Raw genomic sequence first — 356,055 nt, 5'->3', positions numbered from 1 at the left:
GTAGTGTGGGGCATCGAGGGCCTCCTGGTGGTTGGTGTAGACGTCGCAATCCACACCGATACCGGAGGCCCTCTTTGTGTGTGTCAGCCGGGTGGGTGTTACCAACCTCTGTGGTCAGTACATCTAGTTCCGAGTGGTCCCCAACGCCATGTAGTCGTACATCGAGTAGCCCACGTGGTAGTACGCGTTGGTCAGGTTCGGGGGCCGGTACAGCACCGTCCGCTCGAACACCGCCGGAAGGATCGCCGCCTGCTCCATGGCCCGCTGGTCGATCTGCGTGTAGATCGAGGCGCGCTCGTCGGGGTCCTCCACCGTGACGACCTCGTCGAACCACGCGTTGATCTGGTCGTCGTCCAGTTCGGAGACGTTGGCGTTGCCCGCGTCCTGGATGGCGTCGCCGTCCAGGATCTTGCTCATGAACCCGTAGCCGCTGGGCCAGTCCGGCGCCCACCCGTACACGGTCAGACCCAGGTCGTTCTCGTGCACGAAGGACGGCGAACCGGCCTGGGTGTTGGTGTAGGTGTCCGACGGGTACTGCCTGATCCGCACCTCGATCCCCACCCGCGCCAGTGCCTGCTGCAGGGCCTCGGCCGTGCTCACGTCGGCGGGACGGTCGGAGCGGGCCCCGACGGAGGTGGAGAACCCGTCGGGCTCACCGCACTCCTCCAGCTTCTGCCGGGCCATGTCCAGATCACCCGCGTTGTCCTCCGAGGGGTAGGGGTTGATGCTCGGATCAGCGCCCGGCAGCGCACCGGGCATGATCTGGGTGGCGATGTCGCCGCCGATGTCGCCTCCCCACGCCCGTTGCAGCGCGTCGCGGTCGGCCGCGTACATGATCGCCTGACGGCAGGCCGGGTCGTCCAGCGGCTCCAGGACGGTGTTGATGTTGACGTAGCGCAGGGTGCTGCTCTGCGGGTTGTCGACGCTGTCCCGCTCGTTCTCGTCGGTGATCAGGGTGCCCTTCATCGCCGGTCCCACCCCGGTCCCGGCCAGGTCGACGTCCAGCTCCCCGTTGACCAGGCGCTGGTCGATCTCGTTCTGGTCGACTCCCAGCTCCACCTCGATCCGGTCCGGCAGCGCGGCGCGGGTGGGGTCGGTGGAGGCGTCCCACTGGTCGTTGCGCACCAGGTCCAGGGACACGCCGGGCCGGTACTCGCCGTCGAACTTGTAGGGCCCCGAGGAGACGACACGGCTCTGGTACCGCTCGCCGCGGTCGGCCTCGGGCGGGACCGGCGCGGTCTGCGGCTGGATGAGCACGTAGGGGAACTCGGCGAAGCTCCTGTCGAGGTGGAAGACCAGGGTGTGGTCGTCCGGTGTCTCGATCCCGTCGAATCCGGCCAGCGGCTCGCCCTCGCTCGCGTAGGGGCCCTCGTAGTCCTCGCTGTCGGCCAGCAGGTCCTGGAAGTACTTGGGGCCGTTGGGCAGCGCCTGGGCGCCGAAGTTGCTGCGCGCGATGGCGTACTTGACGTCCTGCGCGGTGATCTCCGACCCGTCCTCGTAGGTGAGGCCCGGCTTGATGCGCACCGTCCACTCGGTGAAGTCCTCGTCGGCCTCGGGCATGGCCTCGGCCAGGTCGGGTTGGAGCTCGGTGCCCTCCTCCCCCGGCGCCCCGGTGTAGGTGAGCAGGGTGCGCGCGTAGTAGCGGCTGAAGTTCCAGCTGAACGCGTAGTAGGTGTTTCCGGGGTCGGGCGAGTCGAAGTCGGAGGAGACCGCGTAGCGCAGGGTGCCGCCGGTCTGGTCGGAGGGGTTGACGATCGAACTCTCGCCCTCGTTGAACTCCGCGTCGGTCTCCCCTCCTCCCCCGCCGCCGCCCGCACCACCGCAGGCGGCCAGCAGCAGGGCCGCGGCCGCCCCCAGCGCCAGGGGCGCGCTCACCCGGCCGCGCCCGCGGCGGCGCCGGGAGGGGTCCGCGTGTGTGAGGTGATGGGTGGTCACTCTGCCTCCTGGTCGGATTCGCTGCTGGGGCCGTGCGGCGCACGGCCCCGGGACACGGGGAGGACCCGGGCACGCCCGCCCGGACCCGTCAGTCGGAGGAGCGGGGGTCGAAGGCGTCGCGCAGCCCGTCACCGAAGAGGTTGAAGGCCAGGACGGTCACGAAGATGGCCAGTCCGGGGATGATCACGAAGTGCGGGGAGGTGGTGTAGAAGCGCAGGGCGTTGTCCAGCATGCCGCCCCAGGTGGCCATGGGCGGGTTGATGCCCACGCCCAGGAAGCTCAGGGCCGCCTCGAACAGGATGTTCGTGGGGATGAGCAGGGTGGAGTAGACCAGGATCGGTGTGAGGAGGTTGGGCAGGATCTCGCGGAAGACGATGTGGGCGCTGCCCGCGCCGAGGCTGCGGGCGGCCTCCACGAACTCGCGTTCCTTGAGCGTGAGGGTCTGCCCGCGCACGATGCGGCCGATGTAGGGCCAGTTGAAGAACCCGATGATGAAGACCAGTACACCGATGCGCAGGTTGTTCCCGGTCAGGCCGAAGGCCCCGTCGGGGACGACCCCCACCAGGGCGATGGCGAACAGCAGCAGCGGGAAGGCCAGGAAGATGTCCATGGCCCGGCTGATGGCCACGTCGGTCCATCCGCCGAAGTACCCGGCGACGACCCCGAGGACGGTACCGATGACGACGCACACCAGGGTGGCGACCGTGGCGACCAGGAGCGAGGTACGGGCGCCGTAGACGATGCGGCTGAACAGGTCGCGGCCGTTGACGGGTTCCACGCCGAGCAGGTGCTGGGCACTGATGCCGCCCCAGGGGTCGAGTTCCCGGGAGGGGGCGGCGGGGTCGCGCAGGACACCGCCGGTGAGCGGATCGATCAGGTCCTGGTGGAACTGGTTGGGCGGGTAACCGAACCAGGAGGTGAGCAGCGGGGCGAGGAGCGCGACCAGGACGAGCAGGACGACGACGATTCCCCCTGCCATCCCGACCCGGTCCCCGCGGAACCGCTGCCAAGCGATCTGGCGCAGGGACCGGTTCGCCGCGCCCGCTCCCCTGGCGGCCGCCGCATCGGGCTCGGCGTGCTGGGACGACTCGGGCGCGTCCATCGGCGCGGTCATGTACGCCCCACTCCCGACCTCACCTCGCGTAGTAGGCCTGCTACGAGGAGTCTGCACAAGTCGCACCGGGGTTTCCAGCGTCCGCGCCGGTCACCCCGGGCCGCGCCGGACCGCGCCGGAGGGCCCGGGGCGGGGTTCCTACGACGTCGCGGGCTCCCCGTGCTCGACGACCGCGCCGTCGGCCAACCGCAGCTCCGACCAGGTCCAGTTACGGCGCAGCCACCGGTCGTGCGAGGCCACCACCACCGCGCCCGGTGCGGTACCCAGCGCCTCCTCCAGTTCCTCGGCCAGTGCCAGGGACAGGTGGTTGGTCGGCTCGTCCAACAGCAACACGTCCGGAGAGTGCCCCACCAGCATCGCGAGGGCCAGTCGACGCCGCTGTCCCACGCTCAGCGCGCCCACGGGCCGGTCCAGGTCGCGCGGTGCCACCAGACCCAGATCAGTCAGGCGCGGCACGTCCGCCCGTGCGCCGTTGAGCGCCTCGTAGAGCGCGCGCGGAGTTCGCTCGGGGTCGGTGAAGACCACGTGCTGCTCCAGCAGGGCGACCGACACCCCGCGCCGCCACAGCACCTGGCCCGACTCCGGTCGCAGTCGGCGTCCCAGGGCGTACAGCAGCGTGGACTTGCCCGCCCCGTTGGGCCCGGTGACCAGCAGGCGCCCGTCCGAGGGCACGTCCAGGTGCTCCAGGCGCAACCGGCCCGGAACCACCAGGTCCCGCAGTGTGATGGCGTTGCCGTCGGCCGGACCCGGGGCGCGGGTGAGCGGGACGGTGAACTCCAGCGGCCGGGGCGGCCTGCGCACCTGGTCGCGCTCCAGTTCCTCCAGCCGGCCCCGGGCGTCGCGCACCCGGCGCGAGACCTGCTTTTCGACGCGTCCGCCGCGGTAGTCGTGACCCATCTTCTCGTTGTCCTTGCGCGGAGCGTCGTGCGAAACCCGTCGGGCGGTGCCGTGCACCGACTCACGCAGGCCCCTGAGGGCGGCCTGCTCGCGTTGGTAGCGCTGTTCCCAGTGCTCCCGCTCCACCTGCTTCTCCCGCAGGTGGAAGGAGTAGGCGCCGCCGTAGTACACGGGCCCGTCCACGGCCGGGTCCAGGTCGACCAGTCCGGTGCACACCGCGTCCAGGAACACCCGGTCGTGGCTGGCCAGCACCACCAGGTCCGGCAGGCCCCGCAGGTATCCCTCCAGGAACTCCAGTGCCTGGTCGTCCAGGTGGTTGGTGGGCTCGTCCAGCAGCAGGGCGCGCGGTCGCCGGATCAGCAGGGCCGCCAGGCCCAGCCGCCCGCGCTGGCCGCCCGACATCCGCCCCACCGGCCGGTCCGGGGCGATCCCGTCCAGGCCCAGGCCCGCCACCACCAGTTCGGCCCGGCGCCCGGCGTCCCACACCTCCAGCCGTTCGGCCTCGGTCAGCGCCTCGGAGTACTCCCGCAGGACCCGCCCGTCCTCGGGCGAGCCGTCCAGCGCAGCCGCGCCGGCGTTCAGACGCCGCTCCACCTCACGTGCCGGTTCGAGGGCCTCGTCGACCACCTCGGCCAGGGTCGTCTCCGGGGGGTGGGGCAGCTCCTGGTACAGGAAACCGGTGTCGTCGGGGCGTTCTACGTGCCCGGCGTCGGGCTCCTCCCGTCCGGCGAGCAGCCGCAGGAGGGTGGACTTGCCGGTGCCGTTCTCCCCCACCAGGCCGAGCCGCTGACCGGGGGCGGCGTCCACGCTGATCCCGTCGAACACCACGTGCGCCCCGTAGGCCTTGGCCAGATCGCGGGCGCGCAGCAGCGGGGAGCCGCTCGGGGACGTCGGGGTCGTGCCGGGGAGAGTCATGGTGTGGGACCACCCTTCGTCTGGGGTGGGCCTCGATGCGCCCGGACGCGCGTGGTCGCGGTCTGTCCGGTGGACGACGGGAGTCGTCGACATCGAGACCGCACCACGGATCTTTGGAACTCGGGTACACGCCGAGCGGGGATACGGCTCCAGCCCGGTGGTGGGCGAGCCCCGCGCGCTCGGCGGATCGTCGGTCTCGATGTCAGTGACGCATGTTGGGAACCAGGCTAGCCGGACCCGTCCGGGGCGAGCAAGAAGTTTTCCCGCGCGTCCTGACCTGCCGGGGGCGGCGGGGCGGTGCCGCGAGCGCCGCGCCCCCGGGACGGGCCCCGGGCGGGTGCGCTCGCTGGCACTGGCCACATCCGGTCCCACCCCAGGCTTCGACGGCACCGCCGCGACCGGTGGTCGCCCGGATCCGGCACGCCCCTGGAGGCCGCCCGCGGGCGAGCCGGCGGCCCCACCGGCTCACCCGCGCGGTGGGGAACCGTACTCCGCGCCGGTCAGCGACCGCGCATGGACCGGTACCGCCGCACCAACGACACGGTGGAGGCGTCCAGACCGGGCACGTCGGCGCCCTCGGTGAGGGCGGGCTCGACCCGCTTGGCCAGGACCTTGCCCAGCTGCACACCCCACTGGTCGAAGGAGTTGATGTTCCACACCGCGCCCTGCACGAACACCTTGTGCTCGTAGAGGGCGACCAGCTGACCGAGCACCGACGGGCTGAGCCGGTCGGCGAGGATGGTGGTCGTGGGGCGGTTGCCCTCGAAGGTGCGGTGCGGAACCAGGTCCGCCTCCACACCCTCCGCGGCGACCTCCTCCGCGCTCTTGCCGAAGGCCAGTGCCTGCCCCTGGGCGAACAGGTTGGCCATGAGCAGGTCGTGCTGGGGCACCAGCCTCTCGGGCAGGTCGGGGGCCGGGTTGGCGAAGCCGATGAGGTCGGCGGGCACGAACCGGGTGCCCTGGTGCAGCAGCTGGAAGTAGGCGTGCTGGCCGTTGGTCCCCGGGGTTCCCCACACCACCGGTCCGGTCTGCCAGCTGACGGGCCGACCGTCGCGCTGTACCGACTTGCCGTTGGACTCCATGTCGAGCTGCTGGAGATAGGCGGGGAACTTCTCCATGTTCTGGCTGTAGGGCAGTACCGCGTGGCTCTCGGCGCCCATGAAGTTGCCGTACCAGACGCCGAGCAGGCCCAGCAGGAACGGCAGGTTGCGCTCGACGGGGGCCGTCGCGAAGTGGGTGTCCATCAGGTGGAAGCCGGCGAGCATCTCGCGGAACCTCTCGGGGCCCACCGCCACCATCAGGGACAGCCCGATGGCCGAGTCGTAGGAGTAGCGTCCGCCCACCCAGTCCCAGAACCCGAACATGTTCCGGGTGTCGATCCCGAACCCGGCGACCTCCTCGCCGTTGGTGGACACCGCGACGAAGTGCTTGGCGATGGCGCCGTCGTCGCCGTCCTTCACGCCCAGGCCGTCCAGCAGCCAGGAGCGGGCGGCGGTCGCGTTGGTGATGGTCTCGATGGTGGTGAAGGTCTTGGAGGCGACCACGAACAGCGTCGTGGCCGGGTCGGCGTCCACGAGCGCCTCGTGCAGGTCCGTGCCGTCCACGTTGGAGACGAACCGGAACTCCAGCCCGCGGTCGGTGTAGGGCCGCAGCGCCTCGTAGGCCATGGCGGGCCCCAGGTCGGAGCCGCCGATGCCGATGTTGACGATCCTGTGCACCGGCCGGCCGGTGTGGCCGAGCCACTCGCGGGCACGCACCCGGTCGGCGAAGTCGGCCATCCGCTCCAGGACCCGCTGCACCTCGGGAACGACGTCGTGTCCGTCGGTGCGCACGACCTCGCCCCGCGGCGCGCGCAGGGCGGTGTGCAGCACGGCCCGGTCCTCGGTGAGGTTGACGTGCTCGCCGCCGAGCATGGCGTCGCGCAGCTCCGCGACGCGGGTGGCCGAGGCCAGGTCGCCGAGCAGGCGCAGGGTCTCGTCGGTGACGAGGTTCCTGGAGTAGTCGACGTGGAGGTCACCGGCGTCGAGCGTGTACCGCCCGGCCCGGCCGGGGTCGTCGGCGAACAGCTCGCGCAGGTGGGCGGAGCCCCACCGCTCGCGGTGTTCGCGCAGTGCGGTCCACTCGTCCCGCTGGTCCAGGGGGACGGCCGCGTGGGCCCCTTCTCCGGTGTCCTCAGTGCGAGGGAGTGGTGTACTGGCAGACATCCGGCGACTCCTCGTCGTTCGTGGTGGTCCGTGTGCGGCCCGGTGCGGGCGGCGTGTGCGCCCGGTACGCACACCGCTTCCCGCACGGTCCCGCTCACACACAGAGTGCCACGAAAGCCGTCCGCCACGCGGTTCTCCACAGGCCGGACCGCCGACTTCCCGACCGGGCCGCGCAGGGACCGGGGACGGGCACGAACGGTGACGGTCAGTTCCCGGTGACGGCCAGGTCGGCGCTGAGCCAGCGCTCCACCCGCAGGACGTGCACGGTCGCGGCGGCCCGGGCGGCGTCCGGGTCGCGCGCCACGAGGGCCTCGTGGATGCGCTGGTGGTCCTCGCGGAGCTTGGCGGTGAGCCCGGCCTCCCGGTGCCCCGCCCACACGCGGGCGTTGAAGGTGTGCGAGGACAGGCCGTCGTGGATCGCGGCCAGGGTGGCGTTTCCGGTGCTGGCCACGATGGTCTGGTGGAATCCGAGGTCGGCGGTGGCGGTGTCGGTGCAGACGGTGTCGGGCCCGCCCTCCATCCGGTTCAACAGCGCCCCGATGCGGTCGAGGTCCTCGTCGCTGGCATGCGCGGCGGCCAGGGCGGTGGCGGCGGGTTCGAGCATGCGGCGCACCTGGAGGACCTCCAGCAGGGTCCGCCCCTGGGAGACCTCGGCCAGCACGGAGAAGGTCTCCAGCAGATCGGCCGGGCGCAGCGCGGTGACGTAGACGCCCGCGCCGTGGCGGGACTCCAGGACGCCGAGCGTGGTCAGGGCGCGGATGGCCTCGCGCATGGAACTGCGGGAGACCCCGAGCTGGGCGGACAGGTCGCGCTCGGTGGGCAGGCGCTCCCCCGGGCCGACCTGCCCGCCGGCGATCATCGCCTTGATCCGGTCGACGGCACGCTGGGGGACGGGAGTGCGCTCGCCGTCGGGATCGCTCACGTGGCTCTCCAACTCGTGTGTCGGTCGCGGGGGCGGGGCGTCCCGCGGTTCTGACCGGGCCACCCCTCACTCGAAAGAGATCATACCAATCTTCAACCAGGCCTCTCAAAACCTCCCTTTTTCTCCTTCTTCTTGCCCACAAGTCCCCTGACATGCAAAAGTGGTCGGACCACTACACGCTCGTGGCGAGCGATTCCACCGAGGCGGCACGCGAAGGAGCGGCCGCCCGGCGGCGGACCGGCCCCCGGGCGCCACCCGGCGGGGCACGAAGGAGGCACATGCGGGTCGCACTGTTCATCACCTGTGTCAACGACACACTCTTCCCCGACACCGGACGTGCCGTGGTGCGTCTCCTGGAGCGGCTGGGCCACGAGGTGGTCTTCCCCGAGGGCCAGACCTGCTGCGGCCAGATGCACTACAACACCGGCTACCGCCGGCCGGCCAGCCGCCTGGCGGTGCGCTTCATCAGGACCTTCGAGGGCGCCGACGCCGTCGTGGTCCCCTCCGCCTCCTGCGCGGCCATGGTCCGCGACAACTACCCGCGCCTGGGCGGCAGCGGCAGCCGCCTGTCCCGCAAGGTGGCCGAGCTCGCTCCGCGCGTGTACGACCTCACCGAGTTCCTGGTGGACGCGCTCGGCGTGACCGACGTGGGCGCCTACTATCCGCACAAGGTCACCTACCACCCCACCTGCCACGGGCTGCGCATGCTCGGCCTGGGCGACCGCCCCTACCAGCTGCTGCGCGCCGTGCGCGGCCTCGAACTGGTGGACCTGCCCGGAGACACCGAGTGCTGCGGGTTCGGCGGCACGTTCGCGGTCAAGAACGGCGACGTGTCCTCGGCCATGGGCGCGGACAAGGCCCGCCACGCCGTGGAGACCGGCGCCGAGGTGCTGTGCGCGGTCGACAACTCATGTCTGATGCACATCGGCGGCACCCTGTCCCGGCAGCGTTCGGGCATGCGGGTGGTGCACCTGGCCGAGATCCTGGCCAGTACCGAGAGGGAGGGCGCCCACGGGGTCCTGGAGGGGTCGGAGGCGGGTTCGTGAGGAACGAGCGAACACGCCGGAGGTACCGAAGGTTCCCGTTCTCCGGGCGCCCGAACACGGGCCGAAGCGGAGCGGAGGCCCCAAGAAACACTGCTGAGAAGGAGGGCGCCGTCCTATGAGCGCCACGTTCCTGGGCATACCGCCCTTTCCCGAGGCCGCGGAGAAGGCCGTCAACGACTCCCAGCTGCGGCACAACCTGCGCAAGGCCACCCACACCATCCGTGACAAACGCGCCTCCGTCGTCGGTGAGCTGCACGACGACTGGCAGCACCTGCGGTCCGAGGGCGCGGCCGTCAAGGAGCACACCCTGCGCCACCTGGACCACTACCTGGAGCAGCTGGAGGAGTCCGTCCAGCGGGCGGGCGGACAGGTGCACTGGGCGGCCGACGCCGCCGAGGCCAACGAGATCGTCACCCGCCTGGTGAAGGCCACCGGCGAGACCGACGTGGTCAAGGTCAAGTCGATGGCCACCCAGGAGATCGAGCTCAACGAGGCCCTCGCCGAGGCCGGGATCACCGCCTACGAGACCGACCTGGCCGAGCTGATCGTGCAGTTGGGCGAGGACCTGCCCTCGCACATCCTGGTCCCCGCCATCCACCTGGGTCGCTCCCAGATCCGGGAGATCTTCCTGGAGCAGATGGCCGAGTGGGGTGTGCCCGCGCCCCCGGAACTGACCGACGATCCCAAGGCACTGGCCGAGGCGGCCCGCGTGCACCTGCGCGAGCGCTTCCTGCGCACCCGCACGGCGATCTCGGGCGCCAACTTCGCGGTGGCCGACTCCGGCACGCTGGTGGTGCTGGAGTCGGAGGGCAACGGGCGCATGTGCCTGACCCTGCCCGAGACCCTGATCTCCGTGGTCGGCATCGAGAAGATCGTGCCGACCTGGTCCGACCTGGAGGTGTTCATGCAGCTGCTGCCGCGCTCCTCCACCGGTGAGCGGATGAACCCCTACACCTCCACCTGGACCGGGGTGACGCCGGGCGACGGCCCCCAGGAGTTCCACCTGGTGCTGTTGGACAACGGCCGCACCGACGTACTGGCCGACACCGTGGGCCGTCAGGCACTGCGCTGCATCCGCTGCTCGGCGTGCCTGAACACCTGTCCCGTCTACGAGCGCACCGGCGGGCACGCCTACGGGTCGGTCTACCCGGGCCCGATCGGCGCGATCCTCACCCCGCAGCTGCGCGGGATGTCCTCGGAGGTGGACGAGGCGCTGCCGTACGCGTCGTCGCTGTGCGGGGCCTGCTACGAGGTGTGTCCGGTGGCCATCGACATCCCCGAGGTGCTGGTGCACCTGCGCGAGGAGGTCGCGGACTCCTCCGGGCACCTGGGGGAGAAGGCGCTGATGGCGGGGGCCGAGGCGGTACTGTCCTCCCCGCGCGCCCTGGGCGCGGTGCAGCGCGCGGCGGAGCTGGGACGGAACGCGGTCCCGCGCCACCTGCCCGGGATGGTGGGGGCCTGGACCGACACCCGGGACGTGCCCGACGTGCCCGCCGAGTCCTTCCGGCAGTGGTGGGACAAGCGTGGGAAGGAGCGCGGATGAGCAGCCGCGAGCAGATCCTGGCCAGGGTGCGGAGGGCGCTGGCAGACGTGCCCGCCGACGAGCCGCGCACGCGGGCGCCCGGGGACGGCTTCGCCGACAGCCACGGGGTGGGTCCCACGTTGGAGGTACTGGAGGACCGGCTGCACGACTACCGTGCGCTGGTGCGCCGGGTGGCCCCCGACCGTGTGGCCGCCGAGGTGGCCGCGGCGCTGGAGCGCCGGGGCGCGGCCCGGGTGGCGGTCCCCGCGGGGGTCCCGCAGGAGTGGTTCGCCGAGTCCTCCGTCGAGCTGCTGCGCGACTCGCGCGAGGAGCCGGTACCGGTCAGCGGCCTCGACGGGGTGGACGGCGTGGTCACCGGGTGCTCGGTGGCCGTGGCCGAGACCGGCACGATCGTCCTGGACGGCGGCCCCGACCAGGGGCGCCGGGTGATCACCCTGGTCCCCGACTACCACCTGTGCGTGGTGCGCGCCGACCAGGTGGTGGACGGGGTGCCGCAAGCGGTGCGACTGTTGGACCCGTCGCTCCCGCTGACCTGGATCAGCGGCCCCTCGGCGACCAGCGACATCGAACTGGACCGGGTGGAGGGTGTGCACGGCCCGCGCACCCTGGAGGTTCTGCTGGTGGGCTCCGGCGACTGAACGCGCTGGTGGGAGCGGGCCGGGCGGCTGGAGGCGTCGATCATCCCTGCTGGGCCCAGGGTGCGGTAGCGGTCGGCCCAGCGTTTGGTGGTGGGTCTGGTCTGGAAGCGTTCGACGGCACGCCGCAGCGGCCAGCCGTCGTCGACCGCGCAGCGGGCCAACGCGAGGCGTCCTGCGGGGGCCAGGCGGGCGTTGGCGTGGGTAGTGCGGGGCATCGAGGGCCTTCCGGTGGTCGGTGCAGATCTCGCAATCCACACCGATACCGAAGGCCCTCTTCACTTGCGTCAGGCGGGGCGGGTGTTACCAACCTCCATGGTCAGTACCCCTAGCTCCCTGAGGGCTCCGCCCGGCCATGCCCGCGCGGCACCGGTCGGGCTGGGGCCTCCCTCCGCGGTCCGGGCGGTTCCCGCGTCCGGAGGACACGGGAGGCACCGGACACGCGGAGTATCGGGTTCGGACGGCTGGGTAGGCGCTCCGCATGGTCTTCGTGTCTATTCTCGGACTGCTGTTCTCCGTACTGGTCACCTGCGACGCCGTCGCCACCGTGCTCCACTCGGACTCGGAGGGACTGCTGGCCGGACGGATCCGCAAGGTGGTGTGGCGCACGGCGGCGTTCGCGAGCGCCCGGCTGCCCCGTGCCGCGAGGCGGATGCTCAGCCTGGTGGGGCCGGTGGTCCTGGTGGCGACCTTCGTCACCTGGATCGCGCTGCTCACCCTCGGCCTGGCGCTGACCGTGTGGCCGATGCTGGAGGAGGACTTCAGCGCCCAGCCCGGCCTCAAGCCCGTCGGCTTCCCGGAGGCCCTCTACTTCGCGGGCGGCACCGTGCCGGTCCTGGGCTACGGCGACATCACCCCTCAGTCGACCGGGGGGCAGCTGGTCTCGCTGTTCGGCGCGGCGGTCGGCTTCGCCCTGTTCACGGGCATGGCCACCTACGCCATCCAGGTCACCAGCGGTGTGAGCAAGCGCAACCGGTTCACACTGTCGGTCCACGACGACGCGCGCGGCCGGGGCGGCGTCACCGTGTTCGCCGAGTCCCTGGCCCAGGACGGCCTCGACGAGGCCCGTACGCGCTGCCGGAGCTGGGCGGAGAGCCTGCGCGAGGTCGAGGAGACGGTGCACCGGTACCCGCTGGTGGCGTTGACCTACCGGTCGCGCCGCGAAGAGTACGACCCCGAACCCGCGCTGCGCCACGTCGCCGAGGCGGCGGTGGCCGCCCTCGTGGCGAGCGGACGTGAGCCCGCGCTGCGCGCGTCGGCCGAGTCGCTGTGCCGGGCACTGGTCCGCCTGCAGAGGACGATCGCCAGGACCTACCTCGGAAAGGACGTCGTCCGCCGGCTCGCCCGTCCGCAGCCGACCGAGTACGACCGGCGGGCGGTGGACACGGTCGACCGTATGCTCACGGCCCGCCTCGACAGCCTCCTCGGGGCTGACCACGGCCTCGGGAGGGAGCACGCGGGCGAGCATGACAGGGCGGTCGGGACGGTCCACCTCTGCCAGGTCTTCCTGGAGGGCCTGCACGAGTGGGCGTGCACCGATGCGCCGCCCCAGGAGTGGGAGACCCGTTGACCCGTACCGCCTCGCCGCGCCACCCGTCCCTGAGGGCGTGTCCGGCGGACACCCGCCCTGTCACGCGACGCCCCGGCGCCCACCGGACACGCCCCGTCCTCACTCCCGTGGGTGCCAGGTGGCCAACAGCTCCTCCAGGGGATCCGGTTCGGCCTCCTCCCTCGCGAACGGGGCCTGGTACCGGGCTCCGGCGCCCTGCGGCGCGCGGCGGCGGGGCCGGGCCGCCGGTACGGGCACGGGCTCGGCGACGGCCCGCTCCTCCTCCGTACCGCCCCGGGCCAGGGGTGCCTGGTAGCGGGCCCCGCGCGGTGCGGGTTTGCGCTTCCTGCGGATCCATCGGCGCGCCGGCGCCTCGACACGCTCCTTCCGCGCCTCGGTCGGCTCGTCGCGTTCCCCGGTGGCGGTGAACCACACCGGCAGCTCCACCAGCCCGTGCACGGCCAGTGACGCGCGCCAGCGCAGGTCATCGGTTCCGACGGCCAGGACCATGCCGCGCAGCCGGTCCACGGCGGTGTCGATGGCGGTGCGTACCAGCTCCCGGGCGAAACCGGTGGCGGGGCAGCGGTGGGCGCCCGCGCCCCACGACAGGTGGGAGCGGTTGCCCGCCAGGGCCATCGCGTCGCCTCCGCCGTGGGACACGGAAGGATCGGTGTGCGCGGCGGCGAAGCTCAACAGCAGCGGATCGCCCTGGCGGACGCGGGCCCCGGCGAAGTGGATGTCCGTGGTGGAGTAGCGCCCGGCGAGGATCCGGATCGGGGGCTCGGTCCACATGACGTAGTCGACGAAGTCCTCCGGGGTGAGGGTGCCGCCCAGGTAGGCGGTCCACACGTTCGGATCCTCCAGGAGCCTGAGCAGGGCGTTACCGATGAGGTGGGTGGTGGGTTCGTGTCCGGTCTCCCACAGCAGTGACAGCGCCTCCACCGCCTCGTCGTCGGTGAGCCCGTTCGGGTGGGCGAGCAGCCGGCTGGCGACGTCCTCCCCGGGGTCGGCGCGTCTGCGGGCGACGAGGCCCCTGAAATACGAGCGGATCGCCGGGGCCGCGTGCTCCGCCTGGTCCGGTTCGCCGCTCCACAGCCGCAGGGTGAGGTCGGCCAGCAGGCGGCCGTAGGCGTCGGGCAGGCCGAAGAGCTCGTTGAGGACGAGGGCGGGCAGCGGGGCGGCGAACTGGCCGATGAGGTCGGCGAATCCGTCCGCGGCGACCCGGTCGAGCAGGTGCACGACCGCGCGTTCGACGACCGGGACCAGCTGGGGCGTGCCCACCCCGGCCAGGGTGTCGACGATGGCCGTGCGCAGTCGCTGGTGCTCCTCGCCGTCGTGGGCGAGGGCGCCGCTGCGGGCCGGGGCGGTGCCGCCCGGACTCCACGGGCGCGGGTCGGCGGAGAAGCAGGTCTGGTCGCGCAGTACCCGGAGGTTCTCCTTGTAGCCGAGCAGGAGCCAGCCGGGCACACCGGGGCTGATCTCGACCGCGACCAGGCCGCCGTGGCGCGCGCGCAGCTGAGACCAGGGCATGTCGGCGCCGGCGCTTCCGTGGAGGGGCAGGGCCGCGCCTCCACCATGGGGACAGCGATCGGCGCCCGCCCCGCCGGGCGGGACGCCGCCCCGGTCGTCGGCCCCGGTTCCCTGGCGCATGAAGACTCCTCAGTGGCTGCGGATGCGAGGCGACGGTACGCGCCGCATGTTTCCGTGTGACTTCCGGGAGGAAAGCCGCGCCTTTCCGTACCGGGCACCGGGTGCCACGAGCGGTCAAGGCGGAAGTACCCGTCACGGCGCCCGATTGCGGCGTCGCCACCGCACCGGTGACGTTTCACGCGGCGCACGGCGGCGGGGCGCCGGCCGATAGGATGGCCCGTTGGCTCCACCACCACCCGAACGGAGAACCACGTGGGCAGGAAGGGTCGCGGACGGCAGCGGCGCCCCGGCGGCCGAGCCGCCGGGGACACCACCGAGGCCTGGGCCGGCCCGTCGGCCGGGGACTCCCCCGCCGAGGTGGTCTCCGGGGCGGTCGACGCTCTGGTCCTCGGCCGGGACGGCGACGGCGTGGACCTGGCCGCGGCACGGCTGGCCGACGCCGAGGACCCCGCGTGGGCCGACGCGGCGAGCCGGGCGGTCCTCGACGCCATGCTGGAGGCCGTCGCCTCGGCGTGGACTCGCGGATGGCAGCCCGCCGAGACCGTGCGCCAGGCGGGCCGGGTGCTCGGCCCCGTGGCGGCGGCGGTGTGCGCGGACGCGGTGACGGCCGACCTGGCCCGACACTCCCCCGCCTCGGTGGATTCCCGGTGGAGTGCGCAGGTGCGCGAACTGGGGTCATCGGCCTCCTGGGACGGGGCCGGGGGGTACCTGGCGCACGTGGGCGCCGAGCACGGGCTGTTGCGCTTCGAGGCGGTGGAGACGGCGCTGCGGCTGCTGGCCGCGCTGCGCGTACTGCCGCCGATGCGCCGCCTGTGTCCGTTGCCGGGGACCTTCCGGCCGGGCCGGGAGGACGTGCCGCGCGCGGCACGGGAGTCGGTGGACCAGTCCAAGCTGGCCCGGGTGCGCGCGCTGCTGGCCAAGGCCGAGTCGACGGAGTTCCCGCGGGAGGCGGAGGCGCTGAGCGCCCGCGCGCAGGAGCTGATGGCCCGGCACAGCATCGACCGAGCGCTGCTGGCCGAGGAGCCCGGGCAGGAGTCGGAGGCGGCGGGGCGGCGGCTTCCGGTGGACGCGCCCTACGACGAGCACAAGGCGGTGCTGCTGCACGAGGTCGCCGAGGCCAACCACTGCCGGGCCGTGTGGCACCAGGAGCTGGGGCTGTGCACGGTGATGGGTTTCCCGGGGGACGTGGACGCGGTGGAGTTGATGTTCACCTCGCTGCTGGTGCAGGCCGAGACGGCGATGCGGACCAGCGGTGCGGTACGGGACCGGTCCGGCAGGGCGGCGGGCCGTGCCTTCCGGGCCTCGTTCATGTCCGCGTTCGCGGTACGGGTGGGCGAGCGCCTGGTGGAGTCGGCCCGCGGCGCGGAGCGGGCCGCCGCGGCCGAGACCGGGACGGACCTGGTGCCGGTGCTCGCCGCGCGCGAGCGCGTGGTGGAGGCGGCCGTGGCCGAGGCGTTCGGGGAGCTGACCTACTCGCGGGTGCGCGGTCCCTCCAGCGCGGACGGCTGGCACGAGGGCCGCGCGGCGGCCGACGCAGCGTCCCTGGGTGCGCGTCCCCCCGTCCGCGACCGCTGACCCGGGACCGGCCTCGCGAAACCAGGGCGGGGCGGCACCTCCTGACGGAACCGGTTCCGGGGAGCGGGGATCCCTCGGGGTGCCGATCATGCGGGGGGTGGTGGGCAAACGAGGAGTTCGACCACGTGATGGGGACGTCGATCACGGCAGAACAAGAACCCCCAACGGAATGGGACTGGGCGTGGTCGGATCATCACGGAGACGATGATCTGGAAGGTGCGCGGTGGCTCGGCCGAAACCGTGGGATGTCGATGGCGAACTGTGGGAGGTGATCGAGCCGCGCTGCTCAAAGTGTCACGGTGAATCCGGTACTCCGGGCGCAAGCGGCATCCGGACCGGCTGGTGTTCCAGGGCGTCCTGTCCGTGTTGCGCACCGGGACCGCCTGGGAGCACCTGCCGTAGGAACTCGGCTTCGGCTCGGGCATAACCTGCTGGCGCCGCCTGCCCGAGTGGACCGAGGCCGACGTGTGGCCCCGGCCGCACGAGGTTCTCCTGGCGAAGCTGTGCGGCGCGGACGCCCTGGACTTCTCACAGGCAGCCGTCGACGGTCCCCACATCCGGACCTCAGAGGGAGACCGAAGCAGGACGAATCCCCGTCGACCGGGGCAGGACGGGTAGCAAATACCACCTGATCACCGAAGCCGCCGGCAACCCACCCGATCAAGACATCCACGCCCGCCCACCCGCGAAAAAACGCCCCATGCCTACGACTTCGCCGAGGTATCGGGCAGTACTCCGGAGATCCGCAACAGCTTGCCCTCCCGGTTACTGACATAGACGCAGCCGTTGTCACGGTCCAGTGCGACACCGCAGACTCTGCCGAGATCGTCGGCCACCACGTGCTGACGGCCCTTGGCCTCCCCGTCAGCCACGACGACCTCATGCAGCTTGCCGTTGGCCGGGTCGGAGACGTATGCGTTGACCGTGCCATCCAACGCTACGCGGACGCTGTGGCCGAGATTGGTGGCCACGCGTTGCGGGGTGCCGTGTTCTGCCTTCAGGTCGACCTCGTACAACCCGCCGCTGTTGTACTGACCGATGTACGCCTTGCCCCCGTTCAGCGCTACCCCGGCGGCCCCCAGCACATCCCAGGTGCGCTGTTCCTCCGTTGACTCGCTGTTCAGGTCGATCTCGATCAGCTTCTGCTCGTCGAAGTCGGTGACGTAGGCCTTGTTGCCCGGCAGGTCCAGCGCGACGCCGTACGCGCCTATGTCCTCGGTGACCGTGACCGGGGACGGGGAACGGTCGGACAGGTTCACCGTGAACAGACGCTTACCCCTGTAGTCGGTGATGTAGGCCTTGTCGCCCGGCAGGTCCAGCGCCACATCGCTGACTTCTTCCAGATTCTCCAGGACACAGGTCGTGTCTCCGCTGGCGAGATCCACCTTGTACAGCTTGCCGCCGTTGTACCGCTCGGTGACGTACGCCTTCTGGTTCACCGGGTCCAGTGCGAGACCATCGGCCCACCCCAACCCCGTGGCGCACTCGACGGGAGCCTCTTTCAAGCTCTCTTGCTCTTCACCGCCGCCCTTGTAAAGAGGATGCTCCTCCTTATTGAAATTGAGTTTTTCAAGCTCGAAGACCTCGTGCACCCCGGTGAGGGTGGAAACGACCTCGGCTTCCCCTTTCTGCATAAACTGCTTTCCTTCATCGGTCAGATCGAAGGTATTCGTAGCCTCACCAGTCTCGCCGAGCTTCCATGCAATCACCTTGGAGCATTTCGGCTCCTGTGCCTGTGGGCCTTTCGGGCGGGCCTCCTTGACCTCTACCGGCTCAGGGTAGTACAAGGCGACCCATCCACCAAAGGAGATAGGAAATTCGTAGTCGAACCTCCTCACCTGACGTCGCTGCGTGGCCAGGACATCTACCCGACTATTGACATCCCCGCTCAGCGTAGACGATGTTTTGAACGCAGCGGTCACCGAACCACTGACAGAAGCAGTGATTCCAAGCATGAGCTGTGCCGACAACTCCCCGGTGCCCGTGGCGGCACTCGTGGCTGTTGTCGTACTTGTCGTCTGCGACTGGGACTCTGCGTCAACGCCCCGGTTGTCCTTGCTGTTCTTCAGGGTAGTCTTCTGAGAATGATTCATCGCCATACTCTTCTGCATTTGCTGCTGCAGTGATGCGGTGGCTTTTGCCCCGAGAGTGAGTTGCACCTGCCCCTGAAGCGACCAGCTGATTGTGTTCGAAACCGAGAACTCGACAGTGTGCGACCATTTTGTGGGGGTGGGGTCGGTTCGATTGACGTACGTTTGCTTGGAGATCACGTCAGGAGGCGGCTGTGCAATGTCGCTTCGTTCTTCGACAAGCGGTACACCCACCGTCATGTAAGCGCGCCACCCGCGCTGGTGTGCTGAATCCTCCCCATCGGGAAAGTCGCCGAACCGCCCCTTGTTCAAAGAAAAACCGGTAGGAGAGACATACCGGTCCTCTCCATTCGGTGATTTTTTCTCGGCCTTCCTCCTCAGTTTGTCCTTGTCCCGCTCCAGGATGGCAGATGCCTTGTCGGAAATCCTGAGCTCCTTCAGGTTCCGCCCTGTCAGTGGATGGCGCACGAATCGTTCGCCGAGATGAGTTGTACTCACGTTGTTTGTGGTGGTGACGCCCATATCCTTCAGCCTCCTTGCACAACAGGACTCAATGATTTGTCAGTGATTACTTGTGATCTGTTTCCAGCCTGTCGCAGCCGAGTGAGAAGTCGTCAGGCCACCGAGCGGGACCGTGCCACTCTCAAGGTCTGGACCATGAAACCAGGGATTTTGAACAGCACTCCGGCCCTCGAGTCGGCTTCCTCACGGGACCTCAGGCTTCGGCCAACCATTGACAGTCATCTTGGTGTTTTGGGCCGCTTCATGGTTATCTTTCCTCAATTCTTCTCGCTCTTCGTCGCTGGTCTTTGGTCGGTCTTCGCCCTTGATCTCCACCGCCACCTTTTTGAATGCCTCATCCTTGGCTGAAGATGCCATATCGGATGTCGATTCGGGGTTTTCACTGGCTTCTCTCTGCTTGGCGGATACTGTCTGGGTGTTCTTGAACAGAGGAATGATGAAGCTGTTCATGACATTGAGAGCCTCAGACGACGTCTCGCACATGATCTTCGGGTCACGCGCAGCTTCAGGAATGCCGTCGAAGAGCTCCGGATCGACCCCTTCCCGTTCGGGCCAGGATCCAGGGATTTTTTCATACACGTTTCGAGCGGACTCTTCGGCGGACTTGGCTTCACTTCCGCCACCGTCGAAGATGTTCTTGAAAGACATGGACTTCCCTTCGGATCTTCCCAGTGTGCGCACGTCTTCTCGGTGTACGCACGATCACCGATACCACGGAGGAGCCTCAGCCATATTGCCCCCTCCGCGCCGACAATGACCAGAGCGAGGACCGACCCACCGAGGATTTTGGGCCGCCGCTACTTGCCACAAAAAAGAAGAAAAAACTTAAAGAGGAAAATCCAGAAAACCGATATTTTCGGGAGATAGGGAATGATCTTCCTATCATCCACTGAGTCCTACTATGCAACGGAAGGTGTGTGTATGTCTCCGGAGCGAGCGCGATTCGGCTCGGGATGCAAGAGGCGAGAGAGGTTACCGTTACCACTGTTTCAAGTGATGTTCGGATGACCGGAGTATCAGAGGTCCTCGGCCTTGGCCGGACTCCTCCGTGCGGAGTTCTGCCGTACGACCGGGGAAAGGGAAGTTCCTGGTTCCGGAGTGCACAAAACCGTGCCCGCCCCTCCGTCATCCCCATTCCCGCCGGACTCAGCCGATTCGCCAAGCCGAACCCGGCCACGCCGAGCACCTGCCGAACCTGCTCGACCGGCTCCGCCACCTGCACGATCATCGGCGCCTGGCTGTCCGGGCACGCCAGCACCCGGGACTCACCACCGGAAGCCGACAGGGGCGGCCCTGACCCAGCGCGAAGCCGACGCCGAGAGCAACGAGACCACCGATCCGCGCCCCTGCTGGAGCCGCTGGAGCTGGCCGGGGCCGGTGGTCGCCTTCGACGCGCCGCTCCCCCGAACCTGCCATGCCACGTTCCTGGCCAGGAAGGAGAGCACACACTACATCGCCGTGGTCAAGACCACTCTGCACCACTTGGTGAAGAACCTGCCGTGGAAGGACGTGCCACTGGCCGACCGCACAAGGCCCACGGGCGATCTCGTCGCGCCCCGGACCGGCCCCGTACACGTGGGCTCATCGCACCGTCGACGGCGTCACCTACCTGGTCGGCGGCGCCCACCCGACGCGATTACCGGATACGGCCAGCGCGAGGTCAACGTTGCCCCATGCACACAAAGCAAGAGAGAATCCCGCAAATACAATGCCATTCATCCGAATACCATGCCCATTGGAAAAGATCAACCACAGGAAGGAAAAATCTGATACATACACACACATTCTGTTGAAATGTGAACCAAGGCGATCCGACGTTTCACGCGGCACAACCAGGGGCAGCCATGACCAGGGAAGGAGAATCCGACCCGCAACAACAACGAGGGGGACCAGATGACCGCTCTCAAGAAGTTCCTGCGTGATGTCCGGGCCGCGAGGACCGGCGCGTACCCGTTCTACTGGGGTTAGCGGGCCCATTCCGGTTCCGGACGCGGAAAAGCGCATGCAGAGGGCCGCACCAGCGGCGGTCGGACAACGCACCCAAGAAAGGTTCGGTCGCCTTGAACCGGCATCTAGCACCGGGAAGCGGAGAGATCCTGTCCGCCTCGGAATACGAGGCGGACAGGATCGGCTTCCTGACCCAGGGCACGACGCGCCACGGCGACTTCTGGGAGTTCGCCCCGCACATCTACGTCGCGGCGGGGCCGGAGCTGACCCGGGAGGTGTTCCGCCGCACCGGAGCGCAGTTCAGCCCCTCACGGGGGGCGTTCCCACTTCCTCGCGGGGTGCGCCGTGCCCTGACACCGGGCACGCTGCTGCCCGAGAGCCTGAACGCGGCCAGGCGCTGCTTCCGCCACAGCGGGACCACCGAGCACACCGCCATGGTCGCCGCCGAATCCGCCGCCCTGGCCCGCGACTGGCCCTGTGGCGAAACCGAAGAGGTCATGCCCCGCCTCAAGCGCACGTTCTCCCGTATCGGCGCCGGATTCTGCTTCGGCGCCGACGCCGGTGCCCTCACCCACGCCGAGGCAGCTCTGGCCCGGACCCGTGACAACATCCCCGCCAGCACCCTGTACCTTCCGCGGTGGGTGCCCACCGTCACCCGGCTGCGCATGCGCCGCCGCATCAACGCCCTGGCCGGGCGCATCGGCGCGGTCATGGAGCGGCGTCTGGCCCAGGGCCGCGCAATGGGGCCCGACCTGCTCAGCGCCATGGTCCAGGCGTCATCGGACCACGGCACACCCCCGGGTGCGCCCATCGCCTACCTGCTGTCCACCATCTTGGTGGCCAGCCAGGAGATGCCCACCCGCGCGGGCGCCTGGCTGCTGCTGAACCTGGCCCGCCACCCCCAGTGGGCCGAACACATCGCCGCGGAGGCGGACGCGCTGCCCCTCGACGGGTACCGGGTCGACGCCGGCCACGTCGCGCGCCTGCGCACCGCCGACGCCTTCGTCCGCGAGACCCTGCGCCTGTACCCGCCGAACTGGCTGACCTCCCGCATCGTGGTCCAACCCACCGACCTGGGCGGGCACCGGCTGGTGCCCGGTGACCGGATCCTGGTCTCGCCCTATCTGCTCCACCGCGACGAGCGCCACCACGACCGGGCCGACACCTTCGCGCCCGAGCGCTGGCTTGAGGTCTCCTCCCCCGGCACCACCGGCGCCTACCTGCCCTTCGGGGCCGGACCGCGGCTGTGCCCCGGGGCCTCCCTGGCCTCCCTGGAACTCGTCCTGGTCCTGGCGATGACGGCGCGGGCGCACCGCCTGTCCTGCCCCGAACCCCGGCCCTACCGCCTGGACACCAACGGTGCGCTCACCCCAGCCGGCCTGCGCCTGGTCTTCCACCCGCGCGGCTGACGGAAGAGGAGCACGAGGATGCTGGACCTGCCGGTCAACCACCGAACGGCTTGCGGGCTCCGACGTGCGGGACGGGGTCGTCCCCGGAAGCCCTCGCTATCTGGCGACCGGGGTGTTCGGCCCCGTGACCTGCGGGGTTGCAGATCCCAACACACGAATACCACTTGCAGCAATGGGAGTATCACCATGGGTTTCTCTGGCTTGCTCCTGAGCCTCCTCAGCCGCGAGGATCTGACTGAGGCCGAGCAGGCACAGCTGGCCGAACTGGCCGCAGAACCTGCCACCGTCCAGGACCGGGTCCAGGACGGGCAGTAGCGCTCCCGCCGGGTCCGCCGCACCGAGCGCGCCCGCACCCTACTGGACCGCCCCGTGCACCTGATCGACATGACCACCGACCTGGGCGTCCCAGCATTCTGCGCCTGTGCCCGCCCCCGCGGCGACCACCTCATGCAGGGGTACGGCGCCTCGCTGAGCGCCGAGCACGCCGCGACACGCGCCCTGCGCACCGAGCCCAACGGCGTGTGCACCGTGACGGTGTGCGTGCCCGGCCTGGACCGCTTCTTCACCGTCACCAGCGGCAACGCGGTCCTGCCCGGCCCACGCGGACTGACCCGCGCCCGCCAGGCGGCCGTCCGCTGACCCCGGTCGGGCCGGGACAGCACCCGGTCATGTCGCAGGACCTGTCGCAGAAACACCGGTTCCCTACCTCCGGCAAGCGGGTCGTGGGAGCCCGACCACCGCCACCGGGCGCGCCAGCACGGGCTGGCCGTCTGCGGCGGCCCGTTCGACGATCCGAGCAGGGTTTGTGGTGCCGTGCCGGAAGGAGGGCCCGGTGCGCGCCGCATTCTTCGGAGTCGGATTCCTGAACTCTGGTGCCATGTGACCCCAAGGAGGGCACCGTGGGACGTCGTGGACACCCGGCCGAGTTCCGCCGCAAGGTGTTGGACCTGGTCGAAACAGGGCACAGCGTCGCGGACACGGATCGATCTGCTGGATCGGCGCAGGTGGCGGACCCGGCTGGAGTTGGCGAACGCGATGTCGGACCTCATGGCCCCTGTGGCCGAAACCTGACCCTGGACCCGTGGTCGGGTCTCAGCGGTCCTGGCCGACCGGGACGAGCTCGAACACCGGGTGGTGTTCGGCTTCGGCGGTGAAGTCCTCCACAGGGGAGTCCTTGCCAGCGCGGAAATACGATCGCGTGGCGGGAGCGATGCGGACGTACTGTTTCAGGATGGGTCCGGCCTGGTCGAAAGCGATCTCTCGCAGCTCGTAGAAACCGGTGTGGCGTCGGCGGCTCAGACGTACCCGTCCGGCGGCGCGGGCGTTGTGGACCCAGGCCACCGAGCCGTACGGTGCGACCAGCCACCGTCGCCCGTCCTGCTCGACCAGGGTCACGGGATTGCTGCGCACCCGTCCGGTTCTGCGGCCGCGCGTAGTGAGCAGGTAGGAGTTGGGCACCATTCCGACTCGGACGAGGGCGCTCATGATCTTGTTCTCCACGTGACGCCAACGACCTGGATGGTACTGGCGTGGTGGACGTGTGCCTCCGTCGCCTCGCCCCCGCCGGTCGTGCCCGGCTCCGTTCCCAGGTCCGTGCCGGTCGCCGTCGTCGGGTGGGCCGGGAGCCGTCGGGTCGGACATGGGCCCTTGCTCTCCGATCTGCCACTGATCGTCGCGCCTGCGAGCGAAGCCGTCGAAAGGAGTGAGGCCCTCTGCGTGCTCCGTTCTGGCCCGCCTCCCCGTAGCGGCGCCAACCAGTGGCCGGTACCAGGCGGGCTGTCCAGCCGGAGGACACGTAGTCGGCCGAACCTGTCTAACACGCTGAGGCGTTCGTCGTCCAGGATGAAGTCCATGGCCTCGGCCATCCGGATCGTCCCCCACCTTCGGTCCGGCGGTGGGCCGTGTGGTGGCGTCGAGACGCACGCCCGGTGCGTGGACCTGGCGGCCGCCTACCGGGCGCGTGTGGAGATCGTCTCCGTCGAGGCCCCGCCCCGGGTGCTGCGGGCCCGTGCGGACCGGCGGCGGTCACCGGTCCCGGACGCCGCCGTGGAGCGCCTGGTCCGGCGGGTCACCGGTTGGGCCGGTGGAACCGGGCCGGTCGGCCCGTCGGGTTCGCGAAGCCACTGGTCACGGAGCTGATGGACCGGCCATGAGCGGAACGGGAGCGACTTTCTGCGTTTTCCCACGCGGATACGCGCGGCACGGTTAGCCTGGTGCCGTTTTGGCAGCTCGCCCACTTTCTGTGACGGGTCAATGACTGAGAGCATCTATTCTGCTGTGCACGCGTGCCTGGACTGGGCCCGGACCGTCGAGCCCCGGCCCGTCCTGGACCCCGACAGCCTGCTGTTCCTGCTGACGGCCCACATGGACGTCGGTGCGTCCGGCCCCGGGGACTGGTCCACGTCGGACGTCCACGGCATCGCCCGCACCGTCCGCGCCCGGGAGCGGGTGCCCGGAGACCTCCGGGAGACCTGGCTGACCTGGTGCGACTTCCTGGTCGACCAGGGGCGGCTGCTGTCCTCGGAGAGTCCGCGCGGGTTGCGCGCGGCCATCGCGGAGGTGGACCTCACACCTGGCGGACCGCCGCCCGAGGAGCTGACCGACGGGGCCGCACTGCCGATCCTGGACCGGCTCGGCGTCGGTGAGAACGGCAGACCCGAGGCGGTGCCCCCGGTCGTTCCGGCCGGCCCGGTGGAACTGGACGCCGCGGCACACCGGTGCCGCCCCCTGACCGACGCCGCACGGCTGGCGGAGTGGGTGGGCACGGGCAGGCCCCTGAGCTCCGGCGGCGCCGGAGGCGACACACTCCTGGAGTCCGACGCCGACGAGGCGGCCGCCGACCTGGGCCTCTCCCCCGAGAGGATGTCCGGCCTGTTCGCCGTGGCACGCGGCTCCGGCCTGCTGCGCACCACCTACACCTGTGTGCTGCCCGGCCGGGCCGCGCGGACCTGGCTGGACGGAGACCCGGGAGCGGCCGCCGACGTCTGGGCCGACGCCCTGCTGACCATGGCCGAGCCGCACGGGGTGACGGTGTTCCTCCTGCTCACCGACCTGTTCGTACACGGGCAGGCGCGCACGCCCGCCCAACTGGCGCAGGCGTACGGGCCCGAGGTCGCACTCGGCGACGGGGATCCCGACGGACACGTCCACCAGGTGTTGGAGGTACTGACCGGCCTCGGCGCGGTCGACCGGCTCGCCGACGGCCGCTTCCTCGTCACCCGGCTCGGCGACCACTTCATGGTGCGGCAGCTGCGCCGGTCGGGGGCCGACCCCGTGGTCGCCCCGCCCGTGGCCGAGATGGACGCCGCACAGGTGCTCGACCTGCTGGAGGAGGGCCGCCCGGTGGACACCGAGGGGCTGTTGGAGCGGTGGGTGGCCGCACGCGACACCGAGAGCGCGGTGCTCGGGCTGTTCGAGGCCACCAGCACTCCCGGGTCCCGGTACCGCCGGAGGCGGGTGGCCCGGCTGCTCGCCGCACTGGACGGGAACCCGGCACCCTCCCCGCGGCCGTACGCACACCATCCCGCCGACCACGGAGCGCGGTGACCGCACGACACGTGCGCCCCGCCCCGCCCGAGGCCGCTCCCCCGCACCGGCACGGAGTGGGGGGAGCGGCCGGGCAGGTCAGTCCTTGACGACGAGTTCGTAGGCCAGGAGGGTGACTCCGGGCATCGGCGTCCAGTCGCGTTCGGGTACCCGTTCGAAGCCGCGGGCGCGGTAGACGTACTGGGCCGAGACCATCTCGGGCAGGGTGGACAGCAGGAGTCTGGTGACCCCCTCCTCACGGGCCCGTTCGACGAGGGCGTTGACCAGGTCCCGGCCCACGCCGCGTCCCCGGGCCTCGGGGGCGACGGCGAAGGCCCGGATCTCGGCCTCGTCCGCGTTGCGGGCGATCTCGCTCTCCGCCGACCAGGGTTCGAACATGATCGTCCCCAGGAGGCGTTGCTCCTCGTCGGCGGCGACCAGGATCTCACCGCGACCATCCGTTCCCAGGAGGCGCAGTGCCTCGACATAGGCCGGATTCGCGTCCAACAGGCCATCGGCCGTGTAGGCCATCACGCGCAGTTCGCTGACGGCGTTCATCTCATCGGGAAGTACTCGACGCACGATCATGCACGTCATTCAACATGATGAGGGGGTACCCGGCGCCAGTCCGCCGCACCACCCGGAGGGTCGAAAACGTCACCGTGAGTGACTTTTTACGGAGGTTTATCCCCCGCCGCCACCAGGGAGAAAGGCCGCGCGCCGGCCGAACGCCGCCCGTCAGGTGTCCCCGATGGCGCCGCACTCCTCCTGGTCCTCGAAGTTCTCCCGGTCGTAGGCGTCCTCGGGCACGCCCTTGGGCCGCTCGCCCTCGGGGAACTCGTCGGGGTAGGCGGGGGTGATGGTGTACTCCTCCAGGCAGTGCACGGGCCCCGTGGAACTCCACCAGTTCGGCCACGCCTCCAGCGTCTGGCCGCCCATGGCGTAGAGGGACACCTCCCCGAAGTGCGAGGTGACCAGGCGCACCGACACCGGTTCACCGGGCCGGGCGACGGGGTGGACGATCGTGTACTCGGTGTGCACCGCCAGGTAGTCCTGGCCCCGGTCGTCGCGGGCCTCCTCGGCGCGCATCGTGCCGTCCACCTTCACGACGTCGCCGACGGGTTCGGCCGTCCCGGGCGTGAGGTTGAAGGTCACGTGGCGGCTGTTGCGTTCGAAGTCCCCGTTGTCGATGTTGTCCATGTACCACTTCAGCGACTGACCGGAGAGCAACGCGGTGAACTCGCTGTTGTCCTCGCCGAAGACCGCGTCCTGGTCCAGGTAGACGGCCTCCATGAGGTCCCGGGTCAGGGAGTAGGCCTGTGCCACCTGCTCTGCGGTGAAGGATCCGGCGGGCGCGGCCTCGGGGGTGTCGAAGCCCTCGCCGTAGTCCTCGGCGGGGCTTCCGGCGAAGGGATCGTCGCGGTCGACCTGGTCGAAGGAGTCCATCGGGGTCCCGGTGGTCACGCTCTGCGCGTACCGGTCCAGGTCGTCCAGCGAAACACAGCCGGTGAGGGCGAGCGTGAGGAACACCGCCGCGCAGGAGGCGGCGGAGGCGCGTCGTGACATGGGGGATGCCTTTGTTTCGTACTCTCTGGGTCGGATGCGAACTTCATTCGCTTTGAGAGTTTCTATCATCATGACCGGACATACTCCGACACCGTTCCGGGAGCTTCCGGCGGCGCCGTGTCCGGGCGGTCGCGCGTTCCCGGGAGGTTGTCCACAGCCCCGTGCGCCGAACCCGTGATCGTGTCACCCTTCTTTCGAGGGGAGGCCACGTGTTCGACCACACGACCGATGACCACGGGCCCGTGCCCGTCGTCCGCCTCTTCAGCGACGCGGCGGCCCTCGCCCGGGGAGGCTGCCCGGAGCACCGCCGGATCAGAGCCGACCACTCCGTCGGCGGGGACGACCCACGCGGGCACCCGTCACCGCGCGACGCGCCCTTCGCCTCCCTCGACGCCGTCCTGGACCTGGTCGAGCACAGGGGCTGGCCGGTCGGCGACGCGTGCGCGCACCTGTCCGCACCCGGGGAGCGGGGCCGCGGCGTCCCGGGAGAACGGATCGCGCCCCCGCACACGGGCCTGTCGTCCTGGATCCGGCACGCCTCGCGGTCCTACCTGAACGCCCTGGCCCGGGACGACGAGCGCGACGGCCTCCGGCGCGACCCGGTCTTCGACTTCTGGGTCCGCCAGTACATGCCCGACCGCGGCACACCGAACTCCCGGCCCTACGAGGTGTGTGCCCGGGGTCGCGGGTACGCCTACCTGGCGGGTGCGGACCGGGTGCGGGAGTTGCGCCTCCCCGTCATGGGCACGGCGGAGGGCCGGGAGCGCCCCGGGGCGGAGGTGGCGGTCGCCGCCTACGTGCTCGCCACCGGCACGCGGGTCGACCGGGACGCCTGTGCGGCCAGACCCCGGCGCTACCTGGGCGGCGTCCCCTATCCGATGCGGGCGCGCCGCGGCGACGCCCCCGGACCGCCGGACCGGGTGCGGGTGGTCCAGGTGTCCTGTCTCGACTCCTCCACCGCCGTGCTCTACGACGGCTCCGCCGACGACGCGGAGGAGTCCTTCGCGTCGTCGGGCCGGGAGGGGCTGCGCTCGGCCCTGGTGGGCGGTGCCCGCTCCCCCGGCCGGAACTGCCTGTCGTGCGGGGTGCGGTCGGGATGCGGACGGCTGCCCCGGACCCCGGGGCTCCTCGGCGTCCGCGACCGGTCACGGCCCCGGCGGTCCTGGTCGGTGGGCCTCGGTCAGCGCCATCGGGACTGTCCCGCCAGGGCACACCTGCACTCCCTGGGCCTTCCGGCCGACGGCGACCGCGCACCGGCCGGGTTCGGGCTCGACCGCGCCGTGCGCGCGTGGTTGGAGCGGCTGCACACGCGCCTGCCCAGGCGGCCCTGTACCCCCGGAGACCTCCCCTCGGACCACGGATCCTGGTCCGCCGGAGGACTGCGGCTGGAGGGCGGGCAGGCCCGCCGGGGGGCGGCGATGATCGCCGCCCACAGCGAGGTCTGCCCTCTACACGGCCTGCCGTCGGGGGGCCACGTCCGGGTCAGCCACACGCTGGCCGCCGATGACACCCTCGCCAACGTCCTGGTCCTGGCCCGGGCCGACCTGCTCCACCACCGGGGCGGATCCTGGAACTACCGCGCCGTCGGCACCGCCACCGACGCGCCCCGCCCGGACGGTCACCGCCTGCTGTCCCTCGACCCCCGGCTGGCCCTGGCGGTGCTGTTCTTCTCCTGTGGCGCCCTGCCCCAGGGAGCGGGCTCTGCTGTCGAACTGGAGGTCCTCACCCCCGGCGGCGCCCACGTGCTCTCACTCGATCCGGCCTCGGACCAGGTCAGATCCGAGGCCCGGCGGGTGGTCCACGCACTCGCCGAGCCCTGGCACCGCGACCTGTCCCATCCGGCGAACCCCGGCCGGGCCTGCCTGGACTGCCCCTACCGGCGCTGGTGCCCGGACGCGGCCGGTTCCCCTGGTCCGACACTCGGCTCGCGGTCGGAGGCGCCGGAGAACCGGTAGGCGCCGGCCTGCGGATCCCACAGCTCGCGGTAGAGCTCGCCGGCGGGAGGCTAGGATCCAACGATGGAACGCGTAACCGACGTGCCCGACAGTCCCGCCCCGTCTGCGGATCCAACCCAGGCGAATGACTACGACGGCTTCGCCGAGGCGTACGCGGCGGACAACGAGAGCAACCTGCTGAACGCCTACTACGAGCGGCCCGCGATGGTGTCCCTCGCCGGAGACGTGGCCGACCGCCGGATCCTGGACGCCGGCTGCGGTGCGGGCCCCCTGTCCGCCGCCCTGCGCGACCGCGGTGCCGTCGTCACCGGCGTCGACGCCAGTGCCGGGATGCTGGCGTTGGCCAGGCGGCGGCTCGGTGACGACGCGGACCTGCACGTGGCCGACCTGGGCGACCCCCTCCCGTTCGCCGACGGCGCGTTCGACGACGTGGTCGCGTCGCTGGTGCTGCACTACCTGCAGGACTGGGGGCCGACGCTGGCCGAGATGCGGCGCGTACTCAGGCCCGGCGGCCGACTGATCGCGTCGGTGCAGCACCCGTTCGTGGACTACGCGATCCAGGACCCCCGGCCCGACTACTCCGCGACCACCAGCTATACCGGCGAGTTCACGTTCAACGGGCGGTCCGTCCCGCTGAGGTTCTGGCGCCGGCCGTTGCACGCGATGACCGACGCCTTCACCGCCGCCGGCTTCCGCCTTGCCGTCATCAGCGAGCCGCAGCCCGACCCGGCCGCCCGCGGGCTGTTCCCCGACGGCTTCCAGAGTCTGTCGACCAAGATCGGCTTCCTGTTCTTCGTCGTCGAGGCACCACCGCCGGCCGCGGACTCGGGCTCGGGCTCGGACGACTAGAGCCCCGGTCCCGCTGAAGTCGCCTCCTTCGAATGCCACAGCGGGTCCGGTGGGACCGGAGCCGAAGGGCGGTCCCACCGGACCCGCTTCGACCCTGGTCAGAGGGTCGGCCACAGTCCTGGATACGGGTGGCACCGAAGCGGTGCGCACAGGCACCGCTCCCGTGGCCGCACCGACGGGTCAGGGAGCCGGGGGAGGGGGCACGTTCCAGGAGGTGAGCACGCGCCGTCCGTGCTCACGGCCCAGCGTGCTCATCGAACCCGTGGCCAGGGTGAACAACCCTCCCGAGGCGGGCGGCAGGCCCAGCCAGCGCGCGGTGAGTATCCGCAGGACGTGGCTGTGCGCCACCAGCACCACGTCGGGCTCCGCGTCCTCCAGCAGGGGCACCAGCCGTTCCAGGACCCGGTCGGCCCGTTCCCCCACCCGCTCCACGCTCTCCCCCGGGTGCTCGGGCCCACCCGGGATGACCCCGTCCCGCCACAGGTACCACCCGGGGCGCCGGCGCTGGATGTCGGCGGTGCTGATCCCCTCGTAGCCGCCGTAGTCCCACTCGGTCAGGTCCGGGTCGGTCACGGTCCCCTCCAGCCCGGCCAGCTCGGCGGTGCGCACCGCACGCAGCAGCGGGCTGGTCACCACCCGCCCGACGCCGCGCGGGGCCAGCAGGGGACGCAGCGCCCCGGCCTGGCGCTCGCCCTCCCCGGTCAGGGGGAGGTCGGTCAGCCCGGTGTGCCGCCGCGCCCTGCTCCACTCGGTCTCCCCGTGCCTGATCAGTACCAGTTCGCCCATAGACCCGTCCTGCCCCGCAAACGGGCGTCGGACGCCCCGAACCGGACGGACGACGGTCACGTCCCCGCTCCGGAGGCGAATCCGGCGGATGCCCGGCGCCGGAGCGCTTTCGTCGCTACCCTCCTCACCATGACGCAGCACACCGCAACCAGTGACGTGGGGAAGCCCCTCCCCGCCGAGACGTCCCAGCCCCGTTTCCACCGGCCCAACGAGGACCTGGCCGCGGCCATGGAGTGTGCGCGCTGCAAGGAGCAGGGCGTCAGCGTCCCGCCGGGTGGCGCGCCCCCGAGGCTGACCAACTCCGAGGCCAAGAGGGCCAAGAAGGAGAGGAAGCGCGCCCAGGCCGAAGCCCGGGCCAGGCCCCAGGTGAAGGTCCCGGTCGACCGCAAGCGCGTGCCGCGGATGGGCCCCCACCACGCGGAGTTCTTCCGTGACCTGTGGGCGCGCACGGCCTCGGAGGGGGCGGGCTCCTTCCCGGACAGCCGGTTGCTCGCGCTCACCTTCGCCCTGCGGGGCGCACTGAGGGGGCGGGCGAACTTCACCGGCCAGGACCTGCGCATACTCCGTCTGGAGGACGCCCACGCGGCGCTGAGCGACCTGACCTCGTCGGGGTGGCTGGACACCACGCCGGAGAGGGTGATCGAGGCCGACGCCGCCAACCCGGCCCTGTGCGACCTGCCCAGCCTGGCCGGCAGCCCCTGGAGGATCGGCAACGGTGTCCGGTCGCGGGCCTCGGGATGGTTCACGCGCACCCTCGCCCACAAGAAGATGCGTAAGAAGCCCAACCGGCTCCGTCTCGTGGCCGCCTACCTGGCCCTGCACGCCGACCCCGAGGGGCGGGTCCGCGTCCCGGCCGAGGAGGCCGTGGACGCCTGCGCGCTGTCCGACACCGGCGAGTTGGCGGAGCTGCTCACGTGGCTGACGGAGATCTCGTGGATCGAGGGCCTGAGCGCCGACGGGGGCGTCGTGGGCGCCTCCCTCACCGAGGTCACCCTGCCCCTGGCCTACCAGCCCCTCCCGCCGCCGACCCCGCCGCACACCGCACCGGCCTCCACCCCGCTGGACGTGCCCGTGGCCGACCGCGCCCGCGACCTGGTCCGGGGCCGGGAGGAGCGGGTGGCGCGCTGGGTGGACGCCTACCGCGCCGAGCACGGGCACGGTCCCAGCTGGTCGGCGGTCGCGGACGCCTTCGCCTGGCCGCCGCGCCAGGCACCGGACCACGACGTCACCCACGAGGCGTTCCGCCTCCTGGCCGAGAGCGGCTGGCTGACCGGTTTCGGTGTGCCCTTCGGTCTGCGCTCCGGGAGGGGGACCCCGGCCTGACGCGGGGCACGGGCGGGAGGTCCGGGTTCACTAGGATGCCGCACATGTCACATCATCGGACCGGTCCCGACTTCCCGCCCGCCACCGGAGAGGACGTGCCCGTGGGCAGGGGCGTACTGGTCACCGGCGCCTCCCGGGGCATCGGCAGGGCGGTCGCCACGGCCTTCGCCGAACAGGGCGACCGCGTCGCCGTCCACTGCGGGTCCCGCCCGCGGGAGGCGCAGCGCACCCTCGAAGGACTGCCGGGCACAGGGCACGTCCTGCTACAGGCCGACCTGAGCGACCCCGACGCCGTGGCCGGCCTCGTGGCCCGGGCGGTCGAGGGCCTGGGCGGGATCGACGTGGTGGTCAACAACGCCGCGGTCAACACCGCCCACCCGCTCACGGAGACCTCCTACGAGCGGTGGCGGCGGGCCTGGCGCGACACCTTCGACGTGAACGTGTTCGGCGCCGCCGACGTCAGTTACCTCGCGGCCCGGCACATGATCGACCGGGGCACCCGGGGGCACATCGTCAACGTCGGCTCCCGGGGCGCCTTCAAGGGCGAGCCGGACCACCCCGCCTACGGCGCGAGCAAGGCCGCCCTGCACTCCCTGGGCCAGTCGCTGGCGGTCGCGCTGGCCCCGCACGGGATCACGGTCGCCTCGGTCGCGCCGGGCTTCGTGGAGACCGAGCGCGTGGCCGACCGGCTCACCGACGAGGTCCGCGCGCAGAGCCCCTTCGGCCGGGTCGCCTCGCCCGGGGAGGTGGCCTCGGCCGTGCGCTACCTGGCCTCACCAGAGGCGGTCTGGTCCTCCGGTGCCGTCCTGGACGTCAACGGGGCCTCCCACCTGCGCTGACTCCGCGCCGGCCGCGGACGCGGCCGCACCGGACGCCGCGGCCCGGTCACCGGGCCGCGGCGTCGGGAAGCAGGTCCGGGCAGTCGCCGCCCGGCTCGGTGAGGAGTTCGAAGTGCCAGATCTCGTTGGCGTACACCTGGCACAGCCCGTACGCCGGACCGTGGCGGACGAGCCAGTACGCGGCGTCGGTGGGGCCGATGTCGATCGCCTTCCCCGGCACGTGCCGGGACTCCTCCGGAGCGCTGACGAACCTCCTGGCCTCCTCCGGGGACCCGTACCTGGCGACGGCCTCGTCGCGCAGGTACCGCTGGTACTCCTCACTGCGCCAACCCGACGTGACGCGGAGCGCGATCCCCTCGCCCCGCGCGTCCCGGGCCGCCTCCCGCACGGCCTCCAGCAGCTCCCCGTCCAGGTTGGCGATCGCCGGATACCCGGTGTCGAAGGGGGTGACCGACAGGTCGTCCGGAAGATCGCCGTTCTCGACGGAGGCGGCCGGCTCCCCGAGCGTGAGGACCCCGCCCGTCACCGGGCCCGGCACCGACACGATCATCGACCAGGCCATCAGCACGACGACCACCGTGGCGCACAGCGCCGCGACCAGCCAGTACCAGGACCACCACCCGTGGCCGGCGGATCCGCCGGGGCACTCGTCCGACTTCCCGGCGGGGAGGCACCGCACCGCTTCCTGCTTCGTCACTTCACTCATCTCTCGCCTCTCGGGCATCGCGTGTCCGTTGCGTGGGGTCCGGTGCCACGAGCGAAGTACAAGCGGTGTTGCACGGCCGTATCGGTTTTTCGATACGTTCGCGATACGTGCCCTCGCGTTCAATGGGCCCGATGACCAGCCCCGCGGCGCGAGCGGACCGATCCCTTCGGTTCCGCGGCCTGGAAGGGCGGGATCGGGCGCGGTGTCGTACCAGACGACGGAGGGGGACAGCGGATGCGTGTGCTGATCGTCGAGGACGAGCCCTACCTCGCCGAGGCCGTGCAGGCGGGACTGCGGCTGGAGGCGATCGCCTCCGACATCGCCGGGGACGGCGACGCCGCCCTGGAGCGGCTGGACGTGAACGAGTACGACGTGATCGTCCTGGACCGCGACATCCCCGGCACGCACGGCGACGACGTCTGCCGGGACATCGTCGGGCGGCGGCTCGGGTGCCGGGTGCTCATGCTCACGGCCGCGAGCCGCCTGCGGGAGAAGGTCGCCGGGTTCGAACTGGGGGCGGACGACTACCTGACCAAACCGTTCGACCTGGAGGAACTCGTGGTACGTCTGCGCTCCCTGGCCCGCCGCCCGAGCCGGGGCGCGCCCCCGGTCCTGGAGTACGCGGGAATCCGGCTCGATCCGTTCCGGCGCGAGGTCCACCGCTCGGGCGTCTACGTACACCTCACCCGCAAGCAGTTCGCCGTCCTGGAGGTGCTCATGACCGCCGGGGGCGGGGTTGTCAGCGCGGAGACGCTGTTGGAGCGGGCGTGGGACGAGAACGCCGACCCCTTCACCAACGCCGTGCGGATCACCATCTCCACACTGCGCAAGCGACTCGGGGAACCGTCGGCCATACGCACGGTGGCCGGGGTCGGCTACCGCCTCGAAGAGACCGGTCGGGACCGGTGAGCGGCGAAACGCCGGTCCGCGGCGCGGCGGCGGTGCCGACCGGGCGCGCTCCGGCACTGGCGTGGCGCCCGCGGCGGCTGACGGCACGGATGAGGCTGGCGCTGAGCTACGCGCTCTTCCTCAACGTCGCCGGGGCGGCCACGCTGGCGGTCGTCTACCTGGGGATGCGTTACGTTCCCAGCTATCCGCTGTCCACGACGGACCCGTCGGTGTCGCACGTCGCCTCCCGCCAGGAGATCCTGGGGTCCCTGCTGAAGGCCTCGGGGCTCGCGCTCGTCGCTTTGGCGGTCATCGGCCTGTGGGGAGGCTGGGTGATCGCGGGCCGTGTGCTGCGGCCGCTGCAGGAGATCACCCGGGCCGCCCGGCGGGCCGCCGACGGCTCCCTGGACCACCGGATCGGGCTACGTGGCCGACGGGACGAGTTCACCGACCTGTCCGACACCTTCGACCACATGCTCGACCGCCTCCAGCGCTCCTTCGAGGTCCAGCAGCGCTTCGCCGCCAACGCCTCCCACGAACTGCGTACCCCGCTGGCCATCACCCGGACCATGCTGGACGTGGCCAGGGCGGACCCCCACGGCCAGGACCATCCCCGCCTCGTCGCCCGCCTGTACGAGACCAACCAGCGCGGCATCGAGGTCGTCGACGCCATGCTGCAGCTCTCCTCGCTCGCCCGGACCCCGCCCGACATGGAACCGGTCGACCTGTCGGACACGGTCCGCGAGGCCGTCGCGACCACCGAGAGGGAGGCCGCCGACCTCGGCGTCACGGTCTCGGTCCGGAGCACCCCGTCGCCGGTGACCGGCGACGGGGTGCTGTTGCGCCAGCTCGTGGTCAACCTCCTGCAGAACGCCCTGCGGCACAACCTGCCCGCGGACGGCGGCGTGGTGCTGACCACCATGCCCGACCCGCTGGGCCGCGACCTCGTGCTGCTGACCGTCAGCAACACCGGGCCGCACCTGACCGCACCGGTCCAGAACCTCGTCGAGCCCTTTCTCCGCGGCGGCGGCCGGGTGGCCGGCGGCGGCGGATCCGCGCGCGCGGGACACGGCTTGGGACTGCCCATCGTCGCGCGCATCGCCGAGGCCCACGGAGGTGGGCTGCGCCTGGCGCCCAACCCCGACGGAGGGCTCACCGCGCGGGTCTCCCTTTCCGTGCGCGGGTGATCGGCGGAACCTCGGGAGAAGACCGGGAACGGTCCCCTCACTCACCGGTCTCCTCCAGCAGTGTTCCGGCCGACGACAGCGGGGCGAACCGGCTGGGGGTGATGCCCAGCAGCTCGGCGGCCAGCTCCTCGTTGCCGGAGAACCCGGCGTCTGCGTCGACGGTCTGGGTGCCGTCCCAGAGCATGAGCATCGCCGAGACGGTGTGCGCGCCCTTGTCGTGGTGCATGTCGTAGTGGGCGGCCATGGGAACACTGTCGTAATGCACCCACAGGTCGTGCCCGGTCATGAACATGTCCAGGTCGAAGGTGACCGTCAGCCCCATGAGCTCGGGCTTGTAGCGGTCGTCGATCCCGGCGAAGGCCTCGTCCAGGGCCACCGTCCGGGGGCAGGTGGGCCTGGCGGAGGTGTACAGGGCGTTGGCGGCGGCGAACAGCGGCAGGTGGATCGCGGCGGACTTCTCCCCGCCCGACATCTGCTCGTGCTTGTTCTTGGTGAGCTTGACCTCCTCCTGCCCGGGCACGGCCATGCGCAGCTCGAACCGGTACCAGGTGCGGTAGTCCAGTACCGCCGACAGGACCTGTTTGTAGGTGGCGCGGGGGTGGGCGGCGTGGTGCTCGCTGATCATCTCCCGCAGGACCTCGCGCAACTGGGTCAGCCCCGAGTCGCCCAGGCCGGTGGTGTCGCGTTTGAGCAGGCGTGCGGCGATGGCCTGGTGTTCGGTGACGCGGTCCGAGCGGCTCCAGCGGATCCCGATCTGCGTCCCCGAGGACATGCGGCGCGAGCGGGTGTCGCGGTCCATCCCGGCGACCAGGTCGCGGGCGATACGCACCCGCTCGTGGATCTGCTGGGCGATCCCGGTGAGCAGTTCGTCCTCCAGGACGCCACGCTCCTCGTCGCGCAGCAGCGCGCCCTGCTCCTCGACCCGTTCGGCGATGACGCGGGCGAAGGCGGAGACGGGGTTGCGGCCGGTCTCGTCGTTGACGAACACCGTGATGACCCCGCTGACGCCGAGGTCGTGGTCGACCCGGTAGCCCTCGGCGTCGCCGCCCAGGGTGTCCTGGAAGACGCGCAGGGCGTGGGAGATCCTGGTGGAGGCGGACTTGAGGTCGCTGTCGTTGACGGCCGGGCCGGAGCCGACGACGGCGTCGAAGGCGTCGAACAGGTCCGCGGCCTGACCGGGCAGCACGGAGCGCACGACCGCCTCGGGGTCGGCGGAGACCGACTCCAGGATCTGCTCGGCGGCCCGTCCGGCGGTAGGCCAGGAGTTCCGGTCGGGCCATGCGGACGCGGTGTCCACGCCCAGGGTGGCGCGCAGGTCGGGATGGGTGAGGGCGGCGAAGGCGTCGGCCTGCTCGAACAGGGTGGCGAACGCCTCGGTGAGGGCCCTCTGTCCGCCCTCCAGTTTCTCGTCGGCCCGGATCATCGACTCGTGGGCCGCCGCGGCCTCCCGTTCCGCGCGCTGGTGGGCCTCGCGGGCCCCGCGCAGCTCCTCCTTGACCTGTTCCAGCTCGGCCATGAGCTCCTGGACGGGGGCGCTGATGCCGTCCAGCTTGGCGGCCAGCTCGGCGGCGGCCCGCTCGTGCTCGCGTACCCGTTCCTCGTGGCGTTCGCGGTCCTGCTCCAGCCGCCCGCTCAGCCGGGTGACGGTCTCCATGCGGCCGTCCAGGTCGGTGGTGTGCCGGGCGACCTCGGTGCGGGCGGCGTGCAGGGCGCGGGCGCTCGCCATGAAGTCGTCCACGGCCCGGGCGACGGCGTCCACGGCCTCGGGGTGGACGGGCATGGCGCGTTCGGTGGCCACCGCGCGCACCTGGTGGCGGTGGGCGTCCACCTCGGCGACCGCGGCGTCCAGGTCGCGGCGGCGCTCCTCGCTCTCGGCACGCGCCGAGGCCAGCAGGGCGGACTGCTCCGCGACCCGGCGCACGCCCCGGTCGACGGGGGCGGTGTCGGGCAGGGCCGTGCGCGCCCGGGCGAAGGCCTGGAGGAGTTCGCCCGCCCGGTCGATCTGCCCGGTGATCCGCGTGCGCCGTTCGGTGAGCCCGGCGATGCGTGCGTCGCGGTCGGCCAGGCGTTCGCGGCGGCGGTGGGCGCGGTTGGTGGCCCCGACGAACTCGGGGGCGGCCTTGGGGTGCGAGCCCACGAGGATCCCCTGGGCGAAGTGCGCCCGGGTGCTGACCGTGTGCGCGACCGCTCCCCCGGCACCGCCGGTGTCGGTGAGGCGTACCGACTCCAGGACACGGGCGATGACGTGCTCGGGGACCAGGTCCTGTTCCTCGGGCACCAGCACGTCGGCCAGGGTGGGGCCCCTGTCCACGACGGTGGTGTCGCCGGGCAGCAGGTAGGCGTCGGCGTCGCCGTCGGCGAGGGCGGCGCGGGTGGCGTCGGCGTCGGGGTGCACCCAGGCGGTGAGCAGGCCCGCGCCGTACAGGGCGCCCTCGACCGCCGCGGTGTCGGAGTCGGGGACCCCGTCGGCGAAACGGACCAGTTGCCACAGCGGGGCGCCGGGGCGGCCCTCGCGCGAGGCGGTGCGCAGGTCGTCGGCGGGCGGCGCGTCGTCGCGTTCGGCGGCGATGTCCTCGCGTTCGCGGGTGAGCAGTTCGACCTCGGCGTCGAGCTGGTCGCGGCGGGTCTCCAGGGTGCGCACGTGCGCGGCGGCGTCCAGGCGCTGCTGGTCGGTGTGCTCGCCGTAGACCTCCGCCAGGGTGGGGGTCCCGGGTTCGCCGAAGCCCTCCAGGGCTTCGGTCAGTGCCCTCACGCATGCGGTGTCGGTGACCGGGGCCGGGCCCCCGGTCCAGTGCTCGGTCCACACGGTGAGCGCCTCGGCGGCGGTGCGGCGGGCGGCGGCCAGCTCCCCGTCCGCCCGCTCGCATTCCTGTTCGCGCGACCGGAGCCTGTCGTCGGCCTGGGCGTCGGCCCTCTCGGCGGTGCCGCGCGCGGTCTCGGCACGGGCGAGGTCACTGAGGCGTTCGCGTACCGCCGCCACGTCGGCGCGGCGGGCGGTGGCGCGCGCCTGGGCGGTGACGGGCAGGTCGTCGCCGGTGTCGACGGGGCCCTCGCCGTCGTGGTCGAGTCCGGCCTGCACGACGGCCTCGGCCAGTTCCGCGGCCAGTTCACGGGTGCGGGACCGTCCGTGTTCGAGGCTGGCGGCGACCTGGTCGGCCTCCCGCCGCAGGGCGGCGACCTCTCCGGCCTGCTCGTCGAGACTGCCCCGCTGCTCCTCCAGCTGGAGAGCGGTCTCGGTGCTGTGCGTGCGCTCGACCTCCAGGGCGGCGTGGCTGCGGAAGGCCTCGTGCGCCTCCAGCCCGCTCCTGCGCGCCGCGAGCCGGCGGACCTCGGCGTCGTGCTCCTCGGACTGCTTGGTCGCGGTCGCGTGCGCGAGGGTGGCCCGCTCGCGGGTGTCGCGGGCACCGGTGATGGCACGGGCCTGCTCGGCGGTCTGACCGGTGGCGGTGCGCACGCGGGCCAGGCGGTGGCGGGCGTGGAGGGTGAGGTAGGAGGCGTACTCCTCCACGAAGGCCGTGGTCGCGGCGTGCGCGGTGGTGGCCTGGTCGAAGCGGCGCTGCACCGCGGCCAGGTTGGTGAAGTCGCGGGCGGCCTGGTCGACGAGCTCCTCGTCCAGGGGGCTCAGTCCGCTGGTGAGGGTCTCGGAGACCTTCTCGGGGTCCAGGTCCTTGGCCAGCAGGGGGCGGCGCAGCGCCAGGAGCAGGTCGAGCAACTGGACGTAGCGCTCTCCGAGGCCGAACAGGCGGGCGTCCACGGCCCTGCGGTAGTCGGCGGCGGTGGACTGGAAGGCGGTCTCGCCCAGGGCCGCCTTGAGCTGCCTCTCGGTCAGCGGGCGCCCGTCGGAGGCGAGCAGGCCGAAGTCCACGCCCAGGCGCTGGTCGGTGACGAAGAAGGAGGGGATGACGCCGTCGCGGTGCCTGTGCGCGCGCAGCCCGATGACCAGGGTGACCGTCTCGGTGCCCGCGTCCCCCGGCGCCGGGGCCGGGCGGGCGAACTCCGTCCACACGTACCCGTACTCGGCGTCCTGGCCGCGGTAGAGCAGGTTGGACTTCATGGTGCGGTTCTGGCCGCTGAAGGGATCGAGGCGGCGGGCGTCGGTGTACCCGTCCAGGACGAACGGGAAGAGCACCTCCAGTGCCTTGGTCTTCCCCGAGCCGTTGTGTCCGCGCAGGACGAGGCGCCCGTCGGCGAACACGAACTCCTCGTCGACGTAGTCCCAGACGTTGATCACACCGGCGCGGCTGGGCCGGAATCGGTCGCTCCTGGGGGACATCAGTTTCCTTCCGCGGGAGTGTGGTCGGCTGCGGTGGCGGGCGCACCGGCCTCTTCGGGGGTGGCGGGCGCCCCGTCGGAGGGGAGCGCGTCGTCGGGGGTCCGGGTGTCGGACAGCCCCAGGGGCAGCTGGCCCCCGTCGGCGCGTTCGGGCAGCGCGCCCTGGAGGTTGCGGTAGCGGGAGGCGGCCGGGAGCACCAGGGCGCCGCCGGGGACCGGCCGGACCAGGGAGAGCTCGGTGAGCAGGTCCAGAGCGGCGTCCAGCAGGCCGTAGGGGTCCTGCTGCCAGGCGCCGCCGAAGGAGGAGGCGCCGAACTCCGCGAAGAGTTCGTGGATCATGGTCTCCCACCGGCCGTGCTCGACCAGGGGGACCTCCAGTCGCGCGGACGCCTCGCCCTCCCGTGTCCCCGAGGAGGGCTCCCCGCTCCAGGCGAGTTCGGCCACGACACCGTCGCGGGGCAGTCCGGCGTCCACGAGCCGGACGAGTTCGGCCTGGTCGACGGCGTGCGGGGGCACGGGCAGCACGACCAGCGCGGCCAGGGAGGTCTCCAGCAGATCGGCCACCTTGGCCAGCAGCAGTCCGGCGGTGCGGTTGACCGCACCGCCCCTGCCGGGGAAGGGCCGGTCGGTGAAGGTGCCCGCGGGGTCGGCCAGCAGGACGCCCTCGGCCCGGCGCTCGACCCTGAGCCCGGTGGCGCGGGCCAGGTCCTCGGCCACGCCCCGGCCGCGCAGGACGGCGGCGACCACGGGTTCGACGTCGGCGTAGTACACGACCGGCCGCTCCACCAGCAGCCGCCGGGCCCGGCGGGCCGCCCGCTCGCGCAGCGAACCCTCGGTGAGCGGGTCGGAGAGCAGCCCGGCGGCGCTGTTGAGGTGCTGGACCGGACGCGCCGGGCGGAACAGCACCTCGCACACCTCGTGGTCGATGTCGAAGAGGGCGTCGCCCTGCTCGCCTCCCGCCGCCCACGCCTCCAGGGACCCGTCGGACAGGTGCAGGGCGCCCCGGTCCACCAGCCAGTGGGCGACGTCGACCAGCGCGGCCTTGTGCGTGCCGTCGGTGGGGTCGTAGCCCAGCCCCCCGACGGCGTTGGCGGTGGGGGTGAGGCGACCGACCAGGTCGGCGAGGCTGATCTCGATCTGCGAGCGCTGGAAGGCGGCCAGCAGCAGGCACAGGTAGGCGAGCCTGCGCCGGTCGAAGGGCCTGCTCCTGCGCGAGAAGGTCTGGCGCTGGGTGGGGTCCAGGGCGTCGAGTTCGCGGACCAGGCGCACGTGGCCGGTGGTGGCGACCAGGGTGTAGCCGAAGAGCCGCTCCAGGTCGGCGGCCAGTTCGTCGGCCCAGCGCAGTACCTGGTCCAGGACGCCGGTGCGCGGGCGCGCGGCGGTGATGAGGTCGCACGTCAGGACACGGCGCATGGCCTGCTGGTAGGAGCCCAGGTCGGCGGGGGCGACCGTGCGGGCGAAGAGTCGGGGCATCACACGTTCTTCGTTCGGGTCCGGTGGCCGACGACCTCCAGGCGCAGGCCCGGCAGGTGGAGTCGGCCCTGGCTGGTGCGGACGGTGCTGCCCGCCGGATCGGGGACCAGGCGGACCATGGTGCCGTCGCCCGCGCCCGTGGCCGAGGACAGGCGTCCGGCGACGACCGTGCGCCCCTCCAGGGCGCGGGTGACCAGGCGCAGCAGGACGCGGGTGTCGGCCTCGCCCAGGACCCGGTCGTGGGCGCCCCGTTCGATCAGGCGGGCGGCGGCCTCGCGTTCGGCGGACCGGTCGGCGACCTGCTGTCCGCGCAAACGCGCCTGGGCGCCGGGGTTGCGCCGCACCGGCCTGGGCACACCCGTGGTGGGCGCGGTGCCGCTGCGGAACAGGGTCACCGACACCTCCACCCCGGGAGCGTCCCACCAGGTCATGTCGGGCGGGATCTGTTCCTCGTCGTCGTGGGCCACGCCCAGGTGGCGGGCGGAGCGGACGTTGAAGGCGGCACCCATCAGTGCGTGCGCGGCGCCGTCGTCGGGGGTGTTGAACACCCACTCGGCCAGGTGCCTCAGCTGGGTGGAGCGGTTGACGCCGCCGCGCTGGGCCTCGGTGATCTGGCGCAGCAGGGCGATGACGCCCGAGACCGCCGAGCGGGTGGCCGAGTGCAGTTCGGCGGCGCGTGTGGGCATGGCGTCGTCGGAGGCGAACCAGGCGCGCAGGGCCTGCCAGCGGCGCCGCCAGTCCGCCAGGCGCTCGTCGCGCTCCATGAACAGGCGCTCGTCGCGCTCGGAGGCGCGGGACAGCAGTGTGGCCAGCCCGGTCGCCTCCACCTCGCGCACGGCCCGGTCCAGGCGGGGCAGGTAGCGGTCGAGTTCGGCCATGAAGTCGCTCATGTGCACCAGCAGGGCGTTCTTGTGCCGCAGGAACATGTCCGGGGAGGCGTCGGTGGAGCGCAGGATCTCACCCAGGGTGACGTGGAACTGGGCAGAGCGACGCCCCATGTCCTCCATGGCCGAGTCCAGGCGCGAGAGCCTGCGGTAGACCTGTTCGTCCTGTCCGGTGCGGTTGGCCTCGGCCAGGGCGCGCAGGTCGTCCAGGACCTCGGAGAAGACCAGCCGTGACAGGTTGACGTCCTCGATGCGGGCGCCCAGCAGGTTCTCGACCGCCTGGTAGGCCCAGTAGCCGAGTTCGCTGAACTGGTACACCGACTGGCGGTTGCGGTAGCGCGTGAGGTTCCCGGCCCGGGAGGCGTCGTCGAAGCGGTGCACGACGCGGTCGGCGTGGAGTTCGTCCAGGCGGTCGCGCAGGTTCCGGTCGGCGACGGGCACCTGGTCGTGGGACGCCGCGAGTTCGCGCAGGGCGGCGGCGACGTCGTCGGGGGCCACCTGGACCTGGTGGACCTCGCGCAGGCGGTCCATGGCCCGCAGGATCCACAGGTAGGTGACGTGGTCGTCGCGCCGGGTGAAGTTGAACAGGCGGAACCGGTCGCTGATCGCCAGGGAGTCCATGTCGAGGGCTCTGCGTTCGACCATGGGCCATCCCTTCGGTTGGTGTGCGCGTGCCTGCCCGGGCGTCCCGCGGACGCCCCCACGTCAATGACGCTAAGTGACCGAAGAGACGGTACACCCGTTTTCCACAGGACCGATTCACGGGAGGGCGCGTGGAGATCGCCGCGCCGGGCAGCCCGTCGGAACCCTAACGTCGGCGCCCGCGACCGAGCACGAACAGGCCCGTGGACAGGCTGACCACCAGCAGGACCGCCATGGCCGCCAGGAAGCCCACCGGCCCCACATGGGGGCTGAGGATCAGCGGGATCGCGGCCGCGGTGACCAGGCCGCCCGCGAAGAACGGTTCGAAGAGCAACTGCTTGTAGCCGAACGCCAGGTACGCGGGCGACTTCATCTCCGGGTCGACCATGCGCATCAGTGCAAGGCCGGTGGCGGTGATGCCGAGCGACTTGCCGAACTCGCCGAGACCGCGCTCGAACCAGTAGCCGGGCATCATGCGGGGTGCCAGGAACAGGAAGGCGCACACCGACCACAGGACGCCCGCGACGGCCAGGATGGCGAAGACGGCGAAGTCGGCGGCGATGCCCCGCAGCGGAACGGTGCCGATCGAGGTGAGGATCAGCATGTCCAGTGACAGGCCCTGGACCCGCTCGACGCTCCTCTGGTCCACGACGTCGTTCCGGTCGAAGCGACCGATGAGCAGCTGGAGGAGGAGGCCGCCGACCATGGCCAGCGGGAACAGCGGCACGTAGACCATGATCTGGAGGATGTCGGCCCACAGCACCCGCTCCAGCCACTGCAGCCCCATGAGTAGAAGCTGGCCGATCAGCACCGCGAGGGCGATCAGGCCGACGTGGAGTGTCAACGGGTCTATGGAGGAGGGGTGGACCGTCATGGTCGAGCCCGGTGAGCGCTCCTCCCGTTCGATCAGCCCGGCCCGCTCCCCTGCGGTGCTCCCGGCCTCGGGGCCGATGAAACTGGTCTCGCCTCGGCTCGCGCCCCGGTTGAGGAGGACGACGCCGACGACGACCCCGGACAGCAGGCCGACGGTGGCGAGGCCCAGGGCCAGGTCCTGGCCCGCGGCCCAGCCCGCCTGGTCGAAGGTGTCGCCCATACCCACCGCGGTGCCGTTCCCTCCCATGAAGCCGATCTCGATCAGCGCTCCGGAGATCACCGGCACGTCGAACAGCGGGGCGAGCACCAGCAGCGCGAGCAGCAGTCCGATCACGTACTGGCCGCTCGCGACGGTGACGCCGAAGGCGAGATTGGGTCCCGCCAGGCTCGCGGCCTCGCGGAAACGGGGTAGGGGCTTGCCCAGGAAGAGGGTGGCGAAGACCACCGGGATGAGCAGGCCGGGCAGCGCGGACCAGACCGAGACCACGTCGGGACCGAAGAGACCTCCCCGGGCCAGGCCCGCGGTGAAGCCCCCGCCCCATCCCTGGTCGGAGAGCCATCCCATGAGGTTTCCGAGGACGCCGGGGCCCAGGAGCAGCGCGATACCGCCGCCGATGACCGAGCCGGGTAGGTGCAGTCTCCGCGGCAGCTTCCACCTGACCCGGATCATCTTCACTACCAGCAGCAGCGCTCCCAGAAGCAGGAGTGCGAGTCCGACGGTGTCAGGGGTCATCTCCACCTCTCAGGCCGTCCCGCGGGGAGAGGGGTACGCCGCCGGGCACGGTCGTGCCGGGCGGGTACGCCTCGGAGTCGGGTCCGTGGCGGGAGACAGAGGCCACCACGGACCGCGGGCGGCCGCGACCGGCCCACCCTCGTGCCTCCCCCACGCGCCCTGCCGCTACCCGGCGGAGTCGGAGCGTAACGCTCACGACCGAGGGGTGCCGGTTCCGTCACGGTAAGCCAGCCGTCTCGGACCCGCATGGAAGCGCCGCCGAGAGAGGGAAGCCCCTCCCCCGGCTGCGTGGGTTCCCAAGGACACAGGACTCATCTTTCCATTGACAAGATAAAGGCGAGCGGAGGAATATCTCCAGCGGAAAGATTCTGCGTCCGGCCCAGGAGGAAACCCCATGGCACCCCTCATCGCCCTCGTCTGCACCACCGCCCTGCTGCTCGCCCTCGGCGCCGCGGGCGTACGCCCCCTGCGCTCATGGCCGTCGGCTCTACGCGGCGGGCTCGCCGCCATGTTCACCCTGACCGGCGTGTCCCACTTCGTGGGCATGCGCGAAGAGATGATCTCGATGGTCCCGCCCGCGCTGCCCGCGCCCGACCTGCTGGTCACCGTCACCGGGGTCCTCGAACTGGCCGGTGCGGCGGGTCTGCTGTGGGCTCGGACCTCTCCCTGGGCCGCGGCCGGGCTCGGCGCCCTCCTGGTCGTGATGTTCCCGGCGAACGCCTATGCGATCACCGCACAGGTGAACACGGGCCTGACCGACGACCTGCCGGTCCGCACCGCGATGCAGGCGGTGTTCCTGGCCGCGGTGCTCGCCGTACTCGTCCACCACCTGCGCGGTGGGCGCCGCACGGCCCCGGCCGCGCCTCGGGCAGGCGACGGGACGGAGCCCGCCGGGGCCGGGCACCGGAGGGCTGTGTAGGGTGACCGCGGACCGGCGCCGACACGGGGGGAACGGTGGGATGAGCCTGCTGGCCATCAGCGACCTGCACGTCCGGCACGGCGGCAACCGTGCCTTCACCGAGGCCCTGCGGCCGGAGTCGAAGGACGACTGGCTCCTGGTGGCCGGGGACGTCGCCGAGACGACCACCGACATCCTCTGGGCGATGGAACTGCTGGCCGACCGGTTCGCCACCGTGGTCTGGGTGCCCGGCAACCATGATCTGTGGACCGTGCCCGCGGACCCCCTCCAACTGCGCGGGGAGGAGCGCTACCGGTACCTGGTCGAGGCCCTGCGCGGCCTGGGCGTGCACACTCCCGAGGACCCCTACCCCCTCTGGCCCGGGCCCGACGGCCCCGTCGCCGTGGCTCCCCTGTTCGTGCTCTACGACCACACTTTCCGCCCCGGGGGAACCAGCACCAAGGAGGAGGCGCTGGCCGTCGCCCACGAGGCGGGGGTGGTGTGCACCGACGAGTACCTGCTCCACCCCGATCCCCATCCCGGGCGCGACGCCTGGTGCCGTGCCCGGTTGGAGTACACGCGCTCGCGGCTGGACTCCCTCGATCCGGACCTGCCCACCGTGCTGGTCAACCACTTTCCGCTCGTGCGCGAGCCCACGCGGGTCCTGCGCTACCCCGAGTTCGCCCAGTGGTGCGGCACCGAGGCCACCGCCGACTGGCACGTGCGCTACCGGGCACGCGCCGTCGTCTACGGGCACCTGCACATCCCGCGCACGATCGTGGTCGACGGCGTTCCCCACGTGGAGGTCTCCCTCGGCTACCCCCGGGAGTGGGGCGCGCGCCCGCTCCCGCCCGAGGGACCGCGCCGCATCCTGCCGTAGGGCCGAACGGGCTCCAGGCTCCACCGCCCTCCGCTTCGGAAGGCGGGGATCCGCCCCGGCCGGCACCGACCGGGGCTCTCTCCCCCGTTGGTGTGTCCGTCCCGCAAGGTTGAGGGGACCTCACGGGACGGACCGGGGGGAGGGGGAGGGAATTGCCTGCACGAACCGGCCGGACCCGCTGGCGGCGGAAGCCTCTTCGTGAACTGATGATCATCCTAGGAGGGGACATTCGAAAGGCGCAAGGGATACCGGATTTTTTTCCACACGAAGCGAGAAAAGGTTGTCCAATACCTATCTAGGCCCTTATCCAGGTCAACAACTGCACATACGCGCCCTCACCTGCCCCCACACACTCACGTAAGGCTTTGACCAGTGGGAACCCACGGGCAGGAGCCCTCACGGGACTCCGCCCACTCGCCGCGATGATTCTCCTGAATTCATGACATTTTGTGATGTGCATTCCCCACGGGGAATGACATGCCCGGCCGGGGCCGAGAGGACGACCGGGGAGTTTCCGGATGACCGATGGAGGCGCACCGCCACGTCCGCACCCGCCCCCGCGGTGCGGCCCGCACCGCGGGGAGACGGGACCGGCCAGGCCAGCGGGGCCGGCGGGATCGGTGGGGGCGGCGGGAGTCAGCTCTCGGTCTCGCCGACCCGGCTCAGGCGCGCGGCCTCGTCCTGCCAGTGGCGCAACCGCCTCTGCATGCGGTTCTGATTGTGGGCCAGGGCGGCCATGGCGAAGGTCGCGACCAGAACGGCCCCGACGAGGAAGAACGTGATGGCGGTAGCGGCGACCAGGATGACGGTGACGTTCACGACGCACACCTCCGATGATCCTTTGTCTCTTCTGCGAGGCCGTCCCACAGGCGGAAGAACAAGCGGGAAACGCGTCGAACCTGAGGCAAGGTCAGTGACTTGATGGTTACTATGGGGCCTGAGTTCAGGGCCTCTTGCGGAGGACCCGGCTCAAGGTTAAGCTAAACCCTTCACATCCGGAAATGTCCATTTTGGGGACTATTCGCGGATAAGCGCACACCCAAGGGACGTGAAGGGTACATCCGATGTACGTCAACATTCCCCGTGCACAGGGCGAGTACGAGCATGCCCTGAGAGAACTGCGCCGGGGAATCGGCTGCACGTCGGACAGACTGTCGGAGAGCATCCTTCTCGAACGCTCGATTCGGGAGAGGATCGAGGCCCGAGGGGAAGAGGTCACCGCCGACCGCCTGATCATGGAGCTCACGCACCTCATAGATTCCATCGAAGACCCCAAGTTCCGCGAGTCCCTGCTTGTGGCGCTGCGGCTGGATCTGCGATACCAGCAGCGCACCCTGATGGAGCGCCGCAAGGACTACAACCGCGACCTGAGGAATTCACCGGACTCCGAGATGCGACGCCTCCATGTGGACAGCCTGCGCACCATGGAGCGGCGCGAGAACAAGGCGATAGAACAGGTCTCCCGCTACCTGGACAACGGCCACCAGGTGTCCGACCGGGCCCATCTGCATGATTTCCCGCTGCGCCCGATCGCGCCCCAGGGAGAACTCGCGGTGGAGGCGATCTCCTACTCGTGCGCTTTCTCCGACACCGGCGTCCTACGGACCCAGGACGTCACGCGGTGGGTGAGGGCGACCTCACCGCAGACCAGTCCCGATCTGACGGTGACCCACCGGTACTTCAACGAGAACAAGACCGGTTTGCTGGACATCGAGAGTCTCTACGGCTGCCGTGTGGTCGAACGCTCCGAGACCGTCAGCGGCGACCTTCTCGCCAGGATCAGCATCCACAAGGACCTCGCCCCCACGGACGGCGTCTACTCCTTCGGATCCCGGATCAACGTGAACAGCGACGCCACGTGCAGGCCCGTCATCGTGTGGCGTCCTCGCACGTCCTTCACCAAGCGCATCGAGTTCCATCTCAGGTTCCGGGAACCGCATCTTCCTGTCCGCGCGTGGTGGTTCGTCAGTTCCCAGGAGGTCGAAGGAGAACTGGAACCGCCGATCAGCGAGGGCCGGCATCTGGAGCACCTCGACGAGGGGAGATACCTCTACAGGATATTCGAGAACGAAGACATCACACCCGACCTGCGCTACGGTATATCATGGGTGTGGCCAGGCTAATACATATTTTACGCAGAAAACCTGCACAAGCACGCAGAAACCTGCACAAGCAAGAGAGAACGTCAATGGAAAACGACGGCTGAATTCCACCGAGTGGCCCCAGGCGCCACTGGTGCTTTTCTGGCGCGCCCGGCTCCCTGATCGGGCCGGGCGCATGTGTGTCGGACCTCAGTTCTCTCCGTTGTCCATGCTTCCCTTCCCCGACGGACCCTCGCCAGCCTACCGGCCCGCCCGCACAAGACACGGTAGCCAAACCCATCTCGAATTCCAAGAGTCCCGACCAAAGTAATGTTGTTTATCCCATTGTTCTTGGGGCGAAGGTTTAAAAAGGGTGGGCGACGGGAATCCTATTTCTTATCCCGCATATTTCTCCCGGCCTCCCCCGACCTCCTGAGAACCTCGCCTCCCGATATCCGCCCCGCCCTCCCGGGTTTCCCGGCCGAACGCGGCACCGGAGCGGAACCCGGAACGGGCGCCGAAGGAGGCTCACACCGTGGCGCCTCCGGGTTTGCGGGCCAGGCCGCAGAACTCGTCCATCTCCCTGGCCCACTCCACCTGGGCGGGCTCGGGCCGCCACAGCGGGCAGGAGACCACGCCAGGCTCCACCAGTTCCAGGCCACCGAACAGGGCGGTGAGCCGCTCGGGGGTGCGCAGGTGGTAGACCGCCGACCCGGCCTCGTTCCACAGGCGCACCGCCTCGGCCATCGTCTCCCCCGTCACCGCACTGGTGCTGTGCACGATCGCCAGGAAGCTGCCCGGGGCCAGCGCGCCCATCAGGTGGTCCAGGATCGCCCCGGCCTCGGCGTCGTCGCCCACGAAGGGCAGGACGCCGAGCAGGATCACCGCCACCGGCCGCCCCCGGTCCAGTGTCCTCCCCGCCTCCGCCAGGATGGCCGCGGGATCGCGCAGGTCGGCGTGCACGTAGTCGGTGGCGCCCTCGGGAGTCCCGGCCAGCAGGGCGCACGCGTGGGCCAGCACCAGCGGGTCGTTGTCGACGTAGACCACCCGCGCGGCGGGGTTCGCGGCCTGGGCGACCTCGTGGGTGTTGTTGGCGGTGGGCAGACCGGCGCCGATGTCCAGGAACTGGACGATGCCCTCGTTCCTGACCAGGTGGGTGACGACGCGCGTGAGGAAGCCGCGGGTGGCCAGGGCGATGTCCACGATCTCGGGCAGGACCGCGACGATCTGGTCGCCCGCCTCCCGGTCGACGGGATAGTGGTCCTTGCCGCCCAGCCAGTAGTTCCAGACACGCGCCGAGTGCGACACCGTGGTGTCGACGGGGGGTGGGGTGGTCATCGTGCTCCAGGGGTGAGGGGGCGGACACCCACAACCTACGAGCGAGACCGAAGGCCGCGCACCGGCCTTTGGTCCCTCGCCCGCCTCGCTCCGAGCTCGCTTCTCCCCGGCGGCACCCGGAGCGAGCGTGAGCGCCACCGGCCCGCCCGTGCGGTTCCCCGCGGCGTTCCGGCGGCACCCACAGCGCTGCCACGGGCGCACGGCCCGCACGGCCCGAACGGTACGGCCACGCGGTGAGGCCCGGCCGCGGGGGGACTGACCCGGCGCACCGACCGCTCGGTGCGGGGCGCCGCTTCGTCCGGGCGCCCCGCACCGTCACCACCGCACGGCGCGCACCGCACGTACGGGTGGAGTCACCAGTCGGGGCTTCCGGTCAGTTCGCGCACCGCGGGCAGCACGGCGTCGACCACGGTGGGGAACCACGCCGAGAACGGCAGGGTCTCGCACATGCGCTCCAGCTCGGCGGAGCCGGCGAACGCGGTCTCGGCGACCTCGTCCGGATCGGGGCGGAGCCGACCGCGCACCAGTCCCACGAAGAGGTGGTTGTACTCCTGTTCCACCAGACCGGAGTCGGGGTCCGGGTGGTTGTAGCGCACCGTCCCGGCCTCGCGCATGAGCGCTGGGGCCGCGCCCAGTTCCTCGCAGGTGCGCCGGGCGGCGGCCACGAAGGGCGGCTCCCCGGGGTGGGGATGGCCGCAGCAGGTGTTGGACCACACCCCGGGCGAGTGGTACTTGCCGAGGGCGCGGCGCTGGAGCAGCAGGCGGCCCCGGTCGTCGAAGAGGAAGACGGAGAAGGCCCGGTGCAGTCGCCCGGGGGGCAGGTGCGCGGAGACCTTCTCCGCGGTACCGATCGTCGTCCCGTTCTCGTCGACCAGTTCGAGCATGACCGGCTCGGCGCCGGGGTCGGCCAAGGATGCGGTGGAACGGTGGTCGGCGGCTGGACTGGTGGGCATGGGCGTCCCTCACGTTCGAACGTTCGACGGCGGATGCGGGGTCGCGGCGGCGCGGGGTCCGCGCCGCCGCGCGACGCGTCAGACGCGGTCGGCCGCGATGAGCAGGTAGTGGAAGCTCCCCTCCCGGTACGCGGTGAGGAAGGGGTCCTCGATCCCGGTGGCCACCGAGGACCGCGCACGCAGCTCCCAGTACGGGATCGTGCTCGCGGTGAGGTCGACGACCTCGATCGGGACGAGGCTGTTGGCCGCCATCGCCCTGAAGTACTCGCTGCGGGAGTGGATGTTGCAGGTGTAGTGCTCGTCGATGCGGCTGACGGCCTTGGAGCGACCTCCGGTGACGTCGTTGTAGCATCCGGTGATGGTGACGTAGCGGCCGCCGTACTCCAGCAGGCGGGCGTGCTCGCGGAAGAGGTCGAACAGGTCCACGTACATGGTGGACTCGTTGTTCCAGCTGGCGCGCAGGGAACCCGTTCCGAAGCCGGTGTCGAGCATGTTGCGGAAGTGGAACCGCACCCGGTCGGCCACACCCCTCTCCTCGGCCTGCCCGTTGGCGAAGGCGACCTGCTGCTCGGAGATCGTCACCCCGTCCACGTGGCAGCCGAAGCGCTGGTGGGCCATGAAGCTGGTGCCGCCCCGCCCCGAGCCGGTGTCCATGATCCGGTCGTCCGGTGAGATCCGTCCCAGGTGGTCCAGGAGCAGGTTCGCCTGCGCCGTCTCCAGGCGGTGCATCTCCCGGATGACGCGCTCGTCACGGGTCTCCTCCGGGCCCTCCAGCACGGAGGGGTCGTAGTCGCCGATCCCGTAGTGGTGGTGGTACAGGCCGTCGACCTCGCCGAGCCGGATGTTGACGGGGTCCTTCTCGGCGTTCCAGTACGCCGCCACGGACTTCTGGTAGGCGGTGCGCAGGACGTTGGGGGCCATGGTCTCGGTCATGAGGGAGAACTCCTTGTCGTGTGGTGTCCCGGTCGGCCGGGGCCGGACCGGGCGAGCAGGCGGATCGGGGTGAAGGGCGGATCAGGGCGGGCCGTACGGGGCCGCTCCCCCGCTCAGGAGCTGTCCGCGCCGTGGTAGCGGGGGCTGCGGGCGTGCCATTCACGGCTGCCGCCGAGCCAGGCCCACAGGCCCCACAGGAAGCGGCGCAGTTCCGGTGAGCCGCTGAGGGCCAGGGCGGCGGCCTCGGCCTCGAAGGCGTGCATCAGCTCGTCGTGGACGTCGACGGTGCGCTGGACGGCCTCGCCCAGCGAGCAGTCGTCCTCGGTGGCGATCAGTCTGGGCAGGCTGAGGTCGGTGACGTCCTCCTTGCCCATCGAGTACAGGTCGTTCACGATCACGCTCGCGCTTCCCGCCAGGGTGAACACGCGGCGCACGCTCGGCTGGGCGAACTCCGCCCAGGGGAGCTCGTATCCGGCGACCGGGTCGATGAGCGCCATGCACGGCACGAAGCTGTTCTCGTGCCGGTGCATGAGGAACTCCCAGACCGGCGGCCTGTGCCCGGTGGCCAGCCAGACGGCCTCCTGGTTGTAGGCCACGAACATGATCGCCAGCTCGTGGCGGAGCCTGCGCACCTGTGCCGCCGTGGCGTAGGCGCCCAGGTTGGCCAGGCTGGAACGGAGGGCGACCATAACGGGGTCCCCGCGGACGACCTCCTCCAGCTGGGGCGCGTAGCGCCGCGGCAGGTGGGCCTGGTCGATGACCGAGTGCGCGATCGCCAGGCGCCGGCCGAGCGTCTCCGGACGGGCCTCCTCCACCTCGCCGTCGACGTAGTGGTCGTCCACCGACCACTCGGACAGGGCGCACTTGGCGGCCGCCAGCAGCCGGTCGGGGTCGTCGGTCTCGGGGTGGGCGAGCATGATGAGGCGTCCGAACCCGGCCGCGCGGACGCGGTCGAGCTGACCGGGGTAGACCCCCACCTCCTCGGCCCACTCGACCAGCCGGTCGTCGACCTCCTCGCCCAGGGCGGGGTCGTCGCGCACGGCGGGCGGGCAGTACAGCGCCGGGACCTGCTCGACCCGCTTCTCCCGTGGACCGTCGCCCTCCGGACGCTCCGCCCCGTCCCGCGGATGGGCGGCGTCGGTGGTGGGGGTCCCGGGGAGACGCGCGCCCACCGGATGGGCGGGAACGCCCGGTGCGATGCCCGCGGCGGCGGTGCTCGGGCTCTGGTCGGCCGCGTGCCGCGGGGACAGCCGGAGCCGGAGCGCCGACGTCCCGATCCCCGAGCGCCCGACGGGCAGCCGGGGCGCGGGCGGTGTCCGCGGGGCCGGTGCGGACGCGGGCGCCAGCAGGTCCCGTTTCCCCGGGCGCCGCGGGTCGCGGAGCAGGGCCCCCACCAGGTCCGCCACCTCCGGGGAGACGGCGGGGGCTGACATCCTGGACAGCGGTGACACCGTCTCAGACCTCCTTCCCTGACAGTGCCGGATCGTCAACCACGCGGGTGGACCTCGGCGTTCTCCAGGATCCCGACGGCGTCGGGGACGAGCACCGCGGCGGAGTAGTAGGTGCTGACGAGGTAGGAGATGACGGCCTTGTCGTCGATGCCCATGAAGCGCGCGTTGAGGCCGGGCTCGACCTCGTCGGGGAGCCCGGTCTGGTACAGGCCGATGACGCCCTCGTTGTCCTCTCCGGTGCGGACGGCGATGATCGACGAGGTCTGGTGCTCGGAGACCGGGATCTTGCCGCACGGCAGGAGTGGAACGCCGCGCCATGCGGGCAGGTGGTGGCCGCCGACCTCCGCGGTGCCGATGTTCAGCCCCCGCTTGTTGCACTCCTTGCCGAAGGCCGCGATGGCCTTGGGGTGCGCGAACATGTACTGGGTGTTGCGGCGCATGCTCAGCAGGTCGTCCAGGTCGTCCGGCGTGGGCGGCCCGTCGTGGGTCTGGATCCGCTGCTTGAACTCGGTGTTGTGCAGCAGGCCGAACTCGCGGTTGTTGACCAGCTCGTGCTCCTGGCGCTCGCGCAGGGCCTGGATGGTCAGCCGCAGCTGCTGCTCGGTCTGGTTCATCGGCTTGTTGTAGAGGTCGGCGACCCGGCTGTGGACACGCAGCACGGTCTGGGCCACGTCCAGCTCGTACTCGCGCGGTTTGAGGTCGTAGTCGACGAAGGTGACGGGGAGTTCTGCCTCGCCGACGTGGCCCGAGGACAGGGCGATCTCGGCCTCGCCGTGCTTGTTCTGCCGCTGCTCGGGCAGGGACAGGTACTCCTGGACGTGGGCTTGCAGGGTGGGCGAGTCGTCCAGGATCGCGATGAACTCGCGTCGGGGCATCTCCAGCAGCGTGCCCGCCGTCGCGGCCTTGACGGTGAACTCCCACCGGGGTTCGGTGTCGAGCAGGTAGCGGTCACCGAACTTGTCGCCGTCGGCCAGCACGCCCAGCCAGTTGGTGTCACCGTAGTGGCCGTTGCTGGTCTTGTGCACGCGGCCGTGCGCCAGCAGGTACAGGTGGTCGGCCGGGGCGCCTTCCTCCGCCAGCACCTGGCCGGGCTCGAAGTCGCGCTGGACGAAGCGGTCGGCCAGGGCCGTCAGCACGTCGACGTCGTCGAAACCGCGCAGCAGGGCCAGCTCGCCGAGCTCCTGGGGGATGACCCGGACCTGCGCACCGGTCTGCGAGAACTCGATGCGCCCGTCGCCGATGGTGTAGGTCAGCCGCCGGTTGACCCGGTAGGCGCCACCGTCGGTGTGCACCCACGGGAGCATCCTGGTCAGCCAGCGGGAGCTGATCCCCTGCATCTGCGGCGCGGACTTGGTCGTGGTCGCCAGGTTGCGCGCGGCGGCGGTCCCCAGGCTCTGTTGCTTGCCGTTCCGTACCTCGGGAGCTGAATCGATCGACATCCGCCGGGTCTCTCCTGTGTGGTCGCGTGCCCGCTCCGCCGGGCCTGAGGGGCCCTGCGAAGCGGATCGGGAGGAAAAGGGGTGAGGACTACGCGGATACGGGGGCTGACCAGGGCCGTTGACGCGCAGGAAAGCGCCCCGCAAACCATTGGCAACCCTAGGACCGTCCATTCGGGGCGTGCAAGATAATCACGATTTTTCTCAACGCACGGAGAGGAATACCTGTCCTATACCTACGTTGGTCCTTATGGCACACCGCAAGGAGCACACCTCCGCCATGCGGGATTTCACCGACCACGTCAGCCACCTGAACAGCGAAGACGACAAGCTCTTCACCCAGAGTGACTAATCCACTACACAAACGCCCCACGGAGGAAATCCATGAAATAGGGACATGTCATGACGTGAATTCTTCATGAAAGGCGTTCCGCGAAGCCGATTCACGGTCACATACGGAAAGGGTTACGGTCGGCCGATGCCACAGCGGGGACCCGCCCGTCCCGGACCCGGCGAGCCCGGCCGCATGGAGCACCCCGGAACCGACCGCTTCCCCGAGGGGCCGGACCCCTCTTGCTGCCCAACGCCTGGGACCACGCGTCGGCGGCCGCACTGGCCGCCGCCTACGAGGAGGCCGGCGCCGACGGGGTGTTCGTTCCCGGTCTGTGTGACGAGGAGGAGCTCGCCGCCCTGGCCGGGGCCCTCGCGGAACGGTTCGCGGTGCCTCGGGGGCGACCGACGGCGGGGTAGGGGAACGTCCGTTCAGGCCGCTGTCCGTGGGAGACCATCAGGAATCACAGCAGAAACAGCACTCGCAACAGCTACAGCACTCGCAAAGGTTGCACCAGGCGTCACGGGGCTTGCCCGTCCACGGCCCGGGGTGGGGGTCACGGCAGCAGAACTGGCAGGTGCAGCACATGAACAGCGCGGCCACGCAGCCCGCCAGGATGCCTCGCGGCTTGGGCGGACGCCGGAGTTCGGGGGTGTCGCACGAACAGGAACCGCAGCAGTTGCCCTTGTGTCCGTTCCCGCCGGGGCCGGAGCCGTCCCCGTGTTCTCCGTCCCCGTGTCCGCCGCCGTGCTGGGCTCCGTGGCTCCCGTCCCCGTCCCATTGCTGCCGGGGGTGGGGGTGGCGGTGGTGATTCTGGTGATGGTCGTTCTGGTGGTGGCCCCGGTTCGGATGCCCTCCGTGGGCGAAGGCGCGCTCGACGGCTCGGCGCAGCTCCCCCACCAGGAGCGCGCGGGTCAGGCGGTCGTCGGTGAACTCGGCCTCCTCCAACGCCAACCGGACGCCAAGGACCGCGCCGTCGCACAGCTCGCGGGCCCGGCCGAGCCCGGTGCCGGTGGCCGTGAGCGGGTTCCAGGCGTTCCTCTCCCGGTCCTCCTCGCGGTCCTCGACCGCGTCCAGCAGGTGCGCGACCCGGCCGAACAGGCGTCCCGCGTCACGCAGCGGTTCGACGTTCGCGGGACGCCCCGCCAGGACCGCGGTGTGCGCGAACGCCTCGCCGGTGGCCTCCTCCGTCGGCCGGGTCACCGCCAGGACGTCGGTGCCGGGGCCCGCCGCCAGCTCGGCCTCCCGCTGCCGGTCGACCACCGCGACCAGCTCGGCTCCGTCGAATCCGAGCCCTGCGCCCGCCTCCCGCGCGCCACGCCGCCAGCGCTCGGCGACCCGTCCGGCGAGCGCGCGCACGCCGCGGCGGGCGTAGGGGCCGTCGCCGTCCTCGATGTGGTCGGCGATCTTGGCCGAGGCCAGCATCAGCGACACCGACGCCGCCAGGTGGGCGCCGGAGCCGTCGGCGACCTCGGCCCCGCGCATGCCGCGCAGGGGGCAGCGGCCCGCCCGGCGTGTACCGGCGCACTCCTCGGACTGGGCCGCGGTCAGGACCGACACCACCAGCCCGTCGTAGTTGGTGGCGATCCGGGAGGCCTGGCCGTGGTCGTCGCGCAGTGCCAGGCACAGCCCGCACATGTGCGACATCCACTCCCCGGCCAGTCCGTCGGACAGTGTGTGCCGACAGGGACGCAGGATTCCGAACACGGGCTGGTGGCCTCCTCTTTCCGCCGCCGCGACGGCGACCGCGGGCTGGACAAGGGGGTTCGACGCCCGGACCGCACGGAAAGTTCACGGCCGCGCGAACGCGTCGAAGGCGCGCTGTCGGCCTCGGGGCGGGCTCAGTGGTCGCCCGTGTCCAGCAGCCGCTCGAAGTTCCCCGCGGGACGCGCGCGCGTGGGCATGGCCTCCACGAACGGCAGCAGTTCCCGCCTGGCGACCCCGTAGACCCGGCGTAGTTCGGCCACCGGGTCGGAGTGCTCGTCCACCCTCAGGTCCAGGTAGGGATAGGGGTGACCGGTGTGCACGTACAGCGCTGCGCTCTGTCTGCCCCGCCTGTCCCCGCCAGCCGCCTGCCCCGCTTCCAGGGCGCTCAGCAGACGCTCGTCCATGCGGTCCCCGGCACCGGATTCGAACCGCTCCGCCATCGCGTCGAGCGTGTCGGCGCCGGTCAGGATGTTTCCCGCCACCGCGTATCCGACCCCCACCCTGTGGCCGCACCACGGATGCGTCTGCGATCCGGTGTGCGCGGCGGCGCGACCTCCTCGGTCGACCACGGCGACCTGCCGCGAGTCCGCGGCGGGGTCGGTGCCCAGGACCCGGTGCAGCGCGTCCTCGGCGGTGTGGGACCGCAGCAGATCCAGGGCGTCCGTGCCCAGCAGCGGGTTGATCAGCGCCTGTGTCGCGACCGCCCCCGCGTCCGCGTGGGCGAACACCGACAGCGCGCCGATCGCGGGCATCCGGCTGCTGACCGCGACACCGCACGTTCTGGCGGCGGTGTCGTAGGCGACGATCGAGAAGGTACCTGCGTACAACCGGAACCACCCTCGGGTGTTCGGGCGCCTGGATCGGTGCGGTGCGGCACCCTCGCCAGGGGCCGGGCGATCAGACGGATCGCCGGGAATGGTACCGGACGCGGGGACGGTACGTGCGCCGTCAGGCGGGACAGCGCGGAACAGCACCGCCCGGCGGGTCCTCATGCGGTGACCGCAAGGGTTCACCGGCTCGCCCCCCGCGCCGTGATCTTGTACTTATAGCGCACTTCGGCGCCTTGGGGTCAAGTGGTTGTTGCAACGAGGAACTTGTTGAGGACCTCGGCCGGAGTAGCCCAGCCCACTAGCGTCCCTCCGTCAGGGGGTCGAAGTGGTAGAGGCCGATCGGGGCCGGTGGCGGCAGGTCCGGTGCCGAGGTGGTGTGGTCGCTCCGGAAGGCCTGGAGGAAGTAGGCGACCAGTCGGCGGGAGGCGGCCGCCGCGGCTTCGGAGGACTCCGCGACGACGCCCTCGTTGGCCTTCATGACGAGGGTGAGGTCGGTCCGGGCGAAGTCGGCGCGCAGGTGCCCGGCCTCCTGCGCCCTCCGTGTCAGGGTGGCGAAGCCCCGTTCGGCGCACATGCGCTCACGCTCGAATTCGACGGCCCCGGGGAACTCGGTGAGGAACGCGGCGGTGAGCCCCCGGTCGGCCACCTGCATGGCGCACACCTTCTCGATGACGGTGCGGAACCCGCGCCACGGGTCCGGGTCCGCCAGGGCCTCGTCGACGACGCCGACACAGTCCGCGAGCTGGTCGGCGAAGACCTCCGTGACCAGCGACTCCCTGGTGGGAAAACGCCGGTAGAGCGTGGCCACGCCGACACCGGCACGGCGGGCGATCGCGGCCATGGGCACGTCGAGGCCGCGCGCCGCGAACGCCTCCCGCGCGGCTTCGAGGATGCGGGCGCGGTTGTGCCGCGCGTCCGAGCGCAGCCGCCCAGGCCCGGCTGCGGTGTCGGGGGCGGCGGTGTCGGGGTCCATCCGAGAGGAATCGGCAGCCATACCTCTCACATTAGCCATAAATGGACGGTGGCCTCCGTTTGCGGCGTAGCGTGCACGAGTGAAAGCCCGCCCACATTCGGTGTGCGGTGGCTGACGGAGGGAACCAGGACGGTGAATCGGATGCGCGCGGCCCTGTACGACCGGTACGGCGGCCCGGAGGTGCTGCACGAGGGCACGGTGGCCAGGCCCGGCACGGGGCCGGGGGACGTGCTGGTGCGCGTCCACGCCGCCAGCGTGAACGGCGGCGAACTGCTGGGCCGTGCGGGCGGGGTGCGCCTGGCGACCGGACTGCTCGACAGGGGCTTTCCCAAGCGGACCGGGAACGACTTCGCGGGCGAGGTCGTCGAGGTGGGGTCCGGCGCCTCCGGGTTCGCACCGGGAGAGCGGGTGTGGGGCGCGCTGCCCCGGACCTTCGGCAGCATGGCCGAGTTCGTGGCCGTCTCACCTCGACAGTTGGCCCTCGCCCCGGCGGGCACCGACCTGGTCGAGGCCGCGGCCCTGCCCGTCGTCGGTACGACGGCCGTCACCGCGCTGCGGGACAGGGCCCGTCTCGCCCCGGGCGAGCGGCTGCTGGTGCGGGGCGCGAGCGGCGGGGTGGGCAGCGTCGCCGTCCAGCTCGGCCGTGCCTACGGCGCCCACGTCACCGCTCTGGCCGGGGCCGAGCACCTCGACTTCGTGCGGGAGCTGGGCGCCGACGAGGCCTTCGACTACGCCGACACCGGTGCCGCCGACCTGCCGCCGTTCGACGTCGTCCTGGACACGGTGGGAACCGGGATGCCCGCCTACCGCAGGCGGCTGACCGGGAACGGGCGCATGGTGACGATCACCTTCGACAGCGGGCGCATGCTCGCGTCGCTCTCCTACGTCGCCGCCTCGGCCGTCTTCGGCTCGCGCCGTGTCCGCTTCTTCAGCGGCAACCCCAAGCACGAACTCTTCGCCGAACTGACCCGCCTGACCGAGTCCGGAGCCGTCCGTCCCGTCGTGGACAGGATCCTGCCCCTGGCCGAGATCGCCGAGGCCCACCGGGCGCTGGAGGCCGGAGGGATCCGGGGCAAGGTGGTGGTCAGCATGGCCGGCCCGGACGCCTGAGCCATGAGTGCGCGCCCTGTGCGGACCGCGCCGTCGCGCGATCCGCGCGCACCCCGGTAAACCGGGTGGCGCGAATGCCTCCCGACCCGGCCCCGTCCACCTGGGACAGCCGGCGCCGCCAGCCGGAAGATGCCGCCCATGGGAGTGGGCGGCACGCGACCCGCCCGTCAGGTCCGGACCGCCACGGTGCGGGAAGCCTCCCGCAGCCACTCCAGGTACCAGTCCACGAAGGTCAGGGGTGTGCCGTCCTCGCCGGTGAGCGGCTGGAGGTCCTCGTCGTCGACGCGGCCGTCGTTCCACATGCGCCCGGCCTCGGGGCCGGACACGACCAGCCACTGCCGTAGCGCGCAGCCCAGATGGCACAGGCAGAGCGCCCCGGCCGTGCGATCCTCGGCCCACAGGAGGTCGCCCATGCGCGCGTCCCAGGCCTCGTAGACCCTGTCGAACTCCTCGATGTCCTCGAAGTCCTCCTCCAAGGGCTCCTGGGCCCGCAGGGCGGCCAGCGACTCCGGATCGGGCCCGGTGACCGGGAACGGCTCCGCCAGCCGCGTCGGCGCGGCCAGGTCCGTACCGTCACCGTGCCACCGCCACCGGCCGTCCGTTCCTCTGACCACGGGAAAGACGCCGTAGGCGGGTCCGGCACCGCCCGCGCCCACCCTGAGCAGGAACTCCCGGTACCCGTCTGGCAGTCGCGTCCCCAACTGTCCCTCCAGCTCGGCCAGTTCCCCGGGTGTCAGCGGGTCCAGCAGCTCGAAACCGTGGTGACGGGCTCCGAACACCTCCCCTGCGCCGGGCGCACGCCCCAGTTCCCACACCTGCTCGCGGACTCCCGCCCACACATCCGTACTCGTGTCCATGGCGGCATCGTAGGGAGCGTCGAAGACAGTACGGCGGCGGCGGGCTGCCGGAGAAAGCGGGACGGCTTCCTTCACGCGCCGGGGATTCGATGCCCGCACTCCGGAAAAAGGCATGGACCACGTGATGCGGTAGGGCCGATTCCACAGATCAGCACCGCCGATTCATGTGCATAGTCCTGTGCACATTCACGTGCATGATGACATTATCCCGCATATTACATGCGCATCATTCATGACAACCCCATGCCATCGCGTCACACCAGGTCAGACCATGAACAACAGCACCGACTAAGCGTTTCACGTGAAAGCGTGGACTCCACGAGCACACCTCGCATAGTACACACAATCACCTCCAACAGACACAGAATAGTTACCGGACGCTATTCAGCGCCATGTTATTTTATCTTCAGCACACCTTCCCCCGATTCGGTGTGCACGGAAAGGAAAGCAATGGCACGCCCGTGGGAGGCAGACCCCGACGCACGGATGACCCGACGCCTGGGTCGGTCACCCCAGGCGCTCGGCAACACGAACAACGTCCAGGGCTGCCCCGACATCTGGGAGCTGGAGAACGGCGACATCGCCGTCATCGGCCGCGACCTGACCGCCCACTACGCCGACCTGCTTCCCCCGGAGGCCGCCATCGACGACGACGAGCGACTCGTCGTCATCCCGCGCAACGTACTCGTCGCGGCGAAGGCGGACATCCCGGATGCTTGACGTCCTCACCGACCTCCGGGGCGACCTCCTGGGCCTGGACGCCTACGACGAGGACTTCGCACGCCGATTCGGGGCGCTGCGCGGAGCGGACGCCTGGAAACTGGAGCGGCTCCAGGACTTCCACGAGCCCGAGAACCCGAGCTGGATGAGGTATCGGTCCGGCGAGGTCCACGAGTCCCTCCGCATGCTGGAGGAGGACCGGACCGGGCTGGTGGAGATGTTCTCCGGCCTGGAGCGCGAGGGCACCCGTGTGCTGAGGGTGCGGGTCGTGGAATGGCCGCTGACCCCCTACCTGCACTGGGAACTGCACTCCCTGCACGTCCGGGCCCAGTGCGGCGAGCACATCCGGGTGGTCGGCCCCGAGGCCGTCGCGCACCTGGAGGGACGAGGGGTGGTCCCCGAGGTGTTGACCCTCGGAGACGAGGTCACCTACCGCATCCGCTACGACGAACGCGGTGTCCTGGCCGGGAGCGTGCGCCACACCGACCCGGGGGTCACGGCGCGCTGCCGCGAGGAGATCGCCGCCCTGTACCGAGGCGCCGAACCCCTGGAGTCCTACTTCCCCCGCGAGGTCGCCCCAGCGGGGATGCCCCGTGCCTGACCGCGACGGCCCCGGGGCCGATCCCGCGCGCGGGTCCGAGCCCGAGCCCGGTGTCCGGGACGGCCGTTCGTCGTGGATCAGCGAGGTGTCCGGCCGCGCCGTCCAGGCGGGACAGGTGCACGGCGGGGTGCACTTCCACGGGCCGGAGTCCGCGTCGGGTCCGGTGCCCCGCCAGCTGCCCGCCGACGTGCACGGCTTCGTCAACCGCGTGGGCGAACTGGAGGTACTCAGCTCCCGGCTGCGCGGTGAGGAGTCCGGAGGCCGCGACCGGGAGGTCGCGCTCCATCTCATCACCGGCACCGCCGGTGTCGGCAAGACCGCCCTGGCCCTGCACTGGGCGCACCGGGTCCGCTCGCGTTTCCCGGACGGCCAGCTCCACGTGGACCTGAGGGGATACGGTTCCGGACCGCCGGTCGCCTCCGACCAGGTCCTGGACCGCTTCCTGCGCGCCCTCGGCGTGCCCGCCGACGCGGTGCCACCCGACACGGACAGCAGGGCGGCCCTGTACCGGTCGCTGCTCGCCGAGCGCAGGGTGCTCGTCATGCTCGACAACGCGGCCTCCGCCGCCCAGGTGCGCCCCCTGCTGCCCGGAGCCTCGGACTCGGTGGTGCTGGTGACCAGCCGGGACCGCCTGTCCGGCCTGGTCGCTGGCCAGGGCGCCCAGCGCCTGACGGTGCGCACCCTCAGCTCCGCGCAGGCCGTGGACCTGCTCACGCACGCGACCAGCGGCCACCGCGGCGGCGACACCCCGCACGAGGTCACCGAGCTCGCCCGGCTGTGCGGGCGCCTGCCCCTGGCCCTGCGCATCGCCGCGGAACGGGCGGCGAGCCGACCGCACATGCCCCTGCACGACCTCATCCAGGACCTGCGCGACGAGTCCGGGCTCTGGGACGCCCTCGCGACCGACGACGAGGAGGAGGCCCACGCGGTCCGCTCGGTCTTCGCCTGGTCCTACCGGGTGCTCCACCACCGGGCGGCGCGCCTGTTCCGGCTGCTGGGCCTGCACCCGGGAGCGGACTTCGACGCGACGGCGGCGGCGCTGCTGGCCGACGTCCCGGCACGGGAGGCCCGCCAGACCCTGGACATGCTGGTCGGGGCCCACCTGGTGGAGCAGACCGGCTCCGACCGGTTCCGGTTCCACGACCTGCTGCGCTCCTACGCCCAGGCCCAGTTGCGGCAGGAGGAGCCGGAGCGGGAGCGGGAGGAGGCCCTCGGCAGACTGCTGCGGTGGTACCTGCACACCGCCGACGCGGCCGCCCGGGCCTTCGGCTCCCACCTGCGCCACCTGGACCCGGTGGACCTTCCGGACTCGGCGGCCCGGAGCTTCCGGGACGGCGCCCAGGCGCTCCACTGGTTCGAGCGTGAACACGCCAACCTCATGGCCTGCGTCGAGTCCGCGGCCTCCGCCGGGATGGCCGGGACCGCCTGGCGGCTGGCCTCCGTGCTGCGCCACTTCCACCTCTTCCACGCCCCGATGACCACATGGGAGACCACCGGGCGGACCGGGCTCGCCGCGGCCCGGAGCGAGGCACGCCCGGGGGCCGAGGCGGAGCTGCTGGAGAGCCTGGGGATGGCCCACCTGCAGGCCAACCGGGCCGAAGAGGGGCTCGACCACCACGAGCGGGCCCTGGCCCTGCGCCGGGAGCTGGACGACACCTTCGGCGTGGCGATGTCCCTGAACGCCCTGGGACTGGTGCACCTGCGCGCCCACCGTCTGGACCGGGCGCGGGAGCTCTTCGAGGAGTGCCTGCGTCTGGCCCGGGGACTCGGCGAGCGCCGGTGGGAGGGCATCGCCCTCGGCAACCTGGCCGCGGTGACGCTGCGCCTGGGCGACCCCCGCGAGGCGGTAGCCCTGTGCGAGTGGGCGGTGGCGATCCACCGGGAGACCGACGACCGGATCACCGAGTTCGCCACCCTGGCCTGCCTGGGCATGGCCTGGCGGGAGCTGGGCGAGCGGGAGCGGGCCCTGGGCAGTATCCGGGAGTCGCTGGAGGTGGCCAGGGATCCGGGCAACCTCGTCCAGGAGGCCTACGCCCTGCTGCAGCTGGGCCACGTCCAGGCCGGACTCGGCGACCACGACGAGGCCCTGGCCTCCTACCACCACGCCGCGGCCCTGCACCGCCGGGTCGCCGACCGGCGCCGCGAGGCCGAGTCCTTCGAGGGCGTGGGCGAGGTGTACCGGTCCCTGGACCTGCGGGAGGAGTCGGCGCGCTTCCTCCAGCAGGCCGCGGCCGGGTACCGCGGGTGCGGCGACCGCTGGCGCCTGGCGGTGTGCCTGCACCGCCAGGCCGCCGTCCGGGGCTCCCTGGGCGAGGACGAACGGGCCCGGGAGCACCGGACCGAGGCCCTGGAGCTGCTGGAGGAGTTCGACGACCCGGCCGCGGTGGCCCTGCGGGAGGAGGTCGGCGCCCTCGTCCGGGATCCTGGGACATGAGCGGGCGGGGAGCTCGCGTTCGGGCCCCGCCTTCCGCACTGCTCTGCTTGACTGGGCCCATGCCTGGACTCTCACGCGAGCACCTGTTGGATCTGGCCGACCGGAAGTCCTTCGACCGCGGCCTGGACTACCTCGGACGGGTGTCGGGACTGCGGAAGAGCGGGAAAGCCGTGCACACCGCCGTCGGCGGACAGCGCCGCTACCGGGTGCGTCTCACCGCCGAGGGCGCCTTCTCCTGGCACTGCGACTGCCCCTGGGCCGAGGAGGGGAACTGCTGCAAGCACGTGGTCGCGGTGGGCCTGGCGCACCTGTACGAACGTAAGCACGGCAGTGCCGCGCCACCGGTGCCCGACATCGCCTCCTACCTGTACACCCTCGACCGCGAACGGCTGGTGGGTCTGCTACTGGAGGAGGCCGACCGCTCCCCCGCGCTCACTCTGGCCCTGGAGGCACGCGCGGCGGTGGCCACCCGAGTCCCGGAGGCGCTGCGAACCCTGTTCGAGGGCGCGCTACACATCACCGAACCGGTGCCCTACGAGCAGGCGGACGAGTACGCCCGGGCGATGCACAGCGCCGCTGATGCGGTACAGGAGCTGGAGCGCTCCGGCCAGGCCGAGGCCGCCGGGAAGTTCCTCGACGCCGTGCTCGCCTTCACCGCCGAGGCGGATGAGATGGTGGAGGACCCCGACGGCGTGGTCCTGTCTGCGCTGGAGCGCCTGCACGGGTAGGAGACCGCCGGTGCCGCAGGCAAACCGTCAGAGGGACGCCGGGAACACGGCGTCCCTCCGCCCCTGGCACGGACTCGTCCTCAGGTGCCCCTGGCCGCGGGGACGGCGGCGGCCGAAGGCTCGTTCCAGCGGCCGGTCGAGAGGAAGTCCTCCAGCGCCTTGGTGTAGGGCGCGAGATCCAGCTTGAGCGTCTGCTCGACCCACGTGTCGTCGTAGTAGTTGTGCATGTACCGCTCGCCCTGGTCGCACATGAGCATGACGACGCTGCCCCGCTCCCCGTCGGAGAGCATCTCGGCGACGATCCGCATCGCTCCCCACAGGTTGGTTCCCGTGGAGGGGCCCGCGCGGTGGCGCAGCCGGGACAGGAGCAGGCGCATGGCCGCGATCGAGGCGGCGTCGGGCACCGAGATCATCCGGTCGACGACGGCGGGCAGGAACGAGGGCTCGACCGTGGGACGCCCGATACCCTCGATGTGGGAGGGCTTCCCCTTGGTCCAGGTCGAGGGGTCCTCCGGCCACTGGCTCTTGGGGTGGCCCTGGTTGGCCGTCCAGTTGGGGAAGAACGCCGAGTTCTGCGGGTCGACGACGCACACCCGGGTGTCGCGGCGGCTGAAGCGGATGTGCCGGCCGATGGTCGCGCTCGTGCCTCCAGTACCTGCTCCCACCACGATCCACTTGGGGTCGGGGTGACGCTCCTCGGCGATCTGCCGGAAGATCGTCGCCGCCACGTTGTGGTCGTCCCGGTAGTCGTAGGCGCGCTCGGCGTAGGTGAACTGGTCCATGAAGTGACCCTTGGGCTCCTTCTTGGCCAGGCGAGCGGCCTCCTTCTCGATGTCGCCGTCTTCTCCGGGGTTGGCCACCACTCCCCCGTAGGACCTGATGAGCTCCACCTTCTCCTGGCTGGTGCTCTTGGGCACCACGGCCGTGAACTTCAGCCCCAGGAGATGTGCGAAGTAGGCCTCGGAGACCGCCGTGGAGCCGCTGGAGGCCTCGAACACGTGCGTGTCGGGTTCGATCCACCCGGTGCACAGTGCGTGCAGGAACAGTGCGCGCGCCATGCGGTGCTTCAGGCTGCCGGAGGGGTGGACGGACTCGTCCTTGACGTAGAGGTCGATGCCCCACTCCGCGGGGAGCGGGAACTGGAAGACGTGCGTGTCCGCCGAGCGTGTGGCGTCGGCGTGCAGCAGCCGGACCGCCTCCTTCACCCAGGCCCGCTCGCGGCTGTCGTAGTAGTCGACGATCCGTGTCGTGACGGTGCTCGTGTCCTGTTCACTGCGTGTCGTGGTCATGAGCCGGGGCTACCCCCGCACGGGTTCCAGGGACCATCCAGCGGATGAAATCGCTGGTCAGGCTACCGATTCCGTCCTGTTTCGGAGCCTTGGTCCGTGCCGACGCGAACGGTTTCGGTTCCTCCCCTTCGCATGTTGTGGAAAGCCACTCTTGCCCTGCTGGCCACGCGGGGCACCAGCGGGAGGTACGGCGGAGACCGGACGCGGAGTCCGTTGGTCACAGGGACCGTGCATCATCGAGGTCATGGAACGCTGTGATTTCTGCGAACTCCCCGTCGGCGGCGGCTGCGCATGCTCGCTCGTGCGCGAGGACCGGAGCACGCACGAGCAGAGGGCTGGCACCACCTTGGGGGACGCGCACTTCCCCGGCGGCACCATCCTCGTCTCACCACGGGGCGTAGCCCACCGCCCAGGCTGCCTGCACCAATCCGACTCCGAGATCCAGGCGCCGTTGTGGGGCTGGATCGCCGACCCCGATCCGCAGCTGTGGCGCCGTATCAACGAGAGCTCCCCCGCCCGCGCCACGCACGGCAACACCGAACAGATCGCCACACGCCGCTGCCAGAGCTGCGACATCTGAGAAGGAGGCCCCGGTGAGCGACCGCCCCCGTCCGCCCGCACTGCCCCGCCCGGTCACTGGTGTGTTCGTCCGCCAGGTCATCCAGACCTCCTGCTCGGGCCACTTCGCCATGGTGTGGGTCGACGCCGAGCCCCTGCCGGAGGGCACGGCCGAAAGCTTCGCGTTCGTCGACGACCTTCCCGAGACATGCCGGTATCCCGAGGAACCGCTCCCACAGGAGTTCGTCGATGAGTTCGCGGAGTCGGTGCGCGAGACGTGGCAGGAGGCGGACGACGGCCAACCGGCCTTCGCCGCCCGTGTGGTCCTACGCGACGCCGCCTGGCACGAGGTCGACTCCGGCGTCCACGGCTTCCGGGTAGCGGAACGGCTCGCCGTGAGGGAGATCCTGAGCTGCGTCGCCGAGGAACGCGAGCCCCGACCGGTCGGTCGTGGGGCGCGGCGGGACCGGCCCGTCCCGCCGATGCCCAGGACTCTGACGTCACCCGACGGGTCCTCGCCTGCCTGACTCGTGGGGTTCGCGCAGCACATCCGTGAGCTGATGGACGAACAACGGTCGCGCCACCAACAGACCATGGGCGACCTGAGCGCCCACGAGATCATCCTCCTGGGCGGCCCGGACGAGGGCCGGACGTCCTGAGCCAGCGCCCAGGCGTCCACACGACCCGGACCGCTGAACCAGAGGACGTTCGTCCAGGATTTCGACTAAAAGGGAACGGGAGTTCGGTTTCCAGGGGCCTACTACGTATTTCTCATAGGGAGAAACCCGTCTCCAACGAGCACGGGGGTCCTTCTGGTACGTCCTACCAACTCTCCGATGGTAGAAGTGGGGGTGAAAGAGACATAAAAGAACGGATGGCACCGTTTGGACGAGCTCGACCTCGCAGAAGCACAACCCCCCGATGACGCGGGTTCCCGCAGCTTGAACAAATTCGCATGGCAGTGCAGTATCGCCACGCGCGACCTGCTAATTCTCCTCGCCCGCGATATTCGTGACCGCGAAGCGGGACGTCAACCTCCGCACCGCGCGCTGATCAGCGAGTACTGGGAGGACTGGGTCCTCATCGACGGAGACGAGACCATGCTGGTCTCGGCCAAGGAGCGGGACCTGGACCAGGGGCCATGGGAGTGGACCGACCTCATGGAACGGGGCGGAGTGGCCCATCTGTACCGCAACCACCGCAGACTGCCCGGTGCCAGCTTCTGGCGGCTGTCGACCAACAACGCGCTCCTCAGGGCCAAGACCGGTTCCCTGGGGGACCTGTGCCTGGTCAGTGACGTCGCCTCCGGCAGCCCCCGGTCTCCAGTGACCACACAGCAGTACACGACCGTGGTGCACAAGTTCGCCCAGCATCTTCTCATCAGCGGTGAGCGAGCCGGGCTCACCGGAGAGGAGGCCCAGGGGCGCGGGGCCAGAGCGCAGGACTGCGTCCCCACCGGTGCGCTCCTCTCCTCCGTCAGCCCCTTCCTCGACAAGCTCCGTCTGGACACCAACATCCCCGGACGTCGGGACATCGATTTCTCGGCCCCTCTCTCCTCCGTCAAACCAATCCTGAAGGCCCTGAAGTACCCCGAGGAGTTGTCAGAGCCGGTCTGGTGGGCCCTGAGGGGATTCGTCGAACAGAGCATGACCGCCTCCGTTCCCCTCGAATGGGGAGAACTCAGCGAACTCGTCCATCTCTCCAACAGCCGACAGCGCGACGGACTCCCCTATGATCTGCTCCGTCGCAGGATCACCACCGAGCAGGCACGTGAGCAGATCGACCAGGCTGTGACACACCCTCGCCGTTTCCTGGTTCCACACAGACCTCACCGGCACACGGTGTCGGTCAAGATGGACGCGGGCGGCTGCGGTGCCAACGCCATCCAGCGTGCCAAGGAAGACATGAAGGAGTGGCAGGACACAGTCTCCGCGGAGGTGGACGACTCCCCCGGAAACCACGCCCAGATGGAGGTCTTCGCCAAGGAGCTCCGTCAGCACGTGGACGACGTCGAGTACGACCTCTTCAACCAGGGCATATCCGGCAAGGACTTCGGGCGCCGCCTGTGGGGGGACAGCATCCGCCTTCCCGTCGACGGTTTTCCCTCCCTGCCCTTTCCCCTGACCCGGTCCCTGCTCACCGGAGCCATCGCCGACGCCTCCGATCACTGCCGCATCTGGTTCACCGAGGAGATGTTCGACGCAAGCGGGGAGCTACAACGCTCCGGTGAGGCCAGCATCAGCGCGCTGGCTCCGCCCACAGCTCGCGGGGAGGAGGAGTGAACGCCCCTCCCTCCGCGCACCACCTGCCCCTCTTCCAGCGGGATCGCACCTACCACGAGGTCCGTGTCCTGATGCTGGTGAACGCCGTCGCCCGGGCATATCCGGAACCGGGTCACGTCGACGGACTGACCCAGCTCGCCAAGCTCGACTTCTTCCTCCGTTATCCGCATTTGGCCGTGAGAGCACTGGAAGGGCTGGAACCGCGGGATCCACGTCTGCACCTGTCCGCTCCGGACGCCCAAGCGGTGGAGGCACCCATGCGCCGCCACCGCTACGGCCCCTGGGACGAGCGCTACTACACGGTGGTGGGAGCTCTCATCAGCCGTCGTCTTCTCCAGCGCGGAGAAGAGGGTCGAGCTCGGATCACCCTGAGCCCCACGGTCAACGGCACGGGCCTGGCGCTCCATGCCGCCACCCTGAAGCCCTGGGCTCGGACCGCGAGCCGCTGCGACGCGATCGCCGAGGCGGCCGGACACCTCAACGGCAACCAACTGGCCGGGCTGATCCGCGACAGCCTTCCGGAGGTTGGCCTCCACGACTTCGGTGAGGAAATCACATGAGCACCCGTTTTCTCATCAGGGCCCTCGAAGTGGCGACTGACCGCTGGCATACCCCACGTCGCCGTGAACCCCATCGCCGTGAATTCGATGAGGGCCTGAACCTCCTCATCGGGCCACCGGGTTCGGGTAAGAGCACCGTGATCGAGCTCATCCGCTTCGGCCTGGGCATGAACGCCCGCAAGACCCCGGTCGTGGAGAAGGTGCGCGGGGTACACGTGGAGATCACGGTTGGTGAGCGTCTTCTACGTCTCTACCGCAGCACGGTGTCCCACGGCGAGGTGCGCGCCCATGACATGTCCTTGGGCAGGGACATCGGTACCTTCCCCGTCACCTCGAACGACCCCGACGAGACGACGATCGGCAAGCAGCTCATGGTGTGGCTGGGGCTGCCTTCGGACGTGGATTTCACCTCCGGAGGGCAGCGCAGAACCCTGTCCTTCGAGCACGTCTGGGAGTACGTCCACGTTCCCCAGACCGACATCGACCAGCGCATCGCGCGCCACGACGCCACGGGGCTCACACCACGCCGAATGCGCCTCTTCCAACTGCTGTTCGACCTGATCGACGAGGAGCTCCAGCAGTTGGAGCAGCTACTCCTGGAAGCCAGAAAAGAACACACCGAGGCCAAGAACCGCAACGAGGGCGTGACCGCCTTCACCGAGAGAGCTTCCCTTCCTCCGGCCGCAGACCTACGGGGAAGGTTGTCGGAGGCCCTCCAACGCCGGGAGCGATTGTCCGGGGCCCTGTCGGAGCTGCGCTCGACCATGGGAACGCGCGACGACCGGGTACTGACGCTGCGCGGCATGCTCGCGGCCAACAGGAACAACGCTCTGCGGACCCAGGCGGCCCTGCGGGAACTGACACAGGTACAGGCGAGCCGCCAGGAGCACGCCAACGGCCTGAGGCGGTCCCTGGAGCGGTTGCAGCGCCTGCGCAGCGCCAACGACCTGCTCGCACCCATCGAGTTCTCCCAGTGCCCTCGCTGTATGCAGGACGTCGACGGGCGGTCCACTCCGGCGGAAACGTGCCGTCTGTGCCTGCAACCCGAGCCTCCGACGGAGGAGGAAGCCCGCGAGAAGAGTTCATCCGACGGGGAACTCCCCCTACTCATTCCCGGAGAGTCAGGAGCCCAGGAAGTCCAACTGGCGGCTCAACGGGAAGAGCTGCTGTCCCTGATCTCCCAGGGCGAGCGGGAGAGGCAGACGCTGCTGGGCCACCTCGACGAACTCGCGGAGGGCAACCGCGAGATCCGGGAAGAGGAGGAACTCCTCACCGGGACGGGGGGACCGCACGTCGAGGAACTGTCCCGGCTGACCGAGGGGTTGGCCCGTGTGGACGGCGAGGTGGAGCAACTACGCCATTCACTCGACCTCGACAGGCAGGTCCAAAGCTTCCGCGACGACGTTGAAAGAGCCGGCCTGGAGGCCCGCGCGGCGCAGGAGAACAAGAAGGGACACGAGGCCTACCTGCGCCGCCAAGCCCAGGGGTTGTTCGCCCGACTGAGCCGGTCCTACGACAGGCTTCTCCATGACCTGGGGACTCCCAACGCGCTCAGAGGCGAGATCTCCCCCAAGGACTACCTGCCCCACATCGACGAGAAGCGCTTCGACAGCGTCAACCTCAGTGGAGGCAACCAGATCCCTTTCATCGTGGGCTACTGGCTCACACTGCACGAGGAAGCGCTCGGCAACCCCCTCTACCTCCTTCCCGGTTGCCTCATTCTGGACAGTCCGCAGAAGTCCCTCGGCCCGCTCCAGCCGTTGAGCCAGCGCCTCTACGAGCAGTTCCGGAGGATCACCGCGAACAGCGAACGCCCCTTCCAACTCTTCGTGCTCGACACGGACCTGCCTGACGGATTCGATCCCGGCTCGTCCCTGATCTCGGTCGACTACCCCTCTCCGGGAATTCCCGGAATCCACCATGCAGGACCGGAGAACCAGCCCCACGTGGAGGACATGGAAGGCATGGAGGACTGGTAGGCCCCGCTGTCCGGGCCTCGGGGCCGAGGTCCGGACGGGTTCTCACTGCGTCACGCCGCAGGCATATGACGCCCGCCTACAGAAGGTCTGCTCAGACCTGGCCAGGGACGTCCTTGTCCAGTTCGATGGTGAACTCCCTGACCACAGGGCGGGTGGCCTCAGGGTGGTGGCGCAGCCCACCCGGTTGGCCCGTGCCCGCATCGGGCATGTCGATCAGCCAGAGAAGGGTGTCGTCGTCCAAAGCGTCGGGGTCGGCCAAGTCGCGAAGCAGTGCCTTTGGTCCGGCCTCCCGGTAGGCGGTGGGAAGGGGCAGTCCCTCCCTGATCGCGTCCCTCATGATCCGTCCGCAGATGGCGCTCCAGCGTCCCTGTCCCCACCAGCTCCGGGTATAGCTCGTCGCGCCTCCCACGCTGAGCAGACGCAGCGTCGGCTCCGGACCCAGGAACTCCTCATCCATCCGCCTCCAGAAACACAGCTGCTCGGACACCGTCCGCTGTACCTCCGGCCAGCCCTCGCCGAACAGCTCCGAGACCTTCCGCCCGTCCGGCAGCGCCCACTCCGGATCGGTCAGCTGCGCCTCGATGGCCTCCCAGTCAGTCCCCTCGATCTCGTCGAGATGGGGAAGAACCGCCTTGGTCACGGCGATGTTGACCCGTGCCATGAGGACGTCATCCGGCAGGTGCCACTTCTCCACCGCTGTGTCGTTACGCCAACACCAGGTGGCGATGCCAAGGGCAGCCGCGCTGGGCACGTAGTCGGGGAACACGTTTCGACCGATGAACCGGCATACGAAGCCGTAGTAGTTCGACATCCCCTCCTCCGCGTCCAGCCTGGCGGCCAACTCCTGCGTCGAGAGCCCGCTGTGGGAAGCCGCCGGCGCGAAGATCCAGTCTGAGTAGGCGCAGGAGGCGAGTTCGCCGGTACTGACGTCGCTGCCCTCGGCCGCCTTCAGCCGGAAGGGGTCCAGCAGCCCGCGTGCCCCCAACTGGTGGGCCATCTCCTGCTGGGCCTGCTCACCACCCTCGCGGACATCCACTTTCACGGGTTTGTCGAGTGGCTCCACGAGCGCGTAGGGCAGGGACTCAGCATTCTCCACGCGCACGTGGGAGAAGAAGTCGATCTGGTCGGCCCAAACGTCATAGTCGGCTGACAGACCTATCCCGGTGCGGAGGAGTTGAGCTGTGATATGCGGGCCGTGCCCGGGCTCGTGGTAGCCCTTCTGGTCGTCGTCCCAAAGCGTCCAGCCACTTTCCAGCAAGGGGCTCACCAGGGTGTGGAGTGTGTCGAAGTAGGTCTCCCACTCCTCATCCGACGGTTCACTCTTCTCCTGCAGTGCGGCCAGCGCGGCGTGAACCCCTCTGCGGTACTCTGGATCGCTCCAGGGTGTCAGGAGCTTCCGGATTCGCTGGACCGCTGCGCCTCGTTCCTTCTCCTGCGCTTCTTTCTCGAAGCTCTCGGTGAGCTTCTGAATTCTCCAGAGAGCATCGACCGTCTCCTCAGGCTCACCTTCAGCACGGCGCCGATCCAGCTCACGCAGTTCGGCGATGAGCTCTGCTTGGGACTTGTCGAGGTGCACTACAGGACGCCTCTGTGCCAGTTGCCGCAGCTGGCCGAGCGTCATGCGGTCGTAGTTGTCGGGTGGAGTGCCTGGGGACGTGTCACTGGACAACGAACCGGGTGCTTTCCGTGAGGAGAACACGTGCCCCGTCCACGTCGGCCAACCGCGCCGACAGGGTGCGTTCGGCCAGGTGCTGGGGCAGGGCCGCGTTGAACTTGAGCCCGTCCAGGGCGCGCACGCCCACGTCGGGCAGGGTGATCCGCTCGGCGGCCTCGCGCTTGACGGCGGCCCACGTGCGCGGGTCCAGGTCGGCGTTCAGCCGCAGGCAGGCGTCGTTGGGGTGCTGCTTCGGGTCGGCCGCCCGACCCAGGGTGGCGGCCAGGGTGAGGTTGGCCTTGGCCCCCGCCCACGTCCACCACCGCAGGTCGCCGCTGTCACCGCGCACGATGACCGATCCACCGGGGTGGACCAGCTCCATGTACTCCTCGCGCGCCTGGGCCAGGGCGTCGACCGCGCGACGGGTGAGCTTCACCTTCGGGTCGGTGCCCAGCAGCACCTCGCGAACGGCCCGGGTCAGGTGGAAGAAGGAGCCCAGGTGACCACCGGAGTCCCACTTGGCCTTGCCCCCGCCGCCCTCGACCGGCTCGACCTGGCACCGCTGCCGGCGCCAGTCCACCCAGGTAACCTGCCAGGTGCGTCCGGCCAGCAGCAGGCGGCGCGGCCCGCTCTCCTTCTCGTCGGCGGCCAGCAGCGCCGGATCCACCCTGCCGATCTCGGTGCGCCCGTTCAGGGCGGTGAACTGCGGCGGTGCGGTGAAGACACTGGTCAGTTCCATGAAGTGGCGGCGGCCGAAGCGCTTCTCGGCCTCGGGGCCGATCATCATCAGTCCGCCGTCCAGGCTGATGAAGCCCTCCCGGATCAGGTGGGCGGCGATGGGCGCGCCCTGGTGGAAGGGCTCCAGATCGCCCCACCACTCGGGCCACAGCCTCTCCCCCACCTCCGGCTCCTGCAGGCACAGCGCCAACAACTGCTGGGCGACGATGTGCCGGGGTTCGGGCGTGGGCACCACCGGCTCCACCCAGTGCCGTCCCCACAGGTGCAGCAGCCCGGCGGCGTCCAGGAGCCCGCCCGTGTCCACGGCCAGGAACAGGCAGTTGCGGGCGCTCCCCCGGCGACGGCCGGTGCGACCGATGCGCTGCAGGAAGGAGGCTACGGTGCCGGGCGCGTTGATCTGGATGACGCGGTCCAGGTCGCCGACGTCGATGCCCAGCTCCAGCGTGCTGGTGGCCACGATGACGCAGTCGCGGGCCTCGGAGAAGGCGGCCTCGGCGCGGCGGCGCTCGTCCAGGGCCAGTGAGGCGTGGGACAGGAAGGTGGTCACGCCCAGTTCGCGCAGGGTGTGGCCGAGTTCCTCCACGTACTTGCGCGAGTCGCAGAAGACCAGGCGCTTCTCTCCCCGGTGCAGGGAGGCGATGACCTTGGCGGCGTTGCGCAGGGAGCCGACGTAGTCGAGTTGGACCTCCCCCGGCGGGGGTTCGTCCGGTACCTGCCCGGGCCGGGGCAACCGCAGATCGGGGGCGATCACCCTTCCCGGACGTTTGCCCGCCATCGATCCCTGCAGCCAGGTGAGCAGGTCGTCGGGGTTGCCGACGGTCGCCGACAGCCCCACCCGCTGGATGGACCGCCCGGCCACGCGGCCGAGCCGTTCCAGGACGGCGAGCATGTGCCAGCCGCGGTCGTCCCCGGCGAAGGCGTGCACCTCGTCCACCACGATGCCGTGCAGATTCCTGAAGAAGTCCCGGTGGTCGACCTTGGTGCTCACCAGCATCGACTCGATGGACTCGGGGGTGGTGAGCAGGATGTCGGGGCGGCCTCGCAGGATGCGCTGGCGTCCGGCCGAGGTGACGTCGCCGTGCCAGAGTTCGGCGGTGCGCCCCATCCACCCGGCGTAGGCCTGCACACGCGGCAGCAGGTTGTTGAGCAGTGCCTTGATGGGGCACACGTACAGCAGGGACAGCCCGTTCCCCGTCCGCCCGGCCATGGCGGTGAGCAACGGGAACAGGGCGGCCTCGGTCTTGCCTCCGGCGGTGGGGGCGAGCAGGACCGCGTCGTCACCGTCGATGAGCGGCGCCAGCGCCTCGCGTTGCAGGGGCCGTAACCCGGGCCACCCCAGGGTGTTGACGACGTGGTGGGCGAGGGTGGGGTGGAGCAGGTCCAGGCTGCTGGGCCCCGAACCGTCCGCCGCCTCCAAAGGCGCGCTCACAGGTCCAGTTCCACCTCGTCGGCGCTGGCGGCCCGCTGCACGTGGGCTCCGCGTTCGACCTCGGTCAGCTCGTGGCCGCCGACGGTGAGACTGTAGTGCCGCCTCGGGTCGAAGTCGGGGTTCTGGTCCACCCGGTCCATGACGTCCACGAGTTTGCGCAGGAACAGGCGTGGTGCGATCCCGATCCTGCCGCCCAGTTCTCCCGCGACCGCCTCGGCGAAGGCCAGCAGGTAGCTGTCGTCGACAAGGCCGCGCACGCGCTGCGGGTCGTCCGCGCCCTCGGCGTACAGCTCCCGGACCGCCACTCCCAGGTGGTGGAGTTTGTCCAGGTCGAAGCCGGTGAGGCGGACCTGTGCGGCGCGCAGGTTGTCGTAGCGCGCATCGGGCAGGAAGTCGGTGGCCAGCCGCTGGGCCAGGGGGGCCAGGCGTTGGACGCCCTGGGGCCCGTCGAAGAAGGCGGGCGTGCCGGTGATCACCAGGTACAGCCCGGGGAACTGGTTGTTGGCGATCTCGTCCAGGAGCTGGCGCAGCGCGTTGAGGCCCTTCTCCCGGGTGTCGGTGCGGGCGCGCTGGAGGGTCTCCAGCTCGTCCAGGACCACCAGCAGGCCGGGGTGACCGCAGTCGCGCAGCAGCACCAGCAGCCCCTTGAGCGCGGCCAGGGCGCCGAAGTGGTCCAGGTCGCCCTTGATCCCCGCGTAGCGCTTGGCGGCCGAGGCGACGTTGGGCTGTCCGCCCAGCCAGGCGATGAGGGCCTCGGCGATGGCGGCCTCGCCCGCGGCCTGGGCGCGGTGGTAGCCGCGCAGGGCGGCAGCGAACCCGGGGTTGGTGGCCGCGACCTCGGACAGGCGCCGCTCCAGCAGCTCCAGGACGGCCGCGTCGAGTGCCTCCTCGTCCGTCTCGGCCACCTCCCCGGCGGCCAGGACGTCCTCCTCCAGGGCGTAGACCCAGTTGTCCACGATCTCGCGCAGCGCACTGGGAGGCTGGGTGGCGGTGGTGAGGCGTTCGGTCAGGCGCCGGTAGACGGTCTCCAGCCGGTGCAGCGGGGTCTCGGTCTCGGAGATCTGGATCTCGGTGACGGCGAAGTTGGCCCTTTTGGCCCGCTCACCCAGCCAGCGGACGAAGAAGGTCTTACCGGAGCCGTACTCGCCGCGCACCGCCTTGAAGCCCGCCCCTCCGGAGGTGACGGTTCCCAGCTCCCTGTCCAGGACGCTCTCGAAGCGTTCCAGCCCGACGGCGAACAGGTCGAGTCCGCCGTGGGGCACGGTGCCGCGGCGCAGCGCCCCGACGACCTCTTCTCGGCGTACCGGGCTGACGGTGTTCACGGTCAGCTCCCTCCACTCAGGAACTGCTGCTGGAGCAGTGCGGTGTTGAGTTCGGCGTTGCGCTCCCCGTCGGGCAGGGTGAGCACGGGGTAGGCCTCCACGTTGAGGACCTTGCTGACCATCTTCACGAAGCGCACGGCTCGGTGGACCGCCTCGGGCTTGCCCGCCGCCCGTGCCACGGCGCTGACCGGCAAGCGCGGATGGGTCTCGTCGACGGCGGCGAGGGCGTCGATGACGGCGGCGATCTCCTCGGCGGAGGGCGCCTTGGCCACACGCTTGCGACTGATCTCGAACTGGGCCGACCCGATCACCTTGGCGCCCAGTGTGCGCGGGGCGAGGGCGTCGTCTCCGAACAGGGCGGGGGTCTGGTCGGGCACGGGCTGCTTGCGTGAACGCCCGCCTCCGGTGGTGCCTCCGGCCTTGCCGGGCGCGACCGGGGCCGTACCGGCAACGCCTGGGGCCTGAACGGCCGTCGCAAAGACCCCGCTCCTGACCGTGTCGTCCGCCGACGAGGTCGCGGCCCCTGTGAAGGCGGCTTCCAGGGGCTGGGACCACCACACGGGTTCCGTCCGGCCGGGGGCGAGCCGGTCCCAGCCCTTGGGCGCCTCGTCCGGAGCGGGCAGGAACACCAGCACGGGGATGACCATCTCGGCGGCGCTGAAACCGCCGTGGTAGCCCTCCTTGCGATCGGTGTAGCGGATGTCCTCCCGGTGGGGCACGACGAGGCGGCCGTCACCGAGCAGGACACGGTCTCCGGTCACCACGACCTCGCCCGTACCCGCCTCCCCCGTGCGGTAGCGGGCGGACTCCCCCGACTGCGTCCTGACGCAGTCCCCGCGGTCCCACACGTGCCCGTGGTCGGAGGTGAGCACGACGGGGCGCCCGGCCCGGGCAGCCGCGTCCAGCAGCGTCCCGAGCTTGCCGACGTGGTGCAGCTCCCAGATCTGGCTGTTGCCCTCGCGTCCCTTGGCGAGGGCGTCGTCGATGGTGTTGAGGACGACACCGACCACGGTGCCGGTGTCGTCGAGTGCCTCCTGCACCTTCAGCGGTAGGTGCAGTCCCGCACCGCTCTCCAGGTCGCGCTGGTGGTACAGGACCGCTTCGCGGCGCCCGAAGGCGGGTGTGCCCCACAGCTTGGTGAAGCCGGACCGCTCCTTGTCCTGTTTGCCGGTGGTGAGGCTGCCGGTCAGCAGGGAGGCGCGGGAGCAGTTGGTGGTGGAGGGGACGGTGGCCAGCGCTCCCTCCCGGTCGGCCGTCTCCCCGTTGACGCGGCCGATCTCGGCCAGGCGGCCGCGGGCGTTGACCTCCTCGGCGAGCTGCACGGCCACCTCGACGCTCATCCCGTCCAGGACGACGACCAGGGGCGCGCGGTCCGCCGCAAGCGGGCGGACGAACTGGGCGAGCAGGTTCTCGGCGCGCGGCTGGGCGTCGCTGGGGGCGTGGTTGCCGTTCCACCGGTTGACCACCCGGGCGAACTCGGCGTCGATCTGTGCCCGCCAGGCGCGGACCCTGCGGTAGAGGGTCTCCAGGGCCTGGTGGAGTTCGGGGATCTGGGTCCCGGTGTGCCAGATGCCGGAGGCGGCGCGGTCCACCCATCCGGTGTGGTGCACGTGTGTCTGGATCCATTGGTGGGCGGTGGTGGGGGTGTCGGCCCCCAGTGGCCGCTGCGCGGTCCCGCCCGCCAGCCGGCGCAGGAGTCGGACGGCGTCGAGCGCGGCCCGGCCCTCGGCATCTCCCGGGTCGTGGCGGCGGTGTCCTCGGAGCCGTTCCAGGGCCGCCTCCACCTCCCGCAGGTCCTGCGGAAGGGGCAGGGAGTCCTCCGCCGCGTCGTCGGAGCCGCCCAGGGCCAGGGTGATCTGGTGTCCCAGGTCGGCGAGGCGGCTGTGCAGGCCGGCGTCGAGCAGGCGGCTGGCCCGCGCGACGGGGACGGCGTCGAGCTCGGCGAGGAGTTCCTCGGCACGGCGGATGGTCTCGGCGGCCTGCGCCTGCTCGTGCCCGTCGAGCAGGCGCAGCAGGGCAGCGACACAGGCCAGGGAGAAGTCGGCCGTGTCCTCAGGCCCGGGCTGGTGCGCGCCGAAGTAGCGTTCCTGGGCGCGGATCCAGGCGGTGTGGGCGGTCTGGTCCTTCCTGGCGGCGTCGGCGAGTTCGGACAGGGCCAGGCCGATGGGGACGGCGTCCAGGACCTGGCCCCGGTCCAGCAGCCGGAAGAGCACCCGGGGGACGGCGCCGAGGCTGCGCTCCACGGCGGTGCGCAGCGCCTCGCGTTCGTCCTCGTGCAGACGGGTGAAGGCGGTGACGGCGTTGGGGTCGCGGCTCCACTCCAGGAGCGCGGCCCCGTCGATCTGGTCGCCCGGCTCGCGGCCGAAGCGGACGGAGACGGCGATGGACAGGGCCTGTTCGAGCTTGAGCACGCCCGCGCCCAGGCGCAGCGGCCGGGTGGCGCGGATACCGCGCAGGGTGTCGGCGAGCCAGCTCCAGTGCCGGGAGTACAGCCGGGGGTCGACACCGGTGATCCGAAGGTCGGTGGCGAGCAGCTCCCAACTGTTGAGGCGCAGGACGTCCTCTCCCAGGAAGCGGCCCAGCAGGGCCTCGCCGAACTCGGCGGGCTCACGCGGGGTGAGCAGGACCAAGTACTCGTCCGTACCACGGGGCATGCTGAGCGCGCGCACGGCGGCCAGCACGCTGTCGGCACCCGCCACACGCACCGTGAGGTCGGCGCCCTCGTGGGCGAGCGTGAGGGTCTCCGGTCCGTCCCAGTGCGGGTCCGCGGACAGAGCGAGTACACGGGAGGCGGAGGCGGGGTGGCCCTTGGACACCCTCTTGCGTTCGGCCTTCAGCACCCGCTCCAGCGCACTGAGCACGGCCTCCTCGGTGACCCGGCCCAGAGCCGGGGCCGCCGGGGCCGGACCGCTGCCGTGGACGGCGGTGCTCACTCAACCTCCCGAATGGTGATCTGGATGCTCTTGCCCGGGGCGATGTCGAGTTCGGCGCGCAGGTCGGCGACGGCCACGGCGACGTCGGTGTCGGCGTCGATCCGCACCCAGCGGTCGGAGGCGCGGACCGGGTCGGTCCGGCCGTCCTGTCCCGTGCCGGTCCCGGTGAGGTCCTGACCGGGACCGGAGCCGGTACCGCGGATCGGGGGCTGGGGGTCAGAGCTCGGGGTCTTCTTGACCAGGAGCGTGACGACCGCGCTGTTGGTGGCGCTGAGCACGGTGGCCAGGCGCTTGCCGTGCTCGTTGTGGCGCGCGGCCTCCTGGAGGTCGGCGAGGATACGGGCGGCCTGTTCGGATTTGTCCCCACCTTCCTGGGCGATCTGTTGGAGTGCGTCCAGCATGTCCCACTGGACGGCGCCCAACGCCTGGGCGAGGTTGGCCGCCCCGGCCATGCTGGTCTTGTACACGGGCGCCTCTTCGGGTAGGTCGGCCTGTCCGAGCGCGCTGACCAGCTCCGTGTCATCGGCCAGCCCGCGCAGCCGGGTCAGCAGCTCGTCGCAGGCCCTGGCCGTGCGCAGCCGTGGCGCCTGCTCGTCCAGGCCGAGCACACGGGTGTGCCGGGTGAGCTCCCTGACCAGGCTCTCCGAGGCCACCTGCCAGCGTCCGGCCTGCTCCTTGAGCTGTTCGGCCATGCGCTGAACGGCCCGGGCGTTGAGGACGGGCTGGCGGGTGAGCCCGAAGATCTTCGCGGCGCGCTCGTTGGCGCGGTCGAAGTCCTCCTCCGAGGGCAGTTCCTGGCGGCGCAGCACGATGTCGCCGCTGAGCTGTCCGAACCCGATACCGGTGTAGCGCTTGCCCGCGCGGATCCAGGCCCGGTCGCTCTGGATGGCGTAGACCTGTACGAGCAGGTCGACGACGTCCTCGGGCAGGCCACGGCCGTCCTCACGGTCGCGGATCCACTTCTTGAGGTCGGCGACGCGCACGTCGGTGGTGTCGGCCCGGTCCAGGCTCGCGTACCTGTCGAGCCTGCGCACCCACTCGTCGCGCAGCACGAACACCTCGGTGACCTTGGCGATCTCCAGCGGGTCGGCAATGCGCCGCAGGGCCGACAGGTCGGTCTTGGGCGGGGTGTAGTTGTGCAGTTTCTCGGCCTTGGCCGCCTCGACCGCGTTCAGGACCGTGGACAGGTCACTGCGGCGCACGGGGGTCTTGCCGGTACCGATGGAGAAGTCGGGGTGCCCGGGGTAGAGGTGGTCCAGGAGCTTGCGGGTGATGCGCTCCAGGGCGGCCGGGAACTGGCTCCCGGCCTCCAGCGGGATGTTCAGCGAGGGGGTCAGCGGCTCGATGTGGGGGTCGGCGGGTGCCCCGTAGTCGCTGTTGTCCCGGCCGGTCTCGATCAGCCCGTAGGCGCCGCGCAGCAGGGCGCTGATCTGGTTGGTGAGCTGGTTGCGCTGGTTGTCGAGCTGGGCGCGTGCCTCGCGCCGGTCGTCGCTGCTCCAGTCGGGCGCCTTCTCCTCGATGACGTCGGGCTGGAGGAGGTACTCCATCATCAGGATGCGGCGGGCGTCCTCCAGCCTGCCCGGGGACAGGAAGGTGGGCAGCCACACCAGGGTGGCGGGCGGCTCGGGGAACTCCTCGCGCAGCTTCTGGACCCGGGTCCGGTCCTCGGAGGGGTTGTGGTCCCCCTCGTCGAAGGGGTAGTCCAGGACGGTCCGCACGGCGTGGGGGGTGACGGGCTGGAACTCCTCACGGCCCATGTCGTCGGTGGAGCGCACGTTGCCGAAGACGATCTCGACGGTGCGCTGGGTGCCCCGCCAGACGACGTTGGTGCGCTCGGCCCCCTCGTCGAGCCCGAGCTCCTTCCACAGCAGGCGCTTGAACAGTTGGCGCAGGGCGTGGTCGTTGGCCGCCGGGTAGGCGCTGCGCATGAGCGACTCGGTGTCCACCCGCAGCAGGTTGAGGGAGACGGTGGGGTCGCTCTGGGCGCCCACCCGCACCTCGCCGAACTGGGCCGCCATGGCCTTGAAGAACTCGGCGACGGCGTGCACGTCCTGGCCGGGGCGGCGGGCCTTGACGATGCCCTGGTTGAGGGCGATGGCCCGGCCCGCGGTCAGGTCCTTCAGGGCGGGCACGTTGGGGGTGAGGGCGCTCAGCAGCAGGGTCTTGACGAGCAGGTCCTCCCTGCGGAACTGGGCGCGCACGTCGAGGTCGCTCACCTCGACCTTCTCGGCCTCGTTCCGCTTGCGCAGCCAGGGCAGGACCTTGTTGCGGTAGAAGGCGCGGATCTTGGCGTACTCGGAGCTGAGGTGGTCCTTGAAGGGGCGCTCCTCGCCCTCGAAGAGCACGTCGAAGAGCGCGCCGAGCGGCACCATCTGGCCGACGGGCAGGGTGGTGCGGTGCCTGACCAGCAGCAGGAGGAGGAGCCTGAGGGCGCTGCGCTGGCGTTGCAGGGCGCCGGACAGGTCCACCATGACGTGCAGCAGTGCGGGGCTGAACGGGTAGAGGGCCCGGAAGTCCTCCCAGGTGTTGGTGTCACCGCCCTCGGTGTCCAACAGGGCGTCGCGGACCTCGGCGCGGGTGTTGAGCACGCGCTCGAAGGCCGCGTCGATCTCGGCCGCGGCCTCCGCGTTTCGTGGCTTGATGAGGCGGTGGCGGACCACCTCGGTGAGGTTGGCGTCGGCGAGCTTGATGTGGCCGAAGCGCCCGTCCCAGTAGCTGATGGCCTGCGAGACGCCCTCGGTGCCGCCGCCCAGGCCCACGAGGTCGCGCAGGTCGCGCTGGCGCGGCACGAAGCTGACGATGGGCGCGGGCCTCTCACTACGGGAGGACTCCACGAGCTTGGCGATCTTCTGGATCTCGGCGTTGATGCGGCCCTCGTCGCCGATGAAGGCGGTGAAGCGCAGGATCAGCTCGTCCAAGAGCAGGACGACGGCGTCACAGTTGAGCTGTTCCTTGGCGTGACGGCTGATGATGGACAGGCCCTCGTCGATGGGGACGTAGGCGTCGCCGGAGTCGCCGACGGTGTCGGCGAAGCGCTGGAAGGGCCCCTTGAGCAGCGCGCTGATGAGCTCCTCGCGCAGGGACCGCTCGGCGCCGTCGCTGCTGCCGGGCAGGGCCGCGAAGGCCCGGTCGAGGATCTCGGTGGCCCACCTCTCGGGGCCGGCGTACTTGCCCCAGGAAACGGGGTCGGCGGCGGTCCCCTTGGCGCCGGAGTCGGCGGCGCGCGGCGGAAGCTGGGCGATGAGCGCCTCGTCGCCCTCCCGCTCACGCATGGCGCGCGCGTCGGCGAGCAGCCCGTCGGCCCGGTAGACGGGCGGCACGGGGGCGTCGGGGTACTCCGCGCGGACCTGGCGGACGTAGCCGCCCAGGATGTTGGTCTCCAGGGAGACCTCAGGGTCGATGAGGTGGCACTTGACCTCGACGAACTTCCTGTCGGTCAGCCAGGCGTCGTGCTTGGCGACGGTGTCGGCCAGCCCCTCCTTGCCGCGCGCGTCGGGGTGGTGGTCCAGGATCGCGGAGAGCACGGCCAGGAAGTGGCTCTTACCCACGCCGAAGGAGCCGTGCAGGTAGGCGGCCTGGGACTTGCCGTCGACAACGGAGGAGCGGATGGTCTCCAGGGCCTGGTCGAAGCACTCCGCGAGCTGGTCGGTGACGACGTAGGTGTCGATGGCCTGGGCCTGTCGGTGCGACGTGCTCTCGGTGAGCTTGACGACCAGGTCGCCGTCATGGACGGCTTCCGGGATGTCGATGAGGTCGCTGATGACCCGGCCGTTGCCGACCCGTGCGCTGTCAGTGCTGCCCGGTCCAGGGGGAGGAGTCGCCACCATGCACCTTTCTGCTGTCTACAGGGGGTGTGAACCACGTGCGGGCCACGGGGAGGGTGGGACGCGGTTCCCGAAGTTGTCTGGAGTTCCAGCCTATGCCGACGTGGTGACAGCGAGACACTGCGAAGAGCCCGGAAAGCACTGCCAGAAGGCCCTGTTGGAGGGCACCGCCGGGAGATCACCGACCGCTGCGCCCCGGGGAGACGGACAGGGGTACGGACAGCCGTGGCCGACGGGCTTGCGGCCGGACGACCGGGCAGCCGTCACTGGGCCGGATGGGTGGAACACACCCGTGGGACGGGTGTGCGGCCCCGCGGGTTGTCATCGCGGGGCCGCACACCTTCCGCCGGAGGGCTGGCGTCGGAAGCGGGTCAGGCCTTCTTACGCCGCCCCCGGGTGGTGGGAGCGGGCCGCCACTCCCGCATCTGTGAGTCGGTGATGCCGGTGGAGTTACGCAGGGCCGTGAGGTCCTCCTCGACGTGGTCGGCGGGGGTGTCGCCGTACTCGTCAGGCTCGGTGTGCCACTGCTTGACCCAGGGCAGCAGCTCGACGATCCCGGCCAGCAGCGGTTTCATCCGCTCCGGCTGTTCTGTCCAGCCGTCCTGTTCGAGCCGCTCGTGCGCCAGGGTGGCCAGCGCGTCGGCCTGCTGGGCGTGGTCCCAGCCCGCCCAGCCCAGGAGAAGAGTCGGGTCGGATTCGCCCTCAGCGCCGGGGTAGGAGATGAACCGCTCCTTGGGCACGTCGAGCTTGCCCCGGTTGGACCAGTAGGTGGTCTTCAAGAAGTCCGTGGACTTGTACTTGGGCGGAACCGGGATGTCGAGACGCTTCTCCGGTTCATCTTCCTCCAGGTCGGCGTTGAGGGCGTCCTCCTGGCGCTGGAGGTCCCACACGTGCTCCCAGTCCGCGCGCTTGCGCAGGCCGGAGTCCTTGTAGCGCAGCGCGGCGAGGTAGGGGACGTGCTCGGTTGCGACAATCTCGGCGATGACCTGTGAGAAGTCCTGGGCAGGGTCGTAGAGCGCGGCGACCTCGGCGGCCTCGGGGAAGAGGTCGCGTACCCGGTTGGCCAACCCGCGCACGGAGAGCGGACGGGCACGCTCGTCACCGTAGTCGTCGGTGGTGAACCACAGGCGCCGGTCTTCGCACTTGTCCAGCAGCCAGGACTTGAGGGCGGCCTTCTGCTTCTTCTCCCAGGGCTCGGACTGCCAGCGGCGCTTGAACTCGGGGCGCTCGATCAGGCCGATGTTCTTGTCGGACTCGATGAGTTCGATGCGCTTGGCCACGACGTTCCGATAAGCCTCGGGCCAGGAGGAAGGAATTTCGGTGATGGGCGTGGATCCGTGGTGTGAGAACCACTTGGTCTTCACTTCACTGGCAGCCAGCTTCCGAGCCAACACGATCTCGAAGGCCCGCTCCCCCAGGTTGATGGAGGGGATGTCGGCGGTTTCAGGGAGGGTCAGCTCGGCAAGCTGGGTGTCGGTGATGAGCCCGTATCGGTGGTAGACATCCCAGTCGAGCTCTTCCTGGAGAGCGATCATCCTCTGACGGGTGGCGGTGTACTCGGTGTGGGCTTCCCGGAGCCGGTCGGCGGTGGGGACGCCCGCCTCAGCAACGGCGGAGGGTTCGAGGGCAGAGAGTTTCTGCGCGAGGGAGTCGAGTTCCTGGGAACGCGCCAGCGGCAGTTTCTGAGGAAGCGGGAACTCTTGGAGCTTGGTACCGGTGAACTCGTAGCTGAACGACCATGGCTGGTCAGAGCTCCCGCCTCCGGAGTTGGCAGCGCCGCCCTTCTTCTGACTCACCTGCTTGAGCCAGAAGCACGCCGCTGAGGAGTTCAGCACTCCCAGCAACTCCAGATGCTGCTCCTCCGTCGCATCCTTCGGCAACTTGATCACTGGAGCCGAACGGTTGAAGACCTTCCCTCCCCGGTCAAGCACGAAGTGGTTATGCGTCGCCACGAAAGCAAAGGAAACAGAAAGAGGAATCCTATAACGACCCGAGAAGAACATTGAATATTCATACCAGCTCAACCCGCGCTCGATTTGTGTTTTTCCATACGCACTGCGCTCGCGAAGTATTGTCCTATAAGGCGAAAGGAAGCGAAGCGTACGCTCATCAGAAGCAGGCTTCAAACTCTCAGGCTCATAAGGCCAACAAGAGACAATCGAATTTTCCGCAGACCAATCCCGCACAAATTCGCCCTCCACAAGAGGGCGTTGATATTTTTCTTCCACCCCATGGCGATTCAGGGCGCCTTCGCCAACCATATAAGCACTATCTTCTCGCGTTACCGCGCCAAACCCTATCTCTTCAACTATCGACGACAAAACAGAGAAGGAAGGAGAATTTATTAGCGCGACTAGCTTATCCGCACCGCCACCGCTCAGACTCCAAGGATGCGACTTGAAGCTGTCCCACGGTAGATCTACGACACTAACCCACTCAGATTCCGCTTCGCCAGCCTCCCGGATCTGCTTGGCAATCGCAGACCAAACCAGCCCTTCGGCTGGAATCTCCGGCTGCTGCGGCTCTCCCCGAATTCCGAGCGCAGCTCGGATCGATCCTTTGTGCGAATTTTTCTCGTTCCTTCCAACAAGAATTACCGTGGGCGTACCATGCCCAGGAATGTAAGCACCCGAAGTATCGATCACATGTGTGAGGCGAACCTCGTTCCGAAAGAACTCCCCGATGAGCTTCTTCCCGAATTCCCGCTTCATGAAGGAGTTAGCAGTGATTTGCCCAACGAATCCGGCACCGACCCTATCACCACCCGCTCTCCTAGCGAGATTGAAGAATCGCTCCGAAAACGGCACCGAGAGAGCATACGAACCCGAGCAGGTATCATATCGATCTCGGTAGTTCTGGTTTTCCTGCTTGTCCTTGACGGTAATGTATGGAGGGTTGCCAACCACCGCATGGTAGCTGGCCACTCCCAAAAGATCGAATTTCTGGGCGTACTCACCAACATCCTCAGTTGAATATCGGTGAACATCATTAACGCTGAACAAATCATCTTGACGCTGTGGTGCTCCCCGCCCGTGCAGAAGGGAGTCCCCGACCGCCACTACAATGGGCCAGTCAGGGTTGCCCGGATTCAGACGCTTTATCCCACCTTCCTTCATGGCAGCGACAAGCAGTCGAAAGCGAGCAATCGCGACCGCGAAAGGATTCTTGTCAACGCCATGGACGCTGCGCAAGCTACGGCTAATCAGATCCCAGTCGGAAGCACCCGGCTCAGCCTCTCGCCACTTGGCAAGCAGTCGATGGAAAGCCCCTAGCAGGAAGTGTCCCGAACCACAGGTCGGATCAATCAGACGGAAACCCTTGTTCTCGGACTGGTAGATCCGATTACCATCAAGTCCGAACTCCTCCAGCGCAGGTTCAAGGGTGTAGTCGAGAATGAACTCTTCGACGAACTCCGGTGTCTGGAGCAGTGCGTATGTCTTGCGGGTCTCCTCGGACAGGTCCTGGTAGAGGTCCCCGAGGAAGCGGGTGTTCCACTCGGGATCGGTGAAGTCATGGACGAGGTGCCCGTCGTCTCCCACAGACCGCCAAAAGTCGATCAGGGCCTTGGCCGCCTGGTGAGACGGAGTGACGCTCCACATTGCGTTGTGCTTCTTGTCGAACAGCCCAGCCATCACCGATGACACGCTCATCTGCTCGAAGGCGTGCTCCAACCAGTCACGGTCAGTCCGCTCAGGAGCATCCGGGTTCTCGCTACGCCCTTCGAGGACCCAGGCGTCCTTGAGTTCCTGAGCGATGTTGTACCGGTCGTGCCCTCCCTTCGGCCCGGCGATGAAGGGCTGCTCCAGAAGCCCGTTGTCCTCACAGAAGCGGGCGAACACCGTCGCCAGCACCCACGCCACGGCAGCCTGGGTTACCTGACCCTCACGCCACGCGCCTTCGGTGATCGCGGTGCGCTCGCGGTCCCTGGCCCGCTGGTACTCGCGATTCAGAGCCGCATCGAAGGTCTCGGGATTGCTGTCGGGATTAGGCCCCTTGATAGCGGTGGGGTCCTCGCTGCGTTCCCGTAGGTCCGTTTCCAGCAAGCGGACTTGCTTCTGTAGGTCCTTCAGCAACAGGGCGTGATCGACCACGGGGGCTCCAGAACAACGATGAGGGACGGAGTACCTCTCCATTCTGGAGGCTGGGTGCACTTGCTCGCACCCAAAAAGCCCAACTTCACGGTTGGTACATGCCTCACCACCTCCTGGAACGGTGAAGCGGCGGTGACCGCCCTTGTTATGGAGCAGGCCACCGCCGCTGTGTGAGCCGACAGGTCAGGCGAGTGCGGATGCCGGTTCCAGGAGGCGGGCGAGGGTTGCGATGTCGGAGGCCTCAGCCAGGCCGGTGGACGAGGCCACCCAGTACGAACCGGTCTTCTCCCCGTACCAGATCACCAGGCACGGGTTACGGCGTTGGAAAGCGGCGGCGAGGGCGTGCTCGCGAGAGTACTCGGAGCGGTGCCCGCCCAGCAAGGGCAGGCGTGCGGCTCGGCGCCTGCGGCACGAGGGGTGCTCGCAGGCGGGACAGAAGGGCCCTTCCAGAGGGCGCCGCCGGGGCAGGGGCGGCGGGTTCAGGTACAGCGGGTCGCTGGAGGGGCGCGGGTCAGGGATAGGATGCGTCATCGATCCTGCTTTCTGAACATGTGAGAGTGTGCGGATTTTGGGATTGGAGGGCCCGGGAAGAGCGCGGCAACGCTCTCCTGGGCCCGTTTCACGTCTGGCGTGATGAGCCGCGCTCTACGCGGCGGTGTTCCACAGGTTGTCGGTCAGGTCGTAGGCCAGGAAGAACCACACCTGCCGGTACTCGGGGATGCCGTTGTCGCCCCAGGAGGTGGCCAGGGCGTTGACCAGGGCCAGGCCGCGCCCGGACTCAGCGGACAACTCCAGCCCGTTCGGGCGGGCACGCAGGTACGAACGCCGGTCGGACTCGGCCCGCGCACAGTTGCGCGCACCCTGGTCGCGGCAGGTCAGCTTCATTCCACCGTCGCGCCGTTCGCACTTGAGGGTGTAGGTGCCATAGGGCTCACCCGAGCGGCTGTGCGCGATGGCGTTGTTCGCGATCTCGGATCCGAGCAGGGTGAACAGGTAGCGGTAGTCCTCGGGCTGGGTGGCGGCGCAGGTGTTTAGGAAGGCGCGCACCAGCGGCAGGTACTGGACGGAACCGCCGAAGGAGTAGCAGCGCGCCTTGTAGCTGCGGACGTCGGCGTCGCCGGTGAAGTAGTGGCGGCAGCGTGGCGGGACCAACTCACCGAGCGGGACGGTTACCTCGGGCAGGCCGGTCAGGGATGCGGTTGCGGGCATGACGAACAGACTCCTTGCGTGGGTGGAGTGACAACGGGGGTTCGGCGTGCCTGCAGGAGTGGAACCTTCGCGTTTCCCCAGTGCAGGGAAAGGGGCACGGCGTAGCCTGACCAGAAGAGACTCTGTGTGAGCAACTGATCACTAGCCACGCCATGAGCTTAAGTGTGAGACTCAGATAAGTCAACGGTGAGAAGCGATTCTCGCATCTATTGGGCTACACTGGTGCCATGCAACGCCCTCACAGCCCGACGCTCCGCCGCCGCCGACTGTCCGCCGAGCTCAAGCGTGCACGAGCTGATGCGAAGCTCACCTCGACCCAAGCGATCAAGGCACTCGGGTGGGCCGCTGGCAAGCTCAGCCAGATCGAGAACGCTGAGACTCAGAAGGTCAAGCCTGATGACCTTGACAAGATGCTGGAGCTGTACAAGATCAGCGATCCAGCTAAGCGCGAAGCCCTGCACGCTTTGGCGCAAGACGCCAAGGTCCGGGGTTGGTGGTCGAAGTACCGGGAGGTGTTCGGACCTCAGTCACTCCCGGACTTCGAAGCGGAGGCCTCCGCCATCCGGACCTTCGAGGGACTGGTGATCCCTGGCCTTCTCCAAACACCTGACTACGCCCGCGCCGTGTTCCAAGGTGGTCGCTACACCAGCACGGAGGAGAGCGAACGCCGCGTCAAAGCCCGCATGGGACGACGCGATATCCTGACGCAGTTCAAACCGGCAAGTCTACGTGTCGTCCTGGATGAAGCAGCGCTACATCGTGTGGTCGGCAGCGCTGAGGTCATGGCTGAGCAGCTGCGTCACCTGCTTCACATGGCCAAGCTTCCCAACATCGACCTTCAGGTAGTGCCCTTCGGTTCAGGTGCGCATGCCGCATTTGTTGCCCCGTTCAGCATCCTGGACTTCCCAGACCCACTTGATGCCTCGATCGTGTTCGTGGACACCGCCTCAGGTGGCCTCTTTCTGGAAGAATCGGACGAAGTAGAAGCACACAGCGTCACCTTTGGTGACGTCCAAGGCTCTGCGATGAGCGCGGCACGATCCGCCGGGGTCATTACAAAAGTGCTAGAAGCCCTAGAGAGCAAACCATGAACGACCAGCTGATTTTCAAGAAGAGCAGCTACAGCAGCGCTCAGAGCCAGAACTGTGTAGAGGTCGCGCACATCCCTACCGGCTTCCGGAAGAGTAGCCACAGCGCGCACGGCCAGAACTGCGTCGAGGTCGCTGACCTGCCCTGCGGTGCGGCCGTCCGGGACTCCAAGCACCCCGCCAAGGGCCAACTCCCCTTCCCCGCCGCCGAGTGGACCATCTTCCTCCGCCCCGCCCGAACCGCCCAGAGTTGACCTCGGCGACACGTGGTGGTCGACGGGTAGTATCCCGTCGACCACCACACTGCTTCACTGCTTCTTGCCGCGGTTCCCCATCGACCGTCGGCTGCGCTACTCCGCCCTCGCCCTTCGACGAGTCTTCGGACTGGAATCGGTCAGCGGCGCCAGCCCCCTCGCCAGCTTCACCCAGACCCGAAATCTGAGCACACGGGTGACCGAGGACTCTTGCGCTCGCTTTTCTCGGAGTAGCAGTCCGGACGCCACCGAAGGAAGCCAGGCAAACCACCACCGTCCTCACCGCACATCAGCATTCAGCACCGGCATCAAATACCACGTCATCCGCATACTTCACCGGCATGGCCGCATCTTTCCGGCACGGGTTCCAGCACCCGCTCCGATCCATGTCAGCTTCGCTACCGAGAACACATAACCAGCCTGGCTCGACACGACCACCGTGGTATTTTTCTCGCACGCGCTCACCCCCGATTCCAGGAGCGCGTGGGAGGGCCACCATGACACGTCCCTGGGAAGCGGACCCGTCCGCTGACATGACACGGAGGCTGGGCAGGTCTCCAGCCGAACTGGGCAACACCGACAGAGCCAGCGGTTGCCCCGACATCTGGGAACTCGACAACGGCGACATCGCCGTGATCGGGCGGGACCTGACCGACGCCTACGCGGAACGTCTGCCGTCAGGTGCCGCCATCGCAGAGGACGAGCGTCTGGTCATCATCCCCCGCAACACCCTGATATCAGCGAAAGCGGACATCCCCGATGCTTGACACCATCGACGGCCTTTCCGGTGACCGGCTGGAGCTCGATCCCTATCTCGACGACTTCGACGGGCGTCTGGCCTCGCTCAGGAACACCGATGTCTGGAAGCTCGAACGGCGACAGATCTTCCACCAGCCGGAAAGTGACAGTTGGATGGCGTTCCGGGAGGGACGCCACGATGAGTCCCTCCGGCTTCTGGAGAACAACCGCTCCTCCTTGCGGGAGGAATTCGCCGAACTCGCCCGAGCGGGATGCGTGCTGCGACGAACCCGTGTCGTGGAGAAGCCTTTCACGACGTATCTGCTGTGGGAACTGCACTCCCTCCATCTGCGGGCCCAGTGCGGCGAGGACGTCCGGATCATCTCCCCCGAACACCTCGCGGCGTGGGAACACAGTGGCCAGGTACCCGAGATCGTCGGGCTCGGCGACGAGGTGACGTACAAGATCCGGTACGACGATCAGGGTGTTCTCCGTGGCGGAGTCCGGTTCACCGACCACGCCATCACCACACGGTGCCGCGCCGAGATCACCGCGCTCCACGAGACCGGCGAGGATCTGAAGCGCTACTTCCCGCGCGACGTCGAGGGAGCTGCGCTCAGCCGTGACTGATCGCAGGCCCTCCGTACCCGGTGAGGATCCCGACGAGCGACCCGGTACCAGTGTCAGTGCACAGATGGGCGCGGTCGCGGGCCGCGCGGTGCAGGCACGGGACGTCCGAGGCGGGGTGCACTTCCACGGTCAGGGCCCGACGGCGCACTCCGCTCCCGTACCCGGGCAGCTCCCCGGTGACGTGCATGGATTCGTGAACCGGGTGGGAGAACTGGAAGTGCTCAGCACCCATCTGCGCGCTGAGGACTCCGCCGGCGGCTCCGAGGCTCCCGTTCACGTCATCACCGGCACGGCCGGTGTCGGCAAGACCGCTCTGGCCCTGCACTGGGCCCACCGGGTGCGCGACCGCTTCCCCGACGGCCAGCTCTACGTGGATCTGCGGGGATACGGGTCCGGCCCACCGGTCGAACCGGACCAGGCGCTGGAACGCTTCGTCCGCGCCTTCGGGGTGCCCGTGGACGCCGTACCCGCGGACGTCGACAGCCGCTCCGCCCTCTACCGCTCCCTCCTGGCCGAACGGCGCGTGCTCGTCGTCCTCGACAACGCGGCGACCGCGGCGCAGGTACGCCCGTTGCTGCCCGGGTCCTCGGCGTGCGTCGTGCTGGTCACCAGTCGGGACCGATTGTCCGGGTTGGTCGCCAGGGACGGAGCGCGGCGTCTGACCGTGCGTACGCTGGAGCCGGCGGAGGCCGTGGAGCTCCTCGAACACGTCACCGAGAACCACCGGCCGCGCGATGAGCCACACGAAATCGCCGAGCTGGCCCGCCTGTGCGGAGAGCTACCCCTTGCCCTGCGTATCGCCGCCGAACGGGCCGCCGGACGACCCCACATGCCCTTGGCGGAGCTGATCCAGGACCTGCGGGACGAGTCCGCTCTCTGGGACGCCCTCGCCACCGACGAGGAGGAGGAAGCCGACGCGGTCCGCACCGTCTTCGCCTGGTCCTACCGGGCCCTACCGGAGGAGACCGCACGCCTGTTCCGGCTGCTCGGGCTGCATCCCGGCCACGACTTCGACGCGGGCTCCGCGGCCGTCCTCAGCGGTCTACCGGTCCGGCGGGCACGGCGCGTCCTGGACATGCTCGTGGGCGCACACCTGGTGGAACAGACCGGCCCGGACCGGTACCGCTTCCACGACCTCCTGCGTTCCTACGCGCTGGACCAGGCACGCCGCGAGGAGCCACCGGAGAGTCAACAGGAGGCCTTGGGGCGCCTGCTGAGTTGGTACCTGCGCACCGCTGACGCCGCAGCCAGGGCTGTGGACTCACCACTGCGGCAGCTGGAGCCGGACTCAGGTCCGATCGAGAGCGCTTCCGGTGGCATTCGCGAGTTCACCGACAACGCGGACGCGGTCCGATGGTTCGAAGCCGAGAGCAGGAACCTGGTCGCCATGGCCGAGGCCGCCGCCGGGGCGGGGATGGACGGAATCGCCTGGCGCCTACCGGTCGTACTGAGACACGTCTATGTGTACCGAACGCCCATGAGCGCCTGGATCGCCACGACCCTCCTCGGGCTCGGGGCGGCCCGGCGAGAGCAGGAGCACGCGGCCGAAGCGGACCTCCTGGAGAGTCTGGGCATGGCGTATGTGCAGTCCCACCGCATGCGGGAGGGCATCACGCACCATCGGCAGGCTCTTCGGTTACGGCAGGAGCTGGGTGACGAGCTCGGGGAGGCCATGTCGCTCAACGCGCTGGGGCTGGCGCATCTGCGCGAGCACCGGCTCGACGAGGCGCGCGGGGACTTCGAACGCTCACTCGAAATCGCCCGTCGTCTGGGCGAGTGGCGTTGGTCGGGGATCGCGCTCGGCAACCTGGCGGACGCGCTGCTCGATTCGGGGGATCTTCGTGCATCAGTGGCCCTGGCCGAGGAGGCTGTCGCGATACACCGCGAGACCGGCAACAGGATGAGCGAATTCGCCTGTCTGGTCTGTCTGGGTGCGGCATGGCGGGAACTGGGCTCGACCGACCGCGCGCTGTCCTACGCGCAGCGTGCTCTCGATGTCGCCCGGGAACTGGACAACCCGGTCCGGGAGGGGTTCGCGCTCCTGGAGCTCGGCAGGGCCCAAGCTCTGCTCGACCGACCGGAGGAGGCCCTGGCGAGTTTTCATGAGGCAGCTGCTCTGCACCGCTCGATCGGCGACCACGTGCGCGAGTCCGAGTCCTTCGAGGGCGCGGGCGATGTCTACCAGTCACTCGGACGCCTGGTCGAGGCAGCGCAGTTCTTCCGCCAGGCAATAGGCGGATACCGCAGGAACAAGGCCCGCTGGAACCTCGCGGTATGCCTTGACCGCCTGGCCGCCGTGGTGTCCCGGAACGGCGAAACGGAGGCGGCGCGCGGGCACTGGCGCGAAGCACTGGAAGCCCTGTCGGACCTGGCTGATCCCAGAGCCGAGCACCTACGTGAGACGGTCGCCGGCCGCCTCGGTGGTGCGACCGGTTGACGCCTTTCGAGGCGCAGCGGACTGCACGGGTGGGTCAAGACCTGTGCGCACGAGGTGCCAGGTACGGCTGGGAAGCCCGCGCTCTGCTGCTGCGCGCGATCGATGGGTTGACGGGCCTGCCCACCCTCACGCCGTAGCCCGCCCTCCCCCGGCCACCAGCGCCAGGATGTACCCCGGCCTGCGCAGATCCGCCCACGTGAAGCGGACGATACGCACCCCGGGATACAGCCTCTGCAGCGCGTTCTGTCGCTCCCGGTCCCTGGCCAGCGCACGCGGGGCGCTGTGCGGCCCGATCCCGTCCGCCTCACCGATGAGCCGGGCCCCCTCCCACCAGAAGTCCACCACCGCGACCGTCCTGCCGCCGGAGTCCGTGAAGCGGCGCTGGAGTTCGTCGGGAGGCAGCCCGCCGTCCCGGCAGATCAGCCGGATCCGGGTCTCCAGCGGACTCTGCGACCTTCCGTCGGCCAACCCCCACCACCGGCGCACGTCCACGCACCCCCGCCGCCCCCGCATCGCATCGTTCAGGGCCCCGATCTCCTGTTCCCTGAGTAGTCCCTGGTTGAGGGCGGAGTCCATCAGGCACACGGCGGTCTCACGCTCCAGCTCCGGCAGGGTGTCGCGCAGGGTCCTCCCGGGATCGGTAACCCTTACCCCAACCCCACCGGCCCCACCACCGCCACCAGCACCAGCACCAGCACCAGCACCAGCACCAGCACCAGCACCGACCACGGTGGTCTCCTCCGGCCGCACGTCCCAGCCGCGCAGTTCCACCCCGGCCAGTTGCCGCTGGACCTTCCGCTCCGGGACGGCCATGTGGACCACGCGCCCGTCCCACGGCTCCAGCCCCCGCATCCCCCACAGCCTCGCCGCGGTCCGACCGGCCGCGCACGCGGGCGGCCCCAGCGCGAGTTGGGCGGCCAAGGCCACGCAGCGCAGCCGGTCGAGGCGGTGCGCCTCCGGCATGAGGGACCGCACGACGTAGACCTCGCGGTGGGGGTGCAGCCACTCCCCCTGCCGGACCAGCCGCTGGAGGTCGTTCTTGGTGAGCCCGCACCCCCGGGCCTGGGCATAGGAGAGGACGCCGTACTGACCGATCGCGGTCACGGTGGCCGCGGCCATGGGGCTCTGGGACATGGGGCTCATGCCCTCAACTATCCGCGCGCACCGCCCCGGGCGCCACTGCAGTTCCCACCCCTGTGGACAGTCAGCCGCCATCCCTGGTGAACCCCCGTGCCAGAGGCACCCTCACCCGCCTCAGTGCTTCCAACCGGGGGCTACCGCGCTGCGCCACGACACCGGTTCACCCCACCGGCGCGGCCTCCGGTACCGCGAAGCCCTTCGGCAGCAGCACCTGCTCGACGTCGCTGATGATCCCCGCCGGGTGGCCGTCCAGGGTCGCGGGCCCTTGGGGGCCGCGCATCGGGCACAGCAGCCACAGTCCGTACGGGCTGGTGCCCGCCTCGCGTGCCTCCTGTACGAGGGCGCCCAGCAGGGCGCGGCCCGGCGCGTAGCGGGCCAGGGGGGTCGCCCGGTACAGCAGCACCACCGCGTCCTCGCCGGGTCCCGCAGAGCCCGCCGAACGCACCCGGTGGCCGAGCCGTTCGAAGACGTCTCCCAGCATGCGCTCGAAGGCAGCGGGGCGGCTGTTGTCGGCCTCGACCAGGACATCCCAGTTCAGGCCGCCGCCGATCTCGTCCAGTACCCCGTCGACGATCGAGATGAACTCGGCGGAGACGTCGAGGGGCACCACACCGGGGGTGTGGACCAGGGCCTCGGCGCTGCGCTCGGTGTCGGGCATCCACGTCTTGAGCGCACGGAAGCCCCCGCTTCCCACCGAGGCCTCCAACTGCTGCCAGGCTCTGGCGGAGGCGGCGTCGAGCTGCCCCGGAGCATGGTACGGCCCCGTGTGCGTGGAGGGCTGGTACGTGGTCAGCTCCGGCTCCAGGTACCAGTAGACGGTGCCCTGGTACTCGCGTTTGCGGAGCTTGGGATACTTGCTGACCAGCAGGTCCCACAGCTGACCGTCCCCGGGGCCCTCGATCGCGGGGAAGCGCGCCCTCACCCGGTCGCGTACCTGCTGCGGGGTGATACCGGGCGCGCCCAGGTAACCGACGGCCTGGGTGAGCTGGAGCGCCCGTTCCAGGTCCAGGTCGACCGGATAGAGCTCCAGCCGGGGCGTGACCTCGGCGCGGTTGGAGGCCACCGCGGCCAACTGCACCAGGTCGGTGTCGCTCAGGGGCTCCATCCCCTCGGGCGGGGTGACGGCGCGCAGCGCCTCCCGGACCGTGGCGGGGGTGGGCAGGGGCTCCCCGGGCCGGACACGAACCAGTTCGTCCGCACGGCGAGCGAGGGCCTCGGCGTAGTCGAACAGCTCCCCCTCCACCGGGACCGAGGGGTCGTCGTCGATGACCTGTGCGACCAGTACCTTGCGGTCGTAGCGGCGAACGACGAACCTCTGGTCGGTGCGGCGCTCCTCGCACTCCACCGCCACGCGCAGCGCCGCCATCGCGTAGGCGGCGCGGGCGTCCCCCTCCAGCGAGGTGCCGCGCAGGGTGAGCAGTTCCGCGGCGATCTGTCCTACCTCGCGGACACGGCCGTTACGGGCGAGGATCTCCACCACGTCGTCGCGGACCGAACTCAGGAGCGAGGCACTCTTGGACCAGTAGGTGACGGCGTGTTGCAGATCCCGGTCCACGAGTTCCTGGGGAAGCCCCACGCGCTCGGCGACCTTGCGGTGGGTGGGCCACCAGCCGGTGCGGGCCGCGGCCTTCTCGGGGATGCCGAGCAGTTCGCGCACCACCCGCACCCACTGTCCATTGGCCTCGGTGGAGGCCGGGATGAACTGGCGGATCACCTGGTCGAGGGTGGCCTTCCTCTTGTCGTCACCGTCAGCGCCACGGGGCAGCTTGGACCGCGTGGCGACCGCGTACTCGGCCACGTCCAGGCGCTTGCGCCAGTCGGTGACCGCTTTGACCAGTTCGTTGCGAGTGGGCAGGGATACACCGCGCAGGCGGTGGAGTTCCTGGACGGGTTTGGTGAGCAGGTCGCCCACCGTTTCGCACTTCAGTACCCGCGTGGCGGTGTCCAGGGCGAGCGGGGTGAGCCCGGCCAGGTGCAACGGCGTGTTCAGATCCGCGCTGTCGGCGTTGCGTCGACGGGTCTCCTCGTCCTCGACCACGGCCTCGGCCACCGGGGAGAAGGCGTTGAAGGCAGCCTCCCACGCACGGCGCATGTCCGAGAGCGTGGCGAAGCGCCGCTCCACCCGCCGGTGCAGCGCGCGGTGGAAGAAGGAGAGCAGGAGGGTCCGGTTCTGTTCGGGGAAGGCGTCCTCGGAGAGTTGCGGGAGCTCGACGTCGTCGGCCAGGAACTCGGGGCCGACCCCGTCGTCGTCCCACACGGGGAGCTCTCCGGTGGCCATCTCGTGCAGGGTCACGGCCAGGGCGTAGCGTTCGGCGAACTCGTCGTAGGGACGGTCCTGTCCCAGGAACGGATCGAGGTAGCCGCGGGTGCCCGCGGCGGTGTTCTCACGGGGTGTCCTGGACAGGGAGAAGTCGAAGAGCACCAGGGCACGGCCCTGCTTGCGGGTCTTGCGCACACCGAGGTTGGCCGGCTTGATGTCGCGGTGGAAGACCTCCTTCTCCTCCAGGTGCTCGACCGCGTCGAAGAGGTGCTGCCCGAACCGGAAGAGTTCGCCCGTACCCAGCGCCCCCTGGCGGGACAGGTAGTCCGCGAGGGTGCTCTCCCCCGCCCGTTCCAGGGGCAGGACGGTGCGTTCACCGATCTCGCGCACACCCGCCTCCTGGTCCGCTCCGGCAGAGGCCAGGGCCACGATTCTGGGACTGGATCCCACGATCCGGAGTGTCTGGGCCTCTCCCCGCAGCGAGGTGGCCGCCGAACCGGAGTTGAGGGCGACCTTGTGGACGACCTCCGCGTCCTTCGGTCCGCTCATGAGCAGGGCGCGCGCCGTGGCGCCCTTACCGAGGACCTCCCGGACCCTCCAGCCCTGTTCGGTCTCGTCGCCGGGTCGTGCGGTGAGCGGGTCGGTCTTGATCTCGGGCTGGGTCAGGTACTCCTCGACCTGGTCGAGTATGCGCAGGAAGGCCTGGACCGTCGACAGGCGGTCACCGGGGGAACGGCGGGTGGCCTCACGAACGAGTGTGTCCAACTGGGGGATGACGTCGTCGCTCACCGCGGCCGGGGTGAGGCAGCCGTGCTCCTGGATCTGCCGGCTCAGCTCGCGGCGGTTGCGGCCCGGCGGCCGACCGGTGAAGACGAGGTAGGTGAGCGCGCCGAGGCCGAAGATGTCCTGGGGTGCGGCCCTGCCCCCGTAGTCGGGAAACTCCGGCGCCAGATAGGCCTGGGCGGCGGCCTCGACGTGCGCGGCCAGGGCGCGCTCGCCCAGCGCGGCCTCCAGGTGCTCCGTCGCGCCCCCGCCACCGGAGGTGTGCCGCGTGTGTCCCCCGCTGCGCAGACGCAGGCTCTCACGGGAGGCCACCTGCCAGTCGGCGATGTAGAGCCTCGGGAAGGAGCCGTCCAGCTCCACCCACACGCTGCGTGCGGCCAGGGCACGGTGGAAGAGGCGGTTGCGGTGGGCGTGGTTGACCGCCTCGGCCAGTTGGCGGACCATCTCCATCCGGGTGTCGATTTCGAGGTCGTCCCCGTGTTCGGCCATGAAGTGGTCCAGCCGCGTCCAGGAGGACTGGTGCCGGAAGGCGATGCCCGGACCGACCTGGTCGACGACCCCGAAGTACTCGGCCTTGACGATTCCCTCGTGGGAGATGCCCTCCAGGGACATGTACTCGCGCTTGGCCGCCCGCTCGACCGAACGGCGGTCGTCCTCGCTGGGGGACTCGCCGTAGTGGTAGACGCGTACTCGGCTGCTGCTGCCCAACTGCTGGTGCCGGGCCCGGTAGTCGGTCCAGGTGGGTCCGCTGTCGAAGGAGCGCTTCTCCAGCGTGTACTCGCCCAGTTTCAGCGCGCGGTCCAGCGACTGGACACCGATCGTCTCCATCAGGAGTGAGACGTTCTTCAGAAAGCCCGGACTGACCGTGGTGTGGGGGCGGCCGAGCAGGCCGCTCCAGATGCCGTCCAGGCCGGTCTGGTCCTCCAGCCCCTCCCGGCCGTAGACCTCCGCCAACTGCACCTCGTCGAAGTCACAGCGCAGGTCGTCGGCGGAGAGGAAGACCGCGGCCTTGATGAAGGGGATCCGCACGTTGTCGGGCAGGCCCAGTTTCCTGGCCGCCCACTGGAGGCGGTCCTTGAGCTCCTTGGCCTTCTGCTCGGTCAGGTGCAGCGGGTTGGTGATGGTCTGGCGGTGGCCGTTGGTGAAGGTCCACTCACCGCCCCGGTTGGTGGCGCGTCCCGGGTTGCTCTTGATCTCGACGAGGAAGGCGCCGGTGGGGGTGACGGCGAACAGGTCGCACTCGCGGACGCGGTGGTTGCGCGCGGTGAAGGACATTCCCTGCCAGGCACGGTAGGGCTCCCGGTCGGGAAAGTACTCACGGATGTGTTCCAGGGCCGACTGCTCCCAGCGGAACTCCGAGGGTTTGCCCCACCATCGGTTCGCCATCCGGCCGCTCCCTCTCCAGTTCTGTCCCGCCTGACTGCCCGTCCAGCATAGGTGGCAGCGGTGACAGAGGCACGTTCGGACCGAGAAGGTACACGTGGCGGCTCGCGAAGAAGGTCGTGACGGGCGTTCCCCGCCGCCGAGTAGGACGCCTTCCTCACCATCGCCCGCGCCGAGCACCCGTACCCCACGCGCCATCACCCCACCTTCGGTGCCCCGCCCGCACCAACCGGGCCGGGGCGCAGCCTCGTGTCCGGCCAAAATGCCGGTGCGTCCAGTGATGCGCTCACAAGGCAGGGATCGAGCAGGATCAGGCCGACTACGTGGACCCGTTGGACCAACCCCAGTGCCAGGGGACCCACCCCAGGCGGGAACCGGTAGGTCACAATGCCGGCCGAGGCGGAGGTGTTCCCCGCCAGCACCGCGATGGGCTGGTCCGGTCGCCGACGGCAGGTCCACGCCCTCTTCCGTGCTCGTTCGCCCGACCGGTCGTTCGCCGCGGCCGTGCCCTGGACCGCCTCGGACTTCCCCGCCGGTTGCGCGCGGAATCGGCGAAAGACTCAGTAGCGGTTGAGCCGTTCGCCCCATTTTCGGATGGCGGCCTTGTAGGGGTCGGGCATGTTGAGGGCCGGAACCTCGTCGTAGCCGAACACGCCCAGCTTCTTGTGTTCGTGGGAGTAGCGGATGGCCTCCGAACCCGAGTAGACGCCCCCGTAGGCGACCAGGAAGACGTGGCGGACCGGGGTGATCTCATAGACCCATGAGCTGACGATGTCCTGGGCGTCCACCGTGAGGTTGAGCTCCTCGCGCACCTCCCGCCGCACACACCCCTCGGGGGTCTCCCCCTGGTCCAGTTTTCCGCCGGGGAGCTCCCACTCCTCACGCTCGTTCATCAGGAGAGGGACCTTCCCGTCATGGTCGACGACCATCTTCACCGAGACCGGGAGCCAGTACTCGAAGTAGCCGGGGTTGCGTTCGACCATGAAGGGTGGGCGGGTTTCGTTCAACACTTCTCGTCTCCAGTTCTCACTTCACAAGGATCGCGGCGATGTCATCGGATTTCTTGAACCTCTCCGCCGTGTCCTGTCTCCACCGGGCGCGACTCGTGCTGCCTGATCCTGCGCACCACCTGGCCAAGCCCATCCGGGCCCAGGTCCTTCCACAGGTCGGCCCAGTCGGAATAGATCGCGTAGTCGTGCACGGCGCGCGAGAAACCGTCGGTGCAGGCGAGGACGGAGGCCACCCGGTCTCCGGGCAGAGTCTCGGAGTGGATCCTGAGCTTCGCCCGGGGGTGACCGGAGAAAACGGATTCCTCGTGCACTCCCTCGATCTCTCTTTTTATGGTGAGGAGGCGCGCTCTGGTCTCGTAGTAGTGGGCTATCTTTCCCTGCGAGAGAGAAATAGCATGATCAACACTACGCTCGACTTCCAGAACCTCTGATGCATCCGGAGCCTCAGATCTTTCGAAATACTCTATCATGAAGGCTGCCAACTGATGGACGACGCCGGCCACATCCGGAAGGCGCCGTGCGGCCTCTCTGGAAAGCTCGACAGACTTACGCAAGTTTGCCCTACCCCCTCGGTTTCGCGCGACAATGGCCCGAAAAGTCAGGAAATATGGTTCTCCTCCGAAGTATGTGTCATACCGGTTGACCACTTCAGCGTACTCCTCGTTCCTCTCCTCCCTTCGAAGGCGCAGAAGCCATCCGTAGAGTGCGACGAAACGGACCCTGTCGTCCAGCGACTGCTTTGACACGATCGACCGGAAGACTTCCTCAGGATCCCTCAGCCTCTCTCCGAGGCTTCTGATCTCCTGAGGAAACTCAGGACTGTCCACCGGCGGCAGTCTGTTGATGTACGCGATCACCGAGCCCATTCCATGCTTAATGATGGAACCCTTCCCTCCTTAGTATCTGAATCCCGTGTTCAACCAGCTCAGAGAAAAACCGGGGTCGACATCGGCCAGGATCCTCGCTATGGACCTGCCTCCCTCGAACCTGGTCCTTCCGTGCAGGTATCGGTGATTGTGGATGATGCACCCCGTCCCCAGGGGAAGCGGAAATCTCCTCGCCCGTCTCAAGTTCTCTATGTCGTCGAGTGCCCTGCCCGAAGCTTTCCCCAGCGCCACCGGTCGGGCTATGTCGTCGCACCTGTAACGGATTCTCACGAAGCCTCGGCCTCCCGCCTCCTCGCACACGGGAAACAGCACACGGGATCCGGCCCCAAGGAAGAAGTCGTTCTTCGCATCCCGGGTTCCGATGTCAGGAATGCTGCGGAGCAGCTCGGCTCCATCCATCAGGAGGGCCTCGCCTCCGCTTCTGGGGCTCTGGAGTACAAGCAGAGCGACGATCGAGGGAGGAGTCCTGGACGTCGCCCTGTCCGTGTGCAACCCCATGTCCTCCCTGGAAAAACCGTCCTCTCCCCGGCCCGTGGCACCCCGGGGCTCGATGAGCGTCAGACCGGGTTGTGTTTCATGGGGATGCACGTAAGGCGAGGTCCACTCCGTCAGAAAATGCCGCAGGTCGGCAAGGTGGGTGTCACGAAAGAACACCACCCCTCGTTCGCGAAGGTGTGCGGTGCGTGTTCCATGGGGATGTTCTGATCGGCCAGACCGAAGAACCTCACCTTGGGACATTCCTCCCTGGAAGGCTTGACAGCGATGGATGCTGTCGCCACCTGATCGGAGAACCTCACAGTTTCGAGTGTTCCACACCGAACCATCCCCACGCCCTGGCCTGGAGGTAAGGGACCGTTCGCTTCGAGGGGACCGGCGACCGTAAATCCGCCAGAACCCATTCGTCACATGGCCCCATCACTGACGGCACTCCAATAGGGGCCCACCTGAGCTGCGTGTTCAACCGACCCGGCTCTTCGCCTCGTGCGGAGTTCACAGACGGCCTTCGATTCCCCCGACAACCCTTTCCGCGTGGGCCTGCGCGGGCACGGGTCCTGCGAACAGGTCCGGGAAAGGTTCCTGCGAACCTTTGACGCACCCACCGAAGCCGTCCCCTCCGGCACCGGCAGCCGCACCTCCCCGTACCGCTCCCTGCCTGCGGACCGCCGCGTCCCCGTGGTGCCGGACAACGCCGCGACCGTCGCACAGGTACGGCCCGCCGACCACTGATCGGACAGACGCTGCACCTCCTGCTTTTCACGGCATCAACAGCAGGAACAATGAAGTAAGTAGACAAAAAGGTCATCCGAGACTTCAGTTACGAAGGTGGCTGGTTTCTCCCCTTCCGCACTCCGGCAGTGCGGCCGTGCTCCAATCGATACAGCTCCGCTGAATTGAAAAGCCATACCGCGCGCAACCTCCTCTGCCATCCTGGAAGCCCTCAAGGACCGCTTCCCCCAAGGATCCCTCTTTGATCAAGCGCATCACCCATGTCAAGGACTTTCGGTGCTACCGGAAGTGGAGGCAGAACCCCCGGGCCATCGACTTCCAGGGCCTGAATGTCATCTACGCACCGAACGGCACGGGAAAGAGCACCCTGGCCGCACTGCTCCACGGGGTTCCGGACGACAAGGAGTGGTCACACGGGCTGAAGGCGCTCATCCAGCCCGGTGACGACGAGGCACAGCGGGAGAAGGTCGAGGGGCCGCACTGGATCTGGGGCGACGTGTGCCTCTTCAGCGCCGACTACGTGCGCAGGAACCTCAGGTTCGACTCGGAGGACCCCGAAACCGGTGCACCGGCCCTGATGTACCTGGGCGAGCTCAGCGTCGAGCAGCGGCAGCGCCGGGAGGAGGCACAGCAACGTCTCCAGGAGACCACCCTCCACCTGGAGGAACTCCGCAAGCGGCACCGCACGGCCACTAGGAACCGCCAGAACACCGTCCGGACCGTCGGAGGGCGGGCCGTCAACGAGCTGGCCCCCTTCAACAGCCGCTTCAGGAGGGGTTTCGACGGACGCCACGTCGAGCAGGCGCTGGCCACTCCCCTGACTCCCCCGGCCGAGCTGGAGCAGGCTGGCGAACAGGACCGCGCGCTGCTCGGCGGCCACGTGTGGAAGCAGGTGCCGCCGGTCACCGGAGGCGTGGTGAGCACACGGGACCTGTGGCAGCAGGTCAACGCGGTACGGCGGCAGACGGTGATGTCCGTCGCGATCGAGGAGCTCGCGGAGGACCGGTCACACGCTGACTGGGTGGGCCTGGGCCTCAAGCTCCACACCGGCCGTGACACCTGCCTGTTCTGTGACTCCAGGATCGAGGAGACACGGCTGCGGCGCCTGGAAGGGCACTTCGACGAGAGCCACGCCCGACTCGAAGAGGAGATCGCCGGTGTCCGGCGGCGCATCGACGCCCTCCGGCAGCAGGCCTCCCAGCTCCTCGCCGAACTCCCGCGGGATGTCCAGTTCTTCGAGCACCTGCGCCGCCCCTACGAACATGCGATCAAGCAGGTGCAGACCGAGATCGACGACCTCCTGCTCGGCCTCGACCGGCTCGCCGCCAGCCTGGAGGAGAAGAGGGCGTCGATGTTCGGCGCCCTCTCCCCCGTGGAGGAGGACGCCGTGGCCGGTCTCGACCTGGATGAGCTGAACGGCATCATCGAGGCGCACAACGAGGGCACGCAGACCCACGAAGCGGACCGCGCCCGGGCGGCCGAACGGCAGTTCCAGCGCATGCTGCACGAGATCCGGGACACCTGGCAGGGCTTCCGCGAAGAACAGGACTCCCTGGACGAGGAGATCGACGGCTGCCAGGCCGTGCTGCGGGAGTGCCGGGAGACCCTCATGGAGACCCCCGAGGAGGGGCCCGACCCTCACCACTTCCTGCCCATGCTCAACACCGACATCGCCAGCCTCCTCCGGCGAAGGGAACTCACCTTCGACCACGTGGACGGGCACTACCGGGTCCTGCGTGACGGCGAACCCGCGCGGAATCTGAGCGAGGGGGAGAAGACGGCGATCGCCCTGCTCTACTTCCTCCAGAGCCTCAACGAGAAGAACCGCGACCTGAGCCGCACCATCGTCGTGGTCGACGATCCGGTCTCCAGCCTGGACGACCACCTCATGGAGGGCGTCTACGCCACCCTGGTCACACGGCTGGACCCCGGGAGCATGTGTCGCCAGCTCTTCGTGCTCACCCACAGCACGGCCTTCCTGCGCTACTGGAAGGACGACCTCACCCGCGGCAAGCGGGAGAAGCGGGCCGAGAAGGCCACGCTCCACTTCATGAAGTCGGTCGTACGCGCGGATCCCGGCGACACGGGCCGCACCACCCGCGACCCCGTACTCGTGCCGATCGACCTGGCAGGGCCGGGTGTCGACGCCCTCAGCTCCGAGTACACGCTGGTCTTCCACCGGGCCGCGTGGGACCTGTTGGAATCGCTGGAGTCAGCGTCGGTGAGCGCCGACGTCCGCCTGGCCAGTTGCACCCCCAACGACGCGCGCAAACTCCTGGAGCACTTCCTGCAGTTCAAGTTCCCCAAGCAGGGGGAGAACCTGACCGCGGCGATCGAACAGGCACTGGTGGACGACCCCGTCCGCCTGCAGCGCCTGAAGAAGTACGTGCACGGCAACTCGCACCGCAGTCCCCGGGGAAGTGCCTGGCAGATCCTGGACCCGGACACGCGGGACGCGATCTCCGACGTGTTCGCCCTCATCCACCAGACGGACCCGGACCACCTCGAAGGTATGTGTGACAGGTTGGGGCTCACCGACCACCTGCCGCAGTTGATCAGGCGGTAGGCACGGGCGTGCGTCCCGGCAGGCGGTGGCGGCGCTGTCCTTCCCGTGCGGGAAGGGCTGCGCTGCACGTACCCGCCCCACCAGGGCGGGGAGGGTCCGCCGGTCGCCCCGGTCGGCGACGCCTCCGGGTGCTCGTGGACTTGACGGGAAGGCCCCGGTGGGAGTGATCGCGAACGGAGCGCACTCACAGAGGCAAGGAGGTTTCCCCGGACGCCGTTCTTGGGACAGCGCTCCTCGACATGGTCGAGGTCGGCTTGCACCAGGAAACAAGGTCGGGGTCCGCGTCTTGCTTCAGCGGAATCCGACCGGTGTGCACTTCGAGGCGCGGCGACGACCCACCAGACGGTCGCCTCCGGAGCCCAGCGGTGAAGTCCCCTCCCTGGCACGAGCCGGTGAGCGATGTACTGCCCGCCTGTGACGGCAGAGGAAGTCCGCTCCCGCTCTGGCGGGGTTGTCCCCCTACTCTCACCGGCCACCTTCGCGTCCACTGAGCACAGTCGGTCACTTCGCCCGTCGTCTTCTCCCTCTCGGCTTGCCCGGCGCAACCCCAAGCCTCTCAGCGATCTCCGTCAGCGCCTTCTTCTCAAGTTGACGGATACGCTCACGGGTCACTCCGAACCTTTCTCCGATGGCGCCCAGGGTCTGAGGATCATCTCCTGTGAGGCCCATACGCAGTTCGACGATCTGCTTCTCGCGTTCCTTCAGAGGCGTCAGCAGCGCGCGGACCTCCTCACGCTGCGCCTGTTCCACGACGGCCTCCTCCGTAGAGGGGATCGCGTCACGGGGGTCATTGGCGATGAGCTCCATGAGGGGGGTGTCGCCGCGGATCTGCCGGTCCAGGGAGTCCACGCGCCAACTCGCCTTGCGCATGGCGATGACGCTGTCGACTGTGAGGCCGCTCTCCAACGCGACGTTGACCGCTGTGGGGAAACGGCCCCGATCCTGGAGCCGATGCTCGGCTCGTGTCAGTTTGGCCAGGTTCTCGTGGACATGGACGGGGAACCGGATGGGACCCGCGTCATCTTTCGTGTACCGGTCGATCGACTGCCGGATCCACCATATCGCGTACGTGGAGAACTTGGTCCCCTGCCGACCGTCGAACTTCACCACGGCACGCATCAGACCCAGCATGCCGTACTGGGCCACGTCCTCCTCGTCGAAACCCTCCACCCTGAACGCCTGAGCCGTCTTGTAGACCAGACGGACGTTGTGGACCGCGAACGTCTCGTACGCCCTGCGGCGTTCGTCCGAGGGGGGCAAAGCGGCGATCTCCTGTTCCGTCGGGGCGACATCCGGTGTCTCCACACCCCGCAACAGGTAGAACAGCCCCACCTCCTCCTCAGCCGTGAGAAGTGCCCTGTCCGGCCTCCCCGTCCAACGGTCCCGATCCATGCGGCTCCGGGCAGCGGCCACCGCCGCCTCCACCGCGTGATCCACCGAGCGGTTCGTCCCCGGGCGCCTCCGTGGCGGTTCGGTGCGCTCGGGTGACACCCGTTCCACGTGTGCTACCCGCGGCTCAGGCACAGAAGGTCCCCCTGTGGGCGCGGGCCCCTCCCACCGATCAACGATGGTCACGCCTCGCCGCCGCAGGGCCCGGGCCAGTTCCGCGACGCCGTCCAGACCACACATCCTGGCCACTCCGGAAACGGCCTGGGAAGGAATTATTCCCGCTCTCACGTAACGTTCGGCCAACGACACCACGGAGTCCATGTCTCCAGCGGTGGAACTTCGTTTCCTCTCAGATACCGGAACGTCACCTTGGGCGACGATCCGAATTCCCCTTTCCTCGAGAAGCGAAGCCACACGCCTCCTGAATCCAGGTGGAACACCAGCTTTATCGCACTCGCGTTCGAAGACTCGACGCTCGAGGACCCCATTCTTCATACTTCCCAGCAGTCCCGACGCCAGCCCCTCGATCCGACCGCCGGAGAAGCCCCCGCCTGGGACTTTCCTGCCACCTTTTTCCTTCATATACCAAGAATGACACCAGACACTGACATAATGTAGGCCTTCGCGAACACCAGAGGAACAACTGCGCACAGCAAGCCAAGGTGACAGAGAATGACATTGTCCAAAGACCCGGACAGATCACCTGACCGTCGGCGGATCCGGGCAGAGCTCACCCGGGATCTACGCCTCCATCTCGTCGGCCCCTTGCAAGGCCCCAGAGAAGTCCTGACCGATCCTCCCGATCGGCACTACCTGATGGGCACGCTGTACCCGCAGGAGATGAACCTGCGTTCGCACGTCACCGAGGCCCTGACCGAGGACCCCTACTCCGAGGAGAGTGCCCCCGGCGAGGAGTCGGCCTCCGCCGAGGACCCGGTCGACGACGCCAACAGGTGGCTGCCTTCCGCTCTCGGCCTGTCCCTGTTCACAGACGCAACGACTCTGCGCATCACCTGCCGGGCCGCCCACTACACGACCAACCGCTCCGAGAAAGGGCGGTACTGGACACGGAACCCCCTGAACGAGGTGACGGTCGAACTGGAACAGGACCAGAACGAACGCTCCCTGTGGGACGGGCGCGCCATCGTCCACGTGCGCTGGCGGCCCTATGCCGGGGCACGGCTCGTCACCGTCTCCCTGGTCAACGCCAGTGTCCGCGATCCGTCCTCCGAAAACAAAGGGCAGTCCGTTCGTACGGACTGGGACCACATGCTCTTCCAGTCGGAGCTGACCGTCGAACCGCTGGGCGGAACCCTTCTCGAGTACCCCGGTGTGCGCTTGAACAGCAGCGACCCCGAAGAGGAGGAGTTGCGGCTGCAATACCGTCACGTGCGCACCCACAGCGTGGGGCACGGATGCGCGGTCCAGGAGGAATGGGAAGAGCGGGAGCCAGGCGAGGGGCCTCCCGTCCGGATCCGCACCGAGGTGATGCCGACGGAGGAGGTGCCCAAGGTCAAACACAGTGGTGGAAACGGCTCGCGCGCGTTGCGGTTGCTGTGGCTGGCCTCAGCGGGAACGGAACCGGACGCGGTGGAAGAGGAGCTCCTCGGCTTCGTCGGCCACTACAGGGAATGGTACGAGGACCAGGTGCACCAGGCCGGACACCTGCCGGAGTGGGCCAAGGGGGCAGCCGAACGTGTCCTCTCCCGGATACGCTGTGCCGTGGAGCGTATGGAAACGGGGTCCCGAGACCTGTGCGCCGACCTTCAAGCCCTGGCAGCCTTCCGTCTGGCCAACCAGGCCATGGCCCTGCAGATGCGGCACAGCGAGTCGGACCTGGCCGGAGAGCAGCGGCACCGGACGGACCCCCTACCCCCTTCAGCCTCCCCCGCGGAGGACTATGCCTGGCGCCCCTTCCAGCTCGGATTCTTCCTGCTCACGGTGGCCGGACTGATCGACACGGACCATCCTGACCGGGAGACCGCGGACGTGATCTGGTTCCCGACCGGAGGGGGCAAGACCGAGGCCTACCTGCTCCTCTCCTGCTTCGAGATACTGCTGCGACGACTACGGCACGGGGCCCGGGGCGGCGGTACGACTGTTCTGAGCCGGTACACACTCAGCCTGCTGACCACCCAGCAGTTCCAACGTGCCGCGACGAGCGTGTGCGCTCTGGAGTTTCTCCGAACCCATCCCGAGAAACGGGTCGTGTCCGGTCTCGACCTGGGTGGGGAACCGTTCTCCATCGGTCTGTGGACGGGGATGGCGACCACCCCCAACAGCTATTCGGACGCGGACGAAAAAGCACAGGACCTTCGGCACGAGGCCCGTCCTGACGACGTCTTCGTCCTGGACCGCTGCCCGTGGTGTGGAACCCGAATCGTCCCGGAACGCAAGTCCTCCGATCCCGGAGACTACGGACTGCGCACATCCCCCGGCTCCTTCGCCTTCTTCTGCCCCAGGGAGAGCTGTCACTTTCACGGCGAGCTACCCGTCCGCGTGCTCGACGACCACCTGTACGACCATCCCCCGACCCTGCTCCTGGGCACGGTGGACAAGTTCGCCCGGCTGGCGTGGGAGCCGCGCGCCGGGAGACTGTTCGGCTTCCAGCGCCCAGAAGGCCGGGAACGACTGCGTCCGTCCCTGATCCTGCAGGACGAACTCCATCTGCTGACCGGACCGCTGGGAACCACGGTGGGCGCCTACGAGTCCGCCGTGGTCCAGCTGTGCGGATGGGACGGGACGACTCCCAAAATCGTGGCGTCCACCGCGACGATCCGCCGTTCCGAGGACCAGATCCGCCGGATGTACGGACGCGACGTACAACTGTTCCCCCCTACGGGGTTGGACGCCCGATACTCCCACTTCGCCGAACCCGACCCCGGCGCCCCCGGCCGTCTGTACGTGGGAGTGATGGCCCAGGGCCACACGGCCGGCCGTGCGACGGTCGCCACCGCGGCCACGATGCTGCACACCGCCGGCGGACTTCCCGAGGAGCACAGGGACAGTTACTGGACTCTGGTGGCCTACCACCACAGCCTGCGTGAACTGGGGCGTACCCTGAGCGCCGCCCGAGACGACATCCCCGCCCAGTTGAAGGGCATGTCCGGCAACGGTGGAGCCCACCGCGACCTGCCGGAGTCGGCGATGCAGGAGCTGACCAGTAACCTGGACCGCAGGGACCAGCCCGGAGTGCTCGCACGGCTGGAGAGCAGGTGGCCCTCGTCCTCGGCCGTGTCCTTCCTGGCCTGCACCAACATGCTCTCCGTCGGCGTGGACGTGAGCAGGTTGGCGTTGATGCTCATGCTCGGGCAGCCCAAGGCCGCGGCGGAGTATATCCAGGCCACCAGCCGTGTGGGGCGTTCCGACGTACCCGGACTCGTGGTGGCCTTCTTCAACGCGACCAAACCACGGGACCGCTCCCACTACGAGAGTTTCGGTGTCTTTCACCGGTCCCTGTACCGGCACGTGGAGCCCTCGAGCGTGACTCCCTGGTCGATTCCCTCACGCGCCCGCTCTCTACACGCGGCACTCGCCATCCTGGTACGGCACGGCCACGGTGCCACCGCACCCGACCAGGCCTCCGTAATCCTGGACCGGCCCGAGATCGTCGAGGACGCAGCTCGCAGGATTCTCTCCTGGGTCGAGAAGTCCGACCCACAGGCGCTCTCGGAGACGGAGAGGAATCTACGGGACCTCGTCTCGGACTGGAGGGACGCAGCCGCCACGGCGCAGTCGGACGGAAGCCCCCTGTACTGGAGCGGCAGTGGCCGCAACCGCCACCATCTCCTGACCGGTTTCGGCAACGGGAAAGGGCTCTGGCAGACGTTGCACTCGGCCCGTTCCGTCGACCTCGAATGCCAGATCTCCGTGAAGGGGGCCTCGTCGTGAACCGCAAACTCCGGGTGCGGCAGGCACAGACCATCGTGCCCTTCGGGGTCGGGTCGATCCTGGAGACACAGGGGGAGGCCTTCGTCGCGGCGGACGTCACCCAGTGGCCACAGGCAAGTTGTTCTCCGGTGGAGTCACCTCGGCTGGCCAGACGTCTCGGGGTGGGACGCTTCCTCGCCCCGCCCACGGCCAAGAACGACTTCTTCGACAACGACAGGAGCGCGGGTGTACCGTACGTGCGCTTCCCCGCCTGGCTGTTCTGTGGTGCCTGCCGCCGTATGGTGCGCTGGGGAGTGTTCCAGGAGGAGCCGGACAAGGCACCCCGGTGCCAGGCCTGTCCCAGGGGTCCTGTTCTGGCCCCCATGCGTTTTGTCCGCATCTGTTCGCGCGGGCACATGGACGATGTGGACTGGTACTGGTGGGCACACAGCGGCCCGAGCACGTCCGAGGAACCGTGCCGGCGCGGGAAGGGGCAACTGTCGTTCCTCGTCGACGAGGCGTCCACCGGTTTGGAGGCTCTGAGTGTTCGTTGCCGCGGCTGCGGTGCGAACCGAAACCTGCTGAACCTGTTGCACTCCAGAAGCACCCCCTGCTCCGGTCGACACCCGTGGCAGCGCCATACGCGGGAAAACACATGCCAGGAACGGGCCTGGGTGGTCCCCCGGAACGCCGGAAACCTTTACTATCCGGTCACCTTCTCGGCTCTGGACATCCCCGCGGTGGAGGACCCAACCCCACCGGTTGCCCTTGAGGTCATGGACCGCATCCACGCACAGAACCACCTCTGGCAAGCGGTACTCACCTCGGACGGAAGCACACGTGACACCCTCATCGACACCCTGTGCCAGGTCAGCGATGTGAACCGTGAGGACGCCCTCGCTCTGATGGCGCACGAGACCGGACAGACGGATTCCGCACCCAACGATCCCAAAGAGAGCCCCTCCCCCGCGGTGGAACTGAGCTGGGACGAGTGGCACGCACTCAACGGCCGCACACGGATCAACGAGAAACACCTCGTCACACGCCCTCTGTCCTGGATGGCCGAGACCCGAAGAACCGACACACAGGAGCACCTCAGTTCACGGTTCACGGTCACTGTGGTCGACCGCCTCCGTGAGGTCCGCACGCTTCTGGGTTTTTCCCGGGTGAGTCCGTCGTCCCAGTCCATGGTGTCGGCTGCGGGCGGCCCTCGACCTTCGTGGCTCCCAGCGGTGGAGGTGTTCGGAGAGGGGATCTTTCTCTCCTTCGACGAGGAACGGCTGTCCGCGTGGGAGAACGACCCTGGTGTGCGCGCACGTGTGCAGGACCTCTCCCAGGACCTCGACAGGGCCTTCCAACAGGACCGCCTGCGCGGGATGACCGGCGAGCGGCTGCTACCGCGAATGCCCATGCTCCACACCTTCGCCCACCTGCTCATCCGCCAACTGGCTTTCGAGAGCGGCTACGGCATCGCCTCCCTGCGTGAGCGGATCTACGCCCGGCCTGGGGACCGTGGACACCAGGCGGGTGTGCTCGTGTACACCTCCGCTGGAGACACTGAGGGAACCCTGGGCGGGTTGGCCGCACAGGGATCTCTCATCCCACTTACGGAAACGGTGCTGCGCCTGTTGGAGACAGGTTCCTGGTGCTCCACCGACCCGTTGTGCTCCGAGCACGGTGCACGCGGGTTCGGAAACCTGAACCGGGCTGCCTGCCACGCCTGTGTTCTGCTCCCCGAGACCAGTTGCGAAACTGGCAACACCCTCCTGGACAGGGTGCTCCTCGTGGGAGGAGCGGGCGTGCGTGGTTTCTTCCAGCCCGTGGTCGAGTCGGCCCTGGACCGTGCCGCCCGGGTCGCGCTGCGAGAGGAGTGAACATGGGTACGCAGACCCCTCCGGTCACCACTTACCTGGAGCTATCCCCGCATCAGCACGAGGTGCTCAAACTTTTGGATTTCGAGGGCAACCACCTCGTCCACGGACCTGCGGGAAGTGGCAAGAGCGTCGTGGCCGTCTACCGAGCGGCCATGCTCTCCCTCACGGGAGTCCCCGTGACCTTGTTGAGTCGGTCCAACGTACTGCGCCAGCAGGCGGCCAGGCTCGTAGAGTCAGTCGCACCACAGGTGAATGTGGCGACCTTCGACTCCTGGCTGCGCCAGTGGTTCAGATCCGTTACTGGCAGTGACCTTCCTGCACCGGAGGACGCCTCCTCCCCATGGGAGATCGACTGGAGCAGTGCCCTGGTATCGCTTGCCGGACAGGACGAGGTCCCTTCTCCAGGAGCGCTGGTGATCGATGAGGGCCAGGACCTCCCGCCCACCTTCTACGTGCTGTGCGCGCTTATGAAGGCACAGGTCACCGTTCTCGCGGACGAGAACCAGACCATCACCGACACCAACAGCACCTTGGACGAGATCCAACAGGCGTTGCAGGCCAACGTGCTCGCGTTGACCGGAAACCACCGCAACACCCGACAGGTGGCCGCACTGGCCGCGTACTTCCATCCCGGTACGGACACACCCACCGGATCCCTCAGTGACGGGCCTTCTCCAACCCTGACCCACTACAGCTCCTGGAACGATCTGGCCACACGGGTGAGGGGATATCTGCGGTCCCGCCCGGAGGAGACCGTAGGCATGATCGTTGCCCGCTCATTCATCCAACGGAAGCTCATGACGGCCTTCGCCCGGATCGGAATGCCCTTCCAGGTGTACGTGGGGGCAGGGCACCCCCGTTACCGAACCCTGGATCCCTTCAGGACCGGACTGTCTCTGCTGACCAGGACCAGCGCCAAGGGTTTGGAGTTCGACTCGGTGTTCGTTCCGGACACGCACATGGACAATCTCCATTCGACTGATCCCACGCTGCGCTCGATGTACTACATGCTCACCACCCGTGCGCGCGCATCCCTCCATCTTGGATACCTGGGGGACCAGGAACCGGGTCACCTCCGTCCGGTTCCGGAAGGCTGCCTACGGCGCAGGTTGTGAGAAGCTCCGCTGGCAGGGCACCTGTTCGGTTTGGGGACACGGATATCTGTTTCGTGCTGGGTGTGATGGAAGCTCCGGTGCGTCCCGCCATACCGTGATGGCGAACGCGCCGCTGCATGTAGTACATCGCCGCTGTGACAACCCGATGTTCAGCGCGTCCAATCGTGTCGCCTACCAGTGGGATAGTGCACGACGCTCCTGAGCAGCCCGAATGCGGCCTGTGCCAGAGCCTGTGGATCTATGTCCCCAACCGTGACGGGCACAGTGAGGAGAGCTGGCCCCCTGACGAGGGGCAACGCTCAAGCGTGTGCTGAAGCAAATACAGGGCATCGGCCAGGACATGAACCGTGTGTTCGTGATCTCCCCGTTCCACACGGTCGCCAGAGTTCCGGCGCTTCGGCGACAAGTCCGGCCTGGTCTCCGCGCTGTTGGACCAGCGCGAACGCGAACTCCAGGAGGCCGTCGTCTTCGGCGCCCCTCCGCTGGGCCCCGGAGCGCCCGCGCGCGAGCGGGCGCGGGCCTTCTTCGACGCCTACCTGACGTACCTGGCCGATCACCTGGACCTGGTCGGGCTGTCGGAGACGGCCTCGCCGGGAGCCCGCTTCCGCGTCGGTGCGTACGTGTTCTGGCACCGGCACCTGGCTGTCTCGTGCCGGGTGTGATGGAGGCTCTCAACCCTGGGAAGGATGAGGGACATGCCAGCACCGAGGAAGTACCCGCCTGAACTGCGCGAACGAGCGATCCGGATGGCCGTGGAAGCCCGGCAGCACGCAGCCACCCGAGCCGGAGCGATCGCCCGCGTCAGCGACCAATTGGGCATCAACCGCGAAACGCTGCGCAACTGGGTGAGCCAGGCCGAGGTCGACGCCGGCCACCGGCCCGGTACCACCACCGACCAGGCCCAGCGCCTGGCCGAACTCGAACGCGAGAACCGCGAACTGAAGCGGGCCAACGCGATTCTGAAGTCGGCCTCGGCTTTCTTTGCGGCGGAGCTCGACCGCCCACACACCAGGTAGTCGCCTATATCGACGTCCATCGGCAGGAGTTCGGGGTCGAGCCGATCTGCGAAGTGCTGCAGATCGCCCCGTCCACCTACTACGCGGCCAAATCGCGGGCTCCGTCGCTGCGCTCGCGCACCGATGAGGCCACCACGGCCAAGATCCGCACGGTGCACGCCGACAACTACGGCGTCTACGGGGTGCGCAAGGTCCACGCCGAGTTGAATCGGCAGGGCCACCGTGTGGCCCGCTGCACCGTCCACCGGCTGATGAAACGCGCGGGGCTGCGCGGCATCACCCGCGGCAAGGGCCCGCGCACCACCGTGCCGGGTGCGGCTCCGGATACCCGCCCGGACCTGGTGGAACGCTCCTTCGCGGCGGATGCGCCCAACCGGTTGTGGGTCGCCGACATCACCTACATCCGCACCTTCGCCGGGTGGGTCTACGCGGCGTTCGTGATCGATGTGTTCTCCCGCCGCGTAGTGGGCTGGCAGGTGTCGAAGTCGCTGCGCACCGATCTGGCGCTGGACGCGCTGGAGATGGCGGTGTGGAACCGCCAGCACGTGGGCCGGCGCATCGACGGCCTGGTCCACCACTCCGACCGCGGCGTGCAATACCTCGCGGTGCGCTACACCCAGCGCCTGTTTGAGGCGGGGGCGGTGGCCTCGGTCGGGTCCACCGGCGATTCCTACGACTGTCAGTCTTCTTACACCGGATCCCGCAAGGATCGGGTAGTCCCGGCCGCGGCGGTCTGACTCTTGCTTACGACCGACCCTGCGGGTGTCCTCGCGTTGATCTGTCGACCGTCCGGCCGGGCACGCAGCAAGCGCTGTCGCCGGGCGGGCGTGACCTCATAGGAGCCTGGAGCCGACTCGTCAAAGCGTCCCCGTGACAGTCCTGTCCGTCCCACCGGCGACAGCGTGTCCTTCACACGACCGGGCGGAGCGAACACGGTGAACAGCAACGAGCAGACCAGGTCCGGGCACGTCGTGGTCGGAGTCGACACCCACAAACACGTGCACGTCGCCGCGGTCATGGACACGATCGGCGGGATCCTGGCCACGCTGACCATCCCCACCGACACCGGCGGATTCCAACAGCTCTCTGACTGGGCGTCCTCATTCGGGCAGGTTCTGGCGTTCGGGATCGAGGGCACCGGCTCCTACGGCGCCACCCTGGCCTCTTTTTTGCGCCGCCGCGGCCACAAAGTCGTCGAAGCCGGCCGTCCGGACCGGCGGCTACGCAGGATGAACGGCAAGTCCGACACCCTGGACGCCGAGAACGCGGCCCGCGCAGTCCTGGCCGGATTCGCCACCGCCACCCCCAAGAGCGCCGACGGCGAGGCCGAGATGATCCGTCGGCTCAAGATCGCCCACGACCAGGCCGTCGAGCAGCGCACCTCCGCGATGATCACCATGAAGGCCATGCTCGTGCACGCCCCCGACGTCCTGCGGGCTGAGACCGCAGGCAAGACCCAGAGGGCTCTGGCCCGTCACCTGGCCGGTCTGCGCACGCGAAACCTGCACGACCCCGAGGACGCCCTGCGTTACGCCCTGCGCACGCTCGCCCGGCGGTGGCAGTACCTGAACAATGAGGCCAAGGAGCTCACGGAGATGATCGGCGCTCTTGTGCGCCGTGCCGCTCCGCAGCTGGTCGAGTCGTTCGGCATCGGTACGGACACCGCTGCCGAGATCCTCGTGGTGGTCGGTGACAATCCTGAGCGCATCAAGTCCGAAGCCGCCCTCGCCAAACTCGCCGGGATCGCTCCGGTGCCCACCGGCTCCGGCATGAGGAGCGGGCGTCACCGCATCAACCATGGCGGGCACCGTCGGCTCAACGCCGCGATCTACCGCACCGTCATCGTCCGAATGCGGTTCCACCAGCCCACGATCGACTACGTCGTCCGCCGCACCACCGAGGGCAAGACCAAACGCGAGATCATCCGGTGCCTCAAGCGGTATGTCATCCGCGAGGTCTGGCATCTACTCCGCCCAGCACCCCGAGCAGCTCTTACCGGGAGTTGACAACTATAGGAGCGTCAACGCCCTGGCCGAGGCGTTCCACTCGTTGTTCAAGGCCGAGCTGGTCCGCAACCGCGGGCCTTGGAGGAACCTGGACCACCTCGAGATCGCGGTGGCCGAGTACGTGGACTGGTTCAACCACCGCCGGTCGCACGGCGAGATCGGCCTGGTCCCGCCAGCGGAGTTCGAGGAGAACTTCTATGGGCAGCGGGCCGGGTCAACAGAAGGCGAAGCGTTGGTTCCGAGCCTCCAATAAAGCCGGTACGAGACAGTGCGGCCGGGCGCACGAAAGGCGTGGCCGCTCCGGACACCGGCCGAGCCATCGGCGCGCACCGCTGTCAAGGAATCCGCTCCGGAGGGAGCGCACAAAGCAGAAAACGAGGTCCCCTCGATGCGCCGAGACGGCGGTCGAGGACGCTCTGCGAGGAAGGGTGTCCGCAGCGGCGAAGAAGAGCTCCTCCGAAAGGTTCTTCAGCCGTGGTCAGGAGAAGTACAGCAGGAGGTCGTTTCCGCCCCGGTCGACGGAAAAGTCCTCCACCCGTCAGGCCACCACGTGCGCAGGCTCGTTGCGCACCGCCTCCGCCCGAAACCGCCCATCCCCGGGTCACCGAGGCCATCGGTCAGGTGGGGTGCGTCCAAACGGCCCAGGGGTTCGAGTACGACTGGGCCGGCGTCATCATCGGCCCGGACGCAAGGATTCGTAACGGCCGCCTCATCACCTGCAACGGTGCCAACAAGGATCAGGGAGTTCCGCCTACGTCCCTCACCGAGGAGCAGGCCTCGCCCTACATCCGTCACAGCTACGAGGTGCTGCTGACCCGCGCCCTGCGGGGGCGGTGGTCTACGCGGCGGCCCCGGAGACCCAGGCGCGTACTGAAGGAGCTGGTCCCGCCTCTCAAAGCGCCTGCGGACTCCCCGGCCACCCGCCGACGTCCGCCGGGTGAGCAGTTGTCCCTGTTCGACGCGTATTCCCAGGCCGCACGCCTCGTCCGTGTTCGGTGACCGGAAGCGGACACGGGCGTGCGCGCGTGGCCGCCACCGAGGAAACCGAGGGTAACCGTCAACACGGACCCACGAGGTGAAGCGGTGCCCACTCCCCCCGGGCAGATTCCGTCCCCGTCCGTCAGCCCCGACCCGATCGACACCCTGGCCGCGGTACGCGGCCGGATACTGCTACACGTCAAGGACATCACCAAAGCACCACTGCGCCAGGTGTCGCACAGCATCAGTGGTGTGGTCTTCTCCGGTAAGAGGGCCCTCGCCAACCAGGAGTGGTTCACCAGGAGCATCAACACCGAGTGCCCCACCCTCGTGGACCCCTCCTCCTACGAGGAGCACTACGCCACCCCCGAACGCCCCTTCTACGATGAGGATCCTCCCCCGCTGTTCGAGATCCCCGCGCCGCGCCCGGGTTCACCGCGCGTGGCTCCCCGACACCTCAGGCTGACCTCGACCCGGTACCTCAACTGCGATCCGACTGGTGAGGCCGCGCTGCGCACAGCGGTGGCGCGGGTGAACACGACCAATGACCCCGCGCTGGTCCTGGCCATCCCCGTTGACGTGCGGTGGCTCGACGAGCGACGGGACCTGCTCGTCTCCCTGCTCCGCGAAGCCCGTCCGCCCAAGGCGCTCATCCTGGGGTACAACGGCAACCCCGTGGAACACGCTGGCAGGGCCGGGAAGCTGCGCGAGATCATCTCGCACTGCCCGGAGACGGCCCTGGTGCGCACCGACCTTGCGGCGGTGGACGTGATGGTCCACGGAGCGGCGTTCGCGGCGATCGGCGACTCCTCCAGCGTTCGACACACCGTCCCTCGGAGCAGGAGGGGAGGTGGGAACGCCTCGGACTCCAGTCCCAACGTGCTGTACGAGCCCCTGCTGGACTACTTCCGCGGCTCCACCCTCGCGCGCTATCTGGATGAGAAAGCCCGGGAGTGCACGTGCTCCGCCTGTTCCCGATGGGCGGACGACCACCACCGCTCGTCGGGAGGCCGAACGCCCACCAGCTTTGTCGACCCGGCCGACATCAGGAACACGCATGCGCACAACATGGCCATGTGGTCCCGGTTGTGGGCGGATATCAGTGCAGAGCCCACCCCGAAAGGGCTCGTGGCCATTGGCAGCGACTCTGCAAGAACGCGGTCAACGAGTTCAGCTGGCACCACAGAGGGGTTTCCGAGTACACGAAGGTCTTCAAGGAGCCAAAACACCTACGATTCTGGGCCGGACTCAGCGACTGACCACACGGCCCGACGCATTCGACCCCGTGGACCCGGTCGCGTGCCCTCGCTCCTGGCGTACCCGTGCGAAGACCCGCTCAGCGAGTTGCCAGTGCAGCGGCGCGACGGGCTCCCGGATCTCGGTGCCCGGAGGCACCAGGACCCGCATGTCCTCACTCCGGATATCGGCGAGCCCCACACCGTGGTAATCAGCCTCCAGACGGGCGTGGTCGGTCTCCCCGGAGGGAACACGAGACAACGCCATGCGTGGGGCTACGGCGCCCAACGCACAGCTTCGGCCGAGTGCGGCACGCCAATCCCCGCCCTGGGTGACGAGTAGATCCAGTCGCACCGGTACGTCAGCGAGCCGAAGCACCCGACGGTTCCTACGTCTGCGCGTCCAGGCGGGAACGGAGGGGAAGATGTCCTGCTCACGGTCGGTCAGGGTGTCGACCGGAACCCACTCCCCCAACGGCAGTGCCTGAAGCACCTGGTAGACCCCCAGTCGTGGGCCGAGGGCCCTGCCTCCGGCGCGCAGCGCGTACTGCTCCTGCACGGGACGGTAGACGGCCGTGACCGGGACACCGAGCACGCACAGGTCAACGGTCCGCGCGCCCGCGGATCCAACCAGTGCGCCCACGTGCCGGGGTTGAAGGCCCAAGTCCATTCCACCGATGGTGGCAGAGAACGTGCTCCCTCGGCGTGGTCATCCACAGGCGGGCCGGTGGGCGGCCGGGGCCGCCCACCGGTCTCAGGAGGTCACGCGCGGGCTTTCGGCATGAGCGATGTCAGAAACTCCTGGGTCTCCTCGTCCGTGGAATACAACCGGCACGAACCCATCCCGCGTGTCATGAGCACGCGGTAGATGTTCCGTGCGTAGGTCAGGTACTGTTCCCGGGTCGTGTCCCGCATGACCCAGTCCTCGCTGTGTCCCGGATCTGCCTGCCAGCGATCGTCGCGCCACACGAAGTCCGGGCCAAGGATGACGCCGGCGTCGTCGTACTCCAGGCCCTGTGCGGTGTAGACACATCCGATCTGGTTCTCGCCACCGGACTGGGTCGCCCACATCTGGCTTTCGGGAGCGATCTCCTCACCATGATCGTCCCGAAGCACGAAATTGAGGTTCCAAGGCCGTTTCCAGACCTGAGGACTTCCGTTCTGGCCATGGCGCCATTCGATGCGAACCTCGGGAAGCGGCGGCTTCACCTTGACCTTCTTCCACGGCCAGCAGAATCCCGCGCTGATCCTGGGAACGCGTCGGCGGCTCAGGCAGTCTTCGAGCCAGAGCTCCAACTCGGAGGGATTCTCCGCCACCCCCAGATCGTAGTCAGGTCCCTCCCAACGTCTCGGCACTCCGTAGAGCAGATCGTCCACCCACGTGGCGAACGAACGCGAACCGCTACACCGAAAGTTTCCGGCCAGGTCGTAGGTGACCACACGTGCGCCTTCGGCCCGCGCCGCTGCGAGGACCTCCTTCTCGGTGACACCCTCGTCCGGGCGGACGATCTGCCGCTCGTCGAGGAAAGCGACCACGACCGGCACGTTCCTGAAATGCGTTCCCAAGTGCCTGGCGAATCCACCTCCTGCCCGTTTGAGTCGGTGTACCTCGTCGAAGAGGACGATCAGGGAGTCCTTCACGACCGACCCGGGAAGTTGGAAGTAGTCGTGGTACAAAATGTCTCCGGACTCGCTGCGCAGTTGCTTGACGAGGGTGCCCGAAGGAGTGATGTAGCGCGGTTTGGTCCCTCTGCTGAGGAAGAACGCCAGCAACTGGACCGCCAGCACGGTCTTGCCACTGCCAGGACCGCCCTTCACCAGGACGACTTGCCGTTGACGTTGTTGCAGAGCCGTCTCCACTGCATGCCGTACGGCCACATAAGCCTTCTGCTGGCCACCGACGAGAGCGAACCTGGTGTTGTTCCTCAGAGTGTCGGACAGCTTGTCCAGAAGGCTCTGGTTGATCGACCAGTCGGCGGCCTCGAACGCTTCGACGTCGCTGGGCGCTGGCGCGCTGATCCCGACAACCCGCAGGAGTCGGGCCAGTTCTACGCCGCCCGGACTCTCATCGGCTTCCTGCCCGCTGACGATGGGGAATTCCGCGTCCGGATCCGTGGTCAAATCGCTGACTTGCTGCGCGGTGGCGTTGTGCAGGAACACCACGCCCCTGGACTCCAGATCGAAGGAGTCGTGGCTGAAGCGCCGACGAAGGAAGTGGACATAGCCTCCGACCTGGGCGACCGGGTTGAGCGCTTCGTCAGTCGATCCGTCCGGGAACCGAAGGCGGACCAGGTACTTGCTCAGCACCTTCACATCGGTCCACTGCTTCAGCTCCACCACGGCGGCGACCAACCGCGTGTCACTCCGCTTACCGAGAAGGAGCGCGTCGAAGCGGCTCGCGCCGTCTGCCGCGCTGCACTCCAGGTACAGCCACAGGTCTCCGAGGCCGGCCTTGGCCAGCGCTTCGACAAGCGGCTTCCAACTCATGCGCCAGCTACGGAACTCCGCGGTGCTCGGTTCCCCGAAGCCCGCCGCACGATAGCGCTCCCGGCACTCCTCGAAGAAACCGGGACGGTCCAGCTCACTGAGTGTGTCACTGACCGTGGCGGCGTGGATGTGCAGCAGGGAGGTGGTGGGGGCGGTTTCGGGCATCAGCTCTCTTCCACGTGGGCGATGTTGTACCGGTGCCAGGCGAAGTAGTCGGCGCTCGCGTCGGTGTGTGCGGTGCACGTGGCACCGAGGCGCCCGACGGCGACGGTGAGGTCGGCGGAGTCCTCGGACTGGGCCGCGGGACGGATCGCCCCATCCGCGTCGACGTAGACGTAGCCGTGTTCGAAGAGCGAGTCGCAGCCGAGCACGCAGGCGAACATGACGTTGCTGAGGTCTCCGCGCTCTTGACGGGAGGTCACACTGCGCCGCTTGATGTGAGCGGTGTGCACGAGCCGCTTGGGCAGCAGGAGCTGACAGAGGTCGCAGGGAACTTCGTTCCTCCCTGCGAGTTTTCTGCGGCGCAGTGCCTTCTGCTCCGTGCGAGCGCGGACATAGGCCAGACGGTCGGTCACCGGTGGCAGGTCGAGTGCCGCGATGTCCGCGGGGTCGTCGGCATCACCGGAGGCGTCCGCCGGCTTTCCGGCCTGGACGAGTTCCTGCTGCCATTCCCCCAGGACCTTGGCCAGGACCTTCTCCATGAAGGAGTCCTCGTTCGCGGGAGGTGTGGCGGTGCAGCTGTTGGTCGCGGAGCGCCGTAGGGCTTCCCATGCGTCGTCGCCGATGTCGGTTCTGCCGACGTCCTTCCATACCTCCAGCACGTCCATTGGCAATCGGTACGGATACGTTTCGTCATCCCAGACCGGGGTGTGTGCCTCGTAGAGACCGCCGGTGAGCCGGGTGATGATCAGCTCGGACACCGTGCGTCCCTGTGCCCGCTCCGCCTTGATCCTTCCCAGGCCCAGATAGCCCAGGACGAGGTAGTCCCCCGCGTGGAGGGACTGGAGTACCTCCAGGTGCGACTTGCCCTCCACAGCGCCGGGCTTCCAGCCCCATACCGATTCACGGATCCCGGTGTCGAGGTTCTTCCGCCCCTTCTCACCCACGTACACGAAAACCGTCGCCACGGTCCTCCCCTCTGGCGGGCACGACCCGCGAACTCTAGAACGCTCATATCTGGCATCACGGCAAAATGTCAGCAAGTCGGCATATGGTACGAGTTGCTCACGACGTTCGGAGCCAGTACCGAACAACACCGCGTCCCACCTCGTGTTTCGTGGAGAACCGTTTCCGTCGGCGATGACGCCGTTAGCCTGGTCAGATACGACCTGCGGCCCGACAGGCTTCCGCCGAGGACACGCCTCCACCCGCACGAGTTCCCCTTCGTGCTGCCCTGGAGTGTCTTTGACGGCCTTTCGCCGATCCGCCGCGTCCCTGTCCCGCTTCTCCGAACTCGAGGGGCAGCTCGGCGAGCTCCTCGCCGAGCACATGCGCTTCTCGACCGGACGCTCTACCAGCCCGTCGGAGGTTCGCTCCTGGAACCGGAGCCTGCCCGCCCTGGCCGGCGACCTGGTCGACGCGGGCCTGGGCGACGTCGAGGTACTGATGGAGTATCGCCTGCCCCTGTCCGACAAGCGTGTGGACGTGGTACTCGCCGGTCACCATCCCGAGACGAACGACCACAGCTACGTGGTCGTCGAGCTCAAGCAGTGGAGCGAGGCCGAGTCGTGGGAAGAGGACCCGACCATGGTGCTGGTCCCTCACCAGCCCGGAGGCCCCAAGCTGCATCCCGTCCTGCAGGTGCGCAACTACTGCTCCTACATCGGCGACTTCGTCTCCTCGGTCACCGACCCCGACAAGCAGATCCGAGGCGCCGCCTACCTGCACAACGCCTACGATCCGGCCGTGCGCGACCTCTTCGACCTTCCGCAGGACGGCAACGGCCAGCTCTTCACCGCCCAGCGGCGCGGTGAGTTCCTGGACTTCCTTCGCAGCAGGCTCGCACCGCTTCCGGGTGCCGAGGCCGCGGACCGCCTTCTGGGAGGGAAGGTACGTCCCAGCCGCCAGTTGATGAAGGTCGCGGCGGCCGAGGTCAAGGAACGGACCCAGTTCACCCTGCTGGACGAACAGCACACCGCGTTCCGCATGGTCATGCACGCGGTGGAACGGGCCCACGAGGAGGACCGGAAGACCGCCGTCATCATCAGCGGCGGCCCCGGCAGCGGCAAGAGCGTCATCGCCCTGTCCCTGCTCGGCGAGCTCTCCCGCAAGGGGGTCAGCACCATGCACGCGACCGGCTCGAAGGCCTTCACCACGACCATGCGCAAAGTGGCGGGGAAGCGCAGCCCGCGGGTGCAGGAGCTGTTCAAGTACTTCAACAGCTTCATGACGTCCTCGCCGAACCAGTTCGAGGTACTGATCTGCGACGAGGCGCACCGCATCCGCGAGACCTCGGCCAACCGCTACACGAAGGCCACTCTGCGCACCGGGAGGCCCCAGGTGGACGAGCTGCTCTCGGCGGCCAGGGTCCCCGTCTTCCTCCTGGACGAGCATCAGGTGGTGCGGCCCGGCGAGATGGGCACCATGGAGACCATCCGCCAGCACGCGAAGGACAAGGAGTACCAGGTTCACCAGATCGACCTGGACGGGCAGTTCCGGTGCGGTGGCAGCGCGCTGTACGAACAGTGGGTCCTGCGCCTGCTCGGCCTCGCCCCCGGCGGGCCGCTCCCCTGGGAGGGCGACGAGAACTTCGTCCTGAGCACGGCCTCCTCCCCCACGGAGATGGAGGAGTTCCTGCGTCCGACACTGGAGCAGGGCTACACCGCGCGACTGAGCGCCGGATACTGCTGGCCCTGGAGCAAGGCCGAGAAGGACCGCCCCCTGGAGAACGACGTCCGCATCGGTGACTGGGCCCGCCCCTGGAACAGCCGACTGGACCGCTGGCTTCCGGGTGTGCCCCCGAGCGCTCTGTGGGCGACGGAGGAGGGCGGCTTCGACCAGGTGGGGTGCGTGTACACGGCCCAGGGCTTCGAGTACGACTGGTCGGGAGTCATCCTGGGACCGGATCTAGTCTTCCGTGACGGCCGACTGGTGGTGGACCACATGGCCAACAGGGATCCCGCCCTGGGGAAGAAGACCACCGACGCCGAGGCCGAGGCGCTGATCCGCAACACGTACAAGGTGCTGCTCACTCGTGGGATGCGGGGCACGGTCCTGTACTCGACGGACCCGGAAACCCAGGAGTTCCTGACCCACCTGGTCGGACGGTAGGAGAATACTCAGGTCGGGTGGGTCGTCGTCTACGCTCCCTCTGTTCTGCGATGCAGGCCTCCGAGAGGTGGTGAGGGTGCCGGGTTCCACTCCGAACCGCATGTTGATGGGTTCCGGGTCGCGTGCCCGGGGCCCACCGGACCGACTCAGTCCTGGGGTCACCGGCCTCGAAAGCGTTCCGGTCAGTTCACGGCGCTCGGAAGCATGCAAGAGGTGACCCCGACGGCTGGCTTCTCCTACCCGTCCAGGACCGGACCGCTCTCAGCCGCACCGAGCATCCTGAAATCCTCGGTGTCCTCCTCCGGTGTGGCCGAAGGTCCGGCACAGGACCGCTCCTAGCGCGGCCTTCCGCAGATACCCGATCTACTGAGGGTGCCTGTTCGGGAGCCGGTGTGAGCACGGCCCCCAGGTGTTCAGGCGACCACCACGGACACGGCGAGCTGGGCGACCGCGGCCATCCCCGAGACGATGGTGGCCGCGGCGACCACCGCGGGAAGCGCCCTCTTCCAGCTGGCGAAGACCTTCGCCCTGAGTTCCGCCCACTTGCCAGTCCGCAGCATCCATTTCACGTTCTGCCAGCGGTGCGCCTCGAGGTGGCATCCGGGCAGGAGACCGGAGGAGTTGTTCCGGCACCGTCCCTTGTCTCCCCGGTTCCACGCACCACACGGCAACGGCATCTGGAAGAAGATGTAGAGCACGGACACGACAGATCCGATCATGATCATCATCGGTCCGACTTCCGGAATCAGCCATCCGAACAAGGTGAACAGGATAGCCCCGATACCCCAATAGCGCCATGTGTCCTTTGCTTTGCTCTTCGTAGCCATGCCCTGATCATTCAGGAGATGTCTCTGGCTGCACAAGGAGAATCAGGAGTGGATTCTGTCCCCTTCTGGACAGGCAAGAAGAGCATACCCGCGCGAGATCCGGGAAGATCGAAGTGCTCTTAAAAAAGAGGTGGTCAGCGGACTTCACTCATCCCACTTGGCAGAACTGGCTGATATCCAGCCAGCATTATTCGACGCCAGAAACCATCGCGGACACAAGTGACAAATCAAGACATTAATATATGCAAGCGGCCTTTTGGGCAGAAGCCATAGCGGGTTCACCACTGCTTCCAAGTGAAGAAAATGCGTGCGAGCTGGTAGCAGGTCCTCGTGCCGCGCATGTGACTGAGGTTGAGTGGCGGGTCCAAGAGGGCGAGCACCTCCTACTCCGGTGCGCGCTGACGACGTCCTGGTCGGATGGGAGCAGCCGTTCGAGCACGTCGTCCTGGGCGAGGCGCCGACGACAGCGGAGTGCCGTCGAATTCCGCCCGACCGCATCATCGTCCCCAACGGCACCACCGTGGAGGGGAGGACGTGTCGCTGGCTCAGAGCTCCCGAGGGGGAGAGCACCCGGACCCCGGCGCGGCGGGGCCCGGGCGGGGGTCAGCCCCTGGCGGCGGGCTGCCCGGCCTCGACGGGCAGACCGGCCTCCACCCAGTCCTGGATGCCCTCGCGGTACTTGCGCACCCGGGTGTAGCCGAGCCCTTCGAGGGCGGTGGCGACGGCCTGGCTGTTGCCGCAGGCGGGATTGGAGCAGTACACGGCGATGAGGGCGTCCTTGTCGGGGAGCAGTTCCGCCGCCCGGTCCGCGACCTCGTCGGCCGTCAGCGCTAGGGCGCCGGGCAGGTGCTGCTGCTCGTAGTAGATGCCGCCCAGGGCGTCGACGACGGTCACGGTCCCGTCGTCGATGTGCTTCCTGAGGTCGTCACGGCTGATCAACGTGGTCATGCCACTCTCCTGACCGGACCATGGTCCGGTTTTGTCGGCGAAAAAAATCGGACCGCAGTCCGCTTACATCCGTGAGCATAAGCGGACCAAAGTCCGCTTGTCTAGTAGAGTGACGGTGTGAACGACGAACTGCTGCAGGTCCTGCGCCGTGCTCCCCAGGAACGCGCGGACGCCGCCCGCAACCGGTCCCGGGTCCTGGAGGCCGCCGACCGGCTGTTCGCCGAAGGCGGCGTGGCGGCCCTGACCGTGGACGCGGTCGCGCAGGAGGCCGGAGTCGGCAAGGGGACCGTGTTCCGGCGCTTCGGCGACAAGTCCGGCCTGGTCTCCGCGCTGTTGGACCAGCGCGAACGCGAGCTCCAGGAGGCCGTCGTCTTCGGCGCCCCTCCCCTGGGCCCCGGAGCGCCCGCGCGCGAGCGGGCGCGGGCCTTCTTCGACGCCTACCTGACGTACCTGGCCGATCACCTGGACCTGGTCGGGCTGTCGGAGACGGCCTCGCCGGGAGCCCGCTTCCGCGTCGGTGCGTACGTGTTCTGGCACCGGCACCTGGCCCTGCTGTGCGCGGACCGGCCCGACCCCGACCACCTCGCCCACGTGCTCCTGGGGATGGCCGCCGCGGACCTCAACACCGAACTGCTCGCCCAGGGCGTGGGGTGGGACCGCATCCGCGCGGGCGTCGCCTCGGCTGTGGACGCGCTGGTCGACCCCTCCTGCTCCCCCTGAGCGCGGGCCCCGGACGGTCGGCCAGGAGCCGCTGGCGGATCACAGGGGCAGTGTCCGTGCCCGCCCGGCCCACACTTTCGCAAAGGACGGGTGCGGCAGGGTGGTGGGGCGTGCGGTGGATGGAACCCTGGAGCGACGTGGACCGGCGGCGTCCGGACCCGACGGAGAAGGTCCGTGACGTGCCCGGGGAGCGGATGAGTAGACGGTTAGGCCTGGGCCGAGCCCCTCCGCGCGGAGGGATGAGGTGTGTGCCCGTACGGACGACGGATGGACGGACGGATGAGCGAGGGGACGACCGGCCGGGGCGACATGGTGCTGGGCCGGATCCTGCAGGAGAGCCACCGGATGGCCCCCGACGAACTACCCGCGCTGCTGCGCCGGCACTACGAGGACCTGGGAGTCACCAGGCTGACCGTGTACCTGGCCGATATCCAACAGCAGACCCTGATCGCGCTACCCGACGAGCGGACCGAGCAGCCTCGGCCCGTGGCGGTCGAGTCCAGCCTGGCGGGCTGGTGCTACCGCACCATGTCACCCCGGATCGCCACCTCCGACAGCGGAGACCTGACGTTGTGGCTGCCGGTGCTGGACGGCATCGAACGGGTCGGCGTGCTGAGCGTGCAGGCCCCCGTCCTGGACACCGCCGCCCTGGAGCTCTACCGATCGCTGTCGCCGCTGATCGCCCTGCTCGTGATCACCAAGGGCCTCTACAGCGACGCCTACACCCGCGTGAAGCGTACCGCTCCGATGCGGCTGCCCGCCGAGATGGTGTGGACCTTCCTTGCGCCGCGTACCGTCGGCAGCCATTCGGTCACCTCCAGCGCGGTTCTGGAGCCTGCCTACGACCTGCACGGGGACGCCTTCGACCACACTCTGAGCAGTAGCACGCTGTACACCGTCATCCTGGACGCCATGGGTCACGACCTGGTCTCCGGCCTGACCGCCTCGGTCGCCCTGGCCGCCTACCGCAACGCCCGCCGCAACGGCGCGAACCTGGAGGAGATCGTCGACACCATCGACACCAGGGTCAGCGAGGTCTTTCCCGACCGCTACGTCACCGGAGTCTTCTCCAGTCTGGACCTGGTCAGCGGACAGCTGAGCTGGATCAACTGCGGTCACCCCGCACCGCTGCTGCTGCGCGACTACGAACCGGTGCCCGGAGCGCTGGAGCGTGCCCCCGAGCCTCCGCTGGGCCTGGGCCGCGACTTCCCCGGCACCGAACGCCGGGTCCACCGGAGCCACCTGGAACCCGGCGACCGCATCCTGCTCTACACCGACGGTGTCACCGAAGCCCGCTCTCCCCGTACCGGGGAGCTGTTCGGAGAGGAGCGCTTCGCCGGATTCGTCATGCGGGCCCTCGCGGCCGGGGAGTCCGCTCCCGAGGCCCTGCGCCGCCTCGTCCACGCCATCCTGAGCTACCAGCAGAACCGGCTCACCGACGACGCCACCATCGTCCTGTCCGAATGGCATCCTCCCCAGCCCTCCACTTAGGTCTGATGGAAGATTCCGTTCGGTGAGTCCGCAGTGGCAGACCAGGGCTGCTCCCGGGCGGGCCTCGCGGCCGTGTCCTTCGCCCTGACGCACCCGGCCAGGACGACACGTCGCCTCCGGTCGGGCGGGCTCCTCGGAGAAGGTCCTCGCGCTCTGTCGGCGCGCGGTACCCCACATCCGCCTCACCGGGGCCTGGGGGTGTTTCGACGGTACCGGCCGTGTTCCGCGCCTCGTTCGTGGCGGCGGTGGATCGGTCCGCTCCAGGGCCCCAGGCCCCGAACGCTCACCGGTTCGAAGGGGAACCGCAGCACTTCTTGTACTTGCGGCCCGAGCCGCACCAGCAGGCCTCGTTGCGGCCGGGCGGCCACGACCGGAGCCTCGGGTCGTCCGGGGTGAGCTCCAGTTCCGCCCAGTCCAGGGCGGTTTCGCCGTCCGCCGGTCCCAGGCCGAGCCGTTCGGTGAACTCCACGATCTCCTCCACGCCGTGCAGCACCACGCTCCACCGCGTTCCGGGGTGCTCGCGGGCCCGCTCCCGCAGGGTCCGTTCGGCGGCGCGGTAGTAGGCGTCGGCGCCGTGCTCGGCGGTCTCCCCCGTGAGCAGTTCCCGGGAGCGGGCCTCGTCGAAGGCCTCACGGGAGTAGAGCGCCTCCACCTCCCGATCCGAACCGTTCCCCTCCGGTCCGTCCTCCCCCGGCCCGTCCCCGCCCTCTTCACCGGAGAACTCCAGTGCGCCCTCCACCTGCCGTCGGGCCACGGCCATGGCCACGTCGTCGTGTGCGTCGAGTGGCAGTCCCAGCTTCATCCGTGCCAGCAGACGGCTGACGAGCGGGGCCAGGGAGAGGTCGCTCTCGTCCGCGAGCTCCTCCGGTGGTTCGGCGAGCAGCCGCCGGGCGGCGACGTTGTGGCAGTGCAGCGCCTCGTCCCACCGCTCCAGCTTCTGGAGGTCCTCGCCGAGGACCTGGGCGGGGCCCTCGGCCAGGTGGCCTGGACGGAGCAGCCCGGCGGTGATCCGCTCGGCCTCGGCCTCGTCCCGCACGCCCCGGCCCTCACGCAGGAGCTTGGCCAGCCTGATGGAGGCGTGCTGGCGGTCCTCCGGAGCGGGAGCGTGGTCGCGCACGGTCTCCAGCAGGCGGCGGGCCTGGTCACCCAGCTCCGTACGGTCCAGGTCCGCGACGAAGTCCATGAGGAGACCGCCCGCCTGCTCGGGGGCGGCGGTCATGTCCTGCAGGAGGCGGTCGGGTAGGCCCAGGTCTCGGAGCGCGGCCATCAGGGACGCGCCATCGCTGGCGGGGGTGGCGGCGGGAGCGTGGTCGGTCATGGTGGTCAGCCTAGGGTTCGCCCACACCCCGAGCAGCCCGTTTCCGGGGACCGATGACCCCGATGAGGCTCCGCGGGCCCGGCGGGGGCGGTGTCGGCGGGGTCGCCGTCTCCGCCACGCACCGGACCTTCGCCCGACCCGGCCCCTTCACGCCCCCGGGTCAGTGGTGGGCCGGGGAACCGCAGCACTTCTTGTACTTGCGGCCCGAGGCGCACCAGCACCTCTGGTTGCGTTCCGGAGGCCAGGGCAGGATCCAGAAATCGTCGCGCCTGTCCTGTGCCCAGGCCCGGCGGGTGGCCTCGTCGGCCGGATCCAGGCCGTGGTCCCTCGCGAAGGCCGCGATCTCGTCGGCGCCGGCCAGGAGCGTGTACACGGGGGTTCCTGGGTGCTTTCGGGAGTACCCGCGCAGCGCGCGCTCGGTGTCCAGGTAGTAGGCGTCGGGTTCCCGGCCGTCCGTCTCCGGGCTCAGCAGTCCCAGGGAGCGTGCTTTTTCAAGGCTCTCGCGGGAGAAGGCCGCCCGGACCTCCTGGACGGGCTCGGACGCTTCCGGCCGGAACCCGTCGCCGCCCCGGCCGGGGGATTCCCCGTCCCAGTCGAAGGCGTCGCTGTTCTCCCGCAGGTAGCGCTCCACCACCGCCAGGGCGAACCGGTCGTGCGCGTCCAGGGCCAGTCCCAGTTCCTCGCGTACGCGGGCACGGCCCACCAGCGGTACCAGGTCGACGAGGCCGAGGCCGGCCAGGCTCTCGGCGGACCGGGCGAGCAGGCCGCGGGAGGCGATGTTGTAGCAGTACAGGGCCTTCTCCCGGTTCTCCGCCCGCCGGAAGTACCCGGCGAGCACGTCCGCGGGGCCCTCCAGCAGGTTTCCGGGGCGCAACAGCTCCTCCAGGATCCGGTCGGCCCTCGCCCCCGCCGCGTCCTCTCCGCTCCCGTCCAGCATCCGCACCAGGTCGATCGAGGCGTACTGACCGCTCTCGGGCGAGACGGGGTGGTCCCGGAGCGCCTCCACCAGCCGTTGTGCCCGGTCCGAACGGCCGTCCGCCTCCAGGTCGCCCACGGCGTCCCGCAGGATCTCCTCGGTCCGATGGGGGTGGTCCACAAGGTCCCGCAGGACCTCCTCGGGCAGACCCGCCTCCCGGGCCACGGCCAGGATCCGGGTCGGGGCCTTCTCGGAGACGGGTGTTCCGGGTGTGCCATCAGCCATGGCCCGACGCTATCGCCGCCGCCGTGCCGGTGCGGGGCGTTCGAAGAACTCCGTCGGACGCGGTCCCGCGCGTCGCGGCCGTGGACGTGGGGTCGGTGCGGTGTCAGTCGGGCTCCTCGTCCAGTTCACGCCAGCGCACGGACGACACGTCCGGCTCCAGGCTGAGTCTGCGGACCAGCTGTTCCATCACCTCGTCCTGGTGTCCGCTGACGATGATGTCGGCGTAGACGATCATCGAGCCCTCGTCGCCGTCGGAGCGGCGGCAGTCCAGGGAACGAAGTGTGTATTCGGTCTCGGACAGGGCCTGGAGCAGCAGGGCCCGCACGTGGGTGTCCTGGGAGTCCGTGCACACGACCCGGATCCGGTAGACGGTGTCGGTGTCGGTGTCCGGGATGTCGGCGTTGGAGCGCTTCTGCAACCGCCGGGCGACCGGGCGCAGCAGGACGTTGGCGCCCACGACCGTCACCGCGCCCATCGCCGCTCCCACGTAGAGGCCGCTTCCGGCCAGGACGCCGACGGCCGCGGCGCACCAGATGGTCGCGGCCGTGTTGATGCCGCGGATGTTGATGCCGTCGCGCAGGATGACGCCCGCGCCGAGGAAGCCGATGCCCGACACCACCTGGGCCGCGACACGGGTGGGGCTGACCTCGTCGACGGTGTTCGCGGCCAGCAGCACGAACAGCGCCGAGCCCACGGACACCAGGGCGTTGGTCCGCAGGCCCGCCATGCGCGCCCGCCACTGGCGTTCGACCCCGACCAGCGCTCCCAGGGCGAACGCGCAGCCGAGCCGCAGTGCGAACTCCCACCATTCCAGCATTCGCGCCCCCCACAGGTCTCTCGTCCGGTCCGTCTCGGCAAGGACCGCGGCGAGCCGTACCGGGTGGCGGCCTTTCGAGGCGTGCCCGAGGGAGCCGCGCCGCACCCACCGGTACTGGCACGGCTACCCCCCGTCGTACCCGCATACACCCACTCGCATGTGAAGTGACCCAACCACGGCGGGATTTCGGACAGGGAGGTCGTCCTGTGCCCACACGGGACACTGGTGTGTATAGTCATGACCGATCAGCTGTCGGCACAGACGGGATGGGTCCATGGGCACCGGTGACGTGGAGGTCAGCTCGGCTGACATCGCCCGGATCGCGGGGGTCAAGCCCACCGCGGTGAGCAACTGGCGGCGTCGGCACGACGACTTCCCCAGACCGGTCGGGGGCACGGACCGCAGCCCCCGGTTCGACCTGGGCCAGGTGGAGGAGTGGCTGTCCACCCACCGCCAGGTCACGAGCATCGACCCCGACCAGCGGCTGTGGCAGGCCCTGGACTCCCTGCGCGCCTCGGTGCCCGCCGACTCGGTACTGGTCTGGGTCGGGGTGCTCCTGCTGCACCTGCACCGCGAACCCGGCGACCTGGACACCGACGACCCGGTCGCGCTGCGGGGAGGGGCGCGCCAGGCCTTCGAGGACTCCCTGAGGCGGGCGGGCCTGGCCGCCCTGGCCGATCAGCGCCCCGGAACGGTTCCCGACGAGCGGTCGGAGGTCCTGGCCGACGCGGCCGTGCGGGCCGCGCGCCAGAGCGGGCCGCGGGCCGCCTTCGAGCACCTCCTGGGCCGCCTGGACCAGCGCGCCCCCTCCGGCTCGCACACGGTTCCGCCCGAGCTGGCCGACCTCATGGCGCGCCTGGCCGGGATCAGGTCCGGGGCCGAGGACACAGGAGCCGAGGACACAGGAGCCGGGGACACCGTGGCCGATCCCGCCTGCGGGCGGGGCGAACTCCTGCTCGCCGCCGCGCGCGGTGGACGGCGCGCCCTGCTGGGGCAGGACCGGGACCCGGTTTCGGTGTGGTTGGGCGCGCTGCGGCTGGCCTTCGCCGACGCCCTGTCCGGGGAGGCGGACCTGCGCGTGGCCGATGCCCTGCGCTCCCCCGCCTTCGTGGCGGGCGGCGCCGACACGGTCCTGTGCGCCCCGCCGTTCGGCGAGCGCAACTGGGGCGCCGAGGAACTCGCGGAGGACCCCCGGTGGACGCACGGTGTGCCCCCGCGCCTGGAGTCGGACCTGGCCTGGGTACAGCACTGCCTGTCGCAGGTGCGCCCCGGCGGTTCGGCGGTGGTGCTGATGCCGCCGGGGGCCGCGCAGCGCCCGTCGGGGCGCCGCGTCCGCCGGTCCCTGCTGCGCGCGGGGGTGTTCCGCGCGGTGGTCTCGCTCCCGCCCGGGTTCGCGGCCCACTACGCCGTGCCCCTGCAGCTGTGGGTGTTGCACCGCCCCGACCGGGACGAGGTGCCCGCCCCCGTCCTGCTCGTGGACACCGCCCCGCACGAGCCCGGGCAGGTTCCCGCGCAGGCCCACGTCGTCGACCTCGTCGACCGGGCCTGGAAGGGCTACCTGGCCGACCCGAACGGGTTCGCAGAGCAGCCCGGGACGGCGCGGGCGCTGGAGGTGGCCGACCTGATGGACGAGGACGTCGACCTCACCCCCCGCCTCCACCTTCCGCTTCCGCGCACCTCGACCGGGGACCTGGAGTTGTTCGCCGAGCGCCGCAGGAGGCTGGAGGGCGCGCTGCGCACACTGCGCGCGCTCCTGCCCGAGGCGCCGCGGGTCGAGCCCGGCGGCGACGCGGCCGGGCTCGTCACCCTCGGGGAACTGGCCAGGGCCGGGTCGGTGACGATCCGGCGGCCCGTCCCCCGGCGTTCGGCGGAGGAGGCCGGCCCGCGGACCAGCGCCAGGGTGGTCACCGGTGAGGACGTGGTGCGGGGGGCGGCCCCCTCGCGCACGGGGGAGGTCGACGCCGACCCGATGCGCAATCCGCCGATCCAGGAGGGCGACGTCCTCGTCCCGGCCGTGGCGCGCAGACCCGCCGCCCGCGTGGCTACCGCCGACGACGAGGGGGCCTACCCGGGCGGCGGCCTGTACGTGGTGCGCACGAACCCGGGCGCGGTCGACCCGTGGTTCCTGGCGGGCTTCGTCACCAGTTCCGGGGAGTCGCAGAACACCGCCCGGGTGAGCAGCAGCATGCGCGGCCAGCTGAGGGTGGATCCGGCCCGGATGCGGCTTCCGGTGCTGCCGGTGGAGGAACAGCGCCGGTACGGGGAGCTCTTCCGGCAGGTGTCGAGGTTCCGTGAGGCGCTCCTGGAGTTCCAGGAGTGGGGCGGGGAACTGGCCGACCAGGCCGTGGACCTGATCGCCGGGCAGTGGGAGACCACCGACCACCCGTCCTAGTCGTTCTGTCCTGAGAGGTCGGGTCCGCGGGAGGGCGTGGCGACCAACGGTCCTCGCCACGCGGCGGGTCCATGCCGGGCGTCCGGCGGGTGTGGTGGGCGGGGTCAGGAGCCGTCGATGACGCGCTTGCCGTCTTCCTCCTCCTTGACGATGGTGAAGGAGTCCACCGTCTCACCCTCGGCGGTGGCGGCCTGGTACACCAGGGTGCCGCCGTTCACCGAGACCGTCTGGAAGGTCTGGGCTCCGGTGCGCTGCACACGGACCTCGGCGCCGTTCCCGGTCCAGTCGTCCTCCTCGGCCTCGTACATCTTGGGGCCGGTCACCGCGGTCACGTAGACCGGACCGGTCTGCACCTCGGGTTCCCGCGTGCGGTGCTCGGCCAGGTTGCCGCGGCTGTAGGAGTGGTCGTGGCCCTGCAGGACCAGGTCCACGTCGTACTCCTCCAGTACCGGGAGCCACGCCCGGCGCAGCGCTTCGTTGTCTCGTCCGGGGTTGCCGGGGAAGAGCGGGTGGTGGAAGGTGACCACGGACCACTGGTGGGGGTTGTCGGCCAGTACCTGTTCCAGCCACCGTCGCTGCGTGTCCAGCCACCGGTCGGCGCTGCGCGGGGCGGCGTCGCGGTGGTTGGAGTCGAGCACCACGAACCGCACCCCCTGGTAGTCGGTGTGGTAGACGGTCCTGGCCAGGCCCGTGGGCCGTTCGGGACCGTTGCCCGCGCCGGGGAACTGGGGTGCCCAGTAGTCGCTCAGGCCCTCGGAGCCGTAGTCGTGGTTGCCGGGGCTGGCCAGGTGGTTCATGCCGCCGGTGGCCAGGGGGCCGAAGGCGTCGAACCACGCGTCCCACTGGGACTCGCTGTCGGCCGAGTCGACCAGGTCGCCGGAGTGCACGGCCAGCCGGGCGTCGGGGGCGGCCTCCAGCCCGGCCCGGATGACGGGGGCCGCCTCGTCGGCGATGTCGTCCTGGACGTCGCCGAAGTACAGGAACTTGAAGGGCTCGGCTCCCTCGGCGGCGGTGGTGAAGGTGTACCAGTCGCTGACCGCGTCCTCGTCGTCACCATCGCCGTCGCCGTCGCCGTCGCCGTCGCCGTCTTCGCCGCTGCCCTCGCCGATCCGGTAGCGGTGGTCGGTGTCCGGCTCCAGGCCGGTGACCGTGGCCGCGAAGACGGAGTCGACCTCCTCCCCGCCGGTGGGCCTGCCCTGGATCCGGCTGGTCCGTCCGGAGCCGTCCTGGGGCTCGATCTCCAGGAAGGCCTCCTCGGCCCCGGCCGCGCGCCATGTCACGGTCTGGGCGGTACTGGGGTCGGTGGTGGGCGAGAGGAGGACGTGGTCGATGGTCTCCGTGTCCGGGGACTGGGGAGCGCAGGCGCACAGCCCGGCCGCGACGGCGGTGCCGCCCAGGACCGCCAGAGCGCGGCTCCGCGCGGAGCGGAGCGTGGTGGCGGACATGGGGTCACCTGACCTTTCCTCCGGCGGGGACCGGATCACGAACGCGGAAGAGGCCCGCGGGTTGCTCTGGTTCGGGGCCCGGGGCCCGAAGGCCCCGGGCCCATGCCCTTCGACTACCCCGTACCCGGCTACTGAGTCCGGATCAGTGAGTTCAGCAGGGGGCCGAACTCCTCGTCGGAGGTGTGCAGTGAGACCGACCCGGCCTCGTGGTCGATCGTGGCCCCCACCGCACGCAGGTCGGGCGGCGCTCCCTGCTCGCGCGAGCGCGAGTCGGGGTGCCACCAGTAGAGCTGGGGGCTGACGGGCTTGTCACCGTCCTCGGTGAAGCGCTCGGCGATCTGCCGCATGCTGTCCATGGCGGCGATCGGGTTCCCCTGGCCCAGGGGGTGGGCGACGAGTGCCTCGGGTACGGGGAGGACCACCAGCGCGCCGTGCGGGAGGTCGCCCAGATGGCGGTCCAGGGCGTGCACCTGTGCCGCCACGTAGGGGTGCTCGCCGCCGATGTGCACGATGCGGGCTCCGTTGAGCTCGTGCTCGCTCGTCTCCACGTCCTCGTCCACGGAGGCGGCCACGGCCTGGGCGAAGACCTCCCCGTCGGGACGGCCGGAGCGCTCGTGCGCCTGCCGGGGCAGCGGCTGCAGCGACTCGGGGGTGTCCACGACCACGGTCTGCCACAGGCCCGGGGCTATCTCACGGGTCACGAGGGAGTCCAGCACCCCCTCGGGGAAGGCGGAGACGGGGTAGAGGCGGACCCGGAGCTGCCCGGCGGGGTCGTCGGATCCGGCCTCGCGCCGGACGGCCTGCCCCAGCTGGTCGAGGGCCGCGCGGGCGAACCCGGCGGTGTTGTCCGCGACCTGCTCGGGGGTGGCCCCGCCCAGCGCCGAGCGCAGGCCGCTGATGTCGGTGCTGGCCTGGTTGCCGTCGGGCAGCGGCAGGACCAGGGTGTCCGCGTCCTGGAAGGACACCTGTGCCCCGGCCTCGGCGAAGGCGGTGACCAGGGCGTTGGCCACCGTGTCATCGGGGTCCACGGGGTGCTCCCCGGCGGACCCTCCCCGTTCCTGCGCGGCGCGGGCCATGTAGCCCGCGAAGTGGGCCGCCAGGCTCGCCTGGTGCTCGATCGGGGAGATGATCGCCTGGTCGAAGGTGTCCTTGAGGTCTCCCTCCAGCAGGACCGTGCCGTCGGACGCGGACACACGCAGGCTGGTCGGCGGCAGGTAGTCGGCGTTGAGGCCCTCGTTGGCGCACGCCTGCACCAGGGCGTTGCCGAACTCCGACACCATCTGGTCGGGATCCAGCTGCCGCGCCTGGTCGAGCCTGGCGGCGAACCAGTCCGGGATCTGGTCCTGGGGCCGGGGGAAGCGCTCCAGCTCCTGCGCGTAGGCGAGCGGGCTCACCTCGAAGGGCAGTTCGGGCTCGGTGTCGTGGTTGTACTCGATGTTGAGCTGGTGGGAGTGGTGGACCGAGACGATCATGGAGAGCCAGGTCCCCTCGCCCTCCTGGAAACCGGACCGCTTGAGCGCGTCGACCGTTTCCGCGACGCCCTCGGGCACCTCCACCTGCCGGACCTGGCCGTCCGCGTCCTGGACGGCGAACATGTCGCTCTGATGGGCGCCGATCACCCTGGCCAGGTAGGTGAGCTGCTGCCAGCCCTCGGGGGTGGCCGCGACCAGTTTCCTGGCGAGGTCCTGGATGAGGTCTTCCTGCTCCAGCGGGCCGGGGGGTTGGGTGGTCATGGTGCGCTCCGTGTCCGTGTGGGCGTGTGGCCTGTGCGGCGGGTCCGGTGAAGGTGACGCGGTCCGCGTCCTCCTTCCTATCTGGTCGCCGGGACGGAGTGTGTCCGGGCCCGTACCCGACCGCATTCGCCGGATCGGAGAAGAGCGCCGGAACGCCGAGCCGGGCCCGGTCGCCGGGGCTCGTCCGGTTCAGTCCGGGAGGGCGTCGAGGTAGACCCAGGCGCCCTCGTGGCGCACGAAGCGGCTGTGCTCTTCGAGGGCCTCCTCCTGGCCGCTCTCCCGGTACACCGCGCGGAAGGCGACCGTGCCCTCGCTGTGGAAGGGGGTGCCGCCGGTCGTGGACAGGATCTCCAGGCGCACCCACTCGGTGCCCGGGTCCGGGTCCAGGCGCCGTGGCCGGGTGCTGGGATGCCAGGTCCGCAGCAGGTGGTCGCGGTCGCCGACGGCGAAGGCGCTGTAGCGCGAGCGCATGAGCTGCTCGGCGGTGGACGCCGGGGCCTCTCCCCGGTGCAGGCGGCCGCAGCAGTCCCGGTAGGCCGCTGACCCGCCGCAGGGGCAGGGAGCGGCGGCGTCGGCCGCGGGCGGGGGCTGGCGGTGGCGTGGTCTGCGCTGCGACATCCTCCCATTGTGGCCTCCCGCGCCGGCAGCCCCTGACGGGGCCGTGCGCCCCGACGGAGCGGCCGGCCCCGCCAGGGGATGACCGCTCCGCCAGGGCGCGGGCCCCGGACGGCCTCGGACGCTCACATGGTGTTGACCACCAGGCCGATGTGCGTGTAGTAGTTCAACGCCCCGAACAACAGGAACACGATGCCGGCCAGTCCCCACACGACGCCGATCACGGTCCACAGCCGTGACTTCAGGGACCTGAGGGCGAACGGGAACAGCACCGCGCCCACCCCCACGAGGACGTAGAGCCCGGAGATGAAGGCCGCCTCCAACCACGGGTAGTCGCTGAACGCACCGGAGACGGGTTCCTGCGGCGGTGCCGCGAACAGCTGGAAGACCCAGCCCGCCGCGGCGATGCCGAACGACGCCAACCCCATGCCGAACACCAGTACCGACACGGGACCCGCCACCCGTACGACGTGCGCGGCGGGGTTCTCGTGGCCGGTCAGGACGTCACCGCGCTTCCACAGGTACAACGCCGCGGCCAGCAGCAGTACACCGAACACCAGGCTCGGCTCACCGAAGATGATGTTGTCGAAGGCGAACCCGCCCGGCGCGAGCGGCCAGGTCAGGGTCATGTGCAGGCCCGTGGTCGCCAGCAGCAGACCCAGCGTTCCGAAGGCCAGGGCCCACCCGTCCGGCACGATCCGCCGACCGCTCAGCAGCGCACGGCCCAGCGCCACCACCAAAATCAGCCCGGCCCCCGCCGCGACCGCCATCACCGTGTTGTACGTGGGCATCGTCGCCCAGTCGATACGGAGTCCGCCTTCGACCCCGGTCAGAAAATCCCCCATATGCCGTAACTCCTCGCTCTCAGCGTCGAAGCGCCGTGCCGGGCGCCGGATGGTCCTGCGAAGCCGGGGGGCCTCCCGCAAAATTCGCACGACGGATCCGGCGGTGTCACACACGAACCGCCGAGAACGAACAACTGATTCACGGCAAGCGACACGGCCGGGGCTGTCGCGGCGGTCCTGCTCTGGGGCACCCTCGCCGAGGCGGCCCGTGCCCTCCCCGGACACGGGCCGCTCACCGGCTCACCCCCGCCCGGACGCCTCCGCGCACAGGGCGTCCACCGACGGAGCCCCGGGCAGCGCCCGCACCAGTGCGACGATCCGGTCGGGGTCCGGGACGCGCTGGAGCGCGTTGAGGCGGAACTTGGCCGCCAGCTCCTCGGCGGACAGCGGGTGGTCCGGCCCGCCGCGGTTGGCCGAGATCCGGGCCTGCCTGCGCGTCCCGTCCCGCAGCGTCGCGGTGAGGACCGCGGGGAACTGGCGGGGGAAGACCAGGTCGCACTCGGGGTCGGGTACGCACCTGACCTTGGCGGCCAGGGTCAGGCGTGCCGGGTCGAGGGCGGCCTCGTCGGTGAAGTCCTCGTGGAAGAGCCCCAGGCCGCCGCCGCCCAGCAGTGCCGCGGCCACGGTGTAGGGGCCGCTGAAGGCGGCGTGGTAGCCCGAACGCGGGTTGGCCTTCTCCGCGGCGGGTTCGCCGATGGTGCGCAGCACCGCTGAGGGCACGCCCAGTTCCAGATCGGTGACGTCCTCCGCCCTCACGCCCTCGGCGCGCAGCCGCAGGGCGGCGTCGACGCCGGCGTGGGTGAAGTGGTTGCAGGGGTAGGGCTTGAAGAAGATACCGGGCAGCTCCCACTCGGTGGTGAACCCCCTGATGACGTCGTGGGCCCGGCTGGAGTCGCCGCAGAACGCCTCCAGGAATCCGAAGCGGCCCTCCACGACGGTCGGTGGGCCGGTCAGGCCGTGCCGGGCCAGGTCCGCGGCCGAGACACCGGCGTGCGCGGCCCAGCCGCAGTGCACCCGCTTGATGGTGCCGCCGGTCCGGTTGGCCTCGATGATGCCCGATCCCATGCTGGCGGCGATCCCGGCGGCGTGGGCGACCCCGGCGGCGTCCAGGCCCTGGAGCAGGGCCGAGGCCGTCGCGGCGCCCACCGCTCCGCAGATGGCCGTGGCGTGCAGGCCGCGTTCGAAGAAGACCGAGTTGCCCAGCTTCTCGTCGTATCCGGCCATGCCCAGACGGACCGCGAGTTCGATGCCCAGGCCGGCGGCGTCCAGAAGTTGGGCGCCCGAGCGGCCGTGCGCCTGCGCACTGGCCAGGGCGGCGGGGATGACCGGAGCCGAGGGGTGCAGGACCGAGGGCAGATGGGTGTCGTCGAAGTCGAGGGCGTGGGCCAGGGTGCCGTTGACCAGCGCCGCGGACGGGGCGGGGTAGCGCGCCCCGCTGCCGAAGGCCGTCGCGGCCGGGGCGCCGCCCCATTCGGCGGCCACCGCCTCGGCGATGCGGGCGGGCTCCTGCTCGGCCGCGGCCAGGCTGTTGCCCAGCAGGTCCAGGACCCGGCGGGAGACGTCGGTGCGCAGGTCCGCGGGGAGCCCTTCGGTGTAGGCGGCGTGCGCGAGCTCCGCCGCGGTGACGATCACGCCGCTCACGCGCCCACCACCGCCAGGGGACGCACGGGCGAGCCGGTGCCGCCGAGGATCTTCAGCGGGCTCAGGACGAACACGAACTCCCCCACGGCCTCGCGCGAGAGGTCCTCCAGCATCATGTGCTCGATGATGTGGATGCCGTTCTCCACCAGCAGCACCCGGTGCACGGGCAGGACGCTGTGCCCCCTGCCCTCGGGGATCTGCTCGAAGGCGGTGGTGTCGGCGCCGGCGGCCGCCACCCCGCGCTCGGCCAGCCAGTGCCCGGCCTCCTCGGTCGGGCCCGGGACGCCGTCGGCCTGGCCCAGGTAGGCGGCGGCGTCGGCGAAGCGGGTGGCCCAGCCGGTACGGACGAGGGCGACGTCGCCCGGACCCGGTTCGGCGCCGCCGTGGGCGGCGGCCTTCTCCAGGTCGGCCGCGCTCACCCCGTAGCCGGGGTCCAGGCACGCGACACCGTAGGCGGCGGCCACGTCGAGCAGCACGCCCCGGCGCACGAGCGGCTCCATCCGGTCGATGCCGTGGTGCTCGAAGCGTCCGTTGACGGTGGCCTCGGCGGCGTCGATCCCGCCGTTGAGGCAGCCCAGGTGCGACACGTGCGAGAGCGCGTCGACGTGGGTGCCGACGTGTCCTCCGGTGATGATGAGCTCGTTGGCGGCCGAGCCGCCGTCGGGGCGCACCATGTCGCCGTGCCTGCGGATCAGTGTCATCCGGAAGCCGGGGTGGTTGGGCGAGGAGGGCATGCCGGTGAACAGCGGCTGGGCCAGGTCGATGGTGCGGACTCCGCGGCGGACCGCCGCCAGGAGTGGGTCTGTCATGGGGTCTTTCCCTTGTGGTCGGGGGCGGTGCCGGGTGCGGAGGCGAGGACGGCGCGCGCCGCCTGCACGACGGCGGGGTCGACGAAGCGTCCGTCGGTGGTCAGGAAGGCGCTGGAGCCGCGGGTGCCGGCGGCCTCAAGGCCGGCCAGGAGTTCGGCCGCCTCGCGGCGTTCGCGTGCGCTGGGCGTGTAGGCGGCGTGCACCGCCGGTATCTGTCGGGGGTGGATGACGGAGCGGCCGAAGAACCCCATCGCCCGGCCGTGCTCGCTGGAGGCGCGCAGCCCGTCCTCGTCGGCGACGTCGGCGTAGACGCTCTGGACCGGGCTGGGCAGGTCGGCCGCCCGCGCGGCGTTGACCACCCGGGAGCGCGCCCAGTCCAGGGCGGTGTCGTCGTTGGTGCGCAGGCTCGCGCGCAGGTCGGCCTCGCCCAGGGAGACGCCGGCCACGTGCGGGTGCGCCGTGGCGATGGCGAAGGCGTTCTCGACTCCCAGGGCGCTCTCCAGCAGTACGTGGACCGGTACGGGCCCGCCCGAGCCGGCCAGGGCGTCCACCGCCCGGAGTACCTGGTCGGCGGATTCGACCTTGGGCAGGCGCACGCCCGCCACGGGTACGCGTGCCAGGGCCCGCAGGTCGTGCAAGCCCCAGGGGCCGGCCAGGTCGTTGACCCGCACGTGGAGGGGGCGCCGGGCTCGCGCGACCAGTTCCAGCACGGAGGCGCGCGCCGACTCCTTGGCGGCGGCGTGCACGGCGTCCTCCAGGTCGACGACGACCGCTTCGGCTTCGCCCGCCAGTGCCTTCTCCACCCGGTCGGGCCGGGTGGCGGGCACGTAGAGCCAGCTGCGCGGTGGGCGCGCACGCGTTCCGGGGCCGTTCAACGCCGCTTCCCGGTGATGCGCGCGACCGCCTCGGACCCGACGCCGAACCGGGTGAGCACCTCGGCGGTGTCGACGCCCTGGGCCGGGCCGGTGGTGTGGATCGCGCCGGGCGTCTCCGAGAGGCGAAAGAGCACGTTCTGCATCCTCAGCGGGCCCAGTTCGGGGTCCTCGACGGTGGTGATGGTCTCCCGTGCCTGGAACTGGGGGTCCTGGAACACGTCCCGGACGTCGTAGACGGGGGCGACCGCCGCCTGGGCCTCCTCGAAGGCGGCGACCACCTCGGCGCGGTCGCGCTGGGCGATCCACCCTCCGACCGCCTCGTCCAGTTCGTCGGCGTGCAGGGCGCGTTCGGCTCCGGAGGCGAACCAGGGCTCGTCGATCAGTTCGGGCCGCCCCACCAGGCGCATCACCCGCTCGGCGATGCTCTGGGCGCTGGTGGAGACGGCCACCCAGCCCCCGTCCGCGGTGCGGTAGGTGTTGCGGGGGGCGTTGTTGGAGGAGCGGTTGCCCAGGCGCGGCTGGACGGTGCCCAACTGGTCGTAGACGGTGGGCTGGGGTCCCAGGACGGTGAGGATCGGCTCGGTGATGGCCAGGTCGATCACCTGGCCGCGTCCGGTGTGCGTGCGGGCGTGCACCGCGGTCATGACCGCGTAGGCCGTGGTGAGCGCGGCGATGCCGTCCGCGAGCCCGAAGGGGGGCAGGGTCGGCGGACCGCCGGGTTCTCCGGTGATGGCCGCGAAGCCGCTCATAGCCTCGGCGAGGGTGCCGAACCCCGGGCGTTTGGCGTAGGGACCGAACTGGCCGAACCCGGTGACGCGGGCCAGGATGAGGCGCGGGTTGATCTGTGAGAGCACGTCGTAGCCCAGGCCCCAGCGCTCCAGGGTCCCGGGACGGAAGTTCTCGATGACGACGTCGGCTCCGGCGACCATCTGCTTGAACGCCTCGCGGCCTTCCTCCGACCCGAGGTAGAGGTCGACCGACTTCTTGTTGCGGCCGAGCATCTTCCACCACAGGCCGACGCCGTCCTTGGCCGCGCCGTGGGTGCGCACCGGGTCGCCCCTGTCGGGGTGTTCGACCTTGACCACCTCGGCGCCGAAGTCGCCGAGCATGGTGGCCGCCATGGGCCCGGCGAACAGGGTGGCGATGTCCAGCACCACGAGGTCGTTCAGCGCCCCCGGGGCAGGAGGGGGGTTCGGTCCGGCGCGGCCGGTGTCGGAACTGTCCACCATGGTGGTCCTCATTCGTTCGTAAGCGGTTCCGGAGAGCTCCCGGGAGGAGGCCTTCGGGCGGTCAGGGTGACGGGGTTCGCCGTGGTTCCGCGGGTGCCGGGGACACGGCCCGCGGCCTTGGCTTCACTGACGGCGGAAGCCGCCTCCTCGTTTCACTCACAGAAACATGATTCCACTTATCAAGCCATGCCGCAATGCGTGCCATGAGACGGCACACTCTAGGACAGCGACAGTGAACAGGCATACCCCAGGAAGCCTTGACGCTCCGGTGCGGCTGATGACATCTTCAACCGACAAGGTACTGTTCCTTCAAGCGAAACACTGATCCAATCAAGTGCCGAAAGGTAGGGCATGCGAAAACTCATCGGAGCGGCGGCCGCCGCGGGCGCGTGGACACCGGCCCCGGGCGGGCGCGCGGGAGTGCGCCCGTGAACCCGGCCGAGCACCCGCAGGAGGCGGCCGTGGACCTGGTCGTGGCCGGGGCCGGCGGAGGGCTCGCGGGCGCGCTGCGCGCGGCCGAGGCCGGGCTGGACGTCCTGGTGGTCGAGGCCAGCGAGGCGTTCCGCCGCGGCAACAACACCTCCATGTCCACCGCGATGATCCCCGGAGCCGGGACCCGCTGGCAGCGGGCCGCCGGTGTCGAGGACTCCGCGGACACCTTCCTCGCCGACGTGGCGGCCAAGACGCACGGCGAGGCCGATCCGGTACTGGCCGGCGCCCTGACCTCCTTCAGCGCCGAACTCGTCACCTGGCTCGCCGACGGATTCGACCTGCCTGTGGAACTGGCCGCCGACATCGCCTACCCCGGCCACTCGGTGACGCGCTGCCACACCGTCCCCTCCCGCACCGGGGCGGAACTGCTGGACCACCTGGTGGCCCGGGCACGGAGGCATCCGCGCATCGACTTCCTCATGCCGGCCCGTCTGGTGGGGGTCGGAACACACGGGGGCCGGGTCCGTACGGCGGTCGCCGAGTACCCCGACGGATCAACGGAGGAGATCCCCACCCGTGCGCTGCTGCTGGCGTGCAACGGTTACGGGGCCGACAGCCGTGCGGTCCAGGACCTGATGCCCGAGATCGCCGGCGCCGTCTACCACGGCGGCGAGCACTCCCGCGGCGACGCCCTGCGCATCGGCGCGGACCTGGGCGCGGCGACCGGCTACCTGGACGCCTACCAGGGGCACGCGGCCCTGGCACGCGGCGCCGGCACCCTCGTCGGCTGGGCGACGGTCATGCACGGCGGCGTGCTGGTCAACGCCGGGGGCCACCGCTTCGGGAACGAGACCGTGGGCTACTCCGAGTACGCGGCGATCCTCGCCGCCCAGCCCGGATCCACCGGCTGGATCGTCTTCGACGAGCGGGTGCACGAGCTGTGCCTGGCCTTCGGGGACTACCGCGACACCGTGGAGCAGGGCGTGGTCCTCTCGGCAGAGGACCTGCCCGGGCTCGCCCGGACCTGCGGACTCCCCGCCGGCCCGCTCGCCGAGACCCTGGACCGGGCCGCCCGCGGTGCGGCCGGGACCGCTTCCGACGAGTTCGGCCGCCTGAGCTGGGAGGCGCCGCTGCGCGCCCCCTACCGGGCGGTGCGCGTCGAGCCCGCGCTCTTCCACACCCAGGGGGGTCTGGCCGTGGACGGCAGTGCCCGGGTGCTGCGCGAGGACGGCTCGCCCATCGCCGGACTGTACGCGTCCGGCGGCGCGGCCATCGGCATCTCCGGCCACGGGGCGGGCGGCTACCTGGCGGGCAACGGCCTCCTGCCGGCCCTGGGCCTGGCCGTGCTCGCGGCCGACCACTGCCGGGGGTCCTCCCCGGCGCGAGAGAGTTCCTGAGAGGGGATCAGCGTGTCCGACTTCGAGTTCGACTCGATCATCAAGAACGTCAGAGTGGTGCGCCCCGACACCGACACGGTGGAGGAGGGCGACATCGCCGTGGCCGGGGGCCAGGTGGCGCAGGTCGCGCCCGGCATCGACGCCTCCCTCGCCCCCGAGGTCGTGGACGGCGGCGGCCGGCTGGCCTTCCCCGGCGCGGTGGACGGCCACCAGCACTGGGGAATCTACAACCCCCTGGACGTGGACACCCGCACGGAGAGCCGCGCCGCGGCCCAGGGCGGGGTGACCACCGGTCTGACCTACATCCGCACCGGCCAGTACTACCTGAACAGGGGCGGCGACTACGCGGACTTCTTCCCCGAGGTGCTCTCCCTCGCCGAGGGCCGCGCGCACATCGACTACGCCTTCCACGTCGCGCCGATGCAGCGCAGCCACCTGGAGGAACTCGACGCGCTGGTCGACGACTTCGGTGTCACCTCCTTCAAGATCTTCATGTTCTACGGCGGCCACGGGCTGCACGGGCGCTCGGACGACCAGGCCTCGTTCCTGATGACCCCGCCCGGGGAGCGCTACGACATCGCCCACTTCGAGTTCGTCATGCGCGCGCTCCAGGGCGTGCGCGAGCGCCATCCCCGGATCGCCGACCGGCTCTCGCTGTCGCTGCACTGCGAGACGGCCGAGATCATGTCCGCCTACACCCGGATGGTGCAGGAGGAGGGCGAACTGAGCGGCCTGGCCGCCTACAGCGCCTCCCGGCCGCCGCACTCCGAGGGCCTGGCGGTCACCATCGCCTCCTACCTGGCGCACGCCACGGGCCTGCCCACGATCAACCTGCTGCACCTGACCTCGGCCGAGGCCATGGAGGCGGCGATGACCATGGCCCGGACCTTCCCCCACATCGACTTCCGGCGCGAGGTGACCCTGGGCCACCTGCTGACCGACATCGACACCGGCCACCCCGTCGGCGGCAAGGTCAACCCGCCGCTGCGCCCGCGCGCCGACGTCGAGGCGTTGTGGGAGCACGTGCTGGCCGGCGACGTCGACTGGGTCGTCAGCGACCACGCCTGCTGCAAGGAGGAGATGAAGTTCGGCGCCGACCGCGACGACGTCTTCCTCTCCAAGTCCGGATTCGGGGGCGCGGAGTACCTGCTCCCCGGGCTCTTCTCCGAGGGGCGCCGCCGCGGCCTGTCCGAGACGGACGTCGCGCGGCTGGTCTCGTGGAATCCGGCGCAGCGCTACGGGCTCCGGGACAAGGGCACCATCGCGCCCGGCTACGACGCCGACATCGCGCTGCTGGACCCGGACGCCTCCTGGACGGTGCGGGCCCGCGACTCGGAGTCCGTCCAGGAGTACTCCCCCTTCGAGGGCGCCGAGATCAGCGCCTCGGTCACCGACGTGTTCCTGCGCGGCGCCCGGATCGTGGAGGCCGGCAAGGTCGTGGGCGAGCCCCGGGGCCTCTACGTCAGGCGGGGCTGAGCCGGGCGGCCCGGCCGCGTGCCCTCGGGGCGCGCGGAAGGGCCGCCGCGCGTTCCCCGGCCCTTCCGCCTCGGAGAGGCCCGGGGAACGCGCTCCCCCACCGGGGGAAGGAAGGGCCGCGCCCCCGCGCGGGGCGGACCACCGGCGCGGGGGCGCGATCGTGCGCCGGAGCCGCTCAGGCGCGGGAGACGAGCATCGAGCTCACCCTCAGGTAGTCCCGGGCGCTCGCCGGGTCCGCGGCGGTGCGGCTCAGCTCCTCGTGGTTCCTCCGGCGCTGGTCCGCCGACTTCTGCTGCAGGTTCTCCCAGTTGCGGTGGGTGGCCGTGCGCACCAGGTTGAGGGCGGCGTCGCGGCGGCGTCCGGAGTAGCCGTCCGCGGGGGAGGTGTCGCCGCCGATGGCCGCCAGAACCGAGTGCGCGGCGTCCACGGCGTCGTGGATGCCGCTGTTCATCCCCATGCCGCCGAGCGGGTTGTTCAGGTGCGCGGCGTCGCCGGCCAGGAGGAAGGGCCCGTGTCGGAAGCCGTCGGCCACGCGCTGGTGCACGTGGTAGAGCGAGGTGTGGGCCACCGTGTACCCCCCGGGGTTGGGGGCCAGCGCCCGCAGGCGGTCCTGGACGGCCCCGGGCGCGGTCACGGAGGCGGTGTCGGCGGCGTCGGGGACCGGGAACAGCACGCGCCAGTGCCGCGGGGTGCGCAGCAGGACCAGCCACTCCTCGGGGTCGGAGACGTAGTTGACCTCGCAGATCCCGGGAATGAGCGCGGACAGGTCGTCCTCGACCGAGACGATGAGGAAGCGCTCGGGATAGGTCATGCCGGGAAAGTCCACACCCAGGCACTTGCGGACGGTACTGCTCGCACCGTCCGCCGCGAGGACCCAGGGCGCGCGCCACTCGCGCGGCCGCTCCCCGCCGGTGCGCACCACGGCGAGACCGTCCTCGCGGCGGGCCGACTCCACGCGCGCGCCCAGGACGATCTCCACGTTGGGCATCGTCGTGAGCCTGCGGTGGATGATGTCGACCAGGTTCTGCTGTTCGCTCTGCAACCGGTAGGGGAAGGCCGTGTCACCGTCGAGCACGGACAGGTCGAACTCGGCCACCAGACCCTCGTGGCGGTCGCGGTACTGGTAGGAGCGCGAGATCAGGCCGCGCCGGTGCAGCTCCTCGCCGACGCCGAGATCATCCAGCATCTGCAGTGTGGGCGGGTGGAAGGTGGAGGCACGGGACTCGGCGAGGTCGCGGTCCAGGGAGGCGTCCGCCTCCAGGACGGTGACCTCGCATCCGGCCTGGGCCAGGATGAGCGCGGCGGTCGCGCCGACCGGGCCGAGGCCGACGACCACGACGGGGACGCCTGGTGTGCGGGGGGTGGAAGAGTCGGTGCTCACTCGATTCCCTTTCCTGTGTGCTCTCACAATGCAGGAATCGAATTCCGTCTACTGAGAAAGTACCGCCCACGCCGCCCGGCGTCAAAGCAACCGGTCGATCGCACCGCTCACCTCGGCCGCGCCTTCGCGGACCAGGGCGATGACGCGTTCCCGCTCACCCTGGTCCAGGCGGAACAGTGGCCCCGCCACGCCGACGGAGGCGACCAGGCGCCCCTGCTCGCGCACCGCCGCCGCGACCCCCCAGATCCCCTCGTCCACCTCCTCGAAGCTCTGCGTCCAGCCCTCCTCGGCCACCAGCGCGAGCTCCCCCTCGGTCGGGAGGCGCCGGTCGGCGCCGGGAGGGCGCACCGCCTCCTCGGCCAGGCGCGCGAGGTAGTCGGCGCGCTCGCGCTCGGGCATGCCCGCCAGCAGCACGCGCGAGGCCGAGCCCCGGTGCAGCGCCATCGGCTGGCCGGGGTCGAACTGCAACCGGACCGGATGCGGCGATTCGGCCCGGTCCACGCACACCGCGGCCGTGTTGTTCCTCTTGACCAGCAGCGCGGTCTCACCGGCCTGTGCGGCGAGCCGCTCCAGGACCGGGCGCGCCAGGCGCTCCACGCCTCCCCACGCGGCACGCGCCGAGCGGGCCATGCCGATGGCCCTGAAGGTCAACCGGTAGCTCCCCGCGGCCTCGGCCTCCTCCAGCAGGCCGCTGTCGCGCAACACCGACAGATAGCGGTACGTCGAGCTCAGCGGCGCCTCGATCGCCTCGGCGAGTTCGGCCGTGGTCAGGGTGTGGCGCCTCTCGTCGAAGGCCAGGAGCAGGCCCAGTACCTTGCGCGAGCTCTCCGCGCCGCTCCGACGTTCCGCTGCCGCCATGACCACTCCCTTGACGAGGGTTCCACCCACCGCTTATCGTCTATCAACTATTAAAAATCATGCTCTCACAATGTAGTAATTGGCGCAATCTGAGCGGGTCCGACTCCCTCGGTCCGCTCCCCGACCGAGGGAACGCACAGTGATCCGACACGTTCTGCTCCTGCGGTGGACGGCCGAGGCGACCACCGCCCAGCGGGAGGCCGCGCTCCGGGGCTTCCACGAGCTCAGCGACAGCGTCCCCCAGATCCGGTCGCTGGCCGCGCGGCCGGACGCCGGCCTGGCCGAGGGCAACGCCGACCTCCTGGTCACCATGGACTTCGCCGACGCCGACGCCTGGCGCGCCTACCAGGAGCACCCCGCCCACCGCGCACTGATCGAGACCGTGCTGCGCCCGATCCTGGCCCGGCGCGACGCCGTCCAGGTGGCGCTGCCGTGACCGGGCCCCGGGGCGCCGCCGCCCGGGAGGCGGCCACAGCGGACCACACCCGCGCGGGGTTCTTCGGAGAGCTGGCCCCGCCGCGCCGCCCGGCCCTGCTCGTGGTCGACCTGGTCAACGCCTACCTCGACCCCCTCTCCCCCCTCTACGCCGGGGACGAGGACATCGTCGACCGCGTCGCCGGACTCGCCGAGACCACCCGCTCGGCAGGCCTGCCCGTGGTCTTCACCTATGTCGGCTACCGCTCCGACGGGCGCGACGGCGGCCTGTTCTACCGCAAGGTCCCCGCGCTGGAACTCTTCGCCGAGGGCGCCGACCCCCGCCACGGTGAGCCGCCCGAGCCGCTGCGGCCCCGGCCCGAGGACATCACCCTCACCAAGCAGTACCCCAGCGCCTTCTTCGGCACGGCGCTGGCCTCCACACTGCACGCGCTGGGCTCCGACGGCGCGGTGGTCACCGGGACCAGCACCAGCGGCTGCGTGCGGGCCACCGCCGTGGACGCGCTGTGCCACGGGCTGAGCCCGGTCGTGGTGACCGACGCGGTGGGCGACCGCGACCCCGGTGCGCACCAGGCGAACCTGTTCGACCTGGGCGCCAAGTACGCAGAGCTGCTCACCACCCGGGAGGCCACCGAGTGGCTGGAGGGTCTGCGATGACTCCCGGACACGGCTCAGCGGGGACGCGCCTGCGCACCCTCCTCCACGCCGGGGACACCGGCCCCCTCCTGGCCCCCGGATGCTTCGACGCGCTCTCGGCACGCCTGGTGGAGGAGGCGGGATTCCGCGTCGCACACGTCTCCGGGGCCGCCGTCTCGGCCGTGTCACTGGGCCTGCCCGACCTCGGTTTCGTGGGCGCCACCGACATGGTCGAGGCCGTGTCCCGCATCTCCGCGGCGGCCTCCGTCCCGCTCATCGCCGACGCCGACGCCGGGTACGGGGGGCCGGCGCAGACCGCGCGCACCGTCCACCGCTACGAACTCGCCGGCGCGGCCGCCCTGCACGTCGAGGACCAGGTGCTGCCCAAGCGCTGCGGGCACATGGCGGGCAAGGCGATCGTTCCCATGGCCGAGGCCGTGGCCCGCGTGGAGGCCGCCGTCGGGGCGCGGCGCGACATCGTGGTGATCGCCCGCACCGACGCGCTCTCGGTCGCCGGAGCCGACGAGGCGGTCCGCAGGGCCGGTGCCTTCGCCGCGTGCGGCGCCGACGCGGTGTTCGTCGAAGGTGCGCTCGACCAGGCGACCGCCGACCGGGTGCGCGCCGCCGCGCCCGGCCTCCCACTGGTGCTCAACGCCTCCGAGAGCGGCACGGCCGACCCCGCGCCGGCCGGAGCCCACGCCGCCCTGGGCGCCCGGGTGGTCCTCTCCCCCGTCGCGCCCCTGCTGGCCGCGGCCCGTGCCATGCGCGCCACCCTGCACACCCTGCGCACCACGGGCTCGGCCGCCGGGAGCACCCGCATGCCCTGGGACGAGCTCACCGACCTGCTGGGCCTGCCCGAGTGCGCCTCGCTGGAGGAGCGCCTCGCCCCGCGGCCGCCCGGCCCCTTCGACACGACCAGGAGTTGACGTGACCACCGTTCTCGCACCCCGCGCCGCGTTCGGCGTCATCGTGCCCTCGACGAACACCGTCGTCGAGGACGAGTACAACCGCATCCGCCCCGAAGGCGTCTCCTACCACGCCGGCCGTATCCTCATCGAGAACGGCCGGCTCGACGACGACGACGTGTTCGAGCGCTTCCTGCAGAACCTGCGCGGCCAGGTCGAGAGCGCGATCGCCTCCGTGATGACCTGCCGTCCCGACCACCTGGTCATGGGAATGTCCGCGGAGACCTTCTGGGGCGGGGCCGAGGGCAACGCCCGCTTCGAGCAGTGGGTCCGTGACGCGTCGGGCCTGGAGGTCACCTCCGGCGCCGCGGCCTGCGACGCCGCGCTGAAGGCCGTGGGGGCACGGCGCATCGGCGTGATCACCCCCTACCAGAGTGTCGCCGACGAGGAGGTCCGGCGCTTCTTCACCGAGATCGGCTACGACGTCGCGGCCGTCCACGGGCTCAAGTGCCCCTCGGCCACGGCCATCGCCGACGTCGCGCCCCACGAAGTGGAGGCCGCGTTCCGCACGGTCGACGTGGAGGGGGTGGACGCACTGGTCCAGGCCGGTACGAACCTTCCTGCGGTCGGGGTCGCCGACCGCCTGGAGCGCGAGATCGGCAAACCCGTCATCCCCATCAACGCGGCCACGGTGTGGCACGCCCTGCGCACCCGCGGGATCACCGACCCCGTCGACGGCGCCGGACGGCTGCTGCGCGAACTGTGAGCACCGGGCGCCCCACGGGCGCCGCTCCCCAGACCCCACCCAGGAAAGCGAGACGATGACCCTTCACCGTGTGGCGGCGGCACAGTTCTTCTCCGGAACGGACGTGGCCGCCAACCTCCAGCTGTGCGCCGACCACATCAGGCGCGCCGCCGACGCCGGCGCCCGGCTGGTGGTGCTGCCCGAGAACAGCAACCGGGTGCGCGACCACGCCGACCGCCGGCAGTGCTGGGAGCTCTCCGAGACGCTCGACGGCGCCTTCGTCAGCGGGCTGCGAGAGACAGCCCGGGAACGGGGGGTGTACGTCGCGGCCGGGGTGGACCTGCGCGGCGAGGCCGCCCCCGACGTCTACATCTGCTCGGTCCTCATCGGCCCCGACGGCGAGATCGTCGGCGTGCACCGCAAGCACGTGCTGTGGGACTACGAGTACACCCTCTTCGTCCCCGGGGACGAGCCCTACCAGGTCCATGAGACCGAGCTCGGCCGGATCGGGCTGCTGCTGTGCGCCGACGGCATCGTGCCCGACACCCCGCGGGCCCTGGCGCTGCTGGGGGCCCAGATCCTGTGCAACTCGCTGAACTCCCGGGGCCCCGACGAGTTCCGGGTGCACGTTCCGCTGCGCGCGATGGAGAACCGCGTCTTCCACGTGGCGGCCAACACCGTCGGCGGCCCCGCCGACGGCTGGCCGTGGATGGGCGGCAGCCAGATCGTCGCCCCGGACGGGACCCGCCTGGCCGACGCCGGCGAGCTGGAGCCGGGGATCGTCGTCGCCGACATCGATCCCGGCGAGGCCGACGACAAGGCAGTGTCCGGGATCGGGGACGTCTTCGCCTGGCGGCGCACCGACCTCTACGCGCCCCTGACCGCGCCGCTGGAGGCACTGCCGGTCGCGTCGATGTGCGGCCCCGCACCCCAGGAGATGCCGACCCGGCCGCTGCGTGTGGTCGCGCTCCAGGTCAGCCACTTCCCCAACACCGAGTGGACGGTCACCCGAGCGCTGGACCAGATCGCCTATGCCGGGCGGCGCGGTGCCGACCTGGGCGTACTGCCCGCCCTCTTCTGCTTCGCTCCGGGTGAGGAGGCCGCCGACCCGGCCGCCGCCGCGAAGCTGTCCGCACAGGTGCTGGAGCGTCTGGGCCGGGCCTGCGCCGAAGCGGGGGTGTGGGTGGTGGCCCACCTGGTCGAGGAGTCGGCGGCGGGGAGGTACCACTCCACCGCCTACCTCGTCGACGGCACCGGGCGGATCGCCCACACCTACCGCAAGACCCACCTGAACTCCGCGGAGCGGGAGTGGGCCGTACCCGGAGACCGGATCGACGTGGCCCGCACCGAGATCGGGACGATCGGCCTGATGGTCGGCGACGAGGTGTGGGTACCCGAGGTGGCGCGGCTGCTGACCCTGGCGGGCGCCGAGGTCATCGCCCACCCGGCCGACTGGCGTGTTCCCGAGGCCGCGCACGTGGCCGCGACCGAGCGCACGGAGGAGAACCGGGTGCACCTGGTCTCGTGCACCCGCCTGGACAGTCCGGCCGGTGTCGGCAGCCAGGTGCTGCGTGCCGACGAGTTCGCCCCCGGGCAGCCGATCGCGCTGATGCGCTATCCGACCGGGTACTGGTCGAGGCCCGGGTTCGAGGAGCAGCTGCTGGTCGACCTGGACCTGCGGGAGTCCCACAGCAAGGTGATGGGCCACCACCTGGACCCGGTGGCCACCCGCTCACCCGGTCTCTACGGGATGTTCCTCGGCTGAGGCGGGGCAGGACCGAACGGTCGGCGGGCGTTACCCGGAGTGATGCCCGCCGACCGTTTTCGCCGTACGGCCGGGGAAGGCGGAGATTCCGGGGGACAATCGGTTCTCACCACCGCCCACCGTCGTCGGCCCGGGCCATTCCAGGCGCGGTTCCCGGCTTGGAAAGCGGATTCCATTCGTTCCGTTTACTGAAACCGTGTTACCGGATATACTCCTCCTGATCCCCAGTGAATCCATGACACCGTTCCTCGTACAGGAATAGCGGCGGCGCGCGGACTCTGGTCCGCGCACCGCCGCGCCCCAGCTGTGGGACACTCCCATCCCGTACCCGCTGAGGAGCCCCCGCCATGCCCACCCAGCCTTCCCCGGCGCAGCCGCCGGTCGTCCGGCGCGACTCCGGTAGCCAGACCGTGGCCACCGTCGAGCGCGCCGCCGACGTCCTGGTCCTGTTCACCGAGTCGGACTCGCCCACGCTCGGCGTCACCGAGATCGCCGAGAACCTGGGTACCTCCAAGGCCGCCGTGCACCGGATCCTGGCCTCCCTGCGCTCGCGCCACCTGGTCCACCTGGACGAGGAGAGCCACCGCTACTCGCTGGGAACGACCGCCATGCGGCTGGGCGCGGCCTACCAGGAACGTGTGGACGTACGCCAGATCGCCGCCGCGGACCTGCGCGCGCTCTCCCGGCTGACGGGCGAGACCACCACCCTGTCCGTGCGCACCGGCGACGCCCGGGTCTACATCGACCAGGTCACCCCCCAGCGCGAGGTGATCATGGCCGTCTCCCTGGGGATCCGCTATCCGCTGCACGCGGGCAGTTCGTCCAAGGCGTTCCTGGCGTTCCTGCCCGAGGACGAGCGCGAGGCCTACCTGGAGCGCGAGCCGCTCGGCTCGCTGACGGGGGAGACCATGGTCGACGTCTACGAACTGCGCCGCGAGCTGGACCGGATCCGCACGGCGGGCTATGCGACGTCCTTCGGCGAGCGCCAGGCCGGAGCCGCCTCCACCGCGGCCCCGCTCCTGGACCACCGGGGCGAGCCCGTGGCGGTCATCAGCGTGTGCGGCCCCCGCGAGCGCTTCCTGGAGGAGGCCGACGCCTGCTCGCGGGCGCTGCTGGAGACCACCCGCAGGCTCTCCGAGCGCTTGGGCGCCCGCGCGTGACGGCGGGGCGGCGGGGGGGTCCCCGCCGCCCCGCCGCCGCGTGGCCGGTGCGTGCTCAGCGCGCGAGCGCCGCCTCCACGCGCGCGTCCTGGTCCAGGACCGCGCCGAAGACGCGCCGCACGAACGCGGCGCGCTCGGCCCGGATCCGCTCCAGGAGCTCCCCGTCGGGGTGCAGCTCCTCGATCACCTCCGGATCCACTGTGCCCTTCTCGGCCAGCAGGTGCTCCAGGATCATGTTGCGGTCACGCAGGATCCACACCTCCGAGGCGAGCTCGGTCACCATACGGGCGATGTCGTCCAGCCGTTTGGAGTCCAGGTAGTGGTCGGTCTTGCTCATGGGACGTCCTCTTTCGTGTCCGGACGCCGGCGGGCGCCCGCATGCGGACCCGGTCGGTCCGGGGTCAGGTCTGCTCCGGCTTGCGCGCCCGGTTGACCCAGGGGTAGTTGCCCGGCCCCACCCCGTAGGCCTGGACGTCGGTGAAGCCGATCTCCTTGAGCAGCCCGGGCACGTCGAGCTGCAGGGCCGAGCGCCAGTAGGGCTCGCCGCGGTTCTCGGTCTCCCAGTCCAGGACGACGGCGCGGAACGCCTCCTGGTGCTCGTAGGGGGCCACGTCGCCGATGACGAGGTCGCCGCCCGGCTCCAGGACCCGGAACATCTCGCGCAGGATCGCCTCGGTCGCCTTGGGCGGCGTCTCGTGGAACAGGATGTAGGCGGCGACCAGGTCCACGGAGGCGTCGGGCAGCCCGGTGTCCTCGGCAGCGGCCTGGATCAGCTCCCAGTCCAGGCCCCTCTCGGCCGCGGTGGCGTGCGCGTAGCGCAGCATCTGGGTGGACAGCTCCACCCCCGTGATCCGGGCGTCGGGGAAGACCTTGCTGAGGGAGAGGGCGAAGCGGCCGGTGCCCAGACCCGGCTCGAGGACCCTGCGGTAGTCGCGCCGGGGCGCCTCCATCGCCAACAGGGTGCGCTGGTCGTTGAGGTCCTGGCCGGTGCGTACCGCGCCCACGCCCCCGGGCTTGAGGACGTACTGGTAGCCGAAGTCCTGGGTGATGACCCCCATCAGGTCGTGGCCGTCCCACCCGCCGGGGGTGAGGTGGAAGCCGTTCTCCCAGTAGGAGGGGGGTTTGACGCCGGGGTTCAGGGTGAGGCTGCCGGGGGCCTCGGACACGTCCAGCCACTCCTCGATGGACGGACGCACCTCCTCTGCGGCGGGAATCGCCCGTACGTAGATCTCCTCGGCCACGTAGCGGGTGAAGAGCCGGTCGAAGCGCCAGGCGCTGTTGTCGGCGAGGGTCCGGGTGACGGAGTCGCGGCGCTCCCTGAGCTTGGTCGGGGGCTCGGGGACGGCTGCCGCGTAGGCGGCCGCGGCCTGCTTCTGGAGCACGCCCCCGGCATACCCCTGGAGTGATCCCAGGAACTCCATCCCTGCACGGCCCCGGTGGCGGATGGGCACGTCCATCAGCGCTCCTCTCTTGTTCCACTCAGTGGAACAGCATTCCAGCCAATCGCGTACCTACACCTTATCCGTCGCAGGTCGGGTGTCAATGGTCTTTTTCTCCCTCTTGACGCCTGACATGCCTTGTGTCCATTATTAATGGAACGCCTTTCCATCAGAGGAAACAAAGGCTGTTCACGTTAAGCCGCGTGAAACCCCGTCACCATGAGTGACGAAATTTTCCGGCAGGGGTCCGCGCCCACCTTCGCCTCCCCCTGAACCAGGCATCCAGCACCCGCAGGCCGCGCCGGGAAGCCACCCGTCCCGGGCCCCGACTCAGCCGCACCACGCAAGCGCGACCTCCAGAACGCGCACGAGGAGAAACCATGTTCGGACACCCGGCCCACGTGAACGGCCCGGCGCCGTCCCGGCCCGGCCCCGCCCGAAGGGGCACGGCCGTCACGGCCGTCGCGGGTATCGCGACGGCGGCCCTGTTCCTGACCGCCTGCGGAGCCCCCGGGTCCTCCGGCGGCGAGGAGGAGGAGACCTCCCTCATCACCGTGGGCACCTCGATCACCGAGGACGCCATCAACCCGCTGAACAAGCAGTACGCGACCTTCCAGTTCAACGCCTTCGACGCCCTGGTCCGGCAGATGCGGAGCGACGAGGAGCCCCAACCGCGTCTGGCCACCGACTGGGAGCAGGTCAGCGACACCCTGTGGAGCTTCACCCTGCGCGAGGACGCCACCTTCCACAACGGCGCCCCGGTCACCACCGAGGACGTCGTCTTCAGCTTCAACGAGATCCTCGACCAGCAGTTCGCCAACGCCTCCTACCTCGCCACGGTCTCCGAGGTCCGCGAGGGCGAGAACGGGACCGTCGAGATCGAGACGTCCGAGCCCGACCCGCTGCTGCTGTCCCAGGTCGGCCAGATCTTCATCGTGCCCAAGGCCCATTGGGAGGAGGTCGGCGGCGCCGAGGGGTTCAGCGCCGACCCCGTGGGTTCGGGCCCCTACGAGATCACCTCCTACGACCCCTCCACCGGGGTCGAGTACCAGGCCTACGAGGGCTTCTGGGGGCAGGCGCCCGCCACCGAGAACATCCATGTCCGCTACATCGCCGACACCGGGGCCCTGTCCTCGGCGCTGGAGTCCGGCGAGATCGACATCGCCCACGAGGTGGCGGCCGACGCCATCGAGGTCCTGGACGGGCGCGACGACATCCTCGTGCACAACGAGTTCAGCGGCCTGCAGAACATGTTCCAGCTCAACACCGTGCAGGAGCCCTTCGACGACGTCCGCGTCCGCAGGGCCGCGGTCGCCGCCATCGACGCACCCGCGATGATCGACGCCCTGACCTTCGGCGCGGGCACCATCGAGGACGGCCAGGTCGCCACGGAGGGCGTCTTCGGCTACTCCCCTGACATCGAGCGCCCCGCCTTCGACCCCGACAAGGCCCGCGAACTGCTGGAGGAGGCCGACGCGGTCGGCGCCGAGGTCACCCTCTCCGGCCAGGCCCGCGACAGCTCCCTGCTGGAGTCCATCGGCAGCCAGCTCGACGAAGCCGGCTTCACCACCACCATCGAGGCCAACGAGATCGGCGTGTGGGTGGAGCAGTTCCGCAACGGGACCGACGCCGACATCTTCTACCGCGGTTCCTCCTACAGCGGGATCTTCGACGCCGGACGCCCCTACTCCTTCATCTCCACCGGCGAGCGCCCCTTCGTCGAGGACGAGGACTGGGACGCGCTGTACGAGGCCCAGCGCAACGAGATGGACCCCGAGGTGCGGGAGCAGGCCCTCATCGAGGCCTCCGAGTACGTCCGCGACCAGGCCTACGTCCTCTACACCTACGGCCGGCCCTCGGTCTCGGCCCACCAGGCCGACGTCACGGGCGTCGACTACGGTGACGGCCTGGTCCTGTTGCTGGACGAGGCGGTCAAGGCCGGCTGACCAGCGGCGACCCGGGGCGCGTGGGCCAGGCCGGAGACCACGTGCCCCGGGCTCCTGCAGGAACCCGAGCACGATCCCAAGGAGTGACCATGACCACCGCAGCACAGTCCGCCGTTCCCGACGGGATGCGGGCCGACGTCGAGCTCGCGCAGCGCGGCCGGTCCGAGATGCAGTTCCTGCAGGCCATGCGCGCCGGTCTGCGGCCGTTGCAGGCGCGCCTGCGCGATCGGCTGGAGAAGGGGGACGCGCTGGCTTGGGACGGCACCGACATCGCCGGGCTGCGCGCGGCGGTCGACGGGGAACTCGCCGAGGACGCCGACCTGGGAATCATCGGCGCGGCCCTGCGGTGGAACCGCTCCGTCCTCACGCCCCGCGCGGTCGACGCCTTCGGGGAACGCGCTGAGGACCTGTCCGCCAAGGCCGCGCCGGTCGACGCCGAGGCGATCACCGACCGCGGCGAGGAAGCGGTCCCGCGCTACTGGCGCTACGAGTTCCACGGAACCACCGGCGGGTGGGACGGCCACGAGCACATGGGCTTCGTCCACCACGAGCTGGTGTACCGCTACCTGCTGGTCCCCTCCTTCCCGGGCGACATCTTCGGCCAGCGCGCCAGCGTCGCCCGGCTCGCGCCCCGCGAGGACTACACCGACATCTGCGACCTGGGATGCGGAACCGGGCAGTTCACCATGAAACTCGCACAGACCTACCCCGGGGCCCGCATCACCGGGGTGGACCTGTCCGTGTCGGAGCTGCGCTACGCCCAGCGCCGTGCCGCCGAGGCCGGCCTGGAGTGGGACCTGCTCCGGGCCCCCGCCGAGGACACCGGGCTGGCCGAGGGGGCGTTCGACCTCGTGACCTCCTTCATCCTGCTCCACGAGATCCCGCCGCACGCCATCCGCAAGGTCTTCGCCGAAGCGCTGCGCCTGCTGCGCCCGGGTGGCGACCTCGTCTTCTCCGACGTGGCCCCCTACCGCCTCCGCAGCCCCTACCAGGCGTGGCACGACGACTGGGACGCGGAGAACGGCCACGAACCCTGGTGGCGCACCGCCGCCACCACCGACCTCGCCGGTATCGCCCGCGAGGCGGGATTCACCGACGTGCGCCAGGAAGCCCTGGGCAAGGAGTCCTACCCCTGGGTCACCCTGGCCCGCAAACCCGGACAGGAGCGGCTGTGAGCACCGACACGGACATCCTCCGCCTGGACCAGGTGGGCGTGCGGCTGCGCACCGCGGGCGGCAGCGCCCAGATCCTGCGCGACGTCTCCTTCTCCGTCGGCCGCGGCGAGATCGTCGCCCTGGCGGGCGAGTCCGGGTCGGGCAAGTCCACCGCGCTGCTGGCCGTACTGCGGCTGCTGGCGCCCGGAGCGCGGATCAGCGGTTCGATCGTCGTCGACGGCCAGGACATCGCGCCCCTGCGCGGGCGTCGGCTGCGCGACTTCCGTGCGCGCACCGCCAGAATGGTGTTCCAGGACCCGTGGCGGGCCCTGCACCCCATGCACTCGATCGGACGCCAGCTCGTGGAGTCGGCCCGCGCCGCGGACCCCTCCCTGTCCAGGAGCGCCGCACGCGACCTGTCCGGCGACATGCTCTCCCGGGTCGGCATCCCCGATCCGGGAGCGCGACTGAACTCCCACCCGCACGAGGTCTCCGGCGGCCAGCTCCAGCGCGTGGTGATCGCCATGGCGCTGGTGGCCTCGCCCTCGCTGCTGCTGTGCGACGAGCCCACCACCGCGCTCGACGTCACCACCCAGGCGCAGATCCTCGAACTGCTCCAGGAGCTCAACCGCGACCTGGGGATCTCCATCGCCCTCGCCACCCACGACCTCGACGTCATCGCCGACATCGCCGACAAACTGGTCGTCATGTACGCGGGTGCGGTCTCCGAGGAGGGCCCCACCGCCCAGGTCATGGCCAGGCCCGAGCACCCCTACACCTGGTCGCTGCTGCATGCGGCTCCGGGCCAGCACCCGGGTGAGCGGCTGCGCGCCATCGAGGGCAGGCCGCCCTCCCCGCTCACCGTCATCACCGGATGCCCGTTCCTACCGCGTTGCGAGCACCGGCGCGGCGTGTGCGAGACGGCACCGCTCACACCCGTGCCGGTGACGGACCAGCCGGACCGGCGCTCCTCGTGCGTGCGCGTCACCGCAGGAACCGCTCAACCCAGGGAAAGGACCTCGGGATGACCGCTGACCAGGGGGCCCAGGCGAGCGGCGAGCTCGTCCTCAGGGCTCACGGACTGGCCAAACACTTCCCCATGGGCGGTTTCGGCCGCTCACGCAAGGTACTGCGAGCCGTCGACGGGGTCTCCCTGGAGATCTCGCGGGGCGAGACGCTGGGACTGGTGGGCGAGTCCGGCAGCGGCAAGACCACCGTCGGACGCACACTCATCCGCCTGTACCAGCCCACGGCGGGAACGGTCGAGTTCGAGGGCCGCGACATCACCCGCAGCTCCGGAGCCCGGCTGCGCCGCGACGCCCGGCGCCGGATGGCCATGGTGTTCCAGAACCCCTCGACCTCGCTCAACCCCTACATGAGGCTGGGTGACGCCCTCACCGAACCGCTGGTGGTGCACGGCATCGGCGACGCCGCGCAGCGCCGCGCCCGGGTCGCCGAGATGCTGGACCTGGTCGGACTCGACACCTCCATGGCCCAGCGCTACCCACAGGAGCTCTCCGGCGGACAGCGCCAGCGGATCGGCATCGCCCGTGCGCTGATCACCGACCCGTCGCTGATCATCGCCGACGAGCCGACCGCGTCCCTGGACGTGTCCGTCCAGGCCCAGATCGTCAACCTCCTGGACGACCTCCAGCAGGAGTTCGGACTGGCCTACCTGTTCATCACACACGACCTCTCGCTGGTCCGCCACATCAGCCACCGCATCGCCGTGATGTACCTCGGCAGGCTCATGGAGGTCGCCCCCGCGCACTCCCTGTTCACCGAACCGCTGCACCCCTACTCCGCCGTGCTGGCATCGATGCACCAGGACCGGGAACACCGCATCGTCCCGAACGGGGAGATCCCCTCGCCCATGGCGCCGCCGTCGGGATGCGTGTTCCGCACCCGCTGCCCGATCGCACGGGAGCGCTGCGCCTCAGAGACCCCGGCCCTGCGCGAGGCCGCTCCGGGCCGGTCCGTCGCCTGCCACTTCCCCGGCGAACTGAAGCTCGACCAGACGGCCGCGGGTGCGCGCCCGGAACCGGTCGGCCTGTCCTTCGCCGACACCCCGTCCACCAACGAGCCCCTGCGACCGGTGTCCGTCGGCTCCACGCCGCGCGCCAGCGAGGAGAGGTAACCCATGCCAGGTTTCGCCAATGACGACGCCGTGTACCTGACCCGCCCACAACACATGGACGCGCTCTTCTCCATCACCATGGAGCTGGCCTCGGAGCTGTGGGTGCTGCGCGACCGGCTCGCCGTCGTCGAGCAGCTGCTCGACGAGCACGGCACCCTCGCCAGGGACGACATCGAGAAGGCACAGCCCCGGGGCGAGTTCGCCGAGCAGCTCGCCCGCGAACGCGAACGCTTCCTGACCCGGGTGTTCGACTCCGCCTCACAGGCCGGCGAGAGCTAGCACCATGCTGACCTACCTCGTCCGGCGCCTCGCGCTCATCGTCTTCGTCGCGGTCGGCGTCTCCACGCTGCTGTTCGTCCTGGTCCGGCTCTCCGGCGACGCCGCGGCGCTGATGGCTCCCGCCGACGCCAGCCCCGAAGTCATCGCGTCCACCCGTGCCCGGTTCGGCCTGGACCAGCCCTTGGCCGTGCAGTACCTGAACACGGTCACCGCCAACTTCACGCTCGACTTCGGGCAGTCGTTCATGTTCAGCCTGCCCGCCTCGCAGATGGTGTTCGAACGGCTGGGGCCGAGCCTGTGGATCGTGCTGCCGCCGCTGGTCATCTCACTGCTGGGCGCGCTCTCCATCGGCATCTACGCGTCGCTGCGGCCCAGCCGCCTCTCGGGCCGCTCCCTGATGGTCGTAACGTTCCTGTTCGACGGCGTTCCCTACTTCTGGCTCGCGATGCTGCTCGTGCTGGTCTTCTCCATCAACCTGCAGTGGCTGCCCGCCACCGGCAACGCCGGCTTCTCCGCGCTGGTCATCCCCTGGACCGTGCTGAGCATCTACGGGCTGGCGACGCTGAGCCGGCTGACGCGCGGCCAACTGCTGGACGCCTTCACCGAAGGGCACGTCATCACGGCCCGGTCCAAGGGCCTCAGCCCGGCCCGGGTGCTGCTCCTGCACGCCCTGCCCACCGCGCTGCCGCCCGTCCTGGCATGGCTGGGCATCCAGTTCTCCCTGATGTTCAGCGCCCTGCTCATCCTCGAACCCCTGCTCAACTACAACGGGCTGGGCGCACTCCTGGTCGGGAGCGTGTCCAACCGGGACTTCCCGGTGATCCAGGCGAGCGTGTTCAGCCTCGCGGTGCTGATCACCGTGATGAACATCCTCATGGACACCATCGTCAGAACGGTCGACCCGCGGCTACGGACGAAGGCGGCACATTGAACAGCACGGCAACCCCACAGAACTCCGCGGCACCCGAGCCGGCCCCGGTGCCCCGCAGCACGTCCCGCGGCAGAGAGATCCTGGGCAGGGTGTGGGCCGCACCCATGGGCAGGATCGCCGTCCTGATGATCACGGCCCTTGTGCTGGTCGCCTGCTTCGCGGAGCTGATCGCCACGCACAACCCGACCGACCAGGTGTTGACCGCGACGAACGAGCCCCCGTCCTGGATGGGAGGCGAGGGCGGCCACCTGCTCGGGACCGACCCCCTGGGCCGCGACGTGTTCAGCCGTATCCTCGTCGGGCTCCGGCTCAGCCTCCTCATCGGCTTCCTGACCGCCACCGCGACCGCGGTCATCGGCCTGACACTGGGCCTGTTGGCCGGCTACTACGAGCGCTTCGTCGGCGGATTCCTCATGCGGATGGCCGACATCCAGTTCGCGGTACCCTTCGCGGCCGTCGGTATCGCCCTGGCCGCGTTCGCGGGACCCAGCGTCGTCCTGCTGATGCTGGTGCTGGCGTTCTGGGGATGGACCAACTACGCGCGGACCATCGTGTCCTCGGTGCAGCAGACCAAGCGGCTGGACTTCGTCACCGCGGCCCGCACCACGGGCGCCTCCCCCGTCAGGGTGCTGGTACGCCACATCACCCCCAACGTCCTGGGGCCCGTCATCATCCTGTGGTCCACGAGCGTGGGCACGCTGATCCTGGTCGAGAGTTCGCTCAGCCTGCTGGGCCTGGGTGTGCAGCCTCCCGGGTTCTCACTCGGGAGTATGCTCGCCGACGCCCAGAAGACCCTGCGTCTGGCCTGGTGGTCGGCTGTCTTCCCCGGTGTGGGGATCACTCTGGTCGTCATCGCGTTCAACCTGCTGGGCGACTCCCTGCGCGACGCCTTCAACCCCTCGCTCAGCTCTCTGGCCGAGAACGATCCCGAGCTGACGTGAGGCCCGGCGCCCGTTCGCCGGAGGCGCCCCCGGCGAACGGGCCACATGGTGTTGACCACTGAAAGACCCGACCCGCCGCAGCGACACCGAACGACGCCAACCCCATACCGAACACCAGGCTCGGCTCACCGAAGACGATGTTGCCGAAGGCGAACCCGCCCGGCGCGAGCGGCCAGGTCGAACTCATGTGCGGACCCGTGACCGCCGACAGCAGACCCAGCGCTCCAAAAGCCAGCGCCCACCCGTCCGGCACGATCCGCCGAGGACGGGCAGCTGGTTCGCGGCGGTCGGCCGCACCCGGTGCGCCCGGTCCGGGTTCCGGAGCTCTGGTCCGGTCCGCCCGGTCCGTCGGGTCCCGCCCGCGCGGGCTTGGCGAAAGCATCGGCCGATCAGCCCGAACGCCTGTGCCACAGGGCTTTCGGGCTTGCGCTGCGCACCTGGAGACCGGGACAATGCACGGCATCACACCTCCGGTGACGGAGAGGCTTCCCGTGACGGACGCTCCCGCCGTGGACGACACCGCCGTTGCCCACCCGGCGCGTGTGCTCGACTACTGGCTGGGCGGCACGGAGCACCACCCCGCCGACCGCGGACTCGACGAGCAGATCGCGGCACACGAACGGATCGGACGAACACGATGACCCACCCCCACGACCCCGCGCCCCCGGCCGGCGTCGACACCACCGTGGCGCACTCCGCACGGGTGTGGAACTACTGGCTCGGCGGCAAGGACCACTACCCCGTCGACCGCGAACTCGGCGAGCAGATCCTGCGCACCTACCCGAACATCGCCGTCGACGCCCGGGCGGGCCGTGGCTTCCTGGTCCGCGGCATCACCCTCCTGGCCCGTGACGAGGGGATCCGGCAGTTCCTGGACATCGGCACGGGCCTGCCGACGTACGACAACACCCACGAGGTGGCCCAGTCCGTGGCCCCCGAGTCCCGGGTGGTCTACGTCGACGACGACCCGATGGTCCTGGCCCACGCCCGGGCCCTGCTGGTGAGCAGCGAGGAGGGCGCCACCCAGTTCGTGGACACCGACCTGCGCGACACCGGCAGAGTCCTGGAGGCGGCGAGCGAACTGCTGGACTTCGACCGCCCCGTGGCGCTCAGCGTCGTGGGCACGCTCGGGCACATCCCCGACCTGGCGGAGGCCCTCGACACCATGAGCCGCTACAAGGACGCTCTCGCCCCGGGGAGCTTCGTGATGGTGGGCGACCACGTGATGCCCGACGACCCCGACGCGGCCACGGCGCTGGAGCAGTGGAACGAGGGAGCGGCCCTAGCCTACCGTTCCCACACGCCGGAGGAGTTCGCCGCCTACTTCGACGGCCTGGAGCTGCTCGACCCCGGAATCGTACCGGTGACGCGGTGGCGCACGGGGCAGCCCGAGATCGGCGCCCATCTCGACATCGCCATGCGGGGAGCGGTCGCCCGCAAACCCTGACCCCGCGGGGTTCTCCGGGCGGACCTCCGCGGGCGGACCCGCGGCCGGGCAACGCACGGGCGCGGACCACTGGCCGAACCCACTCGTTCGACCAGCGGTCCGCTTGGGGGCGGTCCCCGTCCGGACCGCCCGTCCATCAGGAGCGGGGCGAGAAGGACGCCGAAGCATCCGCCACGGCCGCGAACGGATCGGGGGCCGAGTGGCCCACCAACACGGCCGGGCCGCTCCCACTCCTCCGACGGCTATTCCAGCGTCCACTCACAGCCGCCGGACAACTCCAGGGCGGCGTCGCCCTCCTGGACCACGAGGGAACCGGGTCCCTCGATGTTGTTGTTGGCGATGATGTCATCGAACTCCCCGGACAGCCCGGACAAGCGTGCGTAGTAGCACATGGGGACGATGTCGTCCGGGTTCGGACCATCGGTCGTGTACGTGCCGGGTTCGATGTCCTCACCGACGCGGTGAACACCGTTGCCGATCGTCGAAGGAGTCTCCTCCTCCACGACTTCGGGCTCCTCCTCGGCCTCGTCCGGGGTGCCTTCCTCCTCCGGAGCGCCCTCCTCCTCGGCGGGAGCGTCCTCGTCCTCCTCCTGAGCCGTCTCCTCCTCGGTGGCGGCGGGCTCCGGGGCCCCGCTTTCGGACACGCCGCCGGACAGCGCGGCCACACACCCGCCGAGCAGGAGCAGGACGAGGAGAACACCGAGGCATCCACCGCACCCGAGACCGAACTTCTTTCCCGTGGACATGCCCTGCCCGGGGGGGCGCGGGCGGCATGGACTGACCGTAGGGCGGCTGCTGGGGCTGGGTCATGGTGTGCTCCGGTCTGTGCGTACGGGGGAGCCGCGCGCCGGGGGGACGACGGGCGACGGAGAGGGCGGGACGGCATGTTCACGCCCTTCCCTGCCAAGGGAAGACACATCCCCTCGGGCGTAAGTACAACATACACCATGACTTGTGAATATGGCCAACCATAGTCAACGGCTCTTGTTCCTCCTGTGGGTGTCTCGGTGTGGAATCCGCGTGCCCGCGTGCCCCCGCGACAGCACGCGGCGGCACGCGTCCCGGATCGGCCCCGGGCGGGACCGGTCCCGTCCGGGGCCGGGCACGGTCGAGCTCAGGCGCGGTCGGAGCCGTCGGAGGGGGGCGGCGACCAGGCCCGCGGCCTCTGGGTGCGCCCCTCCCCGCCCGCGAGGGCGGAGTGCACTCCCACGGCCACGGACTCGATGGTCTCCACCCCGTACCGCATGCCCGGACCGTCGTCGGTGAGGACGACGAGGTCGTAGTCCCCCGCCGGCGTGCCCCTGAAGCCGCCCACGCTGTTCACCCGCCAGGTGTCCGTGCCCTTGTGGGGCAGCCAGCCGTTCTTCAGGTACACCTCGGCACCCTCGGGAGCCCCGCCGGACACTCCCCACCTCTGGTCCTCGACGACGTCGCCCATGAGACCGCGTGCGTAGGAGCGCTCGTCCGCGCCGAGCACGTCGTTGTCCGTGCGCAGCAGGCCGAGCAGGACGAGCTGGTCACCAGCGGTGATCCTCATCAGTCCGACGTAGTTCTCGGGATGCAGCTTCGTCTGGTCCATCCCGGCCAGGTCGAGGAAGCGCTGGACGCGCTCGGAGCCGAGCCGGCCGTACAGTTCCCCGGCCGCGTCGTTGTCGGACACGGTGATCATGTCGGTCGCCAGCCTCTCCTCCTCTGCGGTGAGCTCGCGCCCCTCGTCCACTGCGGTGCGCAACAGCGCGCCGAGGACGACGACCTTGCCGACGCTGGCCGCGTCGAATCCGGCGTCGGGGTCGAGTCCGCAGGTGAGATCGCCGTCGTAGGCGGAGACCCCCACCGCGACGGTTCCCTCGCGCCCGTCCGTCTCCCGCAGGATCCGCTCGTTGAGGCGCTTCGCGGCCTCGGGGCGCGACTCCGAGACACAGATCGGCTCCCGGGCTCCGGCCACGGATCCGGTCACGGACCCGGCTGCCGACGGTGTCCCGACGGCGAGAGCCGCGGTGAGAACGGCGACGAGGGTCCGCGTCCCGTCGCGGCTCCCGGAGGCGGTTCGGTGGATGGGCATGGTGGTGGCTCCCTCTTCCGGTCGGCTCGGCGAGCGGCCGCCGGGCGCACCACGTCACCTCACCTCATTCTCCGACCACCCAAAGCAATCACCCGGACACGGAGGGCTCCAGAATGCGGACTTCTCGCGATTCGGCCGCGAAACACCACGGGAGCACATGAGAGCGGACCGATCCGGGCAACGGGTTCACCGCATGACAAGACGGCCGGACCCCGGACGGTCGCCTGCCATCGACCGCCCGGGGAATCCGTGGAACCGGTAAGCCCGGTGGTCCTACGTGAGGTTCTTCTGCCGCACGTCCCACTCGGTGGAGCACAGGCCGCAGTCAGGGCCGACGAACTCCTGTCGGGCCTGCTGGTCGCCCTTGAGCCGCCACTTCAGCCAGGCGACGCCCACACGGCCGTACTCGCCGCCGTCGGGCTCTCCGAAGGTTCCGTAGTGACCGACGTCCAGGTGGCCCATGAACGCGGGCAGGCCCTGCGGCAGCCGGCCGTAGTCGTCCACGGCGTTCTCGTAGGCGATGTCGTCGGGGCCTCCGGTGAAGTAGGCGACGGGCGCGTGCAGGTCGTCCAGCAGGTCGTTGTCGCGGTCGGTCAGAAGGCCGCTGTTCCACAGCACGGTGGTGTCGATACGCGGGTCGTCGGCGACCTCGTAGGTCTCCACGCCGCCGCAGGACTGGCCCATGACCGCGATGCTGTCGGTGTCGATGTGGCCCCGGTACTGGCTGAACCATCGGTCGTTCTCATCGACCGCCCAGTCGACGGCCTCGGTGAGCATCTCGGCGTCGGTCCTGCCGGAGCCGCCCGGACGACCGTTGGCGATGACCAGGAAACCGTGCGAGGCGATCTCGGTGAGGAAGTTCTCGAACCACGTCCCGTCGGCGCGGCAGGCGCCGTTGCCCCAGGCGACGATGGGCAGCTGTTCGTTCTCGGGCAGGTCGACGGGACGGTAGATGGTGTGGTCACGCAGGCGCAGTGTGGTGACGTACTCGGCGTCGTAGGGCCCCGACCCGCCCATGGTCTCCACGGTGTCGGCGGCCGCCGACGACGCGGGGACCAGGGCGGCGGCCATCAGCAGGCCGAGAAAGGCGGACGACGCACGCCGAGCCAGATATCGTGCTCCCATTCCATGCTCCTCACGAGGTGTACGGAGAATATTGACGGTCATATTCCAGCGCGCTGAACACCGAATATTCGACACGGTGAGCCAGATGTCAATAACACTCCGAAACAACACGTGCTTTCACCGATTCCCCGCCCTCCCCTCCGCTTCCCGCTCCCCGGAGGCAGCGGAAAGAGTCCCGCACGACCTCGCTGCAAAGGGATTCGGTGATTCCACCCGCAAAAGACCTGTCCGAGCTCAGAGCCTTTTCAGCCCCCGCGTGACCGGACCGGTCGCACTGCTTGCGGTTCGGGTTCCCCCGTTGGCCGGGACGTGAGCGGGCCGTGTGAGATCGGCCGGTCCGCGGTGTGCCCGGGCGGGAGTCGCGTCCGGGAGGGAGAGGGGCCGTCGGAACCAGCCGGCCACCGGTGAACCGCGGCCGTCCGGAACACCGACCGCGGCCACAGCGAATCCGTGGTCCCACGAAGCTGCCAGACCCGCTCAGAGGTCGATGACGGTCTTGATGTTGTCGCCGCCGGGCTCGAACGCCTCGTGCGCGCGCTCCAGCGGCAGCCGCCGGGTGATCATCCGCTCCAGCCAGGAGCGGTCGGCCCGGGCCAGCGCCTGGGCGGCCAGTTCGTAGTGGCGCAGGTTGGCGTTGACGGACCCGACGAGCACGTCGTTCTCCAGGACGATCTCGCGGTTGACCGCGCCCGCGTCGATACCGATCGTCCGGCCGCTCGTGGAGATGCCGGTGAGGCAGACGATGCCGTAGGGCGCGTTGTGGGTCATCGCGTCCAGGATGAGCGGGGACGCGCCGGTGGCCTCGATGATCACGTCGGGCTCTCCCCCGGCGACGACGTCGGCGATGCCCCCGGTGTGGTACGTCGCTCCCAGGTCGGTCACCAGGTCGGGTTTGGGCCCCGTCTCCACCCGGTCCAGGACGTGCACGTCGAGTCCGCGCTGGACCCCGAGCAGGGCGGCCAGCAGGCCGATCGGCCCGGCGCCGGTGACGAGCAGGCGGCGCGGATCGAACCAGGCCCGGTTTCCGATCCTCTCGATCTGCTCCCACGCCTTGGCGACGATCGTGGTGGGTTCCATCAGCACGCCGACGCGTTCCAGCGACGGGTCGAGCCTGACCGCGTAGTCGGCCTCCACCGTCCACTGCTGCGCCCCGTAGCCGTGGATGCCCTTGATGCCGCGTTCGGTGAACCGCCCGTTGCGGCACATGTCGAACTCGCCGTGCCCGCACGCGCCGCACGGCTCGGGGTCGGGCCGCCGCACGACCCCGACCACCAGGTCACCCGGCGCGAAGCCGCTGCCGTCCGGTGCCTCGCGCACCCGCCCCAGGGACTCGTGCCCCAGGACCAGGTGCTCCTCGCCGGGCGGCGCCTCACCGTACTCGCCCCGGGCGATCTCGCGGTCGGTACCGCACACGCCCAGCGCGAGGCCGTCGACGAGCAGCTCCCCCGCGCCCGGCACGGGGGCCTCGGCCTCACCCACCCGCACCGTGTCGGCCTGCGACGGCACCACTGTCAGAGCACGCATGATCGTCCATCCCTTCGTCCGAGCCGCTCGTCCACTGCTGGGTCGCCGTCGGGCCGCCCTGCCGAGCGAACGGCCCCGGGGCGTCGGCCGACCGGGCGGGCACCCGGCCGACGGCCCGGAGGAGGCGGAGGCGCTCCCGCCTACCCGGCGATTCTGCCAAGCGGCTACCCGGCTGCCGCGTGTGACACACGAGGGAGGGGTCAACCGGTCGGATCCGGCGCCCGGGGCGTCGATCCCGCATACGCACGGGTGCGGTGGGGCAGGCGGAACGAGATGACGGTGACCGGCACCGCTTCCGCGGTCGGCGCGGGGCTCGGGGCCGTCGGGGCCCGAGGCGGGAGCACCGTGCGGCGCCGCACGCCGGGCGGTCCCCCTCCGCCTGGTCCGCGAAGCCCGCCACTCGGTACCGGTCCTCCACGCCGAGGACCACGGAAGCGACCCACGGTCGCGGCCCGGCCGCCGCGACAGCGACCACCGCTAGGAGGAGGATGTGCCGGATTTCGAACTCACCGTGATCGACATGGTGGCCATCGCGGCGTGTGTGGCCGCGATCGTGGGCGTGGCCCTGTGGGTGGGGCGCAAGCAGAAGGGCTCCGAGAGCTACTTCCTCGCCGGCCGCACGATGGTCTGGCCGGTGGTCGGGTTCTCCCTCTACGCCACCCAGTTCGGGGGCACGCAGTACCTGGGTCTGGCAGGTGCCGGGTTCGAGACGGGCATCTCCGTGTGGAACTACGAGTGGATCGCCACGATCGTGCTGCTCGTGTTCGCGCTGCTGATCCTGCCCTTCTACCTGCAGTCCAGGATCACCACCGTTCCGGAGTTCCTCGAAAAACGCTACGACCGCCGGGCCCGTTACGCCTTCTCCGGCTTCACCGTCGTCACGGCCATGCTGCTCGACAGCGCCGGATCGATGTTCGCCGGTTCGCTGGTGCTGTCCCTGCTGTTCCCCGAGGTGCCGCTGGGAGTGCACATCGCGATCATCGCCGTGCTGGGCGGCGGGTACGTTCTGGTCGGCGGCCTGAGAGCGGTGATGGTCACCGACACCATCCAGGGCGTGGTGCTGTTCTCCGCCGGTGCCGCGCTCTTCGTCACCGTCCTGGCCCAGTTCGACTTCGACCTGTCGGTGCTGCCCGAGCTGGCGCCGGAGGGCGGGTTCACGGTCGCGCCCCCGGCCGACGACGACTTCCTGCCGTGGCCGGGGATCTTCACCGGTGCGATCTGGCTGTCGTTCTACGTGTGGGTGACCAACCACATCGTCGTCCAGCGGGTCCTGGCCGCCAAGAACATCGACCACGGCCGGTGGGGCGCGCTCTTCGCCGGGTCGCTGCAGCTGCCCGTGCTGGTCCTGCTCGTCTTTCCCGGGGTCCTGGGCCGCGGCATCTACGACGCCGACGAGGTGCCCAACAGCGACATGGTGTGGCCCGCGCTGATCTTCGACTTCGTTCCCGTGGGCCTGCGCGGCGTCATCATCGCCGCGCTCCTCTTCGCCCTGATGTCCACGCTCGACTCGGTGCTCAACGGTGCCTCCAGCCTGGTGGTCAACGACTTCATCAGGACCCGACGGCGCGAGTTCACCGAGCGGCAGCTGCTGACCATCGGACGGATCCTCGTCGGCGTCTTCCTGCTGGCGGCGGCCCTGTGGGCACCGGTGATCCTGACCTTCTCCGGCATCGTGGCCTACTTCCAGTCGTTCCTGGGCTATGTGACCATGCCCCTGGTCGTGGTGCTGCTCGGCGGACTGTTCTGGAAGCGCGCCTCCACCCCGGCGGGGGTGTGGACCCTGGCCGTCGTCCCGGTCGGGCTGGCGGCGTTCTTCCTGGGCGAGGTCTTCGGGGTGTTCGACCTCCAGTTCCTGTACGCCACCGGGATCATGCTCGTGCTGAGCCTGGTGGTGTTCGTGGCCGTCTCCCTGGCGACCGAGGCGCCGCCGGCGGAGAAGGTCGCCGAGATCACCTGGAGCAGGAAGACCTGGCGGCAGGAGTCCGAGGACCTGGTCGGGACGCCGTGGTACAAGAACTACCGCGTGCTCGCGCTGGGGCTCGGGGTGGCCACCGTCTGTTCCGTGGTCCCCTTCGTGTGATCCCGCTTCGTCCGGCTCCGTCGGGAAGCGGTCCTGGCCGTGTCCCCCGAGCGGCACGCGGCCGAGCCGCGCTCATCCCAGCAGGCGGGCACGCAGAGCGGTGAGGTCGTCGGCCCCGACCACCCAGGGCCCGACAAAACCCCAGTTCACAAGCTTGAAGGGGTCTTTGTTGGAACTATTCCAGAAAAGATGCTTCAATGGGAGCATGCACCAGACCGAGACCGAGGTCCTCCTCAGGGAGGCCTCGCTACGCGTGACCCGACCCCGGATCGCGGTGTTGGCGGCGCTCGGGGCCCACCCGCACGCCGACGCCGGCACCGTGCTCCAGGTGGTCCGCGGCCAGATCGGTGCGGTGTCCACACAGGCGGTGTACGACGTGCTCAAGGCTCTGACGGACGCCGGCCTCGTGAGACGAATTGAACCGGAGGGGTCACCCGCGCGCTATGAGCGGCGGGTGGGTGACAACCACCACCACGTGGTCTGCCGCCGCTGCGGAGCGATCGCCGACGTGGACTGTGCCACCGGATCCGCCCCCTGCATGACGGGTTCGCAGGACCACGGTTTCGCCGTCGACGAGGTCGAGGTCACCTACTGGGGCCTGTGCCCCGGGTGCCAGCAGGCCTGACAACGCCCGGTGTCCCGACGCAGCACCGGCAGACCCCATCGAAGACCAAGGAAAACATGTCCCAGGACAACACCCAGCCGATGACCACCGCCAACGGCGCCCCGGTCGCGGACAACCAGAACAGCCTGACCGCGGGTCCGCGCGGGCCGATGCTGCTGCAGGACCTGTGGTTCCTGGAGAAGCTCGCGCACTTCAGCCGTGAGGTCATCCCCGAGCGCCGGATGCACGCCAAGGGCTCCGGTGCCTTCGGTACCTTCACCGTCACCAAGGACATCACGCGGTACACCAAGGCCGCGATCTTCTCCGAGGTCGGCAAGCAGACCGAGATGTTCTCCCGCTTCTCCACCGTGGCGGGCGAGCGCGGCGCCGCCGACGCCGAGCGCGACATCCGCGGTTTCGCCCTGCGCTTCTACACCGAGGAGGGCAACTGGGACATCGTCGGTAACAACACCCCCGTCTTCTTCTTCCGCGACCCGCTGAAGTTCCCCGACCTCAACCGCGCCGTCAAGCGCGACCCGCGCACCAACATGCGCTCGGCCGAGAACAACTGGGACTTCTGGACCAACCTCCCCGAGGCCCTGCACCAGGTCACCATCGTGATGTCGGACCGCGGCATCCCCGACGGCTACCGCCACATGCACGGCTTCGGCTCGCACACCTACTCGTTCGTCAACGAGGCCGGCGAGCGCTTCTGGGCCAAGTTCCACTTCCGCACCCAGCAGGGCATCAAGAACCTCACGGACGAGGAGGCCGCCAAGGTCGTGGCCGACGACCGCGAGTCCGCTCAGGCGGACCTGTTCGAGGCCATCGAGCGGGGCGACAACCCCAAGTGGACGTTCTACGTCCAGATCATGCCCGAGGCCGAGGCCGCGGACTACCGCTTCCACCCCTTCGACCTGACCAAGGTCTGGTCCAAGAAGGACTACCCGCTGATCGAGGTCGGCGAGTTCGAGCTCAACCGCAACCCGGAGAACTACTTCGCGGACGTGGAGCAGGCCGCCTTCACCCCGGCCAACCTCGTCCCGGGTGTGGGCGTCTCCCCCGACCGCATGCTGCAGGGCCGTCTCTTCTCCTACGCTGACGCGGCCCGCTACCGTCTGGGCGTCAACCACCACCAGATCCCGGTGAACTACCCGCGCGGGGCCAAGGTCGTCAACACCTACCACCGCGACGGCACGATGCGCGTGGACGGCAACCAGGGCCGCGTTCCGGGCATCGAGCCCAACTCCTACGGCCGCTGGCAGGAGCAGCCGGCCTACGCCGAACCGGCGATGGCCGTCGGCGCGACCGCGGACCGGTTCGACTACCGCGAGGACGACGACAACTACTTCGAGCAGCCCGGCGACCTGTTCCGCATGATGAGCACGGACGAGCAGCAGAGGCTGTTCGAGAACACCGCGCGTGCGATCGACGGTGCCTCGCAGGCCACCATCGAGCGTCACATCGGCAACTGCACGCAGGCCGACCCGGCCTACGGCGAGGGTGTGCGCAAGGCCGTCGAGGCCCTGCAGGCGAGCAAGGCCTGAGGTTCCGAGGCCACCGGGTCCGACCCGGAGCACGTCCGGTCAGCGCCTTGAACGGCACCTGACCGGCGGCTGAAGGACCGCTCCAGGTCTGACCCACCGAGCCGACGCGGCCCCGACCGCGTCGGCTCGGCCTGTTTCCGGCCCCCTGCCGGGGCCCGGTTCCGGGTCAGGGCAGCAGGTGGGCGCGGCCGAACATCTCGGCCGCGGCACGGGCGCTCGGCGTACCCGCGTCGAGGTCGGCGCCCGCGGCGACGAACATTGCCATGATGCCGTCCTCCCCCTTGAACAGCGCTCCGGCGACGGGTGTCTGGTCCCGTTCGTTGCGCAGGTCGACGTCGGCGCCGCGGTCGATCAGGGCGCGGACCGTGGCCTCCTGGCCGTGGTAGGCGGCGAGCATCACCAGGGTGTTGCCCTGCTCGTCGCGGGTGTCCACGGGCAGGCCGTGGTCGAGAAACTCCAGCAGCTCCTCCGTACGCCCCTCCCGGGCGAGGTCCATGGCCAGGGCGATGACCCGGTTGGTCTGCTCCGCTGAGAGTTCGTTCATGCGTCCATGCTAGAAGTGCGCCCCCACCTGCGCCAAAACGCGGCCTTCACCGGATGATCTTGCCCGTACTGGCGTACTCGACCGCCGACGTTGCCGCTACGGGCAAGATCATCGCTATTGGGAGCCTGACCGGGGGCCCGAGGGGTCGGCGGAGGGTGACGGGCGGGCCGCGCACCGGGCCATGTGTCCGCCGGACATGCCTTAACGGTGCGTGTGCCGCCGGGGGTCCAGCAGGAGGATCAGGATCCGCGAGGCGCCGACGGCCGTGACCGCGTGGGGCACGGATCCGGCCACGTGGATCATCGCTCCGGGACCGAGGTCGTGCCCCTCATCCCCGATGTCGAACCGGATCCGCCCCTCAAGGACCTGGACGAGGATCGGGGAGGGGGCCGTGTGTTCCTTGAGTTCGGCGCCCTCGTCCAGCGCCAGGTGCATGACCCGGACGTCGTCGTCGGAGAACAGACGCGAGGGCGCGGTGTGCCCCTCCCTGAAGGGTGTCTGTTCCCTGAGCTGGTCCAGCCCCGTCGCGATCAGTGTCCATCGAGCGTCGTCGGCCATACGGTCCCCGTCTCCGTGTCTCCAGAAGGGTTGTGCGTCCGGTCGTCCACGGCCCTACCCGAGTAGCCGCGGCGCGGTCGCCTCCATCCAAACCGGCCGGGGGCCCGGCGGCAAGGGGAACACGGCCCGGGCCCGCCTTCGAAGGCGGCCTGTGGTGTACTGGCTCGCGGTCGGGTCAGGGACGACGGACGGGAACGCGACATGCTGCTGGGGGCCGGAGCGGGCGAGGGGCTCGCGGCGCGGGTCGGTGACGAGGAGCTCGACCGCGGGGGACTGTGGTCGGCGGCGGCCGCCGTGGCCGAGCGGATCACCGGCGCCGAGGCCGTCGCCGTGCACGGAGAGGCCTCACTGTCGACGGTCGTCGCGGTCGTCGGCGGCCTGCTGGCCGGGGTTCCCGTGGTCCCGGTCCCGGCGGACGCCGGCACCGCCGAGCGCCGCCACATCGTGCGCGACTCCGGCGCCGCCCTGTGGCTGGGGACCCCGCAGGACGGGGTCGGACCGCCCGCCGTGCCCGTGAACCCGGCCGAGCGCTCCTCGTACACGGTGCCCGAGCCCCCGGCCGAGGCCACCGCGCTGGTCATGTACACCTCCGGGACCACCGGCCCGCCCAAGGGCGCCGTCCTGTCGCGGCGGGCCGTGGCCGCCGACCTGGACGCGCTCGCCGACGCCTGGGACTGGACGCCCGACGACGTGCTGGTCCACGGGCTGCCGTTGTTCCACGTGCACGGCCTGGTCCTGGGCGTGCTGGGGGCGCTGCGCGTGGGCAGCCCGCTGGTGCACACCGTCCGCCCCTCCCCCGCCGCCTACGCCGCCGCGGCCGAGGCGGGCGGGACCCTGTTCTTCGGTGTGCCGACCGTGTGGTCGCGCGTCTCCCGCGACCCCGGCAGCGCCCGCGCCCTGGCCGGGGCACGGCTGCTGGTCTCGGGCAGCGCCCCGCTGCCCGACACGGTGGCCGAGGGCCTGCGGGCGGCCTCCGGACACAGTCCCGTGGAGCGGTACGGAATGACCGAGACGCTGATCACCGTGGCCGCGCGCGCCGACGCGCCGCGGCGGACCGGCTGGGTGGGGACGGCGCTGCCGGGCCTGGAGTCGCGGCTGCGCTACGAGCACGGCGGAACCGTCCCCTCCGACGGTGAGGGCATCGGCGAGCTGCAGATCCGCGGCGCCACCCTGTTCGACGGCTACCTCGGGCTCCCCGAGGCCACCGCGGCGGCGTGGACCGACGACGGCTGGTTCCGCACCGGCGACGCGGCGGTCCGCGGCGAGGACGGCTGGCACCGGATCGCGGGGCGGATGTCGGTGGACATGATCAAGACCGGCGGCTACCGGGTCGGCGCGGGCGAGGTCGAGGCCGCGCTGCTCGGCCATCCCTCGGTCCACGAGGCCGCCGTGGTGGGCGAGGCCGACGACGACCTCGGCCAGCGCGTCGTCGCCTACCTGGTGGGCGACGGTATCGAACCCGGGGCCGTCATCGACTTCGCGACCGCGCACCTGTCGGTCCACAAACGCCCGCGCGAGGTCCGTGTGGTGGACGCCCTTCCGCGCAACGCGATGGGCAAGATCCAGAAGAAGCTGCTGGGCGGCGGGCGCCGCCGACCTCCGGTCAACGGCGCCGGAACGGCCGGCGGCGGAGGCGACGGCTCCTGACCGACGAGGAGCCCCGGCTCGGCCACGGCAGCCACGGCTCCCTCGGCGGGTGGGCGACCTTCGGTTCCTCGTCCTCGCCCGACAGCGCCTGCGCGGCCCTCTCGGGTTCGAGGCCGGCGAAGAGCATGATGTCGGTGGCGACCATCTGCACGGACAGATGGGTGGCCGCGGTCACGGGGTCCCCGACCTTGTCCTCTCCGAACGGCCGGGCCACGTCGAGCACCAGGTCGACCGCGCGCTGGCGCGCGTCGCGGTCGCCGAGGTCGTCGGCGAGCACGTCGAGGACGGCGGCCATCTCGCACACCACCGGCGCGATGCGTCGGCGCTCGGACGGGTCCATGGCGGCCGCGGTCCGTGCGAGCGACAGGCAGCTCTCACCGAGGATGATGAGCCGGTCGACCCTTTCGTCCTCGTACCGCAGCGGCTCGGGACTGGACCACCGCGCGGTGGTCCACCGTACGCTGCGGTGGCTGTTCTCCTGTGCGCGGCTGAGGTCGGCCATCGGCCTGCTCAGGGCGCCCAGGCGGTCCACCGTCCGCAGGGAGGGGTCCTCGTCCTCCTCCAGTGCGCGTCCGGTCGCGTCGAGCAGGCCGACGATCTCCACCAGGGCGGCCGTCTCGATACGGCGCAGCCGGGTGGTCGGCCGTGTGGGGAAGAGCAGCTGGCTCATCACGAGCGCCACCCCGGCCCCGATGAGCGCGTCGGTGAGCCGGCTGAGGCCCACCTGGCCGCCCGCGAAGGCCACGGTGAGGATCGCACCGGCCGCGGACTGGGCGATCACGAGGCGTGCGGCACCGACGGCGACCGCGATCGTCATCGCCACACCGATGGCGAGCGCCATGGCCACGTAACCACCACCGGTGAGGGCGATCGACAGTTCACCGATGACGATGCCGATGACCACACCCAGCAGCATCCGGACGGCGTTGGTCCCGCGCTCGCCGCCCACGGTGTTGAGCGCGATGACCGCGGCGATCGGTGCGAAGAACGGGGAGTGGTCGTCGACGAGGCCGCCCGCGATGATCCACGCCGCGGTCGCGGCGATGGCGGCCTGCAGTACCGACCACATGTTGGCGGACAGGCGCTCCAGCGCCGCCGAACCCGCTCGGCACACCCACCGCCACACGGAGCGGGCGGGAGCACTCAGATACCGCATGCCCCTCCAGCCCCGGACTCGGCGGACGCCGCATGTCCGCATGTCCGCGTGGAAACACCCTCCGTGGCCCTCGCTACCCAGGTGGACACACGGGGACACCAACAACGAGGGAGGAGCGGGCGGCTTGGCCGGGGCGTCCGGGCCACCGGCGAGCGCCTGTCCAGGGTGTGCGCATGCGGTTCCTCCCCGCCCTCCACGGTCCCCCACGACCGCGGTGGTGCCGGGGCCGTTGTACGGCCTGCCCGCGTCGGCCGCCGCGTTCACCCCCGCCCCGGTTCCGGGTCGCGAGGAGGGAACCGCCGCGTACCCGCGTCGGGCCGTCTCAGCCGAACACCTCCAGCAGCACGATGACCAGGCCGATGACGAGCATGGACGCGAAGACGAAGTAGCACCCGATGCTCCCGGTCGGCCCGGGGTCCCGCGTCGGTCCGCGCCGGATGTCGTTCGCGCCCTTGCCCCGGCCCGCGCGGCGTCCCGACTTGCTCTTCTTCTTGGCGGCCATCTCGGGCACGTCCTCCCCACACCGTGTACGGTCCTCTGCTCGCTCGGACTGCAGACCCTACGCCCGGGCCGGTTCTCCACGACAGGTCCCGTTCCGAAACCAGCGGTCTCCGAACTCCGGGCAAGGACCCCTGGCCGGGCCGCGCCGTGTTCCGTACGATCACTAACGGTGAGGGAAAGAGCGTCCCGACCAGGAAGGGCCCACGCGCTCCGCCCCACCGCCTCACCCCCACACCACCCCTGCCGCCAGGAGAAACGTGAGCAAGAGGATCTGTATCGTCGGTGCCGGGACCGCGGGCCTGCACCTGGGGCTCCACCTGCTGCGGCACGGGGTGGAGGTCACCCTCTTCACCGAGCGCTCACCGGACGAGCAACGGCGGTCGAAGGTGCTCAACACGGTGGCCCACCACGCGGTGACCGTGGAGCGCGAGCGCGCCCTCGGCGTGGACCACTGGCCGGCGGAGGAGTACGGCTACCCCGGACACCAGTACCGGGTGGGCCCCGGACCGGAGCCCACGGCCTTCGAGGGCCTGCTCCACGCTCCCAGCCGGGCCGTGGACTACCGGATCTACCAGCCCCGGCTGACCGAGGACTTCGCCGAGCGCGGCGGAGAGCTCGTGTTCGGCCGGCTCTCGTCCGAGGACGTCCCCTACCTGGCCTCCCGGTTCGACCTGATCGTGGTGTGCACCGGACGCGGCCCGTTCGCGGAGATGTTCGACCGGGACCCCGCGCACTCGCCCTTCGACCGCCCCCGGCGGGCGCTGTGCGCCGGCCTGTTCACCGGTATCGCCCAGCAGCCCGTCCCCAACGTGACCTTCCACGTCTCCCCGGGCGCGGGCGAGATGATCGAGATCCCCACGTGGACCGACGGCGGCCAGGTCATGGCCCTGGTCATCGAGAACCACTACGGATCCGCCCTGGAGGCACTGGCCGCCACCCCCTACGAGGAGGACCCGAAGGCCTACCGGGACCTCGCCCTGGGCCTGCTCCGCGAGTACTACCCGGCGTGTTCCGAACGGATCGACCCGGCGGAGTTCGGCCCGCTGGACGGGCCGCGCGGCATCATCCAGGGCGCGGTCACCCCGGTGGTGCGCCGCACGCACGCAGTACTGGACGACGGCACCGTCGTGCTCGCCCTCGGTGACGCTCACGTCACCGTGGACCCCCTGCTCGGTCAGGGGGCCAACATGGCCTCCCACGCCGCGTGGGTGCTCGCCGAGGAGATCGTCCGCCAGGACGTCCTCGACCGCCGCTTCGTCGAACACGTCGACCGGCGCAGGCAGGACCGTGTCCTGTCGGCGACGCGCACCACCAACATGCTCATGGAGAACCTGGAGACCCTGCCCGAGGACTTCCTGGGGTTCCTCGGGGAGCTGAGCCGGAACCGCTCCCTGGCCGACGAGTTCACCGACTGGTTCAACTACCCCGAGCGGTTCTGGGACGACCTGGCCGACCCCCGGCGTACACGGGCCTGGATCGCCCGGCACACCCCGGATCCCGTGTGAGGCACGGTCTGGCGGACCACCGGGCCACCGGACCTCCCGGCCGCGGAGAGCGGCGACGGGGCCTTGGTAGGCTGCCCGGGCCAGTCGTACCACGTCCGTGGTCAGGGAATCCGGTGCGAATCCGGAACTGACGCGCAGCGGTGAGGGGGACGGGCGGGGTAACAGCGCCACTGGGGCGAGGCCGTACCGACCGGAGCGTCGACGCGGCCCCGACCTGGGAAGGCACCCTGTCCGGACGAGCCCGAGTCCGAAGACCTGCTGGCCCCTCCGCGTCGAGTGCGCGGAGGAGAATCCGTGCCAGGCTCCGCGTTCGAGCCCCGACATCCGAGGCATGCCCATGTCGCGTCCCGCGCCCCTCCCCCTCGCCGTCCTCGTCCCGGCCCTGCTGCTCACCGCGTGCTCCTCGCCCACAGGCGGGGGAAGCGACGGGACGGGGTCCGCCGCCGACGCCGGTGGCACCCGGGCGATCGACAACTGCGGACACGAGGTGACCGTCGACGCCGCGCCGGAGCGCGTCGTCTCCCTCAACCAGGGCAGTACCGAGATCCTCCTCTCCCTCGGTCTGGAGGACCGCATCGTCGGCACCGCCACATGGACCGACCCGGTCATGGAGGAGCTGGAGGAGGCCAACGCGGACATCCCGCGGCTGGCCGAGAACACCCCCTCGTTCGAGGTGGTCCTGGACGCCGAGCCGGACTTCGTGACCGCCTCCTTCGTCTCCACGCTCGGCACGGGCGGCGTCGCCGCCCGCGAGCGGTTCGAGGAGCTGGGCGTGCCCACGTACGTCTCCCCCACCGACTGCGCCGCGGGCAAGGACAACGGGAGCGGAGGGGACGGCTCCCGCAGCGAGCCGCTCACCCTGGACGTCGTCCACGGCGAGATCCGCGACCTGGCGCGGGTCTTCGGTGTCGAGGAGCGCGGGGAGGAGCTCGTCGCCGAACTGGAGCAGCGGGTGGACACGGCCGCAGAGGACCTGGACGCCTCCGACGTCTCCCTCATGTACTGGTTCGCCAACTCCGAGTCGCCCTACCTCGCCGGGTGCTGCGGCGCCCCCGGCGCCATCACCCGCGCGGTCGGCGCGGAGAACGCCTTCGCCGACACCCACGACGAGTGGCCCCAGACCAGCTGGGAGACCGTCGCCGACCGCGACCCGGACGTCATCGTGCTCGGCGACCTGACCCGGGAGTCCCAGACGGCCGAGACCGCCGAAGCCAAGATCGGCTTCCTGGAGGCCCACCCGGCCACCCGCAATCTCACCGCGGTCCGGGAGGGGCGGTACATCCTGCTCAGCGGCCAGGCGATGAACCCCTCGATCCGCACGGTCGAGGGAGTCGAGCAGGTCGCCGACGGTCTACGGGACCTCGGGTTCATCCGGTGAGGGGTGCGCGCCTCGTACTGCTCACCTCCGGTGGACTGGTGGTCCTGGCGGTGTCGGTCGCGGTCACCGTGACCATCGGCCCCGCCGACATCGGCACGGCCGATGTCTGGCGCTCGGTGTCCGCCCGTCTGGGGTTCGGCGACAACCCTCTGCCGCCGCTGCGCGAGGGCATCGTGTGGAACCTCCGCATGCCCCGCACCCTGCTCGCCGCGGTGTGCGGGGCGGGACTGGCCCTGTGCGGCGCGGTCATGCAGTCACTGCTGCGCAACCCGCTGGCGGACCCCTTCGTACTGGGGGTGTCCTCCGGTGCCTCCACCGGGGCGGTCGCCGTGATCGTCCTGGGGTGGGGCGGCGGTGTGGTGTCGCTGTCGGCGGGCGCCTTCGTCGGCGCGGTGCTCTCCTTCGGGATGGTGGTGCTGCTCGCCCAGAGCCTGGGCGCGAGCATGGACCGCGTGGTGCTGTCCGGGGTCGCGGCCATGCAGTTGTTCTCGGCACTGACCTCGTTCATCGTGCTGACCTCGGCGGACGCCGAGACCACACGGGGCGTGCTGTTCTGGCTGCTGGGGTCCCTCAGCGGCGCGGGATGGGCCGACGTGGTGCTGTGCACGGCGGTGCTGGCCGGTGTGCTGGCCGTCTGCCTGGCCCACACCACCACCCTGGACGCCTTCGCCTTCGGCGAGGAGGCCGCGGCGAACCTGGGCGTCCGGGTGGCCCGGGCCCGCCTGCTCCTCCTGACCGCCACCGCCCTGCTCACCGCGGCTCTGGTCAGCTCGGCCGGGGCGATCGGTTTCGTGGGGCTGGTCCTGCCGCACGCGGCCCGCACGATCACCGGTTCCTCCCACACGCGGCTCCTGCCCGTGACCGCGCTGAGCGGCGCCGTGTTCCTGGTGTGGGTGGACACCGTCGCGCGCACCGCGCTGGAGCCGCAGGAGATCCCGGTGGGCGTGGTGACCTCCCTCATCGGCGTACCCGCCTTCGTCGCCGTGCTGTACCGAGCCAGGAGGAAGACGTGAACGACCCCCAGCACGCGGTGGCCGGCCGGCGCGGCCCCGCCGCCGCGCCCGGAGCACGGTGGCCGACCGGCGGGGCCGCGCCGGAGGCGTCCGTCGGGGGCGATCTGCACGCCGAGCGGGTGAGCCGCCTGATCGGTGGCCGGCTCGTCCTCGACGGCGTCACCGTCACCCCCCGCCCCGGCGAGACCATCGGCCTGCTCGGCCCCAACGGCTCGGGCAAGTCGACACTGCTGCGGCTGCTCGCGGGCGTCCTCGCGCCCTCCTCCGGCGTGGTCACACTGGACGGGCGGCCACTCGGCCGGACCACACGCCGGACGGTGGCGCGGCGTGTGGCCACCGTGGAGCAGAACGTGCACACCCAGACCGAGCTGACGGTCCGCGACGTCGTGGCCCTGGGGCGCGTCCCGCACCGCCGCGCCTGGACGCCCATGTCCGCCGCGGACCTGGGCGCCGTGACGGCGGCCCTGGAGCGTACCGGTCTCACCGGCCGGGCCGACCAGTCCTGGCACACCCTGTCCGGAGGTGAGCGCCAGCGCGCCCAGATCGCCCGCGCCCTCGCCCAGGAGCCGAGCGAGCTCCTGCTGGACGAGCCGACCAACCACCTCGACATCCAGCACCAGCTCGACCTGTTGGAACTGGTCACGAACCTCCCGGTCACCACCGTGATCGCCCTGCACGACCTCAACCTGGCCGCGATGTACTGCGACCGCCTGCTCATGCTCCGGGACGGCCGTGCCGTCGCCGAGGGCACGCCCTCCGAGGTCCTGGCCCCGTCCCTCATCGAGGAGGTCTACGGGGTCCGGGCCGAGGTCGCCACCGGTCCCGGCTATCCGGTGATCCGCTTCCTGCGGCGCGGCGCCGAGCAGCCGGCCCGATGCGCCGAATCGGACCGCCCCGCCGGAACGGAGGCGAAGGCGGCGGACTAAGGTGTGGATCCTTCGCTCGTGGTCCAGGAACCCGGTGCAGATCCGGGGCGGTTCCGCCACTGTGAGACCCCCGTCGTGGGGTTCAGCCAGACACTGGCCTCGGGCGGTCCGACCGCCGATGGGGCGAGAACCCCGAGGGAGGAATCCGGCCATGACGGTACGGATCGCACTACTGTCCACATCCGACACCGACCTGCTCTCCGCGCGGGCCAGCGGCTCCGCGTACACGTGGGCGAACCCGTCCCGTGCCTCCGACGCGGAACTCACCGACACCGTCGGGGGCGCCGGCCTCGTGGTGGTGCGGCTGCTCGGCTCCCCGCAGGACCTGTGGCCCGGCCTCGCCGCCGTACGTGAGCGGGGCACACCGCTGGTCGTCCTCGGCGGCGAGCAGCAGCCCAGCGCCGAGCTGATGGAGCACTCCACCGTCCCGATCGGCGTGGCGACCGACGCCCACCGCTACCTCGCGGAGGGCGGTCCCGCCAACCTGGGGCGCCTGCACGCCTTCCTGTCGGACACCGTGCTGCTGACCGGTGAGGGCTTCGACCCGCCCGCGCCCGTCCCGCTGTGGGGCTTCGCCGAACGCGACGTGCCCCAGGACACGGCCCACCCGTCGCCCGCCACCACCTTCAGCGGACGGCCTTCGGCCGCGGCCTCCCCCTCCGACGGAGACCTCCGGCGCGGTTCCTCCCTCCCGCGGGTGGGCGTCCTCTACTACCGGGCCCACGAGGCCAGCGGCAACACCGCGTTCGCGCACGCCCTGGCCGACGCCGTCGACGCGACCGGGCAGGCCGTGGGGGTCCCCGTGTTCGCCGGATCGCTGCGCTCCGCGCCCGACGAGCTCTTCGAGGCGCTCGGCGGCTTCGACGCACTGGTGGTCACCGTCCTCGCCGCGGGCGGCAGCGTGCCCGCGTCCGCGAGCGCCGGCGGGGACGACGAGGCGTGGGACGTGGAACGGATGGCGGCCCTGGACGTCCCCGTCCTCCAGGGCCTGTGCCTGACCAGCTCCCGAGCCGACTGGGAGGCCTCCGACGACGGTGTCACCCCGCTCGACTCGGCGAGCCAGATCGCCATCCCGGAGTTCGACGGCCGGATCATCACCGTGCCGTTCTCCTTCAAGGAGATCGACCGCGACGGGCTGCCCCGCTACGTCGCCGACCCCGAGCGCTGCGCCCGTCTGGCCGGGATCGCGGTCGCCCACGCCCGGCTGCCGCACGTGCCCCCCGCCGAGAAGCGGATCGCGGTCGTCCTGTCCGCCTATCCGACCAAGCACTCCCGCATCGGCAACGCCGTCGGACTCGACACGCCCCGCTCACTGGTCCGCCTGCTGCGCCGGCTGCGCGCCGAGGGCTACGACCTGGGCGCGCCCGACGACCTGCCCGGACTGGACCTGCCCGACGACACGGAGGCCGGCGACGCGCTGATGCACGCCCTGATCGCGGCGGGAGGCCAGGACGAGGACTGGCTGACCTCCGTCCAGCTGACCGACGCCCAGGTGCGGATCACGCCCGAGGAGTACGCCGCCTGGACCGAGGGCCTGCCCGCGTCCCTGAAGGACGCGATGACCGAGGCGTGGGGGCCCGCCCCCGGCCGCCTGTACGTGAACGACGCGGGCGAACTCGTCCTCGCCGCGCTGCGCGCCGGCAACGTCGTCGTCCTGGTCCAGCCGCCGCGCGGCTTCGGTGAGAACCCGATCGCCATCTACCACGACCCCGACCTGCCCCCGAGCCACCACTACCTGGCCGCCTACCGCTGGCTGGAGCACGGCTTCGGCGCCCACGCCGTGGTCCACCTCGGCAAGCACGGTTCGCTGGAGTGGCTGCCCGGCAAGAACGCCGCGCCGTCCGCCGCCTGCGGCCCCGACGCCGCGCTCGGCGACCTGCCGCTGGTCTACCCGTTCCTGGTCAACGACCCGGGCGAGGGCGCCCAGGCCAAGCGCCGCGCCCATGCCACGGTCGTCGACCACCTCATCCCGCCGATGGCCCGCGCGGAGACCTACGGCGACATCGCACGCCTGGAACAGCTGCTCGACGAGCACGCGAACATCGCGGCCATGGACCCGGCCAAGCTGCCCGCGGTCCGGGGCGAGATCTGGTCCCTGATGCGCGCGGCGGAGCTGCACCGCGACCTCGGCCTGGAGGAGCGGCCGGGTGACGAGGAGTTCGACGACTTCCTGCTCCACGTCGACGGCTGGCTGTGCGAGATCAAGGACGCGCAGATCCGCGACGGCCTGCACGTGCTCGGCGAGGCGCCGGCGGGTGAGGCGCGGGTGAACCTGGTCCTGGCCGTCCTGCGCGCCGCCCAGGTGTGGGGAGGCGTCGGTGCCGCGGTGCCCGGTCTGCGGTCCGCCCTCGGCCTGAAGGAGGACGCGCCGACCGGCGAGGTCGACGAGGCGGAGGCACGCGCCCGCCGCCTCGTCGAGCGGATGGAGGCCGCGGGCTGGGACCCGGCCGCCGCGGCGGACCTGCAGGAGGAGCCCGAGGTGCGCCGCGTCCTGGAGTTCGCCGCCGCACAGGTGGTGCCCCGCCTCGCCCGCACCACCGACGAACTCGACCACGTCGTCCACGCCCTGGAGGGCGGCTTCGTCCCGGCGGGCCCGTCCGGCTCTCCGCTGCGCGGCCTGGTCAACGTGCTGCCGACCGGCCGCAACTTCTACACCGTCGACCCCCGCGCCGTCCCCTCCCGGCTCGCCTGGCAGACAGGTCAGGCGATGGCCGACTCCCTGCTGCGCCGCCATCTGGAGGAGACCGGCACCTACCCGGAGTCGGTGGGCCTGTCGGTGTGGGGCACCTCCGCCATGCGCACGTCCGGCGACGACATCGCCGAGGTGCTGGCGCTCCTCGGCGTCCGGCCGGAGTGGGACGAGGCCTCCCGCCGGGTTTCCCGGCTCGACGTGGTACCGCTGGAGGACCTGGGCCGTCCGCGCGTCGACGTCACGGTGCGCATCTCCGGCTTCTTCCGCGACGCGTTCCCCCACGTGGTCGCCATGCTGGACGACGCCGTGAACCTGGTCGCCGACCTCGACGAACCGGAGGAGCAGAACTTCGTCCGAGCCCACGCCCGCGCCGACCTGGAGGCGCACGGCGACCGGCGCCGCGCCACCACCCGGATCTTCGGCTCCGCGCCCGGCTCGTACGGCGCCGGCATCCTCCAACTCGTAGAGTCCGGCAGCTGGCGCGACGACAGCGACCTCGCCGAGGTCTACACGGCCTGGGGCGGTTTCGCGTACGGACGCGGCCTCGACGGCGTCCCGGCCGCCGACGACATGCGCACCAACTACCGCCGGATCAAGGTCGCCGCGAAGAACATCGACAGCGCCGAGCACGACATCGCCGACTCCGACGACTACTTCCAGTACCACGGCGGCATGATCGCCACCGTCCGCGCCCTCACCGGCGCCGAGCCCAAGGCCTACGTCGGCGACTCCACCTCTCCCGACGCGGTGCGCACCCGCACCCTCGCCCAGGAGACCGCCCGCGTGTTCCGGGCCCGGGTGGTCAACCCGCGCTGGATCTCCGCCATGCGGCGCCACGGCTACAAGGGCGCCTTCGAGCTGGCCGCCACCGTCGACTACCTCTTCGGCTTCGACGCCACGGCCGGCGTCGTCCACGACTGGATGTACGAGAAGCTCGCGGCCGAGTACGCGCTCGACCCCGAGACCCAGGAGTTCCTGCGCCGCTCCAACCCGTGGGCGCTGCACGGCATCGTCGAGCGGCTGCACGAGGCCGCCCGGCGCGGGCTGTGGGCCGAGCCGGACCCGGCGACGCTCGAAGCCCTGACGGAGGTCTACCTGGAGGTCGAGGGCGACCTGGAGGACCGATCGGAATGAGGGTACGGATCCTCGGCATCGGCATGGGGCCGCGACACGTCACGCAGGAGGTCGCCGACGCGCTGCGGGGCTGCGACTACGCGGTGGCCGCCCGCAAACACGATGACGACGGGCTGCTCGCCCTGCGCCAGACCGTCTGCGACACGTACGGCGTCCCCCTGGTCACCGTGCCCGACCCGGAGCGTGACCGCGACGACCCCGCTGACTACCCGGCCGCGGTCGCCGCCTGGCACGAGGCCCGGGTCGCCGCCTATGAACGGGTGCTCGGCGCATGCGGCGGCACCGCGGCGTTCCTGGTCTGGGGCGACCCGGCCCTGTACGACTCCACCCTGCGGATCGTGGAGCGGATCGCCGCGCGGGGCGTCGTTCCCGTGGAACACGACGTGCTCCCCGGCGTCAGCGCCCCCCAGCTCCTCGCCGCGCGGCACCGGATCGTGCTGCACGAGGTGGGTCGTCCGGTCCACGTCACCCCGGCGCGCCGGCTGCGCGAGGCCGTCGACGCCGGGCAGGACAACATCGTCGTCATGCTCGGCGGGAAGCCCGCGTTCGAGGGCCTGGAGCACTGGTCGGTCTGGTGGGGCGCCAACGTGGGCACCGACACGGAGGAGCTGGTCGCCGGACGGGTCGGCGACGTGCTGCCCGGGATCGACGCGGCCCGGACACGGGCCAAGGACCGTGCCGGATGGGTGATGGACGTCGCGCTGCTGAGGAGGCCGGTATGAGCGGGACCGGGCCGCAGGCCTCCGTCGGGGGTGGTGGCGGCCTGCTGGTCGCCGGGACCACCTCCGACGCCGGCAAGAGCGTCGTCACCACCGCTCTGTGCCGGGCCTTCGCACGCCGCGGCGTGCGGGTCGCGCCGTACAAGGCGCAGAACATGTCCAACAACTCCATGGTCTGCCACGGCCCCGACGGCCGCCCCGCGGAGATCGGCCGGGCCCAGTGGGTGCAGGCGCTGGCCGCCCGCGTCACGCCGGAGCCCGCCATGAACCCCGTGCTCCTCAAGCCGGGCACCGACCGGCGCAGCCACGTCGTCCTGCTGGGGCACCCCGCCGGGGACGTGTCCTCGGCCGACTGGGAGTCCGGCCGCCGCCATCTGGCGAAGGCCGCGCACGGCGCGTACGACGACCTGGCGGCCCGCCACGACATCGTCGTCGCCGAGGGCGCGGGCAGCCCCGCCGAGACCAACCTGCGGGCGGGCGACTACGTGAACATGGGCCTGGCCCGGCACGCGGGCCTGCCCGTGGTGGTCGTCGGCGACATCGACCGGGGCGGCGTCCTCGCCGCGCTGTACGGCACGGTGGGTCTGCTGGAACCCGCCGACCAGGCGCTGATGGCGGGCTTCGTGATCAACAAGTTCCGTGGGGACACCGGACTGCTGCGGCCCGGACTGGACGACCTCGAACGGATCACGGGCCGCCGGGTGTACGGCACCCTGCCGTGGGACCCGGGGCTTTGGCTGGACTCGGAGGACGCCCTGGACCTGGAGGGCCGCCGGACGGCCGGGGGCTCCGGCCGACGGGTGGCGGTGGTGCGCCTGCCCCGGATCAGCAACTTCACCGACGTGGACGCCCTCGGCCTGGAGCCCGGCCTCGACGTCGTCTTCGCCTCCGGTCCGCGCGACCTCGCCGACGCCGACCTGGTCGTCCTGCCCGGTACCCGCTCCACCCTCGCCGACCTGGCCTGGCTGCGCTCCCGCGGACTCGACCGGGCGATCACCGAACACGCCCGCAGCGGCCGGCCGCTGCTCGGCGTCTGCGGCGGGTTCCAGATGCTCGGCGCGGCCGTCGCCGATCCGGACGGCGTCGAGGCCGAGCCCGGCACGTGCGCGGACGGCCTCGGGCTGCTCGACGCACGGACCGACTTCACCGCCGAGAAGACGCTCCGCCTGCCGTCCGGGGAGGCGCTCGGCGCGCCCGCGCGCGGATACGAGATCCACCACGGCCGGATCACGGTCGGCGGCGGCGCGGAGGAGTTCCCGGGAGGCGCCCGCTCGGGGAACGTCTTCGGCACCATGTGGCACGGCAGCCTGGAGGGAGACGCCTTCCGCACCGCCTTCCTCTCCGAGGCGCTCGGCCACGAACCGTCCGGTGTGCGTTTCGCCGACGCCCGGGAGCGGCGCCTCGACCTGCTCGCCGACCTCGTGGAGCGGCACCTAGACGTCGACGCGCTGCTCGCCCTCGCCCGCGAGGGAGCCCCGGCGGGTCTGCCCGCGCTGGCGCCAGGGAGCCCTCCCGTCGCCCACCATCGCCCGGGTGGGCGCTCCGCGCCGGAAACGGGCTACCACCCTCAACAGAGGCCTCCGGCCCAGTCTCCTTCGGTGAGGCTGCTGCTCCTCGGCGGCACGTCCGAGGCCCGTGAGCTCGCCGCACTCCTGGTCGGTGCGGGCGTCGACGTGACCACGTCGCTGGCCGGGCGGGTGGCCCGTCCCCGACTACCGGTGGGAGGGGTCCGGATCGGCGGCTTCGGCGGAGTGCCCGGACTGCGCGCGGCGCTCACCGCCTACGACGCGGTGGTGGACGCCACCCATCCCTTCGCCCTCGGCATGACCGCCAACGCGGCGGCCGCCTGCACCGACGTCCCCCTGCTGCGGCTGGAGCGGCCCGGCTGGACCCCCGATCCGGCCTGGCACTACACCTCCGGCCACGAGGAGGCGGCGGAGAGGGCGGCGGCGCTCGGCGCTCGGCCGTTCCTCACGGTCGGCCGCCAGGAACTCGCCCGCTTCGCTCCGGAACTGGGCCGACGGGCGGTCCTGGCCCGGGTGGTGGACGTTCCCGAACTCGAACCGCCCGCCGCCTGGCGGCTGGTGACCAGCCGGGGACCGTACGACCTCGACGGTGAACTGGACCTGATGGACGGACACCGCGCGGACGTCCTGGTCACCAAGGACTCCGGCGGCACCTACACCTGGCCGAAGATGGAGGCCGCGCGGCTGCTCGGCGTCCCGGTCGTGGTGGTGCGGCGCCCGCCGGGCCCGCCCGGTGTCCCCACCGTCCACGACGTGGAGGCCGCGTTCGCCTGGGTGACCGCCCTGGGGTGACCACCGGGACAGCCGTGACGAAGCACCCGCGCTTCGCGCTGGTCAACGCGGGAGGACGGTGCCGAGGAAGCCGCTCCACTCGGTGGGGAGGGGGAGATACCCAGCGGCGGGACGCTTGGAGTCGTGCATGACAAGGCCGCAGGCGAGGTCGGCCACTTCCACACGGTTCCCGCCGATGCCAGCGCTGTAGCTGCTCTTCTCCTCATCCACGTGAGATTGGCGCGGACAGGCTTCGCGATCATGAGTAGTCCTCCATGCACCGCACCACTGCCGCTGCTCCTCCGCTCCAGCTCGGGCCAGGATGAACGGGTACAGGCGGACGCGAATCCGGTCCCCGCAACTGATGAACAAACCAGTGGAAGACAGATGCGTCTCGCTTACCATGTCAACATGACCGTCACCGACCACCACCCGCGGCCCAGCCCCGAACCGCCCCTCACTCCCGAGCTGTTCGAGCGTCTCGCTGAGATCGCCCGTAACGAGGAGGGCGTCACCCTCGAACACATCAATGGAAAGGTCTGGGTTCACAAGGTGACCGACGGGGCTCACGGCGGAATCCTCATGTGGCTGATGCGCCAGTTCATGGCGCACCGGCCCGACCTGGATCTCAATGTCACCGGGCAAGGGCTGAAGGTCGACCCTTACCGGAAAGGACGCGCACGCCCCGACGGGATCCTCGCCCCGGTCGGTCATTTCGACCAGTCTGGAGAATGGGCCGACCCCGGCGGTATCAACGCGGTCGTCGAGGTGACTTCCTGGGACGCTGACACACACGCCCGCGACAGGGTGGAGAAGCCCGCCGCCTATGCCGACAGCGGCATCAGCGTGTATCTGCTGGTGGACCGCGAGACCGACACCGTAGTGGTGCACTCCCGGCCTGTAGGCGGCAGATACCTGGACCGGTCGGAACACCCCTACGGGGAAGCGGTCGAGATCCCGGGAACCGGGGTTGTCCTGGACACGGAGGGACTCAAGCGCTTCGCCCGCTGAACCTCTCCGCGCTCCGGAGCCACGGCCGCCCCGCTCACACCGCCGAAAGAGCGTCGAGCAGGCGCCGGGTGGTGTCCGGAGGCCGTACGGCCACGCGCACCCAGGAGGCGTCCAGCCCCGGGAAGGTGTCGGCCCGCCGCACCGCGACGCCCTGGTCGCGCAGGCGCGCGTGGACTTCCTCCCCCGCCCTCACCAGGACGAAGGGCGCACGGGACGGAACGAACTCCAGGCCCGCCTCCCGCAGCCCGGCCTCCAGGCCGGCACGCCAGCCGTCGAGCTCCTCGGCCCGGCGCCCCGCTTCCGCGCTCGCTTCGTCGGTCATGCAGGCGACGGTGGCGGCGATCGCGGGCGCGGACACCGACCACGGCGTCTGCGCCCGGCCCAGCCCGCCCACCGCGGCCTCGTCCCCCACGGCGTACCCGGCCCGGATGCCCGGGATCGACCAGTGCTTGGTGAGGCTGCGCAGTACCACCAGTCCCTCGGTCCGCTCGCCCGCCAGGGACTCCGGCTCACCCGGCACGGCGTCCATGAAGGCCTCGTCGACCACCACCAGCCGACCGGGGCGGCACAGCCCGCGCAGTGCCGCCGCCGGGTGCAGGACACCGGTGGGGTTGGTGGGGTTGCCGACCACCACCAGGTCCGCGTCGTCGGGTACGGCTGCCGTGTCGAACGCGAAACCGTCCTCAGCCGTACAGAGCACGGTCGTGACGGTGTGCCCGGCCTGTTCCAAAGCGGCGTGCGGCTCGGTGAACTGGGGGTGCACCACCACCGGACGCCGCCACGGCCGCAGCCGCGCGACCAGGGTGAACGCCTCCGCCGCGCCCGCCGTCGGCAGGACCTCGGCGGGCCGGCGGGCGTGGCGGCGGGCGATCGCGGCTCGGGCCGGCTCCGGGTCGGGGTAGACGGCGGCGTGGTCCAGGCTCTCGCGCAGGGCCCGGTCGAGCCAGGCGGGCCGATCCCCCGCGTAGACGTTGACGGCGAGGTCCAGCAGGCCGCCGCGCGCCTCCGCGTCGCCGTGGTGGCGGAGCGGATCGGCCACCGGCACGGTGCCGGGAACGGTCGTCCGGGCGGCGGGGACCGGATCGGCGGGTACCGGGGCCGGGGCGGCACGCACGGCATCGGCGAAGCGGGCGGCGAGCCGGGGGTGTCCGGCCCAGTGGACGTGGAGGTAGGAGGCGTGCAGCGTCGGCGAGGCGAAACCCTCCGGCGTGCCGTCGATGTCCCACGCCGGGCAGGCACCGGAGGCGCCGGGGGTGGTGCCGGTGCGGTGGAACTCGTGTCCGGTGACCCTCTCCCCGGCCCGGGTCAGCAGGGTGTCCCCGGGCGAGGTCGCCTCGGGGTAGCGCAGGGTGAGCCGCTCCGTCATCCGGGCGTGCGCGGGGACGGCCCCGGCCATGGGCGCGCCGTCGAGCGACTCGGCGAGGTAGAGCAGGCCCGCGCACTCGGCGACGGTCGGCACCCCGTCCCGTACCGCGCCGCGCAACTCGGCCAGCAGGCTCCGGTTGGCGGCGAGCCGACCGGCGTACACCTCGGGGAAGCCTCCGCCGAGGTAGACGCCCCGGGTGTCTGCGGGCAGTTCGGTGTCGCTGAGCGGGTCGAAGCCGACGACCTCGCACCCGGCGGCGGTGAGCAGCTCCTCGGTCTCCGCGTAGCGGAAGGTGAAGGCCCGGCCGCCCGCCACCGCGACCACCGGCCGCCGGGCCGTGGGGGGTGCCTCCAGTGCCTGTGCCGGATCCCAGGGCCGGGCGTCCAGGGCGGGCGCGGAACGGGCCAGGGAGAGCAGTGCGTCCAGGTCCACCTGGCGCGCGACGTGCTCTCCGAGCCGTTCGACCACGTGCGCCGACTCCGCCCTCTCCGACGCCGGGACGAGACCGAGGTGCCGGGACGGGCTGGCGAGCCGCTCGTCGCGGTGGACCACGCCGAGGACGGGCAGGCGTGTGGCACGGGTGATCTCGGCGACGTTCCGTGCCGAGCCCGCCTGGTTGAGGATCACACCGGCGACCTCCACCGCCGGGTCGTACGCGGCCATGCCCGCCACCAGCGCGCCCACCGAACGGGACATCCGGGACACGTCCACGACGAGCACCACCGGTGTCCGGGTCAGGGCCGCCACATGCGCGGACGAGGCGAACCCGTCGGTGCCGATCCGCCCGTCGTGCAGGCCCATCACCCCCTCCACCACGGCGACGTCGGCACCGCGCGCCCCGTGCAGGAGCAGCGGCGCCACCCGCTCCTCGCCGACCAGGTGGGGGTCGAGGTTGCGGCCGGGACGCCCGGTGGCGAGGGCGTGGTAGCCGGGGTCGATGTAGTCGGGGCCCACCTTGTGGCCGCTCACCGCGTGTCCGGCGTCACGGAGCGCGGCCATCAGCCCGGTCGCGACCGTGGTCTTGCCCTGCCCGGTCATGGGGGCGGCGATCATCAGCCGGGGCAGGGCCGTCGGCCCGGAGGCCGCCGGGGACCTCACCACTCGATCCCCCGCTGGCCCTTCCGTCCGGCGTCCATGGGGTGCTTGACCTTCGTCATCTCGGTGACGAGGTCGGCGGCCTCCACCAGCCGCGGGTCGGCGCGGCGGCCGGTGATCACCACGTGCTGGCGTCCGGGGCGGTCCACAAGGGCGGCCACGACGTCCTCGACGTCGATCCAGCCCCAGTTGACCGGGTAGGTGAACTCGTCGAGGATGAGCAGGTCGTGCGTCTGGTCGGCGAGCCGCCGCTTGATCTCCTCCCAGCCCTCGACCGCGTCCGCGGCGTGGTCCTCGGTACTGCCCTTGCGGCGGCTCCACGACCAGCCGGAGCCCATCTTGTGCCATTCGACCGGGCCGCCCTCGCCGGTCTCCTCGTGGAGCCGGCCCAGGCGTTCCAGCACGGTCTGCTCGCCGATGCGCCACTTCGCCGACTTGACGAACTGGAACACCCCGATCCGCCAGCCCTGGTTCCAGCCGCGCAGCGCGAGGCCGAACGCGGCGGTCGACTTGCCCTTGCCGTCACCGGTGTGGACGGCGAGCAGCGGCTGGTTGCGGCGCTGCCGCGTGGTGAGCCCGTCGTCGGGAACGACGAGCGGTTGTCCCTGAGGCATCAGGCGGCCCTCTCTCGTACGGCGCTGCCCAGCGCGTCCGCGCTGACCTCGCCAACGGGTAGGTGGTCGGCGCCCAGTCGGGCGGCGAGGCGTGCGGCGAGGCCGAGGCGCAGCGGACCGGACTCGCCGTCCACCACGACGGTGGTGACGCCCAGCCCGGCGACGTGGTCGGCGGCGCCCATCGCACGGCCGACGGCACCCCGTCCGCCGGTGGCCCGGCCGTCGGTGACGACGAGGAGGAGCGGGCGCAGCCTCGGGTCCCTCAGGCGTTCGCGCCGAAGGACGCGGGCCGCCTCCAGCAGACCCTCGGCGAGCGGGGTGCGCCCCCCGGCGGGCAGCTCGTCGAGGCGGGCCGCGGCGGCGTCCACGGAGCGGGTCGGCGGCAGCACGAGTTCGGCGCCGCTTCCCCGGAAGGTGATCAGGCCGACCTTGTCGCGGCGCCGGTAGGCGTCGAGGAGGAGGGAGAGGACCGCGGTCTTGACCTCGGTCATGCGCTTGCGCGCGGCCATGGAGCCGGAGGCGTCGACGCAGAACAGGATCAGGTTGGTCTCCTGGCCCTCACGGACCGCCACGCGCAGGTCCCGGGGGCGGAGTCGCAGCCGGCCGCCGTCCCGCGGCCGGGACGCGGCGGCCCGCACGGTCTCGCCCAGGTGGAGCGAGCCGCCGGATCCCCGGCCGGGCGCGGCGGAGCCGATCCGGCGGCCCCGCACGCCGACGGCGCGGCTGCGTCTGCCGTCGGCCCCCTCACCGGAGCCCCGCGCGGTGAGCAGCCGGGTCCGGTAGGGAGCGGTGGCCGTGGCCGGGGCCGGAGAACCGCCGGCGGGGTGGGGCTCCGGGGCGTCGCTGTCGGAACCCACCGGTTCCCGCTCGGCGGACGCGGGTTCCCGCTCGGCGGGTGCCGGGGGCTGCCCCTGGCCGTCCGGCTCGCCGTCCGAGGCCTCGGCGGGATCCTCGGCGTCCGACGGGTCCTCGGCGTCCGACGGGTCGCCGGTGTCGGAGGGGCCGTCGGAGTCAGCGGGGTCGTCGGTCCCTCCCGGGCCCGGCGGCTCCGGGGGGTCGGGCGGCGGTTCCTCGTCGCCCAGGATCCGGTCCAGGAGGTCCTCGTCGAGTCCCGGCGCGTCGAACGGGTTGCGTCGGCACCGGTGCGGCAGGGCGAGCGTGGCGGCGCGGCGGATGTCGGCCCGGGTGACCGAGGTCCGGCCCTCCCAGGCCGCGTGCGCCACCGCCGTGCGCGCGGTGACGATGTCGGCACGCAGGCCGTCCACGTCGTAGGCCGCGCACACCTCGGCGATCTTCAGCAGCGCGGCCTCCGACAGCCGTACCCGCCCGAGCGCCTCCCGGGCCAGGGCGATGCGCTCGGCGAGGGCCTCCTCTGCCTCGCGGTAGCGCCCGGCGAAGGCGTCGGCGTCGGCGTCGTGGGCCATGCGCCTGCGGACCACCTCGGCGCGGGTCCCGGGCTCGCGCGGCGCGGCGACCTCCGCGGTGAGCCCGAACCGGTCGAGGAGCTGCGGCCGCAGCTCGCCCTCCTCGGGGTTCATCGTGCCGATGAGCAGGAACCGGGCCGCGTGCTCCACGGAGAACCCGTCGCGTTCCACGGTCACCCGGCCGGTCGCGGCGGCGTCGAGGAGGAGGTCGACCAGGTGGTCGTGGAGCAGGTTGACCTCGTCGACGTAGAGAAGCCCGCGGTGGGCCCGGGCCAGCAGGCCGGGCTCGTAGGCGACCTTGCCGTGCGTGAGCGCCTGTTCCAGGTGCAGGGAGCCGAGGACCCGGTCCTCGGTGGCGCCGACGGGCAGTTCGACGAGTCGCACCGGGCGGCTCTCCACGGTCGCGCCGGGCTCGAAGGGGCCGTCCGGCGACCGCTGCGCCGGGTCGGCGGGGTCCACGGAGAACCGGTCGCCCTGGTAGACGTCGACGGGCGGGAGGAGGGAGGCGAGGGCCCGGACGGCGGTGGACTTGGCCGTGCCCTTCTCCCCGCGCACCAGGACGCCGCCGATCTCCGGCGAGACGCTGGTGAGGACGAGGGAGAGGCCCAGGTCGTCGAGCTGCTCGGCGTCGCAGCCGACGATCGCGGAGAAGGGGTAGTGCGACGTGCGCAATGGCATGTGAGGCTCCCGCTCGTTTCGCCATCCGTCAGGGGCGGGCGCGAGGCCGGTCTTCGGACTTGCCGAGTCCTCCTGTACGGAGGCTCGGTTCACCGCAGCGGGCCTGTGCCGGAGTCTCACCGGGCTTCCCAGATTCTCCCCTCCCGCCGTCCCCACCGTTTCCGATGGCTGGGCCGTTGGGGCACCTCGTGCCTGTGGCCGCCACGATAACGTCACGGCCATGAAGGACGACACCCGCCCTCCCCTCCCGGAGGCCGCTCCGCGGCGAGACGGGACACCATCGACGGACACCCACGGCACGAGGCCCCCGCCCGGAACCGGGATCACCGTCGTCGGCGTCGGCGCCGACGGCTGGTCCGGCGTGCCGGAACGGCTGCGCGGGCTCGTCCTGGACGCGGACGTGGTGCTGGGCGGCCGCAGGCACCTGGCGATGCTGCCCGGCCGGCCCGGGCAGCGCCGTGAGGCCTGGCCCTCTCCCCTGCGGGAGGGCCTGCCGTCCCTGCTCGCCTCCCTCGACGGCGCCTCTGCGGTGGCGCTCGCCTCCGGCGACCCCCTCGTGTCCGGTGTCGGCACCACTCTGATCGAGCTGCTGGGCGCGGACACCGTGCGGGTGGAGCCGTCCGTCTCCTCGGTCGCCCTGGCCCGCGCCCGGATGGGCTGGCCCGCGGAACGGTGCGCGGTGGTGGGACTGGTCGGGCGCGATCCCCGCCTGCTGCTGCGGGAGCTGGCGCCCGGTCACCGTGTCCTGGTGCTCTCCTCGGACGGGGACACTCCCGCGGCGGTCGCCGCCCTGTTGGCCGGCGCCGGCTACGGCGCCAGCCGCATGACCGTGCTGGGCGACCTGGGCGCGGACTCGGAGTCCCGCCTGGAGACCACGGCGGACGGCTGGCTGACGGCGGCCCCTCCCGGGAGGGTGCCCGCACTGCACGTGCTGGCTCTGGAGCTCGCCGGCCCGTCCGGGTACGGCCTGGTCCCGGGGCTGCCCGACGACGCGTTCGAGCACGACGGGCAGCTGACCAAGAGGGACCTGCGCGCCTCGGCGCTGGCCCGGCTGGCGCCCTCGCCGGGGCAGCACCTGTGGGACGTGGGCGCGGGTGCGGGCTCGGTCGGCGTCGAGTGGATGCGGGCCCACCCGACCTGCACCGCAACGGCGGTGGAGGCCGACGCCGGACGTGCCGCGCGGATCAGCCGCAACGCGGGCCGCCTCGGCGTCCCCGGGCTGCACGTGGTCACCGGCCGCGCACCGGACGCGCTGGACGGCCTGCGCGCGCCCGACGCGGTGTTCCTCGGCGGCGGCGCGACCCGTCCGGGCGTGCTCGACACCTGCCTGCGAGCGCTGCGGCCGGGTGGCCGGCTCGTGGTGCACGGGGTGACGCTGGAGACCGAGCACCTGCTCGCGGACGCCTACCGGCGCCACGGAGGGGAGCTGGCCCGTGTCGCCGTCGAGACCACCGCGCCCGTCGGCACGTTCACCGGCTGGACGCCCGCCCGCACGGTCACCCAGTGGTTCGTCAGCTTCTCGGCCGTGAACGACCGAGCGTGCAGTTGAACACCTGACTGGCCGCCAGGAACATCCACCGCGTCTGACCCGAAAACCCCGTTAGAGGTCCTCGGGTGGGACGTGTGACTTCCGCCCCGCGTTCCACGTGTCCTGGCCCCGACGGGCCAGGACACGGGAAGCATTCCGGTCCGCGTGCGCAACGACGCCGCAGCCCCGGCAAACGAACAAGGCCTGACAGACCCGGTTGGCCTTGTCGGTGTAGGAGCACTCGGCGCACTCGCGTGAGGAGTGCGCCGGATTCACGAACACCACCGGCACACCCTTCAGGCGGGCCTTGTAGGCGATGAACTGCCCCAGTTGATGGAAGGCCCAGGAGTGCAGCGCGGCCCGTTGGGACTTGCGTTGCCGTACCCGGCCGCGGATCCCCCTGAGGTCCTCCAGGGAGATGCCGCGCCCGGTGCGTTCAGCCACGGCCACGATGCGTTGGGAAATCTGGTGGTTGGTGTCCTTGGCGTGCCTGGCCTCACGGCGGCGGCGCTTCTTGAGCAACCGCCGGGCGGACCTTGTGCCCTTGGCCTGGAGCTTGGCCCGCAGCCTGTGCTGGCGGCGGCGGTACCGGTTGATCTGGCGCCCGGCCATCACCTGCCCGTCGCTGGTGGTGGCGATGTTGACGATACCCAGGTCGACCCCGAGAAAAGAGTCTGGTTCGAACTCGGGGGCGTCAGGGACGTCGACGCTCACGGCAAGGAACCAGACGCCGTCGCGGCAGAGCAGGTCGCACTCGCCCCGTTTGTGCTCGGCCAACCTCTTCGTCTGGTCGGGTGAACCGGCGAACGGCACGTCCTTGAGCCTGCCGCGGACGGTCCACAACGAGATGGTGCGCGCGTCCAGGGCGAAGGACAGGTTGCGCTGGTCGTAGGGGTGCGCCGCATCCGCACGGAACTCGATGGGCGTGGACTCGATCCGCTTGTGGCGGGCCGATCCCTTGAGTCCGTAGTTGCCGTTGTTCAGGTTCGAGCGTTGGGTGCGGTAGGCGTCACACACCCGCTTGATCACATGTTGGGCGGCTTGTGAGCCCACCCCGGCCTCACGTAGCGGTCGGTAGGTGTGCTTGCGCAGTTCGTAGTTGCGTGTCACACCGCGTTCGTGGGCGACCTTCGCCACCCAGGTGGCATGGTCGTTGAGCGCGCGCAGGGTCGAGGCCAGCACCGTGGCCTGCTCCGGCGACGGTGTGAGCTTGATGCGCACGACGATCTTCGACACGCCCACCATCGTGCACCCGGACAGTGACAGAACGCAGCCAAAGCAGCCCGGTGTGACCCCTGTCACTAGAGGATCGGTGTGGGTCGCGCGGCGATTCCTCCCGGGGCTGAAGCCCCCGGGGTTCCTCGCCAAAGCGAAGCTGAACCTAGTCGCCGGCCCGGGGGCGGGCCGGATCGTAGAGATGGGACTCACCACCCGTGCCGGGGTCGAGCGCCCGCCCCACGAGGATCACCGCCGCCTGCCGGAACCCGGCCTCCTCCACCGCGTCGGCGATGGTGGAGACCGTGCCGCGCAGCACCGCCTCACCCGGCTGGCTGGCCCGGTGGACGACGACGACCGGGCAGTCGCCGCCGTACTCGGGCCCGAGCTGCGCCATCAGCTCCCGCACCCGCCTGATGGCCAGGTGCAGCACCAGCGTGGCCCGGGTCGCCGCGAACGCCGCCAGCGACTCCGTGTCCGGCATGGCGGTCGAGCGTGCCTGGGTCCGGGTCAGCACCACCGACTGGGCCACCAGCGGAACGGTCAGCTCCCGCCCCGCCAGCGCCGAGGCGGCCGCGTACGCGGGCACCCCCGGCGTGACGTCCCACGGGACGCCGCGGGCGTCGAGCCGGCGGGTCTGCTCGGCGAGCGCCGAGTAGAGCGACGGATCGCCGGAGGTGAGCCGGACGACGTCCCGGCCCTCGGCGTGCGCGGCGACCAGGTGCTCGGTGATGCGGTCGAGGTCCAGGCCCTGGGTGTCCACCAGTTCGGCGCCGGGCGCGCAGTGGGTGAGGACCTCCGGGTCCAGGTACGTGCCGGGGTACAGCACCACGTCGGCCTCGGCGAGCATCCGCGTGGCGCGGACCGTCAGCAGGTCGGCGGCGCCGGGCCCCGCCCCCACGAAGTGCACGGTCACGGTCTCACCCACCTCGGGGTCCAGACACGGCCCGTCCCGGAGACCCGGGTGCCGGACGCGCCGACGATCAGCAGGCAGCGCATGTCGATGGTGGCCGGGTCGAGTTCCCCGAGGGTGGTCACCGTCAGGGACTCGCCGTCCCGGCCGATGTCCCGGCCGACGACGACCACGGTGTCGGGCTCGCGGTGCTCCAGCAGGATCCGGCGGGCGGTGACGATCTGTTCGGTCCGGGACCGGGAGGCCGGGTTGTAGACGGCCAGCGCCAGGTCGGCCCCGGCGACGGCGCGCAGCCGCCGCTCGACCACCTCCCACGGTTTGAGGCGGTCCGAGAGGCTCATCACCGCGAAGTCGCCGCCGACCGGAGCGCCCGCCCGGGCCGCGACCGCCTGAACGGCGCTGACCCCCGGCAGCACCCGGACGGGCACGTCCTGGTAGTCGGGGTCCTCGGCCGCCTCGAACACGGCGGTGGCCATGCCGAAGACGCCGGCGTCCCCGCCGGAGACCACGGCGACGCGTTCGCCGTTCCTGGCCAGGTCGAGGGCGAACCGGGCGCGCTGGAGCTCGACGGTGTTGCCGGAGGCGTGCCGGGTGAGTCCGGGGCGCTGCGGGACCCGGTCGACGTAGGAGGCGTAGCCCACCACGTGGTCCACCTCGGCGAGCGCCGCGGAGGCCTCGGGGGTGAGCCAGTGCCCGGGACCGGGGCCCAGGCCGACGACCAGCAGTTCGGCCGCCGGTTCGACGGGCTTCGGTGCCGTCGGCGCCGCCGTGCCGGTCCGCCGGGACCGCTTGCCGTTGCGGCTGTCGCCGGTGACCAGCACCAGGGAGAAGTAGGGCACCGTCTCCGGGTCGACCTCCGCGACCGGCAGCCGCCGCTCCCCGTCCATCGAGGCGCGTTCCACGTACACCGCGTGCTCCAGCCGCCCGGCCGCCTCCAGGGCGCGGCGGACGGCCGGGAAGGTCCGGCCCAGCTTCATGATCACGGCCGCGTCGGTGTCCGCCAGACGGCGGGCCAGCTCCGGTTCGGGCAGGGTGCCGGGCAGCACGGTGAGCACGTCGGTCTGCCGGGCCAGCGGGGCCGCCGCGGCGGCGGTGAACGCCGGGACCCCGGGCACGATCTCGGTCTCGTACCGCTCGGACAGCCGGTCGTGCATGTACATGTACGACCCGTAGAACAGGGGGTCGCCCTCGGAGAGCAGGACGACGTCGAGGCCGGCGTCGAGGTGGGCGGCCAGCCGCGCGGCGGACTCCTCGTAGAAGTCGGCCAGCGCACCCGCGTAGCCGCCCGGATGGTCGGTCGTCCCGGTGGTCACCGGATAGGTGAGCTGTTCCTCGACCGCCGAGTCCGGGATCAGGGCTTCGGCGATGCGGCGGGCGTTGGACTGCTTGCCGGCTCCGGCATGGTAGGCGACGACGTCGGCTCCGGCGATGAGCCTGGCCGCCTTGAGGGTGACCAGCTCGGGATCACCGGGTCCGACGCCGACACCGTGGAAACGACCGGTCACTCCTCCTCCTTGGCGAGTGCGTTGAGGGCCGAGGAGGTCATCGCTGACCCTCCGCGGCGGCCATGGGTGGTCACGTAGGGGACGTCGACGCCGTGTCGGCCGGCGAACTCCGCCAGCGCCTGCTTGGACTCGGCGGCGCCGACGAAGCCGACCGGGCAACCGACGACCGCGGCCGGGCGCGGGGCGCCGTCGGCCAGCATCTCCAGCAGGTGGAAGAGGGCGGTGGGCGCGTTGCCGATCGCGACCACGGCGCCGCCGAGCAACGGCTCCCACAGGGACACCGCGGCCGCGGTGCGGGTGGTGCCCCACTCCCGCGCGAGGCCGGGGACCCGCTCGTCGCCGAGGAGGCAGAGCACCTCGTTGCCGCTCGGCAGGCGGTTCCTGGTCACGCCGGCGGCCACCATGGTGGCGTCGCACAGGATCGGAGCACCGGCCCGGAGGGCCGCGCGCGCCGCGGGGACCAGGTCGGGGTGGACGAGCAGGTCGTCGGCGAGGTCGACCTGGCCGGTGCCGTGGATCATCCGTACGGCGAGCCGTTCCGCGTTGGCGGGCAGGTGGCCGAGCCGGGCCTCGCGCCGGATGACGGCGAAGGAGTCGGCGTAGATGGCGGGCCCGTCGTCGACGTACTCGTAGTGCCGGTTGGGCCGGCGCGGAATGGTCACCGTGTTCCTCCAGGGATGAGAACGCCGCGCCACGGGGTGACGACGAGCTGGCCGTGTCCGGCGGCGACCGCCTCCTCGGCGAGTGCTTCGGCGGCGGACCGGTCCAGGCCGTCGCCGGGTACGGGAACGTGCCGCCCGCCTCCGGGCAGCGGGCCGTACGGCAGCGGCGGAGCGGGGTCCGGCAGCCGCGGGTCCGGCGGCACCGGGTCGGTCAGCGGCGACGTGAGCTCGGCGACGTGCCACGGCGCGGCGGGACCGCCGCCGCGCCGTTCCAGGAACTCGTCGGCCAGCCGTACGAGCGCGTCGGCGGCCTCGCCGAGCGGCGTCAGCGGGCCCCAGCCCTCCCCGATCCTCAGCTGGGCGACGTGTTCGTCGAGGGCGACGAGGCCCAGGTCGCAGGAGCGGTCGAGCAGGTCGCCGCGTCCGTCGTCCAGGACGAACAGGAAGCGCCCGGGAAGGGCGGCGCGGTGCTGTGCGGCGCACAGCAGCCCGTCCAGTGCGGCGGCGACGGGGCGCAGGTCCGCCCTCCCGCCCCTCACCCTCAACGGACGGCCTCCGGCCGCGGCGCCCCCCTCAAGCCGAGGGCCCCCGACCCCCTCGTCCACCAGGCCCGTGCACGGGGAGACCATCACGTTGCGGACCAGCTCGTGGGTGGGCGAGGGCAGCAGGCCGGTCCGCTCCAGGGCCCGGAGCACTCCGGGGGCCAGCCGCCCGTCACGCCCGGGCAGGGCGCGCAGCTGCACGTTGGCCCGGCCGGTGACGTGGATCCGCCCTGCGCCGTAATCGTCGGCCACGGCGGCCAGGGCGCGCAGCGAGCGGGCGGGGATGCGACCGCCGACGAGCCGGAGCCGGACCAGCAGCCCGTCGTCGGCGGGCCAGGGCCGCAGGGCTCCGGGGCAGCGGTCGCGCCGGGTGCGGAGGGCGGAGGATGGGGGTTCCGTCGGGGGCATGCGAGTCCTTCGGGTCAGGGCCCGTTCGCGGGGCCGCGGACGACCTGGCGGCCCGTCACCGCCAGCGCCAGCAGGTCTTCGGACTCGGGGTCGACCGGTGCGGAGCGCCTTCCCGGAGCGATGCTCCAGTGGCTGTCCCGGGAAGCGCGTTCCCGGGGCGTGCCCGCCCGTTACCCTCACCGCTGCGCGTCAGTCCCGGATTCCCACCGGGTTCCCTGCTCCACGAGGTGGAGTTCGACTGGCCCGACGAGGGTAGTACCCCGCCCCTTCCCCTCCTGACCCAGGGTCCCCACCATCCTGCGCGAAGGCATGGCAGGGGGCGGACCGCGGCGCCCCGCCGCGGTCGTCCACGGCAGGTTTCCACGGCCCGCCCCTGACGGCCGCGCACGGCTGTCGAACGCGTTCGGACCGGAAGGGCCCGTTCAGGAGTTGCGGCCGGATCCCCAGGGAACGGTCGGCTGGAGCACGGCCTCGGTCAGGGCCTGGGAACGCAGATGGGTGATCTCCTGGTACTCGGGATCGGCGACCATACGGCTGAACGTCTCCCGGTCGGGGTAGCGGACGAGCAGTACCGCGTCCCAGTCCTGCCCGTCCTCGGCGACCAGGGGCGTCGCGCCGTCACCGGCGTAGAGCAGCTCGGCGCCGTACTTCTTCAGGAAGCGAGCGGTCCGCCGCGAGTACTCCTCATACGAGGAGCGGCCGTCCGGAGCGAATCGCAACAGGTTGAGCATGACGAAGGGACCGCCCGGGTCCTCGTTCAGCATGTCTGCGAGAGCGGATCCCGCGGGGTCGACAGCCATCGGTGACTCCTTGTCATGGGTGACCGGTCCGAGACGACCGGCACCGGCCGTGTCGGGGGTGCCTGGAAGCCTGGGCACATGTTCCTACCAGTGTCGCAAACCGGCCGGTCGGTATCCACCTCGGGTGTGCCCCGCTCCGGATCCCGCGCTCCGGAGCCGTCGCCCTTGTGGGACCCAACCGCCGGAACCGGTCCGCCGGATGCCGTCCGGACGCGCAGTGCCGCTGCACACGGAGTGCCCCTGAAGAGGCTTCCGCCCCGGGGCCCGGTCACCGGTCCCTGACGGACGGCTCCGGTTCGAGAGGCGGGCGGGGACTACCGCGGCGACGGGCCGAACGCCTCGGCCGCCCTGTGGGCCTTCACCGTTCCGGTGACCAGACATGCCGTCGAGGCGGTGTACCCCGCGACCGCGACGATCCAGACGACGGGGAGGAGAGCCTCGACCGCCATGGACGCGAGGACGGACACGACCGCGACCACTCCGGCGACGTATCCGACGCGCACGGTGGCCGTGAGCCAGGGAACCGCTGCCAGGTGCCCCTCCCTCCAGGCGCGGTCCGACGCCAGGGTGGCTCGCGTCCTCAGCCCGATGAGGACGTTCCTCTCCAGGGCGCCTCCCGCGGCGGAGTTCCTGACGTGGTGCACCGCTCCCGCGGCGACGATGAGCCCGAAGGCCAGGACGAGGAGACCGACCGCTTCTTCCATCGATGTGCCTCCCCACCGCTGTCCCGGTTCCGGACTGGAGAGGGTACCGGAGGCGGCGCTGCGGCGGTGGTGCTGCGCAGCTTCACCGGCCAGGTTTCCCACACCCTTTCCCACGGGGCCGACATCCCCCTCAAGCCGGTCCGCGGCTGGAGGGTCGCCGACCGGGGCCTGGTGCCCCTCGACGAGGCGCAGATGTTCGACGCCCACTGCACCGACGCCGCGTCGGGCGAACCCGTCCCACCCGAGCGGGGTGTCGTGTACACGAACGCACCCGCGATCGACCTCGCGGTCTTCCACGGCACGTGAGGCTCCCGGTCCCGAGGGGGTCCCACGGGGCTTCACCGGCAGAACGCGGACCTCTCACGTCCGCGTCGCGGCGGCGGGGTCACCGGGCGCCTCGTCGGGAACCCGAGGGCCCACCGCCCTCGGTGACGGGGAGCACTCCCCCTCACACCGGTCCGAGGTCGGCCAGCAGGCCGTCCAGAACCGTCTCCTCCTCGACCCGTACGCCGTGCGCGGCCATCGCCTCCGCCAGGGACGGGTCCCAGTCGGTCGGGGCGGCGGCACCGGTCAGCGGCCGCGCCCGCTCCCCCAGGGATGAGCGGTAGTCGGCGGCGGTGAGCCGCCACGGCTCCCAGGGAACCTGCCGGGTCAGCGCGTTGGCGATACGGACTCCGCCCCAGTCGAAGTCGGTGTGCACCCGCAGCCGGGCTCCCCCGTCCACCGCCTGGCGCAGCAGGGTCAGGGCGGCCGCGCTCGGTCCCCCCTGGAGGCAGACCAGCGGTGCGCATCCCGCTCCCCAGCGGTCGGCGGCCCCGGCGGCCACGACCGGGTTCTCACACACCGAGACCGACCGGTCCGACCACAGGGTGTGCCGGGGATCGCGGACCAGCTGGCGCAGGGTCAGGACCGCGGGCTCCCCCGCCCCGGCCAGGGCGGCCAGGGCCCGGCCCGTGGCGCTCATCGCCGTCCCGGGGAGGTTGAGCACCAGCACGGTGGAAGACAGCTCGTCCCTGAACACCCCCACCGACGCCCACACGCGCCGCCGCCAGGCCGCCCCCTCACCCGCGGCCTCGCCGCCCAGCAGGCGGGCGGCCCCCAGGACCAGGGTGGCCACCGACCGGTCGTCGTCCAGGGCGTGGGCGTCGCCCAGGACCCGGGCGGCCAGGTGGGACAGGGCCACGCCGTCGGCGGGCAGCGCGTCCACGACCCGGGCGACGGCGTCCACCAGGGGGCCCGCCTGCTCGGGCCCGGCGACCATCCTGCGGACGCGCCCGTCCCGGCGTACCCCGGCGCACCAGGCCTCCAGGGCGGGCACGGGTGCGCACACCCGTTCCAGGGGAGCGAACACCCGGGCCCAGGCTCGTTCTTCGCGCTCGCGCTCCTCCTCGCGCGGTGCCACGGGCCCGGTGAGCAGTTCCACCGCGGCGGCCAGCCCGTCGGGGCAGGCGCCGCTGTCGCGCAGGAGGACGTCGAGCTGTTCCAGGCGCACGCTCACGGTGGTCCCGCGGCCCGGGCGGCGGCCCAACAGCGCGGAGAGGGCGGCGCGCTCCTCCTCCGTCGCGCCGCCGCGGGTGACGGTTCCGGTCAGCGGCCTGCCCTCGCGCAGGCGGCGGCGCGACCGCTCCAGGAGCCAGGCCGTGGCCGGGGTGTCCAGCAGGCGGCGCAGCCGGGGCATGTCGGGCCCGGTCACTTCCACAGGCCCTCCTGGGAGGCCTCCCCCTCGGCCCGGCCGCCGGGGAGCGCCTCCCACGGGTCCGCTGCTCCGGTCCCGTCCGGCTCGGGCGCCAGGAGGCGTTCCCGGCCGTTCCACTCCCAGCGGGTGACCAGCACCGCGGGAACCCCGTCCATCCGGGACAGCTGGGCGATGGCCAGGCCCGGCACCTGCGGGTAGCAGCCCCACTCGCGTTCGCTGGTCATCACCACGTCCAGGTCGAAGGCGTGCAGCAGCCCCAGGCACTTGGCGCGGGAGTCGTCGTCGACACCGGCGAAGGCCTCGTCCAGCATGATCAGGCGGGGACTGTGCGGGTTGGTGGCGGTGGCGTAGTAGGAGGAGGCCGCCGAGAACAGCGGGATCGACGCCGACAGCACGCGCTCGCCGCCCGAGGCCGGGCCGGTCGCGCTGTTCCACTGGCCGTGCTGGTGGCGCTGCACGGCGAACCGGTGCCAGGAACGGTAGTCCAGGGCCCGGCTGAGGCGGTCGAACCACGGGGCGCTGGGGTCGGCGTCGCGTTCCCGCTCGATGAGGCGTTGCAGGAAGTCGCCGACGGCCCCGCGGTCGTCCGCCGACCAGGCGTCGGCGGTCTGGCGCAGCAGCCGTCCGCGGGCGCCGACCACACCTTCGGGAGCGTCCCTGCGCAGCCGCCACAGCAGGCGCAGCCGCATACCGGTGCTGGTGGGGCGCCCCTCCAGTTCGGCGTTCATCCGCTCCACCTGGAGCTCTGCGGTGGTGATGAGGTGCTGCAGGGTTCCGGCGACCTCGGTGAGCAGGTGGTTCTCCAGTACCTCGCGCTCGCGGGCCGAGAGCAGCGCGCGGCGGGCGTCCACTTCCTCCCCCAGCGCGGCGGCGATCTCGGGCACGGACCGCTCACGCCCCTGGAAGGTGACACGGACCAGGACGACGCCCGCCTGAGGCCAGGACGCGGCGCCGTGCCCGTGCTGGGACAGGGCGTCCTGAAGGTTCTTGAACTGCACGGACAGGTTCTTCTGGAGCCGGTCCCAGGTCTGGTCGGAGTCCTCGGTCTCCTCCAGGGCGCGGTCGACGGCGCGTGCCAGTCGCACAGCCGGGTCGGGCGCCCACTCCCGGGCCGGGTCGGGCACCTCCAGGTCTGGCAGGGCGATGCCGAGCACCCCGGTGGCGGCGAAGGCCCGCAGGGCCTCGACCGCCTCGTTGCGGGCGTGCACGCCTTCGGCGATGTCGGTGTCGAGCCTTTCGACCTGTCCGGCGGCCCGGCCCCGGCGGTCCAGGGCTTCGGTGCGCTCTGCCTCCAGCAGGCGCGCCTGGTCATCGCACTCACGGAGCTCTCCGGCGACCTGGGCGAGCATGCGGTTGAGCTCGGCCACCGCCGTGCCCACGGTCCGGCCGAGGGTGTCGCGGCGCTCGGCCGCCTCCTCGGCCTCCAGCCGCAGGTCCTCGGCCCGCTCGCCCAGGTCGGCGGCCAGGTGCGCGGCGCGTTCGGACTCCTCCCGCTCGTTCTGGCGCGCGTGGGAGGTGTCGAGGCGGGTCCGGGCCGCGGGCCACAACTCCGCCAGGGCCACCCGGTAGGAGGACAGGGCTTCGCGCTGACCGGACAGCTCCGGACCGGTGTGCGGCGTGCCGAGCTCGGCAGCGGTGTCGACGAGCTCGTCCCGTGCCCCGTCGAGCCGGGCGCGGGCGCGGTCCAGTTCGCCGGCTCGCTCGTCCCTGCGCCGGGTGAGAGCGAGGGCGGCCCGGACGGTGTTGGCGACCCGTGCGTGGGCGGCGCGCAGGGCGGTGTCGTCGGGCAGGGCGTCGAGTTCGGTCCGCAGCGTACGGCGGCGTCCGGCCAGGCCCTCCAGTTCGTCGTCGGCGGAGGCCAGGCGCTGGGCGAGGGCGTCGAGTGCGCGGGTGATCTGGCCGAGGCGGTCGCGGCGGGCCTGCTCCCGGGCGCCCTCCCCCAGGTGGCGGGCCCCGTCCTTGGTCCAGCTGCCGCGCAGGGCCCCTGTCCGGAAGCGGCCCCGGACGGTGACCCAGGTGGGCACGTCCTCGCGCTCGTCGGTGCCGATGGCGGCCAGGAGCGCCCCCACCTGGGAAGGGGTGACCGCGCGGGCGTCGGGATCGTCGGGGTCGATGGCCGGCTGCAGGAGCTGTCCCAGATGGGGGCCCGGCACGGGGCCGTCCGCGACGGCCAGGGTGTCATCTCCCCCGGCGGCGGCGAGGGAGCCGTCGGGTCCCACCCAGGCGTCCAGGAGCCCGGAGGCCTCCAGGGCCGCTTCGAGGAGGGCGCGTTCGGTGCCGGTGAGGTCTTCGGCGAAGTCGACGAGCTTCCACAGGGGCGCGCCGGGGCGGCCCCGCCCGCGCGGGGCGGTGCGGGTGTGCGGAACCGGCGGGGGCGCGGGGCGTCCGGCCTGGAGCTGTGCGCGCTCCTCCTCCAGGTCCCCGCTCTGGCGGTGCAGGTCCCCGCGTTCCACGCCGAGTTCGGCCTCGCGTGCGGCCAGCGCGGTCTCGACCCGCTGGGCGTGCCTCTGGGCTCCCTGTCGTGCGGGGTCGGGGCCGTCCAGGGTGGGGGCCCAGTCCGTGACCTGGTCGAGCAGGCCCGGCAGGTCGTCGGTGCGCAGCTCGGCGCAGGAGCCGAGGTGGTCGCGTACGGAGGCGACGTGGTCGCGGGCGGCCGCGTCCAGGTCGTGTTCGGCCTCAGCACGGTTCCGGCCCAGGTCGGCGAGTTCGGTCTCGGCGTCCTCCAGGCGGGTGCGGGCCCGCAGGTGGTGGCCCTGGGCCTCGTCCACGGCGCGCAGCAGTGCGGCGGTGTGGTCCAGGGCCCGGATCCGGCGCCGGACCAGGTCCTCGGCGTCGCGGCGGGCGGGGCCGGCGTGTTCGGGAAGGGCGCGGTCGACCGCGTCGCGGTGCTGTTCGGCCAGGCCCGCTTCCCGAGCCGACCGGAGCGCCTGCTCCCGGGTCCGCTCCAGGTCCAGGCCCGCCCGTTCGGCGTCCCGGTCCGCCTGGTCGGACCGCTGCCGGGCACGGGCGGCGTCGCCGCGGGCGCGCGCGGCGTCCACGGAGGCCTGCTCGGACCGGCGGGCGCTCCGCACGGCCTCCTCGCGCGCCCGGTCCAGCTCGCGTGCGCTGTCCATCTCGGGGCTGCGGCGCAGGGACTGGTCCTGGCCGCGCAGCCGGGCCGTGCTGGAGGCCAGTTCCCCGGACCGGGCCTCGATCCGGTCCAGGTCGACCTGGGCCTGCTCGCGGGCGGCGAGCGCGGCGGTGCGTTCGGAGGTGAGCCTCTCGTACCGGGAGTGCTCCCGGCGGGGCGGGCGGGCGGCGCGCCGGGCGGCCACCCGCGCGTAGTGCCGGTAGTGGTCCAGGAAGGCGGAGGAGGCGCGCTCGGCGTCGGCCATCGCCCGCAGTTCGTCCTCGTCGTCCTCCAGTTCCCGGTAGGCCTCGGCGACGTCGGCGATGACGGCCTGGTCCACCGGGGGCAGGGCCTCGGTGAGCGCCCTGGACAGTGCGGCCTCGCTGGGGCGCTTGGACAGCTGCGGCTGGCGCAGCTGGACGAGCAGGTCCATCAGGGAGCCGTAGCGCTCCTCCCCCAGTCCGAAGAGAGCCTCGTCGACGGCCCTGCGGTAGTCGCCCGCCTGGTCGTAGACCATGCCGTGGCCCTCGACGGCCTCGACGAGCCGGTCCCGCGACAGGGCGGTGCGCGTGGCGTCGAGCAGGCCGAGCCCGCCGGGCCCGGTGCCACCGACGCGCTGGGTGGTGGAGAAGTACCAGCGGCGGGCGATGCCGCGCCCGGAGACCGCTTTGAGACCGCAGCCCAGGGTGCGGTACTCGGCGGTGCCGTCGGCGGCACGGCGGCCGAACTCGACCCAGGCATAGCCGAGCCGCTCGTCGTGGGGGTGCTCCCCGCCCAGCAGCAGGTTCCACTCCATGCGCTTCTTGGGGTCGCCGTCGGGTTCGACCCGGTGGGCCGACAGCTCTCCGTCCAGCAGGAACGGCAGGGTCAGGGCGAGGACCTTGGACTTGCCGGTCCCGTTGTTGCCGCGCAGCAGCAGCCGCCCGTCGCGGAAGTGGAACTGCTCGTCCTCGTAGTAGAACAGGTCGACGACGCCCAGGCGCAGGGGCTGCCAGCGCTCCCGTGCGGGTTCGGGCAGGGTCACGGGCTCTCTCCCTCGGGTGTGCTGAGGCGGGGTGGGGCGACGACGTAGCGGGCCAGGGCGGGGCGGGGCGCGACGGCGGGGCGGCCCCCGGCCAGGACGGTCCCGACCAGGCCCAGCGCGCGCAGGCGCTGCACGGCGGTGGCCACCAGCGCGGGCTCGTTGCCGGGGGCGCGGGCCGACTTGGACCAGTGGGAGGAGTGCTCGTCGGCCAGTTCGCGCACCCGGGCGTGGAGCTCCTCCAGGGTGAGCGGACGCCCGGCGGCGGCCAGGTGCTCGGCCAGCAGCAGGGTGGCGTGGCCGGGGGTGCCCTGTTCGGGCATGCGCAGGTCGGTGAGGTCGTCGTCGGGGTCGACCATGGCGATGCCCTCGGCGCGGACTTCGGCGACCAGGCCGGTGAGCTCGTTGATCCTGCGGGCGATGGCGCCGCGCTGGCTGAGGAGGTAGGCGTGCTCCTCCTCGGTGAGGGTGTCGAAGTACAGGACGGGGTCGTCGAGCAGGCGCCGGGTGAGCCGGTGGCGGACGGCGGTGTTGCGCAGGTCGTCGCTGTCCAGCTGGTGGGCGACCCCGTCCTCGGTCAGTGCGTGGAGCCGGTCGCGGTGCTCGGTGCGGTCGATGGTGGAGGCGCCGCGCGCACCGGCCAGCATGCCGCTCAGTACGCGCCGGTCCACGTCGTAGAGGGCGTCGCCCCGGTCACCGACGAAGGCCCCCTCGTCCCCGGCCACACGGGAGAGCACGCCCAGGTCGACCAGGTGCCGCACCACGGCCACCAGGTCCATGCGCTGGTCGCGGGTGGCCAGGGTGAAGGCCAGGTCGGCGAACTCGGGGGCGGAGGCCTCCAGGACGATCTGCTCGGCCAGGCGGCCCAGGGCGGTCTGGGCCTCGGCCCGTTCCAGGACGGCCAGGGACAGGCAGAGCAGGACGTAGCGGCGCCGGTCGAAGGCGAGGCGGCCCCGTCCCGCCTCCCGGGCGGGGTGGGTGGGGTCCTCGAAGTCCCCGGGGACCTTGCGCAGCCGGGCCGTCTCGGCGTCCACGTGCAGCCGCCATCCGGTGTTGCGGTCGAACCACCGGCGCAGTTCGAGGGCGTGTTCCCGCACCAGCCGGAACTCCCGGGGGTGGGCGGAGGCGCGCAGGAGCGGCCGACGGAGCAGGGCGCGCGCCGCGCGGTGCAGGTTCTCGGGCGTACCCACCCTCAGGCACTCCCCTCGGTCAGGTCGACGATGCGTACCAGGTGGTCGGGGCCGTGGAAGGTGCCGTCGGAGGTGCGCACGGCGGCGGTACGGCCGTCGGACAGGGCGCTCAGGTGGATCTCCATGGTGCCGTCGTTGCTGGTGGCGCTGGCGCGGGTGGTCTCGGGGCCCCAGCGGGACAGGGCGTCGCCCAGCAGCTGGAGGAACAGTCCGAAGGCGACCGGGTCGAGTTCATCCAGGTCCGACAGGCGCACCCGGCCCCCGGTGGCCAGCCGGGCGCGCGCGTCGGCGATCTCCCGGGCCTGCTTGTGGGCGAGCTCGGCCAGATAGCGGCGTTCGGAGCTGCGGTCGATGACCTTGCGGGAGCGGCCGCGCCGTTCGTAGCTGCCGGTGCGGCGCAGGCGCGGGCTGATGGTGATCGGCTCGGCCTCGGCCCAGGGTGTGGTGGGGGCGACGGGTTCGCGTTCGCGCCGGTCCGCCGTGGCCGGGTCGACGGTCAAGTGGCGTGAGGAGTGCAGGGCGAAGGCCGTACGCCACAGCTGGTGGCGGGCGTCGTCGTCGGGGGCCTCTGCGAACCAGCGGGCCAGGGTCCGAAAGTCCGCGGAGCGGTCGGAGCGCCCGGTGCGGCGCTCGTTGATGACGGAGACCACCCGCAGGAGCTGGGGGACGGCGCCCCGGGCGCTGACACGCAGGCGCTGGGCCTGGGCCGGGGAGCCGGGCGCGGACAGGAACCAGGAGCGCAGGCCCTCCCAGCGGCGCCGCCAGCGCTCCAGTGCCTCCTCGAAGGCCTCACCGCCGGCGGCCGCGCCGCCGTGGTCGCCGGTTCCGGGGGCGGCGTCGGCCGCCTCGCGTGCGGCGGCCGTGCGCAGCAGGTCCCCGGCCGGCCCGGGCCCGGGTCCGTCGAGTTCGGTGAGCAGGGCGGCGATCTCGCCGCCCCGGGTGATGAGGTCGCCGATGAACCGCTCCAGATAGGAGATGAGGCGGTCCTTGTAGGCCAGGAAAGCCTCGACGTCGGCGTCGTGCAGGTCGATGGTGCGCTGCAGGGACCCCATGAAGGCGCGTGCGTTGTCGGCCAGTTCGGTGAAGCGCTCCACGAGGCCGAGCAGCGTCAGGTGGACGACGGCCTCGTCGGGCCCCTCCTGTCCCGCGAGCTCCAGCAGGGCGCGCAGCTGGGTGGCGATGTCGGCCAGGGCGACGGTCTGCAGGGACCCCGTCCGCCCCAGGGCATCGTCGTAGGCGGCCAGGGCCCTCTCGGCGGCCTCCCCCTCGCGGGTGAGCTGGTAGATGTGGCGGCGCCGGTAGAAGTCCTCCACGGCCGTGACCCGCTCGGTGTCGGGGTCCTGGCGCAGGTTGCCCCAGGCGTAGAGCCTTTCGAGTGCCTGAGCGACCGGTTCGGCGGAGGAGGGGCGCACCGCCTCGGGCAGCCCGGTGTGGACCTCCTCGGGGCGCAGGTGCACCCGGAACTGCTCCTTGGCCCGGACGAAGACCCCCATCACCGCACGGTAGAGGTCGTTGTTGGGCGCGGTGAGGTGGGCGAAGACCGTGTAGGGGGTGTCGTGGCCCTCCGGGGCGTGGGAGGGGCCGGACGCTCCGGGGACGGGCCCGGCTTCTGCGGCGGAACTCATCCCCTCCAGTATCGGTTCTTTGGGGACCTGCCGGTGCGCGTTCGGGGATTTTTCACCCGGCGGCGGTGTCCCGTCCCTGCGAGCGGACCCGCCTCATCCGCGGTCTCGTGCGGGCCGCCCCCGGCTGCCGTCGCCGCGCCTCGCCACCGACGGCTGTTCCGTCCGGTTCGGCGACGCCCGCACGCGCGATGGCCGCAGGAGGCCGGGTCCCTCCCACGGACGCGGGAGAGACCCGGCGACGGGCGCGGCTCACGCAGTGCTGTGCTCGGGGGAGGTCCCGGAGCCGTGGGCGCCGCCGCCGCGCAGACGGCCGAGAAGGGTGTCCAGGGCCCAGGTGCCCGGGCCCAGCGCGGCGATGAGCAGGAAGGCCCAGCAGTACAGGGCCGCGAGTTCGCCGCCGTTGTCGGGCGGCAGCAGTCCCCGGGGCTGGTGGACCACGAAGTAGGCGTAGGCCATCGAGCCCGAGGCGAGCACGGCGCTGCCCCGGGTGGCCAGCCCCGCCAGGACCAGGGTGCCGCAGACCAGTTGGATGAGTGCGGCCCACCAGGAGGGCCAGACGCCGAGCTCGACGGCGAGTCCGGTACCGCGGTTGCCGCCGAGCACACCGAACAGGGAAGCGGCACCGTGCAGGAGGAAGAGGAAACCGGTGACCATGCGGAAGAGGGACAGCACCGGTCCGCGGAGTCGGTCGGAAGTCATGGGATCACCTCGCGGGATCGGCGGACGGGGCGGGACCGGGGCGGATCTCGAATCCGCCCCGGTGGTGGACGGGGTGGGTCACCGCTCGGTGATCCAGCCGACCATGATCCCCATCACGCCGTCGTGCGAGTGCCCGGTGAGTTCGTACCGGCTCGTGATCCTCAGGTAGTCGCCCCGGCGGATCGTGGCGATCGGGTCACCGCCGCAGGGCGGCATGTCCGAGATCTCGGTGTGACCGTGGTGGTCGACGAACTCGGGGCTACCGCCCTCCTCGGCATCGATGTGGCACAGCGTCGACCTCCTGCTGAGGTTCTCCAGCCACAGGGCGGTGCCGCCGTGGTGGAGGTGGCCGCGCACGTGCACCAGGTCACCGGAGACCGTCGACCGCCACAGCCGCGACTCCTCGCTGACGCCCTCGGGCGCCTCGTACTCGCTACCCGAGCAGCCGCCCACGTCCAGCCAGAGCGGGGTGACCGGTGTGATGTCGGAGCCGGCCACGGGCTCGTGGGTGAAGGTGAACTCGACGTAGACCGTCTTCTCCTCGTGGCCGTGGTTCATCAGGTCGTAGTTCAGCATCCACCGGTCACCGGAATCGATCCCGGCCCCGTATCCGGACGGAAGGACGCTTTCCACACGCTCGTTTCCGGTGGCGAACACCCGCTGTGGGCCGCTGCACACGGTGTCGCGCTCCCGGGAATTGAACAGCACCGCGTGGTGCAGCATGGGCCCGGTGTCGATGTTGGCGTTCGACCCGTCCGCATAGACCAGATCGGGTTCGAACCCGGTGATGTGGCAGTCCTCGCACGGCTTTTCCACGTTCAGGAGGAAGCCGCCCTCATGGCCGTGGTCCTCCGAGGTCGCCGCGGGAATGGTGAAGGGGCCGTACCGCACGGTCGCGGCCCCGGCGGCGGACCGGGCCTCGGCCTGCTCGGCGGCGACGGGCGCGGCGTTGGCGGGCTCGGGGCCTTGGGGGGTCAGTGCGACCCCCGCCGCAAGTGCCGCTGCGGCTGAGAAGAGTGCGAGTCCTCGCAGGTACATGGTGGTCTCCTTGACATGTCGAATACGGGTCGGCGCGGATCGGGGGCCGTACCGGCGACGGGCGGCCCGTTCCGCGATCGCAGAGGCGCCGGAGGGAACGGCGGCCCGGCTCCGGTCACACGCGGGATCAGCTCTCCGGTGTCCCGCGGCACGGACGGATTTCCAGGCAAGGGGAAAGGGCCCGCTTGCGCTGCCGAATGTTCTTTCGCGTGGAAGAACCCGGGCAGGCGGTACCGCGGTGGACGCGAATGAAAAGCGGGTGAGCGGTCGACGTCTGTGTCGGCCTTTCGCGGAGTTCCGTTCCACGGCCGGTGGGCCGCGTGGAATACGCCCAGTCCACTACTGTGTACTCAGTGTGTCCTATTGACGAGAGTGGGTCCTGGAATCGTTTGTGTCAACGGGGTGCGAGAGGTCCGAATGGGCCCGGGTCCCACGGACCGTATTTCAGCTGGTACTTCATGAACCCATTCGAAGGGACACTGGTGGTGTCACCGATTCCGGCCGACGGGCGTGTGGCCGCGCGATCTGATAATCGACGAACAATCCGCTGAACGTGATCCGAGCCGTTCAAGGGCCGGGGCGCCGTGAACGGTGTCGGGGCCCCGGCGGCGCGGACGGTGCGAGTGGTTCCCCTGGCCCGGGCCGGGTAGTGGGCCCGACATGCTGGAAAGTCTCTTCGGGGTCCCGTTCGACAGGCTGCTGCTGATCCTCGTCTCCACGGTCGGCATCTTCGCCACCGTCATCACCTACACGCGCATCGCGGGGCTGCGCAGCTTCTCCAAGATGTCGAGCTTCGACTTCGCCATGACCGTCGCCGTCGGATCACTCGTGGCGACGGTCGCGGTGGCGCAGGTGTCGCTGCTCGAAGGCATGACGGCCCTGGCCGTGCTCTACCTGCTGCAGGTCGCCATCGCCCTGCTGCGCCGCTTCTCCCCGTTCAAGCAGGCGGTCGACAACACGCCCCTGCTGCTCATGTCCGAAGGCACGATGCTCAGGGACAACATGAGGAGCTCCCGGATCACCGAGGACGACGTCAAGTCGAAACTGCGCAGCGCCAACGTCAGGAACCTGGACTCGGTGCGCGCGGTCGTGCTGGAGACGACCGGTGACATCAGCGTGCTGCACGGACCGGGCGAGCTGGACCTCTCGCTGTTCGAGGACGTACGAGACGCGCGGAGGATCGATGGAGGCGACGCATAGCCGTGCCGAGGCCCCCGGAACGTGAACCCGGTTCCCCCGTTACCGGATGCCGTGGTCGGGATGGGTCCGGTCGTACCGGTGCCGCGCCTCGGCGATGGCGGAGCGGTGGGTGAGGGACCAGTCGGCGAGTGCCCTGACCAGGTGGGTCAGGCTGGCCCCGGTCTCGGTCAGGCGGTAGTCGACCTGGGCCGGGACGGTCGGGTACACGGTGCGCAGGACGAGTCCGTCGCGTTCCAGCCTGCGCACGGTGAGGGTGAGCATGCGCTGGGAGATGCCGTCGATCGCGCGTTGCAACTCCCGGAAGCGGCGCGGCCCGCCGGCGAGTTCGACGACCACGAGCACCGACCACTTGTCCCCGATGCGGTCCAAGACGTCGCGGATCGCGCAGTCCGGGTGCTCCTCACGCCCGCAGGGATCGAGGTCGGCGGGTGCGGCGGTTACCCCGGTGTGCGTGGGTGACATCAAACTGCCTCCTTGTGGCCGGTACACGAGCGGATCAGGATCAGACGTAGTTACCAAAGAGAACCACGAAGGAAGACTATGACTGACATGATCCTGGTGACCGGAGCGAGCGGGAACCTCGGCTCGGCCACGCTCGCGGAGCTGCGGGCCCGCGGCGCGGCCGCGACGGGCGGCAGCCGCACCCCGAAGGACGGGATGCGCCGGCTCGACTTCGACGACCGCTCCGCCATCGACCTCGCCGGCGTCTCGACCCTGGTGCTGGTCTCCACCGGCTACGCCGAGGACGACCAGGTCATCGGGCGGCAAGCGGCCGTCCTGGACGCCGCCGTCCGGGACGGCGTCCGGCATGTGGTCTACACGAGCCTGATCGGCGCCGGCGACCATCTCGGTTTCGCACTGGCGCACCGCGCGACCGAACGGTTCGTGCGCGCCTGCGGGCTGCCGTGGACGATCCTGCGCAACGGCCTCTACGCCGAGCTCTTCGGCGGTCTGCTGATGTGGACCGACGACGGGATGGAGTCCGCGTTCGGCGACGGCGCCCTGGCCGCGGTCACCCGTGCGGACCTCGCCGAGGCCGCGGCGGTCATCGCGGCGGATCCGGCGCAACACGGCGGACGCACCTACGACCTGACCGGCACGCCGATCACGGCGGCGCACGTGGCCGACCGGCTCGGAGCCTCGCACCGCACCATCGGCCTGGGTGAGTACCGGCGCAGGCTCCTCGACGAGACGCCGGGAATGCTGCCGTTCCAGCCGCCCATGCTCGTCTCGATCGCGACGGGCATCCGGCACGGCTTCCTGGACGGCACCGGACCCGACCTGGCCGACATCCTCGGGCGCCCGGCCTCCGACCCGCTGGCCACGGCTGTGGCGGCCTCGGCCGCCACGAGACCGCAGGCGGTCGGATAGCGGCGGACACGTCGTCGGTCGGCGGGGGCCGGGCGAGGGCGGCCTTCCCCGGAACGCACGGTGGAGCGGAGCCGGTCCGCTCCACCCGCGTCCCCGGCATCGTCCTACGCCGACTGCGCGATCTGGATCAGGTTGCCGCAGGTGTCGTCCAGTACCGCGGTGGTGACCGGGCCCGTCTCCAGCGGCTCCTGGGTGAAGCGCACCCCGCGCTCGCGCAGCTGGTCGAACTCCGCGCGCACGTCGTCCACGGCGAAGGAGGTGGCCGGGATCCCGTCGTTGACCAGCGCCTCCTTGTACGGCTTCACCGCGGGATGGCCGGAGGGCTCCAGCAGCAGTTCGGTCCCCTCGGGCTCCTCCGGCGAGACCACGGTCAGCCACCGGTCCTCGCCCAGGGGGATCTCGGTCTTCTTCACGAAGCCCAGCACGTCCGTGTAGAAGCGCAGGGCCTTGTCCTGGTCGTCGACGAAGACGCTGGTCAGATGAATCCTCATGGTGTGCTCTCCTGGTCGTCGGGCCTGATCCACCGCTCGGCGATGTGCTTCAGCGGTGCCGTGTTCAGGGTGTGGAACTTGTAGCGCCCCTCCCGCCGGGTCTCGACCAGCCCGGCGGCCTCCAGCACGGCGAGGTGCTGGGAGACCGCCTGGCGCGACATGCCGAGCTGGTGCTTCATGCTCAGCCGCGAGCAGATCTCGAACAGGGTCTGCTCCGGCCGCTCGGCGAGTCCGTCGAGGATCTTCCGGCGGGTGGGGTCGGCCAGGGCTTTGAATATCTCGTCGGCCACACCCACATTATAGGCAAGTACAGACTTGCATATCAATCCGCGGCCTGCGATCTTCGGACCAGGACCTGGTTCTCCGAAGCGGTCGGACCGAACTCGCGAGGCGGCGACCTCTCCGTCCCGGTGGGTTCGACCCTGATCGTGGGCGATCATCGAAGGCGGTGAACGGTGGCCGGGCGACGGCTCCGCCGTGGGTACCGACAGCACCAGGACCACGGGGACGCCCGGCCCGGCGTCCAGGGAGGGAACACATGGCGGACGACCGGCACACCATCACCCGGGAGCAGTGGCGGCAGGCCGAACTGCTCTGGGACTTCCACCGGATGCGCCACCGGCTACGGCCGTGTGACGTGGCGATCGGCCTCGGCAGCCACGACCTCGGCGTCGCGGACCGCTCCGCCGAGCTGTACCACGCCGGTCTCTTTCCGACCCTGGTGTTCACCGGCGGCAACAGTCCCCCGACCGCGCCGGTGTTCCCGCGTGGAGAGGCGGTGCACTTTCGCGAGCGCGCCCTGGAACTCGGTGTCCCCGACTCCGCGATCCTGCTGGAGTCGGAGGCCTCGAACACCGGCCAGAACGTCACCCTCTCCCGCCAGGTCCTGGCCGACGCCGGCATTACCCCCGCCACCGTGCTGCTGGTCTCCAAGCCCTACATGGAGCGGCGCTCCTTCGCCACCGCCCGGAAGCTGTGGCCCGAGGTCGAGGTGACGTGCGCCTCGCAACCGCTGGGACTCGACGACTACGCCACAGGCATCGGCGACGCAGAACTCGTCGTCGACATGCTCGTCGGCGACCTCCAGCGGGTGATGGAGTACCCCGCGCGCGGATTCGCCATCGAGCAGGACGTGCCCCGGCGGGTCGTCGCCGCCTACGAGTCGCTCGTCGCCTCCGGATTCGACGGCCACCTGATCCGGGACTGATCTCCCTGCCGGGCGAGGTCCACGGCACGCGGGAGTCCGGGGCCCGGGACCGCACGTGACCGGGTGGAGGGGCTGTTCGAAATCCGGCTCAGGCCCGGACCAGGGACACCGGGGTCGGCGGGGCGGCCAGCAGGTCCTCGGGGGCCGTCAGGCGCCAGGCCTCCAGGGTGAGCTCGCTGAGCTCGTCCAGGCCGATCCCGTTGAGGTGCACGACCACCCAGCCGAACCCGCCCGCGGTGAACTGCACCTCGAACACCTCGGGCCGCTCGGCCACAAGCGCGGCCTGTTCCCACAAGGGCTGCTTCAGCCCCACGGTGGCGGTGTCCGGCCACAGGTACCCGAAGGGCCTGCCACGCACACGGAACGTCGTGTACCGCTCCGACTCCTTGTGCTCACACTCCGGCAGCGCTCTCACCAGCCGCAGGAACCGCTCGATCTCAACACCCATGGAAGGAGGTAACCACACACCGCCGACACTCGTGTAGCGGTGGGAGGGACCTGGAGAGGACCGGGGTCCCCATAGGCGAGGACCGGTGGAGCGGACCGGCTCCGGACTCCGCTCCACCGCGCTCACGCCGCCTGGTGGAAGCCCGGGTAACGGTTGAGCCGACCCGTGAGACGCGCCACGGCGCTGCGCGGCAGCAGCCGCGGGATCCTGGTGGTGGCTCCCATGACCGCGCGGCTGGGGTAGGAGTTCGTGCGACCGCGTTCGAGGTCGTCGACGCCCCGTCGGGCGACGAAACCCGGCGCCCCGGTCGCGCATCCGTCCCCCGAGGACGTGGCTCAGCGGCTGTTCTGCAATGCCCCGACCTGACGTTCGTCGTCGACCAGCTGGTGGCCCGCGGGTTGGCCGAGCGAGCAGTCGACGAGCCCTGACCGCCGCGTCCCGCACCCCGCACGGGGACCGACGGCCGACACCGGCGGGCCGTGTGATGGGGAGGCGTTCACCGGGTGGCCGCGTCACCGCGGTCACCCCCGGTTCCACACCGCGACCGGTGGCTCCCCCGCGGCCCGTGTACCTGCCCTACCAGGTCGATGCGGTCAGCTCAGCGCCGCGACCACCGCCTGCTCATCGCCCCACCGGGCGAGAAGCCGCGACCTTCCCCCGGGCTCACCGTCCAGGACGTGCGGGATCAGCACCCGCCCGTCCCGAGCCGGCCCGGTGCCGTCGCCGCCGGGTCCGGACTCCCTGGTGATCAGGACCTGCTGCGGCCTGCGCTCCAGGAGGCGTCCGTCCTCCCAGACCTCCAGCTCCGCCTGCTCCTGCTCACCGGTCAGGGCCCGCCGGAAGCACGCGAGGGCCGCCTCGTCCTCGGTGCCGTCGTAGGCCCAGCGTGTTCCCAGGACGGAGTGCTCCATGGTGCCGACGAGGTGGTCCCCGTGGCCGGGCAGGGGCGCGGCCCGGTAGGTCAGCGGCACGTGGAGCAGACGGTCCCCGCGTCGGAGCAGGAACACCTCCACCCCGACCTCCCCGTCCGGGTCGTCGAACCTGTACGCGCCGAGGATCTCGTCACTCCCCCGCCCCGCCCACGGCCGGCCGTCCAGCCAGGAACTGATGAGGGTCGGTTTGTCCGGTGTGAGGGTGGCCCTGTAGATGATCGCCATGGACACCAGTATCCGGCACGTCCCACCGGCTCGGGCGGACCGCCGGGCGGGCACCACGGGCCGTCCGGTGCACGGCCGGGTCAAGTCCGCCCATGGGTTCGGCGTGGCGGGTCCGTCATGCTTGACCGGCCTCCGCGGATTTTCCACGATGGGCGGCATCCCTCGTTTCCACAACGGCTCGGGAAGGCCTCGTGATCACTCCGGAAGTCGCCGACGGCGTCCACTTCGTCTCCCACGCCCATGTCAACTGCTACCTCGTCGAGGACGAGGACGGAGTGACCCTCGTGGACGCGGGCCTGCCGAGCATGTGGCCCATGGTCCTGCGGGCCCTGGAGGGCCGGGGGCGGCGCCCGGACGAGGTCAGGGCGCTGGTACTGACCCACGGCCACTTCGACCACGTGGGTTTCGCCGTGCGCGCGCAGCGGGAGTGGAACGTGCCCGTGCTGGTCCACCCGCAGGACGCCCACCTGGCGGCCCACCCCTACCGGTACACGCCCCAGCGCAACCGCTTCCTCTACCCGTTCACCCATCCCCGGTCCCTGCCGCTGCTGGGACGGATGGCCGCGGCCGGGGCCCTGAACGTCAAGGGGGTGGGCGACGCCGAGCCGCTGACGACCAGGACCGCCCTGCCGGTGCCCGGCCGCCCCGTCGCCGTGCACACCCCCGGGCACACCGACGGGCACTGCATCCTTCACCTGCCCGACCGCGACACCGTCATCAGCGGTGACGCCCTGGTCACCCTCGATCCCTACACCGGCCGGGCGGAACCGCAGATCGTGGCCTCCGCGGCCACCAAGGACACCCACCAGGCCCTGGCCTCCCTGAACGCGGTGGCCGAGACCGGCGCCACCACGGTGCTGCCCGGCCACGGGGAGCCCTGGACCCGGGGCGCCGAGGCCGCGGTACGCCGCGCACTCGACATCGGAGAGCACTGAGGCACGGTTTCCCGTCCGGCGGGCCACGGGCGGTCCGCGTCGGCCCGCCCCTTTTAGCTGAATAGGAAGAAACTTCCTGAGCATACTGTTGGTGCGGACAGAGGCTGCTCACCCTCCGAGGCGCCGGAAGCCTCGGACCGACCCTGGGAGACCACCATGTCCGATACCGCGAAGCCGGCACCGCACGCCCCGTCCGTGGACGAGCGCCACCTGAACGACGACACGGGCATGGACGCCGTGACCCTGCACGTGGGCGACCTGGAGTCGATGACCTCCTACTACGCGAACGCGCTCGTCATGGAACCCATCGATGAGCGGTCGCACGGCCGCCGGACGCACCGTGTGCTCGGCCGAGGCGGGACCCCGATGGTCCGGCTGGTCTCCACCCCGGGACTGCCCGCCGTCGACCCGCGCCAGGCTGGGCTGTTCCACACCGCGTTCCTGTTCGAGGACCCGGCCTCGCTCGCCGCGACCGTCTACCGCGCGGCGCGGGAGCCGCGCAGCCGGTTCGTGGGCTCCTCCGACCACCTGGTCAGCGAGGCCTTCTACTTCACCGACCCCGAGGGCAACGGCATCGAGCTCTACACCGACCGGGACCGGTCGGCCTGGAGATACGACCACGGGCGGCTGCGGATGAGCACGCTGTACCTCGACCCCGACGCCTACCTGCGCACACACCTCGACGAGGCCGTCATCGCCCAGGGGCCGAGCCGGGCGGGCGAGGTCGGACACGTCCACCTGCAGGTCGGCGACATCGAGACCGCCAGGGCCTTCTACGTCGGCGCGCTCGGGTTCGAGACCACGGTCGACACCTACCCGGGTGCGCTGTTCGCCGCGGCGGGCGGCTACCACCACCACGTCGCGATGAACACCTGGCAGAGCGCGGGCGCGGGTCCGCGCGCCGCGAGCCTGGGGCTCGGCGACGTGGCGGTCACCGTGCCGGAGCGGCGGGACCTCGACGCACTCGCCGCGCGCCTGAGGGCGCACAGGCTGAACCACGCCGACACCGGCAGGTCGGTGGTGCTCCGCGATCCGTGGGGTACCCAGGTGACGGTCGCCCTTCCCGGCACCAGCACCGAGGAGCTCATGGAGCGGTGAACCGCGCCTCGGACCGCTCGGCCACGAGCGCGGCCCGTTCCGGCCGGGTCCGCTTCAGCCCGGACGGGGCGGGACGCCCTCCGGGTACAGGACCTCGCGCAGCTCAGTCCTGTCACGCACGCCCAGCTCGCGGTACGCGGCGGTGAGCTGGTTGTCGACCGTGTTCGGGGAGCTGCCGAGCCGGTGGGCGGATCTCCTTCGAGGTCAGGCGGCGTGCCGCCAGGAAGGCGACCTCGGACTCCCCGAGGTGAGAGGCGCGTAACGGTCGAGCGCGGCCGACCACGTCGTGCTCCACCTGGACGGGCCTCGGCAGGGTCACCGGCCCTGGCCCGGCCCAGGCGAGCGGCTCGGGGCTCTCGCTCACCAGGACGGACAGCATACGGGCGAGGTGAGGCTTCGGCCAGTGCGTGGTGCCGTCCCTGCGTCCACTCCCCGGTCATCAGTTGGTAGAGCTGGTGCTGACGGTAGGCGTCCCGGTTTCCAGGAGCCTTGCGGGGAGCGGGGACAGGAGCCGGCCGGGGTTTCGGGACCCTCACGCTCTGACCGCGGTCCTTCAGCCGAGCCCTCGCTTTACGACGGAGCCGACGGAAGTCGTCCATCGTCACCCTGATCCGCTGACCCACCTGGGTGGGGAGCCGCCGCTCCTCCTTCAGGGCACGTTCACAGATCTCCAGCGTCCGCTCCGACTACTTGGCCAGGAACCCCTTCGCCCGCATGCGCATCCGGCTCAGCTCGGGAACGTCGATGGGCCTGGGAGCGGGGACGAACCTCCCCGTGCGCAACCCCGACCTGTCCGCGGACGATCCCACCTTGTCCAACGGCCGTCGGCCTCGGGTGAGGCGGTCCGCCTTCCACCCCGGGTCGACCGGCAGGGGCTTTCGGGGCCGGGGAGCGCGCGGAGCCTCCATGCCCCTGTGCTTGGTGCAGCGGGGTTCCATCGAGGTTCCACCGAAGTCGTGGTCGATGTCGCCGCGCCCCCGGATCACGGACTCGCTCGCGTTGCGGTCCCCGCAACCGGGGTATCCACAGGGCACCCCGGTATGGCCGAGACCGGCCAGGCGGGAAGCAGGACCGCTCTTGGGGGCGGACTCCTTCTTCGTCACCGCGTCCTCCGATACGCAGCGACAGGGACCTCATCCCTTTCGGGACCAAAGCCCTGTTGGGAACAAGCCTCCGAACCGGGTCACCCGGAGACCCGCACCGCCGTCATGATCACCGAGAGCTTGCCACGGCGTCGCCAAACCCAATATACACGTCTTTCTTGTGAATATAGTTAGCAATCAAGTTTCGGTCATCGGAGCAGTACCCCGACGAGCACCAGTGCCCCACGGCACCGAGCGAACCCCTTTTCCACGCTCGACAGCACTCCTTGCAAGCTCCGTGCCGCCCGCGGCACCTGGCCCTGGACCTGGTCGCTCGACCACCACCGCAGGGGTCGGCACTTGCCCTGGCGGGCGATGGTTGTCCACGGGTTCGTACTGGCCGCTGTCCTCCTTCCGGAGGAGGTGCGGGATGGCCGAATGCGGCCATATCCCAAGACACCGGTCCGCGGCACCGGATACCAAAAACACGCAGGCCAGGGCGTCTTATTCGTGAAGGACGAAGGATCATCCCCTTCTCTCGCGTTACACACGGAAGGAACCAGGAAAGCCACTGACCTGGGACGCTCTCCAAGAAAGGGCAGATACTCCGGCCAACCGTGCATTCCGGTTCACTCCCATCGACCTCGGAGATGTCTCTCCTTGGTTAGTATCGGTGCGCAATCACTCCTTCCCCTCCCCCCGGGAGAAGCACATGGCCGAAGCAGGAGCGAACCCGGGCGATGCCGTGAATTCCGCTGGCAACGCGGTGGACATGGCCGACAGCATGGCCACGCTCGCCCGGGACTTCGGAAACGACATCTCTCCGCTCTACTCCGGAGCACCGGAGCTCGGCGGTTCCCTGGTGGACTACGACATCGAAGGCAACGAGCGCATTCTTCTTGCGGTGATGAGCAGCAGGAGCCTCGCCGAGAAGGGCGGACACGCCGGTAGCGAGATCTCCGAGACGGACTACCAGTCCTCCTCGGACTACGGGGGCGCCGTTCCGTCCATTCCCCGACCGGTCAACTTCTGAGGGAAGGACAGATGTCACCCGAATACATGGTGCTCGGGCTCCCCGAAGACGTCGACGCGAACGAGGGCGCCATACGCGACAGCGCCTCCGACCTACTCACCACCAGGAACACGATGCTCGGGCGGTCAGCCGACCTGGAGACCGGCTTCTCGGCGACCGCGAACGAGTTCAGCGACACGATCGCCTGGGACATCAGGGAGGCGAGCGACCAGGAGATCCAGACCTGGGAGGAAGCGGCGGAGATCCTGACCCACGGGTCGGGCACACTCACCCTCTACGCCGACGCCGTCAAGAAGTACCGGGGCGTGCGCGTCGACCTGCATCTCCGCTGGAGCGAGTGCAAGCGTGAGGCCCTGGCCCGGATCGAGGAACTCGGCGCCGACACCCTGACGTTCAGCGGTGTCTCCCAGGAACAGGCCGAGGTGGACTACCTGAACGGGGTCCGCGAGGGACTTCTGGGCGAGCACACCCAGGCCCGCTCGGACCTGGACGACGCGACCGACGAGGCCAAGGACGCGCTGACCAACGGCCCGAGCGCCGCGTCCTGGAAACGCATCGAGGACGCGGGCCTCATGACCGGCAGGGAGATCCACCTCTTCGGCGGCGTACCCGATCCCGCGGTCGACTTCGAACCCCAGGAGGGCTGGACGCCGGAGGAGGTGGCGCAGTGGTGGTCCACCCTCGCTCCGAACCAGTGGGAACACGCGATGTCGGAGTACCCGGACGACCTGCGGAACCTGGACGGTGTGCCCGTCGTCGTCCGGAACGAACTGAACCGCGCGGCGCTCGAGGAGGCAATCGGCCACTTCTCCTCTCCCGGTGTTGGGGGCGATCCATTCACTCTCGAGCAGTTGCGGGAAATCCAGGAGGCCACCAAGGGGGATGACGACAAGTTCCTCATATACTTCGATCCCTTTGCCCCTGGGGGAGGACAGGCAGCTCTCTCCACCGGCAACCCCGACTTGGCGGACCATGTCTCCACCATGGTCCCCGGGATGTTCAACGACATGGGGACTCTCGCGACTCCGATCGAACGCTCCGAAGCGCTTCACGCCCAGATGGCTGAGAACGATCCGAACGGTGAGCACGCCTCGATCACCTGGATGGGATACAACGCGCCCCCCACCCACTGGGACTCGAGGGACGGCGCCACAGCCCTCGCCTCGTTCCAGGAAGGACTGCGTGCCACACACCAAGGCGATGCACCCTCGCACAACACTGTGCTAGGACACAGTTACGGTGCCTACATCGCCGGTGCCGCGGCCAACCCTCACATCGGTGGCGGTCTTGACGTCGACTCGCTCGTTTTCGTCGGCGGGGCGGGAGCGAGTGTCGACCACATCAGCGACCTCACCGTCGACGAGGAGAACGTGCACGTCATCCAGGGAGACGATGACTGGATCGAGAATGCCAGAGACGACTTCGGGCTTCTCATCGAGGGTTTCGGCACCCCGCTACACCACGATGAGTTCTTCGAGGATCCAGACACCCCCGGAGGGGAACTGGGCAACCGACTCGATCCCGAAGCGGATACCGACCACAGCGGGTACTTCACGGACGAGGAGACACTCGGCTACCTGGGCGAGGTCCTGACAGGAGGCACCCCCCAGTGAACACGAACCCCACCCCTTCTTCCCGGAACAGCCCGGCAGGCGGGGAGAACAGGTCTCAGCAAGAGCTTCCCTCCGCCATCCGGGATTTCTTGGATCAGCACCTGGGACTGTTCCTGGCACTGTCCGTGGGAGCGGGCTTCGGCTGCGGAGCGCTTGCCGTGTTCGTCGACGGCCTCAGTTCCGAGGGGCTCCCGTTCCTGGAATGGTCCGTCGGCCTCTATGTCACACCGCCGTTCCTGATCGGCTGGATGGCGGTCCGCTCCCGGACGGCGGCCATCGCCGGTTCGGTCACGTACCTGTCCGCCGTTCTCGGGCACCTGGCCATCACCCACCTGACAGCCGACGACTACAACATGCGGGAGTACTGGGTCTGGGTGCTCGTCGGGTTCATCACGGGGGCGCTCCTGGGGTTCCTCGGCAACAGGTTCAGGTCGCACGTCCCGGGTGTCAGGGCCTTCGCCGCGGGTTTCCCCCTCGGGCTGATAGCGGTCTTCCTGTGGGTGAGCGTCAGGGCGTACGTGCGCTCTGGTGGGGAGGACATCCACTTGGGCGTGCTTCTCCTCGAAGGAGTCCTGGCACTGCTCCTCTTGGCGCTGTGCCGTGGATGGGCTGCTCGGGGTGTGGCCCTGGTGTGGGCGGCCGTACTGAGTATCCCGTTCGCCTTCGGCATGTTGTCCGTGTTCTCGCTCGTGTGGTTCGCGAGCGGAGACTACTGAGGCTTATACATAGGGAAACAGATGATCCAATATGCTGGCGAGTGGTGAGAGCACGCGAATGCCCCTGATCTGATCCGGGTCAACAGTAGGGTGATCCGAATACTCCGGTGGGTGTGTGACCGGACGGCCCACGGCCGCACGGTGGTTGCGAGCACGGGTTCATCCGAAAGCGATGGTGGCTGCTCTGTGTGCTCGCGGTGGTCGTGGGCTTCTCCGCCGGGCTGGCGGCAGGGCTGTTCGTCTTCACGTGGAACGAATGGAACAGCCCGTCGTTCGGCGCCTTCGTCATCCCAGCCGCAGCGTATCCGTTTCTTCGAGGGATGTGATGAGTGCCGGCGCCGAACCGGTCCTGGGAGCACTTCCAGCGCATCCATCCGGACGAGAGCACGGGCGCGGAGATCAGGAACGTCTTCACCGACGCGGACGACTTGCTGCGCAAGCCCTACGGCGGCGGCACAGAGGAACAGGTCACGCATTGGGCGGAGCATCCGTGCCTTCCCGGCACTTCCGTGCGCCAGATCCTCGGCGACGAAGTGCACAGCGCCATAGCCGTCGCCAGGCAGGACTGAACAGGCGAAAACAGGAACCGGACGAGGTCGGGAAGACGGTGTGGGCCGCCCCGAGCCGCTGCCGTCGAACACCATCGCCGACCCCGCCGAGGGCGCCCGCGCCCGGCTCGACGGCGTGGGGCTCATCCTTCACGGGCGGTGAGCCCTCAGACCGCCGCGGCGCTCACCAGGATGTCGTAGGTGTCGGTGGTGCGCTCCAGCTCCACACCGAGCCCACGGGCCCACGCGTCCAATTCGGCCTGGACGGCCAGGCCGTCGCGGTCGTCGCGGTCGTCGTCGACGACCAGTTCCAGTTCGAGGAACGCTCCCACACCCTCGACCAGGTCGACGCACACCCCGATCCGCCCGGCCCTCCCCGTGCGCCGGTGCTTGACGATGCGCACGTTCGGCTCGAATCCCATGGCCAGGACGGCGCCGTGCATCTGCTCCCGGTCCGCGACGGTCGTCTCGTACTCGGCGCACTCCATGGGGTTGGCCAGCGGGGTCTTGGTCGTGAACACGTGCATACCGCCGTCCAGGCTGCGCAGACGGGCGAAGGTGTGGCCGACCTTGCCCGTCTCGGGCCGCCACCCTGCGGGAGCGTAGGCCTGGTCGTCCTGGAAGACCGGGTCGCCCAGCTCCACCCCGGCGGCCTGGAGCTCGACCAGAAGCGCTTCCAGGTCCGCCACCCGGTACTTCGTCTCGATCTCCCGCATCAGGGCCCCTTGTGTCTCGGCGTCACCGTCCTTCGGGAGCGTATCGAGAGCACATCGCCGATGAGGGGGATACGGAGAATCCCAAGCCCCGATACCGGTACCGCTAGGAGAGCCGGAAGTCGCAGGGGATGACCGGGGGTGACGAATGCGCACATCAACTGCGAGCGCTTGTGCTTTGACAGCCCCAGCGCCCCGGCACGGTGAGCGCAATGGCGCCATCAGGTACCGCCGGTGGACTCGCCGCCTGTTCCTGGAACAACGCGTGCCGCACTTCGTCTGACGCGCGGAGACAGGGCCGTACCCTACTCCGGCCGTTCCCGCTCCTCCAGTTGGCCGAGGCGCTGAAGAATGCGGTCGGCGAGCTGGTCGGGGGAAAGACGGAACCGTACCCACTGGTCGCGGGAACCCGTCTTCATCGAGGCGCTGAAACGGAATCTTCGGTGGGAGTCGAGGGGCGGCTCCATGGCTGCGAACTCCTTGCTCGGGATCAGCCAGGCAATCCGCAGGGCTCCCACCTGAGGGTCGATCACCGCGAAGAGCAGATCCAGGTCGGAGCGGGGGCGAAAGGTCTGGGAGCGAACAAATGCGACACAAAGCTCCTTTTCGTGCACCATTTTTCCATCGGACATGCGCGCCTTGACCTGGACCGCCAGTGTGCGAGACGTTCCGCGCCGGTGGAAGACCAGGTCGACTCCCTCATCGTCCACCAGGGAGGTCGAAACGTTGAGCTCTCCGCGAGTGGCCAGGATGCAGGTCGCCGCGATCAGGTACTCGGCCGCCGCACCCATCCGTCCCGCCCTCGGGCTCTTTGCCAGGTAGTCGGCGTCCTCGTCTGCCATAGGACGACCCTAGCGAGCACAGCACCGCCCGCGAGTGCGATCAGAGATTTTGATGCGGCGGAGAACATCTCTATCGCACCTTCTCGACCCGGGTCCATGCGGGTCCGTGAGATGCGATGGCCCCGGCCCCTGGTGCGCGAGTCGGGGCGGGACGCCCACCACCTGCACAGAAAGGGTTCCGCGCGGGGACTTTTCGGTGAGCCTCACACTGACCATCCCCCGTAACCTTCACATTACGATCAGCATGATCTGTACTTTTCCGGCAAATCTGGCAGGCGATTGGCATAGCTTCACACAGGCCAGTCGCACCAGCCCGCACTCCAGACTCCTGGTGCCTGTCCGCCTTGCCCCACGTGGATTCTGGAGTATCCATGACCGTTCCCCAGCCTGCCCTGCCACCGGACCCGAAGCCGGGTCTGCCGCTCGTCGCGAAAATCGGAATCGGATGCGGCGGATGCGTGTCCATTATCGTGCCCGGATTCCTGTTCCTGCTATTCATCGGGCTTCTCGTCGGCCCATCAGAAACGGAGACGGAATCGGTGGCGGCCGAGCCGCTGCCCTCCCCCAGCGAGTCACCGTCCCCCACCGTGCCCGACCTGGTCGGGCTCCATCTGCCGGACGCGGAGGAGGAACTCGACGGGTCCGACTTCACCCTGGGCGAGGTCGGACTCGCCGCCGCCGGGGATGACTCGGCGTGGAACCGTTCGGCGATGCTGGTGTGCGCCCGGGAAGCCGACGGCACCGAGGTCGACCTGAACGTCGCCCCGGCGGGCACCGACTGCCCCGACGACCCCGAGGCGTCGGAGGAGTGGCCGACCCTGCCCGGCTTCGTCGACGGCACGGTCTCCGAGGCCAGGGAGTGGGCCGAAAGCGCGGGGATCTCCGGGGTCAGGGTGGCGTCCGCGTTCGGCGACGTCGACGCCCCGGAGCCCGACGAGGCCGACGGCCACCTGGTGTGCGCGCAAAGACCCGAGGAGGCCGAGAGGAGTGCGCCCTACCGGGACGCCCTCAAGGTGAAGGTGTATGTCGTCGGCACCGACGAGAAGTGCCCCGACGAGATCGGGGACCCGCGCCCCGAGCCCGAGCCTGCCCCGGAGCCGGAACCGGAGCCCGAACCCGCCCCGGAGCCGGAGCCACAGCCCGCCCCCGAACCGGAACCGGAGCCCGAACCGGAGGCTCCGTCCCACGTACAGGGAGTACACCCCGGGGCGTTCTGCTCCGAGCACTGGCGGTACGGGTACACGTCCGCGGGCACCCTCATGCAGTGCACGACCACGGCCGAGGACAGCAGGTTCCGCTGGCGCAAGGCCTGAGTAGCCTCCAGGGGAATCCCCCGCCATGCCGTCATGGTCGGCGCGCTCCCGCCCGGCGGCGGATGGCGCGCGGAGCTCGGTCACGGGCACGTCCCACGTCCCACGTCCCGGGGGGCGATCGGCCACGCCGGCTCCACCCCGGTGCGCGGGGGGGCTCCACCGCCCACCACCACTTCCACTCGCACAGCCAGGCCCACCCGGCCCAGGTCCCGGACTTGTGGCCGGGGCAGCCGCCGGAGCGCTTCCGCCTTCCGCTGGGGGTGGGTGTGCTCATCCTCGCCGCCCTTGTCCTGGTCGGCGCCGACACCATGTCGTCGGCGCTGATGTAGGCGTCAGTAGCACTTCCAGGCCGGACAGCCGGAGAGCGGCGATCCGGGAGGGAAGCCGAGGGGCATGACCGGACCAGAGCTGTCCTGCCCGCGGCTGAGGAAGTGTCCGGTCCAACTGCTCTTCGGGTGCGTACCTCGGGTCACGCCGCAGGGCGACCGCCACGGGCTTGCACACGGGTCCACTCCTCACACGGGGTGTCTCCACCGGAACTCGAAGTAGTGTCCGGCAACGGCGAAAAGCCCTTCCGGCACCGCACCATCCATTCCATTCGACCCATAAAACCCACGGGAACCACAAGACATATCCACCCGAGTTAGACTTAGTGCGAACAATTGACTTTCCGGAATGGCGCGTGTCTTCTGATAGCGGATTGGAATGGCCCAGCCCGGAGGTCCGATGACCGCGCTGCCGCACGATTCCGAACAGAGCACCGCCCCCCCCCCGGAGGGATCCCCGCCGGAGACACGGTGTCACCGACCGGTTAGTCCAGGTTTTCGTCAACGACGTCGTCCGGGTCCTGGGACGCGGCGGTGGGGACGAGGAGCAACTCCGGGCGCCCCTCAAGGTGCTCGTGGAGAGGATGGGGAAATCGCTGGGACTGCCGAACAGCGTCTACGGCGAGGTCCCCCTACCCGGGCTCCAGGCGAGACCGGACTTCGGGGTCGACCTCACCGGGGTCGGCCAGGGGCCGCACAGCAGGGTCGGATACATCGAACTCAAGCGCCCGGGGAAACCCGTTCCCCCCGAGAGGTTGGCCGACAGACGCGACCGCGAGCAGTGGAGGAAATTCCAGAGCCTGCCGAACGTCCTCTACACCAACGGGACCGAGTGGTCCCTGCTGCGCCACGGAGCCCCGGTCCTGCGGACGGTCCGCACACCCGACCTGGTGCCCGTGCGCAGAAGGTTCCCCGAGGTCGACCCGGCGTTCACCGACCTGGTCCGCGAGTTCCTCCTCTGGCAGCCGGAGACCGAGCCCGGGCTCGACCGGCTGATCACCCGCGTGGCGGGCCTGTGCGCCCAGCTCCGCGAGGAGGTCTCCGAGATCCTCGCCAAGGAACGGGCTCGCGGACGGGGTGACTCCTTCACCCGCCTCGCACACGAATGGCGCGACCTCCTCTTCCCCCACCTCGAACCCGACCGGGAGTTCGCCGACGTCTACGCGCAGACCGTCACCTTCTCCCTCATCCTGGCCCGTGAGGACGGAGTGGACTTCGGCGGCCGTGACCTTGACGGCATCGGCGAACTCCTGGACAAACGGCACGCCTTCCTGGGGCAGGCCCTCTCCCTGTTCACCGAGTCCCGGGACGTGCGGACCCTCACCGTCCCGGCCCACGCTCATCCGGGTCCTGGAGGCGATGGACTGGCCACGGATGACGCGCGGACGCCCCAGAGCGCACGCCAACCTGTACGAGACCTTTCTGACCAGGTACGACCCGGCGCTGCGGAAGAGCTCCGGCTCCTACTACACACCCGCCCCCGTGGCGGACTTCCTCACGGAGTTCACCGACGCGGTGCTGCGGGAACGGATTTACAGAGCTTTCCTACTTTCGGCCGCTCTGACATCCTGACCTGCGCATACGTACGGTCCGGCACGTGTTCCAATTCGGGGTCGAGCCGCTCTGCAAGGTGCTGCAGACCGCCCCGTCCACCTACTACGCGGCCAAGACCCGGCCACCGTGGCTGCGCTAGCTGCACCGATACGGCCACCATTGAGAAGATCCGGACCGTGCACGCCGACAACTACGGCGTCTACGAGGCGCGCAAGGTCCACGCCAAACTCAACCGCCAAGGCCACCGGGTGGCCCGCTGCACCGTCCACCGCCTGATGAAACGCGCGGGGCTGTGCGGCATCACCCGCGCCAAGGGGCCGCGCACCACCGTGCCTGGACCGGCTCCCGAGACCCGCCCGGACCTGGTGGAACGCTCCTTCACCGCCCAGGCACCCAACCGGTTGCGGGTCGCCGACATCACCTGCATCCGCACCTTCAACGGATGGGTCTACGCGGCGTTCGTGATCGATGTGCTCTCCCGCCGGGTGGTGGACCGACAGGTGTCGCGGTCGCTGCGCACCGACCTGGCGTTGGACGCGTTGGAGATGGCGGTGTCCAGCCGCGGGCACGCGGGACGTCGCATCGACGGCCTGGCCCACCACTCCGACCGGGGCGTGCGGTACCTGGCCGTGCACTACGCCCAACGCCTGTCCGAGGCCGGGGCGATCGCCTCGGTCGGCACCACCGGCGACTCCTACGACAACGCCCCGGCCGAGGCGTTCCACTCGCTGTTCAAGGCCGAACTGATCCGCAATCGCGGCCCCTGGAAGAACCTGGACGAGGTGGAGACCGCGGTGGCCGAGTACGTGGACTGGTTCAGCCACCGCCGCCTGCGCGGAGAGATCGGCCTGATCCCGCCAGCGGATTCGAAGACGACTTCGATCGGGGTGGGGGTGGTGAGCATGGGAGTGTTCCTCGTGGCCGGGGGATGCACACGAAGAACATAACGGGCACGGGTGACGTTTTCCGGCGGCGGTCCGCAGTCCGGTACCGCCGTCCGCCATGCGCTACGGCCGGGGACGGCTAGACCCGCCAGAGGGGCCACCGACAGGTCGGCCGGGCAGGTCAGCGGACCTGCCCGGTCAGTGGCGGGTGTCCTTGGCGGCGGTCAGTCGAAGTGGCAGCGGGGGTGGGGAATGATGCTCCGCGGCCACCTGGAGGTGCGCGGGCAGGGAGCACGGTCGCGGCCGCGGCGGGATCCCCGGCGCGGGGCGGACTCCCTCTCCTCCACCAGGGCGGTGGCGGCCGCGGTGTGCGGGACGGGAGCGCGGGGTGCGAGGAGGACGTGGGGGTCGCCCAGGACCATGGCGAGGGTGAACGCGAGGAGTCCGGAGCGGAGGCGGGAGAACGGACGGCGTTGCTCTGGCATGGGCAACAGCCTGGCACGCGTCACCGTGTGTTGTGGATTGATCACGAGAAGAGGGATGTCCGGTTCAGGCCAGGGAGGACGTGTGTGAACCCGGTTCCGCCCGGGTAGCCGGTTCGACTCACTGGCACGGGATCCCGCCGCCCGGACGGGCGGTCCCGGGCGGCGGGACGGGCTCAGGAGCGGGGTGAGTCCTCTTGGGCGGGCTCGACGGAGGCGTCCTCGGGGGCGCGGCGGGCCCAGTAGGTGGCGATGAGCGCACCGGACATGTTGTGCCAGACGGAGAACAGGGCACCGGGCAGAGCGGCGAGCGGCGCGAAGTGGGCGGTCGCCAGGGCGGCGGCGAGACCGGAGTTCTGCATGCCCACCTCGACGCTGGCCGCGCGCCGGGCGGCCTCGGGCAGCTTGACGGCCATGCCGATCAGGTAGCCGAGTCCCAGGCCCACGCAGTTGTGCAGCACCACGGCCAGGGCCACCAGGAGGCCGGTGGAGAGCACGGCGTCGGCGTTGGCGCCGACCACGGCGGCGACCACCACGACGATGCCGGTGACCGACACCAGCGGCATCGCCGGCAGGACCCTCTCCACGAACCGGTGGGCCGCCATGCGCAGCAGCAGGCCCGCGACCACCGGGAGCAGGACGACCTGGAGGATCGAGACGAACAGGTCCCCGGCCGGGACGGGCAGGGTCGAACCGGCCAGGCCCAGGACCAGCAGCGGGGTCGCCAGGGGTGCGAGCAGGGTGGAGACCGAGGTCATCGCCACCGACAGGGCCACGTCGCCGCGGGCGAGGTAGACGATGACGTTGGAGGCGGTGCCGCCGGGCGAGGCACCCACCAGGACCATGCCCACGACCAGCAGCGGCGGCAGGCCGAGCGCCTGGGCGATCGCCCATCCCAGGAGCGGCATGACCGTGTACTGGGCCAGGACGCCGAGGATGACGGCCTTGGGGTGTCTGGCGACGACGGCGAAGTCCACCGGGCGCATCGTCAGTCCTATGCCGAACATGATGACGCCCAGGAGCAGGGAGATGTGCGGGGCGAGGAGGGAGGCCTGTTCGGGGACGAGGAGGCCCGCGACCCCTCCCATGAGGACCAGCAGGGCGAATCACCGGCCGACGAAGTCGGCGATGTTCCTGAGGAGGGTCATGACTGCTACTTCCCGTGGGTACTCCGGGGCGGCGGGACACCGGTCCCCGGGCGGTTGCCGCCACCAGGGGTCGACACCGCGCGGTCATGGTAGTCCCCGGACGTCCCGTACGTTCGGGCCGGGGCGCCGCGGGCCGCGCGGCGGAAGCACGTGGCGCCGTGGTGATCCCCACAGGGCCGCGGCCGGGGATCGTGTGACGATCCGCGCGTGTGGGGCAGGTGCCCACCTATGACGAACACCTCCTCCGGCAGCGGGACGAACGCCAGGCCCAGGGAGTGGCGTTTCGTGTGGCGCCACCGGCACGCCCTCGTCCTGGCCCTGGTCGTGGCGCTGATGGTCGGCACATGGGTGGCGCTGAGCGCGGCGCGGCCACTGCTGTGGGTCGCGGCGGCGCTGCTCCTGGCCGCCCTGGCGCGGTGGGCCCGGACGCGTGTGCGCCTGGCCCGGGAGGAGCGGGCGCTCGCGCTGGTCGACCTGTCCGAGGTCGACCGCATGTCCGGCACGGAGTTCGAGGAGCACGTCGCCCGGCTGATGCGGGTGCACGGCTACACCGCGGTGACCGTGGTCGGCGGGGCCGATGACGGAGGGGTGGACGTGCTGGGCCGGACTCCGGACGGGCAGGCGGTCGCGGTGCAGTGCAAGCGGTGGCACCACCCCGTGCCGCCGAACGAGGTCCGTGCCCTCATCGGTGTCCTGAACAGCAGCTACGAGGGATACCGGGGGATGTTCGTGGCCACCAACGGGTTCACCGAGGCCGCGGCCCATGAGGGCGAGGGGCACATGGCCCTGGTGGACCGGGACCGCCTGGCCCGGTGGATGGGCGGCACCGAGGTGCCCGAGCCGCCCCGGGCGTGAGCGGCGCGCCTGCCCCGAAGGGCGTACCGGGTATCGGAGGCCCGGGGCGAAGAACCGCTCCGCCCCGGTTCTTTGTCACGAGAGGGCCAGCAGCACGTCCAGACCGGTGTCCGGATGGTAGTTCCAGGAGGCCTCGATACCGTTCCAGTCGCCCTCTTGGCGCCCGTCCAGGGCTCGCGTCTGCTCCATCTGGGAGATCACGCTATCGGGCGCCTCCAATTCGTCGAGGACGCAGTGCAGACTGGCGATCTGGAGCCCGCTGCTCTCGTCCTGCCCCTGGTGGTCAAGGTCCAGGGAACGGCCTTCGTCACCGATACGGGCGGACGTGCCCTCCTTCAGGCCACAAGCGTCGAGGGCTCCCTCGAAAGGACTTCCGGAGAAGTTGAGGCTGCTCATCAGGAGGGTCCCGCCAATTCCGAAGAACAGCCCGATAACGACGCCGACGGATACCAGGAGTGGCGCGGGTCCGAGCCTGCGGACGGGAGGTGCCGGTGAGGGCTGCTCAGGGAAGCCGAACGGCTGTGCAGGCTGGCCTGGCGGAACATGGGGCATGTTCGATCCGGTTGTCACCAAAAACCTCCATGGGAAGGGGGGAAATCCTCCGGGGAGGACAGATAACAGATTCCTACCACAAGGCATCCGCCAAAGAACCAGAAACCGGGTAAACGCCTCCGCCTCATATCGGCACATCATACGCGCGCTGTTTCGTGACGCTGGCGAAGAGAGATGGTTTACAGGGCAAACAGATCTCTTCCCCGCTTTTCTGTGCTCCCGGTGAGCCGGAACCGCCTGGCCCGGTGGATGGGCGGCACCGAGGTGCCCGAGCCGCCCCGGGCGTGAGCGGCGCCCCCCTCAGTTCCACCAGAAGTGCCAGACCGGACGGTCGACGAGTGAGGCCGCGTAGGACTCCAGGTTGGAACGGGCGGAGTTCTGCCAGACGTTGTCCGGGCAGAACGCGAAGTGCTCGGCCACCACATGCAGGGCCGACGCGGGGTCGGTGGGCGGGGCGCCGACGGACAGGGTCAGGGTCGCGAATCCCATGCCCAGCACGCGCACACCGAAGCGACGCTCTCAGTCGGCCACGACGGCCGCGAACACGGCGGTGTCGTTGTCGTAGTTGAGGGGCCCCGACCATCCGGACGCGGCCATCGCCTCAGCCCCCGAGGTGGCGCGCACCAGGCCCAGACGTGATCCCATCCCGTTCTCGACCATGATCTCGGCACACTCGTCGGCCTTCTCCCCGGGGTCGTCCTCCGTCGGCGCGACAGGCGCGCGTCCCGGCCAGGACGTCCCGTAGGGCGCGGTCACCGACATCGGGGCAGGAACCGGATCATCCGCCTGTCCTTCCACGTGCTCCTGCCACCACCGGGCGAGCAACGCCTCCGGTTCGTGGTGGGCGGGCAGGAGATCTGCTCGGGGTAGAGCTCCTGCGACTCCCAGGGCCGGTCCGGTTCGCCGTGGACTCCGTCCAGCAGCAGCGGCCATAGCTCCGAGCGGGGATGTTCGGCCGACAGCAGGGACCACAGCCCGAACGGCGCGGCGTCCTCACTCAGCCACAGGAGGGGAGCGCCTTCCTCGGAGCGCACCACGTGTCCGGGCGGCAGCTCCACGGACAGTGTCTTCTGGAGGTCCATGGCCCCGACCGCAGGCGTCCCCGGTGACAGTCCCCGCTCCGTACGCGCCCCGGCCGGTCAGGAGGCCAGCGCGCGCAGGCGTCCGTCCAGTTCCCGCTGGTAGAAGTCGATGAATCCGTCGGGGTCCGGGCCGGCGTTCTGCATGACCAGTCGGTCGAAGCCCGCTTCGACGTACTTCCGGGAGGCCTCGACGTAGCGCTCCGGGTCGGGGCCGCAGGCGAAGTGGCCCAGGACGTCCTCCTCCCGGACCGTGGTGGTGGCGGCCGCGAAGTTGACGGGGTTGGGCAGCTCGCTCATGACCTTCCAGCCGGTCAGGGCCCAGCGGGAGGTCTCCAGGGCGGCCCGCGCGGCGGTGTGCTCGTCGGGTGCCCAGGCCATGGGCACCTCGGCGTAGCCCGGTCCGTCGCCTCCGGCGTCGCGGTAGTCGCCCACGATCTGCGCTTTGGGCTCGGTGGCGAAGAGCCCGTCGCCGAGTTCGGCGGCGATCTTGGCCGAGACCCCGCCGCTGGCGGCGACGGCGATCAGCGGCGCCTCCTCTGGCAGGTCGAACACCCGGGCGTCCTCCAGGCGCAGGTGGTCGCCCTCGTAGGACTGGTAGCCGCCGTTCCACAGCAGCCGGATGATTACCAGGGCCTCGCGCAGCATGTCGTGGCGCACGTGGACCGAGTCGGGGAACTCCTCGCCGACGACGTGCTCGTTGAGCCGCTCCCCCGAGCCGACCCCGAGGACGAAGCGCCCCTTGGAGACCAGGGCCAGGGTCGCGGCGGCCTGGGCGATGATCGCCGGGTGGTAGCGCACGGTCGGGCAGGTCACCCCGGTCGCCAGCCCGATCCGCTCGGTCCTGGCCGCGATGGCGCCGAGCACGGTCCACGTGAAGGGCGAGTGGCCCTGGTTGTCCAGCCAGGGGTGGAAGTGGTCGCTGATCTCCACGAAGTCGAATCCGGCGCGCTCGGCCAGCACCGCCTGCCGGATGAGCTCCTCGGGCCCGAAGGCCTCGGTCGCCAGTTTGTACCCGATCTGCATCCGCTTCCCCGCCCGGTGGTTCGGTGTGTTCCCGTGGGCTCCGCGTGCCGCGGCCCGCCCGTATCAGACACCCCTACAACTACCCTGTGTGGCGAATCGATCGCCTCCGCACACGCCGGGCGGGCGTGCGCGGATTCCTGGGCTGATCCGCTCGACCACCGGTTCGCCCGTAGGCGCCCGCCGATTCCCGCCAGCGCCCGCTGGTACCCGTCGACGCCCGCTGGTGCCCGCGCCCCGGAAAACCGGTTGCGACTGCTCGTCGCGCCGTGGAAGCCTTCCGGGGCGCCGGCGCGGGAGTCGGCGCGTCCGGCGGAATCCACGTGGAGAGCGGTCTTGGGCTACATCGACGTCAACCAGGTCGGCCACACCCTGCCCGACGGCCGGGTCCTGCTGGACGCGGTGTCCTTCCGCGTGGGCGAGGGGTCCAAGGCGGCGCTGGTGGGCGCCAACGGCGCGGGCAAGAGCACCCTGCTGCGGATCGTGCGCGGCGAGCAGCGCCCCCAGGGCGGCGCGGTCACCCTGGACGGCGACCTCGGCGTGATGCCGCAGTTCGTCGGGCACGTGCGCGACGAGACCACCGTCCACGAGCTGCTGGTGTCGGTCTCCCCCACGGCGGTGCGCGAGGCGCACGCCGACCTGGAGGCGGCCGAGACCGCGATGACGGTCGACGACGGCGAGAGGACGCAGATGCGCTACGCCGAGGCCATCGCCCGCTACGGCGACGCGGGAGGTTACGACGCCGAGGTGGTGTGGGACCAGTGCTGCACGGCGGCGCTGGGCGCCCCCTACGAGCGGTGCCGGTGGCGTGAGGTGCGCACCCTGTCCGGGGGTGAACAGAAACGCCTGGTCATCGAGGCCCTGCTGCGGGGTCCGGCGCCGGTGCTGCTGTTGGACGAGCCGGACAACTACCTGGACGTGCCGGGCAAGCGCTGGCTGGAGGAGGCGCTGCTGGCCACCCCGAAGACGGTCCTGTTCGTCTCCCACGACCGCGAACTGCTCAGCCGGGTCCCGGACCGGATCGTCACGCTCGAACTGGGCGCGGCGGGCAACACGGCGTGGGTGCACGGCGGCGCGTTCGACACCTACCACGGCGCCCGCCGGGAGCGGTTCGCGCGGCTGGACGAGCTGCGGCGGCGCTGGGACGAGGAGCACGCCAAGCTCCGGGCGCTGGTGGCGGCCTACAAGCAGAAGGCCGCCTACAACTCGGACATGGCCTCGCGCTACCAGTCCGCCCGGACCCGGCTGCGCAGGTTCGAGGAGGCGGGCCCGCCGGAGAGGCTGCCCCGGGAGCAGAACCTGCGGATGCGGCTGCGGGGCGGACGGACGGGCAAGCGCGCCCTGGTGTGCGCGGGGCTGGAGCTGACCGGGCTGATGCGTCCGTTCGACCTGGAGGTCTGGTACGGCGAGCGGGTGGCGGTGCTGGGCTCCAACGGCTCGGGCAAGTCGCACTTCCTGCGGTTGGCGGCCGGGGGCGGCAGCGACCCGGAGTCCTCGGCGCTGTCGGAGGAGGAGCGGGTGAAGGTGCCCCCGGTGGAGCACACCGGCACGGCCCGGCTGGGCGCGCGGGTGCTCCCGGGCTGGTTCGCGCAGACCCACGAGCACCCCGAGTTCACGGGCCGCACGCTGTTGGACGTCCTGCACCGCGGCGAGGGCGCCCGCAGGGGCGTGCCCCGCGACGAGGCGGGGCGGGCGCTGGACCGCTACGAGCTGGCCCCGGCCGCCGAGCAGACCTTCGACACCCTCTCGGGCGGGCAGCAGGCGCGGTTCCAGATCTTGCTGCTGGAGCTGTCGGGGGCGACGATGCTGCTGCTGGACGAGCCCACGGACAACCTGGACGTGGTGTCGGCGGAGGCACTGGAGTCGGCGCTGGAGGCCTACGAGGGCACGATCCTGGCGGTGACGCACGACCGCTGGTTCGCGCGCGGGTTCGACCGGTTCGTGGTCTTCGGCGCCGACGGCGGCGTGTACGAGGCACCGGAGCCGGTGTGGGACGAGGGGCGGGTGCGCCGCGCGAGGTAAGAGGTCCTTTCCGGAGCGCGGTTACTCGACGGGCAGTGCGACGTCGACCAGGGCCGAGCACTCCTCCAGGCATCCGCCCACCCTGAGTGTGCCGCCGGGGGTGGCTCCGGGGAAGGAGAACGCGGCGCGGGTGGACTCGCCGGCGTCGAGTTCGTAGCGCCCCACCGCCTCCTGTGCCTGGTCCTCACGGCCTTCCCCGTGCTCGTAGGTGGCGTGGGGGAGGCCGAGGCTGGCGTTGTCATCGGTGGTGAACTCGACCGTCACCACCAGGGACTTGTCGGTGACGGACTGGTAGGCGGTCAGCAGGGTGGCGCGCACTCCCTCGGATTCGAACTCCACCCCCTCGGGGGCCAGCAGGCCGGGGCCGGGGTCGCGGCCTTCCACGAGCAGGCCGGTGATCAGGCCGTCCCGCGCGGTGAAGTCGCCGTGGGCGGCGCAGGCCCGGTCGGAGGCCGGGCCCGGGGCGGGGCACAGTTCGTAGCCGTCCCCGGTGCGCTCCACCTCGATGTCCGGTGCGGAACCGCCCCCGTCGGCCCGGGCCCGGGCGACCGCCGCGTGGTGGGTGAGGTAGGTGTGGGCGGTGGAGCCCTCGGCGGCACGCTCCAGTCCCTCGCGCATCCGCTCGGGCTCCCCGGTGCGGGCGAGGGCCGCCACGTACGCCGCCGCGTTCTCCTCCTCCGCCTCCCGGTCGGTGGACGCCAGCGCCCGCTCGGAGCGCTTCTCGACACTGGTCGGCGCCGTCTCCTGCGCGGGTCCGTGGCCGGTGGCGACGAGGAGGGCCAGGGCTGCGGCGACGGTCAGCCGAGTCGGCATCATGTCCGCTTCATCCCCTTCCTCCCGCTATGAGAAACCGTGACCAGGTGAGCCTACGGTCCACGACCGTCAACGCAGGGGTCGCGCGGGGTCAGGGGTTCTTGGTGCGGACGGCCGGCACGGGCGACGCGGCCCGTGCCGACCGGTCCGGACGCTCCCGCGTGGCCGTTACGGCCGGGGACGCAGCACGACCGGGAACTCCCTGAGGCTGGTGACCGAGAGCGCGGCCTGGATCCGGAGTTCCCCGTCCGGGACGGCCAGCCTCAGGTCGGGGAAGCGGTCGAAGAGCATCGGCAGGATGATCCTCGCCTCCAGGCGCGACAGCGGGGCCCCGGGGCAGATGTGCGGACCGTACCCGAAGGAGATGTGGCGCCCCCTGGTCCGCGTCGGATCGAAGACGGCCGGGTGCGGGTCCTGCCCGAACTCCTCGCGGTCCCGGGTCGCCGCGCCGTAGTGCGTCATCAGGGCCTCGCCCCTGCGGATGGTCTCACCGCCGATCTCGACGTCCTCGGTGGCGAAGCGGAACATCATGACGTTGTTCGGGGGGTCGTAGCGCAGCGTCTCCTCGATCACCGCGTCCCACGTGACCTCGCCCCGCCTGAGCATGGCGAACTGGTCGGGGTGGGCGAGCAGGGCGCGCACCACGTTGTTGAGCAGGTTGACGGTGGTCTCGTGCCCGGCCGCCACCACGGTCAGCAGGGTGATGGTGATCTCGGCGTCGCTGAGGGAGTCGCCGTCCTCCCCCGCCCTGAGCAGGTCGGTGGTGAAGTCGTCGTGCTCGTCGAGGCCGGCGCGCTTGCGGGCGACCATCTCGGTGAAGAACTGGAACAGGGCGCCGTAGATCTCCAGGTGCTCGCCCTCCTCGGTGGTTCCGGAGAAGAGCTTGGCGTACATCTCGCCGAGCTGGGCGTACTCGGTCTCGGCCACCCCGTACAGCTCTCCGATCACCCCCATGGGCACCTTGAAGGTGAACTCCGACTTCAGGTCCAGGGGCTCGCCGGAGCGCGGCTCCAGGGCGTCGAGCGCCCTGGCGGTGATCTCCTCGATGCGCGGGCTCAGGCGCTCGACCCTGCGCGCCGAGAACGGGCTGGCGATGAGTCGGCGCATGCGCCGGTGGGCGGCCCCGTCCAGGGCCAGCATGTTGGAGCCGTCGGTGGGGATCGTGCCCATCAGCGGCCAGCCCTCGGGGACCCGGCCGCTCTGGTAGTCGGCCCAGTGGTCGACGCTCTTGACGAACCGGGGGTCGTTGAGGGTGGCGCGGCTGGCCTCGTGGTGGGTGGTGGCCCAGGCCCGGACCCCGCCGGGCAGTTCGACCCGTGTGAGGGGTCCGGCCTGGTAGAAGCGCTCCCGGTCGGCCTGCACGTCGTCGGGGACGGCGTGCAGGAGGGGGACTCCGTCGGCGGTGTGCTGCATGGGGCAGGACATCAGTGCACTCCTTGCGGGGGTGTGGGGGTGAAGGTGACCGGCAGCGACACGACTCCCCTGACCCAGGGGGAGGGCCGCCAGCGCACCTGTTCGGCGGGGATGGCCAGTTCGACGTCGGGGAGGCGGTCCAGAAGCACCTCGACGGCCGTGACGGCCATGGTCTCGGCGATCCCCCGCGCGGCGTGGGGGCAGCTGTGCTCACCGTGGGAGAAGGACAGGTGGGCGTGGTTGCCCCGGACGCCCTCGTCGTGTCCCCCGACCCGCAGGCGGGGGTCCTTGTTGGCCGCGGCGAAGCCCAACAGGACGAGGTCGCCCTTGCGGATGAGCTTGCCGTCCAGCTCCACGTCGTGGGCGGCGAAGCGTCCGGCGTTCATCTGGGAGGGGGAGTCCTCCCACAGGACCTCGGTCAGGGCCTCCCCCACGCTGCTGCGGGCACCCGCCATGGAGGCCGAGAAGCGGTCGTCGGTGAGCATCAGGCGCAGGGCGTTGCCGATCCACTCCGCGGTGGTCTGGTGGGCCCCGCCCATGATCGCGACCAGTTCGGCGATCAGGTCCTCGTCGCCGTAGTCCGCGGGATGGGCGATCATGCGCGAGACCACGTCCGGTCCCGGCTCGGCCCGGCGCGCGGCGATGAGCCCGGTGAACTCGGCGACGATCTCGGCGTGGGCCCTGACGGAGTCGGGACCGGCGTCGAACATGGTGCTCATGAGGGTGGTGACCGCCTCGCCCCGGTCGTCGTCCAGGCCGTACATCCAGCACAGCAGCAGGGAGGGGAGCCGCTGCGCGTACTGGACGCGCAGGTCGGTGCCGGTGGAGGCGCAGAAACCGTCGATGAGGCGGTCGGCCAGCCGGGTGAGGACCGTGCGCAGCTCGTGGGGATCGGCCCCGTCGAGGGCCTCGTTGACCGCGGCCGTGCGGCGCCGGTGCTCCTCGCCCTCGGCGGAGAGCAGGTTGGGCAGGGGCGCCAGGACCGGCAGCAGCGGCCAGTTCTCGGGCACACGGTCCCAGGCGTTCCAGCGGCGCGAGGAGCGCGCGAACACGTCGGGACTGCTCAGGACGTGGTGGAGCTCGCGGTAGCCGATCACCAGCCAGGCGGGGACGTCGCCCTCCATGAGCACGGGCACCACCGGACCGTGCTCGGCGCGCATCCGCTGGTAGAAGCCACCGGGATCGGTGTTGAAGCGGTCGTCGTACAGCCGGACGGGTTCGCCCATCGCGGACCTTTCCGTTGGCGGAGAGAGGGGGTCGGTGGAACGCGGCCGGGGACCGGACCGCCGTGTCGTCGTGGGCCTTCCTTCGCGCCCGGTCCGGCGTGGCCCCGTTGCGGCGGGGTGGACGCCGGGACGCGCTACGGGTACGGGAACCCCGTGGGGGAGGCCTCCTGGCGCACACACGCGGCACTTTCGGTCGGACCGTCAGGGGCGCAGGAGTACGGGGAGTTCCTGGAGGCTGTTGACGATGATCGAGTGGTGGTTCCTCAACTCCTCGTCGGGAACGGCCAGTTCCAGGTCCGGGTAGCGCTCGAAGAGCATCGGCAGGGCGATACGGCCCTCCATCCGGGCCAGTGTGGCGCCGGGGCACACGTGCGGCCCGTACCCGAAGGAGATGTGGCGGCCCTGTTCACGGGTCAGGTCGAAGGTAGCGGGGTGGGGGTCCTCTCCGTGTTCGGCGCGGTCGCGGCTGACGGCCCCGTAGGAGACCATGAGCGCCTCGCCCTTGCGGATGGTCCGCCCGTCGGCCTCGACGTCCTCGGTGGCGAAGCGGAAGACCATGTTGGAGGTGGGCGGGTCATAGCGCAGGGTCTCCTCCACGACCGCCTCCCAGCTCACCCGGCCCTCCTTGACCAGGGCGAACTGGTCGGGGTGGGTGAGCAGGGCGCGCACGGCGCCGCACAGAAGGTTGACGGTGGTCTCGTGCCCGGCGGCCACGGTGACCTGCAGGGTGCCGCGCACCTCCAGGTCGGTCAGGGCGTCGCCGTTCTCCCCCGCCTGGAGGAGTTCGCTGGTCAGGTCGTTCCCGGGGTCGGCGCGCCTGGCGGCGACCATGTCGTCGTAGTAGCGCTCCAGGGCCGCGTAGACCTCCATGAACTCCTCGGGTCCGGTGACCGAGGAGAAGAACTTGACGTACATGTCGCGCAGGTAGCCGAACTCGCCGCGGTCCACCCCGTACAGTTCGCCGATCACGTTCATCGGCAGCTGGAAGGCGAACTCCGACTTCAGGTCCAGGGGCTGGTCGGCCTTGGGCTCCATGGCTTCGAGCAGTTCGCCGGTGAGTTCGCGGACGCGGGGGCGCAGGCGCTCGACGCTGCGCGCGGAGAAGGCCCTGGCGGTGAGCAGGCGCAGGCGCCGGTGCTCGGCCCCGTCGGTGCCCAGGAGGTTGGTGGGGGTCGGCGGGATCGTGCTCAGCAGGGGCCAGCCCTCGGGGACGCGTCCGCTCTGCAGGTCGTCCCAGTGCGCGACGTCCTTGACCAGTCGGGGGTCGGTGAGCAGCTCGCGGGCGGCCTCGTGGTGGGTGACCGCCCAGGCGGTCACGCCGCCCGGCAGTTCCACCCGGGTGAGCGGTCCGGCCGCGTGCAGGACCTCGCGTTCGGTGCGCAGGTCGGTGACGTAGGGGTCCAGGACCACTGTTCCGTCGGAGCCGTGCTGAACGGGGCAGGACATCAGATCTCTCCCAGGGGTGGTACGGGGGTGAAGGTGACGGGCAGGGAGGCCACGCCCCGCACCCAGGGGGAGGGGCGCCAGCGCAGTTCCTCGGGGGCGACCGCCAGATCGAGGTCGGGCAGCCGGTCCATCAGGACCTCGATGCCGGCCACCGCGACGATCTCGGCGATCTCCTGCGCGGGGTAGGGGCAGCGGTGCTCGCCGTGGGAGAAGGACAGGTGGGCGTGGTTGCCCCGGTCTCCCGGTGCACCGGCTCCCGGACGCACGTCCGGGTCGGTGTTGGCCCCCGCGATCCCGAGCAGCACCAGGTCGCCCCCGCGGATGAGCTGTCCGCCCAACTCCACGTCGTGTACGGCGTAGCGTCCCGCGTGGACCTGGGTGGGGGTGTCCGCCCACAGGACCTCGTTGAGGGCCTCCTGGGCACTGCGGCGGGCTCCCGCGATGGAGGCGGCGAAGCGGTCGTCGGTGAGCATCAGGCGCAGCGCGTTGCCCAGCCACTCGCCGGTGGGCTGGTTGCCTCCGCCGAGGAGGACGATGAGCTCGGGGACGGCCTCCTCGTCGGTGTAGCCCGCCGGATGGGCGAGCAGGCGGGAGACCATGTCGGCTCCGGGATCGGCGCGCCGCTGGGCGACGATCCCGGCCATGGCGGCCATGAGGGCGCGCTGGGCGTCCATGGCCTCGGAGCCGCCGTCGATCATGGTGGACATGAGGGAGGCGATCTCGCCTCCCCGGTCGTCGTCCAGGCCGTAGAGCCAGCTCAGCACCAGGGCGGGCAGGCGCGCGGTGTAGGCCTGGCGCAGGTCGGTTCCGGTGGAGGCGCAGAACCCGTCGACGAGGCGGTCGGCCATGCGTGTGGTGACCGTGCGCAGCTCGTGGGGGTCGGCTCCGGCCAGGGCGTCGCTGACCGCGCCCGCGCGCCTTCGGTGCTCCTCCCCTTCCGAGTACAGGACCGTGGGGAGCTGGATCACCATGGGCAGCAGCGGCCAGTCCTCGGGCACACGGTCCCAGGCGTTCCAGCGGCGCGAGGAGCGCGCGAACACGTCGGGACTGCTCAGGACGTGGTGGAGCTCGCGGTAGCCGATCACCAGCCAGGCGGGGACGTCGCCCTCCATGAGCACGGGCACCACCGGACCGTGCTCGGCGCGCATCCGCTGGTAGAGGCCGCCGGGGTCGGTACGGAAGCCGGAGCCGTGGAGGCGGACGGGGCAGGCGCCCCGGCCGCTCACCGGGAGCCTCCCGTGACGAGGGAGCGGACGTGTCGCACCAGGGCGATGAGGACCTGTTTGGCCGAGGCGCGTACGCGCGCGTCGCAGCGCACCAGGGGAACGGCGGGGTCCAGGTCCAGGGCCGCGCGCACCTGTTCGAGGGTGTGGTCGGTGTCGCCGAAGTCGTTGTGGGCGACGACGAAGGGGGTGCCCTGGGCCTCCAGCCGGTCGATGGCGTACCAGGAGTCCCGCAGACGCCGGGTGTCGACCAGCACGACCGCGCCCAGGGCTCCGGAGAACAGGCGGTCCCACAGGAACCAGAACCGCTCCTGGCCGGGGGCGCCGAAGACGTACAGGACCGAGGTGGCGTCCAGGGTGATGCGGCCGAAGTCGAAGGCGACGGTGGTGGAGTGCTTGGCCTCCACCCCGTCGGTGTCGTCGATCCCGTCCCCGGCGCGGGTCATGGTCTCCTCGGTGCTGAGCGGACGGATCTCGCTGACCGAGCGGACCAGGGTGGTCTTGCCGGCCCCGAAGCCGCCGACGACGGCGATCTTGAGGGCCTGTTGGACGGTGGCGGGGAGCGGGGAGTACGCGCCGCCGGGGGCGGGCCCCGGCCGTGCGGCACTGGAGGGGGGATCGGGCGGTCCGGTGCCGGAGGGGGGTTCCGGGGCGGGGGACTCAGAGGTCGTGGAGTGCAACGAGCACCTTCTCCAACACGTCCGGGGAGGCGAGGGGGTGGGCCGGTGAGGGCGCCGGCCGGGGGTGGCGCGCGGTGATCCGTCCGGTGTCGAGCAGGTCGGTGAGCAGGATGCGCACGATCGCCACGGGCAGGCGCAGATGGGCGGAGACCTCCACCACCGCCGTCGGGTTGCGGCACAACCGCAGGATCCGGGCGTGCTCGGACTGCATGCCGGGGACGGGCTCGCTCTCGGCCACGACGAGGGTCACCGCGTCCAGGGAGTCGTCGGCCCCACCGCTGCGGCCCGAGGTGATGACGTAGAGGCGGTCGGGCCCCTCCTGCCGGTGGGAGCGGGTCATGCCGTGTCGGTGACGGCACGGACCGGGGTGGACAGGTACTCGCCCATCTGCTCGACCAGTTCGTTCATGTTGTGCCCGACCAGGCCCGGTTCCGCCTCCCCGGAGGTGATGACGGCCAGGTGCGCGCCGTGCCCGGCCTCGACGATGAACAGCAGTCCGCCGTAGAACTCGGCCATGGCCTGGCGGACCCCGCCCGCCCCGTCGCCGAACTCCACCGAGGCGCTGTGCGCCAGGCTCTGCACGCCGGCGGCGATCGCGGCGAGGTGGTCGGCGCTGTCGGTGCGCAGGCCGGAGCTGTGGCACAGCTTGAGCCCGTCGCGGGAGAGCACGAGGGCGTGGCGGGTGCCGGGGGTGCGTTCCAGCAGGCCTTCGAGCAGCCAGGTCAACTTGTCGAGGTCCATCATGCGTCCTTATCCGGTCGGGTCCTGGCCGCGCACCGCGGAACGGAAGGCGCCGAATCCCTGCGCCGAGGTGACGGGACCGCTCCTGGGGGGAGTGGCCCGGGCGCTCTCGGCCGCCGCGAGGGTCTGGCCGCGGCGGCGCTGGGGAAGCCCGTTGGTGTCCGGGGTGGCGGCGTCCGCGGCGGTGGAGGGGGCCGCGGCGGGGAGGGGGGTGGTGTCGGGGTCGGTGGGTGGTGCGGCGGGCGCGGTCGCCTTCGTCCCGGAGGCGGGTGCCGGGAGTGCGGGGAGTGGCTTGATGAGCTTCTGGGGCAGGAGCAGGATCACCGCGGTACCCCCGCGGGCGGAGGAGCGGAAGGACACCGACAGGCCGTAGCGGTGGGCGATCTGGCCGACGACCGACAGGCCGAGGCGGGTGCCGGAGATGGTGGCCAGGTCCAGTCCGTTCTCGACGGTGCGGCGGGCGCGGCGCAGGGCCTCCTCCCCCATGACCAGGCCGCCGTCCTCGACCATGACCGCGACCCCGGCCTGGACCTCCTCCACGTGGACGTGGACCTCGGCGGTGGGCGGGGAGAACCTGGCGGCGTTGTCGAGGAGTTCGGCCAGGGCGTGGATGACGCCCTCGGCGGCGAACCCGGCGACCGCGTGGGTGGACACGTTGTGGACACGGACGCGCTGGTAGGCGCCGATCCGGGCCATGGCGCCGCGCACGACGCTCTCCAGGGCGATGGCGCGGCCCCAGCGGCGGCCGGAGCGGGCGCCGGTGAGGACGGCGATGCTGTCGGCGACGCGTCCGGCCTGGGCGGTGCTGTGGTCCAGGTGCATGAGGTCGCCGAGGACGTCGGTGCCCGCCTCACCGTCGCCGTGGCGCTCCTGCATCCGGCGCAGGTCGGCGAGCATGGTGGTGGTCAGGGCCTGGACGCGTCCGGCGGCGGTGGCGCAGGCGACCATGGCGGCGGAGCGGCGGCGTTCCGCGGCGGCGATCTCGGTGGCCACGGCCCGCAGGAGTGCGCGTCCGCCGCGGTCCCCGGGCACGGGCAGGCGGCGCAGGGCGGTGTCGGCCGACTCGCCCTCACGCAGGCGTTCGACCAGGCGGGGCAGGTGGTCGTCGGCCAGAGCCGCGGTGTCGGCGCGCACGGCGTCGAGCCGGGCGCGCAGTTCGCCCGTCTGGTGGCCGCGCCGGTTGAGCAGCAGCGCGAGGGCCGTCAGCAGCAGGAGGGGAACCGCGGAGACGACCAGGAGGGGCAGGGCGCGGGCGCCGGGAACGATCCAGGGAGTCACGGCCCACAGGGGCAGTGCGGCCAGCGGGAGGAGGAGCCAGCGCGGTGCCGTCAGCCACGGGGGCACGGCTTCGCGCAGGTGGGGGATGTTCCAAGCAGTCATCGGGCTCCACGTTCAGCCGCTTCGTCACTTCTGGTCGGGCACGGGAGGGGCGCACCGGGCAGTTCTTTCCGCGTACGCCGGGCACACCGAAAGGGGGATGATTTCCTGGATCCGCGCTTTTCGGCGCACAGCGAGTCAACATACCAGCAGATGTCACAAACAGCTATGTCAGGATAATGAACTCTTTATCGCTCATGCGGCGCGAAGGCGGCAGGCCCCGTGCACCGGAACCCGCCCGGGGTCGGTAGTTCGCCTTTGCGGAACGTACCGGGAATTTCCGGACAGCCATTGCCGGAGCACCGCCTTTCCCGGTCGTGAACTGCGGGAACGGCGCACACGGGGACCACGGGACATGGAGGACGCGGGGGCGGAGGAGGGGACGGCCGAGGACGGGGACGCACGGACGCGGCGCGACGGGCCGGCCCCTGTGGTGCTCACAACGAACGCCGGTGCGGCTACCGCCCACCACGACGGCTGGGCCGCCCCGGAACGCCGGGGTGGCTTCGGAACGGCGAGGCCGCTTCGGGACGACAAAGATGATTTCGTGACACTGGGGACGGTTTCGTGACAATCGCGCCCGTAGCACCGGGCGTCCGTACCTCCGTGCGACACAAAGAACACAGGGGGCGTGAGAACGAAATTCTGCTCGGCTGCGGGAACGGCCGTCCCCTCACCCGGAGGCAGGCGCCCTTACCTGGGAAGAGACGCACGCGGTGGTGCGGATGAGGAAATAGGAGGATGTTTTCTTCCCCCTGAGTCTGGAATAGAGACACACCCGAAAAAGGCACCCTGGAGTGTCACAGGTCACATGTGCCAGACTCGGCGCGACGGACGAGTTTCGGGAAACGGGGTGGGCCCGAGGTGCCCGAGGTGGTTCGACCTCGGGTGAGCGGGGAATCTTGACGTGGACCGACGCGTTACACCCCGCGAGACCGCACAAGCGCCTGGAGGCACCCACACGATGGCCGAGCGAGCACTTCGCGGCACCCGGCTCGGGGCGACGAGCTATGAGAACGACCGCAACACCGACCTGGCTCCGCGGCAGGAGGTCACCTACGACTGCACCCGGGGCCACCGCTTCTCGGTCACCTTCGCGACCGAGGCCGAGGTTCCCATTGAATGGGAGTGCCGTTTCTGCGGCGACCGCGCACGGCGCCGTGACGGTACCGGCGAGGAGCCCAAGAACGCCAAGCCGGTACGCACCCACTGGGACATGCTGCTGGAGCGTCGGAGCATGGAGGACCTGGAAGAGGTCCTCGCCGAGCGGCTGGCCCTACTGCGCGCACGCCGCCGCGAGGAGGCTGCGAAGGTGGAGGAGCTCGCCAAGCAGCGGCAGAGCGCCTGACCACCCCGCGACACGAGGGGGCGGTGGACACTGGTCCACCGCCCCCTTCGTCGTGTCGGGGCGCCGGCGAACCGGGTTCCTCGGGGTGGTCGTGCGGCGTCCCGGCGGCCGGAGTGCTCCCGGCGGTGCGCGTGCCCGCCTGGTCAGTCCTGGCCGAAGGGGTCGAGGGTGGCGCCCACCAGCTCCTTCACCGACTCGATCACCCGGGTGGGGCGGTAGGGGAACTGTTCGGCGGTGTCGCGTCCGGAGATGCCCGAGAGCACCAGGACGGTCTGCAGGCCCGCCTCCAGGCCGCTGAGCACGTCGGTGTCCATGCGGTCGCCCACCATCAGCGTGTTCTCCGAGTGCGCGCCGATCCGGCGCAGCGCCGACCGCATCATCAGCGGGTTGGGCTTGCCCACGAAGTAGGGGCGGCGCCCCGTGGCCTTCTCGATCAGCGCGGCGACCGCGCCCGTGGCGGGCAGCGGACCCTCGGCGCTGGGGCCGGTCACATCGGGGTTGGTGGCGATGAACCGGGCGCCGTCGCGAACCAGCCGGATCGCGCGCGTGATGGCCTCGAAGCTGTAGGTGCGGGTCTCACCGAGCACCACGTAGTCGGGATTGCGCTCGGTCATCACGTAGCCGACGTTGTGCAGGGCGGTGGTCAGGCCGGACTCGCCGACGACGTAGGCCGAACCGCCCGGACGCTGGCTCTGGAGGAACTGGGCGGTGGCCAGGGCCGAGGTCCAGATGGACTCCTCCGGGATGTCCAGTCCCGTGTTGAGCAAACGCGCGCGCAGGTCGCGCGGGGTGTAGATGGAGTTGTTGGTCAGCACCATGAACGGGGTCCCGTTCTCGCGCAGCTCCGCGATGAGCGCGTCCGCGCCGGGGATGAGGTGCTCCTCGCGTACGAGCACGCCGTCCATGTCGAAAAGATAGTTCCACTGGTTGCTCACGTGCCCCATTGTGCCGCCCGGGGCAACGGACACGCCATTGTTACCTTCCGGTAGTTGAGGATCCTCACACTGCTCGACCCGGATCGGTGGCCGGAGGACGGCTCAGATCGGCGGCCAGGGCACGGAGGGCCAGTCCGGTGCCGGGTAGGGGTGGATGCCGTGGTCGATGAGCAGGTCCACCCGGCTGCGCACCGCGTAGGCCTCCGGGCCCGACAGGTGCAGGGCCAGTTCCCGGGACAGGGTGCTGTCGGGTTCCCTGAGCTGGACGCGCACCGATGACAGCGCCGTCAGGGCCTCCTCGGGCAGCGGCTGCCCCTGCCACTGCCACAGCACGGTGCGCAGCTTGTACTCCTCTGCGAGGGAGACCCCGTGGTCGCAGCCGTACAGATGGCCGCCGGGGGTGGGCAGCAGGTGGCCGATCTTGCGGTCGGAGTTGTTGATGACCGCGTCGAAGACCGCCATGCGGCGCAGGGCGGCGCTGTCGGTCCTCCGGGACAGGGCGACCAGGTCGACGGTGGTGTCGCCGTGCACCCACAGCTGCACCATGCCCTCACCGAACGGGCCCCCGCGGTGGACCGTGGGCGGGACGACCGCCCAGCCCAGGGCCTCGGAGACGGCGTAGGCGCTGACCTCGCGCCCGGCCAGGGTCCCGTCGGGGAAGTCCCACAGCGGGCGCTCCCCCGCCACCGGCTTGTACACGCAGGCGGCGGAGTGGACGCCGTCGGAGACGGTGCAGTACAGGGTGGCGTTGGAGGCGCTGGTCAGCCGCCCCTCCACGGTGAGCTCACCGGTGCGGAGCAGGTCGAGCCCGAGGGCCGGACTGAGGCCGTCGAAGGCGTCGGCGGTGTCCGTCATCTCGGGCTCCCGGGTGTGCGTGCGCGGAGGCCCGCCGATGTGGTGGTCATGCCCGGCCTCAGACGAGGCGGTCCGGACGGTAGCCGTTCTGGCGCGGACAGACGTGGCCGCCGGGGTCGAGCGGGCGTCCGCACAGCGGGCAGTCCGGCCGTCCGGCGGAGACCACCTTCATGGCGCGTCCGGCGAAGGCGCGGGCGGCGCCGGGGGTGAGGTAGACGCGCAGGACGTCGCGGTGGGCGGGAGCCTCCTCGGCGAAGACCTCCAGTTCCTCCTCGTCGTCCTCGACCATGTCCTCGGCGGCGGTCTCGTCGATCTCCTGGGCCTCGATGATGACGCGGGCGGCCTCGGCGTCCCAGGCCAGGGCGAGCGTGCCGACCCGGAAGTCCTGCTCGATGGGCTGCTCCAGGGGATCCTCGTCCTCGGGCTCGGGGACGTCCTCCGGCGGGGAGCCGAAGCGCCGGTGCACCTCTTCCAGTAGTTCCTCGATGCGGGTGGCTAGCGCTTCGACCTGCGCCTTCTCCAGCACCACGCTGGTGATGCGCCCCTCGCCCACGGCTTGGAGGAAGAAGGTGCGGTCTCCCGGCTGGCCCACGGTTCCGGCGACGAACCGCTCCGGCGGATTGAACTGAAAGACGGGCATGCAAAGAACCTTACGGGATACGGACGGTGCGGCGCCAAACACCCCGGACGCGCTGATGGACCGGCTTCCCGGGGCCGTACCCCCTCCCACGGAGCGGGGACGCCACCCTGGGCCGGGGTTTCCGGGCGGCCGCCGGCGACGCGGACCGCCCGGGCCGTGGCCTCACGGCGGCCCACGCGTGGCGGGCCCCTCAGGAGACGTCGGTCGCGGACTCCTGGGAGGCGGCGGAGGGCTCCTGGGAACCGGCGCCGCCGCCGACGACCGCGTCACCGCCGGCCTCGGCCGGGGTGGGCAGGCTGGCGGCCAGGCTCTCACCGGTGTCGTTGAGCTTGTTGAGGAAGGGACGGGTGCGCGTGTAGGTGATGGAGGTGACCGAGCAGGGGTCCACGCGCAGACGCTGGAAGAGGTCCAGGTGGATACCGAGGGCGTCGGCGACGATCGACTTGATGATGTCGCCGTGGCTGCACACCACGTACACGGGCGGGGGCGGGGGCGGTGGCGCGGCGTCGGCGGCCGGACCGGAACCGGCGGAGGGGGCGGGCGAGGTCATGAGCAGGCGGCTGTTCCAGTCGCGGACGGCCTCGACCGCCCGCGCGGAGGCGGTGGCCAGGGCCTCACCTCCGGGAAAGCGGACGGCGCTGGGGTGGTCCTGCACCACGCGCCACAGGGGCTCCTCGGACAGTTCGCCGATACCGCGGCCGGTCCAGGAGCCGTAGTCGCACTCGATGAAGCGCTCGTCCGTGGTGACGGGGACGCCGAGCCGCTCCGCGACGGCCCCGGCGGTCTCCTGGCAGCGTTCGAGCGGGCTGGAGACCAGAGCGGCCGGGCGCAGCCCGTCCAGGCGGGCGGCCAGGTCGGCGGCCTGGGCGCGGCCGGTGTCGTTGAGGTGGACGCCCTCGGCGCGTCCGGCGAGACGGGGACCGGTGACGTCGGTCATCCCGTGCCGGACGAGGATGAGGGTGACCGCCTCAGGAGTGGAAGGGGTGTCCTGGGATGCTGCGGGTGTCGCCATGGGCACCAGGGTAGGCCCGCCTCCGGCGCGGGGGACGGTAGGCGGGCCCCGGAGTCGCGGCCGCCCCGGGCCGGAGCGCACCGACCGGGCCGCCAGGTTCGGACCACCGCCCCCCCGGCCACGGTCACGGAGGACGCCCTGGTCGGAGCCGCGCCGAGGGCACACGGCGCGGGTGTGTCCAAGGACGACGCCGGACGGACACGGTACTCTCCGCCGCATGGAACAGCGACAGGTGGGCAGATCAGGGCTCTGGGTCTCTCGTACCGCTCTCGGCACGATGACCTGGGGTAAGGACACCTCCGAGGAGGAGGCCGGGCAGCAGCTCACCGCGTTCGTGGACGCGGGCGGCACGCTCGTGGACACCGCGGACATCTACACCGGCGGCCAGAGCGAGCGGATCCTGGGACGGCTGCTGCACGCCTCGGTACGCCGCGAGGACATCGTGGTGGCCACCAAGAGCGGCCACACCCCCGAGGGCTACCGTCCGGTGGACGCCTCCCGCAGGCACCTGCTGGCCTCCCTGGACGCCTCGCTGCGGCGCCTGCAGACCGACTACGTGGACCTGTGGCAGCTGCACGTGTTCGACCCGGTCACCCCGCCGGAGGAGTCGCTGGCCGCGATGGAGACCGCCGTGGCGGCGGGCAAGGCCCGCTACGTGGGCACGGGGAACCTGGAGGCGTGGCAGTTCGCGTCCCTGGCCACCTGGCAGCGCGCGCAGCCCGGTCGTGTGCCGCTGGTGAGCGTGGGCACCGAGTACTCGCTGCTCAACCGCGGCGCCGACCACGGGCTGCGGCCCGCCGCGGCCTCGTCCGGGGCGCACGTGATCGCGTGGTCGCCGCTGGGCCGGGGCGTGCTCAGCGCCAAGTACCGCAACGGGACGCCACCGGACTCGCGGGCGGCGTTCCCGCACATGGCGCCCTACGTGGAGCCCTACCTGGACGACCGCAGCCGCCGGGTGGTGGAGTCGGTGTGCACGGCGGCCGAGGGGCTGGGAGTGTCGCCGCTGGCGGTGGCGTTGAGCTGGGCGCGCGACCAGGAGGGCGTGGCGGCGGCGGTGGTCGGACCGCGCACCCTCGCCCAGCTGGAGGAGATCCTGGGCGTGGAGAACGTGGAGCTGCCGCCCAAGATCCGCGACGCCCTCGACGACGCCACCGCGCGCCCCGAGCGCTGACCCGGTGCCTGCCCTAGGTCCGGGCGGGCGTGATCGGGAAGTTCTTGTCGAACACGTCGTACGGGTCGTACTCGGCCTTGAGGGCGCGCAGCCTGGAGAGGGCGGGCTCGGGGAATGCCTGCGCGAGGACCCCGGGCCCGGTACGGGTGTCGAAGCTCAGGTACATGCCCTCCAGGTGCTTCTCCAGGGCCGACCAGCGGGCGTCCAGCCCGGCGGCGCGCCGGGTCGCCGTCATCACCCCCAGCGAGAAGTTCTGCGACCGGTGGGCGTAGGCGGTGGCGTCGGCCGGAACGTCGTTGACCGCGCCGCCCGCCTGGCGCAGCTGCATGAACATCACGTCGCCCGAGGCGAGCATCTCCCCCATCCCCTCGGCCGCCTCCGGAGTGATGTGGCGCAGCAGGCCCGAACGCGACTCGGGCAGCCCGTGGCCCTGGTGCGGCCCGTCCGCGCCGACCAGGATCGCGGGATAGGGCGCGACCTGGGCCCGCTGGTCCAGGACCGGCCCCACCCCGAGGAAGGGCTCCAGCGCCCGGACGGCGGAATCGGTGTCCTCACCGGCGTAGACCACCATGGCCTGGGCGACGGGGCCCTCACCGCCGCGCGCCGGACCCATGGTGAGGAAGGCGGTGACCTCGCGCGGCGCCGCCTCGGCCGTCTCGCCCCAGGCCCGGAGGAAGGCCGCGGTGTCGGTGGCGTCGTAGACGAACTGTCCGAGGACGACGTCGCGCACGGGCGCGGCCGTGACCTCGACGGCGGTGAGCACGCCGAGGTTGGCGCCCGCTCCGCGCACCCCCCAGAACAGGTCGGAGTGGTGGTCGGCGTCGGCACGCAGGATCCGGCCGTCGGCGGTGACCACCTCGGCCGCGGTGACGTTGTCGATGGTCAGGCCGTGGGCGCGGGCCATGTAGCCCAGGCCGCCCGTGGTGGCCAGGCCCCCGACACCGACGCCCCCGTGGTCGCCCGAGCTGATCGCCATGCCGTACGGGGCGAGGGCCCTGGCGACCTCGCCCCAGCGGGCCCCCGCGCCGAGCCGGACCAGGCCGGCACCGGAGTCGAGGACCTCGACCCCGTCCATCCTGGCCAGGTCGACGATGACACCGCCGTCGCCGGTGGAGCGGCCGCTGATGCCGTGGCCGCCGCTGCGCACGTGCAGGTCGGCCTCCTGGGCGCGGCCGTAGGCGAGGGCCTCGGCGACCCGCTCGGCGGAGTCGGGCCGCAGCACCAGGCCCGGGGAGCCCTTCCGCATGTACCCGTGGCGCACCTTGGCGTAGGCGCGGTCACCGGGCTCGACGGCGTGGTCGCGCAGGTCCTCGGGGACGGCGTCGTAGTCGATGCCGGGACGGCGCGCGGCCAGCGAGGCGGCGGCCCGGGCCGGGCCGGTGACGGTACCCGCGTCGGCGCGTTCGCGCGCGACGGCCTCCCTCAGCGCGGGGGCGACCTCGGCGCCGAAGGTCTGGATGGTGCGCGGGTCGTCGGTGGCCACGAGGAAGGTGGAGTAGCCGTGTTCCAGGACCAGGGGCAGCAGGTCCTCGACCCACTGCTCGGGCGGTCCCTGCAGGAAGCCCCGGCCGGTGGGCAGGAAGGCGCTCTGGGCGAGGTTGAGCATCCGGCGGATCTGGCGGGGGTCGCGCCCGGCGGCCAGTGCGGCCTCGTCGATGGTGCGGTTGGAGGCGGCCATGTCCTCGGGCTGGAGGTAGCCGAGGCTGGGCAGCCAGCCGTCGGCCTTGGCGCCGACCAGGCGGAGCATGCGGGGCTTGTAGGCGCCCAGGCTGATGCCGATGGGGTGGGCCGGCTCGGGGCCGCGCTTCATGCCGCGCACGGTGTAGTGGTCGCCGTCGACGCGGACGCCGCCGCGGGCGTCGGTGTCCCAGACGGCGCGGATGACGTCGATGCCCTCGCTGAGGGCGTCGACGGCCTGGCGCGGGGTGAGGCGGTCCACGCCCATGGCCTCGATGCCGTCCCAGAAGGCCCCGGCGCCCAGGCCGAGTTCGAGGCGGCCGTGGGAGAGCAGGTCCAGGGTGGCGGCGGAGCGGGCGAGCATCGCGGGCGGGCGCAGGGGGAGGTTGAGCACGTTGGCCGACACCCGCAGGCGGGTGGTGCGCGCGGCGACCCAGCTGAGCAGGGTCCAGGTGTCGAGGAAGGCGGGGTTGTAGGGGTGGTCCTGGTAGGTGGCCAGGTCCAGGCCCGCCGCCTCCGTGAGTTCGGCGAGCGTGACGGCCCGGTCGGGGTCCTGCGCCGCGGGTGTGACGAAGGTGCCGAACCGTAGCGGGTGTCCGTAGTCGGACATGGGTGCTCTCCTCGGGGGCGCCAAAACTAGTTTGTCGATCAAACGATGGTGACAACAACTTATCTTTGACGACACCTATTCCTGGTAACCTCAGGCCATGGCATCCACCACTCCGGAACCCGCGCGGCTCCCGGACGCGGGCCCGGACCCGGACACGAACCTGGGGTGGTCGCTGGCCGTGGTCCTGCGCCGCTGGCACGAGCGGGTGGAGGCGGCGCTGGCCGACCTCCCGCACGGCAGCCGGGGCTACCACGTACTCGCCGCCGTCTCACGCGGCGAACCCCCCACACAGGCGGCCCTGGCCGAGCGGCTGCTGATCGACCGCAGCGTGATGACCTACCTGCTCGACGACCTGGAGGCGGTCGGCCTGGTGCGGCGCCGGATCGACCCCCACGACCGGCGGGTGCGGCGGGTGTGCGCCACCGGGCACGGCCGGGAGGTCCTGGCCGGGGTCCGCGAGCGGGTGGAACACGTGGAGGAGCAGGTGCTGGCGGGACTGGACGCGCCCAGCCGGGAACTGTTCCGCGGGCTCGCCCAGCGCGCGGCCGTGGCCGTCCAGGAGGCGTCCCCCGCCACCGACCCGTGCGCGGCCGTGCGCCAGGTGGTCGGCGACGGCGCCGAGGACCCCGGGGGAACGGGGAGCCGGGGAGGACGGCGGCGCACGGGGCGCGGGACCAGGAACTGAGCGTCGTCGCGAGTCGGTAGGCTCCCAGGGTCCGCGAACCGTATGACGAGGGGAACCGCCCGAGGTGTCCGAGGCCATCGAACAGGTCAACGCCGTCCTTGACCGGATGGGCGCCCCGCGCGCCCTGGCGCCCCGGCTGCTGGCCGCGCTGGGAACCGGTGCCGCCGAGCGGTTGGACGCCAACCCGTGGCTGCTGCTGCGACTGCCGCAGGTGACCGTGGAGCAGGCCGACTTCTGCGCCCGCAAGCACCTGGGCGAGGGAGCCCGGCCCGACGACCCGCGGAGGCTGGCGGCGCTCACGGCACACGTACTGCGGATGTCCGAGGCCCGGGGGCACACCGCCGTGGAGGAGAAGCGGCTGGCCACGGTGGTCGGCAGACTGGGCGTGCCCGATCCCGCCGCGGCGCTGGAGGCGGCCGTGGCCGAGGAGAGCGCCGTGGTGCTGGAGAGCATCGACGAGGGCGACGACGACTTCGACTTCGAAGAGGGCGGGGTTCCGGAACTGCCCGACCCGGACCGCTTCTACGCCCTGCCCGACGTGGGGCACGCCGAACAGCGGTTGGGCGACCAGCTGCTGCGGCTCATCGGGGGCAACGACCCGATCATGGACTCGGCGACCGCCGCCGAGACGGTGGACGAGGCCGCCGAGAGGGGCGGGTTCACGGTCTCGGAGCCGACGCGCGACGCCCTGGTGACGGTGGCCCTGCGCCCGGTCACCGTGCTGCGGCACGGTCCCGGCGACGCCGCGGAGGTGGCGCGGGCGCTGGTGTGCATGGACGCGATCGCCACCGACAGCCAGGTGGGGATCGCGGTGGCGGCGCCGACCGCGCAGGCCGCGGCGGCGGTCAACGCCGACCTTGCGAGAATCCGCAGGACGGACGGGGACCCGGCCCCCGCGGAGGCCGGGGGCACCACAGGGGCCGGGGGCACCGCGGCCCCCGAGGGCGCCGGGGAGGAGCCCGGCGCGGCCCCCGGATCCGAGGACGCCCGGGGAGCCGGGAACTCCCCCGTGCGCGCGGTGTCACTGGCCGCGCTCCTGGCCGGTGCGCCGGTGGAGGCAGGACTGGTGGTGCTGTGCGAGGCGATGTCGGTGGGTGTGGGCCGGGCCGCCGAGCTGGCGTCGGTGTGCGCGGACGACACCCACCTGGTGCTGCTGGCCGACCCGGACCAGGCGCCGTCGGCGACGCCGGGCCAGGTGGTGCTGGACGTGGCCGCGTCGCGGACGGTGCACGTGGCCGGGGTGGTCGGACCAGCCGAGCCGGACCCGATCGCGGAACTGGCGGCGGCCGTGGCCGAGGGCGAGGTCCCCGAGGTGGAGGCGCCCGAGCGCGAGGTGGTGCGGGTGCCCGCGGCGTCGGCCGAGGAGGCGGCGCACCGGGTGGTGCAGCTGGTGACGGACTCGATTCCGCGCGCGCTGGGGATCGGAGCCGAGTACGTGCAGGTGGTGGCCGCGCGTGAGGACGGGCCGGCGGGCGCGCGTGCGCTCAACGCCGCGTGCAAGGAACGGGCGAACCCGGGGCCGGGCGCGCACGGCGGGTTCGACGTGGGCGACCGGGTGCTGCTCACGGCGGACGGTCCCGGCTACGGGCCGGGCGACACGGGGTACCTGCGCGAGGTGGACGGGGGCGCCGTGGTGGAGCTGACCGGCGGTACGCGGGTGAGGGTCGCCGACCCCTCGGCGCTGCGCCCGGGCTGGGCGGTGACGGTGGCCGCCGCGCACGGGGGCCGGTGGCCCGCCGTGGTGGCGGTGTTCCCGCCGGAGGTGCCGGTGTCGCGTCCGCAGGTGTACACGACGCTGACCCGGGCGACGCGGCACGTGTCGCTGGTGGACGCCACGAGCGGGGGGCTGGAGGCGGGCGTTCGGGAGAACGCGGCGAAGGAGCGGACCACCCGCCTGATGCGCATCCTCCGGGAGGGATAGGCGTTTCGCCCGGTCCTCGTGAGGTGGCGCGGACCGCCGACCGGACATACCTGTGGCTAATTTCCTACTGATCGTGTAGGAAAGAGTTCGTGACGAACCCCGAACCAGCGCCGCGCCCGACGGTCGCCGAGTCCATGGTCCAGATCCCCGCCGGAAGGATCGTCCTGCGGGACGAGGGCACGCGCACGGACTGGCGGGTCGGGGTCGCGGCCTTCCGGCTTGCGTCCCGTCCCGTGAGCCGCGAGTCGTACCGCGCGGTCCGCGGCGAGGTACCGGAGAGTTCGGCGGGGCCGCGGACTCCGGTGACCGAGGTCTCCTGGCTGGACGCCGTCCGGTTCTGCGACCTGCTCTCGCGCGCGGAGGGGCTCGATCCCTGCTACTCGACGGGCGAGGACCCCGACGCGCGGGACGTGACCTGCGACTGGGAGGCCGACGGCTACCGCCTCCCCTCCGAGGCGGAGTGGGAGTACGCGTGCAGGGCCGGGTCCTCCGGCGTGCGCTACGCGGAACTGGACGAGATCGCCTGGTACCGCGCCAACTCCGGCGGGGAGGTGCACGACGCCGCGACCAGGGCGCCGAACGCCTGGGGTCTGCACGACATGATCGGCAACGTGTGGGAGTGGTGCTGGGACCTCTACGATCCCGGCGTCTACGGCCCCTACCGCGTGTTCCGCGGCGGGGGCTGGCAGGACCACCCCCGGAGCTGCCGGGCCTCGTGCCGCCGCAAGAGCCACCCGACCCTGCGCGTGGACGACCTCGGGTTCAGGCTCGCCCGGTCGCTGTGAACCGTTCGTACGCTCCGAGCGGATGCCCGGGTGTCACGGTCACGGAGAACTCTCGGATACCGCATCTTTACGACGTAGATCAACAATAGCCCGCCTGGGGAGCGGACCTCCTCGGACGTACCGGCGGCACTCCCCGGTGAACACGGCGGCCGGTTCGTCGCGCAGCACGGCCAGTGCGCGCCCGGCCGCGCCGGGCGTTCCCGTTCACGGCCCCGACGGACCCCGCCCGCGACTCTCAGACCTGGTCGAGGAAGGCGCCGTCGACCACCAGGTTCTGTCCGGTGACGAAGGTGGCCGCCGGGCTGGCCAGGAAGGCCACCGCCCGGGCGACCTCCTCGGGGCGTCCGAGGCGTCCGTAGGGGATGCGCTCTCGGACGGACTCGTAGAACTCCGGGTCGTTCTCGCGACGGCGTGCCCATCCCCCGCCGGGGAACTCGATCGGGCCGGGCGAGACGGTGTTGACCCGCACCCCCTCGCCCGCCCACGCGCGGGCCAGCGAGGACGCGTGGTGGTTGAGCGCGGCCTTGACCGCGCCGTAGGCACGCGGACCGGCGGGCGCGGTGGCGTGCAGCGCCGAGGTGCTGGAGATCAGCACCACCGCGCCGCCGCGTCCGGAGGCCAGCAGGTGCGGCCTGGCGGCCTCGGTCAGGCGCACGAACGGCATCACGTCGGCCGCGAAGCCGCGCTCCCACTGGTCCGGGGTGGGCGCGCTCCCGCCGGACACGTTGGAGACCAGCACGTCCAAGCCGCCGAGTTCGGCGACCGCGTCGTCGACGAAGGAGGGCAGCGCGTCGTGGTCGGTGACGTCCAGGGCGCGCGAGAACACCCTCGCCCCGGTCTCCCCCAGCTCACGGGCGGCCTCGGCCAGCGGCTCGGGCGTGCGCGCGCAGATCGCCAGGTCGGCGCCCTCTCCGGCGAACACCTGGGCGATGGCCCGGCCGATCCCCCTGCTGGCCCCGGTCACCGCGACGCGTGCCCCCGACAGTCCCAGATCCATACGTTCCCATCCTCCGACGCGCTCCACCGGCTCTCACATCACCGCCTGCCAGGGTCACACGGGCCGTGGTGGACGCACCGGCGCACACGCCGCGCCAGACCCGTGGGACGGCAGACGGGCGGGCGCCCCCGAGGGGCGGCCCGCCCGCGTCAACCTACCGCACGTGCGTCCGGCGGGTTCAGGCTCCGGTGGAGTGGAAGCCGCCGTCGACGTGGACGGTCTCACCGGTGGTGGCCGGGAACCAGTCGGACAACAGGGCCACGACCGCCTTGGCGGCGGGCTCGGGGTCGGTGACGTCCCAGCCCAGCGGAGCGCGCTCGGGCCAGTGCTTGGCCAGGTCGGCGAACCCGGGGATGCTGCGGGCGGCCATCGTGCTCAGCGGCCCGGCGGAGACCAGGTTGACCCGGATGTCCTGCTCTCCGACATAGCGCGCCAGGTAGCGGGCGGTGGAGGTGAGCGCGGACTTGGCCACGCCCATCCAGTCGTAGATGGGGTAGGAGACGCTGTTGTCGAAGTCCATGGCCACGACCGAGCCGCCGTTCCTCATCAGCGGCGTCAGGGAGGTGGTCAGCGACTTCAGGGAGAAGGTGGAGGTGTGCATGGCCGTGGCCACGTCCGACCACTCGGTGTTGAGGAAGTTGCCGCCCAGCGCCTCCTGCGGGGTGAACCCGATGGAGTGCACGATGCCGTCCAGGCCGTCGACGTGCTCGCCGACGCGCCCGGCCAGGCTGGCGAGCTGCTCGTCGTCGGTGACGTCCAGCTCCAGGACCGGGGGCGTCTCGGGCAGGCGTTTGGCGATGCGCTCGACCAGGCTCATGCGGCCGTAGCCGGTGAGGACGACCGTGGCGCCCTGCTCCTGGGCGAGCCGGGCCACGTGGAAGGCGATGGAGGAGTCGGTGAGCACCCCGGTGACGAGGATGCGCTTACCTTCGAGGATTCCCATGGTTCGGGTTGTCCGTCCTGTCTGTGTTCGGTTCCGGAGGGAGTGCTCCTCCGGGAAGTGGAAGGGGGCGCGGGCGCGGGTCAGTGGCCCATGCCCAGGCCGCCGTCGACGGGGATGACGGCGCCGGTGATGTAGGAGCCGCCGGGCCCGGCGAGGAAGGCCACCGTCCGGGCGATGTCCTCGGTGGCGCCGATGCGGCCCAGGGGAACGTTCTTCCTGATCTCGGCCTGGCGCTCCTCGGGCAGCGCGGCGGTCATGTCGGTCTCGACGAAGCCGGGGGACACGACGTTGACGGTGATGTTGCGCGAACCGAGCTCGCGGGCCAGGGAGCGGCCGAAGCCGACGAGGCCGGCCTTGGAGGCGGCGTAGTTGGCCTGCCCGCCGGAGCCGAGGAGGCCGACCACGGAGGAGATGAGGATGACGCGGCCCGAGCGCTTGCGCATCATGCCGCGCACGGCCCGCTTGGCGACACGGAAGGAGCCGGTGAGGTTGGTGTCCACGACGGTGGAGAAGTCGTCCTCGCTCATCAGGGCGAGGAGCTGGTCCTTGGTGATCCCGGCGTTGGCGACGAGCACCTCGACGGGCCCCTGCACCTCCTCGACCTCCTTGAAGGCGGCGTCGACCTGGGCGGAGTCGGTGATGTCGCAGCGGACGCCCAGCAGGCCCTCCGGGGGCTCGCCGGAACGGTAGGTCACCGCGACGTCGTCTCCGCCCGCGGCCAGCTCACGGGCGATGGCCAGGCCGATTCCGCGGTTGCCGCCGGTGACCAGTACCGAGCGCGACATAGGGGCTCCTCTTCTCCTGCGGTTGCTGTGAACAGCCACGACATGACGTTCAAGGGGGTGGGATCGCATTGCAGCGTACCGAGCTACCGGTCGGTAAACGCAACCGAGGTGAGGAACGGTACTCCTCCCCCGCGCACGGGCCTTTCCGGACATCTGGAAGGGCTCCCGAGGCGCGCGGGGCCGGAGTGAGGTGTGTCACCGCACCGTGCCGCTCCGCGCCGCGCCGGCCGGGCCGGGGGTTCAGGTCCAGCCCGCGTCGTGGGCCAGGATGGCGGCCTGCACCCGGTTGGACATGCCCAGTTTGGACAGGATCCGGCTGACGTGCGCCTTGACCGTGGCCTCGCGCATGCCCAGTTCGCGTCCGGCCTCGGCGTTGGACATGCCCCGGGCCACCGCGACGAGCACGGAGCGCTCCCGCTCGCTGAGCACCGACAGGCGGTGACCGGCCTCGTCGCGGCCCGCGGCCGAGTCGGCGAGCGCGGGGGAGGCGAAGCGTTCGAGCATGCGCTTGGTGACGCTGGGGGAGAGCATGGCGTTTCCCTCATGGACGGTGCGGACCGCGCTGATGAGGTCGCGCGGCGGGGTGTCCTTGAGCAGGAAGCCCACCGCCCCGGCGCGCAGCGCGCCGTGCACGTACTCGTCCAGGTCGAAGGTGGTCAGCAGGACCACGCGGGGCGGCTCGGGCAGGGCGGTGAGCAGGGACGCGGCGGTGATGCCGTCGGTACCCGGCATGCGGATGTCGAGCAGCACCACGTCCGGGGCGAGTTCCCGGGCCAGGCGCACGGCCTCGTCCCCGTCACCTCCCTCCCCCACCACCTCGATGTCGGGGGCCGCGTCCAGGATCATCCGCAGGCCGGATCTGACCAGGAGTTCGTCATCGACCAGGAGCGTGCGGATCACTGTCGGGGACCTCTTCCGTGCCGGGTGGGTTGTCGGTTCGCAAGATAGCGCGCATCCGCCATCCGCCGTCGGGGCACGCCCCGGCGCTGAGGCTGCCGCCCGCGAGGACGACGCGCTCCTGTAGTCCGGTCAGCCCGAAGCCGCTGCGGGGCATGGGAGCGGCCGGGGCCGGCACGGGCTCGTTGGCCACCTCCACCTCCAGCCGATGGGCGCTCCGGTGCAGGCGCAGGGCGACGGCGGCGCCGGGCGCGTGCTTGGCCGCGTTGGTCAGCCCCTCCTGGACGATGCGGTAGGCGGTGCGCTGGACGCCCGCCGGAAGCGGCGGCCCCTGCCCGCTGTCCTCGCGGATGATCCGCATCCCGGCGGCGCGCCACTCCCCCACCAGGCGGTCCAGGTCGGCCAGGACCGGCTGCGGCGCGGTGGGCGCGGCCGCGGTGTCGTCGCGCAGCACCCCGAGGATGCCGCGCAGCTCCGACAGGGCCTCGCGGCCGGTGGTACGGATCAGCCCGGCGGCCTCCACGGTGCGCGGGTCGTCGGTGGAGACCTCCAGTCCGCCCGCGTGCAGCACCATGAGGCTGACCCGGTGCGCGACCACGTCGTGCATCTCGCGGGCGATGCGGGTGCGTTCGGCGGTGATGGCCTGCTCGGCCATCATGTGCTGCTCGCGTTCGAGGCGCTCGGCGCGCTCGTGGAGCCGGTCGATGAGCTGGCGGCGGGTGCCCACCCACAGGCCGAAGGTCATGGGCACGACCAGGAACATCCCGATCATGAAGATCTGGCCGAAGGGGTTGGCCTCGTACGCGAGGATCATGGCCAGGCCGTACAGGGCGAACCAGCCCACCAGCAGGCGCCGGTTGTCGAAGTAGACCGCGTAGGAGTACAGCGCGATCGCCGCCGGGACGAAATTGGCGAAGAACAGCAGCAGTACGAACGCGGTGACGAGCAGCCACCGGGGGTGGCTGCGCCGCAGGAGTACCGTCAGCCCGGCCCACAGCACCGGGATCACGTAGAGGATCATCCCCAGGGGCAGGGCCAGCAGGGGGTTCATTGCGATCAGGGAGCCGACGAAGGCGGCGAAGACGCCGCCGAGCAGGCCGAGCCCTTCGGCCCCGGCTGCGGCGGAGAGCTGCATGAGCCCGCTGAACGGAAGGGGCAGGACGGCGTAGAGCCAGTCGGCGATGCCCAGCCGGCGGTGCCACCACCACTCCCGGTTCCTGTCCCACAGGGCACCGGCGGCGCCGCCCCGGTCGTTGACCCAGCTCCTCATGCTGCGGAGTCTACGGCGGCGCCTCCGGTGGCTCCGCGTGAGAGCACGAGGACACATCCTCACGGCCGGCCGTCGCCGGCTCCACGTATCCCCAGTTCATAGCACCTTTTCACTCGGAGCCGTCACGGAAGGTGAGGTGTCCGCCCCCGACGAAAGTCGGTGGCCGGACCCGACGAAGGAGTCCCGAACCCGTCCGTCACCGTCCCTTTGGCCGAGTCCGGGATCAGCCCCTCGGTGGACGCCCGAGGGGGTCGCGCGGCCCTAGCGTGGTGGAGTGCCGAGGCGGAGCATCCGCCCGGTCCGTACCGCCATCCCTTTCCCGATTCCTGGAGCTGTCTGCCGTGACCGAGTCCACTGTGAAGCCCGTCCCCCCGGTCGCCGCACCGCCGGTGGTGGTCGCCCGGGGCCTCACCAAGACCTACGACACCGGCGACAGCCAGGTCCACGCCCTGTCGGGGGTGGACGTGGAGTTCCACCGGGGCGCCTTCACCGCGATCATGGGCCCCTCCGGGTCCGGCAAGTCCACCCTGATGCACTGCCTGGCCGGGCTGGACGTGCCCACCTCCGGCACCGTGCACCTGGGCCGTACCGAGATCACGGGCCTGCGCGACGCCGAGCTGACCCTGCTGCGCCGCGACCGGATCGGGTTCATCTTCCAGTCGTTCAACCTGCTGCCGATGCTGACCGCCGAGCAGAACATCATGCTGCCCTCCCAGATCGCCCGGCGCGGGGTCGACAAGCAGCGGTTCGACCACATCGTCGACGTGGTGGGCCTGCGCGACCGTCTCAGCCACCTGCCCGCCAAGCTCTCCGGCGGCCAGCAGCAGCGCGTGGCCGTGGCCCGTGCCCTGCTCAACGCGCCCGAGGTCGTCTACGCCGACGAGCCCACCGGCAACCTGGACTCGCGCTCGGGCGCCGAGATCCTTCGGTTCCTGGGCGACTCGGCCCGCGACCTGCACCAGACCATCGTCATGGTCACCCACGACCCGGTCGCCGCCTCCTACGCCGACCGGGTGGTCTTCCTGCGTGACGGCCGCCTGGTGGACGAGGTCACCGATCCCACCGCCGAGCTGGTCTCCGCACGACTGCTGAAGCTGGAAGAGGCCTAGAGGACATGCTGCGCACCACACTCGCCGGGCTGCGACTGCACAAGTCCCGGTACGTCACCACCGTGTTGGCGATCCTGCTCGGGGTCATGTTCGTCTCGGGCACCATGGTCTTCGCCGACACGCTGAGCGCCAGCTACGAGAAGTCCGTCATGGGCTCCGCGACCAGCGTCGACACCATCGCCGTCCCCTCCCAGCCGGAGCCCGGGGGCGGAGAGGCCCCCGAGGAACCGACCCCCTTCACCGGCGGGCAGATCGACGACGTCCGGGCGCTGCCGGAGGTCTCCGAGGCGGGCGGGCTCCTGGAGGACGAGGCCGTGCTCCTGGACGCCGACGGCCGCGCGGTCGGCTTCATCCCGCCCGCCGCGATCGCCCTGGACGGGGTCGGCCGATTCTCCGCCGACGAGGGCTCGCTGCCCTCGAACGGGGACGAGATCGCCCTGGCCACCTCCACCGCCGACCAGACCGGTTTCACCGTCGGCGACACGGTGACCGTGCTCGACGCCGAGGAGGAGAAGCGCGACTTCACCGTCACCGGACTGGTCGAGTTCGGCGTGGACCCGTCCTACAGCAGGAGCGGCGCCGTCGTCTTCGATCCGGACACGGTCCGGGAGATGACCGGTGTGACGGTCTACTCCGAGATCAACGCGCTCGCCGCCGAGGGCCACACCCCCCAGGAGGCGACCGACGCCGTGGCCGGGGCGCTCGGCGCCGGAGCCGAGGTGCGGACCGGTGAGGAGTACGGCCTGGCGATGGCCGAGAGCCTGGGCGGCCAGACCGAGATGATGCGCGTCGCTCTGCTGCTGTTCGCGTTCATCGCGATGTTCGTCGCCGGGATCGTCATCTACAACACCTTCGCCATCCTCATCGCCCAGCGCCAGCGCGAACTGGCCCTGCTGCGGTGCATGGGCGCCAAGCGCGGCCAGGTCTTCCGTTCGGTACTGGCCGAGTCGGTGGTCGTGGGACTGGTCGCCTCCGCCCTGGGCGTGCTGGCCGGTATCGGCATCGGCACGGCCGGCTCGGCCTTCGGCGGTCCGCTCATGGGCACGGGTGACGCGGTCTCCGTCGTGATCACGCCCCTGGCGGTCGTGGTCGGCCTGGCGGTCGGCACCGTGGTGACCGTGTTCTCCGCCCTGATCCCGGCCACGCGCGCCACCCGGGTGGCACCGCTGGCGGCGCTGCGCACCAGTGCCACCGCCGCCGGGCTGGAGAAGGGTACGGGTTGGATCCGCGTCGTCTCCGGCCTGCTGGCCTTCGCGGTCTCGGCCGGTCTGGTCGCCCTGGCCCTGGTGGCGGATCTGGGCGAGACGGGCCTGGTCGTCGTGACCGCCGCCGCCCTGATCGCGTTCGTGGGCGTGGTCGTACTGGGTCCTCTGCTGGTGCGCGGCATCGTGCGCCTGGTCGGCGTCCCCCTGCGGAAGGTGGGCGTGCCGAGCATGCTGGCGGTGGACAACTCCACCCGCAGCCCGCGCCGCGCGGCCACCGCGATGATCGCCCTGACCGTGGGCGCCACGCTCATCACCGGGTACTCGGTCGTCAGCGCCTCCACCGAGACCACCATGACCAACATGCTCGAAGAGCAGTTCCCGGTGGACTACCAGGTCTCCCCGCAGTTGACCAGGGGGGAGCCGGAGAGCGAGGAGGCCGGGGAACCGCAGGAGGCGTCCGCCGAGGGCTCCGAAGGAGCTGAGAACACTGAGGGCGCTGAGGGGGCCGGGGGTCCGGCCGACGGCGCCGAGGGCGCCACCGAGGGAACCGGCGGCGACCCCGCAGAGCAGGAGGGCGGAGCCGACGAGGCGCCGGAGACACCCGCGATGCCCACCGTCCCCGCCGAGGTCGTGGCGGCGCTGGAGAGCCAGCCCGAGCTGGGACAGGTCATCGGCCAGCGCAGTGCCACCGTCGAGACGGACAACGACTGGATGGCCTTCGTCTACACCTATCCGGGCGCCGAGATCGGCGTCGACCTCACCAGCGACGTCGTCGAGGGCGACCTGGCCGACATGGGTCCGGGCAGGGCCGTGATGGCGGAGGGGCACCTCGACGGTGTCGGGGTCGGTGACACCGCCGCCCTCCCGTCCGAGAACGGGGAGGACCTGTCCCTGGAGGTCGTCGCCGTGGTGGAGGAGATGCAGATGCTCTCCGGCGTGACCGTCGCCGAGGAGGACTTCGCCAAGGCCTTCCCCGAGGTGGACGGGAACGAGATGCTCTTCGTCCGCGCGGCGGAGGGCGCCGACCCCGCCGAGGTGCGCGACGCGGTCTACACGGCGGTCGAGGACCACCCGACCATGCAGGTCGGCTCTGCCGCCGAGATGAAGAACCAGTTCTCCCAGATCCTGGACATCGCCTTCTACACCATCGCGGCCATGCTGGGCCTGGCGATCATCATCGCGGTGTTCGGCATCTCCAACACGATGGCCCTGTCGGTGCTGGAGCGCACCCGTGAGTCCGCGCTGCTGCGGGCGCTGGGGCTGGCCAGGGGGCAGCTGCGCCGGATGCTGAGCGTGGAGGCCGTGCTGCTGTGCCTGATCGGCGCCGGGATCGGCGTCGTGCTGGGCGTGGTGTTCGGATGGGCCGCCGGCGCCTCGGTGCTGCCGGACATGATCTTCACCGTTCCGGTCGGCCAGATCGCGGTGTTCATCGCGGTGGCCGTCCTGGCGGGGCTCCTGGCCTCGGTGCTGCCCGGCCGCCGGGCCGCCGGGACCTCGATCACGGGGGCGCTGGCCAGCGAGTAGGCGCTCCGGCCCCTCCGCGCACGGAAGAGGACACGCGGGCCCTCCCCAGCCTTCGGGCGGGGAGGGCCCGCGCCGTACTGTGGGCCCGGAGGTGCGTGGTGGGATCTGCTTCGGTACCGGCCCCGGCGGGCGGGGTGGTGTGGGGTACGGCCACGGCCCGGTGGACGCTCACGGCCACGGTGCTCGGTTCGGGGACGGCCTTCCTGGACTCGACCGTGGTGACGGTGGCGCTGCCCGCCATCCGGGACGACCTGGGCACGGGGCTGTCGGGACTGCAGTGGATCGTCAACGGCTACATGGTGACGCTGTCCGCGCTGATCCTGCTCAGCGGTTCGCTGTCGGACCGGTTCGGCCGGGTGCGCCTGTTCATGCTCGGAGTGGCGGTGTTCGCGTTGGCGTCGGCACTGTGCACGTTCGCGCCGACCCTGGAGTGGCTGGTCGCGGGACGTGTGGTGCAGGGCGTGGGCGGAGCACTGCTGACTCCGGGAAGCCTGGCGATCCTCCAGGCGGGGTTTCGCGAGCAGGACCGGGCACGGGCGATCGGGGCGTGGTCGGGGCTGACGGGCGTGGCCGCGGCGGTGGGGCCCTTCGTGGGCGGCTGGCTGGTGCAGATCGGCGACTGGCGGCTGATCTTCCTCATCAACCTGCCCATCGCTGCGGCGGTTCTGGCGATCGCCTGGTTCAAGGTGCCCGAGTCGCGCGACGCCGGGGCCTCCCGGCGCCTGGACTACCCGGGGGCCCTGCTGGGCGTGGCCGCGCTGGGCGGGATCACCTATGCGCTGATCCAGTGGGGTGCGGTGGGCGCGGCCCCGGGCGTGTGGACCGCGGCGGCGCTGGGTGTGCTGGCCCTGGCGGGGTTCCTGCTGGTGGAGGCGCGCAGCCCGAATCCGATGCTGCCGCTGGGGATCTTCTCCTCGACGGCCTTCAGCACGACCAACGCCGCGACGGTGCTGATCTACGGATCCCTGGGGCCACTGCTGTTCCTGCTGGTGGTCTACCTGCAGGAGGTGGGCGGCTACTCGCCCGTGGCGGCGGGGGCGGCATCGCTGCCGATCACGCTCATGATGCTGGCACTCTCGGCGAGGTCAGGCAGGCTCGCGGCCCGGATCGGTCCCAGGCCGCAGCTGTTCGCGGGCCCGCTGCTGTTGGCGACGGGATTCGTGCTGCTGTCGCGCCTGGAGCCGGAGGCGCCCTACCTGACAGGGGTGCTGCCGGGCGTGCTGCTGGTGGCGCTGGGGCTGTCGACGACGGTGGCGCCGCTGACGGCGACCGTGCTGGCGTCGGTGGGCGAGCGCCGCGCGGGTCTGGCCTCGGGGGTGAACAACACCTTCGCGCGCGGCGCCCAGCTGATCGGGGTGGCCGCGGTCCCGGTGCTCGCCGGGATCAGCGGGACCGCTGGCGAGGGCGCGGGGGCGAACGGGAGCCCCGCGGCGCTCGCGCAGGGCTTCGGTCCGGCGATGCTGATGCTGGCGGGCCTGTGCGTGCTGGCCTCGCTGTGCGCTCCGGCGCTGCCGCGCGGACGGATGCCAGAGGCCGCGGAGGAGGCGAAGCCGGATGCGTCCCCGCGGTTCTGCGGGGTGTCGGGACCGCCGCTGCGCTCGTGTCCGGGGTCCAGAGCCGGGGAGTAGGCTCCGGCGGCTCCGGAGGGTCCGCGGCGGCCGGGCCACCGGTCACCCGGCCGGAGCCGCCGGAGCAGGGATCAGGGCTCCGGGTCGCCGGTGTCCGGGACCTCGGTGTCCGGGATGACGGCGTCCGAGGCACGGGTGTCCTGAGGCGCCCCGGTGTCCGGGGCGCCGGTGTCCCGCGGGTCCGCGGCGTCCGGAACGTAGCCGGACGTGTCGGTGGTCCGGTCGCGCTCGTCGTCCCGATCACCGTGGGGGGTGTCCGCCGGGTGCTCGTACGGCCTGGCGGGGTGCTCGCTCCTGACGGCCGCTCCCTCGCCGGTGTCGGGCGTGCTCCCGTCGTCGACCTCGTGGACGGCCTCCTGCTCCGCGCTGCGGGTCTCCCCTCCCCAGTTCTCGCGCGGGTAGAGGTCGCTGCGCTCGGAACGCACCGCCTCGTCGATACCCCGGGGAGCCGAGCTGTCGGTTCCCGGCATCTCGGGATCCACGAAGTCGTACTCCTCGATGCCGTAGTCCGGCTCGATCCGCCGTTCCCTCGCGACGGCCTTGCTCAGCTCGGGGTCGTCACCCATGTCGGTGTCCACGTCATAGGGCTCTTCAGTGTCGCCCGAGCCGGTTTTCTCGTCAAAGGGCTCTTCAGTCACTGTCTCCCCCTTTCCCTCACTAGTCCGATGCCCCAAACCGTCCTGCGTATGTCAACTTTCCGGCCCGAAAAGCACGGGCGAGAGGAAGCCCGGCGCGGTGACCGCTGAGGTCGGCCGGATCGGACTCCCGACAGCGATGATCTTGCCCGTACTGGCGTCCTCGGCGGTCGAGGACGCCAGTACGGGCAAGATCATCCGGGGAAGGACGGCACCGCGCTAACGGCGGGCGCGTTCGGCGCGGCGCAGGAGCAGGGGGCGCAGGGCGGCCTCCAGGGCGACGGCCCCGTCGAGTTTGCTCTGGCCGGCGACGCGGTCCTCGAAGTGGATGGGGATCTCCACCATCTTCTGGCCGCGCCGGTAGGCCCGGTAGTGCATCTCCACCTGGAAGGTGTAGCCGGTGCTCTCGATGCTGGGCAGGTCCAGGGCACGCAGCGCCGAGGCCCGCCAGAGCTTGAAGCCCGCGGTGACGTCGCGCACGGGCATGGACAGCACGGTCTTGACGTAGGCGTTGGCCCAACCGCTGAGGAGGCGGCGGCTGCGCCCCCACTGCTCGGACAGGCTGCCGCCGGGAACGTACCGACTGCCGATCACCACACCCGCGTTGGTGGAGTGCAGGGTGCCGAGCAGCTGTGGGAGGTAGCCCACGGGGTGGCTGAGGTCGGCGTCCATCTGGGCCACGTAGTCGGCGCCCTCCTCCAGTGCGCGGGTCATGCCCGCGACGTAGGCGCGGCCCAGTCCGTCCTTGCTGGTGCGGTGGATGACCCCGACGCGTCCGGCGTGATCGACGGAGAGCTTCTCGGCGAGCTCTCCGGTGCCGTCCGGAGAGTTGTCGTCCACGACCACGACCCGCAGGCGGGGCAGGTCCAGGGCCATGAGCTGGCCCACCAGCGCGGGCAGGTTGTCCGCCTCGTCGTAGGTGGGCACGACCACCGTGAGCCGGGAACCGGCCCAGGGTTCGGGGAGCACCACGGGCTTCGGTGTGACGCGCACGGGTTCGGACGGCGAGGGCTGCTGAGAGGACATGCGCGGCGGCTCCTGGGGCGGGGCGGGTCGGGATCGCGAACGGTGAGTCCGGGACCACGCGGTGGACGCCGGCCCCGTGAAGGCGTGAACGGTAGGGTACGTGCTCCCCGCGTCCGTGGGGAGAGGGTGCCCCGTCAGCGGTTCCTCACTGTCCCCGTTCTCCCGCGACCACGGCGACGTGGACGAGGGCGCCCGTCTCCTCCAGGGTCATGAGCACCTCGGGGTCGGCGCTGCTGTCGGTGACCAGGTGGGCGATCTCCTCGGGAACGACGGTGGGCACCATGGTGTCGGCGCCGATCTTGGTGTGGTCGGCCAGGACGATGGTCTCCTCGGCACAGGCGGCCAGGGCCTGGTCCACGCTGGCCACGGCCGGGTTGGGGGTGCTCAGGCCGCGGTCGGCGCTGACCCCGTTGCCGGAGAGGAAGGCCCGGTTGACGCGCAGGCCGGCCAGGCTCTGCTCAGCAGCGGCTCCGACCAGCGCTCTGACGGGCCCGTGCAGGGTGCCGCCGGTCATGACCACCTCGACTCCCGTGGCCCCGGCCAGGGCGTCGGCGACACGCAGGGAGTTGGTGACCACGGTCAGGTCGGTGCGGTTCAGGAGTTCGCGGGCGAAGGCCTCGGTGGTGCTTCCGGGGCCGATGGTGACGGCGTCGCCGGGGCGGACCAGGCGGGCCGCGGCCGCGGCGATGGCGGCCTTCTCCACGGCGCACTGGCCGCTCTTGCCGGAGTAGCTCTGTTCGTGTCCGATGCGTCCCGGGAGGGCGACCCCGCCCCGACGGCGGTCGACGAGTCCCTCGGCCTCCAGCGCGCGCACGTCGCGGCGGATGGTGACCTCCGAGGCGCGGACCTTGGTGGCGATGTCGCGCAGGGACATGGTGCCGTTGGCGCGCACGAGTTCGAGAATGCGCTCCCGGCGTTCGGCGGCGAACGCCGGACGGCTCTCCTCGGACATGCGACCCACTTTCCGTGCTCTGTTCCCGGCACGGGCAGCGGTCCCGCGCGGCTCCTAGACTACGGACCCGTTCCTGGCGGTGGCCCGCTCAGGTTCGGCGGTGTCCGAGGGGGGCTCCTCCGCGGCAGGATCCGGTCTCTCCATGAGGAGGGTGACGATGACGACCGCCGTGAGCGCCACCAGGCCGATGAGTGCTCCCACTCCGAACAGCACCACGACAGACATCTGGGCCTCCCAGGGGACGGGCTGACCTGCCAATAACCGAATTCCCGGTTTGGGTTGGCCTCACACCACCAGCCGCGGGAAAGATCACGTCACAATGGAGGCATGAAGCTCGATCCGGTACCCCTGGCCACCGAGGTCTGGTGGGCCCGTACCTCCGCCGCCGACGACCGCCTGCTGCGCCTGCTCGACGAGGAGGAGCTCGCCCGCAACGCCCGCTTCCGCCACCAGGCCGACCGGGACCGGCACCTGCTGGGCCGGGCCGTGATCCGGCTGCTGCTGGCCGAGCGTGCCGAGTGCCCGCCCGAGAAGGTGACCTTCGCCTTGCGCTGCCGTTCCTGTGAGGAGAAGGAGCGCACGGGCGCCGGCGACGGTACGGACGCCCGTCAGGAGCCCCACGGCAAGCCCCACCCCACCGGTCCCGCCGAGGGGTGGGAGGTCTCCGTCAGCCACTCGGGCGAGTGGGTCGCACTCGCCCTGGCCTCCGGCGTGCCCGTGGGCGTGGACGTCGAACGCGTCTCCGGGGCCCGCGACCTGGAGGGCCTGGCGGGCTACACCCTGGGCGACCCGGAGCGCCAGGCCTGGGAGCGCCTCTCCCCCGCCGACCGGATCGGCGCCTTCTTCCGCTACTGGGCGCGCAAGGAGGCCCTGCTCAAGGCGACCGGCCTGGGCCTGTCGGGCGGTCTGCGCCGGGTCCTGGTGAGCCCGGCGGACGCCGCTCCCGAGCTGCTGGCCTGGACCGGTGGCTGCGGCCCGGAGGCGGCGGCACTGCTGGATCTGGAACGGGGCGAGGAGTACCGGTCGGCGCTGGCCGTGCTGACCGACCGCCCGGTGGAACTGGCGGTGCATCCCCACGAGGAGACCGTCAGGCTGCTGCGCTCCCAGCCGGGAGGCGGCTGAGTCGGCCGCGGACGCGCCGGCGCCCCCGCATCCCCGTCAGCCGCCCTCGCGGGCCAGGTGGCGGCTGATGACCATGCGCTGTACCTGGTTGGTGCCCTCCACGATCTGGAGCACCTTGGCCTCGCGCATGTAGCGCTCGACGGGGAAGTCACGGGTGTAGCCGTAGCCGCCGAAGACCTGCACGGCGTCGGTGGTGACCCTCATGGCGGTGTCGGTGGCCAGGAGCTTGGCCATGGCGGCCTGCTTGCCGAAGGGGCGTCCGGCGTCGCGTAGACGGGCGGCGGCCAGGTAGAGCTCGCGGGAGGCGGCGACCTGGGTGGCCATGTCGGCGAGCATGAAGCCCAGGCCCTGGAAGTCGCCGATGGCGCTGCCGAACTGGCGGCGTTCGCGGGAGTAGGCGACGGCGGCGTCCAGGGCGGCCTGGGCGAGGCCGACGGCGCAGGCGGCGATGCCCAGGCGTCCCGAGTCGAGGGCGGCCAGGGCGATGCCGAATCCCCGGCCCTCCTCCCCGACCAGGGCGTCGGCGCCGATCCGGACGTCGTCGAAGAGCACCCCCGCCGTGGGCGAGGAGTTCATGCCCATCTTGCGTTCGGGCGCCGCGGAGCCCAGGCCGGGGGTGTCGGCCGGGACGTGGAGGCAGCTGATGCCGCGGGATCCGGAGTCGGGGGCGCCGGTGCGGGCGAAGAGCGTGTAGTAGTCGGCCCTGCCGCCGTGGGTGGTCCACGCCTTGGCGCCGTTGACCCGGTACCCGTCCTCGACGCGCTCGGCGCGGGTGGCCATGGCGGCGGCGTCGGAACCGGAGGTGGTCTCGGACAGGCAGTAGGCGCCCAGGAGGTCTCCGCCGAGCATGTCGGGCAGGAGCGCGGCCCTCTGGTCCGCGGATCCGAACGCGGACACGGGGTAGCAGGACAGGGTGTGGACGCTGACGCCCAGGCCGACCGCCAGCCAGCCGCGGGCCAGTTCCTCCACCACCTGCAGGTACACCTCGTAGGGCTGGTCACCGCCGCCGTACTCGCCGGGGTAGGGCAGTCCGAGCAGTCCCGACCCGCCGAGCACGCCGAAGACGTCGCGCGGGAAGAGGCCGTCCTCCTCGTCATGGGCCGCGCGCGGGGTGAGTTCCTTGTCCGCGATCTCCCGGGTCAGTTCCAGGAGCTGCTCCGCCTCGGGTGTGTGCAGCGTGCGTTCGACCGTCATGGGCTTCTCCCGCGCTTTCGGACTGTCCAGCATGTGGATGTAGTAGGACGTCCAACTATATGGTGACGCAGGGCACCCTACCCCACGAGACGACATCTCCGACGTCCCGGATTCGACAACCGGAACGCGGGACGCTGGTCCGTTGAACAGCGCGCCCTCCCCCGACCGTGGGGACAACGCGTCTGTACACGAGCCCCCTCCCCGCCCTAGATTCCACGCATGGACCTCGAACTCCGCCACCTGCGCACCATCTGCCTCCTGGCCGACACCGGCAGTGTGACCAAGGCGGCCTCCGCGCTCGCCACGTCCCAGCCCGCGCTGACCACCCAGCTCCAGCGGATCGAGCGCGAGGTCGGCGGACCGCTGTTCCACCGCGGCCGTTCCGGTGTCCGCCCCACCGAGCTGGGTGAGTTCGTCCTGGTGCGCGCCCGTTCGGTCCTGCTGTCCATGGACGACCTGCTCCACGACATCACCGCGCGCGGCTCCTCCCCCGCCACACTGCGCGCGGGCGGGGTGGGGCCGCTGACCATAGAGCTGTCGGCCCGCCTGCCCGAGGTCTTCCCGAACGTCCCCGTCCACGTCCGCACGGAGTACTCCCCCAAGCTGGTCACCGACCTGGTACGCGCGGGCCGCCTGGACCTGGGAACCACGATCGACTACGTGGACCGCGACCTGTCCACGGACGGCCCCCTGTCCTGGGCCATGCTCTCGGTGGAACCGCTGCACGTGGCGCTGTGGGCCGACCACCCGCAGGCGGACAGACCGCTGGTCCGCCTGGGCGACCTGGCCGGGTCCCCCTGGGCGCTCACCCCGCCGGACGGCACCGGCTGGCCCGAGTGCTTCTACCTCGCCTGCCAGCGGGCCGGGTTCACCCCCGAGGTGCCCTACCGGCTCTACGACCGCTCCGAGATACACGACCTCATCGCCGGCCGCCGGGCCGTCGCGCCGTGCCAGCCGGACTTCGACACCGGCTCGGGAGTGGTGGTCCGCCCGCTGGAGGGCGCACCCATACAGCTGCGCCACCTGCTGGTCTGGCGGCGCGACAGCCCGATCCACCAGGCCTCCGACAGCATCGCCCGGCTGGCCCGCGAGATCCTGCGCGGCTCGTCCCGCGCCCTGTCCCCCGCCCCGCCCGAGGCTCCGGCCGGGGACGCCTCCGAAACCGCCGGTCCCACCGGGTCCACGGACGATCCCGTCGAGGCGCTGGGGGACCGCCGCAACGGCCGTGCACCCGACGCGCCCACCGGCTGACCCGTCCGTACCGGTCGGCCCGCAGAGGGGAGTCCGCACGGCGAGCCGCGAAGAGACGTGGGAGTCGGCTCTCCCTTCCCCGCGTTCCGAAGAGGCGCACGCCCTCGCCGCCATTCGCGTGGAGCCCTCGCCCCGCCCCCCGTCCCCAGCTGACGGCGGGGTTCGTGACTCGCGCCACAGCCAGTACACGGACTCACTAAAAGTTCGACATTTCCAGCCGTTTCGCACCCGCTGCCATTTCTTCCCACCCACTGGTCGGTTGCATCGAAGTTTGGCACGCGTACAGTGTGTACTCGCGAGTAACGTACTGGCGAGTAGGTAGGCCCCCACCGTCCGCTCCGCACCACGTACCTTCCCCCGGGCGCCCTCGCGCCTGTTCCCGAAAAGGCACGAACGAGTCCAGGACACCATCATGCGACCACTGAGAATCCTCGCCTCGACACTGACCGTCACGGTTCTCCTCACCTCCTGCTCCAACGGCGAAGGCACGAACGGCGCCGCAACGGAGGCCGACACCATGGGGGTCTCCGAGGACGCCCTCGTCATCGGCACGCACCAGCCGCTCACCGGCGCGGCCTCCCCCGGTTTCCGCCACGTCTCCACCGGCGCCCGCGCGGTGTTCGACTACATCAACGACAACGGCGGCGTCCACGGCCGCCGGATCGAGTACCAGGTCCAGGACGACTCGTTCGACCCCGCGCAGACCCTGAAGGCCACCCGCAGCCTGGTCGACGACCACGAGATCTTCGCGATGCTCGGCGGTCTGGGCACCCCCACCCACGAGGCCGTGATCGACGAGCTCAACGAGAAGAAGGTCCCCGACCTCTTCGTCTCCTCCGGCGCCCTGGCCTGGGACCAACCCGAGGTCTACCCCTACAGCTACGGCTTCCAGGTCGACTACACCAAGGAGGCCAAGGTCCAGAGCAAGTTCATCGCCGAGCAGTTCCCCGATGACAAGGTCGGCCTGCTCTACCAGAACGACGACGTGGGCCCCTCCTCGCACGCGGGGATCGAGCAGTACCTCACCGAGGAGATCGCGGCCTGGGAGTCCTACGACCCCGGTGTCCCCGAGCTCGCCGGACAGGTCGAGGAGCTCAAGAAGTCCGGCTCCGACATCGCCGTCTGCTACTGCATCCCCGCCTTCCTCGGACTGGCCGTCCTGGAGGCCGCCGCCATCGGCTACACGCCGCAGTGGGTGGCGCCCAGTTTCGGCGGCGACGTGGAGGTCGTCACCGGTCTCATCGAGGAGTACGCGCAGGGGACCCCGGCCGAGGACATGCCGCCCGAGGCCTTCCTCGACGGACTCATCATCACCGCGTTCCTGCCGATGGTCGCCCAGCGCGAGGATCCCTGGACCGAGTTCTTCCTGGGGATCCACGAGAGGTACAACTCCGGGACGCCCTTCACCGACACCACCGTCTACGGCATGGCGCAGGCGACCCTGTTCGCCCAGGTACTGATGGAGGCCGGCCCCGACCTGACCCGTCAGAAGCTGCTCGACACCCTGAACTCCCACGAGTGGAGGGGACCGGGCCTGGTCCCGTTCGCGGCCACCGAGGAAGACCACAGCGGTTACACCGGAGTCATGGTGGTGCAGCACCACGCCGGTGAGGAGCCCGAAGTCCTCCAGGAGCCCATGGTCACCGACAGCTCCGGCGGGGAGATCCTCCCCTTCGACATGGAGCGCCCCTCCCCTGGCGAGGTGGTCCTGTTCGGCAGCGGCACCGGCGGGTAACGCCGCCGCGGGGAAGCGGTGCCACGCGGAAGAGACGCCACCCCTCGAACCGCGCCTCCGGGGACGCGGCCGTAGCGGGAACCCACGAGGGCGGGTGCCCCGGCTACCCGGGGCACCCGCCCTCGTCGGCGGCCTCGGGGCTCTCGGGGACGCGAAGGACGAACGCCGCTCCGCCGAGCAGCTCACTGTGTCCGGCCACGAGGCTGCCCCCGTAGCCGCGCGCGATCTCCCGCGAGATCGGCAGGCCCAGACCACTGCCGTGGGGATCGCGCTCCTTCGACTCCGGCAGCCGCGCGAAGCGCTCGAAGATCCGCTCCCGCTCTCCCGCGGGGATCCCCGTGCCGTCGTCGTGCACCTCCACCACGGCGCAGTCCCCCTCGTGGCGAACGATGACGTCGACGCGGGACCCGGCGTGCCGTTGCGCGTTGGCGATCAGGTTGGTGAGGACACGGATCGCGTGCAGCCGACCGATCTCCGCGTGGACGGGGCCCGAGGAGTGCAGCCTCAGCTCGGGGTGGCCACGCTTGTCCACGAACTCCTCCTCGACCAGGGCGGACAGGTCCACCCTCTCCCGTTTCCGGGAGGTGCCAGTGTCCAGGCGGGCCAGTTCGAGCAGGTCGTTGACGATGTTCTCCAGCCGTTCGGTGTCCGACAGCAGGCTGGTGAGCAGCAGTTCGCGCATCCGCGGGTCCGGATCGGGGTCGGAGAGCTCCACCTCCAGTTTGGTCCGCATCCCCGCGATGGGGTTGCGCAGCTCGTGGGAGGCGTCGGAGACGAACCGCCGCTGCCTGGTGACGGCCTCCTCCAGCCGCTCCAGACCGGCGTTGGCGGTGCGGGCCAGGTGGGCGATCTCGTCCTGGCTCCTGGGCACCGGGAGCCTCATGTGCAGTTCGCGGGCGGAGAGGTTGTCCAACCGCGCGCTGATCTTCTCCACCGGGCGCAGCGCACGGCCGACCCCGTACCAGATGACCAGTCCGATGGCGGGGATCAGGACGCACGACATTCCCAGCAGCGTGGCCTCGAGCGTGTGGGTGACCACGATCGGGGGCATCATGACCGCGGCCAGGACGAGGACGTCGCCGTAGGCCGTGTCGTCGACGGCGTGGCCCACCACCAGCAGGCAGAGCCGGGAGCCGGTGTCCCCGGCCGGCCGGCAGACCGTGGTGTCCATCCAGGAGTCCCCGGCTTCGGGGCGCTCAGGGGTCAGCCGGGGCGCGCCCTCCAGGGCGCTGCTGGAGGCGAGCACCTCCCCGGTGCCGCGCGCGACGACCTGGAACCGCAGGACGGGCCCGTCGTCCGGGATCGGCCCCGGGTAGCGCTCGGACGTGATGTGGTCGGAGACCTCACGGGCCTCCGCGGCGACCATGTCCCGGACCTGGGTCACGATCGCCCCACGGATGAGGAAGGTGGTCAGGGACAGGTCCAGTCCCAGGATCAGCACCATCACCACGACCGCGCCGAAGGTGACCTGGGCGCGGATCGAGCGAGGGCGCATCCGACTCCACGCCCTCCTGAGTCCGTCCCTCCATCCTGGCACCCGCCCATTGTCACCCGAGGGGTCTGCCATCCGACGAAACGTCGGCGGTGTGGCGGACAACGGGCATGAAGGGACCAACGTCCGCCCTCAGGAGGATTCGGACAGGGGCCTCGGATACTCGGTGGGGGCTTTTCAGGCGTCCCCGAGCGTTACTCGTAGGGATCCGGCGGGTCGGTGACCTCCTCCATCTCCAGGATCTCGAACTCGTGCTCGCTGACCTCGGAGATCTCGCCCTCGGGTTCGACCCAGGTGCCGCGCGCCGTCCACCAGGTGTCGGTCTCCGGCGCCGGCTCGCCCAGGACGCGGACCTTGTTGACGATGGCGTCCGCGGCGCAGCAGGCCATCTGCAGGCGCGCCAGGTACCACCCCTCGCCCTCGGATGCGGGTACCGCGAACCCGGTCAGCTCGATCTCGCGCCCGGCCATCCCACGTTCCTCGTCCACCCAGGCGCGCATCACGAACTGGCGGACGTCCATCGCGACGACCTCGTCCGGAGCCGCCTCGTCCAGCCCGTCGTCGAACCGGCCCGACCGGGGCTGCTCCGGCGGCGGGCCGGTGGAGCCGGCGGTGCTCTCCACGGTGTAGGAGCCCAGCGCGGGCGGGGCGACGACGAAGACGGCGAGCACGGGCAGCAGGAGCAGCCACGCCACCCCGGGGGCGCGGGAGTGGTCGTGTCCGTGCCCGTCGGCGTGTCCGTGGTGGGCTCCGGAGGCCTCCTCCCCGACCCCTCCGGCCCTGCCTGCCTCCCCTCCGGTGGCCGCGGCCTCCTTCTCCCCCCGCAGCTCGGCCACGATGACGAGAACGCCGAGTACCACCATGACCACGCCCGCGGCGATGAGGAAGGGCCCGAAGCTCTGCTTGACCCAGTTCAGGTACAGGTCCGTGGCCACGGTGCTGGTCAGCGCGGCGGCGCCGAGCAGCACGAGGGTGAGCCCCTGGGCGATACGGTTCACAGGACCAGGCCTCCGATCAGGAACGTGCTGAGCAGACCGACCAGCAGGCACAGCGGCGCGAAGCGCGCCACGAAGCGCCAACCGAACACCCCCGCCTGCATCGCGATGAGCTTGAGGTCGACCATCGGACCGATCACCATGAACGCGAGTTTGGCGGTGGGCGAGAAGTCGGTGAGGCTGACCGCGACGAACGCGTCGGCCTCGGAGCAGATGGACAGCAGGATGGCGAGCACGGCGAGCACGAGCACCGAGACCACCGGGGCCCCGGCCACCGTCAGCAGCCACTCGCGCGGCACCATGACGTTGAGGGTGGCGGCGGCCAGGCCGCCGACCACGAGGTAGCCGCCCGCGTGCATCGTGTCGTGCAGCATCGACTCGCGGAAGACCTTCCACCGGGAGTCGCCGAAGGCGTGGTTGTGGGAGGGCAGACGCAGCCAGTCGGCGCGGCCGAAGCGCACCCAGACCCATCCCACGACCACGGCGGTCAGCAGGGAGGCCACGAACCGGGCCAGCACCATCTCGGGCTGCCCCGCGAAGGCCACCGCGGTGGCGATCATGACGATGGGATTGATGGCCGGCGCCGCCAGCAGGAAGGTCAGCGCGGCGGCGGGCGCCACCCCGCCCTTCATCAGGCTTCCGGCGATGGGGACCGAGGCGCACTCGCATCCGGGCAGCAGCGCTCCGGAGACCCCGGCCACCGGTACCGCGCGGTTGGGCCTGGCGGGGATGAGCCGCTGGTAGACCGAGGTCGGGACGAACGCGGTGAGCGCGGCCGACAACGCCACCCCGAAGACCAGGAAGGGCATCGCCTGGAAGCTGATCGCGGTGAAGATGGTGGCCCACGCGAGGAAGGCCTGGCTGGTCAGCTGGTCGGACAGCCAGGCGTGCCCCGCCGCCATGGCGGTGATGAACAGGGCGAACAGCCAGACCGTCCCGGTCCTGCGCTGCCTCCCGTCGCGTCCCCAGTCCTCGGGGGGCAGCTCCTCGCCCCGGTCGTCCCACCCTCCGACGAGTGTGTCGCCCAGGGAGGAGGCGGGTACGGGTTCGGTGGCCGTGCCGGAAGCGGGCTCGGCGGGATCAGGGGCGGCGTCGGGGGTCGTCCGGTCGGGCACGGTGGTACTCCGGGTGGTCGGGCGAGAACTGCAGCCATAGTAGCGAAAATCGTTTTCGCCCGTGGACCTCCCGCTCGAACCTGTGGACAACCGGCTTCCAAAGTCAGCCGAGGTGTCTTATCCCGGACAGGAATATCACCTTCGGCGCTCCCCATACACCCATTTACCACACCAGGCCCGCGGGCACCATCGCGGCGAGCGCGCGTGGCCGGGCCCCCGGTTCCCGCCCCGGCGGACCGTCAACGCTCCTGCGGGCCCTCCTCCCCCGGGCCGTCGTCCCCGTCGAACCGCTCCTCGTCCGTCCCACCGAACTCGTCCTCGTCCCGTTTCCGGTCGGCTGCCAGGCCCGGGTCGGCGGGCGCCTCGCCCTCGGAGCGCTGGACGTCCTCGGGCAGGACGCCGGAGGCAGGGCCCCAGCACTCCACGTTCCGCAGCCCGGGCATCTTGGAGAGCGTGAACTGGGGGTCCAGCCCGTTGCGCAGTTGGCGGCTGTAGTCGGCCAGCAGCCGGAAGGCGGTCGCCGACAGCGGTGCCAGCGCCAGCAGGTTGACGGTGGCCATGACGCCCATGAAGACGTCGGCGAGGTTCCACACCAGGGTCAGCGGGGCCACCGAGCCGAGGAAGACCGCGGCCAGGACCGCGTAGCGGAAGTAGGTCATGTCCCGGGGGGTGCTGTCCAGGAACAACAGGTTGGTCTCGCCGTAGTAGTAGTTGCCCAGCACGGAGGTGAAGGCCAACAGGAAGAGGATGACCGTGAGCGCGTGGACCGACCACTCCCCCAGACTGGCCTCCAGCGCGCCCTGGGTGACCTGGACGCCCGTCCCCCCTCCGAAGTCGGGGTCGCCGACCAGGACGATGAAGGCCGTCACCGAGCACACCAGCCAGGTGTCGAAGTACACGCCCAGGGTCTGCACCAGCCCCTGCTTGGCCGGGTGGGAGACCGAGGCGGTGGCGCCGGCGTTGGGGGCCGATCCCAGGCCCGCCTCGTTGGAGAACATGCCGCGCCGCATGCCCTGGACGATTGCCGTGCCCACTCCACCCGCGACGAACTCGCGCGCCCCGAAGGCCGAGGTGAGGATGTCACCGATGACCCGGGGTACCTCGCCTATGTTGACGACCACCACGTACAGGCCGATCAGGATGTAGAGGATCGCCATCAGCGGGACCAGGCCCTGCGCCACGTGGGCGATCCGCCGGATCCCGCCGAAGATGACCAGGGCGGTCAGGCCCGCCAGGGCCAGGCCGACCACGGCCGACAGCGGCAGCCCGGGAGACCCGCCCAGAGCACCCACGGAGGTGGAGACCGCGGAAGCGATGCTGTTGGCCTGCACCGTGTTGAACACCAGGCTGAAGGTCACGGTGATGACCACGGCGAAGAGCACGCCCATCCACCGAAGGCCCAGCCCGTACCGCATGTAGTAGGCGGGGCCGCCCCGGAACCCGGTACTGGTGCGCACCTTGTACAGCTGGGCGAGGGTGGACTCCACGAACGCCGCCGACCCCACCAGCGCGGCCATCGCCCACATCCAGAACACCGCGCCCGGGCCGCCGAGGACGATCGCGGTGGCCACGCCGACGATGTTGCCGGTGCCCACCCGGGAGGCGGCCGAGACGGCGAAGGCCTGGAAGGAGGAGATCTCCCTCTGCCCGTCGGGGGCGATCCCGGGGGCGCTGCGGATGACGCGGAACATCTCCGGGAGCAGGCGCAGCTGCACGAGCCCCGAACGCACCGTGAAATAGAAGGCCAGGATGATCAGGAGCGGGATGAGGAAGTAGCTCCAGAAGACGTCGTTGACGGCGACGACTGCGTCGCTGAGGACGTTCACGCGCTCCCCCTCGTGCGGCCAGGACGCCCCGGGCGGATCGGGGCCATCCCGCAACCTCGCACGCCGCCCGCGGTGGGCCCCGGGCGGACACGCGAAGGGGAGGCAAAGGACCGTAACGGATCAACAACCGTCCGTGGGCACACGGTCGCGCCCCGGCCCGTGGGGGGGGGCGTAGCCGGGTGTCAGTGTCCGAGAGAAGTAACCGACCCCGGTGAAGGGCCCGGGCCCGGCAGGTGCCACCTGCCGGGCCCGGGCCCGTTCTCGTTCTGCCGCCGTCTAGCGCTGGGGAGCGGAACCGTGGCGGTCGCCCCGGCGCGGGCCGCCGCCGCGGTAACCCCCGCCGCGGGGACCGGATTCACGGCCCTCGCCGCGGTCGCCGCGGTAGCCGCCACCGCGCTGTCCGCCGCCGTTGCGGTCACCGCGGTAACCTCCGCGGTAGCCGCCGCCACGACGGGGGCCGCCACGGCCGCGGCGCTCGCGCACGGGCTCCGGCGGCTCGATCCACGGCTCCCAGGAGGGCTCCTTGGCGCCGGTCACCTCGGAGAGGAGCTCGTCACCGGGGTTGACCAGGTGCTGCTTGGCGTCGACGCCGGCGTCACCGAGCAGGCGGCGGGCCATGCGGCGCTGGTTGGGCGCGACCAGGGAGACCACCAGGCCCGAGGCGCCAGCGCGGGCGGTGCGGCCGCCCCGGTGCAGGTAGTCCTTGTGTCCGGTGGGCAGGTCGATGTTGACGACCATGTCGATGCCGTCGACGTGGATGCCGCGGGCGGCGACGTCGGTGGCGACCAGGGCCTGGATCTTGCCCTCGCGGAACTTGGCGAGGGTGCGGGTACGCACGCTCTGCGTCTTGCCGCCGTGCAGGGACGCGGAGGGCACGCCCGCCGCGGCCAGCTGCTCGCTGATGCTGTCGGCGCGGTACTTGCTGCGCACGAACAGGAGGGTGCGGCCGTCACGCGCGGCGATCTGGGTGACGATCTTGTTCTTGTCGCGGGGCAGCACCTTGAGCAGGTGGTGCTCCATCGCGGTGACCTGCGAGACCGGCGGGTCCACGGAGTGGGTCTGCGGGTCGTTCATGTACCTGCGGACCAGCTTGTCGACGTCGCCGTCGAGCGTGGCCGAGAACAGCAGGGTCTGCCCCTCGGGGTGCACCTGGTCCAGGAGCTCGCTGACCTGCGGCATGAAACCCATGTCGCACATCTGGTCGGCCTCGTCGAGCACCGAGACCTCCACGTCGCCCAGGTCGCAGACGCCCTGGTCGATGAGGTCGCTGAGACGGCCGGGGGTGGCGACCAGGACCTCGACACCGCGGCGCAGCTCGTTGATCTGGCGGGTGTAGGAGCTGCCGCCGACCACGTCGCCCACACGCGCGCCCACGATGCGGGCGTAGGTGCGCAGGGCGTCGCGGACCTGGTGGGCCAGCTCTCGGGTGGGCACCAGGATCAGGGCCCGGGGGCGGTTGGCGGCGGCGCGGCGCTCGGCGGCGCGCACGAGGACCGGCAGGCCGAAGGCCAGGGTCTTACCCGATCCGGTACGGCCGCAGCCGAGGACGTCGCGGCCCTCGAGAGCGTCGGGAATGGTGGCGGCCTGGATCGGGAACGGGGTGGTCACACCGTTCTTGGCCAGCTCTCCGACGATGTCCTTGGGAAGTCCCAGCGTGTCGAAAGCAGGCATTACGGCAGTGTCCGTCGTCAAGTGACGTATACCTTCCTCATCGTTTGGCAGCGTTTCGAGGAAGGCTCCACACGGCCGGGCCAGCGAAGAAATCACACAAACGCGCCTGATCACACGCGGAAGCGGGCCCCTGCATGGTGCGGGGCTCCTGAGCTCGCGATTTCCACACTGCTGTGGGGGACGAGCAACTCTTGGGTAAGAGTGGCGCCAACCGGGTCGGCACGCTCTCCGCGTCTTGCGCGGCCTGGGCGCGCTCGGATGCGCGCGGCATGTCACGACCGCTTTCGGAAGCTTACTAGAAACCGCCTCGCGGCGGGGGCCGGACCATGGTTTCTCACCGGTGATACGGGTCTCCCCGCACCGCTTCCGAACCCGTCGCGGGTCCGCTCCCGCAGGCGGGAGTCCCGCCCGTGCGCACGGTGCCCCGTGCGCACGGGCGGGCCGGCGTGACCAAGGCGTGTCCGGCGGACACATGCCCTGCTGCGCGACGGGCAGCGCCCACCGGACACGCTCTAGACCCCCCGGGCCAGGGCGGCGAGTCGGCTCGCCTGGGCCACGCGCTCGGCCTCGGCCTGCTGCTGGAGCGTGTTCCCCGCCGCCTGCTGGAGCAGGGCCTTGGTGGCGGTGGCGGCCTCGCGGTCGGTGGCGAGCAGCGCGGCGACGGCGTCGTCCACGGTGCCGGGGAGCTCGTCGGAGGCGACGACGAGCTCGGCCAGGCCCAGTGTCCCGGCCTCCCGGGCGCCGACGCGGCGGGCGGTCAGGCAGATCTCGACGGCGCGGTTGACCCCGACGATGTCCACCAGGGGCTTGGTGCCGGTGAGGTCGGGGACCAGGCCGAGGGCGGGCTCCTTCATGCACAGCTGGGCGTCGTCGGCCAGGATGCGGATGTCGCAGGACAGGGCCAGCTGGAAGCCCGCGCCGATGGCGTGGCCGCGTACGGCGGCGACGGTGACCAGGTCGGGGCGGCGCAGCCAGAGGAAACCCTCCTGCAGACCGGCGATGTAGTCCTGGATCTCGGCTTCGGTGGAGGTGCCGTCTGCCAGCCCCGCGACCATGGAGCGCTCTCCGTCGACGCCCTCGGGGCTGAACATGCCGAGGTCGATTCCGGCGGAGAAGGTGTCCCCCTCCCCGGAGAGCACCACGATTCGGACATCCTCGGGGAGGGTCTGGCCGATGTGGGCCAATGTGGTCCACGTGCGTCCGGTCATCGCGTTGCGGCGCTCGGGACAGCTGATGGTGACGCGGGCGACAGGTCCCTCCACCGCCAGCTTGAGCCGGGCCCGGGAGAGCTCCTCCTCGGTGGGCGGCAGTGCGGGCCCGTTCGACGCCTGTGTCATGTGCTTCCTCCGTCGTGCTCGGTGTCACCCCAGATATTACTCAGCAGTAACCGAAAGGGGCGCACGGGAGGATCACGCCTTGCGTGTGGCTCCACCACGGCCCCGCAGGTCCACCCCGGCCTCACTCAGCAGCCGGTGGACGAAGCCGTAGGAGCGCCCGGTGGCCGCCGCCAGCATACGGATGCTCTCCCCCGCCTCGTAGCGGCGCTTGAGCTGGGCGGCGAGTTCGGAGCGGTCGGTTCCCACCAGCCGCCTGCCCTTTCCCGGCACGTCGTTCACAGATCACTCCTCTGAGTCGTTCGATCACCCTTCGCGGGACCCCCTTCATGATCAGGCATCCCGCTCCCGGTCCGCCACGCCTTCCGGCCCCACACGGGGTGCTGCGTTCCGAAACCAGGTTTCGGAACGCAGTAATCACCGACCGGAAAGGAGGGAGGTGAACCTCTCCACGTCCTGGGCGTCCAGCGGCACCACCGGCTCACGCCAGCGCGATGAGGTCCTCGAACTCGGCGTTCCACACGTCCTCCACGCCGTCGGGCAGCATGATGACCCGCTCCGGCTGGAGCGCCTCCACCGCGCCCTCGTCGTGGGTGACCAGCACGATCGCGCCCTTGTAGCCGCGCAGTGCCCCCAGGATCTCCTCGCGGCTGGCGGGGTCCAGGTTGTTGGTGGGCTCGTCGAGCAGCAGCACGTTGGCGCTGGAGACCACCAGCGTGGCCAGGGCCAGCCGGGTCTTCTCACCGCCGGAGAGCACACTCGCGGGCTTGTCCACGTCGTCGCCGGTGAACAGGAACGATCCGAGCGTGCGCCGCGCCTCCACCTCCGGCAGGTCGGGAGCCGCGCTCATCATGTTCTCCAGCACGGTCCGGTTCACGTCCAGGGTCTCGTGTTCCTGGGCGTAGTAGCCGAGTTTGAGACCGTGGCCGGGGATGACCCGGCCGGTGTCGGGCTTCTCGACATCCCCCAGCAGCCGCAGCAGGGTGGTCTTGCCCGCGCCGTTGAGGCCGAGGATGACCACGCGGCTGCCGCGGTCGATGGCCAGGTCCACCCCGGTGAAGATCTCCAGGGAGCCGTAGGACTTGGAGAGCCCCTCGGCCATGAGCGGCGTGCGGCCGCTGGGCGCCGGGTCGGGGAAGCGCAGCTTGGCCACCTTGTCGGACTTGCGTACTCCCTGCACGCCGTCCAGGAGGCGGTCGGCCCGGTTGAGCATCTGCTGGGCGGCGCGTGCCTTGGTGGCCTTGGACCGGAACTTGTCCGCCTGCTTGCGCAGGGTGTCGGCCTGCTTCTCGGCGTTGGCGAGCTCGCGCCTGCGCCGCCGCTCGTCGGCCTCGCGCTGCTGCTGGTACAGCTTCCAGCCCATGTTGTACATGTCGATGACGCTGCGGTTGGCGTCCAGGTAGAACACCCTGTTCACCACGTGTTCGACCAGTTCGACGTCGTGGCTGATCACGATGAGCCCGCCCTGGTGGGACTTGAGGAAGTCGCGCAGCCAGGCGATGGAGTCGGCGTCCAGGTGGTTGGTGGGCTCGTCCAGCAGCAGCGTGTCCGCGCCGCTGAACAGGATGCGCGCCAGCTCGATCCGGCGGCGCTGGCCGCCCGAGAGCGTGTGCAGCGGCTGGGAGAGCACCTTGTCGGGCAGGCCCAGGCTGGAGGCGATGGCGGAGGCCTCGGCCTCGGCGGCGTACCCGCCCAGGACGTGCAGCCGCTCATCCCAGCGCGAGTAGGCGCGCACGCCCTTGTTCCGGGTCTTGGTGTCGGTGCTGGCCATCTTCTTCTCGGCCTCGCGCAGGCCCCGGAAGGCCTCGTCGATGCCGCGCGCGGACAGCACCCGGTCCCGGGCGATCACGTCCAGGTCGCCGGTGCGCGGGTCCTGGGGCAGGTAGCCGATACTGCCGGAGGAGGTGACCGTGCCTCCGGTGGGCAGGCCCTCGCCCGCCAGCACCTTGGTCATCGTGGTCTTGCCCGCACCGTTGCGGCCGACCAGCCCGATCCGGTCCCCTCCGGCGACACGGAAGGTGGTCGGCTCCAACAGGAGTCGAGGACCGACGCGCAGTTCGAGGTCGGTGGCGATCAGCATGGTGGGGCTTCCTCAAGAGTGGCGGAACGGTTCGGTGCGGCCGGGCGCGCGTGTGCGGCGTGGGGGCACGGCCCTTCCACGCGCTCGCCTCTGGCCGACCAACCCAGACTAACGGCACAGGTGGGGGATAATACGAGGAGTTTCTCCGCTTCCCGTGGGCCCGGGTACTCCCTCGGCCAACGGAACGGGGGCACGGTGCATTCCCCCGGACGACGGGGAGGGGCAGCGCCGGTCGTCGCCCCGGCCGCACCCCTCCCCCTCCACGTCCGCTCCGCGGTGCCGGTCTACTCCCTGGTCTCGGCGGAGGCGCCGTCACCGTCCTTCCCGTCGTCCCCGTCGGGCCTGACCACGACCGTGTCCGCCTCCACCCTGGTGACGTCGTCGGACTCGTCCGCCGGACCGTCGCCGCCGGCGGCGGGCGGACGGTTGCGCAGCAGCGCGGCCAGCACGGCGACCACCGGGGTGGCCAGGAACATACCCGGTACCCCGCCGACGACGGCGCCGACGGCGATCGCGATGAGCACGATGGGCGAGGGCAGGTCGAGGGACGCGCCGTAGATGCGCGGCGCGAAGACGTTGCTCTCCAGCTGCTGCACCACGACCACGGCGCCGACCACGATCACGGCGATGATCCAGCCCTCGGTCACGAACGCCACCATGGCGGCGAGCAGCCCGGTGACGAAGGCGCCGATGATCGGCAGGAAGGCGCCGACGAAGGTCAGCACGATCAGCGGGATGGCCAGGTTGATGTCCAGGACGATGACCAGGACGATGCCGATGCCGACGGCGTCGAAGAAGCCGACCGCCGCCACACCGCGCACGTAGCGGCCCATCACCCCGTAGGCGACGTCGCCCGCGTGGCTCAGGCCCGGACGGGAACGGGGCGGCAGCAGGGTGAGGAACCAGTCCATGAGCTGGTCGCCCGAGTGCACGAAGTACACGGTCAGGGCGATGATCAGGACGATGCCGACCAGGACCGAGATCACCGCCGAGGTCGCGGTCCAGGCACCGCTGAGCAGCTGGTCCTGGTTCTGGGTGATCATGTCCTGGATCTGTCCCCAGGCCTCGTCGATCATGTCGGTGAACAGCGCCGGGTCGAGTCCGAAGGGCACCCGGATGTTCTGGAGCTCGCCCACCGCGCTGGTGACGCTGTCCACGAGGGGGCCGAAGCCCTGCACGGCGGGCGTGACGATCAGCGAGATCACGCCGCCGAACACGATGAGTCCGGTCAGGATGGAGACGGCGGTCGAGCTGCCCCGGCCCAGTCCCCTGCGGCGCAGCCAGTTGGCGACCGGCATGAGCAGGGCGGTGATGAACACCGCCAGGATCACGGGCAGGGTGACGACCGACATGTAGACGAGCGCGTAGATGAGCAGGCCCGCCACCACGCCGATGATCAGGATCCGCCAGGCCACGTCGCTGATCGACCGCAGGAGGTCGTCGTCGCCGGACCGCTGCGACTCGGCCGGTCCCTCGTCCGCGCTCTGCGACTCGGCCTGGGCGCGTTCCTTCTCCGCCTCCAGCCTGGCGAGGCGTTCGGCTCGGGCTCGACGGGAGGCGAGCCACTTGTTCAGGAGCGCCCACACTCCCGGCCGCTGGGCTTGCACATGGACTCCATTCTCTGGATGTTGCGCGGTGGACGCCTGGGGTCCGACAGCCGCGGGGTGGTGTGGGAGACGCGCGAACGGCTCCCCTGGTTCTCCCGAGTCCGGGAGGTCAACGCTGTCAGAACTGCCAGGGTTCCCGGGGGTGACCGCTGCGGACGATCTCGTTGCCGAAGGGCGCCAGGGCGACGGGGATCATCTTCAGCGAAGCCCAGGCCATGGGGATACCGATGATAGTGACGGCGAGGCCGAGCGCGGTGGCGATATGGCCGATGGTCAGCCACCATCCGGCGACGATCACCCAGATGACGTTGAGGACGGTACTGCCGTCGCCCGCGCCGGACCTGCGGACCAGGTCCCTGCCGAAGGGCCAGATGGCGTAGCTGGCCATTCGGAAGGAGGCGATCCCGAACGGGATCGTGACGATCAGGACACAGCAGATGATCCCGGCGATGACGTAACCGAGCGCCAACCAGAACCCGGCGACGAAGAGCCAGATGACGTTCAGGATGAGTCGCAAGAGGGCCACGGTGTCTCGTTCCTCCTTGTGTCGGGTCCCGTTGCCGGGAGCGCGGCCGGGAACAAAGGGGCCGCATCCGTTGCTTTCTACCGTCTGGGACGCCCACACACCACGACCTGTTCCGATGCCGCTCCCTGACCCTTCCCCTAGGGGAGGGCGCCAACGCACGTGAGCGGGCGGGGCGGCGACCACGACCCGCCGCGAGGCACGGCGTGTCGCGGAGGGGCGCGGAAGTGGTCCGGGGAGGTGTGGAGGGCTCCGACGGGGCGGGGGACGGCGTCCGGCGGCTTTCGGGCCGTAGCGACGGAGGGTGAAGACATACGGTCAGGCCTGAACCCGGAACTCCGCACAGACCGCAATGTGATCGGCACATCAGAGGAAGCCCCTAGGCAGGAGGGACATCGCACCATACGATGTGCTGTGTCCTTCGCAAGGCGTCAGATCTGACGATGTGCGAAAAACTCGGACAAACGACCGTAGATCGGTCGACAGCCATCAGGTTTCGGTAACGGTTGTGCGAGTAATTTCCCTACCCCTCGTGCATGAGCGGGAGTGGGGATGGCATGATTACGTACCGGCTCGGACGGAGGCCGTCACCGCCTCCGCAGCCGTTCGCGTGAGAGCACTCCGTCATCGGCGGACCAGTGCCGCAAGGCTGTGCTTCTCGTGGTCTCAGACACACCGGGGAACATCGCCAGTGCCCCACGGCGTTCGCGTCGTGCGGGGTGGCGCTCACGCCGCATGACCAATTTTTGGTGACTGAAGCTTTTTCGACAGCTTACTAGTGATTTCAGTAGAGGTGGTTCAAGCATGTCTCAGGTACGTCGGCAGGCCGCGCTGCGCCCCCGCCCGAGCTGGGGGTGGCAGGATGCCGCCGCGTGCCGGGGCGAGGACCTTGTGCTCTTCTTCGGCCCGGACGGCGAACGCCAGCCGGAGCGGGAGATCCGCGAGCGCAAGGCCAAGGAGATCTGTGCGGCCTGCCCGGTTCGAACCGACTGCCTGGACTACGCGATCTCGCGTCCGGAGAAGTACGGAACCTGGGGCGGTCTGAACGAGGACGAGCGCGCTTCCGAGCGCCGTCGCCGTATGCGCCGCGCCAACGCTGCCTGACCGAGGTTCCCGCGCACAACGGATCTTCCCCGGTGGCCCCGGCCCCCGAGTAAACCCGCGGCGCCCCGACGACAACCGTCGAGGGCGCCGCGGGTTTTCTCATGCCCCCGCCTCCTGTGACACCCACGCACGATCCTCCGAGGGGGACGGCCCCGGCCCGGCTCACCGGGTCTCCCGGCCCAGGTGCAGGTCGAACCAGTCCAGGGCCTGCGAGGCCACCCGTCGCCACTCGCCGGAGTCCCCGAGCAGCCGTTCGGCGCCCGCCGTCACCCGTAGGTCGGTGGGACCGCCCATCCGGCCGCGTGCCCACTCGCCGAGTTCGCGCACGAAGGAGTCTCCGCCCTCCAGCAGCACCAGAACCGGTGCCCGCACACCCGGCAGGCTGTCCCCGGCCAGATCGATCCGGCCGCCGTGCACCACCACCGCGGCCACGTCCTGGGGTTGTTCGGCCGCGGTGACCAGCGCGGCCGCGGCGGCCTCACCCGAGGCCAGCACGCCCAGGGGTTCGTCGGCCGCGTCGGCGGCCCGGCGCAGCCAGGTGACCGCGGCGCCCAACCGCTCGCCGAGGACGCCGGCCTCGACACCGCCGGTTCCGGAGGAGCGCTCCTGTCCGGTCAGCAGGTCCAGGACCAGGGTGGCGTACCCCGCCCGCTGCAGGACCGCGGCGACCGACCGCCGCCGATGGCCGCCGCGTTCCTCCTCCGAGGCCATGACCACCGCACCGTGCAGGTCGGCGGGTACGGTGAGATCGCCGTCGAGGTAGACCCGCCCGGCACGCACGCGCACGCCTCGGGCCGTGTCGGGCCGCGGCCGCGTGTGCGTGTGCGTGTGCGTGCTCTCGGCCAGGATCTCGGTGACGCGGCTGTCGGAGAGCTGGCCGAAGTCGCGGTACCACTCCCCCACCGCACGGAAGTTGTCCGGCGCACTGAGCACCACCAGGGCGTCGACCTCCTCCCGCAGCAGCTCGACCGCCTCCGGCGAGGCGACGGGCACGGCCAGGACCAGCTGGGCCGGTCCGGCCTGGCGGATCATGCGCAGCGCGGCGCGCGCGGTGCCGCCGGTGGCGACGCCGTCGTCCACGACCACACAGTCGCGCCCGGCGATTCTGGGGCCCGGGCGCTCACCGCGGTAGACGCGGCGCCTGCGGTCGAGTTCGTCGCGCTCGGCGGCGACGGTGTCGGACAGGGCCTGGCGGGGCACGTGCATCCGGGCCAGGGCGAGGTCGTCGTAGAGTACGCGTCCGTCCTCGGCGATCGCCCCGACCCCCAGCTCGGGCCGGCCGGGCATGCCGATCTTGCGGACCATGACTACGTCGAAGTCGGCGTCGAGCCGCTGGGCGAGCTCCGCACCGACCGGTACCCCGCCTCGGGGCAGGGCCAGCACGAGCGGATCGTTGACCGTGAAGGGGCGCACCCGCTCCGCGAGGCGGCGTCCCGCCTCCGACCGGTCGGCGAAGGGCAGTGAAACGGGTACTGGGTTCATGTCCTCACCGGTCCGGGACCCGGGCCCCGGTACCGCTCCTCTCGGCTGTGTGGAGTGAGCCGCTGGAAAGTGCTACCGGGATACCCCCCGACACGGCGTTTGCAACCCCGGGCCCGGACAAAACCCATGCGTCAGGTACGGCGGAAGCCGTTCCTGAGCACGGCCATCAGCAGGGCGTCATGGCGGCGCCCCTCCCACAGCAGGGAGTCGCGCAGCCGCCCCTCCACGGAGAACCCGCAGGAGCGGTAGGCGGCGATGGCCCTCATGTTGAAGGCGTAGACGTACAGCCAGACGCGGTGCAGGCCGATGCGCTCGAAGGCGTACTCCAGCACGAGCTGGGTTGCCTCCCGGCCCAGGCCCTGACCGGTGAACTCGATCGCGGACAGGGCGATGCGGTATCCCGCGCTCTCGTTCTCGGGAGAGACGGCGTAGATGGACAGTTCGCCCAGGTAGCGCCCGTCCTCGGGCGCGGTGATGGCCAGGTCCAGGCGGTCGGTGCGGTCCACGCGGGTCTCACACCACTCCTTGGCCTGCGCGTAGGTGATGTCGCGGTGGGTGCCGGTGAGCCTGCGGACCTCCCCGTCGAGGCTGGCGGTGAAGTAGGCGTCGGTGTGCTCCGGGGCCAGGGGCACCAGACGTACGCTCCTCCCGGTGAGTGTGGGTTTCTCTCGCAGCGCGCTCGTGTTGATCATGGGATCTTCCGGTTCCGTCCGGGCCGTACGGGCACGGTTCCCGGCGCGAGGGAGTCGGCGGACAGCGGGCTGGGTGGCCCTTGCGCGGAAGCGGACCGCGGAACGGGGCCGAGGGCCCTGGGGGCACGGGCGGCGTTCGGGGAGGGCTGGGTACCGGAGGTCGGGGCGGGCGGGGTCCGTTCGATGACGGAGCGGGACCTCCATGTAAATCGGGACCGCGCCCTAAGGCAAGCCCGTCGCGGCGGGTCGCGGAAAAGGTATGTCATCCGATGACCGGACTGGATAATATCTGCGCGCACCGAAACCACCGTGGGAGCCGCCGTGAACACCCAGACCAGGTCCGCGTCCCCGCCTCCGGAGGCTCGCCGGGCCAGGGGCGCGGTCTCCACCCTCTTCTTCGTCAACGGCTTCACCTACACCAACGCCGTGCCGTGGCTCCCGGTGATCAAGGCGCAACTGGAGCTGAGCAACGCGGAACTGGGACTGGCGATCGCGGCGATGCCCACCGGAGCGATCCTGACCGGGATGCTGGCGGGTCCGATGATCCACTGGTTCGGCAGCGGCCGAACGGCCGTGGGCACCAGCCTGGTCTCCTTGGGAGCGCTTCCATTCATCGCGCTGGCGCAGAACTGGTGGATGCTGGCGGCGGCGCTCTTCGTGCTGGGCAGCGCGGACGCCTGGACCGACTCGGCGCAGAACTCGCACGGGCTGCGCGTCCAGCGACGTTACCAACGCACCATCATCAACACCTTCCACGCGGTGTGGAGCATGGCCGCGGTCACCGGCGGCCTGCTCGGCGCGGCCGTGGCAGGGGCAGGGGTGCCGATCCTGTGGCATCTGGGCGGCGTGGCCGTGCTTCTGGTGTGCGTGAACCTGGTGGTGAGCCGGATGCTGCTGCCGGGGCCGGACAACAGCGAGCGGGAGGACGGGACCGACGGCGAGAACGGGCGGCGGCTGCGCGTCCCCGGGCGGGCCGTACTGCTCCTGCTGCTGCTCGGCGTGCTGCTGATGTTCGCCGGTGGCATCGAGGACTCGGCCGCCTCCTGGGGAGCGGTGTACATGACCTCCGAGTTGGAGGCCCCGTTGTTCCTGGCCGCGATGCCGTTCGTGGCCTGCCAGGCGATGATGACGCTGGGCCGCCTGCTCGGCGACCGGGTGACCGACCGCTTCGGCGCGGTCGCGGTGGGGCGCGCCTGCGGGCTCCTCGCGGGCGGCGGGATCGCGTTCGCCCTGCTGCTACCGCACCCGGTGACCACGGTGATCGGCTTCGGGGTGATGGGACTGGGCGTGTCCACGCTGTTCCCGCTGACCCTGGCGGCGGCGGGGAACGTGCCGGGTGTGCGCACCGGGGACGGGGTCACCGTCGTGGGTTGGCTCGGACGCGCGGGCTTCCTGGCCTTCCCGCCGACGGTGGGCTTCCTCGCCGACTCCTCCAGCCTGGGGAGCGCGCTGTGGGTGATCGCGGGGGCCGGTGTGGGCGCCTTCCTGCTGGCGTTCGCGCTGCGTCCTCGCGTGTGAGACCGCCCGGGGTCCCCGGTAACGGGAGGAACGCAAGAGGGCCCCGGCCGTCGAAGGACGGCCGGGGCCCGTGCGTGCACGGTCCGAAGGACCCGAGGGCCTGGGAGACCGTGCGCCGCGGGGTACCCGCTAGGCGATCGGGTCCGGGCGGCGGGCGCTGGCCCACAGAGCCAGAGCACCGATGCCCGTCACCACGGCGCCGCCGAGCACGAAGCCCTGCATGTCGACGCCGGTGGTGGCGAGGGCCTCGTCACCACCGCTGCTGACCGGAGCCGGGGCCTCGGGGAGGCCGCCGTCGGCGATGGTGCTGCCGGGCGCGCTGATGCCGGGAGCCTGGCTCTCGTCACCGTCGTCGTCACCCGGGTCGGTGCCGTCGCCGGGAGGCGTGCCGCCGTTGTCCGGAGGCGTGCCGCCGTCGCCCGGGTCACCGGGATCGCCCGGGTCACCAGGGTCGCCCGGGTCGCCAGGGTCACCCGGATCGCCGGGGTCGCCGGGGTCGCCAGGGTCACCGGGGTCACCAGGGTCGCCCGGGTCACCAGGGTCACCCGGATCGCCGGGGTCGCCAGGGTCACCAGGGTCGCCAGGGTCACCGGGGTCGCCACCGTCGCCCGGATCACCAGGGTCACCGGGGTCACCAGGGTCGCCCGGATCACCGGGGTCACCCGGGTCGCCACCGTCGCCCGGATCACCAGGGTCGCTCGGGTCACCAGGGTCGCCACCGTCGCCCGGATCACCACCCTCGCCCGGGTCACTGGGACCGCCGGGGTCGTTGCCCTCGTCGTCGGCGTCGAACTCGTTGACCGGAAGGTCGATACCCGCGTCCTCGGCCCTCTGGGAGGCGGCCTCGGAGGCAGACTCGTCCAAGGGGGCAGCGAACGCCGGTGCCGCGGAGAACCCGGCCATGAACAGGCCGGCCGCAGTCACGGTGAAAATCCGCTTGTTGGGGGACATCCCACTCCTTTCTTCTCTTGTGAACTGATCTATTCAGAGGGGATGGCATAAAGGTGGTCGTCATGGACCACGACGGCCCGCTCACCGAGCAGGCCACTGGGCTGGACGGAGCCCTCCTCGGCCTCCTCGACCTCGCCCTCGGCGTCGACGGCCACGAGGGCACCGTCGAGCCGGCCGAAGACGCGGGAGCCGACCGTGATGTCGGGTTCGAAACCGGGGACCGCGGCGGACCGGCCGCTCTCCGGGGCCAGTACCGCGGGCCCGTAGGCGACCAGGTCGGTACCGATGGGGCCGGAGCGGTGGCGCACGCCCTCCAGATCGGCGGGGTCGACCTCGACACTGCCGACGACGCTGCCGTCCCGGCTGTCGTGGAAGGCCAGGAGCGTGCCCTCACCCTGGAGGGGCTCCCAGCGGACGATGACGTACTCGCGCAGGGCGGTGACCACCGACTCCATCTCGCCCGCCCGCTCCGGACGCTGGGCGTTGACCTCCACGGGGCCGTCGTCGGGGCCGACCCAGGTCCACGGGCCGTTGAGGACGGCGGTGAGGACGTCCTCCCCCTCGGCCAGCATGGGCGCGGAACCCTCGGGCACCTCGACCGGCCGGAGTTCCTCCCCGACCGGGACGAAGGCATCCTGGTCGTTGCGGACGAGAACGGAAGTGCCCGCGTACTGGGCGGAGGTGTCCTCGGGGATCTCCACGCTGCTGGGAGAGCCGCCCGCGGTGGGCCAGAACCACAGGGTTCCCGCGGTCTCCATGACGACGGCGGCCTCACCGCCGTACTCCACGAAGCGGGGGGCGCCGAGGACCTCGCCGGCCGCCACGGGCAGCTCCGCCGACCACCGGCGCTCGCCCTCGGCGCCGAGCAGGTTGAGGCGCTCCTGGGGATCGACGTAGGCGAGCATGTCGCCCTCGCGGCTGACGCCCGGCTGACTGCTCGGGGCGAGTTCCCGGCTGAAGTCGACGGTCCCGGCGAAGCCGGGGGGTGCCGGGTGGTTCAGGGTGGTCACGTCCGCGGTGGCCCCGGGTCCGGACGCCGCCTCGGAGCCGGGCAGGAGGCGCCAGACGACGGCGCCCGTGCCGCCGAGCAGTACCAGGGCGAGCACGGCGGCCCCCACGATGACCAGTGCGCGCTTCCTTCCGCCGGAGCCCTCCTCTCGGAGGATGGTCGGAGGCGCCGGCGCCGGAGCTCGCCCGGACACTGCCTGGTCCGCGGCCTGCACCACGCCGTCGGGTGTGGCGACCAGGTGCCAGTAGCCGTTGGCGTCGCGGGCGTCGATGAGGACCGGCTGCCCGATCCTGGCGGCGTAGCCGGTGGCGACGTCCAGCGCAGCGCGCCGCGTCTCCCGGGGAGCCTGGCCGGTGACGACCTGGCGGTGCCCCTCGATGAGGATCTCGGCTCTGCGTTCGTCGGACGCGATGACGATGACGGCGGTGGGCCGGGACTGCCCGGGTCGGGACTCCCGGCTCATGGTGCCTCCGAAGGCATGGGGAACGTGGACCTGTTCGTGTACGGGGACCTCGGTCAGCGATGACGGCGGGTCGCGGCCTGGGGGTTACCAAGCGATGGTGTCAGCACACGCGTAGTCAATGCTGCACGAGATGATACTGATCGGTTCTCGGCGCGCCTATTCCGGCCATGTGCCAACGGAACCGCCTCCGCTCACCGCGTCCGCGGCCGTTGTCCCGGCCTTCCTCCCCTGAGCTGGAGAGTCATCCGAACATGGGATTCAGGACACACTGTCAGCCCCTACCAGACAGGGAAATGGACACCTCTGGATGACATGAGGTTCACACCGAAAATGGCCGGATCCGGCCACCGTGTTCTCACTGGCCGCACCCGTAGCAGGGCACCAGCGGCAGGCCGGTCCGTCCGCTCCGCAGCGGATCAGCCCCGTATCCAGGACGGGACGTTCGGGGAACTCCGGACGGTCCCGGGCCGCGGCCGTCCGCGACCGGTCAGCGGCCGTTCTCCTCCGCGATCGTGTCGATGACCGCCTGCTTCCGGCGCTTGACGAGGCGGTTGGCCCGGTCGAAGCCCCGGTTGGCGAGCTCCGCCCGGGCGGCGGCGGTACGCGGGGTCGGCCACATGGCGTCGATCTCGGAGTTGAAGGAGGACCCCACCAGCACGGCGATCGCCATCACGTACAGCCAGGCCAGGATGGCGATCGGCGCCGCCAGCGAACCGTAGATGCTCACCTGGCCCAGGGAGGCGTCCAGGTAGGTGCGCAGCGCGACGGAACCGGCGATCAGCACCAGGGTGGCCAGCAGGGCTCCGGGCAGGTGGCGCCACAGCGGGGTGCGCACCGGCACGCTCAGCGCGTACAGCAGCGTGACCGCGGCGGTGGCCAGCAGCGCGACGGTCGGCCAGTAGAACAGGTTGAGCCGTCCCACCGTGCTCGGCAGGAGGCTGTTGAGCAGGTCCGGCCCGGCCACCATGATCGGCAGCACCAGGAGGGCGAACACCAGCCCGCCCAGGTAGGCGACGAAGGCCAGGACGCGCTGGCGCATCCAGCCGCGCAGCTCGTCCAGGCCGTAGGAGATCGTGATCGAGCGGATGAAGACGTTCATCGCCCGCGACCCCGACCACAGCGACACCAGGAACGTCACCGACAGCAGCCCGCCCTGGACACCGCCCAGGAAGTCGTCGACGAGCGGCTCGACCACGCTCCCCACCGTGTCCGGGGTCAGCACCCGCGCGGCCAGGTCCAGCATCCACAGCCGGATCTCCTCGACGAAGTCCTCGCCGAGCACGGTGGCCATCGGGCCCAGCGCGCCCAGGAGGCAGAGCATGAGCGCGGGCAGGGAGATCAGGGTGAAGAACGCCGACTCGGCGGCCAGCCCGATGACCCGGTCACTGAGGAAGGATCGGATGGTGCGCAGGACGAGGAGCATCCCGCTGTGCGTGCGGGGATGCCGTCTCAGCCATGCCTCGACCGTGAACCACAGTCCCTCCCAGAAACCCACCACGGGAGAAACGTTAGCGGTCCTGGGACGTCGCGCCGCACCCGGCCACCCCTACGGGTGACGTGACTCACGTCGGGCACCGCGCGGGGGCGCCTGGACAAAGCGCCGACCCCCGTGACATTCTCATTGCATGATCGCTGCTCTGGACCCCATGCTCTGCGTGCGCCGCCACGTGGACTTCCTTCGGGTCCGCAGTGCCATCTGTTGCAGCGTCGGTTAATCTCGCCGCCTTTTGACGCACCCCAGGGGTGCGCGCGGCACCGGCGCTCTCCCTTTTCTTGAGTCTCCACACGCGGATTCCACTCGTTCGCCAGCACGACGATGTGCGCGCGACACGGGTCATGCGGTGCGGGCGCCGGGGCCGTGAGCGCCCCGCGACACCTCATCGGAGACACCCGCGATGCCTCCCTCTTCCGCGCAGCCCGGCAAGACAGCGACCGCGGCCAAGCCGCGCCGCCGCCGCGGCGAGGGCCAGTGGGCCCTCGGCTACCGCGAGCCGCTGAACAAGAACGAGGAGAACAAGAAGAACGACGACGGGCTCAACGTCCGCGATCGGATCATCAACATCTACTCCAAGGGCGGGTTCGACTCGATCGACCCCGCCGACCTTCGCGGACGTTTCCGCTGGTTCGGTCTGTACACCCAGCGGGCCCCGGGCATCGACGGCGGTAAGACGGCCGTCCTGGAGCCCGAGGAGCTCGACGACCGCTACTTCATGCTGCGCGTGCGCATCGACGGCGGCCAGCTGTCGGCGGCACAGCTGCGCGCGCTCGGTGAGATCTCCCGCGACCACGGGCGCGACACCGCCGACATCACCGACCGCCAGAACGTCCAGTTCCACTGGATCCAGGTCGAGGACGTCCCGGCGATCTGGGAGAAGCTGGAGTCGGTGGGCCTGTCCACCACCGAGGCCTGCGGCGACACCCCGCGCGTCATCCTGGGCTGTCCCCTGGCCGGGGTCGCCGAGGACGAGGTCATCGACGCCTCCCCCGCGATCCGCCAGGTCTACGACGACCACATCGGCAGCCAGCTGTACTCCAACCTGCCGCGCAAGTTCAAGACGTCCATCTCCGGGTGCACCTCGCACTGCGTGAACCACGAGATCAACGACGTCGCGTTCGTGGGCGTGCGCAACGAGGCGGGCGAGGCGGGCTACGACCTGTTCGTCGGCGGCGGCCTGTCCACCAACCCGATGTTCGCCCAGCGCCTGGGCGCGTTCGTGCGTCCGGACCAGGTGAGCGAGGTGTGGGCGGGAGTCTGCGCGGTCTTCCGCGACTACGGCTACCGGCGCCTGCGCACCCGCGCCCGGATCAAGTTCCTCATCAAGGACTGGGGCGCGGAGAGGTTCCGCGAGGTGCTGGAGCAGGAGTACCTGGGCCACGCCCTGCCCGACGGCCCCGGCCCGGAGCTGGACCCCGGCCTGGAGCGCGACCACGTGGGCGTGCACCGGCAGAGCGACGGGAACTTCTACGTGGGCTTCGCGCCGAAGGTCGGCCGCGTCTCGGGCACCACGCTGCTGCGTATCGCCGACATCGCCGAGGAGCACGGCTCGGACCGCATCCGCACCACCGCCGACCAGAAGCTGGTCGTCCTGGACGTGGAGGAGGAGCGGGTCTCCTCGATCACCTCCGCCCTGGAGTCGGAGGGGCTGCAGGTCAACCCCAGCGTGTTCCGCCGCCAGACGATGGCCTGCACCGGTATCGAGTTCTGCAAGCTGGCGATCGTGGAGACCAAGGGCCGGGCGGCCTCCCTGGTCGACGAGCTGGAGAAGCGGCTGCCGGACTTCGACGAGCCGGTGACCATCAACGTCAACGGCTGCCCGAACTCGTGCGCGCGCATCCAGGTCGCCGACATCGGCCTCAAGGGCCAGCTGATGCTGAACTCCGAGGGCGAGCAGGTGGAGGGCTACCAGATCCACCTGGGCGGCGGTATGGGACTGACCCGGTCCTTCGGCAAGAAGATCCGGGGCCTGAAGGCCACCGCCGACGAGCTGCCCGACTACGTCGAGCGGGTTCTGCGCCGCTTCCAGGAGCAGAGGAAGGACGGCGAGTCGTTCGCGTCCTGGGCCGGCCGGGCCGAGGACGCCGACCTGAAGTAGTCCGACCGTGCGGCCGGAAACGACCTGAGGAACCCGAGCGAGAGAGGGAGGTGCGCCGTGTCCGAGAGGGCCGCACCCTACTACTGCCCCTACTGCGGCGACGAGGACCTGGTGCCGGAGGAGGGCGCCCCCGCCAAGGGCGAGGGCTACCCCTGGGCCTGCCTCTCCTGTGCACGGGTGTTCCGGATCAAGTACGTCGGGTTGCGCTCCGCGTCGTTCTCCGCGGGAGGCGCCCCCTCCAGACCGACGGAAGGGAACTCATGAACTCCACCACCATCGCCCCCGTGGGCGGTCCCGAGCTCGCCGAGCGGGCCGCGCGCGAACTGGAGGAGGCCTCCACACGGGAGATCATCTCCTGGGCCTCCGAGACCTTCGGCGACCAGCTGTGCATGACCTCCTCCATGGCCGACGCCCTCATGGTCGACCTGGTCTCCAAGGCGGTGCCGGGGATCGACGTCGTCTTCCTGGACACCGGCTACCACTTCCCCGAGACCATCGGCACCCGCGACGCGGTGGCCTCGGTGTACGACATCAACCTGATCAACGTCGAGCCCGTCCGCACGGTGGCCGAGCAGGACCTGGCCCTGGGCCCGCGCCTGCACGGGCGCGACCCCGGCATCTGCTGCCACCTGCGCAAGGTGGAGCCCCTCCAGAGGGCGCTGGAGCCCTACGCCGCCTGGCTGACCGGTCTGCGCCGGGACGACTCGGCGACCCGACGCGACACCCCCGTCGTGCAGTGGGACAAGCGGCGGCGGATGACCAAGGTGAACCCGATCGCCCGGTGGACCCAGGAGGAGGTGGACGCCTACATGACCGGGAACGGGGTGATCGTGAACCCGCTCCAGTACGACGGCTACCCCTCGATCGGCTGCGAGCCGTGCACGCGGCGGGTGGCGCCGGGTGAGGACCCGCGCAGCGGCCGGTGGGCCGGGACGGGCAAGACCGAGTGCGGCATCCACGTGTGAGCACGTGCCGCTGGCGGGCCCGCCAGCCCGCCCGCGGCGCGGCACGGGTGCACGGGAACGAGGCGAGGTGACCATGGCGGCGGACAGGACCGGGGCATCGCACGGCGGGCCGCGCGGCGGGCCGTCCGAGGAGGGCGTGCCCCTGCTGGCGGTGGCGCACGGGAGCGCGGACCCGAGGTCGGCGGCGGCCGTGTCGGCGGTGTTCGACCGGGTGCGGTCGCTGCGTCCGGAGCTGGACGTGCGCGTGTCCTACCTGGACCACGTGGCGCCCAGCGCGGAGGAGGCGCTGGAGGTGCTGGCCGCCCGCGGCGCGGGTGAGGCGGTGGTACTGCCGACGCTGCTGACGGCGGCCTACCACAGCAAGGTGGACCTGCCGAGGGTGCTGGCGGGCGCGCGCGAGCGCAGCCCCTGGCTGCGCGTGCACTACGCCCGCACCCTGGGTCCGCATCCGCTGATGGCGGACGCGGTGGAGCGGCGCCTGGCGGAGGCCGGTGCACGTCCCGGCCCGGACACGGCCCTGGTGCTGGCGTCGGCCGGTTCCAGCGATCCGGAGGCGAACGCGACCGTGGCCGCGATGGCGGCGGAGCTGGCCGGTCGCGGCCCCTGGCGGGAGGTCGTGGCCGCGTACGCGTCCGCCTCGGCGCCCCGCCCCGGGCAGGCGGTGGCCGCCCTGCGCGAGCGGGGCGCGTCCAGGGTGGCCGTGGCGACCTACCTGTTGGCGCCGGGGTTCTTCGCCGACCGGGTGCGCGCCCAGTCGCTGGAGGCCGGCGCGTGGGCGGTGTCGGAGGCGCTGGGCGACGTACCCGAGCTGGCCCGTGTGGTGCTGGACCGCTACGACGCCGCCGTGGCCGCGAGGCACGCCGCCAGGACCGGCTGAGGCGCCGCGGAGAGGCACCGCGGAGACGGCGGCCCACGGCCCCGTCCGCCCCCTTTCCGGCCCTCCACCTCGTCCACGGCCCCGAAAGGCACCTTGCCCCGGACCGCCGCGGCCCAGAAGAATCGGGGGACGCGGTGCTCCGGACGGACGCCGCCGGTCTACACACATCCTGGGGGTTGGCCGTGTCGGAGGAGCGAAGGTCGGTGCGGGACGGTATCCGCGACCTGTTGCGGGGCCTGCCGGTGTTCGCCGGGCGGGTACCGGGGTTCGATCCGGGCGCGGCGCCCGAGGACCCGGCGGAGCTGTTCCTGGAGTGGTTCACCGCCGCGCTCCGTGACGGGGTGTCCGAACCGCACGCGATGGTGGTCACCACCGTGGACGGGGCCGGGGCTCCGTCGGCACGGGTGCTGATCATGAAGGACTTCACGCCCGAGGGCTGGTGGTTCGCCACCACGACGACCTCGCGCAAGGGCCGGGAGCTGGACCAGAATCCCCACACCGCGCTGCTCTTCTACTGGAGCGCGCAGGGGCGCCAGGTACGGGTGCGCGGCCGGACGGAACCGGCGAGTCCGGAGCAGTGCGCCGCCGACTACCTGGCACGGCCGCTGGAGTCCCGGGTGGCCGGTCTGCACGGGAGGCAGAGCGAGCCCCTGTCCGACCCGGCCGACATCGACCGGACGGCCGACGAGAGCAGGGAGAGGCTGGAGCGCGACCCCGGGCTGGTGCCCGAGGACTGGGGGCTGTACCTGGTCCGGCCGACGGAGGTCGAGTTCTGGCAGGCCGACCCGGACCGGCGCCACACGCGGCTGCGCTACGCCCGCGAGGGCACGGACGCGCCCTGGGAGCGCGGTCTGCTCTGGCCGTGATCCGCACGGTAGGCACCGGCCCCGTCCCCGTCCGAGCCGGTTCGGGAGGCCGGTGTCACCGAACCGGGTTCGGTTCGAAGCCTTCCAGAGGTAGGATTCCCGCACTCCGACCGCCCGCGACCAGCAACGGAAAGGGAGCCGACATGCCCCCCACACACGAGGTGTTCAACCAGGCGCCCCCGCTCGGCGACTACGCCGCAGCGGAGGACCCCGCCCTCCTGGAGGGGCTTCAGCGCGAGGGCGCCGGGTGGGCCGAGGCGGAGGTGCGCGAGGTCGGCGACGCGGCGGGATCGGAGCGGGTGCGCGCCTGGGGCGAGTCCGCCAACACCTACACGCCGGTGCTGCGCACACACGACCGCTACGGCCACAGGGTGGACGAGGTCGACTACCAGCCCGCCTACCACGTGCTCATGGACCAGGCGGTGGAACAGGGCATGCACGCCGCGCCGTGGGCGGACGAGCGCGCGGGCGCGCACGTGGCCCGTGCCGCCAAGTTCTTCCTGTGGTCCCAGCCCGAGGCCGGTCACGGGTGCCCCGTCTCGATGACCTACGCGGCCGTCCCGGCGCTGCGCCACTCCCCGGAGCTGGCGCGGCGGTACGAGCCGCTGCTCACCGCACGCGCCTACGACTTCGGGCTGCGGGCGCCCCACACCAAGCGCGGTCTCCTCGCGGGCATGTCGATGACCGAGAAGCAGGGCGGTTCGGACGTGCGCGCCAACACCACGCGCGCGGTCCCCACGCCGGAGGGGCACTACCTCCTCACCGGGCACAAGTGGTTCACCTCCGCGCCGATGAGCGACCTCTTCCTCACCCTGGCCCAGGCGCCGGAGGGGCTGACCTGCTTCCTGGTGCCCCGGGTCCTGGAGGACGGCAGCCGCAACACGCTGCACATCCAGCGTCTCAAGGACAAGCTGGGCAACAGGTCCAACGCGTCGGCGGAGCTGGAGTACGACGGAGCCGTCGCCCACCTTGTCGGCGAGCCCGGCCGGGGGGTGCCCACGATCATCGAGATGGTCAACTGCACCCGGCTGGACTGCGTGATCGGTTCGGCGTCGGGCATGCGGGCCGCGGTGGTGCACGCCCTGCACCACGCCGAGCACCGCGGCGCGTTCGGCGCGACGCTGGCCGAGCAGCCGCTGATGCGCAACGTGCTCGCCGACCTGGCGCTGGAGTCGGAGGCGGCGACCGCGCTGATGACCCGCCTGGCCGGTGCCGCGGACCGCGCGGTGCGCGGCGACGAGGACGAGGCGGCCTTCCGCCGCCTGGGCGTGGCCGTGGGCAAGTTCTGGGTGACCAAGCGCCAGCCCGCGCACGCGGCCGAGGCGCTGGAGTGCCTGGGCGGAAACGGGTACGTGGAGGAGTCGGGCATGCCCCGGCTGTTCCGGGACTCTCCGCTCAACTCCATCTGGGAGGGCTCGGGCAACGTGGCGGCGCTGGACGTGCTGCGCGCGATGGGCCGCAACCCGGAGTCGCTGGAGGCCTTCCTGACGGAGCTGGGCACCGCCGGGGGCGTGGACGACCACTACGACGCGGCGGTCAAGCGGTTGGAGCAGTCCCTGGGCGACCTGGACGAGGCCCAGTACCGGGCGCGGTCGGTGGTGGAGCTGATGGCCCTGACCCTGCAGGCGTCGGTGCTGCTGCGGCACGCGCCCACCCCGGTCGCCGAGGCGTTCACGGCCTCGCGTCTGGGAGGCGAGTGGGGGCACGTGTTCGGCACCCTGCCCCGGGGTGTGGACACCGGGCTGATCCTGGACCGGGCCCGCCCGCACCGGTGACCCGTTCCCGGGGGGGGCGCGGCCGGGCGCGCTCCCCGGCGCGAGGGCCCGCCACGGTCCGGCTGCTCCCCGTCCACGCGTCCCGGACCGGTTCGGGCGCCGGACGAAATCCCCAAACCACACCAATACCGATTACCACCCTTAACCCTGATAATTCCAGCGACAAACCCCAAAGAGGGACAGCCGATGAATGATCATCGGCCGGATCGGCATACTTCTGCGGTTGGAGCGGAAGAAAGAAGTCGTCACAAACACGACCGCACGCTTTCGGACGGGGAGCGGGCCCGTGGGACCCTTCCCGGCCGGGAGGGGCACGCGCTCCGCACCGACCTTCCGAAGGCCCGACTCCAAGAGACTGACGACGCCTATGGTGGAAGTCTGGCCAGGTAGTTCCTATCCGCTCGGTGCGACCTACGACGGGTCCGGCACCAATTTCTCCCTGTTCTCCGAAGCCGCCGAACGGGTGGACCTGTGTCTGTTCGACGACGACGGCGAGGAGACCCGCATACCGCTGACCGAATACGACGGATTCGTCTGGCACGGCTACCTTCCCGGTATCGGACCGGGGCAGCAGTACGGGTACCGGGTCCACGGCCCCTACGCGCCCGAACACGGTCTGCGGTGCAATCCGAACAAACTGCTCACCGATCCGTACGCGAAGGCCCTGAACGGAAACCTCACCTGGCACGAATCCCTGTTCAGTTACCACTTCGCCGCTCCGGAGCGAAAGAACACCAGGGACAGCGCGCCCTACGTGCCCAAGTGCGTGGTGGTCAGCCCGTTCTTCGACTGGGGGAACGAGTCCAGGCCCCGCACCCCCTACCACCGCACGGTGATCTACGAGACGCACGTACGCGGACTGACCATGCGCCACCCGGGCATCCCCGAGCACCAGCGGGGTACCTACTCCGGACTCGCGCACCCGGCGATGATCGACTACCTCACCTCACTGGGGGTGACGGCGGTCGAGCTCATGCCCGTGCACCACTTCGTACCCGAGCACGCCATGGTGGCCAGGGGGCTGACCAACTACTGGGGGTACAACACCCTGGCCTTCCTGGCCCCGCACAGCGGGTACGCGGCGCGCGGCTCGCGCGGGCAGCAGGTCCAGGAGTTCAAGGCGATGGTGAAGTCGCTGCACGAGGCGGGCATCGAGGTGCTGCTCGACGTGGTGTACAACCACACCGCCGAGGGCGACCACATGGGGCCCACGCTGTCGCTGCGCGGCATCGACAACCTCAGCTACTACCGCGTCAGCGACGAGGACCAGCGCTACTACCTCGACTACACCGGTTGCGGCAACAGCCTGAACGTGCGCCACCCGCACTCGCTGCAGCTCATCATGGACTCGCTGCGGTACTGGGTCCTGGAGATGCACGTGGACGGGTTCCGGTTCGACCTGGCCTCGGCGCTGGCCCGGGAGTTCCACGACGTGGACCGGCTGAGCACGTTCTTCGACATCGTCCAGCAGGACCCGGTGATCTCGCAGGTCAAGCTGATCGCCGAACCCTGGGACGTGGGCCCGGGCGGCTACCAGGTGGGCAACTTCCCGCCGCTGTGGACCGAGTGGAACGGCAAGTACCGCGACACCGTGCGCGACTACTGGAGGGGCCAGCCCGTGATGGGAGAACTGGCCTCGCGCCTGGCCGGGTCCAGCGACCTGTACCAGGACGACGGGCGCCGACCGGTGGCCTCCATCAACTTCATCACCTGCCACGACGGCTTCCCCCTGGCCGACCTGGTGTCCTACAACCACAAGCACAACGAGGCCAACGGAGAGGACAACCGGGACGGCACCGACGACAACCGGTCCTGGAACCACGGCGTGGAGGGCCCGACCCAGGACCCGGAGATCATCACACTGCGCCGCCGCCAGGTGCGCAACTTCCTCACCACCCTGTACCTGTCGCAGGGGGTGGTGATGCTGTCCCACGGTGACGAGGTGGGGCGCACCCAGGGCGGCAACAACAACGCCTACTGCCAGGACAACGAGATCGCCTGGATCGACTGGGAGGGTGCCGGTCTCGGCGAGGACGAGGAGCCCGACAACGACCTGCTGGACTACGTACGCGAGCTGGCACGGCTGCGCCGCGACCACCCGGTGTTCCGTCGGCGCCGGTTCTTCCGGGGCAGCCCGGTGGGAGGCGCCAAGGCCGGGAAGAAGGGCCTGCCCGACATCGTGTGGCTGCGGCCGGACGGCGAGGCGATGTCCGGGGACGACTGGAACTCCACCGGCCAGGCCATGGGCGTGTTCCTCAACGGGGACGCCATCACCGAGCCCGACCCGCGCGGTCGCCGCATCCGGGACAGCTCGTTCCTGCTGCTGCTCAACAGCGGCGCGGACACGGTCGAGTTCACCGTGCCGGGCACCGAGTACGGGACGGCCTGGGAGACGGTCCTGGACACGGCCGAACCCGACGTGGGCGGCCGGCCGTTCGTGGCCGCTTCCGGCCCGGTGAAGGTGATCGACCGGGCGCTGCTGCTGCTGCGCCGGGTGTCGCACGAGCGAGCGCGGACCGCTCGCTCCTGAGACGCCGGGCCGCGGCGCGCCCCCGGCCGCTCCCCGTGACGGGGAGCGGCCGGGGCACTCGGTGGAGCGGCGAGCGCCCCAGGGCACCGTGGGCGCCAGGACGTGGGGGCCTCTCCGTCGGGCGGGCTGGGAAACGTCGACCACCAGCGGCGGACAGGCCCGTCAGCCGGGTCCTCCCGCCGTCAGACGGGAGAGGATGCCAAGCTGTGTGACCATGTCGAGTACACACACCGGCGGCGCGGACGCCCCCGCCGCTCCCATCGCCTTCCGTGAGCTGCTGCCCTCGCCGGGCGGCACGGACGTGGACCTGGCCGACGCCTACGCCTACCCCGAAGCCCTGCACCGGCCCTGGATACGCGCCAACATGGTGGCCAGCGCGGACGGCGGCGCCATCGGCCCCTCCGGGCGCACCAGGGACCTGTCCTCCTCACCCGACCGCAAGGTGATGGGCGTGCTGCGCGGCCTGTGCGACGTGGTGCTGGTGGGCGCGGCCACGGTGCGCCTGGAGGGGTACGGGCCGGTCCGCGCCCGCAGGACATGGGACGGCCTGCGCGCCGGACGTCCGAGCACTCCGGCCGTGGCGGTGGTCTCCCGCTCGCTCGGCCTGCCCGAGCAGCTGCTGACGGAGGCCCCCGAGGACGCGCGCACCCTGGTGTTCACCACGACGGACTCCCCCGAACGGCGCCGCCGCGAGGTGGCCGAGTACGCCGACCTCGTGGTGATCGACGGGGCCTCGGTGACTCCCGCGCACGTGGTGAACGGCCTGGCCGAGCGCGGACTGTACCGGGTGCTGACCGAGGGCGGCCCACACCTGCTGGCGGAGTTCGTGGCGGCCGGGTTGTTGGACGACCTGTGCCTCACCCTGAGCCCGCACCTGCTGGGATCGGGGGCGCCGCGCATCGTCGCGGGAGGGCCGGACACCCCCGGAGCGCCGGACCACGCCTCCGCCCAGAGCACGCCCGTGCGGATGGCGCACCTGCTGGAGGCCGAGGGGAACCTGTTCGCGCGTTACCTCAGGGAATAGGGACGCCTACGAGGGGCTCAGCGGTAACCGGCCGGTTTCGGCCACCTCACAACCACGCATGAACCATCCCGCAACCGGACATACCCGAGGTGTGCCCTCCACTGGAAACACCCCCCACTGGACACAGCGGCACACAGCGTTGACGGGGCTTACCGGCTTGGCCCCCCGGTCGAGAGGATGAACGTGGTGCCGACGTCCGAAAACGGGTCCCCTGCGGTCTATCGCGAGATAGCCGGGGAACTACGCGGACAGATCCGCTCCGGACGGTACGCCGACGGCGACCGCCTGCCCGGGGAGAACGCTCTCATGGAACGTCACGGCATCGCACGGGCGACCGCGAGGCAGGCGCTCTCCGTACTGATCAACGAGGGCCTGGCCGTGGCCGTGCGCGGGTCGGGCATCTACGTGCGCCTGTTCCGGCCCGTGCGAAGGCACGGGGCCCTTCGCCTGTCCAAGGAGCTGTGGGGCCACGGGCGCGCCATCTGGCAGACCGACGACGAGGACCGGGAGTACGAGGTGGACCGCCTGCGCGTGGACGAGGCCGTGCCCGAGGAGCACGTGGCGCGCGCGTTGGGACTGGCCGAGGGGGCCGGTGTGCTGCGGCGCTCGCGACGCTACCTGGTGGACGGGCGGCCGGTGCAGAACGCGGTCTCGCACCTGCCCCTGGCCGTCCTGGAGGGCGGCGGGGAGCCCACGGCGGCCCTGCGCATCCGGGAACACGACAGCGGCCCCGGGGGAATCTACGCGCGCCTGGCCGAACTGGGGCAGGCGCCGGCCCACTTCACCGAGGAGATCCGGGTGCGCATGCCCGCTCCGGAGGAGAGCGAGGAGCTGGAACTGGCGCCCGGGACCCCGGTGCTGGACGTGGCCCGCACCGCGCTGACCGCCGAGCACCGGCCGGTGGAGCTCAACGAGATCACCATGGACGGCTCGGCGTACGTCCTGAGCTACGACTTCGACGCCTGAGACGGGGTGCCCGCTTACCCCGGGCTCCGGCGGCGCGGAGGCCGTTCCCCGCGCACGGGCGGCCGCCGACGACGGGAGGGGCGCCGTTCCCGGCGCCCCTCCCCCTCTCGGACCGACTCAGCGACCGCCCCGTCTGGAGGCGAACACCAGGTACACCAACGGCAGGAGCACGAGTCCCACCGCCAGCGCGCCCGCGGCGGCGAAGGGTAGGGAGTCCGACTCGGTCATCGCCCAGCGTGCCATGCCGACCCCCAGGAGGAGCGCGACCGCCAACGCGCACACGGCGAGCACCGTGGCGCAGAGCAGCAGCCTGCGGTCGCTCCAGGGTTCGGGCCTGGCGTGACCGATCCGCACGACCGTGGTGCGGACGCTGAGCTCGGCGGCCCAGCGCAGTTCGCGGCCCACGGCGGCCGCTTCGTCCGCGGCGGCCCGTATCCGCGACCGCGTACCCGCGGTCGTCTGGTCGAGCCACCACAGTCCGTATCGGATCCTGCCCACGCGCAGCGGTCGTCTGCCTATTCCGAGTGCCTGTTGAGCTGTAACGGCCATGTCACCTACCTCAAGTGCACCGTTCGACCACTGACCCTGGTTAGAGCCGTACCCTCCGCTTCTGTTACCGAACGCCATTCCGAGTGAAGTTAGGTGTATATGGCCATTAAGGAGGATTCGCCTGTCACGCGCGCCATATGAGATGTTCCGCCATCGGAGGTGCCAAGGCGGCATCCTGACCCGATTCGAGGTAGCGTCATACCATGGCTGACTCAGCGGACCAGGCCCCGAACACCGGTGACGGGGCCGAGGGCATTCCCCAGACCGACCAGGAGTGGCGCGAGCGACTCGGCGCCCAGGAGTACGCGGTGCTGCGTCAGGCGGCCACAGAGCAACCCTGGACCGGCGCCTACGTCGACACCAAGACCACCGGGGTCTACCGTTGCCGGGGCTGCGGGACCGAACTGTTCCGCTCCGACGAGAAGTTCGACTCCCACTGCGGGTGGCCCAGCTTCTACGACCCGGCCGAGTCCGACGCCGTCGTCCTGCGCGAGGACCGCTCCCTGGGCACGGTGCGTACCGAGGTGCGGTGCGCCACCTGCGACTCCCACCTGGGCCACGTCTTCTACGGCGAGGGGTACGCGACCCCCACCGACGCCCGGTACTGCATCAACTCCGTGGCCCTGACCCTGGAGCCCAAGGAATAGGTGTCGTACGATCCTGGTGCCGGACGCACACCCGCTAGGGCGTACCATCGTGCGACCGTGGTCCGCCCGTGGCGGCATCGGGGATAATCACATCCAGCGCGCCAACGGCCGACCCGCGTCGGCTCGCGGGGCGCGGCGCGAAAAGTAACCGGTCCGCCGGGGTTTTTCCGTCCACCATCCGACCCGGAGCCTCCGGGCCTACCCTCACAGCGGTAACCGGTGTGCGGGCGAACCCACAGACCCGCGACGAAAGCGCTCGATGACCGACGACTCACCTTTCTCATCCGTCTCCCACCGTCCCGCGGCGCGGCCCCGTTGGGGCATGGCGCAGGGGTCGGCTCCGTGGCTGCTGCCCGCCCTCGGGGCCGCCGGAGCCGCGGCGCTGGCCGCCCGGGGATCCCGGGCCCGAACGGCGCTCGCCGTCCCGGTGGTCGCCCTGGCGGCGGGGATGACCTGGTTCTTCCGCGACCCCGACCGGGGCCCGGCGACCGGGCGGGTGCTGTCCGCGGCCGACGGCGTCGTCCAGAGCATCGACCCCCAGCCTGACGGGCGCACTCGGGTCGCGGTGTTCATGAACCCCCTCAACGTGCACGTCAACCGTGCCCCCCTCGCCGGCGTGGTGACAGGCGTCGAGCACCGCCCGGGCGGTTTCCGCCCCGCATTCGACAAGGACAGCGAGCGTAATGAGCGCGTCATCTGGACCCTTGAAACCGAGATCGGTGCGATCACGGTCGTTCAAATCGCCGGCGCGATGGTCAGGCGTATCGTCCCGTATCTCGCTGCGGGGCAGAAGGTCGAACAAGGCGAGAGGATCGGGCTCATCCGGTTCGGGTCCAGGGTCGACGTCTACCTTCCGGCCGGGATCACCCCGGCGGTGGAGATCGGCCAGAAGGTCCGTGCCGGAGAAACCCGTCTTGACACCGACTGAGGGGGTCGTGGCGGCCGGACACGCCGTCTCCGCCCCCGGGGAGGAGACCTCCAGGCTCCGTCTGGGGCCGGCCGACTACCTCACCCTCGGCAACGCCCTGTGCGGCTTCCTGGCGGTGTGGGCGCTCATGTCGGCCCAGTCCGCGCACGCGGCCGCCGGAGCCGTCGGCCCGCTGCCGCGCACGGCCATGGCCACGGTGGTGGGCCTGATGCTGGTCGCGGCGGCGCTGGACGTGCTCGACGGCCGGGTGGCCCGCAGGCTGGGCGGCAGCGGCATGGGCGCCGAACTGGACAACCTGGCCGACGTGGTCAGCTTCGGGTTCGCCCCGGCGTTCTTCTTCGTCGTGTGGGCCATGCGGGACGAGAGCATCGGCGCGCTGCCGGTCGCGGCGGGCGGCGCCGTGCTGCTGGCGGTCATCGTGCGGCTGGCCCGGTTCTCCTGCCAGGCTCCGGGCGCGAACTACTTCACCGGGCTGCCCTGTCCCTTCGGCGCCATGGCCGTGGTGACGGTGGTCCTGCTCGACCCGCCGCTGATGGCGGGCGTGACGGCGGTGCTGCTCATCTCCTGGCTGATGGTGAGCCGGATGGAGTACCCCAAGCCGCGCGGGCGCAAGGCCTACGCGGTGCTGGGCCTCCTCGCGGTCGGGGTCGCCCTGATGGCCGCGTGGGGCATGGGCCTGCCTGCGGGCCAGACGCTCATCTACCTGATGAGCGCCGTCGTCCTGGGCTTCATCGTCACCCTCCCGTTCTACGTCCTGGCCACCCGGCGGACCGTCGCCGAACAGGACTGAGGCACGGCCCGCACACGACGAGCGCCCCGGAGGCCGGTCCGGGGCGCTCGTCGTGTGCGGTGGGCGGGCGGAGCGCCGCCTGGCGGAGCGGGCCCCACAAGGCACTGTCTACGGCAGTGAGTCGACCAGTTCGGCGACGCTCTTGCGGCGGCCTGTGTAGAAGGGCACCTCCTCGCGGGTGTGCAGACGGGCCTTGGCGCCGCGCAGGTGACGCATCAGGTCCACGATGCGGTGCAGGTCGTCGGCCTCGAAGGCGAGCAGCCACTCGTAGTCGTTGAGGCCGAAGGAGGACACCGTGTTGGCGCGCACGTCCGGGTAGGGGGCGGCCATGCGACCGTGCTCGGCGAGCATCGCGCGGCGCTCGTCGTCGGGCAGCAGGTACCACTCGTAGGAGCGCACGAACGGGTACACGCACAGGTGCTCGCGCGGCTCCTCCCCGGCCATGAAGGCGGGGACGTGGCCGCGGTTGAACTCGGCGGGGCGGTGCAGGCCCACGACCGACCACACCGGGGTGCAGGCCCGGCCGATCCGGGTGCGGCGGAAGGCCGTGTACATGTCCTGGACCTGCTCGGGAGAGTCGCCCACCCACCAGAACATGATGTCGGCGTCGGCGCGGAAGCCCTGGACGTCGTAGCTGCCGCGGGTGGTGACCCCCTGCTCGGCGGACTTGTCGAAGAGCGCCCCCAACTCGTCGGCCGCGGCGGCGCGGTCGACCCCGTCGAGGCCCTCGGCCTTGAAGACCGACCACATGGTGTAGCGGATGAGCGAGTTGAGGTCGGTGCCGTCCTGGCCGACGGCTTCGTTCTGCTGGCCCGTCACGGGTTGACTCCTTGCTGGTTCGTTCCGGCGGTCTGGTCGCCGCCGCTGGTGGAACTGTTCGTCGTGAGCGCGCCGACCAGGCGCTCGGCCTCCTGGCCGGCGTCGGCGATGCACGCGGGGATCCCCACGCCACCGTAGACCGCGCCGCACACCCCGAGACCCGGGCTGCGGGCGACGTCGGCGCGTACGCGCCCGACGAGGTCGGCGTGGCCGACGGCGTACTGCGGCAGCCCGTCGGTCCACCGGGTGACCCTGCTCTCCAGGGGTGCCCCGGTCATACCGGTGACCGTGGCCAGGTCGTGCTCGGCGGCCCGGACCAGCTCCTCGTCGGAGCGCTCCAGGACCCTCTCGTCGCCGAACCTGCCGATGGAGCAGCGCAGCACCACCAGGTCGTCGCCGGGGTTGGCCCGGGCCAGTTCCTCGGCCAGCCAGGGCCACTTGTTGCTGGAGAAGGTGGCGGCCTTGATGGTGAGCCCCTCCCCCGCGGGGACGAGGAAGCCGGTGCCGGTGACCGGTCCGGGAAAGGCCGAGGCGGGCAGCGCCATGGTCACCAGGGCCATGCTGGCGTAGTCGACGCCGCGCAGGTCGCGTGAGGCACCGGGCGCGTACTCGGCGAGCAGGCGGGAGGCCTCCGGGGCGGGACAGGCCAGCAGGACGGCGTCGCAGGAGACGCGCTCGTCGCTGTCCAGGTGGACCCGCCAGCCCTCGGGAAGCCGCTGCAGGGCACGGACCCGGGAGCCCACCCGCAGGCTGTCGGAGTGGCGTTCGGCGAGGGCGTCGGCGAGTCCGGCCACGCCCCCGCGCAGGGAGGCGAAGACGGGACCCGGCTTGGTGGGCGCCGCCCCCCTGCCCTGGAGACTGGTGCGCACGGCACGCACCAGGGAGCGGTCGCGGCGGGCCATGGGCGCGATCTGCGGCAGCGTCGAGTCCAGGGAGAGCCGGTCGGCCCGGCCCGCGTACACGCCCCCCAGGAGGGGTTCGACGAGTCGGTCGACGACCTCGGGGCCCATGCGGGCGCCCACGTAGTCGGCGACGGAGACGTCACCGCGGACCGGGGTGCGGGGCCGCACCAGGTCGAGCCCGGCGCGCAGGGTGCCTCTCCGTGAGAGCACCCCGCTGCGGGCGAGTGCGCGCAGGTCGCCGGGCACGCCCATGAGCTGTCCCTTGGGCAGGGAGCGCAACCGTCCGCGGCTGTAGAGAGCGGCGGCGCCGGGGCCGGGGTGCACCACGCGCTCGTCCAGGCCCAGTTCGGAGAACAGGTCGAGCGCCTCGGGGCGTCTGGCGAGCACCGCCTCGGCGCCCGCGTCGACGGGCACCCCGGCCACCGGTGAGGCGCGCAGTTTGCCCCCAGGGGCGTCAGCGGCCTCCAGCACGGTGACGGAGGCGCCCAGACCGGTGAGACGGTGCGCGGCGGTGAGTCCGGAGACCCCGCCCCCGACCACGACGACGTGCGGTGCTTCAGGCATGTCTCCAGTTTCCCAGATGACGCGGGTCACCGTGGTCCGCCGTCCCCCTCGGCGCCCGGTGGCCCGGGTCGCGCTCGTGGCGGGAGGTCCGGCCGTGCCGCTGTTGTGCGGTCGTTATCCCGGTTCCGCAACGGGCCCCCGGCGGCGGGCGTCGGAGGATCATGGCTACTTCAGCGTTTTTCCCCGCGCGTCGGGGTGCCCGGGCGGTGCTCTCCCTGGGCCTGGCCGCTCTGCTGGCCACGGCCTGCGGCTCCTCCGGCCAGTCCGCCGACAGCAGTGGCGGAGCCTCCGCCGAGTACGCTCCCGGGGCCGAGGACCGCTCGGCCGCCCAGGAACGGGCCCCCGAGGGGCGGACCGAGGAGGGACAGGCCGGAGAGGGGCGGTCCGCCGAGGAGGGCGGGGACTCACCCCTCGGCTCCGACGTGGAGATCGACGACCGGCAGCTGGTCCACACCGCCGACCTGTCGGTACGGGTCGACGACGTGCCCGGGGCGGTCGAGCACGCCAAGGAGCTGGCCCTGGAGGCGGGCGGTTACGTCGCCTCAGAGACGGTCTCCACTCCCCGGGGCGGCGCCCCCTCGGGGTCGCTGACGCTGCGCGTTCCGGGCGAGGAGTACGAGGGGGCCCTGGACGGCCTGGCGGAACTGGGCGACCGGTCCAGCCTGGAGCGCTCGGTACAGGACGTCACCGAGGAGGTCGCGGACGTCGAGAGCCGCATCGAGTCCTCCGAGGCGGCCCTGGACACACTGCGCGGCTACCTGGAGGAGGCCGAGGACGTCGACGACCTGCTGCGTGTGGAGAACGAGATCCAGACACGCCAGTCGGAGCTGGAGGCGTTCCAAGCGCGCCTGGAGACGCTGCGCGACCAGACGGCGTACTCGACGGTGAACCTGACCCTGCACCCCCCGGAGACCTACCTGGAGGAGCCGACGGAGGAGTCCATCGGTTTCCTGGGCGGGCTGGAGCGAGGCTGGCGCGCGCTGGTCGCGTTCGGCCAGGACGTCGCCGTGGTCGTGGGCTGGCTGCTGCCCTTCCTGGTGGTCGCCGCCGTGCTGGGCGCGGGACCGCTGTGGTGGTACCTCTCCCGTCGCAGGGGCCGCTCCGCCGACACCCCCGGGGAGGGTGTCTCCGAGGGCGAGGTTTCGGAGGTCCCGGATTCCGGCGCCCCCGAGCAGCCGTCCGACGGGTCCGGGGGCGGGTCCTCCGAGGAGAGTGGTCCCTCCAAGGAGGACTGAGCCACGCACGGAGGCGCCCGGCCCCGGGCGGGGGCCGGGCGCCTCCGGTTCTCACGCTGTGGTCGGTCCGGTTCCGGCACGCCCCGGAGCGGGACCGCTCCGTCTCAGGCGGTGGTCTCCTCGTGCACGAACTCGGTGAGCCGCTGGAGCACGTCCGGGTCGGTGCTGGGCAGCACGCCGTGGCCCAGGTTGAAGACGTGTCCGTCGGCGGCCCGGCCGCGGGAGAGGATGTCGCGGGTGCGCTCGGCGACGACCTCCCACGGAGCGAACAGCGTCGCCGGGTCCAGGTTGCCCTGGAGCGCGGTGCCCGGCTGGACGCGCTGGGCCGCCTTGTCCAGCGGCACCCGCCAGTCCACGCCCACGACGTCGGCCCCGGCCTCGCTGAGCAGGCCGAGCAGCTCACCGGTGCCCACTCCGAAGTGGATGCGCGGCACCTCGTGCTCGCTGAGCTGGCCGAAGATCCACGAGGTGTAGGGCAGCACCGAGGCGCGGTAGTCCTCGGCGCTCAGGGCGCCCACCCAGGAGTCGAAGAGCTGCACGGCGCTGGCACCCGCCTCGATCTGGGTGCGCAGGAAGCCCAGCGTGATGGTGGCCAGGCGGCGCATCAGCTCGTCCCACAGCTCGGGCTCGCCGTACATGAGCGCCTTGGTGTGCTCGTGGTTCTTGGACGGTCCGCCCTCGATGAGGTAGGAGGCCAGGGTGAACGGGGCGCCCGCGAAACCGACGAGGGGCTTGTCACCCAGCTCGCCGACCAGCTGGCCCACCGCCTCGGTCACGTAGGGCAGGTCGTCGGGTTCGAGTTCGCGCAGCCGCTTGATGCCGGTCGTGTCCCGGATCGGGTCGGCGACCACGGGGCCGACCCCGGGCTTGATGTCCAGGTCGATGCCGATGGCCTTGAGCGGGACGACGATGTCGCTGAAGAAGATCGCGGCATCGACGTCGTAGCGGCGCACCGGCTGCATCGTGATCTCGGTGATCATGTCGGGGCGCGCGCACGCCTCGAGCATCGGCACATCGGCGCGGACCCGTCGGTACTCGGGCAGGGAGCGCCCGGCCTGGCGCATGAACCACACTGGTGTGTGGGACACGGGAAGGCGTCGGCAGGCGCGGAGGAATGGAGATTCTTGCAGCGTCACTCCTCGATCGTGCCATGCCCTCCCCCGAGCTCTCACCCGGATCGCCGAACCCGGCCCCTCCGGTGGCCGTCTCCGGCGGAGAACGGGCGCGAACCGGCGCCCTCCGAGAGCGGGCCGGTCCCAAGATCATCACAAAACACCGACACGCCGGGCGAACTCCGACCCGCGGCCCGTGACTCGTGCCACGGTCTCCTCGTGCCCACCCCCTTGCCCGTGGCGGGGAGGCGGAGCATGTCCAGACCACCCCCCCGCCGAGACGTGATCACCACAGAATGAAGGCTGACGTTTCCACCATGCCCGATGTCGGTAACGCCGAGAACGAACACGAGACGTTCCGGCGAGCGGTCGAGGCCCTGCGCTCACCCCTCCTGCGCCCCGAGATCACCGTCCGGGAGATCCCCGCCCCCCAGCGGCTGGCCCCCCACTCCGCCGCCGTTTCGGCCGAGGTGACCGTGAACGGCGAGGAGGTCGCCTGGGGACGACTCATCGTGCTCTACGACCCCGAGAACACCCGCGACTGGCCGGGCCCCTTCCGTGTGGTCTGCCAGGCCAACTCCGAACTGGAGTCGGAGATCGCGACCGATCCGCTGCTCGGACCGGTCGCCTGGAGCTGGCTGACCGACGCCCTGGCCGCCAACGACGCCACCCACCACACGCTGAGCGGCACGGTCACCCGGGCCACCACCGAGGGCTTCGGCACGAAGGCGGACCAGGGTGCCACCACCGAGGTCGAGATGCGGGCCTCGTGGACGCCGGAGTCCGACGATCTGTCGGGGCACGTCAGCGCGTGGACGGCGTTGCTGGCCTCCGCCGCGGGACTGCCTCCGCTGGACGTCACCGACATCGCCCGACAGCGCTCCCGGCCCTGAGCGGATCCGCCCCGCGCGGGAACCCGCACGCCCCGAATCTGCGTCCGGTGGCGACAGCGCATACCGTAGTGGTGTGGCGAACGCGTTGAACTCCAAGACAGAACCCCGCGAACCAGGCAACGACGACGCCGAGAGGGCGCCCCTGCTCCGGGAACCGCGTGAGGGCCTGCCCGAGGTCACCTCCGACGCCGACGCGCTGGCCGGTGTGGTCGCGGCGCTCTCCGCCGGGACCGGTCCCGTGGCGGTGGACGCCGAACGGGCCTCCGGCTACCGGTACGGACAGCGGGCCTACCTGGTACAGCTGCGCCGCGAGGGCTCGGGTTCGGCGCTGATCGACCCCGTCTCCTGTCCGGACCTGGGCAAGCTGGGCGATGCCGTGGGCGACGCCGAGGTGGTGCTGCACGCCGCGCACCAGGACCTGCCCTGCCTGACCGAGGTCAACCTGCGCCCCCGGCGGTTGTTCGACACCGAGCTGGCCGGGCGGCTGCTGGGCTACCAGAGGGTCGGACTGGGCTTCATGGTGGAGCGGATACTGCACGTTCGGCTGGCCAAGGAGCACTCGGCCGTGGACTGGTCGCAGCGCCCGCTGCCGGAGGACTGGCTGCGGTACGCGGCGCTGGACGTGGAGATCCTCGTCGAGCTGCGCAACGCCCTGGAGGCCGAGCTGGAGGAGGCCGGGAAACTGGAGTGGGCCCGCGAGGAGTTCGCCTCGGTCCTGGCCGCCCCGCCCAAGGAGCCGCGCCCCGACCCCTGGCGGCGCACCTCGGGCATCCACCGCGTGCGCAACCAGCGCGCCCTGGCCGCCGTACGCGAGCTGTGGTACGAACGCGACCGTATCGCCCAGGAGCGGGACATCTCGCCCGGGCGGGTCCTGCCGGACGCGGCGATCGTGGAGGCGGCGACGGTCATGCCGCGCACCACGGCGGAGCTGGCCGACATCCGGCAGTTCGGGATCAAGCTGGCGCGGCGCTACCTGACCACGTGGATCAAGGCGGTCAACCGGGCCCGCGACATGCCGCAGACCGAACTGCCCCGGCCCAACGCACCGGGCGACGGGCCGCCGCCGGTGAACCGGTGGGCGGACCGGGCGCCGGAGGCGGCGAGCCGGCTGGAGTCGGTCCGGGCCACGGTCACGGGGATCGCCGAGGACGTCGTGATGCCGACCGAGAACCTGTTGCTGCCGGACACGGTGCGCCGACTGGCGTGGGCGCCGCCGCAGACCGTGGACACCGACACCGTGGGGGTCTTTCTGCGCGAGCGCGGGGCCCGCGAGTGGCAGATCGGACTGACCGCGGAACCCCTGGCCACAGCACTGCTCGACGCTGCGAAAGCGTAGCCTCTTACCCTCCTCTCACCTTGTCAACCCAAGGGTGACCGAAGTCACCGCCCCACAAGGGGGGTTGATGCCTGTTCCATGGCCCCCTGTCCGATTAAGTTATAGAAACGTGCCTTGGGAGTACCGAGGCGTTGTCCGATGGGAATAACACCGCAGGCCATGAGCCGCGGTGCGCGAGCAGGGGAAAAGTGGTGAGTGTGCTGACGTTCTGGCGTGCGTTGCTGCGCGAGACCGGGCTGATCGGTTCGTCCAGGACCCGTTCGGCCGATACCGCCGCGCCCACGCGCGAGGAGCAGTCCGTGGAGCGACCGGCCACGGCGCCCGTGCCGAGCCCGGCACCGGTGGGCGGCGCGCCCACCGAACCGCTGTCCCTGCCGGCGGAGGAACGGGAGGGGGCGCCCGCCGCGCAGACGTCGGCCACGAGGACACGGGTCGCCGAGGCGGAGAGCGCACCCCCCGCACCCGTTCCCACCGCCGGGATGCGGGCCACCTCCCTGGAGCGGACACTGCGGGCCCTGGTGGAGCGGCTGGGCACCGAGCACCCGGACACGATCACCGCACGCAACAACCTCGCGACCAAGTACGCGCAGATGGGGCGCCGCCAGGCGGCCGTGCAGCAGTTCGAGCTGGCGCTGGCCGAGGCGGTGGAGGTCTTCGGCGAAGAGCACCCGCGCACCGAGATCATCCGCGAGAACCTGGCGTGGGCCTACGAGGACGCCGGCCGGCCGGCGGACGCCTCCGGGCAGTGGGAGATGCTGCTGCGCGAGCGCGAGCGCCAGTTCGGCCCGGCCGACGAGGACACGGTGGAGGCGCGCATGCGCCTGGCGGTCTGCTACCGGCGCAGCGGACGCCTGGACGCGGCCGTGGCGCACTACGAGCGGGCCATCGAGGACGTGACCGCGACCGAGCGCCGCGAGGAGCTGCGGCTGGGCCTGAGCGCCGCGCAGAGCATGTCGGGGCGCTACGACGACGCGATCGCACAGCTGCGGATGGTACTGGCCGGGCGGCGCCGCCGGATGGGCAAGGGCCACCTGGACACCCTGACGGTGCACCACCGGCTGGGTCGCGCCTACACCCAGGCGGGCCGTCCCGACGAGGCGGTGGAGGTGCTGCGCGACGCCTACCGCGTGGCGCTGAACTCCTCCGGCGACCCGGATGTCCGGCGGCTGACCCTGCGGCTGCGCCGTGACCTGGCCGGTGCCTACAACGCCGCCGGCCGCCACCGCGAGGCCAAGGCGCTGCTGTAGGACGTGGCCGGAACCGACGCGCGGGGCCGGGGGTGCGAACCCCCGGCCCCGAGGTGTGTCAGGAGACGTCGCCGGGCACGGGGTCCATCGAGGGCCGTGGACCGGCTCCGACCCCGTCCCGGCCCAAGTTCCCGGCCGTCCTGCTCGCACAAGTTGTTACTGACGAGTAGCATTGACACGACAGTCCACTCACCCACTGGAGAAGGAGGGGTCATCGTGCCGCGAACTGCCCGCGATGTCGTGTTTGTCGACGGGGTCCGTACCCCGTTCGGCAAGTCAGGCAAGGGCCTCTACGCCGAGACACGCGCCGACGACCTCGTCGTACGCGTGATCCGCGAACTGATGCGCCGCAACCCGGGCCTGCCCGCCGAGCGCGTCGACGAGGTCGCCATCGCCGCCACCACCCAGATCGGCGACCAGGGCCTGACGATCGGGCGCAGCGCCGCGATCCTCGCCGGATTGCCGACCAGCGTCCCCGGCTACGCCATCGACCGTATGTGCGCCGGCGCGCTCACGGCCGTCACCACCTCGGGCGCGGGCATCTCCTTCGGTGCCTACGACGTGGTCATCGCGGGCGGTGTCGAGCACATGGGCCGCCACCCCATGGGCGAGGGCGTCGACCCCAACCCGCGCTTCCTCTCCGAGAAGCTCGTGGACACGTCCGCGCTGGTCATGGGCAACACCGCCGAGAACCTGCACGACCGCTTCCCGACCATCACCAAGGAGCGCGCCGACGCCTACGCGGTGCGCAGCCAGGAGAAGGTCGCCAAGGCCTACGCCGACGGCAAGATCCAGGAGGACCTGGTCGAGGTCCTGGTCCGCTCCCTGGAGCAGGGCTACGGCCTGGCCACCCAGGACGAGCCGCCGCGGCCCGGCACCACAATGGAGTCGCTGGCCAGCCTGAAGACACCGTTCCGCGCGCACGGCAACGTGACGCCCGGCAACGCCGCCGGTCTCAACGACGGCGCCACCGGCGCCATCCTGGCCGCCGAGGACGTGGCCGAGGAGCTGGGGCTGGACGCCAGGATGCGCCTGGTGGACTTCTCCTTCGCCGGCGTGGACCCCGAGGTCATGGGTGTGGGCCCGGTCCCGGCCACCGAGAAGCTGTTCGCCCGCCAGGGCATCTCGATGGACGAGATCGGCCTCATCGAGATCAACGAGGCCTTCGCCGTGCAGGTGCTGGCCTTCCTGGAGCACTTCGGTCTCGCCGACGACGACACCCGCGTCAACCCGTGGGGCGGCGCCATCGCCCTGGGCCACCCGCTGGCCTCCTCGGGCGTGCGCCTGATGATGCAGCTCGCGCGCCACTTCGCCGAGCGCCCCGACGTCCGCTACGGCCTGACCACCATGTGCGTCGGCATGGGCATGGGCGGAACCGTCCTGTGGGAGAACACCAACTACGAGGGGGGCAAGTGAGCATGCCGATCGAGCAATCCCGCCCGTCACCCGCCACCACCCTCAACGGAGACGCTTTGCGTCACAGTTCTCTTTCAGAGCTCTTCAGCGACGAGGTCGTCACCAAAGCGCTCTCCCGTGACATCGAGCTCCCCTACGGCGCGGGCACCGCGGTCCTGATCACGCTGGACAACGGGCACGACCACACCAAGCCCAACACCTTCGGCCCCAGCGGACTGCTGAGCCTGGACGCGGCGATCGAGGCCGCCAGGGCGCGCACCGACATCGTGGCCGTGGCCGTCACCGGCAAGCCGTTCATCTTCGCCGTGGGCGCGGACCTGACCGGTGTCCCCGCGATCCAGAACCGCGAGCAGGCGCACGCCATCGGCAAGCTGGGCCACGACGTGTTCCGCAAGCTCGGCGAGCTGGAGGTGCCGACCTTCGCGCTGGTCAACGGAGCGGCCATGGGCGGCGGCGTGGAGGTGGCGCTGCACTGCACCTACCGCACCATCTCCTCGGGCGTGCCCGCGGTCGCGCTGCCCGAGGCCTTCCTGGGCCTGGTCCCCGGCTGGGGCGGCACCTACCTGCTGCCGAACCTGATCGGCGCCGAGAAGGCCCTCAAGGTCATCGTCGACAACCCGCTCGCCCAGAACAAGACGCTCAAGGGCCAGCAGGCCTTCGAGATGGGCATCGCCGACGCGATGTTCGAGCCCGCCGACTTCGTGGAGGAGTCGCTGCGCTGGGCCGCCCAGGTCCTCAGGGGCGACGTCGTGGTCGAGCGCCCCGAGGTCGACAAGGGCGAGGCCTGGGACAACGCGGTCAACATGGCCCGCTTCACCGTCGAGGGCAAGCTGCACGGCGCCGCCCCCGCTCCGGTCCGCGCGGTCGAGCTGGTCGCCGAGGCGAGGAACCGCACGCGTGACGAGGGCTTCGCCGCCGAGGACGACGCACTGGCCGACCTGATCATGAGCGACGAGCTCAAGGCGGGCCTGTACGCGTTCGACCTGGTGCAGAAGCGCGCCAAGCGCCCGGCCGGCGCCCCGGACAAGTCACTGGCCCGCAAGGTCACCAAGGTCGGCGTCGTCGGCGCCGGTCTGATGGCCGGTCAGCTGGCACTGCTGTTCGCCCGGCGCCTGGACGTGCCGGTCGTCCTGACCGACCTGGACCAGGAGCGCCTGGACAAGGGCGTGGCCTACGTGCACGGCGAGGTCGACAAGCTCCTGGGCAGGGGCCGGATCAACGGTGACAAGGCCAACCACCTCAAGTCCCTGGTGAGCGGTTCGCTGACCAAGGACGCCTTCTCCGACGCCGACTTCGTCATCGAGGCCGTGTTCGAGAAGATGGAGGTCAAGAAGCAGGTGTTCGCCGAGGTGGAGGCCGTGGTCTCCCCCGAGGCGGTCCTGGCCACCAACACCTCCTCCCTCTCGATCACCGAGATGGCCTCCGAGCTGAAGCACCCCGAGCGGGTCGTGGGCTTCCACTTCTTCAACCCGGTCGCGGTCCTGCCACTGCTGGAGATCGTCCGCGGTGAGAGGACCGACGACGCGACCCTGGCCACGGCCTTCGCCACCTCCAAGAAGCTGAAGAAGACCGCGGTGCTGTGCAAGGACGCCCCGGCGTTCGTGGTCAACCGCCTGCTCACCCTGTTCATGGGCGAGGTCCTGGGCGCGGTCGGCGAGGGCACCGAGCCCGAGGTGGCCGACCGCGCGGTGGCACCCCTGGGCCTGCCGATGTCGCCGCTGATGCTGCTGCAGCTGGTGGGGCCTGCGGTCGGGCTGCACGTCGCCGAGACCCTGCACGAGGCGTTCCCCGAGCGCTTCGCGGTCTCCGACGAACTGGCCGAGATCGTGAAGGCGGGCAAGACGGAGATCTTCGCCCCGGACCTCACGATCGACCCCGAGGTGAAGAAGATCCTCAGCGGCGGCGACAACCCGTCCGAGGAGAGCGAGATCCTGGACCGGGCGCTGCGCGCGCTGGCCCGGGAGATCCGGATCATGCTGGACGAGGGTGTGGTGGCCGAGGCCGCCGACATCGACCTGTGCCTGATCAGCGGTGCGGGCTGGCCGTTCCACACCGGCGGCATCACTCCGTACCTGGACAAGGTCGGCGTGTCCGAGGCCGTGAACGGCAAACCGTTCCACGAGGGCGACCCGAAGGCGTTCTAGCCTTCCCGAGCCCACGGCGGGCCCGGCGTCCACGCGGACGCCGGGCCCGCCGTTTCGTGTCAGAAGTCCTGGGAGGACTCCCCCCTGGCCGGGCCCCGGCCGGAGGCGCGGACGCTCCGGATGTGGAACTGCCTGAACAGCCGGATCACCGGGCGGATCAGCAGTTCGACGCTGCCGAGGAGGAAGCACCACGTGCCCGCCGTGGTCCAGGCCTCGGAGAAGAACATGATGCTGCCGGCGATGAACCACAGGGCGATCAGGATGTCGTTGACGATGCTCGCGGTCTCGTAGCGGCGCCGGATGACGAGCTCGTCGCCCCACACGTGCAGGACCAGTGGCCTGTTCTGCTCTTCGGACATGTTCGGCCCTCCCGTCGACGCTACCGAAGTCCCGGCCCGGCGCGGCGTTCCCACCCGAGGAGTGTCGGGCGCTTTTTCGCTGGTCGAACACCACGAAAGCGAAGAACAGGCACATGGCGACTACTCGTGCATACTTATCAGTAACCCTGTGTAACGTCTGACTCGTGGCAATATCCGCTGAACACCAGATCTACGCCGAGTTGTTCGCCGACGCCCCCGACATCGCCGTCGACTTCCTGCGCGGCCTCGGCGTGGACGTCCCCGACTACGACCGCAGCGAGGTCACCTCGTGCGACCTCGGCCACGTGGACCCCGTCGAACGCCGGTCCGACGTCGCGATCATGCTGCGCGGCCCCGGACCCGCTGACCCCCTCGACGAACTGATGGGTGTCATCGTGGAGGTCCAGCGCGACGAGAAGGAGCGCAAGCGCTTCACGTGGCCGGAGTACGTGGCCGCGCTGCGCTCCCGGCACGAGTGCCCGGTCGTCCTGCTGACCGTCTGCCCCAGACAGTCCGTGGCCGACTGGTACGCCGAACCGATCCACCTCGGCCATCCCGGCTTCGTCCTGCGGCCCCTGGTGGTGGGCCCGTCCGGGATCCCGGCCATCACCGACCCCGGAGAGGTCGGGCGGCGCCCATCCTTGGGTGTGCTGTCCGCCGCCGCGCACGGCGGCCAGGTCATGGACGTGCTGAAGGCCCTGCACACCGGCCTGGACCTGATCGACCGGGAAAGGGCCACGAAGTACATTGGATATACCTTGAACCTGCTGGCGAAGACCGAGGGACAGGCGGCTCTGGAGGAGCTGATGATGACTGACACGTACGAGTACAGCAGTGCCTGGACCGAGAGCCTCAAGGCCGAGGGACGGGCCGAGGGACGGGCCGAGGACGTCCTACTCTTCCTGAACGCATGCGGTGTCGACGTACCCGAGGAAGCACGCAGGCGTATCAGCGAATGCCGCGACCTCGACCAGCTCGGCATCTGGGTCCGCCGAGCCGCCACCATCTCCCACATCGACCAGCTCTTCGACGAGTGATCTGAGCCCACGGCGGGCCCGGCGTCCACGCGGACGCCGGGCCCGTTTCCGTGTGCCGGGCGGGAGGCGTCGCGGCACGCGCCGAGACCCCCGGCACACTCGGCACGGGACAGGCGGGGGACGGGAGGTCACACGCCCGCGTGCATCCGCCGCCCCTCCTCCGCGTCGTGCACGGCCTCGGGAAGCTCGTCGGTGTCGCCGCCCTCGGAGATGCCGATCCGGTCGTGCAGCCAGCGCAGCGGGCGCGGCAGCCACCAGTTGGCGCCGCCGAGCAGGCGCATCGTGGCGGGCACCATCACCGCGCGGACCAGGGTGGCGTCCACGAGCACCGCGATGGCCAGACCGATCCCGATGATCTTCAGGAAGAGCAGGTCCGAGGTGCCCATCGCCAGGAGCACGACCATCAGCAGGATCGCCGCGCTCGTGATGATCTGTCCGGTGTGCTGGAGTCCCGCCGCCACCGAGCGGATGTTGTCCCCGGTGCGCAGGTACTCCTCACGCACGCGGCTGAGCAGGAACAGCTCGTAGTCCATCGCCAGGCCGAACGCCACGATGGTGATCAGCACCAGGTAGGTGGGGTCGATGGTGCCCACCGCGTCGAAGCCGAGCAGTCCGGCGAAACCGCCCTCCTGGAACCCCCAGACCACCACTCCCAGGGAGGCTCCCAGGGACAGCGCGCCCATGAGCACGGCCTTGACGGGCAGGACGACCGAGCCGAAGGCGAGGAAGAGCAGGAACAGGGTCGCCGCGGCGATGAAGCCCACGGTCACGGGCGCCGCGTCGACGATCGCCGCCACGTTGTCCTGCTGCATGGCGGCCACACCGCCGACCAGGCTCTCCCGCGCGCCCTCGGGGAGCGGTTCGTCGCGTACGTCGCGCACGAGCCCGGCGACCTCCGGGGAGTCGGAGTCCCCCTGGTAGCCGACCATGACGTGGGCGACGCCGTCGCCGGTGCGCTCGACGCGGGCGAGGGAGGCCTCGGGCAGGGCGCCCAGGCGTTCGGCGTACTCCTCCAGGTCCTCGTCGCCGGTGTCGCCGAGCACGGCCACGTTGAGCCTGCCCAGGCCGCCCGCGGGGAACTCCTCGGACACCGTCTCGGTGGCGATCCGGGTTCCGGCGTCCTCGGGCAGGTAGCGCTGGTCGGTGGAACCGAGTTCGGTGGAGGACAGGCCGGAGCTGAAGACCAGCAGGACGCCGCCGACCGCGACCAGGGACACGGCGGGGCCGCGCATGACGGTGCGGGCCAGGCGCCACCAGAACCCGGCGTTCTCGTGCACGGTGCCGGTGACGGTGCGGCGGGGCAGCGGCAGCCTGAGGCGGTCGATCCGGTGGCCGACCACGGACATGAGCGCGGGCAGGAAGACCAGTGCGGCCAGCAGGTCGAACAGCACGACGGCGATGCCGCCCCAGCCGATCGACTTGAGGATGGGCTGGGGGAAGAACAGCAGGCCCGCGAAGGCGATGCCGACGGTGACGCCGGAGAAGGCCACGGTGCGCCCCGCGGTGTCGACGGTGCGGCTCACCGCGGCGGCGAGGCCGCGGCCCCGGCCCAGTTCCTCGCGGAAGCGGCTGACCATGAACAGTCCGTAGTCGATCGCCAGTCCCAGGCCCAGGATGGTGGAGACGTTGATCGCGAACACCGACACGTCGGTGACGTGGGTCAGGACGCGCAGGAGGGTCAGCGATCCGAGGATGGCCAGACCGCCCACGGCGAGCGGGACCAGACCCGCGACCAGGCCGCCGAAGATCAGGACCAGCAGGACCAGGAGGATCGGCAGGGTGATGAGCTCGGCGCGGACGACGTCGCTCTCGGCGGTCTCCGACAACTCGTGCTCGACGGCGATCGGGCCGCCCAGGTGGACTTCCAGACTGCTGGAGGACAGGTGGTCGGCGACCTCTTCGTACTGGTGGAGGCGGTCGGCGTGGGTCTGGCCGCTGAGGGTCACGGGGATGTAGACGGCGTGCATGTCCTCGGCCACGAGCATGCCGCGCTCGGTCTCGCCGAGTTCCTCGTCGAGGTAGAGGTCGAAGTCCGCGACGGCGTCCTCGGGCATGTCGTCGGCGACGCGCTGGACGGCCGCGGCGAAGGTGGGGTTGTCCACCCTCAGTTCGTCGCTGCGGTAGACGGCGATGATGTCGACGTCGTCGTGTCCCAGTTCCTCCTCCAGGACACGGGTGGCCCGCGCGGACTCGGAGCCCAGGTCCTCGAACCCGCTCTCGCTGACGTCGGAGAAGACCCCCGAGCCCCAGACGCCGGCGAAGACGGCGAAGAGCGCGGTGACGGCCAGGACCGCCCAGCGGAAGCGGTGGGTCCCCAGCCCGAGCCGTCCGAAAAGCCCCGTGTGCGTCGGCATACGCCGCCCCTTCAGGAAACAGACTCCATGTCCGTTAACGGTGTTTGCTAACGGCGTTCACTAAAGCGTGCGGGCGTTACGATGTCAATATAACCGACGAGGACCACGGCGCCCTGACCGGTGCCCGAGACGGGACGTAGCGCAGCAGATGACGAAACCGCAGCTGGACCGGGGCGCCGGGAAACCGAGCCGCCGCGAGCGTGTGCGCGAAGCCACACTCGCGGAGATCAAGGGGATCGCCCGCCGCCATCTGGTCGAGCAGGGGGCCGCCGGGGTGTCCCTGCGAGCCATCGCCCGGGAGATGGGTATGACCGCGCCGGGACTGTACCGCTACGTCTCGGGCATCGACTCACTGCTGGTGCTCATCACCGCGGACATGTTCGAGGAACTGGCCGCCGCGGTGGCCGCCGCCGACGCGAGCGTGCCCTCCGAGGACACCGACCTGCGCATCCTCACCTCGCTGCGCGCCTTCCGGTCCTGGGCCGTCACGCACCGGGCCGAGTTCGCCACCATGTTCGGTCCGCGCGTGCGGCTGGCCCCCGGAACCGACCTCACACCGGCCCTGGAGGCCGGGCGGCGCTTCGGCGCGACCTTTTACACGCTCTTCGACCGCCTGCTGTCCGAGGAGCGCTTCCCACTGCCCGAGGGAGACCGCATCACGCCCGGACTGGCCCGTGAGCTGCGCGCCTTCGCCGACACCTGCGGCTTCTCGGCTCCGCACATCCCGGTGGAGGCGATCATGGTGCTCAGCACGTGCTGGGTGCGGCTGTACGGCGTGGTGTGCATGGAGGTGTTCGAGCATCTGGACTTCGTGATGCACGACATGGAACCACTCTTCGAGTCCGAGCTTCAGAACATACTGACAGGCCTCGGGGTGCGTTACCAGACTCCGTGAAGTAGTCGTCCGGCTATCAGAAGCATGCCGGTTTAAGCCCCATACTGGAGGTCTGTGACTCTTGCCGGATTCGCCCCAGGTGGATGCGGCCCAGCCCGGCGTGCTGCGGCACGATAGCGAGGACGGACCCCGTGGAGAACCGACCCGGCGGCGAGCGGTCCGGTGGCGAGGCCCCCCGACCCGAACAACCCGGACCCGGAGACGCCCGACCCGAGCAAGCCGACCCCGAAAACGCACGGCCCGAAGGCGAGCGGCCCGGCGGCCCCACCGGTCCGGTGCACGACCAGCGTCCCCCGGAGCATCAGCGCGGCCTCCCCCCGCAGCCGATGCGGCCTCCACCCTGGGGGCGGCCCCCGCCCTGGGGACAGGCTCCGGCCGCCGGTCCGGACCAGGCGCACCGGCCCGGCCCGTACGGGCAGACCGGTCCATACGGCCAGTACCGGATGCCCGGCCCCCAGTACGCCCCCGGTGTCCCGGCCTCCCCCCACCCTCCCCTCCCCCAGAGCGCCCCGGGCGCGCACGGCGCGCAGATGGCGGGAGCGCCCACACCCCACACCCACCCCTATCCCCCTCCCCACACCCTCCAACCCGGCGCGTACCCGGGAGCCGGATGGCAGCAGCCGGGCCAGCCGTGGGGCCGACCCCACGCGGCGGCGCGGCCGCGCCGCCGCGGCCTGGGCGTCCTGGTCGGCTCGTCGGCGGCCGCCGTGATCGCCCTCGTCGCCCTGGCCGCGAGCATCCTCATGGTCGTCACCACCCCCCGCGAGGAGCCCCGTCCGAGCGGCACCGACCTGTCCGCCCACTACGACGACCGCCTGGCCGCGCGGCCCAACGGGGTGGAGGTCGACCTGGTCGACCATCCGCTCTACGGCGCGTCCGTCCCCGAGGCGGTCGACTGCGGTACCCCCGATCTGGACATGGGCTCGGACGAGTCCTGGGAGGAGTTCGCGACCGCCACGGGAACCTGCCTGGACGAGCTGTGGGCACCGACCCTGGAGGAGATGGGCCTGTCCGTCGGTCCCCTGGAGTTCGCCGTCACCCAGGACTCCCCCGACGCCGACGGCGCGGAGGGCTACACACTCGCCTACTACGAGAGCGACCTGGCCCGCATCACCGTCGTGCTGCCCAACGTGCGCCACATGGGCGCCCAGATCCCCTCACAGCACCGCGAGGACGTCTGGCTCGCCCTGATGGGGCACGAGTACGGCCACCACGTGCAGTACGTCACCGGTATCCTCAACATCTCGCACGACCTGCGCTGGAACGCCGGGAACGAGGAGGACGCGCTGGACACGCTCCGCCGCACCGAGCTCCAGGCCGAGTGCATGGCCGGGGTGGGCCTGCGCGGGATCACCGACGCCGACGAGGAGACGCTGGCGGCCGTCAACGCCAACTTCAACAGCGGCGGCGACCTCGACACGCACGGCAGCGCCGGCAACCGGGCGCTCTGGCTGGAGCGGGGCTGGTCGGAGCCGACCCTGGACGGCTGCAACACCTACGGCGCCGAGCCGGGCCAGGTCACCTGAGCATCCTGCGGTAGGCCTCCCAGCCGTGGAGCTTGACCCGCTCCCCCCGGTCCAGCTCCACGGCCTGCTCGGCCTCGGCGGTGTCGATGCGCAGCCAGTCCTCGTAGCCGCTGTGCGCGACCCCGCGCTCGTCCAGCACCGTCTCCAGCGGCACGAGGTCCGAGGCCGCCGCACGCAGCGCCTCGGCGTCCTCCAGCAGGGAGCGAACGGTCCCGGCGGCATCGGACTTGTTGGTACCGATCACCCCGGTGGCGCCCCGCTTGATCCACCCGGCGACGTAGTCCCCCCGAACCACGCGCCCGTCGGCGTCCAGGACCCGGCCCCCCTCCTGGGGGACGGTGCGCCCCTCGGGGTCGAAGGGCACCCCGGACAGTGGGACACCCGCGTACCCCACCGAGCGCAGCACCATCCCGGCGGGCAGGTCGGTGGTCCGCCCGGTGCCCGTCAGGCGCCCGTCCGTGTCCAGGCGGGTGCCCTCCACCCGCACCCCGGTCACGTGGTCCGCGCCGAGGACCTCCTGGGGCCGGGCCCAGAAGTGCAGGCGGACGGTACGGGGCCGGCCCTCGGGCCGACGCCGCGCGTGCTCCCGCAGGAGCCTGAGATTGGTGCGCGCGGCACGGGAGACCTCGCGCAGCTCGGGCGCCCCCGTGCCCACGGCGGTGGGGTCGATGTCGACCTGGTCGGCGCTCACGACCACGTCCGCTCCGGGCAGCGCGAGCAGGTCGCGCAGTTCGGGCGCGGTGAACTTGGCCTGGAGCGGGCCCCGCCGGGACAGCAGGTGCACGGTGCGCACACGGCTGGCGGCGAGCACATCCAGGACCGGCTGCGGGATGTCGGTGTGGCGGAGCTCGTCGGCGGTCTTGGCGAGGATCCGGGTCACGTCCAGGGCGACGTTGCCCGCCCCGACCACGACGACCTCCTCTGCGTCGAGCACGAACCGCTCCAACCCGGTGTCGGGGTGGCCGCAGTACCAGTTGACGAAGTCGGTGGCGGCGACGCTGCCGGGCAGGTCCTCCCCCGGCACGCCCATGCGGCGGTCCATGCTGGCGCCGGTGGCGTAGACGACGCCGTGGTGGGTGCGGGCCAGGTCGGCGCGGGTGAGGTCGGTGCCGAACTCGATCCCGCCGACGAAGCGCACGTCGGGATGTTCCAGGACCCTGCGCAGCGCTCGGGCCACGCCCTTGATCTTGACGTGGTCGGGGGCGACGCCGTAGCGCACCAGCCCGTAGGGGGTGGGCAGGCGGTCCATGACGTCGACGCGGACGGGCACACGCCGCTGCCGGGTGAGGGCGTCGGCGGCGTAGACACCGGCCGGGCCGGAACCGATCACGGCCACGCGGAGCGGTTCGGCGTCCTCGGTGGGCTGCTGCTCAGGTTCGGGAGAGGTCATACGCCCATTCTGGCAGCCCGGGGCGTTCCCGGGCTGCCGAAGGGGCGGTGGCCCGAGGCGGCTCAGGCGGTCTCGTCGGCCAGCTCGTCGGCGGCCGCGTCGGTGCGGCGGGAGACCGTCTCGGTGAGCTTGCGGGACAGTTCCTGGGGCGTCAGACCCTGTTCCCGCAGGATGTCGTCGCGCTTGGCGTGGTCCAGGAACTCCTGCGCGATACCGAACGTGCGCACCGGCACGTCGACGTCGTGGTCGCGCAGCAGGCGGGCCACGGCGTCGCCGACGGCGCCGGTGCGGCCGTTGTCCTCGATGACCGCCACGACGCTGTGCTCGGCGGCCTCGGCGACCAGGGCCTCGTCCAGCGGCTTGACCCACAGGGGGTCGACGACGGTGGCGCCCAGGCCCTGGGCGGCCATCCGGTCGGCGACCTCGCAGGCGACCTGGGCCATGGTGCCCACACCCACGATGAGCAGGTCCTTGGAGTGGCCGTTGTCGCCGGCGCGGCGCAGCAGGTCCATGGAGCCGACCCTGCCGACCGCGTCCACCTGCTCAGCGACGGCCCCCTTGGGGTAGCGCACGACGGTGGGCGCGTCCTCGACGGCCACGGCCTCGCGCAGCAGGGTGCGCAGGCGTTCGGCGTCGCGGGGCGCGGCCAGGCGGAGCCCGGGGACCACCTGGAGGATGGACATGTCCCACATACCGTTGTGGCTGGCACCGTCGTTGCCGGTGACCCCGGCGCGGTCCAGGCAGAACGTGACGCCCTGGCGGTGCAGGGCGGCGTCCATGAGCACCTGGTCGAAACAGCGGTTGAGGAACGTGGCGTAGACGGCCACGACCGGGTGCAGACCGTTCATGGCCATACCGGTGGCGGCGGTGGCGGCGTGCTGTTCGGCGATGCCCACGTCGAAGGCGCGGTCGGGGTAGGCCTCGGCGAACTTGTTGAGGCCGGTGGGGTGGAGCATGGCGGCGGTGATGGCCACCACGTCCTGGCGCTCGGCGCCGATCTCCACCATGGTGTCGGCGAAGACGGAGGTCCACTTGACGACCTTGGGGCCGGGCTTGGCCTGGCCCGTGGCCACGTCGAAGGGACCGGGGGCGTGGAACTGGTCCTCGTCGTGGTTCTCGGCCGGGGCGTAGCCCTTGCCCTTCTGGGTGAGGCAGTGCACGATCACCGGGCCGCCGAAGTCGCGGGCACGGCGCAGCGCCTTCTCCATGACCTGCTCGTCGTGGCCGTCGATGGGCCCGAGGTACTTCAGGCCCAGGTCCTCGAACATCATCTGGGGCTGGATGGCGTCCTTGAGGCCCTTCTTGATGCCGTGCAGCGCCTCGTAGAGGGGCTGGCCGACCACGGGGGTGCGGTTGAGCGTGGTCTTGGCCAGGTCCAGGGCCTGCTCGTAACCGGGGGCCATGCGCAGGGAGGCGAGGTGGTCGGCGATCCCGCCCATGGTGGGCGAGTAGGAGCGGCCGTTGTCGTTGACCACGATGACCAGGCGGCGGTCCTTGCGCGCGGCGATGTTGTTGAGCGCCTCCCAGGCCATGCCACCGGTGAGCGCGCCGTCGCCGATGACCGCGACCACGGTGCGGTCGCCGAGGCCCCGTACCTCGTTGGCCTTGGCCATGCCGTCGGCGTAGGACAGGGACGTGGAGGCGTGGGAGTTCTCGACGAAGTCGTGCTCGGACTCGGCGCGCGAGGGGTAACCGGACAGACCGCCCTCGGACTTGAGGTTGGTGAAGTCATGGCGGCCGGTGAGGACCTTGTGCACATAGGCCTGGTGGCCGGTGTCGAAGAGGATGGGGTCCTTCGGCGAGTCGAAGACCCGGTGCAGCGCGATGGTCAGCTCCACGACGCCGAGGCTGGGACCGAGGTGCCCGCCGGTCTGGGAGCAGGAGTCGACCAGGAAGCCCCGGATCTCCTGTGCCAGCGCAGGGAGCTGATCGGCCGGAAGCCTCTTGAGCGCTTCCGGATTGTGTATCGACTCGAACAGTGCCACTGTCTCGTCAGTCCCCTCGTCCAGCGTGTCCGTTGAGTTTGCCGTTCCGGGCCCCTGACGTGGGCCGGGTTTGGCTACCGGCAGGTATACATACCCGAGTTTATGGGTGTGTGTCCACGGGTCCTGCCAAGCCCCACCCTGGCCGGGAAACCGGGCGGGCCGTCCTGTACGGCCTTCCCACCAGACGGCCGGAACCACGCCGACGCTACCCGGGTTTTCGCGTACATTACTTGGTTTCGGAAGCGTTCTGTCCGGGTGAGGCGGCTTATGCGAACACCGCCTGACCGAGCAGGCCGAGCGCGGAGGCGGACACCACGCACAGCATGGCGACGCGCAGCCACGCGGCGTTGACCCGTCGGCGCAGCAGGTTGCCGACGAGGAAGCCGACGCCGACGAGGGGGATGGCCGAGACCCCGACGACGGCGGTCCGGGTGTCCATCTGGCCGCCCAGGGCCAGTGCGGACAGGGAGACCGCGCCACCGCCGAGGAAGAACGCCGCCAGGGTGGCGCGGACCCTGGCGGGCTCCTCGTGCTGGTAGAGCAGGGCCATGGGAGGGCCGCCGACCGTGGTGGCGGTGCCGGCCAGGCCGGACAGGGCCCCGGCCGCCACGAGCGTCACCGGGGTGACGCGCACCCGCAGTGACCAGACCGACAGGAGGACGGCCACGAGCACCATGGCCCCGACCGCTCCGGCCAGGGCCCGTGGCTCCAGGGCCGCGACCACCCACACGCCCAGGACGGTTCCGGGCAGGCGCGCGGGCAGCCCCCAGGCGATGCCGCGCCAGTCCACGTGCCGCCACTCCTGCAGGAGGGTGAACGCCGGGAGGATGATCACGGCGACGAGCAGCATCCCCGGCATGAGGGTGGGGTCCAGGAAGGAGATGACGGGTGCGGCGACCATTCCGAGGCCGAGGCCGACGGTGCTCTGCACGGCGGCACCGGTGACGACCGCGAGCGCGGTGACGATGACGAACGTCCACAGGTCGCCTTCGCCGAGTATCCCGTGACCGGTGGGAGAGAAGAGTTCCACGAGGTTCGAGGCGGACATGGGAGCGGGGAGGGCGCTGGTTTCCAGGGGCACGGTTCACGACGCTATATCCCGACTTTCCCAACCGGGTACAGGAGGCGGGAAGGTGGGACGAAGAGGGCCCGGCCCGGCGCTTGGGGCGCCGGACCGGGTGGGAGGGGGCGGGGACGGTGGGGAGTGAGGCACCGCCGGCCGCCCCGGGGTGGGCCGTGGCCGCCTTGTCAGGCGCCTCCCCTGGCGTGGGTCTTGCGACCCCGGCGGGAGAGGGAGTCCAGGATGACGGCGACCAGCAGGACCCCCGCGGTGATCATGAACCGGACGGAGGTGTTCATCTGGAGCAGCAGCAGGCCGGAGGCGATCGCGCCGAGGACCAGACCGCCCAGGAGGGCGGAGTAGGCGTTGCCGCGCCCGCCGAAGAGGCTGGTACCGCCGATGACCGCGGCCGCGATGGCCATCATCAGCTCCTCACCGCCACCGGTGGACACGCTCGCCGCGAAGTTGCGCGAGGTGAGCATGACGCCGCCCAGGGCGGCGAGGGCGGAGGCGATGCCGAACACCGAGATGCGGATCAGGTCCACGTTGATACCAGCGCGCCGGGCGGCCTCGGCGTTGCCGCCGACGGCGTAGACCATGCGGCCGTAACGGGTCTTGCGCAGGATGAGGTCGAGGGCGACGACGAAGCCCACGAAGATCAGGAAGGCCAGCGGCACGCCCTTGTACTGGTTGAGCACCCACACGCCGCCGAGGATCGGTACGGCGAGCAGGGCGGCCCGGAAGAGGACCCCGGTCAGGGGCTTGTAGGGCAGGCCCGCCAGGCGGCGGCGCCGCTCCACCAGGAACACCGAGACGACGTACAGGCCCAGGGCCAGTACCGCGATCGCCCAGCCCATGAACGACACGAAGTAGGTCTGGGTCAGGAGCGCGATCGTTCCGCTCGGGCTGGTGTTGATGGTGCCGTCGGCGCCCATCAGGTACAGGTGCAGGCCCTGCCAGCCCAACAGGCCCGCGAGGGTGACCACGAAGGCCGGCACCCCCAGCTTCGCGAAGATGAAGCCGTGCACCAGGCCGACCAGGAGGCCGAGCCCGACGGCGAGTGCGATCGCCACCCATTCCGAGACGCCCTGCTTGACGGCGAGGACGGCCAGGGCCGCGGCGGCCAGGCCGGCGACGGACCCGATGGACAGGTCGATCTCGCCGAGCAGCAGGACCATGATCACGCCGGTGGTCATCAGGCCGATGGCGGCGATCTGTACGGTCAGGTTGGACAGGTTCTGCGGCGACAGGAACCGGTCGTTGGCCGACTGGAAGACGACGGCGATGAGGATCAGGCCGATGACCACCGGGAGTGCTCCCAGATCACCGCCGCGCAGGGCGCGCTTGAAGGCGTCGAGCCATCCCTTGGGCGATGCCACCGTGGCCAGCAGCCGCGGGTCGCGCTTGGGGGCGACCGACTCGGCCCCACCTCGCCCGGGTGCCTTGGAGACAGGGGTCTGCTGGGTCATCACTTGTCCTCCGTGGCCAGGGCCGAGGCACCGGTGCGCTCGGAACGGCGACTGACCGGGTTGTCGGCGGCGCCGGTGATGGCTGCCACGATCTCCTCGTAGCTGGTGTCCGCGATGGGGAAGTCTCCGGCGTTGCGGCCCAGCCGCAGCACCATGGCCCGGTCGGCCACCGCTCGCACGTCGGCCATGTTGTGGCTGATCAGCAGCACGCCCAGGCCCTTGTCGCGCAGGCGCTCGATGAGGTCGAGGACCTGGGCGGTCTGGGCGACGCCCAGGGCCGCGGTGGGCTCGTCGAGCATCACCACGCGCGGCTGCCCCAGGAGGGAGCGGGCGATGGCGATGATCTGGCGCTGGCCTCCGGAGAGGGAGGCGACCGGAACGCGCAGGTTGGGGATCCGCACGGACAGGGAGTCCAGCAGTTCCCTGGCCCGGCTCTCCATCTCGACCTCGTCGAGGGTGCCGGGGAAGTGCAGCTTCTCGTTGCCCAGGAAGAGGTTGCCGACGATGTCCAGGTTGTCGCACAGGGCGAGGTCCTGGTAGATGGTGGCGATCCCGAGGCGCTGTGCGTCGGCGGGCGTCCCGATGCTGACCGGCTTGCCGTCCCACGTGATGACCCCGCCGCTGTCCGCGGGGTGGGCTCCGGAGATCACCTTGACCAGGGTGGACTTGCCGGCGCCGTTGTCACCGAGCAGGGCGACGACCTCGCCCTCACCGACCTGGAAGTCGACGTCGCTCAGGGCGCGGACCGCACCGAAGGTCTTGGAGATCCCGGACAGTTCCAGGACTGGTGTGCTCATGCGTTCGCTTCTCTTCTCTCATCCCGGTTCGGGCGGGCGGACAGCGGGAGTCCGCCCGCCCGGACCGGACCGTCGCACCGGTTCTAGAGGGCTTCCTGGCAGAAGTCGGTGTCGGCGTAGTCCTCGGTGCAGATCTCCTCGATGCTGTAGATCCCGTCCGAGACGACGGTGTCGCCCACGTTCTCCTTGGTGACCGCGGTCGGCTCCAGCAGAACGGCGTCGATGGTCTCGCCGTTGCCGTCCTCGGCCTCGGTGAGCGTGTACTCGCCCAGCTGGGGGTCCTCGCCGGTGGCCAGGCCCACGGCCATGGCCGCGGCGACCTGGGCCTCGGGCCGGATGGCCTTGTAGACGGTCATGTACTGCTCATCGGCGACGATGCGCTGGATCCCGGCCAGCTCGGCGTCCTGACCGGTCACGGGCGGCAGGTCCTCGACGGTGACTCCGGCGCTGCGCAGCGCGGAGATGACGCCGGAGGCCAGTCCGTCGTTGGCGGCGTAGACGCCGGTGATCTCGTCCAGGCCCACGGAGGTGATGGCACCCTCCATCTGGGAGTTGGCCTCGTCGGGCGACCAGTCCGGGGTGTCGAACTCCTGGCCGATCTCGATCTGACCCTCGAAGACCTCCATGGCGCCCGCCTTGAAGCTGGAGGCGTTGGGGTCGGTGGGCGAGCCGTGCATCACGACGATCGAGCCGTCCCCGGTGGTGCCCTCCGCCTCCAGGGCCTCCAGCAGGGACTGGGCCTGGACCTGGCCGACGCGGTGGTTGTCGAAGGAGACGTACATGTCGGCGCCGCCCTCGGCGAGGCGGTCGTAGGCGACCACCGGCACGCCCTGGGACTTGGCCTCGTTGACGGTCCCGGCCGCCGCGGCGGCGTCGACGGCGTCCAGGACGAGCACGTCCACGCCGTCGGTCAACATGGCCTGGGCCTGGGTCTGCTGCTCGTCCACGTCCCCGTCGGCGTTGGCGTAGGACACCTCACAGCTCGGGCAGAGCTCGTTCATCTCCTCCTCGAAGAAGGGCCTGTCGAAGGCCTCGTAGCGAGCGGTGTGAAGGTCGGGCAGGAGGAGGCCGACGTGGAAGCCCTCCTCGACGGTGTGGGTCTCGCGCTCGGCGTCCTCGCCCGAGCTGGTGAGCGAACCACAACCGGAGACGAGGAGTGCCAGAGCGGCTCCGACGGCGGCGAAACCGCCGGCGGCCGTGCGGCGCGATGCGAAGCGTCGTGTGTTCAACGCGGATGCCTCTCATGAGGGGGGATACGGACGGTGAAACTCGCGAGTGGTTGGAGTGAAGTCAAACCCCGCCGCTACCTTGCCGTCAACTCCTGAACACATAACCGAAACATCACGAGTATTGCGTTCACAGCGTGAACAGAGCGAAAACCCAGGCCAGAGCGGAGGTCCCGACATGTGAGCTCGTGTGAAGGAATTCCGTTTCTTTACCGAACCACGGCTTCGATCCGGCGCTGACCTCGACGTTCGTCACCTGTCAGCCTACGTGCGGGCACCGACCGGAGGGGCCCGATCGCCGTCCGTTCCACTCCGGACCCGTTCAGTTCGCGTGCTGCACGGCCATACGCAGTGCGCCGTACAGGGCCGCGTCCCTGCCCAGCGCGCTCGGCACCAGTTCGAGCCGCTCCAGAGCGCTTTCCAGGGAGCCCAGCTCCATCGCCCTGCGCATCGGGTCCAGCAGCAGCTCACCCGCGTCGGCCAGCTCCCCGCCCACGGTCACCCGGCCCGGGTTGAACAGGTTCGCCATGATCGCGGCGCCCTGGCCCAGCGCGGTGCCCGCCTCGGCGATGATGCGCCGGCTGCCCGGGTCGCCCTCCAGCGCCGCCGCCACCATGTCCGGGATCCGGACCGGCCCCGGACCGCGGGCCACACCGCTGTTCTGCGGCAGCATGTCAAGCAGGTAGTTCGCGCCCACGAAGGTCTCCAGGCAGCCCCGGTTGCCGCACCGGCACACCTGCCCGCGCGGATCCAGCGCGATGTGCCCGATCTCCCCGGCCGTACCCCCCGCCCCGCGGAAGAGCCGGCCGGACATCATGATGCCCGCGCCCACGCCCTCGCTGAGGACCAGGTGGATCACGTGCTCGGCCCCCGCGCCCGCGCCCTGGTACTGCTCGGCCAGGACCGCGAGGTTGGCGTCGTTCTCGGCCAGGGTCTCCACCCCCAGCCGCTCGGTCAGGGCCCTGGCCGGGCGGAACCCCGCCCAGCGGGGCACGCAGGAGATGGCGCCGACCTCGCCGGTGCCCGGGTCGACCGGCCCGGGGACGGAGACCACCACCGACGACACGGTGCCCAGGTCGATCCGGGAGCGGATCAGCGTGGTCTCGGCCAGCCAGGCGGCGCGCCGTATCCCGCGCTCGGCGTCGGAGGCCACGTCGTAGTCGATCTCCTCGCGGACCAGCATGTTGCCGTCGCTGTCGCCGATCGCGACGCGGACGCGGTCGGCGGTGAAGTCGACGGCCACGACGGTACCGGGAGGGCGCAGCAGTGTGACCGCCCTGGCCCGGCGGCCGTTGGAGGAGGTGTCGCGCACCGAGACCGTCCCGGCGGCGCGCAGGCCGCGGACGATGTTGGAGACGCTGGCCGCGGACAGGCCGGTGGACCGGGACAGTTCGGCCTGGGTGCACGTCCCGTCGCGGCGCAGCACGTCCACGACCCGGCGTTCGTTGGCCTGGCGCAGGGCGGACTGGGATCCCGGCGTCGCGGTGGCCTCGGTCACCAGCTGCCCCTTTGTCTCGGTGGTTTCCCGGCGCTTCGGCACCGTTGCGAGGAATGCTACAAGGATTGAACGCAAGCCGAAACTTCTCGTCCCATGACGTTAGGGTCCGAACATGACCAGACCACGCATCAGCACCGCCGAGCGCGGATGGCCCGACCGCCTCGCGCGGGCGGTCCCCTCCCCCCGCGCGGGCCGCATCCGTGTCGTGGCGGTCGAGGGGCGCTCGGGCGCGGGCAAGAGCACGGTGGCCGAGGAGTTCTGCACGTCGCTGGCCGCGCGGGGGGAGGCGGCCCGCGTGCTGACCATGGAGGACCTCTACCCCGGCTGGGAGGGCCTGGCCGAGGCGCCGGGACTGCTGCGGGAGTGGGTCCTGGAACCACTCGCACGTGGGGAACGGGCGGCATGGCGGCGCTACGACTGGGAGCGGGGCGCTTTCGCGCGGGAGTGGACCGCCCTGCCCGACGGCGTGGCGGCGGGCGGGATCCTCGTGGTGGAGGGATCCGGTTCGGGCGCCGCCGCCGTGCGCGACCTGCTGGACCTGCTGGTGTGGGTGGCCGCGCCCGACGACGAGCGCTCACTGCGGTTGGACGGCCGGTGGGACGCGGCCGTCTACGCGCCCTATCGGAGCGTGTGGGCGGAGCAGGAGGAGGCCTTCCACCGGCGGGACCGCCCCAGGGAGCACGCCGACGTGGTCATCGACAACGCGGCTCGCTGAGACCGCCGTTCGGCGGTGCCGGAGGCCGCCCCGCGAGGCGTCAGGGCCCGCAGATCTCCCGGGCCCTGCGCAGGTCGCCCTGGATGCGGTCGACCCCCGCCGTCAGCGGCGGCAGCTGCGACGAGACCCCGTTCAGCTCCCCGTAGCGCAGGTTGCGCCGTGCCGGGCCGCCGAAGGCGATCCGCACGGTGATCTCCGCCAGGACGGCTCCGACGAAGCCGAGTACGCCCACGACGAGCAGCAGGCTGACGACCCCCTCCATGCCGCTGCCCGCCGACAGCTCGGTCACGATCCCGGCGGGAATGCCGAGGATGGCGAACCGGCAGATCCGCAGGGCGAGCACCAGCCGCTCCTGGAGAAGCACCCGGCGGCGCAGGGAGTCGTGCCTGGTACTGACCTCGCCGTGGCGCTTCTCCCAGTGCCGCCGCTGCTCGGCCAGCGCCCGCATGGTCGGCACCGCGCCGTAGGCCACCGCCGCGTACCCGGCGTTGACGGGCAGCGGCGCGCTCCGGACGCGGTTCCAGAGGATGGCCGCCCACTCCCGCACGCCCGTGTCGCCGCCGTCGTCGGGCGGCACCATCCGCTCCGGGTGCAGCAGGAAGGTCAGGATGAGGGCGGTGCTGACGCTGACGTGGGCCGTACGCCACCCCTCCAGCTCGCCGGTCAGCTGCTTGTGGAAGGCGTTGGCGGCCTGCTCGGCCTCGTCGAGGTGCTCCGCGAGCCGCAGCAGCTCGCCGGAGTCGTCGCCGTGGTGGGCGCCCATGATCCGGAGCAGGCTCGGGCGGGCCATCAGAAGCATCTCGTTGGCCAGGGGCGCACCGGTGAACAGGGGGCGCGGATCGCTGAACACCTCACCCAGCTCGGCCACGGTGGCGCCCCGGCCCCGGAATATGGGCGGCAGGTCGGGGCGCAGCTGGGAGACGAAGGAGGCCACCGCCAGATTGGCGTCGCTGTTGGCGTGTCCGCGGAACAGGGAGCGGTCCAGGGTGGTGTCGCCGAGGTCGTTGACGAGCCAGGCTCCGAGAGCGGCCCGCTCGGCCGGGTCGTTGAAGACCTGGACGGCGGCGCTCCAGTTCTGCTGCATCGCCGCGGCCAGGTCACGCGGGTCGGTGAACCGGATGCCGTGGAAGTGGTACGGGGGCACACCGGCGTGGTGCGGCGGCGAAGTGGTGCGGCCACCGCTCACCGGGCCCGGCACGGAAGGCGAGGAGTACGGCGGCGGCGACGCGGGCGCGGTGTGGGGCGGCGGCGTGCCGGGAGCGGCGGAGGCCGGTCCCGACACGGGCGGCGCGGTGCGGGGCGGGGCCAGACCGGCGGAGGGATCGGCGGAAGCGGCGCCACCGGGCGCCATCCGCGTGTAGGCGCGGGTCGGGTCCACCGGGACCTGCGGGGCCACTCTGGTCGGATCCACGGGGGTCCGGGTCGCCACGCGGGTCGGGTTCACCCGCGCGGACGCGTCGAACGCGCTCGGGACCGGGTCCGCGCCGGCCCGGGTGCGCGCGTCCGGCGCGCTCCCGTTGGGCCCCGCGCCCGAAGAGCGCGCTCCCGGGGCCGCGGCCGCCGCCCGGCCGCCGGCGGCGGGCACGCTGATCAGCTGGTTGAGCAGGGTGGTGGCGTCGGGGCGGCGGCCGGGGTCCTTGTCCAGGCAGGCACGGACGATTCCGGCCAGCGGCTCGGTGAGAGCGCCGAGGTCGGGCTCCGCCCCCAGGATGCGGGCGATACGGGAGGCCTGGGTGGGGCCGGGGAAGGCCTCCCGCCCGGTGGCGGCGTAGACCATCACCGAACCCCAGGAGAAGATGTCCACCGCCGAGGTCAGCCGCATGCCCTCCAACTGCTCGGGCGCCATGTACCCGATGGTTCCCACCACACCGCTGGCGGTGACCGAGGTGGTCTCCACGGCGCGGGCGATGCCGAAGTCGATCACGCGCGGACCGTCCGGGGCCAGCATGATGTTGTCCGGCTTGAGATCGCGGTGCACGACCCCCGCGGCGTGGATCGCGGCCAGGGCGGTGGCGGTGGAGACGGCCAGCCGGTGCAGTTCGACCCCGCTCCGGGGACCGTCCTCGGCCACCGCGTCCTGCAGGGTGGGGCCGTCGATGAACTCCGTGGCGATCCACGGCTCCTCGGCCCCGGGATCGGCGTCCAGGATCGCGGCGATGCAGAAGCCGCTCACCCGACGGGCCTGCTCCACCTCGGTGGCGAAGCGGCGGCGCATCTCGGGGTCGCCCGCCCAGCTGGCGTGCAGGAGCTTGACCGCGGCGCGACTGCCGTCGGGGGCCTCGCCGAGGAAGACCTCACCGAAACCGCCGCGTCCCAGGGACCGCGCCAGCCGGTAGTTCCCCGCCGTGCGGCCCGGCTCCCGGCCCGTCCCGCCGCTACCATCCTGGCCCTCCAGGTCGTCCACCGGTCCACCCCGTATCCATCGTCATCCATCCCCGGTAACCCACGACGGGCCCGTGGGAACTATAGCCACGTTTCGGTCGGTCAGAACCCGGTGACATGGGCGGGTACCGAAGTTCCGCTCCGTATGGGCAGATGGTGGCCACCGGTGCAGGTGTTCTGCGATGTGCGCATCCGATACTGCTCCGTTACGGACGACCGCGGCGGTGGTCACAGCGCTGGATCCGCTGGAGGCTCTGCCCGCCCCTGGAGCGGGCCGCCGCCGGATCCCGCACGGTTGCGTGGTCGCTCGCCGCTGGAAACCCCACGGGTGCCTGGCCGAGGCCTCCTGAACGCTCTACACAGCCCCTGGGCTCCGGCGCGTGTTCCGCGCGGGCGGTGCCGTGGCCAGGAGGGGGAGAGGGGCCGGCGGAATCAGGAAGGAAAGAACCGGCGGGGAAGCCGAGAGCGGAGGTTGGTGACGCTGTGCATGCGGTGGGCATATCGGGGATTTACGGATGTCCACCGACGTGAAAGCGGTTGCCCGACCTTTCACACGAACACCGGAACCCATTGGGCAAATGCGACATACCGGACTAACGCGCGGGATTCACGCAAGGCCTCCGACACTGGCCGCAGGCCCCACGGCCGCCCTACGCGCCGCGCTCTCGATTTTGGGGTTTGCGCAGCTTTCTGGTGTTCCCTCTTGCCCTCCTCCGCCCGCAGGCTGGGGAGCGGGGACGAAGCCGGGCGGTTCCACGGCGCCTCCCGCGCCTTGCGGGCAGCGTCGGTCCGGGACCACCCCGATGTCGGCGGATCCCCGTACCAAGCCACGAAGGGAAAGCACTGCCATGCAGAAGAAGACCCTGTACCGTGTCACGCTCACCATCGTCGCCGCACCCGTGCTGGCGTTCGGAACTCCGGCCGTCGCCTCGGCGGACGCCTACTACGACTCGGAGACCAGCGTGGCCGGTCACGGCGGGGCGTTCAACCACGAGGTCGAGTCCTCCGCCGGGGACGGCAAGGCCTGGTTCGAGGAGTCCTGGGACTACGCCGGCAAGGACGGCTCCTACTCCTCCAGCACCGAGAGCGGCGCCCACTAGGGCCCCGGTACGGAGGGACGGGCTCCCGGTACCGCACGTCGGTGCCGGGAGCCCGCCTGTCGCGGGAGGACGGTCAGGCGGTGGAGGCGTTCCCCGACGGCTCGACGAAGGCCTTGAAGCGCTTCATGTCGCCCTTGGCCCGGGCCTGGACCAGCCCGAGCTTGTCGCCGAGCTGCTCGACCACGCCCTCCGGGACGGTCTTGAGCTGGAGGGTGATCCTGCTGCGTGTGTCCGAAATGTGGTGGAAAGTCACCACACCCGCGTGGGTCACCCCGTCCGTGGTCTTCCAGGCGACCCGCTCACCGGGGACCTGCTCGGTGACCACGGCCTCGAACTCCCTCTTCTGGCCGCCGATCTCGATGGTCCAGACCATGTGCCCGCCATCGGTGCGGACGACCTTGTCGACACCCTCCATGAACGCCGGGAACTCCTCGAACCTCGTCCACTGCGCGTAGGCGGCGGTGACCGGAACGTCGACCTCCACCGTCTCGATGATCTCTGACATTGATTCGAGTCCTTCGTCGCTTGCGTTGCGTCCTCACCAGGGCCGCTACCCGACGCCCTCCTGAGCAATCACCCTACTGAGATCTTTCCGTGACCTTCTGTTGGAGGACGCGGAGTATCCGGACGACGAGGGGCCGCCACCGTCGGACGACGGTGGCGGCCCCGGGTGCGTCGCGCCCGACGCGGGATCGGCCTACTTGGCGATCAGCTGGCGCAGCACGTACTGCAGGATGCCGCCGTTGCGGTAGTAGTCGGCCTCGCCGGGGGTGTCGATGCGCACCACGGCGTCGAACTCCACGCCGGTGTCGGTGCTGACCTTCACCGTGGCGGGGACCCGGCCCTCGTTCATCTCGGTCACGCCGGTGATGGAGAAGGTCTCCTCACCGGTCAGGCCCAGGGAGTCGGCGGACCGGCCCTCGGGGAACTGCAGGGGCAGGACGCCCATACCGATCAGGTTCGAGCGGTGGATGCGCTCGTAGGACTCGGTGATGACCGCACGGACGCCCAGCAGGGCGGTGCCCTTGGCGGCCCAGTCGCGCGAGGAGCCGGAACCGTACTCCTTGCCGCCCAGGACGACCAGCGGGGTGTCCTGCTCGGCGTAGTTCTGCGCGGCGTCGTAGATGAACGACACGGGCGCCTCGGGCTGGGTGAAGTCGCGGGTGTAGCCGCCCTCGGTACCCGGCGCGAGCTGGTTGCGCAGGCGGATGTTGGCGAACGTGCCGCGGATCATCACCTCGTGGTTGCCCCGGCGGGAACCGTAGGAGTTGAAGTCGCGGCGCTCCACACCGTGGGCCTTGAGGTAGTCGGCCGCCGGGGTGCCCGGCTTGATGGCGCTGGCCGGGGAGATGTGGTCGGTGGTGACCGAGTCGCCCAGCTTGGCCAGGACGCGGGCGCCGGTGATGTCGGTGACCGGGTCCGGGGTGGCGCCCATGCCCTCGAAGTAGGGGGGCTTGCGGACGTAGGTGGAGTCGTCCGCCCACTCGAAGGTGTTGCCGGTGGGCGTGGGCAGCGAGCGCCAGCGCTCGTCGCCGGCGAACACGTCCGCGTACGCGGACTCGTACATGTCCGAGGCGATCGCGGAGTCCATGACCTCCTGGATCTCCTCGGCGCTCGGCCAGATGTCGGCCAGGAAGACGGGCTCGCCGTCCGTGCCGACGCCCAGGGGCTCGGTGGTGATGTCCACGTCGAGCGATCCGGCCAGCGCGTAGGCGACCACCAGCGGCGGCGAGGCCAGGTAGTTCATCTTCACGTCCGGGTTGATCCGGCCCTCGAAGTTGCGGTTGCCGGACAGGACCGCGGAGACCGCGAGGTCGTTGTCCTGGACGGCCTTGGAGACCTCCTCCGGCAGCGGGCCGGAGTTGCCGATGCAGGTGGTGCAGCCGTAGCCGACCAGGTTGAAGCCCAGCTTGTCCAGGTACGGGGTCAGGCCGGAGCGCTCGTAGTAGTCGGTGACGACCTTGGACCCGGGGGCCATGGAGGTCTTGACCCACGGCTTGCGGGACAGGCCCCTCTCCACCGCCTTCTTGGCCAGCAGGGCGGCACCCAGCATGACCGAGGGGTTGGAGGTGTTGGTGCAGGAGGTGATCGCGGCGATCACCACGGCGCCGTGGTCGATCTCGGTCTCGGTGCCGTCGGCCATGGTGACCCGGACCGGGCGGTGCGGGCGCTCGCCCCCGGGCTTGGCCATGTGCGCCGGGGAGTCGGAGGCCGGGAAGGACTCCTCGCTCGCCTCGTCCACCTGGTCGTCGACGTAGTTGTGCACGTCGTGGCGCCAGGTGCCCTTGGCCCGCGACAGCGCGATGCGGTCCTGCGGGCGCTTGGGGCCGGCGATGGAGGGGACCACGTCGGCCAGGTCGAGCTCGATGTACTCGGAGAACTCGGGCTCGACGGACGGATCGTGCCAGAAGCCGTTGGCCTTGGCGTAGGCCTCGGTCAGGGCGACCTGCTGCTCGGAGCGGCCGGTCAGCCTCATGTAGCGGATGGTCTCGTCGTCGACCGGGAAGATCGCGGCGGTGGAGCCGAACTCCGGGCTCATGTTGCCGATGGTGGCGCGGTTGGCCAGCGGCACGGAAGCGACGCCCTCGCCGTAGAACTCGACGAACTTGCCGACCACGCCGTGCTCGCGCAGCATCTCGGTGATGGTGAGCACCAGGTCGGTGGCGGTGGTGCCGGGCTTGAGCGCGCCCTTCAGCTTGAAGCCGACCACACGCGGGATGAGCATGGAGATCGGCTGGCCGAGCATGGCGGCCTCGGCCTCGATGCCGCCCACGCCCCAGCCCAGGATGCCCAGGCCGTTCTGCATGGTGGTGTGCGAGTCGGTGCCCACACAGGTGTCGGGGTAGGCCTGGCCGCCCCGGCTCATGGTGACGCGTGCCAGGTGCTCGATGTTGGCCTGGTGCACGATACCGGTGCCGGGCGGGACGACCTTGAACTCGTCGAAGGCGGTCTGGCCCCAGCGCAGGAACTTGTAGCGCTCGTAGTTGCGCTCGTACTCGATCTCGACGTTGCGCTCGAAGGCGTCGGGACTGCCGAAGAGGTCGACCACGACGGAGTGGTCGATCACCAGCTCGGCGGGGGCGAGCGGGTTGATCTGGTCCGGGTCGCCGCCCATGTCCCGCACGGCCTCGCGCATGGTGGCGAGGTCGACGACACAGGGAACGCCGGTGAAGTCCTGCATGATCACCCGCGCGGGGGTGAACTGGATCTCCTGGTTGGGCTGGGCGTTGGGGTCCCAACCGCCCAGCGCCCGAATGTGGTCGGCGGTGACATTCGCACCGTCCTCGGTGCGCAGAAGGTTCTCCAGCAGCACCTTCAGGCTGTAGGGAAGCCGCTTGGAGCCCTCAACGGACTCCAGACGGAAGATCTCGTACGACTCGTCGCCAACGCGCAACGTGTCACGGGCGCCGAAGCTGTTCGCGGACACGGTGTCTGCCTCCTGATCTCGCCACTTTGCTCCCAGCATCCTGCCTCATCGGGCGGACGCGGGACCTACTGAGGCCGCCCTGACCGGGTGCCGGGGGGGCGGAGGGCCGCGGGGGTGGTCTCCGCCTGTCCTTCCGGCCTCCATCAGGTCCGCCGTGACCTGCGGCGACGCCACTCGCCGCCGGCCGGGCGGCCCGCTGGTCGCGGGCGCCCATGATGTTCGGGTTCGGGCATCGCCGAGCGGTCGACCTCACACGCCCGAACCGGGAGCGGGCCGGGGGGAGCCCCGCTGTTATCTTGATGTCAAGCTATCTGACTTGTATCTCGATATCAAGTTACCGCCCGGGTGCCACACGGGCGCGGCCGCCCCCCGGGAAGTCGCTCCGCGCTCAGTCCAACTGCGGCGCGACCCGCGACGCGACCAGTTCCAGATGGTCCAGGTCGGACATGTCCATCATCTGCAGGTACATGCGCTCCGCGCCCGCGGCGGCGAACCGGCCGATCTTCTCCACCAGCTCGTCCGGGGTGCCCGCCAGCCCGTTCTCCCGCAGCTCCGGCACCTCGCGGCCGATCCGCTCCGCCCGCCGGGCCACCTCCGCCTCGTCCTTGCCCACGCACAGCACCTGCGCTGCGGAGTAGACCATCGGCGCGCCGCGCCCCGAGGCCCCGACCGCGGCGCGGGTCCGCTCGAAGGCGGCCGAGGTGTCCTCGACCGAGGCGAACGGCACGTTGTACTCGTCGGCGTACCTGGCGGCCAGGCGCGGCGTGCGCTTGGGCCCGGTCCCGCCGATCAGTACCGGCGGCCGCGGGTCCTGCTGCGGCTTGGGAAGCGCGGGCCCCTCCGCCAGACGGTAGTGCTTGCCCTCGTAGCGGAAGGTCCCGCCCACCGGGGTGGACCACAGCCCGGTGATGACGTCCAGCTGCTCCTCGTAGCGGTCGAAGCGCTCACGGGCGGTGGCGGGGAAGGGAATCCCGTAGACCGCGTGCTCCTCCTCGAACCAGCCGGCGCCGAAACCGAACTCCACCCGGCCCTCGCTCATGCGGTCGACCTGGGCGACGGAGACGGCGAGGGGACCGGGGTAGCGGAAGGTCGCCGCGCTCATAAGCGTGCCCAGACGGATACGGGAGGTGTCACGGGCCAGCCCGGCCAGGGTGATCCAGGCGTCGGTGGGCCCGGGAAGGCCGCTGACGTGATCTCCCATGCGCAGATAGTGGTCAGATCGGAACAGGGCGTCGAACCCCAGGTCCTCCACGGCCCTGGCGACGGCGAGCTGGTCCTCGTAGGTGGCCCCCTGTTGGGGCTCAAGGAAGATCCTCAGACGCATACGCCCCATTTTCTCCCACAGCGGGGGTCAGACCGAAATCGCCGCGCGGATACCGTGGACAAAGACGCGACCGCCCCTCCCCGCAGAACCGAACCGTACTCCCACCGCGATAGCCCTCCACGTGAAGCTGCTCCGCCGCGCGCGCCGCCGCGCCCCCTCCTACGGCTCCGACAGCGCCGACCCGGTGCTGCTGGCCGCCGTCGCCACAGGTGAGACCCGTGCCCTGGAGATCCTGCACCGCAGGCACGCGCCCTGGATGCGGGCACGGCTGCGCTACCGCTGCTCCGACCCCGACCAGCTCGACGCCGCCCTCCAGGAGACCTTCCTGGCCGTGTGGAAGAACGCGGGCTCCTTCACCCCCCGCGACGGCGACACCGACGCCGGAGCCTGGCTGTGGACCATCGCGATCCGGCAGCTCATCTCCCAGCTGCGCAAACGCTCCAACCGCTGGATCGCCGACAGCGACACCGAATACGAGACCATCGGCGACGCCTCCGCCGAGGACACCGTGCTGCTCGGCATCGAGTACGGCCCGCTGGGCGCCGCCCTGCACTCCCTCTCACCCGAGCTGCGCTCGGCCATCCAGGCCACCGTGCTCGACGGACTCACCGTCCGGGAGGCCGCGCAGATTCTCCAGATCCCCGAAGGAACCGTCAAGACACGGGTCATGCGCGCCAAGGCGCGGCTACGGGAGGCACTGACATGAGCTGGCACCTGACCCCTGCCCAGGCACACGAGTACGCCCACCACCGATCCGACGACGTCACCGCCATGTCCGTGGAGGCCCACATCACCCGCTGCGCGAACTGCCGTGACCTGCTCCCCGCCGACGAGGCCTGGCTGGCCCGGAGCTGGGCGGACCTGCGCGACGTGGTGGACCGCCCCCGGCGCGGCCCGGTCGAGGTACTGCTGTCCTCGCTGGGGGTGGGCGAGGGCAGCGCCAAACTGCTCGCCGCCACCCCCGGGCTGTACCGGGCCTGGCTGCTGGCCACGGTCGTGGTGCTGGCAGCCGCCCTGCTGGCCGCCCACCACCTGCCGCTCGGCTCGCTGATGTTCACCTTCACCGCCCCGGTCGTGCCGCTGGTGGGCGTGGCCCTGGCCTACGGGCGCGGCGTGGACCCCGCCCACACCCTGACGTCGGTCACCCCGCTGGCCGGGCAGCGACTGCTGTTCCTGCGCACCTGCGCGGTGCTGGTGCCCGCGCTGACCCTGTGCACGGCGGCGGCCCTGCTGCTGCCCCCCTCGCACGCGCCCTGGGCGTCGACGTTCTGGCTGCTGCCCGCGCTCACCCTCGTGACCGGTTCACTGCTACTCAGCCGCTGGCTGCACCTGGGCGCGGCCAGCGCCGTCGTGGGACTGCTGTGGCTGCTCGCCCTGGGCGCCCTGATCGCCGCCGGGGACGCCACTCCCCTGCAACTGCTGGCTCCCCAGGCCCAGGTGTGGTGGGCGGGCGCGCTCGCCACCCTGCTCATCGCCCTCCTGTGGCGTGTGAGGGCGGCATGAGCTCCACGACCACGGTGACCGCCCCCGTCCACCTGCGCGGCCTGGTGCGCCGCTACGGCACCCGGACCGCCCTGGACGGTGTCGACCTGGACCTGGAGCCCGGAGTGACCGGACTGCTGGGACGCAACGGCGCGGGCAAGACCACGCTCCTGCGCTGCCTGAACACCGACCTGGAGGCCACCGACGGCGAGGTCCGCGTGCTGGGGCGCGACCCCGAACGCGCGGGCGAGCGGACCGAGATCCGGCGCCGTCTGGGCTACCTGCCGCAGAACCCCGAGTTCTACCCGTACTTCACCGCGTTCGGCCTGCTGGACTACATGGCGGTGCTCAAGGAGCTGGGCGGGCGCCGGGCCCGCCACGACGAGGTGCGCCGCGGCCTGGAGCGGGTCGGTCTCCTCGACCGCCGCCACAGCCGGATCCGCCGCCTGTCCGGCGGCATGCGCCAGCGCCTGGGACTGGCCGCGGCCATGCTCGGCGATCCCGAGGTACTGCTGCTGGACGAGCCGACCATCGGCCTGGACCCCGAGCAGCGCATCCGGTTCCGCGGACTGGTCTCGGAGCTGGCCGTGCGCAGCACCGTGGTGCTCTCCACCCACCAGATCGAGGACGTGGCGGCCCTGTGCCAGCGCGTGGTGTGCCTGGACTCGGGACGGGTGGTCTTCGACGGCACCCCGGGAGAGCTGGTGGACCGCTCGCGCGGGCACGTGTGGGAGCACGGCGAGCACCCCGGTGAGGGGTACACCGCCTGGCGGCTGGCCGACGGACGCTACCGGGTGCTCACTCCGGCCGACGGCGCGCACGCCGCGTCCGGCACCGGCCTGGAGCCGGTCGAGCCCACCCTGGAGGACGCCTACCTGTTGCTCACGGGTGTGGAACAGGACGTCCGATGAGCCGTGTCGTCGGGCGGAGGGGCTCCCTCGGTGCGTTCGCCCGGCTGACGTGGTACAACACGGTGCGTCTGTGCCGGAACCCGCTCCCGGCCCTGGGGACGGCGGCGGGCGCCTACCTGCTCCTGGACATGGGCCGGGCCACGGGCATGCCCACGCTGGAGGGCTGGTACAGCAGGGTCGACTCCATCGCGACGGTCGTGGGCGTGATCATGTTCGTCGCGGCCGCCTTCCCCGCCATGCGTGAGATCCGTTACTCCACGGCACTGGTGTCCCCCCTGGGCCGCACGAGCCGCCTCCTGTCCCTGATGGCGGCGTCCTCCCTGGTCAGCGCGGCGATGGTGACGGTACTGGCCGGCCTGAGCTACTGGTGGTCCTCCCCTCCCCTGCCGGGCGCGCTGAGTCCGCCCGCGTACCCGGCGCCCCTCCTGCTGGCGGCGGCGGGACCGCTCCTGTCGATCACCCTGGTGGCGTGGACCCGCTCGTACCTGCCACTGGTCGTGGTGGGGCTGACCGCGCCCGTCTACGTGGTGTACGGCGTCTCGCTGCTGGAGAGCAACCTGCAGAACGCGGCGTTCCGGATGGAGTGGGCGGTCCGCCTCACCATGCACCCGTTCGAGGTGCGCGCGCCCTCCGTCACGGGCGTGGCCGCCCACTACCTGGTCTACGCGGTACTGGCCGTGGCCGTCCTGGTGTTCCTGGCCCTGGCCGCCCGGGAACGCCGTGCCCTGCGTGCCGCCTGCCTGGGAACGGTCACCGTGCTCATGGCCGGCGCCGTGCTCACCGTCGCCCACGGCCGCCAGACCTACACATCCCTCACCCCCATAGCCGACAGCCGGGTGTACGGCGCACACGGATCCCCCTGCCAGGTCAAGGAGGGCATCACCTACTGTCCGCTGCCAGGGTTCGAACCGTGGGTGGACCACTGGCACGAGGCCCTGGCCCCGGCCGTGGACCTGCTGCCCGAGGCGGCGCACGGCCGCCTGCCGGTGGTGTGGCAGAACGGCTCCTCCTACGAACGGGACCTGGACGTTCCCGAGGGCGGGTCCGTGGTGGTCCACAGCTACATGGAACCGGGAGGGACGTACTGGCGGGCCGAGTTCGTGGGCGACGTGAGCCGGTCGGTCCTGGGTCTGCCCTCTCCCTACGAACCCCACCGGTGCCGCACCACCGGCCAGTCGCGCATGGTGATCGCGACCTGGCTGGCCACCGCCGGGGAGGAGATCCCCCGCCACGAGCAGCTGAACATCCTCACCATGGACCTGGACCCCTACCTGCCCTCACCGGTGGACCTGGAGGTGGCCCGAGCACTGCTCGGGCTCCCCGAGGAGCGGGTGAGCCCGGTCCTGGAGCAGCACTGGGAGAGGCTGTCCGCGCCCGAGGGGCGCACCCGGGAACTCGCGGAACTGCTGGGACTGCGGCTCCGGGAGACCTCCGACCTGCCCGCGACCTCCGACGACTGGGCCCGGCTGTACCCCTACCAGGGGCACCGGGAGGTCATCAACGACCCGGGGGGGCGGAGGTTTCCCGCATGCTCCTGACGCCGCGTCCCGGCACCGGGGCCCGTACCCCTGCCCCACACATCCGATCGTAGGATGGCAGGCATGAAGAACCCGTACTGGCACGTCGTGCTTCCACCTCTGCGCGCCTGACCGGGCGCGTCCTCCCCCTCTTCCCGAGGAACCCGGGCAGCGGCCCGTCGGCGGCGTCCGCCGGGCCGCGTGTCGTCGTGCGCCCGTTTCGCCCTCTCCCGGAACACGTGACGACGAAAGACCACGACCGTGTCAGAACGCTCTCTTCCCGCCTCCGACTCCCCGGCCCCCACCACCGCGGCCCTGGCCCGGGGGCCGCTGCCGATCCTGGCCGCGGCCGTGCTGTGGGGCACCACCGGCACCGCCAGCTCCCTGGCTCCCACGAGCGCGCCCGCGGCCGCCATCGGCTCCGCGGGCCTGGTCCTGGGCGGTCTGCTGCTGTTCCTCACAGGACGGGGCTCCCTGGCCCTGCTCGTCCGGAGCGGGGAGTCCACACGCTGGACGCTCGCCCTGGGCGCCCTGGCCGTCGCCGGGTACCCGCTGTCCTTCTACCCGGCCGTGGCACAGGCGGGCGTCGCGGTCGCCACGGTGATCACGCTGGGCAGTGCGCCGGTCTTCGCCGGGCTGCTGGCCTGGCTGACCGGGCGGGTCCGGCCCACGGCGCGCTGGTTCGCGGCCACCCTGGCCGCGGTACTGGGCTGCGCCGTACTCGTGCTGGGCTCGGAGCTCACCGGCGGTGAGTCCGCCGTGCGACCCGCCGGGGTGCTCCTGGCCCTGCTCGCGGGGCTGTCCTACTCCGCCTACGCGCTCATCGCCGAGCGGCTCATCCAGCGGGGCCACCCCTCGGGCGCCGTGATGGGCACGATGTTCGCCGGCGGCGGGCTCGCCGTACTCCCGGTGGTGCTGGTCGCCGGGACGGCCTGGCTGGCCACGGTCGAGGGCGCTCTGGTGGCCCTGCACCTGGCGGTCTTCACCGTGTTCCTGGCCTACCGGCTGTTCGGGAACGGGCTGCGGCACACACCCGCCTCGGTGGCCACCACCCTGACCCTGGCCGAACCGGCCGTGGCCGCGCTGCTGGGCGTGGTGGTGGTCGGTGAGCGCCTACCCGCCGTGTCGTGGGCGGGGCTGGCCGTACTCGCCCTGGGACTGGCGGTCCTGCGGGCCCCGGCCCCGCGCGCTCCCTAGCTCGGTGACCGCCGAGGCCGGCCCCGACAGCGATGGTCCTGTCGGCGATCTCGACCGCCGACATTGCCGGCAGGGGCAGGACCATCCGGCGAAAAGCCCCGATCAGCCCACTAGATGAGTAATTCCAAGGGGTGCATGGTCTGAGCATGAGGCGAGGGAGCCCATGGTCATGTTGTGACGCAAGACCTGAACTCCCTCGCCCGTGCACTCTACGACACCACCGCACGACTCCTGGAGCACCGCCCCGACCTGGCCCCCTGGCGCCCCACCATCGGCTTCCACCCCCGCCTGAGCAACGCCGACCTCATCACCCTGGCCCTGATGCAGGCCCTGCTCGGCCACACCAGCGAGGCCCGGTGGCTGCGCTACGCCCGCACCCACCTGTCGAAG

Annotated in this window: 294 protein-coding genes, 3 pseudogenes, 4 riboswitches and 1 other annotated feature; of the genes and pseudogenes, 138 read left to right on the top strand and 159 right to left on the bottom strand. The window is 71.0% G+C overall.

Annotated features, from left to right (window positions below; translation table 11 throughout):
- Nucleotides 1–123: 123 nt before the first annotated feature.
- The 5 genes from FYX01_RS13900 to FYX01_RS13880 form a co-directional block, all read right to left on the bottom strand.
- Nucleotides 124–1,935 carry an ABC transporter substrate-binding protein gene (locus FYX01_RS13900; protein WP_150241292.1) on the bottom strand — a complete coding sequence of 604 codons (1,812 nt, stop codon included), beginning with the start codon at nt 1,933–1,935 and terminating at the stop codon, nt 124–126.
- An 88-nt stretch (nt 1,936–2,023) separates the two neighbouring features.
- Nucleotides 2,024–3,049: an ABC transporter permease gene (locus FYX01_RS13895; RefSeq protein ID WP_150241290.1), complete on the bottom strand. Its 1,026-nt coding sequence runs from the start codon at nt 3,047–3,049 to the stop codon at nt 2,024–2,026.
- 138 nt (nt 3,050–3,187) lie between these two features.
- Nucleotides 3,188–4,861 carry an ABC-F family ATP-binding cassette domain-containing protein gene (locus FYX01_RS13890; RefSeq protein ID WP_150241288.1) on the bottom strand — a complete coding sequence of 558 codons (1,674 nt, stop codon included), beginning with the start codon at nt 4,859–4,861 and terminating at the stop codon, nt 3,188–3,190.
- A 500-nt stretch (nt 4,862–5,361) separates the two neighbouring features.
- Nucleotides 5,362–7,065, bottom strand: a complete 1,704-nt coding sequence (gene pgi / locus FYX01_RS13885) for a glucose-6-phosphate isomerase (RefSeq protein ID WP_150241286.1) — start codon at nt 7,063–7,065, stop codon at nt 5,362–5,364.
- Between the two features lie 205 nt (nt 7,066–7,270).
- Entirely contained in the window at nt 7,271–7,987 is a 717-nt protein-coding gene (locus FYX01_RS13880) for a FadR/GntR family transcriptional regulator (RefSeq protein WP_150241284.1), read from the bottom strand.
- A gap of 278 nt (nt 7,988–8,265) precedes the next feature.
- On the opposite strand from FYX01_RS13880, the gene FYX01_RS13875 reads away from it, so the two are divergent.
- From FYX01_RS13875 to FYX01_RS13865, 3 genes are all read left to right on the top strand, one after another.
- Nucleotides 8,266–9,033, top strand: coding sequence for a (Fe-S)-binding protein (locus FYX01_RS13875; protein ID WP_150241282.1), 768 nt, complete (start codon nt 8,266–8,268; stop codon nt 9,031–9,033).
- Nucleotides 9,034–9,148: 115 nt separating this feature from the next.
- Nucleotides 9,149–10,576: a lactate utilization protein B gene (locus FYX01_RS13870; protein WP_150241280.1), complete on the top strand. Its 1,428-nt coding sequence runs from the start codon at nt 9,149–9,151 to the stop codon at nt 10,574–10,576.
- Complete coding sequence (locus FYX01_RS13865; RefSeq protein ID WP_150241277.1) at nt 10,573–11,214, top strand: LutC/YkgG family protein; 642 nt, start codon at nt 10,573–10,575, stop codon at nt 11,212–11,214. Before FYX01_RS13870 ends, FYX01_RS13865 begins: the two co-directional genes overlap by 4 nt.
- Here FYX01_RS13865 and FYX01_RS13860 read toward each other — a convergent pair.
- Nucleotides 11,190–11,429: pseudogene (locus FYX01_RS13860) on the bottom strand (leucine zipper domain-containing protein); the annotation flags it as partial. The gene FYX01_RS13865 and the pseudogene FYX01_RS13860 overlap by 25 nt on opposite strands.
- Before the next feature lie 263 nt (nt 11,430–11,692).
- On the opposite strand from FYX01_RS13860, the gene FYX01_RS13855 reads away from it, so the two are divergent.
- A complete protein-coding gene (locus FYX01_RS13855; RefSeq protein WP_150241275.1) occupies nt 11,693–12,781 on the top strand; it encodes a potassium channel family protein in 1,089 nt (362 codons plus the stop codon).
- Between the two features lie 99 nt (nt 12,782–12,880).
- Here the strand turns inward: FYX01_RS13855 and FYX01_RS13850 are convergent, their stop codons facing one another.
- Nucleotides 12,881–14,410 carry a cytochrome P450 family protein gene (locus tag FYX01_RS13850; RefSeq protein WP_150241273.1) on the bottom strand — a complete coding sequence of 510 codons (1,530 nt, stop codon included), beginning with the start codon at nt 14,408–14,410 and terminating at the stop codon, nt 12,881–12,883.
- Nucleotides 14,411–14,662: 252 nt separating this feature from the next.
- Between FYX01_RS13850 and FYX01_RS13845 the strand changes: the two genes are divergently transcribed.
- The gene (locus FYX01_RS13845) at nt 14,663–15,985 is read left to right on the top strand and encodes a DUF2786 domain-containing protein (RefSeq protein WP_150241271.1); all 1,323 of its coding nucleotides are present in this window, start codon (nt 14,663–14,665) and stop codon (nt 15,983–15,985) included.
- Between the two features lie 704 nt (nt 15,986–16,689).
- Here FYX01_RS13845 and FYX01_RS13835 read toward each other — a convergent pair.
- Together FYX01_RS13835 and FYX01_RS13830 are read right to left on the bottom strand one after the other, a co-directional pair.
- On the bottom strand, nt 16,690–18,597 hold the full coding sequence (locus FYX01_RS13835; protein ID WP_150241269.1) for a YncE family protein: 1,908 nt from the start codon (nt 18,595–18,597) through the stop codon (nt 16,690–16,692).
- A 183-nt stretch (nt 18,598–18,780) separates the two neighbouring features.
- Nucleotides 18,781–19,245: a hypothetical protein gene (locus FYX01_RS13830; RefSeq protein WP_150241267.1), complete on the bottom strand. Its 465-nt coding sequence runs from the start codon at nt 19,243–19,245 to the stop codon at nt 18,781–18,783.
- A 1,412-nt stretch (nt 19,246–20,657) separates the two neighbouring features.
- On the opposite strand from FYX01_RS13830, the gene FYX01_RS13825 reads away from it, so the two are divergent.
- Both FYX01_RS13825 and FYX01_RS13820 read left to right on the top strand, forming a co-directional pair.
- Nucleotides 20,658–21,953, top strand: coding sequence for a cytochrome P450 (locus FYX01_RS13825; RefSeq protein WP_150241265.1), 1,296 nt, complete (start codon nt 20,658–20,660; stop codon nt 21,951–21,953).
- 351 nt (nt 21,954–22,304) lie between these two features.
- A pseudogene (locus FYX01_RS13820) lies at nt 22,305–22,592 on the top strand (YcaO-like family protein); the annotation flags it as partial.
- A 453-nt stretch (nt 22,593–23,045) separates the two neighbouring features.
- Here the strand turns inward: FYX01_RS13820 and FYX01_RS13815 are convergent.
- Nucleotides 23,046–23,438, bottom strand: a complete 393-nt coding sequence (locus FYX01_RS13815) for a nitroreductase family deazaflavin-dependent oxidoreductase (RefSeq protein ID WP_150241261.1) — start codon at nt 23,436–23,438, stop codon at nt 23,046–23,048.
- A 366-nt stretch (nt 23,439–23,804) separates the two neighbouring features.
- Between FYX01_RS13815 and FYX01_RS26645 the strand changes: the two genes are divergently transcribed.
- Nucleotides 23,805–24,092 carry an ATP-binding protein gene (locus FYX01_RS26645; protein ID WP_223830450.1) on the top strand — a complete coding sequence of 96 codons (288 nt, stop codon included), beginning with the start codon at nt 23,805–23,807 and terminating at the stop codon, nt 24,090–24,092.
- Nucleotides 24,093–24,206: 114 nt separating this feature from the next.
- Entirely contained in the window at nt 24,207–25,499 is a 1,293-nt protein-coding gene (locus FYX01_RS13805) for a hypothetical protein (RefSeq protein WP_190394319.1), read from the top strand.
- A gap of 78 nt (nt 25,500–25,577) precedes the next feature.
- Here the strand turns inward: FYX01_RS13805 and FYX01_RS13800 are convergent, their stop codons facing one another.
- Together FYX01_RS13800 and FYX01_RS13795 are read right to left on the bottom strand one after the other, a co-directional pair.
- Nucleotides 25,578–26,036 (bottom strand): GNAT family N-acetyltransferase, encoded by a 459-nt coding sequence (locus tag FYX01_RS13800; RefSeq protein ID WP_394350465.1) that lies wholly within the window; start codon nt 26,034–26,036, stop codon nt 25,578–25,580.
- Between the two features lie 180 nt (nt 26,037–26,216).
- Nucleotides 26,217–27,044 (bottom strand): hypothetical protein, encoded by an 828-nt coding sequence (locus FYX01_RS13795; RefSeq protein ID WP_150241256.1) that lies wholly within the window; start codon nt 27,042–27,044, stop codon nt 26,217–26,219.
- Nucleotides 27,045–27,253: 209 nt separating this feature from the next.
- Between FYX01_RS13795 and FYX01_RS13790 the strand changes: the two genes are divergently transcribed.
- Together FYX01_RS13790 and FYX01_RS13785 are read left to right on the top strand one after the other, a co-directional pair.
- Entirely contained in the window at nt 27,254–28,999 is a 1,746-nt protein-coding gene (locus FYX01_RS13790; protein WP_150241254.1) for a PD-(D/E)XK nuclease family protein, read from the top strand.
- Between the two features lie 63 nt (nt 29,000–29,062).
- Nucleotides 29,063–29,848, top strand: a complete 786-nt coding sequence (locus FYX01_RS13785) for a class I SAM-dependent methyltransferase (protein ID WP_150241252.1) — start codon at nt 29,063–29,065, stop codon at nt 29,846–29,848.
- Nucleotides 29,849–30,028: 180 nt separating this feature from the next.
- Here the strand turns inward: FYX01_RS13785 and FYX01_RS13780 are convergent, their stop codons facing one another.
- A complete protein-coding gene (locus tag FYX01_RS13780) occupies nt 30,029–30,634 on the bottom strand; it encodes a histidine phosphatase family protein (RefSeq protein WP_150241250.1) in 606 nt (201 codons plus the stop codon).
- 129 nt (nt 30,635–30,763) lie between these two features.
- On the opposite strand from FYX01_RS13780, the gene FYX01_RS13775 reads away from it, so the two are divergent.
- Both FYX01_RS13775 and FYX01_RS13770 read left to right on the top strand, forming a co-directional pair.
- The gene (locus FYX01_RS13775; RefSeq protein WP_150241248.1) at nt 30,764–31,957 is read left to right on the top strand and encodes a hypothetical protein; all 1,194 of its coding nucleotides are present in this window, start codon (nt 30,764–30,766) and stop codon (nt 31,955–31,957) included.
- 101 nt (nt 31,958–32,058) lie between these two features.
- Entirely contained in the window at nt 32,059–32,796 is a 738-nt protein-coding gene (locus FYX01_RS13770; RefSeq protein WP_223830456.1) for an SDR family NAD(P)-dependent oxidoreductase, read from the top strand.
- 46 nt (nt 32,797–32,842) lie between these two features.
- Here FYX01_RS13770 and FYX01_RS13765 read toward each other — a convergent pair whose 3' ends face one another.
- The gene (locus FYX01_RS13765) at nt 32,843–33,502 is read right to left on the bottom strand and encodes a M15 family metallopeptidase (RefSeq protein WP_150241244.1); all 660 of its coding nucleotides are present in this window, start codon (nt 33,500–33,502) and stop codon (nt 32,843–32,845) included.
- A gap of 234 nt (nt 33,503–33,736) precedes the next feature.
- On the opposite strand from FYX01_RS13765, the gene FYX01_RS13760 reads away from it, so the two are divergent.
- Both FYX01_RS13760 and FYX01_RS13755 read left to right on the top strand, forming a co-directional pair.
- Nucleotides 33,737–34,411, top strand: a complete 675-nt coding sequence (locus FYX01_RS13760) for a response regulator transcription factor (protein ID WP_150241242.1) — start codon at nt 33,737–33,739, stop codon at nt 34,409–34,411.
- Nucleotides 34,408–35,577 (top strand): sensor histidine kinase, encoded by a 1,170-nt coding sequence (locus tag FYX01_RS13755; protein ID WP_223830449.1) that lies wholly within the window; start codon nt 34,408–34,410, stop codon nt 35,575–35,577. The genes FYX01_RS13760 and FYX01_RS13755 overlap by 4 nt, the downstream gene beginning before the upstream one ends.
- A 37-nt stretch (nt 35,578–35,614) precedes the next feature.
- Here FYX01_RS13755 and FYX01_RS13750 read toward each other — a convergent pair whose 3' ends face one another.
- From FYX01_RS13750 to FYX01_RS13735, 4 genes are all read right to left on the bottom strand, one after another.
- Nucleotides 35,615–39,850 carry a TIGR02680 family protein gene (locus tag FYX01_RS13750; protein ID WP_150241240.1) on the bottom strand — a complete coding sequence of 1,412 codons (4,236 nt, stop codon included), beginning with the start codon at nt 39,848–39,850 and terminating at the stop codon, nt 35,615–35,617.
- Nucleotides 39,850–41,322: a DUF2398 family protein gene (locus tag FYX01_RS13745; RefSeq protein ID WP_223830448.1), complete on the bottom strand. Its 1,473-nt coding sequence runs from the start codon at nt 41,320–41,322 to the stop codon at nt 39,850–39,852. The genes FYX01_RS13750 and FYX01_RS13745 overlap by 1 nt, the downstream gene beginning before the upstream one ends.
- A complete protein-coding gene (locus FYX01_RS13740) occupies nt 41,322–42,851 on the bottom strand; it encodes a TIGR02677 family protein (RefSeq protein ID WP_150241239.1) in 1,530 nt (509 codons plus the stop codon). The genes FYX01_RS13745 and FYX01_RS13740 overlap by 1 nt, the downstream gene beginning before the upstream one ends.
- Nucleotides 42,852–43,014: 163 nt before the next feature.
- Complete coding sequence (locus FYX01_RS13735) at nt 43,015–44,454, bottom strand: sodium/glutamate symporter (protein WP_150241236.1); 1,440 nt, start codon at nt 44,452–44,454, stop codon at nt 43,015–43,017.
- Nucleotides 44,455–44,848: 394 nt separating this feature from the next.
- On the opposite strand from FYX01_RS13735, the gene FYX01_RS13730 reads away from it, so the two are divergent.
- Together FYX01_RS13730 and FYX01_RS13725 are read left to right on the top strand one after the other, a co-directional pair.
- Nucleotides 44,849–45,373, top strand: coding sequence for a DoxX family protein (locus tag FYX01_RS13730; RefSeq protein WP_150241234.1), 525 nt, complete (start codon nt 44,849–44,851; stop codon nt 45,371–45,373).
- Between the two features lie 40 nt (nt 45,374–45,413).
- Nucleotides 45,414–46,232 (top strand): metallophosphoesterase family protein, encoded by an 819-nt coding sequence (locus FYX01_RS13725; protein ID WP_150241232.1) that lies wholly within the window; start codon nt 45,414–45,416, stop codon nt 46,230–46,232.
- 636 nt (nt 46,233–46,868) lie between these two features.
- Here the strand turns inward: FYX01_RS13725 and FYX01_RS13720 are convergent.
- Nucleotides 46,869–47,051: a hypothetical protein gene (locus tag FYX01_RS13720; protein ID WP_150241230.1), complete on the bottom strand. Its 183-nt coding sequence runs from the start codon at nt 47,049–47,051 to the stop codon at nt 46,869–46,871.
- 245 nt (nt 47,052–47,296) lie between these two features.
- Between FYX01_RS13720 and FYX01_RS13715 the strand changes: the two genes are divergently transcribed.
- The gene (locus FYX01_RS13715) at nt 47,297–48,355 is read left to right on the top strand and encodes a hypothetical protein (RefSeq protein WP_150241228.1); all 1,059 of its coding nucleotides are present in this window, start codon (nt 47,297–47,299) and stop codon (nt 48,353–48,355) included.
- Nucleotides 48,356–48,841: 486 nt separating this feature from the next.
- On the opposite strand, the gene FYX01_RS13710 is transcribed toward FYX01_RS13715, so the two are convergent.
- From FYX01_RS13710 to FYX01_RS13690, 5 genes are all read right to left on the bottom strand, one after another.
- Nucleotides 48,842–49,651, bottom strand: coding sequence for an SAM-dependent methyltransferase (locus FYX01_RS13710; protein ID WP_150241227.1), 810 nt, complete (start codon nt 49,649–49,651; stop codon nt 48,842–48,844).
- Nucleotides 49,652–50,004: 353 nt separating this feature from the next.
- Nucleotides 50,005–50,604, bottom strand: coding sequence for an isopentenyl-diphosphate Delta-isomerase (idi, locus tag FYX01_RS13705; protein ID WP_150241225.1), 600 nt, complete (start codon nt 50,602–50,604; stop codon nt 50,005–50,007).
- A gap of 78 nt (nt 50,605–50,682) precedes the next feature.
- Nucleotides 50,683–51,537 carry a geranyl diphosphate 2-C-methyltransferase gene (locus FYX01_RS13700; RefSeq protein ID WP_150241223.1) on the bottom strand — a complete coding sequence of 285 codons (855 nt, stop codon included), beginning with the start codon at nt 51,535–51,537 and terminating at the stop codon, nt 50,683–50,685.
- Nucleotides 51,538–51,650: 113 nt separating this feature from the next.
- Nucleotides 51,651–52,970 (bottom strand): family 2 encapsulin nanocompartment cargo protein terpene cyclase, encoded by a 1,320-nt coding sequence (locus FYX01_RS13695; protein WP_150241221.1) that lies wholly within the window; start codon nt 52,968–52,970, stop codon nt 51,651–51,653.
- A 53-nt stretch (nt 52,971–53,023) separates the two neighbouring features.
- Complete coding sequence (locus FYX01_RS13690; RefSeq protein ID WP_150241219.1) at nt 53,024–54,427, bottom strand: family 2B encapsulin nanocompartment shell protein; 1,404 nt, start codon at nt 54,425–54,427, stop codon at nt 53,024–53,026.
- Nucleotides 54,428–54,997: 570 nt separating this feature from the next.
- Between FYX01_RS13690 and FYX01_RS26640 the strand changes: the two genes are divergently transcribed.
- Nucleotides 54,998–55,174 (top strand): hypothetical protein, encoded by a 177-nt coding sequence (locus FYX01_RS26640; RefSeq protein WP_223830447.1) that lies wholly within the window; start codon nt 54,998–55,000, stop codon nt 55,172–55,174.
- A gap of 37 nt (nt 55,175–55,211) precedes the next feature.
- Here the strand turns inward: FYX01_RS26640 and FYX01_RS13680 are convergent, their stop codons facing one another.
- The 3 genes from FYX01_RS13680 to FYX01_RS13670 all read right to left on the bottom strand — a co-directional run bounded on the left by FYX01_RS13680 (nt 55,212) and on the right by FYX01_RS13670 (nt 58,286).
- Nucleotides 55,212–56,462 (bottom strand): DUF5685 family protein, encoded by a 1,251-nt coding sequence (locus FYX01_RS13680; RefSeq protein ID WP_150241217.1) that lies wholly within the window; start codon nt 56,460–56,462, stop codon nt 55,212–55,214.
- A gap of 134 nt (nt 56,463–56,596) precedes the next feature.
- The gene (locus FYX01_RS13675; RefSeq protein WP_150241215.1) at nt 56,597–57,289 is read right to left on the bottom strand and encodes a DUF1028 domain-containing protein; all 693 of its coding nucleotides are present in this window, start codon (nt 57,287–57,289) and stop codon (nt 56,597–56,599) included.
- Between the two features lie 301 nt (nt 57,290–57,590).
- Nucleotides 57,591–58,286 carry a TetR/AcrR family transcriptional regulator gene (locus FYX01_RS13670; RefSeq protein WP_150241213.1) on the bottom strand — a complete coding sequence of 232 codons (696 nt, stop codon included), beginning with the start codon at nt 58,284–58,286 and terminating at the stop codon, nt 57,591–57,593.
- Nucleotides 58,287–58,406: 120 nt separating this feature from the next.
- Between FYX01_RS13670 and FYX01_RS13665 the strand changes: the two genes are divergently transcribed.
- A complete protein-coding gene (locus FYX01_RS13665; RefSeq protein WP_150241356.1) occupies nt 58,407–59,375 on the top strand; it encodes an NAD(P)-dependent alcohol dehydrogenase in 969 nt (322 codons plus the stop codon).
- Nucleotides 59,376–59,542: 167 nt separating this feature from the next.
- Here the strand turns inward: FYX01_RS13665 and FYX01_RS13660 are convergent, their stop codons facing one another.
- Nucleotides 59,543–60,232, bottom strand: a complete 690-nt coding sequence (locus FYX01_RS13660; RefSeq protein WP_150241211.1) for an SMI1/KNR4 family protein — start codon at nt 60,230–60,232, stop codon at nt 59,543–59,545.
- 450 nt (nt 60,233–60,682) lie between these two features.
- Here FYX01_RS13660 and FYX01_RS13655 point away from each other — a divergent pair, with 450 nt between their 5' ends.
- Genes FYX01_RS13655 through FYX01_RS13640 form a run of 4 tightly spaced genes read left to right on the top strand, consistent with a single transcriptional unit; the run spans nt 60,683 to nt 64,715 of the window.
- On the top strand, nt 60,683–60,952 hold the full coding sequence (locus tag FYX01_RS13655) for a hypothetical protein (RefSeq protein ID WP_150241210.1): 270 nt from the start codon (nt 60,683–60,685) through the stop codon (nt 60,950–60,952).
- Nucleotides 60,945–61,553 (top strand): DUF6879 family protein, encoded by a 609-nt coding sequence (locus FYX01_RS13650; protein WP_150241208.1) that lies wholly within the window; start codon nt 60,945–60,947, stop codon nt 61,551–61,553. Before FYX01_RS13655 ends, FYX01_RS13650 begins: the two co-directional genes overlap by 8 nt.
- Entirely contained in the window at nt 61,546–63,987 is a 2,442-nt protein-coding gene (locus FYX01_RS13645) for an ATP-binding protein (RefSeq protein ID WP_317846063.1), read from the top strand. Before FYX01_RS13650 ends, FYX01_RS13645 begins: the two co-directional genes overlap by 8 nt.
- Before the next feature lie 59 nt (nt 63,988–64,046).
- Complete coding sequence (locus FYX01_RS13640) at nt 64,047–64,715, top strand: SWIM zinc finger family protein (RefSeq protein WP_150241206.1); 669 nt, start codon at nt 64,047–64,049, stop codon at nt 64,713–64,715.
- Nucleotides 64,716–64,795: 80 nt separating this feature from the next.
- Here FYX01_RS13640 and FYX01_RS13635 read toward each other — a convergent pair whose 3' ends face one another.
- On the bottom strand, nt 64,796–66,004 hold the full coding sequence (locus tag FYX01_RS13635; protein ID WP_150241204.1) for a PLP-dependent cysteine synthase family protein: 1,209 nt from the start codon (nt 66,002–66,004) through the stop codon (nt 64,796–64,798).
- A gap of 244 nt (nt 66,005–66,248) precedes the next feature.
- Between FYX01_RS13635 and FYX01_RS13630 the strand changes: the two genes are divergently transcribed.
- From FYX01_RS13630 to FYX01_RS13610, 5 genes are all read left to right on the top strand, one after another.
- Nucleotides 66,249–66,584, top strand: coding sequence for a hypothetical protein (locus FYX01_RS13630; protein ID WP_150241202.1), 336 nt, complete (start codon nt 66,249–66,251; stop codon nt 66,582–66,584).
- Between the two features lie 13 nt (nt 66,585–66,597).
- Nucleotides 66,598–67,089, top strand: coding sequence for a hypothetical protein (locus tag FYX01_RS13625; protein WP_150241200.1), 492 nt, complete (start codon nt 66,598–66,600; stop codon nt 67,087–67,089).
- Nucleotides 67,090–67,503: 414 nt separating this feature from the next.
- Complete coding sequence (locus FYX01_RS13620) at nt 67,504–68,844, top strand: hypothetical protein (RefSeq protein ID WP_150241197.1); 1,341 nt, start codon at nt 67,504–67,506, stop codon at nt 68,842–68,844.
- Nucleotides 68,841–69,404, top strand: coding sequence for a hypothetical protein (locus tag FYX01_RS13615; protein ID WP_150241195.1), 564 nt, complete (start codon nt 68,841–68,843; stop codon nt 69,402–69,404). The genes FYX01_RS13620 and FYX01_RS13615 overlap by 4 nt, the downstream gene beginning before the upstream one ends.
- Nucleotides 69,401–71,383 carry an AAA family ATPase gene (locus FYX01_RS13610; protein ID WP_150241193.1) on the top strand — a complete coding sequence of 661 codons (1,983 nt, stop codon included), beginning with the start codon at nt 69,401–69,403 and terminating at the stop codon, nt 71,381–71,383. Before FYX01_RS13615 ends, FYX01_RS13610 begins: the two co-directional genes overlap by 4 nt.
- Nucleotides 71,384–71,474: 91 nt before the next feature.
- Here the strand turns inward: FYX01_RS13610 and FYX01_RS13605 are convergent, their stop codons facing one another.
- From FYX01_RS13605 to FYX01_RS13570, 8 genes are all read right to left on the bottom strand, one after another.
- Entirely contained in the window at nt 71,475–72,959 is a 1,485-nt protein-coding gene (locus FYX01_RS13605; RefSeq protein WP_150241191.1) for a hypothetical protein, read from the bottom strand.
- Between the two features lie 82 nt (nt 72,960–73,041).
- Nucleotides 73,042–75,204 carry a DEAD/DEAH box helicase gene (locus tag FYX01_RS13600; protein ID WP_190394316.1) on the bottom strand — a complete coding sequence of 721 codons (2,163 nt, stop codon included), beginning with the start codon at nt 75,202–75,204 and terminating at the stop codon, nt 73,042–73,044.
- Nucleotides 75,201–76,526: a BREX system ATP-binding protein BrxD gene (gene brxD / locus FYX01_RS13595; RefSeq protein WP_150241189.1), complete on the bottom strand. Its 1,326-nt coding sequence runs from the start codon at nt 76,524–76,526 to the stop codon at nt 75,201–75,203. The genes FYX01_RS13600 and brxD overlap by 4 nt, the downstream gene beginning before the upstream one ends.
- A gap of 2 nt (nt 76,527–76,528) precedes the next feature.
- Nucleotides 76,529–79,459, bottom strand: coding sequence for a BREX-2 system phosphatase PglZ (gene pglZ, locus FYX01_RS13590; protein WP_150241187.1), 2,931 nt, complete (start codon nt 79,457–79,459; stop codon nt 76,529–76,531).
- Nucleotides 79,456–83,286 carry a BREX-2 system ATPase PglY family protein gene (locus FYX01_RS13585; protein WP_150241185.1) on the bottom strand — a complete coding sequence of 1,277 codons (3,831 nt, stop codon included), beginning with the start codon at nt 83,284–83,286 and terminating at the stop codon, nt 79,456–79,458. Before FYX01_RS13585 ends, pglZ begins: the two co-directional genes overlap by 4 nt.
- Nucleotides 83,287–83,654: 368 nt before the next feature.
- The gene (gene pglX, locus FYX01_RS13580) at nt 83,655–87,374 is read right to left on the bottom strand and encodes a BREX-2 system adenine-specific DNA-methyltransferase PglX (protein ID WP_223830446.1); all 3,720 of its coding nucleotides are present in this window, start codon (nt 87,372–87,374) and stop codon (nt 83,655–83,657) included.
- 183 nt (nt 87,375–87,557) lie between these two features.
- Nucleotides 87,558–87,905 (bottom strand): hypothetical protein, encoded by a 348-nt coding sequence (locus FYX01_RS13575; protein ID WP_150241181.1) that lies wholly within the window; start codon nt 87,903–87,905, stop codon nt 87,558–87,560.
- Nucleotides 87,906–88,019: 114 nt separating this feature from the next.
- Nucleotides 88,020–88,583 carry an ATP-binding protein gene (locus FYX01_RS13570; protein ID WP_150241179.1) on the bottom strand — a complete coding sequence of 188 codons (564 nt, stop codon included), beginning with the start codon at nt 88,581–88,583 and terminating at the stop codon, nt 88,020–88,022.
- A 227-nt stretch (nt 88,584–88,810) separates the two neighbouring features.
- On the opposite strand from FYX01_RS13570, the gene FYX01_RS13565 reads away from it, so the two are divergent.
- The 5 genes from FYX01_RS13565 (at nt 88,811) to FYX01_RS13545 (ending at nt 93,730) form a co-directional block, all read left to right on the top strand.
- A complete protein-coding gene (locus FYX01_RS13565; protein WP_150241177.1) occupies nt 88,811–89,674 on the top strand; it encodes a helix-turn-helix domain-containing protein in 864 nt (287 codons plus the stop codon).
- Nucleotides 89,671–89,925, top strand: coding sequence for a DUF397 domain-containing protein (locus tag FYX01_RS13560; protein ID WP_150241175.1), 255 nt, complete (start codon nt 89,671–89,673; stop codon nt 89,923–89,925). Before FYX01_RS13565 ends, FYX01_RS13560 begins: the two co-directional genes overlap by 4 nt.
- Before the next feature lie 497 nt (nt 89,926–90,422).
- Nucleotides 90,423–90,692, top strand: a complete 270-nt coding sequence (locus FYX01_RS13555; protein WP_150241173.1) for a hypothetical protein — start codon at nt 90,423–90,425, stop codon at nt 90,690–90,692.
- A complete protein-coding gene (locus FYX01_RS13550) occupies nt 90,685–91,293 on the top strand; it encodes a DUF6879 family protein (protein ID WP_150241171.1) in 609 nt (202 codons plus the stop codon). The genes FYX01_RS13555 and FYX01_RS13550 overlap by 8 nt, the downstream gene beginning before the upstream one ends.
- Before the next feature lie 64 nt (nt 91,294–91,357).
- Nucleotides 91,358–93,730: an ATP-binding protein gene (locus FYX01_RS13545; RefSeq protein ID WP_150241349.1), complete on the top strand. Its 2,373-nt coding sequence runs from the start codon at nt 91,358–91,360 to the stop codon at nt 93,728–93,730.
- Nucleotides 93,731–93,856: 126 nt separating this feature from the next.
- Here FYX01_RS13545 and FYX01_RS26175 read toward each other — a convergent pair whose 3' ends face one another.
- From FYX01_RS26175 to FYX01_RS13515, 5 genes are all read right to left on the bottom strand, one after another.
- Complete coding sequence (locus FYX01_RS26175) at nt 93,857–94,873, bottom strand: endonuclease domain-containing protein (RefSeq protein ID WP_223830445.1); 1,017 nt, start codon at nt 94,871–94,873, stop codon at nt 93,857–93,859.
- A gap of 157 nt (nt 94,874–95,030) precedes the next feature.
- Nucleotides 95,031–99,299 (bottom strand): BREX system serine/threonine kinase PglW, encoded by a 4,269-nt coding sequence (pglW, locus tag FYX01_RS13530; RefSeq protein ID WP_150241165.1) that lies wholly within the window; start codon nt 99,297–99,299, stop codon nt 95,031–95,033.
- A gap of 557 nt (nt 99,300–99,856) precedes the next feature.
- The gene (locus tag FYX01_RS13525; protein ID WP_223830444.1) at nt 99,857–100,306 is read right to left on the bottom strand and encodes an NUDIX hydrolase; all 450 of its coding nucleotides are present in this window, start codon (nt 100,304–100,306) and stop codon (nt 99,857–99,859) included.
- 41 nt (nt 100,307–100,347) lie between these two features.
- Nucleotides 100,348–101,163 carry a hypothetical protein gene (locus tag FYX01_RS13520; protein ID WP_150241162.1) on the bottom strand — a complete coding sequence of 272 codons (816 nt, stop codon included), beginning with the start codon at nt 101,161–101,163 and terminating at the stop codon, nt 100,348–100,350.
- A 39-nt stretch (nt 101,164–101,202) separates the two neighbouring features.
- Complete coding sequence (locus FYX01_RS13515) at nt 101,203–101,931, bottom strand: TauD/TfdA family dioxygenase (protein WP_150241160.1); 729 nt, start codon at nt 101,929–101,931, stop codon at nt 101,203–101,205.
- A gap of 730 nt (nt 101,932–102,661) precedes the next feature.
- Here FYX01_RS13515 and FYX01_RS13505 point away from each other — a divergent pair.
- Nucleotides 102,662–104,986, top strand: coding sequence for an AAA family ATPase (locus FYX01_RS13505; RefSeq protein ID WP_150241155.1), 2,325 nt, complete (start codon nt 102,662–102,664; stop codon nt 104,984–104,986).
- 501 nt (nt 104,987–105,487) lie between these two features.
- Here the strand turns inward: FYX01_RS13505 and FYX01_RS26170 are convergent.
- Entirely contained in the window at nt 105,488–106,318 is an 831-nt protein-coding gene (locus FYX01_RS26170) for a sigma-70 family RNA polymerase sigma factor (protein WP_223830443.1), read from the bottom strand.
- Between the two features lie 822 nt (nt 106,319–107,140).
- Between FYX01_RS26170 and FYX01_RS13495 the strand changes: the two genes are divergently transcribed.
- From FYX01_RS13495 to FYX01_RS26160, 10 genes are all read left to right on the top strand, one after another.
- The gene (locus FYX01_RS13495; protein ID WP_223830442.1) at nt 107,141–110,266 is read left to right on the top strand and encodes a helicase-related protein; all 3,126 of its coding nucleotides are present in this window, start codon (nt 107,141–107,143) and stop codon (nt 110,264–110,266) included.
- Nucleotides 110,233–112,119, top strand: coding sequence for a DUF1998 domain-containing protein (drmB, locus tag FYX01_RS13490; protein ID WP_223830441.1), 1,887 nt, complete (start codon nt 110,233–110,235; stop codon nt 112,117–112,119). Before FYX01_RS13495 ends, drmB begins: the two co-directional genes overlap by 34 nt.
- Before the next feature lie 2 nt (nt 112,120–112,121).
- A complete protein-coding gene (locus FYX01_RS13485) occupies nt 112,122–113,234 on the top strand; it encodes a DEAD/DEAH box helicase (RefSeq protein WP_150241147.1) in 1,113 nt (370 codons plus the stop codon).
- A 428-nt stretch (nt 113,235–113,662) separates the two neighbouring features.
- Nucleotides 113,663–113,896, top strand: coding sequence for a hypothetical protein (locus FYX01_RS13480; RefSeq protein ID WP_223830440.1), 234 nt, complete (start codon nt 113,663–113,665; stop codon nt 113,894–113,896).
- Nucleotides 113,897–113,920: 24 nt separating this feature from the next.
- Nucleotides 113,921–114,250: a transposase gene (locus FYX01_RS13475; protein ID WP_150241145.1), complete on the top strand. Its 330-nt coding sequence runs from the start codon at nt 113,921–113,923 to the stop codon at nt 114,248–114,250.
- Nucleotides 114,208–114,321 (top strand) — a sequence feature (AL1L pseudoknot). It overlaps the preceding gene by 43 nt.
- The gene (locus FYX01_RS13470; protein ID WP_223830455.1) at nt 114,259–114,987 is read left to right on the top strand and encodes an IS3 family transposase; all 729 of its coding nucleotides are present in this window, start codon (nt 114,259–114,261) and stop codon (nt 114,985–114,987) included. It overlaps the preceding feature by 63 nt.
- Nucleotides 114,988–115,185: 198 nt before the next feature.
- The gene (locus tag FYX01_RS13465; RefSeq protein ID WP_223830439.1) at nt 115,186–116,256 is read left to right on the top strand and encodes an IS110 family RNA-guided transposase; all 1,071 of its coding nucleotides are present in this window, start codon (nt 115,186–115,188) and stop codon (nt 116,254–116,256) included.
- Complete coding sequence (locus FYX01_RS13460) at nt 116,192–116,509, top strand: IS3 family transposase (RefSeq protein WP_150241141.1); 318 nt, start codon at nt 116,192–116,194, stop codon at nt 116,507–116,509. The genes FYX01_RS13465 and FYX01_RS13460 overlap by 65 nt, the downstream gene beginning before the upstream one ends.
- A gap of 38 nt (nt 116,510–116,547) precedes the next feature.
- Entirely contained in the window at nt 116,548–117,255 is a 708-nt protein-coding gene (locus tag FYX01_RS27250) for a DNA/RNA helicase domain-containing protein (RefSeq protein WP_394350464.1), read from the top strand.
- A gap of 84 nt (nt 117,256–117,339) precedes the next feature.
- Nucleotides 117,340–118,812 (top strand): hypothetical protein, encoded by a 1,473-nt coding sequence (locus FYX01_RS26160; RefSeq protein WP_190394310.1) that lies wholly within the window; start codon nt 117,340–117,342, stop codon nt 118,810–118,812.
- Nucleotides 118,813–119,231: 419 nt separating this feature from the next.
- On the opposite strand, the gene FYX01_RS13445 is transcribed toward FYX01_RS26160, so the two are convergent.
- Complete coding sequence (locus FYX01_RS13445; RefSeq protein WP_150241139.1) at nt 119,232–121,121, bottom strand: DNA/RNA helicase domain-containing protein; 1,890 nt, start codon at nt 121,119–121,121, stop codon at nt 119,232–119,234.
- Nucleotides 121,121–122,083, bottom strand: coding sequence for a hypothetical protein (locus FYX01_RS13440; RefSeq protein ID WP_150241137.1), 963 nt, complete (start codon nt 122,081–122,083; stop codon nt 121,121–121,123). Before FYX01_RS13440 ends, FYX01_RS13445 begins: the two co-directional genes overlap by 1 nt.
- 277 nt (nt 122,084–122,360) lie before the next feature.
- On the opposite strand from FYX01_RS13440, the gene FYX01_RS13435 reads away from it, so the two are divergent.
- Nucleotides 122,361–124,226 (top strand): DUF2075 domain-containing protein, encoded by a 1,866-nt coding sequence (locus FYX01_RS13435; protein ID WP_150241135.1) that lies wholly within the window; start codon nt 122,361–122,363, stop codon nt 124,224–124,226.
- Nucleotides 124,227–124,639: 413 nt separating this feature from the next.
- On the opposite strand, the gene FYX01_RS13430 is transcribed toward FYX01_RS13435, so the two are convergent.
- Entirely contained in the window at nt 124,640–125,053 is a 414-nt protein-coding gene (locus tag FYX01_RS13430; protein WP_150241133.1) for a hypothetical protein, read from the bottom strand.
- A 603-nt stretch (nt 125,054–125,656) separates the two neighbouring features.
- Nucleotides 125,657–126,001: a rhodanese-like domain-containing protein gene (locus FYX01_RS13425; protein ID WP_150241131.1), complete on the bottom strand. Its 345-nt coding sequence runs from the start codon at nt 125,999–126,001 to the stop codon at nt 125,657–125,659.
- A 117-nt stretch (nt 126,002–126,118) separates the two neighbouring features.
- On the opposite strand from FYX01_RS13425, the gene FYX01_RS13420 reads away from it, so the two are divergent.
- Together FYX01_RS13420 and FYX01_RS13415 are read left to right on the top strand one after the other, a co-directional pair.
- The gene (locus tag FYX01_RS13420; protein ID WP_190394309.1) at nt 126,119–126,721 is read left to right on the top strand and encodes a TetR/AcrR family transcriptional regulator; all 603 of its coding nucleotides are present in this window, start codon (nt 126,119–126,121) and stop codon (nt 126,719–126,721) included.
- A gap of 279 nt (nt 126,722–127,000) precedes the next feature.
- Nucleotides 127,001–128,212 carry a PP2C family protein-serine/threonine phosphatase gene (locus FYX01_RS13415; protein ID WP_150241129.1) on the top strand — a complete coding sequence of 404 codons (1,212 nt, stop codon included), beginning with the start codon at nt 127,001–127,003 and terminating at the stop codon, nt 128,210–128,212.
- Between the two features lie 283 nt (nt 128,213–128,495).
- Here FYX01_RS13415 and FYX01_RS13410 read toward each other — a convergent pair whose 3' ends face one another.
- The 3 genes from FYX01_RS13410 to FYX01_RS13400 form a co-directional block, all read right to left on the bottom strand.
- Complete coding sequence (locus FYX01_RS13410; RefSeq protein ID WP_223830437.1) at nt 128,496–129,530, bottom strand: SEC-C domain-containing protein; 1,035 nt, start codon at nt 129,528–129,530, stop codon at nt 128,496–128,498.
- 160 nt (nt 129,531–129,690) lie between these two features.
- Entirely contained in the window at nt 129,691–130,731 is a 1,041-nt protein-coding gene (locus tag FYX01_RS13405) for an SEC-C domain-containing protein (protein ID WP_150241127.1), read from the bottom strand.
- A 103-nt stretch (nt 130,732–130,834) separates the two neighbouring features.
- Nucleotides 130,835–131,548, bottom strand: a complete 714-nt coding sequence (locus FYX01_RS13400) for an MgtC/SapB family protein (protein ID WP_150241125.1) — start codon at nt 131,546–131,548, stop codon at nt 130,835–130,837.
- A 274-nt stretch (nt 131,549–131,822) separates the two neighbouring features.
- On the opposite strand from FYX01_RS13400, the gene FYX01_RS13395 reads away from it, so the two are divergent.
- Complete coding sequence (locus FYX01_RS13395) at nt 131,823–133,940, top strand: N-6 DNA methylase (RefSeq protein ID WP_150241123.1); 2,118 nt, start codon at nt 131,823–131,825, stop codon at nt 133,938–133,940.
- Between the two features lie 104 nt (nt 133,941–134,044).
- On the opposite strand, the gene FYX01_RS13390 is transcribed toward FYX01_RS13395, so the two are convergent.
- The 8 genes from FYX01_RS13390 to FYX01_RS13355 form a co-directional block, all read right to left on the bottom strand.
- On the bottom strand, nt 134,045–135,385 hold the full coding sequence (locus tag FYX01_RS13390; RefSeq protein ID WP_150241121.1) for a purple acid phosphatase family protein: 1,341 nt from the start codon (nt 135,383–135,385) through the stop codon (nt 134,045–134,047).
- A gap of 128 nt (nt 135,386–135,513) precedes the next feature.
- Nucleotides 135,514–137,118: a hypothetical protein gene (locus FYX01_RS13385; RefSeq protein ID WP_150241119.1), complete on the bottom strand. Its 1,605-nt coding sequence runs from the start codon at nt 137,116–137,118 to the stop codon at nt 135,514–135,516.
- A gap of 189 nt (nt 137,119–137,307) precedes the next feature.
- Nucleotides 137,308–137,736, bottom strand: coding sequence for a YchJ family protein (locus FYX01_RS13380; RefSeq protein ID WP_150241118.1), 429 nt, complete (start codon nt 137,734–137,736; stop codon nt 137,308–137,310).
- Between the two features lie 122 nt (nt 137,737–137,858).
- A complete protein-coding gene (locus FYX01_RS13375; RefSeq protein WP_150241116.1) occupies nt 137,859–138,578 on the bottom strand; it encodes a DUF981 family protein in 720 nt (239 codons plus the stop codon).
- 240 nt (nt 138,579–138,818) lie between these two features.
- Nucleotides 138,819–140,219 carry an MmgE/PrpD family protein gene (locus tag FYX01_RS13370; RefSeq protein WP_150241114.1) on the bottom strand — a complete coding sequence of 467 codons (1,401 nt, stop codon included), beginning with the start codon at nt 140,217–140,219 and terminating at the stop codon, nt 138,819–138,821.
- Nucleotides 140,216–141,028: a cyclase family protein gene (locus FYX01_RS13365; RefSeq protein WP_150241112.1), complete on the bottom strand. Its 813-nt coding sequence runs from the start codon at nt 141,026–141,028 to the stop codon at nt 140,216–140,218. The genes FYX01_RS13370 and FYX01_RS13365 overlap by 4 nt, the downstream gene beginning before the upstream one ends.
- Nucleotides 141,025–141,903 (bottom strand): HpcH/HpaI aldolase/citrate lyase family protein, encoded by an 879-nt coding sequence (locus FYX01_RS13360; RefSeq protein WP_150241110.1) that lies wholly within the window; start codon nt 141,901–141,903, stop codon nt 141,025–141,027. The genes FYX01_RS13365 and FYX01_RS13360 overlap by 4 nt, the downstream gene beginning before the upstream one ends.
- The gene (locus FYX01_RS13355; protein WP_150241108.1) at nt 141,900–143,132 is read right to left on the bottom strand and encodes a CaiB/BaiF CoA transferase family protein; all 1,233 of its coding nucleotides are present in this window, start codon (nt 143,130–143,132) and stop codon (nt 141,900–141,902) included. Before FYX01_RS13355 ends, FYX01_RS13360 begins: the two co-directional genes overlap by 4 nt.
- A 428-nt stretch (nt 143,133–143,560) precedes the next feature.
- On the opposite strand from FYX01_RS13355, the gene FYX01_RS13350 reads away from it, so the two are divergent.
- Nucleotides 143,561–144,961 (top strand): FAD-dependent oxidoreductase, encoded by a 1,401-nt coding sequence (locus FYX01_RS13350; RefSeq protein WP_223830436.1) that lies wholly within the window; start codon nt 143,561–143,563, stop codon nt 144,959–144,961.
- Nucleotides 144,962–144,973: 12 nt separating this feature from the next.
- A complete protein-coding gene (locus FYX01_RS13345; RefSeq protein ID WP_150241106.1) occupies nt 144,974–146,437 on the top strand; it encodes a dihydroorotase in 1,464 nt (487 codons plus the stop codon).
- A gap of 175 nt (nt 146,438–146,612) precedes the next feature.
- Here the strand turns inward: FYX01_RS13345 and FYX01_RS13340 are convergent, their stop codons facing one another.
- Nucleotides 146,613–147,818, bottom strand: a complete 1,206-nt coding sequence (locus tag FYX01_RS13340; RefSeq protein WP_150241104.1) for an FAD-dependent oxidoreductase — start codon at nt 147,816–147,818, stop codon at nt 146,613–146,615.
- A gap of 81 nt (nt 147,819–147,899) precedes the next feature.
- Complete coding sequence (locus FYX01_RS13335; RefSeq protein ID WP_150241101.1) at nt 147,900–148,676, bottom strand: IclR family transcriptional regulator; 777 nt, start codon at nt 148,674–148,676, stop codon at nt 147,900–147,902.
- Between the two features lie 139 nt (nt 148,677–148,815).
- Between FYX01_RS13335 and FYX01_RS13330 the strand changes: the two genes are divergently transcribed.
- From FYX01_RS13330 to FYX01_RS13305, 6 genes are all read left to right on the top strand, one after another.
- Entirely contained in the window at nt 148,816–149,112 is a 297-nt protein-coding gene (locus tag FYX01_RS13330; protein WP_190394308.1) for a Dabb family protein, read from the top strand.
- On the top strand, nt 149,109–149,768 hold the full coding sequence (locus FYX01_RS13325) for an isochorismatase family protein (RefSeq protein ID WP_150241098.1): 660 nt from the start codon (nt 149,109–149,111) through the stop codon (nt 149,766–149,768). The genes FYX01_RS13330 and FYX01_RS13325 overlap by 4 nt, the downstream gene beginning before the upstream one ends.
- Nucleotides 149,765–150,673, top strand: coding sequence for an isocitrate lyase/PEP mutase family protein (locus tag FYX01_RS13320; protein ID WP_150241096.1), 909 nt, complete (start codon nt 149,765–149,767; stop codon nt 150,671–150,673). The genes FYX01_RS13325 and FYX01_RS13320 overlap by 4 nt, the downstream gene beginning before the upstream one ends.
- A gap of 1 nt (nt 150,674) precedes the next feature.
- Nucleotides 150,675–151,418 (top strand): maleate cis-trans isomerase family protein, encoded by a 744-nt coding sequence (locus FYX01_RS13315; RefSeq protein ID WP_150241093.1) that lies wholly within the window; start codon nt 150,675–150,677, stop codon nt 151,416–151,418.
- A 55-nt stretch (nt 151,419–151,473) separates the two neighbouring features.
- A complete protein-coding gene (locus FYX01_RS13310; protein ID WP_150241091.1) occupies nt 151,474–153,162 on the top strand; it encodes a carbon-nitrogen hydrolase family protein in 1,689 nt (562 codons plus the stop codon).
- Between the two features lie 347 nt (nt 153,163–153,509).
- A complete protein-coding gene (locus tag FYX01_RS13305; RefSeq protein ID WP_150241089.1) occupies nt 153,510–154,322 on the top strand; it encodes an IclR family transcriptional regulator in 813 nt (270 codons plus the stop codon).
- A gap of 55 nt (nt 154,323–154,377) precedes the next feature.
- Here the strand turns inward: FYX01_RS13305 and FYX01_RS13300 are convergent, their stop codons facing one another.
- A complete protein-coding gene (locus FYX01_RS13300; RefSeq protein WP_150241087.1) occupies nt 154,378–154,659 on the bottom strand; it encodes a hypothetical protein in 282 nt (93 codons plus the stop codon).
- A gap of 64 nt (nt 154,660–154,723) precedes the next feature.
- On the bottom strand, nt 154,724–155,779 hold the full coding sequence (locus FYX01_RS13295; protein WP_150241085.1) for a class I SAM-dependent methyltransferase: 1,056 nt from the start codon (nt 155,777–155,779) through the stop codon (nt 154,724–154,726).
- A gap of 362 nt (nt 155,780–156,141) precedes the next feature.
- On the opposite strand from FYX01_RS13295, the gene FYX01_RS13290 reads away from it, so the two are divergent.
- The 7 genes from FYX01_RS13290 (at nt 156,142) to FYX01_RS13260 (ending at nt 163,149) form a co-directional block, all read left to right on the top strand.
- Nucleotides 156,142–157,707, top strand: a complete 1,566-nt coding sequence (locus FYX01_RS13290) for an ABC transporter substrate-binding protein (RefSeq protein WP_150241083.1) — start codon at nt 156,142–156,144, stop codon at nt 157,705–157,707.
- 89 nt (nt 157,708–157,796) lie between these two features.
- On the top strand, nt 157,797–158,882 hold the full coding sequence (locus FYX01_RS13285; protein WP_150241081.1) for a class I SAM-dependent methyltransferase: 1,086 nt from the start codon (nt 157,797–157,799) through the stop codon (nt 158,880–158,882).
- Nucleotides 158,879–159,889, top strand: a complete 1,011-nt coding sequence (locus FYX01_RS13280) for an ABC transporter ATP-binding protein (RefSeq protein ID WP_190394307.1) — start codon at nt 158,879–158,881, stop codon at nt 159,887–159,889. The genes FYX01_RS13285 and FYX01_RS13280 overlap by 4 nt, the downstream gene beginning before the upstream one ends.
- Nucleotides 159,886–160,998, top strand: a complete 1,113-nt coding sequence (locus FYX01_RS13275) for an ABC transporter ATP-binding protein (protein ID WP_150241077.1) — start codon at nt 159,886–159,888, stop codon at nt 160,996–160,998. The genes FYX01_RS13280 and FYX01_RS13275 overlap by 4 nt, the downstream gene beginning before the upstream one ends.
- Before the next feature lie 3 nt (nt 160,999–161,001).
- Nucleotides 161,002–161,277 carry a hypothetical protein gene (locus tag FYX01_RS13270; RefSeq protein WP_150241075.1) on the top strand — a complete coding sequence of 92 codons (276 nt, stop codon included), beginning with the start codon at nt 161,002–161,004 and terminating at the stop codon, nt 161,275–161,277.
- Between the two features lie 4 nt (nt 161,278–161,281).
- Nucleotides 161,282–162,208 (top strand): ABC transporter permease, encoded by a 927-nt coding sequence (locus FYX01_RS13265; protein WP_150241073.1) that lies wholly within the window; start codon nt 161,282–161,284, stop codon nt 162,206–162,208.
- Entirely contained in the window at nt 162,205–163,149 is a 945-nt protein-coding gene (locus tag FYX01_RS13260; protein WP_223830435.1) for an ABC transporter permease, read from the top strand. The genes FYX01_RS13265 and FYX01_RS13260 overlap by 4 nt, the downstream gene beginning before the upstream one ends.
- Here the strand turns inward: FYX01_RS13260 and FYX01_RS13255 are convergent.
- Nucleotides 163,112–163,531: a DUF981 family protein gene (locus FYX01_RS13255; RefSeq protein WP_150241069.1), complete on the bottom strand. Its 420-nt coding sequence runs from the start codon at nt 163,529–163,531 to the stop codon at nt 163,112–163,114. The genes FYX01_RS13260 and FYX01_RS13255 overlap by 38 nt on opposite strands.
- 109 nt (nt 163,532–163,640) lie before the next feature.
- On the opposite strand from FYX01_RS13255, the gene FYX01_RS13250 reads away from it, so the two are divergent.
- Together FYX01_RS13250 and FYX01_RS13245 are read left to right on the top strand one after the other, a co-directional pair.
- A complete protein-coding gene (locus tag FYX01_RS13250; RefSeq protein ID WP_150241067.1) occupies nt 163,641–163,790 on the top strand; it encodes an SAM-dependent methyltransferase in 150 nt (49 codons plus the stop codon).
- The gene (locus FYX01_RS13245; protein ID WP_150241064.1) at nt 163,787–164,596 is read left to right on the top strand and encodes an SAM-dependent methyltransferase; all 810 of its coding nucleotides are present in this window, start codon (nt 163,787–163,789) and stop codon (nt 164,594–164,596) included. Before FYX01_RS13250 ends, FYX01_RS13245 begins: the two co-directional genes overlap by 4 nt.
- Before the next feature lie 242 nt (nt 164,597–164,838).
- On the opposite strand, the gene FYX01_RS13240 is transcribed toward FYX01_RS13245, so the two are convergent.
- The 4 genes from FYX01_RS13240 to FYX01_RS13225 form a co-directional block, all read right to left on the bottom strand.
- Nucleotides 164,839–165,342, bottom strand: a complete 504-nt coding sequence (locus FYX01_RS13240; protein WP_150241062.1) for a hypothetical protein — start codon at nt 165,340–165,342, stop codon at nt 164,839–164,841.
- A 368-nt stretch (nt 165,343–165,710) separates the two neighbouring features.
- The gene (locus tag FYX01_RS13235; protein WP_150241059.1) at nt 165,711–166,658 is read right to left on the bottom strand and encodes a serine hydrolase; all 948 of its coding nucleotides are present in this window, start codon (nt 166,656–166,658) and stop codon (nt 165,711–165,713) included.
- Nucleotides 166,659–166,931: 273 nt separating this feature from the next.
- Nucleotides 166,932–167,783 carry a poly(ethylene terephthalate) hydrolase family protein gene (locus FYX01_RS13230; protein WP_150241057.1) on the bottom strand — a complete coding sequence of 284 codons (852 nt, stop codon included), beginning with the start codon at nt 167,781–167,783 and terminating at the stop codon, nt 166,932–166,934.
- Nucleotides 167,784–168,260: 477 nt separating this feature from the next.
- Nucleotides 168,261–169,307 (bottom strand): glucose 1-dehydrogenase, encoded by a 1,047-nt coding sequence (locus tag FYX01_RS13225; protein WP_150241055.1) that lies wholly within the window; start codon nt 169,305–169,307, stop codon nt 168,261–168,263.
- Nucleotides 169,308–169,797: 490 nt separating this feature from the next.
- Here FYX01_RS13225 and FYX01_RS13220 point away from each other — a divergent pair, with 490 nt between their 5' ends.
- The 3 genes from FYX01_RS13220 (at nt 169,798) to FYX01_RS13210 (ending at nt 173,538) form a co-directional block, all read left to right on the top strand.
- Nucleotides 169,798–171,387 carry a sodium:solute symporter family transporter gene (locus FYX01_RS13220; protein ID WP_150241052.1) on the top strand — a complete coding sequence of 530 codons (1,590 nt, stop codon included), beginning with the start codon at nt 169,798–169,800 and terminating at the stop codon, nt 171,385–171,387.
- 205 nt (nt 171,388–171,592) lie between these two features.
- Nucleotides 171,593–172,012 carry a Fur family transcriptional regulator gene (locus FYX01_RS13215; protein ID WP_150241049.1) on the top strand — a complete coding sequence of 140 codons (420 nt, stop codon included), beginning with the start codon at nt 171,593–171,595 and terminating at the stop codon, nt 172,010–172,012.
- Nucleotides 172,013–172,068: 56 nt separating this feature from the next.
- On the top strand, nt 172,069–173,538 hold the full coding sequence (locus FYX01_RS13210) for a catalase (RefSeq protein ID WP_150241047.1): 1,470 nt from the start codon (nt 172,069–172,071) through the stop codon (nt 173,536–173,538).
- Between the two features lie 166 nt (nt 173,539–173,704).
- Here the strand turns inward: FYX01_RS13210 and FYX01_RS13205 are convergent, their stop codons facing one another.
- Complete coding sequence (locus FYX01_RS13205) at nt 173,705–174,082, bottom strand: ankyrin repeat domain-containing protein (RefSeq protein ID WP_150241045.1); 378 nt, start codon at nt 174,080–174,082, stop codon at nt 173,705–173,707.
- Nucleotides 174,083–174,283: 201 nt separating this feature from the next.
- Entirely contained in the window at nt 174,284–174,640 is a 357-nt protein-coding gene (locus FYX01_RS13200) for a cupin domain-containing protein (protein ID WP_150241043.1), read from the bottom strand.
- Between the two features lie 201 nt (nt 174,641–174,841).
- Here FYX01_RS13200 and FYX01_RS13195 point away from each other — a divergent pair, with 201 nt between their 5' ends.
- Entirely contained in the window at nt 174,842–176,287 is a 1,446-nt protein-coding gene (locus FYX01_RS13195) for an acyl-CoA synthetase (protein ID WP_150241041.1), read from the top strand.
- Here the strand turns inward: FYX01_RS13195 and FYX01_RS13190 are convergent.
- Nucleotides 176,244–177,443, bottom strand: a complete 1,200-nt coding sequence (locus FYX01_RS13190; protein ID WP_150241039.1) for an FUSC family protein — start codon at nt 177,441–177,443, stop codon at nt 176,244–176,246. The genes FYX01_RS13195 and FYX01_RS13190 overlap by 44 nt on opposite strands.
- Nucleotides 177,444–177,765: 322 nt before the next feature.
- Complete coding sequence (locus FYX01_RS13185) at nt 177,766–177,945, bottom strand: hypothetical protein (protein ID WP_150241332.1); 180 nt, start codon at nt 177,943–177,945, stop codon at nt 177,766–177,768.
- Between the two features lie 256 nt (nt 177,946–178,201).
- On the opposite strand from FYX01_RS13185, the gene styA reads away from it, so the two are divergent.
- The 7 genes from styA to FYX01_RS27355 all read left to right on the top strand — a co-directional run bounded on the left by styA (nt 178,202) and on the right by FYX01_RS27355 (nt 189,629).
- Nucleotides 178,202–179,449: a styrene monooxygenase subunit StyA gene (styA, locus tag FYX01_RS13180; RefSeq protein ID WP_150241036.1), complete on the top strand. Its 1,248-nt coding sequence runs from the start codon at nt 178,202–178,204 to the stop codon at nt 179,447–179,449.
- A 64-nt stretch (nt 179,450–179,513) separates the two neighbouring features.
- A riboswitch (cobalamin riboswitch) is annotated at nt 179,514–179,726 on the top strand.
- A 54-nt stretch (nt 179,727–179,780) separates the two neighbouring features.
- Entirely contained in the window at nt 179,781–180,827 is a 1,047-nt protein-coding gene (locus FYX01_RS13175; protein WP_150241034.1) for an ABC transporter substrate-binding protein, read from the top strand.
- Entirely contained in the window at nt 180,824–181,840 is a 1,017-nt protein-coding gene (locus FYX01_RS13170; RefSeq protein ID WP_150241031.1) for a FecCD family ABC transporter permease, read from the top strand. Before FYX01_RS13175 ends, FYX01_RS13170 begins: the two co-directional genes overlap by 4 nt.
- A 104-nt stretch (nt 181,841–181,944) precedes the next feature.
- Nucleotides 181,945–182,766, top strand: coding sequence for an ABC transporter ATP-binding protein (locus FYX01_RS13165; protein ID WP_150241330.1), 822 nt, complete (start codon nt 181,945–181,947; stop codon nt 182,764–182,766).
- Nucleotides 182,767–182,768: 2 nt separating this feature from the next.
- Nucleotides 182,769–182,882, top strand: a riboswitch (cobalamin riboswitch).
- Between the two features lie 35 nt (nt 182,883–182,917).
- Nucleotides 182,918–186,592 (top strand): cobaltochelatase subunit CobN, encoded by a 3,675-nt coding sequence (gene cobN, locus FYX01_RS13160; RefSeq protein ID WP_150241029.1) that lies wholly within the window; start codon nt 182,918–182,920, stop codon nt 186,590–186,592.
- On the top strand, nt 186,589–187,314 hold the full coding sequence (gene cobF, locus FYX01_RS13155) for a precorrin-6A synthase (deacetylating) (protein WP_150241026.1): 726 nt from the start codon (nt 186,589–186,591) through the stop codon (nt 187,312–187,314). The genes cobN and cobF overlap by 4 nt, the downstream gene beginning before the upstream one ends.
- Nucleotides 187,311–189,629 (top strand): cobyric acid synthase, encoded by a 2,319-nt coding sequence (locus FYX01_RS27355; protein ID WP_150241024.1) that lies wholly within the window; start codon nt 187,311–187,313, stop codon nt 189,627–189,629. Before cobF ends, FYX01_RS27355 begins: the two co-directional genes overlap by 4 nt.
- 42 nt (nt 189,630–189,671) lie before the next feature.
- Here the strand turns inward: FYX01_RS27355 and FYX01_RS13145 are convergent, their stop codons facing one another.
- Complete coding sequence (locus FYX01_RS13145) at nt 189,672–189,839, bottom strand: DUF397 domain-containing protein (protein WP_317846062.1); 168 nt, start codon at nt 189,837–189,839, stop codon at nt 189,672–189,674.
- A 180-nt stretch (nt 189,840–190,019) separates the two neighbouring features.
- Here FYX01_RS13145 and FYX01_RS13140 point away from each other — a divergent pair, with 180 nt between their 5' ends.
- Nucleotides 190,020–190,619 (top strand): Uma2 family endonuclease, encoded by a 600-nt coding sequence (locus FYX01_RS13140; protein ID WP_150241020.1) that lies wholly within the window; start codon nt 190,020–190,022, stop codon nt 190,617–190,619.
- Between the two features lie 34 nt (nt 190,620–190,653).
- Here the strand turns inward: FYX01_RS13140 and FYX01_RS13135 are convergent, their stop codons facing one another.
- Genes FYX01_RS13135 through FYX01_RS13125 form a run of 3 tightly spaced genes read right to left on the bottom strand, consistent with a single transcriptional unit; the run spans nt 190,654 to nt 195,796 of the window.
- Complete coding sequence (locus FYX01_RS13135; RefSeq protein ID WP_150241325.1) at nt 190,654–193,038, bottom strand: bifunctional hydrogenobyrinic acid a,c-diamide synthase/histidinol phosphate aminotransferase CobBC; 2,385 nt, start codon at nt 193,036–193,038, stop codon at nt 190,654–190,656.
- Between the two features lie 41 nt (nt 193,039–193,079).
- Entirely contained in the window at nt 193,080–193,694 is a 615-nt protein-coding gene (cobO, locus tag FYX01_RS13130) for a cob(I)yrinic acid a,c-diamide adenosyltransferase (RefSeq protein ID WP_150241018.1), read from the bottom strand.
- Nucleotides 193,694–195,796 (bottom strand): VWA domain-containing protein, encoded by a 2,103-nt coding sequence (locus tag FYX01_RS13125; RefSeq protein WP_394350463.1) that lies wholly within the window; start codon nt 195,794–195,796, stop codon nt 193,694–193,696. The genes cobO and FYX01_RS13125 overlap by 1 nt, the downstream gene beginning before the upstream one ends.
- Before the next feature lie 28 nt (nt 195,797–195,824).
- A riboswitch (cobalamin riboswitch) is annotated at nt 195,825–195,962 on the bottom strand.
- 54 nt (nt 195,963–196,016) lie between these two features.
- On the opposite strand from FYX01_RS13125, the gene cbiE reads away from it, so the two are divergent.
- Entirely contained in the window at nt 196,017–197,345 is a 1,329-nt protein-coding gene (gene cbiE, locus FYX01_RS13120) for a precorrin-6y C5,15-methyltransferase (decarboxylating) subunit CbiE (protein WP_150241015.1), read from the top strand.
- A 51-nt stretch (nt 197,346–197,396) separates the two neighbouring features.
- Here cbiE and FYX01_RS13115 read toward each other — a convergent pair whose 3' ends face one another.
- From FYX01_RS13115 to FYX01_RS13085, 7 genes are all read right to left on the bottom strand, one after another.
- On the bottom strand, nt 197,397–198,569 hold the full coding sequence (locus FYX01_RS13115; protein ID WP_150241013.1) for an RNA-guided endonuclease InsQ/TnpB family protein: 1,173 nt from the start codon (nt 198,567–198,569) through the stop codon (nt 197,397–197,399).
- Between the two features lie 136 nt (nt 198,570–198,705).
- Nucleotides 198,706–199,467 (bottom strand): precorrin-4 C(11)-methyltransferase, encoded by a 762-nt coding sequence (gene cobM, locus FYX01_RS13110; protein ID WP_150241011.1) that lies wholly within the window; start codon nt 199,465–199,467, stop codon nt 198,706–198,708.
- Nucleotides 199,452–200,957: a precorrin-2 C(20)-methyltransferase gene (locus tag FYX01_RS13105; protein ID WP_150241009.1), complete on the bottom strand. Its 1,506-nt coding sequence runs from the start codon at nt 200,955–200,957 to the stop codon at nt 199,452–199,454. Before FYX01_RS13105 ends, cobM begins: the two co-directional genes overlap by 16 nt.
- On the bottom strand, nt 200,954–201,619 hold the full coding sequence (locus FYX01_RS13100; RefSeq protein WP_150241007.1) for a precorrin-8X methylmutase: 666 nt from the start codon (nt 201,617–201,619) through the stop codon (nt 200,954–200,956). The genes FYX01_RS13105 and FYX01_RS13100 overlap by 4 nt, the downstream gene beginning before the upstream one ends.
- Entirely contained in the window at nt 201,616–202,569 is a 954-nt protein-coding gene (locus tag FYX01_RS13095) for a nitrite reductase (protein ID WP_150241005.1), read from the bottom strand. Before FYX01_RS13095 ends, FYX01_RS13100 begins: the two co-directional genes overlap by 4 nt.
- 52 nt (nt 202,570–202,621) lie before the next feature.
- Nucleotides 202,622–202,827, bottom strand: a riboswitch (cobalamin riboswitch).
- A 164-nt stretch (nt 202,828–202,991) separates the two neighbouring features.
- A complete protein-coding gene (locus tag FYX01_RS13090) occupies nt 202,992–203,369 on the bottom strand; it encodes a DUF1330 domain-containing protein (RefSeq protein ID WP_150241003.1) in 378 nt (125 codons plus the stop codon).
- 314 nt (nt 203,370–203,683) lie between these two features.
- Nucleotides 203,684–204,073, bottom strand: coding sequence for an SdpI family protein (locus tag FYX01_RS13085; RefSeq protein ID WP_150241001.1), 390 nt, complete (start codon nt 204,071–204,073; stop codon nt 203,684–203,686).
- Between the two features lie 66 nt (nt 204,074–204,139).
- On the opposite strand from FYX01_RS13085, the gene FYX01_RS13080 reads away from it, so the two are divergent.
- Nucleotides 204,140–204,379: a hypothetical protein gene (locus FYX01_RS13080; RefSeq protein ID WP_394350462.1), complete on the top strand. Its 240-nt coding sequence runs from the start codon at nt 204,140–204,142 to the stop codon at nt 204,377–204,379.
- 142 nt (nt 204,380–204,521) lie between these two features.
- On the opposite strand, the gene FYX01_RS13075 is transcribed toward FYX01_RS13080, so the two are convergent.
- From FYX01_RS13075 to FYX01_RS13050, 6 genes are all read right to left on the bottom strand, one after another.
- Nucleotides 204,522–205,772, bottom strand: a complete 1,251-nt coding sequence (locus FYX01_RS13075) for a TIGR02679 family protein (RefSeq protein ID WP_223830434.1) — start codon at nt 205,770–205,772, stop codon at nt 204,522–204,524.
- Nucleotides 205,763–209,902 carry a TIGR02680 family protein gene (locus FYX01_RS13070; protein WP_150240999.1) on the bottom strand — a complete coding sequence of 1,380 codons (4,140 nt, stop codon included), beginning with the start codon at nt 209,900–209,902 and terminating at the stop codon, nt 205,763–205,765. The genes FYX01_RS13075 and FYX01_RS13070 overlap by 10 nt, the downstream gene beginning before the upstream one ends.
- Nucleotides 209,899–211,089 (bottom strand): TIGR02678 family protein, encoded by a 1,191-nt coding sequence (locus FYX01_RS13065; RefSeq protein ID WP_223830433.1) that lies wholly within the window; start codon nt 211,087–211,089, stop codon nt 209,899–209,901. Before FYX01_RS13065 ends, FYX01_RS13070 begins: the two co-directional genes overlap by 4 nt.
- Before the next feature lie 2 nt (nt 211,090–211,091).
- Nucleotides 211,092–212,714, bottom strand: a complete 1,623-nt coding sequence (locus tag FYX01_RS13060) for a TIGR02677 family protein (RefSeq protein ID WP_150240995.1) — start codon at nt 212,712–212,714, stop codon at nt 211,092–211,094.
- A gap of 249 nt (nt 212,715–212,963) precedes the next feature.
- A complete protein-coding gene (locus FYX01_RS13055) occupies nt 212,964–213,413 on the bottom strand; it encodes a DoxX family protein (protein WP_150240993.1) in 450 nt (149 codons plus the stop codon).
- Nucleotides 213,414–213,491: 78 nt separating this feature from the next.
- A complete protein-coding gene (locus FYX01_RS13050) occupies nt 213,492–214,451 on the bottom strand; it encodes a hypothetical protein (protein WP_150240991.1) in 960 nt (319 codons plus the stop codon).
- A 660-nt stretch (nt 214,452–215,111) separates the two neighbouring features.
- Between FYX01_RS13050 and FYX01_RS13045 the strand changes: the two genes are divergently transcribed.
- On the top strand, nt 215,112–215,651 hold the full coding sequence (locus FYX01_RS13045; protein ID WP_150240989.1) for a DUF421 domain-containing protein: 540 nt from the start codon (nt 215,112–215,114) through the stop codon (nt 215,649–215,651).
- Nucleotides 215,652–215,690: 39 nt separating this feature from the next.
- Here FYX01_RS13045 and FYX01_RS13040 read toward each other — a convergent pair whose 3' ends face one another.
- Nucleotides 215,691–216,113 carry a winged helix-turn-helix transcriptional regulator gene (locus FYX01_RS13040; protein ID WP_150240986.1) on the bottom strand — a complete coding sequence of 141 codons (423 nt, stop codon included), beginning with the start codon at nt 216,111–216,113 and terminating at the stop codon, nt 215,691–215,693.
- Nucleotides 216,114–216,191: 78 nt separating this feature from the next.
- On the opposite strand from FYX01_RS13040, the gene FYX01_RS13035 reads away from it, so the two are divergent.
- Entirely contained in the window at nt 216,192–217,022 is an 831-nt protein-coding gene (locus tag FYX01_RS13035; protein ID WP_223830432.1) for an NAD(P)H-binding protein, read from the top strand.
- A gap of 104 nt (nt 217,023–217,126) precedes the next feature.
- On the opposite strand, the gene FYX01_RS13030 is transcribed toward FYX01_RS13035, so the two are convergent.
- Both FYX01_RS13030 and FYX01_RS13025 read right to left on the bottom strand, forming a co-directional pair.
- On the bottom strand, nt 217,127–217,513 hold the full coding sequence (locus FYX01_RS13030; RefSeq protein WP_150240984.1) for a VOC family protein: 387 nt from the start codon (nt 217,511–217,513) through the stop codon (nt 217,127–217,129).
- Nucleotides 217,510–217,803, bottom strand: coding sequence for an ArsR/SmtB family transcription factor (locus tag FYX01_RS13025; RefSeq protein ID WP_190394305.1), 294 nt, complete (start codon nt 217,801–217,803; stop codon nt 217,510–217,512). Before FYX01_RS13025 ends, FYX01_RS13030 begins: the two co-directional genes overlap by 4 nt.
- A 248-nt stretch (nt 217,804–218,051) precedes the next feature.
- Between FYX01_RS13025 and FYX01_RS13020 the strand changes: the two genes are divergently transcribed.
- Nucleotides 218,052–218,720: a YdcF family protein gene (locus FYX01_RS13020; protein WP_150240980.1), complete on the top strand. Its 669-nt coding sequence runs from the start codon at nt 218,052–218,054 to the stop codon at nt 218,718–218,720.
- 88 nt (nt 218,721–218,808) lie between these two features.
- Here FYX01_RS13020 and FYX01_RS13015 read toward each other — a convergent pair whose 3' ends face one another.
- Nucleotides 218,809–219,168, bottom strand: a complete 360-nt coding sequence (locus tag FYX01_RS13015) for an MmcQ/YjbR family DNA-binding protein (RefSeq protein WP_150240978.1) — start codon at nt 219,166–219,168, stop codon at nt 218,809–218,811.
- Between the two features lie 593 nt (nt 219,169–219,761).
- On the bottom strand, nt 219,762–220,325 hold the full coding sequence (locus tag FYX01_RS13010; RefSeq protein ID WP_150240976.1) for a maltokinase N-terminal cap-like domain-containing protein: 564 nt from the start codon (nt 220,323–220,325) through the stop codon (nt 219,762–219,764).
- 191 nt (nt 220,326–220,516) lie between these two features.
- On the opposite strand from FYX01_RS13010, the gene FYX01_RS13005 reads away from it, so the two are divergent.
- Complete coding sequence (locus tag FYX01_RS13005) at nt 220,517–221,260, top strand: MBL fold metallo-hydrolase (RefSeq protein WP_150240974.1); 744 nt, start codon at nt 220,517–220,519, stop codon at nt 221,258–221,260.
- A 156-nt stretch (nt 221,261–221,416) separates the two neighbouring features.
- A complete protein-coding gene (locus tag FYX01_RS13000) occupies nt 221,417–222,358 on the top strand; it encodes a VOC family protein (protein WP_150240972.1) in 942 nt (313 codons plus the stop codon).
- A gap of 686 nt (nt 222,359–223,044) precedes the next feature.
- Here the strand turns inward: FYX01_RS13000 and FYX01_RS12990 are convergent.
- On the bottom strand, nt 223,045–223,461 hold the full coding sequence (locus tag FYX01_RS12990; RefSeq protein ID WP_150240970.1) for a hypothetical protein: 417 nt from the start codon (nt 223,459–223,461) through the stop codon (nt 223,045–223,047).
- Between the two features lie 691 nt (nt 223,462–224,152).
- Between FYX01_RS12990 and FYX01_RS12985 the strand changes: the two genes are divergently transcribed.
- The 5 genes from FYX01_RS12985 to FYX01_RS12970 all read left to right on the top strand — a co-directional run bounded on the left by FYX01_RS12985 (nt 224,153) and on the right by FYX01_RS12970 (nt 227,371).
- On the top strand, nt 224,153–224,473 hold the full coding sequence (locus FYX01_RS12985; protein WP_150240968.1) for a hypothetical protein: 321 nt from the start codon (nt 224,153–224,155) through the stop codon (nt 224,471–224,473).
- An 11-nt stretch (nt 224,474–224,484) separates the two neighbouring features.
- Nucleotides 224,485–226,086, top strand: a complete 1,602-nt coding sequence (locus tag FYX01_RS12980) for an alpha/beta hydrolase (protein ID WP_150240966.1) — start codon at nt 224,485–224,487, stop codon at nt 226,084–226,086.
- 89 nt (nt 226,087–226,175) lie between these two features.
- A complete protein-coding gene (locus FYX01_RS12975; protein ID WP_150240964.1) occupies nt 226,176–226,802 on the top strand; it encodes a DUF6518 family protein in 627 nt (208 codons plus the stop codon).
- Nucleotides 226,803–226,990: 188 nt separating this feature from the next.
- Nucleotides 226,991–227,128, top strand: a complete 138-nt coding sequence (locus FYX01_RS26155) for a hypothetical protein (protein WP_190394304.1) — start codon at nt 226,991–226,993, stop codon at nt 227,126–227,128.
- Nucleotides 227,129–227,131: 3 nt separating this feature from the next.
- Nucleotides 227,132–227,371 carry an AQJ64_40280 family protein gene (locus tag FYX01_RS12970; protein WP_150240962.1) on the top strand — a complete coding sequence of 80 codons (240 nt, stop codon included), beginning with the start codon at nt 227,132–227,134 and terminating at the stop codon, nt 227,369–227,371.
- Between the two features lie 146 nt (nt 227,372–227,517).
- Here the strand turns inward: FYX01_RS12970 and FYX01_RS12965 are convergent, their stop codons facing one another.
- Together FYX01_RS12965 and FYX01_RS12960 are read right to left on the bottom strand one after the other, a co-directional pair.
- Nucleotides 227,518–228,066 carry a class IV adenylate cyclase gene (locus tag FYX01_RS12965; protein WP_150240960.1) on the bottom strand — a complete coding sequence of 183 codons (549 nt, stop codon included), beginning with the start codon at nt 228,064–228,066 and terminating at the stop codon, nt 227,518–227,520.
- A 302-nt stretch (nt 228,067–228,368) separates the two neighbouring features.
- A complete protein-coding gene (locus tag FYX01_RS12960) occupies nt 228,369–228,905 on the bottom strand; it encodes a hypothetical protein (RefSeq protein WP_150240958.1) in 537 nt (178 codons plus the stop codon).
- A gap of 539 nt (nt 228,906–229,444) precedes the next feature.
- Between FYX01_RS12960 and FYX01_RS12955 the strand changes: the two genes are divergently transcribed.
- The 3 genes from FYX01_RS12955 (at nt 229,445) to FYX01_RS26140 (ending at nt 233,045) form a co-directional block, all read left to right on the top strand.
- Nucleotides 229,445–230,218 carry a serine/threonine kinase gene (locus tag FYX01_RS12955; RefSeq protein ID WP_150240956.1) on the top strand — a complete coding sequence of 258 codons (774 nt, stop codon included), beginning with the start codon at nt 229,445–229,447 and terminating at the stop codon, nt 230,216–230,218.
- Between the two features lie 1,685 nt (nt 230,219–231,903).
- Nucleotides 231,904–232,116: an N-6 DNA methylase gene (locus FYX01_RS26145; RefSeq protein ID WP_317846064.1), complete on the top strand. Its 213-nt coding sequence runs from the start codon at nt 231,904–231,906 to the stop codon at nt 232,114–232,116.
- Nucleotides 232,110–233,045, top strand: a complete 936-nt coding sequence (locus FYX01_RS26140) for an IS3 family transposase (RefSeq protein WP_223830453.1) — start codon at nt 232,110–232,112, stop codon at nt 233,043–233,045. The genes FYX01_RS26145 and FYX01_RS26140 overlap by 7 nt, the downstream gene beginning before the upstream one ends.
- A 161-nt stretch (nt 233,046–233,206) precedes the next feature.
- On the opposite strand, the gene FYX01_RS12945 is transcribed toward FYX01_RS26140, so the two are convergent.
- Together FYX01_RS12945 and FYX01_RS12940 are read right to left on the bottom strand one after the other, a co-directional pair.
- Nucleotides 233,207–233,467 carry a hypothetical protein gene (locus FYX01_RS12945; RefSeq protein WP_150240952.1) on the bottom strand — a complete coding sequence of 87 codons (261 nt, stop codon included), beginning with the start codon at nt 233,465–233,467 and terminating at the stop codon, nt 233,207–233,209.
- 173 nt (nt 233,468–233,640) lie between these two features.
- A complete protein-coding gene (locus FYX01_RS12940; protein ID WP_223830431.1) occupies nt 233,641–234,552 on the bottom strand; it encodes a bile acid:sodium symporter family protein in 912 nt (303 codons plus the stop codon).
- Between the two features lie 288 nt (nt 234,553–234,840).
- Here FYX01_RS12940 and FYX01_RS12935 point away from each other — a divergent pair, with 288 nt between their 5' ends.
- The gene (locus tag FYX01_RS12935) at nt 234,841–235,467 is read left to right on the top strand and encodes a restriction endonuclease (RefSeq protein WP_150240951.1); all 627 of its coding nucleotides are present in this window, start codon (nt 234,841–234,843) and stop codon (nt 235,465–235,467) included.
- Between the two features lie 75 nt (nt 235,468–235,542).
- On the opposite strand, the gene FYX01_RS12930 is transcribed toward FYX01_RS12935, so the two are convergent.
- The 5 genes from FYX01_RS12930 to FYX01_RS12920 form a co-directional block, all read right to left on the bottom strand.
- The gene (locus tag FYX01_RS12930; protein ID WP_150240950.1) at nt 235,543–235,863 is read right to left on the bottom strand and encodes a hypothetical protein; all 321 of its coding nucleotides are present in this window, start codon (nt 235,861–235,863) and stop codon (nt 235,543–235,545) included.
- A gap of 456 nt (nt 235,864–236,319) precedes the next feature.
- Entirely contained in the window at nt 236,320–236,508 is a 189-nt protein-coding gene (locus FYX01_RS26635) for a DUF4253 domain-containing protein (protein ID WP_263363745.1), read from the bottom strand.
- Between the two features lie 30 nt (nt 236,509–236,538).
- A complete protein-coding gene (locus FYX01_RS26630) occupies nt 236,539–236,781 on the bottom strand; it encodes a DUF4253 domain-containing protein (protein WP_223830429.1) in 243 nt (80 codons plus the stop codon).
- Entirely contained in the window at nt 236,772–237,101 is a 330-nt protein-coding gene (locus FYX01_RS26625) for a hypothetical protein (protein ID WP_223830428.1), read from the bottom strand. Before FYX01_RS26625 ends, FYX01_RS26630 begins: the two co-directional genes overlap by 10 nt.
- Nucleotides 237,102–237,158: 57 nt before the next feature.
- On the bottom strand, nt 237,159–238,124 hold the full coding sequence (locus FYX01_RS12920) for a TIGR03557 family F420-dependent LLM class oxidoreductase (RefSeq protein WP_150240948.1): 966 nt from the start codon (nt 238,122–238,124) through the stop codon (nt 237,159–237,161).
- 333 nt (nt 238,125–238,457) lie between these two features.
- On the opposite strand from FYX01_RS12920, the gene FYX01_RS12915 reads away from it, so the two are divergent.
- Entirely contained in the window at nt 238,458–240,143 is a 1,686-nt protein-coding gene (locus FYX01_RS12915; protein ID WP_150240946.1) for an ABC-F family ATP-binding cassette domain-containing protein, read from the top strand.
- 21 nt (nt 240,144–240,164) lie between these two features.
- Here the strand turns inward: FYX01_RS12915 and FYX01_RS12910 are convergent, their stop codons facing one another.
- The 9 genes from FYX01_RS12910 to FYX01_RS12870 all read right to left on the bottom strand — a co-directional run bounded on the left by FYX01_RS12910 (nt 240,165) and on the right by FYX01_RS12870 (nt 249,065).
- Entirely contained in the window at nt 240,165–240,959 is a 795-nt protein-coding gene (locus FYX01_RS12910; protein ID WP_150240944.1) for a hypothetical protein, read from the bottom strand.
- A gap of 165 nt (nt 240,960–241,124) precedes the next feature.
- Nucleotides 241,125–242,381: a cytochrome P450 family protein gene (locus FYX01_RS12905; RefSeq protein WP_150240942.1), complete on the bottom strand. Its 1,257-nt coding sequence runs from the start codon at nt 242,379–242,381 to the stop codon at nt 241,125–241,127.
- Entirely contained in the window at nt 242,381–243,595 is a 1,215-nt protein-coding gene (locus tag FYX01_RS12900) for a cytochrome P450 (protein WP_150240940.1), read from the bottom strand. The genes FYX01_RS12905 and FYX01_RS12900 overlap by 1 nt, the downstream gene beginning before the upstream one ends.
- A 201-nt stretch (nt 243,596–243,796) precedes the next feature.
- Nucleotides 243,797–245,041, bottom strand: coding sequence for a cytochrome P450 family protein (locus tag FYX01_RS12895; RefSeq protein ID WP_150240938.1), 1,245 nt, complete (start codon nt 245,039–245,041; stop codon nt 243,797–243,799).
- A complete protein-coding gene (locus FYX01_RS12890; protein ID WP_150240937.1) occupies nt 245,041–246,267 on the bottom strand; it encodes a cytochrome P450 in 1,227 nt (408 codons plus the stop codon). The genes FYX01_RS12895 and FYX01_RS12890 overlap by 1 nt, the downstream gene beginning before the upstream one ends.
- Nucleotides 246,264–246,944, bottom strand: a complete 681-nt coding sequence (locus FYX01_RS12885; protein WP_150240935.1) for a GTP-binding protein — start codon at nt 246,942–246,944, stop codon at nt 246,264–246,266. Before FYX01_RS12885 ends, FYX01_RS12890 begins: the two co-directional genes overlap by 4 nt.
- Nucleotides 246,925–247,284: a DUF742 domain-containing protein gene (locus FYX01_RS12880; RefSeq protein ID WP_150240933.1), complete on the bottom strand. Its 360-nt coding sequence runs from the start codon at nt 247,282–247,284 to the stop codon at nt 246,925–246,927. The genes FYX01_RS12885 and FYX01_RS12880 overlap by 20 nt, the downstream gene beginning before the upstream one ends.
- Entirely contained in the window at nt 247,281–247,685 is a 405-nt protein-coding gene (locus FYX01_RS12875) for a roadblock/LC7 domain-containing protein (RefSeq protein WP_150241319.1), read from the bottom strand. The genes FYX01_RS12880 and FYX01_RS12875 overlap by 4 nt, the downstream gene beginning before the upstream one ends.
- 9 nt (nt 247,686–247,694) lie before the next feature.
- Nucleotides 247,695–249,065 carry a sensor histidine kinase gene (locus FYX01_RS12870; RefSeq protein ID WP_190394300.1) on the bottom strand — a complete coding sequence of 457 codons (1,371 nt, stop codon included), beginning with the start codon at nt 249,063–249,065 and terminating at the stop codon, nt 247,695–247,697.
- 961 nt (nt 249,066–250,026) lie between these two features.
- Here FYX01_RS12870 and FYX01_RS12865 point away from each other — a divergent pair.
- Nucleotides 250,027–250,410 (top strand): RNA polymerase-binding protein RbpA, encoded by a 384-nt coding sequence (locus tag FYX01_RS12865; protein WP_150240931.1) that lies wholly within the window; start codon nt 250,027–250,029, stop codon nt 250,408–250,410.
- Between the two features lie 143 nt (nt 250,411–250,553).
- Here FYX01_RS12865 and FYX01_RS12860 read toward each other — a convergent pair whose 3' ends face one another.
- The 4 genes from FYX01_RS12860 to FYX01_RS12845 all read right to left on the bottom strand — a co-directional run bounded on the left by FYX01_RS12860 (nt 250,554) and on the right by FYX01_RS12845 (nt 253,852).
- On the bottom strand, nt 250,554–251,354 hold the full coding sequence (locus FYX01_RS12860) for an HAD-IIA family hydrolase (RefSeq protein ID WP_150241315.1): 801 nt from the start codon (nt 251,352–251,354) through the stop codon (nt 250,554–250,556).
- Between the two features lie 93 nt (nt 251,355–251,447).
- Nucleotides 251,448–252,200 carry an SCO1664 family protein gene (locus FYX01_RS12855; protein ID WP_150240929.1) on the bottom strand — a complete coding sequence of 251 codons (753 nt, stop codon included), beginning with the start codon at nt 252,198–252,200 and terminating at the stop codon, nt 251,448–251,450.
- 58 nt (nt 252,201–252,258) lie between these two features.
- Nucleotides 252,259–252,840: a DUF3090 domain-containing protein gene (locus tag FYX01_RS12850; RefSeq protein ID WP_150240927.1), complete on the bottom strand. Its 582-nt coding sequence runs from the start codon at nt 252,838–252,840 to the stop codon at nt 252,259–252,261.
- Between the two features lie 190 nt (nt 252,841–253,030).
- Nucleotides 253,031–253,852 (bottom strand): histidine phosphatase family protein, encoded by an 822-nt coding sequence (locus FYX01_RS12845; RefSeq protein ID WP_150240925.1) that lies wholly within the window; start codon nt 253,850–253,852, stop codon nt 253,031–253,033.
- Between the two features lie 217 nt (nt 253,853–254,069).
- Here FYX01_RS12845 and FYX01_RS12840 point away from each other — a divergent pair, with 217 nt between their 5' ends.
- Nucleotides 254,070–255,023 (top strand): aldo/keto reductase, encoded by a 954-nt coding sequence (locus FYX01_RS12840; protein WP_190394299.1) that lies wholly within the window; start codon nt 254,070–254,072, stop codon nt 255,021–255,023.
- Nucleotides 255,024–255,036: 13 nt separating this feature from the next.
- On the opposite strand, the gene FYX01_RS12835 is transcribed toward FYX01_RS12840, so the two are convergent.
- A complete protein-coding gene (locus tag FYX01_RS12835) occupies nt 255,037–257,310 on the bottom strand; it encodes an LLM class flavin-dependent oxidoreductase (protein ID WP_150240923.1) in 2,274 nt (757 codons plus the stop codon).
- A gap of 97 nt (nt 257,311–257,407) precedes the next feature.
- Here FYX01_RS12835 and FYX01_RS12830 point away from each other — a divergent pair, with 97 nt between their 5' ends.
- The 3 genes from FYX01_RS12830 (at nt 257,408) to FYX01_RS12820 (ending at nt 260,701) form a co-directional block, all read left to right on the top strand.
- Nucleotides 257,408–257,995: a MarR family winged helix-turn-helix transcriptional regulator gene (locus tag FYX01_RS12830; protein WP_150240921.1), complete on the top strand. Its 588-nt coding sequence runs from the start codon at nt 257,408–257,410 to the stop codon at nt 257,993–257,995.
- Between the two features lie 64 nt (nt 257,996–258,059).
- The gene (locus FYX01_RS12825; protein WP_150240919.1) at nt 258,060–259,916 is read left to right on the top strand and encodes a helix-hairpin-helix domain-containing protein; all 1,857 of its coding nucleotides are present in this window, start codon (nt 258,060–258,062) and stop codon (nt 259,914–259,916) included.
- A 134-nt stretch (nt 259,917–260,050) separates the two neighbouring features.
- Nucleotides 260,051–260,701, top strand: coding sequence for a formylglycine-generating enzyme family protein (locus FYX01_RS12820; protein WP_150241311.1), 651 nt, complete (start codon nt 260,051–260,053; stop codon nt 260,699–260,701).
- A 235-nt stretch (nt 260,702–260,936) separates the two neighbouring features.
- Here FYX01_RS12820 and FYX01_RS12810 read toward each other — a convergent pair whose 3' ends face one another.
- From FYX01_RS12810 to FYX01_RS12790, 5 genes are all read right to left on the bottom strand, one after another.
- Complete coding sequence (locus FYX01_RS12810) at nt 260,937–261,698, bottom strand: SDR family NAD(P)-dependent oxidoreductase (RefSeq protein ID WP_150240917.1); 762 nt, start codon at nt 261,696–261,698, stop codon at nt 260,937–260,939.
- 178 nt (nt 261,699–261,876) lie between these two features.
- A complete protein-coding gene (gene fabI, locus FYX01_RS12805; RefSeq protein WP_150240915.1) occupies nt 261,877–262,641 on the bottom strand; it encodes an enoyl-ACP reductase FabI in 765 nt (254 codons plus the stop codon).
- A gap of 80 nt (nt 262,642–262,721) precedes the next feature.
- Nucleotides 262,722–263,426: a 3-oxoacyl-ACP reductase FabG gene (gene fabG, locus FYX01_RS12800; RefSeq protein ID WP_150240913.1), complete on the bottom strand. Its 705-nt coding sequence runs from the start codon at nt 263,424–263,426 to the stop codon at nt 262,722–262,724.
- A 240-nt stretch (nt 263,427–263,666) separates the two neighbouring features.
- The gene (locus FYX01_RS12795; protein ID WP_150240911.1) at nt 263,667–264,326 is read right to left on the bottom strand and encodes a response regulator; all 660 of its coding nucleotides are present in this window, start codon (nt 264,324–264,326) and stop codon (nt 263,667–263,669) included.
- A complete protein-coding gene (locus tag FYX01_RS12790; RefSeq protein ID WP_150240909.1) occupies nt 264,301–265,593 on the bottom strand; it encodes a sensor histidine kinase in 1,293 nt (430 codons plus the stop codon). The genes FYX01_RS12795 and FYX01_RS12790 overlap by 26 nt, the downstream gene beginning before the upstream one ends.
- Before the next feature lie 341 nt (nt 265,594–265,934).
- On the opposite strand from FYX01_RS12790, the gene FYX01_RS12785 reads away from it, so the two are divergent.
- The 3 genes from FYX01_RS12785 (at nt 265,935) to FYX01_RS12775 (ending at nt 271,059) form a co-directional block, all read left to right on the top strand.
- Nucleotides 265,935–266,702: an ABC transporter ATP-binding protein gene (locus tag FYX01_RS12785; RefSeq protein ID WP_150240907.1), complete on the top strand. Its 768-nt coding sequence runs from the start codon at nt 265,935–265,937 to the stop codon at nt 266,700–266,702.
- A gap of 5 nt (nt 266,703–266,707) precedes the next feature.
- On the top strand, nt 266,708–269,431 hold the full coding sequence (locus FYX01_RS12780) for an ABC transporter permease (protein ID WP_150240905.1): 2,724 nt from the start codon (nt 266,708–266,710) through the stop codon (nt 269,429–269,431).
- Nucleotides 269,432–269,526: 95 nt separating this feature from the next.
- The gene (locus tag FYX01_RS12775; protein WP_150240904.1) at nt 269,527–271,059 is read left to right on the top strand and encodes an MFS transporter; all 1,533 of its coding nucleotides are present in this window, start codon (nt 269,527–269,529) and stop codon (nt 271,057–271,059) included.
- A 71-nt stretch (nt 271,060–271,130) separates the two neighbouring features.
- On the opposite strand, the gene FYX01_RS12770 is transcribed toward FYX01_RS12775, so the two are convergent.
- Entirely contained in the window at nt 271,131–271,697 is a 567-nt protein-coding gene (locus FYX01_RS12770; RefSeq protein ID WP_223830427.1) for a hypothetical protein, read from the bottom strand.
- Nucleotides 271,698–271,794: 97 nt separating this feature from the next.
- On the opposite strand from FYX01_RS12770, the gene FYX01_RS27030 reads away from it, so the two are divergent.
- Nucleotides 271,795–271,917 (top strand): hypothetical protein, encoded by a 123-nt coding sequence (locus tag FYX01_RS27030; RefSeq protein WP_263363744.1) that lies wholly within the window; start codon nt 271,795–271,797, stop codon nt 271,915–271,917.
- Here FYX01_RS27030 and FYX01_RS12765 read toward each other — a convergent pair.
- The 3 genes from FYX01_RS12765 to FYX01_RS26135 all read right to left on the bottom strand — a co-directional run bounded on the left by FYX01_RS12765 (nt 271,914) and on the right by FYX01_RS26135 (nt 273,897).
- Nucleotides 271,914–272,720, bottom strand: a complete 807-nt coding sequence (locus tag FYX01_RS12765) for a polyprenol monophosphomannose synthase (RefSeq protein WP_150240902.1) — start codon at nt 272,718–272,720, stop codon at nt 271,914–271,916. The genes FYX01_RS27030 and FYX01_RS12765 overlap by 4 nt on opposite strands.
- Before the next feature lie 145 nt (nt 272,721–272,865).
- Entirely contained in the window at nt 272,866–273,672 is an 807-nt protein-coding gene (locus FYX01_RS12760) for a DeoR/GlpR family DNA-binding transcription regulator (RefSeq protein ID WP_150240900.1), read from the bottom strand.
- A gap of 54 nt (nt 273,673–273,726) precedes the next feature.
- Nucleotides 273,727–273,897, bottom strand: coding sequence for a hypothetical protein (locus FYX01_RS26135; protein WP_190394298.1), 171 nt, complete (start codon nt 273,895–273,897; stop codon nt 273,727–273,729).
- Nucleotides 273,898–273,999: 102 nt separating this feature from the next.
- On the opposite strand from FYX01_RS26135, the gene FYX01_RS12755 reads away from it, so the two are divergent.
- Complete coding sequence (locus FYX01_RS12755; RefSeq protein ID WP_150240898.1) at nt 274,000–274,794, top strand: 4'-phosphopantetheinyl transferase family protein; 795 nt, start codon at nt 274,000–274,002, stop codon at nt 274,792–274,794.
- A 36-nt stretch (nt 274,795–274,830) separates the two neighbouring features.
- Here FYX01_RS12755 and FYX01_RS12750 read toward each other — a convergent pair whose 3' ends face one another.
- Nucleotides 274,831–275,988, bottom strand: a complete 1,158-nt coding sequence (locus FYX01_RS12750; RefSeq protein WP_150240896.1) for an acyl-CoA dehydrogenase family protein — start codon at nt 275,986–275,988, stop codon at nt 274,831–274,833.
- Nucleotides 275,989–276,207: 219 nt separating this feature from the next.
- Here FYX01_RS12750 and FYX01_RS12745 point away from each other — a divergent pair, with 219 nt between their 5' ends.
- The gene (locus tag FYX01_RS12745) at nt 276,208–277,239 is read left to right on the top strand and encodes a LysR family transcriptional regulator (RefSeq protein WP_150240894.1); all 1,032 of its coding nucleotides are present in this window, start codon (nt 276,208–276,210) and stop codon (nt 277,237–277,239) included.
- A 412-nt stretch (nt 277,240–277,651) separates the two neighbouring features.
- Nucleotides 277,652–278,974 (top strand): ABC transporter substrate-binding protein, encoded by a 1,323-nt coding sequence (locus tag FYX01_RS12740; protein ID WP_150240892.1) that lies wholly within the window; start codon nt 277,652–277,654, stop codon nt 278,972–278,974.
- A 103-nt stretch (nt 278,975–279,077) separates the two neighbouring features.
- Here FYX01_RS12740 and FYX01_RS12735 read toward each other — a convergent pair whose 3' ends face one another.
- The 10 genes from FYX01_RS12735 to FYX01_RS12690 form a co-directional block, all read right to left on the bottom strand.
- Complete coding sequence (locus tag FYX01_RS12735; RefSeq protein WP_190394297.1) at nt 279,078–280,469, bottom strand: sensor histidine kinase; 1,392 nt, start codon at nt 280,467–280,469, stop codon at nt 279,078–279,080.
- A gap of 191 nt (nt 280,470–280,660) precedes the next feature.
- Nucleotides 280,661–281,464 (bottom strand): TIGR03943 family putative permease subunit, encoded by an 804-nt coding sequence (locus FYX01_RS12730; RefSeq protein ID WP_150240888.1) that lies wholly within the window; start codon nt 281,462–281,464, stop codon nt 280,661–280,663.
- A complete protein-coding gene (locus FYX01_RS12725) occupies nt 281,461–282,576 on the bottom strand; it encodes a permease (RefSeq protein ID WP_150240886.1) in 1,116 nt (371 codons plus the stop codon). Before FYX01_RS12725 ends, FYX01_RS12730 begins: the two co-directional genes overlap by 4 nt.
- Nucleotides 282,577–282,815: 239 nt before the next feature.
- Nucleotides 282,816–284,402, bottom strand: a complete 1,587-nt coding sequence (locus FYX01_RS12720) for an alanine/glycine:cation symporter family protein (protein ID WP_150240884.1) — start codon at nt 284,400–284,402, stop codon at nt 282,816–282,818.
- Between the two features lie 276 nt (nt 284,403–284,678).
- Nucleotides 284,679–286,073: a DEAD/DEAH box helicase gene (locus FYX01_RS12715; protein ID WP_150240882.1), complete on the bottom strand. Its 1,395-nt coding sequence runs from the start codon at nt 286,071–286,073 to the stop codon at nt 284,679–284,681.
- Nucleotides 286,074–286,585: 512 nt separating this feature from the next.
- The gene (locus FYX01_RS12710; RefSeq protein WP_150240881.1) at nt 286,586–287,410 is read right to left on the bottom strand and encodes an enoyl-CoA hydratase/isomerase family protein; all 825 of its coding nucleotides are present in this window, start codon (nt 287,408–287,410) and stop codon (nt 286,586–286,588) included.
- A 72-nt stretch (nt 287,411–287,482) separates the two neighbouring features.
- Nucleotides 287,483–287,689: a helix-turn-helix domain-containing protein gene (locus FYX01_RS12705; RefSeq protein WP_150240879.1), complete on the bottom strand. Its 207-nt coding sequence runs from the start codon at nt 287,687–287,689 to the stop codon at nt 287,483–287,485.
- Between the two features lie 199 nt (nt 287,690–287,888).
- Nucleotides 287,889–289,487 carry an ABC-F family ATP-binding cassette domain-containing protein gene (locus tag FYX01_RS12700; RefSeq protein ID WP_150240877.1) on the bottom strand — a complete coding sequence of 533 codons (1,599 nt, stop codon included), beginning with the start codon at nt 289,485–289,487 and terminating at the stop codon, nt 287,889–287,891.
- Nucleotides 289,488–289,771: 284 nt separating this feature from the next.
- Entirely contained in the window at nt 289,772–291,073 is a 1,302-nt protein-coding gene (locus tag FYX01_RS12695; RefSeq protein ID WP_150241309.1) for an AI-2E family transporter, read from the bottom strand.
- Between the two features lie 139 nt (nt 291,074–291,212).
- Complete coding sequence (locus FYX01_RS12690) at nt 291,213–291,620, bottom strand: YccF domain-containing protein (protein ID WP_150240875.1); 408 nt, start codon at nt 291,618–291,620, stop codon at nt 291,213–291,215.
- 801 nt (nt 291,621–292,421) lie between these two features.
- Here FYX01_RS12690 and FYX01_RS12685 point away from each other — a divergent pair.
- Entirely contained in the window at nt 292,422–292,721 is a 300-nt protein-coding gene (locus FYX01_RS12685) for a WhiB family transcriptional regulator (RefSeq protein ID WP_017588640.1), read from the top strand.
- 162 nt (nt 292,722–292,883) lie between these two features.
- Here FYX01_RS12685 and FYX01_RS12680 read toward each other — a convergent pair whose 3' ends face one another.
- Both FYX01_RS12680 and FYX01_RS12675 read right to left on the bottom strand, forming a co-directional pair.
- Entirely contained in the window at nt 292,884–294,203 is a 1,320-nt protein-coding gene (locus tag FYX01_RS12680) for a phosphoribosyltransferase family protein (protein WP_150240873.1), read from the bottom strand.
- A 131-nt stretch (nt 294,204–294,334) separates the two neighbouring features.
- A complete protein-coding gene (locus FYX01_RS12675) occupies nt 294,335–294,895 on the bottom strand; it encodes a GNAT family N-acetyltransferase (protein WP_150240871.1) in 561 nt (186 codons plus the stop codon).
- Nucleotides 294,896–295,216: 321 nt separating this feature from the next.
- Here FYX01_RS12675 and FYX01_RS12670 point away from each other — a divergent pair, with 321 nt between their 5' ends.
- Entirely contained in the window at nt 295,217–296,413 is a 1,197-nt protein-coding gene (locus FYX01_RS12670) for an MFS transporter (protein ID WP_150240869.1), read from the top strand.
- Nucleotides 296,414–296,542: 129 nt separating this feature from the next.
- Here FYX01_RS12670 and FYX01_RS12665 read toward each other — a convergent pair whose 3' ends face one another.
- From FYX01_RS12665 to FYX01_RS12655, 3 genes are all read right to left on the bottom strand, one after another.
- Nucleotides 296,543–297,364: a hypothetical protein gene (locus FYX01_RS12665; protein WP_150240866.1), complete on the bottom strand. Its 822-nt coding sequence runs from the start codon at nt 297,362–297,364 to the stop codon at nt 296,543–296,545.
- A gap of 29 nt (nt 297,365–297,393) precedes the next feature.
- Entirely contained in the window at nt 297,394–298,836 is a 1,443-nt protein-coding gene (locus FYX01_RS12660; RefSeq protein WP_150240863.1) for a hypothetical protein, read from the bottom strand.
- Nucleotides 298,837–299,323: 487 nt separating this feature from the next.
- Nucleotides 299,324–300,334: a YihY/virulence factor BrkB family protein gene (locus tag FYX01_RS12655; protein WP_150240861.1), complete on the bottom strand. Its 1,011-nt coding sequence runs from the start codon at nt 300,332–300,334 to the stop codon at nt 299,324–299,326.
- A gap of 397 nt (nt 300,335–300,731) precedes the next feature.
- Between FYX01_RS12655 and FYX01_RS12650 the strand changes: the two genes are divergently transcribed.
- From FYX01_RS12650 to FYX01_RS12610, 9 genes are all read left to right on the top strand, one after another.
- Complete coding sequence (locus tag FYX01_RS12650) at nt 300,732–302,429, top strand: nitrite/sulfite reductase (protein WP_150240859.1); 1,698 nt, start codon at nt 300,732–300,734, stop codon at nt 302,427–302,429.
- 57 nt (nt 302,430–302,486) lie between these two features.
- On the top strand, nt 302,487–302,693 hold the full coding sequence (locus FYX01_RS12645) for a hypothetical protein (RefSeq protein WP_150240857.1): 207 nt from the start codon (nt 302,487–302,489) through the stop codon (nt 302,691–302,693).
- Nucleotides 302,690–303,394: a phosphoadenylyl-sulfate reductase gene (locus FYX01_RS12640; protein WP_150240855.1), complete on the top strand. Its 705-nt coding sequence runs from the start codon at nt 302,690–302,692 to the stop codon at nt 303,392–303,394. The genes FYX01_RS12645 and FYX01_RS12640 overlap by 4 nt, the downstream gene beginning before the upstream one ends.
- A gap of 73 nt (nt 303,395–303,467) precedes the next feature.
- Nucleotides 303,468–304,271 carry a sirohydrochlorin chelatase gene (locus FYX01_RS12635; RefSeq protein ID WP_150240853.1) on the top strand — a complete coding sequence of 268 codons (804 nt, stop codon included), beginning with the start codon at nt 303,468–303,470 and terminating at the stop codon, nt 304,269–304,271.
- Nucleotides 304,272–304,474: 203 nt separating this feature from the next.
- On the top strand, nt 304,475–305,137 hold the full coding sequence (locus tag FYX01_RS12630) for a pyridoxine/pyridoxamine 5'-phosphate oxidase (RefSeq protein WP_223830426.1): 663 nt from the start codon (nt 304,475–304,477) through the stop codon (nt 305,135–305,137).
- A 143-nt stretch (nt 305,138–305,280) separates the two neighbouring features.
- The gene (locus FYX01_RS12625; RefSeq protein WP_150240849.1) at nt 305,281–306,912 is read left to right on the top strand and encodes an acyl-CoA dehydrogenase family protein; all 1,632 of its coding nucleotides are present in this window, start codon (nt 305,281–305,283) and stop codon (nt 306,910–306,912) included.
- A gap of 367 nt (nt 306,913–307,279) precedes the next feature.
- Nucleotides 307,280–309,442 (top strand): glycogen debranching protein GlgX, encoded by a 2,163-nt coding sequence (gene glgX, locus FYX01_RS12620; RefSeq protein ID WP_150240847.1) that lies wholly within the window; start codon nt 307,280–307,282, stop codon nt 309,440–309,442.
- Between the two features lie 214 nt (nt 309,443–309,656).
- The gene (locus FYX01_RS12615) at nt 309,657–310,466 is read left to right on the top strand and encodes a pyrimidine reductase family protein (protein WP_150240845.1); all 810 of its coding nucleotides are present in this window, start codon (nt 309,657–309,659) and stop codon (nt 310,464–310,466) included.
- A gap of 177 nt (nt 310,467–310,643) precedes the next feature.
- Complete coding sequence (locus FYX01_RS12610) at nt 310,644–311,432, top strand: GntR family transcriptional regulator (RefSeq protein WP_150240843.1); 789 nt, start codon at nt 310,644–310,646, stop codon at nt 311,430–311,432.
- Between the two features lie 117 nt (nt 311,433–311,549).
- On the opposite strand, the gene FYX01_RS12605 is transcribed toward FYX01_RS12610, so the two are convergent.
- Nucleotides 311,550–311,981 (bottom strand): hypothetical protein, encoded by a 432-nt coding sequence (locus FYX01_RS12605; protein WP_223830425.1) that lies wholly within the window; start codon nt 311,979–311,981, stop codon nt 311,550–311,552.
- Between the two features lie 203 nt (nt 311,982–312,184).
- Here FYX01_RS12605 and msrB point away from each other — a divergent pair, with 203 nt between their 5' ends.
- From msrB to FYX01_RS12590, 3 genes are all read left to right on the top strand, one after another.
- Nucleotides 312,185–312,628 carry a peptide-methionine (R)-S-oxide reductase MsrB gene (gene msrB / locus FYX01_RS12600; RefSeq protein ID WP_150240841.1) on the top strand — a complete coding sequence of 148 codons (444 nt, stop codon included), beginning with the start codon at nt 312,185–312,187 and terminating at the stop codon, nt 312,626–312,628.
- A 259-nt stretch (nt 312,629–312,887) separates the two neighbouring features.
- Entirely contained in the window at nt 312,888–313,556 is a 669-nt protein-coding gene (locus FYX01_RS12595; protein ID WP_150240839.1) for a phosphatidylserine decarboxylase, read from the top strand.
- Complete coding sequence (locus tag FYX01_RS12590; RefSeq protein ID WP_190394296.1) at nt 313,543–314,346, top strand: CDP-alcohol phosphatidyltransferase family protein; 804 nt, start codon at nt 313,543–313,545, stop codon at nt 314,344–314,346. Before FYX01_RS12595 ends, FYX01_RS12590 begins: the two co-directional genes overlap by 14 nt.
- Before the next feature lie 108 nt (nt 314,347–314,454).
- On the opposite strand, the gene hemQ is transcribed toward FYX01_RS12590, so the two are convergent.
- The gene (gene hemQ / locus FYX01_RS12585) at nt 314,455–315,165 is read right to left on the bottom strand and encodes a hydrogen peroxide-dependent heme synthase (RefSeq protein WP_150240837.1); all 711 of its coding nucleotides are present in this window, start codon (nt 315,163–315,165) and stop codon (nt 314,455–314,457) included.
- On the bottom strand, nt 315,162–316,631 hold the full coding sequence (hemG, locus tag FYX01_RS12580) for a protoporphyrinogen oxidase (protein ID WP_150240835.1): 1,470 nt from the start codon (nt 316,629–316,631) through the stop codon (nt 315,162–315,164). Before hemG ends, hemQ begins: the two co-directional genes overlap by 4 nt.
- 161 nt (nt 316,632–316,792) lie before the next feature.
- On the opposite strand from hemG, the gene FYX01_RS12575 reads away from it, so the two are divergent.
- Entirely contained in the window at nt 316,793–317,866 is a 1,074-nt protein-coding gene (locus FYX01_RS12575) for a DUF4349 domain-containing protein (protein ID WP_150240833.1), read from the top strand.
- Nucleotides 317,867–317,970: 104 nt separating this feature from the next.
- On the opposite strand, the gene hemE is transcribed toward FYX01_RS12575, so the two are convergent.
- Nucleotides 317,971–318,996, bottom strand: coding sequence for a uroporphyrinogen decarboxylase (hemE, locus tag FYX01_RS12570; protein ID WP_150241302.1), 1,026 nt, complete (start codon nt 318,994–318,996; stop codon nt 317,971–317,973).
- Between the two features lie 299 nt (nt 318,997–319,295).
- Here hemE and FYX01_RS12565 point away from each other — a divergent pair, with 299 nt between their 5' ends.
- The 5 genes from FYX01_RS12565 (at nt 319,296) to FYX01_RS12545 (ending at nt 326,014) form a co-directional block, all read left to right on the top strand.
- The gene (locus tag FYX01_RS12565; protein WP_150240831.1) at nt 319,296–319,871 is read left to right on the top strand and encodes a DUF3000 domain-containing protein; all 576 of its coding nucleotides are present in this window, start codon (nt 319,296–319,298) and stop codon (nt 319,869–319,871) included.
- A gap of 73 nt (nt 319,872–319,944) precedes the next feature.
- Nucleotides 319,945–321,207: a ribonuclease D gene (locus tag FYX01_RS12560; protein ID WP_394350461.1), complete on the top strand. Its 1,263-nt coding sequence runs from the start codon at nt 319,945–319,947 to the stop codon at nt 321,205–321,207.
- Nucleotides 321,208–321,407: 200 nt separating this feature from the next.
- Entirely contained in the window at nt 321,408–322,454 is a 1,047-nt protein-coding gene (locus FYX01_RS12555; RefSeq protein WP_150241298.1) for a tetratricopeptide repeat protein, read from the top strand.
- Nucleotides 322,455–322,670: 216 nt separating this feature from the next.
- Nucleotides 322,671–323,870, top strand: a complete 1,200-nt coding sequence (locus tag FYX01_RS12550) for a thiolase family protein (RefSeq protein WP_150240829.1) — start codon at nt 322,671–322,673, stop codon at nt 323,868–323,870.
- On the top strand, nt 323,867–326,014 hold the full coding sequence (locus FYX01_RS12545; protein WP_394350460.1) for a 3-hydroxyacyl-CoA dehydrogenase NAD-binding domain-containing protein: 2,148 nt from the start codon (nt 323,867–323,869) through the stop codon (nt 326,012–326,014). The genes FYX01_RS12550 and FYX01_RS12545 overlap by 4 nt, the downstream gene beginning before the upstream one ends.
- A gap of 59 nt (nt 326,015–326,073) precedes the next feature.
- Here the strand turns inward: FYX01_RS12545 and FYX01_RS12540 are convergent, their stop codons facing one another.
- Nucleotides 326,074–326,373, bottom strand: coding sequence for a YrhK family protein (locus tag FYX01_RS12540; protein ID WP_150240827.1), 300 nt, complete (start codon nt 326,371–326,373; stop codon nt 326,074–326,076).
- A 164-nt stretch (nt 326,374–326,537) separates the two neighbouring features.
- Between FYX01_RS12540 and FYX01_RS12535 the strand changes: the two genes are divergently transcribed.
- Nucleotides 326,538–327,410: a hypothetical protein gene (locus FYX01_RS12535; RefSeq protein WP_150240825.1), complete on the top strand. Its 873-nt coding sequence runs from the start codon at nt 326,538–326,540 to the stop codon at nt 327,408–327,410.
- Nucleotides 327,411–327,538: 128 nt separating this feature from the next.
- Here FYX01_RS12535 and FYX01_RS12530 read toward each other — a convergent pair whose 3' ends face one another.
- Nucleotides 327,539–329,764, bottom strand: a complete 2,226-nt coding sequence (locus tag FYX01_RS12530; protein WP_150240823.1) for an MMPL family transporter — start codon at nt 329,762–329,764, stop codon at nt 327,539–327,541.
- Nucleotides 329,765–329,912: 148 nt separating this feature from the next.
- On the opposite strand from FYX01_RS12530, the gene FYX01_RS12525 reads away from it, so the two are divergent.
- Both FYX01_RS12525 and FYX01_RS26620 read left to right on the top strand, forming a co-directional pair.
- The gene (locus FYX01_RS12525; protein WP_150240821.1) at nt 329,913–330,659 is read left to right on the top strand and encodes a TetR/AcrR family transcriptional regulator; all 747 of its coding nucleotides are present in this window, start codon (nt 329,913–329,915) and stop codon (nt 330,657–330,659) included.
- 443 nt (nt 330,660–331,102) lie between these two features.
- Nucleotides 331,103–332,185 carry a neutral zinc metallopeptidase gene (locus FYX01_RS26620; protein ID WP_317846061.1) on the top strand — a complete coding sequence of 361 codons (1,083 nt, stop codon included), beginning with the start codon at nt 331,103–331,105 and terminating at the stop codon, nt 332,183–332,185.
- Here FYX01_RS26620 and FYX01_RS12515 read toward each other — a convergent pair.
- The 7 genes from FYX01_RS12515 to FYX01_RS12485 all read right to left on the bottom strand — a co-directional run bounded on the left by FYX01_RS12515 (nt 332,178) and on the right by FYX01_RS12485 (nt 341,610).
- Nucleotides 332,178–333,575, bottom strand: a complete 1,398-nt coding sequence (locus FYX01_RS12515) for an FAD-dependent oxidoreductase (protein WP_150240817.1) — start codon at nt 333,573–333,575, stop codon at nt 332,178–332,180. The two genes, FYX01_RS26620 and FYX01_RS12515, sit on opposite strands and share 8 nt — an antisense overlap.
- Before the next feature lie 62 nt (nt 333,576–333,637).
- Nucleotides 333,638–335,560, bottom strand: coding sequence for a 1-deoxy-D-xylulose-5-phosphate synthase (dxs, locus tag FYX01_RS12510; RefSeq protein WP_150240815.1), 1,923 nt, complete (start codon nt 335,558–335,560; stop codon nt 333,638–333,640).
- Nucleotides 335,561–335,825: 265 nt separating this feature from the next.
- Entirely contained in the window at nt 335,826–336,608 is a 783-nt protein-coding gene (locus FYX01_RS12505; RefSeq protein ID WP_150241294.1) for a sulfite exporter TauE/SafE family protein, read from the bottom strand.
- 200 nt (nt 336,609–336,808) lie between these two features.
- Nucleotides 336,809–338,089, bottom strand: coding sequence for a sugar ABC transporter permease (locus FYX01_RS12500; RefSeq protein ID WP_150240813.1), 1,281 nt, complete (start codon nt 338,087–338,089; stop codon nt 336,809–336,811).
- On the bottom strand, nt 338,089–338,886 hold the full coding sequence (locus FYX01_RS12495) for an ATP-binding cassette domain-containing protein (RefSeq protein ID WP_150240811.1): 798 nt from the start codon (nt 338,884–338,886) through the stop codon (nt 338,089–338,091). Before FYX01_RS12495 ends, FYX01_RS12500 begins: the two co-directional genes overlap by 1 nt.
- Nucleotides 338,887–338,969: 83 nt before the next feature.
- On the bottom strand, nt 338,970–340,115 hold the full coding sequence (locus FYX01_RS12490) for a substrate-binding domain-containing protein (protein ID WP_150240809.1): 1,146 nt from the start codon (nt 340,113–340,115) through the stop codon (nt 338,970–338,972).
- Between the two features lie 319 nt (nt 340,116–340,434).
- Nucleotides 340,435–341,610, bottom strand: a complete 1,176-nt coding sequence (locus FYX01_RS12485) for an ROK family transcriptional regulator (protein WP_150240806.1) — start codon at nt 341,608–341,610, stop codon at nt 340,435–340,437.
- Between the two features lie 112 nt (nt 341,611–341,722).
- On the opposite strand from FYX01_RS12485, the gene FYX01_RS12480 reads away from it, so the two are divergent.
- A complete protein-coding gene (locus tag FYX01_RS12480; protein ID WP_150240804.1) occupies nt 341,723–342,325 on the top strand; it encodes a uridine kinase family protein in 603 nt (200 codons plus the stop codon).
- 40 nt (nt 342,326–342,365) lie between these two features.
- On the opposite strand, the gene FYX01_RS12475 is transcribed toward FYX01_RS12480, so the two are convergent.
- The gene (locus FYX01_RS12475; protein WP_150240802.1) at nt 342,366–344,729 is read right to left on the bottom strand and encodes a serine/threonine protein kinase; all 2,364 of its coding nucleotides are present in this window, start codon (nt 344,727–344,729) and stop codon (nt 342,366–342,368) included.
- A gap of 826 nt (nt 344,730–345,555) precedes the next feature.
- Between FYX01_RS12475 and FYX01_RS12470 the strand changes: the two genes are divergently transcribed.
- A complete protein-coding gene (locus FYX01_RS12470) occupies nt 345,556–345,807 on the top strand; it encodes a hypothetical protein (protein ID WP_150240799.1) in 252 nt (83 codons plus the stop codon).
- 73 nt (nt 345,808–345,880) lie between these two features.
- On the opposite strand, the gene FYX01_RS12465 is transcribed toward FYX01_RS12470, so the two are convergent.
- The 3 genes from FYX01_RS12465 to FYX01_RS12455 form a co-directional block, all read right to left on the bottom strand.
- Nucleotides 345,881–346,312: an SRPBCC family protein gene (locus FYX01_RS12465; RefSeq protein WP_150240797.1), complete on the bottom strand. Its 432-nt coding sequence runs from the start codon at nt 346,310–346,312 to the stop codon at nt 345,881–345,883.
- Between the two features lie 192 nt (nt 346,313–346,504).
- Nucleotides 346,505–349,234: an aconitate hydratase AcnA gene (gene acnA / locus FYX01_RS12460; RefSeq protein ID WP_150240795.1), complete on the bottom strand. Its 2,730-nt coding sequence runs from the start codon at nt 349,232–349,234 to the stop codon at nt 346,505–346,507.
- 388 nt (nt 349,235–349,622) lie between these two features.
- Nucleotides 349,623–350,558 carry an LLM class F420-dependent oxidoreductase gene (locus FYX01_RS12455; RefSeq protein ID WP_150240792.1) on the bottom strand — a complete coding sequence of 312 codons (936 nt, stop codon included), beginning with the start codon at nt 350,556–350,558 and terminating at the stop codon, nt 349,623–349,625.
- Between the two features lie 121 nt (nt 350,559–350,679).
- On the opposite strand from FYX01_RS12455, the gene FYX01_RS12450 reads away from it, so the two are divergent.
- From FYX01_RS12450 to FYX01_RS12425, 6 genes and pseudogenes are all read left to right on the top strand, one after another.
- Nucleotides 350,680–351,264 carry an RNA polymerase sigma factor gene (locus FYX01_RS12450; RefSeq protein WP_150240790.1) on the top strand — a complete coding sequence of 195 codons (585 nt, stop codon included), beginning with the start codon at nt 350,680–350,682 and terminating at the stop codon, nt 351,262–351,264.
- Nucleotides 351,261–352,061 carry a zf-HC2 domain-containing protein gene (locus tag FYX01_RS12445; RefSeq protein WP_150240789.1) on the top strand — a complete coding sequence of 267 codons (801 nt, stop codon included), beginning with the start codon at nt 351,261–351,263 and terminating at the stop codon, nt 352,059–352,061. The genes FYX01_RS12450 and FYX01_RS12445 overlap by 4 nt, the downstream gene beginning before the upstream one ends.
- Entirely contained in the window at nt 352,058–352,951 is an 894-nt protein-coding gene (locus FYX01_RS12440; RefSeq protein ID WP_150240787.1) for an ABC transporter ATP-binding protein, read from the top strand. The genes FYX01_RS12445 and FYX01_RS12440 overlap by 4 nt, the downstream gene beginning before the upstream one ends.
- The gene (locus FYX01_RS12435) at nt 352,948–354,489 is read left to right on the top strand and encodes a hypothetical protein (protein WP_150240786.1); all 1,542 of its coding nucleotides are present in this window, start codon (nt 352,948–352,950) and stop codon (nt 354,487–354,489) included. Before FYX01_RS12440 ends, FYX01_RS12435 begins: the two co-directional genes overlap by 4 nt.
- A 240-nt stretch (nt 354,490–354,729) precedes the next feature.
- Nucleotides 354,730–355,665, top strand: a complete 936-nt coding sequence (locus tag FYX01_RS12430; protein ID WP_150240784.1) for a DMT family transporter — start codon at nt 354,730–354,732, stop codon at nt 355,663–355,665.
- 174 nt (nt 355,666–355,839) lie between these two features.
- Nucleotides 355,840–356,055 (top strand): annotated as a pseudogene (locus tag FYX01_RS12425) (IS982 family transposase); the annotation flags it as partial.

It is taken from the genome of Nocardiopsis quinghaiensis (assembly GCF_008638365.1).
Lineage (GTDB): Bacteria > Actinomycetota > Actinomycetes > Streptosporangiales > Streptosporangiaceae > Nocardiopsis > Nocardiopsis quinghaiensis.
This window is presented reverse-complemented; position numbering and strand designations above follow the sequence as displayed.

What these genes read in the sequence shown, in the direction of transcription:
- FYX01_RS13895 (WP_150241290.1), bottom strand. Translation starts at nt 3,049, where the DNA reads ATGACCGCGCCGATGGACGCGCCCGAGTCGTCCCAGCACGCCGAGCCC.
- FYX01_RS13890 (WP_150241288.1), bottom strand. Translation starts at nt 4,861, where the DNA reads ATGACTCTCCCCGGCACGACCCCGACGTCCCCGAGCGGCTCCCCGCTG.
- pgi (WP_150241286.1), bottom strand. Translation starts at nt 7,065, where the DNA reads ATGTCTGCCAGTACACCACTCCCTCGCACTGAGGACACCGGAGAAGGG.
- FYX01_RS13875 (WP_150241282.1), top strand. Translation starts at nt 8,266, where the DNA reads ATGCGGGTCGCACTGTTCATCACCTGTGTCAACGACACACTCTTCCCC.
- FYX01_RS13870 (WP_150241280.1), top strand. Translation starts at nt 9,149, where the DNA reads ATGAGCGCCACGTTCCTGGGCATACCGCCCTTTCCCGAGGCCGCGGAG.
- FYX01_RS13865 (WP_150241277.1), top strand. Translation starts at nt 10,573, where the DNA reads ATGAGCAGCCGCGAGCAGATCCTGGCCAGGGTGCGGAGGGCGCTGGCA.
- FYX01_RS13855 (WP_150241275.1), top strand. Translation starts at nt 11,693, where the DNA reads ATGGTCTTCGTGTCTATTCTCGGACTGCTGTTCTCCGTACTGGTCACC.
- FYX01_RS13850 (WP_150241273.1), bottom strand. Translation starts at nt 14,410, where the DNA reads ATGCGCCAGGGAACCGGGGCCGACGACCGGGGCGGCGTCCCGCCCGGC.
- FYX01_RS13835 (WP_150241269.1), bottom strand. Translation starts at nt 18,597, where the DNA reads ATGGGCGTCACCACCACAAACAACGTGAGTACAACTCATCTCGGCGAA.
- FYX01_RS13830 (WP_150241267.1), bottom strand. Translation starts at nt 19,245, where the DNA reads ATGTCTTTCAAGAACATCTTCGACGGTGGCGGAAGTGAAGCCAAGTCC.
- FYX01_RS13815 (WP_150241261.1), bottom strand. Translation starts at nt 23,438, where the DNA reads ATGAGCGCCCTCGTCCGAGTCGGAATGGTGCCCAACTCCTACCTGCTC.
- FYX01_RS26645 (WP_223830450.1), top strand. Translation starts at nt 23,805, where the DNA reads ATGGCCTCGGCCATCCGGATCGTCCCCCACCTTCGGTCCGGCGGTGGG.
- FYX01_RS13805 (WP_190394319.1), top strand. Translation starts at nt 24,207, where the DNA reads ATGACTGAGAGCATCTATTCTGCTGTGCACGCGTGCCTGGACTGGGCC.
- FYX01_RS13800 (WP_394350465.1), bottom strand. Translation starts at nt 26,036, where the DNA reads ATGAACGCCGTCAGCGAACTGCGCGTGATGGCCTACACGGCCGATGGC.
- FYX01_RS13795 (WP_150241256.1), bottom strand. Translation starts at nt 27,044, where the DNA reads ATGTCACGACGCGCCTCCGCCGCCTCCTGCGCGGCGGTGTTCCTCACG.
- FYX01_RS13785 (WP_150241252.1), top strand. Translation starts at nt 29,063, where the DNA reads ATGGAACGCGTAACCGACGTGCCCGACAGTCCCGCCCCGTCTGCGGAT.
- FYX01_RS13780 (WP_150241250.1), bottom strand. Translation starts at nt 30,634, where the DNA reads ATGGGCGAACTGGTACTGATCAGGCACGGGGAGACCGAGTGGAGCAGG.
- FYX01_RS13775 (WP_150241248.1), top strand. Translation starts at nt 30,764, where the DNA reads ATGACGCAGCACACCGCAACCAGTGACGTGGGGAAGCCCCTCCCCGCC.
- FYX01_RS13765 (WP_150241244.1), bottom strand. Translation starts at nt 33,502, where the DNA reads ATGAGTGAAGTGACGAAGCAGGAAGCGGTGCGGTGCCTCCCCGCCGGG.
- FYX01_RS13760 (WP_150241242.1), top strand. Translation starts at nt 33,737, where the DNA reads ATGCGTGTGCTGATCGTCGAGGACGAGCCCTACCTCGCCGAGGCCGTG.
- FYX01_RS13750 (WP_150241240.1), bottom strand. Translation starts at nt 39,850, where the DNA reads ATGTCCCCCAGGAGCGACCGATTCCGGCCCAGCCGCGCCGGTGTGATC.
- FYX01_RS13745 (WP_223830448.1), bottom strand. Translation starts at nt 41,322, where the DNA reads ATGCCCCGACTCTTCGCCCGCACGGTCGCCCCCGCCGACCTGGGCTCC.
- FYX01_RS13740 (WP_150241239.1), bottom strand. Translation starts at nt 42,851, where the DNA reads ATGGTCGAACGCAGAGCCCTCGACATGGACTCCCTGGCGATCAGCGAC.
- FYX01_RS13735 (WP_150241236.1), bottom strand. Translation starts at nt 44,454, where the DNA reads ATGACCCCTGACACCGTCGGACTCGCACTCCTGCTTCTGGGAGCGCTG.
- FYX01_RS13730 (WP_150241234.1), top strand. Translation starts at nt 44,849, where the DNA reads ATGGCACCCCTCATCGCCCTCGTCTGCACCACCGCCCTGCTGCTCGCC.
- FYX01_RS13725 (WP_150241232.1), top strand. Translation starts at nt 45,414, where the DNA reads ATGAGCCTGCTGGCCATCAGCGACCTGCACGTCCGGCACGGCGGCAAC.
- FYX01_RS13715 (WP_150241228.1), top strand. Translation starts at nt 47,297, where the DNA reads ATGTACGTCAACATTCCCCGTGCACAGGGCGAGTACGAGCATGCCCTG.
- FYX01_RS13710 (WP_150241227.1), bottom strand. Translation starts at nt 49,651, where the DNA reads ATGACCACCCCACCCCCCGTCGACACCACGGTGTCGCACTCGGCGCGT.
- idi (WP_150241225.1), bottom strand. Translation starts at nt 50,604, where the DNA reads ATGCCCACCAGTCCAGCCGCCGACCACCGTTCCACCGCATCCTTGGCC.
- FYX01_RS13700 (WP_150241223.1), bottom strand. Translation starts at nt 51,537, where the DNA reads ATGACCGAGACCATGGCCCCCAACGTCCTGCGCACCGCCTACCAGAAG.
- FYX01_RS13695 (WP_150241221.1), bottom strand. Translation starts at nt 52,970, where the DNA reads ATGTCAGCCCCCGCCGTCTCCCCGGAGGTGGCGGACCTGGTGGGGGCC.
- FYX01_RS13690 (WP_150241219.1), bottom strand. Translation starts at nt 54,427, where the DNA reads ATGTCGATCGATTCAGCTCCCGAGGTACGGAACGGCAAGCAACAGAGC.
- FYX01_RS13670 (WP_150241213.1), bottom strand. Translation starts at nt 58,286, where the DNA reads ATGGCTGCCGATTCCTCTCGGATGGACCCCGACACCGCCGCCCCCGAC.
- FYX01_RS13665 (WP_150241356.1), top strand. Translation starts at nt 58,407, where the DNA reads ATGCGCGCGGCCCTGTACGACCGGTACGGCGGCCCGGAGGTGCTGCAC.
- FYX01_RS13660 (WP_150241211.1), bottom strand. Translation starts at nt 60,232, where the DNA reads ATGGACACGAGTACGGATGTGTGGGCGGGAGTCCGCGAGCAGGTGTGG.
- FYX01_RS13655 (WP_150241210.1), top strand. Translation starts at nt 60,683, where the DNA reads ATGGCACGCCCGTGGGAGGCAGACCCCGACGCACGGATGACCCGACGC.
- FYX01_RS13650 (WP_150241208.1), top strand. Translation starts at nt 60,945, where the DNA reads ATGCTTGACGTCCTCACCGACCTCCGGGGCGACCTCCTGGGCCTGGAC.
- FYX01_RS13640 (WP_150241206.1), top strand. Translation starts at nt 64,047, where the DNA reads ATGCCTGGACTCTCACGCGAGCACCTGTTGGATCTGGCCGACCGGAAG.
- FYX01_RS13635 (WP_150241204.1), bottom strand. Translation starts at nt 66,004, where the DNA reads ATGACCACGACACGCAGTGAACAGGACACGAGCACCGTCACGACACGG.
- FYX01_RS13630 (WP_150241202.1), top strand. Translation starts at nt 66,249, where the DNA reads ATGGAACGCTGTGATTTCTGCGAACTCCCCGTCGGCGGCGGCTGCGCA.
- FYX01_RS13610 (WP_150241193.1), top strand. Translation starts at nt 69,401, where the DNA reads ATGAGCACCCGTTTTCTCATCAGGGCCCTCGAAGTGGCGACTGACCGC.
- FYX01_RS13585 (WP_150241185.1), bottom strand. Translation starts at nt 83,286, where the DNA reads ATGGTGGCGACTCCTCCCCCTGGACCGGGCAGCACTGACAGCGCACGG.
- FYX01_RS13575 (WP_150241181.1), bottom strand. Translation starts at nt 87,905, where the DNA reads ATGACGCATCCTATCCCTGACCCGCGCCCCTCCAGCGACCCGCTGTAC.
- FYX01_RS13570 (WP_150241179.1), bottom strand. Translation starts at nt 88,583, where the DNA reads ATGCCCGCAACCGCATCCCTGACCGGCCTGCCCGAGGTAACCGTCCCG.
- FYX01_RS13565 (WP_150241177.1), top strand. Translation starts at nt 88,811, where the DNA reads ATGCAACGCCCTCACAGCCCGACGCTCCGCCGCCGCCGACTGTCCGCC.
- FYX01_RS13560 (WP_150241175.1), top strand. Translation starts at nt 89,671, where the DNA reads ATGAACGACCAGCTGATTTTCAAGAAGAGCAGCTACAGCAGCGCTCAG.
- FYX01_RS13555 (WP_150241173.1), top strand. Translation starts at nt 90,423, where the DNA reads ATGACACGTCCCTGGGAAGCGGACCCGTCCGCTGACATGACACGGAGG.
- FYX01_RS13550 (WP_150241171.1), top strand. Translation starts at nt 90,685, where the DNA reads ATGCTTGACACCATCGACGGCCTTTCCGGTGACCGGCTGGAGCTCGAT.
- FYX01_RS13545 (WP_150241349.1), top strand. Translation starts at nt 91,358, where the DNA reads ATGGGCGCGGTCGCGGGCCGCGCGGTGCAGGCACGGGACGTCCGAGGC.
- FYX01_RS26175 (WP_223830445.1), bottom strand. Translation starts at nt 94,873, where the DNA reads ATGAGCCCCATGTCCCAGAGCCCCATGGCCGCGGCCACCGTGACCGCG.
- pglW (WP_150241165.1), bottom strand. Translation starts at nt 99,299, where the DNA reads ATGGCGAACCGATGGTGGGGCAAACCCTCGGAGTTCCGCTGGGAGCAG.
- FYX01_RS13515 (WP_150241160.1), bottom strand. Translation starts at nt 101,931, where the DNA reads ATGTCCCAAGGTGAGGTTCTTCGGTCTGGCCGATCAGAACATCCCCAT.
- drmB (WP_223830441.1), top strand. Translation starts at nt 110,233, where the DNA reads ATGCCAGATCTCCGTGAAGGGGGCCTCGTCGTGAACCGCAAACTCCGG.
- FYX01_RS13485 (WP_150241147.1), top strand. Translation starts at nt 112,122, where the DNA reads ATGGGTACGCAGACCCCTCCGGTCACCACTTACCTGGAGCTATCCCCG.
- FYX01_RS13475 (WP_150241145.1), top strand. Translation starts at nt 113,921, where the DNA reads ATGAGGGACATGCCAGCACCGAGGAAGTACCCGCCTGAACTGCGCGAA.
- FYX01_RS13460 (WP_150241141.1), top strand. Translation starts at nt 116,192, where the DNA reads ATGTCATCCGCGAGGTCTGGCATCTACTCCGCCCAGCACCCCGAGCAG.
- FYX01_RS13445 (WP_150241139.1), bottom strand. Translation starts at nt 121,121, where the DNA reads ATGCCCGAAACCGCCCCCACCACCTCCCTGCTGCACATCCACGCCGCC.
- FYX01_RS13430 (WP_150241133.1), bottom strand. Translation starts at nt 125,053, where the DNA reads ATGGCTACGAAGAGCAAAGCAAAGGACACATGGCGCTATTGGGGTATC.
- FYX01_RS13425 (WP_150241131.1), bottom strand. Translation starts at nt 126,001, where the DNA reads ATGACCACGTTGATCAGCCGTGACGACCTCAGGAAGCACATCGACGAC.
- FYX01_RS13415 (WP_150241129.1), top strand. Translation starts at nt 127,001, where the DNA reads ATGAGCGAGGGGACGACCGGCCGGGGCGACATGGTGCTGGGCCGGATC.
- FYX01_RS13410 (WP_223830437.1), bottom strand. Translation starts at nt 129,530, where the DNA reads ATGACCGACCACGCTCCCGCCGCCACCCCCGCCAGCGATGGCGCGTCC.
- FYX01_RS13405 (WP_150241127.1), bottom strand. Translation starts at nt 130,731, where the DNA reads ATGGCTGATGGCACACCCGGAACACCCGTCTCCGAGAAGGCCCCGACC.
- FYX01_RS13400 (WP_150241125.1), bottom strand. Translation starts at nt 131,548, where the DNA reads ATGCTGGAATGGTGGGAGTTCGCACTGCGGCTCGGCTGCGCGTTCGCC.
- FYX01_RS13395 (WP_150241123.1), top strand. Translation starts at nt 131,823, where the DNA reads ATGGGCACCGGTGACGTGGAGGTCAGCTCGGCTGACATCGCCCGGATC.
- FYX01_RS13390 (WP_150241121.1), bottom strand. Translation starts at nt 135,385, where the DNA reads ATGTCCGCCACCACGCTCCGCTCCGCGCGGAGCCGCGCTCTGGCGGTC.
- FYX01_RS13385 (WP_150241119.1), bottom strand. Translation starts at nt 137,118, where the DNA reads ATGACCACCCAACCCCCCGGCCCGCTGGAGCAGGAAGACCTCATCCAG.
- FYX01_RS13380 (WP_150241118.1), bottom strand. Translation starts at nt 137,736, where the DNA reads ATGTCGCAGCGCAGACCACGCCACCGCCAGCCCCCGCCCGCGGCCGAC.
- FYX01_RS13375 (WP_150241116.1), bottom strand. Translation starts at nt 138,578, where the DNA reads ATGGGGGATTTTCTGACCGGGGTCGAAGGCGGACTCCGTATCGACTGG.
- FYX01_RS13365 (WP_150241112.1), bottom strand. Translation starts at nt 141,028, where the DNA reads ATGACAGACCCACTCCTGGCGGCGGTCCGCCGCGGAGTCCGCACCATC.
- FYX01_RS13355 (WP_150241108.1), bottom strand. Translation starts at nt 143,132, where the DNA reads ATGGTGGACAGTTCCGACACCGGCCGCGCCGGACCGAACCCCCCTCCT.
- FYX01_RS13335 (WP_150241101.1), bottom strand. Translation starts at nt 148,676, where the DNA reads ATGGCGGCAGCGGAACGTCGGAGCGGCGCGGAGAGCTCGCGCAAGGTA.
- FYX01_RS13320 (WP_150241096.1), top strand. Translation starts at nt 149,765, where the DNA reads ATGACTCCCGGACACGGCTCAGCGGGGACGCGCCTGCGCACCCTCCTC.
- FYX01_RS13310 (WP_150241091.1), top strand. Translation starts at nt 151,474, where the DNA reads ATGACCCTTCACCGTGTGGCGGCGGCACAGTTCTTCTCCGGAACGGAC.
- FYX01_RS13305 (WP_150241089.1), top strand. Translation starts at nt 153,510, where the DNA reads ATGCCCACCCAGCCTTCCCCGGCGCAGCCGCCGGTCGTCCGGCGCGAC.
- FYX01_RS13300 (WP_150241087.1), bottom strand. Translation starts at nt 154,659, where the DNA reads ATGAGCAAGACCGACCACTACCTGGACTCCAAACGGCTGGACGACATC.
- FYX01_RS13295 (WP_150241085.1), bottom strand. Translation starts at nt 155,779, where the DNA reads ATGGACGTGCCCATCCGCCACCGGGGCCGTGCAGGGATGGAGTTCCTG.
- FYX01_RS13290 (WP_150241083.1), top strand. Translation starts at nt 156,142, where the DNA reads ATGTTCGGACACCCGGCCCACGTGAACGGCCCGGCGCCGTCCCGGCCC.
- FYX01_RS13285 (WP_150241081.1), top strand. Translation starts at nt 157,797, where the DNA reads ATGACCACCGCAGCACAGTCCGCCGTTCCCGACGGGATGCGGGCCGAC.
- FYX01_RS13275 (WP_150241077.1), top strand. Translation starts at nt 159,886, where the DNA reads ATGACCGCTGACCAGGGGGCCCAGGCGAGCGGCGAGCTCGTCCTCAGG.
- FYX01_RS13270 (WP_150241075.1), top strand. Translation starts at nt 161,002, where the DNA reads ATGCCAGGTTTCGCCAATGACGACGCCGTGTACCTGACCCGCCCACAA.
- FYX01_RS13265 (WP_150241073.1), top strand. Translation starts at nt 161,282, where the DNA reads ATGCTGACCTACCTCGTCCGGCGCCTCGCGCTCATCGTCTTCGTCGCG.
- FYX01_RS13255 (WP_150241069.1), bottom strand. Translation starts at nt 163,531, where the DNA reads ATGCTTTCGCCAAGCCCGCGCGGGCGGGACCCGACGGACCGGGCGGAC.
- FYX01_RS13245 (WP_150241064.1), top strand. Translation starts at nt 163,787, where the DNA reads ATGACCCACCCCCACGACCCCGCGCCCCCGGCCGGCGTCGACACCACC.
- FYX01_RS13240 (WP_150241062.1), bottom strand. Translation starts at nt 165,342, where the DNA reads ATGTCCACGGGAAAGAAGTTCGGTCTCGGGTGCGGTGGATGCCTCGGT.
- FYX01_RS13235 (WP_150241059.1), bottom strand. Translation starts at nt 166,658, where the DNA reads ATGCCCATCCACCGAACCGCCTCCGGGAGCCGCGACGGGACGCGGACC.
- FYX01_RS13230 (WP_150241057.1), bottom strand. Translation starts at nt 167,783, where the DNA reads ATGGGAGCACGATATCTGGCTCGGCGTGCGTCGTCCGCCTTTCTCGGC.
- FYX01_RS13225 (WP_150241055.1), bottom strand. Translation starts at nt 169,307, where the DNA reads ATGCGTGCTCTGACAGTGGTGCCGTCGCAGGCCGACACGGTGCGGGTG.
- FYX01_RS13215 (WP_150241049.1), top strand. Translation starts at nt 171,593, where the DNA reads ATGCACCAGACCGAGACCGAGGTCCTCCTCAGGGAGGCCTCGCTACGC.
- FYX01_RS13210 (WP_150241047.1), top strand. Translation starts at nt 172,069, where the DNA reads ATGTCCCAGGACAACACCCAGCCGATGACCACCGCCAACGGCGCCCCG.
- FYX01_RS13205 (WP_150241045.1), bottom strand. Translation starts at nt 174,082, where the DNA reads ATGAACGAACTCTCAGCGGAGCAGACCAACCGGGTCATCGCCCTGGCC.
- FYX01_RS13200 (WP_150241043.1), bottom strand. Translation starts at nt 174,640, where the DNA reads ATGGCCGACGACGCTCGATGGACACTGATCGCGACGGGGCTGGACCAG.
- FYX01_RS13195 (WP_150241041.1), top strand. Translation starts at nt 174,842, where the DNA reads ATGCTGCTGGGGGCCGGAGCGGGCGAGGGGCTCGCGGCGCGGGTCGGT.
- FYX01_RS13190 (WP_150241039.1), bottom strand. Translation starts at nt 177,443, where the DNA reads ATGCGGTATCTGAGTGCTCCCGCCCGCTCCGTGTGGCGGTGGGTGTGC.
- FYX01_RS13185 (WP_150241332.1), bottom strand. Translation starts at nt 177,945, where the DNA reads ATGGCCGCCAAGAAGAAGAGCAAGTCGGGACGCCGCGCGGGCCGGGGC.
- FYX01_RS13175 (WP_150241034.1), top strand. Translation starts at nt 179,781, where the DNA reads ATGCCCATGTCGCGTCCCGCGCCCCTCCCCCTCGCCGTCCTCGTCCCG.
- cobN (WP_150241029.1), top strand. Translation starts at nt 182,918, where the DNA reads ATGACGGTACGGATCGCACTACTGTCCACATCCGACACCGACCTGCTC.
- cobF (WP_150241026.1), top strand. Translation starts at nt 186,589, where the DNA reads ATGAGGGTACGGATCCTCGGCATCGGCATGGGGCCGCGACACGTCACG.
- FYX01_RS27355 (WP_150241024.1), top strand. Translation starts at nt 187,311, where the DNA reads ATGAGCGGGACCGGGCCGCAGGCCTCCGTCGGGGGTGGTGGCGGCCTG.
- FYX01_RS13140 (WP_150241020.1), top strand. Translation starts at nt 190,020, where the DNA reads ATGACCGTCACCGACCACCACCCGCGGCCCAGCCCCGAACCGCCCCTC.
- FYX01_RS13135 (WP_150241325.1), bottom strand. Translation starts at nt 193,038, where the DNA reads ATGATCGCCGCCCCCATGACCGGGCAGGGCAAGACCACGGTCGCGACC.
- cobO (WP_150241018.1), bottom strand. Translation starts at nt 193,694, where the DNA reads ATGCCTCAGGGACAACCGCTCGTCGTTCCCGACGACGGGCTCACCACG.
- FYX01_RS13125 (WP_394350463.1), bottom strand. Translation starts at nt 195,796, where the DNA reads ATGCCATTGCGCACGTCGCACTACCCCTTCTCCGCGATCGTCGGCTGC.
- cbiE (WP_150241015.1), top strand. Translation starts at nt 196,017, where the DNA reads ATGAAGGACGACACCCGCCCTCCCCTCCCGGAGGCCGCTCCGCGGCGA.
- FYX01_RS13115 (WP_150241013.1), bottom strand. Translation starts at nt 198,569, where the DNA reads ATGGTGGGCGTGTCGAAGATCGTCGTGCGCATCAAGCTCACACCGTCG.
- FYX01_RS13095 (WP_150241005.1), bottom strand. Translation starts at nt 202,569, where the DNA reads ATGCCCCCGACGGAACCCCCATCCTCCGCCCTCCGCACCCGGCGCGAC.
- FYX01_RS13090 (WP_150241003.1), bottom strand. Translation starts at nt 203,369, where the DNA reads ATGGCTGTCGACCCCGCGGGATCCGCTCTCGCAGACATGCTGAACGAG.
- FYX01_RS13085 (WP_150241001.1), bottom strand. Translation starts at nt 204,073, where the DNA reads ATGGAAGAAGCGGTCGGTCTCCTCGTCCTGGCCTTCGGGCTCATCGTC.
- FYX01_RS13060 (WP_150240995.1), bottom strand. Translation starts at nt 212,714, where the DNA reads ATGAGTTCCGCCGCAGAAGCCGGGCCCGTCCCCGGAGCGTCCGGCCCC.
- FYX01_RS13055 (WP_150240993.1), bottom strand. Translation starts at nt 213,413, where the DNA reads ATGACTTCCGACCGACTCCGCGGACCGGTGCTGTCCCTCTTCCGCATG.
- FYX01_RS13050 (WP_150240991.1), bottom strand. Translation starts at nt 214,451, where the DNA reads ATGTACCTGCGAGGACTCGCACTCTTCTCAGCCGCAGCGGCACTTGCG.
- FYX01_RS13045 (WP_150240989.1), top strand. Translation starts at nt 215,112, where the DNA reads ATGCTGGAAAGTCTCTTCGGGGTCCCGTTCGACAGGCTGCTGCTGATC.
- FYX01_RS13040 (WP_150240986.1), bottom strand. Translation starts at nt 216,113, where the DNA reads ATGTCACCCACGCACACCGGGGTAACCGCCGCACCCGCCGACCTCGAT.
- FYX01_RS13035 (WP_223830432.1), top strand. Translation starts at nt 216,192, where the DNA reads ATGACTGACATGATCCTGGTGACCGGAGCGAGCGGGAACCTCGGCTCG.
- FYX01_RS13030 (WP_150240984.1), bottom strand. Translation starts at nt 217,513, where the DNA reads ATGAGGATTCATCTGACCAGCGTCTTCGTCGACGACCAGGACAAGGCC.
- FYX01_RS13020 (WP_150240980.1), top strand. Translation starts at nt 218,052, where the DNA reads ATGGCGGACGACCGGCACACCATCACCCGGGAGCAGTGGCGGCAGGCC.
- FYX01_RS13015 (WP_150240978.1), bottom strand. Translation starts at nt 219,168, where the DNA reads ATGGGTGTTGAGATCGAGCGGTTCCTGCGGCTGGTGAGAGCGCTGCCG.
- FYX01_RS13010 (WP_150240976.1), bottom strand. Translation starts at nt 220,325, where the DNA reads ATGGCGATCATCTACAGGGCCACCCTCACACCGGACAAACCGACCCTC.
- FYX01_RS13000 (WP_150240972.1), top strand. Translation starts at nt 221,417, where the DNA reads ATGTCCGATACCGCGAAGCCGGCACCGCACGCCCCGTCCGTGGACGAG.
- FYX01_RS12985 (WP_150240968.1), top strand. Translation starts at nt 224,153, where the DNA reads ATGGCCGAAGCAGGAGCGAACCCGGGCGATGCCGTGAATTCCGCTGGC.
- FYX01_RS12980 (WP_150240966.1), top strand. Translation starts at nt 224,485, where the DNA reads ATGTCACCCGAATACATGGTGCTCGGGCTCCCCGAAGACGTCGACGCG.
- FYX01_RS12965 (WP_150240960.1), bottom strand. Translation starts at nt 228,066, where the DNA reads ATGCGGGAGATCGAGACGAAGTACCGGGTGGCGGACCTGGAAGCGCTT.
- FYX01_RS12960 (WP_150240958.1), bottom strand. Translation starts at nt 228,905, where the DNA reads ATGGCAGACGAGGACGCCGACTACCTGGCAAAGAGCCCGAGGGCGGGA.
- FYX01_RS26145 (WP_317846064.1), top strand. Translation starts at nt 231,904, where the DNA reads ATGGACTGGCCACGGATGACGCGCGGACGCCCCAGAGCGCACGCCAAC.
- FYX01_RS12945 (WP_150240952.1), bottom strand. Translation starts at nt 233,467, where the DNA reads ATGCCAGAGCAACGCCGTCCGTTCTCCCGCCTCCGCTCCGGACTCCTC.
- FYX01_RS12940 (WP_223830431.1), bottom strand. Translation starts at nt 234,552, where the DNA reads ATGGGAGGGGTCGCGGGCCTCCTCGTCCCCGAACAGGCCTCCCTCCTC.
- FYX01_RS12935 (WP_150240951.1), top strand. Translation starts at nt 234,841, where the DNA reads ATGACGAACACCTCCTCCGGCAGCGGGACGAACGCCAGGCCCAGGGAG.
- FYX01_RS12930 (WP_150240950.1), bottom strand. Translation starts at nt 235,863, where the DNA reads ATGAGCAGCCTCAACTTCTCCGGAAGTCCTTTCGAGGGAGCCCTCGAC.
- FYX01_RS26635 (WP_263363745.1), bottom strand. Translation starts at nt 236,508, where the DNA reads ATGGGATTCGCGACCCTGACCCTGTCCGTCGGCGCCCCGCCCACCGAC.
- FYX01_RS26630 (WP_223830429.1), bottom strand. Translation starts at nt 236,781, where the DNA reads ATGTCGGTGACCGCGCCCTACGGGACGTCCTGGCCGGGACGCGCGCCT.
- FYX01_RS26625 (WP_223830428.1), bottom strand. Translation starts at nt 237,101, where the DNA reads ATGGACCTCCAGAAGACACTGTCCGTGGAGCTGCCGCCCGGACACGTG.
- FYX01_RS12920 (WP_150240948.1), bottom strand. Translation starts at nt 238,124, where the DNA reads ATGCAGATCGGGTACAAACTGGCGACCGAGGCCTTCGGGCCCGAGGAG.
- FYX01_RS12910 (WP_150240944.1), bottom strand. Translation starts at nt 240,959, where the DNA reads ATGATGCCGACTCGGCTGACCGTCGCCGCAGCCCTGGCCCTCCTCGTC.
- FYX01_RS12905 (WP_150240942.1), bottom strand. Translation starts at nt 242,381, where the DNA reads ATGTCCTGCCCCATGCAGCACACCGCCGACGGAGTCCCCCTCCTGCAC.
- FYX01_RS12900 (WP_150240940.1), bottom strand. Translation starts at nt 243,595, where the DNA reads ATGGGCGAACCCGTCCGGCTGTACGACGACCGCTTCAACACCGATCCC.
- FYX01_RS12895 (WP_150240938.1), bottom strand. Translation starts at nt 245,041, where the DNA reads ATGTCCTGCCCCGTTCAGCACGGCTCCGACGGAACAGTGGTCCTGGAC.
- FYX01_RS12880 (WP_150240933.1), bottom strand. Translation starts at nt 247,284, where the DNA reads ATGACCCGCTCCCACCGGCAGGAGGGGCCCGACCGCCTCTACGTCATC.
- FYX01_RS12875 (WP_150241319.1), bottom strand. Translation starts at nt 247,685, where the DNA reads ATGGACCTCGACAAGTTGACCTGGCTGCTCGAAGGCCTGCTGGAACGC.
- FYX01_RS12870 (WP_190394300.1), bottom strand. Translation starts at nt 249,065, where the DNA reads ATGACTGCTTGGAACATCCCCCACCTGCGCGAAGCCGTGCCCCCGTGG.
- FYX01_RS12865 (WP_150240931.1), top strand. Translation starts at nt 250,027, where the DNA reads ATGGCCGAGCGAGCACTTCGCGGCACCCGGCTCGGGGCGACGAGCTAT.
- FYX01_RS12860 (WP_150241315.1), bottom strand. Translation starts at nt 251,354, where the DNA reads ATGGGGCACGTGAGCAACCAGTGGAACTATCTTTTCGACATGGACGGC.
- FYX01_RS12855 (WP_150240929.1), bottom strand. Translation starts at nt 252,200, where the DNA reads ATGACGGACACCGCCGACGCCTTCGACGGCCTCAGTCCGGCCCTCGGG.
- FYX01_RS12850 (WP_150240927.1), bottom strand. Translation starts at nt 252,840, where the DNA reads ATGCCCGTCTTTCAGTTCAATCCGCCGGAGCGGTTCGTCGCCGGAACC.
- FYX01_RS12845 (WP_150240925.1), bottom strand. Translation starts at nt 253,852, where the DNA reads ATGGCGACACCCGCAGCATCCCAGGACACCCCTTCCACTCCTGAGGCG.
- FYX01_RS12840 (WP_190394299.1), top strand. Translation starts at nt 254,070, where the DNA reads ATGGAACAGCGACAGGTGGGCAGATCAGGGCTCTGGGTCTCTCGTACC.
- FYX01_RS12835 (WP_150240923.1), bottom strand. Translation starts at nt 257,310, where the DNA reads ATGTCCGACTACGGACACCCGCTACGGTTCGGCACCTTCGTCACACCC.
- FYX01_RS12830 (WP_150240921.1), top strand. Translation starts at nt 257,408, where the DNA reads ATGGCATCCACCACTCCGGAACCCGCGCGGCTCCCGGACGCGGGCCCG.
- FYX01_RS12820 (WP_150241311.1), top strand. Translation starts at nt 260,051, where the DNA reads ATGGTCCAGATCCCCGCCGGAAGGATCGTCCTGCGGGACGAGGGCACG.
- FYX01_RS12810 (WP_150240917.1), bottom strand. Translation starts at nt 261,698, where the DNA reads ATGGATCTGGGACTGTCGGGGGCACGCGTCGCGGTGACCGGGGCCAGC.
- fabI (WP_150240915.1), bottom strand. Translation starts at nt 262,641, where the DNA reads ATGGGAATCCTCGAAGGTAAGCGCATCCTCGTCACCGGGGTGCTCACC.
- fabG (WP_150240913.1), bottom strand. Translation starts at nt 263,426, where the DNA reads ATGTCGCGCTCGGTACTGGTCACCGGCGGCAACCGCGGAATCGGCCTG.
- FYX01_RS12790 (WP_150240909.1), bottom strand. Translation starts at nt 265,593, where the DNA reads ATGAGGAGCTGGGTCAACGACCGGGGCGGCGCCGCCGGTGCCCTGTGG.
- FYX01_RS12780 (WP_150240905.1), top strand. Translation starts at nt 266,708, where the DNA reads ATGCTGCGCACCACACTCGCCGGGCTGCGACTGCACAAGTCCCGGTAC.
- FYX01_RS12765 (WP_150240902.1), bottom strand. Translation starts at nt 272,720, where the DNA reads ATGTCCTCTCAGCAGCCCTCGCCGTCCGAACCCGTGCGCGTCACACCG.
- FYX01_RS12760 (WP_150240900.1), bottom strand. Translation starts at nt 273,672, where the DNA reads ATGTCCGAGGAGAGCCGTCCGGCGTTCGCCGCCGAACGCCGGGAGCGC.
- FYX01_RS26135 (WP_190394298.1), bottom strand. Translation starts at nt 273,897, where the DNA reads ATGTCTGTCGTGGTGCTGTTCGGAGTGGGAGCACTCATCGGCCTGGTG.
- FYX01_RS12755 (WP_150240898.1), top strand. Translation starts at nt 274,000, where the DNA reads ATGAAGCTCGATCCGGTACCCCTGGCCACCGAGGTCTGGTGGGCCCGT.
- FYX01_RS12750 (WP_150240896.1), bottom strand. Translation starts at nt 275,988, where the DNA reads ATGACGGTCGAACGCACGCTGCACACACCCGAGGCGGAGCAGCTCCTG.
- FYX01_RS12745 (WP_150240894.1), top strand. Translation starts at nt 276,208, where the DNA reads ATGGACCTCGAACTCCGCCACCTGCGCACCATCTGCCTCCTGGCCGAC.
- FYX01_RS12740 (WP_150240892.1), top strand. Translation starts at nt 277,652, where the DNA reads ATGCGACCACTGAGAATCCTCGCCTCGACACTGACCGTCACGGTTCTC.
- FYX01_RS12735 (WP_190394297.1), bottom strand. Translation starts at nt 280,469, where the DNA reads ATGCGCCCTCGCTCGATCCGCGCCCAGGTCACCTTCGGCGCGGTCGTG.
- FYX01_RS12715 (WP_150240882.1), bottom strand. Translation starts at nt 286,073, where the DNA reads ATGCCTGCTTTCGACACGCTGGGACTTCCCAAGGACATCGTCGGAGAG.
- FYX01_RS12710 (WP_150240881.1), bottom strand. Translation starts at nt 287,410, where the DNA reads ATGACACAGGCGTCGAACGGGCCCGCACTGCCGCCCACCGAGGAGGAG.
- FYX01_RS12700 (WP_150240877.1), bottom strand. Translation starts at nt 289,487, where the DNA reads ATGCTGATCGCCACCGACCTCGAACTGCGCGTCGGTCCTCGACTCCTG.
- FYX01_RS12685 (WP_017588640.1), top strand. Translation starts at nt 292,422, where the DNA reads ATGTCTCAGGTACGTCGGCAGGCCGCGCTGCGCCCCCGCCCGAGCTGG.
- FYX01_RS12680 (WP_150240873.1), bottom strand. Translation starts at nt 294,203, where the DNA reads ATGAACCCAGTACCCGTTTCACTGCCCTTCGCCGACCGGTCGGAGGCG.
- FYX01_RS12675 (WP_150240871.1), bottom strand. Translation starts at nt 294,895, where the DNA reads ATGATCAACACGAGCGCGCTGCGAGAGAAACCCACACTCACCGGGAGG.
- FYX01_RS12665 (WP_150240866.1), bottom strand. Translation starts at nt 297,364, where the DNA reads ATGTCCCCCAACAAGCGGATTTTCACCGTGACTGCGGCCGGCCTGTTC.
- FYX01_RS12660 (WP_150240863.1), bottom strand. Translation starts at nt 298,836, where the DNA reads ATGAGCCGGGAGTCCCGACCCGGGCAGTCCCGGCCCACCGCCGTCATC.
- FYX01_RS12650 (WP_150240859.1), top strand. Translation starts at nt 300,732, where the DNA reads ATGCCTCCCTCTTCCGCGCAGCCCGGCAAGACAGCGACCGCGGCCAAG.
- FYX01_RS12640 (WP_150240855.1), top strand. Translation starts at nt 302,690, where the DNA reads ATGAACTCCACCACCATCGCCCCCGTGGGCGGTCCCGAGCTCGCCGAG.
- FYX01_RS12635 (WP_150240853.1), top strand. Translation starts at nt 303,468, where the DNA reads ATGGCGGCGGACAGGACCGGGGCATCGCACGGCGGGCCGCGCGGCGGG.
- FYX01_RS12625 (WP_150240849.1), top strand. Translation starts at nt 305,281, where the DNA reads ATGCCCCCCACACACGAGGTGTTCAACCAGGCGCCCCCGCTCGGCGAC.
- glgX (WP_150240847.1), top strand. Translation starts at nt 307,280, where the DNA reads ATGGTGGAAGTCTGGCCAGGTAGTTCCTATCCGCTCGGTGCGACCTAC.
- FYX01_RS12615 (WP_150240845.1), top strand. Translation starts at nt 309,657, where the DNA reads ATGTCGAGTACACACACCGGCGGCGCGGACGCCCCCGCCGCTCCCATC.
- FYX01_RS12610 (WP_150240843.1), top strand. Translation starts at nt 310,644, where the DNA reads ATGAACGTGGTGCCGACGTCCGAAAACGGGTCCCCTGCGGTCTATCGC.
- FYX01_RS12605 (WP_223830425.1), bottom strand. Translation starts at nt 311,981, where the DNA reads ATGGCCGTTACAGCTCAACAGGCACTCGGAATAGGCAGACGACCGCTG.
- msrB (WP_150240841.1), top strand. Translation starts at nt 312,185, where the DNA reads ATGGCTGACTCAGCGGACCAGGCCCCGAACACCGGTGACGGGGCCGAG.
- FYX01_RS12595 (WP_150240839.1), top strand. Translation starts at nt 312,888, where the DNA reads ATGACCGACGACTCACCTTTCTCATCCGTCTCCCACCGTCCCGCGGCG.
- hemG (WP_150240835.1), bottom strand. Translation starts at nt 316,631, where the DNA reads ATGCCTGAAGCACCGCACGTCGTCGTGGTCGGGGGCGGGGTCTCCGGA.
- FYX01_RS12575 (WP_150240833.1), top strand. Translation starts at nt 316,793, where the DNA reads ATGGCTACTTCAGCGTTTTTCCCCGCGCGTCGGGGTGCCCGGGCGGTG.
- FYX01_RS12565 (WP_150240831.1), top strand. Translation starts at nt 319,296, where the DNA reads ATGCCCGATGTCGGTAACGCCGAGAACGAACACGAGACGTTCCGGCGA.
- FYX01_RS12540 (WP_150240827.1), bottom strand. Translation starts at nt 326,373, where the DNA reads ATGTCCGAAGAGCAGAACAGGCCACTGGTCCTGCACGTGTGGGGCGAC.
- FYX01_RS12530 (WP_150240823.1), bottom strand. Translation starts at nt 329,764, where the DNA reads ATGCCGACGCACACGGGGCTTTTCGGACGGCTCGGGCTGGGGACCCAC.
- FYX01_RS12525 (WP_150240821.1), top strand. Translation starts at nt 329,913, where the DNA reads ATGACGAAACCGCAGCTGGACCGGGGCGCCGGGAAACCGAGCCGCCGC.
- FYX01_RS26620 (WP_317846061.1), top strand. Translation starts at nt 331,103, where the DNA reads ATGCCCGGCCCCCAGTACGCCCCCGGTGTCCCGGCCTCCCCCCACCCT.
- FYX01_RS12515 (WP_150240817.1), bottom strand. Translation starts at nt 333,575, where the DNA reads ATGACCTCTCCCGAACCTGAGCAGCAGCCCACCGAGGACGCCGAACCG.
- FYX01_RS12505 (WP_150241294.1), bottom strand. Translation starts at nt 336,608, where the DNA reads ATGTCCGCCTCGAACCTCGTGGAACTCTTCTCTCCCACCGGTCACGGG.
- FYX01_RS12500 (WP_150240813.1), bottom strand. Translation starts at nt 338,089, where the DNA reads ATGACCCAGCAGACCCCTGTCTCCAAGGCACCCGGGCGAGGTGGGGCC.
- FYX01_RS12495 (WP_150240811.1), bottom strand. Translation starts at nt 338,886, where the DNA reads ATGAGCACACCAGTCCTGGAACTGTCCGGGATCTCCAAGACCTTCGGT.
- FYX01_RS12480 (WP_150240804.1), top strand. Translation starts at nt 341,723, where the DNA reads ATGACCAGACCACGCATCAGCACCGCCGAGCGCGGATGGCCCGACCGC.
- FYX01_RS12470 (WP_150240799.1), top strand. Translation starts at nt 345,556, where the DNA reads ATGCAGAAGAAGACCCTGTACCGTGTCACGCTCACCATCGTCGCCGCA.
- FYX01_RS12465 (WP_150240797.1), bottom strand. Translation starts at nt 346,312, where the DNA reads ATGTCAGAGATCATCGAGACGGTGGAGGTCGACGTTCCGGTCACCGCC.
- FYX01_RS12455 (WP_150240792.1), bottom strand. Translation starts at nt 350,558, where the DNA reads ATGCGTCTGAGGATCTTCCTTGAGCCCCAACAGGGGGCCACCTACGAG.
- FYX01_RS12445 (WP_150240789.1), top strand. Translation starts at nt 351,261, where the DNA reads ATGAGCTGGCACCTGACCCCTGCCCAGGCACACGAGTACGCCCACCAC.
- FYX01_RS12440 (WP_150240787.1), top strand. Translation starts at nt 352,058, where the DNA reads ATGAGCTCCACGACCACGGTGACCGCCCCCGTCCACCTGCGCGGCCTG.
- FYX01_RS12435 (WP_150240786.1), top strand. Translation starts at nt 352,948, where the DNA reads ATGAGCCGTGTCGTCGGGCGGAGGGGCTCCCTCGGTGCGTTCGCCCGG.